Annotated in this window: 449 protein-coding genes, 11 tRNA genes, 3 rRNA genes, 4 pseudogenes and 2 riboswitches (1 of these 469 only partly in view); of the genes and pseudogenes, 332 read left to right on the plus strand and 135 right to left on the minus strand. The window is 54.2% G+C overall.

The genetic code is table 11. The features are described from left to right. The first annotated feature begins 100 nt into the window (after window positions 1-100). The 10 genes from dnaA to OO731_RS00050 all read left to right on the plus strand — a co-directional run bounded on the left by dnaA (window position 101) and on the right by OO731_RS00050 (window position 11,141). Entirely contained in the window at window positions 101-1,534 is a 1,434-nt protein-coding gene (gene dnaA / locus OO731_RS00005) for a chromosomal replication initiator protein DnaA (RefSeq protein WP_264890164.1), read from the plus strand. Between the two features lie 481 nt (window positions 1,535-2,015). After that, on the plus strand, window positions 2,016-3,158 hold the full coding sequence (dnaN, locus tag OO731_RS00010; protein ID WP_138274773.1) for a DNA polymerase III subunit beta: 1,143 nt from the start codon (window positions 2,016-2,018) through the stop codon (window positions 3,156-3,158). A gap of 51 nt (window positions 3,159-3,209) precedes the next feature. Next, entirely contained in the window at window positions 3,210-4,376 is a 1,167-nt protein-coding gene (gene recF / locus OO731_RS00015; RefSeq protein WP_264890165.1) for a DNA replication/repair protein RecF, read from the plus strand. A 31-nt stretch (window positions 4,377-4,407) separates the two neighbouring features. Continuing rightward, the gene (locus OO731_RS00020; RefSeq protein ID WP_138274775.1) at window positions 4,408-4,854 is read left to right on the plus strand and encodes a DciA family protein; all 447 of its coding nucleotides are present in this window, start codon (window positions 4,408-4,410) and stop codon (window positions 4,852-4,854) included. 210 nt (window positions 4,855-5,064) lie between these two features. Next, the gene (gyrB, locus tag OO731_RS00025; protein ID WP_138274776.1) at window positions 5,065-6,996 is read left to right on the plus strand and encodes a DNA topoisomerase (ATP-hydrolyzing) subunit B; all 1,932 of its coding nucleotides are present in this window, start codon (window positions 5,065-5,067) and stop codon (window positions 6,994-6,996) included. A gap of 38 nt (window positions 6,997-7,034) precedes the next feature. After that, the gene (gene gyrA, locus OO731_RS00030) at window positions 7,035-9,581 is read left to right on the plus strand and encodes a DNA gyrase subunit A (protein WP_264890166.1); all 2,547 of its coding nucleotides are present in this window, start codon (window positions 7,035-7,037) and stop codon (window positions 9,579-9,581) included. After that, on the plus strand, window positions 9,578-10,015 hold the full coding sequence (locus OO731_RS00035; RefSeq protein ID WP_138314928.1) for a DUF3566 domain-containing protein: 438 nt from the start codon (window positions 9,578-9,580) through the stop codon (window positions 10,013-10,015). Before gyrA ends, OO731_RS00035 begins: the two co-directional genes overlap by 4 nt. A gap of 61 nt (window positions 10,016-10,076) precedes the next feature. Beyond that, a tRNA-Ile gene (locus tag OO731_RS00040) sits at window positions 10,077-10,153 on the plus strand. Window positions 10,154-10,220: 67 nt separating this feature from the next. Continuing rightward, window positions 10,221-10,296: transfer RNA gene (locus tag OO731_RS00045), tRNA-Ala, on the plus strand. A 95-nt stretch (window positions 10,297-10,391) separates the two neighbouring features. Next, window positions 10,392-11,141: an SDR family oxidoreductase gene (locus OO731_RS00050; RefSeq protein ID WP_264890167.1), complete on the plus strand. Its 750-nt coding sequence runs from the start codon at window positions 10,392-10,394 to the stop codon at window positions 11,139-11,141. Between the two features lie 6 nt (window positions 11,142-11,147). Here the strand turns inward: OO731_RS00050 and OO731_RS00055 are convergent, their stop codons facing one another. Then, complete coding sequence (locus tag OO731_RS00055; protein WP_264890168.1) at window positions 11,148-12,356, minus strand: MFS transporter; 1,209 nt, start codon at window positions 12,354-12,356, stop codon at window positions 11,148-11,150. Window positions 12,357-12,394: 38 nt separating this feature from the next. Beyond that, window positions 12,395-13,000, minus strand: a complete 606-nt coding sequence (locus OO731_RS00060) for a LysE/ArgO family amino acid transporter (protein ID WP_138274781.1) — start codon at window positions 12,998-13,000, stop codon at window positions 12,395-12,397. A gap of 59 nt (window positions 13,001-13,059) precedes the next feature. On the opposite strand from OO731_RS00060, the gene OO731_RS00065 reads away from it, so the two are divergent. Together OO731_RS00065 and OO731_RS00070 are read left to right on the plus strand one after the other, a co-directional pair. Beyond that, the gene (locus tag OO731_RS00065) at window positions 13,060-13,629 is read left to right on the plus strand and encodes a DUF305 domain-containing protein (RefSeq protein ID WP_264890169.1); all 570 of its coding nucleotides are present in this window, start codon (window positions 13,060-13,062) and stop codon (window positions 13,627-13,629) included. A 36-nt stretch (window positions 13,630-13,665) separates the two neighbouring features. Further along, window positions 13,666-13,923, plus strand: coding sequence for a hypothetical protein (locus OO731_RS00070; RefSeq protein ID WP_264890170.1), 258 nt, complete (start codon window positions 13,666-13,668; stop codon window positions 13,921-13,923). Here OO731_RS00070 and OO731_RS00075 read toward each other — a convergent pair. After that, entirely contained in the window at window positions 13,892-14,905 is a 1,014-nt protein-coding gene (locus OO731_RS00075; protein WP_264890171.1) for a Gfo/Idh/MocA family oxidoreductase, read from the minus strand. The two genes, OO731_RS00070 and OO731_RS00075, sit on opposite strands and share 32 nt — an antisense overlap. A 22-nt stretch (window positions 14,906-14,927) precedes the next feature. Beyond that, window positions 14,928-15,980, minus strand: coding sequence for a hypothetical protein (locus OO731_RS00080; RefSeq protein ID WP_264890172.1), 1,053 nt, complete (start codon window positions 15,978-15,980; stop codon window positions 14,928-14,930). 43 nt (window positions 15,981-16,023) lie between these two features. Here OO731_RS00080 and OO731_RS00085 point away from each other — a divergent pair, with 43 nt between their 5' ends. Together OO731_RS00085 and OO731_RS00090 are read left to right on the plus strand one after the other, a co-directional pair. Continuing rightward, window positions 16,024-16,554: a peptidylprolyl isomerase gene (locus OO731_RS00085; protein ID WP_138274786.1), complete on the plus strand. Its 531-nt coding sequence runs from the start codon at window positions 16,024-16,026 to the stop codon at window positions 16,552-16,554. A gap of 6 nt (window positions 16,555-16,560) precedes the next feature. Next, the gene (locus OO731_RS00090) at window positions 16,561-17,211 is read left to right on the plus strand and encodes a rhomboid family intramembrane serine protease (RefSeq protein WP_264890173.1); all 651 of its coding nucleotides are present in this window, start codon (window positions 16,561-16,563) and stop codon (window positions 17,209-17,211) included. A gap of 83 nt (window positions 17,212-17,294) precedes the next feature. On the opposite strand, the gene OO731_RS00095 is transcribed toward OO731_RS00090, so the two are convergent. After that, window positions 17,295-17,546, minus strand: a complete 252-nt coding sequence (locus OO731_RS00095; protein WP_138274788.1) for a cell division protein CrgA — start codon at window positions 17,544-17,546, stop codon at window positions 17,295-17,297. Between the two features lie 59 nt (window positions 17,547-17,605). Here OO731_RS00095 and OO731_RS00100 point away from each other — a divergent pair, with 59 nt between their 5' ends. Further along, on the plus strand, window positions 17,606-18,259 hold the full coding sequence (locus OO731_RS00100; protein ID WP_138274789.1) for a gamma-glutamyl-gamma-aminobutyrate hydrolase family protein: 654 nt from the start codon (window positions 17,606-17,608) through the stop codon (window positions 18,257-18,259). A 40-nt stretch (window positions 18,260-18,299) separates the two neighbouring features. Here the strand turns inward: OO731_RS00100 and OO731_RS00105 are convergent, their stop codons facing one another. The 7 genes from OO731_RS00105 to OO731_RS00135 form a co-directional block, all read right to left on the minus strand. Next, window positions 18,300-20,255: a protein kinase gene (locus OO731_RS00105; protein ID WP_264890174.1), complete on the minus strand. Its 1,956-nt coding sequence runs from the start codon at window positions 20,253-20,255 to the stop codon at window positions 18,300-18,302. 62 nt (window positions 20,256-20,317) lie between these two features. Further along, window positions 20,318-21,697: a serine/threonine-protein kinase gene (locus OO731_RS00110; RefSeq protein ID WP_264890175.1), complete on the minus strand. Its 1,380-nt coding sequence runs from the start codon at window positions 21,695-21,697 to the stop codon at window positions 20,318-20,320. Continuing rightward, window positions 21,694-23,142: a penicillin-binding protein 2 gene (locus tag OO731_RS00115; protein ID WP_264890176.1), complete on the minus strand. Its 1,449-nt coding sequence runs from the start codon at window positions 23,140-23,142 to the stop codon at window positions 21,694-21,696. The genes OO731_RS00110 and OO731_RS00115 overlap by 4 nt, the downstream gene beginning before the upstream one ends. Then, window positions 23,139-24,512: an FtsW/RodA/SpoVE family cell cycle protein gene (locus tag OO731_RS00120; protein WP_264890177.1), complete on the minus strand. Its 1,374-nt coding sequence runs from the start codon at window positions 24,510-24,512 to the stop codon at window positions 23,139-23,141. Before OO731_RS00120 ends, OO731_RS00115 begins: the two co-directional genes overlap by 4 nt. Next, the gene (locus tag OO731_RS00125; protein WP_264890178.1) at window positions 24,505-25,764 is read right to left on the minus strand and encodes a PP2C family serine/threonine-protein phosphatase; all 1,260 of its coding nucleotides are present in this window, start codon (window positions 25,762-25,764) and stop codon (window positions 24,505-24,507) included. The genes OO731_RS00120 and OO731_RS00125 overlap by 8 nt, the downstream gene beginning before the upstream one ends. Window positions 25,765-25,776: 12 nt before the next feature. Then, window positions 25,777-26,280: an FHA domain-containing protein gene (locus tag OO731_RS00130; protein ID WP_264890179.1), complete on the minus strand. Its 504-nt coding sequence runs from the start codon at window positions 26,278-26,280 to the stop codon at window positions 25,777-25,779. After that, window positions 26,273-26,989 carry a DUF3662 and FHA domain-containing protein gene (locus OO731_RS00135; RefSeq protein ID WP_264890180.1) on the minus strand — a complete coding sequence of 239 codons (717 nt, stop codon included), beginning with the start codon at window positions 26,987-26,989 and terminating at the stop codon, window positions 26,273-26,275. Before OO731_RS00135 ends, OO731_RS00130 begins: the two co-directional genes overlap by 8 nt. Before the next feature lie 117 nt (window positions 26,990-27,106). Here OO731_RS00135 and OO731_RS00140 point away from each other — a divergent pair, with 117 nt between their 5' ends. Further along, on the plus strand, window positions 27,107-27,664 hold the full coding sequence (locus tag OO731_RS00140; protein WP_264890181.1) for a hypothetical protein: 558 nt from the start codon (window positions 27,107-27,109) through the stop codon (window positions 27,662-27,664). Between the two features lie 100 nt (window positions 27,665-27,764). On the opposite strand, the gene OO731_RS00145 is transcribed toward OO731_RS00140, so the two are convergent. Next, a complete protein-coding gene (locus OO731_RS00145; protein WP_138274798.1) occupies window positions 27,765-28,676 on the minus strand; it encodes a rhodanese-related sulfurtransferase in 912 nt (303 codons plus the stop codon). Window positions 28,677-28,716: 40 nt separating this feature from the next. On the opposite strand from OO731_RS00145, the gene OO731_RS00150 reads away from it, so the two are divergent. Together OO731_RS00150 and OO731_RS00155 are read left to right on the plus strand one after the other, a co-directional pair. Next, window positions 28,717-30,687 (plus strand): M13-type metalloendopeptidase, encoded by a 1,971-nt coding sequence (locus OO731_RS00150; RefSeq protein WP_264890182.1) that lies wholly within the window; start codon window positions 28,717-28,719, stop codon window positions 30,685-30,687. A gap of 3 nt (window positions 30,688-30,690) precedes the next feature. Continuing rightward, a complete protein-coding gene (locus OO731_RS00155; protein WP_264890183.1) occupies window positions 30,691-31,242 on the plus strand; it encodes a thioesterase family protein in 552 nt (183 codons plus the stop codon). A gap of 3 nt (window positions 31,243-31,245) precedes the next feature. On the opposite strand, the gene OO731_RS00160 is transcribed toward OO731_RS00155, so the two are convergent. The 4 genes from OO731_RS00160 to OO731_RS00175 are packed head-to-tail and all read right to left on the minus strand — an operon-like array spanning window position 31,246 to window position 34,301. Further along, window positions 31,246-32,043: an FAD:protein FMN transferase gene (locus OO731_RS00160; protein ID WP_264890184.1), complete on the minus strand. Its 798-nt coding sequence runs from the start codon at window positions 32,041-32,043 to the stop codon at window positions 31,246-31,248. Next, window positions 32,043-32,459, minus strand: a complete 417-nt coding sequence (locus OO731_RS00165; RefSeq protein WP_264890185.1) for an FMN-binding protein — start codon at window positions 32,457-32,459, stop codon at window positions 32,043-32,045. The genes OO731_RS00160 and OO731_RS00165 overlap by 1 nt, the downstream gene beginning before the upstream one ends. Beyond that, on the minus strand, window positions 32,446-32,895 hold the full coding sequence (locus tag OO731_RS00170; RefSeq protein ID WP_264890186.1) for an FMN-binding protein: 450 nt from the start codon (window positions 32,893-32,895) through the stop codon (window positions 32,446-32,448). The genes OO731_RS00165 and OO731_RS00170 overlap by 14 nt, the downstream gene beginning before the upstream one ends. Beyond that, a complete protein-coding gene (locus OO731_RS00175) occupies window positions 32,892-34,301 on the minus strand; it encodes a ferredoxin reductase family protein (RefSeq protein ID WP_264890187.1) in 1,410 nt (469 codons plus the stop codon). The genes OO731_RS00170 and OO731_RS00175 overlap by 4 nt, the downstream gene beginning before the upstream one ends. Before the next feature lie 129 nt (window positions 34,302-34,430). Here OO731_RS00175 and OO731_RS00180 point away from each other — a divergent pair, with 129 nt between their 5' ends. From OO731_RS00180 to OO731_RS00195, 4 genes are read left to right on the plus strand one after another with little or no spacing between them, the layout of a single operon-like run. Next, the gene (locus OO731_RS00180) at window positions 34,431-36,041 is read left to right on the plus strand and encodes a circularly permuted type 2 ATP-grasp protein (protein ID WP_264890188.1); all 1,611 of its coding nucleotides are present in this window, start codon (window positions 34,431-34,433) and stop codon (window positions 36,039-36,041) included. After that, on the plus strand, window positions 36,034-36,963 hold the full coding sequence (locus OO731_RS00185; RefSeq protein ID WP_264890189.1) for an alpha-E domain-containing protein: 930 nt from the start codon (window positions 36,034-36,036) through the stop codon (window positions 36,961-36,963). Before OO731_RS00180 ends, OO731_RS00185 begins: the two co-directional genes overlap by 8 nt. After that, window positions 36,960-37,802: a transglutaminase family protein gene (locus OO731_RS00190; protein ID WP_264890190.1), complete on the plus strand. Its 843-nt coding sequence runs from the start codon at window positions 36,960-36,962 to the stop codon at window positions 37,800-37,802. The genes OO731_RS00185 and OO731_RS00190 overlap by 4 nt, the downstream gene beginning before the upstream one ends. Before the next feature lie 9 nt (window positions 37,803-37,811). After that, the gene (locus OO731_RS00195; RefSeq protein WP_264890191.1) at window positions 37,812-38,696 is read left to right on the plus strand and encodes an alpha/beta hydrolase; all 885 of its coding nucleotides are present in this window, start codon (window positions 37,812-37,814) and stop codon (window positions 38,694-38,696) included. A gap of 25 nt (window positions 38,697-38,721) precedes the next feature. Here OO731_RS00195 and OO731_RS00200 read toward each other — a convergent pair whose 3' ends face one another. After that, complete coding sequence (locus tag OO731_RS00200; protein ID WP_138274808.1) at window positions 38,722-39,102, minus strand: GNAT family N-acetyltransferase; 381 nt, start codon at window positions 39,100-39,102, stop codon at window positions 38,722-38,724. Between the two features lie 74 nt (window positions 39,103-39,176). Between OO731_RS00200 and OO731_RS00205 the strand changes: the two genes are divergently transcribed. Beyond that, window positions 39,177-39,995, plus strand: coding sequence for a site-specific DNA-methyltransferase (locus tag OO731_RS00205; protein ID WP_138315970.1), 819 nt, complete (start codon window positions 39,177-39,179; stop codon window positions 39,993-39,995). Here the strand turns inward: OO731_RS00205 and OO731_RS00210 are convergent. The 3 genes from OO731_RS00210 to OO731_RS00220 all read right to left on the minus strand — a co-directional run bounded on the left by OO731_RS00210 (window position 39,931) and on the right by OO731_RS00220 (window position 44,356). After that, window positions 39,931-41,514 carry an iron ABC transporter permease gene (locus OO731_RS00210; protein ID WP_264890192.1) on the minus strand — a complete coding sequence of 528 codons (1,584 nt, stop codon included), beginning with the start codon at window positions 41,512-41,514 and terminating at the stop codon, window positions 39,931-39,933. The two genes, OO731_RS00205 and OO731_RS00210, sit on opposite strands and share 65 nt — an antisense overlap. Before the next feature lie 15 nt (window positions 41,515-41,529). Next, a complete protein-coding gene (locus tag OO731_RS00215) occupies window positions 41,530-42,540 on the minus strand; it encodes a thiamine ABC transporter substrate-binding protein (RefSeq protein ID WP_264890193.1) in 1,011 nt (336 codons plus the stop codon). Between the two features lie 26 nt (window positions 42,541-42,566). Continuing rightward, window positions 42,567-42,678: riboswitch (TPP riboswitch) on the minus strand. A gap of 1 nt (window position 42,679) precedes the next feature. After that, window positions 42,680-44,356, minus strand: coding sequence for an MDR family MFS transporter (locus OO731_RS00220; protein WP_264890194.1), 1,677 nt, complete (start codon window positions 44,354-44,356; stop codon window positions 42,680-42,682). 289 nt (window positions 44,357-44,645) lie between these two features. Here OO731_RS00220 and OO731_RS00225 point away from each other — a divergent pair, with 289 nt between their 5' ends. After that, window positions 44,646-45,218 carry a M15 family metallopeptidase gene (locus OO731_RS00225; RefSeq protein WP_264890195.1) on the plus strand — a complete coding sequence of 191 codons (573 nt, stop codon included), beginning with the start codon at window positions 44,646-44,648 and terminating at the stop codon, window positions 45,216-45,218. Between the two features lie 434 nt (window positions 45,219-45,652). On the opposite strand, the gene pgm is transcribed toward OO731_RS00225, so the two are convergent. Next, complete coding sequence (pgm, locus tag OO731_RS00230; RefSeq protein ID WP_264890196.1) at window positions 45,653-47,275, minus strand: phosphoglucomutase (alpha-D-glucose-1,6-bisphosphate-dependent); 1,623 nt, start codon at window positions 47,273-47,275, stop codon at window positions 45,653-45,655. 29 nt (window positions 47,276-47,304) lie between these two features. Here pgm and pheA point away from each other — a divergent pair, with 29 nt between their 5' ends. After that, the gene (gene pheA / locus OO731_RS00235) at window positions 47,305-48,186 is read left to right on the plus strand and encodes a prephenate dehydratase (RefSeq protein WP_264890197.1); all 882 of its coding nucleotides are present in this window, start codon (window positions 47,305-47,307) and stop codon (window positions 48,184-48,186) included. Here pheA and OO731_RS00240 read toward each other — a convergent pair. Next, window positions 48,176-49,144: a diacylglycerol kinase family protein gene (locus OO731_RS00240; RefSeq protein ID WP_264890198.1), complete on the minus strand. Its 969-nt coding sequence runs from the start codon at window positions 49,142-49,144 to the stop codon at window positions 48,176-48,178. The genes pheA and OO731_RS00240 overlap by 11 nt on opposite strands. Window positions 49,145-49,194: 50 nt before the next feature. Here OO731_RS00240 and serS point away from each other — a divergent pair, with 50 nt between their 5' ends. From serS to OO731_RS00275, 7 genes are all read left to right on the plus strand, one after another. Then, entirely contained in the window at window positions 49,195-50,457 is a 1,263-nt protein-coding gene (gene serS, locus OO731_RS00245) for a serine--tRNA ligase (protein ID WP_264890199.1), read from the plus strand. Beyond that, window positions 50,454-51,299, plus strand: coding sequence for an HAD family hydrolase (locus tag OO731_RS00250; protein ID WP_264890200.1), 846 nt, complete (start codon window positions 50,454-50,456; stop codon window positions 51,297-51,299). The genes serS and OO731_RS00250 overlap by 4 nt, the downstream gene beginning before the upstream one ends. 49 nt (window positions 51,300-51,348) lie before the next feature. Continuing rightward, window positions 51,349-51,437: transfer RNA gene (locus tag OO731_RS00255), tRNA-Ser, on the plus strand. A 94-nt stretch (window positions 51,438-51,531) separates the two neighbouring features. Further along, entirely contained in the window at window positions 51,532-52,746 is a 1,215-nt protein-coding gene (locus tag OO731_RS00260) for an LCP family protein (protein WP_264890201.1), read from the plus strand. 78 nt (window positions 52,747-52,824) lie between these two features. Continuing rightward, complete coding sequence (locus OO731_RS00265; RefSeq protein WP_264890202.1) at window positions 52,825-54,486, plus strand: glycoside hydrolase family 13 protein; 1,662 nt, start codon at window positions 52,825-52,827, stop codon at window positions 54,484-54,486. 55 nt (window positions 54,487-54,541) lie between these two features. Then, window positions 54,542-54,636 (plus strand) — tRNA-Ser (locus OO731_RS00270). Between the two features lie 120 nt (window positions 54,637-54,756). Then, window positions 54,757-54,829, plus strand: a tRNA-Arg gene (locus OO731_RS00275). A 70-nt stretch (window positions 54,830-54,899) separates the two neighbouring features. On the opposite strand, the gene OO731_RS00280 is transcribed toward OO731_RS00275, so the two are convergent. Further along, window positions 54,900-55,352 carry a hypothetical protein gene (locus tag OO731_RS00280; RefSeq protein WP_264890203.1) on the minus strand — a complete coding sequence of 151 codons (453 nt, stop codon included), beginning with the start codon at window positions 55,350-55,352 and terminating at the stop codon, window positions 54,900-54,902. A gap of 475 nt (window positions 55,353-55,827) precedes the next feature. Between OO731_RS00280 and OO731_RS00285 the strand changes: the two genes are divergently transcribed. From OO731_RS00285 to OO731_RS00295, 3 genes are all read left to right on the plus strand, one after another. Further along, window positions 55,828-57,330 (plus strand): hypothetical protein, encoded by a 1,503-nt coding sequence (locus tag OO731_RS00285; protein ID WP_264890204.1) that lies wholly within the window; start codon window positions 55,828-55,830, stop codon window positions 57,328-57,330. 130 nt (window positions 57,331-57,460) lie between these two features. Next, window positions 57,461-58,624: an AMP-binding protein gene (locus OO731_RS00290; protein WP_264890205.1), complete on the plus strand. Its 1,164-nt coding sequence runs from the start codon at window positions 57,461-57,463 to the stop codon at window positions 58,622-58,624. A 31-nt stretch (window positions 58,625-58,655) separates the two neighbouring features. Beyond that, on the plus strand, window positions 58,656-59,870 hold the full coding sequence (locus tag OO731_RS00295; protein WP_264890206.1) for a thiolase family protein: 1,215 nt from the start codon (window positions 58,656-58,658) through the stop codon (window positions 59,868-59,870). Here the strand turns inward: OO731_RS00295 and OO731_RS00300 are convergent. Further along, window positions 59,867-62,218: a fibronectin type III domain-containing protein gene (locus OO731_RS00300; protein ID WP_264890207.1), complete on the minus strand. Its 2,352-nt coding sequence runs from the start codon at window positions 62,216-62,218 to the stop codon at window positions 59,867-59,869. The two genes, OO731_RS00295 and OO731_RS00300, sit on opposite strands and share 4 nt — an antisense overlap. A gap of 103 nt (window positions 62,219-62,321) precedes the next feature. After that, window positions 62,322-62,663, minus strand: a complete 342-nt coding sequence (locus OO731_RS00305; RefSeq protein WP_264890208.1) for a DUF2200 domain-containing protein — start codon at window positions 62,661-62,663, stop codon at window positions 62,322-62,324. A 91-nt stretch (window positions 62,664-62,754) separates the two neighbouring features. On the opposite strand from OO731_RS00305, the gene pdxH reads away from it, so the two are divergent. After that, window positions 62,755-63,408, plus strand: coding sequence for a pyridoxamine 5'-phosphate oxidase (gene pdxH / locus OO731_RS00310; RefSeq protein ID WP_264890209.1), 654 nt, complete (start codon window positions 62,755-62,757; stop codon window positions 63,406-63,408). Beyond that, window positions 63,405-64,151, plus strand: a complete 747-nt coding sequence (locus tag OO731_RS00315) for a DUF429 domain-containing protein (protein ID WP_264890210.1) — start codon at window positions 63,405-63,407, stop codon at window positions 64,149-64,151. Before pdxH ends, OO731_RS00315 begins: the two co-directional genes overlap by 4 nt. A gap of 10 nt (window positions 64,152-64,161) precedes the next feature. On the opposite strand, the gene OO731_RS00320 is transcribed toward OO731_RS00315, so the two are convergent. Beyond that, window positions 64,162-64,680, minus strand: coding sequence for a heme-binding protein (locus tag OO731_RS00320; protein WP_264890211.1), 519 nt, complete (start codon window positions 64,678-64,680; stop codon window positions 64,162-64,164). A 58-nt stretch (window positions 64,681-64,738) separates the two neighbouring features. On the opposite strand from OO731_RS00320, the gene OO731_RS00325 reads away from it, so the two are divergent. From OO731_RS00325 to OO731_RS00345, 5 genes are all read left to right on the plus strand, one after another. After that, a complete protein-coding gene (locus OO731_RS00325; RefSeq protein ID WP_264890212.1) occupies window positions 64,739-65,116 on the plus strand; it encodes a DUF393 domain-containing protein in 378 nt (125 codons plus the stop codon). Continuing rightward, a complete protein-coding gene (locus OO731_RS00330) occupies window positions 65,113-66,018 on the plus strand; it encodes a TIGR01777 family oxidoreductase (RefSeq protein WP_264890213.1) in 906 nt (301 codons plus the stop codon). The genes OO731_RS00325 and OO731_RS00330 overlap by 4 nt, the downstream gene beginning before the upstream one ends. Before the next feature lie 402 nt (window positions 66,019-66,420). Continuing rightward, a complete protein-coding gene (locus OO731_RS00335; protein ID WP_264890214.1) occupies window positions 66,421-67,755 on the plus strand; it encodes an ABC transporter substrate-binding protein in 1,335 nt (444 codons plus the stop codon). Between the two features lie 126 nt (window positions 67,756-67,881). Next, window positions 67,882-68,754, plus strand: coding sequence for a sugar ABC transporter permease (locus tag OO731_RS00340; protein WP_264890215.1), 873 nt, complete (start codon window positions 67,882-67,884; stop codon window positions 68,752-68,754). After that, complete coding sequence (locus OO731_RS00345) at window positions 68,754-69,575, plus strand: carbohydrate ABC transporter permease (RefSeq protein ID WP_264890216.1); 822 nt, start codon at window positions 68,754-68,756, stop codon at window positions 69,573-69,575. The genes OO731_RS00340 and OO731_RS00345 overlap by 1 nt, the downstream gene beginning before the upstream one ends. A gap of 58 nt (window positions 69,576-69,633) precedes the next feature. On the opposite strand, the gene hemL is transcribed toward OO731_RS00345, so the two are convergent. Genes hemL through OO731_RS00365 form a run of 4 tightly spaced genes read right to left on the minus strand, consistent with a single transcriptional unit; the run spans window position 69,634 to window position 74,858 of the window. After that, a complete protein-coding gene (hemL, locus tag OO731_RS00350) occupies window positions 69,634-70,944 on the minus strand; it encodes a glutamate-1-semialdehyde 2,1-aminomutase (RefSeq protein ID WP_264890217.1) in 1,311 nt (436 codons plus the stop codon). Continuing rightward, window positions 70,944-71,930 (minus strand): porphobilinogen synthase, encoded by a 987-nt coding sequence (gene hemB, locus OO731_RS00355; protein ID WP_264890218.1) that lies wholly within the window; start codon window positions 71,928-71,930, stop codon window positions 70,944-70,946. The genes hemL and hemB overlap by 1 nt, the downstream gene beginning before the upstream one ends. After that, on the minus strand, window positions 71,927-73,648 hold the full coding sequence (gene hemC, locus OO731_RS00360; protein ID WP_264890219.1) for a hydroxymethylbilane synthase: 1,722 nt from the start codon (window positions 73,646-73,648) through the stop codon (window positions 71,927-71,929). The genes hemB and hemC overlap by 4 nt, the downstream gene beginning before the upstream one ends. Next, a complete protein-coding gene (locus OO731_RS00365; RefSeq protein WP_264890220.1) occupies window positions 73,593-74,858 on the minus strand; it encodes a glutamyl-tRNA reductase in 1,266 nt (421 codons plus the stop codon). The genes hemC and OO731_RS00365 overlap by 56 nt, the downstream gene beginning before the upstream one ends. A 51-nt stretch (window positions 74,859-74,909) precedes the next feature. On the opposite strand from OO731_RS00365, the gene hemE reads away from it, so the two are divergent. From hemE to OO731_RS00400, 8 genes are read left to right on the plus strand one after another with little or no spacing between them, the layout of a single operon-like run. After that, window positions 74,910-75,968, plus strand: coding sequence for a uroporphyrinogen decarboxylase (gene hemE / locus OO731_RS00370; RefSeq protein ID WP_264890221.1), 1,059 nt, complete (start codon window positions 74,910-74,912; stop codon window positions 75,966-75,968). A 5-nt stretch (window positions 75,969-75,973) separates the two neighbouring features. After that, entirely contained in the window at window positions 75,974-77,251 is a 1,278-nt protein-coding gene (locus tag OO731_RS00375) for an FAD-dependent oxidoreductase (protein ID WP_264890222.1), read from the plus strand. A 5-nt stretch (window positions 77,252-77,256) separates the two neighbouring features. Next, complete coding sequence (hemQ, locus tag OO731_RS00380; RefSeq protein WP_264890223.1) at window positions 77,257-77,964, plus strand: hydrogen peroxide-dependent heme synthase; 708 nt, start codon at window positions 77,257-77,259, stop codon at window positions 77,962-77,964. Further along, on the plus strand, window positions 77,961-79,067 hold the full coding sequence (locus OO731_RS00385) for a ferrochelatase (RefSeq protein WP_264890224.1): 1,107 nt from the start codon (window positions 77,961-77,963) through the stop codon (window positions 79,065-79,067). Before hemQ ends, OO731_RS00385 begins: the two co-directional genes overlap by 4 nt. Before the next feature lie 28 nt (window positions 79,068-79,095). Then, window positions 79,096-79,311, plus strand: a complete 216-nt coding sequence (locus OO731_RS00390; protein ID WP_264890225.1) for a heavy-metal-associated domain-containing protein — start codon at window positions 79,096-79,098, stop codon at window positions 79,309-79,311. Window positions 79,312-79,318: 7 nt separating this feature from the next. Next, window positions 79,319-81,424, plus strand: a complete 2,106-nt coding sequence (locus tag OO731_RS00395) for a cation-translocating P-type ATPase (protein ID WP_264890226.1) — start codon at window positions 79,319-79,321, stop codon at window positions 81,422-81,424. Window positions 81,425-81,463: 39 nt separating this feature from the next. Next, entirely contained in the window at window positions 81,464-81,598 is a 135-nt protein-coding gene (locus tag OO731_RS06800) for a DUF2256 domain-containing protein (protein WP_346732377.1), read from the plus strand. After that, entirely contained in the window at window positions 81,598-83,085 is a 1,488-nt protein-coding gene (locus OO731_RS00400; RefSeq protein WP_264890227.1) for a cryptochrome/photolyase family protein, read from the plus strand. The genes OO731_RS06800 and OO731_RS00400 overlap by 1 nt, the downstream gene beginning before the upstream one ends. A 6-nt stretch (window positions 83,086-83,091) precedes the next feature. Here the strand turns inward: OO731_RS00400 and OO731_RS00405 are convergent, their stop codons facing one another. Continuing rightward, on the minus strand, window positions 83,092-83,352 hold the full coding sequence (locus OO731_RS00405; RefSeq protein WP_264890228.1) for a zinc ribbon domain-containing protein: 261 nt from the start codon (window positions 83,350-83,352) through the stop codon (window positions 83,092-83,094). Between the two features lie 149 nt (window positions 83,353-83,501). Between OO731_RS00405 and OO731_RS00410 the strand changes: the two genes are divergently transcribed. The 3 genes from OO731_RS00410 to OO731_RS00420 are packed head-to-tail and all read left to right on the plus strand — an operon-like array spanning window position 83,502 to window position 85,878. Next, window positions 83,502-84,173: a LuxR C-terminal-related transcriptional regulator gene (locus OO731_RS00410; protein ID WP_264890229.1), complete on the plus strand. Its 672-nt coding sequence runs from the start codon at window positions 83,502-83,504 to the stop codon at window positions 84,171-84,173. Further along, complete coding sequence (locus tag OO731_RS00415) at window positions 84,142-85,290, plus strand: hypothetical protein (protein WP_264890230.1); 1,149 nt, start codon at window positions 84,142-84,144, stop codon at window positions 85,288-85,290. The genes OO731_RS00410 and OO731_RS00415 overlap by 32 nt, the downstream gene beginning before the upstream one ends. A 12-nt stretch (window positions 85,291-85,302) precedes the next feature. Continuing rightward, window positions 85,303-85,878, plus strand: coding sequence for a hypothetical protein (locus OO731_RS00420; RefSeq protein WP_264890231.1), 576 nt, complete (start codon window positions 85,303-85,305; stop codon window positions 85,876-85,878). On the opposite strand, the gene OO731_RS00425 is transcribed toward OO731_RS00420, so the two are convergent. From OO731_RS00425 to OO731_RS00435, 3 genes are read right to left on the minus strand one after another with little or no spacing between them, the layout of a single operon-like run. Then, on the minus strand, window positions 85,859-86,146 hold the full coding sequence (locus OO731_RS00425; protein WP_264890232.1) for a hypothetical protein: 288 nt from the start codon (window positions 86,144-86,146) through the stop codon (window positions 85,859-85,861). The two genes, OO731_RS00420 and OO731_RS00425, sit on opposite strands and share 20 nt — an antisense overlap. A gap of 34 nt (window positions 86,147-86,180) precedes the next feature. Beyond that, window positions 86,181-87,341: an acyltransferase gene (locus OO731_RS00430; RefSeq protein WP_264890233.1), complete on the minus strand. Its 1,161-nt coding sequence runs from the start codon at window positions 87,339-87,341 to the stop codon at window positions 86,181-86,183. Between the two features lie 2 nt (window positions 87,342-87,343). Further along, complete coding sequence (locus OO731_RS00435) at window positions 87,344-88,813, minus strand: alpha-amylase family glycosyl hydrolase (protein WP_264890234.1); 1,470 nt, start codon at window positions 88,811-88,813, stop codon at window positions 87,344-87,346. 163 nt (window positions 88,814-88,976) lie between these two features. Here OO731_RS00435 and rlmN point away from each other — a divergent pair, with 163 nt between their 5' ends. Then, window positions 88,977-90,164 carry a 23S rRNA (adenine(2503)-C(2))-methyltransferase RlmN gene (gene rlmN / locus OO731_RS00440; protein WP_264890235.1) on the plus strand — a complete coding sequence of 396 codons (1,188 nt, stop codon included), beginning with the start codon at window positions 88,977-88,979 and terminating at the stop codon, window positions 90,162-90,164. An 8-nt stretch (window positions 90,165-90,172) separates the two neighbouring features. Beyond that, window positions 90,173-91,180 carry a glycosyltransferase family 2 protein gene (locus OO731_RS00445; RefSeq protein ID WP_264890236.1) on the plus strand — a complete coding sequence of 336 codons (1,008 nt, stop codon included), beginning with the start codon at window positions 90,173-90,175 and terminating at the stop codon, window positions 91,178-91,180. On the opposite strand, the gene galU is transcribed toward OO731_RS00445, so the two are convergent. The 3 genes from galU to OO731_RS00460 are packed head-to-tail and all read right to left on the minus strand — an operon-like array spanning window position 91,181 to window position 95,413. Next, window positions 91,181-92,065 carry a UTP--glucose-1-phosphate uridylyltransferase GalU gene (galU, locus tag OO731_RS00450; protein WP_264890237.1) on the minus strand — a complete coding sequence of 295 codons (885 nt, stop codon included), beginning with the start codon at window positions 92,063-92,065 and terminating at the stop codon, window positions 91,181-91,183. Then, window positions 92,066-94,636, minus strand: coding sequence for a glycosyltransferase family 8 protein (locus OO731_RS00455; RefSeq protein ID WP_264890238.1), 2,571 nt, complete (start codon window positions 94,634-94,636; stop codon window positions 92,066-92,068). It lies immediately after the preceding gene. A gap of 39 nt (window positions 94,637-94,675) precedes the next feature. Further along, a complete protein-coding gene (locus tag OO731_RS00460; protein ID WP_264890239.1) occupies window positions 94,676-95,413 on the minus strand; it encodes a nitroreductase in 738 nt (245 codons plus the stop codon). Between the two features lie 61 nt (window positions 95,414-95,474). Here OO731_RS00460 and OO731_RS00465 point away from each other — a divergent pair, with 61 nt between their 5' ends. After that, window positions 95,475-96,521, plus strand: a complete 1,047-nt coding sequence (locus tag OO731_RS00465; RefSeq protein ID WP_346732378.1) for an LLM class flavin-dependent oxidoreductase — start codon at window positions 95,475-95,477, stop codon at window positions 96,519-96,521. On the opposite strand, the gene OO731_RS00470 is transcribed toward OO731_RS00465, so the two are convergent. Then, window positions 96,465-97,106 (minus strand): TetR family transcriptional regulator, encoded by a 642-nt coding sequence (locus OO731_RS00470; protein WP_264890240.1) that lies wholly within the window; start codon window positions 97,104-97,106, stop codon window positions 96,465-96,467. The two genes, OO731_RS00465 and OO731_RS00470, sit on opposite strands and share 57 nt — an antisense overlap. A 107-nt stretch (window positions 97,107-97,213) precedes the next feature. Here OO731_RS00470 and OO731_RS00475 point away from each other — a divergent pair, with 107 nt between their 5' ends. The 3 genes from OO731_RS00475 to OO731_RS00485 are packed head-to-tail and all read left to right on the plus strand — an operon-like array spanning window position 97,214 to window position 99,109. Further along, entirely contained in the window at window positions 97,214-97,777 is a 564-nt protein-coding gene (locus OO731_RS00475; RefSeq protein WP_264890241.1) for a biotin transporter BioY, read from the plus strand. 1 nt (window position 97,778) lies between these two features. Beyond that, complete coding sequence (locus tag OO731_RS00480; RefSeq protein WP_264890242.1) at window positions 97,779-98,468, plus strand: ABC transporter ATP-binding protein; 690 nt, start codon at window positions 97,779-97,781, stop codon at window positions 98,466-98,468. Continuing rightward, complete coding sequence (locus OO731_RS00485; protein ID WP_264890243.1) at window positions 98,468-99,109, plus strand: energy-coupling factor transporter transmembrane protein EcfT; 642 nt, start codon at window positions 98,468-98,470, stop codon at window positions 99,107-99,109. The genes OO731_RS00480 and OO731_RS00485 overlap by 1 nt, the downstream gene beginning before the upstream one ends. Here the strand turns inward: OO731_RS00485 and OO731_RS00490 are convergent. Genes OO731_RS00490 through OO731_RS00500 form a run of 3 tightly spaced genes read right to left on the minus strand, consistent with a single transcriptional unit; the run spans window position 99,098 to window position 101,931 of the window. Continuing rightward, complete coding sequence (locus OO731_RS00490) at window positions 99,098-100,048, minus strand: L-lactate dehydrogenase (protein ID WP_264890244.1); 951 nt, start codon at window positions 100,046-100,048, stop codon at window positions 99,098-99,100. The two genes, OO731_RS00485 and OO731_RS00490, sit on opposite strands and share 12 nt — an antisense overlap. Next, window positions 100,029-101,657: a putative PEP-binding protein gene (locus OO731_RS00495; protein ID WP_264890245.1), complete on the minus strand. Its 1,629-nt coding sequence runs from the start codon at window positions 101,655-101,657 to the stop codon at window positions 100,029-100,031. Before OO731_RS00495 ends, OO731_RS00490 begins: the two co-directional genes overlap by 20 nt. Before the next feature lie 4 nt (window positions 101,658-101,661). Further along, entirely contained in the window at window positions 101,662-101,931 is a 270-nt protein-coding gene (locus OO731_RS00500) for an HPr family phosphocarrier protein (RefSeq protein WP_264890246.1), read from the minus strand. Between the two features lie 250 nt (window positions 101,932-102,181). On the opposite strand from OO731_RS00500, the gene OO731_RS00505 reads away from it, so the two are divergent. The 8 genes from OO731_RS00505 to OO731_RS00540 all read left to right on the plus strand — a co-directional run bounded on the left by OO731_RS00505 (window position 102,182) and on the right by OO731_RS00540 (window position 108,877). After that, window positions 102,182-102,631 (plus strand): fructose PTS transporter subunit IIA, encoded by a 450-nt coding sequence (locus tag OO731_RS00505; RefSeq protein WP_264890247.1) that lies wholly within the window; start codon window positions 102,182-102,184, stop codon window positions 102,629-102,631. A gap of 2 nt (window positions 102,632-102,633) precedes the next feature. Next, window positions 102,634-103,068, plus strand: a complete 435-nt coding sequence (locus OO731_RS00510) for a fructose PTS transporter subunit IIB (RefSeq protein WP_138274891.1) — start codon at window positions 102,634-102,636, stop codon at window positions 103,066-103,068. A 70-nt stretch (window positions 103,069-103,138) separates the two neighbouring features. Continuing rightward, window positions 103,139-104,281 (plus strand): PTS fructose transporter subunit IIC, encoded by a 1,143-nt coding sequence (locus OO731_RS00515; RefSeq protein ID WP_264890248.1) that lies wholly within the window; start codon window positions 103,139-103,141, stop codon window positions 104,279-104,281. 90 nt (window positions 104,282-104,371) lie between these two features. Further along, the gene (locus tag OO731_RS00520) at window positions 104,372-105,217 is read left to right on the plus strand and encodes an ABC transporter permease (RefSeq protein ID WP_264890249.1); all 846 of its coding nucleotides are present in this window, start codon (window positions 104,372-104,374) and stop codon (window positions 105,215-105,217) included. Further along, the gene (locus tag OO731_RS00525) at window positions 105,204-105,971 is read left to right on the plus strand and encodes an ABC transporter ATP-binding protein (protein WP_264890250.1); all 768 of its coding nucleotides are present in this window, start codon (window positions 105,204-105,206) and stop codon (window positions 105,969-105,971) included. Before OO731_RS00520 ends, OO731_RS00525 begins: the two co-directional genes overlap by 14 nt. A gap of 2 nt (window positions 105,972-105,973) precedes the next feature. Further along, entirely contained in the window at window positions 105,974-106,999 is a 1,026-nt protein-coding gene (locus OO731_RS00530; RefSeq protein WP_264890251.1) for a glycosyltransferase family 2 protein, read from the plus strand. Further along, window positions 106,996-108,171, plus strand: a complete 1,176-nt coding sequence (locus tag OO731_RS00535; protein ID WP_264890252.1) for a CDP-glycerol glycerophosphotransferase family protein — start codon at window positions 106,996-106,998, stop codon at window positions 108,169-108,171. Before OO731_RS00530 ends, OO731_RS00535 begins: the two co-directional genes overlap by 4 nt. Window positions 108,172-108,181: 10 nt before the next feature. Further along, window positions 108,182-108,877 carry a phosphocholine cytidylyltransferase family protein gene (locus OO731_RS00540; protein WP_264890253.1) on the plus strand — a complete coding sequence of 232 codons (696 nt, stop codon included), beginning with the start codon at window positions 108,182-108,184 and terminating at the stop codon, window positions 108,875-108,877. Between the two features lie 5 nt (window positions 108,878-108,882). Here OO731_RS00540 and galE read toward each other — a convergent pair whose 3' ends face one another. Next, the gene (galE, locus tag OO731_RS00545; RefSeq protein ID WP_264890254.1) at window positions 108,883-109,836 is read right to left on the minus strand and encodes a UDP-glucose 4-epimerase GalE; all 954 of its coding nucleotides are present in this window, start codon (window positions 109,834-109,836) and stop codon (window positions 108,883-108,885) included. Between the two features lie 46 nt (window positions 109,837-109,882). Here galE and OO731_RS00550 point away from each other — a divergent pair, with 46 nt between their 5' ends. Next, complete coding sequence (locus OO731_RS00550; protein ID WP_264890255.1) at window positions 109,883-110,941, plus strand: DUF3048 domain-containing protein; 1,059 nt, start codon at window positions 109,883-109,885, stop codon at window positions 110,939-110,941. A 16-nt stretch (window positions 110,942-110,957) separates the two neighbouring features. On the opposite strand, the gene OO731_RS00555 is transcribed toward OO731_RS00550, so the two are convergent. The 4 genes from OO731_RS00555 to OO731_RS00570 all read right to left on the minus strand — a co-directional run bounded on the left by OO731_RS00555 (window position 110,958) and on the right by OO731_RS00570 (window position 114,313). After that, the gene (locus OO731_RS00555) at window positions 110,958-112,208 is read right to left on the minus strand and encodes a hypothetical protein (RefSeq protein WP_264890256.1); all 1,251 of its coding nucleotides are present in this window, start codon (window positions 112,206-112,208) and stop codon (window positions 110,958-110,960) included. Continuing rightward, window positions 112,195-112,596: a type II toxin-antitoxin system VapC family toxin gene (locus OO731_RS00560; protein ID WP_264890257.1), complete on the minus strand. Its 402-nt coding sequence runs from the start codon at window positions 112,594-112,596 to the stop codon at window positions 112,195-112,197. Before OO731_RS00560 ends, OO731_RS00555 begins: the two co-directional genes overlap by 14 nt. Further along, window positions 112,565-112,822, minus strand: a complete 258-nt coding sequence (locus OO731_RS00565) for a type II toxin-antitoxin system prevent-host-death family antitoxin (RefSeq protein WP_264890258.1) — start codon at window positions 112,820-112,822, stop codon at window positions 112,565-112,567. The genes OO731_RS00560 and OO731_RS00565 overlap by 32 nt, the downstream gene beginning before the upstream one ends. Before the next feature lie 330 nt (window positions 112,823-113,152). Beyond that, window positions 113,153-114,313, minus strand: coding sequence for a hypothetical protein (locus OO731_RS00570; RefSeq protein WP_264890259.1), 1,161 nt, complete (start codon window positions 114,311-114,313; stop codon window positions 113,153-113,155). Between the two features lie 118 nt (window positions 114,314-114,431). On the opposite strand from OO731_RS00570, the gene OO731_RS00575 reads away from it, so the two are divergent. The 6 genes from OO731_RS00575 to OO731_RS00600 all read left to right on the plus strand — a co-directional run bounded on the left by OO731_RS00575 (window position 114,432) and on the right by OO731_RS00600 (window position 123,240). After that, entirely contained in the window at window positions 114,432-115,946 is a 1,515-nt protein-coding gene (locus tag OO731_RS00575; RefSeq protein ID WP_264890260.1) for a hypothetical protein, read from the plus strand. 3 nt (window positions 115,947-115,949) lie between these two features. Next, window positions 115,950-117,383 carry a hypothetical protein gene (locus OO731_RS00580; RefSeq protein WP_264890261.1) on the plus strand — a complete coding sequence of 478 codons (1,434 nt, stop codon included), beginning with the start codon at window positions 115,950-115,952 and terminating at the stop codon, window positions 117,381-117,383. 3 nt (window positions 117,384-117,386) lie between these two features. Next, window positions 117,387-118,145, plus strand: a complete 759-nt coding sequence (locus OO731_RS00585; RefSeq protein ID WP_264890262.1) for a hypothetical protein — start codon at window positions 117,387-117,389, stop codon at window positions 118,143-118,145. A 350-nt stretch (window positions 118,146-118,495) separates the two neighbouring features. Further along, a complete protein-coding gene (locus OO731_RS00590; protein ID WP_264890263.1) occupies window positions 118,496-118,873 on the plus strand; it encodes a hypothetical protein in 378 nt (125 codons plus the stop codon). Window positions 118,874-118,979: 106 nt separating this feature from the next. Next, on the plus strand, window positions 118,980-120,464 hold the full coding sequence (locus OO731_RS00595; RefSeq protein WP_264890264.1) for a sigma-70 family RNA polymerase sigma factor: 1,485 nt from the start codon (window positions 118,980-118,982) through the stop codon (window positions 120,462-120,464). 280 nt (window positions 120,465-120,744) lie between these two features. Further along, window positions 120,745-123,240 carry a hypothetical protein gene (locus OO731_RS00600; protein ID WP_264890265.1) on the plus strand — a complete coding sequence of 832 codons (2,496 nt, stop codon included), beginning with the start codon at window positions 120,745-120,747 and terminating at the stop codon, window positions 123,238-123,240. 70 nt (window positions 123,241-123,310) lie between these two features. Here OO731_RS00600 and OO731_RS00605 read toward each other — a convergent pair whose 3' ends face one another. Beyond that, entirely contained in the window at window positions 123,311-124,018 is a 708-nt protein-coding gene (locus OO731_RS00605; RefSeq protein WP_264890266.1) for a LuxR C-terminal-related transcriptional regulator, read from the minus strand. 263 nt (window positions 124,019-124,281) lie between these two features. Here OO731_RS00605 and OO731_RS00610 point away from each other — a divergent pair, with 263 nt between their 5' ends. Together OO731_RS00610 and OO731_RS00615 are read left to right on the plus strand one after the other, a co-directional pair. Further along, complete coding sequence (locus OO731_RS00610) at window positions 124,282-127,218, plus strand: hypothetical protein (RefSeq protein ID WP_264890267.1); 2,937 nt, start codon at window positions 124,282-124,284, stop codon at window positions 127,216-127,218. 73 nt (window positions 127,219-127,291) lie between these two features. Beyond that, complete coding sequence (locus OO731_RS00615; protein ID WP_264890268.1) at window positions 127,292-127,711, plus strand: DUF1003 domain-containing protein; 420 nt, start codon at window positions 127,292-127,294, stop codon at window positions 127,709-127,711. On the opposite strand, the gene OO731_RS00620 is transcribed toward OO731_RS00615, so the two are convergent. Beyond that, window positions 127,708-128,403 carry a LuxR C-terminal-related transcriptional regulator gene (locus OO731_RS00620; RefSeq protein WP_264890269.1) on the minus strand — a complete coding sequence of 232 codons (696 nt, stop codon included), beginning with the start codon at window positions 128,401-128,403 and terminating at the stop codon, window positions 127,708-127,710. The two genes, OO731_RS00615 and OO731_RS00620, sit on opposite strands and share 4 nt — an antisense overlap. Before the next feature lie 246 nt (window positions 128,404-128,649). Between OO731_RS00620 and nucS the strand changes: the two genes are divergently transcribed. The 8 genes from nucS to OO731_RS00660 all read left to right on the plus strand — a co-directional run bounded on the left by nucS (window position 128,650) and on the right by OO731_RS00660 (window position 134,207). Next, window positions 128,650-129,345, plus strand: coding sequence for an endonuclease NucS (nucS, locus tag OO731_RS00625; RefSeq protein WP_264890270.1), 696 nt, complete (start codon window positions 128,650-128,652; stop codon window positions 129,343-129,345). Between the two features lie 104 nt (window positions 129,346-129,449). Next, window positions 129,450-129,668: a helix-turn-helix transcriptional regulator gene (locus tag OO731_RS00630; protein WP_264890271.1), complete on the plus strand. Its 219-nt coding sequence runs from the start codon at window positions 129,450-129,452 to the stop codon at window positions 129,666-129,668. After that, window positions 129,668-130,861, plus strand: coding sequence for a type II toxin-antitoxin system HipA family toxin (locus OO731_RS00635; protein ID WP_264890272.1), 1,194 nt, complete (start codon window positions 129,668-129,670; stop codon window positions 130,859-130,861). The genes OO731_RS00630 and OO731_RS00635 overlap by 1 nt, the downstream gene beginning before the upstream one ends. Beyond that, window positions 130,858-132,126 (plus strand): divalent metal cation transporter, encoded by a 1,269-nt coding sequence (locus OO731_RS00640; RefSeq protein WP_264890273.1) that lies wholly within the window; start codon window positions 130,858-130,860, stop codon window positions 132,124-132,126. Before OO731_RS00635 ends, OO731_RS00640 begins: the two co-directional genes overlap by 4 nt. Before the next feature lie 54 nt (window positions 132,127-132,180). Then, complete coding sequence (locus OO731_RS00645) at window positions 132,181-132,606, plus strand: hypothetical protein (protein WP_264890274.1); 426 nt, start codon at window positions 132,181-132,183, stop codon at window positions 132,604-132,606. 50 nt (window positions 132,607-132,656) lie between these two features. After that, window positions 132,657-133,232, plus strand: a complete 576-nt coding sequence (locus OO731_RS00650; protein WP_264890275.1) for a nitroreductase family protein — start codon at window positions 132,657-132,659, stop codon at window positions 133,230-133,232. A gap of 10 nt (window positions 133,233-133,242) precedes the next feature. After that, window positions 133,243-133,887 carry a DedA family protein gene (locus OO731_RS00655; RefSeq protein ID WP_172956806.1) on the plus strand — a complete coding sequence of 215 codons (645 nt, stop codon included), beginning with the start codon at window positions 133,243-133,245 and terminating at the stop codon, window positions 133,885-133,887. Between the two features lie 68 nt (window positions 133,888-133,955). Then, entirely contained in the window at window positions 133,956-134,207 is a 252-nt protein-coding gene (locus tag OO731_RS00660) for a type II toxin-antitoxin system Phd/YefM family antitoxin (RefSeq protein WP_264890276.1), read from the plus strand. Window positions 134,208-134,379: 172 nt separating this feature from the next. Here OO731_RS00660 and OO731_RS00665 read toward each other — a convergent pair whose 3' ends face one another. The 4 genes from OO731_RS00665 to upp form a co-directional block, all read right to left on the minus strand. After that, complete coding sequence (locus tag OO731_RS00665) at window positions 134,380-134,976, minus strand: AAA family ATPase (protein WP_264890277.1); 597 nt, start codon at window positions 134,974-134,976, stop codon at window positions 134,380-134,382. A 2-nt stretch (window positions 134,977-134,978) separates the two neighbouring features. Next, window positions 134,979-135,569, minus strand: a complete 591-nt coding sequence (locus OO731_RS00670) for a winged helix-turn-helix domain-containing protein (protein WP_138274915.1) — start codon at window positions 135,567-135,569, stop codon at window positions 134,979-134,981. Window positions 135,570-135,758: 189 nt separating this feature from the next. Further along, window positions 135,759-136,373 (minus strand): DeoR family transcriptional regulator, encoded by a 615-nt coding sequence (locus OO731_RS00675; RefSeq protein WP_264890278.1) that lies wholly within the window; start codon window positions 136,371-136,373, stop codon window positions 135,759-135,761. A gap of 266 nt (window positions 136,374-136,639) precedes the next feature. After that, entirely contained in the window at window positions 136,640-137,275 is a 636-nt protein-coding gene (gene upp, locus OO731_RS00680) for a uracil phosphoribosyltransferase (RefSeq protein ID WP_138315144.1), read from the minus strand. A 12-nt stretch (window positions 137,276-137,287) separates the two neighbouring features. On the opposite strand from upp, the gene OO731_RS00685 reads away from it, so the two are divergent. The 47 genes from OO731_RS00685 (at window position 137,288) to glmM (ending at window position 172,823) form a co-directional block, all read left to right on the plus strand. After that, window positions 137,288-137,731 carry a nucleoside deaminase gene (locus OO731_RS00685; protein ID WP_246030960.1) on the plus strand — a complete coding sequence of 148 codons (444 nt, stop codon included), beginning with the start codon at window positions 137,288-137,290 and terminating at the stop codon, window positions 137,729-137,731. 4 nt (window positions 137,732-137,735) lie between these two features. Next, window positions 137,736-138,389, plus strand: a complete 654-nt coding sequence (locus OO731_RS00690; RefSeq protein ID WP_264890279.1) for an HAD hydrolase-like protein — start codon at window positions 137,736-137,738, stop codon at window positions 138,387-138,389. A 32-nt stretch (window positions 138,390-138,421) separates the two neighbouring features. Beyond that, window positions 138,422-138,511, plus strand: a tRNA-Ser gene (locus OO731_RS00695). 16 nt (window positions 138,512-138,527) lie between these two features. After that, a complete protein-coding gene (locus OO731_RS00700; RefSeq protein WP_264890280.1) occupies window positions 138,528-138,872 on the plus strand; it encodes a hypothetical protein in 345 nt (114 codons plus the stop codon). Between the two features lie 13 nt (window positions 138,873-138,885). Then, the gene (locus OO731_RS00705) at window positions 138,886-139,689 is read left to right on the plus strand and encodes a hypothetical protein (protein ID WP_264890281.1); all 804 of its coding nucleotides are present in this window, start codon (window positions 138,886-138,888) and stop codon (window positions 139,687-139,689) included. A gap of 26 nt (window positions 139,690-139,715) precedes the next feature. Beyond that, a complete protein-coding gene (locus OO731_RS00710) occupies window positions 139,716-140,090 on the plus strand; it encodes a hypothetical protein (protein WP_264890282.1) in 375 nt (124 codons plus the stop codon). Beyond that, on the plus strand, window positions 140,090-140,404 hold the full coding sequence (locus OO731_RS00715) for a hypothetical protein (RefSeq protein WP_264890283.1): 315 nt from the start codon (window positions 140,090-140,092) through the stop codon (window positions 140,402-140,404). The genes OO731_RS00710 and OO731_RS00715 overlap by 1 nt, the downstream gene beginning before the upstream one ends. A 240-nt stretch (window positions 140,405-140,644) precedes the next feature. Continuing rightward, entirely contained in the window at window positions 140,645-144,235 is a 3,591-nt protein-coding gene (locus OO731_RS00720; RefSeq protein ID WP_264890648.1) for a DNA-directed RNA polymerase subunit beta, read from the plus strand. 21 nt (window positions 144,236-144,256) lie between these two features. After that, window positions 144,257-148,474, plus strand: coding sequence for a DNA-directed RNA polymerase subunit beta' (gene rpoC / locus OO731_RS00725; protein ID WP_246777939.1), 4,218 nt, complete (start codon window positions 144,257-144,259; stop codon window positions 148,472-148,474). A 203-nt stretch (window positions 148,475-148,677) separates the two neighbouring features. Further along, window positions 148,678-149,049, plus strand: coding sequence for a 30S ribosomal protein S12 (gene rpsL / locus OO731_RS00730; RefSeq protein ID WP_138274923.1), 372 nt, complete (start codon window positions 148,678-148,680; stop codon window positions 149,047-149,049). A 5-nt stretch (window positions 149,050-149,054) separates the two neighbouring features. Further along, the gene (rpsG, locus tag OO731_RS00735) at window positions 149,055-149,525 is read left to right on the plus strand and encodes a 30S ribosomal protein S7 (RefSeq protein WP_138274924.1); all 471 of its coding nucleotides are present in this window, start codon (window positions 149,055-149,057) and stop codon (window positions 149,523-149,525) included. A gap of 90 nt (window positions 149,526-149,615) precedes the next feature. Beyond that, the gene (gene fusA / locus OO731_RS00740) at window positions 149,616-151,718 is read left to right on the plus strand and encodes an elongation factor G (protein ID WP_138274925.1); all 2,103 of its coding nucleotides are present in this window, start codon (window positions 149,616-149,618) and stop codon (window positions 151,716-151,718) included. A 114-nt stretch (window positions 151,719-151,832) separates the two neighbouring features. Continuing rightward, window positions 151,833-153,023, plus strand: a complete 1,191-nt coding sequence (gene tuf / locus OO731_RS00745) for an elongation factor Tu (RefSeq protein WP_138274926.1) — start codon at window positions 151,833-151,835, stop codon at window positions 153,021-153,023. Between the two features lie 193 nt (window positions 153,024-153,216). Beyond that, window positions 153,217-153,561, plus strand: coding sequence for a hypothetical protein (locus OO731_RS00750; protein ID WP_264890284.1), 345 nt, complete (start codon window positions 153,217-153,219; stop codon window positions 153,559-153,561). A 384-nt stretch (window positions 153,562-153,945) separates the two neighbouring features. Beyond that, window positions 153,946-154,254: a 30S ribosomal protein S10 gene (rpsJ, locus tag OO731_RS00755; RefSeq protein WP_038503182.1), complete on the plus strand. Its 309-nt coding sequence runs from the start codon at window positions 153,946-153,948 to the stop codon at window positions 154,252-154,254. A 7-nt stretch (window positions 154,255-154,261) separates the two neighbouring features. After that, window positions 154,262-154,912, plus strand: a complete 651-nt coding sequence (gene rplC, locus OO731_RS00760) for a 50S ribosomal protein L3 (RefSeq protein WP_264890285.1) — start codon at window positions 154,262-154,264, stop codon at window positions 154,910-154,912. Between the two features lie 5 nt (window positions 154,913-154,917). Beyond that, complete coding sequence (gene rplD, locus OO731_RS00765; RefSeq protein WP_264890286.1) at window positions 154,918-155,607, plus strand: 50S ribosomal protein L4; 690 nt, start codon at window positions 154,918-154,920, stop codon at window positions 155,605-155,607. A 2-nt stretch (window positions 155,608-155,609) separates the two neighbouring features. Continuing rightward, complete coding sequence (rplW, locus tag OO731_RS00770) at window positions 155,610-155,909, plus strand: 50S ribosomal protein L23 (RefSeq protein ID WP_264890287.1); 300 nt, start codon at window positions 155,610-155,612, stop codon at window positions 155,907-155,909. A 17-nt stretch (window positions 155,910-155,926) separates the two neighbouring features. Next, a complete protein-coding gene (rplB, locus tag OO731_RS00775; protein ID WP_138274932.1) occupies window positions 155,927-156,763 on the plus strand; it encodes a 50S ribosomal protein L2 in 837 nt (278 codons plus the stop codon). A 17-nt stretch (window positions 156,764-156,780) separates the two neighbouring features. Next, window positions 156,781-157,062, plus strand: coding sequence for a 30S ribosomal protein S19 (rpsS, locus tag OO731_RS00780; protein ID WP_138274933.1), 282 nt, complete (start codon window positions 156,781-156,783; stop codon window positions 157,060-157,062). After that, complete coding sequence (rplV, locus tag OO731_RS00785; RefSeq protein ID WP_138274934.1) at window positions 157,062-157,451, plus strand: 50S ribosomal protein L22; 390 nt, start codon at window positions 157,062-157,064, stop codon at window positions 157,449-157,451. Before rpsS ends, rplV begins: the two co-directional genes overlap by 1 nt. Then, window positions 157,451-158,203: a 30S ribosomal protein S3 gene (gene rpsC / locus OO731_RS00790; protein WP_138274935.1), complete on the plus strand. Its 753-nt coding sequence runs from the start codon at window positions 157,451-157,453 to the stop codon at window positions 158,201-158,203. The genes rplV and rpsC overlap by 1 nt, the downstream gene beginning before the upstream one ends. Window positions 158,204-158,205: 2 nt before the next feature. Next, window positions 158,206-158,625 carry a 50S ribosomal protein L16 gene (gene rplP, locus OO731_RS00795; RefSeq protein WP_264890288.1) on the plus strand — a complete coding sequence of 140 codons (420 nt, stop codon included), beginning with the start codon at window positions 158,206-158,208 and terminating at the stop codon, window positions 158,623-158,625. Then, the gene (rpmC, locus tag OO731_RS00800; protein ID WP_138274937.1) at window positions 158,625-158,918 is read left to right on the plus strand and encodes a 50S ribosomal protein L29; all 294 of its coding nucleotides are present in this window, start codon (window positions 158,625-158,627) and stop codon (window positions 158,916-158,918) included. The genes rplP and rpmC overlap by 1 nt, the downstream gene beginning before the upstream one ends. Before the next feature lie 2 nt (window positions 158,919-158,920). Next, window positions 158,921-159,214 (plus strand): 30S ribosomal protein S17, encoded by a 294-nt coding sequence (gene rpsQ, locus OO731_RS00805; protein WP_138274938.1) that lies wholly within the window; start codon window positions 158,921-158,923, stop codon window positions 159,212-159,214. Window positions 159,215-159,267: 53 nt separating this feature from the next. After that, entirely contained in the window at window positions 159,268-159,636 is a 369-nt protein-coding gene (rplN, locus tag OO731_RS00810; protein WP_138274939.1) for a 50S ribosomal protein L14, read from the plus strand. Between the two features lie 2 nt (window positions 159,637-159,638). Beyond that, window positions 159,639-159,998, plus strand: coding sequence for a 50S ribosomal protein L24 (rplX, locus tag OO731_RS00815; RefSeq protein ID WP_264890289.1), 360 nt, complete (start codon window positions 159,639-159,641; stop codon window positions 159,996-159,998). A 2-nt stretch (window positions 159,999-160,000) separates the two neighbouring features. Then, the gene (rplE, locus tag OO731_RS00820) at window positions 160,001-160,576 is read left to right on the plus strand and encodes a 50S ribosomal protein L5 (RefSeq protein WP_138274941.1); all 576 of its coding nucleotides are present in this window, start codon (window positions 160,001-160,003) and stop codon (window positions 160,574-160,576) included. Window positions 160,577-160,638: 62 nt separating this feature from the next. Then, entirely contained in the window at window positions 160,639-161,037 is a 399-nt protein-coding gene (rpsH, locus tag OO731_RS00825) for a 30S ribosomal protein S8 (RefSeq protein WP_138274942.1), read from the plus strand. Between the two features lie 6 nt (window positions 161,038-161,043). Next, entirely contained in the window at window positions 161,044-161,580 is a 537-nt protein-coding gene (rplF, locus tag OO731_RS00830) for a 50S ribosomal protein L6 (protein WP_138274943.1), read from the plus strand. A gap of 2 nt (window positions 161,581-161,582) precedes the next feature. Next, window positions 161,583-161,960 (plus strand): 50S ribosomal protein L18, encoded by a 378-nt coding sequence (rplR, locus tag OO731_RS00835; protein ID WP_138274944.1) that lies wholly within the window; start codon window positions 161,583-161,585, stop codon window positions 161,958-161,960. Continuing rightward, window positions 161,960-162,628 carry a 30S ribosomal protein S5 gene (gene rpsE / locus OO731_RS00840; protein WP_138274945.1) on the plus strand — a complete coding sequence of 223 codons (669 nt, stop codon included), beginning with the start codon at window positions 161,960-161,962 and terminating at the stop codon, window positions 162,626-162,628. The genes rplR and rpsE overlap by 1 nt, the downstream gene beginning before the upstream one ends. Beyond that, complete coding sequence (gene rpmD / locus OO731_RS00845) at window positions 162,628-162,813, plus strand: 50S ribosomal protein L30 (protein WP_138274946.1); 186 nt, start codon at window positions 162,628-162,630, stop codon at window positions 162,811-162,813. The genes rpsE and rpmD overlap by 1 nt, the downstream gene beginning before the upstream one ends. Continuing rightward, window positions 162,813-163,502, plus strand: a complete 690-nt coding sequence (rplO, locus tag OO731_RS00850; protein WP_264890290.1) for a 50S ribosomal protein L15 — start codon at window positions 162,813-162,815, stop codon at window positions 163,500-163,502. Before rpmD ends, rplO begins: the two co-directional genes overlap by 1 nt. A gap of 37 nt (window positions 163,503-163,539) precedes the next feature. After that, window positions 163,540-164,853, plus strand: coding sequence for a preprotein translocase subunit SecY (gene secY, locus OO731_RS00855; RefSeq protein ID WP_138274948.1), 1,314 nt, complete (start codon window positions 163,540-163,542; stop codon window positions 164,851-164,853). After that, complete coding sequence (locus tag OO731_RS00860) at window positions 164,850-165,431, plus strand: adenylate kinase (protein WP_264890291.1); 582 nt, start codon at window positions 164,850-164,852, stop codon at window positions 165,429-165,431. The genes secY and OO731_RS00860 overlap by 4 nt, the downstream gene beginning before the upstream one ends. Next, a complete protein-coding gene (gene map, locus OO731_RS00865; RefSeq protein ID WP_264890292.1) occupies window positions 165,431-166,264 on the plus strand; it encodes a type I methionyl aminopeptidase in 834 nt (277 codons plus the stop codon). The genes OO731_RS00860 and map overlap by 1 nt, the downstream gene beginning before the upstream one ends. Before the next feature lie 169 nt (window positions 166,265-166,433). Further along, window positions 166,434-166,655: a translation initiation factor IF-1 gene (gene infA, locus OO731_RS00870; protein WP_138274951.1), complete on the plus strand. Its 222-nt coding sequence runs from the start codon at window positions 166,434-166,436 to the stop codon at window positions 166,653-166,655. Window positions 166,656-166,692: 37 nt separating this feature from the next. Next, window positions 166,693-166,806 carry a 50S ribosomal protein L36 gene (gene rpmJ / locus OO731_RS00875; protein ID WP_038503151.1) on the plus strand — a complete coding sequence of 38 codons (114 nt, stop codon included), beginning with the start codon at window positions 166,693-166,695 and terminating at the stop codon, window positions 166,804-166,806. A 124-nt stretch (window positions 166,807-166,930) separates the two neighbouring features. Further along, window positions 166,931-167,308, plus strand: coding sequence for a 30S ribosomal protein S13 (rpsM, locus tag OO731_RS00880; protein ID WP_138274952.1), 378 nt, complete (start codon window positions 166,931-166,933; stop codon window positions 167,306-167,308). A gap of 58 nt (window positions 167,309-167,366) precedes the next feature. After that, a complete protein-coding gene (gene rpsK / locus OO731_RS00885; RefSeq protein WP_138274953.1) occupies window positions 167,367-167,765 on the plus strand; it encodes a 30S ribosomal protein S11 in 399 nt (132 codons plus the stop codon). Window positions 167,766-167,949: 184 nt separating this feature from the next. Further along, complete coding sequence (locus OO731_RS00890; RefSeq protein ID WP_138274954.1) at window positions 167,950-168,942, plus strand: DNA-directed RNA polymerase subunit alpha; 993 nt, start codon at window positions 167,950-167,952, stop codon at window positions 168,940-168,942. A 39-nt stretch (window positions 168,943-168,981) separates the two neighbouring features. After that, a complete protein-coding gene (gene rplQ / locus OO731_RS00895) occupies window positions 168,982-169,476 on the plus strand; it encodes a 50S ribosomal protein L17 (protein WP_138315169.1) in 495 nt (164 codons plus the stop codon). Between the two features lie 12 nt (window positions 169,477-169,488). After that, window positions 169,489-170,355 carry a tRNA pseudouridine(38-40) synthase TruA gene (gene truA, locus OO731_RS00900; protein WP_138274956.1) on the plus strand — a complete coding sequence of 289 codons (867 nt, stop codon included), beginning with the start codon at window positions 169,489-169,491 and terminating at the stop codon, window positions 170,353-170,355. A 140-nt stretch (window positions 170,356-170,495) separates the two neighbouring features. Further along, entirely contained in the window at window positions 170,496-170,939 is a 444-nt protein-coding gene (gene rplM / locus OO731_RS00905) for a 50S ribosomal protein L13 (RefSeq protein WP_138274957.1), read from the plus strand. A 10-nt stretch (window positions 170,940-170,949) separates the two neighbouring features. Continuing rightward, window positions 170,950-171,438, plus strand: a complete 489-nt coding sequence (gene rpsI, locus OO731_RS00910; RefSeq protein WP_246030961.1) for a 30S ribosomal protein S9 — start codon at window positions 170,950-170,952, stop codon at window positions 171,436-171,438. Window positions 171,439-171,476: 38 nt separating this feature from the next. After that, on the plus strand, window positions 171,477-172,823 hold the full coding sequence (gene glmM, locus OO731_RS00915) for a phosphoglucosamine mutase (protein WP_264890293.1): 1,347 nt from the start codon (window positions 171,477-171,479) through the stop codon (window positions 172,821-172,823). Between the two features lie 61 nt (window positions 172,824-172,884). Here glmM and OO731_RS00920 read toward each other — a convergent pair whose 3' ends face one another. The 3 genes from OO731_RS00920 to coaA form a co-directional block, all read right to left on the minus strand. Then, entirely contained in the window at window positions 172,885-173,661 is a 777-nt protein-coding gene (locus OO731_RS00920; RefSeq protein ID WP_264890294.1) for a bacteriorhodopsin-like, read from the minus strand. A gap of 178 nt (window positions 173,662-173,839) precedes the next feature. Then, window positions 173,840-174,841 carry a tocopherol cyclase family protein gene (locus OO731_RS00925; RefSeq protein WP_264890295.1) on the minus strand — a complete coding sequence of 334 codons (1,002 nt, stop codon included), beginning with the start codon at window positions 174,839-174,841 and terminating at the stop codon, window positions 173,840-173,842. Window positions 174,842-174,871: 30 nt separating this feature from the next. Further along, window positions 174,872-175,801, minus strand: a complete 930-nt coding sequence (gene coaA / locus OO731_RS00930) for a type I pantothenate kinase (RefSeq protein ID WP_264890296.1) — start codon at window positions 175,799-175,801, stop codon at window positions 174,872-174,874. 30 nt (window positions 175,802-175,831) lie between these two features. Between coaA and glmS the strand changes: the two genes are divergently transcribed. The 7 genes from glmS (at window position 175,832) to OO731_RS00965 (ending at window position 182,290) form a co-directional block, all read left to right on the plus strand. After that, a complete protein-coding gene (glmS, locus tag OO731_RS00935) occupies window positions 175,832-177,688 on the plus strand; it encodes a glutamine--fructose-6-phosphate transaminase (isomerizing) (protein WP_264890297.1) in 1,857 nt (618 codons plus the stop codon). After that, the gene (locus tag OO731_RS00940) at window positions 177,689-178,048 is read left to right on the plus strand and encodes a holo-ACP synthase (protein WP_138274962.1); all 360 of its coding nucleotides are present in this window, start codon (window positions 177,689-177,691) and stop codon (window positions 178,046-178,048) included. Next, complete coding sequence (alr, locus tag OO731_RS00945; protein WP_264890298.1) at window positions 178,048-179,160, plus strand: alanine racemase; 1,113 nt, start codon at window positions 178,048-178,050, stop codon at window positions 179,158-179,160. Before OO731_RS00940 ends, alr begins: the two co-directional genes overlap by 1 nt. Beyond that, entirely contained in the window at window positions 179,161-179,625 is a 465-nt protein-coding gene (gene tsaE, locus OO731_RS00950; protein WP_264890299.1) for a tRNA (adenosine(37)-N6)-threonylcarbamoyltransferase complex ATPase subunit type 1 TsaE, read from the plus strand. It abuts the gene before it with no gap. Beyond that, entirely contained in the window at window positions 179,625-180,281 is a 657-nt protein-coding gene (gene tsaB, locus OO731_RS00955; RefSeq protein WP_264890300.1) for a tRNA (adenosine(37)-N6)-threonylcarbamoyltransferase complex dimerization subunit type 1 TsaB, read from the plus strand. The genes tsaE and tsaB overlap by 1 nt, the downstream gene beginning before the upstream one ends. Continuing rightward, entirely contained in the window at window positions 180,278-181,789 is a 1,512-nt protein-coding gene (gene tsaD / locus OO731_RS00960; protein ID WP_264890301.1) for a tRNA (adenosine(37)-N6)-threonylcarbamoyltransferase complex transferase subunit TsaD, read from the plus strand. The genes tsaB and tsaD overlap by 4 nt, the downstream gene beginning before the upstream one ends. Before the next feature lie 90 nt (window positions 181,790-181,879). Continuing rightward, entirely contained in the window at window positions 181,880-182,290 is a 411-nt protein-coding gene (locus OO731_RS00965) for a DUF4190 domain-containing protein (RefSeq protein WP_264890302.1), read from the plus strand. A 29-nt stretch (window positions 182,291-182,319) separates the two neighbouring features. On the opposite strand, the gene OO731_RS00970 is transcribed toward OO731_RS00965, so the two are convergent. Continuing rightward, window positions 182,320-183,522 carry a class I SAM-dependent methyltransferase gene (locus OO731_RS00970; RefSeq protein ID WP_264890303.1) on the minus strand — a complete coding sequence of 401 codons (1,203 nt, stop codon included), beginning with the start codon at window positions 183,520-183,522 and terminating at the stop codon, window positions 182,320-182,322. 101 nt (window positions 183,523-183,623) lie between these two features. On the opposite strand from OO731_RS00970, the gene groES reads away from it, so the two are divergent. The 13 genes from groES to purH all read left to right on the plus strand — a co-directional run bounded on the left by groES (window position 183,624) and on the right by purH (window position 198,311). Further along, a complete protein-coding gene (groES, locus tag OO731_RS00975; protein WP_138276024.1) occupies window positions 183,624-183,920 on the plus strand; it encodes a co-chaperone GroES in 297 nt (98 codons plus the stop codon). 99 nt (window positions 183,921-184,019) lie between these two features. Continuing rightward, the gene (gene guaB, locus OO731_RS00980; protein WP_138274969.1) at window positions 184,020-185,525 is read left to right on the plus strand and encodes an IMP dehydrogenase; all 1,506 of its coding nucleotides are present in this window, start codon (window positions 184,020-184,022) and stop codon (window positions 185,523-185,525) included. Window positions 185,526-185,553: 28 nt separating this feature from the next. Beyond that, window positions 185,554-186,672: a GuaB3 family IMP dehydrogenase-related protein gene (locus tag OO731_RS00985; RefSeq protein ID WP_264890304.1), complete on the plus strand. Its 1,119-nt coding sequence runs from the start codon at window positions 185,554-185,556 to the stop codon at window positions 186,670-186,672. A 5-nt stretch (window positions 186,673-186,677) separates the two neighbouring features. Then, a complete protein-coding gene (locus OO731_RS00990; protein ID WP_264890305.1) occupies window positions 186,678-187,397 on the plus strand; it encodes an SURF1 family cytochrome oxidase biogenesis protein in 720 nt (239 codons plus the stop codon). A 4-nt stretch (window positions 187,398-187,401) separates the two neighbouring features. Further along, the gene (locus OO731_RS00995) at window positions 187,402-187,845 is read left to right on the plus strand and encodes a DUF3817 domain-containing protein (protein WP_264890306.1); all 444 of its coding nucleotides are present in this window, start codon (window positions 187,402-187,404) and stop codon (window positions 187,843-187,845) included. Beyond that, the gene (gene guaA / locus OO731_RS01000; protein WP_138315196.1) at window positions 187,845-189,407 is read left to right on the plus strand and encodes a glutamine-hydrolyzing GMP synthase; all 1,563 of its coding nucleotides are present in this window, start codon (window positions 187,845-187,847) and stop codon (window positions 189,405-189,407) included. Before OO731_RS00995 ends, guaA begins: the two co-directional genes overlap by 1 nt. A gap of 7 nt (window positions 189,408-189,414) precedes the next feature. Beyond that, on the plus strand, window positions 189,415-190,287 hold the full coding sequence (locus OO731_RS01005; protein ID WP_264890307.1) for a glycerophosphodiester phosphodiesterase family protein: 873 nt from the start codon (window positions 189,415-189,417) through the stop codon (window positions 190,285-190,287). A 12-nt stretch (window positions 190,288-190,299) separates the two neighbouring features. Next, the gene (locus OO731_RS01010) at window positions 190,300-192,606 is read left to right on the plus strand and encodes a UvrD-helicase domain-containing protein (RefSeq protein ID WP_138274975.1); all 2,307 of its coding nucleotides are present in this window, start codon (window positions 190,300-190,302) and stop codon (window positions 192,604-192,606) included. Window positions 192,607-192,687: 81 nt separating this feature from the next. Further along, complete coding sequence (sucC, locus tag OO731_RS01015) at window positions 192,688-193,845, plus strand: ADP-forming succinate--CoA ligase subunit beta (RefSeq protein ID WP_138274976.1); 1,158 nt, start codon at window positions 192,688-192,690, stop codon at window positions 193,843-193,845. Between the two features lie 19 nt (window positions 193,846-193,864). Then, on the plus strand, window positions 193,865-194,752 hold the full coding sequence (sucD, locus tag OO731_RS01020; protein WP_138274977.1) for a succinate--CoA ligase subunit alpha: 888 nt from the start codon (window positions 193,865-193,867) through the stop codon (window positions 194,750-194,752). Between the two features lie 27 nt (window positions 194,753-194,779). Continuing rightward, a complete protein-coding gene (locus OO731_RS01025; protein ID WP_264890308.1) occupies window positions 194,780-196,048 on the plus strand; it encodes a DUF6350 family protein in 1,269 nt (422 codons plus the stop codon). Window positions 196,049-196,052: 4 nt separating this feature from the next. Next, the gene (gene purN, locus OO731_RS01030) at window positions 196,053-196,643 is read left to right on the plus strand and encodes a phosphoribosylglycinamide formyltransferase (RefSeq protein WP_138315203.1); all 591 of its coding nucleotides are present in this window, start codon (window positions 196,053-196,055) and stop codon (window positions 196,641-196,643) included. Window positions 196,644-196,658: 15 nt separating this feature from the next. Next, complete coding sequence (gene purH, locus OO731_RS01035; protein ID WP_264890309.1) at window positions 196,659-198,311, plus strand: bifunctional phosphoribosylaminoimidazolecarboxamide formyltransferase/IMP cyclohydrolase; 1,653 nt, start codon at window positions 196,659-196,661, stop codon at window positions 198,309-198,311. A 93-nt stretch (window positions 198,312-198,404) separates the two neighbouring features. Here the strand turns inward: purH and OO731_RS01040 are convergent, their stop codons facing one another. After that, window positions 198,405-198,896, minus strand: coding sequence for a carbonic anhydrase (locus OO731_RS01040; protein ID WP_264890310.1), 492 nt, complete (start codon window positions 198,894-198,896; stop codon window positions 198,405-198,407). A gap of 182 nt (window positions 198,897-199,078) precedes the next feature. Between OO731_RS01040 and OO731_RS01045 the strand changes: the two genes are divergently transcribed. Both OO731_RS01045 and OO731_RS01050 read left to right on the plus strand, forming a co-directional pair. Continuing rightward, a complete protein-coding gene (locus OO731_RS01045) occupies window positions 199,079-199,657 on the plus strand; it encodes a DUF4282 domain-containing protein (protein ID WP_264890311.1) in 579 nt (192 codons plus the stop codon). A 94-nt stretch (window positions 199,658-199,751) separates the two neighbouring features. Then, window positions 199,752-201,917: a glycine-rich protein gene (locus OO731_RS01050; protein ID WP_264890312.1), complete on the plus strand. Its 2,166-nt coding sequence runs from the start codon at window positions 199,752-199,754 to the stop codon at window positions 201,915-201,917. Here the strand turns inward: OO731_RS01050 and purU are convergent. Further along, complete coding sequence (gene purU, locus OO731_RS01055; protein ID WP_264890313.1) at window positions 201,910-202,770, minus strand: formyltetrahydrofolate deformylase; 861 nt, start codon at window positions 202,768-202,770, stop codon at window positions 201,910-201,912. The two genes, OO731_RS01050 and purU, sit on opposite strands and share 8 nt — an antisense overlap. 38 nt (window positions 202,771-202,808) lie before the next feature. Next, entirely contained in the window at window positions 202,809-202,934 is a 126-nt protein-coding gene (locus tag OO731_RS01060; RefSeq protein WP_264890314.1) for a hypothetical protein, read from the minus strand. Window positions 202,935-203,091: 157 nt separating this feature from the next. Here OO731_RS01060 and glyA point away from each other — a divergent pair, with 157 nt between their 5' ends. Both glyA and OO731_RS01070 read left to right on the plus strand, forming a co-directional pair. Then, window positions 203,092-204,372 (plus strand): serine hydroxymethyltransferase, encoded by a 1,281-nt coding sequence (glyA, locus tag OO731_RS01065; RefSeq protein ID WP_138274984.1) that lies wholly within the window; start codon window positions 203,092-203,094, stop codon window positions 204,370-204,372. 18 nt (window positions 204,373-204,390) lie between these two features. Further along, the gene (locus tag OO731_RS01070; RefSeq protein WP_264890315.1) at window positions 204,391-205,269 is read left to right on the plus strand and encodes a bifunctional methylenetetrahydrofolate dehydrogenase/methenyltetrahydrofolate cyclohydrolase; all 879 of its coding nucleotides are present in this window, start codon (window positions 204,391-204,393) and stop codon (window positions 205,267-205,269) included. On the opposite strand, the gene OO731_RS01075 is transcribed toward OO731_RS01070, so the two are convergent. After that, window positions 205,266-207,113: an ABC transporter ATP-binding protein gene (locus OO731_RS01075; RefSeq protein WP_138316136.1), complete on the minus strand. Its 1,848-nt coding sequence runs from the start codon at window positions 207,111-207,113 to the stop codon at window positions 205,266-205,268. The genes OO731_RS01070 and OO731_RS01075 overlap by 4 nt on opposite strands. Before the next feature lie 6 nt (window positions 207,114-207,119). Continuing rightward, complete coding sequence (locus OO731_RS01080; RefSeq protein ID WP_264890316.1) at window positions 207,120-207,983, minus strand: hypothetical protein; 864 nt, start codon at window positions 207,981-207,983, stop codon at window positions 207,120-207,122. An 81-nt stretch (window positions 207,984-208,064) separates the two neighbouring features. Between OO731_RS01080 and OO731_RS01085 the strand changes: the two genes are divergently transcribed. The 3 genes from OO731_RS01085 to OO731_RS01095 are packed head-to-tail and all read left to right on the plus strand — an operon-like array spanning window position 208,065 to window position 210,648. Beyond that, window positions 208,065-208,994, plus strand: a complete 930-nt coding sequence (locus tag OO731_RS01085) for an ABC transporter ATP-binding protein (protein ID WP_264890317.1) — start codon at window positions 208,065-208,067, stop codon at window positions 208,992-208,994. A gap of 8 nt (window positions 208,995-209,002) precedes the next feature. Further along, a complete protein-coding gene (locus OO731_RS01090; protein WP_264890318.1) occupies window positions 209,003-209,806 on the plus strand; it encodes an ABC transporter permease in 804 nt (267 codons plus the stop codon). Beyond that, entirely contained in the window at window positions 209,803-210,648 is an 846-nt protein-coding gene (locus OO731_RS01095; protein ID WP_264890319.1) for an ABC transporter permease, read from the plus strand. The genes OO731_RS01090 and OO731_RS01095 overlap by 4 nt, the downstream gene beginning before the upstream one ends. 58 nt (window positions 210,649-210,706) lie before the next feature. Here the strand turns inward: OO731_RS01095 and OO731_RS01100 are convergent, their stop codons facing one another. The 11 genes from OO731_RS01100 to sdhC form a co-directional block, all read right to left on the minus strand. After that, the gene (locus OO731_RS01100) at window positions 210,707-211,075 is read right to left on the minus strand and encodes a hypothetical protein (protein WP_138274991.1); all 369 of its coding nucleotides are present in this window, start codon (window positions 211,073-211,075) and stop codon (window positions 210,707-210,709) included. Window positions 211,076-211,078: 3 nt separating this feature from the next. Continuing rightward, a complete protein-coding gene (gene ribH / locus OO731_RS01105; protein WP_264890320.1) occupies window positions 211,079-211,534 on the minus strand; it encodes a 6,7-dimethyl-8-ribityllumazine synthase in 456 nt (151 codons plus the stop codon). Next, window positions 211,531-212,766, minus strand: coding sequence for a GTP cyclohydrolase II (gene ribA, locus OO731_RS01110; protein WP_264890321.1), 1,236 nt, complete (start codon window positions 212,764-212,766; stop codon window positions 211,531-211,533). Before ribA ends, ribH begins: the two co-directional genes overlap by 4 nt. Then, on the minus strand, window positions 212,766-213,362 hold the full coding sequence (locus tag OO731_RS01115; protein WP_264890322.1) for a riboflavin synthase: 597 nt from the start codon (window positions 213,360-213,362) through the stop codon (window positions 212,766-212,768). Before OO731_RS01115 ends, ribA begins: the two co-directional genes overlap by 1 nt. Continuing rightward, a complete protein-coding gene (gene ribD / locus OO731_RS01120; protein ID WP_264890323.1) occupies window positions 213,362-214,387 on the minus strand; it encodes a bifunctional diaminohydroxyphosphoribosylaminopyrimidine deaminase/5-amino-6-(5-phosphoribosylamino)uracil reductase RibD in 1,026 nt (341 codons plus the stop codon). Before ribD ends, OO731_RS01115 begins: the two co-directional genes overlap by 1 nt. A gap of 82 nt (window positions 214,388-214,469) precedes the next feature. Continuing rightward, window positions 214,470-214,596: riboswitch (FMN riboswitch) on the minus strand. A gap of 15 nt (window positions 214,597-214,611) precedes the next feature. After that, a complete protein-coding gene (trpS, locus tag OO731_RS01125; RefSeq protein ID WP_264890324.1) occupies window positions 214,612-215,616 on the minus strand; it encodes a tryptophan--tRNA ligase in 1,005 nt (334 codons plus the stop codon). A 42-nt stretch (window positions 215,617-215,658) separates the two neighbouring features. Next, complete coding sequence (locus tag OO731_RS01130; RefSeq protein WP_264890649.1) at window positions 215,659-216,468, minus strand: exodeoxyribonuclease III; 810 nt, start codon at window positions 216,466-216,468, stop codon at window positions 215,659-215,661. Window positions 216,469-216,477: 9 nt separating this feature from the next. Beyond that, window positions 216,478-217,236, minus strand: coding sequence for a succinate dehydrogenase iron-sulfur subunit (locus tag OO731_RS01135; RefSeq protein ID WP_138274997.1), 759 nt, complete (start codon window positions 217,234-217,236; stop codon window positions 216,478-216,480). Continuing rightward, on the minus strand, window positions 217,236-219,017 hold the full coding sequence (sdhA, locus tag OO731_RS01140; protein ID WP_264890325.1) for a succinate dehydrogenase flavoprotein subunit: 1,782 nt from the start codon (window positions 219,015-219,017) through the stop codon (window positions 217,236-217,238). Before sdhA ends, OO731_RS01135 begins: the two co-directional genes overlap by 1 nt. A gap of 19 nt (window positions 219,018-219,036) precedes the next feature. After that, window positions 219,037-219,477, minus strand: coding sequence for a succinate dehydrogenase hydrophobic membrane anchor subunit (locus OO731_RS01145; RefSeq protein ID WP_138274999.1), 441 nt, complete (start codon window positions 219,475-219,477; stop codon window positions 219,037-219,039). 11 nt (window positions 219,478-219,488) lie between these two features. After that, a complete protein-coding gene (gene sdhC, locus OO731_RS01150; protein ID WP_264890650.1) occupies window positions 219,489-219,854 on the minus strand; it encodes a succinate dehydrogenase, cytochrome b556 subunit in 366 nt (121 codons plus the stop codon). 121 nt (window positions 219,855-219,975) lie between these two features. Between sdhC and OO731_RS01155 the strand changes: the two genes are divergently transcribed. The 10 genes from OO731_RS01155 to OO731_RS01200 all read left to right on the plus strand — a co-directional run bounded on the left by OO731_RS01155 (window position 219,976) and on the right by OO731_RS01200 (window position 229,937). Beyond that, window positions 219,976-221,094 carry a mannose-1-phosphate guanylyltransferase gene (locus tag OO731_RS01155; RefSeq protein ID WP_264890326.1) on the plus strand — a complete coding sequence of 373 codons (1,119 nt, stop codon included), beginning with the start codon at window positions 219,976-219,978 and terminating at the stop codon, window positions 221,092-221,094. Between the two features lie 166 nt (window positions 221,095-221,260). Beyond that, on the plus strand, window positions 221,261-222,340 hold the full coding sequence (locus OO731_RS01160) for a BMP family ABC transporter substrate-binding protein (protein ID WP_264890327.1): 1,080 nt from the start codon (window positions 221,261-221,263) through the stop codon (window positions 222,338-222,340). 138 nt (window positions 222,341-222,478) lie between these two features. After that, the gene (locus tag OO731_RS01165; RefSeq protein WP_138315979.1) at window positions 222,479-223,978 is read left to right on the plus strand and encodes an ABC transporter ATP-binding protein; all 1,500 of its coding nucleotides are present in this window, start codon (window positions 222,479-222,481) and stop codon (window positions 223,976-223,978) included. Beyond that, window positions 223,975-225,150, plus strand: a complete 1,176-nt coding sequence (locus tag OO731_RS01170) for an ABC transporter permease (protein WP_138275004.1) — start codon at window positions 223,975-223,977, stop codon at window positions 225,148-225,150. The genes OO731_RS01165 and OO731_RS01170 overlap by 4 nt, the downstream gene beginning before the upstream one ends. Beyond that, window positions 225,150-226,376 carry an ABC transporter permease gene (locus OO731_RS01175; protein ID WP_264890328.1) on the plus strand — a complete coding sequence of 409 codons (1,227 nt, stop codon included), beginning with the start codon at window positions 225,150-225,152 and terminating at the stop codon, window positions 226,374-226,376. Before OO731_RS01170 ends, OO731_RS01175 begins: the two co-directional genes overlap by 1 nt. Window positions 226,377-226,384: 8 nt before the next feature. After that, a complete protein-coding gene (locus tag OO731_RS01180) occupies window positions 226,385-226,798 on the plus strand; it encodes a cytidine deaminase (RefSeq protein WP_264890329.1) in 414 nt (137 codons plus the stop codon). Continuing rightward, complete coding sequence (locus tag OO731_RS01185) at window positions 226,798-228,078, plus strand: thymidine phosphorylase (protein WP_264890330.1); 1,281 nt, start codon at window positions 226,798-226,800, stop codon at window positions 228,076-228,078. Before OO731_RS01180 ends, OO731_RS01185 begins: the two co-directional genes overlap by 1 nt. A gap of 21 nt (window positions 228,079-228,099) precedes the next feature. Further along, window positions 228,100-229,212 (plus strand): adenosine deaminase, encoded by a 1,113-nt coding sequence (locus OO731_RS01190; RefSeq protein ID WP_264890331.1) that lies wholly within the window; start codon window positions 228,100-228,102, stop codon window positions 229,210-229,212. Further along, on the plus strand, window positions 229,199-229,645 hold the full coding sequence (locus OO731_RS01195; protein WP_264890332.1) for a PTS sugar transporter subunit IIA: 447 nt from the start codon (window positions 229,199-229,201) through the stop codon (window positions 229,643-229,645). The genes OO731_RS01190 and OO731_RS01195 overlap by 14 nt, the downstream gene beginning before the upstream one ends. A gap of 22 nt (window positions 229,646-229,667) precedes the next feature. Further along, complete coding sequence (locus OO731_RS01200) at window positions 229,668-229,937, plus strand: PTS sugar transporter subunit IIB (protein ID WP_138275010.1); 270 nt, start codon at window positions 229,668-229,670, stop codon at window positions 229,935-229,937. On the opposite strand, the gene OO731_RS01205 is transcribed toward OO731_RS01200, so the two are convergent. From OO731_RS01205 to OO731_RS01230, 6 genes and pseudogenes are all read right to left on the minus strand, one after another. Continuing rightward, window positions 229,934-230,062, minus strand: a complete 129-nt coding sequence (locus OO731_RS01205; protein ID WP_346732382.1) for a hypothetical protein — start codon at window positions 230,060-230,062, stop codon at window positions 229,934-229,936. The genes OO731_RS01200 and OO731_RS01205 overlap by 4 nt on opposite strands. A gap of 144 nt (window positions 230,063-230,206) precedes the next feature. Next, the gene (locus OO731_RS01210; protein ID WP_346732379.1) at window positions 230,207-230,686 is read right to left on the minus strand and encodes a hypothetical protein; all 480 of its coding nucleotides are present in this window, start codon (window positions 230,684-230,686) and stop codon (window positions 230,207-230,209) included. Beyond that, window positions 230,608-230,895, minus strand: coding sequence for a hypothetical protein (locus OO731_RS01215; protein WP_264890333.1), 288 nt, complete (start codon window positions 230,893-230,895; stop codon window positions 230,608-230,610). The genes OO731_RS01210 and OO731_RS01215 overlap by 79 nt, the downstream gene beginning before the upstream one ends. A gap of 1 nt (window position 230,896) precedes the next feature. After that, entirely contained in the window at window positions 230,897-231,385 is a 489-nt protein-coding gene (locus OO731_RS01220; RefSeq protein WP_264890334.1) for a hypothetical protein, read from the minus strand. After that, window positions 231,382-231,570, minus strand: a complete 189-nt coding sequence (locus OO731_RS01225; RefSeq protein WP_264890335.1) for a hypothetical protein — start codon at window positions 231,568-231,570, stop codon at window positions 231,382-231,384. The genes OO731_RS01220 and OO731_RS01225 overlap by 4 nt, the downstream gene beginning before the upstream one ends. Window positions 231,571-231,572: 2 nt before the next feature. Then, window positions 231,573-232,392: pseudogene (locus OO731_RS01230) on the minus strand (purine-nucleoside phosphorylase). Between the two features lie 30 nt (window positions 232,393-232,422). On the opposite strand from OO731_RS01230, the pseudogene OO731_RS01235 reads away from it, so the two are divergent. Next, window positions 232,423-233,839: pseudogene (locus OO731_RS01235) on the plus strand (NAD(P)H-quinone dehydrogenase). Between the two features lie 66 nt (window positions 233,840-233,905). Here OO731_RS01235 and OO731_RS01240 read toward each other — a convergent pair. Together OO731_RS01240 and OO731_RS01245 are read right to left on the minus strand one after the other, a co-directional pair. Then, a pseudogene (locus tag OO731_RS01240) lies at window positions 233,906-235,710 on the minus strand (biotin carboxylase N-terminal domain-containing protein). 48 nt (window positions 235,711-235,758) lie between these two features. Then, window positions 235,759-236,295, minus strand: a complete 537-nt coding sequence (locus tag OO731_RS01245; RefSeq protein ID WP_264890336.1) for a Maf family protein — start codon at window positions 236,293-236,295, stop codon at window positions 235,759-235,761. Window positions 236,296-236,518: 223 nt separating this feature from the next. On the opposite strand from OO731_RS01245, the gene OO731_RS01250 reads away from it, so the two are divergent. From OO731_RS01250 to OO731_RS01265, 4 genes are all read left to right on the plus strand, one after another. Next, window positions 236,519-237,685 (plus strand): class I SAM-dependent RNA methyltransferase, encoded by a 1,167-nt coding sequence (locus OO731_RS01250; protein WP_264890337.1) that lies wholly within the window; start codon window positions 236,519-236,521, stop codon window positions 237,683-237,685. Between the two features lie 2 nt (window positions 237,686-237,687). Continuing rightward, entirely contained in the window at window positions 237,688-238,362 is a 675-nt protein-coding gene (locus tag OO731_RS01255) for a response regulator (protein WP_264890338.1), read from the plus strand. 2 nt (window positions 238,363-238,364) lie between these two features. Continuing rightward, entirely contained in the window at window positions 238,365-239,555 is a 1,191-nt protein-coding gene (locus OO731_RS01260; RefSeq protein ID WP_264890339.1) for an ATP-binding protein, read from the plus strand. 104 nt (window positions 239,556-239,659) lie between these two features. Then, window positions 239,660-240,517 (plus strand): hypothetical protein, encoded by an 858-nt coding sequence (locus OO731_RS01265; protein WP_264890340.1) that lies wholly within the window; start codon window positions 239,660-239,662, stop codon window positions 240,515-240,517. Between the two features lie 200 nt (window positions 240,518-240,717). Here OO731_RS01265 and OO731_RS01270 read toward each other — a convergent pair whose 3' ends face one another. Together OO731_RS01270 and OO731_RS01275 are read right to left on the minus strand one after the other, a co-directional pair. Beyond that, a complete protein-coding gene (locus OO731_RS01270; protein ID WP_264890341.1) occupies window positions 240,718-240,969 on the minus strand; it encodes an acyl-CoA carboxylase subunit epsilon in 252 nt (83 codons plus the stop codon). Next, window positions 240,969-242,588: an acyl-CoA carboxylase subunit beta gene (locus tag OO731_RS01275; protein ID WP_264890342.1), complete on the minus strand. Its 1,620-nt coding sequence runs from the start codon at window positions 242,586-242,588 to the stop codon at window positions 240,969-240,971. The genes OO731_RS01270 and OO731_RS01275 overlap by 1 nt, the downstream gene beginning before the upstream one ends. Window positions 242,589-242,689: 101 nt before the next feature. Between OO731_RS01275 and OO731_RS01280 the strand changes: the two genes are divergently transcribed. The 7 genes from OO731_RS01280 to OO731_RS01310 all read left to right on the plus strand — a co-directional run bounded on the left by OO731_RS01280 (window position 242,690) and on the right by OO731_RS01310 (window position 250,765). Then, window positions 242,690-243,463 carry a biotin--[acetyl-CoA-carboxylase] ligase gene (locus tag OO731_RS01280; protein WP_264890343.1) on the plus strand — a complete coding sequence of 258 codons (774 nt, stop codon included), beginning with the start codon at window positions 242,690-242,692 and terminating at the stop codon, window positions 243,461-243,463. A 4-nt stretch (window positions 243,464-243,467) separates the two neighbouring features. Further along, window positions 243,468-243,896, plus strand: coding sequence for a PH domain-containing protein (locus tag OO731_RS01285; RefSeq protein ID WP_264890344.1), 429 nt, complete (start codon window positions 243,468-243,470; stop codon window positions 243,894-243,896). A 26-nt stretch (window positions 243,897-243,922) separates the two neighbouring features. Beyond that, window positions 243,923-245,059, plus strand: coding sequence for a 5-(carboxyamino)imidazole ribonucleotide synthase (locus OO731_RS01290; RefSeq protein WP_264890345.1), 1,137 nt, complete (start codon window positions 243,923-243,925; stop codon window positions 245,057-245,059). Between the two features lie 50 nt (window positions 245,060-245,109). After that, window positions 245,110-245,619 (plus strand): 5-(carboxyamino)imidazole ribonucleotide mutase, encoded by a 510-nt coding sequence (purE, locus tag OO731_RS01295; protein ID WP_264890346.1) that lies wholly within the window; start codon window positions 245,110-245,112, stop codon window positions 245,617-245,619. An 83-nt stretch (window positions 245,620-245,702) separates the two neighbouring features. Beyond that, the gene (locus tag OO731_RS01300; RefSeq protein WP_264890347.1) at window positions 245,703-246,986 is read left to right on the plus strand and encodes an LCP family protein; all 1,284 of its coding nucleotides are present in this window, start codon (window positions 245,703-245,705) and stop codon (window positions 246,984-246,986) included. A gap of 3 nt (window positions 246,987-246,989) precedes the next feature. Beyond that, window positions 246,990-247,484: a hypothetical protein gene (locus OO731_RS01305; protein ID WP_264890348.1), complete on the plus strand. Its 495-nt coding sequence runs from the start codon at window positions 246,990-246,992 to the stop codon at window positions 247,482-247,484. Then, window positions 247,481-250,765, plus strand: coding sequence for a hypothetical protein (locus tag OO731_RS01310; protein WP_264890349.1), 3,285 nt, complete (start codon window positions 247,481-247,483; stop codon window positions 250,763-250,765). The genes OO731_RS01305 and OO731_RS01310 overlap by 4 nt, the downstream gene beginning before the upstream one ends. Here OO731_RS01310 and OO731_RS01315 read toward each other — a convergent pair. Then, window positions 250,762-252,144: an O-antigen ligase family protein gene (locus OO731_RS01315; protein ID WP_264890350.1), complete on the minus strand. Its 1,383-nt coding sequence runs from the start codon at window positions 252,142-252,144 to the stop codon at window positions 250,762-250,764. The genes OO731_RS01310 and OO731_RS01315 overlap by 4 nt on opposite strands. Before the next feature lie 84 nt (window positions 252,145-252,228). On the opposite strand from OO731_RS01315, the gene manA reads away from it, so the two are divergent. The 4 genes from manA to OO731_RS01335 all read left to right on the plus strand — a co-directional run bounded on the left by manA (window position 252,229) and on the right by OO731_RS01335 (window position 258,025). Beyond that, window positions 252,229-253,380, plus strand: a complete 1,152-nt coding sequence (gene manA / locus OO731_RS01320) for a mannose-6-phosphate isomerase, class I (RefSeq protein WP_264890351.1) — start codon at window positions 252,229-252,231, stop codon at window positions 253,378-253,380. A 152-nt stretch (window positions 253,381-253,532) separates the two neighbouring features. Continuing rightward, window positions 253,533-253,838, plus strand: coding sequence for a WhiB family transcriptional regulator (locus OO731_RS01325; protein ID WP_138275031.1), 306 nt, complete (start codon window positions 253,533-253,535; stop codon window positions 253,836-253,838). A 24-nt stretch (window positions 253,839-253,862) separates the two neighbouring features. Further along, window positions 253,863-256,700, plus strand: a complete 2,838-nt coding sequence (locus OO731_RS01330; protein WP_264890352.1) for a glycosyltransferase family 2 protein — start codon at window positions 253,863-253,865, stop codon at window positions 256,698-256,700. Beyond that, complete coding sequence (locus OO731_RS01335; protein WP_264890353.1) at window positions 256,700-258,025, plus strand: DUF5719 family protein; 1,326 nt, start codon at window positions 256,700-256,702, stop codon at window positions 258,023-258,025. The genes OO731_RS01330 and OO731_RS01335 overlap by 1 nt, the downstream gene beginning before the upstream one ends. On the opposite strand, the gene OO731_RS01340 is transcribed toward OO731_RS01335, so the two are convergent. Then, complete coding sequence (locus OO731_RS01340; RefSeq protein WP_264890354.1) at window positions 258,008-258,418, minus strand: metallopeptidase family protein; 411 nt, start codon at window positions 258,416-258,418, stop codon at window positions 258,008-258,010. The genes OO731_RS01335 and OO731_RS01340 overlap by 18 nt on opposite strands. 67 nt (window positions 258,419-258,485) lie before the next feature. Here OO731_RS01340 and OO731_RS01345 point away from each other — a divergent pair, with 67 nt between their 5' ends. The 8 genes from OO731_RS01345 to secA all read left to right on the plus strand — a co-directional run bounded on the left by OO731_RS01345 (window position 258,486) and on the right by secA (window position 269,515). Then, window positions 258,486-259,907: a phosphomannomutase/phosphoglucomutase gene (locus OO731_RS01345; protein WP_264890355.1), complete on the plus strand. Its 1,422-nt coding sequence runs from the start codon at window positions 258,486-258,488 to the stop codon at window positions 259,905-259,907. A 1-nt stretch (window position 259,908) separates the two neighbouring features. Next, entirely contained in the window at window positions 259,909-261,381 is a 1,473-nt protein-coding gene (gene ahcY, locus OO731_RS01350; protein ID WP_264890356.1) for an adenosylhomocysteinase, read from the plus strand. Between the two features lie 25 nt (window positions 261,382-261,406). After that, a complete protein-coding gene (gene mtrA, locus OO731_RS01355; RefSeq protein WP_138275037.1) occupies window positions 261,407-262,084 on the plus strand; it encodes an MtrAB system response regulator MtrA in 678 nt (225 codons plus the stop codon). After that, window positions 262,085-263,677 (plus strand): MtrAB system histidine kinase MtrB, encoded by a 1,593-nt coding sequence (gene mtrB, locus OO731_RS01360; RefSeq protein ID WP_264890357.1) that lies wholly within the window; start codon window positions 262,085-262,087, stop codon window positions 263,675-263,677. After that, window positions 263,677-265,362, plus strand: a complete 1,686-nt coding sequence (locus tag OO731_RS01365) for an LpqB family beta-propeller domain-containing protein (RefSeq protein ID WP_264890358.1) — start codon at window positions 263,677-263,679, stop codon at window positions 265,360-265,362. Before mtrB ends, OO731_RS01365 begins: the two co-directional genes overlap by 1 nt. A 60-nt stretch (window positions 265,363-265,422) precedes the next feature. Further along, the gene (locus tag OO731_RS01370) at window positions 265,423-266,073 is read left to right on the plus strand and encodes a hypothetical protein (protein WP_264890359.1); all 651 of its coding nucleotides are present in this window, start codon (window positions 265,423-265,425) and stop codon (window positions 266,071-266,073) included. A gap of 53 nt (window positions 266,074-266,126) precedes the next feature. Next, a complete protein-coding gene (gene raiA / locus OO731_RS01375) occupies window positions 266,127-266,750 on the plus strand; it encodes a ribosome-associated translation inhibitor RaiA (RefSeq protein ID WP_138275041.1) in 624 nt (207 codons plus the stop codon). A gap of 101 nt (window positions 266,751-266,851) precedes the next feature. Further along, window positions 266,852-269,515 (plus strand): preprotein translocase subunit SecA, encoded by a 2,664-nt coding sequence (secA, locus tag OO731_RS01380; protein WP_346732380.1) that lies wholly within the window; start codon window positions 266,852-266,854, stop codon window positions 269,513-269,515. A gap of 2 nt (window positions 269,516-269,517) precedes the next feature. Here secA and OO731_RS01385 read toward each other — a convergent pair whose 3' ends face one another. After that, window positions 269,518-270,027, minus strand: coding sequence for an Rv3235 family protein (locus OO731_RS01385; protein ID WP_264890360.1), 510 nt, complete (start codon window positions 270,025-270,027; stop codon window positions 269,518-269,520). Between the two features lie 146 nt (window positions 270,028-270,173). Between OO731_RS01385 and OO731_RS01390 the strand changes: the two genes are divergently transcribed. From OO731_RS01390 to OO731_RS01405, 4 genes are read left to right on the plus strand one after another with little or no spacing between them, the layout of a single operon-like run. Continuing rightward, window positions 270,174-270,665, plus strand: coding sequence for a hypothetical protein (locus OO731_RS01390; protein WP_264890361.1), 492 nt, complete (start codon window positions 270,174-270,176; stop codon window positions 270,663-270,665). Between the two features lie 19 nt (window positions 270,666-270,684). After that, window positions 270,685-271,305, plus strand: coding sequence for a hypothetical protein (locus OO731_RS01395; protein ID WP_264890362.1), 621 nt, complete (start codon window positions 270,685-270,687; stop codon window positions 271,303-271,305). After that, window positions 271,295-272,161 carry an AAA family ATPase gene (locus OO731_RS01400; protein ID WP_264890363.1) on the plus strand — a complete coding sequence of 289 codons (867 nt, stop codon included), beginning with the start codon at window positions 271,295-271,297 and terminating at the stop codon, window positions 272,159-272,161. Before OO731_RS01395 ends, OO731_RS01400 begins: the two co-directional genes overlap by 11 nt. Beyond that, a complete protein-coding gene (locus OO731_RS01405; RefSeq protein ID WP_264890364.1) occupies window positions 272,162-273,637 on the plus strand; it encodes a PAS domain-containing sensor histidine kinase in 1,476 nt (491 codons plus the stop codon). It abuts the gene before it with no gap. A 60-nt stretch (window positions 273,638-273,697) separates the two neighbouring features. On the opposite strand, the gene OO731_RS01410 is transcribed toward OO731_RS01405, so the two are convergent. After that, window positions 273,698-273,946: a WhiB family transcriptional regulator gene (locus OO731_RS01410; RefSeq protein WP_138276026.1), complete on the minus strand. Its 249-nt coding sequence runs from the start codon at window positions 273,944-273,946 to the stop codon at window positions 273,698-273,700. A 163-nt stretch (window positions 273,947-274,109) separates the two neighbouring features. Between OO731_RS01410 and OO731_RS01415 the strand changes: the two genes are divergently transcribed. Next, window positions 274,110-274,520 carry a hypothetical protein gene (locus OO731_RS01415; RefSeq protein ID WP_264890365.1) on the plus strand — a complete coding sequence of 137 codons (411 nt, stop codon included), beginning with the start codon at window positions 274,110-274,112 and terminating at the stop codon, window positions 274,518-274,520. Here the strand turns inward: OO731_RS01415 and bcp are convergent. Next, window positions 274,517-274,990 (minus strand): thioredoxin-dependent thiol peroxidase, encoded by a 474-nt coding sequence (bcp, locus tag OO731_RS01420; protein ID WP_264890366.1) that lies wholly within the window; start codon window positions 274,988-274,990, stop codon window positions 274,517-274,519. The genes OO731_RS01415 and bcp overlap by 4 nt on opposite strands. 60 nt (window positions 274,991-275,050) lie before the next feature. On the opposite strand from bcp, the gene OO731_RS01425 reads away from it, so the two are divergent. From OO731_RS01425 to OO731_RS01440, 4 genes are all read left to right on the plus strand, one after another. Further along, window positions 275,051-275,126, plus strand: a tRNA-Lys gene (locus OO731_RS01425). Window positions 275,127-275,202: 76 nt separating this feature from the next. Continuing rightward, window positions 275,203-276,387, plus strand: coding sequence for an FAD-binding domain-containing protein (locus OO731_RS01430; protein ID WP_264890367.1), 1,185 nt, complete (start codon window positions 275,203-275,205; stop codon window positions 276,385-276,387). Window positions 276,388-276,447: 60 nt separating this feature from the next. Further along, a complete protein-coding gene (locus OO731_RS01435; RefSeq protein WP_264890368.1) occupies window positions 276,448-277,290 on the plus strand; it encodes a VOC family protein in 843 nt (280 codons plus the stop codon). A 7-nt stretch (window positions 277,291-277,297) separates the two neighbouring features. Continuing rightward, window positions 277,298-278,461, plus strand: a complete 1,164-nt coding sequence (locus OO731_RS01440) for an aminotransferase class I/II-fold pyridoxal phosphate-dependent enzyme (RefSeq protein ID WP_264890369.1) — start codon at window positions 277,298-277,300, stop codon at window positions 278,459-278,461. Here the strand turns inward: OO731_RS01440 and metZ are convergent. The 8 genes from metZ to OO731_RS01480 form a co-directional block, all read right to left on the minus strand. Then, window positions 278,454-279,686 carry an O-succinylhomoserine sulfhydrylase gene (gene metZ / locus OO731_RS01445; RefSeq protein ID WP_264890370.1) on the minus strand — a complete coding sequence of 411 codons (1,233 nt, stop codon included), beginning with the start codon at window positions 279,684-279,686 and terminating at the stop codon, window positions 278,454-278,456. The genes OO731_RS01440 and metZ overlap by 8 nt on opposite strands. After that, window positions 279,686-280,831 (minus strand): cysteine desulfurase family protein, encoded by a 1,146-nt coding sequence (locus tag OO731_RS01450; protein ID WP_264890371.1) that lies wholly within the window; start codon window positions 280,829-280,831, stop codon window positions 279,686-279,688. Before OO731_RS01450 ends, metZ begins: the two co-directional genes overlap by 1 nt. Then, window positions 280,828-281,685: a carboxylating nicotinate-nucleotide diphosphorylase gene (gene nadC, locus OO731_RS01455; RefSeq protein ID WP_264890372.1), complete on the minus strand. Its 858-nt coding sequence runs from the start codon at window positions 281,683-281,685 to the stop codon at window positions 280,828-280,830. The genes OO731_RS01450 and nadC overlap by 4 nt, the downstream gene beginning before the upstream one ends. Then, a complete protein-coding gene (gene nadB / locus OO731_RS01460; RefSeq protein WP_264890373.1) occupies window positions 281,685-283,238 on the minus strand; it encodes an L-aspartate oxidase in 1,554 nt (517 codons plus the stop codon). Before nadB ends, nadC begins: the two co-directional genes overlap by 1 nt. Before the next feature lie 8 nt (window positions 283,239-283,246). Further along, window positions 283,247-284,527, minus strand: coding sequence for a quinolinate synthase NadA (nadA, locus tag OO731_RS01465; RefSeq protein WP_264890374.1), 1,281 nt, complete (start codon window positions 284,525-284,527; stop codon window positions 283,247-283,249). Next, window positions 284,524-285,210 carry an NUDIX hydrolase gene (locus OO731_RS01470; RefSeq protein WP_264890375.1) on the minus strand — a complete coding sequence of 229 codons (687 nt, stop codon included), beginning with the start codon at window positions 285,208-285,210 and terminating at the stop codon, window positions 284,524-284,526. Before OO731_RS01470 ends, nadA begins: the two co-directional genes overlap by 4 nt. A 91-nt stretch (window positions 285,211-285,301) precedes the next feature. Continuing rightward, window positions 285,302-285,772, minus strand: a complete 471-nt coding sequence (locus OO731_RS01475; RefSeq protein ID WP_138316173.1) for a nucleoside deaminase — start codon at window positions 285,770-285,772, stop codon at window positions 285,302-285,304. 29 nt (window positions 285,773-285,801) lie between these two features. After that, window positions 285,802-287,172: a cytosine permease gene (locus OO731_RS01480; protein ID WP_264890376.1), complete on the minus strand. Its 1,371-nt coding sequence runs from the start codon at window positions 287,170-287,172 to the stop codon at window positions 285,802-285,804. Window positions 287,173-287,288: 116 nt separating this feature from the next. On the opposite strand from OO731_RS01480, the gene OO731_RS01485 reads away from it, so the two are divergent. Further along, window positions 287,289-287,951, plus strand: coding sequence for a SprT-like domain-containing protein (locus OO731_RS01485; protein ID WP_264890377.1), 663 nt, complete (start codon window positions 287,289-287,291; stop codon window positions 287,949-287,951). On the opposite strand, the gene OO731_RS01490 is transcribed toward OO731_RS01485, so the two are convergent. The 5 genes from OO731_RS01490 to OO731_RS01510 are packed head-to-tail and all read right to left on the minus strand — an operon-like array spanning window position 287,917 to window position 291,872. Beyond that, window positions 287,917-288,792 (minus strand): prenyltransferase, encoded by an 876-nt coding sequence (locus OO731_RS01490; protein WP_264890378.1) that lies wholly within the window; start codon window positions 288,790-288,792, stop codon window positions 287,917-287,919. The genes OO731_RS01485 and OO731_RS01490 overlap by 35 nt on opposite strands. Further along, window positions 288,780-289,076: a lycopene cyclase domain-containing protein gene (locus OO731_RS01495; protein WP_264890379.1), complete on the minus strand. Its 297-nt coding sequence runs from the start codon at window positions 289,074-289,076 to the stop codon at window positions 288,780-288,782. The genes OO731_RS01490 and OO731_RS01495 overlap by 13 nt, the downstream gene beginning before the upstream one ends. Then, window positions 289,073-289,396: a lycopene cyclase domain-containing protein gene (locus tag OO731_RS01500; RefSeq protein ID WP_264890380.1), complete on the minus strand. Its 324-nt coding sequence runs from the start codon at window positions 289,394-289,396 to the stop codon at window positions 289,073-289,075. The genes OO731_RS01495 and OO731_RS01500 overlap by 4 nt, the downstream gene beginning before the upstream one ends. Beyond that, window positions 289,378-290,979, minus strand: a complete 1,602-nt coding sequence (gene crtI, locus OO731_RS01505; RefSeq protein ID WP_264890381.1) for a phytoene desaturase family protein — start codon at window positions 290,977-290,979, stop codon at window positions 289,378-289,380. Before crtI ends, OO731_RS01500 begins: the two co-directional genes overlap by 19 nt. Beyond that, window positions 290,979-291,872, minus strand: coding sequence for a phytoene/squalene synthase family protein (locus OO731_RS01510; RefSeq protein ID WP_264890382.1), 894 nt, complete (start codon window positions 291,870-291,872; stop codon window positions 290,979-290,981). Before OO731_RS01510 ends, crtI begins: the two co-directional genes overlap by 1 nt. A gap of 44 nt (window positions 291,873-291,916) precedes the next feature. Here OO731_RS01510 and ilvD point away from each other — a divergent pair, with 44 nt between their 5' ends. From ilvD to ilvC, 4 genes and pseudogenes are all read left to right on the plus strand, one after another. Further along, window positions 291,917-293,608 carry a dihydroxy-acid dehydratase gene (gene ilvD, locus OO731_RS01515; RefSeq protein WP_264890383.1) on the plus strand — a complete coding sequence of 564 codons (1,692 nt, stop codon included), beginning with the start codon at window positions 291,917-291,919 and terminating at the stop codon, window positions 293,606-293,608. A 51-nt stretch (window positions 293,609-293,659) separates the two neighbouring features. Further along, window positions 293,660-295,420: pseudogene (locus tag OO731_RS01520) on the plus strand (acetolactate synthase large subunit); the annotation flags it as partial. Further along, window positions 295,421-295,927, plus strand: a complete 507-nt coding sequence (gene ilvN / locus OO731_RS01525) for an acetolactate synthase small subunit (RefSeq protein WP_138275067.1) — start codon at window positions 295,421-295,423, stop codon at window positions 295,925-295,927. Window positions 295,928-296,011: 84 nt separating this feature from the next. Next, entirely contained in the window at window positions 296,012-297,037 is a 1,026-nt protein-coding gene (gene ilvC / locus OO731_RS01530) for a ketol-acid reductoisomerase (protein WP_138275068.1), read from the plus strand. A 312-nt stretch (window positions 297,038-297,349) separates the two neighbouring features. Here ilvC and OO731_RS01535 read toward each other — a convergent pair whose 3' ends face one another. Continuing rightward, window positions 297,350-297,931: a hypothetical protein gene (locus OO731_RS01535; RefSeq protein ID WP_264890384.1), complete on the minus strand. Its 582-nt coding sequence runs from the start codon at window positions 297,929-297,931 to the stop codon at window positions 297,350-297,352. A 115-nt stretch (window positions 297,932-298,046) separates the two neighbouring features. Here OO731_RS01535 and serA point away from each other — a divergent pair, with 115 nt between their 5' ends. After that, complete coding sequence (gene serA, locus OO731_RS01540) at window positions 298,047-299,636, plus strand: phosphoglycerate dehydrogenase (protein ID WP_264890385.1); 1,590 nt, start codon at window positions 298,047-298,049, stop codon at window positions 299,634-299,636. A gap of 62 nt (window positions 299,637-299,698) precedes the next feature. On the opposite strand, the gene OO731_RS01545 is transcribed toward serA, so the two are convergent. From OO731_RS01545 to OO731_RS01555, 3 genes are read right to left on the minus strand one after another with little or no spacing between them, the layout of a single operon-like run. Continuing rightward, window positions 299,699-301,342, minus strand: coding sequence for an FAD-dependent oxidoreductase (locus tag OO731_RS01545; protein ID WP_264890386.1), 1,644 nt, complete (start codon window positions 301,340-301,342; stop codon window positions 299,699-299,701). Window positions 301,343-301,382: 40 nt separating this feature from the next. Continuing rightward, window positions 301,383-301,718, minus strand: coding sequence for a rhodanese-like domain-containing protein (locus OO731_RS01550; protein WP_264890387.1), 336 nt, complete (start codon window positions 301,716-301,718; stop codon window positions 301,383-301,385). A gap of 43 nt (window positions 301,719-301,761) precedes the next feature. Further along, window positions 301,762-302,019 carry a metal-sensitive transcriptional regulator gene (locus tag OO731_RS01555; protein WP_264890388.1) on the minus strand — a complete coding sequence of 86 codons (258 nt, stop codon included), beginning with the start codon at window positions 302,017-302,019 and terminating at the stop codon, window positions 301,762-301,764. 184 nt (window positions 302,020-302,203) lie between these two features. Here OO731_RS01555 and OO731_RS01560 point away from each other — a divergent pair, with 184 nt between their 5' ends. The 8 genes from OO731_RS01560 (at window position 302,204) to OO731_RS01595 (ending at window position 308,237) form a co-directional block, all read left to right on the plus strand. Beyond that, on the plus strand, window positions 302,204-302,482 hold the full coding sequence (locus OO731_RS01560; protein ID WP_264890389.1) for a rhodanese-like domain-containing protein: 279 nt from the start codon (window positions 302,204-302,206) through the stop codon (window positions 302,480-302,482). 11 nt (window positions 302,483-302,493) lie between these two features. After that, window positions 302,494-303,111, plus strand: coding sequence for a methyltransferase domain-containing protein (locus tag OO731_RS01565; protein WP_264890390.1), 618 nt, complete (start codon window positions 302,494-302,496; stop codon window positions 303,109-303,111). Between the two features lie 49 nt (window positions 303,112-303,160). Continuing rightward, window positions 303,161-304,198 carry a 3-isopropylmalate dehydrogenase gene (locus OO731_RS01570; protein ID WP_264890391.1) on the plus strand — a complete coding sequence of 346 codons (1,038 nt, stop codon included), beginning with the start codon at window positions 303,161-303,163 and terminating at the stop codon, window positions 304,196-304,198. Window positions 304,199-304,227: 29 nt separating this feature from the next. After that, window positions 304,228-305,322 (plus strand): branched-chain amino acid aminotransferase, encoded by a 1,095-nt coding sequence (locus tag OO731_RS01575; protein WP_264890392.1) that lies wholly within the window; start codon window positions 304,228-304,230, stop codon window positions 305,320-305,322. A 14-nt stretch (window positions 305,323-305,336) separates the two neighbouring features. Beyond that, the gene (locus tag OO731_RS01580; RefSeq protein WP_264890393.1) at window positions 305,337-306,092 is read left to right on the plus strand and encodes a fumarylacetoacetate hydrolase family protein; all 756 of its coding nucleotides are present in this window, start codon (window positions 305,337-305,339) and stop codon (window positions 306,090-306,092) included. Window positions 306,093-306,135: 43 nt separating this feature from the next. Continuing rightward, window positions 306,136-307,650, plus strand: a complete 1,515-nt coding sequence (gene gltX, locus OO731_RS01585; protein WP_264890394.1) for a glutamate--tRNA ligase — start codon at window positions 306,136-306,138, stop codon at window positions 307,648-307,650. Between the two features lie 44 nt (window positions 307,651-307,694). After that, window positions 307,695-307,766: transfer RNA gene (locus OO731_RS01590), tRNA-Gln, on the plus strand. Between the two features lie 81 nt (window positions 307,767-307,847). Then, window positions 307,848-308,237: a hypothetical protein gene (locus OO731_RS01595; protein WP_264890395.1), complete on the plus strand. Its 390-nt coding sequence runs from the start codon at window positions 307,848-307,850 to the stop codon at window positions 308,235-308,237. Window positions 308,238-308,270: 33 nt separating this feature from the next. On the opposite strand, the gene OO731_RS01600 is transcribed toward OO731_RS01595, so the two are convergent. After that, on the minus strand, window positions 308,271-308,918 hold the full coding sequence (locus tag OO731_RS01600) for an MBL fold metallo-hydrolase (protein ID WP_264890396.1): 648 nt from the start codon (window positions 308,916-308,918) through the stop codon (window positions 308,271-308,273). A gap of 76 nt (window positions 308,919-308,994) precedes the next feature. Between OO731_RS01600 and OO731_RS01605 the strand changes: the two genes are divergently transcribed. Next, on the plus strand, window positions 308,995-311,016 hold the full coding sequence (locus OO731_RS01605) for a heavy metal translocating P-type ATPase (protein WP_264890397.1): 2,022 nt from the start codon (window positions 308,995-308,997) through the stop codon (window positions 311,014-311,016). Window positions 311,017-311,076: 60 nt separating this feature from the next. Next, window positions 311,077-311,149 (plus strand) — tRNA-Glu (locus OO731_RS01610). An 85-nt stretch (window positions 311,150-311,234) separates the two neighbouring features. Here the strand turns inward: OO731_RS01610 and OO731_RS01615 are convergent. Next, on the minus strand, window positions 311,235-312,467 hold the full coding sequence (locus OO731_RS01615) for an MFS transporter (protein ID WP_264890398.1): 1,233 nt from the start codon (window positions 312,465-312,467) through the stop codon (window positions 311,235-311,237). A gap of 51 nt (window positions 312,468-312,518) precedes the next feature. On the opposite strand from OO731_RS01615, the gene leuC reads away from it, so the two are divergent. From leuC to OO731_RS01645, 6 genes are read left to right on the plus strand one after another with little or no spacing between them, the layout of a single operon-like run. Beyond that, on the plus strand, window positions 312,519-313,940 hold the full coding sequence (gene leuC, locus OO731_RS01620; RefSeq protein WP_264890399.1) for a 3-isopropylmalate dehydratase large subunit: 1,422 nt from the start codon (window positions 312,519-312,521) through the stop codon (window positions 313,938-313,940). Then, window positions 313,940-314,539 carry a 3-isopropylmalate dehydratase small subunit gene (gene leuD, locus OO731_RS01625; RefSeq protein WP_138275085.1) on the plus strand — a complete coding sequence of 200 codons (600 nt, stop codon included), beginning with the start codon at window positions 313,940-313,942 and terminating at the stop codon, window positions 314,537-314,539. The genes leuC and leuD overlap by 1 nt, the downstream gene beginning before the upstream one ends. Window positions 314,540-314,547: 8 nt before the next feature. Continuing rightward, window positions 314,548-315,861 (plus strand): UDP-N-acetylglucosamine 1-carboxyvinyltransferase, encoded by a 1,314-nt coding sequence (murA, locus tag OO731_RS01630; RefSeq protein WP_138315337.1) that lies wholly within the window; start codon window positions 314,548-314,550, stop codon window positions 315,859-315,861. Between the two features lie 33 nt (window positions 315,862-315,894). Continuing rightward, a complete protein-coding gene (locus tag OO731_RS01635; RefSeq protein ID WP_264890400.1) occupies window positions 315,895-316,650 on the plus strand; it encodes a lysophospholipid acyltransferase family protein in 756 nt (251 codons plus the stop codon). A gap of 20 nt (window positions 316,651-316,670) precedes the next feature. Then, window positions 316,671-317,657, plus strand: coding sequence for an NAD(P)H-dependent glycerol-3-phosphate dehydrogenase (locus OO731_RS01640; RefSeq protein ID WP_264890653.1), 987 nt, complete (start codon window positions 316,671-316,673; stop codon window positions 317,655-317,657). Between the two features lie 2 nt (window positions 317,658-317,659). Then, window positions 317,660-318,748, plus strand: coding sequence for a D-alanine--D-alanine ligase family protein (locus OO731_RS01645; RefSeq protein WP_264890401.1), 1,089 nt, complete (start codon window positions 317,660-317,662; stop codon window positions 318,746-318,748). A 6-nt stretch (window positions 318,749-318,754) separates the two neighbouring features. Here OO731_RS01645 and OO731_RS01650 read toward each other — a convergent pair whose 3' ends face one another. Then, window positions 318,755-319,216 carry a DUF3515 domain-containing protein gene (locus tag OO731_RS01650; protein ID WP_264890402.1) on the minus strand — a complete coding sequence of 154 codons (462 nt, stop codon included), beginning with the start codon at window positions 319,214-319,216 and terminating at the stop codon, window positions 318,755-318,757. A gap of 23 nt (window positions 319,217-319,239) precedes the next feature. Here OO731_RS01650 and OO731_RS01655 point away from each other — a divergent pair, with 23 nt between their 5' ends. Beyond that, the gene (locus OO731_RS01655; RefSeq protein ID WP_264890403.1) at window positions 319,240-320,217 is read left to right on the plus strand and encodes a thiamine-phosphate kinase; all 978 of its coding nucleotides are present in this window, start codon (window positions 319,240-319,242) and stop codon (window positions 320,215-320,217) included. On the opposite strand, the gene dapD is transcribed toward OO731_RS01655, so the two are convergent. Beyond that, window positions 320,214-321,167, minus strand: a complete 954-nt coding sequence (gene dapD / locus OO731_RS01660) for a 2,3,4,5-tetrahydropyridine-2,6-dicarboxylate N-succinyltransferase (RefSeq protein ID WP_264890404.1) — start codon at window positions 321,165-321,167, stop codon at window positions 320,214-320,216. The two genes, OO731_RS01655 and dapD, sit on opposite strands and share 4 nt — an antisense overlap. Window positions 321,168-321,197: 30 nt before the next feature. Between dapD and dapE the strand changes: the two genes are divergently transcribed. Both dapE and OO731_RS01670 read left to right on the plus strand, forming a co-directional pair. Then, window positions 321,198-322,280 carry a succinyl-diaminopimelate desuccinylase gene (dapE, locus tag OO731_RS01665; RefSeq protein ID WP_264890405.1) on the plus strand — a complete coding sequence of 361 codons (1,083 nt, stop codon included), beginning with the start codon at window positions 321,198-321,200 and terminating at the stop codon, window positions 322,278-322,280. A 43-nt stretch (window positions 322,281-322,323) separates the two neighbouring features. Further along, window positions 322,324-322,497, plus strand: coding sequence for a DUF3117 domain-containing protein (locus OO731_RS01670; RefSeq protein ID WP_138275093.1), 174 nt, complete (start codon window positions 322,324-322,326; stop codon window positions 322,495-322,497). A 56-nt stretch (window positions 322,498-322,553) separates the two neighbouring features. On the opposite strand, the gene OO731_RS01675 is transcribed toward OO731_RS01670, so the two are convergent. Further along, window positions 322,554-323,186, minus strand: a complete 633-nt coding sequence (locus OO731_RS01675; RefSeq protein ID WP_264890406.1) for an O-methyltransferase — start codon at window positions 323,184-323,186, stop codon at window positions 322,554-322,556. A gap of 71 nt (window positions 323,187-323,257) precedes the next feature. Between OO731_RS01675 and OO731_RS01680 the strand changes: the two genes are divergently transcribed. Further along, window positions 323,258-323,608, plus strand: a complete 351-nt coding sequence (locus OO731_RS01680) for a Sec-independent protein translocase TatB (RefSeq protein WP_264890407.1) — start codon at window positions 323,258-323,260, stop codon at window positions 323,606-323,608. Window positions 323,609-323,610: 2 nt separating this feature from the next. Here the strand turns inward: OO731_RS01680 and OO731_RS01685 are convergent, their stop codons facing one another. From OO731_RS01685 to OO731_RS01700, 4 genes are read right to left on the minus strand one after another with little or no spacing between them, the layout of a single operon-like run. Next, the gene (locus OO731_RS01685; protein WP_264890408.1) at window positions 323,611-325,134 is read right to left on the minus strand and encodes a succinic semialdehyde dehydrogenase; all 1,524 of its coding nucleotides are present in this window, start codon (window positions 325,132-325,134) and stop codon (window positions 323,611-323,613) included. Further along, the gene (locus OO731_RS01690) at window positions 325,131-326,225 is read right to left on the minus strand and encodes an Mrp/NBP35 family ATP-binding protein (RefSeq protein WP_264890409.1); all 1,095 of its coding nucleotides are present in this window, start codon (window positions 326,223-326,225) and stop codon (window positions 325,131-325,133) included. The genes OO731_RS01685 and OO731_RS01690 overlap by 4 nt, the downstream gene beginning before the upstream one ends. Next, entirely contained in the window at window positions 326,206-326,694 is a 489-nt protein-coding gene (locus OO731_RS01695) for a DUF1003 domain-containing protein (RefSeq protein WP_264890410.1), read from the minus strand. Before OO731_RS01695 ends, OO731_RS01690 begins: the two co-directional genes overlap by 20 nt. Then, window positions 326,687-327,937, minus strand: coding sequence for a CBS domain-containing protein (locus OO731_RS01700; RefSeq protein WP_138275099.1), 1,251 nt, complete (start codon window positions 327,935-327,937; stop codon window positions 326,687-326,689). Before OO731_RS01700 ends, OO731_RS01695 begins: the two co-directional genes overlap by 8 nt. Before the next feature lie 45 nt (window positions 327,938-327,982). Between OO731_RS01700 and OO731_RS01705 the strand changes: the two genes are divergently transcribed. Then, entirely contained in the window at window positions 327,983-328,474 is a 492-nt protein-coding gene (locus tag OO731_RS01705) for a general stress protein (protein WP_264890411.1), read from the plus strand. A 23-nt stretch (window positions 328,475-328,497) separates the two neighbouring features. On the opposite strand, the gene OO731_RS01710 is transcribed toward OO731_RS01705, so the two are convergent. Further along, on the minus strand, window positions 328,498-329,868 hold the full coding sequence (locus OO731_RS01710) for an aminopeptidase P family protein (protein ID WP_264890412.1): 1,371 nt from the start codon (window positions 329,866-329,868) through the stop codon (window positions 328,498-328,500). A 17-nt stretch (window positions 329,869-329,885) separates the two neighbouring features. Here OO731_RS01710 and OO731_RS01715 point away from each other — a divergent pair, with 17 nt between their 5' ends. Both OO731_RS01715 and OO731_RS01720 read left to right on the plus strand, forming a co-directional pair. Next, entirely contained in the window at window positions 329,886-330,770 is an 885-nt protein-coding gene (locus OO731_RS01715; RefSeq protein ID WP_264890413.1) for a PHP domain-containing protein, read from the plus strand. A gap of 180 nt (window positions 330,771-330,950) precedes the next feature. Beyond that, window positions 330,951-331,166, plus strand: a complete 216-nt coding sequence (locus OO731_RS01720) for a DUF4287 domain-containing protein (protein WP_264890414.1) — start codon at window positions 330,951-330,953, stop codon at window positions 331,164-331,166. Here the strand turns inward: OO731_RS01720 and OO731_RS01725 are convergent. After that, window positions 331,159-332,613 (minus strand): DEAD/DEAH box helicase, encoded by a 1,455-nt coding sequence (locus OO731_RS01725; RefSeq protein ID WP_264890415.1) that lies wholly within the window; start codon window positions 332,611-332,613, stop codon window positions 331,159-331,161. The genes OO731_RS01720 and OO731_RS01725 overlap by 8 nt on opposite strands. A gap of 75 nt (window positions 332,614-332,688) precedes the next feature. Here OO731_RS01725 and OO731_RS01730 point away from each other — a divergent pair, with 75 nt between their 5' ends. Then, a complete protein-coding gene (locus tag OO731_RS01730) occupies window positions 332,689-333,462 on the plus strand; it encodes a ferritin-like domain-containing protein (RefSeq protein WP_264890416.1) in 774 nt (257 codons plus the stop codon). A gap of 41 nt (window positions 333,463-333,503) precedes the next feature. Here the strand turns inward: OO731_RS01730 and OO731_RS01735 are convergent, their stop codons facing one another. Continuing rightward, entirely contained in the window at window positions 333,504-333,773 is a 270-nt protein-coding gene (locus OO731_RS01735; RefSeq protein WP_264890417.1) for a hypothetical protein, read from the minus strand. After that, window positions 333,773-333,997 (minus strand): DUF3107 domain-containing protein, encoded by a 225-nt coding sequence (locus tag OO731_RS01740; RefSeq protein ID WP_138275106.1) that lies wholly within the window; start codon window positions 333,995-333,997, stop codon window positions 333,773-333,775. Before OO731_RS01740 ends, OO731_RS01735 begins: the two co-directional genes overlap by 1 nt. A gap of 107 nt (window positions 333,998-334,104) precedes the next feature. Here OO731_RS01740 and OO731_RS01745 point away from each other — a divergent pair, with 107 nt between their 5' ends. Both OO731_RS01745 and OO731_RS01750 read left to right on the plus strand, forming a co-directional pair. Further along, window positions 334,105-337,176 carry an ATP-dependent DNA helicase gene (locus OO731_RS01745; RefSeq protein ID WP_264890418.1) on the plus strand — a complete coding sequence of 1,024 codons (3,072 nt, stop codon included), beginning with the start codon at window positions 334,105-334,107 and terminating at the stop codon, window positions 337,174-337,176. Beyond that, window positions 337,169-340,324, plus strand: a complete 3,156-nt coding sequence (locus OO731_RS01750; RefSeq protein ID WP_264890419.1) for an ATP-dependent DNA helicase — start codon at window positions 337,169-337,171, stop codon at window positions 340,322-340,324. The genes OO731_RS01745 and OO731_RS01750 overlap by 8 nt, the downstream gene beginning before the upstream one ends. On the opposite strand, the gene OO731_RS01755 is transcribed toward OO731_RS01750, so the two are convergent. Continuing rightward, complete coding sequence (locus OO731_RS01755) at window positions 340,321-341,457, minus strand: phosphotransferase (RefSeq protein ID WP_264890420.1); 1,137 nt, start codon at window positions 341,455-341,457, stop codon at window positions 340,321-340,323. The genes OO731_RS01750 and OO731_RS01755 overlap by 4 nt on opposite strands. 69 nt (window positions 341,458-341,526) lie before the next feature. Between OO731_RS01755 and nudC the strand changes: the two genes are divergently transcribed. Continuing rightward, the gene (nudC, locus tag OO731_RS01760) at window positions 341,527-342,492 is read left to right on the plus strand and encodes an NAD(+) diphosphatase (protein WP_264890421.1); all 966 of its coding nucleotides are present in this window, start codon (window positions 341,527-341,529) and stop codon (window positions 342,490-342,492) included. Beyond that, window positions 342,482-344,161 carry an ATP-dependent helicase gene (locus tag OO731_RS01765; protein ID WP_264890422.1) on the plus strand — a complete coding sequence of 560 codons (1,680 nt, stop codon included), beginning with the start codon at window positions 342,482-342,484 and terminating at the stop codon, window positions 344,159-344,161. Before nudC ends, OO731_RS01765 begins: the two co-directional genes overlap by 11 nt. Here OO731_RS01765 and OO731_RS01770 read toward each other — a convergent pair. Both OO731_RS01770 and OO731_RS01775 read right to left on the minus strand, forming a co-directional pair. Further along, complete coding sequence (locus OO731_RS01770; RefSeq protein ID WP_264890423.1) at window positions 344,141-345,196, minus strand: hypothetical protein; 1,056 nt, start codon at window positions 345,194-345,196, stop codon at window positions 344,141-344,143. The genes OO731_RS01765 and OO731_RS01770 overlap by 21 nt on opposite strands. Window positions 345,197-345,249: 53 nt before the next feature. Beyond that, window positions 345,250-346,491: a zinc-dependent metalloprotease gene (locus OO731_RS01775; RefSeq protein WP_264890424.1), complete on the minus strand. Its 1,242-nt coding sequence runs from the start codon at window positions 346,489-346,491 to the stop codon at window positions 345,250-345,252. 69 nt (window positions 346,492-346,560) lie between these two features. On the opposite strand from OO731_RS01775, the gene OO731_RS01780 reads away from it, so the two are divergent. The 9 genes from OO731_RS01780 (at window position 346,561) to rdgB (ending at window position 355,382) form a co-directional block, all read left to right on the plus strand. After that, window positions 346,561-347,658 (plus strand): S16 family serine protease, encoded by a 1,098-nt coding sequence (locus OO731_RS01780; RefSeq protein ID WP_264890425.1) that lies wholly within the window; start codon window positions 346,561-346,563, stop codon window positions 347,656-347,658. A 15-nt stretch (window positions 347,659-347,673) separates the two neighbouring features. Continuing rightward, entirely contained in the window at window positions 347,674-350,556 is a 2,883-nt protein-coding gene (locus OO731_RS01785) for a UPF0182 family protein (protein WP_264890654.1), read from the plus strand. Window positions 350,557-350,601: 45 nt separating this feature from the next. Then, window positions 350,602-350,675, plus strand: a tRNA-Met gene (locus OO731_RS01790). 97 nt (window positions 350,676-350,772) lie between these two features. After that, on the plus strand, window positions 350,773-351,636 hold the full coding sequence (locus tag OO731_RS01795; protein WP_264890426.1) for a hypothetical protein: 864 nt from the start codon (window positions 350,773-350,775) through the stop codon (window positions 351,634-351,636). An 84-nt stretch (window positions 351,637-351,720) separates the two neighbouring features. Then, window positions 351,721-352,944 carry a trypsin-like peptidase domain-containing protein gene (locus tag OO731_RS01800; protein WP_264890427.1) on the plus strand — a complete coding sequence of 408 codons (1,224 nt, stop codon included), beginning with the start codon at window positions 351,721-351,723 and terminating at the stop codon, window positions 352,942-352,944. Window positions 352,945-352,966: 22 nt separating this feature from the next. Beyond that, the gene (locus tag OO731_RS01805; protein ID WP_264890428.1) at window positions 352,967-353,254 is read left to right on the plus strand and encodes a DUF3039 domain-containing protein; all 288 of its coding nucleotides are present in this window, start codon (window positions 352,967-352,969) and stop codon (window positions 353,252-353,254) included. A gap of 9 nt (window positions 353,255-353,263) precedes the next feature. Beyond that, window positions 353,264-354,067, plus strand: a complete 804-nt coding sequence (murI, locus tag OO731_RS01810; protein ID WP_138275119.1) for a glutamate racemase — start codon at window positions 353,264-353,266, stop codon at window positions 354,065-354,067. Further along, window positions 354,064-354,801, plus strand: a complete 738-nt coding sequence (gene rph / locus OO731_RS01815; protein WP_138315353.1) for a ribonuclease PH — start codon at window positions 354,064-354,066, stop codon at window positions 354,799-354,801. The genes murI and rph overlap by 4 nt, the downstream gene beginning before the upstream one ends. After that, complete coding sequence (gene rdgB, locus OO731_RS01820) at window positions 354,801-355,382, plus strand: RdgB/HAM1 family non-canonical purine NTP pyrophosphatase (RefSeq protein ID WP_264890429.1); 582 nt, start codon at window positions 354,801-354,803, stop codon at window positions 355,380-355,382. Before rph ends, rdgB begins: the two co-directional genes overlap by 1 nt. Here the strand turns inward: rdgB and OO731_RS01825 are convergent. Then, window positions 355,379-356,035, minus strand: a complete 657-nt coding sequence (locus tag OO731_RS01825) for a VTT domain-containing protein (RefSeq protein ID WP_264890430.1) — start codon at window positions 356,033-356,035, stop codon at window positions 355,379-355,381. The two genes, rdgB and OO731_RS01825, sit on opposite strands and share 4 nt — an antisense overlap. A gap of 10 nt (window positions 356,036-356,045) precedes the next feature. After that, a tRNA-Arg gene (locus tag OO731_RS01830) sits at window positions 356,046-356,117 on the minus strand. Window positions 356,118-356,190: 73 nt separating this feature from the next. Between OO731_RS01830 and OO731_RS01835 the strand changes: the two genes are divergently transcribed. The 20 genes from OO731_RS01835 (at window position 356,191) to OO731_RS01930 (ending at window position 376,772) form a co-directional block, all read left to right on the plus strand. Then, on the plus strand, window positions 356,191-357,138 hold the full coding sequence (locus OO731_RS01835; protein ID WP_264890431.1) for a glycosyl hydrolase family 32: 948 nt from the start codon (window positions 356,191-356,193) through the stop codon (window positions 357,136-357,138). A gap of 107 nt (window positions 357,139-357,245) precedes the next feature. Further along, complete coding sequence (gene argS / locus OO731_RS01840; protein ID WP_264890432.1) at window positions 357,246-358,904, plus strand: arginine--tRNA ligase; 1,659 nt, start codon at window positions 357,246-357,248, stop codon at window positions 358,902-358,904. Continuing rightward, window positions 358,904-360,325: a diaminopimelate decarboxylase gene (lysA, locus tag OO731_RS01845; protein ID WP_264890433.1), complete on the plus strand. Its 1,422-nt coding sequence runs from the start codon at window positions 358,904-358,906 to the stop codon at window positions 360,323-360,325. The genes argS and lysA overlap by 1 nt, the downstream gene beginning before the upstream one ends. A 3-nt stretch (window positions 360,326-360,328) precedes the next feature. Next, complete coding sequence (locus OO731_RS01850) at window positions 360,329-361,645, plus strand: homoserine dehydrogenase (protein ID WP_138275126.1); 1,317 nt, start codon at window positions 360,329-360,331, stop codon at window positions 361,643-361,645. After that, on the plus strand, window positions 361,645-362,724 hold the full coding sequence (gene thrC, locus OO731_RS01855; RefSeq protein ID WP_264890434.1) for a threonine synthase: 1,080 nt from the start codon (window positions 361,645-361,647) through the stop codon (window positions 362,722-362,724). Before OO731_RS01850 ends, thrC begins: the two co-directional genes overlap by 1 nt. Before the next feature lie 2 nt (window positions 362,725-362,726). Continuing rightward, window positions 362,727-363,647, plus strand: a complete 921-nt coding sequence (thrB, locus tag OO731_RS01860; RefSeq protein WP_264890435.1) for a homoserine kinase — start codon at window positions 362,727-362,729, stop codon at window positions 363,645-363,647. Between the two features lie 112 nt (window positions 363,648-363,759). Beyond that, the gene (gene rho, locus OO731_RS01865; protein ID WP_138275129.1) at window positions 363,760-365,514 is read left to right on the plus strand and encodes a transcription termination factor Rho; all 1,755 of its coding nucleotides are present in this window, start codon (window positions 363,760-363,762) and stop codon (window positions 365,512-365,514) included. 3 nt (window positions 365,515-365,517) lie between these two features. Beyond that, on the plus strand, window positions 365,518-366,603 hold the full coding sequence (gene prfA, locus OO731_RS01870; RefSeq protein ID WP_264890436.1) for a peptide chain release factor 1: 1,086 nt from the start codon (window positions 365,518-365,520) through the stop codon (window positions 366,601-366,603). Window positions 366,604-366,608: 5 nt separating this feature from the next. Then, window positions 366,609-367,463, plus strand: a complete 855-nt coding sequence (prmC, locus tag OO731_RS01875) for a peptide chain release factor N(5)-glutamine methyltransferase (protein WP_264890437.1) — start codon at window positions 366,609-366,611, stop codon at window positions 367,461-367,463. Between the two features lie 24 nt (window positions 367,464-367,487). Beyond that, window positions 367,488-368,180 carry an L-threonylcarbamoyladenylate synthase gene (locus tag OO731_RS01880; protein ID WP_264890438.1) on the plus strand — a complete coding sequence of 231 codons (693 nt, stop codon included), beginning with the start codon at window positions 367,488-367,490 and terminating at the stop codon, window positions 368,178-368,180. Between the two features lie 3 nt (window positions 368,181-368,183). Next, window positions 368,184-369,296 carry an MraY family glycosyltransferase gene (locus OO731_RS01885; RefSeq protein ID WP_264890439.1) on the plus strand — a complete coding sequence of 371 codons (1,113 nt, stop codon included), beginning with the start codon at window positions 368,184-368,186 and terminating at the stop codon, window positions 369,294-369,296. After that, window positions 369,280-369,687 (plus strand): hypothetical protein, encoded by a 408-nt coding sequence (locus tag OO731_RS01890; protein WP_264890440.1) that lies wholly within the window; start codon window positions 369,280-369,282, stop codon window positions 369,685-369,687. The genes OO731_RS01885 and OO731_RS01890 overlap by 17 nt, the downstream gene beginning before the upstream one ends. A gap of 175 nt (window positions 369,688-369,862) precedes the next feature. After that, on the plus strand, window positions 369,863-370,690 hold the full coding sequence (gene atpB / locus OO731_RS01895) for a F0F1 ATP synthase subunit A (RefSeq protein WP_138275135.1): 828 nt from the start codon (window positions 369,863-369,865) through the stop codon (window positions 370,688-370,690). Between the two features lie 47 nt (window positions 370,691-370,737). Then, window positions 370,738-370,968, plus strand: a complete 231-nt coding sequence (atpE, locus tag OO731_RS01900; RefSeq protein ID WP_138275136.1) for an ATP synthase F0 subunit C — start codon at window positions 370,738-370,740, stop codon at window positions 370,966-370,968. 18 nt (window positions 370,969-370,986) lie between these two features. Next, a complete protein-coding gene (locus OO731_RS01905; protein ID WP_138275137.1) occupies window positions 370,987-371,562 on the plus strand; it encodes a F0F1 ATP synthase subunit B in 576 nt (191 codons plus the stop codon). Beyond that, window positions 371,562-372,365: a F0F1 ATP synthase subunit delta gene (locus OO731_RS01910; RefSeq protein ID WP_264890441.1), complete on the plus strand. Its 804-nt coding sequence runs from the start codon at window positions 371,562-371,564 to the stop codon at window positions 372,363-372,365. The genes OO731_RS01905 and OO731_RS01910 overlap by 1 nt, the downstream gene beginning before the upstream one ends. Window positions 372,366-372,442: 77 nt before the next feature. Then, entirely contained in the window at window positions 372,443-374,080 is a 1,638-nt protein-coding gene (gene atpA / locus OO731_RS01915) for a F0F1 ATP synthase subunit alpha (RefSeq protein WP_138275139.1), read from the plus strand. 50 nt (window positions 374,081-374,130) lie between these two features. Continuing rightward, window positions 374,131-375,039: a F0F1 ATP synthase subunit gamma gene (locus OO731_RS01920; RefSeq protein ID WP_138275140.1), complete on the plus strand. Its 909-nt coding sequence runs from the start codon at window positions 374,131-374,133 to the stop codon at window positions 375,037-375,039. 15 nt (window positions 375,040-375,054) lie between these two features. Beyond that, window positions 375,055-376,509, plus strand: a complete 1,455-nt coding sequence (gene atpD / locus OO731_RS01925) for a F0F1 ATP synthase subunit beta (RefSeq protein WP_264890442.1) — start codon at window positions 375,055-375,057, stop codon at window positions 376,507-376,509. Window positions 376,510-376,511: 2 nt separating this feature from the next. After that, window positions 376,512-376,772, plus strand: a complete 261-nt coding sequence (locus OO731_RS01930) for a F0F1 ATP synthase subunit epsilon (protein ID WP_138275142.1) — start codon at window positions 376,512-376,514, stop codon at window positions 376,770-376,772. Between the two features lie 62 nt (window positions 376,773-376,834). On the opposite strand, the gene OO731_RS01935 is transcribed toward OO731_RS01930, so the two are convergent. Next, entirely contained in the window at window positions 376,835-377,452 is a 618-nt protein-coding gene (locus tag OO731_RS01935; protein WP_138275143.1) for a cob(I)yrinic acid a,c-diamide adenosyltransferase, read from the minus strand. 36 nt (window positions 377,453-377,488) lie between these two features. Here OO731_RS01935 and yaaA point away from each other — a divergent pair, with 36 nt between their 5' ends. Continuing rightward, window positions 377,489-378,196 (plus strand): peroxide stress protein YaaA, encoded by a 708-nt coding sequence (gene yaaA / locus OO731_RS01940; protein ID WP_264890443.1) that lies wholly within the window; start codon window positions 377,489-377,491, stop codon window positions 378,194-378,196. Here yaaA and OO731_RS01945 read toward each other — a convergent pair. The 5 genes from OO731_RS01945 to OO731_RS01965 form a co-directional block, all read right to left on the minus strand. Then, window positions 378,189-379,466 carry a hypothetical protein gene (locus OO731_RS01945; RefSeq protein ID WP_264890444.1) on the minus strand — a complete coding sequence of 426 codons (1,278 nt, stop codon included), beginning with the start codon at window positions 379,464-379,466 and terminating at the stop codon, window positions 378,189-378,191. The genes yaaA and OO731_RS01945 overlap by 8 nt on opposite strands. Window positions 379,467-379,490: 24 nt before the next feature. Continuing rightward, window positions 379,491-379,970, minus strand: a complete 480-nt coding sequence (locus OO731_RS01950) for a sigma-70 family RNA polymerase sigma factor (RefSeq protein WP_264890445.1) — start codon at window positions 379,968-379,970, stop codon at window positions 379,491-379,493. Window positions 379,971-380,050: 80 nt separating this feature from the next. Next, window positions 380,051-380,527 carry a methylated-DNA--[protein]-cysteine S-methyltransferase gene (locus tag OO731_RS01955; RefSeq protein WP_264890446.1) on the minus strand — a complete coding sequence of 159 codons (477 nt, stop codon included), beginning with the start codon at window positions 380,525-380,527 and terminating at the stop codon, window positions 380,051-380,053. 59 nt (window positions 380,528-380,586) lie between these two features. Beyond that, complete coding sequence (locus OO731_RS01960) at window positions 380,587-381,945, minus strand: aspartate aminotransferase family protein (protein WP_264890655.1); 1,359 nt, start codon at window positions 381,943-381,945, stop codon at window positions 380,587-380,589. A 120-nt stretch (window positions 381,946-382,065) separates the two neighbouring features. Next, entirely contained in the window at window positions 382,066-382,539 is a 474-nt protein-coding gene (locus tag OO731_RS01965) for an Lrp/AsnC family transcriptional regulator (protein ID WP_138275148.1), read from the minus strand. A 173-nt stretch (window positions 382,540-382,712) separates the two neighbouring features. Here OO731_RS01965 and OO731_RS01970 point away from each other — a divergent pair, with 173 nt between their 5' ends. The 6 genes from OO731_RS01970 to OO731_RS01995 all read left to right on the plus strand — a co-directional run bounded on the left by OO731_RS01970 (window position 382,713) and on the right by OO731_RS01995 (window position 389,426). Next, entirely contained in the window at window positions 382,713-384,149 is a 1,437-nt protein-coding gene (locus OO731_RS01970) for a gamma-aminobutyraldehyde dehydrogenase (RefSeq protein WP_264890447.1), read from the plus strand. Window positions 384,150-384,231: 82 nt separating this feature from the next. Beyond that, window positions 384,232-385,248, plus strand: a complete 1,017-nt coding sequence (locus OO731_RS01975; protein ID WP_264890448.1) for an FtsK/SpoIIIE domain-containing protein — start codon at window positions 384,232-384,234, stop codon at window positions 385,246-385,248. A gap of 109 nt (window positions 385,249-385,357) precedes the next feature. Then, complete coding sequence (locus OO731_RS01980) at window positions 385,358-386,560, plus strand: extracellular solute-binding protein (protein ID WP_264890449.1); 1,203 nt, start codon at window positions 385,358-385,360, stop codon at window positions 386,558-386,560. 12 nt (window positions 386,561-386,572) lie between these two features. Further along, a complete protein-coding gene (locus tag OO731_RS01985; protein WP_264890450.1) occupies window positions 386,573-387,697 on the plus strand; it encodes an ABC transporter ATP-binding protein in 1,125 nt (374 codons plus the stop codon). A 2-nt stretch (window positions 387,698-387,699) separates the two neighbouring features. Beyond that, window positions 387,700-388,623 carry an ABC transporter permease gene (locus OO731_RS01990; protein ID WP_138275153.1) on the plus strand — a complete coding sequence of 308 codons (924 nt, stop codon included), beginning with the start codon at window positions 387,700-387,702 and terminating at the stop codon, window positions 388,621-388,623. Then, window positions 388,620-389,426, plus strand: a complete 807-nt coding sequence (locus OO731_RS01995; protein ID WP_264890451.1) for an ABC transporter permease — start codon at window positions 388,620-388,622, stop codon at window positions 389,424-389,426. The genes OO731_RS01990 and OO731_RS01995 overlap by 4 nt, the downstream gene beginning before the upstream one ends. Window positions 389,427-389,491: 65 nt before the next feature. On the opposite strand, the gene gabT is transcribed toward OO731_RS01995, so the two are convergent. Then, window positions 389,492-390,826: a 4-aminobutyrate--2-oxoglutarate transaminase gene (gene gabT, locus OO731_RS02000; RefSeq protein WP_264890452.1), complete on the minus strand. Its 1,335-nt coding sequence runs from the start codon at window positions 390,824-390,826 to the stop codon at window positions 389,492-389,494. A 75-nt stretch (window positions 390,827-390,901) separates the two neighbouring features. On the opposite strand from gabT, the gene dxr reads away from it, so the two are divergent. From dxr to OO731_RS02125, 25 genes are all read left to right on the plus strand, one after another. Beyond that, window positions 390,902-391,987: a 1-deoxy-D-xylulose-5-phosphate reductoisomerase gene (dxr, locus tag OO731_RS02005; protein ID WP_264890453.1), complete on the plus strand. Its 1,086-nt coding sequence runs from the start codon at window positions 390,902-390,904 to the stop codon at window positions 391,985-391,987. 50 nt (window positions 391,988-392,037) lie between these two features. Continuing rightward, a complete protein-coding gene (locus tag OO731_RS02010) occupies window positions 392,038-393,366 on the plus strand; it encodes a site-2 protease family protein (protein ID WP_264890454.1) in 1,329 nt (442 codons plus the stop codon). 40 nt (window positions 393,367-393,406) lie between these two features. Continuing rightward, window positions 393,407-394,567, plus strand: coding sequence for a flavodoxin-dependent (E)-4-hydroxy-3-methylbut-2-enyl-diphosphate synthase (gene ispG, locus OO731_RS02015; protein ID WP_264890455.1), 1,161 nt, complete (start codon window positions 393,407-393,409; stop codon window positions 394,565-394,567). A 33-nt stretch (window positions 394,568-394,600) separates the two neighbouring features. Next, on the plus strand, window positions 394,601-395,722 hold the full coding sequence (locus tag OO731_RS02020) for a glycoside hydrolase family 27 protein (protein ID WP_264890456.1): 1,122 nt from the start codon (window positions 394,601-394,603) through the stop codon (window positions 395,720-395,722). A gap of 21 nt (window positions 395,723-395,743) precedes the next feature. Then, window positions 395,744-397,507 (plus strand): proline--tRNA ligase, encoded by a 1,764-nt coding sequence (locus tag OO731_RS02025; protein ID WP_264890457.1) that lies wholly within the window; start codon window positions 395,744-395,746, stop codon window positions 397,505-397,507. A gap of 57 nt (window positions 397,508-397,564) precedes the next feature. Continuing rightward, on the plus strand, window positions 397,565-398,545 hold the full coding sequence (gene nusA, locus OO731_RS02030) for a transcription termination factor NusA (protein ID WP_264890458.1): 981 nt from the start codon (window positions 397,565-397,567) through the stop codon (window positions 398,543-398,545). A 31-nt stretch (window positions 398,546-398,576) separates the two neighbouring features. Beyond that, a complete protein-coding gene (locus tag OO731_RS02035) occupies window positions 398,577-398,843 on the plus strand; it encodes a YlxR family protein (protein WP_138275162.1) in 267 nt (88 codons plus the stop codon). 71 nt (window positions 398,844-398,914) lie between these two features. Beyond that, window positions 398,915-401,617, plus strand: coding sequence for a translation initiation factor IF-2 (infB, locus tag OO731_RS02040; RefSeq protein WP_264890459.1), 2,703 nt, complete (start codon window positions 398,915-398,917; stop codon window positions 401,615-401,617). 9 nt (window positions 401,618-401,626) lie between these two features. After that, window positions 401,627-402,067, plus strand: coding sequence for a 30S ribosome-binding factor RbfA (rbfA, locus tag OO731_RS02045; protein WP_138315375.1), 441 nt, complete (start codon window positions 401,627-401,629; stop codon window positions 402,065-402,067). Further along, window positions 402,068-402,976, plus strand: coding sequence for a tRNA pseudouridine(55) synthase TruB (gene truB, locus OO731_RS02050; RefSeq protein WP_264890460.1), 909 nt, complete (start codon window positions 402,068-402,070; stop codon window positions 402,974-402,976). It begins immediately after the preceding gene. Beyond that, on the plus strand, window positions 402,969-403,331 hold the full coding sequence (locus OO731_RS02055) for a hypothetical protein (protein WP_264890461.1): 363 nt from the start codon (window positions 402,969-402,971) through the stop codon (window positions 403,329-403,331). The genes truB and OO731_RS02055 overlap by 8 nt, the downstream gene beginning before the upstream one ends. Window positions 403,332-403,424: 93 nt before the next feature. Continuing rightward, entirely contained in the window at window positions 403,425-404,402 is a 978-nt protein-coding gene (gene pstC / locus OO731_RS02060; RefSeq protein WP_264890462.1) for a phosphate ABC transporter permease subunit PstC, read from the plus strand. Beyond that, entirely contained in the window at window positions 404,402-405,490 is a 1,089-nt protein-coding gene (pstA, locus tag OO731_RS02065; protein WP_264890463.1) for a phosphate ABC transporter permease PstA, read from the plus strand. The genes pstC and pstA overlap by 1 nt, the downstream gene beginning before the upstream one ends. 2 nt (window positions 405,491-405,492) lie before the next feature. After that, complete coding sequence (gene pstB, locus OO731_RS02070) at window positions 405,493-406,281, plus strand: phosphate ABC transporter ATP-binding protein PstB (RefSeq protein WP_264890464.1); 789 nt, start codon at window positions 405,493-405,495, stop codon at window positions 406,279-406,281. A 125-nt stretch (window positions 406,282-406,406) separates the two neighbouring features. Next, complete coding sequence (locus OO731_RS02075) at window positions 406,407-407,432, plus strand: substrate-binding domain-containing protein (protein ID WP_264890465.1); 1,026 nt, start codon at window positions 406,407-406,409, stop codon at window positions 407,430-407,432. Window positions 407,433-407,517: 85 nt separating this feature from the next. Beyond that, on the plus strand, window positions 407,518-408,576 hold the full coding sequence (locus OO731_RS02080; RefSeq protein ID WP_264890466.1) for a substrate-binding domain-containing protein: 1,059 nt from the start codon (window positions 407,518-407,520) through the stop codon (window positions 408,574-408,576). Between the two features lie 31 nt (window positions 408,577-408,607). After that, window positions 408,608-408,997, plus strand: coding sequence for a hypothetical protein (locus OO731_RS02085; RefSeq protein ID WP_264890467.1), 390 nt, complete (start codon window positions 408,608-408,610; stop codon window positions 408,995-408,997). Continuing rightward, window positions 408,997-409,926, plus strand: a complete 930-nt coding sequence (locus OO731_RS02090; protein ID WP_264890468.1) for a bifunctional riboflavin kinase/FAD synthetase — start codon at window positions 408,997-408,999, stop codon at window positions 409,924-409,926. The genes OO731_RS02085 and OO731_RS02090 overlap by 1 nt, the downstream gene beginning before the upstream one ends. A gap of 147 nt (window positions 409,927-410,073) precedes the next feature. Beyond that, window positions 410,074-410,472 (plus strand): hypothetical protein, encoded by a 399-nt coding sequence (locus tag OO731_RS02095; protein ID WP_264890469.1) that lies wholly within the window; start codon window positions 410,074-410,076, stop codon window positions 410,470-410,472. Window positions 410,473-410,560: 88 nt separating this feature from the next. After that, a complete protein-coding gene (locus OO731_RS02100) occupies window positions 410,561-411,007 on the plus strand; it encodes a DUF805 domain-containing protein (RefSeq protein WP_264890470.1) in 447 nt (148 codons plus the stop codon). Window positions 411,008-411,115: 108 nt separating this feature from the next. Further along, a complete protein-coding gene (rpsO, locus tag OO731_RS02105; RefSeq protein WP_138275176.1) occupies window positions 411,116-411,385 on the plus strand; it encodes a 30S ribosomal protein S15 in 270 nt (89 codons plus the stop codon). A gap of 317 nt (window positions 411,386-411,702) precedes the next feature. Then, window positions 411,703-413,919: a polyribonucleotide nucleotidyltransferase gene (locus OO731_RS02110; RefSeq protein ID WP_264890471.1), complete on the plus strand. Its 2,217-nt coding sequence runs from the start codon at window positions 411,703-411,705 to the stop codon at window positions 413,917-413,919. Window positions 413,920-413,960: 41 nt separating this feature from the next. Beyond that, window positions 413,961-415,295 carry a pitrilysin family protein gene (locus OO731_RS02115; RefSeq protein WP_264890472.1) on the plus strand — a complete coding sequence of 445 codons (1,335 nt, stop codon included), beginning with the start codon at window positions 413,961-413,963 and terminating at the stop codon, window positions 415,293-415,295. A gap of 9 nt (window positions 415,296-415,304) precedes the next feature. Beyond that, the gene (gene dapB, locus OO731_RS02120) at window positions 415,305-416,045 is read left to right on the plus strand and encodes a 4-hydroxy-tetrahydrodipicolinate reductase (RefSeq protein WP_264890473.1); all 741 of its coding nucleotides are present in this window, start codon (window positions 415,305-415,307) and stop codon (window positions 416,043-416,045) included. A 45-nt stretch (window positions 416,046-416,090) separates the two neighbouring features. Continuing rightward, on the plus strand, window positions 416,091-416,510 hold the full coding sequence (locus OO731_RS02125; protein WP_264890474.1) for a tetratricopeptide repeat protein: 420 nt from the start codon (window positions 416,091-416,093) through the stop codon (window positions 416,508-416,510). On the opposite strand, the gene OO731_RS02130 is transcribed toward OO731_RS02125, so the two are convergent. Together OO731_RS02130 and OO731_RS02135 are read right to left on the minus strand one after the other, a co-directional pair. Beyond that, a complete protein-coding gene (locus OO731_RS02130; RefSeq protein WP_264890475.1) occupies window positions 416,507-416,974 on the minus strand; it encodes a DUF4395 domain-containing protein in 468 nt (155 codons plus the stop codon). The genes OO731_RS02125 and OO731_RS02130 overlap by 4 nt on opposite strands. After that, complete coding sequence (locus tag OO731_RS02135) at window positions 416,974-417,417, minus strand: thioredoxin family protein (protein ID WP_138275182.1); 444 nt, start codon at window positions 417,415-417,417, stop codon at window positions 416,974-416,976. Before OO731_RS02135 ends, OO731_RS02130 begins: the two co-directional genes overlap by 1 nt. A gap of 114 nt (window positions 417,418-417,531) precedes the next feature. Here OO731_RS02135 and thyX point away from each other — a divergent pair, with 114 nt between their 5' ends. The 13 genes from thyX (at window position 417,532) to dapF (ending at window position 430,679) form a co-directional block, all read left to right on the plus strand. Further along, the gene (thyX, locus tag OO731_RS02140) at window positions 417,532-418,266 is read left to right on the plus strand and encodes an FAD-dependent thymidylate synthase (RefSeq protein WP_138275183.1); all 735 of its coding nucleotides are present in this window, start codon (window positions 417,532-417,534) and stop codon (window positions 418,264-418,266) included. A gap of 21 nt (window positions 418,267-418,287) precedes the next feature. Beyond that, window positions 418,288-419,268 carry a 4-hydroxy-tetrahydrodipicolinate synthase gene (gene dapA / locus OO731_RS02145; protein ID WP_264890476.1) on the plus strand — a complete coding sequence of 327 codons (981 nt, stop codon included), beginning with the start codon at window positions 418,288-418,290 and terminating at the stop codon, window positions 419,266-419,268. 69 nt (window positions 419,269-419,337) lie between these two features. Then, window positions 419,338-420,969: a ribonuclease J gene (locus OO731_RS02150; RefSeq protein ID WP_138315984.1), complete on the plus strand. Its 1,632-nt coding sequence runs from the start codon at window positions 419,338-419,340 to the stop codon at window positions 420,967-420,969. Between the two features lie 60 nt (window positions 420,970-421,029). Next, window positions 421,030-423,684 carry a DNA translocase FtsK gene (locus OO731_RS02155; protein WP_264890477.1) on the plus strand — a complete coding sequence of 885 codons (2,655 nt, stop codon included), beginning with the start codon at window positions 421,030-421,032 and terminating at the stop codon, window positions 423,682-423,684. Next, entirely contained in the window at window positions 423,684-424,253 is a 570-nt protein-coding gene (gene pgsA, locus OO731_RS02160; RefSeq protein WP_264890478.1) for a CDP-diacylglycerol--glycerol-3-phosphate 3-phosphatidyltransferase, read from the plus strand. Before OO731_RS02155 ends, pgsA begins: the two co-directional genes overlap by 1 nt. Next, on the plus strand, window positions 424,253-424,756 hold the full coding sequence (locus OO731_RS02165; RefSeq protein ID WP_264890479.1) for a CinA family protein: 504 nt from the start codon (window positions 424,253-424,255) through the stop codon (window positions 424,754-424,756). Before pgsA ends, OO731_RS02165 begins: the two co-directional genes overlap by 1 nt. Before the next feature lie 118 nt (window positions 424,757-424,874). Next, a complete protein-coding gene (locus OO731_RS02170; protein WP_264890480.1) occupies window positions 424,875-425,183 on the plus strand; it encodes a helix-turn-helix transcriptional regulator in 309 nt (102 codons plus the stop codon). An 83-nt stretch (window positions 425,184-425,266) separates the two neighbouring features. Continuing rightward, entirely contained in the window at window positions 425,267-425,494 is a 228-nt protein-coding gene (locus OO731_RS02175; protein WP_264890481.1) for a DUF3046 domain-containing protein, read from the plus strand. A gap of 215 nt (window positions 425,495-425,709) precedes the next feature. Continuing rightward, window positions 425,710-426,783 (plus strand): recombinase RecA, encoded by a 1,074-nt coding sequence (gene recA / locus OO731_RS02180; RefSeq protein WP_264890482.1) that lies wholly within the window; start codon window positions 425,710-425,712, stop codon window positions 426,781-426,783. A 2-nt stretch (window positions 426,784-426,785) separates the two neighbouring features. Continuing rightward, window positions 426,786-427,367, plus strand: a complete 582-nt coding sequence (locus tag OO731_RS02185) for a regulatory protein RecX (RefSeq protein ID WP_264890483.1) — start codon at window positions 426,786-426,788, stop codon at window positions 427,365-427,367. A 7-nt stretch (window positions 427,368-427,374) separates the two neighbouring features. After that, window positions 427,375-428,856 carry a tRNA (N6-isopentenyl adenosine(37)-C2)-methylthiotransferase MiaB gene (gene miaB, locus OO731_RS02190; RefSeq protein WP_264890484.1) on the plus strand — a complete coding sequence of 494 codons (1,482 nt, stop codon included), beginning with the start codon at window positions 427,375-427,377 and terminating at the stop codon, window positions 428,854-428,856. Continuing rightward, a complete protein-coding gene (gene miaA, locus OO731_RS02195; protein WP_264890485.1) occupies window positions 428,853-429,785 on the plus strand; it encodes a tRNA (adenosine(37)-N6)-dimethylallyltransferase MiaA in 933 nt (310 codons plus the stop codon). The genes miaB and miaA overlap by 4 nt, the downstream gene beginning before the upstream one ends. A 9-nt stretch (window positions 429,786-429,794) precedes the next feature. Then, window positions 429,795-430,679: a diaminopimelate epimerase gene (gene dapF, locus OO731_RS02200; RefSeq protein WP_264890486.1), complete on the plus strand. Its 885-nt coding sequence runs from the start codon at window positions 429,795-429,797 to the stop codon at window positions 430,677-430,679. 41 nt (window positions 430,680-430,720) lie between these two features. On the opposite strand, the gene OO731_RS02205 is transcribed toward dapF, so the two are convergent. Continuing rightward, entirely contained in the window at window positions 430,721-431,332 is a 612-nt protein-coding gene (locus OO731_RS02205) for a class I SAM-dependent methyltransferase (protein ID WP_264890487.1), read from the minus strand. 153 nt (window positions 431,333-431,485) lie between these two features. On the opposite strand from OO731_RS02205, the gene hflX reads away from it, so the two are divergent. After that, window positions 431,486-432,889: a GTPase HflX gene (gene hflX / locus OO731_RS02210; RefSeq protein ID WP_264890656.1), complete on the plus strand. Its 1,404-nt coding sequence runs from the start codon at window positions 431,486-431,488 to the stop codon at window positions 432,887-432,889. Window positions 432,890-432,906: 17 nt separating this feature from the next. On the opposite strand, the gene lexA is transcribed toward hflX, so the two are convergent. Then, entirely contained in the window at window positions 432,907-433,578 is a 672-nt protein-coding gene (lexA, locus tag OO731_RS02215; RefSeq protein ID WP_138276032.1) for a transcriptional repressor LexA, read from the minus strand. Between the two features lie 197 nt (window positions 433,579-433,775). Between lexA and OO731_RS02220 the strand changes: the two genes are divergently transcribed. Genes OO731_RS02220 through OO731_RS02245 form a run of 6 tightly spaced genes read left to right on the plus strand, consistent with a single transcriptional unit; the run spans window position 433,776 to window position 438,091 of the window. Next, window positions 433,776-434,135, plus strand: coding sequence for a hypothetical protein (locus tag OO731_RS02220; RefSeq protein ID WP_264890488.1), 360 nt, complete (start codon window positions 433,776-433,778; stop codon window positions 434,133-434,135). A gap of 43 nt (window positions 434,136-434,178) precedes the next feature. After that, window positions 434,179-435,270: a histidinol-phosphate transaminase gene (locus OO731_RS02225; RefSeq protein WP_264890489.1), complete on the plus strand. Its 1,092-nt coding sequence runs from the start codon at window positions 434,179-434,181 to the stop codon at window positions 435,268-435,270. Between the two features lie 51 nt (window positions 435,271-435,321). Further along, the gene (gene hisB / locus OO731_RS02230) at window positions 435,322-435,921 is read left to right on the plus strand and encodes an imidazoleglycerol-phosphate dehydratase HisB (protein WP_138315400.1); all 600 of its coding nucleotides are present in this window, start codon (window positions 435,322-435,324) and stop codon (window positions 435,919-435,921) included. Then, window positions 435,918-436,550 (plus strand): imidazole glycerol phosphate synthase subunit HisH, encoded by a 633-nt coding sequence (gene hisH, locus OO731_RS02235; RefSeq protein WP_138315401.1) that lies wholly within the window; start codon window positions 435,918-435,920, stop codon window positions 436,548-436,550. Before hisB ends, hisH begins: the two co-directional genes overlap by 4 nt. A gap of 20 nt (window positions 436,551-436,570) precedes the next feature. Then, window positions 436,571-437,302, plus strand: coding sequence for a bifunctional 1-(5-phosphoribosyl)-5-((5-phosphoribosylamino)methylideneamino)imidazole-4-carboxamide isomerase/phosphoribosylanthranilate isomerase PriA (gene priA / locus OO731_RS02240; RefSeq protein WP_138275201.1), 732 nt, complete (start codon window positions 436,571-436,573; stop codon window positions 437,300-437,302). A gap of 3 nt (window positions 437,303-437,305) precedes the next feature. Further along, window positions 437,306-438,091 carry an SseB family protein gene (locus OO731_RS02245; protein WP_264890490.1) on the plus strand — a complete coding sequence of 262 codons (786 nt, stop codon included), beginning with the start codon at window positions 437,306-437,308 and terminating at the stop codon, window positions 438,089-438,091. A gap of 7 nt (window positions 438,092-438,098) precedes the next feature. Here OO731_RS02245 and OO731_RS02250 read toward each other — a convergent pair whose 3' ends face one another. Next, window positions 438,099-438,437, minus strand: a complete 339-nt coding sequence (locus OO731_RS02250; RefSeq protein WP_138275203.1) for a DUF1844 domain-containing protein — start codon at window positions 438,435-438,437, stop codon at window positions 438,099-438,101. Between the two features lie 178 nt (window positions 438,438-438,615). Between OO731_RS02250 and infC the strand changes: the two genes are divergently transcribed. From infC to OO731_RS02330, 16 genes are all read left to right on the plus strand, one after another. Next, the gene (infC, locus tag OO731_RS02255; protein WP_264890491.1) at window positions 438,616-439,263 is read left to right on the plus strand and encodes a translation initiation factor IF-3; all 648 of its coding nucleotides are present in this window, start codon (window positions 438,616-438,618) and stop codon (window positions 439,261-439,263) included. A 15-nt stretch (window positions 439,264-439,278) separates the two neighbouring features. Next, complete coding sequence (gene rpmI / locus OO731_RS02260; protein ID WP_138275205.1) at window positions 439,279-439,473, plus strand: 50S ribosomal protein L35; 195 nt, start codon at window positions 439,279-439,281, stop codon at window positions 439,471-439,473. 35 nt (window positions 439,474-439,508) lie between these two features. Then, a complete protein-coding gene (gene rplT / locus OO731_RS02265; RefSeq protein WP_138275206.1) occupies window positions 439,509-439,892 on the plus strand; it encodes a 50S ribosomal protein L20 in 384 nt (127 codons plus the stop codon). Between the two features lie 5 nt (window positions 439,893-439,897). Beyond that, entirely contained in the window at window positions 439,898-440,698 is an 801-nt protein-coding gene (locus OO731_RS02270; protein WP_264890492.1) for an RNA methyltransferase, read from the plus strand. A gap of 37 nt (window positions 440,699-440,735) precedes the next feature. After that, entirely contained in the window at window positions 440,736-441,776 is a 1,041-nt protein-coding gene (gene pheS / locus OO731_RS02275; RefSeq protein WP_264890493.1) for a phenylalanine--tRNA ligase subunit alpha, read from the plus strand. Next, entirely contained in the window at window positions 441,776-444,298 is a 2,523-nt protein-coding gene (gene pheT, locus OO731_RS02280; protein WP_264890494.1) for a phenylalanine--tRNA ligase subunit beta, read from the plus strand. The genes pheS and pheT overlap by 1 nt, the downstream gene beginning before the upstream one ends. A gap of 14 nt (window positions 444,299-444,312) precedes the next feature. Next, entirely contained in the window at window positions 444,313-445,377 is a 1,065-nt protein-coding gene (gene argC / locus OO731_RS02285) for an N-acetyl-gamma-glutamyl-phosphate reductase (RefSeq protein ID WP_264890495.1), read from the plus strand. After that, window positions 445,378-446,532, plus strand: a complete 1,155-nt coding sequence (gene argJ / locus OO731_RS02290) for a bifunctional glutamate N-acetyltransferase/amino-acid acetyltransferase ArgJ (protein ID WP_264890496.1) — start codon at window positions 445,378-445,380, stop codon at window positions 446,530-446,532. After that, window positions 446,532-447,425 (plus strand): acetylglutamate kinase, encoded by an 894-nt coding sequence (gene argB, locus OO731_RS02295; protein ID WP_264890497.1) that lies wholly within the window; start codon window positions 446,532-446,534, stop codon window positions 447,423-447,425. Before argJ ends, argB begins: the two co-directional genes overlap by 1 nt. Window positions 447,426-447,437: 12 nt before the next feature. Then, window positions 447,438-448,361 (plus strand): ornithine carbamoyltransferase, encoded by a 924-nt coding sequence (gene argF / locus OO731_RS02300; protein ID WP_264890498.1) that lies wholly within the window; start codon window positions 447,438-447,440, stop codon window positions 448,359-448,361. A 73-nt stretch (window positions 448,362-448,434) separates the two neighbouring features. Next, a complete protein-coding gene (gene argH, locus OO731_RS02305; protein ID WP_264890499.1) occupies window positions 448,435-449,844 on the plus strand; it encodes an argininosuccinate lyase in 1,410 nt (469 codons plus the stop codon). 2 nt (window positions 449,845-449,846) lie between these two features. Continuing rightward, window positions 449,847-451,142: a tyrosine--tRNA ligase gene (gene tyrS, locus OO731_RS02310; protein ID WP_264890500.1), complete on the plus strand. Its 1,296-nt coding sequence runs from the start codon at window positions 449,847-449,849 to the stop codon at window positions 451,140-451,142. Window positions 451,143-451,809: 667 nt separating this feature from the next. After that, window positions 451,810-453,329 (plus strand): 16S ribosomal RNA (locus OO731_RS02315). Window positions 453,330-453,719: 390 nt separating this feature from the next. After that, a 23S ribosomal RNA gene (locus OO731_RS02320) occupies window positions 453,720-456,821 on the plus strand. Window positions 456,822-456,909: 88 nt separating this feature from the next. Then, window positions 456,910-457,026 (plus strand): 5S ribosomal RNA (gene rrf, locus OO731_RS02325). Together the 16S, 23S and 5S rRNA genes form the textbook arrangement of a ribosomal RNA operon. Window positions 457,027-457,103: 77 nt before the next feature. Then, window positions 457,104-457,710: the 5' portion of a hypothetical protein gene (locus OO731_RS02330; protein WP_264890501.1), read on the plus strand. It continues 551 nt past the right edge of the window; the window shows 607 of its 1,158 coding nt (coding positions 1-607); it begins with the start codon at window positions 457,104-457,106; its stop codon lies beyond the right edge, outside the window.

Genomic DNA, 457,710 nt, shown 5'->3' on the forward strand with positions numbered 1-457,710 from the left:
TTATCCACACATTATTCACATAGTGGATAACCTTGTGGAAAACTTGGCGTAGGGTAATGATTTACTGGCAATCAGCCGGTTGCAGAAGAAGGCGTTTGAGATGGCAGAAGCAGATCTAGTCACAGGTTTGTGGCACTCGCTGATTACTAAACTCAACAACGATGAACGCCTAACCCCTCAGCTCTTGGGCTTCTTGAGCCTGGTTGAGCCAAAAGGTGTTCTTAGCGAGACTCTTTATCTAGAGGTTCCAAACGAACTAACCCGCGAAATGATCCAGCAGCGCATGCGCCCCTTTATTCAAGAGGCCATGGCAATAAACGCTGAATTCGGCGGCCCAATCAACTTTGCAACCGTGGTGAATCCAGATATCGAGGCAAATTTTGTTCCGGCTCCTCCGGCAGTTACGCCTGAGTCAAACTGGCCGCCACTAAACCCAGCCGGAACTCCGGTAACTTTTCCCGACTCTGTCTCTACCGGCCCGGCGACAACATCTGGCTTCGAAACCCGGCTAAACCCTAAGTACACCTTCGACAACTTTGTTACCGGTGGATCAAATAGATTTGCCCACGCAGCTTCATTTGCAGTGGCCGAAGCACCGGCCAAGGCCTATAACCCGCTATTTATCTACGGTGATTCGGGTCTGGGTAAAACCCACCTGCTGCATGCCATTGGCCACTACGCATTGAACCTTTACCCAAGAATCAAGGTCCGCTACGTATCCAGTGAAGAGTTCACCAACGACTTCATCAACGCCATTCAAAACAACCGCACCGGTATGTTCCAAGCTGAATACCGAGACATCGATGTTCTTCTAATCGACGACATTCAGTTTTTGCAGGGTAAAGATCAGACCCAAGAGGCGTTTTTCCACACTTTCAACACACTGCATGATCACAACAAGCAGGTTGTAATTACCTCGGACCTTCCTCCAAAGCAGCTAACCGGCTTTGAAGACCGCATGGTTTCTAGGTTTGAGTGGGGTCTACTCACTGATATTCAAACTCCGGAGCTCGAAACCCGCATCGCCATCCTTCGTAAGAAGGCTGAGAATGACAAACTTCGCGTTGACGACGACATCATCGAGTACATGGCAGCCCGCGTTTCTTCAAACATCCGCGAGCTCGAAGGTACTTTGATCCGTGTAAACGCCTTTGCGGCCCTAAACCGCCAAAAAGTTGACATGCAGCTGGTTCAGACGGTTCTAAAAGACATTGTTCCAGTGGGTTCAGACCAGGTAATTGCACCGATTGAAATCATCAATGCAGTTGCTGCGTATTACAAGATCACCCCAGATGACCTTTACGGTTCCTCACGCATCGCAGCTATTGCATTGGCACGACAAATTGCCATGTACATCTGCCGCGAGCAAACCAACCTTTCACTGCCAAAGATTGGCCAGCTATTTGGTGGACGTGATCACACCACTGTGATGTATGCCCAGCGCAAAATTACAGAATTCATGAATGAGCGCCGCTACGTCTACAACCAGGTAACCGAGATTATTGCGCGTATTAAGACAGCGTCAAAGGGTTAGTAACTTCAGAAAGTAGTTCCTAAGCCATCAATCACCACTCAAAATCTTGGGTGGTTTTGTCATTTAAGGATCGATTGGGTGATTAATCCACAAAAATGTGGAGAAATTAACATATGAACATGTCTGTGGATAAGTCCGGATAACTAGCAATTAACAGTGCAATACGGACGCTGAAGTTGTGATGACAAAAATTACAACTCACAGGCGGTCAAGTTATCCACAGAATAATCCACAAGTGTATAAACATCTCACACGGTTGTAGTTTCGTGAGAAACATTGAGAAGTTGCCAGTTATCCACATTTTCCACAGGTGTTAATAATGTTGTTTTAAATATTTAAAGATTTAGACAGATTCATAACTCTTGGGGTAAACAGCATTCGGTGTGCAGAGGCTTGAAACCAAAGGTTTTAGGGCATAAATGTGCCAAGATTGAGGACTAGAAACTATTGCGCTTGAACATGCGCAGATTTGGGGTCAACCTTGAAGTTCCAAGTAAACAAAGACGTGCTCAGCGAAGCTGTTTCTTTTGCTGTCCGCCTTTTGCCTCAGCGCACCACTTTGCCAATTCTTGGTGGAATCTTGATCGAAGCGGATGCCAACGCACTTCGTCTATCGGTGTTTGACTACGAAGTATCAGCTCAGGCAGAAATCGTTGCCAAAGTAGAAACCTCAGGCCGAGTTTTGGTCTCAGGCCGTTTGCTTTCTGAAATTGCCAGCAAGCTACCTAACGCTCCGGTTGAATTTGCCACCGATGGTTCAAAAGTTACCGTTTCATGTGGATCAACCAAGTTCTCACTTTTGACCATGCCGGTTGAGGAATACCCAACTCTTCCTGAAATTCCAGCTATTTCGGGCACCATTTCTGGCGAAGCTTTTGCAGACGCCGTTCACCAGGTTGCTGTTGCCGCCTCAAAGGATGACGTAACGCCAGTATTGACCGGTGTTCAGCTAGAAACCGGTGAAAAATCAATTTCATTCGTTGCAACTGACCGTTACCGCGTGGCACTTCGAGAAGCAGCCTGGGTAGCAAGCCCATCGGGCGCCGGATCAGTGGCACTGGTTCCAGCAAGAACTTTGCAAGAAGTTGCTAAGACATTTGGTAACCAGGGTGAAATTTCTATTGCAATTGCAAAGACTGACGATCGCGAAATGATTGCTTTCAAGGCAAACAACCGATCAGTGACTTCATTGCTACTTAAGGGCAACTTTCCGCCGGTGAAGAGCTTGTTCCCAACTGACATCGATAACTTTGCTGTGGTTTCTACCGGTGACCTAGTCGATTCAACCCGTCGAGTAGCTCTAGTTCTTGAGCGCGAGAGCCCACTGCGATACAGCTTCAACGAAGGCGAGCTTTCACTGGAAGCCACCGGAAATGAAACTGCTCAGGCATCTGAAAACATTAACGCCGAGCTAACCGGTAAAGAAATTGTTGTTTCACTCAAACCTCAGTTCTTGATTGATGGCCTAGCCGGTGTTCACGGGGAATTTGTGAAAATTGCTTTCACCAACAACGACAACCCAAACAAACCTGGTCCTGTTCTGATTTCTAGCCACGGATCAAAAGAAAAGACCGACTCTGACAGCTACCGTTACCTGCTTCAGCCAAACCTTCTGGTTCGCTAGGCACTAAAACAAAAGGCTGAATTACAAGAATTAGAAAAGGGCGGGCGTTAGATGTACATAAAGCATCTTTCGCTCGCCCAATTTCGTAATTACAAAAGCGCAGAGCTTTCGCTATCGCAAGGCGTCAACCTGCTGGTTGGACCAAATGGCCAGGGTAAGACCAATCTGGTTGAGGCAATCCGCTATTTATCAACCCTCAGTAGCCACAGGGTCGCGGGCTACCTTCCTCTGATTCAACAAAACCAAAGCCAGGCGGTCATTCGGGCCATGGCAAGTTTTGATGAGCGCGATGTATTGATCGAGTTAGAACTTAACCGCGATTCGGCCAATAAGGCCCGCATAAATAAATCACCCGCCCCGAAAGTGCGCGACATTCTTGGGTTTGTGAATTCGGTCACTTTTGCGCCCGAAGACCTCGACATTGTGAAGCGTGATCCAAGTAATCGCCGGGCTTTCATCGATGAACTTGTAATTCAGGTTTGGCCAAGATTTGCCGGTGTTTATTCAGATTATGAGCGTGTTCTAAAGCAAAGAAACACTTTGCTAAAAACCGCCAGACAAACCGGAACCAAAGGTTCTGCTCTGAGCACACTGGATGCCTGGGATGCATCATTGGTTTCTTACGGCTCTGAAATTATTGCCGCAAGGCTGGACCTGATTGAAAGACTTCGCCCACATCTATTTGAGGCCTACCAATCGATTGCAATTGCAAACAACGAGCCTAGGATTTTGGTCAAATCATCGCTATTGGGTGCAGCAATTGTGCAGTTTGATGAGGACTCTGAGGATTTGGAGTACATCAACACCTCTGATCGTGCAGAAATAACCGAGCTGTACAGCAAAAAGTTGTCATTCGTGCGGCCAAAAGAGCTTGAGCGGGGAATTACATTAGTTGGCCCGCACCGCGATGACTTGGTCTTGATGCTGGGTGACTTACCGGCCAAAGGATATGCCAGCCACGGGGAATCCTGGTCTTACGCCTTGGCGCTGCGATTGGCTTCAATTGCGCTGCTACGAGCCGAAACCAGATCTGGCGACCCAATTTTGATTCTGGATGACGTGTTTGCTGAATTGGACTCTGGTAGGCGTGAGCGATTGGCCGGAATGGTGGCCAACAACGAACAGGTTTTGATCACCGCAGCCGTAGCCGAGGACATTCCAAAGGCCCTCCAGGCCACAGTATTTAATGTAATTTCGGGCACGGTGACCGGTGGATAAAAGAGATTTTGCCCAGGAGTTCTATTGGCGAATGCGTGAAGCGGTTACCGGAAGGCTTAGCCGCGAAGCAAAACGGATTGCCGAAAAAGAAAACGCCAAAAACTCTCGTCCTTTCGAGAAGGGACGCGACATCATTGCCGCCGGAGACTCTATCGAGGGTCTTTTAAAGTCATTCCGCTGGGAAAGCCAGCTTTCAGAGGCTGATTTATTCAATAACTGGGCCACCGTGGTTGGCGAAACCAACGCTGCCAGCTCTCAGCCCGAGGCACTAATCAACGGCGTGCTGACAATTAGGTGCAAGTCAACTGCCTGGGCAACCCAATTGAGACTCATGCAGACTCAACTTCTAGAGCAAATTAGGGCAGCTTTTCCGAAGCTTGAAATTACAAGTTTGAAGTTGTTGGGGCCGGATGCTCCGAGCTGGAAAAAGGGCCCTCGATCGGTGCCCGGAAGAGGCCCGAGAGACACCTACGGATAACCCCCTTTTTTGGGCGCTTTAACCCCAGCCTGATTGGCCCTTAATCCGCGCTACGGCGCGGTTTTTTGCTTCTCGACACAACGCACAAATACAGGGTTTTGTCAGGCCAAAAAGGTAGACTTCTTGGTAGTTAGTTACCCCGAATATCAGTCGGCTACTGAAGCCGCATTTCACCGGGCCTAACCACGCGAATAAGGAGTAAAACCGAATATGTCTGACAGCACTTACGAAGCCGGAAATATCCAGGTCCTCGAGGGCCTAGAAGCAGTGCGCAAGCGCCCCGGCATGTACATCGGTTCTACCGGCCCGCGTGGTTTGCACCACTTGGTTTACGAAATCGTTGACAACTCTGTTGACGAGGCATTGGCTGGGTACTGTGACACCATCAACGTCACTATTACCAAAGACGGCTGGATCCGCGTAAAAGACAACGGTCGCGGTATTCCGGTTTCTACCCACCCAACTGAGGGCATCTCAACCGTTCAGGTTGTTCTGACCATTCTTCACGCCGGCGGTAAGTTCGGCGGTGGCGGTTACGCCGTTTCAGGTGGTCTTCACGGTGTGGGTGCATCGGTGGTAAACGCCCTTTCTACCCAGCTAAGAGTTCAGGTTGCCCGCGAAGGTTTCTTGTGGAACCAGAGCTACAAGATTGGTGTGCCTGATGCCCCGCTTGCCAAGGGTGAGCCAGCTGATTACACCGGAACCCAGATTGAGTTTTTGGCCAGTCCAGAAATTTTCGAAACTGTTGAGTACGACTACGAGACCCTTCGTGCCCGCTTCCAGCAGATGTGTTTCTTGAACAAGGGCCTGCGCATCTCTCTAGAAGACGAGCGCACCGGCCGTACCGACACCTATCACTACGAAAACGGTCTTCGCGACTACGTTGAGTACCTCAACGTTTCAAAGAAGAACGAGATCGTCAACGAAGAAATCATCTCTTTTGAGTCTGAGACCAAAGAGAAGAACATGTCGGTTGAGATTGCCATGCAGTGGACCAACGCTTACAACGAGAGCGTCCACACCTACGCAAACACCATCAACACTCACGAGGGTGGAACCCACGAAGAGGGCTTCCGCGCCGCACTTACATCGCTGCTAAATAAATACGCCCGCGAGAAGAACCTGCTCAAAGAAAAAGACGAGAACCTCTCTGGTGACGACTGCCGCGAAGGCCTAACCTGCGTGATCTCGGTAAAGCTTTCTGAGCCTCAGTTTGAGGGCCAGACCAAGACCAAGCTGGGCAACACCGAGGCCAAGGCCTTTGTGCAGCGCGTGGTCAACGAAGAGCTGGGCGACTGGCTTGGCCGCAACCCAAACGTTGCCAAAGACATTATTCGTAAGGCAATTCAGGCTGCTACTGCCCGCCACGCTGCTCGCAAGGCACGCGAGGCTACCCGCCGCAAGGGATTGCTAGAGTCTGGCGGTATGCCGGGCAAGCTTCGCGACTGCTCAAGCCGCAAGCCAGAACTTTCAGAAATCTACCTGGTTGAGGGTGACTCTGCGGGTGGTTCAGCCGTTCGTGGCCGCAACCCAGAGACCCAGGCAATCTTGCCTCTGCGCGGTAAGGTCTTGAACGTCGAGAAGGCCCGTCTAGACCGTGCCCTCGGAAATGCCGAGGTTCAGGCAATCATCACAGCTTTCGGTACCGGCATCGGTGAAGAATTTGATGTCACTAAGGCCCGCTACCACAAGTGCATTTTGATGGCCGACGCCGATGTTGACGGTCTGCACATCCGCACCCTGATTCTTACCCTGCTTTTCCGCTACATGCGCCCACTCATTGAGCACGGATACGTTTACTTGGCCCAGCCACCGCTATTCAAGATCAAGTGGTCAAACTCAGAGCACCAGTACGTTTACTCAGACGCCCAGCGTGACAAGGCCTTGGCCGACGGCGCCGCAGCTGGCAAGCGTATTCCTAAAGAAAACGCCATCCAGCGTTACAAGGGTTTGGGTGAGATGGACTACGACGAACTTTGGGACACCACCATGGACCCAGACAAGCGCACCTTGCTTCAGGTAACTCTCGAAGATGCAGCCCTGGCTGATGAGGTCTTCTCAACCCTGATGGGTGAAGACGTAGATGCTCGCCGCTCATTCATTCAGCAGAACGCAAAGGATGTCCGCTTCCTAGACATCTAGGCCGCCGACACCGACGAAAGATTTAGAGAAGAGAAATCATGGCTGACGAAACCACCAATGCAAGTGGACTAATCGACAATATTGAGCAGGTCGACCTTCAGGTCGAAATGCAGCGCAGCTACCTCGACTACGCGATGAGCGTTATCGTGGGCCGCGCCCTTCCAGACGTTCGCGATGGCCTAAAGCCAGTTCACCGCCGCGTTATCTATGCAATGTTTGATGGTGGTTACCGGCCAGACAAGCAGTTCTCAAAGTGCTCGCGCGTTGTTGGAGACGTTATGGGTCAGTACCACCCACACGGTGACAGCGCGATTTACGACACCATGGTCCGACTTACTCAGGACTGGAACCTTCGCTACCCGCTGATTTCAGGCCAGGGAAACTTTGGTTCACCAGGTAACGACCCTGCCGCTGCACCTCGATACACCGAGTGCCGCATGGCTCCGCTGGCCATGGAGATGGTTCGCGACATCGACGAAGAAACCGTTGATTTCCAGGACAACTACGATGGTCGCACCCAGGAACCAACCGTTCTACCGAGCCGCATCCCTAACCTACTGGTCAACGGATCCATTGGTATTGCGGTTGGTATGGCCACCAACATTCCACCTCACAACCTTCGTGAAGTAGCCGATGGTGCCCAGTGGTACCTAAAGAACCCAGAGGCAACCCGAGAAGAACTGCTTGAGGCTTTGATCGAGCGCATCAAGGGCCCAGACTTCCCAACCGGCGCACACATTCTTGGCCGCAAGGGAATCGAAGAGGCGTACCGCACCGGTCGTGGCTCGGTCACCATGCGCGCAATCATCAATGTTGAAGAGCTGCACGGCCGCACCTGTTTGGTTGTAACCGAGCTGCCTTACCAGGTAAACCCTGACAACTTGGCAGAAAAGATTGCCGGTTTGGTTAAGGAAGGCCGACTCCAAGGCATCGCCGACATCCGTGACGAAACCTCTGGCCGCACCGGTCAGCGCTTGGTAATTGTGCTCAAGAAAGATGCAGTTGCCCGCGTTGTTTTGAACAACCTTTACAAGTTGACTCCACTTCAAGAGAACTTCAGCGCAAACATGTTGGCTCTGGTCGATGGTGTTCCGCGCACTTTGAGCCTTGACGGCTTTATCAGCAACTGGGTTGAGCACCAGGTCGAGGTTATTGTTCGCCGCACCCAGTTCCGCCTGCGTAAGGCAGAAGAGCGCGCCCACATTTTGCGCGGTTACCTAAAGGCTCTCGACGCACTCGACGCCGTAATTGCTTTGATTCGCAAGAGCGCCAACGTTGAAGAAGCACGCGATGGCTTGATGGCATTGTTGAGCATCGATGAACTGCAGGCACGTGCAATTCTGAACATGCAGTTGCGCCAGCTTGCAGCCCTTGAGCGCCAGAAAATCATTGATGAAGCAGCCGAGCTTGAGGCTCAGATCATTGACTTCAAGGCAATCATCGCCGACCCAGTTCGCCAGCGCACCATCATCAGTGAAGAACTTGATGAAGTTGTGGCAAAGCACGGCGATGACCGCCGAAGCGCAATCATTGCTGGTTTTGACGGCGATGTTTCAGTCGAAGACCTGATTCCTGAAGAGGAAATGGTTATCTCTCTCACCCGCGGTGGCTACATCAAGCGCACCAAGAGTGACAACTACCGCCAGCAACACCGCGGCGGTAAGGGCGTAAAGGGAGCCAACCTTCGTGCTGATGACGTTGTTGAGCACTTCTTTGTGACCACAACCCACCACTGGTTGTTGTTCTTCACAAACAAGGGCCGCGTTTACCGCACCAAGGCCTATGAGGTTCTTGAAGGTGGCCGCGACACCAAGGGCCAGCACGTAGCTAACCTGCTTGCCCTGCAGCCTGATGAACAGATTGCCCAGGTTCTTGACCTTAAGGACTACCAGCAGGCGCCATACCTAGTGCTTGCTACCCGTGATGGTTTGGTTAAGAAGACCTCACTAGACGCCTATGACACTGCAAGAACCGGTGGAATTATCGCGATCAAACTTCGCGAAGGCGACGAACTGGTCTCAGCGATGTTGGCATCCGAGGCTGACGACCTACTGCTCGTTTCACACAAGGGTATGTCGATCCGATTCTCAGCCAGCGATGAAATGCTGCGACCAATGGGCCGCGACACTTCAGGAAACATCGGTATGAACTTCCGCGAAGGTGACCACCTGCTTTCTGCCAGTGTGATCAATGATGCTGACGAAGCCTTTGTATTTGTGGTTACTGAAGGCGGATACGCCAAGCGCACCGAGGTTTCTCAGTACCGCCCGCAAAACCGCGGTGGTTTGGGTATCAAGGTAGCCAAGCTTGAAGAAAAGCGCGGAGACCTAGTTGGCGCAATCATCGTTGCCGAAGATGACGAAGTTCTTGTAGTTCTAGCCAGTGGCAAGGTGGTTCGTTCAGCTGTGAACGAGGTTCCAGCCAAGGGCCGTGACACCATGGGTGTTGTCTTTGCTCGATTCGAAGAGGATGACGTAATTCTCGGACTAGCGAAAAACACCGAACGCAATCTAGAGTCGAATGAGATTGCCGGCGATGACGAAGTTGAAGCCGCCGAAGTAGCCACTGAAGGAGCAGCTGAATGAAAGAACGCCTAAAGGCCGCAGCCAAGAGCGCCGCATCGCGCGCAACCGGTCCGGCGCCAAAGCAGGTAAAGCTAAAGCTGGTTCAAATTGGCTTCTGGTCGGCTGTCAAGGCAGGCCTGCTAGTCACCATTGCCACCGGCATTGCCATGATTGTTGGTTTTTTCTTGATCTGGCTTGTGGTCAGCAGCACCGGATTGTTCGGTAGCTTGAGCACGTTAATCAACGGAATCATCGGTGGCGGAAGCGGCACAACTGAGGCGGGCGTAAACGTTGCCGAGCAGTTGAGCTTGCCACGCGTGATGTCATTTGCCATTACCACCGCACTGTTCAACATTGTTATCGGTACCCTGCTAACCGGTATTTCAGCCGCGATTTACAACGTGATTGCACGTTTGACCGGCGGAATCTCAGTGGGTTTCACCAACGACCAGTAACTAAGTTCTTCTCTGACTTTGCACTCATAAATAAATTCGTGTAAAGTCATAGAGGTTCTACGGGCCTATAGCTCAGGTGGTTAGAGCGCTTCACTGATAATGAAGAGGTCGGAGGTTCAAGTCCTCCTAGGCCCACCAGGAAGCTTCTTCACCAAAAGAAGGTTCTGAACCGCAGAATCAAAAAGCAACAAAAGCAACAAGACCCGGGGATTTAGCTCAGTTGGTAGAGCACCTGCTTTGCAAGCAGGGGGTCAGGGGTTCGACCCCCCTAATCTCCACCAAAAATAAAATGCCTCCCTTCTAGGGGGGCATTTTTGTATCTATGGCACCTCAAAGTCTGAATCGCCGTGGGGTTTGCTCTCACTAAACTTGAAGCATGACTAACTCATTCGCTGGTAAGCACGCTTTTGTATCTGGTTCATCACGAGGCATTGGCGCACAAGTTGCCCAGATGCTGGCTGCGCAGGGCGCAACCGTCGCCATCAACTACCGCGACAAGGTGGTTCGCGCCGAGAAGATTGCAAACCAGATCATCGAAGCCGGCGGCAAAGCCATCGTTGTTGGTGCAGATCTAACCGATTACTCAAGCATTGACGCTTTGGCAGCAACCCTAAAGGCTGAATTTGGTGGCCTAGACCTTTTGGTTCTCAACGCTTCTGGCGGTATGGAGACCGGCAAGGGAGAGGACTACGCCATGAAGCTCAACCGCGATGCACAGGTAAACCTAGTGAAGACCGCTTTGCCACTGATGAACGCCGGCTCACGCATTGTGTTTGTCACCAGCCACCAGGCGCACTTCATCCGCGAGACTCCAACCATGCCTGAGTACGTACCAGTGGCGCTAAGCAAGCGTGCCGGTGAGGATGCTCTTCGCGACATGATTCCAGAGTTGACCGAAAAGGGCATCGAGTTTGTTGTGGTTTCGGGAGACATGATTGAGGGAACCGTGACGGCTACCCTGCTTGACCGCCTAAACCCAGGCGCCATCGATGCTCGTAAAGAAGCCGTGGGCAAGCTTTACAACGTTGAAGAATTTGCTGAAGAGATCGTCAAGGCTGCCTCAGCACCGGTACCAGCAGACAACACCGTCTTGGTTGGCGACACCGGTTACTTCACCAATAAGTAATTGGCGTTAGTGGCCTGAGCCTGCGCCCTTGGTGTTGCCGGCTCCCGCCGCAAAGATAAACGTGACCACTAGGGCTGCGACCAGAACAAAGAACATGTTGGTTACACCCCAGGCCTGACCTAAGAAGCCCAGCAGTGGCGGGCCAACCAAGAAAGCCAAGTATCCAGAGCTGGCTACGAAAGCAACCTTGCGAGCAGGGTCTTCGCCTTCGCCAGCTGCGGACAGGTAAAGCGGGAATCCGAGGGCCACACCACAGCCCCAGAGCAAAGCACCGAGCCAGGCCAGGTATAGGTTGCCACCAAAAATAATCAGCAAAAGGCCGATGATTCCGCCGAATGCCAACACCTGCAGAGTGCGGGCCTTGCCAAATCGGTCGGCGATGTTGCCGCCAAAGAACCGGGTAACCGTCATAGCGCCAAGCAAAACCGCATAGGCAATTCCTGCATTGGCATCGCTCTCTTGGTAGTCATCTACCAACGCAATCGTTAGCCAGTCGTTTGAGGCGCCTTCGGCCAAGGTGATTCCCAAGATGCCGATTGCCAGGAATATGATTCTGCGGTCTTTCCAAATTGCAGCACGTGGTTCGCGAACCTTGGAGCCCTTAGCTTGTTTGCGTTCTTCAATGCCGTTTCCGGCCGGCAAGAATCGGGCCGTGGTCAAAGGCACGGCCATGGTGATGGCGCTCAAAATTACAATCTGCCAGAACAAATCAAAGTTGATTTGGGTTGCGAAAATACCGATACCGGCCCCGGCCAACGAACCGATAGAAAACCCAGCATGCATTTTTGGCAGGGCGGTTTTGCCAGTGGCTGCCTCGATTGCCGCACCGTCAACGTTGATGCCAACATCGGCAACGCCCACACCAAGACCAGCGACCAGTGCAAATACTGCGTAACCAACCGCGCTTCCGTTAGCAATAAACGAAACCTGACCAACAAAACCGGCGGTAACGATGGAAACTCCGGTAATTACAGCAACTTTGGTACCGAATCTGGCGATAAATCGGCCGGCAAGCGTGACTGATGTGATTGAACCGATTGAGCCGAAGAACAAAATCAATCCGAGCTCTGATGTGGTGACATCAACCAGTTCACGGACCAGCGGCAAACGCACCATCAATGATGAAAAGGTCAGCCCAAAGATCGTGAAATAGATCAGCACGGTGATGTGCCAGGCCTTGGTGGCGCGTGGCGAAAGATCAGCAGCAAAAGTCATGCGTAAAGCCTATACCTCTCAATTGATTGGTTTAAGGTCTAACTCAGGTCGGTGAAGGCCAACGAGACTGCGATTGCCAACATGACTACACCGATAAAAACATCGAGGACCCGCCAGAACACCGGCTTGGACATGAGCTTTGAGGCAGCGCGCGCGCCGAACCCGATGGTTGAGAACCAAACTACGCTAGCCACGGCGGCACCGATACCGAACAGCCAACGAGCCTCGCCAAACTGAGCCCCGATGCTGCCCAAGAACAAAACCGTGTCTAGATAAACGTGCGGGTTTAGAAATGTGAATCCGAGCACCGCACCGGCAACAGCGGCCGCAGATTTCGGCGCCTCTTGAGAAGGCAGAAGGACCTCAGATTTGGTGGCCTGCCGGAAGGATTTGAACGCGAACCAGGCAAGGTAGGCCACGCCAACCCACTTGATGATGACCAGCAAGACCGGCAGGCTGCGAATAACCGCGCCAAAGCCGCCGATGCCCACTGCAATCAAGGCAGCGTCAGAGATGGCGCAAATCAAAACCACCATCAATACGTGGTTGCGGGCCAAACCCTGGCGCAGAACGTAGGCGTTTTGGGCTCCAATCGCCATGATCAGCGATAGGCCAGTAAGAAATCCGGTAACCAAAACGTCCATCAGTGCAGTCTAGCTTTGACTCCCAGTCAGCTTTCAGTAATTTGTGATGCAATTGCCAGATGAGACTTTCACGCCGTTTAGTTGTTGCAATTTCAATCGCCTCGATTGCCGTTACCGCATTGGCCGGTTGCACCGTAAACATCAACGCCCCTCAGGGCTCATCGCAGTCTGAAACCGCAGACTTCAGCGGCATGGACATCATGTTTGCCCAGATGATGATTCCTCACCACCAGCAGGCCGTTGACATGTCTACACTGGCCGAAACCAACACTGAAAACCAGTTAATTCTTGACTTGGCCGCGCAGATCAAGGGCGCACAGGCGCCTGAGATTGAACAGATGACGGCTTGGCTAAACGGTGTCGGGGCATCTATCGACATGGGTCACGATATGGGCCACGACATGGGCGGCATGCTCACCGATGAGCAGATGGAGCAATTGGCGGCTGCTAAGGGCGCTGATTTTGATCGACTTTACCTCGAGGGCATGATCGAGCATCACCAAGGTGCGATTCAAATGGCCAGCATGATCAAGGACTCCGCAAATGCCGAGGCTCGTGCCCTGGCTGAAGCAATCATTAGCTCGCAGACCGCAGAGATTGAATACATGCAGGAGCTTCTCGCCAACTAATGGCTTTGGGCCAGGCAGATAGGCAATAATCAGGTTATGCAGCCAGACCCATACATGTCGCTCTTCACAGTGATTAGTTTCACCATGCTCGGTTTTGGATCGGTCATTCTCAGTTTGGTCTCGAGAATGGGAACCGGAAGTCAGCTTTGGTCAATCATCATGGGAGCATCGACCCTGGCCGCCGGCACATACATTTGGCTAGCGATTGATCAACTTGGCGTATTTCCGGCGTTACTTGGCTTTGTTGCCCTAATGATTGCGGTTACACAACCTCGGCGCCGATCAGGCGAATAACCTCTTCACAGACTTTTAGGTTGGCAATTGAGTCTTTGTGTGATTCGAACGGCGACTCTAGAAGCCCCTGATCTACAAAGCTAGCCAATGCGGTGGCTTGGTAGGCCAGCCCTTCGTGGCCAATTGGGTTCGGGTCCTTCCAAACCTCAGTTTCAGCATAAAAATCAACCCCAGCAAGAGCCACCGATGATGGAATGCAGAATTCCGGCCCCACGGTTAGCTTGGCTTTGGTTCCGGCAACCTGCCCAACCGCCGGAATTGATGCGCGAGCAGACAGCAGGATGTAAGCGCGGGCGCCATTGGCGTAACCGAGCTGAACTGAGACCTCTTCTTCGATTCGGTCAGCGTTTAGTTTGCCCTGCGCGGTGATTGAGGTTGGGTTGCCCAGAAAACTCTGTGCAAAACTGACCGGATAAATACCCATGTCAAAAAATGGGTCGCCGTGACCCTTTTTCCAGAGTCGTGGCACCTCTAGGTTTGCCTGACACATACTTACGTTTACCATTTCGATGTCGCCCAAAACCTCATCGGCCAGCAGTTGTCGAATGATGTCGTACTGAGGCAAGTATCGCGTCCACATTGCCTCCATAGCCAAAACACCGGCAGCCTTTGCGGCGGCAAAGATTTCGGCAGCCTCGGCAGCATCGAGGGTAATTGGCTTTTCAATCAAAACGTGCTTGCCCGCGGCAATGGCCTGCAGTGCGTGGTCTCGGTGCTGGGTCGGCAGCGTCGGAATGTAAATAACATCGATGTCTTCGCGGGCCAGAAGGTCCTCGTAATTATCGTGTGACTCAATGCCGAACCGTTCGGCAAAAGCCTCGGCCTTGCCCGGTGTGCGAGAGGCCACGGCAACAATTTGCTGCTTGGTGTGCTTCTGTACGCCCGATACAAAAGCCTCGGCAATTCCGGCAGCACCCATCACGCCCCAACGCATCGGGGTAACAGAGGATGGGTCAATGATGTTTGGCTGTGGCAAATTCATGGTTAGAGTTTATGCCCATTTGTTAGGACAAAGATCGCGCAATGATTTCGCGGGCCAGCTCATAATCAAGCCGGCGGCGGCGGCGCCCGTTTTTCATGTTTCCCTTGAATGGCGCCAACACCAAATCGTGTGATTCAACTCGAATCGAGTTGAGCAGTTGATTGGCTCGAATTACAAAACCCGGCAGCTCAGCATCAGTCAGAGTCGGCAGCTCTAGGTAGGTCATCAGGCGTGAACTGACCTTGACCCGACTGCGCGGGTAATCAAAGTCTTCGGCCAGCAGAAACTCAATCGGGGTATTTCCATCGGCGCCGTCAACCGCCCGCAGACCGATTCGCCCATCAGGAATGTTGAAGTGCGCCGGTTTTCCGCGGCGTCCACCCTTACCGCGGCATTCCATAATTCTGGCCAGTGAGCCAATCAGTCGTTCGTTGATAAACACCGATCCTGCCCCGGAAACACTTGCCGGCCCAAAACAAGCCACCAGCGCAGGGGCATCGGTGTCATCAAACAACTGCCCCTCAATCACTGAAATCACTGCCAGCCGATCTTTAGGAAAGGTCGAGAGCAAGAAGGTTTCAGGCAAAATCGCCACGACATAGTCTGCCGAGGCCAGGCAGCGGTCCAAAGCCAGCTTCCAGAGGTTGTCGTAACCCTGCTTGAAATAGCTGGCAACTATGGAATTGACCCCCTTGCGCTTGGCCGAATGATTGGCCAAATAAGGGGGATTGGTCACGATTACCGAACCCTGCGGATTGGGCACCTTTTTCAGCGAATCGTTTACTGGCCACTGTCCGCCGGCGATGTCGTATCCGCTGGTTTCCACCCCGTAGGTCTCAGCTAGCACTTCAAGTAGGTGGCCATCTCCGGCAAAAGGGTCCAACACCGATGCCGTCTTGCCGACTGAGGTTTGCTCCAGAAAGGCGAATGACAAGAATTCTTTGACCGGCTGATTTAGCCAGCGGTCATCGGTGGTAAAAAAGGTGCCGCGAGAGACTTTTTCGGCATCAATTTGCACAACTCGACCAAGTTGAACGGAAACCAGCATCTCTCCAACTGGTCGCCTTTTTGCCATCTCACTAGTCTGCCAGAGAGTGCTGCCGTGAGAGAATAAAGGAATGACTGCACACACTTCTGTAGCGACCATTCACACAAACCATGGCGCAATTAAAATCAACCTTTTCGGAAACCACGCACCTAAGACTGTCGAGAACTTCGAGGGTCTAGCAACCGGTTCTATCGAGTGGCGCGACCCTCGCACCGGCGCGGTTCAGACCAACAAGCCGCTATACAACGGCGTGATCTTCCACCGCATCATCTCTCAGTTCATGCTTCAGGGTGGAGACCCAACCGGCACCGGTATGGGTGGCCCTGGCTACCAGTTCGGCGACGAAATCAACGCTGAATTGAACTTCAACGAGCCTTATAAGTTGGCCATGGCTAACGCTGGACCAGGCACCAACGGTTCACAGTTCTTCATCACCACCGCTCCGACCACCTGGTTGTTCGGCAAGCACACCGTATTCGGTGAGGTTGCAGACGAGGTTTCGAAGAAGGTTGTTGACAAGATTGAGGGCGTTGAGACCGACGGTCGCGACAAGCCACTGGTTGACGTAATCATCGAATCAATCACCATCGAGAAGATCTAATTTTTCTTGAAAAACATCTTTAAGCGTTCACCAGCCCGAGTAACCCTCGGGCTGGTTTCGCTTAACCTTGCCATCTGGCTGCTTCAGATTTTTCCGGGTTCAAACCTCACTAGCCAGCTGGCTTTTGTGCCACTTTCGGTTTACACCGAGCCTTGGCGCATGATTACGGCCGGATTTGCACACAGTGAATCCAACCCGCTGCACGTGTTGCTAAACATGTACTCGCTTTACATCTTTGGTTCAATTCTTGAGCCGATGCTCGGACGACTCAGATTCCTAGCCGTCTGGCTGATTTCCGTTTTCGGCTCTTCGGTAGCAGTTATGTACCTGAACACCCCAGATACCTGGGTAATCGGTGCCTCTGGCGGAGTCTTTGGCCTGATGGCAGCCTATTTTGTGGTTCTGCGCGCGGTCGGCGAAAGATCTCAGAGCCTGCTTGGACTCATTGCCATCAACTTAGTATTTGGCTTCATCATGCCTGGCGTCAGTTGGCAGGCTCACCTTGGCGGACTATTTGCCGGTGGCGCGATGACCGCCGTTTATGCCAATACTCGCAACCGCAACCAACGCAGCACCCAGCTCATCGGGGCTATCGGTGTGGTTTTGGTGTTTGTGGGCCTAACTTTTTACCGCATGCAAACCATGCTCATGGGCTAAACGCCCGCACCCTCTAAGTCAAAGAAAAATCCCCCAACCGGCCTCAGCCAATCGGGGGATTTTCTAATTTTTGAATACTTGGATTACTTCCAGCGGGTAGACATCATGAAGCCAACCATCGCGATTCCGAAACCAATCAGAATGTTCCAGTTCTCTAGGTTCCACGGGGTTCCTGCACCTAGCGGGAACTGGGCGCTGGTCACGTAGTAGGTGATGATCCAGATGAGGCCAAGCAGCATGAAACCAAACATGACCGGCTTGAACCAAGCTGGGTTTGGCTGATCTTCAGTGTTGGTGGCCTGTACCTTAGGCGCCTTGATTTTCTTTTCAGACATGAGGCAATTCTAGCGGGACACCGGCATTGGTTGCAGTTCCAAAGTAGGCTTAAGTCAACATGGTCAAGATTTTGGTACTCGACAACTACGACAGCTTTGTTTACACGCTGAACGGTTATCTGCAGCAGCTTGGTGCAGAGACTGAGGTTTTGCGCAACGACATCGTTCCGGAGTCAGAGTTGCCTGCCCTGCTTGCCAAGTATGACGCCGTTCTGCTCAGCCCAGGCCCAGGCACTCCTGCCGAGGCCGGCCTCAGCATTCCGGTAGTCAAGCTGGCTTTGCAGACCGGCCAGCCGGTTTTTGGCGTTTGCCTAGGTCACCAGTCCATCGCCGAGGCAATGGGTGCAACGGTAACCAGCGCCGAAGAACTGATGCACGGCAAAACCTCTCAGGTTGCCCACGATAATTCTTTGATTTACCAGGATGTTCCTAACACCTTCACCGCAACCAGATACCACTCGTTGGCGGTTGTAGATTCAACTGTTCCGGATGACTTGATTGTGACCAGCCGCACCGAAAAGGGTGAGAACTCAAAGGGTGGCGTGATTATGGGTCTGCAGCACAAGACACTGCCAATTTACGGAGTTCAATTTCACCCAGAGTCAGTCATGACCCAGGGTGGCTACCAAATGTTGGGCAACTGGCTTGAGTCAATCGGCCTGAAGGGCGCTGCCGAGCGCGCTAAGTCGCTCAGCCCAATGGTTACGTTCTAACCAAAAATCATTTAGCCAATTAACTGGCTAGTTCAATTGCCTATTGGGCGGCCAAACACTCCACATAGAGGGTGATCGGTGTGCCCTGCGGAGCCACACCTGCCGGAATCGACTGCCCAATCACAGTGGTGCCCTTGGTGCCGGTGCACGGCTCCATGGTTCCGATGGTTGATGGCAGACCAACATCCGGGGCAGACATAGCCGAGCGGGCCTCAGCGATGCCTAGGCCGGTTACATCAGGAACCATAACCTTGCCATCAGAGACGATGAGGTTCACGATGGTGCCCTCAGGTACCTGACTGTTCAGCGCTGGGTCGGACTCAATAACAATGCCTGCCGGAACGGTTGCGCTGTGGGCCTGGGTAATCGAACCTAATTCGAGCTTTACCGCCGCCAGTGCAGCTGCGGCCTCGGCCTCGGTCATGGTCGAAAGGGCCGGAACCTTGACGGTGTTTTTGCCGCTTGAGACGTAAACCGTGATGACGGTGTTAGCCGGAACGTTGGTACCCGCAGGTGGATCGGTGCGGATAATCGTGTCAACCGGAACGGTGTCGCTGGTTTCAGACATCTTGGTGACAATCAAACCCTGATCGGTGAGGGTTGAGTAGCCGACGTCGTAGGTCAAATTGCTAACATCGGCAACCTTGGTGCCAACATCGGTAGGAATTGGAACTGGTGTTGAACTGATTGAGAACAGCCAAATCAGCAAGCCAATCAAAACCACACCGACACCAGAGCTGATGCCCCAAAGCATTCCGTTTGAAGGGCGCTTAACTTCGGCAAATAGCGGCGCCGGAGTCGAACCGGTGTTGGCCGGAATCGTGACTCCGAGGGTGTCGAACGGGTTGGTCGACGGGCCAGATGCTGATGCCATTGCAGACATTGGCGCAGGTGCCGGAGCAGCTGCGCGTTCAGGCTCAGGAGCGGTCGGCATGACGACTGTTTTGTCTGAGGCAAACTCGCCCAGCAACGCCTCAAAATCGTCGTCGGCGTATGAGTTTTCTAGCACCGATGCTTCGGCAACATCGGGCACCTCGGCAGCAATTGCCTCTGGCTCAGGTGCAACCTCAGGCTCGACAACCGGCTCTTCAGCAATCGGTGTTTCTGGGGCAGCGATTACCGGAGCAGCGATGGTTGCCGGCGAACCGTTGGCTGCGGCCAGCAGGTTCTCGCGGAATTCCTCGGCACTTTGAAAGCGCTCTTCGCGGTCTTTGGCCAGGGCACGCAGCACAACCTGATCTAGCTCTGGGCTAACGCTTGGCTCAAACTGCGATGGAGGAATTACTGCCTCTGAAACATGCTGATAGGCAACCGAAACAGCGGTCTCACCCTTGAATGGTGGGCGGCCACAGAGCATTTCGTAAAGCAAAACACCGGTTGAGTAAAGGTCTGTTCTGGCATCTACGGTCTCACCCTTGGCTTGCTCTGGTGAGAAGTACTGAGCAGTGCCCACGATGCCGCTGGTGTGCGCCATGGTTGCCGATGAGTCAGAGACTGCACGGGCAATGCCGAAGTCCATGACCTTAACCTGGCCGGCCTCGTTGAGCATGATGTTTGCCGACTTGATGTCACGGTGAACCACACCGGCACGGTGCGAGAACTCGAGAGCGGTAAGTACGCCAGAGGCAATGTCTAGGGTTTCTTGAAGAGTTAGACGGCGTTCGTGCAGAAGATCGCGAAGAAGCTGGCCCTTTACGTACTCCATGATGATGAACGGAAACTTGTGTGGGTTGCCGTTGATGTCGGTGGTTTCTTCTTCGCCGGCATCGTAAACACGAACGATGGTTGGGTGCGCCATGCGAGCCGAAGCCTGAGCCTCTTGGCGGAAGCGTGCCTCGAAAGATGGGTCGTTGGCCAAATCAGACTTGAGCAACTTGATTGCAACGGTGCGGCCTAGTCGGGTATCAACACCCTCATAGACATCTGCCATGCCACCGCGACCAATGAGGTGTCCTACCTCGTATCGGCCTGCGATAACCCGCTGGTGCTCAGTCAATTCGTGCTCCACTCGTTGATAAAAAACATTTTCAGTCTAGTGATTTGTGCTGCTATTTCGGGCTATTCGACCGGTGCACTTGGCGACTCAGTTGGTGCCGGCGTGCTGGTCGAAGGGCTTGGGCTCGGGCTAGGTGTGCCGGCCACGTAATAGGTAATTTCGATAGCCGAGCCTACCTTTAGCGTTCCGAGCGGAGTGCCCGCATATACGGTCATCACGCGCGGGTCATCCTCGGCAACAACCTCACCGGCCACGGCGTTCACAACCAGACCCATCAGGCCCAGTGATGCAGCAACATCGGTGACTTTTTTACCTTGGATGTCGGACAGCAGAACCACAACTTCTTGGTTAGCCGAAGAGGTTGGGGTTGGGGTAGCAGTGCCCGAATTGCTTGGGTTATCGGTTGGCGTTGGGCTTGGGGTGATGCCCGGCTGCAGTGACGTAACCACAATTGCCACAACCACAGAAATCGCAGTCAGGGCCAATACCCCGATGAGCGCAAACCACGGCCAAACCACCGGCGGCTTTTGGTTAGGTGCAGTTGTAGTCGGCAGTTCAAGCACGGCAGTGCTGTCATTGATGACTGGCTGGTTGATCAGTTGCGTAGCTGCCGAATTTCTTGGGGCGTTCGACATCATCGACTCAGCGCGTTTGGCCAATGCCAAAGCAGACTCTGGCCTCTGGTTTGCCTTTTTAGCCAAGCAGGACATAACCAAATTAGCTACCCGAGGGTCAATCTCTTCAGGCAACGGTGGCGGAGTCTGGTTGATCTGCGCCATGGCAATCTGCATCTGCGAGTCACCGGTGAACGGGCGTTTTCCGGCTAGTGCTTCATAGGCCACGATTCCCAGTGAGTAGATGTCAGTAGACGGGGTAGCCGGTTTTCCGGTTGCCTGCTCGGGCGCAAGGTACTGAACGGTTCCCATCACCTGGCCGGTGGCGGTTAGACCAACCTGGTCGGCTACGCGAGCAATACCAAAGTCGGTAATTTTTACTTCACCGTCGGGGGTAATCAGCAGGTTTCCTGGCTTTACATCGCGGTGCACCAAACCAGCCTCATGCGCTTCAAATAGTGCACGGCCAGTCTGCGAGATGATGTCGAGCACCTGTTCGGCAGGCAGGGTCTTTTGCGTTTCAAGAATCTTGGCCAGCGAGTCACCCGGAACAAGTTCCATGACCAGGTAGGCAGAGCCGGAGTCTTCTCCGTAGTCATAAACATCCGCGATACCCGGGTGGTTAACCATGGCTGCATGGCGGGCTTCGGTGCGGAAGCGCTCCAAGAACCCTGGGTCGCCCATGAACTCTTGCTTCAAAATCTTGATTGCCACGTCACGAAGAATTACCTCATCGTGCTCCTTCCAAACCTCACCCATTCCGCCGATTGCGATTCGACTGATGAGTTTGTATCGGCCACCGTAAAGCTGACCTGCTTCTGGAATCATTTCTTCAACACCGCCTGCATCACTTTTTTAGCCACCGGTGCAGCCAAAGAGTTTCCTCTTCCTGACTGACCGAGCCCCCCGCCGTCAGCGATTACAACGGCAACAGCAACCTGTGGGTTGTTGGCCGGTGCAAACCCTGTGAACCAAAGTGTGTATGGCTGGTCCGTACCATTTTGGGCGGTACCGGTTTTACCCGCTACCTCGACTCCGCTAATTCTGGCGTTCCCCGAAACACCATTAGAAACGGCGCCAACCATCATCTCGGTCATCGATTTTGCCGTCGTGGCAGACATCGGTTGCGAGAAGACGCTTGGGCTTGGTTGGTGCAAAACCGAAAGGTTTGCGGTCAATACGTTTTCAATCAGGTTCGGCTGCATCAGCACGCCCTTATTGGCGATCGCAGCACTAACCATGGCCATCTGCAGCGGTGTTACGCGAACATCAAACTGGCCGAAAGCTGAAAGTCCGGTTTGGGCATCGTCCATACCGCTCGGATAAACGCTGGCCACCGAGGTCATCGGAAACTCGATGTTTTTACTGAAGCCAAATAGGCCAGCCTGCGAGCTGATCCGGTTTTGCTTGAGCGCAATTCCCAGCTGGGCAAAAGGCACGTTGCACGAAAGTCGCAGGGCATCGGCAATGCTTACGGTAGCCGCACCACCACATTTACCCTCGCCTGAGTTCATCACAACGGTGCTGGTACCCGGCAGCGTGTACTTGCTTGGGTTCGGAAAAGTGCTGTCGGCGGTGTATTCGCCGCTCTCTAGAGCTGCGGCGGCAACCACCAATTTGAAGACTGACCCAGGTGCGTAGAGCTCACTGTAGGCACGGTTCAGCAGCGGCCCGTCTTCATCCTCGATCAAAGCCTTGTAGTTGGCGTTTGAGGTAGCACCATCGTGAACGGCCAACTCATTGGCATCAAATGCTGGCTTTGAGACCATAGCCAAAATGTTGCCGGTGGTTGGGTTTATGGCAACGACCGCACCCTTTTTGTTGCCCAAGGCATCCCAAGCGGCCTTTTGAACATCTGGGTCAATCGTCAACTCAACAGAAGCACCGGCAACCGGGTTGCCCGAAAGAAGCGCATTAATCTGTTCAAAGAACTGCGATGAATTTTGCCCGGTTAGGTAACTGTTAGTTGCTGACTCTAGACCGGTGGCACCTTGGTACAGGCTGAAGAAACCGGTGACCGAAGAGTACATTTCATCGGAGTAGACGCGGTTGTAGCGGTACACATCATCAACCGGGATGGATTCGGCAATGGGCTTGCCGTCAACCAAAATCGAGCCACGTTGGGTTTTGTAGCTGTCGTAAATTGAGCGGACATTTCGCTGGTCGGTGGCCAGGTCATCGGCTGAAATTACCTGAATTCCGGTGCTCGAAATGAAGAGGCTCAGGAACATCACAAAGATGACCAGGCTCACACGCTTAAGTTCGCGCCTCATGCGTTCACCGACTTATTTCCGCTGTCCACGGTGTCAGAAATTCTCAGCAGCAAGCCAATGATGATCCAGTTTGCCAGCAGCGATGAACCACCGGCGGCTAGCAGTGGAGTGGTCAATCCAGTTAGCGGCACCACTCGGGTAACGCCACCAATAACGATGAAGCACTGGAGTGCGATTACAAACGCCAATCCGGTGGCCAGCAGTTTGGAGAAATCATCCGGGTGGTTGAAGCCGATGCGAATGCCACGTGAAACAAGCAGTAGGTAGAGCGCAAACACGGCAAACAAGCCGATAAGGCCAATCTCTTCGCCGAGTGCGGCAATGATGAAGTCGCTCTCAGCCAGTGGGACTAGCTGAGGGAGTCCGCCGCCGAGTCCGGTGCCGAGTAGTCCGCCGTGGGCTAGGCCAAAGATGCCTTGCGCAAGCTGGTAACTACCACCGGCGGCATCGTAGTTAGAAGCCAAGAACGGGTTGAGCCAAGAGTCAACGCGGCCCGAAACGTATTCCATCATTCGGCCCGCAACCAATGCACCGGTTAGGAACATGGTGATGCCGGCGATTACGTAGATGGCCCGACCGGTTGCCGTGTAGACCAGCACGATGAAAATACCGAAGTACAGCAGTGAGGTTCCGAGGTCTCGCTGCAGGATGAGCACCAAAAGGCTGGCACCCCAAATTACAAGAATTGGACCAAGTTCGCGGGCGCGAGGAATGCGCACACCGAGGACTTTTCGACCAACGATGGCAAGCGACTCACGACGTGTAACCAGGTATCCGGCAAAGAAAACCGTCAGGGCAATCTTGGCCAACTCACCCGGCTGAAAGGTTAGGTCGCCGATGGCAATCCACAACTGGGCTCCGTTGATGTTGCGGCCCAGGCCAGGAATCATCGGTGAAATCAGCAAACCAACGCCAACGATCATCGAGACGTAAACGTAGCGACGCAAGAACAAATGGCTCGGCACAAAAATGATTACCGCCGCCGCAAATGCCATGGCAACTACTGTCCAAACAACCTGCTTTTCGGCAAAGAGCTCGGTGCCACCCTTGGCTATGGTCGCGAGGTCCAGTCGATAAATCATCGATAGTCCGAGGCCATTGAGAACCACCGCGATTGGCAAGATCATCGGGTCTGCCTCGCTGGCGCGGCGGCGCAAAATGATGTGAATTACCAGAGCAAAGAACGCTGGTGGCAGCAGGTACAAGAAGATCTCGGGGGTCAGCACCTTGAGCAGTGACAGTTGAATTTGCGACAACTCGAATGCGTTTAGGCCCACTGCAAAGGCAAGCAAAAATGCCTCGATGTTGCGATTACGAGGAACAACACGCACGATTTTTGGCAGCGCTTCAGCCGCGTTCAATTTACTCACTCGGCACCACAGCATCTTGCAGTTGGCGCACCAAACGCATGGCCTCCTGCAGGTTGTCGGCACTGATCGACTGCTCTAGTCGCTGCTGGTAGTAGATGCTCAAGTCTGTGGCATCGATGTTGGTCTCTTGGTAAACCTCAGAGAAAGTCAGTGGCCCAAGTGCCTCTTTGATGCCTTTGAAGACTGTGACGTGCCCGTTTGAAACACCGATGTAGAAGCGGGTCTGCGTGTATTCGTAAGCCTTAACCACCAGGAATGCCATGGCAGCCACCAGTGCCACCACGGTCAGAAGCTGGCGAATCTTGCGCCAACGAATTCGGCGGTGAGTTTCGCGCAGAATCTTCTCGAGGTATTCGTCCGATTCAGGCACATAGTCGGCTGGGTCTTCAGGTCGGCGCAACAGCTCGGTGATGTTTAGCGGCTTGAGGATTCGCAGAATTCGGCGACCCTTGCGCTCGTCAATCACAACCTCATTCGAGCTAGAGCCAACGAAAACAGCGCTCGGAACAAAATCGGTTTTGGTCTGTGAATCAACGATGTCTACAACGACAACGGTCACGTTGTCTGGAGCACCAAACTCAAGGGCCTCGCCCACCAAAAGGTCAGCTGCTTCTTCAGAGCCAATCTTGGAGAGCAAAATTCCGTTCATGATGTCTTCGGGTACCGGACCCGAGAGGCCATCGGAGCAAAGTAACCAGCGGTCACCCGGCTTGGTCTCGAGGGTTTCAGAATCTACATCTGGGAACTCTTCAACATCGCCGAGAACACGCATCAGTACCGATCGGCGCGGGTGAACCAAAGCCTCTTCAGGTGTGATGCGGCCGGTGTCTACCAATCGCTGAACAAAAGTGTGGTCGGTAGTTACCTGGGTGACTTTGCCGTCACGCGCTAGATAGATTCTTGAGTCACCGATGTGCCCGATGGTCACCTTGTTGCCGGTAATCAGCATGCCGCTGAAGGTTGTACCCATTCCGGCAAGCTCTGGGTGGGCTTGCGCAGTCTCGCCAAGTACACCGTTGGCTTCCCAAATCACATCGATGAGCGCTTTGGTTGCTTCCTCTGGCGAGGCATAGACGGTATCGATTTTTGCGATTCGCTGTGCACACAGGGCTGAGGCAATGTCTCCGCCGGCGTGGCCGCCCATGCCGTCGGCTACGAAAAATAGGTTGTAGCCGGCATAGCCAGAGTCTTGATTGCTCGAGCGCACCCGACCAATGTCAGATGACGCAAAACTCAGTGGCTTGATCGACATTATTTATTTGACCTACGCCCGCAGCTCAAAAACAGTCTTGCCAACTCGAACCGGGGTGTTCAACTTGACCACCGCAGGGGTGCCGACTCGGCCGCCGTCTAGGTAGGTTCCGTTGGTTGAATTTAGGTCCTGAATCAGCCAGTCGTTGTTGATCAGCACCAACTTTGCGTGGTTGGTGGATGCGTATTCGTCGTCGACCACAAGGTCAGAACTTTCGGCGCGACCGATGGTTAGTTCTCGGCGGTCAAGGTTAATCACCTGACCGGTGCGGTCGCCATCGATAATCACCAACTTGGTGGCATTGCTGCCGGATGACTCGGTTACCAGCGATTTGCCGGTTGGAGCAGCGGGTGCGACCGGAGAAGAAATCACCTGAGGAGCGTTTGCTTCGGCAACGCGGCTAACCACTTTTTGACCAAAGAGGTCAGCGCGAATTACAGAAATGATGCTGAAGACAAAAATCCAGAGAACCGCTAAAAATCCGGCTCTAACAATAAAGAGAGCTAACTCACTCACTTGGCACCTGACTCTCGGTCACAGTTTTAGCGATGATTCGAAACACGTAGTCATTGCGACCGGCTGAAATTACGGTGTCGGCGTTGATGCCGACCTCGGTAATTGGGCGGCCACCAATCCGGGTTCCGTTGGTGCTGTTGAGGTCTTTGACAGCCGCGTTTTTGCCGTTCCAAACAATGGCAAAGTGCTTACGGCTCAAACCGGTGTCATCAATTTGAATGTCGGCCGAGGCATCGCGGCCAATCGAGGTTTCACCCTCGCGCAGCAAAAAGCGCTTGCCGGCAACATCCAAGGTTGGCATCCATTCGACCTGGTGCTTTTGAGTGTTCGAGCGGACCAGTACCTGACCCAGGTTCAAGCTGCCATCTTCGATCAGACGAATACCGAGGGTTGCTCCAAATTGAAAACCCTGTTTGTTGGCGTGCTTGGTTGCGGCCTCGGTTAGCTCTTCGATCAAAGATTCACCGAGGGTAGCCATGCGCTTGAAGTCGGGGGTTGAGAGGCTAACCGTGAAGGTGTTTGGCGCCAGAATGCGGTCGCGGCTGAGAATGCTGGCCTTGGCATCCATCTCGGCACGGATGTGCCCTGAGATCTCCACAGGCTGGAGCTCAGACTTAAAGGTCTTGGTGAACGCGCCATTGACGACCCGTTCCAAACCCTTTTCAAAGTTCTCTAAAAAGCCCACGTCATCCTTATCGTCGTTGAACAAGTTTACCTTCCGGCACACCTGAGAGGTTGCTGATAAAACACCCCCAGCATCCTGAGTTTTGCCACCTCGCGTTTGAGATTTTTCTAGATTGAAAAGGTCCCCACGAAAGGAAAGAACATGAAGCTTAAAACCAAGCGTTCAGCGATTGCAGTCATCGGTGCCACCAGCATCTTGGCCTTTGCAGTAGCCACCCCATCTTTTGCACACGATCGCGTTGTCGGCACCGAGACCTCAAGCACCACCGAGTTTGAGGCAGTAAAGGCAAGCGTCACCGCAACCATCACCGCCGTTCCAACAACGGTCACCTCGGCCAAGGCTGCGGCACACGGCACCCAGTTCATCGTTTATAAATTGGCAGATGACGCCACAGCAGTTCCGGCAACGCAGCCAACTGTTGGCGGCAAGCGCATCCATGTGAAGTCTGGCACCCTGGCCGACGGCACATTGACCGGCGTTCTCGAGCTAAAGGGCGGCCTGGCTGGAACCACAACTAACTACGCGATTTACACCGCCGATGGCGCAACTGCAATTTTTGCAACCGTCACGGTAGATGCCACCGGCACAGTTGCCACGGCTACGACTTCAGCTGATGTCACTGCGGCTTACACCGCACCAACGGCCAAGGCTGTAAAGGCACAAAAAGGCAAGCACGGCAAGAAACACGGACACCGCTAAACCTCCTGTTAGCAGTAATTCCTCTCTCTAGTAAATAGAAAACCCCGGGGTTGAGCCCGGGGTTTTCTATTTAAGTACTAGATCAGTTTGCAGCTTGCGACTAGCCAACTTCTTGGGCGTGACGCTTGCCGCGAGTGTGGCTGGCCTTGTGCTCTGAATGCTTTGGGTCTGCATAGCAAGAGTCGCAAAGCAGAATCAAGTCTTTGCAGCCAACATGAGAGCAGTTGCGGAAAGCGTTGGTTGCACCACCGCAACCCTCGCACTCTCCGATGACCTTGGCTTCGTCAGAGAAGTCTTGAACCATTCGGTCGTCGAAGATGTAGAGCGAGCCTTCCCAAAGACCCTGGTCCTTGAACTTCTCGCCGTAGCGAACGATGCCACCGTCGATTTGGTAGACCTCTTTGAAACCGCGGTTGATCATCACGGCTGAAAGAATCTCGCAGCGAATTCCGCCGGTGCAGTAGGTGACGATTGGCTTGTCTTTTAGGTGGTCGTACTTGCCAGATTCAAGTTCTGCAACAAAGTCGTGTGAGGTCTGAACGTCTGGAACGATGGCGTTTTTGAACTTGCCGATTCGGGCTTCGAATGCGTTGCGTCCATCGAAGAAAACCACGTCATCGCCGCGCTCTTCAACCAGCTTGTTTACCTGGGCTGGCTTTAGGTGCTTGCCGCCATTGGTGATGCCAGATTTTTCTACAGTGATTTCATCCGGGGTGGTGAACGCCACTAGCTCGCTGCGGTTCTTGACCGATAGGCGAGGAAAGTCGTTTCCGGTTCCGTCTGACCACTTGAAATCGATCTTGCCGAAGCCCGGGTACTCGCGAGTCTGACGAACGTACTTCTTGAGGGCCATCATGTCGCCGCCAAGGGTTCCGTTGATGCCGTGCTTTGAAACGATGATGCGACCCTTGAGCCCAAGTGACTCGCAGAGGGTCTTTTGCCAAAGCTTTAGAGCAACAGGGTCGGCAACCGGCGCAAAGCCGTAATACAAGATGATTTTTTGTAGGTCCACGCTCCTAATTCTACTCTTCGGGGCGATTTAGGATAAGGGGATGAGTATCAACCCTTGCCTTGACCCAGCCGAGTTCGACAAGAACATCCGCCCTCAAGATGACCTGTTCCGATACACCAACGGAAAGTGGTTGGCCGAAACTGAGATTCCTGCAGATAAGGGCATCTACAGCAGTTTTCACATGCTCGCCGATGATGCCGAGGCTGCGGTCCGAATCATCCTTGAAGAAGCAGCGGCAAACCCGCAGCCTGGTGTGAGTCAGCAGATTGGTGACCTCTACGCTTCTTTCCTTGATGAGGCTCGAGCAAACGAGCTGGGTGCTGCGCCTATCGCAGCTGACCTAAAACTAATTGAGCAGATACGTCAGATTGACGACGCAACCGCCCTGTTGGGTGAGTACGAGCGCAGTGGTTTTAGCGGCCTGTTTGGCATCTGGGTAGACAACGATGAGGGCAACCCAGACCGATACATTGTGAACCTGGCTCAGGGTGGTCTTGGCCTGCCAGATGAGGCCTATTACAAGGATGAAAAGCACGCTGAAATTCGTGAAGCGTATGTGCCACACATTGCTCAGATGCTGACGCTGGCTGGTTGGGCCGCCGACGAAGCAGCAGTGGCCGCACGCCACATCATGGCTTTTGAAACCGCACTGGCTGCCGTCCACTGGACCAAGGTAGACAGCCGTGATGCCGAGAAGACCTACAACCTCACCGCCCGCGCGCACCTTGACGCGTTGACCCCGACCTTTGACTGGAACATTTGGCTTGGAGCTGCCAAGTTTGACGCCAAGATCTTGGCTGAAACCAACGTTTGCATGCCAAGTTTCTTTGAGGGGCTCGAGCAGATTTGGAACGCTGCCAACCTTGAGCAGATCAAACTGTGGCTGGCCTGGCAGGTAATTAGAAGCAACGCCGGTTTGCTCAGTGACGAATTTGTCAACGAGCGCTTTGCGTTTTACGGCACCAAGCTGGCGGGCATCCCGGTTAATCGTGAACGCTGGAAGCGCGCGGTTTCTTTGGTCGAGGGTTCGATGGGTGAGGCAATCGGCAAGATCTATGTCGAGAAGTACTTCAGCGAATCAGCCAAGGCGCGCATCGATGAGTTGGTCAAGTTTGTGACCGAGGCCTATCGCGTCAGCATCAAGAACCTTGACTGGATGACTGAAGAGACCAAGGCCAAGGCGTTGGCCAAGCTGGATAAGTTCACTCCTAAAGTTGGATACCCAAATAAGTGGAAGGACTACAGCAGCATCGAGATTAGGCGCGATGACCTAGTTGGCAACACTCGCCGAGTATCAGCCTGGGTTGCAGCAACTGAAATGGCCAAAATCGGTGCACCGATTGACCGCGATGAATGGTTCATGAGCCCTCAGACAGTCAACGCTTATTACAACCCTGGTTTCAACGAAATTGTGTTCCCGGCTGCAATTTTGCAGGCACCGTTCTTTAGCCCAGATGCCGATGACGCCACCAACTTCGGCGGCATTGGCAGCGTAATCGGTCACGAAATTGGTCACGGATTCGATGACCAGGGTTCGAAGTATGACGGCGACGGAAAGCTGGAATCGTGGTGGAGTGAGGCTGACCGCGAGGCTTTCGAAGCTCGTGCAGCCAAGCTAATTGCTCAGTACAACGAACTCACCCCACACCAGTTGGCCGATAAATCGCACAAGGTTAATGGTGAGCTCACCATCGGTGAAAACATCGGTGACCTTGGGGGTCTCTGCATTGCGCTCAAGGCCTACGAGATGAGCCGCGAGGGCAAGGAAGGCGACGACGTGATTGACGGCATGACTGGCATTCAGCGCGTGTTCTTGTCTTTGGCTCGCATCGAGAGTTCGAAGGGTCGCGACGAAACTGTGATTCAGCGTCTGGCCACCGACCCGCACTCACCACCTGAGTTCCGCTGCAACCAAATTGTGCGAAATGTTGATGCCTTCTACGAGGCGTTTGATGTCAAGCCGGGCGACGCCCTCTGGCTAGACCCTGCCGACCGCGTCACCATCTGGTAAAAAATGAATCTCTGGATCCGCCTGGCCTATGCAATGTTGTCGTGGCGAAGCCGCTCGAAGCTAAGTTGGCAGGAGGTTGGCCGCCGCAGTTTTAGGGTTTGGCCAACTGATCTGGATGTGTTCAACCACATGAACAACGGCATCTTTTTGTCATTGCTCGACCTAAGCCGCCTTGACCTGTCTTACCGTTCTGGGCTTTGGCAGGCCTGGAAGAAGCTTGGTTGGTATCCGGTAGTGGTGGCTCAGACCATCACCTACCGTAAGTCGCTAACTCCTTGGCAAAAGTTTGACATCGAGTCCAAGGTGATCGGATGGGATGACCAGGCGTTTTACTTTGACCAGCGATTCGTGGTCGGCGAAGAAATTTACGCTCGGGTAATTGTTCGCATTAGGTTCTTGAAAAAGGCTCGTGGAATTCTGTTGCCGGGTGAGGTTATTGAGGGCAGCGGTGGCTGGCACGGGCCAAAGCCAGAACTGCCACAGTGGGTCAAAGACTGGGCTCAGACCACGGCACTGCCAAAAGGCAAAGAGCCGGCCCCAAGTATTTGGCCTTAGCGGTTAGTTTTCACCGCTGGCCAACAGGGCCACAAATCCATCGGTGGCAGCCAATTCGCCATCAGGCAAAATAAAGATCGCTTCAATGCCGTCGACTTTGTTGAGGTCGGCAATGGCTCTAGGCCCTTCGGCAAATGCGGCGGTTGCCCAAATATCTGCGGTGACTAAATCTTTTGCCACCACGCTTACCTGCAACAACTCGCGTGCCGGTGCTTTGCCCGAAGCCTTTGGGTTCCAGATGTGCTCGCCGCGTTCGGCAGAGCCGCTAGTTGCCAGCGCACGATAATCGGTGTTGGCCAGGTCAATCACGGTTAGCACCCCAGCCTCTGGGCTGGCAATTGACACCGGTTTTGAAACACCGATTCGCCAGTCGCGCGCCTCGGTAAGCCCATCGGCCAACCAAACGTCTCCGCCGGCGTTCATCGTAAAGTCATCGATTCCGGCGGTTACCAGCACAGCTGCTGCTTCGGCAGCGGCCCAGGTTTTTACCAACCCGGATGGGTCAAAAGTATTTTGTGGAGTCATGGCACTGAACCAGCCGTTGGTCACCTTTTCCCAGTGATCACAGGCGTCCCAAATTTCGGCAACCACCGGTGGCAGTGAGGCCAGGTTGGTCTCACCTCGTGCCAGACGACTGATTGGTGATTCTGGTTTATAGGTACTGAAAGTTGCATCGGCCCGGTGCAAGACTCGGCAGGCCTCGGCCAATAATGCTGCCACTTGGGCCTCTGGCAACTCAGTTCGTCCCGCAAATCTGAAGGCAGTGCCCATGCAGATTTCGGTGTGGTCAAAGGTGGTCATCACTGCAGCTTCGATAGCGCGCTGGCCAGCGCCTCTTGGTAGGCATTAGTGCTAAAGGTTGCGCCAGAGGCGTTTCCGAAATCAGCACTTTGGGCTTTTAGCGCCGCTGCGTTCAGCACCGGAAAAACTGCGTCATAACCATCGGTAGCGGTGGCGACAACCTCGTTAATGCTTTCGATCTGACCATCGGTGGCCGTAATTTCTAACTGAACTTCACCGTATCGGTAGGTAATGGCATCGCCGGTAACAGTCTGCGTAGTGGTGGTGCCATCGGCTGACCCGCTGGCCAAAGGAGGGTTCAAAATGGCATTTATGCCAAACCCGCCACCGATGCTCACGGCGATAAACGCGACCAGACCACCGGCCCAGTTGCGCTTCGGCGGCACTGCCAAAAGTGGTTGATCAGAATTTAGCAAGCGCTGACTCCACTGCTTTTTTGAAGGCGTTTGTTGTGTAGGTGGCATTTGAGATGTTGCCAAAGTTGCTGCCATTTGCCTTGATGGCTGCGGCTACCAAACTCGGGAAAGCCTTGTCGCGACCATCTGATGACTCAGCCCGAAGCAGTTTGATCGTGGTGATCACATCACCCTTTTTAACCACCTCAACCTGAACAAATCCGTAACCCTTACCCACGTCAATGACATCGCCGGTTTTGGTCACCGATGCTGTGCTGGCCGTAGGGGTTGGCTCGGCCATGATCTGACTTGAGGCCGCGCCATCAGGGTTGGTTGATTCGGTCGCGCTAGGTTCAGCAAAGGTAAAGCCGGTCTCGGCAGTTAGGCCAATTTGATAGCTGGCTGCAAATAGGCCAAGGCTCACCAAGCCAAGCGTTGATTTCGTTGCGGTTCTCACCAGGAGTACTCCTCTGCGTGAATATTCTCTTCTGGGGTGCCGGAGCGAATAACGGACTTTCTTACAATCTTGGTCCAAGCCTCAGGGCCACAAACATAGACGTCAGAATCTGAGACCCAAGGTGCCATGACGGTTAGGCGGGCTTGATCCGGAAGACCATCGGTGTCGTGGTTCATCCAAGAGCCATCTTTGCCGCGTGGGCCGGTAAGCACGTGCAACTGAAAGCCGCGACGTCGTGCAATTACCCGCACCTCTTCAAGCAGCGCGGCATCTTCTTCGCTGCGCACTCGATAAATTATGGTGATGTCACCCGGGCGGGCAGCCATCGATTCGGCAAGCGCGCGAACCGGTGGAATACCAATTCCAGAGGCAATCAAAACCACCTTTTCTTTGGTGCGGCGTTCTTCGGTAAACACTCCGTATGGGCCTTCGACCATCACGCGGGTGCCAGGCTTTAGCTTCTGCAGCGCAGCGGTGTCGTCACCTCGGTTGCCGATGGTGAAGCGCATGAACTGGTTGTTAGGTGCCGCTGAGATTGAGAATGGGTGAGGCCTCCACCACTGTTTTGGGGTCAGCAAACGCAGCATGTAAAACTGGCCGGCTTGCCCACCGAGCTGCTCGATGTTTTTGCCGGTGATGTACAAAGAGGTTGCGTCACTCGACTCGGCCACTACAGCCTGAACTCTAAGGTTCATTTTCAAGCCACGGATAATCGGTGCGAGCACGCGGTACCAGATTAGGTTCACTGCCACGAATAGGTACAGGGTTACCCAAAAAATGGTTTGAACCGGTTTGCCGGCGATGTCGGTGCCGGAGGTAAAGATGTGTGGCACCGCCAATAGAACTGACGCGTAAGACATCACGTGAACGATGTACCAGGCTTCGTAGCTCATCTTTCGGCGTGCAAAATTGAGCGAAGTAACGACCACCAAGATCATCAGAGCCAAGGCCAAGCTTGCGGTAAGCATGTCTGGCACGTCGGTAATTAGGTAGGTCAACTCGGCAATTAGTGTGCGCCCATCGGTGATTGCCATGCCAATCAGAGATGCCAAAAAGTGGGCCACGATGAAGTACAGAACCGGCTTGCCCAAACGCTTGTGAGCCAGGGTTGCTTTGTCGTGTCCGTAAAACTTGTCGATCCAAGGCACTCGTGCCACCAACAACATGTGAATCAAAAGCAGGTCGGTGCCGATAAGTGAAGTTAGGCGGCTAATTGCCTTGAGTGCTGAGGGAACATCGGTGATGTCTTTCAGGCCACCGGCTGCCAAAAACATAACAATGACCGCAACAACGCTGGCCCAGGCAATACCCTCGATGATGTCTTGGGCACGCTTGAGGCGCAAGTACTTGCGCACACCCAAACGGACTTTACCGTTGGGTTTCACGAGCTGCAGGTCTTTGAACATGCTTCTAATCTGCTCTACCAATCTGGATGTTTCCTGAATGAAGCCTGCAAGCCACCTCTGAGATTAAGTGTTTCACGAACGACCCACTCCCGAAACACTCGCGCAACAACCGCTGGCTAATTTTTGAGCATGGGAGATCTATTCGAGAAATATCCCGTTGCGGTGCAAACCGATTCGGGGGATGGACGCGCGGGCAAGTTACCGGCGTTCGATGAAATGTTTGCGTCTGCTGGGCAAGTGCGGCCGAGTTACAAAAAGATTCACGAGACCCTGGCCTCGATGACTCAGGATGAGCTGCGGGGCCGAACCAACGCCCTGGCCGATTCTTACTTGGCCCAAGGTGTGACCTTTGACTTTGCCGGCGAGGAGCGCCCGTTTCCGCTAGATGCTGTTCCGCGAGTAATCGAGAAGAACGAGTGGAACTCGCTCGAGTCCGGAATCAAGCAGCGAGTGAAAGTCCTCGAGGCATTTCTAGCTGACATTTACGGCTCGCAAAACGCCATTCGTGACGGGGTTATACCCGCTGCACTGGTTGCATCATCGGCCCACTATCACCGCGCTGCCCACGGAATTGACCCGGCAAACGGTGTGCGCATTCAGGTCAGCGGCATTGACCTGGTGCGTGACGAGTATGGAGCCTGGCGTGTGCTCGAAGACAATGTGCGAGTGCCATCTGGCGTCTCTTACGTGATCTCAAACCGTCGAGTTATGGCGCAGACGCTGCCCGAGATTTTTCAACAGATGCGTATTCAGCCGGTTGGTGAATACCCAAATAAGCTGCTCGCGGCCCTTAGGGCCTCAGCGCCATCGGGGGTTGAAGACCCGGTGGTTGTAGTGCTCACGCCAGGTGTTTATAACAGCGCCTACTTTGAGCACACCTTGCTTGCTCGACTCATGGGTCTTGAGCTGGTCGAGGGCCGCGACTTATTCTGCTCGGGTGGCAAGGTCTACATGCGTACCACCGGGGGTGCCCGCCGAGTAGACGTTATCTATCGACGCGTGGATGACGAGTTCTTGGACCCACTGGCTTTCCGAGCGGACTCAGTGCTTGGGCCGCCAGGTTTGCTAACCGCTGCGCGACTGGGCAACGTGACCCTGGCAAACGCAGTTGGCAATGGTGTTGCCGACGACAAGTTGGTTTACACCTACATGCCAGACCTCACCAAGTACTACCTTGGCGAAGATCCAATCATCGAAAACGTACAGACCTGGAGACTGGAAGAGAGAGACAGTCTCGAGGAAGTGCTTGATCGATTGGATGAACTGGTTGTCAAACCGGTTGACGGGTCAGGTGGCAAGGGATTGGTGGTTGGTCCTCGAGCCAGCACCAAGGAGCTTGCCGATCTTCGCAAACGATTAATTCGCGATCCGCGCGGATGGATTGCCCAGCCGGTAATTCAGCTGTCAACCATTCCAACGTTGGTCGACCAGGGTTTGCGCCCTCGTCACGCAGACCTTCGACCATTTGCTGTAAACGACGGCAACGATGTTTGGGTTTTGCCTGGTGGCCTAACCCGCGTAGCTCTCCCCGAAGGAGAGCTAGTTGTTAATTCATCTCAGGGTGGTGGTTCCAAGGACACCTGGGTCGTCGGCGTAGACCGGCCCAACGACATCCGTGCACTCAACACCAACTCACACGTTTCATCTGTAGTTGCCGGCCAGACCTCTGGCGATTCGGGATTCTCGCGTCAACAGGAACAGCAGCAGCAGTCCAATCAGGAGGCGCAGAACAATGCTTAGTCGAATCGCAGAATCACTATTTTGGATCGGTCGCTACGTAGAGCGCGCCGATGGCACCGCACGCCTACTTGATGTGCACCTACAGCTTTTGCTCGAAGACCCTTGGGTAGATGAAGACACCGCCTGCCGTTCGCTACTCAAAGTTATCGGGGCAAATGCCGAATACCCGCATCAGCTGACGCGCCAGGATCTGCTGAATATTCTGTCGGTCGATCGGGGTGAAAGCAGCTCAATTGCGTCTTCACTAACCGCAGCCCGCGAGAATGCTCGACGGGTGCGCGAGATTGTTTCTACCGAACTCTGGGAGTGCCTCAACACCACTCGATCAAGAATGCCCCGCAAGGTTTCTATCGACCGCGCGCACGACTTTTTTGGTTGGGTTCGTGAGCGTACTGCGCTCGCCGTAGGCATCGTCGAAAGCTCGACCTCGCGCGATGAGGCCTGGACTTTCTTTACCCTTGGCCGCTCACTTGAGCGCGTTGACATGACCGCCCGCCTGCTGGCTACCTCAGAACTTACTGAGGCTAGCGGTCCATCTTGGACCACTATTCTCCGCAGCTGCGGTGCCTATGAGGCATACCTGCGAACTTATCGCGGTGTCCCGTCGGCCACCAATGCCGCTGAGTTTCTGTTGCTTGACCGCATCTTTCCGCGCTCGGTTGCGTTTGCGCTGGCCCGCGCTGAAAAGTGTTTGGGAGACTTGGCCCCTAGCGCGGACCGCGTTGGCGTGAGTGACGTTGCTTTGCGTCAGGTTGGCCAGCTCAGAAACAACCTCGAGTACCGTTCAGCGCCAGACATCCTGGCAAACCTCACTCAAGAGATGCTCGAACTACAGCGCGGGGTTGGCGAAATTTCTGAGTCAATCCGGTCACGTTACTTTCCGGTCAACGTGATGCCAACCTGGAACGGAGAGGTATCTTGAGTCGCTATCGCATTGTTCACACCACCGGCTTTAAGTACCAGGGTGAAGTCGTGGCTTCATATAATGAGGCCCGTTTGCTGCCCATCCGTGATGAAGCCCAGTTGGTTTTTAGCGCCAAGCTGCAAATTCACCCCGATGGTGCCGCGCACGAATACCTGGACTATTTCAAAACCCGTGCGGTGATGTTTGAGGTGCTCGAGCCACACACCGAGTTGAATATCACCGCCACCTCGGTGGTCGAGCTTCGCCCAACCGTAGAACCAATTCCCGGACTCAATTGGTCAGACCTCGCCATGGAAATTGTTAGTTCGCTCGAGCTAACCGATGCTGTTGGCCAAACCAAACGCACTCAGCCGGCCAATGATCTGGTGAAGTTTGCCAAGAAACTGGCTGGTGCTCACAACCCCCACGAGACTGCCCTGGCCATTTGCCACAAGGTGTTTCAAGATATGACCTACATGCACGGTGTCACCGGGGTGCACTCAATTGCCAGTGATGCCTGGTCAGAAAAAATCGGTGTTTGCCAAGATTTTGCTCACATCACCTTGGGGGCGATGCGAGCAGTGGGTATTCCGGCTAGATACGTAAGTGGTTATCTGCACCCGTCCACCGATCCAAAAATCGGCGAGAAGGTAGTGGGTGAGTCGCACGCCTGGGTTGAGTGGTGGGCCGGGTCATGGTTTGCCTTCGACCCAACCAATGACATCGATGTAAATACTCGGCACGTGGTGGTTGGGCGCGGTCGTGATTACGACGATGTTCCGCCTTTGCGCGGAGTTTTTGCCGGGCCGTTCAACTCAGAGTTGTTCGTTAGCGTGGAGATCACCAAAGAGGCGTAATCTGTCGCTATGACTGAATTGCCAATCGTACGCAGCTTCAAAGACGCCCAGGGTATCGAGATCACTTTTTATGAGTGGCCGGTAGCAAACCCAAAGGCATCGGTGCAAATAGTGCACGGATTAGGTGAGCACGCCCGCCGCTATGACCACGTGGCCGCTGCTCTGAATCGTGAGGGCTACAGCGTTTATGCTGACGACCACCGCGGTCACGGTCAGACTGGGCTGCGAATGACGGCCGAGGGAATTACAAAAAAGCAGGGCAACCTAGGCCCGGGCGGCATGGCGGCGGTCTTTGCTGGTGTTCGTCAGCTCAGCCACATCATCGTTGGTGAGAACCCAGAAGAACCTCTTGTTTTGTTTGGCCACAGTTGGGGTTCACTGATTGCCCAGCGCATTTTCAATAATTACAGCGATGAATATGACGCCCTAATTCTTAGCGGATCCACCCTTGCGGTTCCGGGAATCTTGCCAAGCTCAGGTTTCAACAAGAAGTGGGATTCCACTCCAAATAAAACCGGCTACGAGTGGTTGAGTCGCGACCCTGAGATTGGTCGGGCATTCTTGGCCGATCCAAAGAATTTCCCAGAGAGCGCCCTTCAGGTCTTTGGGGTTCCAAACACTTTGCAGTTGCTGGGTGTACCGAGCAAAAACATCGATAGCCATGTTCCGATTCTGCTCATCGCCGGCTCAGATGATCCGCTTGGTGGCGAACGAGGCAACAAGCTTTTGCTGAATGCTTATCGCCGAGCAGGGGTCAAGGACATCGAGGCAATTATTTACCACGATGGCCGCCACGAGATGGTGAACGAGACCAATAAGGCCGGGGTGCTAGCCGACATCGTTGCTTGGATCAACGACCGGATGTTGCCGACCGAGCACCTCGACGAGGTCTAAACCAAACTGCCTAAAACTAGGCAATTTACTCGGGCTTCTTGAGTCCAAGCTTTTCGCTGGCCTTTGCCACATTCGGCAGGCGGCAGGCCGCGGCTGCTTCTTCGATTGGGTTGAGCAGTAGGTCTTGGGTCTCAGGGTGGCGCTCCATGTATCGCACCACGTAAGAGCAAACCGGAACAATCTTTGCCTTGCCCGCAGCACGAACATCGGCAATTGCCTCGCGCATCAAAATTGCTGCAAGATTCTTGCCCTGCTGTGCCGGGTCAACCTCGGTGTGCACAAAGTGAATCTCTCCCGGCATCATGCTGTAGTCGGCATGACCCACTTTGTTGCCCTCGAGCCAAATCTCGTAGCGGTGCAACTCGGTGTTGTGAATAACCTCTGGGTTCAATGCTTCAGCGCTCATGCTGTTAACCTCTTTCTGTGCCGGCAAATAAAAACAAGCTCTTCTTCGGAGATAACCTCTCTGTGCTGAAGTCTATGCCCGACGAATCGGTACAGCTTATTTACATCGATCCGCCTTTCAACACCGGCCGCACTCAATCCCGCGGCGGCAACTCCACCCGCCGAAGTGAGACCGGCAGTCGAGTTGGTTTCAAGGGTCAGCGCTACGAAATTGTTCGGTCAACCGTGCTGTCTTATGACGATGAATTTGCCGATTACTGGGGCTTTCTTGAACCCCGATTAGAAGAGGCTTGGCGCCTGCTGAATGAGACCGGCACTCTCTATTTGCACTTGGATTACCGAGAGTCGCACTACGCCAAAGTTTTGCTCGATGCCCTGTTTGGCAGAGAGTCATTTCTGAACGAGATCATCTGGGCCTACGACTATGGCGCAAAGTCAACCAAGCGTTGGCCTGCCAAGCACGACACCATCTTGGTTTATGTCAAAGACCCAGCCCAGTACTTTTTTAATTCAGCTGAGGTTGACCGCGAGCCATACATGGCACCCGGGCTAGTCACCCCCGAAAAGGCTGAACTTGGCAAACTGCCCACCGATGTCTGGTGGCACACCATTGTGTCGCCGACCGGTAAAGAAAAGACTGGTTACCCAACGCAAAAGCCATTGGGTATCTTGCGTCGCGTAATTCAGGCATCGTCAAAACCGGGCGATGTTGTTCTGGACTTTTTTGCTGGCTCGGGAACCACCGGTGCCGCCGCAGCATCGCTAGACCGAAACTTTATTTTGGTTGATCAAAACCCCGAGAGTATTGAGGTCATAACTCAGCGAATGGCTAAGGCTGGCGTTGAGTTTGATTTGATCCGCGCACGCTCACCAAAAAAACCAGCAGCAAAGTAAGCGCAATCAAAATGGCACAGACCGCCATAGCCATTCCGTAATTCACAGCACCTGGGCGCGAAATTAGTGAGTAGAGAATTGTCGGCAGGGTTGCCTGGTTTCCATATGCCAGCAGTGATGCAGCGCCAAATTCACCGATAGAAACCACAGCCGCGTATCCGGTTGCCGTTGCCAAAACCCCGCGAATCATCGGTGCTTCAATTTGCCACCAGATTTGCCCGGCCGAGGCGCCCTCGGTTTCGGCCGCTTCGCGATGCTCCGATCCGATTGAAAGCAGCGCTGGGTAAACCAGGCGAATCACCAAGGGTAGAGCCATTAGTGCTTGAACCAGTGGTACAACCAGCCAGCTGGAACGAAGCGGCAGGGGTCCGCCGCCAAAGGTAACCAGATAACCAAACCCGAGCACCACCGACGAGACTCCCATCGGAAGCAGGAACAGGGCATCGAGCGTGCGGTTTGAGAGTTTGGCAATTTTTGTGACGGCTGGTCTAGACAGCAGGTAGGTAACCAGAGTGCCCAGAGCAACCGAAATAACTGTTGCAATTGCGGCATTTCGCAGGCTGTTGACTGCTGCGTCCAGCACAGTGATGTTGAGCAGATCGCGCTCACCGCGGGTACTCAAATTCTCAAAATTTTGCATACTCAAAACGCCGTCAAAGCTGAACGATTTGGCAATCACCTGAGCAATCGGCCAGCCAATCAATCCCACGATAATTGCGCCGGTCACAACCACGGCCAACCAATCACGCTTGTCTACTCTCGGCTTGTTTCCGCCTTCGTCCACCTGCTCAATGCCGACTGTTCCCTTTGTGATTCGGTCGCTGACGATGAAGGCCATCGCAGTTAGCAGGGTTTGAAATATGGCCAGAGCGGATGCCTTTGGAAGGTCAAGGTACTGAAGTGCGGCAACGCTAATTTCAGTTTCAATCGACTGAACCAGGCCGCCGCCGAGCACCAAAACAATTCCGTAGCTTGAAGCACAGAACAAAAATGTCAGAGCACCTGCCGAGACAAGGGCCGGTTTAAGTTGTGGAAGTGAGATTGACCACAGTGTGCGCAGGCGGCCGGCACCCGCGATTGCCGCTGCCTCCTCGGTCTCGACATCCATAGTTGCCCAAACGCCACCGAGAGTTCTGACCGTGATCGAGTAGTTGATGAATATGTGGGCCAAAATGATCAGCCAAATTGCCGGTAGGTCTCTGAAGCTGGTGAATGCAATAGCAACCACAATGGTCGGCAGCACCAGGGGCACTGTCACTAGGGCACGGATTATTTTGTGACCCGGAAATGACTTTCGATACAGCAGGTAGGCGCCTGGAATTCCAAGGACCAGGCAAAGCAGTGTTGAAACTAGCGCCTGCCAAACCGTGAACCAAATGGCCCGCAGGCTGCTGGGTTCAGAAAAAGTTTCAATCCACTCGCTGGTGAATCCGGTTTGCAAAATGTTGGTCAGCGGCCAGTAGAACAGCACCCCCACAAAGAGTAGGGGCGCTGCCCACAGTGCTGACCTTTTGATCATGCAATCAATCTACGGTTAGTTGTTACCGAAAATAGCTGACCATTTTTCGAGCCAAGTGACTCGGTTGGCTGCGATGTTTAGGTCTCCGCCAACGGTGTTGGTTGCGGCCGGAGCAAACTGTGCCCAAGCTTCTGGCAGGGCAATACCCTCAGTCACCGGATAGACATACATGCTGTCAGGCAGTGCAGTTTGGAAAGACTGACCAAGCATGAAATCGATAAATTTCTGTGCGCCGACTACGTTCTTTGAACCCTTTAGAACGGCCGCATACTCCCACTGTCTAAAGCAGCCATCCATGATTGAGGCGGTCTGGCTCTGGCCGTTGTCGCGTACTTCGAAAGCTGGTGATGATGAGTAGCTCAAGACAATTGGGTAGGCGCCCTGGCCGCTTGAGCCTGAGAAGTCAGTGAAGTAAGCGTCTTCCCAGCCCGATGCAATTTTGACTTTGTTTGACTGCAGGTCAGACCAGTATTGCTGCCAGCCTGCCTCACCAAAAGTTGCCACCGTGGCGGTTAGGAATGCCAAACCTGGTGACGAAGTACTTGGGTTGGTGAGTACGGTTAGGCCCTTATATTCAGGCTTGGTTAGGTCGGCAAGTTTGGTCGGAGGCGTTAGGCCCTGGTCAGCAAACCAAGCTTTGTCGTAGTTCAAGCAAACGTCGGCGTAGTCAATTTCACGCAACGGGTTATCGGCGTAGTCACCGGTGGTGTCAAAAATTTCAGCTTCGATAGCTGCTGGCGCAAAGGTGTTGTCAATTCCGTAGACCAGGTCGCCAATCGGGGCATCTTTGGTCAAAACCAGTTTGTTGGTCATCTCGCCGGCATCGCCCGCTTTTACTTGGGTCACGGTAATGCCGGTTTCAGCCTTGAACTCTGCCAAAAGCTCTTCGGTAAAGACCGCTGAGTCGTGGGTCACGATGGTCAGTTCATTGGTTGAGGTTGGTCCGGTTGCGGCTGAGCATCCGGTTATTGAGGTTGCTGCGATAAGCCCGGCAACGGTAATGGTGATGATGTGTTTGATTTGCACTTTCGTGCCCTCCTGAAATAGATAGGGCACGGGTTAGAGGTCCTCCCTGCGCTGGCATTACCCAGATCAGGTTCGACGGTCGAAGACTACGGAGTCTTCCTCTCAGTCCGGTGTTACCGAACTCCCGTGTAGTTCTAAGTTAGTGCATGCTTGAGAGTTTTGCCTCGGCCGCTTCATCATCGGCGGCGGCAGCAAAACCAGCTTTATCGCGCAGTGCAATCTCTTTTACAAACAAGGTCAAAACAAAGGCCACCGCAATAATCGCAGCTGCAGAACTGAAGACCACGGTTGACGATTCAATGAACGCCTGCTGAATTGGGTGAGCGATCTCTGGCGAGATTGTGTTCAAGAATGATGAGTCTGTGTTCACCAATTCGCCTAGTCCGCCCGGACCGGCTTCAGTCAAAATCTGATTCTCCGGCAGGCTCAGCAGTGCTGGGTTTGCTTTTAGTGCTGCAGCAATTTGCTCGGCAATCCAGGTGGCTTTTTCGCTTAAGGCTGCAAAGAGTAGTGAGATAAACACGGCAACTCCTAGGGTTCCACCCATCTGTCTAAAGAAGGTGGCCGACGAGGTTGCTACTCCGATGTCACGAGGACCAACTGAGTTTTGTGCGGCGATGGTGAGGGTCTGCATGAGTTGACCGAGTCCTAGACCTAAGAACACCATGCCGATTGAAATCTGCCAGATTTCCCACTCTAGGGTCATCATCGAGAAATAAACGTATGACGCAGCCATCAGGCCGGTTCCGCCAATCAAGAATCCCTTGTACTTGCCGGTTTTTCCGGTGATGATTCCAGAGCCCATCGAGGCGGTCATCATTCCAATGGTCATTGGAATCATCAGCAGACCCGCTTCGGTCGGCGAAGCACCCTTGGCAATCTGAAGGAGAAGGGGAATGGTCATCATTCCACCGAACATTCCAACACCAACAATCACACCGATGATGGTGCTCATGCTGAAGGTTGATGACTTGAATAGGCTCAGTGGCAGTAGGGCATCGGTGCCCATTTTGCGCTCAACGAGAATGAACGCGATGATGCCGACTACACCGGTGGCATACATGCTGATCGATAGGCTGCTGGCCCAACCCCACTCGCGGCCCTGTTCGGCAACGAGAAGAAGTGGAACCACAGCCATGATGATTGTTGCTGCACCCCACCAGTCGATGCGCGATTTGCGAGCGGTGTGAGGAACGTGCAGAAATGACACGACCATGACCATGGCTACGACACCAATTGGCAAGTTGATCAAGAAGATCCAGCGCCAACCATCAATAAAGATGAACTGATTCATGTCGGCAAACAACCCACCGATTAGTGGGCCGAGCACCGATGAGGTGCCGAACACTGCCATGAATGCACCTTGGTAGCGGGCGCGTTCGCGTGGCGGAACGATGTCGGCGAGGATGGTCAGCGACAGGGTGAAAAGGCCTCCGGCGCCGACACCCTGTAGTGCTCGCCAAGCTGCAAGTTCAAACATCGATGCTGAGAATGCGGCTGCAACCGAGCCGACCACAAAGATTGTGATGGCTGCGATGAATAGGCGGCGGCGACCGAAAATGTCACCAAGTTTGCCGTAGATCGGTGTGGTGATTGTTGATGTGATGAGGTAGGCAGTGGTTGCCCAGGCCTGAAGTTCAAGGCCCTTAAGGTCGTCTGCGATGGTTCGCATTGCGCTGCCGACAACGCTCTGGTCGAGTGCCGAAAGGAACATACCTGACATCAAGCCGGCCAGGACCAACATGATCTGTCGGTGGGTCATGACTCCGGTTTTTGCAGATTCTGCTGCGGCGGCTTTTCGCTCGGCACGTGCCATTAAGGGGCATCTCTTTCTAAAGAAAAGTAGGCTTGGGACTGTGTTTAAGCCTAAGCCTGGTTTTTGGAAACTTTTTCTAAGCCTTCCAATCATTTTCAGCACAGTGCTATTCCAATTTGCCGGAAGTGCTGCTGAAACACCTGCGCCCGAGTCATCGAGTTCGGCATCTCCAACCGATTCAGCCAGTCCTTCGGCTTCACCAACCCCATCGGTTTCGCCTAGTCCCTCGGTTTCTCCAACACCTACGACTTCCCCGAGCCCAACGACTTCTACTAGCCCGCTTTTCAACATGCGGTTGCATCCAACAGCAAAGGCCCAGTCGCTTTGGGTTGTGGTCAACAAGAAGCGCCGATTGAATCCGGTGGCCTATGCACCTGTGCTTCACACCAAGATCAATCTTGCGCCGGCCGCAGCTACTGCATTCTGGGCACTCAAGGCAGAAATCCAGCGGCAAGGATTGGGCACTCTTTGCCTAAATAGCGGGTACCGCAGTTATGGTTCACAAACCAGCATTCACTCGGCCAGAGTGGCAGCGCTGGGCAAAGTTGCCGGCGAAAATCTGGCCGCTCGGCCTGGGCACAGTGAACACCAGACCGGCTTGGCCGCTGATGTTTCGATTACTTCACTCGGATGCCGCATCGGTGCTTTTGGTTCAACCGATGCGTATAAGTGGATTGCTGCCAATGGGCATAAGTACGGATTTATTGTTCGATATCCGTGGAAGTTGACTGAGGTTACCGGCTACGTCTGGGAGCCTTGGCACTTGCGATTTGTTGGCAAAGAGTTGGCCACTGAAATGAAGACTCGCAAGATCAAGACTCTTGAGCAGTTCTTTGGGTTGCCGTCGGCGCCAAGTTACTGATTCTGGGGTTTGGCTCGGGCTCGGGCTTGGTCCTGGGCTTGGGCCTGGGCCTCGGCCTGTGCCCAGAGGCGTACTGACCCCGCTGGCGTTCAGTAAACCCCACCATTTTTGACCAAATTGAGCACCTTCGCCCCCTTCAACCTGCTCAATTCCGACCAATTTTGCATAGTCAAAAAGCTGGGGGATGTTTCAGATTGGATGGCCGAAGGCCGGTCCAAACCTGGCGCATGGCGCACATAGGCGGGCCGAAGGCCGGCCGCAAACCTGGCGGATGTGAGATTTCTGCATAGGCAAAATTGGGCAACTTTGGGCAGGTTGAGGGCACCAAAACTAGTCAGAATCTTCTAATCTGACTAGGTTCAGCGAATGGATTGGATAGGTAATAGGCCGCCCAAATTCGAAAATTCGGCCGGATTTATCAGTCGACCAAACAGTTACCCGAGAACACCATCAACGAGTGCTTTGGCCTCAACCTGAACCTGCTTGAGGTGCTCGGCCCCCTTGAATGATTCACCATAAATCTTGTACACATTCTCGGTTCCAGATGGACGGGCCGCAAACCAAGCATTCTCAGTCTCAACCTTCAAGCCACCTAGAGCTGCACCGTTGCCGGGGGCGTGGGTCAAAATCGCAGTGATTTTTTCGCCAGCCAATTCACTTGCGGTAACGGCCTCGGCAGACAATTTGCCCAACTTGGCCTTCTGCTCAAGAGTTGCCGGAGCATCGATGCGCTCATAGGCCGGCGCACCAAACTTGTCGGTCAATTCGGCGTATCGCTGCGATGGCGTCTTGCCGGTTACAGCGGTAATTTCGCTGGCCAGCAGCGCCAAGATCAAACCATCTTTATCGGTTGACCAAGCTTTTCCGTCGAGGCGCAAGAACGAAGCACCTGCTGATTCCTCTCCACCGAAACCAACTGATCCATCAATCAGACCAGGTACGAACCATTTAAAGCCCACCGGTACTTCGATCAACTTTCTACCAAGGTCGGCAACAACGCGGTTGATGATCGACGACGAAACCATGGTCTTACCCACGGCGGCCGATGACGACCAGCCCGGACGATTGCGGTAAAGGTAATCAATGCCAACCGCCAAAAAGTGGTTTGGGTTCATCAGGCCGGCATCGCGAGTCACGATTCCGTGGCGGTCTGCATCGGCATCGTTTCCGGTTGAAATATCGAAGTTGGTGCGGCCCTCAATCAAACCGGCCATGGCGTGCGGCGAGCTGCAGTCCATACGAATCTTGCCGTCCCAGTCCAAGTTCATAAAACCAAACTGAAAATCAACGGCTGGATTTACCACCGTTAGGTTCAAACCGTAGCGCTCACCAATCGCGCCCCAGTAATCCACTGACGCACCACCCATTGGGTCGGCGCCAATCGAAACCTGCGAGTCACGGATCGCATCCATGTTCAAAACCTGACCGAGTTGCGAGATGTAGTTCTCGCGGAAGTTAAAGCCTTCTGCAGCCGGCTTGGCGCGCTTTACCTCACGAAGCCCACCCAAGATAATTTCGTTGGCGCGAGCAGCAATCCAGTTGGTAGCGTCCGAGTCAGCCGGGCCTCCGTGAGGCGGGTTGTATTTGAAACCACCATCTGTTGGCGGGTTGTGACTAGGGGTAATTACCAGTCCATCGGCAAGTGAAGGATCATCGAGTGCCTTGCCCAAGTTGTGATTGATGATGGCCACCGAGACCGCTGGTGTTGGCACGTAGCGCTCTTCAGCATCAATCAAAGTCGGCACACCATTACCGGCAAGCACCTCGAGTGCGGTGACTTCAGCCGGGCCCGAAAGCGCGTGAGTGTCTTTACCCACATAGATCGGACCCTGGATGTTCTGCCCGCGACGGTACTCGACAATCGCCTGTGTGATGGCCGCAATGTGGTCTTCGTTGAACGAACCGTTTAGCGATGTTCCGCGGTGACCGGAGGTGCCGAAAGTCACCTTTTGTTCAGCGGTAGTTACATCGGGGTGAATTTCAAAGTACGCATCAATCAACTTGCTGATGTCAACTAGATCTGATGCCTGTGCCTTCTGGCCTGCTCGTTCGCTCATGAAACTATTTTGGTGGCTAACCTAGTCTCATGGCATCACAGGCAAATAACTCTTTTGATTCGCACACCTACGCGTACCTAGGTCCAATCGGCACATTTACCGAAATGGCCCTCGCACAGGTGCCTGAAGCTAAGGGTGAAGAGTGGTTGCCAGTCGCCCACGTGCAAGAGGCAATTGACCACGTAATCTCAGGGCGGGCGTTTCGCGCAATCATTCCAGTTGAAAATTCCACCGATGGTGGCGTAACCGCAACCCTCGATGCCTTGGCCGCCACCGACAACATCCACATTTACGGTGAGTATTTAGTGCCGGTCACATTCAACTTGGTAGCCAAGCCAGGTGTCGAGCTAGCCGACATCAAGACCGTCTCGACGCACCCGGTTGCCTACGCTCAGGCGCGCAAATGGCTGTTCGAAAAACTTCCGCACCACACCTACGTGCCGGCCAGCTCTACCGCCGCCGCAGCCGCCGCGCTGCTAGATGAGAATGCCGTGGCCGATGCCGCGATTGCCGCGCCAAGCATCACCGGTCACTACCAACTCGAGACCCTGGCCGAGGACATCGGTGTTCACAAGCACGCCGAAACCCGTTTTTTGCAGATTGGCCTAGAGGCAACCGAAGACAACGAGCACGCAGCGCCGGCGCGCACCGGGCACGACAAAACCTCTGTGATTGTGGAATTGCCAGATGACCACCCGGGTGCACTGCTTGAGATGCTGCAGCAATTTGCCTCGCGCGGAATCAACCTGACCCGCATTGAAAGCCGCCCGGTTGGTGACCGTCTTGGCCGCTACCGATTCAACCTTGATGCTGAAGGTCACATCGATGACCCAGAGATGGCGGCTGCGCTCGCCGGATTGAGCCAATTGAGCGCAAACGTTGTGTTCTTGGGCTCGTACCCTAAAGCCTGATAGTCACCGCGCGCGGTTGAACTTCAAACTCTACCTCTAGGACAACCCCCATTGGGTCGCCATCCAGCTGAATGAAGACTGGGTTATCCGGCGTGACTCTTATCTTTTTGCCGTTTAGATTCTCGAGAGTTTTTACGTCGGCCGTGGCATCAATCAGGTGCCTAAGTTGACGGTTTTCGCGCAGTGAATTTATCCACGTAACACGACCCCAAAAATCAATCCAGTTCCAGAACCGGCGCGGCCCAACTGCTGCAACATCCAGCAACCCGTCATCAAGGCTGGCATCGGGCATCAGGGTAATTCGTCCGGGCAACCACCCAGCGTTTCCGATGATCAGCGATACAACTTTGAGGCGCCGTGGTTCACGGTTATCAACCGAGACGAGCATCCGCTCAAACAATGTTGGCAGAGCTCTCAAACCGCCTTCAACATAGGCCACCCAGCCAATTGCACGCTTAAGTTTTGGGTCGGTTTTCTGCATGATTTTTGCATCCAGACCAACGCCAGCCATGACCGAAAATACCTTCTCGGCTCGGGCGCCATCCTCAAAAATAATTCGCGCCAAACCCAGATCAATCGGGTGCCGGTTGCCGACCAATCCGCGCCTCACGGCCGTGGTCAAATCGCTGAGGTCGATGCTCAGATTTCGGGCCAAAACATTGCCCGTGCCCGCAGGCAAAATACCCAACGTCACTCGGTCGCTCAGTCCGTTCAGCGTGATGGCCTCGACCACCTCGCGAACCGTGCCGTCACCTCCGCCAACCAAAATGTGGGTCGCGTTCTGCGCAATCGCTCGCAGAGCTTGGGGTCCACCGCGCTCGGTGGCTGAGGTTGGCAGCCAAAGCGTAGGCTCCCAGCCAAGTGGCAACAGGGTCAAATTCACGGCAGCCGAAAGTTTGTGTCGATTGATTTTCCCCGGGTAGTAGATCACCGCCGCGCGGTTTTTCTTTGCTGCCATGTCATCAGCCTAACCAAGCCCAAGCAGCAAGCAAGCGGTAACCTTGAAGGGTGATTGACCTAAACCTGCTTAGAGAAAACCCGGATGCCGTTAAGGCCTCGCAGCGTGCCCGCGGAAACGATGAGTCGCTTGTTGATCAAGCCGTTGCCGCTGACGCAAATTGGCGCAAGCAACTGCAGGAGTTTGAAGCTCTGAGGGCCGAGCAAAATGCGGCTGCCAAACTGGTTGGTTCAGCGTCAAAAGAAGACCGCCCTGCGCTCATCGCAGCCGGTCAGGTTTTGGCCGAAAAGGTTAAGGCCGCCAACGAGATTGCCAACGCAGCCCAGGCCACACTCGATGCCATCATCTGGAAAATCGAGAACGTTGTAATTGAGGGCATTCCTTCTGGCGGCGAAGAAAACTTCACCGTAATTAAAGAGGTCGGCACCAAAGCAACTTTTGATTTTGAACCGCGTGACCACGTTGCGCTGGGTGAGCTTCTGGACATCATCGACATTGAGCGCGGTGTCAAAGTAGCGGGCTCACGTTTTTACTTTCTGAAGGGTTGGGGCGCCCGGCTAGAGCTTGCCATGATGAACATGGCTCTGGACCTAGCTGCCAAAAATGATTTCACCGCACTGATCACCCCAACGCTGGTTCGCCCAGAGGTAATGGCCGGCACCGGTTTCTTGGGTGAGCACGCAGACGAGATTTATTACCTTCCTGCAGATGACCTTTACCTGACCGGCACCTCAGAGGTTGCCCTAGCTGGTTACCACCGCGATGAAATCATCGACCTTTCAAATGGCCCACTGCGTTACGCCGGATGGAGCACGTGCTACCGTCGCGAAGCCGGTTCTGCTGGCCGAGATACCCGCGGAATTTTGCGCGTTCACCAGTTCAACAAGCTCGAAATGTTCAGCTACATCAAACCTGAAGATGCCGAGCAGGAGCACCTCAAGCTTCTGGCATTTGAAGAAGCAATGTTGCAGGCCTGCGAGTTGTCGTACCGAGTAATTGACACTGCAGCCGGTGACCTAGGTTCATCTGCTGCCCGCAAGTATGACTCTGAGGCTTGGGTGCCAAGCCAGCAGACCTACCGAGAGCTAACTTCAAGCTCAAACTGCACGACTTATCAGGCCCGCCGCCTCAACGTTCGTTACCGCGATGAAAACGGCAAGACCCAGACGGCTGCCACTTTGAACGGAACCTTGGCAACCACTCGTTGGTTGGTTGCAATTCTCGAAACCCACCAGCAGGCTGACGGTTCGGTTCGAATTCCAGCAGCACTGCGCCCTTACCTTGGTGGCCAAGAATTTATCTCTCCTAAATGACCAAAGCAACCGGCAACGATCGCTGGCTGATCGGCATTGACATCGATGGCACGCTTGTGCACGACGACGGCTTTTTGTCGCCGGTCGTGGTTGAGCAGGTTCAGCGGGTTCGCGAACTGGGTCACGAGGTAATTGTTGCCACTGGCCGAAGTGCGGCCAATGCCATTCCGGTGGTTCGCGATGTGGGCATTCAGCATGGAATCAGCATTTGTTCAAACGGTGCGGTGACTGTAGAAGTTGACCCTGCGCATGAACGGGGCTTCACTACCCGTGAGGTCATTACCTTTGAGCCGGCAGAGGTTTTGCGCGAGCTGATCGAGCACCTGCCCGAAGCTCATTTTGCCGTTGAGGACATCGATGGCAGTTACCGTTTTCACCGCCCATTTCCGGCCTATGCCCTTGGTGACCTAAACCACGAGACTCCGCTCGAAGACTTGATGGCTCACCCGGTAAGTCGCATCGTAGTTTTGTCACCAAACCATGAGGTCGATGAGTTCACCGCGCTAATTTCGAAGGTCGGCTTGCAGTCGGTTTCGTATGCCATCGGATACAGCGCTTGGCTAGACATTGCCCCAGCCGGGGTCAATAAGGCCTCGGCGCTTGAGGTGCAGCGCGCTGCTCTTGGAATCAACCCAGCTCAGGTCATCACCATTGGCGATGGTCATAATGACGTTGAGATGTTTGAATGGGCCCGCCAGGGTGGCGGTTTGGCTTTTGCCATGGGCCAGGCACCAGAGGCCGTAAAGGCTCGAGCCACCGCGGTTACAGCTGCGGTTGAAGACAATGGTGTGGCTCAGGTACTCGCAGGATTCGAAGGAATCTTGTTCAGCCGCGAGGCCTAAAAATCTTTCTTTAGACAACCCTGCGTTTTTCAGGTAAAGTGGATCATACGGAAGCGTGCCGGAGCGGCCGAACGGAACAGTCTTGAAAACTGTCGTCGTTAATAGCGACCGTGGGTTCAAATCCCACCGCTTCCTCCAGTAAAACCCTCGAGTCTCTCGAGGGTTTTTCTTTACCTGTTAATTTCCTTGGAGCCCTGTCTATCTTGGGCCAGTCAACTTAAACTAGAAGTTCATGAAAAAGCCAGAACTCTTCGCGCGCCACGGGCGCATCCGTGTGCAATCAAAAGCCAGCGCATTCTGGGGTTTGTTCTTCAAAGCCGTGGGCATGCTCACCGGCGTTGCCGTTGCTATTGTCGGCATCTCTGTATGGGAGATCAGCAACACCATCAAGAACAATGGCATTGAAATTGCCGGCGCCACCGCCTTGACCCAAGCTGACCTCGATGGCCCAATCAACATGCTTTTGGTTGGAAGCGACACCCGCGAAGGCCAGGGTGGCGGCTACGGTAACGACACATCGGTGTTGGCAGACGTAATCATCTTGCTTCACATTTCAGCTGACCGTAAAAATGCGGTTGCCTTGAGTTTTCCGCGCGACCTGCTAGTACCTTGGCCTGCTTGCCCAAGCACCTCAAACCCGCCGGGCCCTGGTTACCTAGCTCAAAGCCTTGGCCAAATCAATGCCACGATTGCTAACGGCGGCCCAGGCTGCACGCTGTTGACCGTTGAGCAGCTAACCGGTGTCGACATTCCATACCTGGCCATGATCGACTTCAAGGGTGTAATCGAGATGTCAAACGCCATCGGTGGTGTTGATGTTTGTGTTGCCGAGGAAATCAGTGACCCGTACACCCAGACCTACCTTCAGCCGGGCGAATACACGCTTTCAGGCAAGGCAGCCCTTCAGTTCTTGCGCACCCGTCACGGTGTTGGCGATGGCTCAGACCTCAGCCGCATTAGTAACCAGCAGAGCTTCTTGACCTCTCTGGTTCGCAAGGTAAAGAGCCAGGGCGTTCTGTCTAACCCGGTATACCTTTACTCGCTGGCAAGTGCCGCGGCTAGAAACATGCAGTTGAGCGAGAGCCTGACTGACGTCAACGTAATGGTGGCTCTGGCTAGTGCACTCAAAGATGTCGAGCTCGACAAAATTACCTTCTTGCAGGTGCCTAGCCGCGGTGGCCTGCCAAAGCCATACTCAGGTCGCGTTGCTCCTATTTACGAGCAGGCCAATGTCTTGTTCAGCAAAATCGCCAACGATGAGCCACTTCTTGTAAGCGGTTCCAACACCGGTAGCGGCTCGGTCGTGGCTAGCCCGGCACCGTCATCATCGGCAAGTGCCAGCCCAAGCCCAAGTGCTTCAAGCTCAGCAAGCCCAAGCCCATCGGCTGAGGTATTGCCTGATTGGGCCCGAGGCACCAACGCTGCGGTCACCACCTGCTCTGGTTAACTTACATTTCTGTAAGCGCTAGGCATGGTTAGATTAAGTACTTTTATCAACGCTCTTTTTTGAACCCGAGGTAGAACTATGGCTGAGCACACTTTCCTGCGTGGACCAAAAGACTGGTGGCGTCAAGCTGTCGTTTACCAGATCTATCCAAGAAGCTACGCCGACCAGAATGGTGATGGCATTGGTGACCTAAAGGGCATAACCAGCCGCGTTCCTTATCTAAAAGAACTCGGTGTCGACGCTGTTTGGTTGAGCCCGTTCTACCCTTCAGAACTTGCTGACGGTGGTTACGACGTTGCCGACTACCGCAACATCGACCCTCGCATCGGAACTCTCGAAGAGTTCGACGAGATGCTTGAGGCTCTGCACGCAGTTGGTATCCGTGTGTTTGTTGACGTAGTGCCAAACCACTCATCAGACCAGCACGAATGGTTCCAGGCTGCTCTCAAGGCGCCTAAGGGTTCACCAGAGCGTGACCGCTACATCTTCCGCGACGGCAAGGGTGCCAACGGAGAGATCCGTCCGTCAGAGTTGGCCAGCCACTTTGGCCCAACCGGTTGGACTCGCATCACCGAGCCAGATGGCACTCCAGGCCAGTGGTACATGCACCTGTTTGCCAAGGAGCAGCCTGACCTCAACTGGGACAACCAAGAGGTCCGCGATGACTTCATCAAGACCATGCGTTTCTGGTCTGACCGCGGTGTCGACGGCTACCGCATCGATGTTGCTCACGCACTGGTCAAAAACCTCAAAGACGGCCACCTGCCTGCCCGCACCAGCTTTGACCTGTCAGCCATGAAAAATGATGGCACCGATGACCTCTTTGACCGCGATGAAGTTCACGAGATTTACAAGTCATGGCGCCAGGTTTACAACGAGTACGACCCACCGCGCGTTGCAGTTGCTGAGGCCTGGGTTCACGCCAACCGCCGTGCACGCTATGCCAGCGAAGAAGGCCTTGGTCAGTCGTTTAGCTTTGACCTAGCGTTCGAGCCTTGGAATGCCAAGAAGTTCCACGACACTATTGCTTACAACTTGGCTGCCTCTGAAAAGACTGGTTCTTCGAACACCTGGGTTTTCTCAAACCACGACGTTATTCGCCACGCAACGCGTTTTGGTCTAGACGCCGAGTCTCTGAGCAACCTGCCTAAGTGGTTCCGTTCAGCAGATCGCGAATCAAAGATCAACAAGCCGCTAGGTTTGGCTCGTGCTCGCGCTGCCACCATGCTGATTTTGGCGCTACCGGGCTCGACATACCTCTACCAGGGTGAAGAGCTGGGTCTGCACGAGCCATTGAACATTCCTTCGGACCAGATGCAAGACCCGCAGTGGTTCCGCAGTGAGGGTTCAATTAGCCGCGATGGTTGCCGTGTCCCGATGCCTTGGACCTCAACCGGTTCATCGTTTGGGTTTGGCCCTGGCGGTTCTCACCTGCCGCAGCCTGAGTGGTTCAAAGATGTAAACGTTCAGAAGCAAGATGGCGTTGCCGGCTCAACCCTTGAGCTTTACCGCACCGCGCTGATGATTCGTAAGGGTCTAGTCTGTGCCGAAAAGTTGACCTGGAACAAACACTGGTTCAACTCAAACGTGCTCGACTTTACTCGTCCAAACGGCTGGCGTTCGGTCACCAACTTTGGCAACCGCTCGGTCAAGTTGCCAAAGGGCAAGGTCTTGCTGAGCAGTGGGCCGCTAGAAGGCAACCGCCTTCCTGGCAACACCACCGTTTGGTTGCAGTCCTAGTTTTAGTCTTGGGTTTCGGTCGGGTTTAGTTTTCGACTAAACTAGACCAGTCCGTGGAGTTGTCGCATAGCCCGGTCGAGTGCGCCCGCCTGCTAAGTGGGTAGGGAGGTTAAATCTCCCTCGAGGGTTCAAATCCCTCCAACTCCGCCACGGATGATCTACCAGGTCTTTAGCAAGCCTGGGGTTTACAAGCGTCGCAAGACCACGTAAACTATCAAAGTTGCCTAGGCAACACCAACTAACAAAGCAGCAGGTTTTTGGCTTGCGAATGCGTTTGTAGCTCAACGGATAGAGCATCTGACTACGGATCAGAAGGTTGGGGGTTCGAGTCCCTCCAAGCGCACGAAACCCGGTTTCTTCTCACGAGAGCCGGGTTTTCTTTTACCCCGGGGTCTGGTTAATCTCCAGTATTTCTAGCGACAGCTGTGATTGCGCCAGCGCACCTTGAAAACCTCTTCGGCGGATCTTCCCTGGAGTGCGCGCCTATACATTGAGGCCTTGACGCTGCGATTTATCACGTGCCCGTCTGTCGACAGGTCAAGGTACTGGCCACGAACCTCGTAATCGCCACCCAATTCCCGTTCCAACTTGAACTTCAAAGCGAGTGCCGACTCGTTCAACTTTTTCAGCGTCTCCAAATTATCGACATAGAAGTTATCCGTGACTTTGCAATCGTGAATTGACTCCTTGAATTGTTTGTTCAGCGCGTAGGCTTCGAGTTTCAAACCCTCTGAGATTGGCGCAAGTTCTGGCAAGTCACCGATTTCGTTTCGAAACCAAAGCGGCCAAGTTATCCAAGGCTCAATGCAAATGTCAACGGCAATCCGTTTGCGGTCCATCATCGGTTTGAAGAGGTTGCGTTTCATAGTTACCTCCTTGAATTATCCTTCCGCTCAGACGCACTTAGACGCATGACTGGATCCGATGACCACTAATCGCTTGTTTGTGACATGGCCGAGCATAATTTACCTCGTGCTCGCCACCTTCGATGAACGCGATGGCTTTTCAAGTTCCCGAGTCAAAGCGCGACCCAACCACGGATCGACTCCCCAACCACGAGAGCCGGGTTTTTTCTATTAACATCTAATTTCAACGGGGGTTGAAATGAGATCAGAACATATCGATCAGTTGGTCAAGCTGTATCGCCTTGCTGTCAAAATGGCGTGGATCACTGTCGGCTTGAGCCTCTTAGCCATCCTGTTTCAAACTTGCTCATTCTGGCTGCCCGATTCCACTTGTTCCGCTCTAGGCGGTGGCCCTTCTTTTGTCTCGTACCTAACGTTGCCAACTGCCCTAATCGCCGTGTGGAAGCTGCGCTGGGCACTTAAAACGGCTACTAGCTTGACTGAATTGAGTGCCGACAGCGAAGAACAGGTGCGGGCTTCGTACCAACGGCTCTGGAATTTTCAGACTAATGCTGGCGCACTTGTGACAACCGGTGCTGTAATTATGATTCCGCTTGCCATCCCAGCATTAATGTTGGGGCTTGCAGGTGGCACAGCCGTTTTTGCTCTATTTGGCGGTGCTTGGTTGCACATGCGCGCGCGCAAACTAAACCGCGAGATTGCTTCGCCTCAACCTGCCTCAAGGGGCACCGGCGAAGCACCCGATTTAGAACACACTTCCAATGCATCACAAATCGAACCCCAGGCCGGATTAGTGCCACTGGTTGTTGGATCTTCGCTCCTCGCCCTCAATGTGATTATCGAGATTAGTTTTACCAACGACCTGCGGGGAATTCCAACTTTCTACGGCACACCATCAAATACCAACGCCGGCATCAGTATGACCATGGGCTTATCCACTTTTCTCGACATCCTAGCTTTTAGCACCATCGGTTTAGCCATGTTGATCTATGCGATTGTGATAAAAAAGCGCATAAGTAAAAGACGCCTTTGGGTAATCGTCGGCATCACCGTGGTTCAACTGCTTTTTGTTCAAGCTCAACTTGCGCCAGTTATAGCCCGTGGGCTTGGGCCCAACGCTGCTGGTGCAAAGCTGGTCAGTCAGATGGATGCCTCTGCTCGAACAATGGAATGGATTCAAACCCAAGACTTGCCCAAAGGCTTTGAAGGTGCTGAGCCAAACTACTACCAAGAAGAGGTAAACGCACGCTGGAGCGCGCAGTCTATGCCATTAAACGAAGACTCTTTGGAGCGCATCTGTGAAAGCGTGATTTCATACGCAATCGATCTGGGTGCAACCGATTGGGCCGACAAGCATTCGAAAACTACTGGCGCGGTAACCGATCCAATAGGAACAAAGGCTGGTTGTTTGTCGGCGCTAAACGGTTATCCGAAGTTGAAAGTTCAGCGGCACGCGGTTGCTTCACCTGAGTTCATACTGGCTGGAACCTCGAAAGATGGGGATGGTAGCCCTTTCGCGGTCCAGCTGACCTTACTCAAACAGGGTTCGTTAGGCGATAGCCCAAACGCATGGATTTATGAACTTAGGATTCACACCACATACAACGAAGACCCTTTGACGTTTTCTGGTGGGTTAGCTCAAGGCGATATAGAAATTAATGACCTCTTAACCCTGATTGGGCAAGAGCGCTTAGCGAACCCAGATAGGAACCCCACGGATCCCGTTTTTGTGAGGGAAATCCTGAAGTCCTATAGCCACCCGCTAGACATCCAAGTCGTTGAATCCACTCCAGGAGTGGCCAATCGTCTTGACCTGACTAACTCGGAGGGGTTGCACATCTGCTTGGCGATTGACCCCTGGGACGAAGCCGAGCACGGCATAGAAGATCCGGGATATGGCTACGGGTTTGGCTTCATGGAAGACCTAAATGTGCTCAAAGGGTATGGCAACGCTATTGAGGGTGGCTGCAAGAAGTAGTCCAGCACTAAATCGCACCCCAATCACGAGAGCCGGGTTTTCTTTTACCCCTGAGCAGACCTATTCTTTACTCGTTGATTGTGTCAAAAACCCGATGAAGTTTCCGTCGGTCCTCAGATAGGAACCCACAGTGCTCGTCGCTCTTCTAGAGCCCTCGCTCGGGCAGTCGATCGATGCGGCAATGAGGGTTAGAAGAAACGGAAATGTTCCACTCATCGGAGATTATCGGTGGGAGCCAGAGTTCTGGGCTTCTCTAATTGAAAAATATGATTCGGCTCCGACTCCTCCAGGGGTAGCCTGGGCGGCATTTAGCGGTGGCAGCACGGGTAGCCCTCGGGTCATTATCCGAACTCATGAATCCTGGCAAAACTCTTTTGCGCCACTTAACCAGCTCCTGCAACTAACTGCTGATGACACTTTTTATGCGCCGGGCTCCACAGCTTCTTCAATGACGCTTTTCTCGATTGCCCATGCCCAAGATCTTGGGGCAGACCTTGTTCTCGGCGCCTCTGTCGGAGTTCATGCCGCCGACCTATCGGCCGCTACTTTCTTCCACGGCACGAGCACCTCGTTCGAGCAGGTGCTCGCTCTTTTAGAGCGCGGAAACCCAAGTCAATTACGCGTCGCGTTAGTTGGAGGAGAAAATACCACTCCGCAGTTGCGGGCTCGCGCACAGGCTCTCGGTATAACAGTGGTTGCTTACTATGGCGCGGCCGAGCTGTCTTTCGTGGCCATAGACCCAGATGGCTGCGGGCTCCAAGCTTTTCCCGGTGTTGACCTTGAGTTGCGCGATGGCATTCTTTGGTCGCGTTCCCGCTATCAAAGTTTGGGCTATTTGGATGGTGTTGCTGGTGCGCTGCAGAAAGATGACGATGGCTGGGCCACTGTCGGCGACATCGCAGTTTGTGAGTCAGTTCACGTTTTAGGAAGCCAGGAAGACCGATACCGAATTTTGGGTCGATCCGACGGTGCAATACTCACAGCAGGCGCCACCGTGATTCCCGAAGAGGTTGAGGCGGTTCTGAATCAAATCGATGGCGTGCAAGCAAGCGTGGTTTTTGGGCTAGCCACGGCCGGCGGCATTTTGGTAGCGGCTCTAATTGAACGGTCACCTCAGAACCCCGCACACAATCTCGAATTCTTCAGGCAACAAACGGTTGCGTCACTTTCACCTACCCACCGCCCTAGAATTTGGTTTGAAACCACCGAAATTCCTAGGACTGCCGGCGGAAAAATTGCCCGCAATTTGGTGGCAAAGCTTGCCATGCAAAAGGCTCTGTCAAAACTCCAGTAGTTCACTAAATCGGCCAAGAAAGGCTCTGCACTTGCACAAGACTTTGGTTAGCGCCAACACGGCGGTCATTATCGGTGCCAAACGCACACCGATTTCTACCCGTGGTGGTCGATTAGCTAAGGTGCCGGTCGAGAACTTGGCCGCTGCCGTGATTAGTGCAGTTAGCGCCGAAGCGCAGAAATCACTCGAAGTGCAAGGGGCTGGGGTGGCTATCGGCGGCGTGTATTTGGGTAACTGTATGGGGCCGGGTGGCAACCTAGGCCGAGTAAGTGCGTTAGCAGCCGGCCTACCGTTGTCGGTCCCGGCTATGACCATTGATACCCAATGCGGCAGCAGTTTGTCAGCAATCATGACAGCGGCATCAGCCATCGAAAGTGGTCTGATTCCAAGTGGGCAGCTGGCGATCGCTGGCGGTGCTGAAAGCGCTTCAACGGCTCCAACAAGATCTATCGACGGCGTCGCCTACTCTCGAGCCCCCTTTGCCCCTGCCGGTTTTCCCGACCCAGACATGGGGCCCGCAGCCCAGGCGCTCGCCGTGAAACACAACATCGCTAGACCAATTCAGGATGCCTACGCCGTGCGAAGCCATGACCTCGCAAGTGCGTTTGGGGCAAAGGGTGGCTTTGAGCCAGAAATAGCGATGTTGCCAGAGCTTGAAGCTGACGATGCTCCTCGCGAGGGCATGAGTGCCATGGTCGAGCGTTTCACCGGGCTTTATCCAGACCTGGCCCCGGCCGAGGTTGCCGTGACTGGCGGCAATTCCAGCAGAAACTCAGATGGCGCCGCAGCTGTTGCCTTGATTTCAAATGCCGCAAGATCTGCGGGCCAGCCTGGACTGGCCATCGTTGGAATGGTTTCAATCGGGGTAAATCCTGAATTGCCAGGAATTGGCCCAGTGGCAGCTGTGACCGAATTGCTGAACCAGTCGGGATTGACCATGGCCGACATCACCGCGTTTGAGATGGTCGAAGCCTTTGCAGCTCAGACTCTATCGGTGTTGCTGGGCCTTGGTTTGGCTCAGATTGACACCGACCAGCCCAATCAACTCACCGTTGACCCGCGAGTGTGCGCCAACGGCGGAGCACTGGCGTTGGGTCACCCGTGGGGGGCCAGCGCAGCCGTCAGCGTAGTCAGACTTTTTAGTCGCCTGGTTCGTGGCGGCGCACCAGCTGGGTCACTTGGTATCGCAACCGTTGCCGTCGGAGGCGGAATGGGTATGGCCGTATTGGTCGAGGTTGTGCGCTAGTAGGTCAGCGTGATCGTGGTCCTTCGATACTTGGTTTTCTCGCTCACAGTCGTTTTGCCCAAGGTGGTTCGGCTCGTGATTGATCCAGCCTTCGACATCATGTAGTCACAAACGGCCTGAGCACGGCGCTTAGCCAAACTCATGTCAATGCTCAGCACCGTTGGCCCCATTGTGTAGCCGGTGCATCGAATCTTCGTTGGGTCAGTCACCGAGTTCAAGAACGCATTCATAGAACTCTTCATGGCAGCTGTGAGTTCCCACGAACCGCCAGCAAACCCGCCAACTTCGATGGTGCGGCGCATAGGTGCAACTGTTGGAGTTGGTGTCGGGGTTGGGCTTGGTGTTGGGTCAACCGTCGGGGTTGGTGTTGGTGTCGGGGTTGGCTCAGCCGCTACGACAAGTTCGTTGGCAGCCGTGATAACTGGGTCCTCGGTAAAACGCAGAGTCAGTTCGCCAGCACGTTCGGCATTGCCCACAATTCTGGCTGTGTCACCGATGATCTGCCAAGCCGTTGCGCCCTCAACAATCGCAGAGTTCATCAGGGTAAGCACAATTGGGCTGGCAGCATCCACAACAACTTTCGGAGTAGAAATGTCGTCACCCTTTGACCACGTCACGGCCAGGTTCACAAAGTACTCGCGTTCATCACTGATGCGCGCCTTGGCAAGTTGGTCGTCCAGAAGTCGCCAGAAGATCACCTCAGTGCCGGCCGCCAGGGCATTGGCCGGAATCTGGATGCGCACCGAGTTGTCGGTTCCTGCAGCAACGGTTAGGTCGATGCTTTCATTTGCAACGATGTTCCAGGTCAGCACCTTTGACCGACTGCCCGGGGTTACACCAAGCAGCGAGTTCTGCACCCATTGGGCGGTCAGAGTTGGGTTCGTTGCCCCAACCGTGTATGTGTCGCCCGCAGCGTAGGGAGTGGCGCCTTCTTTCCAACCAGTAAACGTAAAGTTAGTGCGGGTTGGTCCGGCCGGCACAGTGAATGTGGCGCCAGCGGTTAACTCAGAGCCAGTTGGTAGTCCTGTTACTGGTGCCAACGTTCCTGATTCGTAGGTAAGAGTTCGTGTGGCAACGATTCCGGCCTTTACCGAGATCGGCAAAGAAGCCGCACCAGCACCGAAGGGGTTAATTGCCCGCAACTTAACTGATGTAACCACGCCGTTGGTTAGGCCCGATACCGTGATTGGTGAGCTGGTTGAAGCTGGGCTTCGAGTAGTCCAGGTCACACCATCATCGATGGAGTACGCATAGTTTGTAACTGCAAGGCCACCATCGTTTTCTGGCGGACTGAAGTTGATTGAAACCGAGCCGTCTCCAGCCGCGTAACTCTGGTTTGATGGCCTATCCGGGGTGCCGGTAGGCACAACCGAGCGGCCATAGGATGACGCCGAACCGGCAGCATTATTTGCCGTGACTCGAAGCGTATAGGCGGTTCCGTTGGTCAAACCGGTAACAGTTGAGGTTCTAGAGGTGCCAGGCACGGTGCCAAAAACCTTGAAGGTTGAGTCTGGCTGGCTTGATTCTTTGTATTCAACTAGATAGTTGTCTACGGCGCCGCCAGCACCTGGGTCCTTCCAGGTCACGGTTACTTGGCGGTCGCCAGGTGATACCGGCAGGTTGGCGTTGCTCAACGGGTAGCGGAACAGCGCAGCTGCAGCATCCGGTACGTTCCAGGCGCCGTCTGCGATAGCCGGGTTGAATCGGCTGCCGCTGCAAGATACCGAGCAAGAGTTCTTGATGATGATTCGGCTTGGGTGGTTGTTGCGTAGCGCGGGTGCCCAGGTCAGATTTTGACTCGCAACTTTCATGTCGTCCAGCCTTGCATCGAACCAGCCACCCGAAATGGCGCCCGATGAACTTTCAAAGCCAGTGAGGTATTTGTGAATAAGCAGGTAGTCGTATTGCAAAACGTCACGCGGGTCTGACACCCGGCGGCCGACTGCGACTTCAGCGCCCGGATAATCCAACAGCGCAATGCCGTTTAGAACACCATTCCAGTCTTCTTCGCCGCCACCTTCGGTGCCTCCGCTGTCCGCGCGATACGGCGAGTTTCCACCCATCGGCACGATGTAGATGTAAGTTTCACCGCTCTCTGGGTAGACGTCCAGAGTCTGGATGTTGTTTACCTGATCTGGCCAACTCACCATGTTTTGATAGAAGAGCCTTGTGATTTCAGTGTCGTTGCCCATGAAGACGGCAAAGTCGTTGTCGGCCAAAACCTTGAGCTGAACTTGGTTAAATACCGGTCCGGCAGGCGGCTGCGGCAAGTCGGCAGATGCAGCCGTTGGCACGAGGGCCTGCAGTAGACCCAAAATCAAAGTGAGTAAGACGGCCTTGAATTTCATGGCTAACTCCTATCAAAGTCAGAATCCGAATTACATACGGACTCGACTGAATGCTAGGTAGAAATTAGCGGGGCACTGATTTTTACATACATCTGTTCGTGCTCTACGAACGCAGGATTTTCTCCATGGCTCGGCCTTTGGCAAGTTCGTCAACCAACTTGTCCATGTAGCGAATCTTCTGCATCAGCGGGTCTTCAATCTCTTCAACTCTCATGCCGCAAATTACCCCGGTGATCAGGCCCGCGTTTGGGTTCAGGCGGGCGCGTTCAAAAAACTCGGTAAACGTGGCATCGGTGTTGATTTGTTCTTGAAGTTCTTCAGCGCTAAAACCGGTCAGCCAGCAGATAACTGCATCGAGCTCGGCTTTGGTACGGCCCTTTTTCTCAACCTTGGTTATGTAAAGCGGGTACACCCTTGAGAACGCCATCGAAAAAACCTTGTGCATGGGGCCAGTCTATTTTCAGTTTGGGTAAAGGGGTTAGGTTTATAAAATCAAAGCAAGGATGAGCCCGGGGCTCAACGCGAGAGGTGGGCACGTGGATTCTCTGAATCGCCACGAAGACTATGGCCAAGCAGCGCTTGACGAAGCCCACCTGGTAGCTGACCCAATTGAGCAGTTCAAAACTTGGCTGATTGAGGCTGAGGCAGCACAAATTTACGAGCCCAACGCATTTGTGTTGGCCACCATCGATGCAGAAAACCAATCGCGAGCCCGCACTGTTTTGCTAAAGGGCGTTGACCACCGCGGTTTCTTTTTTGCTACCAATTACCTTTCGCGAAAAGGTGAAGCGGTCGCCGCAAACCCAAGCGTCAGCGCTGTGTTCGGTTGGTACTCGATGTACCGGCAGGTTTTGATTCAGGGTGTTGCCGAGAAGGTCCAGTCAACTGAGTCAGATGAATACTTTGCCTCCCGCCCGCACGAATCGCAGGTGGCGGCCTGGTCAAGTCACCAATCGCAGCCAATTGAAAACCGCGCCGCCCTTGATGCCCAATTCACCGAAGCGCTGGCCAAATTTTCAAACACCGATGTCCCTAGGCCCGATTATTGGGGCGGTTATCGCATCATTCCAACTCGGATTGAGTTTTGGAAGGGCCGCTCGAATCGCATGCACGACCGAATTGAATATGTTCGAGAGGTGAATGCCGACGGCCAACCTGGCGAGTGGAAAGTTCAGCGACTTCAACCATGATGATCGCAGGGGTGGACTTAGCAGCTGAGCCAAAAGGCACAGCCTTGGCCCTGATTGATTGGATTCCTGGTCGCGCAGTGTTGACTGATTTACAACTTGGCGTCGCCGACGAGGCCATTGTTGCTGCAGCGACCGGTGTTACCAAGATGGGTATTGACTGTGCCCTTGGTTGGCCCGTCGAGTTCATAAATTTCGTAAATCTTCAAGCTGAAATCAGCACGGGTTCTCCGCAATTTGATGGCGGAATCGATTGGCGCCGCAAGCTTGCATACCGAGAGACTGACCGGCGCGTTCGGCAGGTAACTGGCCGTTGGCCATTGAGTGTTTCCACTGATCGCCTTGGCATGACCGCAATGCGCGCAACCGGTTTACTTTCAAAAATGGCTCACCGTGGAATCCCGATAGATCGCTCGGGGGTGGGCAAGGTCGTCGAAATTTACCCGGCGGCATCGATGCGAATCTGGGGTTTTCAAACCTCGGGTTATCGAGCCTCACGCGACATTCGAGCCCAGCTTCTCAAATCAGTTTTGGCCGAAGCCCCCTGGCTTGACCTTCAATCCAACACAGAACTGATGATTGAGTCTTGCGATGCCTTCGATTCTGTTATCGCCGCGCTGGCAGCTCGTTCGGCTGCGCTTGGTCAATACCAGGCGCCCGAGGCAGCTCTTATTGAGCAGGCAAAAATTGAAGGTTGGGTTGCCCTGCCGAACGCAAGCCTTGGTGGTTTGGTGCAAGCGGGCTAACTCCGAAGGGCTAGTCAGAAACTCTGACCAAAACCTCATTGCGCCTCAATGGCGGTGGCGTCAGCGGCGGGTTATAAACGGCACTGGACACCTCACCAATCGGCATTCTCCCGGCGGCAGAAACACCAGCCAGCAATTCGGCGCTCTTGGTCTCAAATACTCGGTTGTTCCAAACACCCCGATACCGCAGCGCGGCAAAAGTTCCAGCTTCAACTTTTCGCAACCGGATCGCCTGACTGCTCGGCACGGGTATGTGCTCGGGGCTAAAAGTTTTTGGGACCACGAACGATACTTTCCAGCCAGCTGCCGCAGGAATTTGCTGCACGGGCGAAGTCATGGCAATTTTCTGACCACGTGAGTTATCGCCGCTGATGTAACTGAAAAGGCGGTTGAACGCTTGGTTAGAGGCAGACCGCAGGTCCTTGACTGTTGATACGTCGCACTCGGCTAGCCAATATTCCGAATAGTGCCGTATCTCGATGTCACCAATTTTGCTCAGCACTCGGTACTCGGGCTTTTCAATTGCCATTCTTAGATACCTCCATTGGCCTCACCTCAACACTACGACGCAGGTTTAGTATCAGACCATGGGGCAAATTAAACCGGTATTGATCTTTGACGGCGACTGCGGTTTCTGCACGACCACCGCAAATTACATTCGTCAAAATTCCAGCACACCGATAGAAATCCATCCGTGGCAATTTATTGACGTCACTAAATACGGCCTGACCCAAGAGCAAACTATGGATCGAGTGTTCGTTGTCGAGGGCGTAAAGACCTTTGGTGGCCACCGTGCTTTTGCCAAAATCTTGTTGCTCCAGAAGAACCCGCTTTTCAAGCTGGCCGGTGCATTGATTATGTACACGCCGATAGCCTTGCTGGCTCGCCCGGCCTACCGGTTAGTGGCAAAGTATCGTCACAAATTGCCGGGTGGCACGCCTGCCTGCAAGATTGAGCCGCGTTGAAACCAGTCGTAATCGCTGGCGGCTCTGGAACTCTCGGCAGAGCGCTCGCTAACCACCTCGCGGCCCGAGGGCACCGGGTCTCAATTTTGAGCCGCAACCCAAAGTCTGATTCTGGCATCCCTTCAATTAAGTGGAACGGTATCGATGCCGAAGAGAGTTGGGGGAGCCAGCTAAGTGGCTGCATTCTTATCAACCTTGCCGGCGAACTTGTTGACCGGGTGCCAACGCAAGAAAACATTGACCTTCTTGAGCGCTCACGCGTGCTGCCAACCCTGGCGCTAGTTTCTGCTTCAAACCGGTTTGGCGCACCTAGCCTTTGGTTGCAGATGAGCACACTCGCTATCTACGGTGATGCCGGTGAGCGCGAATTGACTGAAATCAGCCGACCTGCAGAAGGCCCTCGGCAGATGGCCGGCGTGGCCAAGGCCTGGGAGGCAGCCATGGCGGGAGCAAAAGCTGACCGCACTGTATTTTTGCGAACGGCTGTTGTGCTGCAGCCAAACTCGCCAGCGCTTGATCGGCTTTTGACCATAACCAAGCGGTTCATGGGCGGCACGGTGGGTGATGGCCAGCAGTGGGTTTCTTGGATCCACATCGATGACTTCTTGCGCGCAATTGATTTCATCATCGACCACCCGAGCATCTCTGATGTAGTTCATGTCTCTAGCCCGGTGCCGATCAGAAACCGCAACATGATGAAAGCGCTTCGAGTTGCATTAGCTCGGCCTTGGGTGCCGCCGATTCCGAGGTTTGCAATTCAACTTGGCGCACGGTGGTTATTTCGCACCGATCCACAGTTGGCCCTGACCGGCCGCCGAGGGCTTCCAAACCGGCTGTTGCGCGATGGCTTTGAGTTCAAGTTCCCTACTTTTGAGGCTGCCCTTCAGGACTTGCTCAAATAATCACGCTTCAGCCGTCGTGATGTAAATGAGATGTTAAGTGCAAAATTTTGCAGAAAACTGTAATCGTTTACAGGAAAATAATTCTATTTTTCAAGAACCGTCGACATCGGCCTGCCGTGCCAGGCTATGAGCCTGAAGCCCTTATTAACAAAGGGAGAGCCTAAAAACTTATATCGCTCACAAGCAGGGCTGACCGAACACCGATGAGGCCAAAAACATTCCAAATAGCCCATATGTTTCAAATTGCTAACGAAAACTGTAAACGCTACCTGAGAGCAAAATCAGTGGGTAAATTTGGTGTTGGTCATGACGCGTAACCTATGCGTTTTGCTCATCCACAAATCGAGGTTCCTTAGGTCCATCAACTACCTGAGACCAACCTCCATGAAAACAGGAGAAAAATTGATCAAGAAACTTATTGCTGTTGCAGTAACAGCTGGTTTGGTCACCACTCTTTCAGCTTGTGCACCTGCCGAGACCGGCAATGGCGCAGCTTGTGAGACCAAGACCAAGGTAACCATGCTTGGAACCATCAAGATAGAGATCCAGGACGAGTTCCTAGCTGCTGTTGACGAGTACAACTCATCACAGGAATGCTACGAAGTTGAGTCAATTGCTGGTACCCCAGACCTTACCTTCCTAGCTAACGTCACACCGATGTACGCAGCTAACGAAGCACCGACCATCATGTACACCCTTCAGGAGATCCCTGACATGGCCGACAAGGTTATGGACTGGACTGGAACTGAACTTGCTGGCCTAGCTGGCGAGGGCCTTCTAGCAGCAGCTACCATCGACGGCAAGATTGTTGGTGTTCCATCAACTGCTGAGGCTTTCGGTCTTCTATACAACAAGGACGTCCTTGACGCCGCAGGTGTAGACCCAGCTGCAATCGCAACTCGCTCAGACCTAGAGGATGCTTTCAAGGCAATCGAGGCTTCAGGCAAGGGTGCTATCCACTTCTCAGCTCTATGGTGGTCACTTGGTGCACACTTCACCAACAAGTACTTCGCAATGGCAGCTGAGGACCACGAGGGTCGTCTAGCAGTTCTTGACGGTCTTGCAGACGGTACTAAGGACCTAGACGCTGACCCAGTGTTCCAGAACTGGCTAGCTACCTTCGAGCTACTAAAGAAGTACAACGCTTCAACCCCGAACCTAACTGACACCGAGTACGACGAGGCTCTGCTAAACCTTGCAGATGGCAACGTTGGTTTCTGGTTCATGGGTAACTGGGCTGAGCCAAACCTAATCACCAACGGTGCAGGCACCGACTTCGGAATCATGCCTCTACCAATCAGCGATGACGCTGCCTCATACGGCAACGACTCAATCTCAGTTGGTGTTCCTGGTTACTTCATGATTGACAACGAGCAGTCGACTCAGGAAGAGCGCGATGGCGCTGTTGACTTCCTAACCTGGTTGTACACCACTCCAGAGGGTCAGCTACACGTTGCAGGTTCAGTTGAAGACGGCAACATGAGCTTCATCCCTGTTTACAGCGGCTTCACCGTTGAACCAACCACTTTCATGGCTAAGCAGATCTCAGAGTACGTAACTGCTGGCAAGACCATCGAGTGGATCAACACCTACTACCCAGCTGGCGGCCAGGACCTATACGGTGCTTCAGGCCAGAAGCTAATCACCGGCAAGATCACCGGCGCTCAGTACGCTGATGAAATTGAGAAGGCCTGGCTTGGCGTTGCCAAGACCTGGCGTGGCGAGAAGGTCGAGTAAGTTCTAACGAACTTGACTTTCTAGTCGAATAGTTTCAAATAGGACCATCCTGAGGCGGCAGATACCGCCTCAGGATGGTCCTAAACTCTTAGTAACCAAGCAACACATGAAAGCCAGGAGGCAGGAATGCACAAGGGCAAAAACATCAAAAAATTCCTGATATTTGCATCAATACCGCTATCGATATTCTTCATCGTTCTAGTGGTTCCTTTCAGCCAGGGTCTCTTCCTGACTTTCACCGACTGGAACGGCTTCGACTTCAACAAGTTCGTTGGACTTGAGAACTACGCACGTTCCTTCGAAGACGAGCGCTTCTGGGCGACTCTAGGGTTCACCGCCTCATTCGTGATTGTGTCAGTCGTATTGACCAACGTTGTGGCCTTCTCGCTTGCGCTTTTGGTAACCGCCAAACTACGCAGCGCTAACATTTTCAGAACCTTTTTCTTCGTGCCAAACCTCATCGGTGGTGTGATCCTCGGTGTTATCTGGCAATTCATCTTCAACCGTGCATTGGTATCGGTCGCCAAAAACTATGAATGGCCAGAGTTCTTCCAGTCATCATGGCTAAACGAAACCGACACAGCCTTCTGGGCGCTCATCATCGTGACTACCTGGCAGGCTTCTGGTTACATGATGATCATTTACATCACCGGTCTTATGAGCGTTGAACAAGATGTTCTCGAGGCAGCCCGAATTGACGGTGCCGGTGCACTTCGCACTCTGTTCTCTATCAAAATGCCTTTGATGGCTCAGGCCTTCACAATCTCGCTATTCCTAACCTTACGTGCCGGCTTCATGGCCTACGACGTCAACGTAGCACTTACCGGTGGTGGCCCATTCCGCACCACTGAGCTCATCTCGGCACACATTTTCAACGAGGCTTTCGTTTACGGAAACTTTGACACCGGACAATCAAAGGCAGTCATGATGTTCTTGATCGTGGCTATCGTAGCTACAGTTCAGGTGGCCATTAGCAAGCGCATGGAGGTCCAGCGATAATGAAGAAATCAAAACTAGGTCTCAGAGTCACCTTCTGGGTGGGTGGAGTCCTTTCCCTAATCTATGCGTTCCCATTCTTCTTGGTTTTGGTCAACTCATTTAAGCCAAAGCGTGAAATCCTTCAAAATCCGCTTTCCTTGCCCATCGAGTTCACTACCGACAACTTCGAGCAGGCCATCAAGAAGATGGACTTCTTTGCCTCGCTAACCAACTCAGTCGTAATCACTGTTTTCTCAGTGGGCGCACTGATTTTGGTTTCTTCGATGTTGGCGTACTACCTGTCACGCATGCACAACAAGTTTTCTAAGGTCACCTTCATGATCTTGGTCGCTTCGATGATCGTGCCGTTCCAGGCTTTAATGATTCCATTCATGGGTTTGTTTGCGCCGATTCTTTCGATCAACGACCGTGCGTCACTTGTGTTCTTCTATGTCGGTTTCGGTGTTGCCCTGTCAACCTTCTTGTACCACGGCTTCATTTCGAACATTCCAACCGAGCTTGATGAGGCAGCAGCACTAGATGGTGCTAGCGACTTCACTATCTTCTGGAAGATCATCTTCCCGATGCTTTCACCAGTCACCGCTACCGTGGCAATTGTTAACGCACTGTGGATCTGGAACGACTTCTTGCTACCGGTTCTGACACTTGACCGTGACTCACGAACCCTTCCATTGTCTACCTACCTTTTCTACGGTCAGTATTCAGCAAACTACGGTCAGGCTATGGCGGGTCTACTGCTTGCAGTTATCCCAATCATTGCCTTCTACCTAATCCTGCAGCGCCAGTTCATTTCAGGTATCTCAAGCGGTGCCGTGAAGTAAATCAGCCAAAGAAAAAGAGCCCTCTGCTACAGGGGGCTCTTTTTCTTTAGCTAGAAGTTCAACTTACTGCTGCGGCTGCCTTTGCGGCCAGCTTTGCCACTGACTCAATCTTCTCGATGTCGGCATCGGTGTGGGCCCCTGAAACAAACCAGGCCTCGAAGGCTGATGGTGGCAGAGAGACTCCGTTTTCAAGCATGGCGTGGAAGAACGCGTTGAATGCCTTGGTGTTTTGGGTTTGGGCATCGGCGAAGGTGACCACCGGCTTATCGGTGAAGAAGAACGAGAACAGGTTGCCACCGAATTGGGTTTGGTGAGCCACGCCCTCAGCGGTCAGTGCGGTCGAGATGACCTTGCCGACCTGCTCGGCCCGCAGGTCTAGGGTGGCGTAAAGCGCTGCATCACAGAGCTCAAGAGTTGCCAGGCCGGCGGCAGTTGCCACCGGGTTACCACTCAGAGTTCCGGCTTGATACACCGAACCCAGTGGTGCCAAGAGGTCCATGACCTCGACCTTGCCAGCAACAGCAGCAACCGGGTACCCGCCGCCAATCACCTTGCCGTAGGTCAGGATGTCTGGATGCCAGCCTTCTGATTCGTTGACTAGTCCCCACCAACCTGCGGCTGAAACTCTAAAGCCGGTCATTACTTCGTCGAGAATCATCAGCGCACCGTGCTTTGCCGTGATCTCACGAATCTTGCCGTTGAAATTGTTTTTCGGTGGAACCACACCCATGTTGGCCGGAGTTGGTTCGGTAATCACGGCAGCGATTTCGTCACCGCGCGCTGCAAATAGTTGCTCGAGCGCTTCGGCATCGTTGTATGGCAGAACCACGGTGTCTTGGGCCTGGCCTGGGGTAACACCTGGTGAGTTTGGTAGACCGAGGGTAAGCACACCCGAGCCGGCTTGGACGAGAAGGGCATCGGTGTGACCGTGGTAGCAGCCGGCAAACTTGACGATGACGTTGCGGTTGGTAGCGGCACGTGCCAAACGCACTGCGGTCATAACTGCCTCGGTGCCTGATGACACAAAGCGCACGCGCTGGGCAATGCCGACTCGTCGAGTAATTTCTTCGGCCAGCAGGACCTCATTTGGGCTAGGCGCACCAAACGAGGCTGAGAGTGCGGCCGCCTCGGTAACCTTGGCCACAACGTGATCGTGGGCATGGCCAACAATCATCGGGCCCCATGAGCCCACTAGGTCTACGTACTCGTTTCCGTCGGCATCCCAAATACGCGAGCCTTTGCCGCGCACAAAGTATCGAGGGTTGCCGCCAACAGCAGAGAAGGCCCGAACCGGCGAGCTAACGCCACCCGGAATTACATTCTTTGCGCGCTCGTGCCACGCAATTGAGGCATCGATGTTCTGGGTCATTAGAGAGTCTTTCGTGCGTAAAACATGTCGGCGAGCTCAAGAGCCCAGTAGGTGCAAATAACTGTCGCGCCGGCTCGGCGAACTGAAGCAACTGCCTCGAGAATCGCGCGTTCGCGGTCAATTAGGCCCTGTTCGGCAGCAACCTCAATCATGGCCATCTCACCCGAGACCAAGTAGGCGGCAACCGGTACGTCAACGATCTGGGAGGTCTCGCGAATCACATCCAGGTAGGCCAAAGCTGGCTTGACCATAACGATGTCGGCACCCTGCTCAACGTCTAGGCGCACCTCACGCATTGACTCGGTGAAGTTGCGTGGGTCCTGCTGGTAGGTGCGGCGGTCGCCATCGAGTTCAGATTCAACGGCATCGCGAAATGGCCCATAAAAGGCGCTCGCGTACTTGGCCGAGTAAGCCAGGATTGACACATCGATGAACCCGGCTTTGTCGAGCTCGGCTCGAACATAGCCAACCTGACCATCCATCATTCCGCTGGCGCCCAGCATGTGAGCTCCGGCTTTGGCTAGGGCAACGGCCATCTTTCCGTACGCAATCAAGGTGGCGTCGTTGTCAACGTTTCCGTGACCATCGAGCACACCGCAGTGACCGTGGCTGGTGAATTCATCAAGGCAGAGGTCAGCCACTACAACCAGTTTGTCGCCGGCGCGCTCGCGCACTGCAGCCACCGCGCGGTTCAAAATTCCATTGGGTTCACAAGCTGCAGAACCCAGTTCATCGCGCTCAGCTGGAATACCAAAGATCATGATTCCGCCGATGCCGGCAGCGATTGCGCGATCGACTTCGGCTAGAAGCGATGCCTCAGTGTTCTGAAAAACTCCCGGCAAGCCCTTGATCGGCTTTGGCTCGGTCAGGCCCTCTTTGATAAAAGTTGGGTAGATAAGTTGGCTCGGCACCACGTTGGTCTCGGCAACGAGGTTGCGCATTGCCTGGCTTGCCCGCAGGCGGCGTGGGCGTTCAATCAAACTCATGCTGTTCTCCTGTTGCTGGCGGCTTCTACCAGTGCAGCCGGGGTGGTGCCGTTGGTCAGGGCAATGTTGCCGAATCCAAGGCTCTTTGCCTGTTCCAGTGTGGCATTTCCGGTCACCAAAACCAGAGTCGCCAAGTCTTTAGGGGTAACAAAACTGGCCACCGCACGCGCGGCACTTGGTGAGCGCAAAACCAGAACATCGATTTCACCCTGCGCCAACGCCTTTGCGGTACGCGGCTCGGCGGTCACAGTTTGGGTGCTGTAGACCACCTCAGTGACGAGGTCAACACCCGCAAAAGTTACTGCGTCTTGCAGTGACTTCATGGCAATGCTTGATGCCGGCAGAATTACGCGCTTTGGATTGTGGACCAAGATTGACTGGCTCAGTGAGACCGCATTGGCCGCATCGGCAAGCAACACATCACCGACGCCCAGGGCCTTAACCTCGGCAGCGCTGCGTTCGCCGATTGCTGCAAATCTAAGGTTTGGGTTGGCAATCGCAGCCTGAAGCGCAACCATTCCAACCTGCTCGGCAAAGTAGCGCACTGCGTTTATCGAGGTAATTACCAACCAGGTGTCTGGCTCGGCATTCACCAGGGCGTCTAGCATTCGGCCCGCGCCGACCGGGTTTTCAAAGTTAGAAATCTGCAGGTAGGCGTCGCTGATTACGTTGAAACCGGCCGCCTCAAAGGCATCTGAATCTGGCTTGTTGTCACTTGAACGCACCAGCAACACCGATTTCTCGCGCGGGGTTCCAAGCTTTAGACCAAGATCGGTCTGCATCAATTGGTCTGCAACCTTTAAGCCCAACGCACGGGTTTTGGCTCCCGATGCTTCTGCAGCATCGATAGAGATCGAGATGCGCTCATGCCAATCAGAGTCATTGTCAGAGAGTTCAGCCGTAAGTTGAATCAGCCCGCCCTCAAGTACCGCGTGGGCTCCGATGGCGGTGGTGCAAGATGCCGAGATGCCCCTCAATACTGCACGCTCGGCTGAGACCAAAAGTTCAGTCTGAGCATCATTGATTTTGTGGAGCTCGGCCAATAATTCGTGGTCGTCTGAGCGGCACTCAATAGCTAGTGCGCCCTGGGCTGGCGCCGGCAGAAGCTCGTCATCGGTAAAAAAGTTGCTTTCGCCCTGGCGGAGACCAACGCGATTGAGCCCGGCTGCCGCCAGAATCGTGGCATCAAATTCGCCGTCGTCGATTTTCTTTAGACGGGTATCGATGTTGCCGCGGATGGGCTTGACCTCAAGGTCTGGGCGCAGGTGCTTTACGCGCGCGGCTCGTCGCGGAGATGATGTGCCGACGACTGAGCCGGCCGGTAGATCAGCCAGGCCAAGACCATCGCGGCTAATCAAAATGTCACGGTAGTCCTCGCGCTCAGGAATAGCCGCCAGGGTAATTCCATCAATCGGGGCTGATGGCAAATCCTTAAATGAGTGCACGATGTAATCGACTTCACCGGCAAGCAGCGCGTCTCTAAGGGCAGAAACAAAAACACCTGGGCGCTTTGGGGCAAAAAGATTGCTGGCTGGGTTGTCACCCTCGGTTTTGATAAACACGAGTTGGCTTTCAAGGCCGGTGGCTGCAAGAACCTGGTCGGCAATCATGCCCGATTGGGTTTTGGCTAGCAAGCTGGCACGGGTGCCAAGCTTCAAGACCCTACTTGGCATCGGCCACGCGGTTGATTTCGATGCCGAAGACCATTCGAAGGGCATCGATGAACTGCTTTTCGTTGCCTTCTTTTGCCGAAGTCTTGGCGGCCAAAGTTGGTACGTGCATAAAGGTTGAAGTCACTCTCTTTAGACTGCGATGAACTTCTTCAGCCATTTCGTCGCCCGATTTATTTCTAACTCGTTCGACTTCTTCTTCAATCAGTTGAGCAATGTGCTTGCGCATTGCCACCACCATTGGGTCTGCGGCACGGGCAATTGCTTCATTCTCAAAATCGCTTACCTGGTGGCGCACAATTTCTTGGGCTCGCAGAATTGCCTCGCTGTGCTCACTCGGAGTGTGCAGGCGAATGTAGTCGAGGTCCATGATCGATACGCAGGAAAGGTCGTAGACCGGAGGCGCAACGTCGGCCGACAGGGCCACATCGATGATGCGCAATTCTTTTGGCTCAATGGCCAACACAGCTTTGGCAAGTTTGAAGTCAATCATGTGGCCGCTGCCTCCGCTGGCAGTCACAGTAAAGTCGCAGGCCGCCATGGTTTCGGCTAGGTCAGGCTTGGCAATCGGGGTGGCTCCGCGGCCCTCACTAAATTCTTCGGCGCGGCCGCTCGATGAGTAAACAAAAACCTGCGCAACGTTTTCGCGTTGCAAAGCGGCCACCACAACGCGGGCGTATGCACCCGTGCCCATGACCAAAACCTTATTGCCCTCGATGGAGCCAAACTTTTCTTTGTGCAGGGCAAGTGCTGCGGTGAATACTGAGCGCCCGGCTTCGCCGAGGCCGGTCTCGTTAGAAACCTTTTTTGCCACCTGAGCTGCAGACTGAAACAGCTTCTCAATTTCGGTTGAGGTGTGTGAATCTGCCTGGGCTACCTGAAGGCTGCGCTTAACCTGGCCGGCAATTTCGCCCTCGCCAACAATCATCGATTCAAGGCCCGAGGTCACCGAATAGAGGTGTTGAACCGCTGCCGAACCGTAGCTAACTCGCAGCAGCTTGCTGCAGTAATCCCGGTCGAGGCCAGTAATTTCTGAAACCACACCGATTACATTCTCAACGGCGCTGTGAAACCGATCGGTGTCTAGGTAGACCTCAAAGCGGTTGCAAGTACCAATGGCAACGCCCCCGCTGATGCCGCTTTCTTCTTTTGAAATTGAAAAAAGTTTGCTGCGAATTGAATCGGTGTGACGTTCAAGATTTTCTAGTTCACTCAACGGGATGTCGTTGTAATTGGCACCTAGCAATACGAGAGTCACAGGTAAATTCTAAGCGCCAACGGGTTGGCCGGGCCGTGTAATGATTAATCGGTGAACCTACCTAGCGCGCACCCACTTGCCTCCGGAAAAACCTCGAATTCTGCATTGGTCAGGTCTTACCTGGGCGAGAAGACCGATACCAAAGCCGTTTGGCTAATGCGTCAGGCCGGGCGTTCGCTACCGGAGTATCGCAAAGTGCGCGAAGGCGTTGCGATGTTGGACTCGTGCCTGCGTCCAGAGCTAGCTGCTGAGATCACCATGCAGCCGGTCCGCCGCCACAAAGTGGATGCAGCTATTTTCTTTAGCGACATCGTGGTGCCACTGAAACTAGCTGGTGTTGACGTTGAAATTGCACCCGGAATTGGGCCGGTGCTCGAAAACCCGGTTCGCACCCGCGCCGACTTTGAACGTCTCGAAGAGTTAGACCCAGCCAGCCTTGCTCCAATCCAAGAGGCAATCGGCCTGATTATTGCTGAGCTTGGTGAGACCCCGCTGATTGGTTTTGGTGGAGCACCGTTTACTTTGGCTTCATACCTGATTGAGGGTGGCCCTTCAAAAGAGTTGCCAGTTAGCCGCGCAATGATGGCCAACGACCCAGATCTGTGGAACGACATCTTGGCGTGGACCGCCCGGGTTACCGCAACCTTTATCCGTGGCCAGGTTTTGGCCGGCGCCAGTGCGCTGCAACTCTTTGACTCATGGGCTGGCCGACTAGGTCTCGAAGACTACAAAAAGTTTGCGGCGCCACATTCAAAGGCAGTCATGGATTCACTTCTTGACCTACCGGTTTCGCGTGTTCACTTTGGAGTTCAGACCAAAGACCTACTGGCCGAAATGTATGGCGTTGGTGCGACCGTGATGGGTGTTGACTACGAGACCCCGCTTGACGAAGCCAACCGAATTCTTGGCGGAAAAGTGCCTCTGCAGGGAAACATTAACCCAGACTTCTTGTTCAAACCTTGGGCAGAGCTTGAGGCTCATGTTCGCGATGTAATTGCTCGAGGCGAGAGTGCGCCGGGTCACGTTGTGAACTTGGGCCACGGTGTGCCACCAGAGACCGACCCAGATGTAATCACCAAAATGGTTGCCCTAGTCCACGGAGATATCTAGACCCAATGCCCAAAACCGCTGCAGTAGTTGGCGCCGGAATCGCAGGATTGGTTTCGGCTAAGCGACTGATTGAAGCTGGGTATCAGGTTGAAATCTTTGAAAGCACCAGCCGAGTCGGCGGACTTATTGCGTCAGCCAACCTTGGCGGGCACCAAATCGACATCGGTGCTGAATCTTTTGCAGTGGCAAAAAACACAGTGCCTGAGCTTTGCGCCGAATTGGGTATTGAGCAACTGATTGTTTCGCCACAGCGAAGCGATGCCAGAATCCTCACCAGCGGGGGAGCCCACCTGATTCCTCACGGGGTGCTCGGTATTCCGAGTGATCTAGATGACCCGGCAGTTGTTGATGTGGTTGGCGCCGATGCCGTAGCGGCCGCAAAGCAACTTGATTCTGCTGCCTGGAATTACCCGCCCGAAATCACTATCGGAGCCCTGGTTGAGGCAAGGCTGGGTCGGGCATTTGTCGATAATTTCTTGACGCCGGTAATTGCCGGAGTTCATTCATCTGATGCCATGACTCTCGAGGCAGCCACGGTTGCACCTGGCCTTTTGGCCAAGGCGGCCGAGCTTGGCTCACTAGTGGCGGCAGTTGGGGCAACCAGAAATTCTGCCGCGCGGCCTGGCGCTGCGGTGGCATCAATATCCGGTGGAATGCACCGATTGGTAAGCGCGCTCGAGAGCCACCTGATCAAAGCCGGTGCCAAGATTCACCTCAACCGTCCGGTTGAGTCCCTTGCTGATCTGAACGATTACGACCGAGTGGTTTTGGCTGCCGGCATTGAGGGTGCAGCGCAACTATTCTCTGACCTGGCGGCTATCCGCGGTGTTGATGCAGCGGTGGTTGCACTCTTGGTCGAGTCAGAGCAACTTAACGAGCTGCCTCGAGGTAGCGGTGTTTTGGTGGCTGCCGACGTTGAGGGCATCAGTGCCAAGGCCGCCACGCACGTCAATGCCAAGTGGGCTTGGGTCAATTCTGAGTTGCCGCCAAACCAGCACATTTTGCGTTTTTCATTTGGCCGCAACGGCATCCTGCCGGCAGACACCGATGCTCTCGCTGCGCTCGCCGTGGCGGATGCAGCCAAGATCTTCGGTGTCGATGACATCCGGGTGGTTGAATCTGTGACTCAACTTTGGCCCAAAGCTTTGGTGCAATCCGGTCCGGGGCACTCGGTTATCGTTAAGCGGGTTAAAGCGGCGCTGGCCGCTGATTCCCGTCTGGCAATCATCGGTGCTGGGCTCGGGGGAAACGGCATTACTGGAATTCTGAGCGAAGGAAGATGAACAACATGACTGAAGCGACAACCCCAGCGGCCCGCCCAACGCCGGCCGAAATCAACGAGACCATTCACTACACAACCTTTTTGGCTTATCAGCTAGACAGTCGCGTGGCCGACGGCGCTTCGGCTAGCCGCAGCTATGCAGCCTGGGTCGCTGAGTGTGCCGCGGCCGGTGTGACCGTGCGCGGAGCCTACGATCTGACTGCCTTGCGTGCCGACGCAGCGCTGTTGCTTTGGCTGCACGCTGACACCGCAGAACAACTTCAGCGAGCAACCCACGCCTTTGCCCGCATCGAATTTGGTGCAAACTTTTCACCAACTTGGTCGGGCATGGGAATCCATCGCCCAGCCGAATTCAACCGCTCACACGTGCCAGCTTTTATGCAGGGTTACGCCCCAAAGACCTGGCTGTGCTTTTACCCATTCGTTCGTTCCTACGAGTGGTACCTTTTGCCAGAGGCCGAGCGTTCAGAGATGCTGCGTGAGCACGGAATGGCTGGTCACACCTACAAGGGTGTGCAGAGCAATACGGTTTCATCGTTTGCCTTGGGTGACTATGAGTGGCTGCTTGCCCTTGAGTCAGAAGATCTTCACGAGATTGTCGACATGATGCGCACTTTGAGAAATACTGAGGCCCGTCGTCATGTTCGAGAAGAAGTACCGTTCTTTACCGGCAGCATTCTTGACGCAAACCTAATCGGAGAGACCTTCGCATGACCTACGACGCAATTCTTTTGACCTCATTCGGTGGCCCAGAAAGCCCTGACGAAGTCATGCCGTATCTTGAGCGCGTAACCGCTGGCCGCGGTGTGCCTCGCGAGCGTCTTGAAGAGGTGTCTCACCACTACCTTGCTCTCGGTGGCGTTAGCCCAATCAACGAGCAGAACCGCGCGCTGTTGGCTGCCATGCGTAGCCACTTTCCGTCACGCGGCATCGACATTCCGATTTACTGGGGTAACCGCAACTCAGAGCCATACTTTGCCGATGTCCTAAAGCAGATGTACGAAGACGGCCACCGCAACGTTTTGGCCTGGGTAACCAGTGCCTACTCGTCTTACTCGGGTTGCCGTCAGTACCGTGAGAACCTTGCGGTCGCGCTCATCGAGACCGGCTTAGAGGGCAAATTGAACATCGATAAGGTGCGCCACTACTTTGACCACCCGGGTTTCATCACCCCAATTGCCGATGACCTAGCTACCCAGATCTCGGCAATGTATGACCAAGGTCTTGCCGCGGGTGACATTTCAATCATGTTTGCCACCCACTCAATTCCAACTGCGATGGGCGTTAGCTCTGGCCCTGAAGCTCGCCGTGAAGAATTTGCCGAGCTAGCCGGTGAAGGTGGGGCCTACGCTGCTCAGCATCTAGCCGCTGCCTCAGAGACCATGAAAAAGGTAGCCGAAAAAATCGGTGCTGAATTGCCTGACTGGTCATTGGTTTACCAGTCACGATCAGGTTCACCATCGGTGCCATGGCTAGAGCCAGACGTAAACGATGCCATCAATGCTGCAGCTGATGCCGGAACCAAGGGCGTAATTATTGTGCCGATTGGTTTTGTTAGCGACCACGTTGAGGTTATCTGGGACCTTGATAACGAGGCCAAAGAAACTGCTGAGGAACGCGACCTGAAGTTTGCTCGGGTAGTTACCTCAGGTGTGGCTCCAGAATTTGTTGACGGCATTGCCGACCTAATTCTTGAGCGCCAGGCTGGTGCCGAGAAGAAGGCTCTGTCTAAACTGGGCCCATGGGTAGATGCTTGTGCAGTGGGCTGTTGCCCGAACCTGCGTAAAGAACTACCGGTAATTGCCGAAGCCGTCTAAAGCCTAGGCCTCTACAAAAGGGGTAAATATGTCATCGAAAAAAACTCTTCAGCTTGAAGGAATGACCTGCGGCCACTGCGTTGCATCGGTGACAAAAGAGCTCGAAAAGGTTGCCGGCGTGACCGATGTATCGGTTGACCTGGCATCTCAGTCGGCAACAATTCAGGCTGAGGACGCTGTCTCGCAAGACCAGTTGAGCGCGGCCATTGATGAGGCCGGCTACAAACTCGTTTCGGTCAGCTAGGTCGGCCATGAGCCCGGCTGAAGTCAAGAGCCTAGATCTCGACATCGAGGGCATGACTTGCACGGCTTGCTCGAGGCGGGTTGAAAAGAGCCTGAACAAGGTTGCCGGCGTCAGTGCCTATGTTGACTTTGCCTCTGAAAAAGCGCACCTCACATTGTCGGCTGATGTTGACCGAGCCGATTTAGTGAAGGCTGTTGAAGAAGCTGGGTACTCAGTGGGTGCCGAGCGCAACGAACTCAAGAGCACTGTGATTCGGCTGTGGGTGGGCGGGGTAATTTCACTACCGGTTGCCCTCATCAGCATGGTGCATGAATGGATGCCACCAAACTGGAACCTCACCTCAGCGATTGCAACCTTTCCGGTGGTTCTGTGGGTTGCGTGGCCGTTTCACTCGGCCGCGTTCAAAAACCTTCGCCACCGCTCCACCACAATGGACACCCTGGTTTCACTCGGCGTGATCATTGCCTACCTGTACAGCTTGATCGAATTGCTGATGGGTGGCCACGAAGCCTACTTTGAGGTTGCCGCCGTAGTACCGACGGTGGTTTTGCTCGGCCGCTGGCTTGAACTTCGCACGCGTCGATCAGCTACCGACTCGGTCCGCGCACTGCTCTCGGCTATTCCGGACACTGCGGTGGTTAGGCGCGAGGGCTCCCAAATGACCTTGGCCACCAGCCAGGTTGTAGTCGGAGACCTTGTGGTTGTCGCTGCCGGTCAAAAGGTGCCGGTTGACGGCGTGGTGGTTGAGGGTCACAGTCAAATCGATAACGCCCTAATCACCGGTGAATCGGTGCCAACTGAGGCTGCCGAAGGCATGACAGTAGCGGCCGGCGCATTGAACCTCGGCGCGAGTTTGGTCATAAAAACGACTGCGGCCAGTGCACATAGTCGCATTGCTCAGATCGCCGACCTAGTGCGCGAGGCCACCGCACACAAGGCCAAAATTTCTAGCCTGACCGACAAAATCTCAGCCGTCTTTGTGCCTTCGGTTATCGCAATTTCTGTGGTGACATTTGCCGCCTGGTGGTTGATTGGCGGTGATGCTCAGGCTGGTCTGCGCGCCGGCATCGCGGTATTGGTAATTGCCTGCCCATGTGCGCTCGGCATTGCCGTGCCAATGAGTTTGGCTGTCGCCACATCGATGGGCGCTCGCCGCGGCATTGTGATTCGCAACCCCGATGCCCTCTCGTTGCTAAGTAAAGTTAAGAGTGTGCTGCTTGATAAAACCGGCACTCTAACCACCGGTCAGCTGAGAGTTGCTAAGACCATACCGATGGCCGGGTTCAGCGAACCACGAGCCATTTCACTGGCTGCAGCTATCGAGCGCAATTCGGTTCACCCAATAGCAAAAGCAATTGCTGACCTTGATGATTCGTTTGCGGCCGAGGGCGTTCTTGAGACTGCGGGCACTGGTGTTTCGGGCACCGTAGCCGGTGTTTCAGTTGAGGTTTCGCGCCGAGATTCAAGCACGTTCTCAAACTCCGATGAACTCCAGCAAGCCATCGCCCAGGCCGGCCCGCGCTCACTCGCAATCACATCGATTGATAACCAAGCGGTGCTATTGATTGCGCTTGAAGATGACCTTCGACCAGAGGCATTTGCAACGATTGCCAAACTTCACGATCTGGGAATCGAACCGGTTTTGCTATCGGGTGACGTTGAGGCCAGGGTGGCATCGGTGGCTGCAACCCTCGGTATTGCTAAATTCTATGCGGGCGTGGCCCCGGAGCAAAAACTAGGGGTGGTCCGAAAGATCAAGGCCGAGACCGGCAGTGGACTCATTGCCATGGTTGGCGATGGGCTAAACGATGTTGCTGCGCTTGCGGGCGCTGATGTTGGCCTAGCCATGGGGTCGGGTACTCACGCGGCCCAGTCAGCTGCGGCCATCACGATTGTTGACGACGACCCGCTTTGTATTCCCTACGCGCTGGCCCTTGGGCGCAAAACCTGGTCCAACATCAAGCAGAATCTCGGTTGGGCTTTCGGCTACAACGTGGTTCTGATTCCAGTGGCTGCACTCGGATTATTGAACCCGATGTTGGCTGGCACCGCGATGGCTTTCTCGAGTATCTCGGTCGTGCTGAATGCCCTGCGGCTCAGAACCGTGCGCTAGTCTTCGAATTAGTGAGGGCGAGATAGTTAGGCTTGAGTCATGCCTGCAGCCAAAACCAAGAATGGGTTTGAACCCAAAATCTGTGAACGCTGCGGGCTTCCTTTTGAATGGCGCAAAAAGTGGGCCCGCGACTGGGCCAACGTAAAGTACTGCTCGCAAAAGTGCAGGGGCTAGTGACTGCTGCCCAGCCCACGCGCCTGCTGTATGTGGCGCACGATCACCTTAACTTTGATCACGGTATTCTCAAGACCGCTGATTCCAACACCGATGCCCTGGTGCTTGTCGAGAGCCAGAGAATGATTACTGGCCGTCCTTGGCATAAAGAGCGCCTGTTCTTTTTGCTTTCATCAGCACGACACTTTGCCGCTGAGGCGCAGTCGCGCGGTTTCACCGTTCGATACATCCAAGCGCCAACCACTATCGATGGCCTCAAAGCTGCCCAAGCTGAATTTGGCAACCTACCGATTCACTGCGCTGAACCGTCATCGTTTCGTCAGTATCAGCAGCTCAAAGACTTTGGCGTCGACTTTGTCGAAAATGACCTGTTTCTAACCACTCGGGCGCTATTTGATCTGTGGGCTCAAAAGCAGAAATCTTTTGTGATGGAGAACTTCTATCGGGCTCAACGAGTGCGCCTAGGCATCTTGGTTTCTAACGGTGAGCCTGAGGGTGGTCGTTGGAACTACGACTCTGAAAACCGCCTGCCGCCGCCAAAAAACTACACTTGGCCCGCCTATCTTGAGCATGGTCGCGATGACATCGATGCCCAGGTTGCCACCCAGTTGGAGCACGAACCTACCAACACCTGGGCCACCACCCGCGAGGGTGCACTGAGCCAGTTGGCTAATTTTATTGAGCACCACTTGGCTGGGTTTGGCCCTTATGAAGACGCCGTTGCGGCCGATAACTGGGCGCTTCACCACTCACTACTCAGCCCGTATCTCAACAATGGTTTGTTGCATGCCAGTGAGGTTGTTGCTGCAGTGGTCGATGCCTACCGCGCCGGTCGCGCTCCGATTGAATCGGTGGAGGCATTTGTTCGGCAGGTCATTGGCTGGCGCGAATACATCAACGGAATGTATTGGTTTTTGGGTGAGGATTACCGAAACCTCAACCTTCTAAATGCTGATCGCAAACTCTTGCCGCTGTTCAATGATTCGTCAAAAACTCAGATGAACTGTGTGCGTTCAGTGGTCGCCGATGTTGAGGCCCGCGCCTGGACCCACCACATTCCGCGGCTCATGATTTTGAGCAATCTTGCCCTGGTTACCGGCACCAATCCGCAGCAATTTTTGGACTGGATGCGCGAGCAATTCATCGATGCTGCTGAATGGGTAATGGTGCCAAACATTATCGGTATGGCAACGCACGCCGATGGCGGCTTGCTGATGACCAAGCCCTACGCAGCTGGCGGTGCGTATTTGAGCCGCATGACTCAGCACTGCAAACCTTGCGCCTATGACCCAAAGAAGCGTGTGGGCACCGATGCCTGCCCGTTCACAACTTTGTACTGGGATTTCCTTGAGCGCCACAAAGATACGTTCGTAAAGAACCATCGAATGAGCCAGCAGGTGTTTGGTCTAAAGCGATTGAGTGATTTGCCCGAGCTGCAAGAGCGCGCCCAAGAGGTGTTAGCCGGCCTAGACGCCGGAACAATCTAGCGGGGCTCAGGCCTTCCAGCGCTCGAGTGTTGGAATCTGCCTCTTGGCCAGAAAGCGCATTAGTTTGCCACTGCCATTTTCAATTAGCGCCTTGTCCACAATCTCCTGCATTTCAGTAACCGTGCAGTTTGGCGTCAAGAATTTTCCGTCGGCGTAGCAGAGTGAACACCACTTTTCGCTGCGGCTTCCGTCGGCTTCGGTGCCGCGGCAATCGCCCGCCTTTTTGGTCTGCAGTGGCATGCCACAGCTTTGACATTGTTTGCTCATAATGCCCCCATTCCGGCCGGTTTTGGCCTCGCGTAAACATTAAGGCTAGTCGTGATGTCCATACATCTGTATGAATATGTTCGGACACCCACTTTTCGACTTATCCTTGAGGCACACGGGATGAATGCCCTGATGGCGAGGCGGTGGGTATGCGAGGTCTACGAGTTCTATTCGTAGAAAACGATGCCGCACTACTAGGCCTCTTGGCCGTCTCGCTTCGGGCCCACCCAGCCATCGATTCGGTTATCACAGCCGGCTCATCAGATGACGCACTGGCCGAAAACATCAGCATGGTTGATGTTGCTCTGCTCGATGTTGGCCTCGGTAGCCACTCGCTCTCAGGTATCGAACTCGGACTTGAATTGCGCGCCCGAAACTCAAACATCGGCATCGTTCTTTACTCCCAGTTGATCTCAGCTTCCTTCACCGATTCACTCCCGCAGGACTCCGGATACGGGTGGTCGATGATCCAAAAATCAGCTGACCTCTCAATCGATTACCTAGTCAACGTTCTCAACTCAACCGCCAAGGGTCTCAACATCATCGACCCAAAGGTGCGCCTCAACGATGCAGTTGTCGCCGTTGGTGGCGGCCTTGGTTCGCTAACCACCAAGCAGCGTCAGATCATGGCGCTGGCTGCATCGGGGTTAGACGCGGTTGAAATTGCCAACCAACTAGGATTCGCTCCGGTAACAATTCGTCAAGATTTATCCAAGGTTTATAAGGTCTTGGTGCCAAACCCTAAACCTGGCACTGATCTAAGAACCACAGCCGTGCTAAATTACCTGCGTGAGAGCAGAAGCACTGAATTCAATGTCTAGCCGAGGTCGGGCTGCCGTAAGGGCGCTTGGCCCATGGCCGATTAGAGACAAAGAAATAGCATTTTTGTTGAGTCTTTTTGTGCTGCTGTCCGGTTCAGTCGTTGAGATGAATGTTGGCGATGAAGCCACTCGGCTCACAGCTTTTCAGGCCATTCAAAAAATGACGATGCCCGCGGTTATTACCGCTGCCGTGGTCTTCTTGCCGCTCCGACTCGGGCGCACACTTATGGCAAAGTTCACTAAAGTGCAGGCCCCGATTTACTTCGCCACCGCGATTCTCCTTGGTGCGCTCATCGTTCCTATGCGTTGGTTCCTGATCGACATGTTTGATGTTCGACTCAACCGAGACTTAGTCGATGGTCTGCCGCTATTTTGGGTCACTGGGCTGATGTATCTTTCGATCAATGCCTCGATAGGCCGCTCCACAGCAAAGTTGGCTGCTGAGGTTGACCGAACCCAAACCTTGCTGCACGAGCTTGAGGGGCAGCGCACCAAGATTGTTGAGGCTCAGGAACAGGTTCGTAAAGAGATCGCGACTTATCTTCACGATGGACTCCAATCGCAGCTTGTTGTTCTTGGGTTGCAAATGCGCAACTCAATCAAAAATCTGCCGACCGACCAAGCTGCCATAGCCAACTCGTTCATCGAAGAAATTGAGCACATCCGGCGGGTTGATGTGCGTAAGGCCAGTCAGCAGCTTTCACCTGACCTGCAGCAGATCTCAGTTGCAACCGCCATCCGTGACATTGCCGACCGCTATTCTCCAGAAGTAAAGGTGGCCATTGGGATTGACTCTGCCGTGCAGTCGCCAGCCTTGCCAGAGCGAACCAAGTTGGCTCTGTATCGAATTGCCGAGCAGGTAATTTTGAATGCCGCAGCCCACGGTCAAGCAAGAAACGTGTGGCTCTCAATCGCTGCTCAAGACGGCCACTTTGATTTTCAAATCGCAAATGATGGCCACGCACTCAGCAACCCACAAAACCCCGGTGGCGGAGCCGCAATTATCAGCAGCTGGGTTGACTACCTCGATGGCTCCTGGTCACTAACCCAAGAGGCCGGCCAGCACGTGCTCTTCAAAGCAACGCTGAATTTACCTGTACTGGACTCTCGTGGATAGGCAGTGGATGTGATGGCCATTTCGAGACCTATCGTTGGTTTTGGGCGGGCTGTTGCCGTAGTCGGACTCGCATTGACCCTGTCGAGTTGTGCTGTAATTCCTGACCCGAAGTTGGCCGAAGCCCATCGAAATACTCTTGTGGAAATTCAGAAGGAAGCAAGTGCTCTTGGTCTTCCTAGCGGCAGCATTGATAAATCCTGCGCCATGCCATTTGACTGCAGCGCGAATAACGCCTACCAATCGACCACATATTTCGCTGCCGAGTCCCTGACAGATGAGATGGTGTGCGAAGCAGTTGTGGACTTGGCACATCGACTCAATTACACCTCTATCCGGCGCGATTTCGAGATCGAACCCCTGGGCAGCGATTCAGAAACCCAGGTATCCGAATGTATCGATGCTCTTTCAGAGAACCATGGTTCCGGTAGCTTAAGTCAGTCCGAGGGATTCGTCTTCACAGCGGAAAAAGTGTTCCCCGAGGGAACGGTGTATTTTGCCGTTCAAGTGAACTCTGTTTTCGAGGCGGAGGGGACCCGAGAGGGCGAACGCGGTTACTATTTCCTAATGTCTACTCGCGAGTACGAATAAGCACCATTACGAGCCCTACTAGTGCGGAGATTGCTCCGAAAACTAGTCCAGCTGAAGCCTGCGCAACCGAGGATGCCGAGCGAGCGATTTCATCCTGACCGTGGCCTGGAACCATTCCACCTGAGGCAAGACCTCCGAACATGGTCAGCCCAGCGCTAGCGATGCTGCCCAGAGAGAGAACACACAAGATTGCACCGCCTATTAGCAGGTACTTGCCCCATTTTTTTCTGAGTGAGCCTGCTTTTGGAGGTTGCTCATTCGCTTCCATGCTGGAATTGTATACCTGGCTGGTGCTCGTTGGCCTAGCGAATAGCCTTAACGATCTTGCGGCCCAGGGCCTGCAGTGGGCGCTCAAAAATCCAGTTGGTTCCGTATGCCAGAACGAACGAGATAAACGACACCATTACAATTTTTGTGACCAAGTAGATGGTCCACTTTTCGTCACCAGGGAATGGTGAGCCTAGGGCCTCTGGCACAAACTTGTCGTAGTTCAGTGAAACTACAACGTGGAATGCGTAGATACCAAAAGACATCTTGCCCATGAACGTCAAGAACTTGCCCCAAATGCCGCTTGCGCTTGGGTTGAACTGCGATGCCTGAAGCACGAGCAGCGCAAATACTGGTCCCGCAAAGTACGTGGTCCAGTAGACCATGTCGTCTTGGAAGAATCCGTGTGACTGAAACAAAAGCCATGCCACTGCCAGTGAAATTACAAACATCCACCAGTTTCTAATCTTCGACAAAAAAGTCAGGTGCTTACGAACCAAAAGGCCCAAACCAAAACCAAGCATTGCGCGGCCCAAGGCCTCCCACTCGCGAATCGGGCCAGAACCAAAGGTTGAAGAGTTTCCAATCCAGTCTTGGTCGTGGTTGAGGCCGTACCAGAGCATTACATAACCAGCGATGATTCCGAGCCAGATACCAAAGCCCTTGAGTGCGGTTAGTGGCGTGAAAATCAGGTTGGCAAACCACTCGGCCGACAGCGACCAGAGTGACCAGTTCATGGCAATTGCAGCCGAAACCCAGATGTGCATGAGCAGCAGTGACTGCACAAACAGCTCAGAGGTGAAGTTGGGGTCCGGGAAGGTCGGTGCCGGCTTCAGAATGTTCTCGGCCTGAATCAAATAAGTGTGCGCTGCCCAGGTGAACAGCAGCACCGCCAAGAGCATAGGCCAGAATCTGAAGACGCGTTTTACAACAAAACGCAGGGCATCTTTTGGAAAGCTGCGGATCTTCTGTGGCATCGATGGAAATAGCACAAAGCCCGAGAGTACAAAGAAGAAGTCAACCAGCAGGTACCAAGAGTCGAGGTAAGGGTAAATCGACAGCACGACCACGTGGAATGACAGCACGCCAAGGGCAGCAAAGCCGCGCATGCCGTCAAGCAGAGTGAATCGGGTCAGGCCAGCAGAACCCTGCGCCACAGAACCCTGGCCGCTTACCTCGTTGGTTGCCGCGCTCATAATTACTCTGCGCTGCCTAGGGCTTCAACCGAGTTGTAGCTGCGGGTGCCTGCGGCATCCTTTACCTCGATGACAAACTCTGGCGCATCTACTGAGGTGTTGAACTCAAGTGAGATTGAGTCATCTCCGTTGACCCAACCCATGCGCAGGCTGCTTTCGCCGGTTACGTTCCATGAGAACTCGCCGTCAAATACTGGCAGGTTGCGCAGGCGGGCCAAAGCGATGATGGCCTTGGTTACCGGCTGCTCAAGGGCAACTGCAATTTCTTCAGGGGTGTAGTTGTGGCGGTTTACGTCACGGCCCTGCTCGGTCTTGTTGAACAGCTCAACGTCATCCATGCCGTTGAAAAGACCTACGTAGTAAACCTGAGGCTCACCTGGCAAGAAGAACTGCACCGCACGCATGATTGTGTAGGCGGTGTCGTTAGCCACGATGTTTGGCAGGGTGGCGTTGATCTGGTGAGGCAGGGTGAACCACTGCGGCACAACTGATGCAATTGCCGAGTGACCGTTGGTGTTTTCTTCGGCCTTCTTGAAGATGAACGCCATTTCATCCTGGGTAATCAAACCTGGGCGGCCGTTGATTGGCCCACCATCGATAACGCCGTAACCGTCGTGAGTGTCAAGCACGTTTAGGCAGTTGTTTGGGCGAATCTTGAACCAGTCGTCCAAGCGGTCAACGGTGCCGGTGAAGAATGAGTGCAACAGCAGGGGAGCAGTCTGGAAGTCGTAGATCAGGTCAACCAGCGGAGCAATGTCTAGCTGCTGGGTGTAGTGAGCGTGAACCTCAACCAAAACGCGCATGCCGTATGACTGAATCAGTTCGGTGATTTCTTCAACAAACTCAAGGGTCTCTGGGGTCATGAATGAGTCAGTGCCCGGAGTCTTGACCGCGTAGCCAACTGCGTCGAGGCGGACAACCTTTACGCCACCTGACTGAAGTGCCTCAAGAACACTCTTCAGGTAGTTCTGGCCCTTCTCGTGCTTGATGTCGATGTCAACCTGTGACGGCATGAAGGTGGTCCACACTAGGCGGCGCTTGCCAGCAACCTCGTATGCGGTGAACGGCATGCCTGGGCGTGGGCGGTAGAAAGAGGTGATTCCCTCTTCGGTACCACCGTTAGGGAACACGGTGTCGAAGGTCAAGAACAGGCCGGCGTACTCTGAGGCATCGCCCTTTTCTTGCCAGTCGATAAATTCTGGAGAAAGTGCTGACGCGTGGTTAACGATTAGGTCAGCGGTTAGCTCGTGGGTTTCTGAGATGCGCTTGAAGTCAGCCCAGTTTCCAAGACGTGGGTCCACAATCTTGTGGTCGATCGGGTCAAAACCGGCGTCGTCGCCGTCGTATGGGTGAAAGAACGGCAGTACGTGAATGCCGCTGAAGTCCTTCAGTGGACCCTTTAGTAGTTTCTCAATCTCCCCAAGATTGCCGCCAACGCGTTCTGCATAAACCAGGATGCTGGCACCAGTCATTTTGTGTCTCCTCGTGTTTTTGACCAAAATCGGTAAGCGATTACATTTTGGTCCCAGACAATGATATAGCCCCTCTAGGCCAAAAAACAGGCTGAAGGTAAACTGTTATAGAGCCCGCAAATCTTTTGCCAGGGCAGCCTCTTCCAAATCCTTAGGAGCCCAAATGTCTGAACTACGGCAGGTGCGTCCGAAGACCGAAGGTTGGAAGCAGCAAAAAGACGCTGAGGGCAAGCCGTTATTGATGTTTGCCGAGCCAAAGCGCGGCAAGCCACCGGTTCACCTGGTTGATATGACCGCCGAAGAGCGCGCTGCCAAAATGAAAGAGCTTGGCATGCCGGCGTTCCGCGCCAAGCAGATTGCGGCCCACTACTTCACCAAATACACCAGCGATCCAGCTGAGATGACCGACCTTCCGGCTGCTGGCCGCGAAGAGTTGGTGGCCGGAATGTTGCCTCCTTTGCTCACAGAAGTAAAGCGCTTACAGACCGATAACGGTGACACCATCAAGTTTTTGTGGCGCCTATTTGACGGCGCTTTGGTCGAGTCAGTTTTGATGCGCTACACCGGCCGAATCACCCTTTGTATTTCATCGCAGGCCGGCTGTGGCATGAACTGCCCGTTCTGCGCCACTGGTCAGGCTGGCCTCACCCGCAACATGTCGGCTGCCGAAATTGTTGAGCAGGTAGTGCGCGCCAACCAGGCGATCGCTGCCGGAGAACTTGGTGGCAGCAAGGCCAAGCTGGCCGACGCCCCTTCGCGCGTTACCAACATCGTCTTCATGGGTATGGGTGAGCCATTGGCCAACTACTCACGCGTTATGACCGCGGTCCGCACCATGGTTGCGCCACAGCCTGAGGGTTTGGGCATGTCCGCTCGCGGTGTGACCGTATCAACTGTTGGGCTGGTCCCGGCAATCAAAAAGCTGGCCGAAGAAAACATCCCAGTTACTTTTGCTCTTTCACTGCACGCACCTGATGACGAACTGCGCGACGAACTGATTCCGGTCAACTCAAAGTGGAAGGTTGACGAGGCTCTAGATGCTGCCCGCGCCTACTTTGATGCCACCGGTCGCCGAGTTTCAATTGAGTACGCGCTGATCAAAGACATGAACGACCACGCTTGGCGCGCCGATCTGTTGGCCGAGAAGCTAAACGCCCGCGGCAAGGGCTGGGTGCACGTAAACCCAATTCCGCTAAACCCAACTCCGGGTTCAATCTGGACTGCCTCGAGCCGCGATGTCACCGATGAGTTTGTGCGCCGCCTCGAAAAAGCTGGAGTGCCAACCACCCTGCGCGACACCCGAGGCAAAGAGATCGACGGCGCCTGCGGCCAGCTTGCGGCTGCCGACTAGGAGCCCGCATGAAACCCCTGCTTCGCGCCGGCTACAACCTGCTTTCGCACCCGTTTGCCGCCAAGGTTTCTGATGCCCTGCTGATGGCCCGCTACAAGGCCATCGCCAGCAAGGCCAGCCACGGCCAGCTCACCGAGCAAAAGCCCAACACCGATGCTCCCAAAATCACAGTCGTGGTTCCGGTCTACAACGTTGAGCGTTACCTAGCCCTGTGCCTGCAGAGCCTGGTTGCCCAGAAGTACCCAAACCTAGCGGTCATCGCGGTTAATGATGGCTCGACCGACGGTTCACTCAAGGTGGCTCAAAGCTTTGCCGGCCAGCTAAACCTGACCATCGTTGACCAGGCCAACGCCGGCCTAGGTGCCGCTCGAAATGCTGGTGTGCGTGCCATTGCGGCCACCGACTACCTGATGTTTTTAGACAGCGATGACGCGCTGACCCCAAACGCACTGCACGAGCTGGCTGCCCAGGCCACCAAAACCAACAGCGATTTTGTGGTTGGCGACGTGCTGCGAATCAAGGGCCTAACCCGCATCAAGCGCGTTGATACCCGTCAGGTTTTTGCCAAAGGCACACTCAGCCGCACCACACTGGCCCAGCACCCAGCGGCCATTCAAGATGTCACGGCGTGGAACCGCCTGTTCAAGTTCAGCTTCTGGCAGCACCACGAGTTTGAGTTTCCGACCGGGGTTTTCTTTGAAGACATGACCCTGATGACCCGCGCTTATTTGGTCAGCAACTCGTTCGACATCTTGGCCAAGCCGGTCTATTTGTGGCGGGTGCGCACCGAGGGCGCCAAGTCAATCACCCAGCAGACCAACGACACCCAAAAGTTGGCCGACCGCCTGCTGTCTTTGCGCCAGATCAAGGTGCTGCTCGAGAGTGGTCTACCAAGCGGCCGCACCAATCAAGCCAACGTCGATGCCTTCAAGGCGCGCGTGCAAAAACACGACATCAAGTTGTATGAAAATTCAGTACCCGGCTCGGCCGAGCAGTTTGCCGAGTTTTTAGGCTAATTACTTATCAGCGATGAAGTGCTTCATCCAGGTCAGAAGATCTGCACCTAGGTCGTCACGCTTGGTGGCCAACTGAATGGTGGCCTTCAAGTACTCAAGCTTGTCGCCGGCGTCATAACGCTCACCAGAGAACAGCACACCAACCACGCCACCAGAGGTCTCTGGGTTGCGGGCAGCAATTGCCAGGGCGTCGGTCAGCTGAATCTCGCCGCCGGCACCAGGCTCAAGGGTTTCAATAATGTCTAAAATCTCAGGGCGCAAAATGTAGCGGCCAATTACCGCGTAGTTAGAAGGCGCAACTTCAGCCTTTGGCTTCTCAACAAAGTCAGAGACGCTAACTACGTCACCATTCTGACCGGCTGGCTTGACTGATCCATACTTGTGAATCTCAGTCATTGGCACTTCAACCAAGGCCACCACCGATGACTGGGTCTCAACAAAGACTTCAATCATGCGCTCAAGCAGGTGGCTTGATTCTTCGATCACGTCGTCACCGAGGAGAACCGCAAACGGCTCTCCTCCGGTGAACGAACGAGATGCTAGGACTGCATGGCCCAGACCCTTGGCTCCACCCTGGCGAACATAGTGAATGTTTCCTAGGTGGGTTGGGTTCTGAACCAGTGCAAGTTTTTCGTCGTCACCCTTTTCTTCTAGTCGAGACTCGAGAGCCTCGGCAGAGTCAAAGTGGTTCTCCAGCGCGTACTTGTCGCGACCGGTGACGAACAGGATGTCGGTTAGGCCGGAGCGAACCGACTCTTCAACGACATACTGAATGACTGGCTTATCAACCAAAGGCAGCATCTCTTTAGGCATGGCCTTAGTGGCCGGCAAGAAACGTGTTCCTAGCCCGGCTACCGGGATAACTGCTTTGGTTGGAGTCTTCATTTATTTTCCGATCTTCAAACCAAGTTCTTTGGCGTAGCTCTGGAACTCGTCCTTGTACAGAGCAAAGCCCTGCTTCCAAGGCTTGCCCGGGCCAGCCCAGTGAACAATCTGCGGGTTCTTTGAGTAGTCCTGAGTTGGAACGTAGTTCCAGTCGTCGTTCAGGGCAACAGCGCGGCCGCGTGACCAGAAGTTCATGACATCCTGGTCGTTTAGGCGCAGCTCTTCTACTAGGTAGAGGTTGCTCTCAACAAAGTTCTCAGCACGCATCTTCTTTAGGTTCATAACCAAGATGCCCGCGTTGTAGGTGTCAGCGGTTAGGTCACCGGTAGCGTGTGCACGGCGGCGAAGCGCCCATGCCTGCTTAGCCGGCAACTGCAAGCTGATGCGGGTGATGACGTCGATCAAGCTTGACCAGCCATCTAGGCGGCTCTTCTTACCAGCAAAGGCGTAGTCGCCCAGTGCAGTATCGTAAAGCTCGCCAACATCTCCGCGAACCAAGATGTCTACGTCTAGGTAAAGCACCTTGTCTAGCTCGGTCAAAACCTGTGGCAAGAACAAGCGGTCAAATGTTGAAACAGTGATGTGCTTCATCAAGTTGACCTTGCTGCCATAGCTGATGTCAGAGAAGTCGTGGAAGTAGAAGTTAACCTTCGGGAACAAGCTAGCAACCTTGGCAAAGTAGTCGTCAGAAAGACCGCGAGTCAGAATGTGGGCGTTAACTTCACGCTTGGTGTTCTTCATCATCGATGCAATAACAACGATTAGCTCGTTCTGCAGGTTCTGGTCACACGCAAACGCAACGTCAACAGCCTTCTTGCCGCGCTTGTTGTCGTTTAGCTTCACAACGTGTGAGTTGAACTTCTTGTAAACCTCAGGCAGGTCAATTGCTGACTCACCCAATGGCTCAAGGTTGGTTGCGTACTGCTCAGCAAACTCAACGTCTGGCTGAACTAGCTCGCGCCAGATTGCCATAACTTCTTCGTATGACTTGCCCTCAAGAATGTGGCCAACAATAACCTCAAGCTTGTGCTCGATGCCGTGGCGGATCTTGTTGAAGTCTGCCTCGTTTAGGTCAAGTAGACCCTCGAAACGAACATCTGAGCGCTTTCCAGGAACAAACTCAACTGGGAGGCCCATTGAGCGTGCAGGTAGGTAGCAGTGCAGGCGCTTGGTGATTACCTTGCCGTAGTCGGCGTACTTGGCCAACATGCCACGTGCGTCTTCGATGCCCTCAACTAGTGAGAAGCGGCGTACGTAGTCACCGATCTGGATGTAGAACCACTTCCACATGAACATGTAGCGGAACTTCATCCACTTTCGACCAGCCTCAACAACTGCAAGCTTTGGAATCTTGCCGCCGAAGCGTGCCTTTGGCAGAACCTGACCAACGGTGGTGGTTACACAGCCTGAGAAGAAGGCAGGTACACCCCAGTCGCGCAAGCGGTAAACAGTGGTCCAGTCGCGGCAACCGATTGGGCCAAACTTCTTTAGCTCAGCGGCAACCTTGGCGTTCAACACGTCTGCGTCCTGAATGTGGAACGAAATCATGATTGGGTTGACGTTCTTTGGGTACGGGAAGTCAACTTCGCCCTTATAAGGGCGGTGCATGAACCATCCGTTTGAGATCAACCAGGTGTTCTCTGGGTACTCGCGGCCTGATGAGTAGTCGCGGTGCAGCTCAACTGGCTGAACCTTGACCGGAGCCTTGCCCTCAATGCGGCGGTGCTTCTGAACGTGTGACTTCAGCTTGGTTAGGTATCCAGCTAGGTCGCTGCCGCCAACGTACTCAACGTTCTGGAAACGCAGTAGGTGAGAAATAGCGGCAAGGGTCTGAACGTAGTCACCACGGTTAGATGATGAACGCCAGTAGTCGAGCATGTTGTAGTCCATAACCGCAAAGTTCACGGTGTTCTTTAGGGCCTTAACCTGCTTGCCGTCGTCAGCCAGCATCTTGACCCACCAGTCAAGCTCAATAACCTCAAGCTCGCTTAGCTTCTTGCGGTTGCTTGGGGTGTCAAGGTTGGCAACCCACTTGCGTACATCCTTGGTGTGCTGGTTCTTGATTGCAACACGGATTAGCTGAGCGTAGTCGCTCGGGTTCAAGGTGGTGCCGTTTAGTAGCGCGTCAACCTCAGCAAGGGCCTTCTTAGGCTCTTCCTTTACGTAAACGTCAAAGTACTCAAAGGTGGCAACGCGCTTGGCTAGGTCAACGCCTGCTTCGCGGAAGAAACCGAGTGCAGACTCTGACAAACCGTCAAGAGCCAAGAAGGTACCGAATGACAACGCACCGAGAGTGCGAGTTGACTCGGTTTCGTAGATGCGCTGTAGCGCACCGCGGGCAGCAACACGGTTGCCCTTTGGGTAAGTTGAACGAACGTGAGCAACCAGAATCTCGTCTAGTGGCTTACCTTTTTCAAGCTTCTTGATCAGTTGGGCGTTGATGTCATCTGGGCCCATGAGGAGCAACTTTTCGCTCAACTCATTTAGTTTCAGGGTGTAACGGCGAACCTTGCCGCGCTTCAGTGCGTACTTGCTTGCGCGCAGTAAAAAGTCTTTCAAAAGTGACCTCATTTTTTTCGATTATTCAAGGGTCAAGCATACCGTGAAGGGCTATTTATAGGGCGTTGCCTTGATTTCAGACACGTCTAATCGGTGTGCTTTAAAGTCATTGATTGCCGCGTCAGAAGGGTAGCCAATTGCCACCCCGCAGAGCAGGCGATACTGCTTTGGCACCTCAAATTCACTGCGAACCACGTCATCCCAGATGGCAACCGCACCCTGGGCGCAGGTGCCCAGCCCGCGGGAGTGCGCGCTGAGCATCAGGTTCTGCATAAACAGGCCGGCATCTGAGGCCGAAAAAATGTCCAGGCTACTGTGCACGAAGATAAAAAGTTCGGTTGGGGCACCGAAGAATTCGTAGTTCTTGGCCCACATGGCGTCGCGGCCGACTTTGTCTCCGCGTTCAATGCCAATGGCCGAGTACAGCTCTTTGCCAACCCGAGCTGCGCGGCCCTTGAGTTCGGATGGGTAGGGCTTGGCAATCATCCGGTTGCTGGTCGGCAAGCCGTAGCGGGTCAGAATCAATTTCAACTTGGGCACTAGGCCGCCTACTCGGGCAGCCGACAGGGCAGCCCAGCGCTTCAAAAATTCGGCACTGATTCGGTCGCGCTTATCTCCGCTGGCCACTGCCACCAAGAATGGGCGAGTGTTCGACCAGCTCGGCGAGGTCATTGCATCGGTAAGCAATTCATCGATCACGCTCTCGGGCACGGGAGTCGGCAAAAAATCGCGGGTGGTTCGGCGCGATGCCGCGAAGGCTGAGAACTGTTCAGGGGTGATTTTGGCCATAGTCAAAACCTACGGCATCTACTGGGAACAAAATCTTGTCAAGTGGTGGTTTACTTATCTCGTGAGTATTTCAAAAGACATCAAATTTGGCCTGGACACCTTTGGCGATATGACCAACGACCTTCAGGGAAACCCGCAGTCAGCCGGAGTAGTGCTGCGCAATGTGGTCGAGCAGGCCAAGCTCGCTGACTCGCTGGGCATCGACGCATTCAACGTTGGTGAACACCACCGCGATGACTTTGCGGTTTCAGCCCCCGACACCATGCTCGCCGGCATTGCCACCGTAACCAAGAACATCACCCTCGGCACCGGCGTTACAGTGCTGTCTAGTGAAGACCCAGTGCGCGTGTATCAGCGTTTTGCCACCATCGATGCCCTCTCAAACGGCCGCGTCGAGATCACTGCTGGCCGCGGTTCATTCACTGAGTCATTCCCGCTTTTTGGCTACAACCTCAGCGACTACAACGTTCTGTTCGAAGAAAAACTTGAGCTTCTAGTTCAGCTATGGGGAGAGCAGGCCATCACCTGGTCGGGCACCACCCGCAGTTCGCTGCACAACCAAGAGATCTACCCAAAGACCGATCGCGGCCGAATGGGAATCCGAGTTGGCGTTGGCGGCAGCCCAGAGTCAGTGGTTCGCGCCGCCCGCTTAGGTCTGCCTTTGGCGCTGGCCATCATCGGTGGCGACCCTGCCCGGTTTGCCCCGTTTGCCAACCTTTACCGTCAGCAGCTAACTGAGCTGGGTAAAGAGCAGTTGCCAATTTCAATTCACTCACCTGGTCACATTGCCGAAGATGACGAACAGGCGGCCAACGAACTTTGGCCGGCATACCTGGCTGGTTTTGGGCGCATTGGTCAAGAACGCGGATGGGCTCCGCCGACCCCGCAGCACTTCATGAGTGAGGTTATTCACGGGTCGGTGTACGCAGGTTCACCTGAGACTGTTGCCAAGAAGATTGTTCACGCCATTACATCGGTCGGTGCTCAGCGTTTTGACCTCAAATACGCCAACGGCCCAATGCCGCACGAGCGTTTGATGAAGTCGATTGAGCTATACGGTACCGAGGTTATTCCTCGAGTGCGCAAGCTGCTCGAGGCCTTCGAGTAACAGCGCAATACCAAGTTCAAACGCCTGGTTGCTAGGCAGGCCAAGGGCTGCGTGCTCTGGGGTTACGCCAGCGGTTCCGCTAACTACGCCCAGGCTGTCGGCCTGAATGCGTTGCTGTTCGTGCCAAACCTGGCCCAAAATTAGGTGCAAAATTGCTGCTGCCGCGGTCTCTGCGGTGGCTGATTCAAACCCGCCGCCAGCAACCGCTCTGGCCAAGCGCGCCTGGGCCTGATTGGCTCCCAAGCCCAAAGCCAGTGTGCTGCTAACCACTTCGGCACCATCTCTAAAAGCAAGTAGCGCGTCGCGCAGTGACTCGGCTTCAGCGCGGGTCGCGGCTTTCCAATCCAAACCCACACCGATTCCCTTTGCGCGCTCGATGATCTCGTCGGCGATGCAGGCCAGCAGGGTTTGCTTATTGGCAAAGTGCCAGTAAAGAGCGCCCGGCTGAACCTCAAGGGTCGCGGCCAGTCTGCGCATGGTGAGGTCGGGCAGGCCCAGCTCATCCAAAATCTTCATGGCAGCGGCCAGCACATCGTCGCGAGTGTGACGCGAAGATTTGCCGGTTGACTCAGTCAAGTTGCTCATTTGAGAATCAGCATACTATGCTCTTGAACAGTGTTCAGGTGAACAGCGTTCAAGAGACGCTCGACCACTAACCCCGATGACCACTGACCGCTGCTAGGAGAACCCCCATGTCAAACCGCAAGCCAATCGAAGTTCGCGACCTTTCAAAGATTGCTGTGTTTGCAGCCATTATTGCTGTTCTAGGTCTACCTGGAACCATCCCACTTTTCGGTGGCGCAGTGCCAATTTCAGCTCAGACCCTAGGTGTCATGCTGGCTGGTGCGGTTCTTGGTCCTTGGCGCGGTGCGGTTGCGGTAATCGTTTTTGAGTTGCTGGTTGCAGCAGGTCTGCCACTTCTTGCCGGTGGCCGCGGTGGCCTGGGTGTCTTCGTTGGCCCGACCGTCGGATTCCTAATCGGCTGGATCGTCGGCGCGATCGTTATCGGTCTTATCGTTCGTGCTCACCTTGGTAAGCCGAGCGTGGTGCGCACCGTTCTTGGCTTCATCCTCGGTGGAATCGTTGCCATCTACGCTTTCGGAATTCCATTCATGGCTCTAATTCTCGGCATTTCATTCACCGAAGCTTTGGTCGGTGCATCAGTATTCTTGATTGGTGACGGAATAAAGGTCGTAATTGCAACAGTTGTAACCCTTGCGCTTTACCGCGCCTACCCAAAGGCTTTCGCAAACTAGCATGCCAAGAACCTCAGCAATCAGCTTTGACAATGTGACCGTACGATTCGGTGGTCGCTCGGTTCTGCGCAACCTCAACATCAAGTTGGACCAGCGCAGAATTGGTGTCATTGGTCTGAATGCTTCGGGCAAGTCAACCTTTGCAAGACTGCTCAACGGTTTGGTTACCGCGACCGAGGGCAGGGTTTCAGTTCACGAGATTGACCCGGGCAAAAACCCGATGGCGGCTAGGCGAGAAGTCGGCTTTATCTTCAGCAACCCTGACATGCAGATCATCATGCCAACCGTGCAAGAAGACGTTGCGTTTTCACTCCGCGGTTCGGGCCTAGATAAAGCCGAGCTAGAAGCCAAGGTTCGTGCGGCACTGATTAGGTTTGGGCTCTTGGCAGTTGCCGAAGAACCTGCTCACTCACTCAGCGGTGGTCAAAAGCAGCTTTTGGCAATCTGTGCAATTTGGGTAGCCAACCCGGGGCTGATTGTTGCCGACGAACCTACTGCGCTGCTTGATGCAGCCAACACCAAGCAAATTGCCAACCTCTTGCTCGATGAACTTGATCAGCAGTTGGTCTTGGTTACCCACGACATGAACCTGGCAGCCCGCTGCGATGTTCTGCTGCACTTTGAAGATGGCCGCCTTGAGCAAATGGGCGAGCCAGACAAAGTTATTGATCGCTACCTAGCGAGCGTTTAGTGTTCAGCCTCTATCGCCCAGGCGCCAGCATTTTGCACCGCATCAATGGCGGCCCAAAAATCATTGCCCTGGCGGTCATCGTGCTGCTCATCTCTATTACCGGCCGCAACCTGGTTGCGCTATCGGTGGCCGCGATCGCCATGGTGGTGACGTATTTACTTGCCGGTTTTGGCATCCGCGGCTTTTTGAATGACCTTTGGCAGACCCGCTGGTTGGTGCTGTTGATGGTTGTGCCGCAGCTAATTTTTCTAACCCTCGAGCAAACCGTGGTCAACTCGGGTCGCGTCCTAGTGAGCGTGATGTTTGCCACTCTGCTTTCGCTGACCACCAAGACCTCAGACATGATGATCGCCATCGAGTGTGTGCTTGGGCCGTGGCGCCGATTTGGTGTGGCTCCCGAGGTTGTGGCCTTGCTGCTCTCAATAACCATCACGACCATTCCGGTCCTTGCGGGTTTTGTAAATCAGGTTCGCGTGGCTCAATCGGCCCGTGGTTCCAAGCCAAGGTTGAGCCGCACCACGGTTCCGGTATTGGTGCTGGCCCTAAAACATGCCGATGACATGGCCGACGCTATGGCGGCTAGAGGCGTGACTACCGAGCGCGTGGCATCAGGCAGCCGCGTAAAAGCTCTACAGGTTTAGTTGAGCCAGCGAGTTTGCAATTGCGCTCGCCGAAGCTTCAAATAACAACTGCTCTGATGCATCCATCGGCACATCAATCGCACGAACCGCACCGTTTCGGTTAACCAGAGTCGGTACCGACATCGCAATGCCGTCAACACCGCGATAGTTGCTAAGTACTGAGCTCACCGGCAGAATCGCGTTCTCATCTCGCACAATGGCCTCAACAATGCGTGCGCCCGAAAGCCCAATCGCATAGTTGGTGGCACCCTTGCCTTCAATCACTTTGTAGGCAGCGGTCTTTACCGAAAGCGCCAATTCATCAAGGTCGGTTCGGGTTAGTGCAGAGCCGGTGTCGGTAATCCACTTACTCAATGGCACTGGGCCGATGTGCGCCTGGCTCCAAAGGGCAAACTCAGAGTCGCCGTGCTCACCAACAATCAGCGCGTGAATGCTGTCGGTGCTGACCCCAAGCTTTGCTCCAAGCAACCAGCGCAAACGGGATGAATCCAAAACTGTACCCGATGAGAACACGCGGTTAGAAGGCAGCCCGGTCAGCTTGAGTGCTGCGGTTGCCAACACATCACACGGATTAGTGACCAGCAAGAAGATGGCCTCAGGCGAGTGCTCAAGCAGCTTTGGAATCATCGATTCAAGAATTGAAAAGTTGATGCCAGCTAGTTCAAGGCGGGTTTGCCCTGGGTTCTGCTTTGCGCCGGCAGTGATCACAATTACATCTGAATTAGCGGTCAGGGCAATGTCGGTGCCACCGGTAATAGAAGATGCTCCGGTGAACTGGGTTCCGTGGGCTAGGTCTAGAACCTCGGCGGTTACCTTGGCTTCATTGATGTCGTACAGAACAACCTCGCGCGCAGACTCACGAATGAGCATGGCGTAGGCCATTGAGGCACCGACTGAGCCGGCACCGACAACTGAGACCTTAGAGCTTCGCGAGAGCATTTAGTGCAGCAGCCTTTGCCTCTTCTGCAGAGGTGGCCGCCAAAACCTTGTTGGCAATCTCTTTGCAGTCGGCTAGGTCCAGTGAAGACAACGCGTTTCGCACCACAGTCACCTGAGACTTAGAAACGCTCACCGATGAAATACCAAGACCGGCTAGCACCACAGCAAATGCTGGGTCAGACGCGCTCTCGCCACAAACACCAACTGAAATACCGGCCTTCTTGCCGCCATCAGCAATGCGGGCCAGGGTGCGAATCAATCCTGGCTGCCAGTGGTTTAGCAAAGCACCCAAAGATGGGTTCATGCGGTCAGCTGCAAATAGGTACTGAGACAGGTCGTTGGTGCCGATGCTCACAAAGTCAACAACGCCTTCAAGCTGATCAACCATGGCTGCAATAGAAGGTGTCTCAACCATCACGCCAACCTTGTAACCACCGATGCTACGTGCCAACTCTGCAAACTGCTTTGCCTCCTGCACGGTTGCAATCATCGGGGCCATAACCCAAACCTCGCGGCCGGTGGCCAAGCGTGCAGCCTCAAGGCTGGTCAGCTGGTCTTCGATGAACTGGCGGTGGTCCTGAATCAAACGGAATCCGCGCACACCAAGTGAAGGGTTCTCTTCGTGAGGCATGTGCAAGAACGGCACAGGCTTGTCTGAACCAGCATCGATGGTGCGAACCACGATTGGGCCAGCCGGTGCAGCAGCAAGAATCTCGCTGTAGCTAGCAACCTGCTGATTAATGGTCGGAGCAGTTGCTGCCGATAGGTAAAGCAACTCGGTGCGGAACAGTCCAACACCCTCAGCCAAGGTTTCGGCCGATGCACCCTGGGCGTCTGCCAAGGTACCGATGTTTGCGCGAACCGGAATCACTGGGTCTTCGTTCAAGGCCACAAACTCGATTGCCTTGGTTGCCAATGATTCGTCTCCGCCGGTAACTACGCGGTCGCCAACTGGGTCAACCAAAACGGTGTCACCGTTTGATAGGTCGGCAGCAGCGCCACAAGAAACCACAGCTGGAATGCTGCGTGAACGGCAGATGATTGCGGTGTGGCTGGTTGGTCCACCCTTGAGGGTGATAACACCAACTACAGCCTTAGTGAACTGGGCGGTGTCGGCCGGGCTAAAGTCCTCGCCCACCAAAACAATGCGGCCGGTCTCTGGCAGGGTTAGTGCCATTTCGATTCCGGCTAGGTCTGCCTGCACACGCTTTGAAAGGTCCTGTAGGTCCTTTACGCGCTCGTCAAAGTCAGGGTCGCCGCCAAGTAGCTCGGCAAAGGTGTCAACCGCCTTGCCATAGCCGGCACCGGCAGTCCAACCCTCATCGATGTTTGATTCAGCTAGCTCAAAAAGCTCTTCGTCCTCAAGCAAAAACTTGAGTGCTTCGAAGATCTCGGCAGTGGTTCCGCCGGCGCGCTCGCCGAGGGTGTCCAAAGTATTGGCAACATTTGTAATCGCTTGCTTAAGCGCAGCCTTCTCGTCTCCTGCAGACTTCGATGACTTGCTCCACTCCGGAAGCGGAGCCTGAGGCTTTACAACAAGGACCTCGCCGACTGACGAGTTGAGGCCGACACCTAGGCCAGACAGAACGGTGCCCTGAGCAAGAGACAAGGTACTAGCCCTTCAGGAACTCTTGGATCTGAGCGTGCAGGTCTGCTGCAACCGCTGAGTCTTCAGTCTCAAACTGAAGGGTTAGCTTCTCGCCGGTCTTGATCTTTAGAGACATCAGCATCAGTGCTGAGTTGGCCTTAACGAAGTCCTCGCCTGGGCGACCAATAGTGATGGTCAAACCTGACTCCTTAACCAGCTTCACGATTTGGCTGGCTGGGCGAGCGTGCAGACCGATAGGGTCAAGAACCTCAACCTCAAGCGAGATAACAGACATCAAATACTCCGTTTTTTATATAAGTGAGTGGGGTGAACGTACAGTTTCCCACACATATACCCATGGTGACAACACACCGCTTTAGCTGAGTTGCCCGGTCTTTTGGGGCTATTCTTCATTTGTATCTTTTCTACAAATAACAATTGTTACTTTCTCGCATCATTTATCGAAAAATGGCAAGCGCTTCCAGTCTTGCTCAGTATCGTAAATCCGGGTTAGTAATAACAAAGCTTCCAAAGGAGCAAGCAATTTGAGTACAGCTGTAACTACTGCAGACATCGTTATCGTCGATATTGAAGCAACCACCAAAGAAGAGGCAACCCGTCTTCTTGCAGAGCGTTTGCTTGCTGCAGGCCGCATCACCGAGATCGAGGGTTACCTCGAGGCAGTCGCAAAGCGCGAAGAACACTTCCCAACCGGCATCGAGGGTGGCATTGCTATTCCTCACGCACAGAGTGACCTTGTAACCGCCCCATCAGTTGCAGTAGCAACGTCAGTCGAGGGCATTGACTTTGGTGCCGACGACGGCCCATCGCACCTAATCTTCCTAATCGCAGCGCCAGCATCTGGCGACAGCGCACACCTTTCGATCCTGGCTTCGCTAGCTCGTAAGGTAATGCACGAGGAGTTCCGCGACGCACTGCGCGCCGACAAGAGCCCAGCATCTATCGCAGAGACCGTTACCCGAGAGGTTCAGTAATCATGGCAAAAATCGTTTGTGTCACTTCATGCATCACCGGCATCGCCCACACCTACATGGCAGCAGAGGCTCTAGAGCAGGCTGGCAAGAAGCTAGGTCACGAGGTAATCGTTGAGACCCAGGGTTCAGCAGGTTCAAACCCACTAAAGCAAGACGTCATTGATTCAGCTGACGCTGTGATCTTTGGTGTTGACCTAGAGGTAGTTGGCCGCGAGCGTTTCAACGGCAAGCCATACATCGAGGTACCGGTTGCTAAGGCAATGCGCGGTGCAACTGCACTTATCACTGAAGTTCTAGAGGCAGCTGCCAACGGAACCGCCAAGAAAGTTGGCAACGAAGCTTCTGCTGCTCAACCAGCAGAGAAAGAGAAGGCGGCAGAGAAGCCATCTTCAGAGAAGAAGGGCGGCTTCCTCGGAGGCCTCTTCGGTAAGAAGTAAGTAATACACAACCTGGGACCACGCCCCGTGGGCCCAGATCTCAAACTAGAGAGCTAATAGGAGACTCATAGTGAGTAACGCATCAATCGGAACTCGCATCCGCCAATGGCTGATGACCGGTGTTTCATACATGATTCCTTTCGTAGCAGCCGGCGGTATTTTGATCGCTCTTGGCTTCCTTCTTGGAGCCGCTGCTGCAGGTACTGATGGTATCCACGCGTACGACGCAGCAAAGATGGGTGTTCCAACCAACGAGGGTGGAGCAGTAACCGGATTTGACCTGCTAAACGTAGGTAACTGGGCATTCATCATCTTCTGGCTAGGTAAGGCTGCATTCGCATTCTTCGTGCCAGTACTAGCTGGTTACATTGCATTCGCAATTGCTGACCGTCCTGGTATCGCACCTGGCTTCGTTGCTGGTGCACTTGCAACCGGTCTAGACGGCAACCCATTGGGTACCGGCACCGGCTTCCTTGGCGCAATCGCTGGTGGTTTCATCGCTGGTTTTGCTGCTCTATGGATCAGCCGCTGGCCAGTAGCTAACTGGATCAAGCCAGTTATGCCAGTAGTTGTAATTCCTCTACTAGCTTCGATCATTGCTGGTGTTTCAATGGTTCTAGTTCTAAAGACCCCAATTGGTGCACTTGTTACCGGTCTAACCGAGTGGCTAAACGGCATCTCAACTGCAGGTCTAGTTGTACTAGGTATCGTTATCGGTCTAATGATGGCATTCGACATGGGTGGCCCAGTTAACAAGGTTGCTTACACCTTCGGTGTTACCGGTCTTGCTGCTGCTGGTGCTGTTGCTTCAGCAACCGAGTTCCAGGTTATGGCTATCGTTATGGCTGCAGGTATGACTCCTCCACTAGGTCTTGCACTAGCTACCCAGCTACGCAAGAAGCTATTCACCGAGTCAGAGCGCGAAAACGGTAAGGCTGCATGGCTACTAGGTGCATCATTCATCTCTGAAGGTGCAATCCCATTCGCTGCTGCTGACCCAATCCGCGTGATTCCTTCAATCATGCTTGGTTCTGGTGTAACCGGTGCTCTAGTTGCTGTATTCGGCAACGAGCTACGCGCACCACACGGTGGTATCTTCGTGTTCCCACTAGTGACCAACGCTCTAACCTACGTACTAGCAATCCTTATTGGTACCGCTGTTACTGCTCTTGCAGTAATCGTTGCCAAGGGTATTGGCAACAAGGCTGAGTAATCTCAGCAGTACCGTCTTTTAGACAAATCTAGAAAAGGGCCTGGGAGTAATCCCAGGCCCTTTTCCAATAAACTTAGGCAGGTGAACCACATGGAACTCGCAGAATATGCAGCGCAGCATGGCCTTAAGCGCATGGGCGCTCGACCACCCTTCGCGAGCTACCTCAAAGATGCTTGGGCTCGCCGAGACTTTGCCATTGCACTCTCAAAATTCACCAATGATGCCCTGAATGCGCGTAACCGCCTTGGCCGCTGGTGGATGGTTCTTCTGCCAACCATCCAGGCAACCACCTACGGCCTGATCTTCGGCATCATCCTTGGGGACAACCGCCCCGACAACTTCTTGCCGTTCCTCTTTACCGGCGTATTTTTGTTCTCATTCTTCTCAGCCAGTTTTTCAACCGGCGCAAGCTCGCTCACGAGCAACAACGGCTTGGTCAAGAGCCTCAGCTTTCCTCGCATCCTGCTGCCAATCTCGGCAGTTATCCGCCAGCTCATCAACCTATTGCCGCAGTTGGCAGTGCTATTGGTTTTGGTGCTCATCATTCAGCGTCAGGTCACCTTGAGCTGGTTTGGGCTCATCCCGGTGGTGCTGTTGATGATTGTGTTCAGCGCCGGTCTGGCCATGGTGTCGGCACGCTTGACCACCCAGGTTCGCGACTTTTCAAACCTGATTCCGTTCATCACTCGAATCATGTTCTACACCAGCGGTATTTTCTTCAGCATCGACAGCCTGCTCGACCAGTACCCAACCCTGATGGCCATCATGAAGTGGAACCCGGTTTACGACTTCATCGAGCTTGGCCGCGGTGCCTTGGTCAGTGGCCACAGCATGGAGCCTCAGCTTTGGATCGGGGCATCGGTGTGGGCATTTGGGTTGTTCATCTTGGGCACGGTTTACTTCTGGAAAGCCGAGGAGCGCTATGGCCGAGACTAACGAACGCAAACCGGTTGTCATTGTCGACGACGTTCACATTGTTTATAAGGTTTATGCCTCGGGCAAGCGTGCCGTGGGCGAGAACAGCCGCAACGGTCTGCTGAAAAAGAAGACCCAGCTTCGCGAGGTTCACGCCGTCAAGGGCGTCAGCTTCACCGTCTACGAGGGTGAGTCGGTTGGCCTGATCGGCAGCAACGGCTCGGGCAAGTCATCTTTGATGCGCGCGGTCTCTGGCCTAACCCCAATCGACAAAGGCAACATCTACGCCTCGGCTCGTCCGACCCTGCTTGGCGTTGGAGCAGCCTTGTTGCCGGCGCTTTCGGGTGAAAAGAACATTCTGCTGGGTGGCATGGCAATGGGCCTTGACCGCAAAGAGGCCGAGCAGTCGGTTGACGCAATTACCGAATTCGCTGGCCTTGAGCAGTTCATTGAACTGCCGATGCGCACCTACTCATCGGGCATGTCAGCCCGCCTGCGTTTTGCCATTGCAGCGCACCGCGACCACGACATTTTGATCATCGATGAGGCTTTGGCCGTTGGTGACCAGGCGTTCCGCAACCGCTCTGAGGCTCGCATGCGCCAGATGAAAGACAGCGCCGGCACCGTGTTTTTGGTTAGCCACAGCATGAAGTCAATTCTTGATACCTGTACCCGCGTTATCTGGCTTGAAAAAGGCGTGCTGCGCATGGATGGCGACCCTCAGACCGTTGTCGACGCATACAACGCAGCCAACGGCTCAACCACGGTCGACTAATCGTGGCTAGCAAGTCTTCAAATTCTGAAGCTGGCAAAGCCGAGGCAATCTCAGTAATCATGCCGGTGCTGAATGAGGCCGGTCACCTGGCTGATGCCGTGGCTAGCGTTATCAACCAGAACTATCCGGGTGAATTTGAGTTGCTGCTGGCACTTGGTCCATCGACCGACGGCACCACCCAAATTGCGCAGGAGCTGGCTGCTGCCGATAGCCGCATTCGGCTAATCGATAACCCTCGTGGGCTAACCACGGTTGGTTTGAACGAGGCAATTCGTCAGAGCAAGCACGACATCGTGATTCGAATCGATGCTCACTCAGAGCCGGCCGAGGGGTATTTTGCCAACGGCGTACGCATTTTGCTTATGCAAAACGCTGATTTGTTGGGTGGCATCATGGATGCCCGTGGGCGCAGCGCTTTTCAAAAGGCCACCGCCTGGGCGTACACCAGCCGATTCGGAATCGGTGGAGCAAACTTTCACGTTGGCGGCGAGGCCGGCGAGGCCGAGAGCGCATACCTAGGCATCTTCAAAAAGAGTGCGCTAACCCGGGTTGGCGGTTACGACGAGAGCATTATTCGCGGTGAAGACTGGGAGCTCGCGCAGCGAATCAAGGCCACCGGGGGATTGGTGTGGTTTAGTCCAGAGCTGCGAGTGGTCTATTGGCCGCGCGGCCGTTTTGACCGCCTAGTCAAGCAGTTTTACTCAACCGGTGTTTGGCGCGGAGACCTCACCAAGCGTGATCTAAAGAACGCACCTAAGCGTTACTTTGCGCCACCGCTTTTGGTCGCCGCGGTAATCGCTGGGCTTTGGATGGTTTTGGCTGGCTGGTACATCGGCATCTTGCCCCTGGCCGCTTACTTTATGGGCGCTGCCGGGTTGGCCGCCACAGCCGGCGGGCTCAGCCTCAAGTCACGCATCGCGCTTTTGATCGTGCTGCCAACCATTCACTTCAGTTGGGGTTGGGGTTTCTGGATGGGCTTCTTTAGAGGTGCCGGCCAGACCATCGATAAGAGCCGAGTCAGCGCATGAAGCTGCTGCAGGGGTATTCGCCGGCTCGAATTATCGGGGCACTAAACCGCCGCCGAGCAGACGTTTTTCGAAAGCTGCAATACCGCCCGCAAGACACCAAGCAACTCAGCCAGGCCGTGCTGTTTGAGTCCTTTCACGGTGAGTCGGTTAGCGACAGCCCGCTAGACATCTTTCACCAACTCAAAACCACCCACCCAGAACTTACTTTTTACTGGACCATCCGCCGCGGCAAGGCTCAGGCGCCCGAAGGCAGCATCGGTGTGGTTTGGGGTTCACGTCAGTGGCTCAAGGTGTTGGCAACCGCCAAGTACCTGGTCAACAACAACAGCTTTCCTTGGTACTTTCGCAAAGTGGCCGGGCAGGTTTATCTGCAGACTTGGCACGGCACACCGCTCAAGCGCTTGGGCCGCGACATTGAGGGCACCGGCCCGTCAAAGGCTTACCTTGCCACCATGGATCGCGAGGCAGCGGCGTGGAACTTCTTGGTATCGCCAAGCCCATACTGCACCCAGATTTTCCCGAGCGCATTCAGCTTTTCGGGCAACATTATTGAGACCGGTTACCCGCGCAACGACCGCCTGACCAACCAGCCTGAGGGTGTGCGCGAGCGCGTGCGCCGCGAGCTGGGCGTGACCGACCCTACCGAGTGGCTGGTGCTCTATGCCCCAACCTGGCGCGACTACAAACTCAGCGCCACCGGCAACTGGCAAGCGGTCAACTACCTTGGCAAAAACACACCGATGCCCGCCGGCATGCGCATGATGTTTCGTGGTCACCACCTAACCCATGGCGCGCACAATTCATCGGTGGCCGGCAACGCCATTGACGTCACTAACTACCCAGATGTTGCCGAGCTTTACCTGGCCGCCGACGCACTGGTGACTGACTATTCATCGGTGATGTTTGACTTTACGGTCACCGGGAAACCGGTGTTCTTTTTGGTGCCAGACCTCGAGCGCTACGAGGCCGAGCGCGGTTTCTATTTTGACTTCAGAGCCGAGGCCCCGGGGCCAATTTGCAGCAATGTAGATGATCTGCTGGCCGAGCTCAAGAACATCGGTTCCGACAGCAAAACCTATGCCGCAAAATACGCAGCCTGGCAGCAAAAATTCAACTCACTCGAAGACGGCAAAGCGGCCGCGCGAGTGGTTGAGATTGTCTTCGGCAAGTAGTCTTGAACGCATGTCAAAACAGGTTGTAATTCTTGCCGCCGGCATGGGCACGCGCCTTGCCCGCCCGCTGCCAAAGCCGCTCACCGAGCTTCGCGACGGCCGCTCGATTATGAAGCAGCAGTTTGACAACATCGATGCCGCCTTCGGCGAAACCAGTCGCGTAATGATCGTGGTGGGTTTCAAACTTGAGGCCATCATCGAGCGGTTTCCTGAAGCAACCTTTGTTTACAACGAGTTCTATGACCAGACCAACACCTCAAAGAGTTTGCTCAAGGCGCTGCGTGCCTCGGGTGACGGCGGCGTTTTGTGGCTCAACGGTGACGTGGTTTTTGACCCGCAGGTTTTGGTGCGCGTTACCCCGATGATGGATGCCAACCAGAGTTTTGTGGTCGTAAACACCGCCAAGGTTAGCGACGAAGAGGTCAAATACACCCTCGATGCTGCCGGCCAAATTGCCCAGCTTTCAAAGCAGGTTCTTGGCGGTTTGGGTGAGGCTGTTGGCATCAACTATGTTGCCGCGCAAGACAAAGCTGCGCTAATCAAGCGCCTGGCTGAGGTTGACGACACCGATTACTTTGAGCGCGGAATTGAAGTTGCCATCGAGCAGGACGGTCTCAAATTCCAAGCGGTAGACATCAGTGATCTCTATGCGGTTGAGGTTGATTTTGCCGAAGACCTAGACCGCGCTAACGCCAGCCTAAAATAAACGATTTAGGCGTTCCAGGCGCTCTCAATAATGTCGTGCAGGTTGCGCTTTGCGCTCCAGCCCAAAGTCTCGCGAATGCGCGAAACATCTGCAGCTAGGTACGGTGGGTCACCGGCTCGGCGAGGCTGAACATCAATCTTGAAGTCAATTTCAGAGACCTTCTTGATCTCATCCAAAACCTCAAAAACACTCGAGCCCTGACCCGTGCCCACGTTGAATGTGTCGTGCGGGCGGTCATCGCGGTCAAGGTAGTCAAGGGCGCTCAGGTGGGCCTCAGCAAGGTCGTGCACGTGAACATAGTCGCGCACGCAGCTGCCATCTGGGGTTGGGTAGTCATCACCAAAAACCACCGGGTCTTTGCCAGCACGGATGGCCGCAAAAACAATCGGCACCAAGTTGGCAATCGCGGTGTCGGCTAGGTCAGGCCAGCCGGCTCCGGCAACGTTAAAGTAGCGCAGGTTTGCACCGCGCAGACCCCAGGCGCGGGCTGCGTTGGCAACCATCCACTCACCAATCAACTTGGTCTGGCCGTAAGGGTTAATTGGCTCACACTGTAGGTCTTCAGAAACCGCCGGAACATCTGGCATGCCGTAAGTTGCGGCTGATGATGAGAACACCAGCTTGGTCACGCCGGTCTGGCGCATGGCACCCAATAGGTGCGCCAGGCCACTGATGTTTTGCTCGTAGTACCACTCAGGCAGCTCAACCGATTCGCCAACCTTTTTGCGGGCGGCCAGGTGAATCACTGCCTCGATCTTCTCGGTCTTGAACAGTTCGGTAAGCAGAGTCATTGCTTCGGGTGCAGCCAAATCAAGTGGCAGCAACTTTGCGCCACCCAGGCGCTCAATGACTCCGGCGCTCATGTCGTCAATAACCACAACTTCATCACCGCGCTGCTGCAGTAGTCGAACCACGTGTGAACCGATGTACCCGGCGCCGCCGGTAACTAAAACCTTCATGCCTAAAAGTCTATTGAATGGCGGGTGACGGCATAAACTTGCGAGCATGAACCTCGGCAAAATTGCACTTGTAGCAACATCAGTACTTCTTCTAACCGCATGTGCGGCTGGTCCAAACGGTCAGCCAAATGCCAGCAACAGTGCAAGCCCAAGTCCGTCGCCAACACCAACCCCGGTTTACGTGACCGCACCGCTTACCGGCGTGGTTTACCAAGAGGGCGTTGACGACACCTCGTTCACTGCAAAGCCATCGGTGGCTTGCAAGATCGATAACTCTTATGCAGCCCGCCCTCAGCTTGGCCTCAACTCAACCGACATCGTGTTTGACGAAATGGTCGAAGGTGGGCTAACGCGTTTGGTTGCCATCTGGCACTCACAGCAGCCGACCGAGGTTGGTCCGGTTCGTTCAATTAGGCCAATGGACCCAGACATCATCAGCCCATTCGGTGGCATTGTTTGCTACTCGGGTGGCCAGTATGCGTTTGTGCAAATGATGCAGAAGGCACCCGTCTTCAATGCGTCCGAGACCACCGAGCAGGGCAAGGGCACGTTCTCTAGAACCAGCAGCCGCCCAGCCCCGCACAACGTAATCGTCAATGCTCAAAAGCTGGCCAGCCAGCACACCGATCTTCCGGCTCCGGCCCCACAGTTCACCTATGCCACCGACTTGAACAGTTCAACCGCTGCGGTCTCGGGCACTGAGGTTGCTAAGAGCTTCACGGTCAATTTTCCGCAGGCCTCGGCCCAGTGGGCGCCTAGCACCTACAAGTTCAAGTGGCTGCGTACCCAAGACGGCGAGATTCACAAAGATGCCGCCACCGGCAAGCAGGTTGCCGCCAGCAACGTTGTGGTTATGGAGGTCAAAATTGACCGCAGCTACGCCGACCGCAAGTACGGCAATGTGCCAAAAACCGTGATGGTCTCAACCGGAAAAGTCTGGGTTTTCTCGGCTGGAAAGTACGTTATTGGCACCTGGTCTAAGGCCAGTGCCACAGCACCGATTGTTCTGACCGATGCCGAGGGCGCAGTTATCAAGCTGGCTCCGGGCAACACCTGGGTTGAGTTAAAGCCATCTGGCGCAGAGGGCAAAATCAGCATCAAGTAATGCGCGTAGGCAGCCGCTAATCCCTTAGCGGTTCGCGCCCTGCTTGAAGCTCCCATGGCAAGTCTGTAATCGCAGCTGGGTCAATCAAAGCCGACCCACTGCCTTTGCCATCTGGCCCAGCAAAGTCGGCAACTACTGCAGCAACAATGCGCTCGGCGGCCTCACCGGCAAACGGCATGGCGGCATCTCGCAGCGCGCTAATCTCAGCAGCCCGGCTCGGTGTTGACTCAAGCAAACCTTCCAGCTCGCCTACGCCCTCAACCTTCACCGCAGCAGCCTCGGCTAACTCGCCAAGCGGACTAAACATCCAGTGCCCAGGGTTCTCAATAAACAGCGCCGGCTTACCCATGGCCATTGGCCACTCGGCCAAATACGAAATTCCATCAGTCAACAGGGCATCAGCCTGAGCAAAAATCATGGCCGATGAACTCTCAGAATCTATCGATGTATTTGGCAGTGCCCGCCAACGAGCCAGCCAGTCATCCAAGTCGGCAGCGGCCATAACCTCGCGGTCAACCAGCGTGCCAAACAAAAACGGGTGCGGGCGCAAAGTAACCTGCACGGCCGGGTGGGCAGCAGCCCAATCCAAAACCTCGTGGCACACCGATGCAAACACACCAAAGTTCAACCAGTGGGGGGAGTAGCTGTGATGCGGAGCCCAAACCAGCGTGGTCAGCGCGCGCACGGCCAGCTTGCCCGACTCGGCAATTTCCTCAACCTCTTCAATCAGCGCATCAAGCTTGGTTGACCCCACAAAATGCACATGATCGTTTCCGCGCGGCAACTGCCCATAGGCATCCTTCAAAAACTTGTCCTGCACAAAAACCAGTGACGCCAGCTGGTGCATCCGCTGCGTATAAAGGTGGGCACCAATGGCCTCAAACCCAGATTCTGGGTGCACGCCATCAACCGGCTCGGCCACCAACGGCAGTGAGTAGTAGGGCACATAAACAATGCGGCCGATCGCCGCCAACTTGTCTGGCCGGTACTGTGGCGCGTAGTTTCTTTGCCACGGATAATTAACAAAAATGTAGTCAGGCTCGAGAGCAGTTAAGTCTGCATTTACCAGGTGTTTGATGCCGTGTGAGTCAAAAAACGCCGATACGTCGGCCACGCCGCCATAACCTTCATCGCCGGTTAGTCGCCGATCAACCGCAACCACAGTCACTTCAAACCGTGGGTCACCGCTCATAATCCGGTGGGTTTCGGCCAGGGCGTCCCAAGCCTCAAAGTAGAACGTCAGGAAGACGACTTTAATCTTGCGCATCAAAAACAAACGGAAGGTTCAGAGCAAGGATTCTGCGGTCGGCGGTTATCAGTGGCATGTTGGTTGAAATTGCGGTCGCAACGATTCCTCGATCTATAGGGTCGTGCCCGATCAAGCCTTGCATAGTCGTCAATTCTGTTGCATGGTCAGAGTCAAATTGAACCTCAAGAAAACCGGCAGCCTTGAGGCTAGCAAAGTAGTTCTTAGGGAGGTTAAGTTTTCCTTCTATGCTCTTTATTCCAAGCTCGAGTGCGCTAAGTGAGGAGTAGTGCAACTGGTGTGCACGTTCGATCCGCCGCCGAGCATTCTTGCCTAGCTTTGAGCTGCCGGCACTGAACCAAAGAAGAACATGTGAATCAAGCAGCATGGTCATCGTTTTCGCTGTCAAACATCTTAGCAAATGCCTCGTCCATGGCTTCAAATGCTTCGATGTCTACGTTTTGCATCTCAGCTGCCAGGCAACCAAACGTTGGCTTCTTGTTCGGAATCAAACTCACCTGCACCCAAGGACTACCCGCTTTGGCAATTATGAAAGACTCCCCGGTCGCGTGAACTTCATCGGCCAACCTAGATAGGTGCGTTTTGGCTTCATGCATATTCACGATTTTCGACATGCACTAACTGTACTTAGTTCAACTTAGTTCAATCAAGTGATTTCTAAATCAGTGGATAACCCGGTCACTGTGGAACACCCACTTAAAAGGGAAAAGTCCCGAGGCTACGAATTCATTAGTCCCGAGACTTTCCTTTGGCCGTCAGAATCGCAATTCTTCAAACCATGTATTGCTTACGACGTTCTCACAAGGCTTGGTTTCAAGTGAAGTTGTCGTAATCCCTACATTACCAATACACGCCGACACCCGTCTGTTATTACGGCGGGCATCGAAATAATCGGTAAAGATTTCAACACCGATTGCCCCAGCGCGCATAAGTTTACGAGCCGCCTACTTGGCGCGGTAACCAGCACCGCAAGCGCCAGCTTTTTGCTTCAAGGTGTTCGGCCCAGGTGCTGAAGGTTTGATCTGCACACAGGTGCGCATCTTCAGTGACGCAAACTTTTTATAAGTTGGGTTGCGCTTGATCTTGAATGCGTTCTTTGAGTACTGGAATCCCGAGTGCTCAATCACAATCGCCTTCAAATTGGTGTTGTAGGTGATCTTGCTGATTGCAACGGTCTTGCCGCTCACGTTGTTGGCAATTGTCACCTTTAGCGCCTTGGCAGCATCGGCCGGGTTGGTCAGTCCCCAAAGAATCGCAGCATCGGCCGCCGGAATAACCGAGCGGTAGAAGCCGTCATTGATGGTCAGGCCATCTGACTTGAAGTGAGGGGCGCGGGCAATCCAGGTCATCTCACCGGTGCTGGCGTTCCAGCTTGGGGTTGATGTGTCTGGCGCGTTGGTGGTAACGCTCATCTTGCCGGTCAAGCCCTCAACGCCCATACCCATGTCGTCATTCTCGATGACCATAAAGACGCTCAACGAGTTGCTGGTTGAATCGGCGATTGAGTCACCGGTTAGGTAGTTGTTGGTGTTCTCAGAAAAAGACACCGATACCGGGTTGCCCGAAATCGTAAAAGCCTTGCCGTCGTCGGCCACGTTCAGGTTCATGCCCTGACCAATGTTGATGCCAGGCAAAATCTCGCCGTAGTTGGCCTTGAATGTGATTGTTTCGTCAAGCAAAAGGTCAACCGCTGCTGAGTCAGAGCCCTCCTGATAAGCGGTGGTCACCTTGGTGCCATCAAACTTCACCGGAATTACGTCCATGTATAGGTGCGGAACATACGCGTTGGCTGGCGCAATCTTGACGGCCAAACCGTCATAGCCAGCTGTTAGGTGGTTCTCAGCCCAGGTCTCGCTGGTCCAGTATCCCGCGTGCTCAGATGACTTCTTTGGGTCCTGAGCTGTTGCCGGGGTGTAGGTAAGGGTTTCAGTCAGGCCGCCCAGCATCTGCACCGATACCGATTCAACGCAGTAGGTGACTTTGATCTCGCTGCAGGCAGACCAAGCAGTTTTTGGTGCCACCAGTGCGGCACTGCTTGATGTTGTTGGCACTAGGACTGCAGCAATGAGAGCTGCAGCAGCAAAAAGGCCTTTGAACTTTTTCATGATTCCCCAATCATTTGGCAAGTGCAGCTAAACGCCGCCCCCGACTTACCTTCTAAAAATCTACTGCCAACCACGCCCATTTATCTACTATTCTTGGCAACAGGATTTGGGGGAATTCATGGGGCGTTCGCACACTAAAAAGATTGTTGGCATTCTTGCCGCAATGGCACTGGTACTCACCACCAGTACTCTCGCTGCTCAGGCTGAACCCTTGACCACCGATGCCTTCAATGCCGATGCAACGAGTAGCGACGGCGAACAGGCTGTGTTCCTGATAAATGACGATGGTTCGATTGACAACACCTCCTTACTGAGCTCCAGCGAAAGGCTGGCAAATGGAAGCGATAGTCAATGGACCTGTGACGGTGGAGATGACATTTCTTGTTTCTCGAACAAAGCAGGTTCAAACACACAAGGTCGTTCAATCCTTCCGGTCTGCACTGATGCAAAGGACGAGAACTGTGTGGCGCAGCTCGAATTGGCTGGTGCTGACGGAGTATTCCATTCCGCAACTTTCCTGGGCAATCCGGACGGCATCAAGTTTGCCGAAGCACCTAAGTACAACTATTTCGAAGCGTCAACAGTTTCTCTGTGGGACATCCCCGAAGTGCCAAGTGCGAGCGGTACAACTACCTATTCGGTAATGGTGAACGTGTCAGTTGGTTTTGATAAAAAGACTCAAAAATGGCACTCCGGTGCAGTCACAGCTGCAGTAATTCCTTACCGTGAATCAGCGGATCCAAGTTACCGAGCCCCTTTTCAAAGCACGGTGGAATCAAATCACCTGGGCGTTAGGGGAATCGGCATCGGTGGCCATGGGCCAGAATGTGCTTGGACTGGAACTGGGGTTTGCGGTGTCGCACAGGACTATTCCGCAGGAACACGTGTGCGCCTAACCACGCGTGTCAGTGACGACATTGGCGGGTGGTTCCGAGGCCGTTTACAGAGTGCAAGTATAAGCGTCTCCAAGTTCTCAGCAACAAACAACAAACTCGTTGTAGAAGGCAGCCCAGTTTCGGTTCCGCGCATGGCCGTGGTCAAACCGATCACCGATTTGAATGCGACTGAGCGTGCGTTTGCCAATCGAAACGGCATGGCTGGTGGCTGGGAGAATGGCTTTCGAACTTGGTCCAAAGCGTCAGACAGCCGCACCTTTGCCTACATGGATTACTTCCGCAAGGCCAACGCCGACACTGCCGCCGGGATCAACACACTATGGGGTTTTGGGTCAATTACAAACAACACGGGCAATAAGTGCCTAAGTGACAAAACGCGAGTGCTTGGAATTGTCTCAACCAACGCCATGGTTTACGACGGTGGCCAACCTGCATACAGCGGTGGATTCTTGTCGTATAAAGTCGCCGGCCTTCACTTTGAACCTGGCGGTGAGACAACCGTTAAGGGCACCTACGACCTCGTCATGCGGAGCGATGTTGCCCGATGTCTCTATGGATTTAGCAACGCTCCTTTGAGTGCCTCAGTAACTGTCACAAATGAAAAAGGCACCAAGTCAACAGCAACAACAGTGGTGAGCGAAAAGAATGGCTGGCTAAAGATGGCCGCCTACGGCTTCACCTTCTCCAAGAAGACCATCAAGGTCAAGATCACCAAGAAAATCAAACTGAAGAAGTAGCCAGTGAATATTTTTGCAAGCTTGATCTCCCTGGTATTGGTGGCTTTTGCACTTCAGCCAGCGTCTGCTTCCGAACCCGTCGGTATTGCAGTGATTGACGGAATTGCAGGGTCAAACGATTCTTGGATGGGATTTTCATACTGGAAAAACGAAACCAGCAAAAACTCAGGAGCGGAACCACTCGGCACTTACCTCTGTAAAAAAATCGGGTCAGCTAACTGCAAATTAGCTTCAAATCGAAGTTTTCGAGCCGACATAACAGCACCGGTCTGTCGGGATTCAAAATCAAATTGCATCGAATCAGTGGCTGGTCTTAGAGGGGAAGTGGAATCTCGCGCAGTTTTTGTCAAGTACCTGGCGGGAAGCACAGTGCAACCGGATGCTCGATTTGGCTTACCCATGGGAGCGACCGCTAGCCTGTGGGTCATTCCTGATGTCCCCAACTCGGCTGGCGCAAATACCTACATTGTAAGTTCGCATTTTTCCCTGCGGCTTGAGGGCAGTGGGGTTTTCGAAACGCTTGATTTTCGTACCTCAATCGTCCCCGTGAAAGTTGAAGAACTTGTTGGCGCAGAGCCTTCGACAAAATTTAACACTAAAGATCGAGTTACTGGAGAAAACCTAGTTGCCGGCAGTGCTCCGCCAACGGGCTGTTACCTAGCCGAAAAGGATATTTGTTACGGGCGCGTCGAATTTTCACCGGAAACCAGACTTCAACTCTCCCTTGTTTTCGATAATTCGAGACTTGGTAGTTGGTTCAATGGGCACCTAGCTAAACCTGACTTGGCCGTATCTACTAAAGGCAGTGCAACCACGGTCACAGTTTCAGCCAATCCAACTATCGTCCAAGATTTGAACATTTCTGTCGGCGCGAACTCCAGTGCAGCGCTGACTCAGCAATTTAGGAAAAATGGCCTTAAACCTGGGTTCTATGGAGTTCAAAGCACGGATATTGAGGCGGCGGTATACCTCGACGCTGTTCGTGAGCAAACTGATGACTCAGCCACTGGGCAATTAAGTCTTTGGTCTTTTGGATCAGCGGGGCAAGGGCCATTCCAGAAATGTTTTGCAAACAAATCCAATCTTTTGGGCATGGTCAGTACCAACTCTCTGATTTATCAAGGTGACCCACCACAAATGAAGAATGGATTCTTGAGCTATACGGTAGCCGGCATGCACTATCAGCCAGATAAATCCACGGTTTTTAAGGGTCAATACTCACTAATTATGAGAAAAAGTGTGGCCAGATGCCTATTTAATCTCAGCCAAGTTCCGATCACGGCATCAGTTTCAGTCAGTGGGGTAAGCCGCAAAGATGTAGCCACGGAAATTGTTTCGAGCAAGGGTGACTGGATATCGTTGAGGGCTGATAACTTCACCTTCTCCAAAAAGACCATCAAGGTCAAGATCACCAAGAAAATCAAGCCGAAGAAGTAGCCAGTGAAATCCCTCCGATTTAGAGCCTCATTTGCATTCGCGTCTTCCCTGGCAGTTTTGCTCGCAACAATATCTCCTGCTCAAGCAGATGAGCTCTGGACCCCGCCGATACCGAAACCTGGAAGCGGTGCTGTCAACATTTTTGAAGGGGGCACAGGAATCGGCGTTTCCATTATTAGCGCAAACAAAGAGTCAGGGGCAAATTCTGGCGCTTTTCTGTGTGAAGTGGTCGGGCAGGGCAAGTGTGCCCCCGGCTCAGGGTACGGTGTGGTCGGTGAGCTCCTGCTTCCGAAGTGTCGGGCAGATGAAAGCAACTGCATCGAATCGGTGAGCGTATTTGCGAAAGGAACCAAGCCGGTGCCGGCAACATTTGTTGAGCAACTGCCTGGCCCTACGACTCCTGCATATCCCGATGCACTCATCCCGCAGGGTTCCACGAAAAGTCTTTGGAACGCCGAAGGGGTAAATCACACCGGCGGCAATTCAACTTACATTGCCTACGCACGGCTGGCGTTTCGTGTTTCAAATGGCAAGGCGGTCTTCACTTCGATTGGGGCTGGTGTCTCACCTGTAGTTAATAAGCGCAGCCCCATGTTTTCGGATCTTGAGGTCGTTGAGAAAAAATTCGGCTCGCGCAACACTGTGGGAGTCAACGGCATAGCCGCCAATTGTGAGTACGTCTATCAGGGCAACTGTGGTCGTGCCCACAATTTTGCAGCTGATTCGCGCATCAGCATCAGAATCAGGGTCTCGAACAGGTGACAGGCTGGCTGAGTGGACGCTTAGCCGCCCCCGAGATCGACATTCAAACACTTAGCGACACGGATAACGTAATCACTGTCACGGCAGAACCTGTGGCAGTTGCAACAGTGCAGGCTGTAATGACCAAAAGCAACGCCACACCGGCGCTGAGGCAAACCTCAATCTTTCGTGGCACGTGGAACGCAATTGATTCCGGAAGAGCTCAGTCCGTGGGTATTCCAGCAAACAGTGCCAGCAGCATCCCAACCCTCGAACTACTAAGGAAAATCGCCAATGACACGGCAGACGACGTCAACAGAATTTGGAATTTTGCGAGCATAGAACGACCCAGCCCAAAGCTCAATTCGTGCATGAAAAGCAAGACCAGATTGCTGGGGATTGTGACCACTAACGCGACTGTTTACGAGGGCGGAACCCCAACCTTTAGTGGCGGCAACCTCAGCTACCAGGTGGCGGGCATGCACTACTTGCCTGGCGGCAAGTCGCTTAGCCGAGGAACTTACGATTTGGTCATGCGGAGCGATGTTGCAAGGTGCCTTTACGGATTCACCAGTGCGCCGATTCGAGCGTCTGTGAGTGTCATAAACGAGAAAGGTTCAAAGTCTGCGGCAACCACGCTTATCAGTGAATCAGACGGCTGGTTGAAGCTCTCGGCCAACAACTTTACCTTCAGCAAAAAGACCATCAAGATCAAATTGACCGGCACCAAGGACACCGCCAAAAAGTAGCAACGCTTCAACTTTCAACCTCGACCGTAATAAATCCGGACAAATGGCGTATAACTCGATACTGACCTAAACTGTTGGTAATCAAATGCACCGGGGGGAGCGAGTTATGTCCGACGTAACACCGCTACGCCCTGACCAAAATCCAGAAGACGCAAACCTTCCAGAAGACCCGTTTGACTCAATGCTCGACGAAGAGTCTGACGAAGACTTTGGTTACGTCGTAACCCGCGACCGCGCTGCAGGCCCTGATGGCCGCCCGGTCAAACTGGCTGAATGGTCTGCCCAAGACTTCTCAAGCATTTACACCCGCTTTCGCCCACACCTAGAGCGTCACGCTCGCCGCTTTCTAAACAACCAGGGCCAGGTTGACGAAGTCGTTCAAGACGCATTCCTTTACCTAATGGTCAGCCTTCCAGAGCTTGACTCTGAGATCGGCGTATTGCGCTTTCTCAAATGGAAGACCCGCCTACTTTGCCTCGACGTAATCCGCGCCAGCGGCAAGGCCTACCTTGCCAGCATTGACGATGTTGCCGAACCTGCCAGCACCGACCCTGAGATCTCTAGCTACCTAGAACAGCAAGATGACGCTGCGGTTTTGCGCCTTGCCCTCAGCAAGCTAAACCCTCGCCACCGAGAGGTTCTATTGGCCAGCATCTACGAAGAAAAGACCACCGATGAAATTGCGGCACAGGTCGGCCTCTCCGAGAACGCAACGCGCCAGCTAATCTTCCGTGCCCGCTCTGCCTTTAAGAAGGCGCTTTTGGGTGACGACGTCAACACCAACGGAATGTCTGCCGCAGCCATCCTCTCGGTTGCTGCTCGCAAGGCAGCCCATGACGCCAAAAAGGTTGGCGCTCAGGCCATGGTCTTTGCGTTGTTCCTAATGCTTGCCGTTGGCGCATTCATTCAGGTTGGCGGCCGTGGCACCCAAGAGCAAAACCTTGCCGAGGTCGAGACCCCATCAGTCACTAGCCCAGACGCAACTGGCAACAACACCCAGTCGGCAGCACCTTCAGCATCTTCAACACCGATAGACCCAACCACTGAGCCAATCACGCAGCCGGTGCCAGTCATCGAAACCGTGATCAGCCTTCCAAAGGTGAGTGCACCAACCGAGAGCGCAAGCCCAAGTGCTAGCCCAAGTGTGAGCGAAAGTCCATTCACTCAGGCGGCCGAAGCTGCAATCTTTGACTCAAGCAAGTCAGAGGTTGTCTTCTTGCTGGCAAACTCTCGCCCAGATATCCAGGGTGTCAACTTTTCGGGTGACTACATTGCCTCTGCCAGCCAGGGCATTTATGCAGAGTTCACTTTTGACTACAGCGGTGACAACCAGTTCTCAAATGTAGACGTCTACTTCTTGGTTGATGCCCTGCCTTACCTGGCCAAGACCACTCAAATTGAGGTCATCTCTGGCATCGATGCAGCTGGTCAGCAGCACATCGTGTTCTATGGCGCAATCGACAAGATCACCGATCGCAGTGGCGCCATTGTCAACGACAGCAAGCTTGCCAAGGGCACCATTCGCATTGAGCTCGTTGTCAACAAAGAGCGCACCGCGGTGGTCTCAACCCACCTAGACCTTCTCGGCTAGTAACTCGCTTCTGGGGTGGCGCCCGGCACTTGAACGGCCATGCCCCTGACTCGAGCAAACCCAGCGTAAATTTCCGCTCCAAAAGCCGCTCATTTTGCCGTCAGCTAGTATGCCAAAAGAAAAAAGACAAATCCGGACAACAACCGTAATAGTCCGGACTACTGCGCGCTAACACTCATGAGGTCCTTTTCACCATTTTGCTTGGTTGCTTGGTGTGGCAGGTATCTCGGCTGATCTCAATTGGGGGTCGGTTTTATAACCAAGATTAGAAAGAGACAAAATGTCTAAGAACTTGACTCGTAAGGGTCTAGCTTTTGGTGCACTAGTTGCTCTTACTTCTTCTGTAGTTGCTGGTTCACCAGCACTTGCAGCGGGAGAGATCAACGTAGTTCCATCAGCTGGTACTTCATACAACACCATCGCAGGTGCGCAGTTCACCCTCTCAACTACATTTGCTCCAGGATTTGCTCCTGCTGCATATTCACAGTTGAAGTACCTAGTAAAGACTGATGCAAACTCAACCGTTAAGTTTGCTGCTCAGAACACCGTCACTGGCCTTGCAAATGCTGTTTCAGGCGCATCTGCTCAGGCAATCAGCACCACCTCAGCAGCTGTTGCTGGTGCCGCTACTGCAGCCACCGACGTCTCATACTTGGGTCTGTCTGCTGTAACCACCACCGCCACCTCAGCTGTTGAGGTAACCGCATTCGTTGACGCAAACAACGATGGTGCTCTAACTTCTGGCGAATGGAACACCGTCCGCACAGTTAACTTCAAGAAGGCTGCAGACATCGTTCCTGCCGTGACTCTTACTGCTCCTGCAACTGGCGACACCAGCTTGAAGGCAACCGTTGCTTGGGGAGACCTAAACATCGAACAGCTTTCTGATGAGACCGTGAAGTTCACCGCTGGCACCCAGATCGCATCTGCAACTGCAGGTTCGCTAGCCTCTGGCGTTTGGTCACTGTCTGCTAACGCTCTCGCTGCATCTGAGGCTGTAACTGCTCAGGCATACATCGGTACAACTGCTCTAGGTTCAGCTGCTTCAGCTGTTGCATCAGCCCGCACCATTAGCGACACTGTTGGCTTGGTTTCAAACGTTCTAAAGGGCAACGACTCACTTGCAACCGCAGCTACCACCATGGTTGCCAACACTGCTGCAACTGTTCGTACCAACGGCTCATTTACAGCTCAGGTCAAGGCATTTGACCGCGCAACCACCCCAGCTGCCAAGTCAGGCGTTTCAGTTTCAGCTTCTGCTGCAACCAGCGCAAATCTTCGCCCAGCTTCAACTGGTGTAACTGAGATCAGCGTTACCTTCAACGGCACCAAGTACACCACCAACGCAACCTTGAACGCTGCAGTAGCCGCTTTGACTACTGATGCATCAGGCCTTGCTGCGGTTGCTGTTTCAAGCTTCGGTCTAGTAGACGGCCAGACCGTTACTGTCACCTTCGCTGCACAGAACCTAAGCTCAGCTGTTGTTGCAACTCAGCGTGACGCTGTTTACACCGTCTCTGACGATGCAGCATCAACCATCGTTGCTACCAACAAGAACGCTGCTGCAAGCTTCAACTACAGCATCAAGGACCAGTTCGGCGTGCTTTCAGCTCGCACCAACGAGCGCCTTGTAGTCTCAGCAACTGCAGCCTCAGGTACCGCTCCAGCAACTCAGTACATCGCTGTTTCAGGTGGTAAGGCTGCATTCTCTGTAACTCCAACCACTGACAACACCGCAGATGTCACCGTGATTGCAGATCTAGAGGTAAGCACCAACACCAACGGAACCATCACCTGGGCAGCCAACGGCACTGACGTTGCTAACCGCGTGATCAAGGTTCGTGCAGCTGCTTACTCGTTCTCAGTTGCTCCTGCAGTGGCTCTCTACAACAACGCTGCTCCATCAACAACTGTTGTAAGCCAGCCGCTAACTGCATCAGCTCTCGCTGACCTTGCAGCTCCGTCAGTATCAAACGCAACTTGGGCAAAGGTAACTTTGACCGGCACCAACGCTGGTGAGAAGCTAACTGCATCTGCTGCAGGCACTTTCTTGTCAATCGACGGCGCTGCTGTTACCGCTGATTCAGCAACCAAGATTGCTCAGGGAACAGTTGTTGAGATCTTCGTTGCTTCGAACACCACCGGCACCAAGACCCTAACCATCTCAAACGGCTCAGTAACTTCAACTGTTTCAGTTGTATTCTCAAAGGCTGTTGAGACCTCAGGTACTGTAATCGAGCTAACTGCTCCTGCTAACGCAGGCCCAGGCACCAGCTTCGTTGTATCTGGTGTGGTCAAGGACAAGTTCGGCAACGTTGTTGACACCACCACTGGTTCAACCTCGACCCTCTCAGTGACCTACGAAGGCCCTGGAATCGTTGTTCCAGCAAGTGGATCGATCACCGAGACCAACGCCTCTGGTGCATTCTCATTCCGCGTCATCCTTGGTGCGAATGAGACCGGTACCGGTGTTGTAACTGCAACCTACGACGCTGACGGTGCAGGCACCACTGCTGCTGTTGTTGCGACCAAGACCATCAACGCTGCAGTAGTTGCTTCATCAGCCGCATCTGGTTCAACCGGCAAGTTCTTCGCTTCAGCAACTAACGCTGCAGGCAAGAAGGTTGTTGTCAAGGTAGACGGTAAGTTCGCAAAGAGCTTCATCGGTACCGCAGCTAAGAAGGTAATTTCTGTTGCTGCTGCAAAGGGCACCAAGACCATCACAATCTTCGTGGGCGGCAAGTTGTCGTCAACCAAGGTTGTAATCGTCAAGTAGTTTTACCCCTGTAAAAGAAAACTGCCCCAGCTCAATGAGCTGGGGCAGTTTTTTATGCCTGTTGGCGTAATTAGTGCTGGGCGGCTCGGCGAATCAAGCCAAGCGCACGGCCTTTCTTGGCGGCCTCTGCTCGGTTTGGTACGCCAAGGGCACGGTAAATGCGAACGGTTTCTTGGCGAATAGTTGACTCGCTCAACATCAACTTTGCTGCAATTTCGGCATTGACCAAACCTTCTGCCATGTGGGCAAGGATTTCGATTTGGCGTGAGGTGAGGTCCTCGCCATTGGTCTCGCGGTGCATGGTCTTTGCCTGAGGGAAGGCCATGGTGGTCAGGCAGTAGGCACCGAGTTTGGCCAGGATCGGGATGAGTCGTTCATGAATCGGAAGAGCCTTTACTGAGTCATTGAGAACGAGTGCAAGGCATCCGACCGGAATTGCATCGCGAAGCAGGGGAATCGCGATGACTGGCTGGGGTGCAGACTTGGCGTCAGCAAATACATAAGTCTTTGATCGCACACACTCTGAAAGAGGGTTTTGGTCCCAGGCTGAAATTTCTTGGCGCTCAGTTTCATAGCTGAGCCCATACCCAGCAACAGTAACTAGGTTGCTGCTGTTGTCGAGTAAAAAGATCTGGCAACCCTGAACTGTTGTGACAGTGATTTCTGAGTGAACAATGGCGCGACAAAACTCAGTTGCGTTCTCACTTTTCAGTAAAGCGTCAAGTACTTGCTCAACTGTTGCAAAGTCAACAGCCGGCTCTTCCCCAAACGTAGTCATAGAGGACCTCCCCCAAGGTCTTATTTATAAGTATGTAGTACTAACCATAGGTGAGGGGTCAGTCATACATTGTCTTTAGTCCGGACAGCAATCGGCTATGTCCGAATAGACCTCGCGTCAGCACCGTGACGCCAGTAGTCCTGTCTAGTTACCTAGAGTGTGAGGTCTCTTGTGCCCGCCTGCTTGGTTGGCCGGCATTGAGATTTCCAATCCGGGGGTCATAAGGATTTTCGGGGAATAAACCAAGAAAGAAAGAGACATACATGTCTAAGAACCTAACCCTAAAGGGTGCGGCGTTCGGTGCGTTGGTTGCTCTCTCGATCTCAGCTGTTGCTCCGGCATCAGCTGCAGGTCTTGCGGACACATCATTCGTATCACTCGCGCCTACAACAGGAACTGCGTACGCCGTAGTTGCTGGCGCAGGTAAGACCTTCTCACTTACAGCGAACGAGGCATCTTCAGTTGCGGGCACAGGACGAAACGTAAAATTCCTTGTAACCGACGCTGACAAGACTGTTGACGTTTCAACAACCTCAACTGGTCTAGGCACAGACACCTTTGCTGCTGACACCGCCGATACTATCGCCCGTGACTCTGCTGGTCTCGTTACCATTACCGACACTGCTGACGCTTCAGCAGACTTCGCCGCTGGTGACCGCGTTCATTTGGTAACGGATATCGTTACTACAACTGGTGCAGACGTTGCTGCAGGTTTCTACACGATTGTTTCAGCAACAAACGCGACCAACTCAACATTCACATTCCAGACTGACGTTCTAACTGCGAACACTGCAGAAGCGATGGTTGCGGATGACGACATCGAGTTTGCACACTCGGCTTGGGATTCAAGCAATAGCTTCGTAGTTAACTCGGCCGTTGCTGATTCAGCAACAGACGAGACACTTGTCTTGACCGTCGGTGGCACCACAACCCGTACCGTTGACGTAACTGCGTGGGTTGATGCAAACTCTGATGGCGACATCGACTCAACTGAGTATGTTTCACCTACACGCACTGTTACTTTCAAGAAGGGCACAGAAGTAACTGGAACTGTTACCTGGACTCAGCCGACTCTTGGAGATTCATCGCTTGTAGCGAAGGTGGCAACGACCCCAGAGCTAAACGGTTCACAGATGTCTGCAAATGACATTTCAGTCAAGTTCACTCGTCAGGGATCAACCACTACCGGCCTTGCAGCTTCGGACACCACAACTCCTTTTGCCGGTTCAACGGCTTGGAACTCAACTGACAAGTTGTGGGTTGCGACCGCTTACACCGGACAGTCTGCAGCAAACACCCCTTGGGCTGGCCTTGCCGACACTAACGCAAACGATGTTGTGTTCGCTGGAACCTACTCAGCACGTCCTTACATCGGTTCTGATGCAATTGCGACGGCTGTATCTGCAACCGTAGGCTCTACCCAGGCTGCTGACGTCAAGTCAACCGTCGCTGCAACTGTGGACAACGCTGCCGCTGCAAACGAAACCGCAGCTTCTGCGACCGCAGTTGTAGTTCGCACCGGCAAGTCTCTAACTGTTTCTGCCAAGATCTACGATGACTCGTCTCCGGCTAAGCTCGTGGGTGCTGGTATCCCGGTAACCGCTACTTTGAGTGCGGCGACCGGCACTATCAAGGTAAACGCAACCGCAACTAGCGACCAGGAATTGACCGATGCAAATGGCGTAGTAACTTTCGTAGTTTCAACAACTTCGGCTCTTGCTACCGACGCTGCAACGCTGACCATTCAGGCTCAAAATGTGTCTACAAACACAGCTCAGGCCGCGTATGCAATTACCTGGGATAACGCAACCGCAACTCTTTACGATGCAGCAGTTGCTAATGCCTACAGTGATGTGACTCGTTCAACAACCGTTGGCGGTTCACAGTCATTCTCATTCAAGATTGCTGACCAGTTCAAGCAGCCACTTGCCGGTTCATACCGACTAAAGGTTGCCAACACTGGTCGCACCGTGTCAACAACTTACACAACAGTTACTGCTGGTGCAGCCACTGTCGCAGTTGCCGATGGCGCTGTGGGAGCAGGTACAACCATCTCGACGGCAATTGACCTCGAGAAGGACGTTTCAGGCACCTGGACCGCTCAGGACCTAACAAACGATGGAAACTCTGATGGTGCAGCTGACACTGTTACCTACACCACCAACTTGTTGACTCAGACTGACGCAATCACCCTTGATGTTGACGGAGCAACCGTTTACGGTTCAGGCACAGCCGATGACTCAGACGCTCTTGCGGCTGCGGCAACTGTTGCGCTCGACGCTCGATCTTCAGTTTCAACTGTCCCTACTTACACAAACGCAGTCACCGTCACTGGTCGTGTTGCAAACGCAACCACAGCTGCTGTTCGTGCGGGCGCACTTGTAACTATTTCAGGTGACTCATCAATCCTGTTCTCAACCGGTGGCGTTTATGCCTTTGGGTCAATCACATTTGTGGCTGACGCTTCGGGTGAGTTCTCGGTAGATGCTTATTCAACCAAGGCAGCGTCGGATTCAGTTGTTACCGTGACTTCAAATGGTGTTTCAGCTACCCGAAAGGTGACCTTCACTGGTGCTGCAGCTCGTTCAGGCAAGTCAATCGCAATTGATGCTCCGGCAACGGTTTTGCCAGGTAGAACTCTAACCATCACAGGTGTACTTACTGATGTCTACGGCAACCCTGTAGACACCGACCAGGATGCAACCGCAGCAGCAGGTGCTACTGCACTTGACGCTACTGACGCTCGTCTTGTTGTGACTTACGATGGCCCAGGTCTACTAGTCGGATCGCTTCCAGTTGAAACCGACGCAAACGGCAAGTTCGTTGTTCGCGTTCTGCTAGGCACCTACGATTCAGGAACCGCTACCCTAACAGCAACTTATGGTGCTGCGAACGGAACTATTAGCGCAACTGACACTGGCGACAACATCGATGTGAAGGCTAGCAAGGTCGTCACCGTCGGCGCTGCTCCTGTAGTTGCAACTGCTGCTGCTTCTGGTTCCACTGGCAAGTTCTTTGCATCAGTTACCAACGCAGCTGGCAAGAAGGTTGTTATCAAGGTTTCTGGCAAGTTCGTTACCAGCTTCACCGGTACCGCTGCTAAGAAGTCTGTTGCGATTGCTGCTCTAAAGGGCAACCGCACCGTAACCATCTACGTTGGTGGAACGCTTGTTCTAACCAAGTTGGTTACTATCAAGTAATTACCTGGCTCCACAGAAGACCCTCGGCTCGCAAGAGCCGAGGGTTTTCTCTTTGCCTCACTACCCTTGAACCATGGACAAGTATTCATACACCCAGCACCCACACGCATCACAGCGCGAGCATTTGCCAACCCACAGCCACATCCGTGGACTAAACAACCGAATTGGATTGTGGATCACGCAACGAGTGGGAAGTATGTGGGCGGCCTATGCCTTTGCGGCCTTGGCTCTAATCAGCCTGCCGGCAGCGGTTGCTACGGGTGATGTGCGAGTGATTGTTGACTGGATTGCCCAAACCTTTTTGCAGCTGGTTTTGGTATCGGTGATTATTGTTGGCCAGAACCAAATGAACCGTCAGGCTGAGATTAGAGCCGAGGCCACCTATAAAGACGCCACAGCGCTGCTTCACGAGGTAGAGCAGTTGCAGCAGCACCTTGCCCACCAAGACGCCCAGATAGAGCGCCTGCTGAAGGCTGTTGGCGCTAAGAGCTAGTTCGCTTGCTGAATCTTTGAGATAAGCCCCAAAGCGCGGCCCTGAGCAACTGCCTCTTGGCGGTTGTCGGTGTTCAGGCAGCGGTAGATCTTTACCGACTCTTGGCGCACGGTTGACTCGCTCAGCAATAGGCGGCGGGCAATCTCTGCGTTGGTTAGGCCCTCGGCCATAAACTCCAAAACCTTTACCTGGCGGGTGCTCATTTCTTCTACCGAAGGCTTGCCGCTAAATGTCTGAACGCGGCCTTCTTTGCTGGCGCGCTTTTCGTCTAGGTGGTAGCCAGCAACCTTGCTGATCAGCGGCACAATCTCTGGGCTGATGTATTGCTCGGTGGTGCCTGCCTCCATAACGAGAACAGCAACAGCTTCTGGAATGTCGTTGTTGATGATTGGAATCGAGATGGTGGCTGCGGTGGTGTCGGTCTCGGCAGCAAACTCTAGGTTGCGGGTGATCACGGCGTTCATGGCGTGCTCAAGGTAGTTGGTCGGTAGCTCGGCGCCAAAGTATGCCTCAGGTACAAGCTGGCCGTTTACGTCAAGGCTGAGAATGTGGGCTCCGCGGAACACGTTGTTGGTTCCTGGGGCAAGAACGGCACGGCGGCAGGCGTCGGCTAGTGAGTCGCTCTGCAACACGATGTCTAGGGCCACTGCTAGGTGGTCAAGTGGGTTGCTGGTGCTCTGGTTCTCGTTCATGCGGGGGACAATCTCTCTATCGATGGTTCTTTTCCGTGTCCCCCAACAACAACATTAGCCCAGACACGCCAATTGTTGTTATGCTCTGAGCGCACAATAATGGGCGTAGTCCGGACATATCTTCGGTGTTGGCCGTTACTTATGTTGAGTGTTCTTCCTTGATCCGCTAGGCAAATATTCGGGTAGACCGAAGGTCTTGGGCTTGTGCGGCGCCAGGTTATCGGTGGGGTCTGCCACAATAGGTGCATGCGCCTAATCATTGCCGAATGCTCTGTTGACTATGCGGGCAGGCTCTCGGCGCACCTACCTCGAGCCAAGCGTCTGCTGGTCATGAAGGCCGATGGCTCTGTCTTGGTTCACTCTGACTCCGGTTCTTATAAGCCCCTCAACTGGATGAACCCGCCGTGCGTGGTGAGTTTTGTTGACCCGAGTGAGGACCAGCTCTCAATCGGCGTTCAAGCCGTGTGGCGAGTGCAGCAGGTAAAAACTGATGACGTCCTCATGATCAGCATTTTTGAGGTGCTGAGCGAGTTTGAGCACGAGCTGGGCGAGGACCCTGGTCTGATCAAAGACGGTGTTGAAAAGCACCTGCAAGAGTTGCTGGCCGATCAGCTGCATTTGGTTGAAGAAGGCGCCAGCCTGATTCGCCGCGAATACTTTACGGCCATTGGTCCGGTAGACCTTCTGTTGCGCGATGCCGCCGGTGGGGTGGTGGCCATCGAACTCAAGCGCCGCGGTGACATCGATGGCGTCGAGCAGCTGACCCGCTATCTAGAGCTTTTGAATCGCGACCCGCTGTTGGCCCCGGTTCGCGGAATCTTTGCCGCCCAAGAAATCAAGCCGCAGGCCCGCAAACTGGCCGAAGACCGCGGCATTGAATGTTTGGTGCTCGACTACGACTCAATGCGCGGCATTGAAGACTCGGTGCCAAGGTTGTTCTAATTTGGGCCGTTTTTCGCGCGTTCGTGCGGAATTTGCTTGTAATTGTCAGTGGGGTCGGGTAATCTTGCCCTAATACGCGCGTTCGTGCGTAAATCGGGGTAATTATGAGTAATTCAGAGCAGCAAGTTGACCAGCTTGGCGTGATCGTGCGCCAGCGGCGCAAATCGTTGGGCATGACTCAGGGTGAGCTAGCCGACCTAGCCGGGGTTTCGCAGCGCTTTGTTTATGACCTTGAACGCGGCAAACCATCGGTAGCACTCGATAAAGTTCTGCTGGTCTGCAGCACATTGGGCTTGAGGTTGGCCCTTGAGGTAGCAAACTAATGTCTGGGCAGGTCGCCAACGTATACAAACAGGGCATCTTGGCGGCGCAGCTTGAACGAGTGGGCGACGACATCAAATTCTCATACCTGCCCGATTATTTAGCCGCTGGTTTGCCTGAAGTGGCAACCAATCTTCCTCTGACATCAGAACCAGTGCTGACTTCGGGAGGGTCGGCTCCGGCATTTTTTGCGGGGCTCTTGCCCGAGGGCCGCAGGTTGGCCGCGGTGGCATCGAGGCTCAAAATCTCTCGCGACAACGACCTAGGTTTGCTTCTCGAAATTGGGGCTGATCTAATCGGCGACACTCAGGTTTTGCCCATCGGCGCAGACCCCCTTGCCGAGCGTCCACCGGTCCTGCTGCCCGGTGACCTAGCCGGTGTTGACTTTGTTGTTCTGCGTGAGCAGGTTTTTGGCTCAAAGGCCTCGGGCCTTCCGGGTGTGCAAGACAAAATATCGAGCCGCATGCTCAATGTTCCGGCCAAAATGGCCGACACCGATTTCATTCTCAAACTCAACCCTGCCGAGATGCCTTTGGTGGTTGAGAATGAGGCGTTTTTCTCAGCGCTGGCGGCCAAATGTGGCATAGCCACTGCGCCTTTTGAGTTGTTGACTGACTCCCATGGCGCCCATGCGCTTCGGTTACAACGGTTTGATAGGCACGGCCGAGGTGCGGGCAAATCAAGGCTTGCCGCCGAGGACGGCTGTCAGGTGCTTGGTCGTTATCCGGTGGCCAAGTATGAGCTTGAATACATCGATGTTGCCAAGGCGCTAATTGCACGTTGCCCAGCCAGGGGAGTTGCCGGTTACGAATTATTCAAGCAGTTGGTCTTTGCTTGGCTAACGGGCAATGGAGATGTTCACGCCAAGAATCTATCTGTGCTGCAGACCACAGCTGGCGAGTGGCGGGTTGCCCCTGCCTACGACCTGCTGTGCACGGTTTTTTATGACAACGACACATCGATGGCCTTGCCGCTTTTTGGCAAAAAGACCGGGTGGTCGCGCCAATTGATGTTGGCGGCAGCCGCTGAGATGTACGTGCCCCAAAAGGCCGCCGAGAAGGTAATTGATCGTCAACTCAAAGTGCTGGCCAATCTGCCCGCACAGATTAGGGCGGGGGTTTTGCCATACGAGTCAAACCCAATTCGCAAAACGGCCAACCAGCTTGAGCATCGAGCAGAGATGATTAAGTCATGAGGCGTCACGCAAAGCAGCATCACCCGGTCCGCAGCGAGATTGCCTCGAGCGGATACTTCAACCGGCTTGGTCCTGGTTTGGTTACCGGTGCTGCTGATGATGACCCTTCGGGCATCGGCACCTATTCGCAGGCGGGAGCCTCGGCTGGCTTTGGGTTTTTGTGGAGCACGTTCTGGCTGCTGCCACTAGCTTTTGCGGTTCAAGAGGCCTGTGCTCGTTTGGCGCTGGTTACCGGCCAGGGGTTGGCGGCCATCATCAAGTCGCGCCTGCCTCGGTGGGTTTTGGTGCTGGCTGTGGTGCTGGTTGCAATTGCCAACACGGTCAACATCGCAGCCGATCTTTCAATCATGTCGGCGGCCCTTGGGCTTTTGGTGCCAATCAATCAGCTGTTTGGCGTGGTCATGTTTGCCGTGCTGCTGGGGTTATCTGAGCTGTTCATTCCCTATCACCGATACGCCAAGGTGCTGCGTTGGCTAACCCTCAGCCTGCTGGCTTATGTGGCGGTGCTGTTTGTTGCCGACATCGATTGGGGTGCGGTGGCGGTGGCAACCGTGTTGCCTGGGTTTGGTTTCGATAAGGCCTCGATTGCCATGTTGCTGGCCTTGGCCGGCACGACCATCAGCCCGTACCTGTTCTTTTGGCAGGCGGCCGAAGAGATCGAAGAGCGCAACGAGCCAGGTGTTCGCGTGTCGGGCACACACATGCGGGCTATGCGCGGCGATGTTTTTGCCGGCATGTTCACCGGCGTCTTCATCATGTTTGCCATCATGGTCACCGCTGGTGCCACACTGCACGCGCAGGGTATTACCCAGATAGAGTCTGCCGCTGACGCAGCTGCCGCCCTGGCGCCGATTGCCGGGCCTTACGCTGGGCTGCTTTTCCTGCTCGGAATCCTCGGCGTTGGTTTGCTGTCGATTCCGGTTTTGGCTGGGTCGACGGCCTATGCGGTGGCCGAGACTTTTGGATGGCGTGAGTCGCTTGAATTGCAGCCGCGTCAGGCCAAGGCGTTTTACGGCGTCATTGTGTTGTCAATGTTGGTGGCGCTCGGACTAAATCTGGTGTCCATTCCGCCGGTAAATTTCTTGATTCTGGCCGCCATTTTCAACGGATTGGCTGCCCCGGTTCTGATGGTTATTGTTTGGGTCTTGGCTCGCGACAAGCAATTGCTTGGCCGATGGGTGTCTCCGCGCTGGTCGCAGATTTTGCTCGGCTTTGCAGTTTTGGCCATGTTTGCTCTGCCGGTCATGTGGTTGCTTGCGCCCTAGGTGCCACCTCGCTAGTCTTTCGGTAATTGCTTCATCAAACCAACGGGGGTTTCAATGAATAACGATGAGTTTGTCTACGCGGTCATTGCCGACCACGTTCCCAGCGCCGATCAGTTTGGGGCCATCATTGCCCCCGATGAGCACGGCATCACTATGCTTGACCGTTGCATTCAGGCCATCGCCGACTATCCAAATAATGAAGACGATGAAGAGCTAGAAAACGGCAAGATTGACGTCACCATTGTTTTGTCATCCAACGAGGCAGTTCTTGAGGCCGCGGCCGAGGCCGGCGCAGTCACCCACGTTTCGGGCAGCTTTTTGTCACCTACCGAGATGATTCGTCACTACTTTCTTGAGGGTGATGTCATCATCGATGCCGAGTCGCCGACCTACATCGTCCTGGTCGATCCTCTGACCGCCGAGTATGGCAACCCAATGCTTTTGTCAGGTTTTTTGCGGGCCACTAACCTCGAAATTTAGTCCTTGAATTTCTGGGAATAATTTCTGACAAGCCCGGCTTGACTTGAACTATGAGTAAATCAGCCATCACCGCAGCCCCAATCCTTCCTGTTCTAGCCGAGCGCTGGAGCCCACGTGCGTACGACGCAACCCACGAGATTTCGCAGCACGAGCTTTTGTCTGTGCTCGAGGCAGCTCGCTGGGCGCCAAGCGGCAACAACACTCAGCCATGGCGTTTCTCGGTTGCCACCCGCGGCACCGACTTGTTTGAAAAGATTCGTGCTGGCCTAGGCGGTTTCAACGCTGCTTGGTCACCAAACGCATCGGCCTACGTTGCAGTGTCAGTAACCACTCACCACGCTGATGGTTCACCGGTTAAGAGCGCAAAGTTTGATGCCGGTTTGGCAACATCGCAGTTGGTTATTCAGGCGCACGAACTTGGTTTGCACGCACACATCATGGGCGGCATTGAGCACCAGGTTTTGACCGAGGCACTTGAGCTACCTGCTGGCGTTGAGATCTTGGTGGTTGTGACTCTGGGCAAGGTTGCACCGGCCACCACCCTTGAGGGTCCGGCTTACGAGCGTGAGATTGCTCCGCGCACCCGTCTTGAGCTTGACGAGATTGTGTTGACCGGCAAGCCATAGGCTTGTCTTTATGAACCCGGTAATTCACCTAGCGATTTCTGACGAGATCGCTACTTGGTATGACCAAATCGGTCCGTGGCTTTTTTACGGAGTGGTTTGGGGTTTGGTCTTTGCCGGCACCGGTTTGTTCGTCGGCGCCTTTGTGCCGTTTGTCACCGGTGATTCCCTAGTTTTTGCGGCCGGTTTGGTTGCTGCCGGAACAGCCGGCACGGCCAATGAGGTCAACATTTGGGTCATGGCCATCGGTGTTGGTGTTGCAGCTTGGCTGGGCGATCAGGTTGGTTACACCCTCGGCCGGCATTTTGGGCGGCCATACCTCGATAAACGTGAGGGCAAGTGGTTGCGTTCGGCAATCGCCAAGTCTGAGGCGTTTTATTCGGCTTGGGGTTGGTGGGCTGTGGTTATCTCGCGGTTTATGCCTTGGGCGCGTGTTTTTGTGCCGGCAATCGCGGGCATCTCTCGAATGAACTACTACAAATTCTTTAGCGCCAACCTGGTTGGTGCGCTCACCTGGGGTACCGGTCTAACTGTCACGGGTTATTTTGCCGCTTCAATTCCGGCGGTAAAAAATGCGTCCTACGCCATCGCCATTTTCTTCATCCTGGCGTCTTTGGTTGCTGGCTTCCGTGCTTGGATGAAAAACAGACAGTCCTAAATTCAGGTCTAGATTTAAACCTCGGCGACTTATACACTGATTTATTCATCCAGTGAAATGAGTGGCAAATGGACGTAATACTTGCTGACATGACGATCAGTATTTCTGAATTTAAGGCCAATCCAAATCAAGCGGTTAGAGATGCAAAAGGCCAGGTATTTTGCGTTCTGACCAATAACTCACCGGCTTTTTATGTTGTGAATCCTGAGCATTGGGAACGCATTCAAGACCTGCTGGACGACGCAGCCTTGGTGCCTGTAGTTGCTGATGCTCTGAAAAATCGCGACCAAGCGGTCCACGTTTCAATTGACGATCTCTGAGTCCTGATGCCTTACTCGATAGCATTCGAGCCGAGCGCTCTAAAGGACTGGAAAAAGCTCCAACCGGCCCCTAGGGCTCGATTCAAGAAAATGCTGAAGACCTTATCTACATCGTTGCGGTTGGTCGAAGAGAAGATCTTGACGCCTATAAAAAGGCTTACCGACTAATTAACTAATTGCCGATTATGTCTGCGTGGTTTGGCGATTTTTCGCGGGCATAAAACTCAAGTTCTTGCGCAGCCCAGCGGCCCCAAAACTCATCAGAGCCTTCGCGTTTTAGCCAGCGCTCGTGACGGGTTTCTTCGCTGACTTCCAGCCACACTTTGATGTCTGCCAGCTCTGCAGCGGCTTCGCTCAGGGCTCCGCAGCCTTCAATAATCAGCGGTGTTCCGCCTCTAAATTCTCGCCAAGCACCCAGGCGCTCGATGGTGTGACCGGTTTGTTCGGCTGCCCAGTCAAATTCGCGCCACTCGGCAACGGTTCTCTTGGCGGTTGGCCGCAGCACAAATCGCAGCATGTAGTCCGAGCCCTGCTCAAGTCCGTCCCAGCCCAGGTAGAGGTCGTCCATGTGAACCACGCGTGGCAGGGATTCGCCTTCTTTGAACAGCCGGCGCTGCAATAGGTCGGCCAAGGTAGATTTGCCCGATCCTGCTCGGCCGTCGATCAAAACAATCGGGGTTGGGTTCCCGTCTTCAATCAGCTCAAGAATTTGGGCGGTTAGTTTGTCAACTAGTTCGGCTTGCTTGAGCGCTGCGTTTGACTCGGGCAACACTAGATTTCGTAGATTACGTCTGGGTGGTTATCAAAGCGGTAGCCGCCACCACGAACCGTTCTGATGATGTCTTCGTAGCCGGCAATCTTTGCGCGCAGGCGTCGAATATGCACATCGATGGTTCTCTGGTTTGGGGCATTTTCTTCATCGCCCGACCACAAAATGTCGATGATTTCTTGGCGCGGAATTGTCGCGCCCTCGTGTGAAATCAGGTAGTTGATCAGGGCAAATTCTTTGTAGGTGAGGTCTGCGTTTTCGCCGTCAACAAAAACCTTGTGGCGCTGGGCGTCAACCACTAGGCCCTGGGTGTTGTCTTCTTCAACGTGAACCTGGGCGTCAACAATTTTGTCAATCGCGCGTGGGTCGCGCAGCGCAGTTCTCACCACATCGATAGGTCGGCCTCCGGCACCCTTTGGTGCCAGGGCAACTGCTGCGTAAGTCTCGTTAGCTGCGGCCGGAACCACCTCGGCAACGGTGGCACGAAGTTTGGTCACCAATTCGGCCAGGCTGGTGCCGGCTGCTTTGGCGGTCTCTTCGTCTACGCCAACGTACAGCGCAAATCCGCGTGCTTCAGTGTTTGTCTCGCTCATCAGGTTTCTAGGCTATCAGCGAGAGGCCTAAGGTGGCCGTCAGCTGGCTCGGCCACACAAGGGTTACCTCCCGTGCGTTCAGTGAACCCCCACAAATTTGACCAATCTGGATAGGTTCGCACCCGCCAACCTGTTCATAATTGCCCGATTTTGCCTACGCAAAAAGCCATCTTTGTTGGCCGCCTCCATTCATCGAGATCGCGAATCAATCACCGAGTTTGTCCCCAGTGCCCGCTTTGCCTGTGAATCGATTAGCGCAAGGTAATCGGTGTTCAAAAACTGATTCTGCCCACCAAAAAACTCTTTGGTCATCAAGTGATTCTTCACCAGGATGTTCAGCCAGCGCCTTGCCGTGACCTCGGCCACCTGCGCGTTTTCGGCCAGCTGACGAATCGACACAATCGGGTAGCGTGCAAGACACCTAAGTAGGGCGGCCGAGCGGGTCAGCGGAACCAAGCGGGTCTCAATCAAAAACCGGTTCAGTTCTTCAAAGTGCTTCAAGACCGCCGCCTGTAGCTCAATCTGAAAATTCGGCGTGACGGCAAAATATTTGTGGTTATCAATGTGCTTGCCCTCAAAGGCTCGTCGGTGCACCGATAGTTTGCCCTGGGTGGTTTTGAGAATTTGAAGGGCGGTATAGGTATGTGATCTGGTTGGCCCGATTGGGTTTGTGTGCCGGTCACCTCTGAACTTGGCGTTTTGCGTATGCATTTTGAAAATCACACCGATCACAAGGTGGCAACTGGTGTTGATGATGTGGGTGAAGTCGATGTGCATGCGGGGTGGGTAGGCGTAATTAGACATGCGGCCAAACTATTTTGCCTATGCAAAAAGTTGATTCGGTTTTGTAAATGTGTGGAGAACCCGAGGGTCGGAAGGCCCAGAAATCGGTCTGATTTAGCGGCCAACATAGTTGGCATTTTGATTAGGCAAAATTCGTCAATTATGAATAGGTTGACGGGGGTGAACCTATCCAGATTGGTCAAATTTGTGGGGGTTCACTGAACGCACGGGAGGTGCTTCTAGTGTGGCCGGGCCAGCTAACGGCCACAGCCAAAGTGTTAGCGGGGTTATTCAGCCAAGCCGTACAAACGGTCGCCCGCATCGCCGAGGCCAGGCACGATGTATCCGTGTTCGTTCAAACGCTCATCGAGAGCACCCAGAACCAACTTCACATCTTTACCGTGCACATGTGCCTCGAGAGCCGCAACACCCTCAGGTGCGCCAAGCAGGCAAACTGCAGTCACGTCAGTCGCACCACGTTCAAACACATAATCAATCGAATCGATCAGGGTTCCGCCAGTAGCCAACATCGGGTCAATCAAAAACACCTGGCGACCGCTCAGGTCATCTGGCAAACGGTTTGCGTAGGTCACAGGCTGTAGAGTTTCTTCGTTGCGCTTGATACCCAAGAAACCAACGGTCGCGGTAGGCAGCAACTTGGTCATGCCCTCAAGCATTCCAAGACCAGCACGCAGAATCGGCACGATAATCGGGCGAGGCTTTGCCAACTTCACACCGTCAAAAGTAGTCACTGGGGTTTCGATCTGAACCTTCTCAACGCGAACATCGCGGGTGGCCTCGTAGGCCAAAAGAGTCACTAGTTCTTCAACCAACTGACGGAACACCGGAGACGGGGTGTTCTTGTCACGCAAGATGGTGAGCTTGTGAGTGATTAGAGGGTGATCGGCAATGTGAACTCGCATACTCTTAAGACTATGGATTACCCAGCACTCATGGAAATCGCGCTCGCCGAAGCGGCCAAATCTGGCAACGATGTTCCGGTAGGCGCAATCATCATCGATGCCGACGGCAACCAAATTGCCAACGCTCACAACAATCGTGAAGTAACCAACGATCCAACTGGCCACGCAGAACTTATTGCCATTCGCGAAGCCGCAGCGCTGCTCAAAGACTGGCGCCTAACCGGCTGCACCTTGGTGGTCACATTAGAACCTTGTGTGATGTGTGCCGGTGCCATTGTTGCCGCCCGAATTCCAAAGGTTGTCTTTGGTGCTTGGGATGACCGCGTTGGTGCATCCGGTTCTTTATACGACCTTCTAAGAGATTCAAGACTTGGAAACCCGGTTGAAGTTATCGGGGGAGTACTCGAAGACCAAGCCGCCGCCCAACTAAAGCAATTCTTTGCAGATAAGCGCTAATTAATTGACCTATACAACTGTCCTGTGGGACCTCGACGGAACCATTGTTGACTCAGCCCCCGGCATTTTCGAGTCCTTCATTCACACCTTTACTACCTTGGGTTTGCCGGTTCCTCCGGTTGACGAGATGCGTTCATTCATGGGCCCACCGCTGCCGGTGACCTTTGGTGAAATCCTTGGCTTCGAACCAGCGCTCGCCGCCGAATGCCTAAACGTCTATCGCGAGAAATACCTTCGCGGTGGCGGTGCTCAAAACTGCCAACTCTTCCCAGGTGTTGTTGACCTTGTCGAGCGCAATCGCGCCGCCGGCCGGGCAAACTCCCTGGCAACTTCAAAAGGCCTATCGGGCGTTGAAGTTATCGGTGAAATGTTTGGAATCTTGGACCTGTTTGACGTTCTGGGCACAGCTTCTAACGACCAAACCCGCAGTGCCAAAAAAGACGTTGTCACCTACGCACTCGATGAATTACAAAAACAAGGCGCTGACCTAACCCGCACGGTTTTGATCGGTGACCGAATTCACGATGTTGAAGGTGCGCGCGAACACGGCATCGATGTGATTTTGGTGAAGTGGGGTTACGGCAACCAGGCCGAGTGGGCCGAGGCAGATGCGCTCGCCGAAAACCCTGACCACCTGGCAGAACTTCTGGGGCTTTAGCAAGCCCAGCTGGGTGTAGTAGCCTATTTGACGGTTACGTGTCCGAGCGGCCGAAGGTGCAACTCTCGAAAAGTTGTGTGGGTGAAAGCCCACCGTGGGTTCAAATCCCACCGTAACCGCCATCTTCAGGAGGCTTTAATGAAAAGATTCCTAACTGGGCTTGCCCTTATTGCCGGCACGACTTTGCCCCTCACCGGCTGTGTAATTTTTGTGCCGTATCCGGTGCCCTCTTCTGTTCCGGGCCCAACTCACACAGACCCTCCATTCAACTTCGATGAAGTTGCCGCCGAAACCTTGGAGTTTGCCAAGACGCTAATCGGACTTGAGGAGCAGGATGCGATTCGAGCAATCGAGGCCCGCGGTTACGAGTACCGCGTAGTTGAACGCGACGGCGAATCGTTCCCAGTCACTCTTGACTACCGTCCAACCAGAATCAATCTTTCAATCGTGGGGCTCATCGTTGTTGACGTCAACGTGGGCTAAGCCAAAAAGATTCATGGCCGCAGTGGTGGCCGGTTTGCTTGCGACTATTTCGCTAACCGGATGCGTTTCAAGAACCGAGCCTCTTGTCGAGCAGTTGGCCACCAACTCGGGCCTCGACCACTTCACGCTGCTTGAAGAAAGCACCGAGGGCGATTGCGGAGGCCTGGTCGTTTGTGCCGACCGGTATTACGAGCTTGCCTTCACGGCGCCAATTTCGGTAGAGCCAAATCAGATTTGCACCGATGTTTTGGCGTTCGCGGCTCGCTTCCAGGCAGACGGTTATTCGCGAGACTCGCAGTACCCAACGGCAAGCAACCTTGCCTCAAACGAGGTAGCAGCCCAGCAATTTTGCCTCACAACAATGAGCACAGAGCTAATCAACTGGGATCAAACAACTTTTTACAGCGGTGTCATGTTTTATATGCCTGGCCAGGATGACGGTCTGGCAAAAATTGTGACTTTGCGCAGAAGCATTGATGACTTGTACGTGCTGACCATTGGCTTCAGTCGTGACCCCAACCGAGGTGAAAACCCAGCAAACTGGACCTACACCGATGCCCCAGCGGTCGCACTAACCCAGGCAGAACTCGACGATGACAACGACTTTGCCAAGATTGCCCACGAAACCATGCAGTTTGCGATCACGGTAATCGGAATGACTGAGGCAGCGGCCATCCAGGCAATTAAAGAAGCAGGCTACAGCCACCGAATTGCCGAGCGCGATGGCAAGCAATTTGCCCTCACCGAGGACTATTCGCCGCAGCGAATCAACCTGCTGGTGCGCGACAACAAAGTCTTTGACGTTTGGGTTGGTTAGGCACGGCCGTCTGTAAGACTTAGACCATGGCGCAAATCGTTTTGACCCCAACCCACCTTGAGCTCAAGCTCACTACTGCCGAGCGTATTTTTGCTGTGCACGGTGACCTATCGATTCCCGCCGCTCTGGTTCGCGGTGCAAATGTAGCGTCGGCAGATGTGTGGAAGACCCTCGGCCTGCGCGTTCCCGGCACGGCTGTTCCTATGTTCGTTTTTTACGGCAGTTATTGGCGCGGTGGCAAAACCGGTGGCTGGACCTTCTCGCTCTGGCGCGCCAACCGACCATCAGTCGAGATCACACTGGCAACCGGCAAGGCCAACCGATACAAGCGCCTGGTCATAGCCGTCGACGATGCTCAGGTTTGGGCCGACACCATTAACGACGCTCTAGTTAGCTGCTAATGCAATCTACGCCGGTTGCCATCGTTGGGGTTCACCTGGCCCAAAAGGGGCTATTTGGAGCCAAAACTTGCGATTTTAAACGGATTTCACGGCAAAAGGGAGCCTTCAAGGCTTTAGACGCCAGATTTAGGGCTGACTATGGGGTTGGTTTAGAAACCACCGCATCAAGCACCGGTCGTGAGCCGTGCGTTTTGGCCAAATTTGAAGACGGTTCAACATCGATGTTGCTTGACGCTCGCGACCTGGCGACCATCAACGGTTCGATGGAAAATTTCGAAAAAACTCTGCGCGCCAAGCTGTTTTTGTTCTTCTAGCACTATTCAGAAAAACTCAGCGTATTTACAGAAAAATTGTTTACAACCGTTCTATAACGGCGATAGACTAAACCTTTGCTCCCAAACACCCCGCATGCATATTTTGGCTGCGCGCGTGACCGCATATTGAGGCGTCACCGGTTTTAGGTTGCGATTTTTCACCCCATCTATTTATCAAGTCGCGATTGATGAATAGCAGTATTCCTTGGAGGAACATTGGCTGCGAAGAACGCAAAAACCATGAAGAACGATCGTCTGGCAAAACGCCTTAGCTTTGCTAAGTCACCAGAACCTATCGAACTTCCAGATCTATTGAGCCTGCAGACCGAGAGCTTTGACTGGCTCGTCGGTAACCCTGCATGGCGTGAAAAAGAAGGTCCAGCCGCTAAGACTGGTCTAGAGGAAATCTTCGAGGAGATCTCTCCTATCGAAGACTCATCAAACTCGTCACAGGACGCAAAGATGGGCCTTACCTTCGGAAACCCAGAGCTCTACGACCCGTCATACACCCCTGACGAGTGCAAGACCAAGGGCAAGTCATACACCCAGCCGCTTTACATCAAGGCTGAGTTCACCAACTACCTAACCGGTGAGATCAAGTCTCAGACCGTGTTCATGGGTGACTTCCCAGTCATGACCGAAAAGGGAACCTTCGTTATCAACGGCACCGAGCGTGTTGTTGTTTCACAGTTGGTTCGATCACCTGGTGTTTACTTCTCTGTTTCAACCAACACCACCGGTAACCTCGACGTTCGTAACAACAAGGCTCAGATCATCCCTAGCCGTGGTTCTTACCTAGAGTTCCTAACCGAGTGGGTTCGCGATGACCGCAAGCCAATCGCTCGCTTCGGCCAGCCAATCATCCAGGTTCAGGTTGACCGCAAGACCAAGGTCTCAGCAACCATCTTCCTAAAGGCTCTTGGCCTAACCGAAGACCAGATCCGCGAAGAGTTCAAGGACATCGAGTCAGCTGTAAAGGCCGGCGCTCCAAACTGGACATTCGACCTTGACCTAATTGAGAACACCTTGGCTTACGACAAGTCAAAGGTCTTCGCAAACCCAATCATCACCAAAGAAGACGCCCTTCGTGAGTTGTACCGCAAGGTACGTGGCGAGACCGCAGGTGCTGAGGTTTCAGAAGCTTGGTTGAAGTCAACCTACTTCGAGTCAAAGCGCTACAACTTGGCAAAGGTTGGTCGTCACAAGCTCAACCGCAAGCTAGGTCTAAACGTTGACGCTGCTCAGAACACCCTGACCGTAGAAGACGTTGTAGCTACCCTGAAGTACCTACTTCTATTCGACCAGCAGATCGCAAACTCAGCTGCCATCTCAACCGGTGCTCGCCTAGAGTTCCCAGTCAAGATGGGTGGCAAGACTGCCAAGATTGCTGTTTCTTCTGACGACATCGATGACTTCTCTAACCGCCGCATCCGCAGCGTTGGCGAGCTTATCCAGAACCAGGTCCGCATCGGTCTAAGCCGTATGGAGCGCGTGGTTCGCGAGCGTATGTCAACTCAGGACATCGAGGCAATCACCCCACAGACCCTGATCAACTTGCGCCCAGTCGTAAGCGCGATCAAGGAGTTCTTCGGTGCTTCACAGCTTTCACAGTTCATGGACCAGAACAACCCACTGGCAGGCCTCGCACACAAGCGTCGTCTATCAGCGCTTGGTCCTGGTGGTATCGCTCGTGAGCGTGCCCAGATGGAGGTCCGTGACGTTCACCCTTCTCACTACGGACGTATGTGTCCTGTTGAGACTCCTGAAGGTCCAAACATTGGTCTTATCGGTTCGCTAACCGCTTATGCACGTATCAACGCATTCGGCTTCATCGAAACCCCTTACAACAAGGTTGTAAACGGCAAGGTTTCAGGCAAGATCGAGTACCTAGATGCAGCTGCTGAGCAGGGCAAGGCAATCGGTGCGGCTGAGACCCCACTAAACGCAGACAAGACCTTTGCAAACAAGAAGGTATTTGCTCGCTACCAGGGTGACGTTGTTGAGGTTGACGCAGCTGATGTTGACTACCTAGACATCTCACCTCGTCAGCTAGCTTCTGTTTCTACCTCTTTGATTCCGTTCCTTGAGCACGACGACTCGTCTCGTGCACTTATGGGTGCCAACATGCAGCGTCAGGCAGTTCCACTGCTTCGCTCTGACTCACCATTCGTTGGTACCGGTATGGAGCGCGTTGCAGCAATCGACTCTGGCGCAGTTGTCGTCAACGAGCTTGCTGGTGTTGTTGCTGAGGTTTCTGCAGACGTCATCACCATTCAGACTGACAAGGGCGGCGTAAAGGAATACGTCCTTCGTAAGTTCGACCGTTCAAACCAGGGCACTGCCATCAACCAGCGAGTAATCGTTGAGGCTGGTCAGCGCGTTGAGGCCGGCGAGGTTCTTGCCGATGGTCCTTCAACTGACTTGGGTGAGCTAGCTCTTGGTAAGAACCTTCTAGTGGCATTCATGCCATGGGAGGGTCACAACTTCGAAGACGCGATCATCCTGAGCCAGAACTTGGTCAAGGAAGACACCCTTTCTTCAATTCACATTGAAGAGTATGAGGTTGACGCTCGCGACACCAAGCTTGGTAAAGAAGAGATCACTGCTGACCTACCAAACGTTTCGCAAGAGGCTCTTGCTCAGCTAGACGAGCGCGGCATCATCCGCATCGGTGCTGAGGTTCGCCCTGGCGACATCCTGGTCGGTAAGGTAACCCCTAAGGGTGAGACCGAGCTTTCAGCTGAAGAGCGTTTGCTCCGTGCCATCTTCAACGAGAAGTCTCGCGAAGTTCGCGACACCTCACTCAAGGTTCCTCACGGCGAGCAGGGCACCGTTATCGGTGTCAAGGTGTTCGACATCGAGGCTGGCGACGACGAGCTAGGTGCCGGTGTAAACCAGCGCGTAGTAGTTCACATCGCACAGAAGCGCAAGATTACCGAGGGTGACAAGCTTGCTGGTCGTCACGGTAACAAGGGTGTTATTTCTAAGATCCTTCCGGTCGAAGACATGCCATTCATGGAAGACGGAACCCCGGTTGACGTTGTTCTAAACCCACTAGGTATTCCTGGTCGTATGAACTTCGGTCAGATCCTTGAGACCCACCTTGGTTGGATCTCAAAGCAGGGTTGGAACGTTGAGGGTGTAGCTAAGTGGGCCGACAGCATGGTTGACGCAATGCGTTCAGCTGAGCCTGGCACCAAGGTTGCAACCCCGATTTTCGACGGCGCTTCAAAGGACGAAATTGTTGGTCTTCTAAAGTCAACCCTGCCTAACCGCGATGGTCAGCGCTTGGTTAAGGAGACCGGTAAGGCTCGTCTATTCGATGGCCGTTCAGGTGAGCCGTTCCCAGAGGACATCTCAGTTGGTTACATGTACATCTTGAAGCTCCACCACTTGGTAGACGACAAGATCCACGCCCGTTCAACCGGTCCTTACTCAATGATTACTCAGCAGCCACTTGGTGGTAAGGCTCAGTTCGGTGGTCAGCGATTCGGTGAGATGGAAGTTTGGGCCCTACAGGCATACGGTGCTGCGCACACCCTGCAGGAGCTTCTAACCATCAAGTCTGACGACATTACCGGTCGTGTGAAGACCTATGAGGCAATCGTTAAGGGTGAGAACATCCAGGCTCCTGGTATCCCAGAGTCATTCCGTGTTCTTGCCAAAGAAATGCAGTCGCTAGCTCTAAACGTTGAGGTTCTCAACGCTGCTGGCCAGGTTGTATCTCTAAAGGAAGATGACTTCGAGTCAGACCGCGCTGCGGAAGAACTCGGCATCAACCTTTCACGCAACGAATCATCATCGGTCGACACCGAATTCACCGGTTTCTAAGAGATTTAGGAAAGAGAAGAAATCATGGAAGTTGAAAACTTCGACGCTCTCCGAGTTGGTCTAGCCACCTCAGAAGACATCCGCTCTTGGTCAAACGGTGAAGTAAAGAAGCCAGAGACCATCAACTACCGCACCCTAAAGCCTGAAAAGGACGGTCTTTTCTGTGAAAAGATCTTCGGTCCTACCAAGGACTGGGAGTGCAGCTGTGGCAAGTACAAGCGTGTCCGCTTCAAGGGCATCGTTTGTGAGCGCTGTGGTGTTGAGGTAACCAAGTCATCTGTGCGCCGTGAGCGCATGGGTCACATCGAGCTTGCTGCTCCGGTTACCCACATCTGGTACTTCAAGGGTGTTCCTTCACGTCTTGGCTACTTGCTAGCCATGGCACCAAAGGACCTTGAGAAGATCATTTACTTTGCGGCTTACCGCGTGATGTCAATTCACCACGAAGACATCACCCTTGACCGTGCACTAATCAAAGAAGACTACGTTCACCGTTTGAACACTCTTCTTGAGTCTCGCCAGGATGAAATGCTGGCTGTTGCTCAGGCTGAGTACGACGCACTGAACGCTCTTGGCCTTGCTCTAGAGCCATCAATCAAGGTTTGGGAAGCTCCGGTCTGGGTTGACGCTCAGTTCGCGAAGACCATCGAGCAGTTGGTTGAAGCTGAAGAGAAGAACCCTGAGGGCTTCTGGGGCAAGAAGGCTGTTGCCGCTGCTGAAGAGGCTGCCGACAACGAGCAGTTGCCAGTAGTTCGCACTCCTGCAGAAGAGAAGCAGATCAAGCAGCTTCTTTCTGAGTTCAAGAAGAAGACCGACAAGATCGTTAAGGAATACGCTCGCGTAGAGCGCCCAGCTAACCTCCAGAAGGAGCAGCTAGCTTGGCGTCTATTCCTGACCGTTAAGTCAGGCGACCTAATCCAGAACGACGTCATCTTTGACCACTTCGACTACAGCTTCGGCGAGTACTTCGACACCTCAATCGGCGCCGAGGCCGTTCAGCGCGTTCTTGCTGAGTTTGATCTTGATGCTGCTGCTGCCGAGCTTCGTGAGCAGATTGCAACCACCAAGGGTTCAAAGCAGACTCAGGCAATCAAGCGCCTCAAGGTTGTTCAGTCATTCATCGGTTCAAGCACCCCACCAACCTCAATGGTCCTAGACGTTCTGCCGGTTCTTCCGCCAGAAATTCGTCCTATGGTTCAGCTTGATGGTGGCCGCTTTGCTACCTCTGACCTAAACGACCTATACCGTCGTGTGATCAACCGCAACAACCGTCTAAAGCGCTTCATCGATCTAGGTGCAGTTCCAAAGACCATCCTTAACAACGAGAAGCGCATGCTTCAAGAGGCAGTCGATGCTCTATTCGACAACGGTCGTCGTGGCCGTGCAGTTACCGGTACCGGTAACCGTGCCCTGAAGTCGCTATCTGACTTGCTAAAGGGTAAGCAGGGTCGTTTCCGCCAGAACCTTCTAGGTAAGCGCGTTGACTACTCAGGTCGTTCGGTTATCGTTGTTGGTCCTCAGCTGAAGCTGCACCAGTGTGGTCTTCCAAAGCTGATGGCACTCGAGCTCTTCAAGCCATTCGTAATGAAGCGCCTTGTTGACCTGGGCCTAGCTCAGAACATCAAGTCTGCAAAGCGCATGGTTGAGCGTTCACGTCCGCAGGTTTGGGGTGTTCTAGAAGAAGTTATTCGCGAGCGTCCAGTTCTGCTAAACCGTGCACCTACCCTTCACCGTCTAGGTATCCAGGCTTTCGAGCCTCAGCTAGTTGAAGGTAAGGCAATCCAGCTTCACCCACTCGTTTGTGCTGCGTTCAACGCTGACTTCGACGGTGACCAGATGGCAGTTCACCTTCCACTATCTGTAGAGGCTCAGGCTGAGGCTCGCATCTTGATGCTTGCTTCAAACAACATCTTGAAGCCATCAGATGGTCGTCCGGTTGCTGTTCCTACTCAGGACATGATCATTGGTCTATTCCACATGACCACCCTGAAGGAGGGCGCAGTCGGCGAGGGCAACCTATACGGTTCAATCGCAGAAGCCACCATGGCTTACGACGCAAAGGCTCTTGACCTACAGGCCAAGGCTCGCATCCGTTTCGAAAAGAACGGTGAGCTAAAGCTTCACGAGACCACTCTTGGCCGTGCGCTATTCAACCAGGCCCTGCCTGACGCGTATGACTACCAGGAGCTACAGGTTGGCAAGAAAGAGATCGGAAAGATCGTTGCTGAGCTTGTAGAGAAGTTCTCACGTGTTGAGGTTGCACAGTCTCTAGACCGCATCAAGGATGCCGGTTTCCACTGGGCAACTCGCTCGGGTGTATCGATGTCTATTGCTGACGCAAACTTCGACGCATCTGGTGCATTCGACAAGGCTCGTTCAAAGATGATTATCGATGGCGAGAAAGAGCACACCAAGATTCAGGAAGCGTTCGACAACGGTCTGAAGTCTGACCTAGAGCGTCGTGACGAGCTAGGTGCACTATGGTTCAAGCGCACCAACGAGATCCAGAACTTGCTTCAGGAGTCAATCCCTGCTGACAACGCAATCTTCAAGATGGTGACATCTGGTGCCCGTGGTAACTGGCTACAGATTCGTTCGATCATCGGTATGCGTGGTCCAGTAGCTACCTCATCTGGTGACTTTGCTCCGATGCCTGTGAAGGGTAACTACCTTGTAGGTCTAACCGCCAACGAGTACTTCATCAACGCAACCGGTGCCCGTAAGGGTAACGCTGACACCGCAATGAAGACTGCTGCTGCCGGTTACCTAACCCGTCGTCTAGTTGACGTTGCCCAGGATGTAATCGTTCGCGAGCACGACTGTGGCACCAACAAGGGTCTTGAGAAGTCTCTAAAGGACATCGATGGCAACTGGGATGAGCAGACTATTGAACTGTCTGTTCTACACCGTGCGCTGCAGAACGATGTTCTAGTTGGCAAGAACGTAATCGCTAAGGCTGGTCAGACTGTTGACCAGAAGCTAGTGGATGCATTCAAGGCTGCTGACGTTGAGTCTGTATCTGTTCGTTCAGTGCTTACTTGTGAGTCGCTGCAGGGTGTTTGTGCACTTTGCTACGGCATCTCACTTGCAACCGGTGACGCAGTTGAGCTTGGTGAGGCCATTGGTATCATCGCTGCTCAGTCAATCGGTGAGCCTGGAACTCAGCTAACCATGCGTACCTTCCACACCGGTGGTGCTGCATCGTCAGCTAAGAAGCAGACCATCTTGAAGTCAATCGGTGGTCAGAAGGTTCGTGTTGAGCGTCTGATCTCGTATGACATCACCCAGGGTCTAAACGGTGTTACCGACCTTCTAGAAGCACGTGTTGGTTGGCGCCAGCAGGGCAAGGTTGCCGTTATGGCATTCTGGCCTGGCACCGTCGACATCGTTGAGGTTCCAACCTCAGGTGGCGCCAAGAAGTTCGACATCTACGTTCGTCCGAACGGTGAGGCCGCTGAGAAGGCAGCTGAAGACCTGGCTAACCAGTACTCATTCAGCCGTACTACCTCAAAGACCTTCAAGAAGCTGTCTCCATACAGCCCAATCACCTCAGTTTCTAACCCAGATGACCTATTGGTCGAAAAGGGTGAGGTTGTAAAGGCCGGAGACTACCTAGTTGACGGAACCCCGATCCCACACGAAGTTCTAATGGTTAAGGGTGCCCGTGAAGCAGCCGCCGAGATCATCCGTGGTGTTCAGGCAATCTATGGCTCACAGGGTGTGCCTCTGCACGACAAGCACCTTGAGGTTATTGTTCGTCAGATGCTAGGTAAGGTCACTGTTATTGACAGTGGTGACACCGACATGCTTCCTGGTGAGATCATCGACCGCAACCGCTTCACCGCGATCAACCGCGCTGCAGTAGGCGAGGGCAAGAAGCCTGCGTCTGCTCGTCAAGAAGTAATGGGTATGACCCGTGCTTCATTGGCTGCGCAGTCATGGCTATCTGCTGCTTCGTTCCAGGAGACCACCCGAGTTCTAACTCAGGCAGCTCTTGACCGTCGCGAAGACCCACTAGTTGGTCTAAAGGAGAACGTCATCATCGGTAAGCTCATCCCAGCTGGTACCGGTCTTAAGGTTTACCGCAACATCACTGTTGAGGCGACCGAAGAGGCTAAGGCTGAGAAGTACCCGAACCGCATTTGGGCTGATTCAGTAGAGTCTTCAGACTTCTCAGATGACTTCAGCGCAACCGATTTGAGCTTCACTTCTATCGAGTCTTACTCAGAAGAGAAGTAGTAGCCCAAAAAACCATTTGACCCACCGGAGCCTTTTCAGGTAGTCTTGGAAGGACGTGTGCTAAAGCATACGTATCGCCCTTGCTAGCAAACAATTGCTCCGGTGGGCCAAGAAACTTTCGCAGTACCAATCTGGTACGCAAAAGTATGTTTTCAAAACAGCAGCATCTGGTGCAAACGTGCCGGATTTAACAAGGAGAAGTTGTGCCAACAATTCAGCAGTTGGTCCGCAAGGGTCGCACGCCGAAGGTCTCAAAGTCAAAGACCCCGGCTCTAAAGCAGAGCCCGCAGCGTCGTGGCGTGTGTACTCGTGTGTACACCACCACCCCAAAGAAGCCAAACTCAGCGCTACGTAAGGTAGCTCGTGTCAAGCTATCGAACGGTATCGAAGTTACCGCTTACATCCCAGGCGAGGGTCACAACCTGCAGGAGCACTCAATGGTGCTTGTTCGCGGTGGTCGTGTTAAGGACCTTCCAGGTGTTCGCTACAAGATCGTTCGTGGTGCACTAGACACCCAGGCAGTTAAGAACCGTAAGCAGGCTCGTAGCCAATACGGTGCAAAGAAGGGTAAGTAATCTAAATGCCACGTAAAGGCCCAGTTACTAAGCGTCCAGTTGTAGCCGACCCGGTATACAGCTCACCAGTAGTCTCACAGCTAGTGAACAAGATCCTGCTTGACGGCAAGAAGTCAATCGCAGAGTCAATCGTTTACGGTGCTCTTGAGGGTGCAAACAACAAGTCAGGCACTGACGCTGTTGTTCTTCTAAAGAAGGCTCTAGACAACGTGCGTCCAACCGTTGAGGTTCGTTCACGCCGCGTTGGTGGTTCAACCTACCAGGTTCCAGTTGAGGTAAAGGCACACCGTGCCAACACCCTAGCTATGCGTTGGTTGGTTAGCTACGCAAAGGCTCGTCGCGAGAAGACCATGACCGAGCGTCTAATGAACGAGATTCTTGACGCATCTAACGGTCTTGGCGCAGCTGTAAAGCGTCGCGAAGACACCCACAAGATGGCCGAATCAAACAAGGCTTTCGCACACTACCGCTGGTAAAAACTTCGTACCTCCGCTCGTTAACCCTGGGTTAATTGGGCGGAGGTACTTTTTTCTTTATTCAACAAAAACAAACTCCCGGAGGACACCGTGGCACAAGACGTGCTTACCGACCTAAACAAGGTTCGCAACATCGGCATCATGGCTCACATTGACGCTGGTAAGACAACTACCACTGAGCGAATCCTGTTTTACACAGGTATCACCCACAAGATTGGTGAAGTTCACGATGGCGCTGCGACCATGGACTGGATGGAGCAGGAGCAGGAACGCGGTATTACCATTACCTCGGCTGCGACCACCTGTTTCTGGGACAAGAACCAGATCAACATCATCGACACCCCAGGTCACGTTGACTTCACCGTTGAGGTAGAGCGCTCACTTCGCGTTCTTGACGGCGCTGTTGCAGTGTTCGACGGCAAGGAGGGTGTTGAGCCTCAGTCTGAGACCGTATGGCGCCAGGCTGACAAGTACGACGTTCCTCGTATCTGTTTCGTAAACAAGATGGACAAGCTAGGTGCTGACTTCTACTTCACCGTAGACACCATCATCAACCGTCTTGGTGCCAAGCCACTAGTAATTCAGATCCCAATCGGTGCTGAGTCAACCTTCGAAGGTGTTGTAGACATCGTTCAGATGAAGGCTCTAACCTGGCGCGGAGACGTCGAAATGGGCGCGAAGTACAACGTTGAAGAGATTCCAGCTGACCTTAAAGAGAAGGCTGACCACTACCGCACCGTTCTTCTAGAGACCGTTGCTGAGACCGACGAAGCCCTTATGGAGAAGTACTTCGGTGGCGAAGAACTTACCGAGAAGGAAATCAAGGCTGCGATTCGCAAGCTAACTGTTAACTCAGAGATCTACCCAGTTCTTTGTGGTTCTGCTTTCAAGAACAAGGGTGTTCAGCCAATGCTTGACGCTGTTGTTGACTACCTGCCGTCACCACTTGACGTTGCAGCTGTTGAGGGTGGAGACCCAAACAACGAAGAAATTCGTCTAACCCGCGAGCCAAAGTCTGACGCTCCATTCTCAGCACTTGCATTCAAGGTTATGACCCACCCATTCTTCGGTCGTCTTACCTACATCCGCGTTTACTCAGGCTCAGCTAACTCTGGCGACCAGATCGTTAACTCGACCAAGGGCAAGAAGGAGCGCATCGGAAAGCTTTTCCAGATGCACGCCAACAAGGAAAACCCAGTTGACTCTGTAACCGCTGGCCACATCTACGCGGCTATCGGTCTAAAGGACGTAACCACTGGTGACACCCTTTGTGACCCAGACAACCAGATCGTTCTAGAGTCGATGACTTTCCCAGAGCCAGTTATCTCGGTTGCTATTGAGCCAAAGACCAAGGGTGACCAGGAGAAGCTAGGTCTTGCAATTCAGAAGCTTTCTGAAGAAGACCCAACCTTCCGCGTTGAGCACGACCACGAGACCGGCCAGACCGTTATCTCAGGTATGGGTGAGCTTCACCTAGACATCCTGGTTGACCGTATGCGTCGCGAGTTCAAGGTTGAGGCAAACGTTGGTAAGCCTCAGGTTGCTTACCGCGAGACCCTAAAGCGCAAGGTGGAGAAGTACGACTACACCCACAAGAAGCAGACCGGTGGTTCAGGTCAGTTCGCTAAGGTCCAGATTGCTCTTGAGCCTATGGAAGTTGAAGGCGAGAAGACCTACGAGTTCGTCAACGCTGTTACCGGTGGTCGCGTTCCTCGCGAGTACATCCCGTCAGTTGACGCTGGTATCCAGGATGCAATGCTTGTCGGTACCCTTGCTGGTTACCCAGTAGTTGGCGTAAAGGCAACCCTTCTTGATGGCGCCTACCACGATGTTGACTCATCTGAAATGGCGTTTAAGATTGCTGGTTCGATTGCCTACAAGGAGGCAGCTCGACTAGCACAACCTACTCTGCTCGAGCCGTTGATGGCCGTTGAAGTACGTACCCCTGAGGAATACATGGGTGACGTTATCGGTGACCTCAACTCGCGTCGTGGTCAGATCCAGTCGATGGACGACGCTTCAGGCGTCAAGGTCGTTCGCGCCCTCGTGCCATTGTCTGAAATGTTCGGTTACGTTGGTGACCTGCGCTCGAAGACTTCGGGTCGTGCGGTTTACTCAATGACCTTCGAAACCTACCAAGAGGTTCCAAAGGCTGTTGCTGACGAGATCGTTCAGAAGAACAAGGGCGAGTAGTAGTTCAGCAGAACTGCTTCAAGACCAACTAAGATAGAAATCCTGTAAACCCCTAAATCTTTCTGGGCAAAACCTTGTCCGGTGATTTACAACGAGTCCTGAGGAGGACCCATAATGGCTAAGGCGAAATTCGAGCGCACCAAGCCGCACGTCAACATTGGTACCATCGGTCACGTTGACCACGGTAAGACCACTTTGACCGCTGCGATCACCCGCGTTCTACACGATGCATACCCTGCGATCAACGCTTCATACGCGTTCGACCAGATCGACAACTCTCCTGAGGAGAAGCAGCGCGGTATTACCATCAACATCTCACACGTTGAGTACCAGACCGAGAAGCGTCACTACGCACACGTAGACGCTCCAGGCCACGCTGACTACATCAAGAACATGATCACCGGTGCCGCACAGATGGACGGCGCGATCCTTGTAGTAGCTGCAACTGACGGTCCTATGCCTCAGACCAAGGAGCACGTGCTTCTTGCTCGCCAGGTTGGCGTTCCTTACATCGTTGTTGCTCTAAACAAGTCAGACATGGTTGACGACGAAGAAATCCTAGAGCTAGTTGAGATGGAAGTTCGTGAACTTCTTTCACAGTACGAGTTCCCTGGTGACGACGCTCCTGTAATCAAGGTTTCAGCTCTAAAGGCACTTGAGGGCGACGCAGCGTGGGGTCAGCGTGTGCTTGACCTTATGAACGCTTGTGACGAGTTCATTCCAGAGCCACAGCGCGACACCGACAAGCCATTCCTTATGCCTGTTGAAGACGTTTTCACCATCACTGGTCGTGGAACCGTTCTAACCGGTAAGGTTGAGCGCGGTCAGATCAACGTGAACGACGAAGTTGAGATCGTTGGTATCCGCGACAAGCAGAAGACCACCGTTACCGGTATCGAAATGTTCCGCAAGCTACTCGACTTTGCAGAGGCTGGCGAGAACGTAGGTATCTTGATCCGTGGTATCAAGCGTGAAGAAGTTGAGCGCGGCCAGGTTGTATGTAAGCCAGGCTCAATCACCCCTCACACCAACTTTGACGCAAACGTCTACATCCTTTCAAAGGATGAGGGTGGCCGTCACAACCCGTTCTACGCAAACTACCGCCCACAGTTCTACTTCCGTACCACTGACGTGACTGGTGTTATCACCCTTCCTGCAGGTACTGAAATGGTTATGCCTGGCGACACCACCGAAATGTCAGTTGAGCTAATCCAGCCAATTGCTATGGAAGAGGGTCTTCGCTTCGCTATCCGTGAAGGTGGACGTACCGTTGGTGCGGGTACCGTAACCAAGATCACCAAGTAATTTCAGTTACTTAGAGAAAGACCCGAGAGAAATCTCGGGTCTTTTTCTCTAACCGAGCCAGGCGGCGATAGTCGTCCACGCGCGAATTCCACGTCGTTGGTGGCGCGTTAAAGTTCACCTAGTGAATAGAGATTTAACTTTCTAACTGCCTGTTTGCCTGTTGTTCACAACCCGGCTTTGACAGACTTAAAACATGACCAATGAATCTTCAGCTGCACAGCCAGCAACTCCAAAAACTCCATCCACCGCCAAGCCAGCCGTCCGTGCAACTCGTGCGACTCCTGCTCGCACATCAGCTCCACGCGCGGCCGCTAAGCCAGCGGTTCCAACCAAGGTAACCGAGCCAGTGAAACCGGAAGCCGCAAAGAAGCCAGTAGACCCAGCCAAGGTTGCAGCGAAGGCTGCTGCTAAAGCAACTGAAAAGCTGGCCAAGAAGACCGCGAGCAAAGAGACAAAAAAGATTGCTAAAAAGGTGGCCGAAAAGGTCGCCAAGCAGGTCCTGAAGAAGTTGACCAAAAAGGGTAAAAAGAAGAAGTAAGTATCATCAATCTCCCTCGGTTTCGACCGGGGGAGTTTTGATTTAACTCGGGGCAGAAAGATACTCCTGCCCAAAACATTAACTTGCATAGACACGCCAATGTGTGGCAAGATAGACAAGTTCGTGAGTTGTTGCGCTATCTGGCGTAAACCACTGCAGGCATGTGATTCATCGAGAGATAGATCCCCCGGCAGCTAGAACAAAAATGTATCCGATAAAACAATCTCGGGTTCGCTTGTGAAAAATAAGCGACACGCCCGACAGCGTGGGTCGGACAAGCAGTACCCCAGGCAACTGGGTTTGACAGTAAAACAGTGGTGCAACATCAGTAGTGCTACTAAGCGTTTCGCGGGAGACCGCGAATGTGAACGAGAGCGAGTCAAGATGGCCGGACAGAAAATCCGCATTCGACTTAAGTCATATGACCACGAGGTCATTGACACTTCGGCACGCAAGATCGTCGACACGGTTACCCGTGCAGGCGCGACTGTGGTTGGCCCAGTGCCATTGCCGACAGAAAAGAACGTGGTCTGTGTGATCCGTTCCCCACACAAGTACAAGGACAGCCGCGAGCACTTCGAGATGCGCACCCACAAGCGCGTTATCGACATCATTGACCCAACTCCTAAGGCAGTTGACTCATTGATGCGTCTCGACCTTCCGGCAGACGTCAACATCGAGATCAAGCTCTAAGGAAATCATGTCTACCAATAGAACCGTTAAGGGACTTCTGGGCAAGAAGCTCGGCATGACTCAGGTATGGGACGAGAACAACAAGCTTGTTCCTGTCACCGTAGTTGAGGCTGGCTCGAACGTTGTCACCCAGATCAAGAACGCAGAGACCGATGGCTACGTTGCTATCCAGGTCGCATACGGCGCCATCGACCCACGCAAGGTAAACCAGCCAATCGGCGGTCACTTCGCGAAGGCTGGCGTTACTCCTCGTCGTCACATCGCCGAGATCCGCACCGCAGATGCAGCTGACTACACCGTTGGTCAGGAGCTAGGTGTTGAGGTACTAGAGGTCGGCTCAAAGGTCGACGTCGTTGGTACCTCAAAGGGTAAGGGCTTCGCAGGTCACATGAAGCGCCACGGCTTCTCGGGTGTAGGTGCATCTCACGGTGCTCACCGTAACCACCGCAAGCCTGGTTCGATCGGTGCCTCTTCGACCCCATCACGCGTTTTCAAGGGAACCCGTATGGCTGGTCGCATGGGTTCAGACCGCGTAACCACTTTGAACCTAACCCTTCACGCAGTTGATGCTGAAAAGGGCCTATTGATCATCAAGGGCGCAATCCCTGGTCCTAAGGGCCAGCTTGTATTCGTCCGCAACGCTGTGAAGGGAGCGTAACCAGAATGGCTGAAACCACAAAGGTAGACGTTCTTGACGTTGCAGGTAAGAAGGCTGGCTCAGTAGAGCTTCCTGGCGACCTATTCGACGCTCAGACAAACGTTCCGCTACTACACCAGGTTGTAGTCGCACAGCTTGCTGCTGCTCGTCAGGGCACCCAGTCAACCAAGCGTCACGGCGAGGTTTCTGGAACCGGTAAGAAGCCTTTCAAGCAGAAGGGAACCGGTCGTGCTCGTCAGGGTTCGATGCGTGCTCCTCAGATGCGTGGCGGTTACATCTCACACGGTCCAAAGCCTCGTGACTACGACCAGCGCACTCCTAAGAAGATGAAGGCAGCAGCAGTTCGCGGTGCAGTTTCAGACCGCGCTCGTAACGGCCGCCTACACATCATCAACGAGTTCGCAATTGGTTCGACCCCGTCAACCAAGGCTGCAGCGTCAATCCTGTTGTCACTAACCCAGCGCCGCAACGTGCTAGTGGTTCTTGACCGCACCGACGACACCAGCTACAAGAGCTTGCGCAACCTACAGAACGTTCACGTTCTTCCGGTTGACCAGCTAAACGCTTACGACATCCTGTTGAGCGACGACTTGGTATTCACCAAGGCCGCACTTGACGCTTACATCGCAGGTCCAGCGAAGGGTACCTCAGCTAAGGCTGTTGCTACCTCAGCAGAGGCCGCCAAGGAGGCATAGTCATGACTGCGATCAACAAGGACCCACGCGAGGTCATCATCAAGCCGGTAGTTTCTGAGAAGAGCTACAACTTGATCGACAACGGAAAGTACACCTTCGAGGTAGACCCACGTTCGAACAAGACTGAGATCAAGCAGGCCATCGAGGTTATCTTCGGTGTAAAGGTTGCTTCGGTCAACACTCTTAACCGCGTTGGCAAGACCCGCCGTACCAAGTTCGGTTTGGGCAAGCGCAAGGACACCAAGCGCGCCATCGTTACCCTAAAGTCCGGCTCTATCGACATCTTCAACAACGTCGGTTAGGCGAGAGGAACCTACAAATGGCTATTCGTAAATACAAGCCAACGACCCCAGGTCGTCGTGGCTCTTCGGTCTCAGACTTTGCTGAGATCACTCGCTCGACTCCAGAGAAGTCGTTGCTACGCCCACTAAGCAAGACTGGTGGCCGTAACTCAGCTGGTCGTATCACTACCCGTCACATCGGTGGTGGCCACAAGCGTCAGTACCGTGTCATCGACTTCCGTCGTCACGACAAGGATGGCGTTCCAGCTACCGTTGCTCACATCGAGTACGACCCGAACCGTACCGCTAACATCGCCCTTCTGCACTACGCAGATGGTGAGAAGCGTTACATCATTGCGCCGAACAAGCTAAAGCAGGGCGACCGCATTGAGCAGGGTCCAGCAGCGGACATCAAGCCAGGAAACGCTCTTCCATTGAAGAACATTCCAGTTGGTACCGTTGTGCACGCTATCGAGCTAAAGCCAGGCGGCGGTGCCAAGATGGCACGTTCAGCCGGTGCTTCTGTTCGTCTAGTTGCAAAAGATGGACCATACGCACAGCTTCGTCTACCTTCAGGTGAAATCCGTAACGTAGACGCTCGCTGCCGTGCAACCGTTGGTGAGGTCGGCAACGCCGAGCAGTCAAACATCAACTGGGGTAAGGCTGGCCGTATGCGTTGGAAGGGCAAGCGCCCAACCGTTCGTGGTGTAGCTATGAACCCAGTTGACCACCCACACGGTGGTGGTGAAGGTAAGACCTCTGGTGGTCGTCACCCGGTAACCCCTTGGGGTCAGGCCGAGGGTCGTACCCGTAAGCCAAACCTTCCATCCGACAAGCTAATCGTCCGTCGTCGTAACGTCGGCAAGAAGCGTTAATAGGAGTCTGAAAACAAATGCCACGTAGTTTGAAAAAGGGTCCATTCGTTGACGACCACCTATTCCAGAAGGTCGCCAAGCAGAATGAGGCTGGCACCAAGAACGTGATCAAGACCTGGTCTCGCCGCTCAATGATTGTTCCAGCCATGCTGGGCCACACCATTGCAGTGCACGACGGTCGCAAGCACGTACCAGTTTTCGTCACCGAGACCATGGTTGGTCACAAGCTTGGCGAATTCTCACCTACCCGCACCTTCCGTGGTCACGTGAAGGATGACAAGAAGGGACGTCGCAAGTAATGGAAGCTGTAGCAAAGGTCAAGCACATCCGTGTGACCCCAATGAAGGCTCGTCGCGTCGTTAACCTGATCCGCGGCAAGCAGGCCTCAGAAGCCATGGCAATCCTGAAGTTCGCACCTCAGGCAGCCAGCGAGCCAGTATTCAAGTTGGTTCAGGCAGCTGTTGCAAACGCAAAGGTTAAGGCCGATGCAAGCAACACCTTCCTAAACGAAGACGACTTGTTCGTTTCACAGGCGTTCGTAGACGAGGGCACCACCCTGAAGCGGTTCCAGCCGCGTGCACAGGGTCGCGCATTCCAGATCTTGAAGCGCACCAGCCACATCACCATTGTGGTTGCAACCCCAGATGAGCTTGCTAGCAAGTCAACCGCTAAGAAAGGTGGCAACTAATGGGTCAAAAAGTAAACCCATACGGTTTCCGTCTAGGAATCACCACCGATCACGTATCGCGTTGGTTCGCTGACTCAACCAAAAAGGGACAGCGTTACCAGGACTACGTAACCGAGGACATCAAGGTTCGTGCACTATTGACCTCACGTCTAGACCGCGCAGGCGTGTCTCGCGTTGAGATCGAGCGCACCCGTGACCGCGTCCGCGTTGACATTCACACTGCTCGCCCAGGCCTAGTAATCGGTCGCCGCGGTGCAGAGGCAGAGGCTATCCGCGCTGACCTAGAGAAGCTAACCGGTAAGCAGATCCAGTTGAACATCCTTGAGGTTAAGAACCCAGACATGGATGCACAGCTAGTTGCACAGGGTATCGCTGAGCAGCTAAACGCACGTGTGGCTTTCCGCCGCGCAATGCGTAAGGGTATGCAGGGTGCACTTCGCCAGGGCGCAAAGGGTATCCGTGTTCAGTGTTCAGGTCGTCTTGGTGGAGCAGAAATGTCTCGTACCGAGTTCTACCGTGAAGGCCGTGTGCCACTACACACCCTTCGTGCCAACATCGACTACGGCTTCTACGAAGCTAAGACTGTTTTCGGTCGCATCGGTGTAAAGGTATGGATCTACAAGGGTGACATCACCAACAAGGAGCTAGCTGTTCAGCAGGCAAACGCACCAAAGCGCCAGGAGCGCCCACGTCGTAGCCCAGCTGCAGAGGCACCTGTCGCTGCTCCAGTAGCAGAGAAGGTTGAGGCTTAATCATGTTGATTCCTCGTCGCGTAAAGCACCGCAAGCAGCACCACCCGAAGCGTTCGGGTCACGCTACCGGCGGTACCACCGTTGCATTCGGTGAGTTCGGTATCCAGGCGCTAACTCCTGCGTACGTAACCAACCGTCAGATCGAGTCAGCTCGTATCGCAATGACCCGTCACATCAAGCGTGGTGGAAAGGTGTGGATCAACATCTTCCCTGACCGTCCGCTAACCAAGAAGCCTGCTGAAACCCGCATGGGTTCAGGTAAGGGTTCACCAGAGTGGTGGGTAGCTAACGTCAAGCCAGGCCGCGTACTTTTCGAAGTTTCAGGCGTAAGCGAAGAACTTGCTCGTGAAGCAATGACCCGCGCAATCCACAAGCTGCCTCTAAAGGCACGCATCATCAAGCGTGAAGAAGGTGACGCATAATGGCGATCGGTTCAAAGAACCTAAACCCAGCTGAGCTCGACAAGATCGAAGATTCAGTGTTGGTAGAAGAGCTAAAGAAGGCTCGTGAAGAGCTTTTCAACCTACGTTTTCAGTCGGCTACTGGCCAGCTAGAAAGCCACGGTCGTCTACGTGCAGTCAAGCGTGACATCGCTCGCATCTACACCATCATCCGTGAGCGTGAGCTAGGTATTCGTGCAGTTCCAGCTGCAGCTGCCAAGCCAGCTACCAAGGCTAAGAAGGCTGCAGACGCAGCTGCCACCGAGGAGGCATAACAATGGCTGACAAGAAGACTGTAGAAGCTGCTCCAGCTACCGAGGGTCGCGGTTACCGCAAGACCCGTCGTGGCTACGTAGTTAGCGACAAGATGGACAAGACCATCGTTGTAGAGGTAGAAGACCGCGTAAAGCACCCGCTTTACGGCAAGGTTATCCGCCGCTCAACCAAGGTCAAGGCTCACGATGAGACCAACTCAGCTGGTATCGGCGACCTCGTAGTAATCAGCGAGACCCGTCCACTATCAGCAACCAAGAACTGGCGCCTAGTCGAAATCGTCGAAAAGGCCAAGTAATCACCCCTCGACATCCCGTCGGTAATGGGAAGTCGTATAACAAGGAGTAAAAAATGCTTCAACAGGAATCCAGATGTAAGGTTGCCGACAACACCGGCGCCAAAGAAATCTTGGTTATCCGTGTGCTTGGCGGCTCAAAGCGCCGCTACGCGGGACTAGGCGACCTAGTAGTCGCCACCGTAAAGGACGCAATTCCTGGCGGTAACGTCAAGAAGGGTGACGTCGTTAAGGCTGTCATCGTGCGCACCAAGAAGGAGACCCGTCGTCCAGATGGTTCTTACATCAAGTTCGACGAGAACGCTGCAGTGATCATCAAGAAGGACGGCGAGCCTCAGGGTACCCGCATCTTTGGTCCAGTTGGCCGCGAGCTTCGTGACAAGAAGTTCATGAAGATCATCTCGCTAGCACCGGAGGTAATTTAATTATGGCGACCATCAAGAAGGGCGACCTAGTACAGGTCATCACCGGACGCAAGCAGGACAAGGGCGGCGACCGCGGTAAGCAGGGCGTTGTTCTATTCGTAAACAAGGAGACCAACCGTGTCCTTGTTGAGGGCATCAACATGGTTACCAAGCACGTCAAGGTTGGCCAGACCGACCGTGGCACAAAGACTGGTGGCATTGAGGTTGCTGAGGCTCCGATTCACATTTCAAACGTGGCTCTAGTTGACCCATCAACCAAGAAGCCAACCCGCATTGGTTCACGTCTTGACACCAAGACCATCAGCGGTGTTAAGAAGACTGTTCGTGTTCGCGTTGCGAAGAAGTCAGGTAAGGACATCTAATAATGGCTACTACTAAGACTCCAGCTAAGGCGCTTCCACGTCTTAAGGCAAAGTACCGCGCAGACATCGCTGCTGCTCTGGCAAAGGAATTTGGTCTAACCAACCCTCACCAGATCCCAAACCTAACCAAGATTGTTGTAAACATGGGTGTTGGTGACGCTGCCAAGGATGGCAAGCTAATCGACGGCGCAATCCGCGACCTAACCGCAATCACCGGTCAGAAGCCACAGGTTAACTTGGCTCGCAAGTCAATTGCGCAGTTCAAGCTTCGTGAGGGCCAGGCAATTGGTGCACACGTTACCCTTCGTGGCGACCGTATGTGGGAATTCCTAGACCGTCTATTGAACCTTGCTCTTCCTCGTGTTCGCGACTTCCGCGGCTTGAGCGACCAGCAGTTCGACGGTAACGGAAACTACACCTTCGGTCTTCAGGAGCAGACTCTGTTCCACGAAATCGACCAGGACAAGGTTGACCGCCCACGCGGTATGGACATCACTGTCGTTACCACCGCAAAGAACAACGATGAAGGCCGTGCGCTTCTAAAGGCACTTGGCTTCCCGTTCAAGACCAACGAATAAATCGGGAAGGTCCAGCCGCTTGTAAACGGCCTGGAAACCTCCGAGGAAATGGAAACAAATAAATGACAATGACAGATCCGGTTGCAGACTTTCTGACCCGGCTGCGCAACGGTAACTCTGCGTACCACGAGTCAGTTAGCTTGCCTTACAGCAAGCTAAAGGCCAACATCGCAGACATCCTCAAGTCAGAGGGTTACGTTGCAAGCGTTAAGGTAGAAGACGCCGAAGTCGGTAAGACTTTGACCGTCGAGCTAAAGTACGGCCCTAACCGCGAGCGTTCAATCGCTGGCATCAAGCGTGTTTCAAAGCCAGGTCTTCGCGTTTACGCAAAGAGCACCGAGCTTCCTCGCGTTCTTGGTGGTTTGGGTATCGCTATCCTTTCAACTTCATCAGGTCTACTAACTGACCGTCAGGCTGCCAAGAAAGGAGTAGGTGGGGAAGTTCTCGCCTACGTTTGGTAATCACACATGTCACGTATTGGTAGATTGCCGATTCCAGTTCCAGCTGGAGTCGAAGTAAAGATTGACGGCAACACCGTTGAGGTAAAGGGCCCTAAGGGAACCTTGTCTCACGTAGTTGCAGCTCCGATCACTGTTGCACTAGAAGATGGCAACGTTGTTGTCACCCGTCCAGACGACGAGCGTACCTCTCGTTCACTTCACGGTCTAAGCCGCACATTGATTGCTAACAACATCGAGGGTGTAACCAACGGTTTCACCAAGGCACTTGAGATCGTCGGTACCGGTTACCGTGTGACTGCAAAGGGTTCAGACGTTGAGTTTGCTCTTGGTTACTCACACCCAATCCTGGTTCAGCCACCTCAGGGCATCACTTTCACCGTAGAGGGCAACACCAAGATCTCTGTGTCAGGAATTGACAAGCAGGTCGTTGGTGAGGTTGCCGCTAACCTACGCAAGCTACGTAAGCCAGAGCCATACAAGGGCAAGGGTGTTCGTTACGCAGGCGAGGTTGTTCGTCGCAAGGCCGGAAAGGCTGGTAAGTAAACATGGGTCTCATTCCTAAGACTCGCGGCAAGAGCAAGAGCGCTGCACGTACTCGTCGCCACCTTCGTCTTCGTAAGAAGATCAAGGGTGACGCACTTCGTCCACGCCTAGTTGTTAACCGCTCAGCACGTCACGTATTCGTCCAGGTTGTAGACGACACCAAGGGCATCACCTTGGTTTCAGCTTCAACCATGGAAGCTAACTTCCGTCAGTCAGCTGACGACAAGAGCGCAAAGTCAAAGGCGGTTGGTCTGCTAATCGCTGAGCGCGCAAAGAAGGCCGGCATCTCTGAGGTTGTATTCGACCGCGGTGGTAACAAGTACGCAGGTCGTATCGCAGCTATCGCTGATGGCGCACGTGAAGGTGGGTTGGTCCTCTAATGGCTGATAACAAGGAGCAAAAGTTGTCTACTGAGACTACTGACGCAGCAGCAACAGCTGTTGCCACAGAGACCGTAGAGCCTAACGAGCGCGAAGCTCGCCGTGGTTCACGCGACCGTGCACCTCGTGGTGACCGTCGTGAGCGCGAGACCGAGAAGAGCCCATTCCTAGAGCGCGTTGTAACCATCAACCGTGTTTCAAAGGTGGTCAAGGGTGGTCGTCGCTTCAGCTTCACCGCACTAGTAGTTGTCGGTGACGGCAATGGTCTAGTTGGCGTTGGTTACGGAAAATCTAAGGAAGTTCCGTCAGCAATCGCTAAGGGTGTTGAAGAGGCAAAGAAGAACTTCTTCCGCGTCCCACGCATCGCAAGCACCATTCCTCACCCAGTCCAGGGTGAGGCAGCTGCAGGTGTAGTTCTACTTCGCCCAGCCGCTGCGGGTACCGGTGTTATCGCCGGTGGTCCAGTGCGTGCAGTGCTTGAGTGTGCAGGTATCCACGATGTACTTTCAAAGTCATTGGGATCTTCAAACACCATCAACATCGTTCACGCCACCATCGAGGCACTGCGCCAGCTCGAAGAGCCAGCAGCAGTTGCAGCTCGTCGTGGTCTATCGCTTGAAGAAGTTGCTCCGGCAGGTCTTCTTCGCCAGCAGAAGGCAGGTGCCTAATGGCTACTAGTCTCAAGGTAACCCAGATCAAGAGTGCAATCGGCAACAAGCCAAACCAGCGCGAGACCCTTCGTAGTCTCGGACTAAAGCGCATCGGCGACATCATCGTCAAAGATGACAGCCTTGTAGTACGCGGTATGGTTCGCACCGTTGCCCACCTAGTTAAGGTCGAGGAGATCAACTAATGGCTGACGAAAAGAAGGCTCCAGCAGCTAAGGCTGCTCCAAAGGCTGCTGCAAAGCCAGCTGCCGAGAAGGCTCCAGCAAAGGCTGCTGCTCCAAAGGCTGCTGCAAAGCCAGCTGCTGAAAAGGCTGCACCTACAAAGGCTGCTGCACCGAAGGCTGCTGCTGAAGAGAAGGAAGCTAAGGCTGCCGCTCCGAAGGCTGCTCCAAAGGCTGCTGCAAAGAAGGCTGAAAAGCCTGCTGCTGAGAAGTCAAACGTTCTAAAGTTGCACCACCTTCGTCCAGCACCGGGCTCTAAGAAAGAGCGCACCCGTGTTGGTCGTGGTGAGGCATCTAAGGGTAAGACCGCAGGTCGTGGTACCAAGGGTACTAAGGCTCGTTACCAGGTTCGCCCTGGCTTCGAGGGTGGTGGCGTACGTCTAGTAATGCGTACACCTAAGCTTCGTGGTTTCAAGAACCCATTCCGCGTTGAATACCAGGTAGTAAACGTTGAGACTCTTGCTGAGCTATTCCCAGCAGGTGGCACCGTTACTGTTGCTGATCTAGTAGCCAAGGGCGCCGTTCGCAAGAACGAGCCGGTCAAGGTCCTAGGAAACGGCGACATCTCGGTTAAACTCAATGTCACAGTCGACAAGGTATCTGAGTCTGCAAAGGCAAAGATTGTCGCTGCTGGTGGCTCAGTCAACGACTAGTCGCTGACTAGTAAAGATTTAGCCAGGAGGCTTTAAGTTGCTTAGCGCTATTGTTCGTGCATTCCGTACACCGGATCTCCGTAACAAGCTTGCATTCACTCTTGCAATCGTTGCCATTTTCCGTTTGGGCTCGTTTATTCCTGCTCCATTCGTTGACTATGGCAACGTGCAAAAGTGTCTTGCACAGACCCAGAACACCAGCGGGCTCTACGAGCTCGTCAACCTGTTCTCGGGTGGCGCTTTGCTTCAGCTTTCTATCTTTGCGCTGGGAATCATGCCGTACATCACGGCTTCGATCATCACCCAGTTGCTTCGAGTTGTAATTCCTCGCTTTGAGGCGCTTTCAAAAGAAGGCGCTTCAGGCCAGGCAACTCTTACTCAGTACACTCGCTACCTAACCATCGCTCTCGGTGTATTGCAGTCAACCACTTTGATTGCAGTTGCTCGCCAGGGAGCATTGTTCGGTGCAGACTGTGTGCTTCCGATCCTCACTGACTCATCACCTATCGCAGTTGGTCTTATGGTTCTAACCATGACCGCCGGTACCGGTCTGATCATGTGGATGGGTGAGCTAATCACTGAGCGCGGCGTCGGCAACGGTATGTCGCTTCTAATCTTCACCTCAATTGCTTCTACCTTCCCAGCTTCACTTGCTGGCATTGCGCAGACCAAGAGCATTGAGACCTTGCTTGTAGTTCTAGCCATCGGTGTAGTTGTGGTTGGCCTGGTTATCCTGGTCGAACAGTCACAGCGCCGCATTCCGGTTCAGTACGCAAAGCGTATGGTTGGCCGTCGCACCTATGGTGGCCAGAGCACCTACATTCCAATCAAGGTGAACATGGCTGGTGTTGTTCCAGTTATCTTCGCGTCATCACTTCTTTACTTGCCAGCTCTGATTGCTCAGTTCAACCAGCCAGATGCAAACGGCAAGGTAGCTGACTGGGTTACTTGGGTTTCTAACTACCTAACCCAGGGTGACCACCCGCTATACATGGCTCTTTACTTCTTCCTAATCATTGGTTTCACCTACTTCTACGTAGCCATTACCTTCGATCCAATCGAGGTTGCTGACAACATGAAGAAGTACGGTGGCTTCATCCCTGGTATTCGTGCCGGCCGCCCAACTACCGAATTCCTTGAGTTCGTGTTGAGCCGCATCACCTTCCCAGGTGCCATCTACCTTGGTCTAATCGCATTGATTCCATTGATTGCGTTCTCACTCATCGGCGCCAACCAGAACTTCCCGTTCGGTGGAACCTCGATCCTCATCATCGTTGGTGTTGGTCTTGAAACTGTGAAGCAGATCAACGCACAGATGCAGCAGCGCAACTACGAAGGTCTTCTGAAGTGATCCGCCTACTCTTGATTGGCGCCCCAGGCGCTGGCAAGGGAACCCAGGCTGAAAAGCTTTCATCTGCGTTCAACATCCCTGCCATTTCTACCGGTGACATCTTCCGTCACAACGTGAAGAACGAGACCGAGCTCGGCAAGCAAGCCAAGGCATTCATGGACCGCGGCGAGTATGTTCCAGACAGCCTTACCAACGCTTTGGTTCGCGACCGTTTGTCTCAGGCAGACGCTGTTGAGGGCTTCTTGCTTGACGGGTACCCACGCACGGCTGACCAGGTTGAAGAACTTGACGACATCCTTGCATCTCAGGGCAAGCAGCTTGACGTGGTTGTTCAGCTAACCGCTGACACCGATGAAGTTGTGCGTCGTTTGCTAAACCGTGCCATTGAGCAGGGTCGCGCCGACGACACCGAAGACGTTATTCGCCGCCGTCTTGAGGTTTACGCAGAGCAGACCGCTCCGCTGACCGATGTTTACGCGGAGCGCGGATTGCTAGTAACCGTTGACGGTTTGGGCGAGGTTGCTGAGGTAACCGGTCGCATTCTCGAGGCTCTCGAAGCCCGTAACTCTGCTAACTAATGGCTCGTCACGGCTTTGAACTAAAAACTCCGCAGCAGATCATCATGATGCGCGAGGCCGGTTTGGCTACCGCCGCAGCATTGGCTGCAGTCCGCGCAGCTGTTCGCCCGGGGGTCACAACACTCGAGCTAGACAAAATTGCCGACGACAAAATCCAAGAACTTGGCGGCCACTCTAACTTTCAGCTAGTTCCCGGATACAGCCACACCATCTGTGCATCAATCAACGATGAGGTTGTTCACGGAATCCCAGCGGCAAATCGGATGCTGCAGGCCGGAGACATTTTGTCGGTCGACTGCGGTGCCGAGATCGGCGAGTGGAATGGTGACTCAGCCATGACCGTCATCGTGCCGGGTGCCGAAGAATCAGAGCTTATTGCCAGCCGCCAAAAACTGAGCGATGTCACTGAGCAGTCACTTTGGGTAGGTATTGCTGCTTTGGCTAAGGCCAAGGAGCTAAACGAAGTTGGCGCGGCCATCGAGGACTACATCGTAAGCCAGGGTGACTACGGAATTCTTGAAGACTATGTTGGCCACGGAATTGGTCGATCGATGCACGAGGACCCACCGGTCTACAACTATCGCGTCCGCGGCAAGAGCCCAAAGGTTGTTCCGGGGCTAGTCGTGGCCATCGAACCGATGGTGGTTTCTGGCAGTGCTGCCACCAAGATTCTCAGTGACGGCTGGACTGTGTCGACCAAGGATGCCTCGGATGCATCGCACTGGGAGCACACTGTTGCGGTTCACGAGGGTGGAATTTGGGTGCTGACTGCCGAGGATGGCGGAAAATCCAAGCTTGCACCTTTGGGTGTTGTTCCGGTTCCACTGGTCTAAAGACCAAAATCGGTCGCTGTTGGTTGGCTGCTTAGAAAACTTAATTACCAAATTCAGCGCATTTCCAATAGGATTGAATTTCGGTGTTTCTACACGCAATCCCTAATCGAAAGATTTGGTTCTTTTGCGTGCGCCCGAACACTAAAAACTTGAAGTAGATAAGTGAGTTATGGCCAGTAAAGACGGTGTCATCGAGATCGAAGGTTCGGTCGTCGAAGCTCTTCCGAACGCAATGTTCCGCGTTGAGTTGACCAACGGTCACAAGGTCCTTGCCCACATTTCAGGAAAGATGCGTCAGCACTACATCCGTATCCTCCCAGAGGACCGCGTGATTGTTGAGTTGAGTACCTACGACCTAACTCGTGGCCGCATCATTTATCGCTACAAATAAAAACGGTTAGCAATAACCCTTAATAGAAGTAAGAGACATGAAGGTAAACCCAAGCGTCAAGAAGATTTGCGACAAGTGCAAGGTCATTCGTCGTCACGGTCGCGTCATGGTTATCTGCGACAACCCACGTCACAAGCAGCGCCAGGGCTAAATAACTAAAAACAAAAAAGGCAGCACAACATCCTTCGGGGTGTTACCTCCGGAGAAGGCCGGAGCCCAATCGTGAGATTCGGATGTGTTGCTCCAGACCTTCTAAACAAACAAGGAGAAATCCCATGGCACGTGTTGCCGGAGCCGATATTCCAGACGCGAAGCGCGTCGAAATCGCACTTACCTACATCTACGGCATTGGCCGTACTCGCTCAGTCCAGATCTTGGCTGAGACCAAAGTTGACAAGAACATCCGCGTAAAGGACCTTACCGACGACCAGCTAGTCGCTATCCGTGACTACATCGAAGGTAACTACAAGGTTGAGGGTGACCTCCGCCGTGATGTTGCAGCAGACATTCGCCGCAAGGTTGAAATCGGCTCATACGAGGGTATCCGTCACCGCAAGGGCCTACCGGTCCGCGGTCAGCGTACCAAGACCAACGCACGTACTCGCAAGGGTCCAAAGCGCACCGTAGCCGGCAAGAAGAAGGCGGCACGCTAGTAGCCCGTAGGCACTAAGCAGCCCCTCATCACAAACCTTAAGAATTTAGGAGAAACTCATGGCAGCACCTAAGGCAAGCGTTCGCAAGCCACGCCGCAAAGAGAAGAAGAACATTGTTGTAGGCCAGGCCCACATCAAGAGCACCTTCAACAACACCATCGTTTCAATCACTGACGCCACCGGCGCTGTGATCTCATGGTCATCATCAGGTGATGTTGGCTTCAAGGGTTCACGTAAGTCAACCCCATTCGCAGCTCAGCTTGCAGCTGAAGCAGCAGCACGTAAGGCACAGGAGCACGGCCTAAAGAAGGTTGACGTTTTCGTGAAGGGCCCAGGCTCAGGTCGCGAAACCGCAATCCGTTCACTTCAGGCAGCAGGTCTAGAGGTTGGTTCAATCTCAGACGTCACTCCTCAGGCTCACAACGGCTGCCGCCCACCAAAGCGTCGCCGCGTCTAACCTTTGGTTTCGCATCCGACCCGGTTTGCAGTTGCTTAATCTGTGGCAGTTGCAAACCGAGTTAGAAACCCAATCGCGGGTTTCAGCCCAGTTTTAATCTCGCAACAAACCTGAACAGTGGCCACTGATCAGGCCCCAACAAATAGACATCAAATAGCGGATGTCTAGCTGAAAGGAACCAAACGTGCTGATTGCACAGCGTCCAACTCTTCACGAAGAAGTACTAGCACCAAACCGTTCACGTTTTGCTCTAGAGCCTCTAGAGCCTGGCTTCGGTTACACCCTAGGAAACTCACTCCGCCGTACCCTACTTTCATCAATCCCAGGTGCAGCTGTTACCAACATCCGCATTGAGGGTGTTCGTCACGAGTTCAGCACCATCGAAGGCGTTAAAGAAGACGTCACCGAGATCATCTTGAACATCAAGGACCTCGTAGTTTCTTCAGAGCACGACGCACCTGTTGTTGCTCACCTACGCAAGCAGACCGCTGGCGTTGTAACCGCTGCTGACATCCAGGTTCCTGCTGGTGTTGAGGTTCACAACCCTGAGTTGGTAATTGCAACCATCAACGCAAAGGCAAAGTTCGAAGTTGAGCTAACCATCGAGCGTGGCCGTGGCTACGTTCAGGCTTCTCAGAACCGCAACCCAGATGCAGATGCCGGTGTAATTCCAATCGACTCGATCTATTCACCAGTTCTAAAGGTTTCTTACCGCGTTGAGGCAACTCGTGCCGGTGAGTTCACTAACTTCGACAAGCTGATTGTTGATGTTGAGACCAAGCCATCAATCACTCCTCGCGATGCTGTTGCATCTGCCGGAAGCACTTTGGTTGAGTTGTTCGGTCTTGCGCGCGAGCTAAACGTTGCAGCAGAAGGTATCGAGATCGGCCCAGCACCAGTTGAGGCCGGCCTTTCACCAGAGCTTGCAATGCCTATCGAAGACCTGGACCTAACCGTCCGTTCATACAACTGCCTAAAGCGTGAGGGCATCAACACCGTTAGCGAGCTAATCGGTCTGTCAGAAGACCAGTTGATGAACATCCGCAACTTCGGTAGCAAGTCGGTAGATGAGGTTCGCGACAAGCTAACCTCAATGGGACTAAAGTTCAAGGACGCCGTCCCAGGCTTCGACGCAGCTTACTTCAGCTCGGCTTACGACGAGGACGACCAGGCGTAAGCCGGTCTCCAGATCACAGAAATCTAAGAGGAGAAATCAATGCCTACCCCAACTAAGGGACCACGTCTAGGTGGCGGACCAGCTCACGAGCGTCTAATGCTTCGTAACATGGCTACTTCGCTATTCAAGCACGGCAAGATCACCACTACTGAGACCAAGGCAAAGCGCCTACGTCCAGTTGCTGAGCGTCTTGTCACCTTCGCAAAGCGCGGAGACCTGCACGCACGTCGTCGCGTTATGCAGCAGATCACTGACAAGTCAGTTGTTCACGAGCTGTTCGCAAACGTTGCACCGTTGGTTGCAGACCGTCAGGGTGGCTACACCCGCATCACCAAGCTTGGCTACCGTAAGGGCGACAACGCTCCTTTGGCGCTAATCGAGCTTGTTCTTGAGCCAGTAGCCCCAAAGAACGCAACCAAGAAGCCTAAGCTTGCTAACTCTGTCAAGGCAGTAGCAGCTCCTGTTGAGGCTCCAGCCGAGGTCGTTGAGACCCCAGCTGAGGACGCAGCAGTAGAGGCTCCAGCAGCAGAGTAGTTTTAGTTTCAAATGAATCAACCCGTTGACCGCTCGGTTAACGGGTTGATTCGTTACCGTTTGAATTTTGCCTACGACGGCACCAACTATTGGGGCTTCGCCAAGCAAAAAGGATTCGCCACCGTCCAGGGTGAACTCGTTACTGCGCTAACCACTGCATTCGGTGAATCGAAGACTGATTTCGATATGCGCGTTGCCGGCCGCACCGATGCCGGAGTGCATGCCTACGACCAGGTAATCCACATTGACCTCAGCCAAGAGCAGCTCAAGCGCCTTGGTCGAACCAAAGGGTTCCTGGGTAAACTCAACGATCTTCTGCCCGAGGACATCCGGGTTCATTCGGTCGAACTAGCCCCACCGGGCTTTGATGCCCGATTCTCAGCCTCGTATCGGCGCTACCGCTACCGAATTGCTGATGGCGAAGCTAATAAAAACCCACTCAAGCAGCGATACACCCACTGGATTAAGCATCCGCTCGATGTGACTGCGATGCAGCTGGCAGCTTTTGAACTGATTGGCCTTCACGATTACGCGTCATTTTGTCGGGCCAAGGTGGGTGCAACCACAATCCGCCACGTCCGCGAGATAACCGTCAAGCGCAATCCAGCTGATGACAACGTCATCGAAGTTGAATTGCAGGCCGATGCCTTTTGCCACAACATGGTGCGCTCAATCGTGGGCGGGCTGATTGCTGCCGGCGAGGGCAAGGCCGGACCAACTGAAATTGCTGCCACGCTGGCAAGGCGAACCCGAGTTGGTTCATACAAGGTTTCACCAGCCCGAGGGCTGACATTGATCGAGATTGGCTACCCAGCCGATGACCAATTGGCCGAGCAGGCCGAGCGTGCCAGAAACATGCGAACCCTAGATGAAAATTAGGGTTTGACCACAGGCACATGTTCGGGCTAGACTTGACCTTTGGTATTGGCAGTTAGCCAATGTGAAAACGTGAATCCCGAGAAGATCTCTTCTAGCGCGGATTCATTTCAATCCGACACAGAAGTAGAAGGCAATTTAACGTGCGTACTTATTCTCCAAAGGCTCACGAGCTGAGCAACGAGTGGCTAGTCATCGACGCCGCTGATGTAGTTCTCGGCCGTCTAGCAACCCACGCAGCAGCACTGTTGCGCGGAAAGCACAAGCCGACTTTTGCACCACACATGGACAACGGTGACTTCGTCATCATCATCAACGCTGAGAAGGTTGCTCTAACCGGCGCCAAGCTCAAGCAGAAGAAGGCATACCGCCACTCTGGTTACCCAGGTGGTCTTACTGCAACCACTTACTCTGAGCTTCTAGAGAAGAACCCAGAGAAGGCTGTAGAGAAGGCAATCAAGGGCATGCTTCCTCACAACAAGCTAGGTGCAACCCAGCTTGCAAAGCTAAAGGTTTACCGCGGTGCTGAGCACCCACACGCTGCACAGCAGCCAAAGCCTTTCATCATCGACCAGGTAGCTCAGTAAGGAATCCCTCGTGGCTAAAGACATCGCAGAAGACGTAGTTTCAACAGAGAGCTACACCACCGAGACCCCTGCAGCTAAGGCTGCACCGGCTAAGTCACGTGGCGCACTGACCACTCCTGGTGCCGGCCTTGGCCGTCGCAAAGAGGCAGTTGCTCGTGTTCGCATCATGCCAGGTACCGGAGTTATCAAGGTAAACGGCCGTGACTTCGCTGAGTACTTCCCAAACAAGCTTCACCAGCAGCTAATCACTGACCCATTCACCATCCTTGACCTAAAGGGTGCTTACGACGTTATCGCTCGTATCTCAGGTGGTGGCTCAGCTGGTCAGGCTGGTGCACTTCGTCTAGGTATTGCTCGTGCACTAAACGAGATCGACCGCGACAACAACCGTCCTTCACTAAAGAAGGCTGGCTTCCTAAAGCGCGACCCACGTGTTATCGAGCGCAAGAAGGCTGGTCTGAAGAAGGCACGTAAGGCTTCTCAGTTCTCGAAGCGTTAATCCAACACTTCACGCTTTCAAAAGCATAGACTCACGATATGGCGAGACTCTTTGGCACCGATGGTGTTCGAGGTCTCGCCAATCGTGATTTAACGGCACAACTTGCATTCGATCTAGCTCAGGCCGCCGCAATTGTGCTTGGCGAAGATGCTCGATCAAGAGGCATAAAGCCAAAAGCGGTTATTGGCCGCGACCCACGTATCTCAGGTGAGTTTCTAGCCGCCGCAATCTCAGCCGGTTTAGCTAGCTCGGGCGTAGACGTTTTTGATGCCGGCGTGCTGCCAACACCGGCAACCGCATTTTTGACCGCCGACCTCGACGCCGACTTTGGCGTCATGATCTCGGCCTCGCATAACCCGGCCCCAGATAACGGCATCAAGTTCTTCTCTCGTGGTGGGCACAAATTGCCCGATGAAGTTGAAGACAAAATTGAAGCCGCTATCGGTGCTGAAAAACTTGCCCCGCTAGGCGGCGCAGTTGGTCACGTACAGCGGTTTGCTGACGCCGAGGACCGCTACATTGTTCACCTGTTGCGTTCACTACCAAACCGCCTTGACGGCCTAACCGTGGTTGTTGACTGTGCTCACGGTGCAGCAGCGGGCGTATCGCCTCAGGTGTTCACCGATGCCGGCGCAAAGGTATTTGTTATCGGGGCAGAGCCAGACGGCAACAACATCAACCTTGGCTACGGTTCAACCCACATGTCTGCATTGCAGTCGGCTGTGCTCGAGCACGGCGCCGATTTTGGTGTGGCTCACGATGGAGATGCCGACCGCTGCTTGGCTGTTGATGCCAGCGGAGCGATTATCGACGGTGACCAGATCATGGCGATTTTGGCGCTATCTCTGAAGGAGCGCGGCCAATTGGCCCGCAACACTTTGGTGGCCACCGTGATGAGTAACCTCGGCTTGAGAATTGCAATGCAAGAGAACAACATCGAGATGATTGAAACCGGAGTTGGTGACCGCTACGTTCTAGAAGCGATGCGCGACGGTGGTTACACCCTTGGTGGTGAGCAATCAGGGCATGTGATTTTTGCCCAGTATGCAACCACCGGTGACGGAATCCTGACCGGCCTAAAAATTGGCGCCGAGATGGCCCGCACTAAGAAATCTTTGGCGGAACTTGCTTCGGTCATGAATATCTATCCGCAGGTGCTGATCAATGTGCCTGGAGTAGATAAAACTCGAGTCGAGACCGATGCTGAACTGCAGAAGGTAGTTGCCGAAGCCGAGGCCGATTTGCACGGTACCGGACGAGTTCTCTTGCGCGCCTCGGGCACCGAGCCATTGGTTCGCGTGATGGTCGAGGCTGCCGAAGCTGGCACCGCACAATCTTGGGCTGAACGTATTGCCCGCGTAGTCGAAAAGCAGCTGGCTCTCTAAGACCTAGAAACGATGATGGGTGGCTCACTTACTGTGAGCCACCCATCATCTGTTTAGATGCTTATGCGTCTCTGAATTCAGACTTGGCAAATTCTGCGTCGTCTTCTGCCGACTTTAGTCGGGCAATTGAGAAGATTACGAGGCCGAAGAGACACTTGGCTAGCACGTCTGCAATAGTGTAGCCAACCTCGCGGGCAACAAACTCATTGGCATCGAATCCAGTTGAGTTCATCGCAAGTATGAAGGTGATTGGGTAAACGCCCCAGGTTGCAATTAGCAAGAGTCGAACTAGCTTGACCTTCTTTTGAACAGCTGGAGATTGGCGTACCAAGCTCTTTCCCAACTCAATGAACAGTACGTACAGGATGTACAAGAACGGAATCGTTGATAGGAGGCCCCACACTGACGGTGCGATTCCCCAAATGTCGAGCTTTGCATCGCCAGGGTATCCCAATACGATCATTGCCGTTGCCGCTGGAACCAAACGGTTGAGAATGGAGCTTTGAGCGGCCTTGGCCAAAGCCAAAACAGCGACCAATTCAACCAGTAGCAGGGGCACGGTGAGTAGCCAGTCGACATATCTGTAGCCCACGTTGTAGGCATCTGGGTTGTTCTCGGCACCAGCGAATGCATGGTTGAAATTGTCAAACATTCTGAAGTAGTGGTACGCGGCAATCGCCGTTACTGTTGCAGACACCATTACCGCCATGCGGTATCTCGGAAGTACGCGTTCGCGAGCGAAGAATAGGAAAATTGAGGTGAACAGCATCGCTGCTAGCCCCAAAGAGAGCATGTTGTAAACCAAGTTAAATTGGCCGTTGTCTAAGGTCTCAGACAATGTATACATTTGTAGCCTTTCAATAGATGTACTTTTAGAAGTCATCGTTTGCATCGTCGGTGCCAAGGTTTTGAAGCACCTGGCGACACCCATACGATTGGCTCCTCAGAGGTAACCGAGCAGGAGTCTGAGAAAGTCCTGAGCGTTATAACGACTTGGTCACGTATTTGGTTGCACTCTATGTGCGACTACCAAGAAGTTTTTGGATATCACCAAAGACCTCCAAGCCGGCACAGGTTCCGCGCCCCTCATACAAAACTGATCCGTCAGCGCCTATGTGCTTGAGCTCGATCACTGCATCTAGAGTTTCTTCAACCCGCTGGTACATGGCCGACCTAAGCGGTGCGTGAAGCAGCCCGCCCCTGACCCGCGCAGCCCTAATTTCAAGGGTTCCATCTGGTCCGGTGAGCGACCAGGTGACGTGTGAGTCATCGATGTTCAAAAGGGATTCTTTGGAGCCGTTGTAGGTGGCCCAACGATGCAGTTTGCCCGAATGTTTGAAGCCGATGATGAAACCGCGGAACGAGCTGGCCAACCAAGGGATTAGGGCCACTGATGCCACCAGTGAGGCATCGGCCGCACCCTCAAAATGATTTGAGGCCATCCACACGTAACCGGCGGGGAAGGATTTTCCCCAGTCTTTTTCGATGTAACCTCGGCCACCCGATAGATCTACTTGCTTGCCCTCAATCTCAAGTACGCCACCAAGGCTGTGGCCAAAACTAACCACACCGTGAAAACACTCCATGAGTGGAACCATGCCGTACCAACCCATGATTCCTGGTTCGCGCAGGGTCACCGGCCACGGATCTAGGGGAGTCGTGTACCTGACCTGCCCGCGCAATTGTGGTAGGTCAAGAACTGCACCTGAGACATTGAAGGTGTTGTTGCCAATCTTGACTTCAAATTTATCCGTGGCTGCGTAAAAGGCATCGGTGTTGAATTTATGAAACCAAGACCGGCCGGTAAGGCCATCGAGTACCTGAATAAACGCCTGGTTTTCATCAGGGCTAGAGCCGCGCTGGCCGCGAAAGATGCCGGGTATTACCGCCCACCTTTGGGACTGGTCGGCGCTGATAATTTTGATGTACCAGCCCTCAAAAAACAGGTTGTTTTTGCCGGTTCCGTGAAAAGCCTCAGGGTGCATTACCCCCTGTATGAAAGCACCGATACTCTGCATGCCTTCACACTACGCCCAAAACCGGGGGGTTTAGAGCTTGCGCAGCAGAACGCGCTCAACCTGGTGGTTGGAGCCCTTTTGCAGAACGAGAGTTGCGCGCGAACGGGTTGGCAAGATGTTCTCAACCAGGTTTGGCAAGTTGATTGTCGACCAGATTTCGTTGGCACGGGCAAGCGCCTTTTCAACATCCATCTCGGCATAGCGGTGAAAATATGAGGCTGGGTTGGTAAAGGCCGATTCACGCAATTTGTAGAAGCGGTTCAAGAACCATTCGGTGATGTTTTCGGTGGCTGCATCCAAGTAAATTTTGAAGTCAAAAAAGTCACTCAGAGCCACATCTTGGCCGGTGCCCGGTGACTGAAGAACGTTCAAACCCTCGATGATCAGTACATCTGGTCGAGTTACAGTAGCGGTCTCACCCGGCACAATGTTGTAACTCAGGTGTGAGTAAACCGGCGCTGTGGTTTCGGCCGCACCGCTCTTGATGTCGGCTACAAACTTGAGCAGGGCAAGGCGGTCATAGGACTCCGGAAACCCCTTGCGGTGCATGATCCCGCGCTTCTCCAGCTCTTCGTTCGGGTACAGAAATCCATCGGTGGTGATGAGCTCAACCTGCGGGGTGCCGTCCCAGCGGCTCAGCAACTCTTTGAGCAAACGTGAAACGGTTGACTTGCCAACTGCCACAGAACCGGCAACGCCGATGATGAAAGGCACACGACCCGATTGGCTGCCCAGAAAGTTTGAGGTGGCTTGGTGAAGCTTTTGGTGCTCAGCCACGTAGAGGTTTAGCAATCTGCTGAGCGGAAGGTAGACGTCCTTGACTTCTTTGATATCCAAGAAGTCACCAAGGCCCCGGATTTGCTGAATTTCGGCCTCAGTTAGGGGGAGGTCGGTGGTATTTCCGAGTTCTGCCCAGTCGGCTCGAGAAATCTCATTGAAAGGGCTCAGCGCATCGCTCACAAAGAGCCATTCTGCCGTAAATTAGAAGCCATGTGTGGAATCGTCGGTTACGTAGGCCCAAAATCAACTCTGGATGTGCTTCTAGGTGGCCTTCGTCGACTTGAATACCGCGGTTACGACTCAGCTGGAGTATCGGTGGTCACCAACGGTGGCAGCCTTGAAACCCGTAAAAAAGCTGGCAAGTTGGACAACCTGGTTTCAGAAATCACCAACCACCCGGTTGCTGACTCTCACATTGGTATTGGCCACACTCGCTGGGCAACGCACGGTGCGCCAACTGACGGCAACGCACACCCACACCTTGGTGGCACAACCAGCAAACTGGCCCTGATACACAATGGAATCATCGAAAACTTCTCGGCTCTGAAGGCAGAGCTTTTGGCTGAGGGAACCCGCTTTGCCAGCGAGACCGACTCTGAAGTGGCAGCTCACCTGATTGCCCGTGAGTTTGAAAAGACCAACGACCTGCCGACCGCGTTTGCCAACGTAGTCAACCGCCTTCACGGCGCATTCACCATCTTGGTAATTCATGAGGATCAGCCAGATGTGGTTTTGGCAGCTCGCCGCAACGCACCGTTGGTCATTGGCCTGGGCGATGGCGAGAACTTTTTGGGTTCTGACGTTGCCGCATTCGTCGAGCACACCAAGCGCGCCATTTCGGTGGGCCAGGATGAAATCGTCATCTTGCGCGCCGACTCGGTCGAAGTGCGTACCTTTGACGGTACACCGGTTGAGCCAATCGAATTCACTGTTGACTGGGATGCCTCGGCAGCCAGCAAGGGTGGCTGGTCAAGCTTTATGGCCAAAGAGATTGCCGACCAGCCTCAGGCAGTTGCCGACACTCTCATGGGTCGTTTGGCCTCTGATGGTTCGGTGACCCTGTCTGAAATCGATGGACTTTCAGAACAGGACATCCTGGCAATTGATCGCATCATCATGGTGGCCTGCGGTACCGCAGCGTATGCCTGCGATGTTGCCAAGTACGCCATCGAGAAATTTTCAAGAATTCCGGTACAGGTTGAGCTCTCTCACGAATTCCGCTACCGCGACCCAATCGTGACCCCAAACACCTTGATTGTTGCCGTGAGCCAGTCGGGCGAGACCATGGATACCCTGATGGCAACCCGATACGCCAAAGAAGCTGGCGCCAAAGTGCTGGCCATTTGCAACACTCAGGGTGCAACCCTGGCCCGTGAATCTGACGCAGTTATTTACACCCACGCAGGCCCAGAGGTGGCGGTTGCTTCGACCAAGGCACTCGTTGCGCAAATCACCGCCGGGTACCTCTTGGCGCTATTTTTGGCTGCCGGCCGCGGGGCAACTCCAAAGGCTGAACTGGCGCGACTTGGCCAGGAACTTTTGAAGATGCCGGCTAACGTAACCCAGGTACTTGAGCGTCTCGACCCAATCCGTGAACTTGCCAAGCAAATGGCAGAGGCTAAATCTGTGCTGTTCTTGGGCCGAAATGTTGGGTTCCCGATTGCCATGGAAGGCGCGCTAAAGCTTAAGGAATTGGCCTACATTCACGCCGAAGGTTTTGCCGCTGGTGAACTGAAGCACGGCCCAATTGCCTTGATTGAGGAGGGGCAGCCGGTATTTGTAATTGTGCCAAGCCCGCATGATGCTGACAGTTTGCACCCGAAGGTTATCTCTAACATCCAAGAGATTCGTGCCCGAGGTGCACAGGTGATTGCCATTGCCGAAGAGGGTGACACTGAGGTTGGCAACTTTGCCGAGCACGTAACTTTTGTGCCTTCCTGCGAAAACATTTTCTCGGCAATTCTTAACGTCATTCCGCTTCAGACATTTGCACTCGAGTTGTCACAGGCCAAGGGGCTTGATGTAGATCAGCCTCGAAACCTGGCCAAGTCAGTAACCGTCGAATAAATGATTATCGGTGTTGGTGTAGATACGGTTCAGCTGAGCCGGTTTGAGGCAAAACTAACCGAGACCCCGCGACTCAAAGATCGACTGTTTTTAGACATCGAAACTATTGATGCAAGCATCAAAACTCTGGCCGGACGGTTTGCTGCCAAAGAGGCTGTTATCAAAGCCTTGAGCGGAGCGCCCGGAATTGAGTGGCACGGCATTGAGGTGGGTAAAGAATCTACCGGTAAGCCGGTGATTTGGCTGCACGGCGAAACAGCTAGTGTGGCACTTAGGGCAGGCGTGAGAAAATTGCACCTGTCGATTAGCCACGACGGAGATGTTGCCGTGGCCTTTGTAGTTGCCGAAGGAGGTCTTTGATGCGCGAGTTGTTGATTGACCTCGATGCGGTGGCCACCAACCTAAAGACTATGAAGGCCCGCGTTGGCCAGGCCATGGTCATGGGCGTTGTGAAGGCTGATGCCTACGGGCACGGCATGATTCCGGTGGCTCGCAAACTCGAGGCGGCCGGCGTTGATTACCTTGGCGTTGCCGATGTCAGTGAAGCCCTTGAGCTTCGTGATGCTGGAATTGATTTGCCGATTTTGGCCTGGCTTCACGACCCACGCGAGACGTTTGTACGTGCGGTGGCTGCCGGAATTGAGTTGGGCGTTGCCAACGTTGAGCAGCTGGAGCGGGTGGCCAAAGCTGCCGAACACCTTGGTCGCGTTGCCCGCGTTCACCTCAAGGTTGATACCGGTCTGGGACGCAACGGCGCGAGTGCTGCTGAATGGCCATCGGTGTTAAAAACTGCACACGGATTAGTGGCAGAGGGCTTTATTCAGGTGGTCGCGATTTTTAGTCACCTGTCATGCACCAGCGAAGCCGACGACCTGCTGCAAATCGAGCGGTTTGAATCTGCCTGCCAAGCGGCCCGAGATGCCCAAATTGATTTCGAGCTGCGGCACCTAACTGCCTCTGACGGCTCGCTGCGTTACCCGCAGGCTCACTACGAAATGGTTCGTCTCGGCATTGCGCTTTATGGGCTATCGCCGTTTACCGAAAACCACTCTTCAGACTTTGGGTTGGTGCCGGCAATGACCGCAACCGCTTTGGTAACCCAGGTCAAGCGCGTTGAGGCGGGTCACGGTGTGAGCTATGGGTATTTGCACCGAACTCAGGCTGAGAGCACCTTGGCTCTAGTGCCAGTTGGTTATGCCGAGGGTCTGCCGCGAAATGCCAGCGGGCGTGCACAGGTTTCAATCAACGGCAAGAACTACCCAATCAGCAGTCGAATTGCCATGGATCAATTTGTCTTGGATGTCGGCGACGATCAGATTGCTGAAGGCGACACCGTAACTATTTTTGGTGACCCGGCTGCTGGCGTGCCTTCTGCTGATGACTTGGCCGTTGCCGCTGACACTATCAACTACGAAATTGTTACCCGCATCGGTGGACGCTTCAAGCGCCACTACCTAGGTGAAGAAGTTTAGATGGCCAAGGTTCTGGCCAAACTAACCATCGAAACCCCAGAAGAAATGCACGAACTGGGGCTGCGCTTGGCTGCCCTTTTTCAAGCCGGCGACCTCATTCTGCTAACCGGCCCCCTCGGTGCCGGCAAGACCACACTCACTCGCGGAATCGGTGAGGCCTTGGGCGCCATCGGAAATGTCTCGAGCCCAACTTTCGTTTTGGCTCGAACCCACTCCTGTGGCGAGGGTCGGCCAGCCTTGGTGCACGTCGACGCCTACCGCCTATCGAGCGCTGCCGAACTCGATGACTTGGATATCGATTTTCCTAATTCCATAACCATCGTGGAGTGGGGCAAAGGGCTTACCGACGGCATCACCGATGACTGGCTTGAAATTGAAATTGAGCGTGATCACACCGGAGAGTCCGAGATTCGTGAGCTGGTTTTGACCGGATATGGCGAGCGTTGGGCGGGTGTGAAGTTCTAGTGGGTTACCAACTGATCATTGACACCTCCGCCGGAACCTCGGTTGCCCTAACTCGCGCCGGTGCGCCCATCGCCGAGTACAACGACTCCAGCAACATGAAGCACGCCGAGGGCATCGGTGCTGCTATTGCTGACGTGCTGGCACAGGGTGGCGTAAATGCCAAGGACGTGGCCACGGTTGTTGTTGGGCGAGGGCCGGCGCCATTCACCGGCTTGCGGGTTGGAATTGCCGCGGCCATGATGTTTGCCGAGGGCGCCGGGGCCAAGCTGTTTGGCGTGGTTAGCCTTGACGCAATTGCTTTGGAAGCACTGAATGATGAGGCAATTGCCGCTCAGGTTGCCGCGGGTGTACCGCTGTTGGTTACTGCCGATGCCCGCCGCCAAGAGGTCTACTGGGGTCTGTACTCCGGGGTTTCAAAATCGGGGGCACCAATCTGTATAGAAGGGCCGGGGGTAATCAAGCCGGCCGCGCTCGCCGAATTAATGCAGCAGCGTGGTGTCCAACCAATTGAGGTTAGCTCTACGGTTTTTGCAACCCGCCTAAGCCAGGTGTTTGACGCACAGGTTATTGACGGCACAGCCAGCCAGGATGTTTCGGCGCTATATCTTCGTGAGCCGGATGCGGTGCCTTCACCGGGTAAGAAGGTAAGCGGATGAACAGTTGGGTAATTCGCAGCGCAATTGAGTCTGATCTTGACTCAATCATGGCCCTAGAGCACGAATGCTTTCCGGTCGATGCTTGGTCGCGCGAGAACATGCACTTTGAGATTTTGGCCCACCACACCCACTATATGGTTGCGCACATCGGGGCAGATTTAGTGGCATTTGCGGGGCTAAGCAAGGTGCCCGGCAGTGAACAAAGTGACATTCAAACCATTGCCGTTGCCGACTCGATCAGAGGGCGCGGCTTGGGCAAGCAGCTCATGAACCAGCTTTTGTCTGAAGCTCGCCGGCTGCATGCCACCGAGGTGTTCCTTGAGGTCCGCGCCGATAACTTGCCGGCCCAAAAGCTCTACGAATCGCTGGGTTTTGAACACATCGATACTCGCAAGCGCTACTACCAGCCTGACAACGTTGATGCCTGGGTGATGCGGCTGCAGTTTGCCAAAGGGTCAATTGGCCGCGAGCCAATCGTTTTGGGTATCGAGTCATCCTGTGATGAAACCGGCGTGGGCATTGTTCGCGGGTCGACTCTGATGGCCAACGTTATTTCTTCTTCGATGGATGAGCACGCGCGATTTGGCGGAGTGGTACCCGAGATTGCTGCCCGAGCGCACCTTGAGGCACTGCAGCCAACCCTGCACCAAGCGCTAGCGGCGGCAAAGTTGAGCCTCAAGGACATCGATGCCATTGCTGTGACCAACGGCCCTGGCCTAGGCGGCGCGCTGATGGTGGGCGTCGGCGCGGCCAAGGCGCTATCGGTTGCCCTAGACAAGCCGATTTACGCAGTGAACCACCTGGTTGGGCACGTTGGCGTTGACATTTTGGAACGCGGCAAGCTTGAAACCCCAACTATCGCGCTTCTGGTCAGCGGTGGGCACACCTCGCTGCTTTTGGTTCGCGACCTGCTCGATGACGTTGAACTGTTGGGCGAGACCATCGATGATGCCGCGGGCGAGGCATTCGACAAGGTTGCCCGAGTGCTTGGGCTCAAGTATCCTGGCGGCCCTGAGATTGATCGCGCAGCCGTCGGCGGTGACCCAAAGGCCATTCGTTTTCCACGCGGATTGAGTTTGCCGAAGGACATGGAGAAGCACCGCTACAACTTTTCGTTCTCAGGTTTGAAAACGGCGGTGGCTAGGTGGGTTGAGTCTGCCGAGACCCGCGGTGAGCCGATCAATAAGGCCGATGTTGCGGCAAGTTTTAGAGAAGCAGTTGCCGATGTACTGGTGACCAAAGCGGTCAACGCTTGCCTGGATTACGGGGTTCCGCGCCTTCTCTTGGGTGGCGGTGTGGTGGCCAACTCACGGCTTCGCGAACTAGCTGCCGAAAAGTGTGCCGCTCACGGCATTGAGCTCCGAATTCCGGCGCTTAGTTTGTGCACCGATAACGGCGCAATGATTGCTGCGCTTGGCGCGCAACTCATGATGGCCGGCCGCCAGCCTTCATCGCTGAATTTTGGAGCGGACTCGACACTGCCTGTTACCTCGGTACAAACTCACTAGTTAAGCCCAGCGTTCTCACAGGCTGTTCTCAGCCTTGATTGTTTGACTGAACGCGAGTTGAAAAACTTATCTACCTAAGGAGTAAGCCAAATGGCTGACAAGACTGAAAAGACTGAAGCTACCGAAAAGGCAGCTAAAAAGACCGAGGCCGCTGCGACTCAGGCTGTTGAGAGCCCTGTTGCTGCAAAGAAGTTTGACTTCACCTCACTTAACTCGCTGGCTGTAGTTTCACTAGCAACCGCGCTAACCAGCGTTGGTGCTGTAGCTGCGGTTATCACCGGTCACATTGCCTTGGCTCAGATCAAGAAGTCGGGTGCTTCTGGTCGCGCACTGGCAATCGCTGGTTTGGTGGTTGGTTATGCAACCATCGCGTTCTGGGCTTTCTCAAGCCTGGTCTGGGTTGGCCTTGCCCTCAAGGGCTTTGGTGCCGGCTACGGCATGATGGGCTGGGACTACATGGGCAATGGACACTTTGGCCCGGGAATGATGGGCAATAACTAAAGGTTTCAAATAGAGTTCGCGAGACTGACCTATTTCAGTGCTTCGCAAACAAGAACTCGATGGGCGTCGCCCACTCTGGTAACAATCAGGGTGGCGGCGCCTTTTCCTTTGGGCGCCAATTCTTTTCGAAGTTCCTCGGGCACAACATCCGAGCCGCGCTTTTTGATTTCGAGAATTCCGATACCGCGCTCGCGCAAATATGCTTTGAGTTTCTTGCGGTCAAACGCCAGGTTTTCAAGCACCCGATACCCCTTTAGCCACGGCGACTTTATTTCGGTGGCCGCGGTCAGGTATGCAATTTCTGGGCTAAAAATGTGGGCACCGATGCTCTGCGCCAATTGCCCCAGCAGGTGAGAGCGGATTACCGCGTTGTCGGGTTCGTAAACAAATTCCTCAAGCTCACCAAGGTCGGCGTCTAGGCGCTCGGTCGAGTCGCTGGTGATTTCGTGCTTTGCATCGGCGGTGATTAGTAGTGCTGAACGTTTGATGTTTGGTCTGGCTAGCGACCCAAACCAGAGGGTTAGCTCGACTAGGTTGCCACCAACTGAAACCCACTGGGCCTCGGCGTCGTCGGGGATGCCCTCGTGCGGGTGGCCAGGGCCAAATTTGACGCCGGTTGGTTTTTGAGCAGCGGCCGCCAAAACAAAATCAAACGATGGAGAAAACGCCGCTGGGTCAAATTTTCGGGTGGCTCGTTCACGATTTGGGCCACCGAGTTCGCGGCGGGCTGGGTCAAGAAACAGCGCACCAAACGGGCTGAGGTCAATCTCGGTCACATCTGCCTGCTGCACCTCGGCATTATCAAATGGCGCCAGGTTATAGGTGGCAATCGCGGCCGTTACCTCGTCAAGTTCAAAGGCGTGAACCTTGATGTCAAGGCTTGCCAGTGCCAAAGATTCAGCCCCGATACCGCAACCCAAATCAGCAACATCATCAATACCCGCTTTGCGAAACCGATCGGCGTGAAGCGCGGCGACGTTCAGTCGCGAAGCCTGCTCGAGCCCGGCCTCGGTGAAAAGCATTCGGTCGGCAAATGGCCCAAATTTGGCCTTGGCTTGGCGCCGCAGTTTGGCTTGGGTTAGCACAGTGGCTACTAAGCCAGGGTCGCTACCGCCAGCTCTAAGTTTCGAAACCAGCTGCACGACATCGGTTTTGGCTTCGAGGGGACCGACTTTTTCTAACAGCGCTTGACCCTCGGCAGAGAGCAGTGCAATAAAGTCTTGGCGATCCATATTCCTAGGCTACCAATCAGCCACCAGCGAACAGTTTTTAGCACTCAACGGGAGAGAGTGCTAACATGGAAGCACAACCCGTCTTAGAAGAAAAGGTCAAAATGTCGGTTCAGATTAAGCCACTTGAAGATCGCATTGTTGTTCGCCCAGTAGAGGCCGAGCAGGTCACCGCTTCGGGTCTGGTTATTCCAGACACCGCAAAAGAGAAGCCACAGGAGGCCGAGGTTATTGCCGTAGGTCCAGGCCGCATCGACGAGCGTGGCAACCGCATCCCGGTTGACGTTGCTGTCGGCGACAAGGTTATTTTCTCGAAGTACGGCGGCACCGAGCTTAAGTTCGCTGGCGAAGAGTTCCTAGTGCTATCAGCTCGCGATGTTCTTGCAGTTGTAGTTCGCTAAGAATCAAAAACTTGGAGAGACCCTGGCCTAGTGCTGGGGTCTTTCTTTTTACCCAAATCAACTTTTAGGCAGGCCCGTCTTGGCGGGTAGAATTGACAAATGACTTCTCATGACCCTTTTGGCTTTGTAGGCCTGACATACGACGACGTCCTTCTTCTTCCTGGTGAATCAAACATCGTTCCATCCGGTGTAAACACCAAGACTCGTATCACCAAGCGCCTTGAGGTAAACGTGCCTTTGCTGTCTTCAGCAATGGACACCGTGACCGAGGCCCGGATGGCAATTGCAATGGCACGCCAGGGCGGTATCGGTGTGCTTCACCGCAACCTTTCACTTGACGCTCAGGCCAGCGAAGTTGACCTAGTCAAGCGCTCTGAAGCCGGAATGATTACCCACCCGGTAACCACAACCCCGCTTGCCACCATTCAAGAGGTAGACGAGCTTTGTGGCCGCTACCGCGTTTCTGGCCTTCCGGTCGTTGACGAAGATGGTCGCCTAGTGGGCATCGTGACCAACCGCGATATGCGATTTGTGCTTGATGTTCAGCGGACTACAACTTTGGTAAAAGACGTCATGACTCCGATGCCTTTGATCACCGCACCTTTCGACATCAACCCAGATGATGCGATTGCAATTTTTGCTCAGCACCGAATTGAGAAGCTTCCGCTGATTGATGGCTCAGGAAAACTCCGCGGCCTAATCACCGTCAAGGACTTCGACAAGTCAGAGAAGTATCCATTGGCTTCGAAAGACGCAAACGGGCGCCTTTTGGTTGCTGCCGCTGTGGGCGTTGGCCAGGATGCCTGGGAGCGCTCAATGGCCTTGGTTGAAGCCGGCGTTGACCTTTTGATTGTTGACACCGCGCACGGTCACAACAATGCCGTTCTCGAAATGATTGCCAAGCTAAAGGCTGAACCATTTGCCAAGAACGTTGACATCATGGGCGGAAACGTAGCCACCCGTGAGGGCGCTCAGGCTTTGGTTGATGCAGGTGCTGACGCTGTCAAGGTGGGTGTTGGTCCGGGCTCTATCTGTACCACCCGCGTAGTTGCTGGTGTAGGTGTGCCTCAGGTCACCGCTGTTTACCAGGCTTCTCTAGCAGCTCGACCAGCCGGCGTTCCAGTAATCGCCGATGGTGGTTTGCAGTATTCAGGTGACATTCCAAAGGCCATCGTGGCCGGTGCCAACGCGGTAATGATCGGCTCACTTCTTGCCGGTACCGATGAAGCCCCTGGCGACATCACCTTTGTTGGTGGCAAGCAGTACAAGACCTACCGCGGCATGGGTTCATTGGGTGCCATGCAGTCTCGTGGCCAGGCCAAGTCTTACTCAAAGGACCGTTACTTCCAGGATGACGTTCTTCGCGAGGACAAGTTGGTTCCAGAGGGCATCGAGGGCCGCGTTGCTTACCGCGGTTCAGTGGCCACTGTGGTTCACCAGTTGGTCGGAGGCCTTCGTGCCTCAATGGGATATGTCGGTTCAGAGACAATCCCTGAACTACAGGAAAAGGGCAAGTTTGTTCGCATCACTGCGGCCGGACTAAAAGAGTCTCACCCACACGACATCCAGATGACCGTTGAAGCACCAAACTACGGAACCCGCTAAATAGCGGCCGGTTTAGGAAACAAAACTTATGAGTGAAATGGAAATCGGTCGCGGCAAGCGTGGCCAGCGCGCCTGGGCGTTTGACGACATCGCAATTGTGCCGTCACGCCGCACCCGCGACCCACGCGATGTTTCAACTACCTGGAAGATCGACGCTTACGATTTTCAGCTGCCGGTTATCGGTGCACCAATGGACTCTGTGGTCTCACCTGAAACTGCAATTGCCATTGGCAAGCTGGGTGGTTTGGGTGTGCTTGACCTTGAGGGTCTGTGGACTCGCTACGAAGACCCAACCCCGTACCTGAGCGAAATCGCCAAGTTGCCAGCTGAGGCTGCAACCCAGCGCATGCAGCAGATTTACTCTGAGCCAATCAAGGCTGAGTTGATTCGCGACCGCATTGCCCAGATCCGCGCAGCGGGCGTTACCGTTGCCGGTGCACTCTCACCAAAGCGTGCAGCAGAGTTCAGCGACACCGTCATCAAGGCTGGCGTTGACATGTTCGTGATTCGCGGAACCACTGTCTCAGCCGAGCATGTTTCAAAGACCCAAGAGGCTCTAAACCTCAAGGAGTTCATCTACAAGCTTGATGTTCCGGTAATCGTTGGCGGTGCCGCTACCTACACCTCAGCACTGCACCTAATGCGCACCGGTGCCGCTGGTGTTCTTGTTGGCTTTGGCGGTGGCGCAGCATCTACCACTCGCCGTGTGCTTGGTATTCATGCACCGATGGCTACAGCCGTGGCCGATGTCGCTGGCGCTCGCCGTGACTACATGGATGAGTCTGGCGGCCGCTACGTGCACGTGATTGCTGACGGTGGCTTGGGCACAGCCGGAGACATCGTGAAGGCAATCGCAGTTGGCGCCGACGCCGTAATGCTGGGCTCAGTTTTGGCCCGAGCAGAAGAAGCACCGGGTCAGGGTTGGCACTGGGGTCAAGAGGCCTTCAACCAAGAGCTTCCGCGTGGTCACAAGGTTGAGGTCGGCACCGCCGGCACCCTAGAGCAGATTCTGGTTGGACCATCGTCTAAGGCCGATGGCTCAACAAACCTAATGGGCGCGCTTCGTCGTTCAATGGCAACTACCGGATACTCCGACGTCAAGGAGTTCCAGCGCGTTGACGTTGTAGTGGCTCCGTACCACGCCTAAAAGCCATGCCAAAAAGGGCGCCAAACTTCTTTACTGTCGCTAGACAGCCAAAGTGGATTGGCGCTCTTTTGCTCTCTCTTGGCGTTGCCGCGATTTTTGCGCTGCTTGGTCAGTGGCAACTTGATCGAACCTTCACCAAAGATATTCCGGCTGTTACCGCTCAAAACCTTGATTCGGTTTCCGTCACGATCGATACCCAAAACGTTTACATAGTGGCCAACCGTTTACACAAGGGTGAACTCGGTTACTGGCTGGTGGCAAATTCCACCGATGAAGCCGGGCGCAGCCAAACTTTGGCTTTGGGTTGGTCGGCCAACTTGGATGAACTGAAGGCCGAGCGTCAGGCAATCAAGACCTCGATGGTCGCCCAGCAGTTGGTCACATTCGAAGGCGTACTAATTCCGACCGAAGCCCCGCAGCGTCAAACCAGAGAAGAGAGCTACATCTTCGATTCGCTCTCGCTGGCTCAATTGGTGAACTTCTACTCGCCTGATGAACCAATTGAATCGAACCCACAAATTTTGGCTTTCACCGGTCACAGCCAGGCTTCGGCTTGGCCGCCACTTCAGGCCATCGAGGTTACCTACGATCAGGGTCAGCAGATTAACTGGTTGAGCGCTTTTTACTTTCTAGAGTGGATCGTCTTCGCCGGTTTTGCCGTGTTCCTTTGGTGGCGTTTGGTTCGAGACGAACAAATCCGCCTTGGCAGTGAACCGGTAAACTAGACCAATGACCTCCCCAAACGCTGCCCAAGTGCCAACTATTAAGTCGGCCCTAAAGTTCTTCAAGGTCACCTCCTACATCACCGGTATCTTCTTGATTTTGATCATGCTCCTGTGGGCAATTCGTTTGATTTGGAGCGCAGATGTTTGGATCGGTGGACCAGACGGCCTAATTGCGCTGGCTCAATTTTCAGTAGACCCATCGACCGGCGAAAAAGTTGGTTTGCCAGGTCCACAAATTCCAAATGACTTCACAACTGTTTCGCTGATCATTCACGGATGGCTCTACGTGGCCTACCTGTTCGGCGACTTCAGGCTCTGGACTCTGCTCCGTTGGAGCTTCTTGCGTTTCTTGGTAATTGCTCTTGGTGGAGTAATTCCTTTCCTCTCATTCTTCACCGAGCGCTACTACTCCAAGGTGGCCGAAGCTGATCTAAAGAAGGTGGCCTAATGACCGCTAACCGCCCAGTTCTAGTCGTTGACTTCGGCGCGCAGTACGCACAGCTAATTGCTCGTCGCGTGCGCGAAGCATCGGTGTATTCAGAAATTGTGCACCACAACGTGACCGCTGCTGAGGTAGCGGCAAAAAACCCGCTTGCCATCATTCTTTCGGGCGGCCCATCATCGGTCTACGAAGATGGCTCGCCAAAGCTTGACCCTGCAATCCTTGAATTGGGCGTGCCTGTGCTTGGCATTTGCTACGGTTTTCAGACTCTGGCCAACACGCTGGGCGGCACCGTTGAACCTACCGGTATTCGCGAATACGGCGCCACCGAACTGACCGTCAAGGCAGGTGGTCAGATTCTTGATGGCCAGCCAGAGTCACAGATTTGCTGGATGAGCCACGGCGACCAGGTAACCAAGGCGCCCGAGGGCTTTGAGGTTTTGGCTTCGACCGACATCACCCCGGTCGCTGCCTTTGCTAACCACGAGAAGAAGATCTACGGCGTGCAGTGGCACCCTGAGGTCAAGCACTCTCAGTTTGGCCAGGACGTACTGGTTAACTTCTTGCACAACGCTGCCGGAATTCCAGCTGACTGGAACTCGGGCAACGTTATTGCCGAGCAGGTTGAGAAGATCCGTGCTCAGGTCGGCGACGCCCGCGTAATTTGTGGTCTTTCAGGTGGTGTTGACTCAGCTGTTGCCGCTGCGTTGGTTCACAAGGCTGTTGGTGACCAGCTGGTTTGCGTATTCGTAAACCACGGTCTTTTGCGTCAGGATGAAGCCGAGCAGGTAGAGCGCGACTACGTAGCCGCCACCGGTATCCGCTTGGTCACCGTAAATGTTGAAGACAAGTTCCTAAACGCTCTTGCAGGTGTCAGCGACCCTGAAACTAAGCGCAAGATTATTGGTCGCGAATTTATCCGCACCTTCGAAGAAGCTCAGGCTGCTCTTTACGAAGAGTCAAAGGCAGATAACCGCCCGATCAAGTTCTTGGTTCAGGGCACCCTTTACCCAGATGTTGTTGAATCTGGTGGCGGTGCAACCGCTGGAATCAAGAGCCACCACAACGTTGGTGGATTGCCTGACGACATTGAGTTTGAACTGGTCGAGCCACTTCGTACCCTTTTCAAGGATGAAGTGCGTGCCATCGGTGCCGAACTTGGCCTTCCGGCTGAGATTGTTCAGCGTCAACCGTTCCCAGGCCCAGGCCTCGGAATCCGTATTGTCGGCGAGATCACCAAAGAGCGTCTCGACCTGCTTCGCAAAGCGGACGCGATTGTGCGTGCCGAGCTAACCGCTGCTGGTCTTGACGCTGAAATCTGGCAGTGCCCGGTTGTGCTGCTTGCTGATGTTCGCTCAGTTGGCGTGCAGGGAGATGGCCGCACCTACGGTCACCCAATTGTTTTGCGTCCGGTTTCTTCTGAAGATGCCATGACCGCTGACTGGACTCGCGTGCCTTACGACGTGCTGGCCAAAATCTCAAACCGCATCACAAATGAGGTAGACGGCGTCAACCGAGTGGTTCTTGACGTAACCTCAAAGCCACCAGGCACCATCGAATGGGAATAGTCCTTAAATGAAGGTTTTTGGTCACCGCGGTGCCTGCGGTTATCGTCCAGAAAACACCCTCGAATCTTTTGAGTTGGCGTTTCAACAGGGCGCAGTAGCCATTGAGTGTGACCTGGTGCCAACCAAAGACCATCGTTTGATTATTCGTCACGAGAACGAACTTTCGCACACCACTGACATTCAGAGTCACCCTCAGTTTGCCGATCGGTTCAAGGAAGTTCTGATGTATGGCCACTGGCCAGTCGAGGGCTGGTTCAGCGAAGATTTCACTTTGGCTGAGATAAAACAACTTCGAGCCATCGAGCGGATTCCTGACGAAAGGCCGGGCAGCGCCAAATTTGATGGCCAGTTTGGCATTCCGACTATCGAAGAGCTGCTAGCCGCTGATTTCATCGATGGCAAGAGCTTGATTATCGAAGTCAAGCATGGAGCGCACTTTGCGCAACTTGGTTTCGACATGGTTGGCGACCTAAAGTCAGCAATCGATTCCAGCGACTATAAATCTCGTGGTGTCGAGCTGGTCTTTGAAAGCTTCAACCTTGAGGTCACCGTGGAACTCAAGCAAAGAATCGCCGGCGAGCATAAATATGTTTTCTTGGTTGACAGCTGGGGCATGCCCACCGAGGTTTCCATCGATGAATTTTTGGACGATGTAGCCAGCAAAGTTGACGGCATTAGCTTTAACTTTGACCTGCTGACACCTGCGCTCGTGAAGGCTGCCCGCGAACGAAACTTGCTAATTTACACCTGGACTGCCCAGGTTGAAAAAGCAGAAAATAGCGTTGAGGAGTACCTCATGCAATTTGTAGATATGAACGTTGACGGTGTCTTTACCGACCAGCCTGACTTGTTGGCCGAACTTGTCGCTGGCCTAGCCTAAACTTGCGTAGTTATGTCTGAGCTTGATCTTTTTTCTAATGCCTTTGGGGCAAGTGAGCGCCTCGTTGAGGGCCTAAACCCGCAGCAGCGCGCTGCCGTCGAATACCGCGGACCCGCGCTGCTTATTGTTGCCGGTGCTGGTTCGGGCAAGACTCGAGTACTGACTCACCGCATTGCGCACCTGCTTGCCAACCGCGAGGCATGGCCGTCACAAATCTTGGCAATTACCTTTACCAACAAGGCTGCGGCAGAGATGCGCGAGCGCGTCAAAGACCTGCTGGGTGAGGCAGCCGACGGCATGTGGCTCAAGACTTTCCACTCTGCCTGCGTTTTGATTCTGCGCCGCGAGGCCGAACGCCTGGGTCACGATTCAAACTTCACTATTTACGACTCAGGTGACAGCCGCGCAATTCTTAAGCGCCTGATCAAAGACACCGCAGCTGACATCCACAAGCTGACTCCGGCCGGCGTGGCATCCGTGATTTCCAACGCCAAAAATGAGCTTGCCGACGCCGAGTCATTTGCGCGCAACGCAGACATGAATGACCCAGTGGCCCGGGTAATTTCTGAAATCTTCACCCGTTACCAGGCTGAGCTTCGGCGCAATAATGCCTTTGACTTCGATGACCTGATCGGTGAGACGGTTCACCTATTCCGTGCGTTCCCAGATGTTCTGGCTCGCTACCAAGAGAAGTTCAAGCACATCTTGGTTGATGAGTACCAAGACACCAACCACGCGCAGTACGCACTGATTCGTGAGTTGGCGGCCAAGGCTTCACTAACCGTGGTGGGTGACTCCGACCAGTCAATTTATGCCTTCCGTGGTGCCGACATCCGCAACATCACCGAATTCGAAAAAGACTTTCCGGGTGCCAAAACCATCCTCCTTGAGCAAAACTATCGCTCAACCCAAAACATCCTTTCGGCAGCGAACGCGGTAATTTCAAACAACTTTGACCGCCCTGCCAAAAACCTGTGGACTGCCTCTGGTGACGGCGAGAAGATCGTCGGTTACACCGGCTATTCGGCGCACGACGAGGCCCAGTTCATCGCCGATGAAATCAACAAACTGCACCGTGAGGGCATGAACTACCGCGACATCGCAGTCATGTACCGCACCAACTCGCAGACTCGAGCACTTGAAGACATTTTTGTTCGTTCTGCACTCCCGTATCGCGTTGTCGGTGGCACCAAGTTCTACGAGCGTCAAGAAATTAAAGACGCAATGGCCTACCTTGTGGCCATCAGCAATAACCGCGATGACCTAGCTACCCGCCGAATTTTGAACGTGCCAAAGCGCGGTATTGGTGACGCCAGCGAAACCCAGATTGCCAACTTCGCGGCTCGCAACGAGCTGTCGGTGCGCCAGGTTTTGGGTCATGTAAACGAGCTGGGTTTTGGCCCAAAAATCACCACCGCCATCACCCAATTGTCTGACCTACTAAATGAGCTTGAAGCGGGCATTGAGTCAACACCGGTTGACGTTATTTTGCGTTCGGTTCTTGAGCGCACCGGCTACATCGATGCCCTGCGTGCCAGCCGCGACCCACAGGATGAAGCTCGAGTTGAGAACCTCGAGGAACTTGTTTCGGTGACTCGAGAGTTCCAGCGCAATAACCCAGAAGGCCGACTTCCTGATTTCTTGAACGAGGTTGCACTGGTCGCTGCCGCTGATGAGATCGATGACGAGTCGGGAACCGTCTCACTCATGACTTTGCACACGGCAAAGGGTCTTGAGTATGACGCCGTGTTCTTGACCGGTATCGAAGAGGGGCTCCTGCCTCACCGCATGTCATTCTTGACTCCGGGTGGAATGGCTGAAGAACGCCGCCTCTTTTACGTGGGCATCACCCGAGCCCGCAAAAAACTTCACATCAGTTTGGCAATGATGCGCACCACCTTTGGCGATTCTGAAGCATCAACTCCAAGCCGCTATTTGCAAGAAATTCCAGATTCTCTAATTGACTGGCGTGAGTCAGGTGCAGGTTCGGGCCGCGGCCTACCTAGCGGCCGCTACCGCAACTCGATTGCCGATGATCAGGGTTACGGCTCTTCATCGGGCGGCTCTTCTGGTGGGTATGGCGGCACGCCATCGACCAAACCCAAGACTGAGTGGAAGGGCGCCATCAGCTCGGTCCGCAACAACGAGGGGCTGCAACTTACAGCGGGCGAGTTTGTAATGCACGCCGACTTTGGCAAGGGCAAGGTTATTGCCACCGCCGGGGAGGGCGCGCGTCAAACCGCTGAGATTCACTTCGGCAGCATCGGTGTAAAGCGCTTGTTGGTAAAGGTTGCACCAATCGAAAAACTAGAGGCTTAGCCGGCCGTTTCGGGCAGAACTGGCGTGGGCAACAGCGCTAAACTTAGAGGGTTGCCCAACAAATTCTGAACGGAAATCACAGTGGATTTATTCGAGTACCAGGCTCGCGACATGTTCGAGGCCTATGGCGTTCCAGTTCTGCAGGGAATCACTGCAGACACCCCTGAAGAAGTAGAGGCAGCTGCTGCCAAGATCGGCGGCGTTGTAGTCGTCAAGGCCCAGGTTAAAGCCGGTGGCCGCGGTAAGGCTGGCGGCGTCAAGGTGGCTAAGTCACCTGAAGAGGCAAAAGAGCTTTCTAAGAACATCTTTGGTCTGAACATCAAAGACCACATCGTCAAGCGCGTGATGGTTGCCCAGGGTGCAGCTATCGCCCAGGAGTTCTACTTCTCGGTTCTGCTTGACCGATCAAACCGCACCTTCCTTTCGCTATGCAGCGTTGAGGGTGGCATGGAGATCGAGCAGCTTGCTGAAGAGCGCCCAGAGGCACTGGCCAAGGTGCCGGTTGACGCAACCAAGGGTATTGACCTTGAGACTGCACTGAGCATTGCCAAGCAGGGTGGCTTTGATGACGAGCTTGCTGCCAAGGTTGCGCCGGTGTTCGTAAAGCTTTACGAAGTGTTCGTAAAAGAAGACACCACCTTGGTTGAGGTTAACCCTCTAGTTCTTACCGAAGACGGCCAGATCATTGCCCTTGATGGCAAGGTATCTCTAGACGACAACGCCGAGTTCCGTCACGAGCGTGAGTCAATGGAACGCGATGAACTTGACCCGCTTGAGGCCAAGGCAAAGGCTATGGACCTCAACTACGTGAAGCTTGACGGCGAGGTTGGAATCATCGGAAACGGTGCCGGTCTAGTAATGTCAACCCTCGACGTTGTTGCCTACGCAGGTGAGCGTCACGGCGGAGTGAAGCCAGCAAACTTCTTGGACATTGGTGGAGGTGCCTCTGCTGAGGTTATGGCTGCCGGCCTAGACGTTATCTTGAACGACCCACAGGTCAAGAGCGTATTCGTAAACGTATTCGGTGGAATTACCGCCTGTGACGCAGTTGCCAACGGAATCGTCGGTGCGCTGAAGACCCTTGGTGACAAGGCAACCAAGCCACTGGTTGTTCGCCTAGATGGCAACAACGTTCTTGAGGGCCGCTACATTCTTGAGCAGGCTGCCCACCCACTCGTAACCGTTGTAGACACCATGGATGAGGCTGCCGACAAGGCCGCTGAGTTCGCGAACCGCTAAGCCGCAGAAGGAATACAAAATGGCTATTTTTCTAGATGAGAACTCGCGAATCATCGTTCAGGGTATGACCGGCTCAGAGGGCATGAAGCACACCCGCCGCATGCTGCTTGGCGGTTCAAACATCGTTGGTGGCGTGAACCCACGCAAGGCTGGCGAGGTTGTTGACGTTGAGGGCAAGCAGTTGCCTGTTTTCGGTACCGTTGCAGATGCAATGGCAGCTACCGGTGCAAACGTCACCGTAATTTTTGTTCCACCTGCCTTTGCTAAGGCTGCGATGATCGAGGCTATCGACGCCGAGATTCCGCTAGCTGTCGCAATCACCGAGGGCATTCCAGTTCACGACTCAGCTGAGGCTTGGGCATACAACGTGAACAAGGGCAAGAAGACCCGCCTAATCGGCCCAAACTGCCCTGGCATCATCTCTCCAGGAAAATCTAACGCTGGAATCACCCCGTCAGACATCACTGGCGCAGGCCCTATCGGTTTGGTTTCAAAGTCAGGAACCCTGACCTACCAGATGATGTTCGAGCTTCGTGACATCGGTATGTCAACTGCAATCGGTATCGGTGGAGACCCAGTTATTGGCACCACCCACATCGATGCACTTGAGGCATTCCAGGCTGACCCAGAGACCAAGGCCATCGTGCTTATCGGTGAAATTGGTGGTGACTCTGAAGAGAAGGCTGCTGCTTACATCAAGGAGCACGTAACCAAGCCGGTAGTGGCTTACGTTGCTGGCTTTACGGCTCCAGAGGGCAAGACCATGGGCCACGCTGGTGCGATTGTTTCTGGTTCTGCAGGTACTGCGCAGGCTAAGAAAGAGGCATTCGAGGCAGCTGGCGTAAAGGTTGGCAAGACCCCAAGCGAGACCGCAGCGCTTATGCGTGAGGTTTACGCAAGCCTCTAAACGAGAGACTCTGGGGGATCCCTCGTAGTGAATCGCAAGCTCACATTTTTAATTGCTGCTCTTGAGGCAGCAATCGTCGCGGCTATCGGAGTCGGCATTACGCTGGCTCCGCTAACCGTGGTGTGGCTTTTCGAAAACGACCCGAGCATCGACTGGTTGGTCCCGTACCGTACCGCCGCCGACATTTGGTTGATGGCTCACGGAACCCGTTTGATGGTTTCTGAAGGTGCGCTTGGCTCGGTGGCAGTGCCCGAGTTTGTAATTTCGATGTTGCCGCTGGGCATGACCTTTGTGGTCGGTTACATGGCATTTAAGTTGGGGCGCCGCCTTACCTCGGCCTCAGAGCTTTGGCCCGGATGGATTGCAGCAACAGCCTCATACGGCGGAATCTCATTTCTGCTCAGCACCACTGCGCACAATGACGCCATCTACCCGGTTACTTGGCAGGGCACATTTTTTCCGCCTGCGTTCTTGTTTTTCTTCGTTCTAATTGGCTCGCTGTTCGGCAAGCGCGAGGCAATCGGTGACGCAATGGGTATTCCAGAGCCGACCGAACGCATTTGGGTGCGGGCCTACCTTTTGCGACAGTTCAACTCAATGCACTGGGCAATTCGCGCCATGCTCAGCCCAGCATTTCGAGCGGGCACCGGCGTAGTCGCCATCACCCTCGGGGTTTCATCGGTGCTGATTGCAGTTTTGATTGCACTCAACTGGATCCAGTTCACCCGCCTTTACGAAGGCCTGCACGTGAGTATTTTGGGTGGAATCATCCTCACCCTGGGGCAGATTGCGATTTTGCCAAACGTGATTGTTTACGGTTCAAGCTGGCTAACCGGCGTTGGTTTTGCCATTGGCGAGGGTTCGATGATTAGCCCACTCGGCACTGTGGTTGGTCCACTACCTGCCCTGCCGATAACCGCAGCACTCCCGATCGGGCAGGCAGAATTTGGCCTGATTGCAGTTTTGGTTCCAATGTTGGCTGCGTTCATCACAACGCTGCTCATCCGTCGCCACGCTGCCGACATTCGTTTTGAGTTTGCGTCGGCTTGGTCAGCTGCCATTTCACTGGGTTTGGCTATCGGTGTGATTGCCGCCGTTGAACTTGGAATTTTGGCAGCACTTGCTTCGGGCAGTGTTGGCCCAGGAAGACTAGAAACCGTCGGAATCAATCCGTGGATGCTGATGGTCGTGGTGTTTATCGAAGTCACCTCGGTGGCCATCCTGGCTGCATTTTTCAGTGCCCGCCCAGATAAGCCTGATCACCCGCTACTGAGCCGTAAGCACAAGGTAAACTAGCCTAATGCTGTCTGTCGTGGTGCTTATTTCAGGGTCTGGTTCCAACCTATTGGCTCTGCTCCAAGCAGCCGATAACCCGCTCTACGGTGCCAAGATTATGGCCGTTGGCTCTGATAACCCTGCCGATGGCCTGGCTCACGCCGAGCAGTTTGGTGTTCCAACTTTTGTAGTTTCACCACAGGCTTTTGAAAGCCGCGAAGCCTGGGCAGACATGCTCCTGGCAAACATCAACCACTTCAAGCCAGACCTAGTTGTTTTGGCTGGCTTTATGAGAATCCTGCCTTCAAACTTTGTGGCAGCCCTCTCACCAAACTTGATCAATACCCACCCTTCACTGTTGCCATTGTTCCCGGGCGGCCATGCCGTTCGCGATGCACTTGAGGCGGGGGTAACCACCACGGGGGTAACCATCCACATCGTTGACGAAGGCGTCGACACCGGCCCTCACATCGCGCAGCGCGAGGTTGAGGTTGTCACCGACGATACCGAGTACGACTTGCACGAGCGCATCAAAAAAGTTGAGCGTGAGCTGCTGGTAGCTACCGTCAAGGACATTGCCGAACAAAAGATTCAGCTTTCGTCAATCACCAAATAACTGGAAGGCACCACATTGGCCGCACACAACGACCACAAGCCAGCCGATTACCGTCACCGCGACCGCGTTGCTATTAGACGCGCACTGCTTTCGGTATCAGACAAAACTGGCATCATCGACCTCGCAACCAAACTTGCCGAGGCCGGCGTAGACATTATTTCTACCGGTGGAACCTACGCAGCAATTTCAGCAGCGGGCATCCCGGTTACTGAGGTTTCAGAGATCACCGGCTTTCCGGAGACTCTTGACGGTCGAGTAAAGACTTTGCACCCAACCATTCACGCCGGCTTGCTTGCTGACATGCGTTTGATTGCCCACGAGGGTCAGCTAGACGCTCTGAATGTTTTGCCATTCGAGTTGGTTGTGGTCAACCTTTATCCGTTTGTACAGACCGTTCAGTCTGGTGCCAAGGGTGACGCAGTTGTCGAGCAGATTGACATCGGTGGCCCGGCCATGGTTCGCGCTTCGGCTAAAAACCACGCCAACGTGGCCATCGTGGTTGACCCGGCAAAGTACGGCGACATCATCGAAGCTATTGAACAGGGTGGCACAACACTGGCCCAGCGTCGTGAGCTTGCCTTTGCCGCGTTCTCTCACACTGCTCGTTATGACGCTGCTGTGTCAGCGTGGTTTGCTGCCGAGCTTGAGGGCGACTGGAAGAAGGCTGCCGGTCAGGACGAAGTTACCGAAAACGCCAACCCAGGATTTGAGAAGACCATCCAGATCGAGGCTCAGTTGGGCAACGTTCTGCGCTACGGCGAAAACTCACACCAGGCCGCTGCGATTTACCGCACCACCGGTGAGGGTGCCGTTGCTGGCATTGCCCAGGCCCGCCAATTTGGTGGCAAAGAGATGTCTTACAACAATTACGTTGATGCAGACGCAGCTCTTCGTGCGGCTTATGACTTTACCGAGCCAGCAGTGGCAATCATCAAGCACGCCAACCCTTGCGGTATTGCCATCGGTGATGCCAACTCGGCAGACCCAATTGCTGATGCCCACGCCAAGGCTCACATGTGTGACTCAGTTTCAGCTTTCGGTGGCGTCATTGCGTCTAACCGCGTAGTTACCGTGACCATGGCCAAGCAGGTCGCTAGCATCTTCACCGAGGTGATTATTGCACCTGGATACGAGCTTGAGGCCCTGCAGATTTTGCTGGAAAAGAAGAACCTTCGTGTTCTTGAGTTGCCTGCCAACTACTCTCGCGAGGCTCTCGAGTTCCGTCAGATTTCTGGTGGCGTTTTGGTTCAGCAGCCTGATGAGTTCAGCCACTTCAACTCACAGGGCTGGAAGTTGGTTACCGGCAAGAAGGCTGACGCCGAGACTATGGCCGAGCTTGAGTTTGCTTGGCGTGCCTGCCGTTCAGTTAAGTCAAACGGCATCTTGCTTTCACGCGAGGGGGCATCGGTCGGTGTTGGAATGGGTCAGGTTAACCGCGTTGACTCTTGCAAGCTTGCAGTAGAGCGTGCAGCATCCCGCGCCAAGGGTTCTGTTGCTGCTTCAGACGCGTTTTTCCCGTTTGCCGACGGCCTTCAAATTCTCTTGGATGCTGGTGTGAGAGCGGTAGTGCAGCCTGGTGGTTCGGTTCGCGATGCTGAGGTAATTGCCGCGGCTGAGGCTGCCGGTGTCACCATGTATTTCACTGGCGAGCGACACTTCTTCCACTAGAAGAAACGCCCCTGCATCTGGTTAGCCAGCCGAAGAATTGCCAAAGAAAAAGGGCCCACGGAAGCAGATCCGCGGGCCCTTTTTCTGACCTGGTTAGAGGGTTACCTCGTTCAGCAAGCCAGTGGCAACATCAAAGATGAAGCCGCGAACCTGATCGGTGTGGGGAATGAATGGGCTGGCCTTGATGCGGCGAATCGAGCGCTGCACGTCAACCTCAAGGCTGTCGAATGCCTCGGCTGCCCACTCTGGTTTGATGCCGGTCTCTTGTGCGATGGACTCTTTGAAGCCGTCATCGGTGAAGGTAAGCATTCCGCAGTCGGTGTGGTGAATCAGAATAATTTCCTTGGTCCCCAATAGGCGCTGGCTGATTGCCAGTGAGCGAATCTCGTCATCGGTAACCACACCACCCGCGTTGCGGATCACGTGTGATTCACCATCTTGAATTCCAAGAATGCTGTAAACGTCAAGTCGAGCATCCATGCACGCAAGCACTGCAATCTGCTTTGATGGCGGCAACGGAAGCGGGCCGTTGAAGGTTTTGGCATATTCACGGTTGTTGGCAAGATACTGATCTGTAACTGACATTCAAATGCTCCTTTTTGGGGGTCTGGTGGTCAAGCAAATTTAGAAAAACATCAATCTGCTTGTCATCAAAATTCCGTCACAGAATGCGACTTTTCATTACGAAAAATTTCCAGCCGGGAATAAGAAAGTAAATTTGAGTCGTGACTGGAAGTTGCGACTCAAATTTAACTGAGGGGGAAGTCGTGGAAAAGGTTGGATTCTTAAGAAGTCTGTTTGATATAAATTTCAAATCTTTTATTACTCGCCGGGTTGCTAAATTTTTGTACGCGATGCAAATCGTGCTGCTGTTGCTTTCCTTGCTCGTTGGAATGGTGGCTGCTATTTGGTATGCCTCGATCCAGAGCGATCCTCTTTACTTGGCGATTGGAATTGTTGGTCTACCACTGCTCACGCTGTTGCTGATGATAGGAATGAGGTTGCTTTACGAGGCGAGTATTGCGCTCGTTGCAATTGCAGAGAACACGTATCATCTTCGATTTCACAATTCTCGAGTTGGCGAGGGCTTTCCAAGCGGGCAGCCCGGGCACCTCGACGAAGACACATTCTCCCGGAGTGTCGCAGTATCTAAGAGCAGAGAACTAACAATCGATGAGCTCGAGCTTCTCAAGCTGGACTATGAGGAAAACCCGGCAGATTTTGCGCTTTCTGTCCTGGATAAGTCGGACCTGGAAGCCTGGCGAAAAGCTGGGCGCCCAACACTGAAGCCTTGGATTTCCTCAGGCATGCCTGATTTCACCCGTTGGTTGAGGGGCCTGAGCTAAATCTGTGGATAACTCCGGCAGGAAGAGTCGTCGGAGTTTTACATTTCTGGGCATGCACAGAAAACAAATTAGAAGATGGCCGAAATTTCTTTCAATGGCCAGCGTTCTTGCTGTGCTGTTTGGGGGATTATTTGTTCAATCGGTCCAGGCAGTATCCAGCAATCCAACACCGGTTTGTGTTGGATCCACCTGCACGGTTACGTTCGAATACTCCGGTGACTACTACCTCTGGAGTCCACCGACCGGAGCCAAAAACATTACCTTCGATTTAGCCGGTGGCCAGGGTGGTCGCTCGGGTGGCCAGGGTGGACGTGTAACTGGTTCTCTGGTTAATTCTCCAACCGCGCTCTACATCTATGTTGGTGGTGCCGGAGCTCAGGGCTCGGCAGCGGCCGGTGGATTCAACGGCGGTGGTGCAGCAGGTTCTGGTCGCGGAGACGAAGGTTCTGGTGGCGGTGCCACTGACATTCGCACTTCAACTTCTTTGACTGACCGAGTGGCTATTGCTGCCGGTGGCGGAGGCTCGGGTGGATTCTCGGGAGGCATTGGTGGATCAGGTGGAGGCTTGACCGGATCAGCTGGCACCAGTGGCCAGGGTCAAGGAGGCGCGGGCGGTACCCAATCTTCCGGAGGTGCCGGGGGATACCCAAACGGCGGCACCTGGGGGCTTAGTGGCACATCGGGCATCGGTGGTTCTGGAGGAGCAAGTGCGGTTTCTGGTGGCGGCGGAGGTGGCGGCGGTTACTTCGGCGGCGGTGGCGGAGGTGCCGACGTAGACACTTGCTGCTCAAATGCCGGTGGTGGTGGCGGTGGATCCTCCTTTGCTAACAGCACGCTGACTTCATCGGTGGTGCACACGGCTGGCTATCGTGCCGGCGCCGGTATTGCCACCATCAGCTATTCAATGCCACCAAAAGTGCTTGCATTTACGGTTGCAAAGGTGATCACCAACGCCACCAATCTGGATTTTGGTATCACCTTCTCTGAATCGGTTACTGGCCTGACTGCGAGTGACTTTGTAGGCTCCGGCACAGCGGTTTGCCAGTCAATAGGTGTTGCGGGCAGTGGCGCCAGCTACACCATCACCGCTAGCAACTGTTCGGTCGGTACCTATCGGCTAACGCTCACAGCACTCAGTGTTACGGGAACCCAAGCCGGCCCCACAGCCGAATCGATCAGCCCCGAAGTAGTCATTGAGCGAACACCGGCAGTGGCTGAATTCACGGTACCGAACACTCCGACCAACTCTGCCGATTTGCTCTACAACCTTGCTTTCTCAGAGGCGGTGACCGATGTCACGGCTGCTGACTTTGCGGTTGGTGGCGAAGGCTGCCAGGTTTCCTCGGTGGTCGGTTCGGCAGCTTCCTACTCGGTAAGAATTTCCGGTTGCACCGACGGCCAAACCGCCACGCTCAAGTTGATCGAGTCGAGTGCTATAGATGCTGCCGGCAACCTAAGCCCAGCATTAGCTTTGACGGCTACGGCTGTGGTTATCGACCGAACAGCTCCAATCGCTCAGTTGACTAGCGTCAGCACCAAGACCTACGAGAATCCGGTATTTGTTCTCAACACCGATTCACCGGTCGTCGGCCTAGGGATTGAGGATTTTGAAGTTATCGCCGGTGAAGGTTGCAGTTTGACCCTGGCTGAGGTGACGGCGGGAGAGACCTTCGAGCTCACGACCAGCGATTGTCAATTGGGGCAGGTGCAGGTTCGGCTTTTGTCAGGTTCGTACACCGATGCACTCGGCAACCTCGGCCCAGCCCAAGCTGTGGAATCCCCGGTCGTTGAGTTTGCCGCGGTGCCGGTTGTAGTTCCAACACCAACTCCGACACCAAACATCAATGAGCCAGAGGTTGATTCTGAAGTGCTGATTACAGGTGGTGGCGGGTCGGGTTCAGACACCGACCCGGATGCAAATTCAGGTTCGGGCACCGGCCCAGAAGGCCAAGGTTCCTCGGCTCGTGAGGAGCTCGAACCAACAACCGCACAATGGCTGCAAGAGCTAGAGGTTGCGGAGTCGAATAACCAGGCAGCCTCTGGCGAGCCAGTTCAACCGAGCAATTCCGAAGTTACAGACAATCAGGCCACGGCACAGTTAGTAGATGACCGATCTGCTCAGGTTCCGATGGTGCTCGAGAACGCACAGGGCGTTCTCTGGATGATTATCGGTGGGCTAACAGCTGGCGCAACGATGATTTTGGTGGTCAGGGGAGCACGCCAAATGCACCGGCGCAGATTGGTGAGGTTGTTTAGCTGAAGATGATGGTGCGGTCGCCGTCTTGCAAAACGCGGCGCTCGGCAAACCATCTCACTGCTTGGGTGAGGGTCTTTGACTCGACATCTTGGCCAATTGAGACCAGGCGTTTCTTTGAGTCTGAGTGCTCTACTCGAACCACGTTCTGTTCGATAATCGGGCCCTCATCCAAGTCAGCAGTTACAAAGTGAGCGGTAGCACCGATCAGCTTTACACCGCGAGCATGGGCCTGCGCGTAAGGGTTTGCGCCCTTGAATCCCGGCAAGAATGAGTGGTGAATGTTGATGATGCGGCCTTCAAATTCGGCGCAGAATTCTGGAGACAGCACCTGCATGTAGCGAGCGAGAACAATGAGTTCTACACCGGCAGATTTGATGAAATCGCGCAGCATTTGCTCAAAGGCACCCTTATCTGCGTCAGATGAAATTGGGTGGTGCTCAAACGGGATTCCGTAAAAATCAGCCATTTCTTTTAGCTCCGGGTGGTTACCGAAAACAGCTGGAATTTCAACCGGGAGCTGGCCGCCGCGCTGACGGAAAAGCAGGTCATTTAGGCAGTGGGCGCTCTTAGAGACCAGAATCAGGGTCTTCATTTTGCGACCGACTTCTTCAAGTTCCCAGGTCATGCCATAGCGCTCGGCTACCGGGGCAATCTGGTTTTCAAAGTGTTCGCGAGGAACAGCAGACTCAATCTGGAGGCGCATAAAAAAGCGGCCGGTGTCGTCAGATGCAAACTGAGATGACTCGGTGATGTTGCCATTCGCAGCAACGATCGCACCACTGATGGCGTGCACAATTCCAGGCTTGTCTTCGCAAACGAGAGTGAGTACCCAGTGGGTGGTGTTGGCTGCAGTCATAGGCTCAAGTTTAACCGGCGGGGCTGGCTAAACCCGCTTTAGTCAAGAGGGGTTTTATCGCGGCGATAACTGCGCGCGACTGAGATTCCAATCCAGATGGCTAGCCCCAAACCAGCAATCATCATGGATGCACCGATGATGACCGGAACTGGTACGTCTGACATGGATCCCCCTTAGAGCTATGAGGTCAGTCTAATCAGGGGGTAAGGCAATCTTCGGGAGGGTGAGCGGTTAACCGTACTAAGTCCTGCTCGGCCAGTCAGAGACTGGTAAAACTGGTAGAATTTTGGCATCGCAACCAAACTTTTTAGGAGCCAATCCGTGTCTGCTCTTCCTTCAACTTTCACCTCTCCACTAAGCGAAACCGATCCAGAAATCGCAGCTGTTCTTGCTGCTGAATTGGACCGTCAGCGTCACACCCTAGAGATGATCGCGTCTGAAAACTTTGTTTCACGCGGTGTTCTTGAGGCTCAGGGCTCTGTTCTTACCAACAAGTACGCCGAGGGTTACCCTGGCAAGCGTTACTACGGTGGTTGCGAAGCCGTTGACGTTGCTGAAAACCTAGCTCGCGACCGTGCGAAGGCCCTATTCGGTGCAGAGCACGCCAACGTTCAGCCACACTCTGGTGCTTCGGCTAACGCAGCAGTATTGATGGCTTTGGCAAACCCTGGTGACCGCATCCTCGGTCTTGAGTTGGCACACGGTGGCCACCTAACCCACGGTATGCGTTTGAACTTCTCGGGCAAGATGTACGAGGCTCACGCTTACGAGCTAAACGCTGAGACTCACCTGATCGACATGGACATCGTTCGCGCCCGCGCACACGAGGTCAAGCCTGCGGTAATTATCGCCGGTTGGTCTGCTTACTCACGTCACCTTGACTTCGCCGAGTTCCGCAAGATTGCTGACGAGGTTGGCGCAAAGCTTTGGGTCGACATGGCTCACTTTGCCGGTCTAGTGGCTGCCGGTCTGCACCCAAGCCCAGTGCCTTACGCAGATGTTGTTTCAACCACCGTTCACAAGACCTTGGCTGGTCCTCGCTCAGGCTTGATCCTGTGCAAGGCAGAGTACGCCAAGAAGATCGACTCAGCTGTGTTCCCAGGTCAGCAGGGTGGCCCATTGATGCACGTTGTTGCTGCCAAGGCGGTTGCGTTCAAGGCTGCCATGACCGATGAGTTCAAGGACCGCCAGAAGCGCACTATCGAGGGTGCTGCGATTATTGCTAACCGCTTGATGCAGAGCGACGTAACTTCAAACGGTGTTCAGGTTCTAACCGGCGGAACTCAGGTTCACCTAGTTTTGGTTGACCTTCGCAACGCTCCAATCAACGGCCAAGAGACCGAAGACCTACTGCACGAGGTTGGCATCACTGTGAACCGCAACTCGGTTCCAAACGACCCACGTCCACCAATGGTCACCTCTGGTGTTCGCATCGGTACTCCGGCGCTAGCTACTCGTGGCTTTGGTGCAGAGCAGTTCACCGAGGTTGCCGAGATCATCGCTGGCGTTTTGGTTCCAAACCCAGACATCGCAGCACTTCGTGCCCGAACCCGCAAGCTAACCGAGGCATTCCCGCTATACAGCGGCCTTGAGAACTGGTAATCGGGGCTGGATTCGGGCATGACTGCAATCAAACTTGACGGTCTAGCAACAGCAAAGGCCATCAAGGCTGAACTTGCAGAGCGAGTAATTGAGCTAAAGAAAAAGGGCGTTACCCCTGGTTTGGGTACGCTCTTGGTCGGCGACGACCCAGGCTCACACTCTTACGTTGCTGGCAAGCACCGTGACTGCGCTGAAGTTGGTATCCACTCCATCCGAGTTGACCTGCCAGCCACAGCCAGTGCGGCCGATGTCCGCGCGGCCATCCGTGATCTTAATGACGCGAATGATGTCACCGGATACATTGTTCAGTTGCCCTTGCCATTTGGTCTAGACACCAACGAAATGTTGGAGTTGATTGACCCGTCTAAAGATGCTGATGGTTTGCACCCAACCAACCTGGGCCGCCTGGTTCTTGGAGTATCGGGTGAACTAACCTCACCTCTGCCATGCACGCCGGCCGGAATCGTTGAACTGCTATCTCGCTACGATGTGCCAACTCGCGGTGCCGAAGTTGCCGTTATTGGCCGCGGTGTCACAGTTGGTCGACCACTTGGTCTGCTGATGACGCGCAAGGGCATTGACTCGACCGTCACGCTGTTGCACTCTGCAAGCCGCGACCTAGAGCAGGCCGTCAAGCGCGCTGACATTGTGGTTGCAGCATTGGGCGTTGCTCACTTTGTTCAGCCAGAGTGGATCAAGCCGGGTGCAGCCGTGATGGATGTTGGCATTACCCGCGTTGAAGCCACCGGCCCAGATGACAAAGCGCGTTTGGTTGGCGACGTTGACCCTCGTGTTGCCGAAGTTGCCGGATTTATGTCGCCAAACCCTGGCGGCGTTGGTCCAATGACTCGGGCGATGCTGGTCAAAAACGTCGTTGACGCAGCCAGCCGCTTCTAAACCAGCAACTGTTGCTTAGCTAGCTTTTTGTAGAGCGGTGTCGAGGCAACCAGCTCACTGTGGGTTCCAATTCCGACAACCTTGCCGTGGTCCAAAACAATAATCTGATCGCTGTCGACCACCGTTGACAGACGGTGAGCAATCACAATTAGCGTGCGGTTTTTTGCCACAGCATCGATGGCATCGCGCATGCGCTGTTCGTTCAATCCATCCAGCGCTGAAGTTGATTCATCAAGCAACAGAATTGGCGGGGCTGACAACAGGGCACGGGCAATTGCCAAACGCTGACGCTCACCACCTGAAAGCATCACTCCGCTCTCGCCGACCTCAGCGTCGAGACCCTTGGCGTCACGCTCTAGAACCTCGGTTAGGTTTACTTCTTCAAGAACCTGCGTCAACTGTTCATCGGTTGCATCTGGCGCACCGATGGTGAGGTTGGCGCGAATCGAACCAGCCAAAACCGGAGCATCCTGCTCTACATAACCAATCTGTGCTCGAAGCGCTGCTCGGCTAATGGTGGTAACCGCTTGACCATCCATCAAAATCATGCCGGCGGTTGGTTCGTAAAAACGCTCGATCAACGAGAAGATAGTTGACTTGCCTGAACCCGATGGGCCCACCAGAGCAATTCGCGAACCGCGCTGAATCTTGAAGCTCACATCGTGCAGCACCTGACGATTTTCAGGAATCTCGGTGTCTTGGGTGGCGTGCACGCTCTCGCCATTTGCAGCCTGACCAACATAACCAAATGACACATTTTCAAATTCGATGGCGGTGTCGTTGACGGCCACAACCTTGGCTGCGTTTTTGGTTTCAAGGTCAGACTCTTCGACCGGAACCTGCAGAATTTCTTCGATGCGGGCCAGCGCACCCAAGCCAGACTGCACCGATGTGTAGGCGGCAAAAGCCTGGCCGAGCGGGCGAATCATCTGGAACATCAACAGGATAAAAGTAATCAGGCTGGCCACCGAAGTACTGCCGGTAGCAACTCTGAATCCGCCAACACCCAGCACCACAATAAAAGCACCGTTCATGGCCAGGCCGGCTATCGGGGTAATCATGGCGTTGATTTTTGCAATCTTTACGCCCTGAACAAAAGCCTCTTTGGCATCAGAGGCAATTAGATTGCTCTCTCGAACCTCAGCGCGCGCCGCACGAATGGTTCTAACCGCACTCAGTGCACGCTCTACCGCTGCTGCCATGTCACCAACCCGCTGCTGAGCCTTGGTGGTTGCCGAACGCACCTGGCGGGCGGTGACCGAGATTGCTGCAATCGCGAAGACCACCATTATTAGGGTTAGGCCAAGCAGTACCGGGTCAATAATTGCCATTGCAACCAGTGAGCCGACAAAAATCAAGATGCCACCGACGGCATCGATGAGCCCCTGGGTAAGAACCGCGCGCAACAGGGTGGTGTCAGATCCAACGCGAGAGACTAGGTCGCCGGTTCGGCGAAGGTCGTACTCAAAAATTGGCAGGCGCAAAAGTCGGTGCGCCAGCTTTTGCCGCGCCGAAAGCACAACGCCCTCGCCGGCTTTTGCCAGTACGTAGTACATCAGGCCGCCGAGCACCGCACTGCCCAAAATCACTGCCACCAGGATGGCAACCAGCGGACCGAGGTCATCGCCGTTTTGAACCGCGGTGATTACCTGACCGACAACCAAAGGCTGAGCCAGGCTGATGGCTGCACCAACCACAGAGAGGGCAGTAGCCAACCAGAGTGCTGGCTTGTGCTCTAGTAGGTATGGCACCAGCTGTGAAAACTTGGCTTTTGGCCCGTTCTTGTCATGCTCGTTGTAGCTGGCGGATCCGCGGTTGCCTGGTCGGCCTCTAAACATGCTCATTCTGAATCAAACCGTTTCTATTAACTGTGGATTCCCCATGATTGCCTCGTTCAACAGGTAGTTGATTTCTGGCAGTGACAAAGCTGGGGTGTATGCGGTGTGCTGGTGAAATTTGGCAAAGTTTGCGCTCTGCAGGGCGGCTAAAGCGTCGGCGTGATTCAACTTCAAAAACATGCGGGTGCTGTTTGGTGCGCGCTCAAAATCGGTGTGCACTTTTCCGCAACCAAACCCAAATATGGTCAGTGCAATGTCAGCGTCTTCGGCGCTAACCTTGCTGATAAATCCGTTATCGACCACCGAGTACTTTGGCCGCAATTCTGGCTTGCGCTGCCAGATCTGAAAGCAGGTTGCTAGGCTGTTGCGCTGAGAGATTTTGGTTCCGGTCTCATCCTCATAATCAACATGAATGTCGTGGTCGGCAATCAGATGGAATCTGCGGTCCAGTCGGTTAATCACCGACCACTTTCTCCATGATCGCGGCACGATAAAACAGATGTAATCGCTGTGATCTGCTGCCTTGTTGAAAAAGGGGATGGAAAGCGAATTGTTTCGGCCAAACGGTGGGTTTGAAATTGTCACCGCGTTTGAACTCAAAATGGTTGCGCTAAGAAAATCAGCTTTTGTGACGCCGGGGTGCTTTGGCTCAATGTCAAAGGACTCAAACTTCTCAGCACCGATGGCTTTTGCCGCTCGAATAAACGAACCGGTGCCACCGGCAGGTTCGAGAATTGTTCGCGAGCTAAGGCCGGGAACGGTTTTTTCTACCTCACGGATTAGATCCAGCGCAAGGTAGGTTGGGGTGTAGTACTGCTCTTTGCCAGTGACGCGGGTGTTTCCCGGTTTTGCTGGCTTTTCAAGAGTTGCAGACACGGTTCAAGGGTACCAGTGCTAATCTGGAGGGCTGCCCAGAATCTGGGCCCCAGCGACGCTGGAACAAACTGAGGAAGTATTTTGGCAGACGAAATTTTGATCAAAGCGGTTGGCCTGACCAAGAGCTATGGCGACTTCATCGCAGTCGATGGAATTGACATTGAAGTCAAGCGCGGCGAGGCGTTTGGTCTGCTTGGGCCAAACGGTGCCGGTAAATCTACAACCATGAGGATGATCTCGACCACATCGCAGCGCACCTCAGGTGAGCTAACGATTTTGGGCAAGGACCCGGCTAAAAAGGGCCCGGAAATCCGTGCTCACCTTGGAGTTGTGCCGCAGCAAGACAACCTTGATCGCGAACTCAGCGTTTATGAAAACCTCATGACCTATGGCCGATTCTTTGGCCTGCCGCGCAAGTACCTGAAGAGCAAAGTCCTTGAACTTTTGGATTTTGCGCAGCTAGCCGACAAGGCCAAGAACAAGACTGACGAACTCTCGGGTGGCATGAAGCGCCGACTGACCATTGCCCGCGGATTGGTGAACAGTCCAGAGATCTTCTTGCTAGATGAGCCAACCACCGGGCTAGACCCTCAGGCCCGTCACATTCTCTGGGACCGCCTGTTCCGCCTAAAAGAGCAGGGTGTCACGCTGGTAATTACCACCCACTACATGGATGAAGCCGAGCAGCTGTGTGATCGGCTAATCGTGATGGACAAAGGCAAAATCATGGCCGAGGGAAGCCCGGCTGACCTCATCAAGCGCTACGCAACCAAAGAGGTGCTTGAGGTTCGCTTTGGTTCTGACAAAAACGCGATTGCTGCCGAGACCATAAGCAAGCTGGGTCGCCGTATGGAGGTGCTACCTGATCGAGTCTTGGTCTACTCAGACAACGGCGAGCACGACCTGCAGCAAATTATTGAGCTGGGCCTTGAACCAATCACCTCGCTGGTTCGACGCAGTTCACTCGAGGATGTCTTCTTGCGTCTAACCGGCCGAACGCTGATTGATTAATCATGAGTGTGGTTGATGTAAAAAAGGCTCGCCGTTGGGCCTGGTGGCAGGTGACCGAATACCGCCTTGTTGAGGTCAGTAAGTGGTGGGTGTCCGTTGTGCTCTTCGGTATCGGCACACCGGTTCTTTACTTGTTCTCTATCGGTCTTGGAGTCGGCGCTTTGGTGCAGGCAAACACTGGGGGAGCGGGTGTCGATGGCGTGCCATACCTAACCTTCTTGGCACCAGCACTGCTGGCTACGGCAGCTATTCAGGGCGCTCAAGATGAATCCACTTTTCCGGTTATCAATGGATTTGTTTGGGGCAAGGGGTTCTTTGCCATCAACTCAACCCCGATTACCGGCACCGATATCGCCAATGGGGTCATGGGTCTTGCGGTTATCCGCACGTTTATAACCACCGGCATTTACGCGATGATTTTGGTGCTCTTCAACGCCACAACGTTTGATCGAATTATTCCTATGTACCTTGTGGCCTGTGTTGCGGCGCTTTGTTATGCGGCCGTCATGATGGCGGCGAGCGGATTCGTAAAGATCGATGGGCACTTTGTCGAGATCATCCAGCGACTAATCATCATGCCGATGTTCATGTTCTCGGGCACCTTTTTCCCGCTGGAGAGCATGCCAATTTACCTTCAGGTTTTCGGCTGGGTATCTCCGCTCTGGCATGCCACTGACCTAAGTAGGGCTATCAGTTATGGTCATGAAATTCCAGGATGGTTGGTCCTGGTGCACGTGCTGTATCTCTTGGCGCTAGCTGTCATAGGAATGCTACTTTCTTACCGCCAATTCAATAAGAGGTTGGAACAGTGAGCCTAGTCAACACTGCCGTTACCGGTGCAATTGCCATCGCCGAGCGCAGGTCTAAGCGGTTTGGTTCAAATATCTACGCAGGACGCAGCCACGTAATTATGGAGCGTGGTTTTACCGCTTTGCGCCGAACCAATTGGTTTAGCTTTGCCTCCGGATTCCTTGAGCCAGTATTCTTTTTGCTCTCCTTCGGGTTTGGTGTCGGGCAGTTGGTCGGTGGCATCACCGATGGCTCTGGCAATTCAATTCCTTACGCTGCCTACATTGCTCCGGCTCTGCTGGCCACCTCGGCTATGAATGGCGCAATCTATGACTCGACCTGGAATGTGTATTTCAAGATGCACTTTGCACACCTTTACGAGACCATTTTGTCTACGTCACTTGGTGTCTTAGACGTTGCACTCGGTGAGATCAGTTGGGCGCTTTGGCGAGGTGCGCTGTATGCATCTGCCTTCTTGGCAATTATGTGGCCGGCTGGTCTAATCACAACCCCGTGGGCGATTCTTGCAATTTTTGGTGCGGTGTTCATAGCCTTTGGGTTTGCCTCTTTTGGCATGGCTATCACCTCGTATCTGAAGTCCTTTCAACAGATGCAGTGGATCAACTTTTTCCTTATGCCAATGTTCCTGTTTTCGGGCACCTTTTTTCCGCTAACCACCTACCCAGATTGGTTGCAGCTGGTTGTTAAGGCCCTGCCGCTCTGGCACGGAATTGAGCTGGAGAGAGCCCTGATGCTTGGTAATTTCAGCGTCGATCTTCTAGGGCACATTGCCTACTTTGTGGTGATGATTATCATCGGTTTGGTGTTTACCACCAAGCGCTTAAACAAGGTTTTCTTGAGCTAGTCAGAGCAATAAAAAAGGACCTCGGCCAATGCCGGGGTCCTTTTTTAGTTTGAAGTTTTTACGCGGTTACGCCCACCACAACAGCAACTGCCAGGTTGATCACGGTTAGTAGACCAATTGTCGGAACAACCCACTTTGGAGCTGAATCCTTCTTGGCAAAGGTGTAGGCAATAAAGAAGATTCCGGTGATGCCCAGTCCCTTAATTGACAGCACTAGGTTGTTTACCTCTTCACCGTTGGCATAGACCAAACCGGTCATGATCAAGCCGGTTAGCAGCGCCAACCATGAACCGTGCAGAATGCCCGCGTTCACCGGTGCGCCGGTCTTGAAGCGCTTGGTCTCGTTCAGCACACCGGCCATGATTGCGGCAAAGCCAAGTAGGTGAAGCACCAAGGTGATGCGAATGATTAGTTCTAAAGTTTCCATATTTTAGAGTCTAGCCATCAGCACAGCGGCTTCAACCGCTTCGGCACCCTTGTCTTCTTTCGAGTTTGGTAGACCGGCACGGTCAAGCGCCTGCTGCTCATTGTCGACAGTTAGCAAACCAAAGCCAATTGGCACACCGCTGTCGAGCTGGACTCGGGTCAAGCCATCGGTTGCCGAGCTGCAGACGTAATCGAAGTGAGGGGTGTCACCCTGAATTACAACGCCCAGGGCAATAACTGCATCCGCACCAGCATCGATGGCTTTTTGAGCACCTAGAGGCAACTCAAAAGCGCCAGGTACTCGCCAAATTTCATAGGTGTCGTTGCCGGCAGCCTTTAGCGCACGCTCAGCACCGGCCAGAAGGCCGCCTGTGATTTCGGTGTGCCAGCTGGTTACGACAATCGCAATCTGCAAACCTGACGCATCGATAGTTAGTTTTGGGGCTCCCGCTCCACTCATGCTTTTACCTCCGGAATTAGGTGACCCATGCGGGCACGTTTGGTTTCTAAATACTGTTCGTTCTGAGTTGCTTGGCCAACGATAACCGGCACATAAGAGTTCACCGGAATCCCGGCCTCTTCAAGGTAGCCACTCTTGGCTGGGTTGTTGGTCATCAATCGCACGCTGGTTACACCCAGGTCGCGCAAAATCGCTACGGCAGCGCCGTACTCGCGGTTTTCGCTCGGTAGACCCAGGGCCAGGTTGGCATCAACGGTGTCGAGGCCGGTGTCCTGAAGCGCATACGCCTTTAACTTGTTCAACAGACCAATGCCTCGACCCTCCTGACCGCGCAGGTAGATCACAATTCCACCGGCTGGGTCGTGCGCAATTTCATCGAGTGCAAAATCAAGCTGCGGTCCACATTCACACTTGAGTGAGCCGAAAGCCTCACCGGTAATGCACTCGCTGTGCATGCGTACCAAAACATCGTCACCGGTTGGGTTGCCGGCGATGATGGCAACATGGTCGGCAGTGGTCTTGATGTCGTAGTAACCGCGCACCTTGAATTCACCGTGAGTGGTCGGAAGCTTGGCTTCGGCTTCTAGGCGAATACGGTTGTTTGGGCGTTCAGCGTTGAATTCAAGAAGGTCTTTACGGTACTCGACCAGCTGATTAACTGTGATTACCTCAAGGCCCTCGCGCTCGCCAATCTCAAGTAGTTTGTCGAAGCGGGTCATGCTGCCGTCAGTCTCGACCATTTCAGCAATTAAGCCAACCGGGTTCAGTCCAGCAAGCTTCAAAAGGTCAACGGTGGCCTCAGTGTGGCCTGGGCGTGCCAATACACCTTCGTGGTGGGCGCGCAGCGGAATCACATGCCCCGGACGAATCAAATCGCTCGGCACGGCATCAACCGAACCCAATACCCGGAGAGTTTTGGCGCGGTCAGCGGCACTGATTCCGGTGGTTACGCCCTCGGCTGCGTCCACAGAAATCGTGTACTGGGTGCGGTGGCGGTCCTGGTTGGTCGTGGTCATGAGCGGCAATTCCAAGCGGTTGGCAATCTGCTCGGTCATCGGTGCGCATAGGTAGCCAGAGGTGTGGTTCACAAACCAGGCAACCCACTCGGCAGTGGCAAACTCAGCAGCCATAACGGCGTCGCCTTCGTTTTCACGGTTCTCGTCATCGGCGACCAAAATCGGCTTTCCGGCGCGCAGGGCGTCCAGTGCAGCTTCGATGGTTGAAATAGCCATTAGATGTTCCTCGCTTCAAGAAGGCGTTCGATGTGTTTAGCCATTACATCGGCCTCGACGTTTACTTTGTCGCCTGGTTTTTTACTTCCCAGGGTGGTTAGTGCCAGGGTCTCCGGAATCAGACTTAGGCCGATCCAGTCATTGCCAACCTCATTTACGGTTAGCGAAACTCCATCGATGGTGATTGAGCCCTTGAGTACCACGTACTTCATCAACTGCTCTGGAATCGAAACCCGCACCCACTCCCAGTTCTCAGAAGGTTGCCGCGAGATGATTTCGCCAACGCCATCTACGTGCCCCTGAACCACGTGGCCACCAAATCTGGTTGCGGCGGTCATGGCACGCTCAAGGTTGACCGGGTCGCCCACCTTGATTCCGTGAAGGCTGGTTAGGCGCAGGGTCTCTTGCATAACGTCTGCGGTGAAGGTTTCCGAGTCAAATTCCACTGCGGTCAGGCAGGTGCCGCTAACTGCGATGGAGTCTCCGCGCTTGACGTCTGACACTACAGTCGGGCCCTCGATGGTAAGTCGCAGGGCATCCTCAAGAACCTCGATGGATCGAACTTTTCCAAGCTCTTCAACAATTCCGGTAAACATTAGTTCCCCTTCGGTACAGATCGAATCAAGAGGTCTTGACCAAGCGGTTTGACCTCAACAAATGAAAGTTCTTTGGCTTCAGCCATGGTGCCCACGGCGATTTCAGAAACTGATGTTCTTGGTCCGCCAATAAGCATTGGGGCCAGGTAGGTGATGAACTCATCGACCAGGTTCAGCTTGATAAAGGCACTGGCCACTTTTGGCCCACCCTCAACCATTAGGTGCTTTGCGCCTCGAGCCTTGAGCTCAGCCAAGATGCCATGAATCGAGTGGGTGCGGTACTGCACAGTCGGGGCATCATCGTTGAAGATTCGGTAGTCGGTGCCCAAGTCGGTCTCGCCAAGAACCACACGCAGTGGCTGGTGCTCATAAAGTGAGCCATCAGGCTTGCGAGCAGTTAGTTCTGGATTGTCTTTGATGACGGTCGAGGTGCCCACCAAAATTGCATCAAGCTCAGAACGGCGGCGGTGAGCATCGATGCGTGATTCCGAGCCGCTAATCCATTTGCTGGTGCCGTCGGCAGCTGCGCTTCGGCCGTCAAGGCTGCTGGCCCACTTTAGAGTCACGTATGGGCGGCCCAGTTTTGCTGAGGTTAGCCAGACCCGGTTTTGGTCGTCAGCCTGGTTTTTCAGCACCCCGGCAATAACCTCAATGCCCGCGTTCTTCAAAGTCTCGGCGCCTCCACCAGAGGCATCGCCTGGGTCGCTCGATGCGTAAATTACACGGGCAATTCCCGCTTCAATCAGAGCCTGGGCACATGGGCCGGTTACACCGGTGTGGTTGCATGGCTCAAGGGTTACCACTGCGGTGAGCCCAGCGGCAGATTGCCCGTTTTGAATCAGATTTTTGAGAGCTGCAACTTCAGCGTGGTCTGTCCCAGACCCCTGGTGCCAACCCTCAGCCACAATTTCGCCGGTGGCATTCAAGATCACGGCACCTACCTGCGGGTTTACGCCAAAGGCTGGTCCGAGTAGCGCAAGTTCAAGCGCGCGAGTCATCGCTGCTTCGTAATTTGCGTTGGTCATCCGCTGTTTCCGTTCTGAGTGAACGTACTGCGGGGTAGGAAAAGTAGGCCGAGGCCTGTGCCGAAAAACGGCGCGACCTAAGCCTGTTCTTCTCCCATCCGGACTTTAACCGTCGGCATCTGAATTTCACAGATTCAACCGACCACCGAAGTGGGCGGGTCGCGGGCTGTAACCGCCGGCTCAGATTTTCACTGACCCCGAAGAACGTGTGTTGCTAAATAAGGCTAACGCCCTGCAGGAATAAACCCAATTCGGTCATAAACAATTCCCAAGGTCTTCTCAGCAAGTTCATTTGCCTTGGCTGCACCCTGTGCCAAAAGGCGGTCCAGTTCGGCAGGGTCTGTCAAAAGCTCATTTGCCCGAGTGCGAATAGGTTCTACCGCGCCCAAGACCACCTCGGCTACTTCGCCCTTCAGGTCTCCGTAACCCTTGCCATCAAAGTGGGCAACGAGAGAATCGATGCTCTGGCCTGAAATTGCAGAGTGAATTCCCAACAGGTTCGAAACACCTGGTTTGGTTTCGCGATCAAAGCGCACGACGCCATCGTTGTCAGTAACTGCGCTCTTGATCTTCTTCAGAATCACGTTCGACTCATCCATGATGTTGACTAGGCCCTTTGGGTCACCAGACTTCGACATCTTGGCCTCAGGGTTTTGCAAGTCGTAAATCTTTGCAGTCTCTTTGAGAATTACCGCTTCTGGAATCACAAAGGTCTCGCCGAATCTTGAGTTGAATCGGTTAGCCAGGTCACGGGTTAGTTCTAGGTGCTGTCGCTGGTCCTCGCCAACTGGCACTGCCTTTGGCTGATACAGCAGGATGTCGGCTGCCTGTAGGACCGGATAGGTAAACAGGCCCACCGATGCTGAATCGGCACCGTTCTTTTGTGACTTGTCTTTGAACTGAGTCATTCGGCCGGCCTCGCCAAAACCGGTAAGCGTCATGAGTACCCAGGCCAACTGAGCGTGGGCCGGAACATGTGACTGAACAAACAGCGCCGACTTATTTTCATCGATGCCTGCGGCTAGGTACTGTGCCGCTGTGACACGAGTGTTCTGGCGCAACTGGGCAGGGTCCTGCGGAACCGTGATGGCGTGCAGGTCAACCACGCAGTAGAAAGCGTTGTAGTCATCCTGCATCTTGGTCCAGTTGACCAAAGCACCCAGATAATTTCCGAGGTGAAGAGATCCAGCCGATGGCTGCATTCCAGAGAGCAGGTTTGGTTTAGTCATAGGGACAAGTTTAGACGAGCGCCCAGAGCGCTTAGGGAGAGGCTAAATGGCGTAGTCAACAACCACAGGGGAGTGGTCGGTCCAGCGAGTGTCATACGAAGCGGCTCGGTGCACTAGGTAGTTGCTGGCACCCGCAGCTAGGGCTGGGGTTGCTAGGTGGTAGTCAATTCTCCAGCCGGCATCAGTGTCGAACGCCTGTCCTCGGTATGACCACCAGGTGTATGGGCCAGCCACATCTGGGTGAGCGGCACGGCCAACATCAACCCAGCCCTGCTCGCCCATCATGGTGTCAAAATAGGCACGCTCCGCCGGCAAAAAGCCTGCGTTTTTGAGGTTGCCTTTCCAGTTCTTGATGTCCAGCTCGGTGTGCCCAACATTTAGGTCGCCAACCACAACAGCCTTGGCGCCCGAGGTAATTAGGTCATTCATTCGGCTGGTCATGGCCTCAAGAAACTTGTACTTTTCAACTTGCTTTGGGGTGTCAACCTCGCCCGAGTGCACGTAGGTGCTGATCACGGTAATCGGGGTGCCATCGATGTCAAAGTCCGCCTCAAGCCAACGGCCGGCTGAATCAAAGTCATCTGGGCCCAACTCGGTGCGGTGGGCAATCGGTGCAATTTTGCTCACAATGGCAACGCCGGCGCGGCCCTTTGCGCTGGCCGCGTCGTGCAAAAAGTGCCAGCTGCCGTTTGCCGGTGGGTTGGCTTCAAATAGCTCGACCAGGTCTTTGGTCTCGGCGCGCACCTCTTGAAGTGCAATTACATCGATGTCTTGGTTGGCAGCCAACCAGTCGGCCATGCCTTTCTTGAAGGCAGCGCGAACACCGTTGACGTTTACCGTCGCAACTTTCAGTGACACAGGTTACGGCTTGCCGCGAAGAATGGCCTGCTTGACCTCAGCGATAGCCTTGGTCACCTCGATGCCGCGAGGGCAAGCCTCGGTGCAGTTGAAGGTGGTGCGGCAGCGCCAGACGCCCTCTTTGTCGTTCAAGATGTCGATGCGGACATCGGCAGCCTCGTCACGAGAGTCAAAGATAAAGCGGTGTGCGTTCACAATCGCAGCTGGACCAAAGTACTGACCATCGGTCCAGAAGACTGGGCAAGATGTGGTGCAGGCCGCGCAAAGAATGCACTTGGTGGTGTCCTCAAACTTTGAGTGCTCGGCTGCGCTCTGTAGGCGCTCCTTTTCAGGGTTGTCGCTGGCAATCAAGAATGGCTTGATGTCGCGGTATGCCTGGTAGAACGGGTTCATGTCTACAACTAGGTCTTTTTCGACCTCTAGACCCTTGATTGGCTCAACGTAAATTGGCTGAGTGATGTCAAGGTCCTTGATCAGCGTCTTGCAGGCAAGGCGGTTACGGCCGTTGATGCGCATTGCATCAGAACCACAAACACCGTGGGCGCATGAGCGGCGGAAGGTTAGCGAACCATCCATCTCCCACTTGATCTTGTGCAGGGCGTCAAGCACGCGGTCGGTGCCGTGAACCTGAACGTCAAAGTCCTGCCAGCGCGCTTCTTGACCATCTTCAGGGTTGTAGCGGCGAACAAATAGGGTTACCTGAAAAGACGGAACAGCGCCCATCTCTTCGAAAGCGGTTGGGGTGTTAGCTGCCTCAGTCATTAGTACTTACGCTCCATTGGCTGGTAGTTAGTAATCGTGACTGGTTTCCAGTCGATCTTGATGTTGTCGCCCGGCTTTTTAGCTGGCTTGTCGGTCAAGTAGGCCATTGAGTGAACCATGAACTTCTTGTCGTCACGAGTCTCGTAGTCTTCACGGAAGTGACCGCCGCGGCTTTCACGACGTTCACGTGAGGTGAATGCCAAAACCTCAGCAAGGTCAAGCAAGAATCCAAGTTCAATAGCTTCAAGCAGGTCGGTGTTAAAGCGCTGACCCTTGTCTTGAACTGCGATGTTCTCGTAGCGCACGCGAAGCTCGGCGATCTTGTCGAGTGCCTCGTTTAGAGACTCCTCGGTGCGATACACCTGAGCGTTCTTGTCCATGGTGTCCTGCAGCTCCTTGCGAAGTACAGCTACCTTTTCGGTGCCCTTTGAGTTGCGAACCTTCTCGATCATCGAGATGACCTCGTCGGCAGCGTTGGCAGGAACATCGACGTGCTTTGCAGTCTTGGCGTATTCAACCGCTGCGATACCGGCGCGCTTACCGAAGACGTTGATGTCAAGGAGCGAGTTGGTGCCGAGGCGGTTTGCGCCGTGAACTGATACACAGGCGCATTCACCAGCCGCGTAAAGGCCTGGCACAACGGTCTTGTTGTCGCGAAGAACCTCTGCCTGCACGTTGGTCGGGATTCCACCCATTGCGTAGTGAGCAGTTGGGAACACTGGAACCGGCTCGGTGTAAGGCTCAACACCCAAGTAGGTGCGGGCAAACTCGGTGATGTCCGGCAGTTTCTCATCGATGACTGCAGGTGGCAGGTGAGTTAGGTCAAGTAGAACGTAATCTTTGTTTGGTCCAGCACCGCGACCCTCACGAACCTCGTTGGCCATTGCGCGAGCAACCATGTCTCGCGGAGCAAGGTCCTTGATGGTCGGTGCATAGCGCTCCATAAAGCGCTCGCCAGATGAGTTGCGAAGGATTCCACCCTCACCTCGGGCTGCTTCAGAAAGCAAGATGCCCAGTCCGGCAAGGCCGGTCGGGTGGAACTGGTAGAACTCCATGTCCTCAAGCGGAAGACCCTTGCGGTAGATGATGCCAACGCCATCACCGGTCAGGGTGTGCGCGTTTGAAGTGGTCTTGAAGATCTTGCCAAAGCCACCGGTTGCAAAGATGATGCTCTTGCCCTGGAATACGTGAATCTCGCCGGTGGCAAGTTCGTAAGCCACAACAGCCGATGGGCGCTCTTCGCCGTCAACCTTGTTCATGACTAGGTCCAGAACATAGAACTCGTTGTAGAACTCAATGCCCAGCTTGACGCAGTTCTGGTAGAGGGTCTGAAGAATCATGTGACCGGTGCGGTCGGCTGCGTAGCATGAGCGGCGGACCGGAGCCTTGCCGTGGTCACGGGTGTGGCCACCGAAGCGGCGCTGGTCAATCTTGCCGTCTGGAGTGCGGTTGAAAGGTAGACCCATGTTCTCTAGGTCGATAACTGCCTGAACTGACTCTTTAGCAAGAATCTCAGCAGCGTCCTGGTCAACCAGGTAGTCGCCACCCTTGACGGTGTCAAAGGTGTGCCATTCCCAACTGTCCTCTTCAACGTTAGCTAGGGCTGCGGCCATTCCGCCCTGAGCTGCACCAGTGTGCGAGCGGGTAGGAAACAGCTTGGAGATAACCGCGGTCTTGGCGTGTGGCCCAGCCTCGATGGCTGCACGCATGCCAGCGCCACCGGCGCCAACAATCACAACGTCGTACTGGTAGTGGTGAACCTTTGGAGTTGCGCTAGACAATTTATAGATTCCTTTGGGGCTACTTTGCCGAACAGAAAGATGGAAGAAGCTCTGCAGCGGCGCCTGCAGGGCATGGGTCGAAGGTGAAGACCACCAGAGTGCCCAGAACTACAAGAACTGCACAAACTGCCCATAGAGAGGTAACCAAAACCTTGCGAGTTGATTCCTTCGAGGTGTAGTCGTTCACAATCGTGCGCATACCGTTGGTGCCGTGAATCATGGCTAGCCAAAGCATGGCTAGGTCCCAAACCTTCCAGAATGGGTCTGACCACTTGCCGCCTACGAAAGCAAAGTCAATGGCCTTGATGCCTTCACCTAAAAAGAGGTTGGTGAATAGGTGGCCAAAAATCAGGATGACCAACAGCACACCAGAGGCACGCATGTAGAGCCAGCCGTACTTCTCGAGGTTGGCTTGGTTGCGGTTACGAGGAGCGCGTGGTTGCTCGATTACTACAGACATTTCGCTACTCCTTAACCGAATACGTGAGATAGGTGACGAGGGGCAAAGCCGATGAAGGTCAGAGCAGCTAGGGCAACAACCACCCAAAACATGACGTTCTGGTACTTGACGCCCTTGCGCCAGAAGTCAATCAAGATGACTCGAAGGCCATTGAGAGCGTGGAACAGGATGGCGGCTACCAGGCCAAGTTCTGCGACACCGATTAGTGGAGTCTTGTAGGTGGCGATAACCGCATTGTAAGCCTCTGGGCTCAATCGCACGAGCGCGGTGTCAAGAATGTGAACGAGCAAGAAAAAGAAAATTGCAACTCCGGTGATGCGGTGCAGCACCCAAGACCACATTCCAACTTTTCCCCGATACAAAGTACCTGCTGGCATTGACGGCACGAAAATCCTCCTGGATTGGCGTTTTTCTGAAAAGAAAATTCGGTTTAAGTCTACGCCCATTGACAGCCTGCCCTCGCCGATTAACGCCCAGTCGGCTAGGGTTTTGATTGTTATGGGCATTCAGCGAGATCCAATTGATCGATTCTTCAGCATCATTCCTGCCGGCGGCATCGGAAGTCGGCTTTGGCCGCTCTCACGTGCCTCGGCCCCTAAGTTTCTCCACGACCTAACCGGCTCTGGTCAAACTCTCCTTCAGGACACCTGGGATCGACTAACTCCGATTGCCGGCCGCGACCGCATCTTGGTGGTAACCGGCAAGGTGCACAAGTCTGCGGTTCTAGAGCAAATCGAAGATTTGTCTACCGAGAACCTGGTCCTCGAGCTTTCACCTAAAGACTCAACGGCAGCCATTGCGCTCGCGGCAGCGATTTTGATGAAGCGCGAGCCAGACGTAATTATTGGATCTTTCGCTGCCGACCACGTGATCAACGAAGACGAGCTTTTTCGAGCCACCGTTCGCGAGGCAGTTGAGGTTGCCGCTACTGGCAAGATTGTGACCATCGGCATCGAACCAACCGAGCCATCGGTGGGTTTTGGATACATCAAGTCCGGTGAATCATTGAACCTAGCGTCGGCACCGAATGCTCGAAACGTAGTCAAGTTTGTTGAGAAGCCAAACATTGCCAAGGCTCGCAAATATGTAGAGTCTGGCGAGTACCTGTGGAACGCCGGCATGTTTATTGCCCCGGCATCGGTGTTGCTCGAGCAGCTCCAAAAATCAGAATCAGAACTTCACGCTGCCATCCTGGCTATGGCGGATGCCTGGGACACCGATGACCGCAAGGCATCGCTAGAGAAAATTTGGCCGAAGCTCAAGAAGGTTGCCATCGATTATTCGGTTGCCGAGCCTGCAGCTGCAGCCGGCTTGGTTGCCGTAGTTCCGGCAACCTTTACCTGGCACGATGTCGGCGACTTTGCCGCCATTGCCGAACTGCAGTCTCAGGGTCGCCGCGGCAACCTTGCGGTATTGGGCAACGCCAAGGTCCTAGCTGATTCATCCAGCGGCATCCTGGTCAGTGACACCGATCGTCTGATTGCACTAATCGGTGTTGAAGACATCATTGTGGTTGACACACCCGACGCGCTTTTGGTTACCACCAAGGAGCACGCTCAGCGAGTCAAGAGTTTGGTTGACGCACTCAAGGCAACCGGGCACTCAGACGTTCTTTAGTCCCGCTCGGGCTGCTGAAATATTCGGCTAACCGAAGAGTGATTGTTTCAAAATAGTTAAGTTTTCTAAACGAATCACTTTGGCGTATCAATGCCCTCCGAAGGGCAATTAGGCTAGCAACGACGGCTCATGAAAGCCATGTGCCGATATTCCGGGAGGAATTCAAATGAACAACAACATTCTTAAGGGTCTGGCGCTGGCTTCTGTTTCAGCACTAACCCTTGCTGGTTGCGCCGCTGCCCCTGCAGAGCCATCAGCAGAACCAGTTGACTTCAAGGCTTGCATGGTCTCAGACCAGGGTGGTTTTGACGACGGTTCATTCAACGAAGAGGCATACAACGGCCTAAAGAAGGCAATTGCTGTTCTTGGCGTTCAGTCAGCTGAGGCCCAGTCAGCCTCAGACGCAGACTTCCAGCCGAACGTTGACGCCATGGTTGCCGAAGGTTGCGACTTGGTTGTAAATGTCGGTTTTGCACTAGGCGCGGCTACTGACAAGGCATCTGCAGCAAACCCAGACGTGAACTTCGCACTTGTTGACGAAAAGCTAGTTAACGCTGACTTTAGCTACCGACCAGTCGACAACGTTAAGCCACTTTTGTTTGACACTGCAGAGGCTGCATTCCTGGCAGGTTACGTTGCAGCTGCAACCACTCAGACCGGCAAGGTAGCTACCTTCGGTGGCGCTAACTACCCATCTGTAACCATCTTCATGGATGGCTTCAAGCAGGGTGTTGCATACTACAACGAGGCAAAGGGTACCTCAGTTGAGGTTCTTGGAGCCGAGGGTGACGACCGTTCAAAGTGGACCATGACCGGTGACTTCCAAGACGTTGCCAAGGGCAAGACAGTTTCTGCCAACTTCATCAAGCAGGGTGCAGATATCATCCTTCCTGTTGCAGGTCCAGTAGGTCTTGGTGCAGGTCAGGCAGCCCTTGATGCTGAAGGCGTTTACGTTATCGGTGTTGACACCGACTGGTACACAAACCCTAAGTTCGACGAGTTCAAGTCACTGATCTTGACCTCAATCCAGAAGAACATGAGCGTTGCAATCTTTGAGACCATCGAAGAGGCCCTAAACGGCAACTTCGCCGGCGGCGAGGCTCTTTACGTTGGAACTCTAGAGAACGACGGTGTGGGCATTGCTCCAGAGCACGATGCTGCATGGTCTGCTGGTCTAGCTGATGAAGTTGCTGCTCTTGAGGCTGCAATCATCGCTGGCGATGTAGAAGTGACCTCTGAGTACTAAATCGAAGTAAAAATCTAACGAAAGTTGGGGGTCGAGTATTCGGCCCCCAACTTTTTTAGTCGGTCAGTTGGTTCAAATTGCCCAATTAGACTGAAAATCTGACGTGGATAACACGAAGAACTGAAACGGGAAATGGCAATGAAGCTGGAACTCCGAGGCATTACCAAACGCTTTGGCACCATGACTGCTAATGACAATGTGAACCTGGTCGCTGAACCAGGCCAAATTCACTGTCTACTTGGCGAAAACGGTGCTGGCAAATCAACCCTGATGAACGTCCTTTACGGTTTGTATCAAGCCGATGGCGGAGACATCTTGATCGACGACAAGGTCGTTAAATTTTCTGGTCCGGGTGACGCGATGGCAGCCGGCATTGGAATGGTGCACCAGCACTTCATGCTGATCCCAGTCTTTACCGTCGCCGAAAATGTGATTCTCGGTCACGAGCCAACTAAGTTTGGTGGCTTGCTAGACCTCGAGGCAGCGCGCAAGCAGGTGCGCGAAATTTCAGAACGCTTTGGTTTTGAAGTAGACCCAGATGCCATCGTTGGCGATCTTCCGGTCGGTGTTCAGCAGCGTGTAGAAATCATCAAGGCCCTGATGGGCGACGCTCAGGTTTTGGTTTTTGATGAGCCAACAGCGGTGCTCACCCCTCAAGAGACCGATGAGTTGATGGCCATCATGAAGCAGCTGCGTGCCGAAGGCAAGGCAATTGTTTTCATCACTCACAAACTTCGTGAGGTAAAAGAAGTAGCCGACAAAATCACTGTGATTCGTCTTGGCAAGGTTGTCGGTGAGGCCGACCCAAAGGCCTCGGCCAACGAGTTGGCCTCGATGATGGTTGGTCGTGCCGTTGACCTCGATGTCGATAAGGGTGAACCAAAGCTTGGCAAGACCACCTTCAAAATCACCGGACTTTCGACCTGGAATCATGCTGGAACCAAGGTTCTTGATGACGTCAACCTAGAAATCCGCGAGGGTGAAATCTTGGTAATCGCCGGAGTTCAGGGCAACGGCCAGACTGAACTAACCGAGGCAATCATCGGTATGCACGGCCGCACCACAGGATCGATTGAGCTCGATGGTAACCAGCTGATTGGCAAAAACGTCAAGCAGGTTCTCGACCTAGGTGTTGGTTTTGTTCCTGAGGACCGTACTGAAGACGGCCTCGTCGCCGACTTTACGATTGCCGAAAACCTGATGCTTGACCGCAGCGATCGCAAGCCATTTGCCAAGGGCATTAGCCTTCAGCTCAACTTCCTGAAGCAGTTCGCCGAAGAAAAGCTGAAGCAGTTCGACATTCGCGCGCAGAGCATCAATTCAAAGGCGTCAGAACTTTCGGGTGGAAACCAGCAGAAGGTGGTCTTGGCCCGCGAACTCGCCCGTGAGCTTCGTTTGCTTGTGGCCTCGCAGCCTACTCGTGGTTTGGACGTAGGTTCGATCGAGTTTGTTCACGAGCAAATCGTGGCAACTCGCGACAGCGGAATTCCGGTGCTGATTGTGGCAACCGAGCTCGATGAGGCAACTCAGCTGGGCGACCGCATCGCAGTTATGTACCGCGGCAAGGTGGTGGGCGTTGTGCCAGCCACAACTCCGCGTTCAGTTTTGGGTCAGATGATGGCAGGTATCAGCGCATGAACAAAGTTGTGAAGCAAATCTTCAACCCAAGTGCACTGGTAACTGTGCTGGCGGTCTTGGCATCGTTCCTTATCGGTGGCCTTTTGATTGCATTTGCCAACGAGGACGTCCAGGCGACCTCTGGCTACCTGTTTGCCCGACCAACCGACTTCTTGTCGGCAGTGTGGAACGCGGTGTTCGGTGCCTATGACGCGCTGTTCCGCGGATCAATTTTCAACTACAAGGCCATGGACAGCGTGGGCATGATTAAGCCGCTGACCGAGACCCTTACCTACGCAACACCGATTACCCTGGCCGGCTTGGGCATGGCAGTGGCATTTAGATCAGGCCTATTCAACATCGGTGGAACCGGCCAGATTATCTTTGGTGCGATGGGTGCTGCTTGGGTTGGTTTTAGCCTCGAGTTGCCAGCCATCATTCACCTTCCAGTTGCCGTTATCGCCGGTATTTTGGCCTCAGCGCTGTTCGGTGGTTTTGTTGGTTTCTTGAAGGCTGCCACCGGTGCCAATGAGGTCATTGTGACCATCATGATGAACTACATCGCCAGCCTTTTGCTTTTCTGGATTCTCACCACTCCGCTGTTTCAGGCGCCAAACGCAACCAACCCAATTTCTCCAGAAATCGCGGCCTCGGCCAAGTACTGGAGATTCATGGGAGACGATTACCGCATCAACGCGGCGTTCTTTGTCATGCTAGCCATGGTTGCAACCGTTTGGTGGTTGCTAAACCGCTCTTCAATTGGTTTCCAGTTCCGTGCTTTGGGTCACAACCCGAATGCGGCCAAAACTGCCGGTATCAACATCGGTGTCACCTACGTATTGGTCATGGCGGTCTCGGGTGCGCTGGCCGGTTTGGCCGGAACCGCCCAGGTATTGGGTGCTGAGAAGTACCTAACCCCAAGCGTGGCAGCCAGCTTTGGTTTTGACGCCATTACCGTTGCGCTGCTTGGCCGATCAAAGCCTCTGGGTGTGTTGGCTGCCGGCGTTCTGTTTGGTGCGCTTCGTGCCGGTGCGGTAATCATGCAGGCAAACCAAAAGGTACCAATTGACATCGTGCTTATCGTGCAGTCGCTGGTGGTTCTCTTTATTGCAGCGCCGCCACTGGTGCGGTTTATGTTCCGTGTACCTGACCTAGCCAAAAAGCAGGCAGAAAAGAAGCAGGTGGCTGCATAATGAAGCGCTCAATAAAGACACCGATTGCTTTCTCGCTCTTTGTTGTTCTCAGCCTGTGGCTGGCGGCAACAGCTCCGGCCGGCACAACGCTATTCAGTTTCAATGCCGGCAATGAACTCTTTGAGGTTCCAGACTTCGAAATTCCGGTGGCCGGTGCTGGGTGGCTAATTTTTAGCCTGCTCGGTTTGGCTACTGCTGCTTCGTGGTTCTTGGCACTCAAGCGCAAAAAGACCCCGCTGTGGGTCACCGGCCTATTTGCCTTCGCTTTCGTTCAGCAGCTGCTGGTGCTGATTTTCGTCGGTGAAATGTTCCCGGTCACCACTACTCTTCAGGGTTCGTTGGCACTAGCTGTTCCGCTTATTTTCGGTTCACTTGCCGGTGTGCTTTCTGAGCGCGTTGGTGTCATCAACATCGCAATTGAAGGCCAGCTTTTGGCAGGTGCTTTTGCCTCGGCCATGGTCACTTCGATCACCCACAGCCTCACCGCGGGCCTCATCGCAGCTGCGATTGCTGGTTCGCTGATTGCCGGAATCCTGGCCGTCTTTGCCATCAAGTACGTGGTTGACCAAATCATCGTTGGTGTGGTCGTGAACGTCTTGGTAATTGGTTTGACCAGCTTCTTGTACTCAACGGTCATGACTCGCGACCTAGTGGCCCTAAACCAGCCTGAGCGTTTCGACCAGATCGACATCCCGCTGCTGTCCCAGATTCCAATTCTTGGACCGCTGCTGTTCTCACAGACCCTGATCGTGTACCTCATGTACATTGCCGTTGCTGTGGTTTACGTGGCGCTGTTCAAGACCCGCTGGGGTCTGCGCGTTCGTGCGGTTGGCGAGTACCCGAAGGCTGCCGACACCGTTGGTATCAAGGTTTACCGCACTCGCTACATGAGCGTGATGCTCGGTGGTGCACTGGCAGGTATCGGTGGCGCGTTCTTCACCCTCGGTGCCGTTGGCTCGTTCAGTAAAGAGATGACTGCGGGTGCCGGTTACATTGCCTTGGCCGCGCTGATCTTTGGTCGCTGGAACCCGATCTATGCAACCCTGGCCGCCTTGATGTTTGGTTTTGCGCAAAACCTCCAGTCGGTGCTCAGCATCATCGGTTCAGACGTACCTAGCCAGTTCTTGCTGATGCTGCCTTACGCGTTGACCGTAGTTGCAGTGGCAGGTTTGGTCGGCAAGGTCACCGGCCCGGCTGCAACCGGCAAAGCCTACATAAAGAGTTAGGTCTTCTTTTGTCTGAAATTAACTGGGATGCCCTCCGGGCTGCCGCCAACTCGGCAATGCAAAAGGCCTATGTTCCTTACTCAAAGTTTCCGGTTGGTGCTGCGGCGCTAACCGAAGACGGGCGAGTGGTTTCTGGGTGCAACGTTGAGAACGCTTCATACGGATTAACTCTTTGCGCAGAGTGTTCTTTAGTGAGCGCGTTGGCAATGGGCGCTGCCGATGGTGCCGGACCGGCCAAGCTGGTGGCATTCACCTGTGTCGACGGCCACGGAAACATCCTGATGCCTTGCGGTCGTTGCCGCCAACTGCTTTTTGAGCACTCAGCCAAGGGCATGATTCTTGAAACCGTATCTGGTTTCAAAACCATCGACGAGGTCATCCCAGATGCATTTGGGCCTCGCGATCTTGAAGAAAGAGCATAATGTCTGAATTTTCAGCGCCAGAACTAATCGTTGCCAAGCGCGATAAGGGTGAGCTCTCTACCGAGCAGATCAACTGGCTGATTGCCAATTACACCACCGGAGTTGTGGCCGACGAGCAGATGTCGGCTATGGCCATGGCAATTTTGCTCAACGGTATGAATCGCCGCGAAATCAAGGACCTCACCCTGGCAATGATTGCCTCGGGCGAGCGATTGAACTACGCAGACCTCAAGGTGCCAACCTCAGACAAACACTCGACCGGCGGTGTTGGCGACAAAATCACCCTGCCGCTAGCCCCCTTGGTCGCGGTTTTTGGCGTGGCTGTTCCTCAGCTTTCCGGTCGCGGTTTGGGTCACACCGGTGGAACCCTGGACAAATTGGAGTCCATTCCTGGTTGGCGCGCGCAAATCTCCAACGAAGAATTTAACCGTCAGCTGGCCGAAGTTGGCGCCGTAATCTGTGCTGCGGGTTCGGGTCTGGCCCCTGCTGACCGCAAGCTCTACTCGCTTCGCGATGTGACCGGAACAGTCGAGGCAATTCCGCTGATTGCATCGTCAATCATGTCTAAAAAGATTGCCGAGGGCACCGGTTCGCTAGTTCTAGATGTCAAAGTCGGTTCGGGTGCCTTCATGAAAGACATCGACCGTGCTCGCGAGCTGGCCACAGTGATGGTTCAGTTGGGTCAGGATGCTGGAGTCAACACCTCGGCGCTACTCACTGACATGTCAACCCCATTGGGATTGGAAATCGGAAATGCTCTTGAGGTCAAGGAATCGCTAGAGGTTCTTGCCGGTGGCGGTCCGGCCGATGTAGTCGAAATCACTGTTGAGTTGGCTCGTGAAATGTTGCGTCTGGCCGGCAAGCCAGACATCGATGTTGAAGCTGCTCTCAAGGATGGCCGCGCCATGGACAAGTGGCGCCAGATGATCTCTGCCCAAGGCGGCGACCCAGATGCGGCGTTGCCAGAGGCAAAAGAACACCACGTGATTACCGCACCAGAATCTGGTTATCTCAGCCAGCTCGATGCACTGCAGGTTGGCACTGCCTCTTGGCGCCTCGGCGCTGGGCGCGCCCGCAAAGAAGACGCAGTGCAGTTTGGTGCCGGTATCACGCTGCACGCCCAGCAGGGCCAGCGCGTTGAGGCCGGTGCACCGCTCATGACTCTCCACACCGATGAACCTGAACGCTTTGAACGAGCACTCGATGCACTCAGCGGGTCGTTTAAGATTGAGGCTTCTGCTGCACCACGCAAAATTGTGCTTGAAAAAATCAACGGCTAACGCCAAGAAAGAGAATAAAAAATGGCGAAATTCGACATTCAGTCACTGCCGAAGATTTCACTTCACGATCACCTAGATGGCGGCCTGCGCCCGCAGAGCATCATCGAAATGGCTGCAGAGATCGGCCTAGAACTGCCGGCAAACACAGCCGAAGAACTGCGTACGTGGTTCGAGAAGTCAGCTGACTCGGGCTCACTGGTTGAGTACCTAAAGACTTTTGACATCACCACCGCGGTCATGCAGACCCGCGAGCACCTAACCCGTGTTGCCCGTGAGTTTGTAATTGACCTAGCTAACGATGGCGTCATTTACGGTGAGGTTCGTTGGGCACCTGAGCAGCACCTGACCCGCGGTTTGACCCTGGATGAAGCTGTTGAGGCAGTGCAGGATGGTCTTGAAGAGGGTGCCGCGATCATTGAGAAGCAGGGTGGCTACATTCGTACCGGGCAGCTGATTACTGCCATGCGCCACGCAGATCGTGCGCTTGAAATCGCCGAGCTTGCTGTTCGTCACCGCGATGGCGGAGTCGTTGGTTTCGACATCGCCGGAGCCGAAAAGGGCTTCTTGCCAAGCCAGCACAAGGCTGCCTTCGACTACCTAGCTGGCGAGCTGTTCCCAGTTACCGTTCACGCCGGTGAGGCAGACGGTGTCGAGAGTATCCGTGATGCAATCGTCAGCGGCCGCGCACTGCGCTTGGGCCACGGCGTGCGCTTGATTGAAGACATCATGTTCAGTCGCACTGAAGATGACACCGATGTTGTTGAGCTTGGCCCAGTTGCCGAGTGGGTAAACGACCGCGGCATTGCGCTAGAAATCTGCCCTTCATCCAACCTGCAGACCGGTGCCATCAGCATGCTGGGCGACAAAATGAGCGACCACCCGTTTGACGTGTTCTATGACCTTGGTTTTGCCGTGACCGTGAGCACCGATAACCGCCTCATGAGTGGCACCACACTGACTCGCGAGCTTGAACTTTTGGTCGACACCTTCGGTTACGGAATTGAAGACCTAGAGGTATTCATGACCACTGCGGCAGAGCACTCATTCCAACCAATCCACGACCGTGAAGAGCTAATCGAGGTTATCCAAGAGGCTTACGCGGCAGCAGCTGGCGCTAAACATGCGGTTTCCTAACTTGGCAGCAGCCTTCGGTGAGCATGCTGTTCAGGTTGGGGCCATCGCGTTGGATCGAGACCACGCAATCACGCTGGCTGGCGACTTGCTGGTAGCCAGCGGTCGGGTGACACCTCAGTACACGCTTGAAATGGTTGAGGTGGTTGAAACCCACGGCCCCTACATCGTCATTGCCCCGGGCATTGCGCTCGCCCACTCCAAGCCTTCAGACGCCGTGATCGAAACCGGGTTGAGCCTGGTTGTGCTTGCCGAACCAATTCCATTTGGAAATTCCGCCAATGATCCGGTGCGGTTGGTGATTGGGCTTTGTGCGGTTGACCACGACGGACACCTGGATGTAATGCAAGAGCTCGCAATCGCGCTCTCAGATGCCGAGTATGTGAATTCTCTGTTAAATGCGGTGAATGCCGAACATCTCCGTAGTTTGTTTTAGCCCCGTCTGCGACAATTGAGGCATGAAGATTATTGCGGTTTGTGGAATGGGTATCGGCACTTCAGTTCTGCTGAAGATGAACGCCGAGAAGGTTCTGCGCACCATCGGTGTTGAGGCCACGGTTGAGGCCACCGATGTAAAAACCGCGCGCGAATCTCGCGATGCTCAAATTATTTTGACTACCGCAGACTTGGCTGAATCGCTCAAGGGTTTACCATCAGAGGTCATCACAATCGATCACTTCTTTGACCTTGAAGAAATCACGACCAAGTTGTCAGACTCGCTCCTCTAGTTGAGCAGAGCTTTCATCGCAGTATTCAACGAGGCAAGTGCGGTTTGCGCGGCGTCCTTGGTTGAACCCGTCGCTTGAAGGTAGCACTTTAGTTTTGGTTCGGTGCCCGATGGGCGCACGATCACTCTGCGGGCCGTCAGCAAGATCAAATCGCAGACCGTCGGTTGGTCCCAAATCTGGCGAGCCAATTTTCAAGTCGGTGAATGTGGCCGAAACACCATCGATGTTTTTTGGTGGGTCGTTGCGCAGTTTGCTCATCAGGTTGGCAATCACCGAAAGGTCTTCAACACGGATTGAAATCTGCCCGGTTGCAAAGTGGCCGTAGAGCTCACCCATTTCATCGAGGCGATCTGAAATGGTGCGGCCCTCTTGGCAAGATCGGCGTGCAATCGCCGCAACCATGAGCGCAGCCGAGATTCCGTCTTTGTCAGGGGTGCTGGTTGGGTCGATGCAGTAACCAGAGCCTCCTCGAAACCAAAGATTAGGTTCGGCACTTTTGAGATCCACTTGAAGCCGGTCAGTGTTTCGCGGTAACCCAGGTTGAACTTTTCAGCAACCTTAGCGAGGGCGCTGCTGGACACAATCGAGCAGGCCAGGTTGCCTGAAATTCCGGACTCGACGGCACGCTTGGCTACTTCGTGACCAAGCAACAGACCCAGTTCATCGCCAGTTAGTCTGCGCCAGCCTTCGACTGCGTTGGCATCCGGAATTCCAATTGCCAGTCGGTCAGCATCTGGGTCATTAGCCAAATCAGGTCAGCATCAACACTGCGCGCTAGGGCAAAACTCAGATCCATCGCGCCCGGTTCTTCTGGGTTCGGAAACGCCAACGGTAGGAAACAATCCATCGGGTAGCAGCTGAGCTTCGACCGTTGCAGGCGGGCCAGGCCAGCCTTGGCAAATAGCTTCTCAACTACGTGCCAACCCACTCCGTGCATGGCGGTGTAAACAATCTTCACGTCATCGCCGTTGGCAATCGGTCCGGTTAGGGTGCTGGTTCTGTCGATGTACAGTCGCGAATCTCATCACCGATGATTCGGTAGTTGCTTGATTTCGAATCTCGTCAAAAGTTTGCCCAGCGGCCACGGCGTGAATCTTGGCACTGATTTCTTTGTCGGCCGGCGAGGTTATCTGCGACCCACCGTTGGCGCCGCCAAGGTAAACCTTGTATCCGTTGTCTCTGGGTGGATTGTGAGACGCAGTGACCATAATCGCGGCCGATGTCCCGAGGTGCTTGCCGGCAAATGCCAAAACCGGGGTGGGTACGACAGAGTCAAAGAGGCTGGTCTCAATGCCAGCCGCGGCAAAAATCTCGGCTGAATCGCGAGCAAAAATGTCGCTATTGATTCGGCCGTCAAAACCAATTACCACCGATGCACCCTGCGGAAACTGCTCCAGTACGTAGTCGCGAATACCTGCTGCGGCCTGGGCTACCAAAACTCGGTTCATTCGTTAGGTCCGGCGCCAAGTTCGCCGCGTAGGCCGGCAGTGCCGAACTCTAGGCGAGATCCCATTCGGGCCTGCAGTGCATCGATGTTGCCTGCCTGAATCAGCTCAATCAGCTCGGCGCGAGTCTCAGCATCAGGGTCCTGGTCGGCCCAAGCCTGAGCCGCCGCAATCAGTTGCTCAGTCATGACTAGAGCTTGGCAATAATCTCGGCAAGGAGGGCGCTGATGCGAACCTCGGCGTCCTTGCCAGCCTGCAAAACTTCAGCGTGGCTTAGCGGTTCCTTTTGGATTCCGGCAGCCAGGTTGGTGATGAGTGAGAGGCCAAGAATTTCCATGCCGGCTTCGCGAGCGGCAATTGCCTCGAGCGTGGTTGACATGCCCACGATGTGACCACCGATCGCCTTGGCCATTTGGACTTCGGCTGGGGTCTCATAGTGAGGTCCGCGGAACTGGCAGTAAACACCTTCGTCGAGCGTGGCGTCTACGGTGCGCGCCAAATCTCTAAGTCGCTTTGAGTAAAGGTCAGTCAGGTCAACAAACTTTGCGCCCTCTAGTGGGCTGGTGGCAGTGAGGTTGATGTGGTCGCTGATCAGAACCGGGGTTCCAGGCTTCCAGGTTCTTTGATGCCTCCGGCGCCGTTGGTCAAAATCATGGTCTTGACCTCCGGTGGCAGCCGCTGTGCGGGTACCGTGGGCAACGCGGCGCACACCGTGGCCTTCGTAGTAGTGGGTGCGAGCACCAAGAACCAGCGCGTGCTTTCCGCTCGGCAGTTTGATTGAACGCAACGTGGCCACGTGGCCCTGCACGGCTGGTGCCGAGAACCCGATACCTGGGTGGCGTCAATTGTGGCTACGGTCTCACCGATTAGGTCTGCGGCCTTGGCCCAGCCTGAGCCGAGGGTAAGTGCAATGTCATGCAGGCAACTCCGGTGAGCTGAGCAATGGTCTCGGCTGCCTGGGCAGCAATGTCAAATGGATTCGTCGCTGAATCATCTAGTGGGTTGTTCATCCTTCGAGTTTACGGTGGCAGAATTGAAGGGTGAGTACTGTCGAAAAAAAGAAACACCATATTGTCATCATCGGTGGAGGGCCTGGCGGCTACGAAGCGGCCTTAGCCGGTGCAACTCGGCGCAGAGGTAACTCTGATTGAGCGCAATGGTGTTGGTGGGAGCAGCAGTTTCTTACTGACGTTGTGCCTTCCAAAACCCTCATCGCCACTGCCGAAGCAGCGCAGCGTGTGGCTCACGCCACCACCCTGGGGGTTAAGTTTTCTTTTGCCGGTCAGGTAATCAAGCCAAAGCTCGAGATTGACCTTGCCATCGTCAACCAGCGCCTACTAGACCTTGCCGAAAACCAGTCCTCGGACATGCTCGAGACCCTGCTTCAGGCCGGGGTCCGTGTGATCCGCGGGTCTGCGCGCCTCGACGGAAACCACCACGTGATTGTTGACGCCATCGAGGACAACAAGCCGGAGCGTCTTGAGGCTAAGACCATCATTGTTGCCGTTGGCGCCCACCCAAGGCAGTTGCCAGATGCCAAGCCAGACGGCGACCGAATTTTTACCTGGACTCAGCTTTACAACCTGACCAAACTGCCAGAGCACATGATTGTGGTCGGTTCAGGTGTAACCGGTGCCGAGTTTGCCTCTGCCTACAACGCTCTAGGTTCTGAGGTCACTTGATTTCAAGCCGCGATAAAGTTTTGCCTGGCAAAGATGATGACGCCGCCGACCTACTAGAGCACGTCTTCCGCCGCAACGGCATCAACATTTTCAACAACACCCGTGCCGACAAAGTCGTGAACACCGGCAGCGGGGTAGAGGTCACCCTTGCTGACGGCAAGGTAATCAAGGGCAGCCACTGCTTGATGGCTGTTGGTTCGATTCCAAACACTCAGGGGCTGGGTCTCGAAGAAGCTGGAGTCGCTTTGACCCCATCGGGTCACGTTGAAGTGAACAAGGTAGCCCGCACCTCACGTGCCAACGTTTATGCGGTCGGTGACTGCACCACTTTCTTGCCGCTAGCTTCGGTCAGCGCCATGCAGGGTCGAACCGCGGTGTTCCACACCATGGGTGACGTGTCTGCCCCAACCGAGCTGCGAAATGTGGCGTCAAACGTATTTACCGCTCCTGAGATTGCCTCAGTTGGCTGGAGCGAGCAGGAGCTTCGCGAGGGCAAGGTATCTGGTTTCGTCGAGAAGATTCAACTCAACTCAACCCGCGGGCCAAGATGCAGGGTATCGAGGACGGCTTTATTAAGCTGATCTGTTCGACCGGTGGAACCGTTATCGGCGGCGTGGTAATTGCGCCTCGAGCATCAGACCTTATCTATTCAATTGCGGTTGCAATCGAGAACCGTTTGACCGTAGATGAACTGGCACGAACCTTTACCGTGTATCCATCGTTGTCTGGTTCAATCAGCGATGCCGCTCGTGCACTGCACATGCCAAACGTCTAGGCCAAAAATTTAGCTAAGCAAAAGAGGGGCCCCGCAAGCGCGGGACCCCTCCTTTGGTTTAAGTGCTTAGTCTTCAAACTCCAGCAGCACGGTTCCGGCCGGAACAGTCGTGCCAACCACAGCAGAGATTGACTTGATGACGCCGGTTTTGTGCGCGTTCATCGGCTGTTCCATCTTCATGGCTTCAAGCACGACAACTAGGTCACCCTCGGTAACTGTGTCTCCAACAGCAACCGCAATCTTGACCACGGTCGACTGCATCGGAGCCTTGAGCGCGTTGCCCGAAGCGACACCGCTACCAGCACTGGCTGACCCGTGGCTCTTGCGCTTTGGGGCAGCTCCGGCAATTGCCGGTCCAGCAACTCCGGCACGGCAGCTAGCAGGCGCTTCGGCAGTGAAACCTCGATGCGCCTTGCCGTCAACCTCAACCACAACGTTGTTGCGTTCTGCAATTTCACCGGTAGGTTCGGCAACGCCAGTCCCAAGCAGGAATGTCGTTCACCCACTCGGTCTCGATCCAACGGGTGTAGATGCCAAATTTGTTTGCCTGCTCGTCACCGATAAAGGCTGGGTCGTTCACAAATCTTGCGGTGGAACGGAAGCACGGTCGGAAGACCAGACAACTTCCATCTCAGCAAGTGCTCGGCGTGAGCGAGCAAGGGCCTCTTTGCGAGTTGCGCCGGTCACGATTAGCTTTGCCACCATCGAGTCGAACGAACCTGAGATCTCGTCACCGGCTCCAACACCGGTGTCAACGCGCACGCCAGGGCCTGAAGGCGCCTTGAATACGTGCACTGGGCCAGGTGCCGGCATAAAGTTGCGGCCGGCGTCTTCACCGTTGATGCGGAATTCGAATGAGTGGCCCTTGACCACTGGGTCGGCGTAGTCAAGCACGCCACCCTCGGCTAGGCGGAACTGCTCGCGCACTAGGTCAAGGCCGGTAACTTCTTCAGAAAACCGGGTGCTCAACCTGAAGGCGGTGTTGACCTCGAGGAATGAGATTGTGCCGTCCTGAGCGACCAAGAACTCACAGGTACCGGCGCCCTGGTAGCCAACCTCTTTTAAGATTGCCTTTGATGATTCGTAAAGGCGGCGGTTCTGCTCTTCGGTCAAGAACGGGGCCGGTGCCTCTTCGACAAGTTTCTGGTGGCGGCGCTGCAGTGAGCAGTCGCGGGTAGAGACCACAACAACATTTCCGTAGGCGTCAGCCAAGCACTGGGTTTCCACGTGGCGTGGCTTCTCAAGGTACTTCTCAACAAAGCACTCGCCGCGACCAAGGCTGCAATTGCCTCACGGGTTGCCGACTCAAATAGTTCAGCGACTTCCTCGGTCTTATAGGCAACCTTGATTCCGCGGCCACCGCCACCGATGCCGCTTTGATGGCCAACCGGTAGGCCGTGCTGGGCAACAAACTCAAGAACTTCTCGGCGCCCGATACTGGGTCAAGGTTCCGGGTGCCAGCGGGGCGCCAGCTTTTTCAGCCACGTGGCGGCTGGAAACCTTGTCGCCGAGTTGCTCAATCGCACGAGGTGATGGGCCAATCCAAATAATCCCAGCATCGATAACGGCCTGCGCAAACGCCGCATTCTCGGCAAGGATCCGTAACCAGGGTGACACCGCATCGGCACCCGACTTCTTGGCAATAGCCAGAATCTTCTCGATCACCAGGTAGGTCTCAGGGCCAGTGGTGCCGTGCAGGCATAAGCCTCGTCGGCCAGCTTTACGTGCATTGCATCGCGGTCATTGGTCCTGCATAAACAGCCACCGACAAAATGCCGGCATCCTTAGCCGCACGCGCAATGCGCACCAGCAATCTCGCCGCGGTTAGCAATCAGGACCTTGGTGATTTTCTTCTGAGTAGATGAAGTCATAATCCCCCAAGCCTATTGGCAAAAATGCCCAAATTATTGGCAGTGAGATCACAAAAAAATCACAAAAACTACTGTGACAACTGCCAGAGGCTGGTGTATTCGATTCCCAGGCTCAAGACCAGCTCGCGCAGTGTCGGGCAGTGATAGACCGATGACGGTGTGTGCATCGCCCTCGATTGACTTCAAAAAGGCCCCACCGAGACCATCGATGGTGAATGCGCCGGCAACCTTTAGTGGCTCGCCGGTGGCCACGTATGCGTCAATTTCACGATCTGAAATGTCGGCAAAATGCACGATGGATTTTGAGACTTTTCCGGTTGCCGGGGGCAGCACACCCGGGCGTGGGTCACGATTGTCGATCACCAGTGGCCCGAGTACAGAACTCCGGAACGCCCCCGCATGGCCATCCAACGTGCTCGCGCTACTTCTGGCTCGTGCGGTTACCGAGTGCTCGCCGTCAAATTCCAGGGATGAATCACAACCGATAATCACGGCATTGCGGGCATCCGGGTGGTCAATGACAGCCTCAGCTTTTGCTTTAGCCAGAATGTGCACCATGTCGGCGGTGTTCTGAATCAACCCCATCGAGCTGCACGATCGGCGACCAGGTCTTCATCGACGCCCGGGGCAATCGTGGTTGGTTCAATACCGCCGATCTAAGCAGGCTGAGTCGGGCAGGAGAGGTAGATGCAAGAACTAAACGAGTCACACCGATACTCTGGCACACTTATAGGGTGAGTAAAACTACAAACTGGGTCGGCCAAGAATCTTGAACTAACCATTGAAAAGGTTGCCCACGGCGGCATCTTTGTTGCCCGTCACGATGGGCGAGTGGTTTTTGTATCGCACGTTCTGCCTGGCGAAGAAGGTAAAGGCTGTGGTCTACGAAGACCGCGGTGGCTCATTTTGCCGCGCCGAACCGACTGAAATTTTGGTTGCCTCACCAGACCGCGTAACCCACTTTTGGAAGCAGGCCGGACCTGGCGGTGCCGGTGGTGCCGAATTTGGTCACATCAAGTTGGCTCGTCAGCGTGAGTTGAAAGCTGACGTTATTGAAGAAGCCCTCCAGCGTATGGCTGGCATCGAATTGCGCCCGGTGGTTGAGGCGGCGCCTGGCGACGATGAGGCAAACGGCCTCGGATACCGCACCCGCGTGCAGCTTCACGTAGACGAAGCAGGCACAGTTGGCCCTTATCGTGAGCGCAGCCACGAGGTAGTCAAGGTTCGCGATCTGCCATTGGCAGTCGAAGAAATTCGCGAGACCGAAATGCACAACAAGAACTTTCAGGATGTCCGAAAGATTGAAGTTTCGGCATCTAGCACCGGCCAGGTCCAGTGGAGAATCGACAACAAGGTCAAGGGCGACGAACGCCTAGTTGAGCGTGCAGCTGGCCGCACCTTCCGCATTAGCGGTGGCGGTTTCTGGCAGGTCCACAAGAAGGCAGCCGACCTTTTGGCATCCTGCGTGAACGACATGGTTCAGGCCGTTGGAATTGATAAAGAAGCTGACAACCTTGATCTTTACGGCGGTGTTGGATTGTTCACCAGCGCACTTGCTGGTCGTGTGGGCAAGGACTTGCGAATGACTTCAGTTGAGTCATTCCGTCAGGCCACCGATGACGCAACACTGAACCTCTCTGACCTGCCTAAGGTCAAAGCGGTCTGTGCTCCGGTTGAGCGCTTCTTGAACGAGAAGGTGGGCAACCTGGACAAGGGCGGAAAAACCGCCAGCCCGCGTAACTCAACCATCGTGCTTGACCCACCACGCGCCGGTGCCGGTGCCAAGGTGGTTGATCAGTTGATGAAGATTGCACCAAAGCACATTGTTTACGTAGCCTGCGATCCAATCGCGCTGGCCAGAGACCTCAAGCAGTTCCTTGCCGGTGACTACCAGCTAAAGGAATTGCGAGCTTTTGATCTGTTCCCACACACCCACCACGTTGAGTGTGTTGCCAGCCTGGTGAGAAAGAGCTAAACATGCAAGACGCGAGCCTAGCCGCCACCAACCGCGAAATCTGCGTTGGCATCGTTGATGACCACGATGCCATTCGGTTTGCTTTCCGCGGAGTTTGTGAGGAGTACGGGCTTCAGTTTTGCGGTGCCTCAGACACAGTTGCCGGCCTATTGGCTCTCAATTCAGAACACACCTGCGATGTGGTGGTGCTCGACCTCTCGCTAGCCGATGGTTCAATCATCACCGACAACGTCAAGGCCATTCTTCAGGCTGGTAGCCAGGTGCTGATTTTTAGCATCGCCGATAAGCGCGCCCAGGTAGCCTCTGCTCTCAAGGCGGGCGCTGCGGCCCTGGTCCGTAAGTCACAGTCCATGGATGATCTGGTGAAGGCGATTCGCCTAGTTGCCCTCGGGGTTGTGGTTAACAACACTGAGACTTCTGCGGTGATTGATGCTGACGTAGTTTTCAAGGAGCAGGCCAACCTTTCGCCGCGCGAACGCGAAGTTCTGACGCTCTACGCATCGGGGTTTGCATTGAAGCAGGCGGCAGCCGAGATGAACATTGCGCAGAGCACTGCCAAAGAATTGATCGACCGAGTGCGTGCAAAGTATTCATCCGCGGGTAGACCAACTTCGACCAAAACCGACCTGCTGCTACGTGCCATTGAAGACGGAATTCTTGAAGAGGGGCCGCAGTAACCATGTACATTTTTCGTAGCCGACCAACCAAGAGCTTTGCGGTCAACCGAATCGTCAAACTTATTGCCCGCGTGCTTTCAATCGGCTTGGTTATCTCTAGTGCCGAAATTTATCTGTACGGATTTGCTCAGCTGCCACTGCTGAATGCCCCGCTAGCTACCGCATTCTTGTTTTTGCACATTGCCTCACTGGCCTGGATTATTTACGGTGCCTGGTTCACTGAGCGCCCTGCCTATTCGCAGCGAGGGTACACCATTGTCTCGGTGCTGCTGGTTTTTACCTGGCAATTTCAGGTTCCAGACCCAAGTATTTTGCCCGATGGTTATCACCCGTGGGTTTGGTGGGTAATTGGCACTGCCGGTATTGCCGCAGCGGTTTCACTGCCTTTGGTTTGGGGTCTCACCTACCTAATCGGTATTCCGGTGGTTTGGTTCTTTGTTCAGATTTCGCCAGCCGGCGGCAGCGCTGAGGCGTTCGGTGCTTTCAAAGACAGCATGTACACCGCTCTATTTAGCTCGTCCTTTTCGCTGCTCCTCCTGCTGCTAATTGACCAAGCTGAGAAAACCGATGAAGCCGCGCAGGCCGCTGCCGAGGCAGAGGCCGAGCGTGCCCGCATCGACGCCATCGAGCAGGAACGCTCGCGCGTGGACTCATTGGTTCACGACAAAGTTTTGACTACGCTCTTGGTCACGGCCAAAGCAAACGATCCGCAGCGAATCTCAGAGGCCAAGGCGCTCGCCGATGCAGCTATCAAAGCGCTCGAAGATGATGCCTTCACCATTGACTCAACCAAGAGCGACATCACGTCATTTAGTCTTTTCGGTGCATTCCTTGAGACGGTCAAAACCGACTACCCAGATGTCACGATTCGTGAGACCGGGGCAAGCGACTTACAGATTCCAAATCGAGTCGCCGCTGCGCTGAGCGAGGCCACAATCCAGGCCATCACAAACTCTAAGCAGCACGCTGGCCCCGGTGCCGAGTGTGTGGTTCGCATGAAGGGTGGCGCCAACGGCATCAAGATCGTGATCAAAGATGACGGTAAAGGCTTCCGGCCTTCGCGCGTTCCGAAAAACCGTTTGGGTTTGAGGCTTTCGATCATCAATCGTGTTGAGTCGGTTGGTGGAACAGTCAAGATTGACTCGGCTCCTGGCCGCGGTTCGGCAATTATTTTGGAATGGAACAACGCATGATTCCGGTACCTAGATGGGCAGTCTCTGTTGTTGCCATGATGTTTTGCGTCTATCCGTCAATCCTGGCGCTGGTCGGCTACGGCGAGTCATCGACTCCGATTTAGTTGATCATTTCGGTGGCGCTGTATTTGGCCGGCGTAATTCCTACTCTGACCATGTTTGAACTTCTCAAGCTTCCTCGTTGGCTGGCTGCATTCAACCTAGGTATAGCTGTGATTATCCCCGCCCTGCTTTTGCCAGGCATCGATCCTTCGCAGGTTGGTGACTATTCAACCTGGTTCGTGGGCGCAATTGCCAGCCTTTCAGCGGCCACCGCCTTTAGAGATCGAATCACTTTTGCCCTGCTCATGGTGATTGTGGTGTCGGCTCAGGTAATCATCTGGGGTGGCGCTGGCGCCATCATGGGTACCGGTGTGGTGGGCGCTGTGATTTTCTTTGTCGTTGGTGCTCTGATGTCAAAGGGTATTCGCGGAACACAATCAGCCGCCGAGGAGTATCGAGCCAAGTTGCGTAAGACACTGGCGAACACGGCGTTCGTAACGGCATCACGTGAAGAACACAAGCGTCGCATTGCCGAAGCCCTGGTTCAATCGGTTCCGCAGCTTCGTGAGATTGCTCAGACCCCGGGTGAATTTGCCCCAGATCTAAAGCAGCGTTCTGAGCTGCTAGAGGCTGCTCTTCGCGATGAAATCCGTGGTCGAGGCCTAATCAACCCAGCCATTAAGCAGGCCGTTCTGGGCGCCCGTGGCCGCGGCATCGAGGTAATTCTGCTCGATGAGGGTGGGCTCGATGACGCCACCACCACAGAGCGCGATGCAATCCTGCTGGAGGCCGCTAAAGCCATTGATTCGGTTGAGGCTGGGCGCATCACTCTGCGTGCCCCCCAGGGCGAGCAGTGGCGTGTGACGCTAATGGCAACCCGCTCCGGTGTTACCGCGCCGGACCTCTGGTTGAAGTTCTAGTTAAATAAAAACCGGTGGCCCCGAAGGACCACCGATTCTTTCCCCAATCAGGTATTTGCCTGACCCCAAGTGTTTAGTTCGTTCCCCTGATACGTGAACTAAACCTCTTGGTTTAAGTATGAATTGTGCCGAGGGCAGCGCGCTACCAAAAACTGTCCCCTCTTCGGGGGACTGCCGGTAACGATTGAATACCGGGAAATTTAGTTCAAGCCGGAACGGTAGGCACCGCGCCACTGGCCTGGCCCCGGAATTACCGGGTGTCTGAGCTGGGCAACGTTACGCGACCAACTTGACTTCAGTGGGCGCTCATAGCCGGTAGCGGCTGCCGCTTCTTCTGCATGAAACGCCTCGAGCACGGCGATAACTGTTGCCAGCTCCTCGGCTTTCGGCGCGCCAGAAACCACCTGCAGGGCCGCCTGCAGGTCGTCTGGTTGCTCTGGTGATTGCGTCATTAGAGCGGAATGTTTCCGTGCTTCTTTGGCGGAAGGTTCGAGCGCTTGGTGCGAAGAGCACGTAGCGCCTTGATTACCTGAATGCGGGTGGCGCTTGGCTCGATAATTCCGTCCAGCTCGCCACGCTCGGCAGCCAAGAATGGGCTGGCTACGTTGTAGGTGTACTCAGCTGCCAACTTTGCGCGAACCGCGGCAACATCCATGCCGGCTTCTTCAGCCTTTTTGATTTGATCTCGGAACAAGATGTTGACCGCACCCTGGCCACCCATAACCGCGATTTCAGCGGTTGGCCAAGCCAGGTTGATGTCGGCACCGAGCTGCTTTGAACCCATCACGATGTACGCGCCACCGTAGGCCTTGCGGGTGATTACGGTTACCAGAGGAACAGTTGCTTCGGCGTAGGCGTAAAGCAGTTTGGCTCCGCGGCGAATAACGCCGGCCCACTCCTGGTCGGTGCCAGGTAGGTAGCCAGGTACGTCTACCAAAGTCAAAATTGGAATCGAGAAGGCATCGCAGAATCGCACAAATCGAGCGGCCTTTTCGCCGGCTTCAATGTTGAGGGTTCCGGCCATTTGCTGTGGCTGGTTTGCCACGATACCCACGCTGCGGCCGTCTACTCGAGCAAAGCCAATCAGAATATTTGGCGCAAATAGTGGCTGCACCTCAAGGAACTCATTGTCATCAACAATGCCTTCGATGACAGTCTTCATGTCATACGGCTGGTTTGGTGAGTCCGGGATGATGGTGTCCAGCGCACGGTCGTCATCGGTGACTTCAAGTTCACCTTCAGGTGCGTAGACCACAGTCTCAGAGAGGTTGTTCTCAGGCAGGTAGCTCAATAGCGCACGAGCGTAGTCAATCGCGTCAGTCTCGTCGTCTGCTAGGTAGTGGGCAACACCCGAGCGCTCGTTGTGGGCGCGGGCGCCACCAAGCTCTTCCATGCCAACGTCTTCACCGGTTACGGTCTTGATTACGTCTGGGCCGGTAACAAACATGTTGGAGGTTTTGTCGACCATGATCACAAAGTCGGTTAGCGCAGGGGAATAAACCGCGCCTCCGGCAGCAGGGCCCATGATGATGGAAATCTGCGGAATCACACCAGATGCCATGGTGTTGCGCTTGAAAATTTCGCCGTACTTACCGAGGGCAATAACACCCTCTTGAATACGGGCACCACCTGAATCAAGGATTCCAATCATTGGTACACCGGTCGCGATGGCAAGATCCATAATCTTGATGATCTTGTTACCGGCAGCCTCACCGAGCGAGCCACCAAAAATTGTGAAGTCCTGAGAGAACAGTGCAACCTGACGACCGTGGATGGTTCCAACACCGGTAACTACAGCGTCACCGTAAGGGCGGTTCTTATCCATGCCGAATGCGGTTGAGCGGTGACGAACGTATTCGTCTAGTTCAACAAATGATCCCGGGTCCAGCAGCATCTCAATGCGCTCGCGAGCGGTGTTCTTGCCTTTGGCGTGCTGCTTTGCAATCGCAGTTTCACCGGCAGCCGTTACGGCCTCGTGGTAGCGCTGACGCAAGTCTTCGAGTTTGCCCTTGGTGGTGGCAATCTCTGGGTTCAACCTGATGGCGCTAGTGAAGGTGTTCTCAAAGGTCATGAAAAACACTCTACCGATGTAATTGGGCCATTCCTTTGAAGGTTAGCCACTGCACTTTGGCTATTTGCCTGTCAAAAATCTACAGAGAGTAACCTTAGGGCATGGATTTCGCAGTAAGTGCCGGTTTGGCTTCAAGTTTTGAGTTTGTTCCTGAGACCGGGTCAACCAACACCGATTTGATTGCCAAATCAGCCCAGCTGAGCGATTTTTCGGTCAAGGTAGCTGGATTCCAAAATGCAGGACGCGGCCGGTCGGGTCGTCAGTGGTTAGCTCCTGCCGGCAGCTCACTGTTCGTATCAGTGCTTTTGAAGCCGCAAAACGTGCCGGCCAGCAAGTTCTCTTGGTTACCGCTTTTGGCAGGTTTGGCCATGAATCGAGCTGTTTCTGACCTAATCGCTCCAGCGCGTTCAAGTTTGAAATGGCCCAATGACGTTTTGGTCGGAGAGCAAAAAATCTCCGGCGTATTGAGTGAGCTAGTGCCCGACCTGAGCGGTGTGGTGATCGGTGCCGGATTAAATGTGAGCCAAGAACAGGGTGACCTGCCAATTGAGTCAGCCACTTCACTTAGGTTGCAGGGCGCACACACTTTGGAACACGATCAGGTGCTCGCGCGCTATCTGGGCCACCTAAAAGATCTTTATCAGCGGTTTGTTGCTAATCAGGGTGATGCCGTTGCTTCAGGTCTACGTTTCTCGGTCATCGATGAATGCGGCACTATCAATCGGCGCGTGAAGGCAATCATGCCGGGCGACACTGAAGTTTTGGGCGAGGCAGTTGGCATCGACGACAGTGGGCGCCTGATTTTGCTGCGTGGAGACTCAGGGCAGGTTTTTCCGGTTGCTGCCGGCGATATTGTTCACCTGCGACACAATTAACCCGATGAGTTTTTACACCGAACAACGCCTAGCCAAGTTGCGCCCTCGCGCTTCGCAGATGTTTTTGCCGACCTTGGTTCTTGGTTTGGTTAGCGCAGTCATGTCAGCTTTTGCTGGTCGATTGACCGAGCAGTGGCAGCAGCTAACCCTGTGGGTGGTTTGCGGTGCAGTGGCATTTTTATTCTGGCTTTTGCCGTTGCTTAGGTACCTGAGCACGTTCATCGAAGTAACCACCACTCGCGTCATTGTGCGTTCCGGTCTGATGGGTCAACACCGACAAGAAATCAGCCTGTCCAAAATCCGTGACGTTGAAATCGGCAAAGGTCGTGTGATCAACCTCATCCTCGACGGTCAAGAAGTCGTTGAGGTAAAGGGTGTTCCGCGTCACAAAATGGTGGCGTTAGAAATTGACCGCCTTGCTGCGTCAATATAGAACTTCATAAAACGAATGGAAACTACATGGGTGCTCTGCGCGTAGGTGTAATCGGTGGCGGCCAGCTGGCTCGAATGATGACCCCGCCGGCAATAAATCTTGCGATTGACATCAAGGTATTGGCTGAGGCCGAAGGTTCTTCTGCTGCCCTGGCAACCACGATGGTTGGCGACTACACCCAGGTAGAAGTGGTTCGAGAGTTTGCCAAGAGCGTAGATGTAATTACCTTCGATCACGAGCATGTTCCACTGGCGGTGCTTGAGGCACTTGAGGCTGAGGGCGTGAGTGTTCAGCCACCTAGCAAAGCTCTGGCCTTTGCCCAAAACAAACTGGCAATGCGTAAGCGCCTGGGCGCTCTAGGGTTGCCAATGCCGGACTGGGCCGAAATTCAGGATGCCGAAACCCTAGACGCCTTTATCGAAGCGCACGGTGGAGTGGCTATCCTCAAGACCCCAATTGGTGGTTATGACGGCAAGGGTGTTCGCGTAGTTCGCAGTGCCTCAGATGCCTCTGATTGGCTGGGCAACCTGGCCCAGTACGGTGGCAGTTTGTTGGCCGAAGAAAAAGTTGATTTTGTTCGTGAGCTAGCTCAATTGAGCGCGCGTCGACCAAGCGGGCAGTTTGAGCCTTGGCCATTGGTTCAGACCATTCAAGAAAATGGCGTGTGTTCGGTAGTGCTTGCTCCTGCGCCAGCTGTAGACCAAGCCACACTGGACCGCACCGCTGAAATTGCCAAGAGCGTTGCAGAAGGTCTGGGCGTAACCGGCGTTCTGGCGGTTGAGATGTTCGAAGCACGCGATGGTCGCATCCTAATTAATGAACTTGCGATGCGTCCGCACAACTCTGGCCACTTCAGTATTGAGGGCTCTGTCACCAGCCAGTTTGAGCAGCACCTTCGTGCAGTTCTTGATTTACCGCTGGGCTCAGCTGCGCCTCGAGCGGCTCACGCAGTAATGGTCAACCTACTTGGTGTTGACGGCCAAAACGACTTTGTGCAGGCATACTCAGGCGCCTTGGCGGCTCACCCAGAAGCCAAGGTTCACACCTACGGCAAGTCTGCTCGCGCAGGTCGCAAGATGGGCCACGTGACCGTGGTTGCTGATTCGGCAGAGCACGCGCTCGCCGAAGCACAGGGTGCTTCTGCCGTTTTGCTACGGGGATAATCCAACACCCTTCGGTAAAATTTATGGGTCACCTCTATCTAAGGAGCCCCATGTCTCAGACTGCTGCCGAACGCCCAATTGTCGGCGTTGTAATGGGTTCTGACTCTGACTGGTCAGTCATGTCTGATGCTGCGCAGGCCCTAAAAGATTTCGGAATTCCATACGAGGTTGAGGTTCTTTCAGCTCACCGAACTCCAGAGAAGATGATCGAGTGGGGCAAGGCTGCTGCGGGCCGCGGCATCAAGGTAATCATCGCGGGAGCGGGCGGTGCTGCTCACCTGCCAGGCATGTTGGCTTCGGTCACCACTCTGCCGGTTATCGGTGTACCTGTGCCGCTGGCAAAACTTGACGGCATGGATTCACTTCTTTCGATTGTTCAGATGCCAGCGGGTATTCCGGTAGCAACTGTTTCTATCGGTGGTGCCAAGAATGCTGGAATTTTGGCAGCAAGAATTTTGGGAGCCTTCGACCCGGAGCTTTCTGCAGCAATGGCCGCTTACAGTGACCTCCTCAAGGCACAGGTCGCCGAAAAGAATGAGAAGCTGAAATCACAAATTTAGGTCCACGTCTAAGCCAACGCGCTCAGCCACGTGCGGCTGTGGGCGGGCCTTTTCGCAACTTTGAGCGGGCTACGCCTGAGCAAATGCATCGCCGCGCTTGGTTTCTTATTATTTTGAATTTGCTGGTCCCTGGTTCGGCACAGCTGCTTGCCGGTAACCGCCGATTGGCTCGGATTGCCCTCACTGCAACCTTGAGTTTGTGGGGCCTTGTTCTGCTGATTGTTTTGCTCGGCACGATTAATCGCGACTGGGTTATCTGGATGGCCACCGTTCCATTTCTGATGGGCCTGATGTCGGTAATTTTGATTGCCTACGCAGTTGTTTTTGCCGTGGTTTCACTTGATACCCTGCGCTTGATGCGGGTCGGCCGTATGTACAACCGTGAGCGCTGGATCACCCTGGGCGCGATTGTCCTCACCGGTGTTTTGGGCACCTCTGCCGTTGCCTACGGTGGCAACCTAGCCGGAGTTCAGTCCAACCTAATTGCCACCATCTTCAACCAAGGCGGGCTAACCCAGGCGGTCGATGGGCGCTACAACATCATGCTGCTCGGTGCCGATGCCGGAGCGGACCGATTCGGTATTCGCCCAGACAGCATCTCTGTGGTCAGCATCGATGCCGAGACCGGTCAGACCGTGAACATTGGTATTCCGCGCAACCTGCAGCGAGTTAGTTTTTCTGAGGGTTCACCGATGCTTGAGGTCTACCCAAACGGTTGGGACTGCGGTGTTGAGTGCCTAATTAATGCCATCTACAAAGATGTTGAAGACAATCACGCCGATTTGTACCCGGATGCTGTTGCGCAGGGTTCAACCCCTGGCACTGAGGCCACCCGCGATGCAGTCGAGTATGTAACCGGTCTTGAAATTCAGTCTTACGTGTTGGTTGACATGGCAGCCTTTGAATCGCTAATTGATGCTCTGGGCGGCATTGACATCAACGTCAAAGAGCGCTTGCCCATCGGTGGTCAAAGTGAAGACCTATCTGACGTCAAGGGTTGGATCGAGGCTGGCCAGCAGCACATGGATGGCTACACCGCCCTCTGGTATGCCCGGTCGCGTCACACCACATCTGACTACGACCGCATGAAGCGCCAGCACGAGGTAGAGAATGCAGTGTTGGCCCAGATTGCACCGGCCACCGTTCTGAGCCGATTCCAGCAAATTGCCTCGGCAGGTAAAAAGATGATTCGCACCGATATTCCGAGCGGAATGTTGACCGAGTACGTCAACCTAGCAACTTTGGCCAAGGAACAGGGCATCAACTCGATACCGCTGATTCCGCCAACCATCGATGTAATTCACCCCGATTTCACAGCAATTCATGCCATGGTTGAAGAAGCCACTACACCGGTGCCTAAGGAGTAGCTGATGAAGAAGGTTGTTGTCTTGGCAGGTGCCGCCCTAGCAGCGGTATCACTGACTGGCTGCGCCCTGCTTTATCCAAACTGGGGGACTGACCAGGATCCAAGTGATTCGGCCACCCCGACAACCTCGGCAACACCGACGGTTACTCACACCGAGACTCCGACTCCATCTGAGTCGCCGAGCAAAGTTTTGGGTAGCGCTGACGTGGTTTTATTCGACGCTGGCCTTGACCTCTCGACCAGCCCGGCCAAACTTTACGCGATGGCGGATGTGGCAAATTTTGCCGAAAATGGCGGCCAGTGCATCCTGGTTTTCACCAGTGGATCAACCACCAAAACCGTTGCTGTGTCAGCCGAGGCAAATGTTCAGCGCACTCAGTGCGCACTGATGGAGTTGCCGGTCACCGGGCTCCCTAAGGGCAACGCAACCCTTCATGTGAAGTATGAGTCGGCTAACTTTGCCGGTCAGACTGAAAAAGTTTCTGTGGTGGTTCCGTGATAAGCCGGTTCAGGTCCAAGGCTGCATCGTGGTTTTTGGTGGTCGCGTTTGCGATTGCCGGAGTGGTGCCGATTTTCGTAGATCAGCAATCAGCCGACGCAGCGATTGATGCGTCGAGGTTCAACCCGGGACTAATCATCAGCGATGCAGCTTTTTATGACGAGAGCAGCATGACGATTGAGCAGATTCAAAACTTTCTTGAACAGCAGGTGCCATCTTGTCGCGCTGCAGCCGGTGAACCGGACTGCCTCAAGAATTACCGCACTAACTCTCCGGCTGTGACCGGCGAGACTGGCATTTGTGAGTCCATGCCGGACCGCGGAGTCATCCGTGCGTCTGAGCTGATTTACCACGTAGCTCAAGCCTGCGGAATTAGCCCACGTGTGATTTTGGTGATGCTTCAAAAAGAGCAGGGTCTGGTTCAGAGTGACCGCCCGTATTACAGCTCGAGCAACCCTGAGCGCCGCTATACGTTTGCGCTCGGAATGGACTGCCCTGACACAGCAGATGGTTGTTCAAAGTCATCAGCCGGCTTCTTCTGGCAGCTGTATAAGGGCATCGGTCAGCTCAACCGCTACGTGACCTATCCAACTCGCTACCCGACTTACCAACCGGGTACCCGCAAGATTTATCTAAACCCTGACCGCACCTGTGGTCAGATGACCGTGAACATCATCAACAAGGCAACCACCGCGCTGTACACCTACACTCCGTACACCCCGAATGCGGCTGCGTTGGCAAACCTATTTGGCAGCGGTGACAGCTGCAGTGCCTACGGTAACCGTAACTTCTGGCGGTTTTTCCACGTCTGGTTTGGCGACCCGGTTGCCGGGTCCTTCATGGTTACCGCTGCTGATAGCCCAACTTACTTGATTGTCAATAATCAAAAAATTGAGATTCCAAGCACAGCAATCGCGACTTCGTATAAGCCTCTCGGCCCGGTCGGAAAAGTGTCGAAAGACTACCTAGATTCGATTCCAACCGGAGCCGGAAAGCTGCCGGTAGTGGTCAAGAATTCAGCAGCAACGCCAAACTATTACGTTGTCGACTACGGACAAAAAATCGATTACAGTTGCACGCAAATTGCTGCCCTGGGTTTGAGTTGCGACTCTGCCATCCAGCTTGACGCCAACCAGTTGAGTCTGCTGCCGACCGTGCAACCAGACCTACTTCAAGACTTCAAGGGCAACCAATTTGCGCTGGTTGGTAACTCGAAATACACAATTTCTGACCCAGTGACCAAAGCAGCTTTTGCTCCAATGCTCAAGCCGATCACGGTTTCGGGAACCTACCTAGAGAAGTTCACCACGGCCGGTGAATACCAGCCGGTCGTTCGGGCACCTGCATCACCTTGCTACTTTGTGCACGGAGGCAAGCGCTACTCATTCACAAATGATGCCCAGATGGCCGAATTTGGAATTGACTGCGCTAAAGGTATGTACGTTTCAACAACCGTATCTGGCAAGCTGCCAATAGCGGGTGTTCTGAGTGAGTACGTAACATCTGCGACCGGTGAAAAATACTTGATTCAGGGCGGCACCAAACGGCAAATCTTCGACACCAAATCATCGGAAACTATCGGCTTGCCTTCTCTTTCTCCGGTAAGTGCGGCTGCATTTGCCTGGATGCCAATCGGAAAACCGGTCATTCGCGACAAGATTCTATTTGCTAGCGCCACCACCGGTGAAAAGATTCTGCACCTTGACGGCGTTGCCTATACCGTTGCCGATGCCACCGCCGCTGAACTGTCCCTATCGACAGTGTTTGAGGCTTCGAGTCTGAAATTGCCAACTGACGCACTTGCGCCAATTTTGGCTGATGACCCACTGAATCCGATTGTCAGTGATCCATCTGGGCAGCAGTACATTTTGACTTCTAGGGGAGCCCGCCGAATTGAAACCGGCAAGTCTCTGACCGAGAACGCCACAAAAGTGTCGGCCAACTTTATCGCTGCGTTTGCACCGAGCGCCGCTTCTCCGATGCCAACCACAGTTTTTGTAAAGTCGAGTGCCTCGACCACGGTCTACTTGGTTGAGAGCGGTGTCAAACGTCAGTTGCTCAATACTGCAGACCGGGCCAAATTTGCCACCCTGATGACCAAGACAACCATCGAGCCGCTCTCGAGTTCGGCCATTGCCCAAATTCCGACAGGCAACCCAGTCATTACTCCTGGAACTTTTGTCACCGACAGCTCAACCAGCAAGACCTACTTGATTGACACGCTTTCGCGCGCAGTCCTGGTGCCAAACTCGAACCAGGCTGCCTTGCTTGGCCTGCCGACTCCAAAGGCCTACTCGGCTGCCGCACTCAAGGGCTACACCAAGGGCGCAGCGCTCAAGAACACTAAGTTGAAATGCGGCACTCAGACTTACCTCTCAATTAGTGGCAGCCTCTACCCAATCAGCGATGCCTTGGCGGCCGAGTATCCGGGTGGCGCACTATCGCTCAGCGATATTACCTGCGGCAATTTGGTCAAGAACACCAAGTCAGCCGGCGTATTCATCAAGTCGACTGGCGACAACAAGATTTACTTCATCGAGGATGGCAAGAAGCGCCTAATCAGCGGCCCGAATTACCTGGCCAAGAAGCAAAGCCTCGATCCATACGTTTTTGTCGGTCCTTATTTTGCCTCGCTAATTCCGACCGGCACCCCAGTGGCAGATTCCGAAACCCTAACCGTTAGCAACGTCGATGCATCTGCTCCTGTGACTTCGCCAACTCCAACTCCTTCGCCTTCACCGGTAACTCCAACTCCAACTCCGAGCCCATCGGCATCAGCAACCGGAAGTTTGGCCGTGGGTAGTTTTGTGCAGAACTCAGTGACCAAGGTTTTGTATCTAATTGACGCTAATCTCAGGGCGGTCAAGATTGCTAATGAGAGCCAAGCCGTTCTACTGGGCCTAGCCAACCCGCTGCAGGTGACCTCGAGTGACCTAGCGAATTACAATTTCGGTGCCGTCATTCAAAGTCCAAAAATCAAGTGCGGAACCCAGGTGTACCTAACTGTGACCGGCACTTTGTACCCAATCTCGCTGGCAGATGCCGCCGAGTATTCTGGGGGAGCGCTCTCGATAAGCACAGCCGCTTGTGCCAACCTAACCAAGAGCAGCACAGCGGCCGGTGTATTTATTCGCACAGCGAACAAACAGATTTACCTTGTTGAAAACGGAACCAAGCGCGCTATTACAGGTTCCGAATACTGGTCGCTCAAGCGTTCATTGGGTAGCCCAGGTTTCGTGTACGTGGGGCCGTACTTCGCATCGATGATGCCGACTATTTAGTCTTTTTGCTTTAGTTTCAAGACCGGTTTCTTGGCCCAAAAAGCAATGCGGGTTCGCTTGGCTGAGCGGCCCTTTGGCTCCAGCAACTCGGATGACTCATTTACCTTGATCGCAAATAGCATCAACAGCACCCAGCCAATTTCAATCAGCATTCGGCTTTCTGTCAGGCTCCAAACACCAAGGCCCATAAAGATCAAAATTGGCCACAGGTAAAGGGCGCTGGTGTGACGCACTGCTAGTCGCCACAGCTTTACAAAGGTAACCAGCAGCAAAATTGCAAACAAAATTGCACCGATGATTCCGAGCTGCATCCAGACATCTAGGTAGGCATTATGCGCTTGGTAATAGGGAACGTTCTTGATTACCACCAAGCCCTCGTAAGGCTCAACGCCCGGGACCCAGTGACTAATCCAGCCCCAGCCAAGCCATGGACGTTGCTCAATCAGGCCAAGGACCAACTTCCAGATACCGCTCCGCCCAGTCATGTCTGGTGATTTGCCGAAAAACTCAAAAACCTCGGCCCGGTAGAACAGCGTGAAGATTGCCACAGTGCCGGCGCTTGCCCAGGCAATTCGGTAGTAGCGGTGGCGGGTCTCACGGTCTTTACCTTCTGCCGAGATTGACACGATGGCCGAAACCGCGATTGCTGCCATGGCAAAACCAATGCCCGCTGATTTTGCAGCGTAAACACAATAAAGCGCCATCAAGACGCTCGTGATGCTAACCCAGCGCTTGGTGGCAATGATTGCGTATTCCACGGAAAAAATAACCACACCCAACATGGCTGCAAACGCCAAAAGGTTTGAGTTACCGACAATGCCCTGGATGCGGTCATCGGTGAATAGGTTGCCCTGGGTCCAGTAATAGGCCATCGCCGGAGGTTCATCGCCGCTGTAATTTTTGAAGATTGGCGCAATTGGGCCCTGAACAATGGCCGCCGCGACAAACTCAAAAATCAGCGATGCGCCCAGAATCACGCGGATCACGTTTGCAAATAGCCGCAAAAGGTGCCGCCAGCTGAAGAGCCCGGCCAGGACCACCGCAAATGCAGTTGTGGCGATTTGTGTGACTGCTGCCAGCACCGTTACCGCCGTGTACGCCGACCAAATTGCGCTAAGCAGCATGTAGCCGAGCAAAGCCCAAATAAACCATGGAATCTCGCGCAGAGTGTTGTTATTGCGGTCCTTGGCAAAAAGGTAGAGCGAGCCGCTGAGCATTACAGCTAGGACGATGCCCCAACCGATCCAGCCAACTGAATACCGAACAGCATCGCCGGCCATGAGCGTGAAAACACCAAGTGAGGCCAGCCAGGTCTTGGACCGGTAGCCCTTTTCGCGAGTGTTGAAGACCACGCGAATCGGTCTGGTTAGTTCGTTCACTAAACTCTCTCTATTGCTCAGCCTTCAGTCTAAATCCCCTCGACAAAGTTAGGCTTAGACGGCAAGTTAGTAGAAAGGCTTCGGGTGCTCTTCAAGATCTCCAACATCGCGCGTGACTATGCGTGGGGTTCTCGCACCCTGATTGCTGACTATTTTGGCCTCACCGCCTCGGGTGCACCGATGGCTGAAATTTGGTACGGCACTCACAATGGTTCGCCAACTTTGGTTGCCGATGAACCGGGTGTGACCCTCAAAGACAAACTGGGTGGCCGCGACCTCAGCTTCTTGCTCAAGATTTTGGCGGCCGATGCGCCGCTTTCTATCCAGGCGCACCCCAACTCAGATCAAGCCGAGCGCGGTTTTGCCCTTGAAAATGCTGCCGGCATTCCGATGCACTCACCTCAGCGCAACTACAAAGATGACCGGCACAAGCCAGAGATCATTTTTGCCCTGAGTGATTTTGAGGCGCTATGCGGGTTCAAGCCGCTCAAGGACATCGGTTACCTGTTCGAAGATTTGGCGTCGCACGGTGGCGTTAGCGAGGGCTTCAAAACCTTGGCTACTCACTGGGGTCAACTTTTGCTTGAAGAAAATGGTCTGCAGAAGGTTTTCTCGGACATCAGTCACCGGCGCGGTAATCTCGATGGATTCACCGCCGAGTTGGCCCAGTTTGCCGAATGGGAAGCCCGTTTTGAACTGGCCGATCGCCTAAATCGCATGTATCCGGGCGACCCAGGTGTAGTTATTGCCATGCTGATGAACCACGTTTATCTCGAGCCGGGTCAGGCGCTGTTCTTGCCAGCGGGCAACATTCACGCCTACCTGGGTGGGCTTGCCGTTGAGCTCATGGCTTCTTCTGACAACGTTTTGCGCGGTGGGTTGACTCCAAAGCACATCGATGTCGACGAGCTTGAGACTGTGATTGACTTCACAGCCGGCTCGATTCCACTGGTCAAACCGATTGAGCTAACTAACGGACTGACCCACTATCCATGTGCCGTAGACGACTTTATGTTCTATCGCGCAGAGGTCAGCGGCACCGTTGTTTTGGCCGACCTAAATCTGCCTGGGGACACGATTTTCTTGTGCACTGCCGGCGAGGTTGCCGTGAGCGACAGCATCGAGGAACACCTGGTTTTGAGGCGCGGAGAAGCGGCTTTTATGTCGGCTGACGCTCGACTATTTAGCCTGGCCGGAAGCGGCACAGTCTTTATTGCTACGGCAAATTCCAACTAAATCTTCGGTTAGCCCCTAGATATCCCCAATAATCTATCCATCGTTCATTTCCTCAACTTGACACGGAGTGAATTACAAGAGTGTAATTACATCCAAGGAATTATTTGCAAGATGCAAACGGGGGCGTTGGCATCTTATTAAGGAAATAAGTAATGGACAGTCGTAGTCGTGTACCAGAGAACTGGTTTGTCGACCCGATCCGGCTAGGTGTCGCGGGGGCGTACTCAGATCCAGAAAATGATCCACTATCTTGGCAGGCTGATGCACTTTGTGCTCAGACCGACCCAGAAGCGTTCTTTCCTGAAAAGGGTGGCTCAACTCGAGATGCAAAGCGCATTTGCCAGGGCTGCGAAGTTAAGGCTCAGTGCCTTGACTACGCGTTGGCAAACGATGAGCGCTTTGGCATTTGGGGCGGCCTATCTGAGCGCGAGCGTCGCAAGCTAAAGAAGCGCGCTTAATCCTGCGGCTGTGAGCCTTAGCTCATGATGCAATCAGTAACCGCGGTAGTTATCGCACATGATGAGCCAGACTATTTTGCGGCGACGCTAGCGGCCCTAAAGAATCAGTCACGACTTCCTGAACAGGTTGTCATTGTTGATACTTCTAACGATGACCGCTGTGAGCAGTTGGCCAAGGCTGCCGGATTCAAACAGATTCTCAAACTGTCGCCCAAATCAAATCTGGCAAAAATTACAGCAGCCGCCCGAGAGGTTGCCGGTGAATCTCGCTGGCTATGGCTGCTTCATGACGATAGTGCTCCACTCACCGACGCACTCAAAAACCTCCTCCTGGCCACTGAGGTTTCGCCATCGGTGGTTATCGCCGGCCCAAAGCAGGTTGAGTGGTCCGATAACCGCGTCGTGATGCAACAGGGTTTGACACTCACTCCATTCGGTGATCTTTTCTCGTTGGTACGCGGTGAGCTTGACCAAGGTCAGCATGATGACACCGATGACGTCTTGGCGGTCGGTACCGCTGGCGCGCTGATCAGGGTCGATGCTTTTGACCAGTTGGGTGGCTTCGATCACCGTGCCCCCGCACTCGCAGCTGACTTCGACTTTTCTATCCGCGCCCGCTTGGCCGGCTTCAGAGTTATCGTCGTGCCGACCGCAAAAATTGCTCACGCTGGTTTGTCGCTGGCCGGTGCTCGGCCGCGCCGCTGGCTCAAAACATCCCCTAAGGCAGCCCGAAGACGAGCAGCCATTCACTTACGCCTGGTTTACTCAGCTTTACCGGCGGCACTGCTGTTCTGGCTTTTCCTGCCACTGATTGGACTACTGCGTGCCGTTTGGCGCATTATTGCCAAACGACCTGACCGAATCCTTTCGGAAATATCCGCCGCGCTTTGGGGCTTCTTCAGCCTTCCGGTAAGGCTAGCCAGCCGCCGAGGCAAACCAAGGCAAATTCCATTCAAAAAGCTTCGTTCACTTCGCGCGGATTGGGACTCGGTTCGAGCCAGCGCAAGGTCTCAGCTTGACTCTGAGCAGTCGCGCGCGACCTTGGAAGCATTTGCCAACGGCACGCTCGAAGGAACCGACCTCAAACCATCACCTGGTTTTGTCGCCTCGGGTGGCCTTTGGATTGGTGCATTGCTGGTAGCCGTCAGCTGGGCATTCTGGCCAACCAACGTTGCACTTGTCGGTCCGGGAGCCATGCCGCTCAATGGATCGTGGCTAGAACTGTTTGCCAGGGCCGGAACCAGCTATCAAGAAATCGGTTTCGGTTTTTACGGCCCAAGTGATCCGTTCGCGTGGGTTCTGGTCTTGCTTGGCGCACTGACTTTCTGGGCCCCATCGCTGTCTATTGCCATTGTGTTTTTGTTGGCCAAGGCAATTGCCTTTGCCGGAGCCTGGCGATTTATCGGGCTGGTTGCCGAGTCTGCTGTGGTTCGAACCCTTGCCGCCCTAGCGTTTGCGTTTTGGCCGGCTTTTACTGTTGCACAGCTTGAAGCGCGGGTGCCTGCAGTTCTAGCAATCACGGCGTTGCCTTGGTTGGGGTTGGCTTTGGCCCGCGTGGCAGCAATTGGCAAAGTAACCAAGTCAACCCAGCAAACCTGGTCTTGGGTAGCAGTTGCCGGATTACTTTTTGTAGTCGTTGGCGCCAGCGCTCCTTCAACCATCCCGGTGCTGTTGATTTCTCTAGCCGTGCTCGCCGGCATCCGAATCCGACGCTTCGGATACTTGGTTTGGGTTCCACTGCCGTTAGCGGCCGTTTTTGGCCCAACCATTTTGTGGCAGCTCCAAAATCTCAATCCGTTGGCATTGCTGGCCGATCCAGGTTTGCCCCAGGCGACCGCTGCAGTAGAGCCGTGGCAGTTCCTTCTCGGTGGGTTTAGGCACGGTGCCGAATTACCGCTAATTGGTCAGGTCGGGCTTTGGGTTGCCGCTCCGGTGGTAGCCCTGGCACTGGCGGCCACCCTCTCGACTCGTTGGGCACTCAGTTCAACCATTTGGCTTTTTGCCTTGGTGGCTCTTTCTGGCGCTTGGTTGCTATCGCAGGTTGAGTTTGTGGCCAGCGTCAGCGGAACCAGTCAGGCTGCTGACGGTTACGTAGCTGGGTCACCGCTGGCTCTCATTGCGATTTTCGGATTGTGTGTTGCCACGCTTGCCGGGGTAACTCTGGACCAACTGAATTCGGTTGTGGCGCGCCGCTGGTTGGCTGGCGGTCTCGTGTTGGCCTCATTGGTTCCGGCACTAGCGCTTTACACAGCCTCCGTACCTCAGGTTTCCTTCACCGATGGTCGCGTGGTTCCATCCATCGTTGCCGCTGAGGCACAGCAGGGTGTGGCCTTGAAACTATTGGTTTTGAACCCAACCGCTCACGAAGATGGAACGGTTAGCTACTCAGCTGAACTGGTTTCAGGGCGGGGCGTTTATTTTGAAAACCAGAGCATCAACTACCGTTTTTCTCTTGCCGAACAAAAGGGAGAGGCCGTGGATGAACTCACCGGTCTGGTTGGTGGCTTAGTGGCCGCCAACAACTCCGATCTTCAGGCTGATCTTTTCGATGCCGGCATCGGCTACATCCTGGTTCCACCAGCCGACACTGCCGCCCGCGGAGATCTAGCTATCAGCCTCAATTCGGTCAAAGAACTTGAAGCTGTGGGCGAAACCGATTTTGGTGGCCTGTGGCGAGTTGCCGAGCCAAACACCACCCTCAAGAATGAGCCGGTGACCGAATCAAACCTTTGGTCAATCACCAAGGGTGCTCAGGCCGCAGTATTGGCTGCCTTCGTTCTGCTTGCCCTGCCAACCTCAACCAACCGTCGCCGGGTTGCCGGCGAGAGCTCAATCTTTGTTGAGGCGGGTGACGATAACTAATGCTCAAGAAACTTCTTGCACTGGCTGCTGTGGCCGCAATCGGCACGACCGGGGCTCTTTACGCGCCAAGTTTTGATTACCAGGTTGGCTCTTTGCCGGCCAGCACCTCACTCGACGTAAAAGCTCGCGACCTTAGCCTGGTTTGCCCGGGAGGCCTTTACCAATCCGGTGGTGCCTCAGGCACCAAACTGGGTTCTTTTATTTCGGTCGGCACACCTGAGATGGCCAGCCAATTCAATGGCCCCGATGGCACCGAGTTGGTTGAATCCGATGGGGTTTACACCGTGGTTGATCCGGCAGGCATTGCGACTCAGGGGTCGGCTTTGCTCAACGTGGGTCAAATTCAGCTTGGTAAAACCTCAAGCATCTCTGGGCTAGCCGGTACTGCCTGCCAGCGCCCATCGAGTGACATTTGGCTGAGTGGCGGAGACACCACCACCGGTCACGAGGCTCTGCTCATTCTTCGAAACCCTACCGCCGTTGACGCAACCGTTGATCTCGAAATTTTCACCGAGGGTGGCGCTATCGACGCGGCTGGCCTCAACGGTATTTCTGTGGTTGCGGGCAAGGTCACGGTATTGCCGCTGGCCAGTTTGGTGCCGCGTTCATCGGGGTTTGTCACCCACGTGTCTGCCAAAGGCGGTGCAGTGGCCGCTTGGGTACAGCAACGCAATGTAAACGGACTCACAGCGGTAGGCGTCGACTACATTTCACCGTCCGCACCGGCGTCCAAAGAATCCGTTGTGCCAGGAATTTTCATTCGCGGTGTCGCACTGGCCAAGAAGCTGGCCGATGCTGATGAAGCTTATGCCGACCTGGTAACTACGGTTCGCTTTTTCAATCCGGGTAATTCAGTGGCAACCGTCACCGCTCAAATTATGGGGTCAAATTCAAAGACTTTTGGCACTGTGATTCAGCAGGATGTAAAGCCTGGTGCCATGGTTGATGTGCCGCTAACCGAGCTGGCTGACGGTGACTACGTGGCTTTGGTAAATTCCAACACCGATGTTCTGGTCTCGGTCCGGTTGCCGCGTGTGGTTACCGGTTCCGCTCCCGACTTTACCTGGCTGGCTACGGCAGACCTTTCGCTTACTGAGCGCAAAATCACAGTGCCGGCATCGGGGTTGACCAAACTTTGCACCTACAACCTTGTGACCAAAGAAATTCGCGTCACACGGGTTACCCCAAACGCGACGCTAACCATTCCGGCTTCTACCGAACAGGTTGCGGCGGTGCTGATTGTTGACATCAATGGCGCGGTGGCAAATCTGCCAGTGCTAGACCAAAAGAACCTAAGCGGAAAAGTCTCAGTCTCGGTCCATTAGTTCCCAGGGCTCTTTGCCCAGCAGTTTGGCAACTGCAGAAAACACGCATTCTTCGATGTGCATTCGTTCGTGCAAAGCATCCGACCTGCGCACGTGCCCCAGGCGCTCAATTGGCAGACGGTAAATGATTATCGTCATGTCCTCGTGTCTGACTGACCAGCGGGTTACCGAAACAGCATCTGGTCCCAACTTGGGCGCATCGCGAACCTGCCATTTGAGGTTGCTCAGTTCATCGGGGTAGAACGACTGCAAGAATTCGCAGGCCCCATTCACAATCTGGGCAAAGCTGGTGTTTCTGGAGCCAGTTCTAAACAGCGGGCTCAGCAACAGTTGGCGTGAACCGCGCCCGTGGCGGTCTCGATAACTGCCCCTAGAGCGTGACCCATCAACCATGAGGCCAGTCTATTTGAGGGCCCGCCTTGGTATTCTTGTAGTTCTGCCACTAAAGATTTGGAGTTTCATGTCTATCGACTGGAATGCACTCGTTAAGACCTACGACGTGCGCGGTTTGGTTGGCTCTCAACTGACCACCAAAGTAGTGGCTGCGCTGGCTGCCGGCTTTGTAGATGAGCTAGATGCTGCCGGGCAAGATGTCATCGTTGGGCATGACATGCGCGACTCTTCACCTGAATTTGCCGATGCCTTTGCTGAAGGCGCTCAGGCGCGAGGCGCCAATGTTGTTTCGATTGGCCTTTGCTCAACCGATGAGTCTTACTTTGCCTCAGGAATCCTGAATGCGCCGGCAGCGATGTTTACCGCAAGCCACAACCCTGCTACCTACAACGGAATCAAGTTTTCACGAGCCGGAGCCAGAGGCATCAGCCTGGATACCGGTTTGGCCAACATCCGCGATCGGGCCAAGGCTTACATTGAGAACGGCATCGACGAGGTTGATGAGCCGGGCACCTATCGTGACCTTCACGTTTTGGTTCCGTATGCCAGCTACCTCCGCGAACTGGTAAACCTAAGCTCGATCCGTCCGCTAAAAGTTGTGGTTGACGCCGGCAACGGTATGGGTGGCATGACAGTTCCTGCCGTACTCGGCACCGCCTCAGATCTAGAGCACTTGCCGCTTGCAATTATCCCGATGTATTTCGAGCTCGACGGTTCATTCCCGAACCACGAGGCCAACCCGCTGGACCCTAAGAACCTGGTTGACCTGCAGAAAGCAGTCGTCGAGCACGGAGCCGACATCGGCTTGGCTTTCGACGGCGATGCAGACCGCTGTTTTGTAGTTGACGAACTTGGCCAGCCGGTAACCCCTTCAGCGGTGGCAGCGATTGTTGCTCGTCGCGAGATTGCCCGTGAGCGTGCCACCAATCCGGGTGCTCCGGTCACTGTGCTTCACAACCTATTGACCTCAAAGGTGGTCGAAGAAGTTATCGAAGCCGACGGCGCCAAGCCGGTAAAGACCAAGGTCGGCCACTCGCTAATCAAAGACCAAATGGCCGCTACCAACGCAATTTTTGGCGGCGAGCACTCGGCCCACTATTACTTCCGTGATTTCTGGGGTGCCGATAACGGAATGTTGGCAGCCATGCACGTGTTGGCAGAGTTTGGATCTCAAGATCTTCCACTTTCACAATTTGCCAAACAGTACAACCCTTACTACCTAAGCGGCGAGATCAACTCGACCGTTTCTGATGTCCCAGCCGCCAAGGCTCGTGTTCAGGCAGCATTTGCTGACCGTGCCGACTTTGATGAGTTTGACGGCATCACAGCGCAAGGCAAGCCTGCCGAAGCTGGTTCATGGTGGTGGTTCAACGTTCGTTCATCGAACACCGAGCCGTTACTACGCCTAAATGTCGAAGCCAAAAATGAGGCCGACATGATCCAGATTCGCGATGAAGTCCTAGGGCTCATCCAGCAGAAAGCAGAATAATTTGTCATCGAACACCGCTTTTGAGTTCAAAGTTGCTGACCTTTCACTAGCCGAGGCAGGTCGTCACCAGTTGCGCCTGGCTGAAAACGAGATGCCTGGCTTGATGGCCATTCGTGCCGAGTTTGCTCCGAGCCAGCCGCTGAAGGGCGCTCGAATCACCGGTTCGTTGCACATGACTGTGCAGACTGCCGTGCTGATCGAGACTCTTGTGGCTCTTGGTGCGCAGGTTCGCTGGGCGTCTTGCAACATCTTCTCTACCCAGGATGAAGCCGCAGCTGCTGTAGTTGTTGGCCTAAACGGAACCCCTGAAGAGCCAAAGGGTACCCCGGTTTTTGCTTGGAAGGGCGAGAGCCTCGAAGAGTACTGGTGGTGCACCGACCGCATCTTCGACTGGTCTGCAGAGGCAGAAGCACAGGGCGCTGACTACACCGGCCCAAACATGATTCTTGACGACGGCGGAGACGCCACCCTGTTGGTTCACAAGGGCCGCGAGTTCGAGCTGGCCGGCGCTGTTCCGGCCAAGACTGAAGCTGACTCTGAGGAGTATGGCGTAATTCTTGAGCTGCTGAAGAAGTCATTGGTCTTGGACCCAACCCGTTTCACCCGCATCGCAGCTGAAATCAAGGGTGTCACCGAAGAGACCACAACCGGTGTGCACCGCCTATACGACTTCTTCAAGAGCGGCAAGCTGCTGTTCCCGGCAATCAACGTGAACGACTCGGTTACCAAGTCCAAGTTCGACAACAAGTACGGCATCCGCCACTCGCTGCCAGACGGTTTGAACCGCGCGACTGACACCCTCATCGGCGGAAAGACCGTTTGGGTTGCCGGCTATGGTGACGTTGGAAAGGGTTCAGCCGATGCAATGCGCGGCCAGGGCGCCCGAGTAATCGTCAGCGAAGTTGACCCGATCTGTGCTCTGCAGGCTGTCATGGATGGCTACCAGGTTGCCGCTTTGGAATCGGTCATCGAGACCATCGACATCTTTGTAACCGCCACCGGTAACACCGCAATCATCAAGCCTGAGCACCTAATGCAAATGAAGCACCAGGCCATCATTGCCAACGTTGGTCACTTTGATGACGAGGTCGACATGGCTGGCATCAACCAGATTCCAGGCGTAGAAAAGATCGAGATCAAGCCACAGGTTCACGAATGGCGTTTGCCAAACGGCCGTTCGGTATTGATTCTGAGCGAGGGTCGATTGATGAACCTTGGTAACGCCACCGGCCACCCAAGCTTCGTGATGAGCACCTCGTTTGCCAACCAGGTTTTGGCGCAGATTGAGCTGTTCACCCGCACCGAAGAGTACCCACTTGGTGTCCACATCTTGCCAAAGGCTCTCGACGAAAAGGTGGCGCGTTTGCACCTTGACGCTCTTGGTGTTGAATTAACTCAGTTGACTGCTCAGCAAGCGGCCTACATCGGTGTACCAATCGAAGGCCCTTATAAAGTAGACCACTACCGCTACTAAAGTTTCAGAAAGCACAGAGGGGTTCATGCCACACAGTATTTTGGTCGTTGACGACGACAACGCGCTTCGCGAAATGGTTGGCATTGTCCTTGAATCTGAGGGCTTTGAAGTTAGCTATCACGATGCTGGATCTGGCGCCTACGAGAAGTTCAATGAAGTCAAACCAGACCTAGTTCTTCTTGACGTCATGTTGCCGGGTATGGATGGCATTCAGGTTTGCGAGCAGATTCGCAGCGAATGCGGTACCCCGATCATCATGCTGACGGCAAAGACCGAAAGTGAAGATGTGGTTCGTGGTCTTGAAGCTGGCGCCGATGACTACGTGGTGAAGCCTTTTGACCCTGCCATTCTGATTGCTCGAATCAAAGCTCGACTGCGTCCGTTGGCTGAGCCAGAGGGCGAGACCATCACAATTGGTCCACTTACCCTTGACATCGTGGGGCACGAGGTTCGACGCGGTGGAGAAAAGCTTTCGCTGACCCCGCTGGAGTTCAACCTCTTGCTGACCTTGGCTTTGAAGCCAAAGCAGGTATTTACTCGCGAGATGCTGCTTGAGACCGTTTGGGGCTACCACTACAAGGCTGACACCCGTTTGGTGAACGTACACGTTCAGCGACTTCGTTCAAAGATTGAGGCCGACCCAGATAACCCTCAAATCGTGACCACCGTTCGCGGTATTGGTTATAAGGCTGGCCAGAACTAAGTGAAACTTCGAGCAGCCGTTAGCTGGGCGCTCGGTCTCTTCCGCCAATTCCTGCAGGTGCGTGCGGTTTTCTCGACCGTAGTGCTGAGCGGTCTTTCGCTGCTCATCATCGGCGGATTTCTCTCGTATTCCATCGGAAACGGTTTGTACAACACTCGCTTGACTCAGTTGCTCAACGAGTCTTCAAAGAGTGTTGTCGAGGTTCAAAACTCGTTCTCGGCATCTACCGTGACCGATGAGGTTTCACTGCAAACCCTGCTCAACTCGGTGGTGCCAAAACTTGAATCCACTGACTCAACCAACAGCCGTCAGGTTGCCCTATTGCGCACACCGGGCGGGGTTAGTACCCAGGCCCTGCAGAGTCCAATTTCAGCCGACTTCAATACCGGCCTTCTAACCCCCGATTTTCGTGAGCAGGTTCGCGCCTCCCAGGGCAAGTTGATTTACCAATCAATCGCAATAGGTTCGCAGGATGGTTCAACCCATCCGGGTGTTGTGGTTGGTGCCCCGGTAGAAATACCAATTGCCGGAGCCTATGAACTGTATTTAGTTTTTGACCTCAACAACGAACAGCAAACCCTAGATTTTGTTCAGCGCACCCTCGTGTTTGCCGGAATCGTGTTGCTGCTGATCATCGGCGCGATTACCTTTTTTGTCACCAACTGGTTGGTCAAGCCAGTTCAAGAGGCGGCTATGGTTTCTGAGCAGATCGCCGAGGGTGACCTTGAGAGCCGTCTGCCAGAGCGTGGTGAAGACGTCATTGCCAAACTCGCGCACTCGTTCAACCGCATGGCCGACAGTCTTCAAAAGCAGATCACCAAGCTGGCGTCGGTTTCTAAAATGCAACAGCGATTTGTGTCTGACGTCTCGCACGAGCTGCGTACTCCGCTGACCACCATCAAGCTTGCCGGTGAGGTTATTTTTGCGAGCCGTGAAACCTTGCAGCCGGCAGCCCGCCGCTCGGCTGAGTTGATGCACGACCAGATCGACCGATTCCAAGATCTGCTCAATGACCTGCTCGAAATTTCGCGCTACGACGCCGGTGCGGTTGCCGCCGAACTTGAGGTCCAAGACCTAAACGGTGTGGTTGGAATGGCAATTGTGGGTCTCGAACCACTTGCGGTTAGCAAGGGGTCGACGATTGAAATTTCGATTCCGCCGGGTGAGGTTGACGCTGAAATTGATGGACGCCGCATCGAGCGCCTGATTAGAAACCTATTGGCCAACGCAATTGAGCATGGCGAGGGCAAACCGATTCAGGTTGCCGTTGGGATGAGCGAGACCGCTGTTGCCGTGAGTGTTACCGACTCTGGTGTTGGAATGACTCGTGCCCAGGTGGACCGCGTATTTGACCGCTTCTGGCGAGCCGACCCGGCCCGTAAGCGCACGACCGGTGGAACCGGTTTGGGTTTGGCTATTTCACTCGAGGACACCCACCTGCACAGCGGTTGGCTTCAGGTTTGGGCCAAGCCAAACGAGGGGGCCTCGTTCCGCCTAACCCTGCCGAGACGCAGGGGAATGGTGTTTACGAAGTCACCATTGCCGCTTCCGCCTAAATCCAAAAACAAGTCCAAAAAAGAGGTGAGTGAGTAATGTCCTCTTTGAAGAAAATTCTGGCAATTATTCTGGCCACATCGGTTGCCTGGCTGGCAACAGGTTGTGCGCAGCTACCGACAGCTGGTGAAATTGAAACCGGCCCAGACATCAAGTCATCTCTAGAAAACGACTACCTGTACTACTCGCCGCAGGGCCCAGAAGATACTGCGACCCAAGAGCAAATTCTGCTCGGATTCTTGAATGCCGGTACCGGCCCACAGAACGACTATGCAATTGCTAGAGAGTACCTGAGTGAGGAATTCAAGTCTGTCTGGAAGCCAAGCAATCGTGTTTTGATTCGACAGGGTTTTCCTGAGATCACCGAGCGCACCGATCAGGCTGCTGTCGTGGACCTCAAAGTTTCTGCCCAGGTGAACAGCCTTGGTCAGTACCAGGTAGAGCCTGCCGACACTGTCGAGCAGTTGACCTTCTCGTTCGTTCGCGAAAACGGCCAGTGGCGAATCTCCAACGCACCTCACCTGACCACGGTTATTCGACCGGTCTTCGACGTTATTTTTCAGTCGTATTCGATCTACTTCTACGACAACCAGTTGAACTACCTGGTCCCTGACGTTCGATGGTTCCCATCACGTGCTTCGACGAGTACCCGATTGATTGATGCCCTGCTCAAGGGTCCTAGCGCTTGGCTGGCACCTGCCGTGACTTCGGCTATTCCGTCTGGCACAAAGCTTTCGCTGAGCTCGGTAAACGTGACAGACGGCCAGGCCATCGTGGACCTCTCGGCGCGTGCCCTTTCAACGACCTATCGCGAAAAGCAACTCATGGAAGCTCAGATTCGCGAGACCCTGCTTCAGTTGAATTCGGTGTTTAGCGTGCGCCTGCTCATCGAACGCTCACCGCAGGACATCGTTGACATTCAAACCCTCGCACCATCGCTGGTTTCAACCACCCCGGTTGCCTTCCTAGAAGACGGTTTGAGCCACATTGATGTCACCTCAACCTCAAAGATCATTGGCACCAACGCCGTACTGGACACCTTTGGAGCCACTGAGTTTGGCTTGAGTGCAGATGAGGAAACATTGTTGGTCCGCGGCGCCGAGGGAATTTACTTCAGCAACTTCGGCAAGTTGGGTAGCCAGGCAAAATTGCTCGCAGCCGGTACCAACTTCATTGCACCGGTAATTGACCGACAGGGGTTCAGTTGGGTTTCTGGCGCGGCACCAGGCAGTGTTCTGCGTGTTTACGGTCAATCCGGCCAGGCATTGCCGATTTCGGCCAACTGGATGATTCCTCTGACCAAATATGAAATCTCAATTAGCACCGAGGGTTCGCGCGCATTGATTCTGGCCGGTAGCGGAGACGAGCGCGAGATATTTGTGTCGGCGATTGTTCGCGACGAAAATGGTCGACCAATCGAACTTGCGGAACCAATCAAACCGGTGGCGGCATCGCTCCAGGTGGTTTCGGCGAGTTGGGTTAACCCAACCTCGATTGGTTACCTAGAATCTGCCGGTGGCGCGTACACCAACGTGAGTATTCAGACGATCGGTGGCATCAACAACACCTTGCCTCGCATCGAAGCCGGATCCAAGATCATGGGCAACAGCTCAAGCAACGCAATCTATGTGCTGAATGCCCGCGGCGAGTTCTATCAACAGCGCGGTATCAGCTGGACGCTAATTCGAGATCTGGTTACCGCAGCGCACTTCCCAGGAATCTAGCCTTTCCACAGATTTTCGTCTGCTCGGGTGCCGGTGGTTGCCCTGTGGCAGCATTCCAGAATGCTCGACGAGTTTCTAGACCTGTTTCTGCCGACTAAGTGCCTGCTGTGCTTGCGTCCGCCATCGGTTATTTGCCAAACCTGCGCCTCCAGTCTCGACCTACCAGCCCACCCGGTCACAAGAGGCGGGCTAAACGGTTATTCGGTGGTCGACTACTCGGCCGAAGTCTCGCAACTCATCGATAAGTACAAAGAACACGGTGCCACCACGGTGGCAAAGGTTCTGGCTAAACCCATGGTGACCAACCTGCTCGCCAACGCCAGCCCGGGCGACTTCCTGGTGGTGCCTCCGAGTTCAAAGCAGTCGGTGAGGCGCAGAGGTTATGAACCCGCGACGGTCCTGGCAGCCCAAATCATTCGGCAGGCACGCAAAGCTGGGTTCGAGCTCAAACTTGCTCGCCAGGCTCTAACTCTTATCGAGCCGGTTCATGATCAGGCGCAACTGAACGCCAGGCAGCGGTTTGAGAACCTCGCCAACGCCATGGTGGGGCAGCACTGGCTTGCTGGGCAACCGGTCATTCTGATTGATGACATAGTCACCACCGGCGCCACCCTTCTGGAATGCCGACGTGCAGTCGAGGAGGCTGGAGGTTTTGTGAGATTTTTCTCAACTTTTGCTGAGACAAAGTCAAAAAACGATACGCAAAGGTGAAATTGGGTATAACTTACTTTCACGGGCAACGTTGCCCGAAGATGGAGGTCATCATGGAAGTAAACATCTCAGCCCGCAACCTAAGTGTTTCGGACCGATTCCGCGAGTACGTATCTGATCGAAGCCACAAGGTTGAGCAGTTGGCTCACAATGTGCAGTCGCTCGAGATCAAAGTAACCAGACACGATCACAGCAAAACCTCCGGGCCTGAAGATCAGGTAGAACTTACCGTTTTCGAACCAGGCCATGTAATCCGTGCTGAGGCACATGCCGGTGACAAATTTGCCGCCTTCGACATTGCACTTGGAAAGTTGGCTGAACGCCTTCGCCGAGCAGCTGATCGCCGCAAGGTGCACCACGGTCGCCACGGCTCAATCGGAACCAGTGAGCTAACCGCACACGATTTTGCCGAACTCGACATCACCCCGGCCGACTCTGATGTGCTGTTGGGCAAGGCTCGCCCAGAGGCCGAAGCTCCTGCACCAGACTTTGGTGACAGCCCAGTTGTGATTCGTCGCAAAGAATTTGAAGCCACCCCGATGACCGTTGACGACGCTCTGTACCACATGGAACTCATCGGTCACGATTTCTACCTATTCCTTGACTCAGAGACTGGCAAGCCAAGCGTGGTTTACCGTCGCAAGGGTTGGAACTACGGAGTAATTACGCTTTCTTAACGTTTGCTGCCAATTGCTTGGATAGCAGGGCCCAGCCGGTCTCCGGTTGGGCCCTGCGTCTAAGATTGATAGAGGACCAATCAAACGGTAGGGGCAATAACTTGGCATCAATCATTGACAAACTTCTTCGCGCTGGCGAGGGCCGCGTGCTGGCACGCTTGCGTAACTACGCAGACGCCATCAATGCACTTGAAGAAGACTTCAGCCACCTCACCGAAGAAGAGCTCCGCAACGAGACCACAGTTTTGCGCGACCGCTATGCAGCGGGCGAGAGCCTTGATGACCTGCTACCTGAAGCATTTGCTGCCGTTCGTGAAGCATCAAAGCGCACCTTGGGGCTTCGTCACTTTGATGTTCAGCTCATGGGTGGAGCCGCTCTTCACCTCGGCAACATCGCTGAAATGCGCACCGGTGAAGGTAAGACTTTGGTTGCCACCTTGCCTGCCTACCTAAACGCAATTGCTGGCCGCGGCGTGCACGTTGTGACCGTTAACGACTTTTTGGCCTCTTACCAGAGTGACCTGATGGGCCGCGTATTCCGCGCCTTGGGTATGACCACCGGTTGCATTATCTCGGGTCAAGACCCAGCAGAGCGCCGCGAGCAGTATCTGGCTGACATCACCTACGGTACGAACAACGAGTTTGGTTTTGACTACCTTCGCGACAACATGGCTTGGCAGCAATCAGATATGGTCCAGCGCGGCCACTTCTTTGCAGTGGTCGACGAGGTTGACTCGATTTTGATCGATGAGGCCAGAACTCCTCTAATCATCAGCGGCCCTGCCTCGGGTGAGGCCAACCGCTGGTTCACCGAGTTTGCCAAGATTGCTGAAAAGCTGCAGCCGGTTATTGACTATGAAGTCGATGAAAAGAAGCGCACCGTCGGAATTCTTGAGCCTGGCATTGCCAAGGTCGAGGACTACCTGGGTATTACCAACCTGTACGAATCAGTCAACACACCACTGATTTCGTTCCTGAACAACTCAATCAAGGCAAAGGCCCTTTTCAAGCGCGACAAAGACTACGTCGTGATGAATGGCGAGGTCCTGATTGTTGACGAGCACACCGGTCGTATTTTGGCGGGTCGTCGCTACAACGAGGGTATCCACCAGGCAATTGAAGCCAAAGAAGGCGTCGAGGTTAAGGCTGAGAACCAGACCCTGGCCACCGTTACTTTGCAGAACTACTTCCGCCTCTACAGCAAGCTATCGGGTATGACCGGTACTGCTGAGACCGAGGCTGCTGAGTTCATGAGCACCTACAAGCTTGGCGTTGTTCCAATTCCGACCAACAAGCCAATGGTGCGACTTGACCAGCCAGACCTCATCTACAAGAACGAAGAGGTCAAGTTCAACCAGGTGGTCGTTGACATCGCCGAGCGCCACAAGAAGGGCCAGCCAGTTTTGGTTGGTACCACCAGCGTTGAGAAGAGCGAGTACCTGTCGAAGCTTTTGGCTAAGGCCGGAGTGCGTCACGAGGTATTGAACGCCAAGAACCACGCCCGCGAGGCATCAATCGTTGCTCAGGCTGGTCGCCTGGGTGCAGTAACCGTTGCTACCAACATGGCCGGCCGCGGTACCGACATCATGCTCGGTGGAAACGCAGAATTCCTTACGGTTGAGGCGCTAAACAAGCAGGGCCTAAACGCCGAGGAGACTCCAGAGGCCTACGAGGCAGCTTGGGCTACCGAGTTTGCCAAGATCAAAGAAGAAGTAACCGCAGAGGCTGAAAAGGTTCTGGCTGTCGGCGGTCTTTACGTTCTCGGCACCGAGCGTCACGAGTCGCGCCGCATCGATAACCAGCTGCGTGGTCGTGCCGGTCGTCAGGGTGACGTCGGTGAATCACGCTTCTACCTTTCGCTAACCGATGACCTAATGCGCCTGTTCAATTCAGGTGCCGCAAGCTCATTGATGAACCGTGCCAGTGTTCCAGACGAGATGGCTATTGAATCAAAGGTGGTCAGCCGCGCGATTGCCAGTGCTCAGTCACAGGTTGAAGGCCGCAACGCCGAGATTCGTAAGAACGTTTTGAAGTATGACGATGTTCTAAACCGTCAGCGTGAAGCAATTTACAGCGATCGTCGTCACATTCTTGAAGGCGACGACATTGCCGGACGCGTTGAGATTTTCTTGACCGATGCCATTACCGCCATTGTCGAAGGCCACATTTCAGACCACGCCGGTAACGACTGGGATCTTGAAGCGCTATGGGCTGAACTCAAGGCCATTTACCCGATCAACCTCGAAATTGCAGAGGTTCTTGCTGAGGCTGGTAACCGCTCACGCTTGACCAAGGCTTGGTTGACGCGTGAAATCGTTAGCGATGCCAAGGTTGCCTACGCAAAGCGCACCGTTGCTTTGGGCGAGCCGGCAATGCGCGAGTTGGAACGCCGAGTTGTGCTTTCAGTGGTTGACCGCAAGTGGCGCGACCACCTCTACGAGATGGACTACCTAAAAGAAGGTATTGGTCTTCGTGCCATGGCTCAGCGTGACCCACTGGTTGAATACCAGCGCGAGGGTTACAGCATGTTCCAGCAGATGATGGGCCAGATCAAAGAAGAGGTAATTGGCTTCTTGTTCAACGTTGAGGTTGAGGTGACTCCAGCTCCGCGTCCAGCGGCTGAGCAGTTGACTTACATCGCTCCGAACGAAGATGGCGCCGCCGAGGCTCACTCAGCCAACGAGGCAGCGCAGAAGAATGCCCCGACTACTCCTACTCAGAAGCCTGAGCAGGGTGGCCAGGGCAGCGCTTTCTTCCGTTCATAGCCTCATAACACCGATAGCGCGGTTGCGCGCCAGCGATGGTTGATGCCTTCAAGACGAATCGTCACCGCACGGTTTCGTTTGACGCCGTTCAAAATTACGACCGACTCGACTACGCCGTCTCGAGGTGAATTTTGGCGCATGTGACCAACTGAGAATTTTTGATGATGAGCCTTGATGCCGTTTTCTTCACGATACTGCTGCGCCTGCTTGGCCTTGTTTTGCAAGCTTTGGTAAACGCCGTCGGTAAGGTATCTCGACAACTGATCAACCTGCCGGGTGCCGGCAATTACTTCAATCACGCCGGTTGCTAGCAGTGCCAGGCTTTCGGTTGGGTTCGGCAAATCTTTTGAACTGATGAACTGGCGGCCAAAAAATTCTTCAGACTCGATGAAGTTCTTGGCGTTCCGATCCTTTTTCTTTGGAGCTCGCTTTTTTGCTGGCTGCTGCTTATTGCTCGGCACGGCCGAGCCGGTCTCTTTGCCGGAGTCGTCCGACTGCTCTGAACTGTTCAATTACATTCCCCCATCTCTGATCCTTGACCTCGCAACGTGATGCGAAGAATCTGAAAGTATTGCTTCGCTATCACCGGCGCAATGGGTGGATAACCGCTTGTGGATAACTTCCGTAGTCTTGTCGGAGGTCCGGACATACTGACGAAATGTCATTTGATAACTTTTTTGAGGATCTGGAAGCCCAGTTTGAGGCAGCCCAAAATAGGCCGATTGCCCAGATAATTAATGGCCAGTCTGCTTTGGCCGAGGTGCAGGATCAAGGCTTCGCACACCACGTATTAGTGGCCCCCATGCTGGGCTGCGACTTCATCGCTGGCCTGGACAAAACGTTACCAATTTGGAATATTTTTTCCTTCAAAATGGTGCGCAGCATACGGTTCTTCCCGGGTGAGGAACCCGATTTGCCAAAGGTCCGTGAGGTCCAAAAATCTTTGGTTGCGCACTTGGGTGAGGTGGCTTTGCCGATGGCCATCGAGTGGCGCGGGGTTGACGATGAGAACTTCCGGTCTGCAAACCTGCTCGGGATTTCCGGCGAACTGCTCCTGATTGCGAAGGGGGAGTCGGTCATCGGTGTGCCAGCCCAAAGAATCGGGCAGATCAAAGTTTTGTCTGTGGATAATTTCGGCTACCAATTTTGAGAACTGGTGTGATTTGGGCATGAAATCCACTCGCGCAAGAAAACCCTCGAATCACAAAATCAAGTTACTCGCCGCTGCAGTGGCGTTTGCTTTGATGGCCTACGGGGCAATTATTTGGTCACAGCAGGCCGCCGGAAACACTCAGCAGTATCTGGTTGCCATCAAAGGTCTGCCAGCTGGAGCCCAGGTGAGTAGCGAGGATTTCACCGTGGTTGAGTATCAACTTGGCAGTACGGGAGAGCATTATTTGGCACCGGATCAGTTGAGTCGTGGTTCCTATACTCTTGGGCCAATTCGCGCTGGGCAGCTGGTGGCCAAGAGCTACTTGGCCAATGCCGTGATCGATGCCAGGGTTCCGGTCGTGGTTACCTCGGCAATGGGCTTACCCGAGTCAATGCAACCTGGGTCATCGGCCGACATCTGGGTCACCCCGCAGCTTGCCGATAAATCTTTCGGGGAGCCTTATCTCTTGGTGTTGGCCGCCGAAGTTGCCAGACTGGCAGAGCCATCGGCTGTCTTTGCTGATGCCCCACCCGAAGTAGAGCTTTGGGTGCCCGCTGAGGCTGTACCTGCGGTGCTCAAGGCGCAATCCGGTGGCAGTGAGCTTTCTTTGGTTATGAGGGCAACCTTTGCAGACTGATACCCCAACACCTGCCAAGCTAGGCAAGATTATTGCCGTTTGGGGTGCGTCTGGTTCGCCGGGCAAAACCACGATTGCGGTAGGCATGGCTAACGAGTTAGCCGAGGCAGGTAAAACTGTGACTTTAATTGACCTTGATCTTGAAGCAAGTTCCACCGGTGTGCTGCTTGGGCTCGGAGATTCACCCGGCGGCATAGCTGCTGCCGCAAGACTGGCGGGGCATTCCAGGTTTGACTCGGAACAGCTCCACCGGTTGGCAACCCCGGTTTCCTCTGGCAAGCACTCGTTTCAATTGCTTGGCGGTTTGGTTGCGGCAGAGCGCTGGGCCGAAATTGCCCCCGATCGCGCCGAGGAGGTGATTCTGGTCGCCGCCAAAAATTCTGAGTTTGTGGTTATCGACCTAGGGTCCTCGCTTGAGGCAAATTTGCGCGACGTTTCCACTGGCCTTGATCGCAATAAAGTTACCAAACAGACTTTGACCATGGCCGATCAAATCATCACAGTTTGTCTGGCTGATCCGGTCGGTATCTCCCGCTACTTGAGAGCCATCGACCAATTGGTTGAGCTTCGTCCGGGTGGTCAGATCTTTTGCGTGGTCAATCGCATGCGGGCATCGGTGTTGGGGTCATCGGCCAAGCAGCAGGTTGCCGAAACACTGGGGCGAATGGCCCAAATCACGGTTGACTGCTTTATCCCCGATGACCCCGCGGCGGCAGATTTTGCTATGCGGCAGGCAGTGCCCATCAGTCATGCCAAGCGAACCTCGCTGGCGCGAATGGCCATTGGCGTGCTGACCAAAACATTGGTTCTTGGCGAGCGGTCCCAGTTGGACAGGCGCCTCGCTAAACTCGGTTAGGTGTCAACGCTTAGTGAACTAATCAAGGCCAATGGCGGCCGCACCAGCCATGCCGACATCGAGTGGCTTCACCTACTCATGGCCGATTGGCAGCTGATTGCCGACTTGGTCTTTGCTGACCTAGTGCTTTGGGTTCCGACCGGCGACGGCAACTTCGTTGCGGTAGGGCATGCGCGCCCATCAAGTGCGGCAACAATTTTCTACCGTGACATCAGCGGTGCGCCGGTTCGTAAAGAGTGGGCTGCGCAGGTTAGCGAGGCATTTAGCTCGGGCTTTATGGTTGAGAACCGGGTGCAATCCTCTGATGAGGGGTTTACGTCACGCCTCAGCGCCTATCCCGTTCGCCGCAGGGTATCGACCAAATCAGAAGAAGTTACCAAAGACCCGATCGCGGTTATTACCCGTCACACCAACCTCAGCGATGTCAAGGTTCCCAATCGACTCCAGCTCAACTACCTTGGTTGCGGTAATGACCTGCTCGACATGGTTGCGGCCGGGTACTTTCCTGACTTCGGCAACCCTACGGGCCCTCGCCGAGGGGCCCCGCGCGCCAATGACGGCCTGCTGCGCCTAGACGTTGACGGAAACGTCATCTTTGCTAGCCCAAACGGCCTATCGGCCTTCAACCGCCTTGGCATCAAGGGTGAGCTTGAGGGTCAGTCTCTGGTTACTGCGGCAACGCCGGTTCTAAAAGATCGCAACGTCGATGAGAGCTTGCCTCTGGTGCTTACCGGTCGCGCGCCTTGGCGCACCGACATGGAGTCACGAAATGTGACCCTTACGGTTCGGGCCATACCGCTGCGGTCAGCAAACGAGCGCACCGGTGCCATTGTCCTTTGTCGCGATGTAACTGAGTTGCGTCGTCAAGAGCGCGAACTAATTACCAAAGACGCGACCATCCGTGAAATTCATCACCGGGTAAAAAACAACTTGCAAACCGTGGCCAGTCTGCTGCGGATTCAAGCTCGACGAAGCCAGAGTGAAGAGGCAAAAGAGTCGCTGCAGCAGGCTATGCGCCGAGTTTCAGCTATTGCCCTGGTGCACGACACGCTTTCTGAAGGACTCAACCAAGACGTCAACTTTGACGAGGTCTTTGACCGAATCCTGATGTTGGCTACTGAAGTTGCATCGTCGATGAACACTTCGGTTCGAACCATCCTTGATGGTCGATTTGGTCAGTTGAAGAGTGCGGTTGCCACACCACTCGCGGTTGCCCTTACCGAGGTAATCACCAACGCAGTTGAGCACGGTCTGGCCGAACGCAGCGGTGTGGTTGCTGTAAATGCCGAGCGTAAGCAGCGTCAGTTGCTAATCACCGTTTCTGACAACGGTAAGGGCCTGACCGACGGCAAAGTTGGCCAGGGCCTAGGCACTCAGATCATTCGCACCCTGATTGAGGGTGAGCTTCGCGGAAGCATCTTCTGGTCTTCGCCGAGTGAAGGCGGAGCCCGAGTGGCCATTTCAATTCCGATTTAGCCCAATTGAGGCAATAAAAAACCCGCCCTGCATTGCAAGGCGGGTTTTTTGAAACTTTATTTAGCCAGCACGACGTGCACGAGCGTACTTGCGCTTGAGTGACTTGCGCTCGTCCTCGCTTAGGCCACCCCAAACGCCGGTGTCCTGGTTTTCTTTGATTGCGTACTCAAGGCACTGGGTGGCTACGCCACACTCGCGGCAAACTGATTTTGCTTGCTCAATTTGGTCAACTGCAGGGCCGGTGTTACCAACTGGAAAGAAAAGTTCTGGATCTTCGGTGAGGCAACGAGACTCATTTAGCCACTGCATGTTCATACGTGCGGTATTCCTTTATTTAGTAAAACTTAGGCGTTCTGCCAGACGAGGATGAAAGTCTTCACAAGTGGTGAATTACGCTAGAAGAGCGATTACTTTTCCTTCCAAAATCGTTTCACACCACAGCCCGTTTGGCAATACCCAATATCGAGGAATTATGAACAAAAACGCCGATAAGAAGCCAGTTCCGCTCATCATCGCTGTGCTTTTTGTGCTTCTCGAAGGGTTGGTGGTTGCCTACTTTGCAGCCCAATTGGGTTTTGGCATATTGATGGGTGATAGCCGTAGTCTGGTCACCGCAATTGCTCTATTTGCTCTTGTTGCGGCCGCCGCGGCGTGGGTTATTTTTGTCGCAATTTCTTTGCTTACGGGCAAGCGTTGGGCGCGAAGCGGAGCCTTGTTTTGGCAGCTGATTCAGCTGGCTGTTGCGACTGGATCTTTTAGCGGCCAATTCGGTAGTCAAGCCATTGGTTGGAGCCTAATTTTGCCTTCGGCTGTGGTGCTGGTGGCCCTGTTCAATAAGCAGACAATTGCTGCCACTATGAAGAGCTCAGACCCAGAAGACTAGATTCCTAGTAGCTTTCGAAGCATTAGAACGTGGCCGGTTGCCTTTACGTTGTAGAGGGCAAGGGAAACTTTTCCGGTCTCGTCGATCGCAAAGGTTGACCGCAGAACACCGGTGTACTCGCGGCCGTAGAGCTTCTTGAGCCCGTAGGCGCCAAATGCCTTGTGAACCGATAGGTCGGCGTCGCTCAGCAATTCAAAGTTCAAGTCTTGGTTCTGCTGGAAAGTCTTTAGCTTCGGTACCGCATCAGGAGAGATGCCAAGAACTGTGTAACCTGCAGCCTTAAATGGGTTTAGGTTGTCGTTGAAGTCGCAGGCTTCTTTGGTGCAACCTGGGGTTGAGGCGGCAGGGTAGAAGTACAAAATGACTTTCTGGCCTCGGTAGTCAGATAGCGAAACAGGCTTTCCGTCTTGGTTCTCGACCGTAAAGTTTGGGGCTTCATCACCGGCAGCAAGTTTTTTCTCATCAGACATATTCACCAGTCTATTCGATGTGGTATTGTTGTTCTTCGTTGCGCTGATTCAGCTCAGCACGCGCCTCTAGCTCAATCGGCAGAGCAACTGACTCTTAATCAGTGGGTTCCGGGTTCAAGTCCCGGGGGGCGCACCAATCAAAATCCTTCACCATCGCGGTGGAGGATTTTTTCGTTTGGAATAGCACCCACCCGGTCGGGGTTGTTTTCGAAATGCACGAGCTAATTGACATCCAGTCTGACCCAGAGTTAATTCTCGAAAAACACTTTTCGGGATTGCATTCGGGCGGGGGCAGAAGCTCGATTCGTGGCGGTCAAACCGCAGCTAATCAGGCTATGCACGAGCTGGACATCCGTGGTTATGCCGCCCAGCGCTCAGAGGTTTTACCGCGCTCAAAACGCGGGGCAACGGTGCTGTCGCCATACATTCGTCACAACCTGATAACCCTGAAGCAGGTTTGGCAAGAGGTTGAGGCAGCGCCCTATAAAGATCGTGAAAAATTTCAAGATGAGTTGTTGTGGCAAGAATATGCTCGCCACCTTTATGCCCGCATCGGTACCGAATTCTTTGAGAACCTTAGGTTTGAGCAGGTTTGGGATGCCCCGGGTGACGGTTGGAATCGCGACATGAGGTGCATTGACGAGGTGGTTTCTGAGCTCGAACAGGATGGCTGGCTGGTCAACCAAACTCGTATGTGGTTGGCTTCACACTGGACTGTGCGCAACGGTCGTGGATGGTTGCATGGTCAAGAGCGGATGCACCGCGAACTTATCGATGGATCGCGAGCCGCAAATCTATTGGGTTGGCAGTGGACGGTTGGCTCGGGCGGAAAGCCCTACGGTTTTGCTCGCTGGCAGGTAGAGAAACGCGCACCGGGTCTCTGCCTCAAGTGCCCGCTGAACAAGTCGTGCCCTATCCAAGAGTTTCCAGCAGATAAGCCCCTGCTCCAACTTGAATCCAGGCCAAGGCTGGACAGTGACCCTGACCTTGCCCGGACCACAGGGCCAGTTTCGGTTATTCAAAATGCCAAACCGGATGCCGTTCTGCTGACCATTGACTCGATGGGAGACGCAGATCCAGCTCTGGCGGCCAACCCTGATTTGCCGGTTGTATTTGTTTTCAACCGCGATGCCCTGGCCAAATTGCAACTCTCCTCGAAGCGAATTTACTTTTACCTCGAGACTCTGCAGGACCTCGCCAGCCGCAGAAACGTATCGGTGTATTTGGGCAGCCCGTACGAATATGCCAAGGAGCACCGCGTTGCGGTCACCTATGCGCCGGTACCGAGCTTTGCCAGGTTCGAGGATCTGGCCGAGGTGCACCCGTACCCATGGCTCAAAAAACCGCACGCCATGAGTGTGCGCTCGTTTAGTTCGTGGCGCTCAAAGATTCGGTAGCCGTTAAGTTTTATTTCAAACCACTTGCAAATTCTTGTCTAGCCCCCCTAGACTAAAATCATGACATTGCCAGCAAATCTAATCATGGGTGCAGTGACCCTGCGCGTTCAAAATCTAGATCTAATGATTTCTTACTACCGAGATGCAGTGGGTCTGGACCTTATCTCAGAGGTTGCCGGTTCGGCGATCCTGGGTCGTGGCACCACACCGGCTTTGATTCTGGAACACTCGCCGGCTCTCAAGTACGCCAGCGAGAATCAGGCTGGCCTGTTTCACACCGCTTTTCTATTCGAAACCAAGGCCCAGTTAGCCTGGGCCGTTGCCTCGGTTGCGGCCAAGTATCCGGGTTCATTTACCGGCAGCGCCGACCACCTGGTCAGTGAGGCCTTTTACTTTGATGACCCAGAAAAGAACGGCGTTGAGCTTTACTGGGACCGCGCTCGCAACGAGTGGAGTTGGAGGCACGGAGTCGTTGAAATGGGAACTTTCGGACTGGACCCAAATGCGTTCCTGGCCGAAAACCTACCAAAGCAGGCTGATGAGACCGCGTCGAATATTGGACATGTTCACTTGAGCGTTGGATCCATCGAGCAGGCTCAAGATTTTTATGTCAACAAGCTTGGCTTTGATGTGACTTTGAATTACGGCGGTTCGGCGTTGTTTGTTAGTGCCGGCGGATACCACCACCACATGGCCATGAACATCTGGCGCAGTAGGGGAGCAGGGCTTCGTCAGCCAACCCTCGGGCTGCGTGACGTTTCGATCCTTCTGCCCGATAACGATGCCTTAGGGGCCGTTGAAGAGCGGCTAAAGACCTCTAGCGTTCAGATTCGCCACGATGGTCAAACCATTCACCTCGATGACCCTTGGGGCAATCAAGTTAGTTTGTGCGCCCTGCGATAATCATTAGATGCCTGACAATCAAGTAGTTGCACCATCGTTATCTGACCTCCGTCAACGTCACAGTTCCAAGTGGCGTCGATTTAGCTCGGATGTTTTACCGATGCATGTCGCCGAGATGGATTTTCAGGTCGCCGAGCCAATCCAAGCTGTCCTGACCGAGATGATTCAGCACTCCGATTTGGGTTACCTGGGTCCGGTTCCTGAGGTTGCCGAGGCGTTCGCTGAGTTTGCTGCTGCTCGCTGGAACTGGCCGGTTGACACCAAGCAGGTAAAAATGGCCACCGATGTCGGTGTGGCAGCTGTCGAGATTTTTCGAGCGCTGAGTAAGCCTGGCGATCAGGTGGTCATCAACACCCCGGTATACAGCGCATTCTTTGGTTGGTTGGCCGAAACTCACCTAACCCCGATTGATGTTCCACTCGTTCAGAACGGCGCTGAGTGGTTGCTTGACCTCGAAGGGCTAGAGCAGGCCTTTGCCAACGGTGCCAAGTTCTACCTGCTGTGCCACCCGCACAACCCACTGGGCAAGGTTTTCTCGCGCGATGAGCTGACTGCTGTGGCCGCTCTGGCTGCTCGGTATGAAGTGTTGGTTATCAGCGATGAAATTCACGCACCACTGACCTATGCCGGCGAAGTCTTTACGCCTTATCTAAACTGCGGCCCTGATGCCGAAGCCACCGGCATAACCATTACGTCTTCAAGTAAATCTTGGAACACGGCTGGCCTCAAGGCTGCCATCGTGGTTAGCCAAAGCAGCGAGGTTGCCGCTAAGTTGGCCAAACTGCCACCTGACATGCATTGGCGTTCATCGTTGTTGGGGGCCTTTGCCATGGTTGAGGCCTACCGCAACGGAACCACCTGGTTGGACTCAGCCATCGAAGCAATTGAGGCTAACTACCAGCACATGGTTTCAGAGGTTGCGGCCAAGTTGCCGGGTGTTGTTATTCACCGGCCGGTTAGCGGATACCTGAGTTGGTGGGATGTCTCAGCATTGAACCTTGGTACCGAACCAGGCAAAGTCATTCTCGAGCGCGCCAAGGTAGCTGTGGTTGAGGGCTCAGATCTCGGTGGAGCAGCCGCAGCCAACTACACCCGGTTTATCCGATTCAATTTTGGAACCAGCCCGGCAAACATCACCGAGGCAATTGATCGAATCGCTGCGCTTAGATAGCCTTCAGCGCGGTTTCGATATCGCGCACTAGGTCTTCTGGGTGCTCTAGGCCAACCGATAGTCGAACGGTGCTCGGAGTAATGCCCATCTCTGCCTGAATTTCAAGCGATAGGCGACGGTGAGTGGTCGATGACGGGTGAGTCATAAGTGACTTGCTGTCGCCCAAGTTGTTTGAGATGTCGATTACCTGGAGCGCATTCATGAAGCGGAAAACCGAGTCCTTGTCGGCCTTGAACTGAATAGCAACGGTAGAACCGCCACCCTTCATTTGCTGCTTGGCAAGTTCGTGACCCTCGTGTGACTTGAGGAACGGGTAAGAAACCTTCTCGATCGCAGGGTGGTTTTCGAAGGTCTCGGCAATGGTCAGCGCGGTGCTGCTCATTCTTTCGACGCGCATGTGCATGGTCTCAAGTGACTTGAGCATTACCCAAGCGTTGAATGAGCTCATCGAAGGGCCGGTGTGGCGGGTGAACGGAATAACCACATCGGTGATGTACTGCTTGCTGCCAAGAATTGCGCCACCTAGAACGCGGCCCTGGCCATCGATGTGTTTGGTGGTTGAATACATCACAACGTCGGCACCAAGTTCAAGCGGCTTCTGGAGAACCGGCGAGGCCATTACGTTGTCAACAATTACTGTGGCGCCAACTTTGTGAGCTAGGTCAGACACCATACGGATGTCGGTGATCTCCATCAAAGGGTTGCTTGGCGATTCGATGAAAACAGCCTTGGTTGGTTCGGCAAGTGCAGCTGCCCAGCCCTCAGGTGTGTTTTCTTCGACCAAAACTGTGTTGATGCCCCATTTAGGCAAAATCTCTGTGAGCACTACGTAGCAAGAGCTGAACATGGCGGCATAGGCAACAACGCGGTCGCCAGACTTGACCAGTGCTGCCACGGATGCAAACATCGCGGCCATTCCAGATGCGGTTGCGAAGCAAGCCTCTGCGCCCTCAAGTAGTGCCAAACGGTTTTCGAACTGAGCGACGGTTGGATTTGAGAAACGGCTGTACAAGAAGTGGTCGGTCTCGTCGCGGAACGAAGATTCTGCCTGCTCTGCTGAGTCATAGGTAAAACCGCTGTTTAGAAACAGTGCCTCGCTGGTCTCGCCGAAGCCGGTGCGGCTTAGTGCGCCACGGATAGCCTGTGTGTCCGGGTGCAATTGCCAGTCTGGCTTAGATTCGTCGTTGCCGGCTTGGTAACCCCATGGGCGGTTTCTCTTGGTCATTAGGCGATTTTATCAGTGCCGCCAACGGCAGCAACCGCATCAGCCAAGGCACAGGCGGCCGTTTCTAGTTCGGCTTCGGTGGTGTGGTGCGAAAAACTGAATCTAATGGCTGTCTGGGCCAACTCGGCATCGAATCCCATGGCGGTCAAAACATGGGATGGTTCATCACTGCCAGCCGCGCAGGCAGATCCACTAGAGACGATGACCTCGCGGCGCTCCAGCTCAAGCAGCAGGGCCTCGCCACTCAATCCGGGTACGCAAAATGAGGCGATGCTCGGTAGCCGATTGCTTGGGTGCCCGGTCAAAATTGCAGTTGGGACCAGGTCTTGAACCTGCCCGATAAACCGATCCCGGGCTGCTTCGATGCGCGCAACCTCAGCTTTTTGTTTAGTCAAAACCTCAACGGCGGTGGCCAGAGCCACAGCCCAGGCCACATTCTCGGTACCCGAACGGCGACCGTTCTCTTGCCCTCCACCGTGCAACAGTGGTTCAACCGCAAGCCGGCCTCGAATGTAGGTTGCGCCTGAACCCTTAGGTGCCCCAAGTTTGTGGCCAGAAACCGTCAGCGCATCCACGCCCAGTTGGGCAACATTGCAGTCCAGCCAAGCGGCAGCCTGAACGGCATCGGTGTGAAAAGCAGCCCCGACCTCGTGGGCCAGTGCGGCCAGGCGTGAGATGGGGTGAACTGTGCCGACCTCATTATTTGCCATCATCAGGGTGACCAGCGTGGTGTCTAGCCGCAGCGCGGTTTTGAGTTCGGCTAGCGAGATGCAGCCCTGAAGATCAACGCTCAACCAGGTGACTTCAAATTTGTGATGCCGAACCAGATACTCGATGCTCTGCAGCACGGCCTCGTGCTCGGTCGGTGAGCTGACGATGTGCCTGCCGCGCGGGTTGGCAAGGGCAAGCCCCTCAATAGCAAGGTTGATGCCTTCGGTGCCACCCGAGGTAAAGATGATTTCACTTCCTCGGCAGCCCAACCAGGCGGCAACTGCATCGCGCGCTGCCTCGAGCGCCATTCCGGCTCGATGCCCCAGTTCGTGAGTGCTTGACGGATTACCGAATTCTTCGGTTAGCCAAGGCCAGGCTGCCTGCAGCGCTTCTTTGGCTACCGGTGTCGTGGCCGCGTGATCGAGGTAAATCATTTTGGCTCGATAGTTACGTCAAGGCCAAGGTCCAAGGAACGAACGCTGTGGGTCAGGGCCCCAACTGAAATTACGTCCACACCGGTTGCAGCAATTTTGGCCACCGTCTCAAGGTTCACGCCGCCGGATGCTTCGACCACAGCGCGTCCCGCAATCAGGCTCACCCCGGCGCGAAGTTCATCGAGGGTGAAGTTATCGAGCATGATGATGTCGACTCCGCCCTCGAGTACCGGCATGATTTGATCGAGGCGGTCAACCTCAACCTCAAACTTGACCGAAGCCGGAATCTCAGTTCTGACTCTGCGCAGCTCGGTGGTGAGGTCCTTGCCCCCGGCGGTTAGAACGGCCAGGTGGTTGTCCTTAGCCAAAACCTGATCTGATAGTGAGAAGCGGTGGTTTGTTCCGCCACCGTCACGCACGGCTTGGCGCTCGAACTCGCGTAGACCCGGAGTGGTTTTGCGGGTGTCGAGAATTTTGGCCTTGGTGCCGGCAACTGCAGCAACGTACTGGGCAGTCAGTGTGGCAATGCCGCACATGCGCTGGGTGAAGTTCAAACCAATTCGCTCGCCGCGCAACACTGCTCGCGCTGGGCCGGTCACTGTGGCAAGGCTCTGCCCGGCAACAAAGTTTTCGCCGTCGGCAATCTTCATTTCAACCCGGATGTTTGGGTCGCACAGCTCAAATGCTGCCTTGAAAACTTCCACCCCGCTGAAAACTCCCGGTTCGCGAGCTGCTAGCTCGGCGGTTGCCTGAGCGCTCGCTGGAATCAGGTGCTCAGACGTGATGTCTCCGGCGGGTGCGTCTTCTTCGAGCGCTGCAGCCACGACTTTATTGATGTGCTCTGGAGTAAGCATTATTTGACCTGTCGAACAATCGTGATGGGCTTGGCCATCGATGGGTTTGATTCAGGGAAGTCCAGTCGGTAGTGACCGCCTCTGGACTCTTCGCGGGCATTTGCCGAAGCCGTTAGGGCGCGTGCCAAGAGCAACAGGTTGGCGTCCTCCCAGTCGGTAAACAAACGGTTAGCTTTATCTGCCGAACGCCACTGAGCCAGTGCCTGTTCTGTGGCGGCTAGGCCCTCAGCATCGCGAGCCAGTCCAACGTTGTCCCACATCAGTGACTGCAATTCAACTCGGTCAACCACCTTCAGCGAGCTTGCCGGAACGGCACTGTCGGCTTCGTCCTGCAGCTCGATTTCGCGCAAGACACCAGATTCCTTCCAGCGTGCGCTGGCTGCTTCGGTTGGCCAGGCCTCATCGAGCACCTGAACTGCTCGGCGGGAGAACACGATGGACTCGAGTAGGGAGTTTGACGCCAGTCGGTTTGCTCCGTGAGCGCCGGTGCAGGCAACTTCGCCAACGGCAAATAAACCTTCGATAGATGTGCGGCCCCAAATATCGGTTGCAACACCGCCCATCCAGTAGTGGGCTGCTGGGGTAACCGGAATCGGGTTTTTACCCCAATCCAGGCCATAGGCGCGGGTGGTTTTCGAAATACTTGGGAATCGCTTATTCAAAAAGTCGGAACCTAATCCGGTTGCATCTAGCAATACCGGTTGGCCGCCCTGCGACAGCATCTCAGCCTGGATGCCTCGGGCCACCACGTCTCTCGGTGCCAGCTCGGCTAGGGGGTGCACCTTTTGCATGAAGCGTTCGCCAGCATTGTTGATCAGCACAGCGCCGTCTCCGCGAACCGCCTCTGAGATCAAAAAACTGCCCGGAACAGCAAGTGCAGTTGGGTGAAATTGGTAGAACTCAACGTCAGCCAATTCGGCACCGGCCCTAAAGGCTGCGGCAACGCCGTCTCCGGTGGTTACGGCTGGGTTGGTGGTGTGTCTGAACAGTTGCCCTGCGCCACCGCTGGCCAGAATCACGGCATCTGCCTCAACAAAATGGCGCCCCGATGAATCCATCAGGTGCACGCCGGTAATTTTTGTGTTGACTACTTCAAAGTCGATTACAAAAGTGTGCTCGTGAATTGCGGCTGCGGTTGACTTGAGAGTTTCCACCAAAGCCCGACTGATGTCGGCTCCGGTGGTGTCTCCGCCGGCGTGAAGAACGCGCGGGTGAGAGTGAGCCGCCTCTAGGCCTAGTGCAAATTCAGGACCCTGCTTATCGAAATCGACACCAAACCGAATCAGATCCTGAATGCGATTCGGCCCCTCGGCACAAAGCACCTCGACCGCAGGTTCGTAGCAATAACCTGCGCCAGCGGCCAGGGTATCGGCAACGTGCTCGGCAACTGTGTCGTCACTGGAGACAACCGCCGCGATGCCACCCTGCGCGTAGTGAGTGTTGCTTTCAGCCAGGTTTGACTTGGTGACCAGGGTCACCTCGTGGGTTCGGCTGGCTTCAACGGCCGCAATAAGGCCGGCAATGCCGCTGCCGATAACTACGAGCTTCTTCATCGGTGTGCCTAGAGTGGCTTCGCCGCCAACATGCGCTCAAGCGCAACCTTGGCGCCCTCGGCTACCTTTTCATCAACCACAATCTGGTTTACGACTTCGCCGGCAACCAAGCGTTCAAGCACCCAGGCTAGGTATCCAGGGTGAATTCGGTACATCGTTGAGCATGGGCAGACTACCGGGTCTAGGCAAAAAATGTTGTGCTGCGGAAACTCGGCTGCCAGGCGCTGAACCATGTTGATTTCGGTGCCGATGGCAAAAGTGGTTGGCTCGGTCGCAGCAATTACTGCCTTGCGAATGTAGTCGGTCGAGCCATACTCGTCGGCTGCATCAACAACCTCCATTGGGCTTTCCGGGTGCACAATTACGCGAACACCTGGGTGCTCGGCGCGGGCCTTATCAATTTGAGCCACGCTGAAGCGCTTGTGCACAGAGCAGAAACCATTCCAAAGGACAACCTTGGCGTCGACCAGCTGCTGCTCGGTGTTGCCGCCAAGTGGCTTGCGACCCTGCCAAAGCGGCATTAGGTCGGTGCTAATGCCCATGGCTTTCGCTGTGTTTCGGCCAAGGTGCTGGTCCGGAAAGAACAGCACGCGCTGACCGCGCTCAAAAGCCCACTTCAGAACAATTGCCGCGTTTGAAGATGTGCAAACAATGCCGCCGTGCTCTCCGCAGAAAGCCTTTAGTGCTGCAGATGAATTCATGTAGGTCACCGGGATGATTGGCGCGCGACCCTCGGCATCTGGCTCGGTGCCGTAAATCTCCTCCAGTTGTTCCCAGGCCTGAGTGACCGAGTCAATATCAGCCATGTCAGCCATTGAGCAGCCGGCTGCAAGGTTTGGCAAAATTACCGCCTGGTCGTCACCCGAGAGAATGTCCGCTGTTTCTGCCATGAAGTGCACACCGCAGAACACAATTGCCTTTGCCTCTGGGTGGGCCTTGGCGGCATTAGCCAATTGAAAAGAGTCACCCAGATAATCGGCGTGCTCAACAATTTCATCGCGCTGGTAAAAGTGCCCAAGAATCACAACCTGGTCACCCAAAGTTTTTTTAGCCGCGATGATGCGCTCGCGCAGCTCTTCATCGGATGCGGTTTTGTACTCGGCTGGCAAGGCGCCTTGCACTGGCGATCCGGTCGGAATCAAATCGCTGCTGGATGCTCCAGGGCCGTAGGCTGCTGGGCCACCGTCAAACTCCCACGGGCCCTTGGCTAGAGAAGGGCTGCAGGTTGAGTCTGAAGATTGCCCCTTCACAATTAGCTGGATGCGCTGGTTGACCGATGCTGTGGTCATTGATTTTCTCCTGTGTTCGTCGCGCGGTAAAGCTGTGGTGGTCGGTGGCGGGTGCCGGCAAGTCGCTCTCCGGTAGGCTCCACCGAGCCTTCTGCCTCAACCAGGCGCCGAAAGTTTCCCGGGTCCAGTTGAATGTTGAGCACTGCTTCGTAGACCTCGCGAAGCTGCGCCAAGGTGAATAGTTCTGGCAAAAATAGGTGCGCAAGTTGGCTATATGCCAGCTTGTTTCGCAGTCGGTTCAGTGCGTATTCAACGATGATGTTGTGGTCAAAGGCCAGCTGCGGAAGTTCGTCAGCCCAGAACCATTGGACGTTCTCGCTCTCGATTGCTGCGCCCGCTTCATCGGTGCCGACCAGGGCCCAGTAGACAATCGACACCACGCGGTCACTGAGCTTGCTGCCGGGGGAGCGGTCAAGGCTGCCGAATGCGTAGAGCTGCTCTAGGTAGCGCGGTTCAAGCCCGGTTGTCTCAAGCAGGTTTCGCGAGGCTGCGTGGCTAAGGTCCTCGGTGATTTTGAGTGGACCACCCGGCAGAGCCCATTGGTTTTCAAACGGGGCACGGATTCTCTTGACTAGCGGGAGGGCTAGTTTTAGCTCGCCGGTCTCGCAGGTGCGAAGGGTAAAAATGACGGTCGACACGGCAAGGTTCGGCGCCTCTAGTGGAGCCTGAGTTTGATCTGCCATTGCTCTGCCGGTCTAGTAAAAGTAAAAATGACACTAAGTAATTTATATCTTAGTGTCATTCTGACTTTTAGTGCAAAAAACTAGGCGGCTCTTAGTCCTCGCCGATGTCTTCGTTCCACAGCGCATCATTAGCTTCGATGAATTCGCGCATGATTTCGATTAGGCCCGGGTCGTTGAGAACATGTACCTCGGCACCGTGCTCGGCGACCCAATCTTGGCCACCCATAAAGTTTTTATCGTCGCCCACAATTACTCGGCCGATGCCGAATTGGCGAATCAAGCCAGAGCAGTACCAGCATGGCGAAAGGCTGGTAGCAAGGGTCACGTTTTTGTAGCTGCGCTGGCGGCCAGCGTTTCTAAATGCACTGGTTTCTCCGTGCATCGAGGCATCGCCGTCTTGAACTCGGCGGTTGCGCCCGCTGCCTAGCAGTCGGCCATCCTGGTCAAACAGGGCAGCACCGATAGGGATTCCGCCCTCGGCAAGACCGAGGTGGGCCTCGGCAATAGCAACTTGAAGTTTCTCTTCGTCAGTGGCGAAGATTTGTCCAACTTTAAATTCCATTGCCGAGGCCTCTCGATTTTCGGTTCGGATTATTTCTTGTTCGTTGCCTTATAGATTACGAAGTAAAGCACCGCTGCCAGCACAAAACCAATCAGCGCGGTCCAGTCACCGTTTTCGGCACCTGGGCCGGTAAAGATTCCATAGAACTGCACGGTTGGCATCTCAGCCTTTGCGAATAGTGAAACCGCGGTCACAGTTGCCACAACAAAGGCAATCGGTCCGGCGATGTTTGAGTGCTTGGTTTCTTCTTTGATCAATTCATCGATGTTCTGACCCTTGCGCAGAATGCGGTCAACAACAAGAATCGCAACCCATGGGGCCAACCAGTAGCCCACGGTAAGTAGGAACAACTCGAAAATGAAGCGGAAGTTGTCTTCAACGGCAAAGTACGAGATACCGCCGCCGAGGACACCGGCTAGAACCACCATGATTGCGCGGCGGGTCTTGAAGCCAAGCTTCACACCTGCTGCGATGAACGACATGGTTCCTGAGTAGATGTTTAGAACGTTTGCCGATACCGAACCGACTGCGATACCGATCAGAGTCAGTACTGCAAGTGCTGGCGGAAGGACCGCGGTGAAAGCGGTGGTTGGTAGACCTTCGCCGACAACGCCGCTCCAAGCGATGGCACCAACTGACATCAGCATGGTGGTTGCGGTGAAGTTACCGAGACCTGCTGCTAGTCCAACTGCCTTAGGTGAGGTGTTGGCCGGAAGGTAGCGGGTGAAGTCTGCGGCAAATGGGGTCCAGCCCTGGGTGTAACCGTAGGCAAGTGCAACACCAACGCTGAATGCGCCCCACTTGAAGTCTTCGGTTGGGCTCACGTCATAGTGGCCCTGTGAAACGATCACGGCTGCAACGATGGCAAACACTACGGCTAGGTAGAAGAACGCGTAGCGCTCAAACTTCTGAATGAAGTTGTGGCCGATGAAAGCTGCAATTACCTGAACCAAAATGATGATGGTGACCGAGGCTGCGACCGGGAAATTGGTCAGGGTGGTCAATGCAAAAGCACCAGAAGTGGTGTTTACGGCAAACCAGCCGATTCCGGCAACCAGAGTCGAGGTTCCGGCAGGCAAAATGTTGCCGCGCAAACCAAATGCCGAACGGCTAATGACCATCTGTGGCACACCGTGGCGTGGTCCCCAGCTGCTGAACCAACCGTGGGTGATTGCGGCTAAACCGTTACCCAGAGCCAGAGCCAAAATGGCCTGCCACACGTTTAGACCTGCAAAAACAGCAAGTGCACCGATAAAGATTGTTGCGAACTCAAGGTTCGGAGACGACCAGACAGTGAACAGATGCCACGCCTTGCCGTGACGCTCAGCCGCCGGAATTGGGGCTACGTCGTTGGTTTCGATTGAGGTTGCCTTTGCAGAGCCTGTAGATGTTTGAGACATAAATGAAAACTTAGCGAGAAAATTCACAGCAAATTCACATTTTTCTAAAATTGCTCCGGTATTTACAAGCACTTAATAATCGCCAACGGCATTGGCCTAAGTAGTGTTTAAGCACCATGACATATCAGGATGCATTGCTGGCGCCACTGGTTGCCGATGAGAGCCTGCTAATTGACTTTTTGACCAGGCACTTTGACCAAAAAACTGGCGAAGTAATCAAAACTGCGGTGTCGGTAGATAACTTGCCGGTTATCGCGCGACTCGAAAATGTTGGTTTTCAAGCCGGTCGCCAATTCAGCCAGGGCAAGATTCGCATGGTGCGCATGTCTTGTGACCGATACGACTTTGTTCGACTCATGGCTGAGACCAAAATGGCCGAGTTTCTAGATCTCACAATTTGGAGTTTTGCTTTTGACAGCGCAAAACGCAGGGCGGGTCTCTGCAATTACACCGATAAACGCATTTCGGTTTCGCGCTATTTGGTTGACATCCACACCCTTGACGAGACGATGCAGGTGGTGCTGCACGAGATAGCCCACGCAATCTGCGGAAAATCAGCCGGTCACGGCAAGCTTTGGCTGCGTACCGCAAAGCAGATTGGCTATCGTGCCGAAAAGTTCACCGGCCGTGAGATTGCCGAAGAAACTGCTGCCTGGATAGGAACCTGCCCGCAGGGTCATACCCACTATCGGTATCGGCGCCCCGCCCGAGAGTTAAGCTGCGGGGTGTGCGGCCGAGGTTTTTCTAAACGGCACCTGATTCAATGGCAACCACGATAACAAACTGAGTGACCACAAAGCCGGCAAAAAAGTTCAACCAGATAAACCTCTTCCAGCCTCGGTTTGCCGTCTCGCAAGTTTCGTCGGTGATGTTCCAGTAACGACCCACAACCACCAGGTAAGGAATGGCTGCTATCGCGACCCAGGACGCGTATTCACCAACCGCAAGCAGCAGCAGCCCAGCCAAGAGGTAAGCAACGAAGGCAAATCGCGTGGTGAACCGGGCGCCCGTTTTGGTCGCAATCGAGTCGATGTTGGCTTCGCGATCTGCCCGAACATCTTGCACCGCACCGAAGGCGTGAGAAGCAATGCCCCAAAGCCCGAAAGCCGCAATCAGAGCCAACAGTTTTGGGTCGGCCAAATCTGCCCCAGCCAGGGCGGCCGCAAAAACCATTGGCCCGACAAAATGCGCTGCAGAAGTTAGCGAATCTATAAATGGACGTTCCTTGAAACGCAGCCCTTTAGCGCTGTAGGCAACCACGGTAAATAGCACCAGCAATAACCAACCTGTCGATGCCGGGTTGCCAACCAACAGCAGATACGCCACAAACGGAAGGCAGGTTAGAACGGCAGCCCAAATGGTCAGCCGGTGCCACTTCGGTGCCAAGAGGGCACCCTCGATACCGCCCTTTCGAGGGTTCCGCAGGTCACTTTCATAATCAAAGACGTCGTTAATTCCATACATCAGCAGGTTGTAGGGAATCAAAAAGAACAGGGTTCCTAAAACAAACGTCGCATCAAAGGCCTGCGCTACCAGCAGATAGGTTGCGGCAAAGGGGTAGGCGGTGTTGATCCATGAAATGGGCCTAGAAGCCCAGAACAACTGCCTTATGGCCTCCAACGAAGGCCCCGCGTAATTTCAATGGCAATCGAAATCAATAGGGGAGCCACCAGCGAATAGGCAAAATCCTCGATAGGGGCGTAGCCAAGTTTGATTCCACTAATCATCGACTCGTCGTAAGCCACTATCCCGCTGCCAACAATCAGGTTGTCAAAAATGGCGGTGGCAACCAGCAATACAGCTGTTGCTAAACCAATTGCGCGCCAAGGTAATTTTTTGAACACCGGGATGCTGGCCAGCAAAACCGCACTGACAAAAATCAGGTTGAGTGTCAGATAGTTCATTTGCCGGTCCTTCGGCCGAAAGCCTTAAGTAGCAAAAGGGCACTGTAGCTCAGCAAAATCAGAAAAAATACCTCTTCGAGGGGGAGCTCTTCAGACAGCAGGATGCCGGTTAGGTAGGGGGCGTTGCCTCTAAAGAAAATACCCAGGCTGATGCCGGCTAAGTCCCAGATCAAGAAAAACGTCACCGGCACCAAAATCATGCAAAGGTACCGCCTAGTTTTGGCAATCGCGAGTTGATACTTGAAATCCAGAGCCGCAAGGCCTCCGATAGAAAAAAGCAGCAGGCCTAGATAGACCAAACTCAACGAAGGCCCTTCCATCCGTTCTCGGCAACCGGCTTGATTTCGTGCTTGATAGGTCCAGCTGATCGGTCATCGACTAGTCGCTTATAAACCAACTCAGCACCGATTAGACACATCGGAAGGCCGATACCCGGCAGGCTGTGGTGTCCGGCGTAGTAGAGGCCCTCAACCTTTTTGCTCTTGTTCTTTGGTCTAAAGAAGGCACTCTGGAACAGGGTGTGGGCCATACCAAGTGCGGTTCCCGACCAGGCATTCAGGTCATCAACAAAGTCTTTTGGTCCCATGGTGCGGCGAACCACAATTCGCTCGGCCAGATCTGGAATCTCACACCACTCCGAAATCTGCTGGATGATGCGATCGGCCTCGGCCTCAAACTTGGCATCTCCAGCGCCGTTAATTCCACCGTTGCCAAGCTCAGGGTCGGCAGCGATTGGAACCAGCACAAATAGATTCTCGTAGCCCTCTGGAGCAACCGCTGGGTCGGTAATGCTAGGCGCGCAAATGTAGAGCGATGCCGGGTTAGGAATGACACTCTTGGCTTTTTGCTTGCGCTTTTCGGCTGGAGTGCGGAAGACCTCTTTGAAGTTCTTTGCCCAGTCATCCGAGTAGAGCAGGGTGTGGTGATCAAGTTGCGGCAGCTTGCCCTTAACGCCCAAGAACAAGAGCATGGCTGATGGGCCCGGAACCTTGTCTTCCCACCATTTTGCTGGCAGGGTCTGGTCTTTTGAATCAAGCAGCTGGGTCTCAATGTGGTGAAGGTCAGCGTTGCCCACGACCACATCGGCGCTGTAAAAAACCTCACCGACACTTACACCGGCAACGTGGCCGTCGATGGTCTGAATCTTGGTGACCTTGGAGTTGGTGTGAATCTCAACCCCGTGCTGCTTGGCTAGGCGCTCAATGGCCTCAATGACTGTGTAAAAACCACCCATTGGATAGAAGACTCCGACATTCATGTCTACGTGAGTCATCAGGTGGTACATGCTTGGGGTGTCGTAAGGAGATGCCCCCAAGAAAACTGCCGGAAAGTTCAAAATCTTGCGCAGTCTGGCGTCGGTAACGTGCTGGCCGGCAAATTTATCCAGTGGCATGATCAGGTGCTTGATAAAGCGGCCCGCACGCGCAAGAACCTCTGGGTGAACAAAAGATTTTGCGTTCTGAAAGTTGGTGTACAAAAAGTGCTTGATCGAGAGTTTGTAGGCATCTTCGGCTGAGTCGATGTAAGCCTGCAGGCGCTCGCCGGAGCCTGGTTCAATGGCGTCGAACAACACTTTGTTGTCAGCTAGGTTTTCACGAATGATCAGCTTGTCGCCAAATCCCTCGTTTCGAGTTTGGTAGGCCGGGTCAAGGCGCACCAGGTTGAGTTCTTGGCTGGCGCTGGTTCCCATCAGTTTGAAGAATTGGTCAAAAGCGTCTGGCATTAGGTACCAAGAAGGACCCATGTCGAATTTGAAGCCGTCTTTCTCCCAAATGTAGGCGCGGCCGCCAACCTTCTCACGCGCCTCGAGAAGGGTGACCTTCATGCCAGCCTTGGCAAGCAGAGCGGCAGTTGCCAATCCCGCAATTCCGCCACCTACAACTACTGCAGTTTTTTGGGTCATTAAGGTACAACTCCGATCCAAGCTTTGATGAGAATTACAAGTTTTTTACCGTTTGAAACTCGTATTCGTTCGCTAATCAGAGTTTCGGCTGGTGTTGCCATGATCTTTCGGTTCAGTTCATCAAAAAACATCTGCGCGGCCGCCACAGCTTTTCGTGAAGACTTAGGCAGTTTTTTTAGCACCGATGAACTCACTTTGAGATCTTCTTGGATGTCAACCACCAATCGGTGTTTTTCTTCCTCGTTGAACGAGGCAACATTCACACCCGGAAAGTAGGACCGACCTAGTTTTTGAAAGTCAGCTGCCAGGTCTCGCAGAAAGTTAACCTTTTGGAACGCTGCACCAAGGGCGCGTGCGCCTCGAACAAATTCGGCTTTCTGGTGAGCGGTCAACTCGAGCTCCATGAGGTAAACCTCGAGGCACATCAGACCAACTACTTCGGCCGAACCGTAAACATACTTATCAAAACCGGCCTGGTCATACGCGTGGTTATCGATGTCCATGCGCATTGAAGTGAAAAACGGCTCAATAATCTCGCGCTTGATGCCGGCTAGGCGGGCGGTGTGGGCAAAGGCGTGCACCACCAAGTTGGTGCTGAATCCTGACTCAATGGCGAGGTATGTTTCAGCTTCAAGTTGGTCAAGGGCCTTTTTCGTGTAGCCCAGCTGGGTGCCCTGCAGTGCTTCGTCGGCAGCGCCATCAACAATCTCATCGGCTACCCGCACCAGTGCGTAAATATTGCGAATGTGCACCCGGATTTGCTTGCCCACGAGCTTGGTCGCCCAACCAAAAGAGGTTGAGTAGGCACCGATTACTTCAGCGGCCGCAAGTTCAGCCGCGCGAGTGTACTGCTGCAGGCTGCTGGGCTTTTGTTTTCTGGCAATCAAATCCACTCCATTAGGCTACCTCCAACTGTGAGAAAGATAGACTTGAACGTATGTCTGCAGATATGAAACCGCGTTCACGCGACGTAACCGATGGTATTGAAAAAACTGCCTCTCGAGGCATGCTCCGTGCAGTTGGCATGGGAGACGAAGACTGGGTAAAGCCTCAGATCGGTGTTGCTTCATCTTGGAGCGAAGTCACTCCCTGCAACCTTTCATTGGACCGACTGGCTGACGCCACCAAGCAGGGTGTTCACGCCGCTGGTGGTTACCCACTTGAATTCGGCACCATTTCGGTTTCAGACGGCATCTCAATGGGCCACGAGGGTATGCACTTCTCTTTGGTTTCTCGCGAGGTTATCGCTGACTCTGTTGAGACCGTTATGCAGGCTGAGCGTCTTGACGGTTCGGTGCTGCTTGCCGGTTGCGACAAGTCACTGCCGGGCATGCTTATGGCTGCAGCCCGCCTAAACCTTTCATCGGTGTTCTTGTACGCCGGTTCGATCATGCCTGGTTGGGTAAAGCTCGAGTCTGGCGAAGAAAAGCAAGTCACCATCATCGATGCTTTTGAAGCCGTCGGTGCCTGCAAGGCCGGCAAGATGTCTGAAGAAGACCTTGGCCGCATTGAGCGCGCCATCTGCCCGGGCGAAGGCGCCTGTGGCGGTATGTACACCGCAAACACCATGGCTTCAGCTGCCGAGGCGCTGGGCATGAGCCTTCCTGGTTCAGCAGCCCCACCGGCTGTAGACCGCCGCCGTGATGTCTGGGCACACCGCTCAGGTGAGGCAGTAGTCAACCTTCTGCGCCTCGGTATCACCGCTCGCGACATCCTGACCAAGAAGGCGTTTGAGAACGCAATTGCCGTAACCATGGCATTCGGTGGTTCAACCAACGCAGTTCTTCACCTATTGGCAATTGCGCGCGAAGCAGAGGTTGACCTAACCCTCGATGACTTCAACCGCATCGCAGACAAGGTTCCGCACCTTGGCGACCTAAAGCCATTCGGTCAGTTTGTTATGACCGACGTTGACCGTGTTGGTGGCGTGCCGGTAGTAATGAAGGCCCTGCTTGACGCTGGTCTAATTCACGGCGATGCCCTAACCGTTACCGGTAAGACCGTTGCCGAGAACCTTGCTGGCATCAACCCGCCTGACCCAGACGGCAAGATCATCCGCGAACTACAGAACCCAATCCACAAGACTGGTGGCATCTCGATCCTCAAGGGTTCGATGGCTCCAGAGGGTGCTGTTGTTAAGACCGCTGGTTTTGACCTAGAAGAGTTCACCGGCCCTGCTCGTGTGTTTGAGCGAGAGCGCGCCGCCATGGATGCCCTAACCGAAGGAAAGATTGCTGCCGGCGACGTAGTGGTTATTCGCTACGAAGGCCCTAAGGGTGGTCCGGGTATGCGTGAAATGCTTGCCATCACCGGCGCAATTAAGGGTGCGGGATTGGGCAAGGATGTTCTACTATTGACTGACGGACGATTCTCAGGCGGCACAACCGGCCTTTGCATCGGACACATTGCACCAGAGGCCACCGAAGGTGGACCAATTGCTCTGGTTCGCGATGGCGACTTGATTCGAGTCAACATCGCTTCTCGATCGCTCGAACTACTCGTTGAGCCTGAAGAGTTGGCTGCCCGCAAGCAAACATGGCAGTCTCTTCCACCGCGCTATACCCGAGGCGTTCTCGCGAAATACTCAAAGCTCGTGCACTCTGCAGCAGAGGGCGCTTACTGCGGCTAATTCGCGTTCCACCGTCAACCAATAGGTTGACGCTCGAAAGCTACTGAGAGAAATCAAATGTCTAATGAGATTCTGACCGGCGCCCAGGCGATTGTTCGCAGCCTGGAGCTTCTCGGCATCGAGGACGTTTTTGGTCTGCCTGGTGGAGCAATTTTGCCTACCTACGACCCACTAATGGACTCGCAGAAAATTCGTCACATCCTGGTTCGTCACGAGCAGGGTGCAGGTCACGCAGCCGAAGGCTATGCGTCATCATCGGGCAAGCTCGGTGTCTGCATCGCAACCTCAGGGCCTGGAGCAACCAACCTAGTTACCGCGATTGCTGACGCCTACATGGACTCAGTTCCGCTGTTGGCAATCACCGGTCAGGTGGGCTCAAAGCTCATCGGTACCGATGCTTTCCAAGAAGCTGACATCGTGGGTATCACCATGCCAATCACCAAGCACTCGTTCTTGGTGACCAAGGCTGAGGACATTCCTGAGACCATCGCCGCTGCAGTCATGATTGCGACTACCGGCCGCCCTGGTCCGGTTTTGGTTGACATCACCAAAGATGCTCAGCAGGGTAAGGCTGAATTTGTTTGGCCACCAAAGGTTGAGCTCGCTGGCTACAAGCCGGTAACCAAGCCGCACGGCAAGCAGATTCAGGCAGCTGCCCAGCTAATCGCTGAGTCAAAGCGCCCGGTTCTGTACGTTGGTGGCGGTGTGGTTCGCGCTGGCGCCCACAAAGAATTGCTAAAGCTTGCCGAGCTCATCGGTGCCCCGGTTGTGACCACACTGATGGCCCGCGGTGCGTTCCCAGACTCACACAAGCAGAACCTAGGTATGCCTGGCATGCACGGAACCGTGCCTGCCGTGACCGCTCTGCAGAAGAGCGACTTGCTAATTACCCTTGGTGCGCGCTTTGATGACCGCGTTACCGGAGACGTCAAGAGCTTTGCTGTTGGTGCCAAGGTAATTCACGTAGACATCGACCCAGCCGAGATTGGCAAGATCCGTTTTGCTGATGTGCCAATCGTGGGCGATGCCAAAGAGGTTATTACCGAGCTAAACGCTGAGATGGCGGCAACTCTAAAGACCGCCAAGCTAGACATTGCCGAATGGTGGTCTTTCATTGATGGTTTGGTTGAGCGCTACCCGCTTGGTTACAGCCCAGCTACCGATGGCAAGCTTTCACCGCAGCACGTGATTCAGCGTGTTGGTGAGTTGAGCGGCCCGGAGGCAATTTACGCTGCCGGTGTTGGTCAGCACCAGATGTGGTCGGCTCAGTTCATTAAGTACGAGCGCCCAAATGCCTGGCTAAACTCAGGCGGCGCCGGTACTATGGGCTACTCGGTTCCAGCAGCCATGGGTGCCAAGGTTGCCAATCCAGACCGCCTGGTCTGGGCGATCGACGGCGACGGTTGCTTCCAGATGACCAACCAAGAGTTGGCTACCTGTGCCATCAACAACATTCCAATCAAGGTTGCGTTGATCAACAACTCATCCTTGGGAATGGTTCGTCAGTGGCAGACACTGTTCTACAACGAGCGCTACTCAAACACCGATCTACACACCGGCACCGATGCCCTCATGATTCCTGACTTCGTGAAGTTGGCTGAGGCTTACGGCTGCCTGGGTATCCGTGTTGAAAAAGAAGAAGACATCGATGCAGCAATCAAGCTGGCCATCGAGACCAACGACCGCCCGGTTGTTATTGACTTCATCGTTAGCCGCGACGCCATGGTCTGGCCAATGGTCGCTGCCGGTCTATCAAACGACGCTGTTCAATATGCCCGCGATGCGGCTCCGATCTGGGATGGTGTTGAGTAAATGTCTACACACGTACTTTCTTTGCTTGTAGAAGACAAGCCTGGAATCTTGACCCGCGTGGCAGCGCTTTTTGCTCGCCGCGGTTTCAACATCGAGTCTCTGGCGGTTGGCGTAAGCGAAATCGAGGGTCTCTCACGAATCACCGTGGTGGTTGGTGTTGAGGGTGCTCCGCTCGAGCAGGTGACCAAGCAGTTGAACAAATTGATCAACGTAATCAAGGTTGTTGAGCTGGATGCCGATCAGGCGGTGCAGCGTGATCACATGCTGATCAAGGTAAAGACCGATGCGGTAACTCGCTCTCAGGTGCTTGAGGCAGTAACCTTGTTCCGTGCGCGCGTTATTGACGTAGTCAGCGATGCACTGATTATCGAGGTCACCGGCGACACTGCAAAGTGCGCAGCCTTCATCAAAGTTCTCGAACCATTCGGCATCAAAGAATTGGTGCAGTCTGGCGTATTGGCAATGGGTCGCGGCTCAAAGTCAATCACCGAGAAGGTGCTCAAGTAAAAGCTTCGAGGGGGCCAAGCTCTCTCGGTAGAACCACAGATTCAAACGAAACATCTTTTAAAGAAGAAAACAAGGAGATACAAAGTGGCTGAAATCTTTTATGACAAGGATGCAGACCTTTCGATCATTCAGGGTCGCAAAGTTGCAGTACTTGGCTATGGTTCACAGGGACACGCACACTCACTAAACCTGAAGGACTCAGGCGTGGATGTTGTTGTTGGTCTTCCTGCAACCTCAAAGTCAAAGGCAAAGGCTGAAGAAGCTGGCCTTAAGGTTCTAACCCCAGGCGAGGCTTCAGCATGGGCAGACGTAATCGTTGTTCTTGCACCAGACCCACGTCAGCGCGACCTATACAACGAGGACATTGCTCCAAACCTAACCGCAGGTAAGGCACTTGTTTTCGGTCACGGTTTCGCAATCCGTTACGGCTACATCACCGCTCCAGAGGGTGTTGACGTATTCCTAGTTGCTCCAAAGGGCCCAGGCCACTTGGTTCGCCGCGAGTACGAGGGTGGCCGTGGTGTGCCAAACCTAATCGCAGTTCACCAGAACGCAACCGGCTCAGCATTCGAGCTAGGTCTTTCATACTCAAAGGCAATCGGTGGAACCCGTGCGGGCACCATCAAGACCACCTTTGCTGAAGAGACCGAGACTGACCTATTCGGTGAGCAGGCTGTTCTTTGTGGTGGCGCTTCACAGCTAATCCAGTACGGTTTCGAGACTCTAACCGAAGCTGGTTACCAGCCAGAGGTTGCTTACTTCGAGGTGCTACACGAGCTGAAGCTAATCGTTGACCTAATGTACGAGGGTGGCATTGCTAAGCAGCGTTGGTCAGTTTCTGACACCGCTGAGTACGGTGACTACATCTCAGGCCCACGCGTCATTGGCCCAGAGGTCAAGGAGCGCATGCGCGATGTACTAACCGACATCCAGGACGGCACCTTCGCAAAGCGTTTCGTTGCTGACCAGGATGCAGGTGCTCCAGAGTTCCTAGCGCTACGCGCCAAGGGCGAGGCTCACCCAATCGAGGCAGTTGGCCGCACCCTGCGCAAGCTGTTCTCATGGATCAAGAACTCAGACGACTACCAGGAAGGTAACGCAGCTCGCTAATTCGAGTCGTGTTCCGGTAGGAATCCTAAAGACCCCTCACTTCGGTGGGGGGTCTTTTTCTTGACCCTTGGCGCCATGGCTATCCGTGAGCGCAAAGCCCGGAAAATCTTGTTGCTTGGTATACCCCTAGGGGTATAAAATAGAGAGCAAGAAATTCTTTGAAGGAGATAATTATGTGTTCACCAGCACTTTGCAGCTCATGCAACAAAGTCACCTGGACCGGCTGCGGCGGTCACATTGAAGAAGCCCTGGAGGGTGTTCCTCAGGACCAGCGCTGCACCTGCAACGACTAATCAACGAGGTCTACGGAACTCAGGGAATAAGGGTCAACTCCACTAGGGGGTTGGCCTTTACTTCTTGAACAAAGTCGGTGTCTTCGCGCTCCCAGGCTAGAGCGGTTGCAAATTGAACGTTTACTTCGCGGCCCAAAATATCCTCAGCCTTGGCTGCTGCCCTGGAGGCCTCGATTCGGCTCACGTTTCCGATCAGAAGCAAGTCGACTTCTTTTGGTGCAGCTGCGGTTTGCCTAGATAGGCGCGCGGCCCAAACTCCAAATAGGTAGGCGTGATCGATTCCATCCAAGCCGACCAAAAGTGGCGGCAGCACCGCAGCGGGCCCATAGCTAAAGGCAATGATTTGGCTGACCGAGTCAAAGAGTAGGTGCAGCTTATTTGCTTGGATGAGCCTTGCGCGACCCACGGTCTTCTGAACTACAAGTTGCCCGTCAAGAAGCCGGTCAACCTCGCGCATGGCAGTGGGCAGGCTGGTGCCGGCAAAGTCCGCTAGGTGGCTGATGGCAAAGAATTCATCGGGGTTCATGAACAATTCGGCCAAAATCAGGCCTTGCACGTCACTTTTCAGCAGCGGTGATAGCTTTGCGGCAGCAACTTTCATGTAAGCAAGTATAAGTAATGTTTAATGAAAGTTAGGCTGATGATTTTGTCGAAATTCAACCCTAAACTTATTCCTGTCGCCAAATTCGAGGCGCAAAAATCACAAGGATGATGAATTGACTAAGCCAGTTGTTCTAATTGCAGAAGAGCTTTCTCCAGCGACCGTTGAAGCACTAGGTCCAGATTTTGATGTAGTGAACGTGGACGGTACCGACCGCCCTGCACTGCTTGCCGCATTGGCAAAGGCCGACGCCATTTTGGTGCGCTCGGCAACCCAGGTTGACGCCGAAGCCATCGCCGCCGCGCCACAGCTCAAGGTTGTTGCTCGCGCCGGTGTTGGCCTAGACAACGTAGATATCAAGGCCGCAACAGCTGCCGGTGTGATGGTTGTCAACGCGCCTACTTCAAACGTCGTTTCAGCCGCTGAACTAGCGATTGCACAGATGCTTGGTTTGGCTCGTCACATTCCAGATGCCAACCAGTCACTTAAGGCTGGCGAGTGGAAGCGCTCACAGTTCACTGGAGCCGAGCTTTACGAGAAGACCGTTGGAATCGTGGGCCTTGGCCGCATCGGTGGTTTGGTGGCCGCCCGCCTTGCTGGTTTTGGCGTCGAGCTAATTGGTTACGACCCATACATCACCCCAGCACGTGCCGAGCAAATGGGTGTCAAGTTGGCTACTTTGGATGAGCTAATGGAGAAGTCAGACTTCATCACCATTCACATTCCAAAGACCCCAGAGACCACTGGCATGATCTCGACAGAGCAGTTCAAGTTGGCCAAGCCAAACCTGCGCATCGTTAACTGCTCTCGCGGTGGCATCATCGATGAGGCTGCGCTGTACGAGGCTCTAAGCACCAACCAAATTGCCGGTGCCGGTCTTGACGTTTTCGTAACCGAGCCACCAAAGGAAAGCCCGCTACTTGGCCTAAAGAACATCTTGGTCACCCCTCACTTGGGAGCATCTACCGATGAGGCCCAGGAGAAGGCTGGTATTTCGGTTGCCAAGTCGGTTCGCCTGGCGTTGGCTGGCGACTTGGTGCCTGATGCCGTAAACGTAGCCGGTGGAAACATCGATGCATCTGTGAAGCCGGGTATCAACCTTATTGAGAAGCTTGGTCAGGTGCTGTTCGGTATCTCTGGCGGAAATGTGTCAGCTATTGAGGTTGAGGTTCGCGGAGAAATCGCAGTTCACGATGTGTCTGTGCTCAAGCTGGCCGGCCTAAAAGGCTTCTTCCAGAACGCCGTTACCGAGCAGGTCTCCTACGTCAATGCGCCGCTTATGGCTGACTCCCGCGGTATCGATGTAAAACTCACCGTTGACACTAACTCTGAGGAATACCGCAACGTCACCACAATCAAGGCAACCCTGTCTGATGGCACTACCGCATCGGTTTCGGGTACAGTAACCGGCCCTAAGTTGCACCAGAAGATCGTCAACATCAACGGTTACGACGTAGAGCTTGGCCTAGCTGAGCACCTAGTCTTGATGGTTTACGCAGACCGCCCAGGTATCGTCGCGGTTTACGGCAAGGCTTTCGCAGACGCCAACATCAACATCGCTGCGATGCAGATTGCTCGCCAGCAGAAGGGCGGCAAGGCTCTGTCAGTCATCACCGTCGACTCTCCAGTTGCCGCTGATGTCCTTGAGGGCGTGCGCGTAGCGATTGAGGCTGATGTTATGAAGGCCATCGACATCCAGGCCTAGCCTTTGGTTCGACAGAATTACAAAAAGACCCCGAGCAAAATGCTCGGGGTCTTTTTTATCGCCTAGTTCCCAGCTCGGGCCAGGGCATCCATGCCCGCGCGCCAGGTAATAAAGCCGCCATCTAGGTTGCGCACCTTCATCCCGTGCGCTTTTAAAATTTGCGTTGCGGTGTGGCCGCGTTGTCCGACTGCGCAGTGAACAATCACGTCCTCATCCTGAATCTGGTGCAGGTGGTCACGCAGTTCATTTACATCGATGTTGATCGAGCCAGGAATACTGTCTAGGGCGTGCTCTCCCTTGGTGCGAACATCGATTAGTTGAGCACCGTTAGCCATGGCACTGCTTAGCTCATGCCACTGAACAGTTGGGGTGGTGCCCGTGATTACGTTGTTGCCGACGTATCCGGCCTGGTTGATTGCATCCTTGGCTGATCCAAACTGGGGTGCGTAGGCCAACTCAAGGTCCATCAAATCGTCAACCGTCAGACCAGCGTAAATTGCAGTTGCAATCACATCGATGCGCTTATCAGCGCCATCCTCGCCGGTGGCCTGGCCACCGAGAATCTTGCCGGTTGCAGGGTCAAATAGAACCTTTAGCGAAACCCGCTTTGAGCCAGGGTAGTAGCCAGCGTGGTTGCTTGGGTGCAGGTGAATTACCTGGTGATTAATGCCAGCCCTCTTGGCAGCCTTTTCGGTCAGGCCGGTAACAGCGGCTACAAAACCAAATGCCCCGATAATCGCCGTTGCCACCGCTGGGTGTACGCGGGTCTCGATTCCGGCAATTGCATCGGCAACCAGTCGGCCGTGGCGGTTAGCCAGGTTGGCCAACGGCACCAGCAGGTGTTCCCCGGTTAGTTGTCCGTTTTTCTCCACGGCATCGCCGGCAGCATAGATGTGTTCATCGCTGGTGCGCTGCTGCTCGTCAACCCAAAGCCCGCCGGTGGTACCGATTTTTAGGCCAGCTTCTCGAGCCAGTGAGTTGTCAGGTGAAACACCTGCCGCCGAGAACACCAAGCCAGCCGGAAGCTCGCGACCGTCTGCCAGGATTACCGAATCGGCTGTGATTTCAACCGGCTCTGTACCTAGCTCAAGCTTGACCCCGTTGCTGACTAAACGCGCTTGCAGAGGCTCAATTACCTCTGGGTCAAACTGACTCAAAATTGAGGTGCCGCGTTGAATAATTGTAGTTTCAATGCCCAGGTGGGTAAGGTTTTCGGCCAGCTCGATACCGATGAAACCGGCGCCGAGAATTACCGCTTGCTTGCCAATGTTGGCTTGGGCGGCAGCCTTGACCTCATCGGCGTCCACTACGTTGCGCAGGGTCATGGCCCGTTCAATGCCAGGGATGTTGAGCTTACGTGGCTTGGCACCGGTTGAAATGATCAATTTGTCGTACGAATCGGTGCTGGTGGCACCGGTCTGAATGTTCAATACCGAGACCGTCTTTGCCGCTTTGTCGATCGCGGTAACCATGTTGTTTACCTTCACGGCAATTCTGAATCGGTCCCAGAGGGACTCGGGTGTTTGCAAGAGCAGTAGTTCGCGTTTTGCAATCACGTCACTCACGAAATACGGAAGACCACAATTGGCGTAGCTAACGTGCTCGCCCATTTCATAAACAGTGATCTCTGCGTCTTCTCGCAATCTGCGCAAGCGCGTAGCAGCAGACATCCCGCCCGCTACACCGCCGATGATGATTACCTTCATTTCCACTCCTAGAAAAAGTAAATCGTTGTTGTTTCAGTGGTTATTTAGAGACCGATAGGCCTTGGCGACGCCAGTTGGCAGTGCCCCCGGCAACGTTGGTGACCTTATAACCCTTGGTAGCTAGAAAAGTGGCAGCCTGTGCTGATCGTGCACCACTTTGGCAGATCACCAGAATGTCCCGCTCAATCGGTAGGTCGTGTAGGCGATTCGGGATTGACCCGAGAGGAATGTGCTTGGCTCCGGACGCGTGCCCAGATTTGAACTCTTGGCTCTCACGAACATCAACCAAGAGCGCACCATCGAGCTGCATCTCTTTGGCGCGAGCTGGCGAGACGGTTTCAAATTTCTTTTTGAACAGGTTGCCGAATAGGCCCATTTTGAATCCTTACTGGTGAAAAAGTTGAATGGATGACAGGTGGTTAGGCCAGGGACATGAAGGCTTTTTCGAGGGTCTCGCGATTGGCCTTTCCCTCCGGGTCGTTGCCGCACTTGGCCATTCCGGTCGAAATAATGGTGAATCCTGCGCGGGTTAGGGCAGTGCTGGCGGCAGATAGTTGTGTCAATAGCTCGGTGCAGTCACGGCCCTCGTCGAGCATCTTCACGATTCCACCGATTTGCCCCTGAACGCGTACCAAGCGGTCGCGAGCGGCTTTGAGTTCAGTTGGTTCGATTTGCATGGTTCTCCTTGGCTTGACCTAAATCTATTTCTAGCATACCCTAGGGGGTATACAAACCGCCAGTAACTTTTCTACTACGGAGATCAAAATGCAGAAAAAGTTTTTCCAGGTACTCGCTACCCTTGTAGTAGCGCTTTTCGCTACTTTCTCACTATCCGCTTGCAGCAGCCAAGGACCAATTGACATGTCATCAGTTTCAGCAGTAATCGATGTTCGCACCCCAGCAGAGACCGCCGAAGGTTATCTAGAAGGCGCTCTCCTAATCGACTGGCAGGGCCCAGATTTCGGGACCGAAATCGAAAAGCTAGACAAGGCAGCTGACTACGTAATCTACTGCCGCTCAGGCAACCGCGCCGGTCAGGCAATCGAGGCTATGAAGGGCCTTGGTTTCACCGGCAACCTAACCAACGCCGGCGGTCTAGACGACGCCGCTTCGGTCACCGGACTTCCAATCGTTTTCTAAGTAGCAAAATAATGGCGATGAATTCTGAGTACTGGGATGCAAAGTTCGACGTACCGGAATACATCTACACCAAAGATGTAAACCGCTTTGTAAAGCAGTTTTGTGAGCACCTCCCTGCCGGCAAGATGATTGATCTTGCCGGTGGCGAGGGCCGCAACTCAGTCTGGTTCGCCGAACGCGGCTGGCAGGCCGAGAACATCGATTTTTCTAAGAAGGCACTTACTAAGGCGTTGGCTTTTGCTGAGGAACGCGGTGTGGCTGACAAGTATTTTGCCCACATTGCCGATGCAACCGGTTTTGAATCGGTGCTCACTCCAGTAGACCTTGGAGTGATTGCCTACCTTCAAGTGAATAATCAAGACCTCTTCGATGCCATCGACACCCTGGTAGACAACATCAAACCGGGCGGTTACCTGTTTGGCGTATGGCACGCGCGTGAGAACCTGGTCGAGGGGTTTGGCGGGCCGCAGGACCCAAGTGTGTTGCCAACAGCCAGTGAAGTTCGCGAATTTCTAGAGACGCTTCCGGTTGAAATTGAAACTCTCGAAAACTTTGAGGGTCAAATTCAGACTCGAGACGGACTCAAGCCATCGACAACGCTGGTACTTATGGCCAAGCGCCTCAAGTAATCACTGCTACGCAGTAAACTCAAGGTATCAACTGCCCTGGGAGCTTCAATTGACGCGTGAATACAAAATTGCCGTAATCGGTGGGGATGGCATTGGGCCTGAAGTCACCAAAATTGCTTTGGAAGCAATGAACCGAGCCACTGTTGGCTCGGGAGTCGAGTTTAAGACCACCGAATTTGATCTGGGTGCCCGCCGCTACCTAGCTAACGGTGAGACCCTCACCGATGCAGACATGGCCTCACTCAAAGAACATGACGCAATCCTTCTAGGTGCCATCGGTGACCCAAAGGTTCCATCAGGCGTGCTCGAGCGTCAGTTGCTTCTAAAACTCCGTTTTTCTTTTGACCACTTCGTAAACCTTCGCCCGACCAAAATTTATCCGGGTGTGGTTAGTCCACTTGCCGACCCAGGCAAAGTTGACTTTGTTGTGGTCCGTGAAGGCACCGAAGGTCCTTATGTTGGCAACGGTGGCGCTATCCGTGTTGGTACTCCAGCCGAGGTAGCTAACGAGGTCTCGGTGAACACCGCCTACGGCGTAGAGCGTCTGGTTCGCTATGCTTTCGAATTGGCTTCGACCCGCGATCGCAAAAAAATCACCCTGGTACACAAGCACAACGTATTGGTCCACGCCGGTTGGCTTTGGCAGCGCACAGTAAACAAGGTTGCCGAAGAATTCCCAGGCGTAAGTCACGACTACCTTCACATCGATGCCGCAACCATCTTCATGGTCACCGACCCTGAGCGCTTTGATGTCATTGTCACCGATAACCTATTCGGCGACATCATCACCGACTTGGCTGCTGCCATCGGTGGCGGTATTGGTCTGGGTGCATCCGGAAACATCAACCCGACCGGTGAATTCCCAAGCATGTTTGAGCCGGTACACGGTTCTGCTCCAGACATTGCCGGCAAAAACCTTGCCGACCCAACCGCAGCCATTCTCTCGGCTGCACTGTTGCTAAACCACCTAAACAATCCGGTGGCAGCTGCACGAATTGAAAAAGCCGTTGCGGCCGACCTCGCAACTCGCGGCGACCAAAAGCGTTCAACCACCGAGGTAGCTGAGAGCATCTTCGCTCTCCTCTAAACCGCAAGGATTCAAGAAAGTAGCAGATCATGGCCGATCTAAAATTTGAAGTCACCCGCAACCCAAACCCAAAGCCAGATGCTGAGCGCGAGGCCATCTTGGCCGCACCGGTCTTCGGCGCTAACCTAACCGACCACCAGGTGGTTATTGTGTGGGAAAAGGACAAGGGCTGGCACAGCGCCGAGGTAATTCCTTACGGCCCGATCATGATGGATCCATCAGCAGCGGTTCTTCACTACGGTCAGGAAATATTTGAGGGCATCAAGGCCTACCGTCACGCCGACGGCTCAATTTGGACATTCCGCCCAGAGGCTAACGCGGCTCGACTGCAGCGTTCGGCTCACCGCATGGCTTTGCCTGAGCTGCCGGTTGAACTATTTGTTGAATCGCTTCGTCAGCTGATTGCTGTTGATGGCGCTTGGGTTCCGCAGCCAGTTGATGAAAAGACGCTTTACATTCGTCCATTCGAAATTGCCGCCGAAAACTTCTTGGGTGTTCGAGCAGCCCACCGTGCCGAGTATCGCGTGATTGCTTCTCCGGTCGGCCCTTACTTCACCGGAGGACTAAAGCCGGTGTCGATTTGGATTGCCCTCGACTCAGCTCGAGCTGGCCGTCACGGCACCGGTGAGGCCAAGACCGGCGGAAACTACGCGGCCTCACTTCTGGCTCAGGGTGAGGGCTACGAGAACGGCTGCTCGCAGGTAATGTTCCTCGACGCCGAATCAGCCACCTACATTGAAGAGCTGGGAGGCATGAACCTGTTCTTCGTTTACAAAGATGGCCACGTTGCCACCCCGGCGCTCGACGGCACAATCCTGCACGGCATCACCCGCGCATCAGTTATCCAGTTGATTAAAGACCGTGGCCTTTCGGTAGAAGAGCGCAAGATTACTCTCGATGAGGTGCGCCAGGGCATCAACGGCGGCGACATCGTTGAGGTGTTTGCCTGCGGTACCGCTGCGGTAATTACTCCGATTGGGCAGTTCAAGAGTCGCGAAGAAACCATCGGTTCAGAGACCAGCGAGCCTGGCCAGCTAACCGCAAGTTTGCGTGCCGAACTAACCGGTATTCAGTACGGAACGGTCGAAGACCGCCACGGCTGGATGGTTAAGCTAGCCGACTAGAAAGAAGCCCGATCATGCGCGTAGCCAGATTCAGTTTGAACGGCGAGCCGAAGTTTGGTGTGCTTGATGGGCCTGAGCTGGTTGTTCTTGCTGGTCACCCGCTGGTGAACGGCTATGAGACCACGGGCGAGCGCGTGCCGCTAAAAGATGTCAAGTTGCTGGCGCCGATTATCCCGTCCAAGGTTGTTTGCATCGGTAAGAACTATGCCGACCACGCGGGAGAGTTGGGCTTGGCCCTAAACCCAGAGCCAACTATCTTTTTCAAGCCTTCAAGCGCCATCGTCGGCCCTGGTGACCCAATCCAAATTCCGCAGCAGAGTGAACGCATCGAGTTGGAAGTTGAACTCACTGTGGTGATCGGCCAGATTGCCAAGAATGTTTCAGAGGCAAATGCGCTGGATTACGTGTGGGGTTTCACAATTGCCAACGATGTCACCGCGCGCGACCTGCAATTTAGCGATGACCAGTGGGCTCGGTCCAAGGCTTTTGACAGCTTCTGCCCGCTTGGCCCGTGGATTGAGACCGAGTTTGTTCCAGACGGTCAAATTCTTGAAAGCCGCATCGATGGTGAAACCAAACAACAGGCCTCGATTGACCTGATGATTCACGATGTGCCAAAAATCATTTCTTACGTGAGCCAAAACATGACCCTGCTGCCCGGCGACATTATTTTGACGGGAACCCCGGCCGGAATTGCGCAGATTCAACGCGGCGAGATCATCGAATGTGAGATCGAGGGCATCGGCACTCTGCTAAACCCTGTGGTTTAGCGCCCCGCTGTAGGGCAAGTCGGTCGTTTAGACTTGAGAAACTATGTCTTCAGCCATCACAGCTCCCTTTACCGACGCCACTGGCGCCGATGTCAAAGTTCGATTCTGCCCATCTCCAACCGGTCTACCGCACGTTGGTCTGATTCGAACCGCACTCTTCAACTGGGCTTACGCCCGTCACACCGGCGGTTCATTCCTGTTCCGCATTGAAGACACCGATGCCGAGCGCGACAGCGAAGAGTCATTCGAGATGATTCTCGATGCACTCAACTGGTTGGGTTTGAACTGGGATGAGGGCGTGAATGTTGGCGGTCCTGCCGAGCCATACCGCCAGTCAGAGCGCACTCACATTTACCAAGAGGTAATCGACAAGCTCAAGGCATCTGGGCACATTTACGAGAGTTACCTGACCGGAGAAGAGCTTGACGAGCGCAACCGCGCAAATGGTCGTGCCGTGCAGTTGGGCTACGACAATTCTGAGCGTGAGCTAACCGAAGAAGCCAAGGCAGCCTACCGAGCCGAAGGCCGTTCACCGGCGCTGCGTTTGCGAGTGCCAGATGTAGACATTACTTTTACCGACCTAGTTCGCGGCGAAATTACCTTCCCGGCAGGTTCGTTCCCTGACTTTGTTGTGGTTCGCCCAAACGGTCAGCCGCTGTACACACTGGTCAACCCGGTTGACGACGCCCTAATGGGAGTAACCCACGTGCTACGCGGTGAGGACCTATTGTCTTCAACCCCTCGTCAGATTGCGCTGTACAACGCACTCTACGAAGCCGGAATCACCAAGTTCATTCCGCAATTTGGTCACCTGCCTTACGTGATGGGGGAGGGCACTAAGAAGCTCTCGAAGCGTGATCCAGAGGCCAACCTTTTCCACCACCGCGACCGCGGCTTTATTCCAGAGGGTTTGTTGAACTATCTGGCACTCCTTGGCTGGGGCCTTAGCGCCGACCAAGATATTTTCACCATGGATGAACTGGCAGCGGCATTTGACGTCACCAACGTGAACCCAAACCCGGCCCGATTTGACCAGAAGAAAGCCGACGCTATCAATGCGGCTCACATTCGCTTGCTCGGTGCCGATGACTTCAAGGCTCGTTTGATGCCTTACCTGCAGAGCGCCGGCGTTGTCGGAGCAACTCTTTCCGAGGCAGAACAGCGAGTTCTTGATGCTGCGGCCCCGCTTATTCAGGAGCGCTTGGTTGTCTTGAGTGAGGCACCAGATTTGGTGAGTTTTATGTTCAAGACTGCCGACCAGATTGTCGTTGAAGAGGATGCCAAAGCGGGTCTGCCAGAAAACACCGTTGAGGTCCTAAACGCCGGTGTTGCTGCACTGGAGGCAATTGCAGAATCTGACTTCAAGACTGAGGTTATCCAGGCGGCACTTCAGGCAGCACTGATCGACGGACTGGGTCTCAAGCCACGTGTGGCATTTGGTCCACTGCGCACCGGAATTTCAGGCCGTCGCATTTCTCCGCCGTTGTTTGAGTCGATGGAGATTCTCGGAAAAGCCGAGACCATCGCTCGTCTAAACGCGTTTGCTCGAGTGGCCTAACAGGGCTAAGATTGTAAGTCGAGCCCACGGCTCGGTTCATACTCTGGGGTATGGTGTAATTGGCAACACGGAGGTTTCTGGTACCTTTGTTCTTGGTTCGAGTCCAGGTACCCCAGCTTTAGAAAATGGTCTTTCCCGTCAAGGGAGAGGCCATTTTTCTTTAGGTTGAGGCAATCGCAGGAGCCTAAACTATTCCAATGAATCCAGCATCAATTGCCGCCCTAAGCGTCGCTATCATCTACGTTTTTATTGCCATGTTTCAGCTTGCACTGGCCCTTGGTGCACCGATGGGTGAGTACGCGTTTGGTGGCCAGAACCCGGGCAAACTGCCGGTTGGCTTTAGGGTTGCGTCGGTGTTTTCTCTGGCAATTAACTTCGCAATTGCGGGTCACTTCTTGGCTCAGGCATCGGTGTTGCCGCAGTTGTTGCCCACTGAACTCAATGTTTTGGCCAACTGGGGATTGGTCGGATTTGCCGGATTGGGTGTTCTGCTAAACAGCATTTCGAGAAGCAAAAAAGAGCGTCAAATGTGGGTTCCGGTAACCGTGCTTATACTGATTTGCGCGGTTATCGTCGCCATCGGCTAACCGACATATCAAACCTCGGTTGCTAGACCGGGTTTAGACGCTGGTGGTTTGCCCAGGCTCGAGGTACTCAAAAACCCCACCGCCCTGTTCGGTTACCAATTGAATTCGACTGTTATTGAGCGCATGGCCAACCTCGCTCAACAGAGCGTTGTGAGTCGCAAAGCTCCGTTTTGGTCGCACAGCGGCCAGAAAATCCATAACATCACCGATCTTCAACCACGGAGCCGAGGCTGGGCAGGCAAGTAGCTCAACCTCGCAATCCGGCTGGGTGTAGCTGTCGCCAGGATAGTAAAGCTTTCCGTTGATTAGCACTCCACAGTTTTGAACTAGGGGAATGCTGCGATGAATCTCGGCGTGTAGGTCTCCGAAGAATTCAAGTGTGAATTCGCCTTCGACAAAAAAGTCTCCGTGGCAAACCACGCCTAAATCAAAATTTGGTCGCGAAGCTGCCAGCCTTGAGCACACCTCGGCCGGGCCATAAATTTTCACACCCGGATTATTTGCGTAGATCCGGTCCAGTTGCTCTTCGTAGCAGTGGTCATCGTGAATGTGCGTAATTACTACGGCACGAACACCAGTGAGCTGCTCCATTGGTCGGGTGTAGAAACCAGGGTCAACGATTATTTTGTCGCTACCCTCTTCAAGTAGCAGGCAGGCGTGCTCAAATTTTGTGATCTGCATGGTCTCATTCTGCCAAGTAAATCCGCCGGCCGAGACTAGGATTTGGAGGGCAAAAGATTACTGAGAGAGCAACCTAATGACGCAGGACCAACAGCACAGAGCCAAGCACTCGGCTGGTTTGCTGCGCCCATCGGTGTTCAGAAACTACCTGTTTTTGGCCAGCCCCTTTGCCATTGCGAGCATTGTCTTTGACCCACTTTTTGGCCTAAGCATGGGCTTGGTACCGACCGCCGCGCCAGCCATTCTCTTGGGCCTTGGCTCGGTCTTGCTAGCCACACTCACCCCAATTCTTCGCACCGCTGTAGCTGAACTATCAAGCCGCAAGCCAAGTGGAGCAGTGCTGACAGCCATTGCTCTAATCACCCTTTTCGGTCTGAATCTCGCCTGGAGTGTGACTGCACTGGTGGGCGCTGAACCGACTTTTGCCAGCGGTTGGTGGCAATTTGCCCTCGTTGTTCTGCTGGTATTGCTGGGCAACTGGCTGGCGTCCCGTGCGTTCAAGCGCATCGATCGGATCAAGACCAACCTTGGCCAGCTACTACCTAAATCCGCGCAGCTCCTTGACGGTGATCAGGTCCGCGAGGTTGCAGCTGACCAACTCCGCATCGGTGACCTAATCGAGGTTCGACCAGGGCAAATAATCGCGGCCGATGGCAAGGTTTTGTCAGGTTCTGCAGACGTGAATGACTTTGTCATCACCGGCTCAAACCAAGCAGTTTTTAAGTCTGAGGGTTCTCCAGTCTGGGCCGGCACGCAGACAAGTGCTGACGCCAAGCTAGGTCATGGAATCCTGCAGATTGAGGTCGAACGCGCTGGTTCGGCTACTCACGTTGGTGCGCAGCATCGGTTGCTGTTGAGCGCCGAATCCAAGCCGTCAAAACTCGAACAGACGCTGCACGATGCCAGCGTCTGGGTTTTTTACGCTGCCGTGTTGATTGCTGTCATTGTGCTGGCCGCGACTGTTGCCATAGATGCCTCGCAACTGGCCGGGGCGCTAACTGGGTTTGTTGCCGCCCTATTGATTTTCTCGCCGCAAAACCTCAAGTATGTGGTTGCTCCAGTGGCAATCAGTGCAATTCATCGGGCCGGCAAGACTGGCTTGCAGGTGCAGGATCGAGCCTCGTTTGAGGCGCTTACCAAGGCCGACGCTGTGGTTTTCGACAAGACCGGCACTCTGACCACTGCAGAGCGCTCTTTCGTGCGGGCCCGCCTGACTCATAACTCTCCGCTGCAAAATATCGATGAACTTATTGCCCTGGCGGCTGGCGTTGAGGTCTTCGCCAAGCACTCGGTAGCCGCGCGAATTGTTGCTGAAGCCCAGATGCGCCGCCTCGAAATACCCGAAATTCTGGATTTCCGAGTCATTCCTGGTCAGGGTGTAACCGGCATTCTTGATGGTTCAACCATCATTGTTGGCGGTGCCGCGCTGCTAACCGGTCGCAATATCGACATTTTTGTTGGCGATTTAGTTCAGGCTGATCAAGCCAACCAGTCTGGTAACTCGGTAATTTTTGTCATTCGTGACAGCGAGCTGCTCGGCTACATCGAGTTGAGTGACATCATTCGGCCAAATGCTGACTCTGTGGTCACCCAGTTGCACCTGCGCAAAAAGCGCGTCGTTCTAATCACCGGTGATGCCCACGGTGTTGCCGACTTTGTTGCCCGCCAGTTGGGAATTGCCGAGGTCTACGGTGAACTGGTCCCAATCCAGAAGGCCAAAACTATCGATCAGTTGAAGGCCGATGGTTCAGTGATAGCCATGGTTGGCGATGCCGAGAACGACCTCGAATCGCTTGAACGCGCAGACATCGCGATTGCGGTTGGGGTCGACGCCCACGTCGATTCCGAAGCGGCAGGTCTAATTCTGAACACCTTGAACCCGATGGCTGTGGTGCACGCGATTGATCTATCTAGCAAGGCGTCTCGGGCCATTAGGGCCAACCTAATTTGGTTTGTTGGTGCAACCCTTGTGGTCCTTCCGATTGCCATCGGTGCAGCGGTTCTTCCGGCCAGTCCGCTCCTAGCGGTGGCTGCCAGCTTTGTGCCGGTCTGGGGCATGGCCCGCAGTGCCGGCAAATTCTTGGGTAACTCTCGCTAAGTTTGGCCTCAACTAGCATCGCCGCAAAAGATGTGGCATAATCGTCAGGTTGCACAAAACGGTCCCATCGTTTAGCGGCCTAGGACACCGCCCTCTCACGGCGGCAGCAGGGGTTCAAATCCCCTTGGGATCACGAAATCTCCCTCTCGATGACTTGCTCTCGGGAGGGAGTTTTTTCTTAAGTGGCAGCTGGTCTGCCCGTTGGTTTTAGTGGTGCTTTACTGGCGCTCAAGGCGCCCAAATGCGCCCAGTCCAACAATGATCACGACTGGCACCAGTGCTGCCACATTCACCCCGATGAACGCAAAGGCCGCCAACACCGATCCGGCCAGGCCGCCACCGAGGGCACCCGCTAGGTTCATCGAAGAGTCGCTGAGGCCCTGCACGTTGGTTTTCTCATCAGCTGGCAATGACTCGGCCAAAAGCGCGGAACCTGCGACCGTAGCGGCCGACCAGCCTAGGCCAAGCAGAAACAATCCCACCGTGACCATGAATCGGTCCTCTGAGCCGAATCCGGCAAAACCGAGGGCAAAAACAAAAATCATTTGTCCCAGGAGGACTGTTTTTAGTCGCCCAAATTTATCGGCGAACCAGCCGAATACCGGTGAAAAGGCATACATTCCGGCAATGTGCAGGCTAATCGTGAAACCGACCACCACTAAGTCGTAGCCAAGGTGCTGCATGTGAATCGGGGTCATGGCCATGACCGAAACCATAATCATGTGGCTAAGGGCAATGGAGATGACGGCAAATTTAGCGAGGGGATAGGCCTGAAGGGTAGCCAGTGCCGAAGCAAACGATACCTTTGGTTTGAGTCCTTTGGTCTCAGCGTTGAGCTCTTTTGCCAACAGCAGTGGGTCGGGGCGTAGGCCAAACCAAAAAACCGTGGTGGCCGAGATCTGGGCAAGGATGGTGAAAAGGAACGGGCCGGTCATGGTTGGAAGACCCAAGGCCTGGCCAACAACCTCACCCGGTCCAAACATGTTGGGCCCAATTACTGCGCCAACGGTCGTGGCCCAAACCACAATCGAAAGATCTCGTGCCTTAGGCCTATCGGTTGGCACATCGGTTGCGGCAAATCTGGCTTGCAGGCCTACCGCTGACCCTCCGCCGAGGAGGAATAGCGCCACCAGAAGCAGCGGAAAGACGTGCACGGCAGCAGCGACAATAACCAAGGCTGCACCCGAGATTGCCAAAGCGGCACCGGATGCGAGTGAAACCCGGCGGCCCTTGGCAAACGCCAATCGAGCCAGAGGGATTGCCCAGGTTGCTGCGCCCAAGGTGCTGAATGTTGCAGCCGCACCCGCCCAGGCCGGCGAGCCGGAAAGTTCGGCAGCCAGAAGTGACCCAATTGAGAGGGTTGAACCTAGCCCAAACCCACCTAGTACCTGACCTACGGTCAGCACCTTGACGGTTCGGCGCTGAATAAAATCAAGGTCTTTTAGGTTCATCAAGCCAGCCTAAAAGGTAAACTTGAACTTCAATCGTTCTGAGGTGTTTGCATGACAAATAAGCCGTTAACTCTGGCTGAGAAGGTATGGAATGACCACTTGGTGGTCAAAGGCGAGAATGGCTCTCCGGACCTGCTCTACATTGACCTGCACTTGGTGCACGAGGTAACTAGCCCACAGGCATTTGACGGGCTTCGCATGGCCGGTCGCAAGGTTCGCCGCACCGACCTAACCATTGCCACCGAAGACCACAACACTCCTACCTGGGACATCGATAAGCCAATCGCTGACCCAACTAGCCGTACCCAGATTGAGGCCCTTCGCACCAATGCCAAAGAGTTCGGTGTGCGAATTCACTCACTTGGCGACAAAGACCAGGGCATTGTGCACGTGGTTGGCCCTCAGCTTGGTCTAACCATGCCGGGTATCACTGTTGTTTGTGGTGACTCTCACACTTCAACCCACGGTGCCTTCGGTGCCTTGGCCATGGGTATTGGTACCAGCGAGGTTGAGCACGTTTTGGCTACCCAGACTCTTCCGCTAAAGCCTTTCAAAACTATGGCGATCAACGTTGAAGGAACCCTGCGCCCAGGTGTGACCGCCAAGGACATCATCCTTGCCGTGATTGCCAAAATTGGCACCGGTGGTGGCCAGGGTTACGTGCTTGAGTACCGAGGCAGCGCCATCCGTGCCCTGTCTATGGAAGCCCGAATGACTATCTGCAACATGTCAATCGAGGCCGGAGCCCGCGCTGGAATGGTTGCGCCGGACCAGACTACTTACGACTATCTAAAGGGTCGCCCACATGCGCCAGAGGGTGCTGACTGGGATGCCGCAGTTGAGTACTGGAACACCTTGCCAACCGACGAAGGCGCCAAGTTTGATGCTGAAGTCTTCTTGGACGCCAACCAGCTTGACCCGTTTGTAACCTGGGGCACCAACCCTGGCCAGGGTGTTAGCTTGCTCGACGCTGTGCCAAACCCTGATGACATCGATGACCCAAACGAGAAGGCCGCTGCAATGCGCGCGCTCGAGTACATGGACCTTCAGCCTGGAACTCTGATGAAGTCAATTCCGGTAAACACCGTGTTCCTTGGCTCTTGCACCAACAGCCGCATCGAAGACCTTCGGGCCGCTGCCGAGATTATCAAGGGCAGAAAAAAGGCCGACGGCGTTCGTTTCTTAGTTGTTCCTGGTTCGGCACGCGTTCGTCTGCAGGCAGAAGCCGAAGGCCTTGACAAGGTCTTCAAGGACTTTGGTGCCGAGTGGCGCTTTGCCGGTTGTTCAATGTGTTTGGGTATGAACCCAGATCAGTTGGCGCCGGGCGAGCGAGCCGCTTCAACCTCAAACCGAAACTTTGAAGGCCGCCAGGGTAAGGGTGCCCGCACCCACTTGGTGTCTCCTCTGGTTGCTGCTGCGACGGCAATTCGCGGAACCCTTTCATCACCTGCTGACCTTGACGGAGACAACTAATGGAAAAGTTCGAAGTTTTCACTGGCGTTGCTGTACCGCTTCGCCGCAGCAATGTTGACACCGATCAGATCATCCCAGCGGTTTACCTAAAGCGCATCACCAAGACCGGCTTTGAAGACGCGCTGTTTTCGGCTTGGCGCAATGACCCTGAGTTTGTGCTGAACCAAGAGCCGTACAAGCACGGCCAGGTGCTAGTTGCCGGGCCAGACTTTGGTACCGGTTCCAGCCGTGAGCACGCGGTATGGGCACTACGCGACTACGGTTTCAAGGCAGTTTTGTCGAGCAAGTTTGCCGACATCTTCCGCGGTAACTCAGGTAAGCAGGGCTTGGTTGCGGGTCAGATCACCGAAGAAGACACTGAGAAGCTCTGGGCGGCAATTGAGGCCAACCCTGGTTCATCAATCACCATCAATCTGGTTGAGCAAACCGCCACGATTGGCGACCTAACCGTTCCGTTTGAGATTGATGAATACACTAAATGGCGTCTGCTTGAGGGCCTAGATGACATCGGTCTAACCTTGCGCGACGAACAGGCAATCACTGATTTTGAAGCCAAGCGCCCAGCCTGGATGCCTAAGACCCTTCCGATTAAGAACTAAGGAGACCGATGAGTCAGATCACCGTTACCGGTGGCAAGCCACTAATCGGCCGGGTTGACCTCAAGGGTGCCAAAAACCTAGTTACCAAGGCAATGGTTGCCGCTCTGCTGGGCGAGACCCCAAGCGTGCTCAAAGACGTTCCATTCATCAGTGACGTCGACATTGTTTCGAGACTCCTTCAGCTACACGGAGTGGCGATTAGCCACTCTGAAGACGGCGTTATGAGCCTGGATCCAAGCAATGTTGCCTCGGCACGCATGGTTGACATCGACGCACATGCTGGATCTTCTCGAATTCCAATCCTCTTCTGTGGCCCGTTGCTGCACCGTTTGGGTGAGGCATTCATCCCGGGCCTCGGCGGCTGCCACATCGGTGATCGCCCAATCGACTACCACTTTGAAGTGCTTAGAAACTTCGGAGCTGTTATCGAAGAACTCGAGAACGGCACCCGGTTATCGGCTCCTCGTGGGTTGAAGGGTGCAAAAATTAGCCTGCCTTACCCATCGGTGGGTGCAACCGAGCAGGTATTGCTCACCGCAACCCGTGCCGAGGGCCTTACCGAACTTTCTGGCGCAGCGATTGAGCCTGAGATCATGGACCTCATCGCAATCCTGCAGAAGATGGGCGCCATCATCTCGGTAGACACCGATCGCGTGATTCGCATCGAGGGCGTCAAGGAACTAAAGGGTTACACCCACCGCGCTCTGTTTGACCGCAACGAAGCTGCCTCGTGGGCTTGTGCCGCGTTGGCCACCAAGGGAGATATTTTTGTTGGCGGAGCCCGTCAGCAAGAAATGACCACCTTCTTGAACGTATTCCGCAAGGTTGGCGGCGCCTTTGAAATTGAAGACGAGGGCATCCGCTTCTACCACCCGGGTGGCGACCTCAAGCCGGTAGTTCTTGAAACTGACGTGCACCCTGGATTTATGACTGACTGGCAGCAGCCACTGGTTGTAGCTCTTACTCAGGCCAAGGGTTTGTCAATCATCCATGAGACGGTTTACGAGAACCGCTTTGGCTTTACAGACGCACTGGTTCAGATGGGTGCGCAGATTCAGATTTACCGTGAGTGCTTGGGCGGTACAGCTTGCCGATTTGGACAGCGAAACTTCAACCACTCTGCGGTTATTTCTGGCCCAACCGAGTTGCACGCAGCTGACATCCGGGTGCCTGACCTGCGTGGCGGTTTTAGCCACATGGTTGCGGCGTTGGCGGCCAAGGGCACCTCAAACGTGACCAACGTGCAGCTTATTTCTCGAGGATACGAACACTTCTTGCAGAAGTTGACTGACCTCGGCGCCGACTTCAGCTACAGCGAATAACCGACCATGGCAAAGTCCAAAAAAGCACTTCCAATGCCGAAGATCACATCTCCGGAACTCAATGCGGTGCTCGCAATCGTGGCAGCCATACTCATTCCGATCGTGCGTGCCATGTTTCGGATTCGCCCGACCGGCCAAGAAAAATTGCCGAAGCAGGGGCCGTACATCTTGGTTGCCAATCACGTCACCAACGTTGATGCTCTAGCGGTTGCCTATTTTGTCTATCGCGTACTCAAGCGGGCGCCGCACTTTTTGGCCAAAGAGGGGCTCTTTCGAGTTCCGGTTGTCGGCTCAATCCTTCGGGCAGCTGGGCAGATTCCTGTTTACCGTTCGGGCCAACGCAACGATGCACCGATGCGCGCTGCCAACGCCTTTCTAGAGGCCGGCCACACCATCGCGATCTTCCCAGAGGGCACCCTGACCCGCGAGCCAAACCTTTGGCCAATGCGCGGTAAGTCAGGTGCCATCCGTCTGGCTATTGAAACCAATGTGCCGGTTTACCCAATGGCCCACTGGGGTAGTGAGCAGATTCTGCCGCAGTACGGTAGCAAATTTAGACCGGGATTCTGGAAACCGGTTGACATCATCGTTGGCGATGAAATCAATCTGGATAAGTATCGTAAAAAGCAACTGACACCGGCCGAACTGCATGAGGCTACCGATTTGGTGATGCGCGAAATCACACTATTGGTCGAGAAACTCCGCAAAGAATCAGCCCCTGCTGAGCGTTGGGACCCAGTGAAGGCTGGGCAAACTGTTGCCGGAAACTTCAAGAAAGAGAGCAAGTAGCCGTGACCAAGATTGCTGTTATGGGTGCGGGTAGCTGGGGAACCACCTTTGCCAAAGTTCTTGCCGATAATCCTGAAAATCAGGTCACCCTTTGGGCTCGTCGCGAAGACGTGGTTGAAGAGATCAACGAAGATCACCGCAACGGCGATTACCTGCCGGGCATCCACCTTCCGGCTCACCTAAAAGCTTCGAGTGATGTCGCCGCAGTTCTAGAGGGTGCTGAGCAGGTCTATCTATCAATTCCTTCGCAGACCCTGCGTTCCAACCTTGAATCATGGGGGCCGCTGCTGCCGCCGAAGGCTATCCTGGTCAGCTTGATGAAGGGCGTCGAGAAAGACACCGGTCTGCGCATGAGTGAGGTTATTGCCGAGGTCACTGGTTTTGACAAGGAACAAATTGCAGTGGTCTCTGGACCAAACCTTTCCCTAGAAATTGCCGCTGAGCAGCCAACCGCATCTGTGGCCTCGAGCATCAGCCAAGAGACTTCTCAGGCTGTAGCAAAATCGGCTACCAACGAGTACTTCACAACTTTCACCAACTCAGATGTGATTGGCACCGAGTTTGGCGGAATCCTCAAGAACCTAATTGCCGTTGCCATTGGAATCGTCAACGGTGTTGGCTACGGAGAAAACACCAAGGCCTCAATCATGACCCGCGGACTGGCCGAGCTGACCCGTTTTTCGGTGGCTTACGGTGCCGAGCCAAACACTATGGTCGGCCTGGCTGGTTTGGGTGACCTGATTGCAACATCTGAGTCGCCACTGTCACGCAACCACAAGGCCGGTGAGATGCTGGGCAAGGGCTACACCCTCAAAGAGGTGCAAAAGCGCATGTCTCAGACGGCAGAGGGCCTGGCTTCGGTTGCTCCAATTCTTCAGCTGGCCAAAGCCAAAGGTGTATCGATGCCGATTGTGGAGCAGGTTCAGTTGGTGTTACAGGGCAAGCTGGCGCCAAAGGACATTGCGCCCCACCTAACTAATGGCACCCTCGGCCCGGTCGGAGAGTAACTGTGGCCAAACTCAACGTGGTTCTGCTTTTTGGCGGAAAATCAAGCGAACACTCAATTTCCTGTGCAACAGCGGCCGGTGTTTTAGGCGCGATTGATCGCAGCAAGTATCACGTTATTCCGGTGGGCATTACCCGCCAGGGTGTTTTTGTGCCTGCCGAAGACAATGCTGAGCGTTGGGCGTTGCGCAAGGGTGAGCTTGCCGTGGTTCAGGATGAAGGCGCTCGAGTTGAATTTGCCATGGATGGAAGTCGTCAGATTTACCGCATTGGCATCGACGGCAGTCGGTCCTCGCTCGGCGCGGTAGACATCGTTTTTCCGGTCCTGCACGGTCCTTTCGGTGAAGACGGAACGATCCAGGGCTTCCTTGAGCTAGCGGGAATTCCATACGTTGGCAATGGCGTTTTGGCTTCGGCTGCCGGAATGGACAAAGAGTTCACCAAGGCAATTTTTCAAGATGCCAAGATTCCGGTTACCCCGCACGTTGTGATTCGCGAAGCCAACTGGATGCGCGACCCAGAGACATCTCTCGAGGCGGTCCGAAACCTTGGCCTCCCGGTTTTTGTCAAGCCTGCGCGTGCCGGTTCATCGGTGGGTGTTTCAAAGGTCAAGAACTGGGATGACTTTGCCACAGCGGTGGCCTTGGCTCTCGAGCACGACAACAAATTGGTGGTCGAGCACGGATTGGTTGGCCGCGAGGTTGAATGCGCTGTGCTTTCTGGTCGCGATGGCGCTCGACCTCGGGTTTCAGTTGCCGGTGAGATTGTCGTCACCGGTCGCGATTTCTACGATTTCGATGCCAAATACCAGGATGAAGATTCCGTCGACCTAATCATTCCGGCAGCCATGACCGAGGACCAGTTAACCGAAATGCAGAGCATTGCTCGGCGTGCGTTTGAGGCACTGGGTTGCCAGGGTCTGGGTCGAGTCGACTTCTTCTTGACCGCCGACGGTTTTTTCGTGAATGAAATCAACACCATGCCTGGGTTTACGCCGCTATCAATGTTTCCGTCACTGTGGCAGGCGTCAGGCATTGCCTATGCAGATTTGATCGACGAACTCATCAACCTGGGCCTAACTGCCAAGCACTAACTCTGGTTATTCAGCGGTGGTGCAGGTTTTTGATGCCTCGATGTTTTGCACCGCAGGGCCAAGCGCCTCGAGAGCCGTAATTCCAGAGATGGCATTTGAATCCACGATGATTTCGGTTGCCGGGGTCCGCGCAAAACTGATGAATCTATAAGACGGTTTTTCTGACTCATCCACTAGCCAGTCCACTCCACCAGCGGTTACGCAAGGTAGGTCGCTGACCAACACTGGTTCCAATCCGCAGCGCAGCAACACAGATGCCGGGTCGCCCCAAGCTGCTGTGGCCTGGGCATTGGTCGGGCGCTCGGATTGATCTCCGACCAACTCGGGCAGACGAACAATTACCTCAGCGCAGTTAGGGTCATTGGCTAGCGGTGCCGGGTCTAGTGTCACCGTGGTGGCGCAGCCGGTTAGGCCAATCGTGGCCAAAAGCAGTGCGCCCACAGTTGCCTGAGCTTTCAAAATCTTCATCTCCAACAGGCTACCTTTGTTATGTGAATACTGCAGAAACCATCGGCTCGCTCGGCGAGAACGAAAGCCTCAAGCGCACCATATCGCGCCTCAACGCATCGCAGCATGCCTTGGTTGGGCCCGGCGATGATTCGGCCGTAATCAGTGCCCCGGATGGGCGATTTGTGGTTACCACCGACACCATGATCGAAGGCCATGACTTTAGGTTGGATTGGTCCACAGGGTATGACCTTGGCTGGAAGGCTGTGGCAAGCAACATTGCTGATGTGGCAGCCATGGGTGCCGTTCCAACCGCCTTGGTAGTTGCCGTCAGCGCACCGGCGCGAACCGAGATTCACTGGCTCGAGTCATTTGCCGACGGCCTGCGTGACGCCTGCGAGCGCCTTGCTCCGGGCTGTGGGGTTGTCGGCGGAGACCTAGCTGCGAGTGAGCAGATAATGATTTCAGTGGCCGCACACGGCTCGCTCGAGGGCCGCGAGCCGGTTTTGCGCTCAGGTGCTCAGGTTGGCGACATTGTTGCTGTAGCGGGCACTCTGGGGCGCGCAGCAGCAGGCTTGGCTCTATTGCAGAGTGCTAACCGTGACGCTATTTCGGCCTACGACGCCTTGGTTGACACGCAGCGCCGCCCGCAACCACCGATTACCTCGGGAGTAGACGCAGCCGTAGCCGGGGCAACTTCGATGCTGGACCTATCCGATGGTTTGGCCAAGGATGCCGCTCGAATCGCAAAGGCATCAGGGGTGACCATTCAAATCGACCGCCTGCAGCTTCAGGGTTTTGAGGCCGTGCTTGAAGAAGCAGCCCGTGCCATCGAAGCGAATGAGTTTGACTGGGTCATCGGCGGGGGAGAGGACCACTCACTGCTGACAACTTTTCCGAGTGATGTGGTAATTCCGCGCGCCTTCAAGCCCATCGGTGTGGTTTTGCCAGTTGGCCACGCACCAGTGATGCTTGGGGCCAACCCAATGCCTGAATACGGCTGGGATTCAGTCCGAGACTAGCCGTGCAGCTGGCTGTTGAGCGTGATGCCAACGCCAGATCTATGTAGTACCTCGACGCGACCGGTAACCGAGTTGCGGCGGAACAGTAGGTTGGCCACACCGGAAAGGTCTGCTGCCTTGGCGGTTCTCTCACCCTCGCCATCGATGATGGTGACCTTGGTTCCAGCAGTTACGTAGAGGCCGGCTTCGACAACTGAGTCGTCACCAATCGAGATACCAACACCGGCGTTTGCGCCGAGCAGCGCACGGGCGCCAATTGCAACGCGCTCTTTACCGCCGCCGGATAGTGTGCCCATGATTGAGGCGCCACCACCAATGTCTGCTCCGTCGCCAACAATAACGCCCTGTGAAATTCGTCCCTCAACCATCGAGGTGCCCAGAGTTCCGGCATTAAAGTTCACAAAACCTTCGTGCATGATGGTGGTGCCCGGGCTTAGGTGTGCACCCAAACGAACCCGTGATGCGTCTGCGATTCGGACTTTCTTCGGAGTCACGTAGTCGACTAGGCGCGGGAATTTGTCGATGGCATAAACGCTGATTCCAGCGCGGGTAAGCGTTGGGCGCAGTTCATCGATGTCATCAATTGATACCGGACCGACATTGGTAAAGGCCACAATCGGCAGGGCCGGAATCAGGCCGTCAAGGTTGATTGAGTTTGGCTTGACCAGCAGGTGTGACAGCAGGTGAAGGCGCAGGTAGGCGTCGGCAGTCGAAGATACCGGCTGGGTTAGATCTACCTCGGTGCGGACCACCTGAGTGGTTACGCGGCGGCGAGCATCTTCACCGGCAAGAGCGTCTAGTTCTTTAGGCGTAACCCAAAGGGCATCATCGGTCGGGGCATCGCCCAGTTGTGGGTTCGGAAACCAAACGTCGAGAACCGTGCCGTCAGTTGCGATGGTGGCCAGGCCGTGGCCCCATGCCTTGGAATCTAGGAAAGCTGCTTGAGTCATAGAGTCAAGGTTACAAGTTAGGCTCGTTCTATGGCGCCTGTAACCCTGAATCTAGAAGCTGACGTAGTAGAACTGACCCGTGAAATTTGCGACATCGAGTCGGTTTCGGGTAACGAGAAAGCTTTGGCTGACGCCATCGAAGCGGCACTGTCTGCCTACCCGCACCTTGAGGTAATTCGCGACGCCGACGCAATTGTGGCCCGCACCAACCTTGGTCGCGATTCGCGTGTGGTTATAGCCGGTCACATCGATACGGTTCCGGTTGCCAATAACCTTCCGGTGCAGTTGTTGTCGATGGAGCGCGAGCAAGTGCTCTATGGCCGCGGCACAGTAGACATGAAGGCCGGGGTTGCCGTTCAGCTAAAACTTGCTGCTACAGTCGCCGAACCAAATGTAGATGTCACTTGGATTTTCTACGACCACGAAGAGGTAGAGGCATCGAAGAACGGTTTGGGTCGTCTGTCTCGAAACCGCCCCGATCTACTTCAGGCCAACTTTGCTGTTTTGTGTGAGCCAACCTCGGCGCAGGTTGAAGGTGGTTGCAACGGCACCATGCGCGTTGATCTAACCTTCCGCGGAGTCAAGGCACACTCGGCGCGCCCTTGGATGGGTAAAAATGCTATTCACGGTGCTGCCCAGGCGCTAACCATTTTGGCCAACTACCAGCCGGCAGAGATTGACGTTGACGGTTTGGTTTATCGCGAAAGCTTGAATGCAGTTTTGATCAGCGGCGGAATTGCCACCAATGTCATTCCAGATGAAACCGTAGTCACGGTTAACTATCGGTTTGCTCCTAGCAAGTCGGGTGCTGAGGCTGAGGCGCATTTGCGTGAGGTATTTGCCGGCTTTGAGTTGGTAGTCACCGATGTTGCCGAGGGTGCCCGCCCAGGTCTTGACCGACCAGAGGCAGCAGCTTTTGTTGCCGCCACCAAGACTGAAGCACGGCCAAAGTACGGTTGGACCGACGTTGCCCGATTCAGCGAACTAGGTGTGCCAGCTGTCAACTATGGCCCGGGCGACCCATCAAAGGCCCATGCCGATGATGAAGCGGTACCGTGCAGTCAGATCTATGCCTGCGAAAGCGGTCTTAGATCTTGGCTCACCGTGGGATAATAGAACTTCGGCCGTAAAAAGCCAGCTATTCAAGGAGTTCTCAATGGCAGCAATGAAGCCACGTACCGGCGACGGTCCAATGGAGGCAGAACGCGAACCTCGCGGACTGATCATCCTTCGAGTTCCACTAGAAGGCGGAGGTCGACTTGTCGTTTCAGTAAACGAAGAAGAGGCCAAGAACCTTCACCAAGTTCTAGCGGGCGTAGTCAAAAACTAAGCTCAATAAAAAAGACCAGTCAAAAGCGACTGGTCTTTTTTTATGCTTGAAATCCTCTAGTGCGCTCGCTTGCTGGCCATGAGCAGGCCATCTCCGCTTGGCGAAAGCGCAGAAACAAAATCGCTGTTGTTCACAAAAAAGCGCAGGACATCCCGGTAAATAGCAGTGGCATCATCGCGCATCGCAGGGTCAGGAACCCGGTCACGCCACAGGGCGTGGGCAATTGCCAATACGCCGCCAGGGCGCAAAAGTCGCGAAGCCTCGTGCAGCTGATCCTCGAGGGTATCGCGGTCGGCATCTAGAAAAACTAAATCGTAGGCTGCGTCGGCCATGTTCGACATCACATCAATTGCCCGTCCGCTGATCACGCGGGTGTGGTTGGCCGGAATACCCGCTTCGGCGAACGCCTTGCGAGCAGCAATCTGGGCCTCAGGGTCGCTGTCGATGGTTGCCAAAACTGCGTTGGGTGCACCGTTCAGAAGCCAAAGCCCCGAGATTCCGGTTCCGGTGCCAGCCTCGACAATAGCCTTTGCGCCAAGGGCTGAGGCAACGAGGGCCAACTGAGAACCGACGGCAGGCGTGATGCATTCAATGCCCATTTCATCCGCACGAATTCGGGCTTCACGAAACACTTCAGGTTCGGTCACGAAGTCTTCTGCAAACTTCCAACTGCTGATTTTGTCTACCATTTGGCTCTCCTTGCTCAAAGCATAAAGGTCGGTTTGCTCTTTGGTCGGTAGCAAGGCGGTAATCTGAAAGGGTGTTCGGTCTAACTGGTGAAAAGCTCCTAATCTTGGGGCTTATCGCCGTATTTGTTTTAGGACCGGATCGGCTGCCAACCTATGCCAAGCAGTTGGCCAACCTGGTAAAAAGTTTGCGCAGAATGGCCGACGGCGCCAAGGACCAGCTATCCGCTGAAATCGGCGAAGAGCTGGACTGGAAGAAGCTGGACCCTCGCCAGTACGACCCGCGAAGAATTATTCGTGAGGCTTTGGTGGAGGACGGCGCACCGGTTGCGAATCCGGCCCAGGTGCTCAACACCGCCAAGGTTCAAAGCCAGCCCCGATTGGTCGCCGGCGAGCAAGCTCCGTTTGACTCTGAGGCCACCTAGGTTTAGCTGAACAGTTTCATGGATTTGACCATGAGTCTCATGAGCGGCGCCATCTTCTCGTAGTCTCTTGCTCGGCTCGGCAACCTAATCAAGCCGCCGGCAACACCGATAACTCGAGTTTCGGTAAATCGCAGCAATCCACCCGGGCCATTTCGGCGCCCATGACCAGAAGCCTTCATGCCACCCATCGGCGACTCCATCGATGCAAAGCTGGCGCGGAAACCCTCGTTGATGTTGACGCTACCGGTGTTGAGTCGGCTAGCCACTCGGGTGGCAAGTTTTACCGGGCCAACGATGGCGGCGTTTAGTCCGTACTGACTGTCGTTTGCTTGATCGATTGCGTCGTCTAGATCGTCGTAGGGTTCGACGGCCAGAACCGGGCCAAACACCTCGCGGCGGTAAAGCTTGGCTGAGGCAGGAACATTATTCAACACCGTTGGGGCATAAAAATACGGCCCAGTGTTTGGCAGTGCATGGCCGCCGGCAACCAATTCGGCTCCGTTGGCTACTGCATCTGATACATAACCTGATACGCGCTGAAGTTGAACGTACCCGCCCAAACTGCCGATGTCGGTCGAAAAATCATCAGACCGGCCAACCTCAAGTGCGTCAATTTGCTTGGTCAGCTCAGTCAAAAATTCCTGATGCATCGATCTCGGAACGTACACTCGCTCGATTGCCACACAGAGCTGGCCAGCTGAGCTGAACGCTCCCGAAACCGCAATTTCGGCCGCCCGCTTAGGCTTGGCGCCCTCGAGCACAATCATCGGGTTCTTGCCGCCCAACTCAAGTGAGTACCCAATTAGTCGCGCTGACGCACGCTGGGCAACTTTCAGGCCAGTTGCGGTTGAGCCGGTAAAGGCCACGTAATCGACGCTATCTACCAATGCGTTTCCGACGGTCTCGCCATCTCCGGTCACGATAGTCCAAGCCTCTTCTGGCCAGCCGGCTTCGATGGCAAGGTGGCGTGCAAAGAGGGCAGTTAGAGCAGTTTGGTTGTCTACCTTCTGGACTACGGCATTGCCCGCAGCCAAGGCCGGCAGCACATCAAGCAGGGTCAGAGCCAGCGGGTAGTTCCAAGGGGTCACAATGCCAACCACACCAACCGGCACCTGGTCAACATAGGTTTTGGTGAGCAGCGGAACACCGGCTCGTGTGCGGCGCCTGGCCAGGGTCTTGACCGAAATCTTGCCGTAGTAGCTGGCCGCGGCAATTGCGCCGACAGTCTCTTCAAAGGCGTGCGCTCGAGATTTTCCGGTCTCCAGCTGGACTAGGTCCATGAGCCTTTCATCGGAACCCAAAAGGATGTCGTGCAGGTTCAGCAGCAGGCGCTGGCGCTGCGGCAGCCCGGTCTTAGCCAGAATCGGTTGGTAGTCTCTGGCCTTTGAGACAGCATCGATTACCTGCTCGGCAGAAAGCTGCTGGAGGTCATAAATCTTTTTTCCGGTTGCCGGGTTGATTACCGGAACGGTTGATTGACCTTGGGGTAGGTGGCTCAGTAAAGAGACAATGCTGGTTTCACTCACAGGCTAACTCTAAGCAGTCTGCCGGCCAGTCCAATCTTGTCTTGGCTAATTTTCACAGCAATTTCACGGATAGCCTTGGCGGCGGGGTCATCGGGGTGATTCTGAACCACCGGCAAACCCGCATCAGAGCCCTCGCGCAGGGCAACGCTGATTGGAATTTGCCCGAGTTGAGGGACTGCTTGACCCGAAAGAGCGCTCAATCTTTCGGCCACAGCCAAACCGCCGCCGTGACCAAAAATTTCAAACTTTGAGCCATCTGGCTGCTCGAGCCAACTCATGTTTTCAATCACACCAAATACCGATTGCCCGGTCTGCAGGCCGACCGATCCAGAACGCTCAGCAACCTCGGCGGCAGCAACCTGAGGGGTGGTTACAACGATGCTCTTGGCGGTTGGCAGCAACTGACCCAGGCTAATTGCAATGTCGCCGGTGCCCGGTGGCAGGTCAACCAGTAGAAAATCTAGATCTCCCCAAAAGACGTCACACAAAAACTGTTCCACAGCGCGGTGCAACATTGGTCCGCGCCAGGCCACCGGCTTATTGTCATCAAGAAACATTCCGATAGAAATTACTTTGACGCCCCACTTGCCGGCTTGAGCCACCGGCGGCAAAATCAGTTCATCTACCCTCGTCGGCTTCTCGGTAATGCCAAGTTGCCCCGGAATCGAGAAGCCAAAAATATCCGCATCGATGAGCCCCACGCGGTGCCCCGCTTCGGCGAGCGCAACCGCCAGGTTGGTGGTTACCGAAGACTTGCCAACGCCACCTTTGCCCGACCCAACCAGATAAACCCGAGTGAGGGTGTCCTTGTCAAACGGATTTGTGCGGGGTGGCTTACCGGCTCGTAATTTTTCTTTTAGTTCGTTGCGCTCGGCCTGCGACATCACGGTCATGGCAACGTCTACGCCAAACTCGGCAACTGCGGCCCGAACATCGGCTTCAATTTTTTGTGCCGCCGGGCAGCCGGCAACGGTCAGTTTTACCGTAACTAGACCGTCGGTCAGGTCAATCATGTTGAGCTCGGTCAGGGGCAACCGAAGTTCTGGGTCAATTACTGTTCCCAGCGCACGCTCAATCGCGCTTGCGCTCATCCAGAATTTCTTTCAGTAGGTCGCGCAACTCATCGCGCACAAAGTCTTTGGTCGCCAGTTCTTCCATCGCCAAACGCAGAGCAACAACCTCGCGGGCAAGGTACTCGGTGTCGGCCAGGTTGCGCTCGGCCCGCTGGCGGTCCTGTTCAAACTGAACGCGGTCGCGGTCATCCTGGCGGTTTTGAGCCAACAGAATTAGCGGTGCGGCGTAAGAGGCCTGCATTGACAAAATTAGGGTCAGCAACGTGAAGTTTGTTGCCCGAGGGTCAAACTGTGATGCTTCTGGCAGCAGGGTGTTCCAAGTGAGCCAAACGGCCACCACGATGGTCATGCCGATAAGAAAAGCACCGGTACCCATAGCGCGCGCAAAAGCTTCTGAAGCGCGACCAAACTGTTCGCGGTCAATTGAGATCTTGGTGACAAACCGCTGACGAGAGCGTAGCGGTGCGTCAAGTGTGTTCTTAGCCACGGCTTCCTCCCTCGTCTTCGGTGCGCCAGTCATCAGGCAATAGGTGGTCCAAAACGTCGTCAACGGTTACAACACCGATAAGGCGTGACTCGTCGTCGACAACCGGTAGGGCTACCAGGTTGTAGTTAGCTAGGGTTCGGTGAATCACCGAGATGTGAGTGTCGGCCTTGACCGGCTCGAGCTCGGTGTCCAAAAGGTTGCCGAGGCGCTCGTGCGGTGGGTAGCGCAGCATGCGCTGAAAGTGAACCACGCCCAGGTAGCGTCCGGTTGCAACCTCGTAAGGTGGGAGGGTTACAAACACCGATGCCGCAAGTGCTGGCGCAACCTCAACTCGACGAATCAGAGCCATGGCCTCGGCCACAGTTGCATCGGCGGCGCAGATGATTGGTTCGGTGGTCATCAAACCACCGGCGGTGAACTCATCAAACTGCATGAGCATACGGATGTCTTCGGCTTCTTCTTCATCCATCAGATCAAGAATTGCCTCGGTGCGTTCTTCTGGCAGGTTTGCCATCAAGTCGGCAGCGTCGTCCGGCTCCATGAGGTCAAGCACCTCAGCGGCACGCTCATCGTCTAGCTCGGCAATGATGTCCAGCTGCTCGTCTTCAGGCAGCTCTTCAAGCACATCGGCAAGGCGTTCGTCATCAAGCTCTTCGGCCACCTCAAGCATGCGCTCGTCAGGTAGGTCAAGCAGGGCCGAGGCCAAGTCGGCTGGGCGTAGTTCAGAATAGGTTGCAATCAGCTGCTGAGCGCTCTGGCCCTCTTCAGTTCGTGCCTCTTCGCTAACCTGCTCCCAGGCGGCAAAAAGCGTTGCGCCACGTGCAAATGGTGATGCCGAAGTCTTTGGGCGGCGCAAAAACAGCTCGGTAACCGCCCATTCTTTTTGCTTGCCCTGCTCAATGGCTAGGTCTTCGATTGACGCCGGACCACTGCCGTCAAGCAGTCGAACCTTGCGGCCCAAAATTTCGGCAATCACGCGGGTTTCTTGGCCGCGCTGAGTGAATCTGCGCAGGTCAATCAAGCCGGTGGTGATTACCTGACCGGCTGAGATAGAAGTAACTCGGGTAATCGGAACAAAAACGCGACGGCGTCCGCTGATCTCGACCAGCATTCCGGTGGCCTTAGGTGAGCCCGATTTACGGTACGCCACAAGAACGTCAATGACCTTACCTACGCGGTCTCCCGCAGGGTCAAAGACGCCACAGCCAGCCAATCTGGCGACGAATACTCTAGTTGCGCTCACTCTTCAACCTTAGACGAGAGGTTGAAGGCGTGCCAGAATGGGATTGTGAACAATAAGCGAACCCCCCGATCCCAGGCCCCGGTAATTCCTCAGGGCGAGGTCATCGGTGAATTCAAGACTTACGCAGAGGCTTCTGACCTTGTAAACCTGCTTATTGAAAAGCAGTTTCCAGGTGGCCAAATTGCCATTGTCGGCAAAGACCTTCGAACCGTTGAGCGTGTTCGTGGCAAGTTGAGCAATGCCCGCGTAGCGCTGGGCGGTGCAACCACCGGATCATGGCTGGGTCTAATCTGGGGACTGATTTTTGGGACCAACCCGGAGGCAGTAACCACACAGGATGCCTTTGCACCGGTTATTTCGGCAGTGTTTATCGGTGCCGGTGTGGGTATGTTGATCAACATCCTGCGCTTTGCGTTTTCTAAAAACAAGCGTTCATTCATCAGCCAATCAACCGTGGTTGCCTCAAAATATCAGGTTCAGGTTCCACGCAACCTTGCTGATCAGGCGGCCACCATCATGGCTTCCAAAACCCTGTAGCAAACCGCAGGTTTTTCTACGCGTTAGCGGGCCAGCTTTTGCAGCCAAGCTTCAACCTCTTCGGCTTGTCTAGGTAAGGTTGCGGTTAGATTTTCGGCACCGTTTTCCGTGATCAGCACGTCGTCTTCAATACGCACCCCGATACCGCGGAACTCTTCCGGTACCAGCAGGTCATCCTGGTGAAAATACAGCCCCGGTTCAATGGTAAAAATCATGCCGGGTTGGATTTCAGCCTCAAGATACATTTCGCGCCTAGCCTGTGCGCAGTCATGCACGTCGAGACCCAGGTGGTGACTGGTGCCATGAACCATCCAGCGGCGGTGAAACTGGTTTTCCGGTAGCAGCGATTCCTCGGCTGACACCGGCAAGAAACCCCACTCAGCTGTTTTCGCAGCAATAACCTCCATGGCTGCTGCGTGAACATCTTTGAATTTGTTTCCTGGCTTGGCCACCGCAAATGCGGCATCGGCGGCCTCTCGAACCGCTTCATAGACCTTGCGTTGAACTTCGGAGTATTTACCTGAGACCGGCAGCGTGCGGGTCACATCGGCTGTGTACAGGCTGTCCACCTCAACGCCGGCATCAATCAGGATTAGGTCGCCGCTGTTTACCGGGCCATCGTTGTTCACCCAGTGGAGCACGCAGGCGTGGGGACCGGCAGCCGCTATGGTTTCGTAGCCGAGGTAGTTGCCCTCAATTCGAGCCTGAGCGTAGAACGCGGTTTCAACGATGCGCTCGCCGCGTGGGTGGGCTGCGGCTGCGCCGAGGTTCTTGGCCACCTCTTCAAATCCTTTGATCGAGGCTGCTACTGCCTTGCGCATCTCTGCGATTTCAAATTCGTCTTTGATTAGTCGGAGCTCAGAAACAAACTGGGCAAGTTCCTGGCTCTTTGAGTGCGCAACAAGATCTAGTTTTGGAACCGACTTTTTGAATTTTGAAAGCTGGTTCAGCGAGGCAGTTTGAAGGCCCAGCTGGGCTGATACCTGAAGCAGTGATGGTCGTTGACCAACCCAGTATTCACCGATGGCAGGGTTTGCGAAAAACTCATCGGTGTTTCGACCAGCGGTTTCACGAAAGTAAAGGGTGCTGATTGCCTCGGCGCCCCGGGCATCAATAACCAACACCGATTCAGGAACCGCTGCCGAACCCCAACCGGTCAGGTGGCTAAAGGCTGAGTGCGGGCGGTATAGGTAATCGGTGTCATTCGAGCGCACCTGGGCGGCACCAGATTCGAAGACCAAGACTTTGCCGGCAAACGCGGCGGCAACAGCTTCACGGCGGCGTGCGGCGTATGGCACCACTTCAGCCGGTTCGGGCATAGATGTTTCGGAGTCAGCCCAGTTTGAACCGATGTACTCTAAGAATTTTTTGCTGTGCGGGGTGCGGCTCCTCATGCCTTTATTCTGGCACTATGGCAATCATTGATCTGCACAGTCACTCAACTCGGTCAGACGGCAAGGAATCTCCTACCGAGGTTTTTGAGCACGCTGCTGCAGCTGGGGTAGACGTACTCGCGCTCACCGATCATGACACCACCAATGGTTGGGCTGAGGCTAGTGAGGCAGCCAGCCGCCTGGGAATGGGATTTGTGCCGGGAATCGAGGTCACCACGCGCGCCTCGGTTAAGGTTGCTGGTCGCAATCGATTCATCAGTGTTCACATGCTGGCCTACTTGCCCGACCCTGATAACAAGGCGCTGAGGCAAGAACTGCTGACCACCGTAAATTCGCGTGAAAACCGGGCTATGTTGATGGTCGACAAACTTGCCGAGGATTACGACATCACGTGGGAACTCGTTCTGGAAATGATTGAGGATGGGGCAACTATTGGTCGCCCGGCAATTGCCGATGCGCTGGTGCACCTTGGTGCCGCAGATGATCGCAGTGCTGCTTTTCGTGGACCACTGGATAGTCGCGGCAAGTACTACGTTCCAACCGACACAGTCGACAGCTTTGACGCTATCCGGCTAATTCTTGAAGCTGGGGGAGTGCCAGTAATTGCGCACCCGCTAACCGACATTTCGCCGAATGCATCGCGCGGCGACTTGCCGCAGGACCACTTTGAAAAACTCATCGATGCCGGACTCGCGGGGTTTGAGGTTTACCACCGCGAAGTGCCGCAAAACGCAAGAGAGTGGCTGCTGTCACTTGCAGTCGAACATGACCTGATTGTCACCGGTTCAAGTGACTACCACGGCGTCCACGGCAAGCCCAATCGGTTGGGTGAGAACACTACATCGCCAGAAATGTTTCAAAGAATTTTGGCAGCCGGCACAGGAAGCAAGGCTGCGCTGTGAGGCTGAAGCTGGCGTCTTTTGTTTTTTCGATACTGGCGATGGCCACTGGCGTAGTTGGCAGCCTGCCGAGTTTGGACCTTGGTTTCAAATTAATACTTCTTGCTGTGTCCGTCTTGGGGCTATTAGTTTCAATGGTTTTGTGGGTTTTGGTTTTTTTAAAATTTCTTGCAAGGAGAAAACATGTCCACTGAAAAAGTAATGGGACCAAAGTCATACTTTCCATCAATTGAGAAAAAGTACGGCAAGCCAATTGAGCATTGGATGAACCTTCTCGAGGCCACCAAAAGCATGAAGCATATGGAAGCCGTGAATTGGTTAAAAGCTGAGCACGAAATTGGTCACGGGCACGCCAACGCACTGGTTGCCGTTTACCGCCAAGAAAACGGGCTTAGTTAGAGGCAGGCGAATCGCCACGGCGCGTACGAGTGCGCTGACGAGGTGGACGCTTGTGCTCGCCCTCGCCGTGCTTCTCAGCACGAGGAGCATCTGACTTTGGTGCGTCACCAGTGGCCTTGTGCGGGCGATCGCCATTTCTGCGGCGATCCTTATCTCCACGGCCAGCGCCATCTTTGTGGTTTCTGCCGGCATGTCCGCCAGCGCGACCACCGTTAGCGCGAGGCTTCTCGTCGTCGCCAGGCTTCCAGCCCTCAGGGCGCTTGGTCTTGGCAATTCTGCCCTTGGTGCCAGGTGCAATCTCAAGATCGGCAAATAGGTGAGCTGAGCTCGAGTAGGTTTCGGTTGGCTCAGGCTGACCAAACTCTAGGGCGGTGTTGATGTGACCCCATCGAGTCAAGTCTTCCCAGTCCACAAAAGTTACGGCAATACCAGTGCGGCCGGCGCGACCAGTGCGACCAACGCGGTGCAGGTAGGCCTTCTCGTCCTCTGGAATTGTGTAGTTGATTACGTGGGTGACGTCGTCAACATCGATACCTCGCGCTGCAACTTCGGTCGCAACCAAAATGTCGCGCTTTCCTGAACGGAATGCTGCCATCGACTTCTCGCGGGCCTCTTGGGTCATGTCGCCGTGCAGGGCGGTGGCGTTGAAGCCGCGGTCCACTAGCTCCTCAGACACCTTCGATGCCTGGCGCTTGGTCTTGGTGAAAATTACGGTTTTTCCGCGACCCTCGGCCTGCAGAATGCGGCCCACCACTTCATCCTTGTCCAGTGCGTGAGCACGGTAGATGAACTGCTTGATGTCAGCCTTGGTCTGGCCTTCATCTGGGTCATTGGTGCGAATGTGGACTGGACGGTTCTGATACTTGCGGGCCATGGTCACGATGGTTCCAGGCATTGTGGCCGAGAACAGCATGGTCTGGCGACCATCTGGTGTGTAGGCGAAAAGCTTTTCAACGTCTGGCAAGAACCCGAGGTCCAACATTTCGTCGGCCTCATCTAGAACCATGAAGCGGATGTTGCCCAGGTCGAGAAGTTTCTGCTTTGAAAGGTCAATCAGTCGCCCCGGAGTGCCGACAATTACCTGAGCGCCGGCGTTGATCTCTGCGACCTGCTCTTCGTAAGCTTTACCACCGTAAATTGCCGCCACCATGGTTGAGCGATTTGCTGAAGCAAGTTTTAGGTCATCGGCAACCTGGATAGCGAGCTCGCGGGTTGGAACTACAACCAAAGCTTTCGCGCCCTTTTCAGGGTCCTTGCCCAAGCTCTGAAGCAGTGGAAGGCCGAAGCCCAAAGTCTTTCCGGTACCCGTCTTGGCCTGGCCAATAACGTCCTGTCCGGTCAGTGCAACCGGGATAGCCTCTTCCTGGATTGGGAATGGGCTGGTGATGCCTCGAGATGCGAGGGCTTCAACGATGTCTTCATCGATGCCTAATTCGGCGAAATTCAATAGTGCTCCTATAGTCGTGTTCAGTCTACTCGCGGTGCTACACCATGTCTCGGGATGATGAGTATCCTTGTCAATGTGTTTGATTGGTTTAAACGAATTCGCACGGGTGCCCGCAAGTTTGCGTTGCCGCCTCGTGAAGAGCGCGCCGCCCGTAATACCGGCGAGGTTAACCTAAAGCCGTACACCCCAGACGCCAAGTCATTTCTTGGTCAGTTGGCTTACCTTCAGTTGAGTCAATTTGAGATTTTGACCAGTGAACTCAAGTACTCGCCAAACACTCAGTACAAGGCAGAGCTTGGTGAGGCTGCCGCAAAAAGTTTTGAAAAGTACCGCTCAATTGCCAAGAAGATTGCTGCCCAGGGTATCGATCCGACCGATGCGATGGACCCATTCGTTGAGCGAATCGAAATGTTCCACTCTCGAACCAACGGACTCGACTGGTACGAAAGCGTCATCAAGGTCTACCTGGTTTCGGGTCTGCTCGATGATTTCTATCGCCGATTGGCGGTAGGTCTTGACCCACTGTTGCGCGCGGATGTTGAGAAGGCTTTGAGTGACAAAAAGTTCGAGCAGTTTGCCAAGCGCGTGCTGCTGGAATCGATGCAAAAAGACCCAACCCTAGGTTCGAGGCTTGCCCTTTGGGGTCGTCGACTTATGGGTGACGTGCTTCTCGAGCTTCGTGCTGCCTTTGACAACCGCAAGCTGGCGGGTGTGTCCAAGTCCAAGAAGCTAACCCTCGAAGAAGAGCGTGCCGTGAATTTGGCCTCGTACTCGAAGCTTGAGCCACTGATTACTGAGTTGATCGGTGCCCACACCGTGCGCATGGATGCGCTTGGGCTAACCGCCTAGTCCCTGAACAATTCAGGCCAAGCGGCAATTAGTTTGAGCTGTTAGCTCCGAGTCTTTGCAATCTGGCGGCCGCCAAAGTACATGGCTGCAGGCATACCCAACATCACGATGATCCAAATCCATGGTTCGTCGTAGTGCATGCCTGACCAAGTCAAAATTGCCCACAGCAAACTGCCCGAGACAATCGCAAGACCGGTTGGAACCAGTGAACCAAAGTTCTCATTGGTGAGGTTTACATACGGGGCAACCAGGCCCAGAATTAGGCCGTAAACCACGATGAAGGCAACGCAGAGCAGGGTAATCGGATCCATTAGGCGATGAACCCAACTCGACGAGTTTCTTCAGCACCAATCTCAACGTAGGCAAGAGATTCGGCTGGAACGACAAACTGACGGCCCTTGTTGTCAGAAAGCTTCAAAACCTTGGCGCCAGACTCTAGACAGGCTGAAACAACTGCCTCTACCTCACTGGCGGTTTGTGCCGATTCAAAGCTGAGCTCGCGCGGGCTATTTTTGATGCCGATTCTGATGTCCATTTAAGGCCTTTCATCTACTTCCATTAGATTACGACACCGATAAGACATGTGAGGTCGTGGACTCACTTTTTACTTGAATGTCAGGCCTGCAGGGTAGTTTTGACCTCGTGAAAATTTCTACCGTTTATGGCTCGCCCGGATCAGGCAAAACCACAGCGGTCGAGGCAGCATTTATGCGCGGCATCGCATCCGGTTTGTCTGCCGACCAGGTTCTGGTGCTGGCCGCCACCCGTGAGTCTGCCAACACACTCCGAGACTCACTAGCACTGAAACTTCAAGGCGCCGTATCTGGCTCGCTCGCAAGAACCGTGAGCTCTTTTGCCTTCGGTGTGATGCACCAGGCAGCCGTGGCTGCTGGGCATAAGTTGCCCGAGCTCATCAGTGGTAGTGAGCAGGACCGCCTGCTGGCGGAAATTATCGAGTCCCACCTGCTCGATCTTCAGTCAACCTCGGCTGGCAATTTTGGCGATTGGCCAAAGCACATCACGCCAACCGTGCTGGCTTTGAATGGCTTCAGAGCCGAGCTACGAGACCTAATCATTATTTGCCTTGAGTATGGGGTTAGCCCAGATTCTCTAGCCGCTATTGGACTTGAGCAAAAGCAACCGGTTTGGCCCGCTGCTGCCAATCTCTATCGGGAATACCTCGCCGCCGTTTCGGGGGTCGGGTTCGAGCATCGGTTCGACCCATCTCAATTGATTCGCTCGGCAGCCGACTGGCTTCAAACCAACCCGTGGCCAAAGGCCCTGCTTGACCTCAGGCTAATTCTGGTAGATGACGCCCAAGAACTAACCCCGGCAGCGGCTCATTTGATTCAGCTCCTAACCCGTTCTGGCGCTGATCTGGCTTTATTCGGTGACCCAGATGCATCCACTTTGGGGTTTAGGTCTGCCGATGCCAGGGCTATGAGCGCTCTAGCTGACGCAGTTGCCGCGGCCAACCAAACCACTGTTGACGTGACCTTTTTGCCGCCAGGCGAGCGCGCCCAGGGAATCGCCAACGTGCTCGGCAAAGTGAGCAATCAAATTGAGACTGCCCGGGCCGGCCGTCAGCGTAAGGGTCTGCTTCGACCAGAGCCCGATGCCTCGGCCGACGGCGTTGAGGGGCAGGTTTTTCTCGATGAGCAATCTGAAATCTCATGGCTGGCACGCCGACTCCGAGAGCTACATCTGTACGACAAGATCCAGTGGTCTCAGATGGCCGTGGTGGCCCGAAGTCAGGGCAACCTTCAGCAACTGGCCTCGGAGCTCTCGTATGAAAACATCCCGGTCCGTTTGGTTTCTCAAAGCCCACTGAGAGATGAGTTTGGTTCGCGAGCATTGCTGCGATTCTGTTGGGTTGTCCTGACTCGTTCACCGATCAGCATCGAACTAGCACTTGAACTGTTCACCTCGCCTTTGTGCGGTTTGGATTCGCTCGGCCTGCGTCGCCTGCGCCGGGCACTTCGTCGCGAGGAGTTAGCTGCCGAAGGGGCTCGAAATAGCGACGAGCTCCTCGTTGCTTTGTTTGATGCGCCTGGTGCACTCGCAGCGCTGAAGGGTCCCGAAATCCGCAGAGTCGCCAGTTTTCTGGAAACTTTTTTTGCGGCTCAGGAGATCACCGAAGACCAATCGGCCAGCATCGAAGACCTCCTCTGGCTGGCTTGGTCGAGGTCTGGCCTAGATAAGTCCTGGCGTGAACTTTCTAGAGGAGTAGGTGAGGTTTCGGCTCAAGCCAACCGAAATCTTGACTCTGTGGTTGAGTTGTTCGCGGCAGCGAATCGGTATGTCGAGCGTCACCCGGGTGCCAAATCATTGGTCTTTGTTGAACAACAGTTAGCACTGGGCCTTCCAGAAGACTCTTTGGCTCTAAATAACGAGCAGGCTGACCGCGTGAGCCTCATGACACCCGCTGCACTCATCGGCAGGACCTTTGATGTGGTTGCACTGCCTCAGTTGATCGAGGGTGTGTGGCCAAATCTAAAGCCGCGCTCTTCTCTCCTCGGTGCCACCGCACTCAGTTCTTTCTTATCGGGCAAGATCGATTCAATTGAACAGGCGCAGCGGTCAGAACTTCCGGACGAGCTGAGGATGCTTTACAAATCCGTGGGTGCTGCCTACCGTCGCCTAATCATTTCAGCCACCGATTCTGAGGACAGGCAGATTTCGCAATTCGTGAGCTTGATGCTCGGCACTATCCCGACACCGATTGCGCACCGCGGTCACCAACTCTCTCTAAGGGGTTTGGTCGGTTCGCTGAGGCGGCAGTTGGCAACAGATCGGCCATTGGCAGATCAGCAAAGTGCGGCAGTTGGGCTTGCTCGGTTGTCCCAGGCTGGAATACCGGGGGCAAATCCGGATAGTTGGTACGGGCTAAAACCAATCTCCACCACTGAGCCACTGATTGACCTCGCCGACCCAGAGGCTCAAGTCTTTGTGCGACCATCGCAACTTGAGAACTACTTAAAGTGCCCACTGCACTGGTTTATCAATGCGCATGGCGGGTCCGATTCAACTTTTTCTGCGAATCTCGGAACGCTACTTCACGAGGCCTTCGAATTGGCTACGGAAGTAACCGATGAAGCCTTGTGGAAGGTAGTTGAGTCCAAGTGGCACAGCCTCAAATTTGAATCTGATTGGCTTGAGCAGGCAGGTCAGCGGCGGGCCAAGGCCATGGTCGCCAACCTCGTTCAGTACGCTCAGCAAGTGCGTGCGCAGGGTGGCCAGGTCGCCGGAGCAGAAATCGATTTCGAGTTTGAGCTTGGTCGGGCAAAAATTCGTGGGCAAGTCGATCGCCTAGAGGTTTACCCTGACGGCAAGGTGTTCGTAGTAGACCTCAAAACCGGTGCCAAGCAGTTCACTGCCGCCGAGGCACAGAGTCACCCTCAGTTGGGGTTGTATCAACTCGCATATCAACATGGGGCCTTTGCTGGCCTGACTGGGTTGGCAGTGGGTTCCCATTTGGCGGGCGCCAAGTTGCTTCTGGTAAACGGAACCAAACCCACCGAGAGGGTTCAAGAAAGCCTGGCGGAAAACCAGGAGTTGCAGAGCAAATTTGAGTCACTTGTAGCTGAGGCAACCGAGGGCATGGCAATGGCAGATAAGTGGTTTGTTGCCGAAGTTGGCTCGCACTGCAGCAACGAAAACGAATTTGGAACCTGCCAAATTCACTTGACCAAGGCGGTGTCATTCGGTGGCTGATTTTAAGTTCTCTGCAAATCAGGTCTACGCGGTAATCCGCCCCTACACGCTCACCCCAGAGCAGGCGGCTGCCGTCGAGGGAGCCAGCGTCAACTCTCCTGCGCTCGTGGTTGCCGGTGCTGGTTCCGGAAAAACCGAGCTCATGGCGGTTCGGGTGCTTTGGTTGGTAGCCAATCGGGTTGTGCGGCCAGAACAGGTGCTAGGGCTTACTTTCACGAGAAAAGCTGCCGCCGAACTCGGTAAAAGAATCTACGAAAGCCTGTTGAAACTGCGCGACACCGATATGTGGCCAGAGGATCTCGAGTACGACTTCATTGCCCCAACAATTTCGACCTACAACGCGTACGCGAATAATTTGTTTCGTGAGAACGCTTTAGCGCTCGGGTATGAATCAGACGCCATACTGCTCACCGAAGCTGCAGCATTCCAACTTGCCCGTGAAGTCATCCTGAAGCACGGGTCCGAAATTGACCTTCGCCTGAGTGATCTCGACGCCAGCCTGAAATCGATTGTGGAATCGGTCTTAGCCCTAGCGCAATCCATGAACGACAACCTCGTCGGCGCAGATCAAATTGAGGCGGTAATCGAAGCCGCAGCCTCCTCGCTAGCCGAACTGCCCCGAAAAGCCGGTTCATCCGACACCACGCCATATTCGTACATGCAGTCTTTGCTCCAGCCAATCATGGGCACCCCGACCATCGCCAAGTTGGCAGAAGCCTATGCTCGCGAGAAGCAGCTCCAGGGTTACGTTGATTACTCCGATCAAGTTGCCTTGGCAGAACGTGCGGTTCGCGAGGTCCCCGGAATCATCGAACTCGAGCAGAGTAAGTTTCAGCAGGTTCTCCTTGATGAGTATCAAGACACCTCCTATCTTCAAACCAGGCTCCTGCAAGGGTTGTTTGCTGGCACATCGGTGTTTGCAGTTGGCGACCCAAACCAATCAATTTATGGCTGGCGTGGGGCCAGTGCCTCCAACCTCAAAAACTTCTACCGAGACTTCAATGCACCGGATGGATCGGCCTGGTTCTCGCTGTCGACTTCCTGGCGCAATCCCCAGCAAGTTTTGAACCTTGCTAACCACCTGATTGGTGAACTCAAGGTCGTTGAACTCACGCCGGCTCCAAGCGCAGGCCTCGGTCAAGTGGAGGTCGATTTTCAGCCAGACCTCAAGGCTGAGGCACAAGCTGTTGCCCGTTGGCTGAAGCAAAATAGCAATCAGGATCAAACCTCAGCGCTGCTGATGCGCAAAAGAAGCCAAATGCACCTGTTTGTTGAAGCGCTGGAAGGTCAGGGGCTTGACGTCGAAGTTGTGGGCCTTGGCGGTCTGCTTCAAATGCCAGAGATCGTCGACCTAGTTTCCGCGCTAAAAGTTATCCATAATCCGCTCGCCGGCACTCAGTTGATCCGTCTGCTGTCTGGGCCCCGATGGAGGCTCGGCGCAAAGGATCTTGAGCGCCTCCACCGTTACGCCACGAGACGTGCGCGACTTGATGATTCTTTGGTTGAGCGCCAGCGGGAGGGTCTAGCGCCGGAGGACGCAGTGTCAATTGTTGACGCTCTTGATCTTCTTCTAAATGAGAGAGAACCGGAGAAAATCGGGTTCTCAGACCTTGGATTACCAAGACTTCTCGACGCCGCTGCGTTACTCAGAAACCTTCGCCGCCAGACTGGGCTCTCCTTACCGGAATACGTGAGAGCAGTTGAGCAGGAGTTGTGGCTTGATATTGAGGTTGCAGCCAACCCTCGCAGGCACAACCCGCTGGCCCACCTAAACGCCTTCTCAAATATTGTTTCGAGCTATTCCGCCAACAACCATCAGCCTCACCTTGGCGGATTCATTGAATGGCTAGATTTTGCCGATCAGCGGGAACGTTTTGAAGTACCCACCAAAAACCCTGAGGCCGGTGTCGTGCAGGTTCTTACCATCCACGCAGCCAAAGGGTTGGAGTGGGACAACGTTGTGGTTGCCAATCTGGTTGAAGGTGACTTTCCAGGAGATGGCAAGGGCTCTTCGGGCTGGCTGGCATTTGGGCAACTTCCGTATCCGTTGCGCGGAGATCGCAACGAGCTTCCGGAGTGGAACTACGCACAAGTTGAAACCCAACCTGATGCCAAAAGTTTGGTTGAGAATTTCAAGGAGTTGATGCGTCAGCACCAGTTGAAAGAAGAACTTCGGCTTATGTACGTTGCCGTAACGAGGCCAAAATCAAGGCTTCTGCTCACCGGCTCATACTGGAAACCCGGAAACAAGAAGGTTCGAGAGCCATCCCGTTTTCTGAAGCAGGTAACCGAGATTTCCGGAACTTCTTTGCCTGAAAATCAGCACCCAGACAATCCCCTTGAAGATCACGCCATGGTTGAGGCCTGGCCGCTTGATCCACTCGGAGAAAGACACCGTTTGGTGCTCGAGCGAGCCGAGAAGCTGACTCGTGAGGCTATCGAGGTAATTGAAAGCAATCAGGCACAGGCAGCTATGCAGGTGCAGAGCGACATCGACCTACTGCTCGGTGAACGTGATGCGGCTCTTGCGAGCGCCGACCGAGTTGAGGTTCCAATCAGAATCCCAGCCTCGAGGTTCAAAGATTACATTCTTGACTTCGACGGTCTGGCTCAGCGACTCAAGCGCCCAATGCCATCCCGCCCCTTTCAGCAAACTCGAAATGGCACCTACTTTCACACCTGGGTAGAGGGGCAATTCAATTTGGCAACGTTGGGCGAATCCGAAACGTCTGTTGATGCAATTGATAGCGACTTTGCCAGCGAGTCGCTCGAAACGCTAAAGGAAAATTTTGCTTCATCGCGTTGGGCAACTCTCACACCGATTGCAATTGAGCAAGAAATTCAATTGACAATGGCCGGCCACACATTTGTTTGCAAGCTTGACGCAGTATTTGCGACAGAATCCGGAGTTGAAATTGTCGACTGGAAAACCGGAAAAGCTCCAAAAGATCAGGCCGATTTAGAAGCCAAAACTCTGCAGCTGGCGCTCTATCGAATCGCGTATTCGAGATTCACCGGTCTGCCGATCGAGCAGATTTCTGTTGGTTTTTACTTTGTGGCAGACAACGTCGAGATTCGTCCAGAAAAGGTGCTTGACGAAGCGGAACTGCTTGAACTTTGGGACCGGGCAACTAGCCAGAAGCCTTAGAAGAGTTCGTTGTCGGTCTTTTCAGGCAGTTCAATCGGCTTAGTGGCGTCGTCAACGTACTCATCTTTCGCCAGGTCGATGACCTCAAGCTCTTCGTCCTCGTCGGCGCTGATTGTTTCGACCTCGATCACTGATTCCGCCTCAAAAACAGGCGCAACCACCGCTTCTTCGTAGGTGATGGTTGTAATGGTCGTGGCTGAAGCAACCAGGCGTCCAACTGCACCGGTGCTCACGTCATCGGCCAAAACAGCCAAGAGGCTGCTGGCGTCATCGATGATTTCTTGGTCATTTTTATTGAGGCCGTGCATCAGCCAGCGAGCAAGTTCAATCTCGCTGTAGAGCGTTGCGCGCTGGCGTAGCCCAGCGTCCACCACCGGGTGGTGTTGGCGGTAAACATCCAGGATGCTGTCGCTGAGTTCGTGAATTCCTGTACCCAAAATCCAAGCAAAATCTTCTGCCGGGTCACTAATTTTTAGCGAGCTCCAGCCAAGAATTCCACTGACGCTTTCATCGAGCGCCAGCACGGTCTCGGTGTTGAGGCCGCCGTGGACCACAGTTGGCTGAAAGCGGAACAAGCTGACATCTTCGAGTGCGTTTTCCCAACGCGATAGCAGCACGGCTGGAATCTTCCCAGTTGAGGCCAGACGGTCAAGCTCAGCGGTGCGGTTGCGAACGATTTCTGCCGCGTCGTATTCGGCTAGGTGAGCTTCTTCAATGAGGTGGCGGTCAAGGTTATGAATCGCTGCAATGGCCTTGCCAATGCTTGTTGAAAGAGCAGTGTCGGCACCGACGGCAGAAATCTCGACCGGGTTTCCATAAACAAAGCTGAACACCAAAACGCGCGACCCGGATTCATCCTTGGTCTCGCCAACCAGATTGGTTACCTCAAAAGGAAGTGCCTGGCGTCCATTCTGGGTTAGGGCCTTGAGTGCGCGGAGTTCTACCTCTAGTTCGGCACCGGCGGCTTGATTGTTAGCCACACGAACCACATAGTGTTCACCGGTTGTTGCTGTTAGCAAAGCCGTATCGAAAGCACCGGTTCCCCCGGCCGAAAGGCTCTTTACCTGGTGAAAGTTAATGTTCGGGACAGCTGCTTTAGCTAGCGCCGCTAAAATCAAGGGAGATTTGGCCATGTGAAAAAGGGTAGAAGAAAATTTCTCGAACGCCCCGCATCGCCACGCGAATCTAGACAGAGAGCCCAAATGGATCAGTTGCTAAACCTGCCGATGGCACGCACTGCGATTGATCGTGACTATCTTGCGCGCGTTCAGCCGGGCCTCTTTGAAAATCTTGCGTCTACTCACTCGACCCGCTACCTGCTAATCAACCGCGGGAGAGTGCTTCTGGATGGGCCGGCCGAACAAGCTCAGCCGCGCCTTCACCTGATTGAGCGACCGACACAGGTTGAGCCAATTGTTGAGGTCTATCTGGGTCGTTCTGAGGTTGCCGAACAGCCAGTAGAAGCTGGGGCGGCTGTGGTGCTTTGGGTAGTAGACGACAGCGCGGCTGATTCGATTTCTTCAGACGGTTGGCATCAATTGAGGCGCACCGGTGCGGGGCTTTCAGCGCTGCACGCGGGGCTTTACACGCAGGCTTTGGCGCTCTCAAATTGGCATGCAACGCATCAGTTCTGCCCAAGATGCGGCACCTTGACCAGCATCGATCAAGCCGGTTGGGTCCGCGTTTGCCCGCAAGATTCGCACCAGGTTTTTCCTCGCACCGACCCAGCCATCATCGTGTCAGTTATTGATCAGCACGATCGAATTCTGCTTGGCTCGCAGGGAGTTTGGGAAGACAACCGTTGGTCCATCCTGGCCGGGTTTGTTGAACCCGGTGAATCGCTAACCGCAGCCGTACGCCGCGAAATGTTCGAAGAAGCCGGAGTCCGGGTTGTCCAACCGGAGTATCTCGGAAGCCAGGCGTGGCCTTTTCCTTACTCGCTCATGGTTGGCTTTACCGCCAAAGTCGATCCTGCATTTGCCGATGCTGACTTGGCACCCGATGGTGATGAGATTGAAAAGTTGCGCTGGTTTAGTCGTGCTGACATCGAGGCTGAGGCAAGTTCGTTGCTGCTTCCGGGGCGCATGAGCATCTCTCGCGCAATTATCGAGCACTGGTACGGATCAGAGATTGTCTCGGCAACGGAGTTGGGCCAAATTGGATCCTGAACTTCTGCTTGAAAACCTTGACCCTGAACAGCGACTAGCAGCTGAGTCGTTGGTGGGTCCGACCTGCATCCTGGCCGGTGCGGGCACGGGAAAAACCACAACCGTCACCCATCGAATTGCCTACGGTATTGCCACCGGATTTTATGCGGCCAACCGTGTACTTGCCCTGACCTATACCAACCGAGCTGCCGGCGAGCTCAGAGCCCGGCTTCGCCAATTGGGTGTCGGTGCCGTATCGGTGAAGACTTTTCACGCTGCGGCGTTGTCTCAGCTTGAATTCTTCTGGCCACAGTTTGCCGGCGTTCCTGCACCAGCTGTTTTGCAGTCCAAGGCCCGGATGATTTCTGAAGTAGCCGATTCAGTCAAGATTCGTCTTGATGCCGGCGCGGTACGCGATTTTGCAGCAGAAATCGAATGGCGCAAATATTCGATGCTGAGCCTGGAGCAGTACGCCGAGGTAGTGGCGAGTCGCCCTAAAGTTGCCGGGCTGAGTCCCAGCAAAAACGTTGAGCTTCAGGCAGCTTACGAAGAAGCAAAAGTTAAGGCCCAAAAAATTGACTGGGAAGATGTCTTGGTGCTAACCCTCGGTCTTTTGCGAGCCGAGCCGCGAGCCCTCGCCCATGTGCACCAGCAGTATCGATTTTTTACGGTTGACGAATACCAGGACATTTCGCCGCTTCAGCACGCGCTTTTGGATACCTGGTTGGGTAACCACTCGGACATTTGCGTTGTCGGAGACCCGAATCAAACCATCTACTCATTCACCGGAGCTACCAGCGAATTTTTGCAAAATTTTGGCAGCCGATACGAGGGTTCTGTCGAGGTTCAGCTGACTCGCAACTACCGCTCGACTCAGCAAATTGTTAATTTCGCAAACCGCCTAACCCAAGATTCATCGGCGGTTGAACCTCTCGTGTCGCAGGGTGAACCCGGTTTGGCGCCGCGCACCCTTTCTTTTGCTACCGTCGCCGACGAGTGTTCTGGGGTGGCTCAGGCCATCCGGGTCAAGCTCGATCAGGGCGTTAAGCCAAGCGACATGGCAGTCTTGTACCGGGTCAACGGCCAGTCTGAGGCTATTGAAAACGCTTTGGCGCATGCCGGAATTGATTACCAGGTGCGCGGGGGAGAGCGGTTCTTCAATCGACCAGAAGTCCAAAATGCAATTCGTGCAATTCGGGCTCAAGCCGTGGCCCCGATTGATAAAAGCCTGTTCGAAGCTGTGTCTGATATTTGCCGGTCTCTCGGTTGGCAAGCCCAACAGCCGCAGGAGCATGGCAGCGCACGCGAGAAGTGGGAGTCACTCAATTCACTGTTGGCCATCACCGAAGAATTGCCGGCCGGCTCTAACGTAATGGACTTTGCCAAAGAACTCGAAGAGCGCCAGCGATCTCAACATGAGCCAATCAAGGCTGCAGTCACGCTGTCTACGATTCACGCTGCCAAGGGTTTGGAATGGCCTTACGTTTTTGTCGTTGGCCTCACCGAGGGTTACCTGCCGATCAGCTATGCCGTGACTCCAGCAGAAATCCGAGAAGAACAACGTTTGCTTTACGTTGGCTTGACGCGCGCCAAGAAAGAATTGACCCTATCCTGGGCCCGCCGAGACGCAGTGAGCGGCCGCGACCGCGAACCATCCAGGTTTTTTGGCCTACTCCAGCCCCGAGGGTGATTGGCAACTGCACTTGGGTGACACCGGCCAGCTAATTTCTACCAGCTCCCCAGATGACCGATGAAGTTCATAACCCACTCGATTTTCGCCGACCTGGCCAAATCCGCTGACCGTATCGATGAGTTGAAGAATTTTCTGTAGCGCCAGACCCGCGGCAAAAAACTGAGCGGTTGAATCATCGAAACGGTGCTTTCGGCCGACCAATTGACTTGCCACAGCTGGCCAAGATGGGTCGGCAGTGGCGCGGCTCTGTTCGAGGCAGAGAAGGCACGGTGTCTGCCCCGGCAGAATGATGGGGCTCACCGATACCGATTCAGCCCCAGCTGTGATGGCCAGGTGCGGCACATCGCGGTTCATCCAGGTGGAGTAAAGCACTGGCGCAACCACCTGATGGCCGACTAATACCGCGCATTCAATTTGATCTAGCTGATGTTCTTTGAGTGGCATGGCATGAATTCGGGCCTGATTTGGAGAGGCAGCCAGGAGTAAATTGAGGGCATTTATCTTAGAGTGGCCCAAAAGTTGCGTCGGATATCCGGTCGGGCCTAGGTCCTCCGGCATCACTTTCGAGGAGTCTGCGCTGTAAATTTGTCCGATGCCAGCTGAGGCTAGACCGAGCGCCAAAGATAGACCGGCACCACCTAGGTGATCGATGCTGATTTTCCTGAGTCCTCGCTCAATAAGAACTTGTTCGCCATTGAAGCCGGTTTGCAAACTGGCGCGCACAATCTCGGCAAAGGCCGATTCAACGTATTCGCTGGCAAGTGGTTGGACCTTCCCTGCGGGCTCAATCTGTTTCTCAAGTACCGAGTCGAGTTCGCGAAGCAGGGCCTTTGATTCTGAGTCTGATACGCCCAACTGTGAACTAAAAGAATCAAAATGCTGATCTGCTATACCCCGATACAGGGCAGCAATCAATTTCTCCTGTGCCGGAGACAGCCGTCTGAATACCGGTTGGTTTTTACCCAAACCGATTTGGAGGGTGTGTGGATCGCGCCAAATTGACTGCTGGTGAGGATTTATTCGGATAACCATGGCTTGATTGTGGTCAAGTCATGAATTAGCGGTCTAAGTTATCCCCAAATTTCCTAGTCGCCGAGTAAGTCTCGCAGCGCGCGATCAAAGTCGTCTGCCTCAGGTGATTTACCTTGAAGCTTCTCAATTAGCGCGGCCGGGTTATTGATGTCCTCGCCAGTTGGCGCCAGGTCAGGGTGGTCCCACAGGTTATCGCGGCGATCAATTCCAACAGCGTCGGTAACCGCGCGCCACATTGCCGTTGCTTCCCGAAGTCGCCTTGGGCGCAGTTCCAAACCAATCAGTGTGCCAAAAGTAAGCTCGGCTGGGCCGGCGGTGGCTCTTCTGCGTCGGACTGACTCGGCAATCGCACCAGACCTAGGGAGGAGTCGGGTTGCATCTTCGGTGACAACGTCAACCCAGCCCTCAATCAAGGCCAGCATGTTTTCGATGCTTGCCAGCGCCTGGTTCTGTTCGTCGGTGCGCTCTGAAATAAAAGCTCCCGATTCAATGGCCTGCTTGATTGCATCGGTGTCGTTTGGGTCCAAGCTCTCGGCCAACTCACTGATGCGATCGCTGTCGATTGAGATTTCGGATGCGTAAGTCGTGATTTGGGACACAACGTGATCTCTCAACCACTTGCTGTGCTTGAACAAGCGGACGTGCGCCATCTCCCGAATCGTAAGGTAAATGTAAGCCTGATCGGTTTCTTCGCCCAGTCCCTCAACGAACTCCTGAAGGTTCTGCGGAACGAATGCCGCCCTTTGATCTTTGAAGAGTGGAAGACCGATGTCTCCGCCGCTGAGCACCTCGCTCGAAAGCTTGCCGAGTGCCTGCCCCAACTGGATTGCAAACAGCGTTCCACCAACGGACTTCATGAGGTCTCCGGCGTTGCCCAAAACGCCGGCTAATTCGGGTGGAAGGTTTTGCGTGAGCTGTTCACTTAGGGCAGCGCTCATTCGATTAGCTACCGGCTGGGTTAGGTCCTGGAACAACGGCATTGCATCAGCAACCCACAATTCTCGGCTAAGCAATTTTGGCTCTGACGTGAGTTCTGAGATCGCGGTTGCACAGTTGAGCCAGAGGCTGCCGATTGAGACGCCGTCGTGAATGCCCTTGCGAGCCGCATCGGTAATCGATTTTGCGCCGCTCCTAGCGGTTTCCTTGGCCTGGCTCATTGCCATTTGCCAATTTACGCCGGAGCTGCCAGTGCCGCCAGGCATCATGTTCATAGCCTGCTGCAGGTTTTTCATAAAAGCTGCCAGGTCTTCTGGGTTCATGCCCATCGGGTTCTGAGGGTTGTCGTTGTTCGTCATACCGTCCTTACCTTCATAACCATAATCACGCTTAGGCTTAAGTGAATCGAAAGTTTGTGAAAGGTTGCTGTGAGTTTCTTCAACGAGTCCACTTCTACAGGTTCTCGACAGCAGCCCAAGCGCGCTTGGGGGCTGATCCTCACTAGCCTGGCGACTCTCGGGCTCGTGCTGGCCATGTTCTTGCCGGCCCCGTACGTAATCGAGAAACCAGGCCCAACATTCAATGTTCTGGGTCAGAGTGATCAAAAAGACATCATCACAGTTAGTGGTGCGCAAACTTACAAAACCGACGGAAATTTGAACCTCCTCACAGTCAGCGTTGTGGGCAACCGTGAGCAGACACCCGGTTGGTTGGAGCTGCTTTTGGCCTGGCTTGATCCAGCCCAGAGCGTTTTGCCGCTAGATCAAGTCTTTCCGCCAAGCCAAACTCAAGAAGAGGTTCAGGCCGAGAGCACGGCCATGATGGAGATGTCCCAGCAGGATGCCATCGCAGTGGCGCTAGCCGAACTGGGATACGAAGTACCGGTCCACGTCTACGTCAGCGCGGTCCTAAAAAATGCTCCCGCCTCGGGCATTCTTGTTGCCGGTGATTTCATAACCTCAATCAATGGTGAAGCCATCTTTGACATCGATGTTCTGCGCGATCGCGTAGCCAAATATGATGGCGTGACGCCACTTGCGGTTGGAATTTTGCGCAAGGGTGTTGAAAAAACAGTCTCGATTGTTCCTGAGAAAGACGCCTCAGATGACGGCAAGTACCGCATGGGTGTCAGCGTCGGCTACAAGTTTGATTTCCCAGTCGACGTCCAGCTCGAGCTCGGCTCTGTCGGTGGGCCATCGGGCGGAATGATGTTTGCCCTAGGGATCTATGACAAGTTAACCCCCGGAGCCCTTACCGGGGGCCAGTTCATCGCTGGCACCGGCACAATCAGTGCAGCGGGTCAGATTGGGCCCATCGGTGGAATTCGTCAAAAGCTTTACGGCGCTGATCGAGACGGCGCTGAATACTTTTTAGCCCCTAGCGAAAACTGCGATGAAGTTATTGGCAATATTCCGGAAGGTCTTCAAGTATTTAAGGTTGAAACCTTTGATGACGCGCTGTCGATTGTGAACGCTATCGGGCAGCAAGCAGACCTTAGTGGTCTACCAGTTTGTAGCACCAAATAACGCAACAGGAGAATGATGACAACCGCCACCAATCTGAATGCCAAGCGCCGCCGATCACCCGCTTCAATCGCCACCGGCATTGTCGTGGTGCTGGGTTTGGCTTTGGTTGGAGCCTCAGGTTTGTACACCGACAGCCTTTGGTTCGGGCAATTGGGTTACCAAGAGGTATTCACCACGCAAATTTTGGCTCAGGCTGGTGTCTTCGCCGCAGCTGCGTTGTTCTTCGGCCTAATTACTTGGTTGGGTTTCTTCATTGCGTATAAAAACCGACCAATCTACCTAAAGTTTGCCGACGAGGGCGACCCATTTGCTCAGTACCGAGCTCTGCTTGACCAGCTTCGCAAAGTGGTTTCGGTCGGTTTGCCAATTCTGCTCGGAATCTTTGCCGGTGTCGCGGCAGCAAGCCGCTGGCCGATTGTGATGATGTGGCTGAACCGCACATATACCGGTGAGGTTGATGCTCAATTTGGTCTTGATGTTTCTTTCTACATGTTTGACCTGCCGTTCCTGCAGGCGCTAACCAGTTTCGTCTCGGCCGCCGTCCTATTGGCCGGAATCATCGCTGCCGCGGTGCACATCATTTACGGCAACATCCGTTTCCGCGGTCGCGAGACCAAGGTTGGCAAGTCAGCTCGAGTTCAGTTGTCAGTAACCGCTGCACTTTACCTTTTGGTTCAGGGTGCTTCGCTGTGGCTTGACCAGTACTCGACAATGACTAGCTCAAGCGGCCTGTACACCGGTGCAACGTACACCGATGTCAACGCAACTATCCCGGGCTTCCAGATTCTCGCTCTGATTTCTTTGGTCGTAGCGATTCTCTTCTTGATCACCGCGGTTATGGGCAAATGGCGACTACCGATCATGGGTACCGCTCTGATGATCATCAGCTCGATGGTTCTCGGAGCACTTTATCCGTGGATCGTTCAGACCTTCCAGGTGGGCCCAAATGAGCGCACGATTGAGGCTCAGTACATCGAGCGCAACATCGAAGCCACTCGTGCCGCCTACGGCCTGGATGCTGTTGAAGCGGTTGAATACGATGCTGAAACCACCGCAACTTCGGGTGCTCTTCGTGAAGATGCTGAAACTACGGCAAACATCCGAATTATTGACCCTGCCCTGGTCAGCGCTTCGTTCAAACAGCTTGAGCAGTACAAGCAGTACTACAGCTTTGAATCGCACCTGGATGTCGACCGCTACACGATTGACGGAAAGACTCAAGACACCGTTATTGCGGTTCGCGAGCTTGACCAGGCCGGTCTGGGCGACAGCCAGTCTTGGTACAACAACGTAATTGTTTACACCCACGGATACGGTGTGGTTGCCGCCTACGGTAACCAGCGATCAGCCGAGGGTCAGCCGGTTTTCTTGCAAAAGGGAATTCCGTCGAACGGTCTGTTGGGTGAGTACGAGCCGAGAATTTACTTCGGCGAATCATCACCGGTTTACTCAATCGTGGGTGGACCTGCCAACACCGAGCCACGCGAGTTGGACTATCCAGCCGGTGATGGCGAGGCAGACCAGACCTACACCACCTTTACCGGTGACGGCGGTCCAAAGCTAGACAACATCTTTGCCCGTCTGGCCTATGCGTTGAAGTTCCAGAGCGAGCAAATTTTGCTGTCCGATGCTCTCAACAACGAGTCCCAGATTCTTTACGATCGAGACCCGCGTACCCGAGTTTCTGAAGTAGCTCCGTACCTAACTCTCGACAGTGACAGCTACCCAGCTGTGGTTGATGGTCGCGTGGTTTGGATTGTTGATGGTTACACAACCTCGGCTAACTATCCTTACTCGCGCGCAGAGAACTTCGGCGACGCAATTACCGACAGCAACTCAGGAACCATTTCAACTCGCGGTTCGATTAACTACATCCGTAACTCGGTGAAGGCCACAGTAGACGCCTACGACGGCAGCGTGACCCTGTACGCGTGGGATGAAACCGACCCAATCCTGAAGACTTGGTCGAAGATCTTCCCAAACACCATCAAGCCGGTATCTGAGATGTCGGGTGACCTTATGAGTCACGTTCGTTACCCGGCTGACCTCTTCAAGATGCAGCGAGCTGTGCTTGGTTCATATCACGTCACCGATGCTGGCGCTTTCTACTCGCAGGAAGACGCTTGGATGACCCCAAACGATCCGGTTAGCGGTTCAGACAGCAACCAGGTTCTGCAGCCGCCTTACTACCTGACTCTTCAGGTTCCTGGCGCGACAGCCCCAAGTTTCTCGCTGTACTCAACCTTCATTCCTCGATCGACTGGTGAATCAAGCCGAAACGTTTTGAAGGGCTACTTTGTAGTTGACTCGGATGCCGGCTCCACCGATGGAAAGGTATCCAGCAACTATGGAAAGTTGCGGTTGCTAACCCTCCCAGCCAGCACAATCGTGCCGGGTCCTGGTCAGGTTCAGAACGCATTCTCGGCCGACTCTGAAGTATCCCGATTGCTAAATATTTTGCGTCAGGGTTCAACTCAGGTGCTAAACGGTAACCTACTTACCCTTCCGGTCGGTGGTGGATTGCTTTACGTCCAGCCGGTTTACATTAAGTCAACCGGCGAGACCAGCTTCCCGCTGCTTAAGAAGGTATTGGTTGCCTTCGGTGACAAGATTGCCTTCGAAGACACCCTTGATGAAGCCCTTGATTCGCTGTTCGGCGGCAACTCGGGTGCTGAGGCCGGAGATGGCGACGGTGTCACGGTGCCTGAAGAGCCTGGCGTTGAAGAGCCAACCACCGGTGAAGGCACAAACGCTGCTCTAGCCGCTGCGCTTGAAAAGGCTCGCAAGGCCATGCTTGACCGCGAGGCGGCTATGGCGGCCGGCGACTGGGCAGCTTACGGCAAGGCTGACGACGCTCTGAAGGCAGCAATTGAGGCGGCGATCGCGGCATCAAACTAGCCGGCTGGAACTTCTCCTCGAGGCGTGCTACACTTGGAACTTCGCCGCGGGGTGGAGCAGTTCGGTAGCTCGCCGGGCTCATAACCCGGAGGTCGTAGGTTCAAATCCTGCCCCCGCAACTAGAACAAAAACCCGGTTCACCAGAAATGGTGGGCCGGGTTTTTGTTGCTGTTGATAACTTAAGCGCTGGATTCACGTGGCACCTAGCATCAGTTCATGTTTGCAAAACAGTTTGCCGGATTCGGCTTGGCACTAATGCTGTGCCTGTTGGTGCCGTTGCCATCTCCCAGTTGGGCGGCCTGCAAGGTCAATAGGTCCTCTGACGGAATCCAGCACGGTTCCGTCGTAGTCGGTTCAACGGTAACCATTTGCGGTTCAGCTCAATCGGTTCAGCCGGGCCGCAAGAGCACCGTGTCAAAAGTTCAACCTAAGGTGCAGTCCAAGGTCACCGCACCGGTGGTGGCTAAGCCTGCACCAAGAAAAGCAAATCAGTATGACAAGCATCGAGGTTGGGTTACGCCACCGATTAAGGCAAAGCCCAAAATAGCCGCCAAGCCTAAAATTTCCATCAAAAAGGTTGTCAAGAAAGCCACAAAAATAAGTTCACCTACAGCCATTTCTAAATCAGCCGAGGCCTCATTCAACGTTCAGGACCTCGAGGTGAGCGTAAGTCCTGGTTCGCAAGTCATCACTGGGCAAGTGCTCCGGTTTGGCACCAATGCCAGCACACACTTCGGCAGGGGCAACATCCTCGGCAAAAACGCTGAGGTCAGGTTTAGCCTTCGGCAAATCGGTTGGCATTTTGGCGACGACACCGAATCTTCAGCGGCAAATCCACAAAAAGCATTTTGGTCAGAAGGCCAATTCACGGTAGTTGCCCATGCCACTTATTCGGTCGCGTATCGCCTGGCTGGCGCTACATCCTGGATCCCATCCGGGGCCGAGATAACCACAACTGCGGAGGTAATCGTCGAGGTGGGGGTAGATTCGGAAACTCAAACCCAAGAGAGCGCCGATAGGCGAGTTTTGTTGGTGGGGGAGCCATGCAGAGCTGATTTGAGCGTGTTTGGCTGCGGATAACTGGTTTCAGGTTTCTCTCAGAGAGTTTTCATAAACTATTCAGACACGCTTGGCAATCTATTTGTCAAAGATGAAAGGCTTAAAGTGTCTGATTACAACCGTCAATTTGTATTTGAAGTTGCTAAACCGGTGGAGTTGGTCAAACCTAAGCTCACGCTTCGCCAAAGATTAGCTAAAAAGACCACATTCCTTACTGGCACGGCCGCCATCACCCTGGGTGCCGTAATTGGCGCTGGTGTTGGTGCCGGCGTCGGCGTATCCGTCTACAACTACTGGACGAGACCTGCCCCAATCGTGGTCAACAACACCGATGATGTGAACTGGGTTACGGCCGCTGCCGCCAAGGCTTCACCGTCAGTCGCAACCATCAATGTTTCGGGATCAGCCGGTGGCGGAAACGGGTCCGGCGTATTTTTGACCGAAGATGGATACCTTTTGACCAACACCCACGTGGTGACGCTGGACGGCTCAGAGGCGCAGGCAGAAATTGAAGTCAAAACCTGGGATGGTCACGTCTACCCTGCGACCATCGTCGGAACCGACCCAATCAACGACCTGGCTGTCATCAAGGTCGAGGCACCAATTACCTTCACCCCGATAACTTTTGCCGACTCTAGCAAGCTCAATGTTGGCGCCCGCGTTGTTGCCCTGGGAGCCCCACTCGGATTGGCCAATACGGTGACCGAAGGCGTTGTTTCAGCACTGAATCGAACCATTCAGGTGGCATCGGCAGCGGCACCAGAGAATTCAGATTCCGGCCAGGGTGGTTTGCAGCTTTTCAGTGGCAGCGGAACTGCCATCAACCTCCGGGTAATTCAAACCGATGCTGCCATCAACCCAGGTAACTCTGGTGGTGCGCTGGTTAATTCCACCGGTGAGCTTGTAGGTATCAATGTGGCAATTGCATCGGCCGGCAGCTCAGGTTCGTCCGGCAGCATTGGTGTGGGTTTTGCTATCCCTTCGAATGTGGCCAAGAGAATTGCCAGCGAAATTATGGCTAGTGGCAGTGCCAGCCATGCCCTGCTTGGAGCAGGCGTAACGGATGCCGCCAACTCAGACAACAACACCAGCTTTAGTGTGGGCGCCGAAATCCGTGAACTCACTCCGGGTGGCGCGGCCGAGCTTGGCAAGCTCGAGGTTGGCGACATCATCGTTGAATTCAACGGAGTTCCGATTGCTTCGGCAAGTGAATTAACGGCTGCCGTTCGTCAAGAGCCGGCCGGCGCAGTGGCTGAGGTTACTTTCATTCGGGATGGCAAGACCATGAGCCTGAAGGTAACCTTAGGAGACGCGGCTGACCTTGAATAGTCGCGGATTCGAAGGGAGCGCCATGAGCGATTTTGGTAGTGAGAGCATCGGCGGGCAGACCGCCGGATCAACTCTGCTTGAAGAGCAGGTTCAAAATGTTGAGCCAGGCGACCACGAGCGTAATTCTCATTACGTTCGCAAAGAAAAGATTGTCGAGTCGGCAGTTTTGGGTACGCCGGTCATCGCGCTGTGCGGCAAAGTCTGGGTCCCGGGTCGTGACCCAGAAAAGTTTCCGGTTTGCCCTACCTGCAAAGAAATTTATGAGGGGCTCAGACCAGAAGACCCTAAGAGTTCTGGCGACGGCAAATAGACTTACCCCGTGAATGACGCGCCAATCGGTATTTTTGACTCCGGTGTTGGCGGGCTAACCGTAGCCCGAGCCATCATCGATCAGTTGCCAAACGAATCCATCATCTATGTAGGTGACACTGCAAATACGCCCTATGGCCCAAAGTCCATTCCGGTGGTTCGTGAGCTTGCCCTAAGCGTGATGGATCGTCTGGTTGATGAGGGCGTCAAATTGCTGGTAATCGCGTGTAACTCAGCATCTGCAGCTGTCTTGCGCGACGCACGTGAGCGTTACACAGTCGGTCGAGGTATTCCGGTGGTCGAGGTTATTCAGCCCGCTGTTCGACGTGCCGTTGCAGCCACCAGAAACCGCAAAGTGGGCGTAATTGGCACCACAGCAACCATTACCTCAAAGGCCTACGATGACGCCTTCGCTGCGGCAGTGGACCTTGAAATTCACAGTGCTGCCTGCCCAAGTTTTGTTGACTACGTCGAAAAAGGCATTACCTCAGGGCCTGAGCTATTGGCGGCGGCTGAGCAGTACCTCGGCCCAATCCGTGATTCTGGCATCGATACCTTGGTGCTTGGCTGCACCCACTACCCGCTGCTTACCGGAGCCATTTCCTATGTCATGGGTGAAGACGTTACTTTGGTTTCCAGCGCTGAAGAAACAGCGAAAGACGTATATCGAACCCTAGTGGCGCACGATCTCCTCCGAACCGCAACCACCCCTCCGGTCCTAACTTTTAAGGCCACCGGAGACGCTCAATCTTTTGAAAAACTGGCACGTAGATTCCTCGGGCCAGAGGTAACCCAAGTTGAAGGACTTTCATGACCGTTCGCGCCGATGGCAGAACCCCAGACCAACTCCGCACCGTAACTATTGAACGCGGCTGGAGCGATCACGCTGAAGGCTCAGCACTGATTTCTTTCGGTGGCACAAAGGTTTTGTGCACGGCTTCGTTTACTGCTGGAGTTCCGCGTTGGAAGGTCGGCAAGGGAGAAGGCTGGGTTACCGCAGAGTACGCCATGCTTCCTCGAGCAACCAACACCCGAAATGACCGCGAGGCCGTCAAGGGCAAGATTGGTGGGCGCACCCACGAGATTTCGCGCCTAATTGGGCGCAGCCTGCGTGCCATTGTTGATGTCCGCGAGCTCGGCGAGAACACCATCGTGATCGACTGTGATGTACTTCAGGCAGATGGTGGCACCAGAACCGCTGCAATTACCGGTGCTTACGTCGCGCTGGTTGATGCCATTAGCTGGGCGCGCGAGCGCAAACTAATCAGTGCCAAGGCCAAGCCGCTGACCGACAGTGTTGCCGCTATCTCAGTTGGCATTATTGACGGCACCCCGATGCTAGACCTGGCCTACGTTGAAGACGTGCGCGCTCACACCGACATGAATGTGGTTGTTACTGGGTCGGGCAAATTTGTTGAGGTTCAGGGTACTGCCGAGGGCGTGCCATTTGACCGAGACGAGTTGAATGCCCTGCTTGACATTGCACTAAAGGGCACCGGCGAGCTAACCGAAATCCAGAAGGTTGCCCTGGCCGGATCGGCAAACTAATGGAGCTGGTGCTCGCGACTCACAACGCCCACAAGGTAGCCGAGGTTGGCGCCATCTTGGCCAACTCCGTGCCTGGTCTAAATCTGCTTGGTTACGAGGGGCCTGAGCCGGTTGAGGATGGCGTGAGTTTTCTTGAAAACGCACTCATCAAGGCACGTGCTGCCTTTGAGTTCACGGGCCGACCAGCCATTGCTGACGACTCCGGGTTGGCGGTAGAGATTCTCGGTGGCGCCCCTGGAATATTCAGCGCCCGTTGGTCCGGTACTCGCGATAATCAGGTCAACCGGCAACTGCTTTTGGCCCAATTGGCCGACGTAAAGCCAGAGCATCGGGCTGCCGCCTTCGTTTGCACTATTGCCTATGTAGACCGTGAAAACGAAGTTTCATTCACCGGCATTTGGCCTGGCAGTATTGCAACCCAGGAGCATGGCGAGCACGGTTTTGGCTACGATCCGATTTTTATCCCAGAGGGTTTTGAGGTCACTGCGGCGCAATTGGACCCTGAAGTAAAGAACCTGCTAAGCCATCGTTCGTTGGCACTTGAGCAGCTGGCCAGCTACCTAGGCTCAATCGAAAACTAACTAACTAGGGTTTCGGCCTTGTGCTCGCGTCTTGCCTTGATTACTTCGTAGGCAATCGGAATCGATGAAACCACCACGAAACCAATCGTGAAGTATTCAACGTGCTGGGCAACAAACGGAATTTTGCCCAGGAAGTAACCCAGCAGGGTGACTCCGGTTCCCCAGCCAATGACGCCGATGAAGTTGTATTTCAAGAAGTTTCGGTAAGGCATCTGTCCGATTCCGGCTGCTACCGGAACAAAGGTCCTCATGACCGGTACAAAGTGAGCCAAGATGATAGCTCGGGCGCCATAGCGCTCGAAGAAGCTGTTGGTTTTGGCAACATTCTTTTGGCTGAATAGCTTTGAATCCTGCTTATTGAAGATGGCGGGACCAGACTTTCGGCCAATCCAGTAGCCAGTTTGATCACCCAACCAGGCCGAACTCGAAATCATGATGCAGGCCAACCAGATTGGCACTGGCCAAGGCTCACCGGCGGTCGGAAAAACCACATCGCCGGTTGAAATCATTAGACCGACTACAAATAGCAGCGAGTCACCCGGCAGGAAGAAACCAACCAGCAGGCCGGTCTCAATGAAGACGATCGCGCAAACGCCAATCATCGCGAAGGCTCCGAAAGACTGAATCAGTGTTTCGGGCTCAAGCCATTCCATTCCAAACATGTGCCCCTAGCAGGATTCGAACCTGCGCTTTCGCCTCCGGAGAGCGACGCTCTATCCCCTGAGCTATAGGGGCCAGGGTGCGCTTAAAGCCTAACAGCGAGGATGGCCTATGATTTTCTAAGACTGCTGAACAACAAGGAGAAATAATGGCGCTAAAACTACCGGGTCAATGGGTATGGGACTCATGGTTTGTTTTCGATGGTGAAAAGCACCACGCCTTTTATTTGCAGGCATCTCGCGGTCTAAAAAACCCAGACCGTCGTCACCGCAATGTGACCGTCGGCCACGCTATTTCAGACGATCTTGTCAATTGGACAATCCTCCCGGACGCACTGACTCCTAGTGACGAACCTGGTTTTGACAGTTGGACCACTTGGACCGGATCTGTGACCAAGGGCGATGACGGTCTTTGGTACCTGTTTTACACCGGTACCAGCCGCGAAGACGCGGGCGAGCGCCAGGCCGTTGGGCTTGCGGTTTCTAAGGACCTGATCTCGTGGGACAAGGTTCAAACCACTCCGGTGGCAGAGGCCGATCCGCGCTGGTATCGCACGCTTCAGGCTGGTTTCGAAAACGAGCCGTTCCGCGACCCATGGGTATTCAAGCTTCCTGGTGAATCTGAATGGACCATGTTGACCACAGCCGCGTCAAACACATTCGAGAACCCGAATCAAAATGCAGTTGCCGGTTACGCCAAATCAAAGGACCTAATCAACTGGGAGGTATTGCCTCCGCTGGGCAAACCGGATTCAGGTTTTGGCGAGACTGAAGTGCTTCAGTATGCAAACGTCGATGGCGTTCCGCTATTGCTGTTCTGCGCATCAATGCAATGGTTGAGTGCCGATCGTCAGGCCAACGGTGAAAAGGGCGGCGGTTACAGTGTGGTTGTTCCGGCTGACCTGAGTGAAGTTGATTTCACCAAGTCGGTGGCATTCCCTGCCTATGACCTTTACGCTCCGAGATTGGTTCAGGATAAGCAGGGCGGCTGGAACTACATCGGTTTTGTAAATTACCGCGATGGCGAGTTCTACGGTGAGCTTTGTGATCCAATTCCGGTCACCGCCGACCCAGTGCTAGGCCTCATCCGCAAGTAGTCAAATCGGTGTCAGGGCGCCATTCTCGGTATGATTTAGAGACAGTCTCTTTTCGATGCCGGCCCTTTGCGCGCCCATCAAACTGAGAAATTCAGTTAGGAACCACATTGACTCCAGCAGACCTTTCTGCCGCCATCGTTCGCATCCTCAGCGGTTTGCAGGCCGATGGTCGACTTAGCGATGGTCCGATTCCCACTGAAGTTGTTGTCGAACGGCCAAAAAACCGCGATCACGGTGACTGGGCAACCAACGTCGCTATGCAATTGGCCGGCAAGTTCGGCATGAATCCCCGAGCATTTGCTGAGCTGTTGGCGGCCGAGCTTTCGCAGGCTTCCGGTGTCGAAAAGGTAGACATCGCCGGCCCTGGTTTTATCAACATTTCAGTCAGCGCTGCCGCTGCCGGTGAGCTTGCCAAGGTAATTGTTGAGGCTGGCGACACCTTTGGTATCGGCACTGACCTCGCCGGGGTAAAGCTCAACCTTGAGTTTGTTTCGGCCAACCCGACCGGCCCGATTCACATGGGTGGAACCCGCTGGGCAGCGGTTGGAGACTCGCTAGCGCGAATTTTCGAAGCTCAGGGCGCAGACGTAACTCGCGAGTACTACTTCAACGATCACGGTGCCCAAATCGACCGGTTCGCTCGATCATTGCTGGCCCGCGCTCGCGGCGAGGATGCCCCAGAGGATGGCTACGGCGGCGCGTACATCCAGGAGATCGCTGACCGCGTTTTGGCTGAGACCGCAATCGATGTTCTGAACCTTCCTGAGGACGAAGCTCAGGAGTTCTTCCGCGCTCAGGGCGTCGATTTGATGTTCGGCGAAATCCGAGAATCGCTGCACGATTTTGGTGTCGACTTCGATGTCTACTTCCACGAGAACTCGCTTTACGAATCCAAGGCGGTTGACCGGGCCATCGAGAAGCTCCGCGAACTGGGTCACATTTTTGAGGCCGACGGTGCAATCTGGCTGCGTTCGACCACCTTTGGTGACGACCGTGACCGCGTAATCATCAAGAGTGACGGTGACCACGCCTACATCGCCGGTGACATCGCCTATTACCTAGACAAGCGTGAGCGCGGTTTCGATCAGTGCTTGTACATGCTTGGTGCCGACCACCACGGATACGTGCCTCGCATGATGGCGCTATGTGCCGCATTCGGTGATGAACCGGGTAAGAACCTCGAGATTTTGATTGGCCAAATGGTCAACTTGGTTCGCGACGGCGAGCCGGTTCGTATGTCTAAGCGTGCCGGAACCGTTGTGACCATGGAAGACCTGGTCTCGGTGGTTGGTGTTGATGCCGCTCGCTACGCACTAGCGCGATCATCCATTGACTCACAGCTAAACATCGACCTTGAGCAGCTGCAGAAGAAAACCAATGACAACCCGGTTTTCTACGTGCAGTACGCCCACGCTCGCACCAAGCAGGTGGCCAAAAATGCGGCTGGCCTCGGCGTAGATCGCAGTGAATTTGATCCAAGCTTGTTGGCTCACGAATCTGAGTCTGAATTGTTGGCCAAACTGACCGAGTTGCCACGCGTTGTCGCGCAGGCTGCCGAGTTCCGCGAGCCTCACCGCGTTGCCCGCTACATCGAAGAAGTGGCCGGCTCGTATCACCGCTGGTACGACCAGTGCCGTGTTACGCCTTTGTCGGGTGCACCGGTTGAATCAATTCACCGTACCCGCCTTTGGTTGAACGACGCTGCCGGTGTGGTTCTAAACAATGGTTTGCGCCTGCTCGGCGTCAGCGCCCCAGAGAGAATGTAATGCCAAATCCACTTGCTCCGAGCTGGCTCGACCAACCGGCCAACGTCAATGCCATCGACGCCAAGGTTTGGCCACGTCATGCCAAGCGTCGCGCCACCGGTGAGCTAGAAATCGCTGGTGTATCTGTGGCCGAACTAGCAACCCAATTTGGCACCCCACTTTACGTAATTGACGAGGACGATTTTCGTGCCCGAGCTACGGCAGCACGCGAAACTCTTCAGCGAGCTGCGCAAAAAATTGGCACCGAGGCTAAGGTCTACTACGCATCCAAGGCGTTCCTCTCGACTGAGATCGTCAGCTGGATCAATGAACTTGGTTTGAACATCGATGTTGCCAGCGGAGGGGAACTAGCCGCCGCCCTTGCCGGTGGAATCGATGCGTCCCGGATTGGGCTGCACGGCAACAACAAGTCACTGTTTGAAATCGGACGCGCTGTAACTGCCGGAGTTGGCGCCATCGTTATCGATTCGGAGCAAGAAATCGAACGAATCGCTTCTGCTGCTGGTGCTCAGGATGCCATCCAGGGTGTGCGTCTTCGAGTCAACACCGGTGTACACGCCAACACCCACGATTTTCTAGCCACTGCGCGAGAAGACCAAAAGTTCGGAACAGCGCTTGCCGATGTTCCAGCCTTGGTTGCCAAGATCCGCTCGCACTCACACCTAAAGTTCCTAGGTTTCCACCAGCACATTGGTTCTCAGATTTTCGCGGTCGAAGGGTTCATCGAGTCGACCAAGCGCTTGCTTGCTCTGCACGCAGAAACGCTGGCCGGCGGGGATGTGCCTGAAATCAACCTGGGTGGCGGGTTCGGCGTAAATTACAAGCTTGCCGACAATGCTCCAAGCCTCGGATACTTTGCCGACGCAATTACCGCTGTGGTGGCTGAACAGTGTGCGGCCCTGGGCATCCCGGTTCCAAAGTTGGCTTTCGAGCCTGGCCGATGGATTGCTGGCCCGGCTGGACTAACTCTGTACAACGTAGGAACCATCAAAGATGTCAAGGTCACCGATGGCCTAGCCCCCGCAGTTCGAAAGTATGTCTCGGTAGACGGCGGCATGAGCGATAACGCTCGACCAGCCCTCTATGAAGCCGAGTATCACGTGACACTGGCCTCGCGTTCCTCTGCTGCAATGCCTGAATTAGCGCGTGTGGTTGGTAAACACTGCGAGAGTGGCGATATCGTTGTTCGTAACGACTATTTGCCAGGAGATGTTCAGCCGAACGATTTGCTTGCGGTTGCCGTAACTGGCGCCTACTGCTATTCGCTATCGAATAACTACAACTTCTTGACCCGACCACCGGTGGTTGCGGTTCGTTCAGGCCAGTCTCGACTAATTATTCGAGGCGAGACTGAAGCAGATTTGTTTGCCCGAGACTTGCACTACCAGGCCACCCACGGCCACATGAATGAGAAGAGTTAGACCGTGATCGAATACCGTCCATTGCGCATTGCGCTGCTGGGTGCCGGCTCTGTCGGCTCGCAGGTAGCCCGCTTGCTGATTGAAAACAAGGCTGAGCTTGCTGCTCGAGTTGGTGCTGAGCTTGAGTTGGTCGGCATCGCTGTGCGCGACCTAAACTCGCCTCGCAATGCCGGCGTCCCAAGTGAACTTCTGACGCTAGATGCAGAATCACTAATTTTGGGCGCAGACATCGTGATTGAAGTCATGGGCGGAATTGAGCCAGCGCGCACTTACATTCTTCAGGCGCTGAACTCAGGTTCAGACGTAATCACTGCCAACAAGGCTCTGTTGGCCACCCACGGAACCGAACTATTCGACACTGCTGAGCAGGTCGGTGCCCAGCTTTACTTCGAGGCCGCTGTCGGTGGTGCAATTCCAATCATTCGACCACTTCGTGAGTCACTTGCCGGTGACAAGGTCAACCGAATCATGGGTATCGTCAACGGAACCACCAACTACATCCTTGACCGGATGGATTCAACCGGTGCCTCATTCGACGATGCACTAGCCGAGGCTCAGGCCCTGGGTTACGCAGAGGCTGATCCAACTGCAGACGTTGAGGCATTCGATGCTGCCCAGAAGGCCGCCATTCTTGCCTCACTGGCTTTCCACACCGAGGTTCCACTCGAAAAGGTTTACCGAGAGGGAATTACCAAGATCACTGCCGAGCAAATCAAGGCAGCTCAGCGCGATGGCTATGTAATCAAGATTCTGGCAATTGCCGAGCGAATTGAAGCCAACGGTGGTGAGGCCGGAGTGGCCGTGCGCGTGCACCCGGTTTTGATCGATCGAACCCACCCTCTAGGTGCTGTTCGCGGCGCTTACAACGCAGTTTTCGTCGAGGCTGAGGCCGCTGGCCAGCTAATGTTCTACGGTGCGGGCGCCGGAGGCGTCCAGACCGCGTCAGCAGTCCTAGGTGACCTAGTCTCTGCCGCTAAACGTCACGTTGCCGGTGGTCCTGGATTGGCTGACTCGGTTCACGCCAACCTGCCAATCCTGCCGATTGATCGAGTTCACACCCGATACCAAATCACCCTTGAGGTCACCGACCAGCCTGGCGTCTTGGCTAAGATTGCAAACATTTTTGCTCAGCAGCAGGTTTCTATCGAAACGGTTGAGCAGTCGGTGCGCCACAACCAAGGTAAGGCCAGCGCAACCGCTACCCTCGAGGTAGGCACACACCAAGCAACTGACGCATCACTCAGCGCAGTTGTTGCAGCGCTCGCCGAAAGCGACGCAGTTGAATCTATTACTTCAGTAATCCGAGTAGAAGGAATCTAATGGCTCACCAATGGCGCGGAGTTATCCGCGAATACATCGATCGCCTAGACATTTCAAGCGACAACCCAATCATTACTTTGGGTGAGGGTGGCACTCCACTGGTAGAGGCTCCAGCACTTGCCAAGCTTGTCGGTGCTGAACGAGTTCTTCTAAAGGTTGAGGGCATGAACCCAACCGGTTCATTCAAGGACCGCGGAATGACCATGGCAGTGTCAAAGGCAGTGGGCCACGGAGCCCAGGCTGTAATCGCTGCATCTACAGGTAACACCTCGGCTTCAGCTGCAGCCTATGCTGCCGCTGCCGGCATCCAGTCAGTGGTTTTGGTTCCAAAGGGCAAGATTTCACTTGGCAAGTTGAGCCAGGCGGTTGCTCACAAGTCACAAATTCTTCAGGTCAAGGGCAACTTCGATGACTGCCTTGATCTAGCGCGTGACCTCTCAGAGAACTACCCGGTTCACCTAGTTAACTCGGTGAACCCAGACCGTATCGAGGGCCAGAAGACCGGTGCGTTCGAAGTTGTCGACGCGCTCGGTTTCGCTCCAGACTTCCACGTCTTGCCAGTTGGTAACGCCGGTAACTACACCGCTTACTCAAAGGGTTACCGTGAGGACCTAAACGAAGGCCGCATCAAGGCTCTTCCAAAGATGTGGGGATTCCAGGCTGAAGGTTCAGCTCCGTTTAGCTTCGGAAACCCGGTCAAGAAGCCAGACACAATTGCTACCGCAATTCGTATCGGAAACCCGGCCTCATACGACCTAGCCTTGGCGGCTAGAGAAGAGACCGGCGGCCAGTTCGGTTACGCATCTGACAAGGAAATCCTGTGGATGCACCGCTTCTTGTCTCAAGAGGTTGGCGTATTTGTCGAGCCTTCATCGGCTACCGGCGCAGCTGGTTTGTTCAAGCACTCAAAGCTGGGTGAGGTTCCAGCCGGATCTACCATCGTGGTAACCGTTACCGGTCACGGCCTGAAGGACCCAATGTGGGCCCTGAAGGACGAGCGCGGCAAGGGTATCAAGCCACAGGCTGTGCCTAACCGAGTTGAAGCTGTGGCTGAGCGCCTCGGCCTAAGCAAGAAGTAATCATGGTTTCACTCGTCGGCAGAAAAGTCAGCGTCAAGGTTCCGGCCACATCGGCAAACCTTGGCCCTGGCTTTGACACACTCGGTATGGCGCTTTCCTACTATGACGAACTCGAAGTTGAGGCAGTCGCAGGCGTTGGCGCTTTCGTTGAGGTGCGCGGCGAGGGTGAGGGTGAGGTCCCAACTGACGCCTCGAACCTAGTTGTTCAGTCAATTGCTTACACCTTCAAAAAGTTTGGCCAAGAACTTCCTGGTTTGCGACTAACCGCGCACAACATCATTCCGCACGGTCGCGGCATGGGTTCATCTGGCGCTGCCGTTGTTTCAGGCATTGTTGCTGCCAAGGGGTTGCTCGAGGGCATCGTCGAGATGACTGACAAGGACCTGCTTGACATTGCCACCGAGCTTGAGGGCCACCCAGATAACGTAGCGCCAGCACTATTCGGCGGACTCACTATCGCCTGGGAAGACGAATCTGGCCCGCACCACAAGAAGTTGTTCGTGCATCGTGGGGTTTCTCCACTTGAGTTGGTTCCAAATCACAAGATGTCGACTGCACTGGCTCGTTCGCTGCAGCCTGAATCGGTGCCGCACAATGATGCCGTTTTCAACGTTTCACGCTCAGCGCTGCTAATCGCGGCACTGACCCAGAGCCCAGAACTTATGTTGGCTGCGACCGAGGACCGTCTTCACCAGGACTATCGCGCTGCTGCCATGCCTGAGACTGATTCTTTGGTTCAGTTGATGCGTGAACACGGGCATGCTGCCGTTGTCTCAGGCGCCGGCCCATCAGTTTTGGTCTTGGCAAGTGACCCTGCCGAACGCCTTGAAGCCGCAAAACTGGCCGCAAAACACTATCCAGAATGGAAAGCGTTGCTGTTGGCTGTGGACTTCAAAGGTGCTACTGTTGTTTTGCACCAATAATTGGTGAAACCCGTAAATCTAATTACGGTGAAGCGCGATCAAACCGCGCATAAGTGACTCTCTAAATTCAATTAGTCACGGCTTATCTCCTAAGAAAGAGAAATCAAGAAACATGGATGAAATCCAGGAAACCACTGCTCCGGTACGTAAAAGCCGTCGTGTAGTTGCTGATGCAGCAGCTCCAGCAGCAGATTCAGCTGCCACCGCAGCGCCAAAAAAGACCACTCGCACCCGTGCCGCAAAGGCCAGCACAGATGCTGCCGAGGCTCCGGCTGAAAAGGCTCCAGCAGCCAAGGCTCCACGCGCTGCTAAGACTGAGCAGTCAGAAGCTCCAGCTGAGTCAAAGGCTCCAGCCGAGGCCAAGTCTGAGAAGTCAGAGTCTGCAGGTGAGGGCCAGGAGCGCTCAGAGCGTTCAGGCAACAACCGTAACCGTAACCGCAACCGTAACCGCAACCGCAATGGCGGCGAATCGAACGGTTCAGAGTCGGGCGAATCGCGCGATTCAAACGAGTCAGCTCCGCGTGAGAACGCCAACCGCGACAACTCAACTCGCGACAACGATTCACGCAACGACCGCGACTTCAACGACGAGCGCCGTAACCGCAACGGTCGCAACCGTAACCGCAATGACCGTTACCGCGACCGCAACGATCGCCGTGGCGGCCGTGGCAATGGCGGTATGCAGGATGAGATCGAACCAGAAATTTCTCCCGATGACATCTTGGTTCCGGTTGCCGGAATCTTGGATGTTCTAGACAACTATGCGTTTGTTCGCACCAGCGGTTACCTCCCTGGTCCGAACGACGTTTACGTTTCACTAGGTCAGGTCAAGAAGTACAACCTTCGTAAGGGTGACGCTGTGGTTGGCGCTATCCGCCAGCCAAAAGAGGGCGAAGGCCAGGGTCGCCAGAAGTTCAACGCGATTGTTCGCATTGACTCAATCAACGGCCTTACCCAAGAGCAGGCTGCCAACCGTGTTGAATTTGGCAAGCTAACTCCGCTTTACCCTCAGTCGCGTTTGCGCCTAGAGACCGAGCCAAACAAGTTGAGCACCCGAATTATCGACTTGGTTTCACCAATCGGTAAGGGTCAGCGCGGTTTGATCGTTTCGCCACCAAAGGCCGGTAAGACCTTGGTGCTGCAGGCAATTGCAAACTCAATCGCAGTCAACAACCCTGAAGTTCACCTAATGGTGGTTTTGGTTGACGAGCGTCCTGAAGAAGTTACCGACATGCAGCGCACCGTCAAGGGTGAGGTTATTGCTTCTACCTTCGACCGTCCGGCTGAAGACCACACCACCGTTGCTGAGTTGGCAATCGAGCGCGCAAAGCGTTTGGTTGAGCTTGGTCACGACGTTGTAGTCCTTCTCGACTCAATTACCCGTCTGGGCCGCGCCTACAACCTAAGCGCACCTGCTTCAGGCCGAATTCTTTCAGGTGGTGTTGACTCGTCAGCACTTTACCCACCAAAGCGCTTCTTTGGTGCAGCCCGAAACATCGAGGATGGCGGCTCGCTGACCATTCTGGCAACCGCTCTCGTTGAGACCGGTTCAAAGATGGATGAGGTTATCTTCGAAGAGTTCAAGGGAACCGGAAACATGGAGCTTCGCCTGTCACGTTCACTCGCTGACAAGCGCATCTTCCCAGCCGTTGACGTCAACGCGTCTGGTACTCGTCGCGAAGAAATGCTTATGAGCCCAGATGAGACCAAGATTGTCTGGAAGCTTCGCCGCGCACTTGCCGGTCTAGAGCAGCAGCAGGCACTTGAGCTTGTAATCAGCCGTCTGAAAGAGACCTCAAGCAACGTCGAGTTCTTGATGAAGGTTCAGAAGTCAATGCCAGTTCCAACCGGTTCTGACTCGGAGTAAAAATTGCTCTCTTCGGTTCAACCACTAATTGCTGAGCACGCAGAGCTTCAGACCAAGTTGTCTGACCCTGCGCTGCACGGTAACCCAGCTCTGGCCAAAAAGCTCAATCGTCGCTATGCCGAATTGAGCACGATTGTTGCCGCCTATAACCAGGTTGTTTCGCTAAACGAAGACCTGAAAGCGGCCAAAGAATTGGCCAAAGAAGATGAGATGTTTGCCGAGGAGGCAACCATCACTGAAGAGCGTTTGCTGGCGGCAAATGAAAAACTTCGTCGCCTGCTTATTCCTCGCGACCCAGATGATGGCCGTGACGTGATCATGGAAATCAAGGCCGGCGAAGGTGGAGCTGAGTCAGCTCTGTTTGCAGCAGACTTGCTTCGCATGTACATCCAGTACGCCAACTCAAAGGGTTGGAAGACCGAGGTTCTTGACAAGAACGAGTCAGATCTGGGTGGCATTAAAGACATTCAGCTGGCAATCAAGGGCAATGCAACTGACCCTTCACAGGGCGTTCACGCGCACTTGAAGTATGAGGGTGGCGTTCACCGCGTACAGCGTGTTCCGGCTACTGAAACTCAGGGGCGCATCCACACCTCAGCGGCTGGCGTTTTGGTGTTCCCAGAAGTCGATGAGCCTGAAGAGGTCGAGATCAGCCAAAACGATCTCCGCATCGACGTCTACCGTTCTTCTGGTCCTGGCGGCCAGTCGGTAAACACGACTGACTCTGCTGTTCGTATCACCCACTTGCCAACCGGAATCACTGTTGCCATGCAGAACGAGAAGTCGCAGCTGCAGAACCGTGAAGCGGCCATGCGTGTTCTTCGAGCACGTATTCTGGCAGCCCAGCAGGAGGCCATCGAGGCAGAGCAGTCAGCTGCTCGCAAGTCTCAGGTTAAATCTGTCGACCGTTCTGAGCGCATCCGCACTTATAACTATCCAGAAAACCGCATTGCAGATCACCGCACTGGATACAAGGCCTACAACCTCGATGCTGTAATGGACGGTGCACTTGAGCCGGTTATCCAGTCGGCTATTCAGATGGATGAAGAAGCGCGTCTAGCGGCACTCGGTTCTGCTGAATCGAAGTAACGCTCTTGTTTCTGCGCGAACTCATCGAGCACGCAACCGAACGTTTTACCCAGGTGGGTATCGATTCAGCGGCGGTCGATGCAGAACTCTTAGCCGGGCACGTCCTTGGCTTGAGTCGCGGGGGAGTCCAAGCTCAGATTCTGATTGGTGGCAAGGTTTCTGCTGATCAGGCCAAGCAAATCACCGATCTGTTCGGCAGACGTCTGGCCAGAGAACCACTCCAGCACATCACCGGAATTGGTTACTTTCGAAACTTAGAGCTTGAAGTCGGCCGCGGCGTTTTTATCCCGCGTCCAGAGACTGAGTTTGTGGCGCAATTGGCCATCGATGCTCTTGCCAGAGTTCAGAGCGCCAATCCGATTGCTGTTGATTTGGGTACCGGTTCAGGGGCCATCGCATTGGCCATGGCTACCGAGGTTCCTAATGCGCGAGTTTACGCAGTAGAGAAGTCAGACGATGCCATGCCGTTCACCTCGGCAAACTTCAAAAAGTACGGCTCTGCGAATGCCAATCTGGTTCAAGGCGATTTGGCTGAGGCATTCGAAGACCTAAACGGTCAGGTGGCGGTAGTTGCCTCGAATCCGCCTTACATTCCTTCTGCCGCGGTGCCAAGAGACGTAGAGGTACACCTTCACGATCCTGATCTGGCTCTTTACGGTGGCCAAGACGGCATGGACGTTATTCATCAGGTATCGGCCACAGCCCGTCGACTTCTGGTGACTGGGGGAGTGCTGGTAATCGAGCACGCCGACTCGCAATCCAATCAGGTCTGTCAACTACTATTGGCTGATGGATGGCGCGAAGTTCAACCTCATCGCGATCTAACCAACCGCGACCGCGCAGTAACCGCCATCAAGTAGTCCCAAGCCACATAGGAGTGTGAAGTGCAGCGAGTTTTTGATTGCTCAGTCGACACTGACCTGTTGACCGGTATGCGTCGCGCCAAGGTTTCCCTAGGTCGTGGTGAACTCGTGGTACTGCCCACCGACACGGTTTATGGCATCGGCTGTGATGCTTTCTCGGCAAAGGGAGTTCAGGCACTTTTGGCTGCCAAGGGTCGAACCCCGCAGTCACCGCCGCCGGTCCTAATTGGCAACGTAAACACTCTGCACGCTCTAGCCGAAGATGTTCCTGACGTTGCCCGCCGTTTGGCTGACACATTCTGGCCCGGCGCCCTCACCATGATTCTTCGTGCCCAGCCTTCACTCAACTGGGACCTCGGCGAGACCAAAGGCACCGTAGCCCTCCGTATGCCAGACCACAAAATTGCTTTGGCTCTGCTTGAGGACGTTGGCCCAATGGCGGTTTCAAGCGCAAACCTAACCGGCCAGCCCGCAGCAACTACCTGTGCTCAGGCTTACGACTACCTTGGCGAAAGTGTTCAGGTTTACCTCGACAGCGGCAACAGCCCAAAGGGTGAGGCGTCCACCATTATTGACCTAACCGGAATCACCGACTCATACGATGCAGACGGCAACCTAAGCACCACCGGCAAAATCCGCATTGTTCGACGCGGTGCACTGTCTGATGCAAAACTTCGATCGGTTGCCGGCGACCTACTCGAGGGTGCCAACTAGTCAATGCGCGCCTATTTACTGATGATGCTGGTTGCAGCAGCCGTGACCTTTGTGGGTACTTGGGCTGTTTTGAAACTCGCTCATAAATACAAGATTTACCCACAAATACGATCAAGAGACGTGCACACCCGACCAACCCCAAGGCTGGGCGGCGTCGCCATGTTTTTGGGCCTTACAGCAGCGGTGCTCACTGCGGGCTCGCTAGGTTGGTTCAAGAGTGTTTTCAGCGATCCAATACACATCATCGCCATTGTGGTGGCCGCATTTCTAATCACTCTGCTCGGTTTCTTAGATGACCTTTACGACCTGGACTGGAGCCTAAAGCTTGCCGGTCAATTCGTTGTAGCCGGAATCCTCGCTTGGCAGGGAGTCCAGGTGGTTTCGCTTCCTATCGCCGGCCTCACCATTGGCAGCTTTGGTATCTCATTTGTCGCAACTGTGTTCCTGACGGTTTTGGTCATGAACGCGGTGAATTTCATCGATGGGCTCGATGGTCTGGTAGCTGGTGTGGTGCTGATTGGCACCGGCGTATTCTTCGCCTACTCGTACCTACTAGCCCAGCAAACCTCACCAACTAACTACTTCAACCTGGCCTCTCTAATTTCGGCAATTGTCATCGGTATGTGCGTGGGTTTCTTGCCATTCAATTGGCACCGGGCCAAGATCTTCATGGGTGACACCGGAGCCATGCTCTTGGGTCTGCTGATGGCGACCTCGGCTCTAACCGTCACAGGCCAGATTGACCCTCAGTTGGTCAGTCGCGGTGAGCAAATCCCAGCATTCATCCCGCTGATCCTGCCTTTGGCGATTCTAGTTTTGCCGTTGCTAGATTTCACCTGGGCAGTGCTTCGCAGACTTCGCGCTGGCAAGTCTCCGTTTTCGGCTGACCGCCTGCACATTCATCACCGCCTGCAAGACTTTGGACACAGTCACCTTGGTGCAGTTCTGGTCTTTTATGCCTGGACGGCCGTGATTTCGATGTCCTGCCTTCTGTTCTTCTTCCTTCCGGTAAGCACAGTCTTCTCAATCTTGGCCCTGGGAATATTCGGCGCCGTAATCTACACAATTCGTCCGGTTATCCAAAGGAGATTCGCAAATCGTGTCAAAGGCAGCTAGCAACCTATTCAAACGAGTCGTCGTGCTTGGCTCCGGCCTGGTCGGCGCAATTGCTCTTGTCGGCGGCATCGCCGGTTACCTAGTAGCAGCGATGCCTGGGCTAATCAGTGCCCTGATTGGCGCGGGTTTGGCATTTGTATTTGTCACCCTCACCGCCCTGAGCGTCTGGGTTGGCGGCAGGCTTCCCCTCGGTGGCTTCTTCGGAGTGGTACTGGGCGGCTGGCTGCTCAAGGTAATCGGATTTGTGCTTTTGATGGGTGCGCTTAAGAACGCAGACTTCATTAGTGGACCCGTGCTGTTCTTTACGTTGGTCGCTTCTGTGATGGGCACTTTGGCCGTCGATTCAGTCTTGGTTTTGAAGGCCAGAATTCCAATCGAACCGGCCGCCTAATTTTCTCGAAAAAAGTTGGCCAATCCCTCGAAAACCTCTATTTCGTCGCAGCTACGGCTGTTAGGATTATTCGAGGAACTGGGGAATCTTCCCCGAGTGCCAAATCGCACTGTAAATCGCCGCAAGGCACACCAAACTTGCCCCGAAACAGGAGTTCACGCTGTTCACTAAAGCCTTGAACCTGCTCAATGTAGCAGCGAGCACCGAAGAGTCGGGCAGTGGTTTCCACGCCCCTTCAATCATGGAGTTCTATCCAGAGATTGTTGCTTTCGCTGATACTCCATTCGCCCTGAACCGAATCATGCTGATTCGTCTTTTGGTCGTTGCACTGCTTCTAGTTCTGTTCAGTCTTTGGACTCGCAAGTTCAAGCAGGCCAACAAGACCAACACCTTTGTTCCTGGCAAGTTCCAGTTGATGGGTGAGATCTCTCTAAACTTCGTGCGTAAGAGCATCGCTCACGACCAGCTTGGCGAAAAAGACGGCGACCGCTTCTTGCCGTTGCTAACCACCATCTTCTTCGTAACTCTGGGCATGAACATCACCGGTATCATCCCGGGCCTAAACGTTGCCGGAACCTCAGTCATCGGTCTTCCAATCGTCATGGCTGCAGCCGCCTACTTCACCTTCATCTACGCAGGTGTCAAAAAGCACGGCGGTCACTTCTTCACCAACGCGCTGTTCCCAGCTGGTGTGCCAAAGCCGTTCTACATCTTGGTTACCCCGATCGAGTTCCTCTCGACCTTCATTCTTCGCCCGGTCACTTTGGCTCTTCGTTTGACTATGAACATGATCGCTGGCCACTTGTTGCTAGTGCTCTGCTTCTCGGCAACTCAGTTCTTCTTGTTCAACGCTGAAGGTGCTTTCAAGTTCTTCGGTGCCGGAACTTTTGTCTTCGGATTCGCATTCACGGTCTTTGAGATCCTGGTTGCTTTCCTACAGGCATACGTTTTTACTCTGCTGACCACGGTCTACATTCAGTTGGCCTTGGCAGACGAGCACTAATCAGGACTGACAACCGTCAGTTCTAAACCACGGAAGGGAAATACAAAGTGGACGTAACTAACATCGCAGAAGTATCAGGAAACATCGCAGTAATCGGCTACGGCCTTGCAGCTGTAGGTCCTGGTGTAGGTGTAGGTCTAGTTGTTTCAAAGACCATCGAGTCAATCGCTCGCCAGCCAGAGCTAGCAGCAAAGCTTCAGGTCACCATGTGGCTTGGTATCGCATTTACCGAGGCTCTTGCGCTTATCGGTCTTGCAACCCCATTCATCTTCGCTTAGTCAGTCAGGATCTAACCCATGATTTCACAGATTCTCGCTGCTGCTTCGGAGGGTGAGGCAACGCCTAACCCACTGTTGCCAGCCAGCTACGATCTCCTGTGGTCTTCGGTTGTCTTCGTAATCCTTCTGGCTTTCTTCTGGTTCAAGGTGCTTCCGAACTTCAAGAAGACCTTGGATGCACGTACTGAGGCGATCGAAGGTCGTCTTGAGGCTGCAGAGAAGGCTCAGGCAGAGGCTGCAGCTAAGACTGCAAACATCGAAGCCGAGCAGGCCGAGGCTCGCGCCGAAGCTTCACAGATTCGCGAAGAAGCCCGCGCTGAGGGTGCAGCCATTTTGGCTGAACTCAAAGAGCAGGCATCTCTCGAAGCTGCGCGCTTGACCGCGACCGCAAAGGCTCAGATTGAAGCCGAACGCCAGGCAGCACTTATTTCACTTCGTGCAGAGGTTGGCTCCCTAGCCATCGACCTTGCATCAAGCGTTGTTGGTGCCAGCCTTCAGAATGACAAAGTTGCAAGCGGCGTGGTTGACCAGTTCCTGGCTGACCTAGAGGCTGGCGACAGCGTTTCTAAGACCAAGGCAGGCAAGAAGAAGTAATGGCGAGTTCAACCAGACAGTCGCTAGCCCAGGCAAAAGAGGCCCTTGAGCCTCTACTTGCCAAGGCAGACCTCAAGTTCGCAGAAGAGATTTTCGCAATCGGCGCAGCCGTTGCTTCTTCGTCTCAGTTGCGCAGCATCCTCTCGGACCCTTCCGCCGAGGTAAACGCAAAATCAGGTGCACTAAACGCCGTATTCGGCAAGAGTGTCTCGAAAGCTGCGCTTGAGTTCACCAACTCTCTGGTTGCACTTCGCTGGTCAACCGGTCAAGACCTAGTAGCCGCATTTGAGCAGCTTGCGGTCTTCACCGTTGCCAGCATTGCTTCGGCTAACAAGAAGCTCGCTGCAGTAGAAAGTGAATTGTTCGCTTTCCAGCAGGCCGTAGATTCTGACCAGGATCTCCAGTTTGCTCTGGGTGACCGCCTTGCTTCAGAAGACGCAAAGCTCGCACTTGTCGACGCTTTGACCAAGGGCAAGACCACCGACGAGTCAGTTACTTTGATTCGCCGCGCAGTAATCGGTGCCCGTCGTCGCCGCGTTTCAGTTGTACTTGAGCAGTTTGGCAAGCAAGTTTCTGCTGTTGCCAGCCGCCTGGTCGCAACCGTAACCGTCGCCGCGCCAATCACCGCGGCTCAGCTTGATCGCCTTGAGGGCGTTTTGGCTAAGTCATACGGCCAGAGCCTAAAGCTAAACGTTGAGATTGATCCGACCATTTTGGGTGGTCTCAAAGTTCAGGTAGCCGGCGAAATTCTTGACGGCAGCCTTAGCTCACGTCTTACAGCAGCAAAACTTCAACTCGCGTAAGCGAACAACAAACTTCAGCCGCCTAGGTAGCTGACGCAACGACCAACCGGGGTTCGCCCCAGAAGTAGAGGAACGAGATGGCAGATCTGAAAATCAGCCCGAACGAGATTCGCGACGCTCTAAAGGACTTCGTTAAGTCTTACGAGCCAGCCAAGGCTTCCAAGACTGAAGTGGGCCACGTAATCGATGCCGGTGACGGTATTGCTCACATCGAGGGTCTTCCATCAGCCATGGCTAACGAGCTTCTCAAGTTTGAGGATGGCACTCTTGGCCTAGCACTAAACCTTGATGAGCGCGAGATCGGTACCGTTGTACTCGGTAACTTCGAGGGCATCGTTGAGGGTATGGAAGTTCACCGCACCGGTGAGGTTCTTTCAGTGCCAGTTGGCGACAACTTCCTCGGCCGCGTTGTAGACCCACTGGGTAACCCAATCGATGGTCTAGGTGACATCAAGGCAGAGGCACGTCGTGCACTTGAGCTTCAGGCTCCAGGTGTTATGGCGCGTAAGTCTGTTCACGAGCCGCTACAGACCGGTATCAAGGCAATCGACGCCATGATTCCTGTTGGTCGCGGACAGCGTCAGCTAATCATTGGTGACCGCCAGACCGGTAAGACCGCAATCGCGATCGACACCATCATCAACCAGAAGGCTAACTGGGAGTCAGGCGACGTCCAGAAGCAGGTTCGCTGCATCTATGTAGCAATCGGCCAGAAGGGTTCAACCATTGCTGGTGTTAAGGCTGCTCTAGAAGAAGCCGGCGCAATGGAGTACACCACTATCGTGGCTTCTCCAGCATCAGACCCAGCAGGTTTCAAGTACCTAGCTCCTTACACCGGTTCTGCCATTGGTCAGCACTGGATGTACGGCGGCAAGCACGTCCTCATCATCTTCGATGACCTGTCAAAGCAGGCAGAGGCCTACCGTGCAGTTTCACTTCTTCTACGTCGTCCACCAGGCCGCGAGGCTTACCCAGGTGACGTCTTCTACCTACACTCACGCTTGCTAGAGCGTTGTGCCAAGTTGAACGACGAACTAGGTGGCGGTTCGATGACTGGTCTTCCAATCATCGAGACCAAGGCAAACGACGTTTCTGCATACATTCCGACCAACGTGATTTCGATCACCGACGGTCAGATCTTCTTGCAGTCAGACCTGTTCAACTCAAACCAGCGCCCAGCAATTGACGTAGGTATCTCGGTTTCACGTGTTGGTGGTGCGGCTCAGGTTAAGGGCATCAAGGGTGTTTCAGGTACCTTGAAGCTCGAACTTGCTCAGTACCGTGCACTTGAGGCATTCGCCATGTTTGCGTCTGACCTTGATGCTGCATCACGTCAGCAGCTAGCACGCGGTGCTCGTCTAATGGAGCTTCTAAAGCAGCCTCAGTACTCACCATTCCCAGTTGAAGAGCAGACAGTCTCTATCTGGGCGGGTACTACCGGCAAGCTAGATGAGGTTCCAGTTGAGGACGTATTGCGTTTCGAGGCAGAGCTTCTTGAGAGCCTGCGCCGCAACAGCAAGGTCTTGACCACCATTCGCGAGACCAACAAGTTGGAAAGCGACACCATTGCTGAACTAGAGAAGGCTGTAGCCAAGTTCAAGAAGAGCTTTGCGACCACCTCTGGTGAGTCACTTGCATCTGCAGGAGACGTAACCGTTCTAGACGAAGACGACGTCAACCAGGAAAAGATCGTCAAGCAGAAGCGCAAGAAGTAAGCACTTCGCTAAGACAATAATCCAACTGACGACAAGAATCTAGGAGAGACATGGGAGCGCAACTTCGGGTCTATAGGCAGAAAATTAAGTCTGCCCAGACGACCAAGAAGATTACTCGTGCCATGGAGTTGATCTCTGCCTCACGCATTTACAAAGCTCAGCAGCGTGTAGCAGCATCAACCCCGTATTCACGCGCTGTCACTCGTGCGGTTTCTGCGGTTGCAACGTATTCAAACATTGCTCACCCGCTGACCACCGAGCCAGAGCGTATCGATCGGGCAGCCGTCGTAATTTTCACCTCAGACCGCGGTCTTGCCGGAGCGTTTTCATCAAACGTTCTCAAAGAGGCCGAACAGCTTACTAACCTGCTCCAGGAGCAGGGCAAAGAGGTTGTTTACTACCTAGTTGGTCGTAAGGCAGTAGCTAACTTTGGTTTCCGTCGCCGTACCGCTGTTCAGCAGTGGATCGGTGGCACCGACCTTCCGCAGGTTGATACCGCCAAAGAAATCGCCGACGCGGTGGTTGCTGCTTTCAACACCGATTACGCAGACGGTGGTGTGGACGAAATCCACCTCGTATCTAACCGATTCATTTCGATGATCGCTCAGGTGCCTGAGGTAGTTCGTTTGTTGCCGCTTGAGGTTGTCGAGGGTGTTGAAGCACCTGCCGAAAACGAAGTGTTCCCGCTTTACGAGTTCGAACCTGATGCCACCAAGGTGCTTGACGCCTTGCTGCCGGTTTACGTTGAGAGCCGCATTTTCAACGCCATGCTGCAGTCAGCTGCCTCTGAGCACGCTGCCCGTCAGAAGGCTATGAAGTCAGCAACCGATAACGCTGACAAGCTCATCAAGAACTACACCCGCCTCAGCAATGCGGCACGTCAGTCAGAAATTACCCAGCAGATTTCCGAAATTGTTGGTGGTGCAGACGCATTGTCTACCGCCGGCAACGAAGACTAAGAGAAAGAAAGAGACATGGCCGAGACCAAGAAGAAGGTTGCAGCACCTGCAGCCGGCACCGGGCGTATTGCTCGCGTTACCGGTCCAGTGGTTGACATCGAGTTCCCGCACGATGCCATCCCAGCGATCTACAACGCACTCACCACTGAGATTGTGCTTGATGGCGAGAAGAGCACTCTTACTCTCGAGGTCGCACAGCACCTCGGAGACGACCTTGTGCGCGCAATTGCACTGAAGCCAACTGACGGTTTGGTCCGTGGCGGTCTAGTTACCGACACCGGAGCGCCAATCTCTGTTCCAGTGGGTGACGTAACCAAGGGTCACGTATTCAACGTGACCGGTGAAGTGCTAAACGCAAAGCCTGGCGAGAAGATCGAGGTCAACGAGACCTGGTCAATCCACCGCCAGCCACCTGCATTTGACCAGCTTGAGTCAAAGACCAACATGTTCGAGACCGGTATCAAGGTCATCGACCTTCTAACCCCTTACGTACAGGGTGGAAAGATTGGTCTATTCGGTGGTGCTGGTGTTGGTAAGACCGTTCTTATCCAAGAGATGATCTACCGCGTGGCTGAAAACCACGATGGTGTGTCTGTATTCGCCGGTGTGGGTGAGCGTACTCGTGAGGGTAACGACCTAATCGACGAAATGACTGAGTCTGGCGTTATCGACAAAACTGCACTGGTCTTCGGTCAGATGGATGAGCCACCTGGCACCCGTCTTCGCGTAGCTCTTTCTGCTCTAACCATGGCGGAGTACTTCCGCGATGTTCAGAAGCAGGACGTTCTTTTGTTCATCGACAACATCTTCCGCTTCACCCAGGCCGGTTCTGAGGTTTCGACCCTTCTAGGTCGTATGCCTTCTGCCGTGGGTTACCAGCCGAACCTTGCCGATGAGATGGGTCTCCTTCAGGAGCGCATCACCTCGACCCGTGGTCACTCGATTACCTCGCTACAGGCAATTTACGTGCCTGCTGACGACTACACCGACCCAGCCCCGGCAACCACCTTTGCTCACCTGGATGCAACTACCGAGCTTTCTCGTGAAATTGCATCTCAGGGTCTATACCCAGCGGTGGACCCACTAACTTCGACCTCTCGCATCTTGGACCCTCGCTACATCAGCAAGGATCACTACGAGACTGCAACGTTGGTCAAGTCAATCCTTCAGAAGAACAAGGAACTTCAGGAAATCATCGCGATTCTTGGTGTTGAAGAACTTTCTGAGGAAGACAAGATCACCGTTTCACGTGCGCGTCGTATTCAGCGATTCCTATCGCAGAACACCTACATGGCAACCAAGTTCACTGGTGTTCCAGGATCAACCGTTCCGCTCAAGGACACCATCGAGGGCTTCTCAGCCATCGCACGCGGTGACTTTGACCACGTTGGTGAGCAGGCGTTCTTCAACCTTGGTGACATCAACGATGTTCTAAAGGAATGGGACCGCATCCAGAAGGAATCTAAGTAATCATGGCAACTCTGCGCGTTGAACTTGTAGCTGCCGAGAAGGCCGTATGGTCTGGCGAAGCCAAGATGGTTGTTGCTAAGACCGTCGAGGGTGAGATCGGTTTGCTTCCAGGTCACGAACCAATGCTGGCTATTCTCAGCTCTGGTGAAGTGCGCATCACTCTTGAAGACGGCAACGTCATCAAGGCAAGTGCTGAAGAGGGTTTCCTTTCGGTTGAGCACAACGTAGTTTCAGTTGTTGCTCGTCATGCCGCATTGATCTAAATTCTTTCGTAAAGAGTTAACTGAAAAACCCCACCGAATCGGTGGGGTTTTTCGCTTAAGGTCTAGTTCTCTCGGTTGGCGGCCGGAACCCATTTCACATCGCCGCCGTGATTTAGATTGGCGTACCTAGCCAGAACAAACAGTAGGTCGCTCAGCCGGTTCAAGTACTTGGCAGCCGCTACATTGATGCCGCCATTGTGCTGGCCACGTTTGGCTGGCTCGGTGCCATACGCTTCGATCGCATGCCAGGTGGCACGTTCGGCCCTTCTGACCACAGTTCTCGCCAGGTGAAGGCCGGCCGATAATCCAGTGCCGCCCGGAATGATGAACGAGTCTAGTTTGGTGAGCTGTCCGTTGTACTTATCGATGGCCGCCTCGAGTGCGTCGATCCAGAGATTGTTGACCCTCAATGGCTCATATTCGTAGTGTTCGTTGAGCGGGTTTGACAGATCCGCGCCGAGGTCAAAAAGTTCATTTTGTATCTGTGACAGCAACGCGAGAGTCTCTGCGTCAAACTCATTTTTTGCCAGGGCCACGGCAACACCGATGGCCGAATTGGCTTCATCCACGTCTGCGTAGGCCTCAATGCGAGGGTCGGTTTTTCTGGTTCTCGAGAAATCACTCAAACCCGTCATGCCTTCGTCACCAGTGCGGGTATAAATCTTCGTTAGCTTGACCATGCCTCAAGTCTAGGCTCATCGAAATAGGCTATTGGTATGTACTTTTTGCTGCCGCCGTCCGAGACCAAGGCCACTGGTGGTAGCCAATCCTTTGCACTTGAGCAACTCAGTTTTCCTGACCTCATTGAGGCTCGCAAAGCTGTGCTTGGCGCCTACGGGTCCAGCGAAATCTATGGGGTGCCGGGAATGGCGGCAATAGACCGCTATACCGGAACCTTGTTTTCAGCTGTTCATGGTCGCGGGTTAAAGGGCACCAGTACGGCGAATAATTCGCTAACAGAAGCCGAGCGTGCGCTGGCTCATGGGGCCGTATTCATTCAGTCTGCGCTGTTTGGCTTGGTCGGGGTAAACGACGCTCTGCCGGTTTATAAGCTGAATCCGAGTCGCAAGTTGAACGGTCTGGACCTCAAAAAAACCTGGGCAGACGCGCATCTTTCCCTTTGGTCGGCTTTTGGTTCGGCGCCCATTCTGGATCTAAGGTCCAAGGCGTATGCCGAGTTGGCTCCGATACCTGCCGAAGTTGGCGCCTACTCGGTGGTTGTTTTCGTGGAAAAGGACAATGGTGTTAGGGAACAGCTCAATCACTTCAACAAGAAAGCCAAAGGGCAGCTGGTTCGAAGTGCGTTGATCGGTCAGGAAATTCCGAAAACCATCGATGAGCTCGCTGAACGAGCGAGCCTAGCCGGCCTCAAGCTCGAGGTTTCCGACCGCGTCATCACAGTTGTAACCCGCCAGGCTACTTAGTTACCTCAATCTCAGGTAGCTTTACGAGACCGTCCTCCAGTGCAAACACGGCACCGGCAAAAGCATCTTTTGCGTAGTAGACGTATCCGGGCAGGATCCAAACCGAGTTGTCTGAAGCCCAAATAGTGACGTTAGCTGATTCTGCAGAATCGATGGCTAGATCCAAAATCTCTGGTTCAAGCGCTGACTCGGGGTCAAGTTCGCGGGTGTCAATACCATTGGCCATGGGCAACGCAATACCTGAGTTATAAAACTTGTAGGCAACGCCGCCCGAGTAGCGATAATCGGCAAGTCGAGAGACCGCCGATTGTTGGCTCACGGTGTTGAAGGTTCCCATTTGTTCAAACTCTGCCGCGAAGCCGCTGACGCTGGCCAGTGCTCCAGAGTCAGACCAACTCATCCACCACATCTCGGCGGTTGGGCTGCCATTCAAAAACATCGATGCTTCAACAGAAGCACCCCAGGTGTCACGTGGCACCCGAAGCTGATTTCTAGGAAAACTCACGCCCGCGGAGGTAAAAATCTGATTCGCCTGTTCCACAAGTTCGGATTCGGTTGGAACCTTGCCTGATTTAATTGGTGTTTCGACAAAGCCAGAGCAATCCGGGTCAACCTGATCGACTTCGCCATCGCTGGCTACTGGTTCGCAGGATTTCAGAGCTTGAACGTTTGGCCAGGCGCTCGGATCGTTGTACCACCAACTTCCGTTACCAGACCAGTTCAAGTAAACGTTTGGACCGGAACCATCCTCTGGTCCGAGCACCCAGGTTGGCCATTCTGCCGACGAGTACTGCGATTCTTTTGGGGTTCCTTCGATCGAGAAGACCCGGCCAAGCATCAATAGGTAATCAGTTGGTGAGCCATTTAGCTTGGCTTTATAGGCCACGCCCTGGCCAGCCTCACTGCCCAGCGAATCACCGGCTAGATAGTTGTACTGCGTCCACATCATCATGTCGCGCACACCTTGGTCGGCTTCGGTTCCGGGTGCTCCCTTGGCGCCAAGCATAGAGCTGCTCTGCGAGTCGCCCACGGATAGCAAGTATTGCGGCTCCCCGGGAGACAGGGTCAATGGAATCGTGATGGCAAGTGCTCCCGCTGCAGCCAGCGCGGTCAAGATGAACCTCGGTCTAGCGGCGGCATTCATGCGGTGCTTACGCCCAAGCCCATGGGCTTGTGTAGTTGTGGCGTTGTGCAGTACCTCACTTCCTAGTTCAACTTCGACCACTGGGTCGGCTGCTTTTAGGCGGGCATCCAGATTGTTTTCTCTCATATCTGGTTTATGTCGCCCGAGTCTCTAATCTTTCACGGCTAGATATTTTGCAAGTTTGGCTCTGGCGCGGTGCAGCTTTGCGCTGGCGGCATTGGCAGAAATACTGAGCGCTCCAGCGGCTTCGCCAACCCCCAGGCCGTCAAAGGCCACCAACGCAAGCAATGCTCGATCTGAGGCGCTCAGTTTTGCCCATCCGGCCGCTAGATCCGCATCGAATACAGCTAGCGATTCTGCCGAGGGTGCGTTGTCGGGACTCAGGGTTAGGGTTAGAAACTTCAACGCGGAACTTTGTCGGCGACGAAAATTTGAAACCTGGAAACTCGCAATTTTATAGAGCCAGGGGAGTTCTTGGCCCAGTGCTACCGAGTCTCGTTTTTGCCAGGCAACCTCAAAAACCATTGCGGCTAAATCCTCAACCTGATCCCGGTCAACGCGACGCCCCAAGTACCGACTGATTGCCGGTAAATGCTCGCGATACGTCGCGACGAAGTGTTCGGGTGTCATGCTGCTCTCGAATCTAGGGCCAGGTGCCTCAAAGGGTTTATGTCTGAATGCTGTCTAATCTTTCAAAACTGGTATGTGAGCTAACCCCCCCCCTCAAGTTTGAGAAGGGCCAACTTGGTCGGAATTCCAAGCCCTGGCGTGTACCCAGTAACCTGTCCTGTCGAACCGAGTACCCGATGGCATGGAATTCGAAGCGGAACTGGGTTTGCTGCCACTGCGCCGCCCACGGCTCGAACCGCTTTTGGGTTTCCGCACAATTGGGCAATCTGCCCGTAGCTAAGCGTCTTGCCAAATTTAATGCTCTCAAGCGCACGCCAAACGGCCTCTTGAAAAGGGGTTCCTTGCGTGGCAACTTCAAAATCTAGTGTTTTGGACTTGCCGCTGAGGTAGCGCGATATTTGGCGCTCAGCCTTGCGAAGTGTGCTGCTACGGCCATTTGCCGGGGCTGGCTCGCCGCCTATTACAAGCCGCACCACCTTTTCGTTTCGTGAGTGAATCGAGATAACGCCAAGCGGAGAGTTAAAAGAAAGGCTCGCGTCGAAGTTGATGTTTGTCATGCCCTAACTTTCGTTCATGCATTCATCGTCATTCGACGCGAGCCAAATTCTGTGGAGAACTACATCGCCCGCCAGGCTTCATCCAAGCAACCTCGGAGAATCTGTTCGATTTCGTTGAACTGATCCGGCCCGATCGTTAGGGGTGGAGCAAGTTGGACTACTGGGTCGCCACGGTCATCTGAGCGGCAGTAGAGCCCTTCTTCAAACATGCGGTGTGACAAGATTCCGCGGAGCAACTTCTCGGACTCAGCGTCGTTGAAGGTTTCCTTGGTGTTCTTGTCTTTCACAAGCTCAATGGCGTAGAAGTAACCTTCGCCTCGAACATCGCCCACAATTGGCAGATCGCGCAGTTTCTCAAGCGTGCGGCGGAATTCCGGTGCATTCCGACGAACATTTCCGACCAGGTCTTCCTCGTCGAAAATATCTAGGTTCTCCAGTGCAACTGCACAAGAAACTGGGTGGCCACCGTAGGTGTATCCGTGTGGGAACAGTGTGGTGCCCTGCTTGAATGGCTCAAAGAACTTCTCTGACATGATCAATGCACCGATAGGGGCGTAGGCCGAGGTCATGCCCTTGGCACAAACCAACATGTCAGGCTCGAAGTCGTAGAGCTCCGAAGCAAACATGGTTCCGATGCGACCGAAACCATCAATGGTTTCATCTGCTACCAAAATCACGTCGTACTTATCGCAGATCTCGCGAACCCGCTTGAAGTAGCTCTTCGGCGCTGTGAAACAACCACCAGAGTTTTGGACTGGCTCAAGGAAGAATGCTGCAACCGTGTCTGGGTCTTCAAACAGAATCATTTCTTCAACTCGGTCGGCTGCCCACTTGGCAAAGTCTTCCTCTGTCTCGAAGTCGTCCTGAGCGCGGTACCAGTTGGTGTTTGGCACACGGAATGTTGATGGAACAAGTGGCTCAAAGGCCTTTTTCATCGATGGAATACCGGTTAGCGAAAGCGCTCCGTGCGAGGTGCCGTGGTAGGCAACTGCGCGGGTGAGTACCTTGTGCTTCATCGGCTTGCCCTGAAGTTTGAAGTACTGCTTGGCAAGCTTCCATGCTGTTTCGTTGGCCTCGCCACCACCGGTCGTGAAGAAGACTCGCGACATGTTCTTTGGTGCGTACGAGAGTAGGCGCTCAGAAAGTTCAATACCTGGTTTGTGAGCGTGAGACCAGAGCGGGAAGTAGTCCAACTCCTTCATCTGCTTTGCGGCGGCTTCGGCCAGGCGGTGGCGTCCGTGACCAGCGTTCACCGAGAAAAGGCTGGAAATGCCATCAAAATACTTTTTGCCATTTTGGTCCCAGAAGTGGTGGCCCTCGGCGTGAGTAATTATCGGAATTTCGCCGTTCTTGGCGAAGTATGGGCTGTGGCGGGTGAAGTGCAAGAACATGTTGTCCTTGGCGGCCTGCTGCAGCATTTGTGGGGTTGGTTCCTGACCTGCTTTACGCGCGTCAAGGAGAGGGGTGGCGGATTCTGCTTTCTTTCGATTCCAGATAGCCATTTGATATCACTCTTTACTATTTGTTTGGCTGGAGACTCATCTGGTTCCCCAGTTGTAAACCTGCTTTTGCACCTTCAAATACACGAACGATTCGGTAGAAGTTACTCCGGGCAGAGTCCGGATCTTTGAATTGAGGAGGGCGATGAGTTCATCATCGTTCTCACAGACCACCTCAACCAAAATGTCAAAGCTCCCGGCGGTGAGGACCACATAGTCCACCTCGGGCATCGCGGTCAGCTTTTTCGCGATTTCTCTGGTGTCGCCGCCGCAGCGAACACCGATCATTGCCTGGCGATGAAACCCAAGCTGTTTTGGATCTGTCACGGCCACAATCTGAAGTACGCCAGAATCCGTAAGTTTCTGAACTCGCTGGCGCGCGGCGGCCTCGCTTAGTCCAACGTTCTTTCCGATTTCGGCATAGGAACGGCGCCCGTCAGTCTGCAGCTGCTCGATGATTGATCGAGAAACGTCGTCTAGCTGCGTTGAGTTGGTGCGTTGGACTCGTGACATACAACGATTTTGACAGTGAAAAAGCCATTTAGCAAACGAAAACGCGCTCGAGTCGCCATTTCACGACTGATTTGATAGCCAATTGTGATATTTGCCTTCGGATTCATGATTTTGTCGGTAGCGAATCCTGATTAGAATCGCAACTGAAGCCCAAACCTCTAAGGAGAAGACCGATGTCGGTGCGACAACTGAAAAACTTCATCAATGGTGAGTACGTTGATTCAAAGTCTGGGGAAACCAGCGAAGTAATTAACCCGGCCACAGGAGAGGCTTATGCTCACGCTCCGGTCTCGTCGGCAGCCGATGTCGATGCTGCGTATCAGGCCGCAGCCAAGGGCTTCGAGGAGTGGAGTCAATTCACTCCGAGTGAACGCCAACTAGCCCTGTTCAGAATTGCCGACGCACTCGAAGCCCGTGCTGAAGAGGCTGCCGATGTGGAGTCGGAAAACACCGGAAAACCTAGAAGCACCCTGGTCGAATACGAGATGGCTCCATCGGTGGACCAGATCCGCTTTTTTGCCGGCGCTGCCAGAAACCTAGAGGGCAAGGCCGCTGCCGAGTACGCCCGTGATCACACGTCATGGATTCGGCGTGAGCCTATCGGTGTGATTGGACAGGTCACCCCTTGGAACTATCCACTCAACATGGCTGTATGGAAATTTGCTCCTGCAATTGCAGCGGGCAACACAGTGGTCATCAAACCTTCAGACACTACTCCAGCATCGACCCTCCTCTTGGCCGAAATTGCCGCAGAGTTTTTGCCAAAGGGCGTGTTCAACGTGGTTGCTGGCAACCGAGACACCGGTCGCGCCATGATTGAAAATGAAATTCCTCAGATGGTTTCAATTACCGGATCCGTTCGAGCAGGTATGGAGGTTGCTAAGTCTGCTGCCACCGACCTAAAGCGCGTGCACCTGGAGCTGGGCGGCAAGGCGCCAGTAATAGTTTGTGCAGACGCTGATTTGCAGAAGGCGGCTGCACAGATTGCAATCGCTGGATACTTCAACGCAGGTCAGGACTGCACAGCTGCTACCCGCATCTTGGTGCATGAGTCCGTTCACGATGAGTTCTTGGCTTTATTGGTAGCCGAAGTAAAGGCAAACGCAATTACTGGCGACCCGAGCCGTGACGACATCCTTTACGGTCCGCTCAACAACGCCGGTCAGCTTGAGCGCGTTCAAGGCTTTATCGACCGCCTGCCAGACCACGCCAACCTCGAAACTGGCGGGGTCCGTGTTGGCGATCGGGGTTACTTCCTAGAGGCTGCCGTCTTGTCAGGGCTAAAGCAAAAAGATGAGCACATTCAAAGTGAAATCTTTGGCCCGGTGGTTACCGTTCAGAAGTTTGCTAACGACGATGAGGCGCTTCGCTGGGCCAACGATGTCAAATACGGTTTGGCATCATCAGTGTGGACCCAGAACCACACCCGTGCCATGCGATTCTCAAAGAGCCTGAACTTTGGTTGTGTCTGGATCAACACGCACATTCCACTAGCGGCTGAAATGCCACACGGTGGTTTCCGTCACTCGGGCTACGGTAAAGACCTTTCACAGTACGGTTTTGAGGACTACACGCGCATCAAGCACGTTATGAGTTACATCGGAGACTAGCGCCATCGGCTTTACGCGGGGGTTTCTCCACAGATTTGACCGATTGGGTCCAGGCAAGAGCGCTTGGGCCCAATCTTTTTGAATGCAATTCGTGTGGTTAGTGCCTTCAGTCATTCTGGGGCTCGTGGCAGGTGCCACCACCGGCGCTTGGCACATGCTGGCATTGGCCCTGCTGTCGCTAATTATTTTTCCCTTGGCCGCCCGAGGTCGACGAAGCCGTGACATCGATCTTTCAAAGCCCATCGAGATTGTTGATGGCTTGGTCTACATCGGGGAAAGACAGCTGCCGCGCTGGCAGATCTTTTGGAAGCAGGAGTGGCACGACGCCCTGTACCGGAAACTCAAGCCGGAATTACAAACTCGCAGAACAATTGCTCGGCTGACAGCGGCACACCAGTGGCTAGAACCGACACCCGGGGGTTTCACTATCGGAGCCACTGAATCAGGTGAGCCTGTCACCTTGAGGTTAGATGGGGCCGAAGCCCATCTCCTAGTTATCGGAGCAACCGGATCGGGTAAAAGTATTTTGCTCAGGCAGCTTGTTTCTGGTGCCCTCGCATCGCCCGAGGCACTGGACGGGCGGTATCAGTTTTGGCTCCTGGATTTCAAAGGGGGAGCAGCCTTTGCTGGCTATAGCACCAGTCCGGCTGTTCAGCGATACGTCACGGACATCGATGACCACGACTCAGTTGAGCTCTGGAGGCAGGTGGGGGTTGAATTGAGCCGGCGTGAGAAAGCACTGGCGCGGGGTGAGGCACTTGAGAATCAACTCTTTATTGTCATTGACGAGTTGGCTGAGGTGTTCTTGCGCTCGCCGAATGCGCAGCCGGCCCTAAGCAGCCTGCTGGCACGCGGTCGTTCTCTCGGCATGCACCTTATCGCCGCTTCTCAGGCGCTCACCGGTGTATCGCAGGCCATGCTTGCCAACTTCGGTCTCCGCATCCTTCTCGGGCGCGCCGACCCGGTGTCTCAATCGCAGTTGGGGTTTAGGTCCGGCACCGACAGGCCGGAGTTGCCCTCGGGTTGGCTCTCTGGCCAGGTGAACTTCAGTTCAAATGTTTCCACCAGGTTTATTTTTTCTGCGGCACCCCTGCTCTGATTTCACGCGCGCCAGACTTTATGGCAGTATTTGAATGAAAGCGCGACTTTGCGCCTTTGGTTGTGTTAGTTGGGCCAATGAAGGCCCCTCTTGTTTAGGAGTCATGGCAATGAATAAGCCTCTTCCGGAAGACCCAATGATTGGCGAGCTGGTTGCAAATGCTCGACGTCACCAAATCACCCGACGCGCAGCTTTGGCTGGCGCAGGTGCAACCGCAGCGGCAATCACACTTGCTGCATGTGCACCCGGAGGTTCAACCGAAACCGGCCTAACTCCTGCCGAGGACCTTTCTGAGTCTGAAAAGGTAATTACCTGGGATAACTGGGCTGCATACCTTGACGGTGAAGAAGACGCCAGCTACCCAACGCTGAAGGCTTTTGAAGCTGAAACCGGAATCAAGGTTTACTACGACCCTGAGGCCATCGTCGGAAACAACGAGTACTACGGCCAGGCTGAGAAGCAGTTGCTTGCAGGGCAGGACATCGGCGCCGACACCATGTGTCTTACCGACTGGCAGAATGCGTTCCTGATCGAGTCAGGTCTGGTTCAAAAGCTAAACCTTGCGAACATTCCTAACCACTCGAACATGAATGCTTCAGTGGCCTCGCCAACTTTTGACTCTGGCCGCGAGTACAGCATGCCTTGGATGTCATTTATGACCGGTATTGCTTACAACAAAACCCTTTACAAGGAACTAACCGGAAAAGACGCACCGACTTCGGTGGCTGACCTGTGGCAGCCAGCGCTCAAGGGCCGTGTGGTCATGCTGAGCGAGTACCGTGAGGCTGTAGGTCTGATCCTGATTTCTCAGGGCATCGACATTGCTAATGTCACTGAAGACCAGTACATGGATGCTGTTGACCTGGTTGCCAAGCAGGTAGCCGATGGCCAAATCAACACCAAGGGCCAGGGTTACATCGAGTCATTCGATCAAAAGAACGCTGTGGCCGGTTTGGTGTGGTCTGGTGACCTTGAGTGGGGCGACGAGTACGGCTTTGTGATGGACCCGAACGGTGCCACGCTAAACACCGACTCGTTCACTGTTCCGATGGGTGCTCAGCACAAGACCAACGTTGAGAAGCTAATCAACTACTACTACGACCCAGAGGTTTCGGCTCAGGTAATTCTCGGTGGTGTGGTTTACGCACCACCGGTTGCCGGAACCAAGGAAATCGTTGCCGCAGCAGATCCAGATCTAGCCAACAACCCGCTAATCTTCCCTGATGCCAGCAAGCTTCAAACATTCAGAACTTTGTCTTACGCAGAGCACTCAGCGTTCAACGAAGCTTTCAACTCAGCTACTGGCGTTTAGGCAGGTTGGTGAGTGAACCAGAACTCTAATTTTTCCGGCGCAGATCTTGACCTGGTAGGAATCCGAAAGGAATTCCCTGGTTTTACTGCGATTGAAGACCTTGATCTTCACATTCCAGCCGGTCAATTTTTTGCTCTGCTAGGCCCGTCAGGTTGCGGTAAAACCACGACCCTGCGGCTAGTTGCCGGCCTCGATGAACCTACTACCGGAAAGATTCTTCTGGGCGGCAAGGACATCACTGATTCCAAGCCGCACGAGCGCCCGATTAACACTGTTTTCCAGAGTTACGCGCTCTTCCCACACATGTCAGTGCTCGAAAACGTGGCCTTTGGTCTTCGTCAGCGCAAAGTTGCCGATCCCTTGGCTAAGGCTCAAGAAGCACTGACTCTGGTTCAACTTCAGCACCTGGCAAACCGCAAGCCTCAACAGCTTTCGGGTGGTCAGCAGCAGCGTGTAGCACTTGCTCGCGCACTGGTAAACCGCCCATCGCTGTTGTTGCTGGACGAACCTCTGGGTGCACTTGACCTAAAGCTTCGTCGCGAAATGCAGATTGAGCTCAAGGCAATTCAAGTTGAGGTTGGCCTTACGTTCTTGCATGTGACTCACGACCAGGAAGAAGCCATGGACATGGCTGACACCGTGGCAGTTATGAACAAGGGCAGAATTGAGCAGATGGGTGCTCCTGAGGCACTATACGACCGCCCAAAAACTGTTTTTGTCTCGAAGTTCCTGGGTCAGTCGAATCTTTTCGTTGGCGATGTTGTCGAAGAAAATGCCAACGCCGTCAGTATCAATGTTGCCGGCAACAAAATCTCAGTGCCAAAGGCTCGTGCTGAAAAGCACTCGGGCAAAATCGCCATCGGTGTTCGCCCAGAGAAGGCGTTCTTCCATGAGGAGCAGCCGACTTTGGATGCCGGTCATAACCTGATCGGCCCGGGCGAGATCATTGACATTCGATTCACCGGTGTGAGTAACCAGTATTTGATTGACATCCCAAACATCGGTGAAGTCACAGTTTTTGCTCAAAACATAGGCAAGAGCCCAGTGACTGAAGTCGGGGCCAAGGTTTGGGTTAGCTGGAAGGTAGAGCACAGTTTTGGGCTCGGCGACCTGCCAGAGAACCACGCCGGAGCATAGCCGTGGCGTTTGGAGCATTTGCGCACTCAACCAGCGATGTTAAGCACGCTGACACCGAACGCAAATCATCACGTGTTGCCTGGGTCCTATTGGCTCCGGGTTTGGCCTACCTAGCCCTATTCTTTCTAGCCCCGCTGTTCTCACTGATCGCTGTTTCGCTCGGCAGCATTGAGGCCGTTAGCTTGGCTGATCAGGGGTTCAAGTACGGTTTCAACATTCAGAACTTCGCGCCGTTGGCAACCGACTACCTGCCACACGTCTTGCGGTCGTTCTCGTACGCACTGATGGCGACCATCGCGGCGCTGCTGATTAGTTATCCGCTCGCTTACTTCATCGGTGTAAAACTGCGCAACCGCCCGTTGCTGCAGAGAATGCTGGTGACTCTGGTGATTGCGCCGTTCTTCATCAGTTTCTTGCTTCGCACACTGGCCTGGTCTCAAATTTTCTCTAACGAGTCTTGGATCGTAAAGACTCTTCAGGACCTAAGTTGGTTGGCTCCTGATCAGTACATCATCGGCACCCCGTTTGCTGTTGTTTTTGGTCTGACCTACAACTTCATTCCGTTTATGACTCTGCCGCTGTACACCACACTTGAAAAGCTTGATGTTCGGCTGCTCGAGGCTGGAGGAGACCTTTACGCCAGCCCAAGCAAGGTATTTGCCAAGGTGACTTTGCCGCTTTCTATGCCGGGAATCATCTCAGGCACGCTGCTCACTTTCATTCCTATGGCTGGTGACTACGTAAACGCCAGCAAGAACTTCCTCGGCTCGGCTCAAACTCAGATGCTCGGAAACGTGATCGAGTCCAAGTACATCAGTGAGCACAACATGCCAATCGCATCGGCGCTATCGGTGGCACTGATGGCGGTAATCCTGGTGATTGTGGGCGTCTACGTAAAGCGCACCGGAAGCGAGGACCTGCTTTGAAAACAAATAAGCTCAAAGGCCTTGTCCTGCCTTTCTACGCCATTGTCGCTTTTGTATTTCTACTCACACCGATTGCCTACACCGTAGCCTTCTCGTTCAACGACAGCACAAAATCCAATGCGCAGTGGCAGGGTTTTACACTGGACAACTGGCTCAAGGTTTGTGAGCGTCAGGGCGTTTGTGAGGCAGTCGGCAGCTCGATTCTTATCGGTGTGGTTTCAACCGCCATTGCAACGGTGCTCGGCACCATGATCGCTATCGCGTTGGTCCGCTATAAGTTCAAGGGTCGCAAATGGGTGAGTCTCGGCCTATTCTTGCCGATGGCCACACCTGAGGTTGTCATGGCTTCAGGTCTGGCAGCTGAGTTCTTCAACATCGGTTTGGGTCAGGGATACACCACCATCATTCTTGCCCACGTAATGTTCTGTCTGTCTTTTGTGGTGGTGACGGTAAAGGCTCGTGTTCAAACTCTCGACCCGGCGCTTGAAGAGGCTGGGCGCGACTTGTACGGCAGTCCGAGTGCTGTTTTCCGAAAGATCACCCTCCCTCTGCTCATGCCTGGTATCGCTGCAGCTGCACTGCTGTCATTTGCCCTGAGTTTTGATGACTTCATCATCACTTACTTCAACGGTGGCCAAGCTGTGACTACGTTCCCAATCTTTATTTACGCCGCGGCAACCCGCGGTGTGCCAGCCGAGGCAAACGTGATTGGTTCAGCGGTGTTCTTCTTGGCCATTGCCATTGTGCTGATTGTTCAGATCAGGGGAGCGGTCAAGGCAAGACTCCTAAAGAAGGTTAAGTAACGCATCGCAAAGTTTTAGGCATAAAAAATCCCCCGACCAATCTGGCCGGGGGATTTTTTCGACTTTTACAGAGCTGCTAGTCCAGCTTCTAGAACGTCCATAGCATCGTTCAGCAAGGCATCCGAGATTGCCAATGGTGGCAGGAAGCGGATTACGTTGTAGTAGGTTCCAGCGTTCAAAATCAGCACACCATTGCTGTGGCAGTGCTTTACCAGGGCATCAACCGCTGCCTTATTAGGGTTTAGCGTTCCAGGCTCGATGAACTCAATAGCCATCATTGCTCCGTGACCACGGATGTCTCCGATCACCGGATACTTAGCCTTCATCGCCTCGAGGCGTTCACGAATCACCAGCTCGATTGCTGCGGCGCGTTCGATAACACCACCGGCTTCAATCTGCTTGAGCACGGCTACCGCTGCAGCTGCTGCAACTGGGTTTCCGCCGAAGGTGCCGCCAAGACCGCCAGGGTGTGAAGCGTCCATGATTTCTGCGCGACCAGTAACAGCCGAGATCGGCATGCCGCCGGCAATACCCTTGGCGATTGTGAATAGGTCAGGCTCAAAGCCCTCTTCCCACTCGCTGGCAAACCACTTACCGGTTCTAGCCACACCAGACTGAACTTCATCGGCGACTACGACTACACCGTTGGCTCGTGCCCACTGGCTCAAGGTGCGAAGGAAGCCTGGCGCCGGCACGATAAAGCCGCCCTCGCCCTGAATTGGCTCGATAACAATGGCCGCTAGGTCTTCGACGCCAACACGCTTTTCGATGTAGTTGATAGCGCGCTGCGCAGCTTCCTCACCGGTCATACCCTGTGGGTCGCGGAAAGGGTAAGACATAGGCACGTGCTGAATGCTGGCTGCGGTTGGGCCAAAACCGTTTCCGTATGGAGCAGCCTTGAAGTTCATCGAGAAAGTGAGGTTGGTGCGGCCGTGGTAGGCGTGGTCGAAAACCACAATGCCGTTCTTGCGGGTTGCCTTTCGGGCAATCTTTACCGCGTTTTCCACTGCCTCAGCACCAGAGTTGAACAGGACTGACTTCTTCTTGAAGTTACCCGGGGTGTACTTGTTCAAGAACTCGCAAACCTCAACGTAGTTCTCGTACGGTGTGAGGGTGAACAGAGTGTGGGTGAGTTTGGCAACCTGGTCTTGAACCGCCGCCACAACTGCCGGGTTGGTGTGTCCAATAGTGGTAACACCGATGCCTGAACCAAGATCAATCAGCTGGTTGCCATCTGCATCGACAACGATTGCACCGTGTGCCGCCTCGATGTAAATCGGCAGTGCTGCACCGGCTCCAGCCGAAACAGCTTCAAGCCTTCTCGCGTGCAAAGCTTGTGACTTTGGGCCAGGGATTGACGTGACTACTTTGCGCTCTTGCGCGACTGGGAACTCGCTCATATCTAAAAGTCTAAGCCTCCTAAACCGTCAAGTCCTCCCCAACGCCAAACTCGCTGGTAGTGGCAAGATGGACTTATGCGTCGCGTAATTATTTTGGGCTCAACCGGTTCAATCGGCACCCAAGCCCTTGAGGTAGTAGCAGCCAACCCTGACCGATTTGAGGTTGTGGGTTTGGCTGCCGGAACCAACCGAGAACTGCTTGCCGAGCAGGCATCGAAGTTTGGGGTGAAACACGCGGTTTTGGGTGCTGAAGATGCCACAAAGTTGGTGTTGGACACCGAGGCCGACGTCGTGATCAATGGCATAACAGGTTCAATTGGTCTGGCGCCAACTTTAGCTACCTTGAACAGCGGCAAAACCCTTGCTCTGGCAAATAAAGAATCTCTGATAGTCGGCGGTCGGTTGGTTACCGCTGCAGCAAAACCAGGTCAGATTGTTCCAGTTGATAGCGAGCACTCTGCGCTGGCCCAGTGCCTGATGTCTGGAAAGCACTCTGAAGTGCAGAAGTTAATCTTGACCGCATCTGGAGGCCCATTTAGAGGTTGGACTCGCGAGGCTCTAGATGAAGTGACGCCGGAGCAGGCTCTGGCACACCCAACCTGGGTCATGGGCAAGGTGGTGACCACCAATTCGGCAACTTTGGTCAACAAGGGGCTCGAGTTGATTGAAGCGCACCTGCTCTTTGATATTCCATTTGACCGAATTGCGGTAACCGTTCACCCACAATCGGTGGTTCACTCCATGGTCGAATTCATCGATGGTTCGGTGTTGGCACAGTGTTCGCCACCAAACATGAAGCTTCCGATTGCCTTGGGTATGTCCTGGCCGGATCGCGTACCGAATGTTGCACCAGCGTGCGACTGGACTAAAGCAGCGACCTGGAATTTCGAGCCGCTCAATGAATCTGTGTTTGGTGCGGTCAAGCTAGCCCGTCAGGTGGGTCAAGCCGGCCTAACCTATCCAGCCGTTTATAACGCTGCCAACGAAGAAGCCGTCGAAGCTTTTCATGAACGACGGATTGGATTCAACCAAATCGTAGATCTGATCAAGCGCGTTGTTGATGCGCACGAACCAGAAAAAGAACTTTCACTTGAGGGAGTTTTGGCAGCTGAAAAATGGGCTCGCGACCGAGCACAGGCATCGATGGTCACCGCGTGCTAAGCATGGGCTCCACTCAGAAAATTGTCAGAGACCACCGATAGGTTCTAAACGTGACTGAAACTCTCTGGTACGTAGGCGGAATTCTCTTCATCGCGATTGGAATTGCGGTTTCAATCGGTCTGCACGAAATCGGCCATCTCGTTCCAGCCAAAAAGTTTGGTGTCAAAGTTCCCACCTATGCGATTGGCTTTGGCCCAACGCTGTTCAAGTTTCGCCGCGGAGAAACCGAGTACGCGCTAAAACTCATCCCGCTTGGTGGTTTCATCACCATGATCGGCATGTATCCGCCGGCTAAAAAGGCTGCCAAACCTTTGCCTGCTGGCAAAAAGCTCGGGTTCTTTGCCGACATGATCAGTCAGGCTAGGTCTGCCCACAACGAGCACGAGACCCCAGCAGACGCAAACCGCAAGTTTTACCAGCTGCCGGTCGGCAAGCGAATGGTAATCATGTTTGGTGGTCCATTCATGAACCTACTTTTGGGCCTCGGCCTATTTGCCTTCGTTCTGGGTGTCATGGGTGTTCCGCAACGAACAAATGTCATCGCTCAGGTCTCACCCTGCATCGCCACGACCGTCATGCAGGTAACTGACTGTGATCCTGTCGCCGACCCGTCGCCGGCGGTAGCAGCTGGCCTTCAAATCTCAGATGAAATTGTTGCCGTGAATGGCAAAACGGGAGACGACGCAGCAGTTTTGATTCAGGCTTTGCCTGCCGGGGTTCCAGCCATTTTTACCGTGCTTAGAGACGGCAAAAACGTCGACCTAAACCTAACCCCAATCGTTGCTCTGCGTCCGGTCATTGATTCCAAAACCGGTCAGGTGCAACTCGATGAGTCCGGTGACCCAGTGCTGCAAGAGCGCACGGTCATTGGTGTGGTTTTTGCTAACCAGAGGGTTCAGCAAGGTCCTGGATACATCGCAGAGCAGTCTCTAGCAGCGGTTTCCCAAGTGGGAACAATGATTTTGACCTTGCCCCAGCAAATGGTTCAGGTTTTTGATGCCACCTTTGGCGGCGGTGAGCGCAATCCAGCCGGTGCCGTCTCGGTAGTTGGCATCGGTCAGTTAGCCGGAGAGGTTGCAGCGACTGACAGCGCTGACATCACCGACAAACTGGCAACCGGGTTGATGATTATTGCCTCCCTGAACTTTGCCCTATTCGCTTTCAACATGCTGCCGCTATTGCCGCTTGATGGTGGCCACATTGCCGGTGGGGTATACGAGGCGGCTAAGCGCGGTATTTACAGGCTCCGAGGAAAGCCAGATCCTGGTCCGGCAGATACGGCTTTGCTTATGCCGGCAACCTGGTTTGTCGTCATACTTTTGATGGCTATGAGCGTGTTGCTAATCCTGGCCGACCTAATCAATCCAATCGCCTTCTAAACGCTGTTTATGATTAGAGCAACCTGAAAGAGAGTTTTCTGTGGCTGCAATCAACCTTGGTCTTCCAAATACTCCTCCGCCAACCATTTCTCCGCGTCGCAAGAGTCGCCAGATTATGGTCGGCAAAGTGGCAGTTGGCGGCGATGCACCAGTGTCAGTGCAGTCAATGTGCACCACTCCAACGACTGATGTCAACGCAACTCTCCAGCAAATTGCTGAGCTAACCGCATCGGGTTGTGACATCGTTCGTGTTGCTGTACCCAGCCAGGACGACGCCGATCGACTTGCCCTGATTGCTCGCAAGTCTCAAATTCCAGTCATTGCCGACATTCACTTTCAGCCAAAATACGTTTTTCAAGCTATCGACGCAGGTTGTGGCGCGGTTCGAGTAAACCCGGGCAATATTCGTCAGTTTGATGACAAGGTCGGCGAAATCGCCAAGGCAGCTAAAGATGCTGGAGTTTCCATCCGTATCGGTGTGAACGCAGGCTCCCTCGACCCTCGTTTGCTGGAAAAATACGGCAAGGCAACCGCCGAGGCACTTGTTGAGTCTGCCGTCTGGGAGGCAAGCCTCTTCGAGGAACACGATTTCCACGACTTCAAAATTTCGGTAAAACACAATGACCCGGTGGTCATGGTTAAGGCGTACGAAATGTTGGCTGAGCGAGGCGACTGGCCATTGCACCTCGGTGTAACCGAGGCTGGTCCGGCATTCCAAGGCACAATCAAGTCTTCGGTGGCATTTGGTGCCCTGCTATCGCGCGGAATCGGAGACACCATCCGAGTCTCGCTATCTGCACCTCCGGTTGAAGAGATCAAAGTTGGCTCGCAAATACTCGAGTCACTGAACCTTCGCCCAAGAAAGCTTGAAATCGTAAGTTGCCCAAGCTGTGGGCGTGCTCAGGTCGATGTTTACACTTTGGCCAATGAGGTCACTGCTGGGCTCGAGAAGCTAACGGTTCCATTGCGCGTTGCAGTTATGGGTTGTGTCGTGAATGGTCCCGGAGAAGCACGTGAGGCCGACTTGGGCGTTGCTTCTGGCAATGGCAAGGGGCAGATCTTCGTCAAGGGTGAGGTCATCAAGACTGTGCCTGAGAGCGAAATCGTGGCGACCCTAATCGAAGAGGCCAATCGAATGGCCGCTGAGATGGACCCAACCCTTGTGGGCAGCCCGCAGGTGCTGGTAGCCAAAAAGGACTAACCAAAACAATTGCTTCAAGAAGGGGAGCTGGCAATGGCGCTAGCAATGACTCCGCCGATGGGCTGGAACTCGTGGAATGTTGGGCTGGATTCCAACGATTATCCCGACTTCACAAATTTGACTGAAAAGTCGGTTCTAGAGCAAGCCCGAGCTATGGTCGATCGGGGTCTGCTTGCCGCCGGTTATGAGTATTTTGTGCTCGATGACGGATACCAAAATGCGCGGCGTGATTACCGTGGTCGTCTTCAAGGGCATGCATTGCGGTTTCGAAATGGCATCCCGTCGCTGGTCGAACAAGTCAAAGGGCTGGGGCTGAAATTCGGCATTTATTCAGTTCCGGGTTCCCTGACCTGCGCTCAGCAGTACAACGACTATGTTGCCGATGGGCTTGGCTCACTCGACAAAGAACGTATCGATGCTGAGGCTTTTGCTGAGTGGGGCATCGATTACCTAAAGTACGACTGGTGTCGGGCTCACTTGAACGATGGGCTGCTCGCGAAAGAGACATTTTCAAAAATGGCCGTCGAACTCGCTCGAACCGGCCGTGAAATTATGTACTCAATTTCTGAATACGGCCTTTTCAAGCCCCACGAGTGGGCGCCGGAATTCACTCAAATGTGGCGCACTACCGACGACTTGTTCGCAAATTGGGATTCGATCCTGCGAACCATTGACCTTCAGGTTGACTTGTATCCGCACTCGAGACCAGGGGCTTGGAACGACCCCGACATGCTGCAAATCGGAAACCATGGTCTCACCGCGGCAGAAAATCGATCTCACTTCTACGTTTGGGCAATCCTGAACGCGCCGCTCATGATCGGTACTGATTTGGTCCGCATGCCTGAGTCTGTCCGTGAGCTACTGGTCAACCCCGGAGTTATCGAAGTTGACCAAGACTGGGGTGGCCAGCAGGGGCGTCGGGTTTGGCAGGGCGATGAAGCAGAGATTTGGGCAAAACCAATGTCGGATGGTTCCCTGGCGGCAGCGCTCCTAAACCGAGGTGATCGAACTTTCACGTTCGAGGTAAACGCCGAAAGCCTTGGACGCGACTTCAGTTCAGCCGTCGACGTTCCTTCCGCCTCGGATCTTGGCATTAGCGGTTCAGCAACCTTGGAGGTTGGCGCCCACGACACGATGCTGATTCGAGTTCGGTAGGGTCGCGATAACATTGACCCCATGCCTATTCGTCTTTCCTCGCTATTCCTGCGCACATTGCGCGAAGACCCATCTGAAGCTGATGTAGCTGGTCACAAACTGCTTTTGCGTGCCGGATACATCCGTCGCGCTGGTGCCGGCCTGTACACCTGGCTACCTCTGGGATTAGCGGTTAAGGCCAAGATCGAGCAGGTTGTCCGTGAAGAGATGGCAAACGCCGGTGCTCAGGAAGTGTTTTTCCCAGCCCTGCTGCCTCGCGAGCCGTTCGAGGCCACCGGGCGATGGACCGAGTATGGCGACAACCTTTTCCGTTTGCAGGACCGCAAGAAGAGCGATTACCTACTTGCTCCGACGCATGAGGAGATGTTCACCCTGTTGGTGAAAGATCTTTACTCCAGCTATAAAGACCTGCCAACCTGCCTGTACCAGATTCAGAACAAGTACCGCGATGAAGCTCGCCCTCGTGCCGGTTTGCTGCGCGGTCGTGAATTTGTGATGAAAGACGCCTACAGCTTTGACATCGACGATGAGGGTTTGAAGAAGTCTTATCAGGCGCAAAGAGATGCCTACGAGCGCATTTTTACCCGCCTTGGCGTTGAATACGCGATTGTCAAGGCCGATGCCGGAGCCATGGGTGGTTCAGCATCTGAGGAATTCTTGTCGCCGAGCCCGATTGGTGAAGACACGTTTGTGCGCTCGCCAGGTGGTTACGCTGCAAACGTGGAGGCCGTTGCAACGGTGGCGCCTCCGGCCATCCCAATCGAAGGCCAGCCAGCCGCGAAGCAGGTAGAAACGCCTGGAGCCACCAACATCAAGCGAGTGGTTGAATTTGCCAACCAAAATGTTCAGCGCGTTGACGGCGTTGCGTGGTCTGCCGCGCACACCCTCAAGAACAACGTCATGGCCTTGGTCTCTCCTGAAGGAAAGCGTTCTCTAGTTGTTGTTGGCCTGCCTGGTGACCGCGAGGTTGATGCCAAGCGCGCCGAGGCAGCTTTTGCTCCAAACGAGGTCGAGCAGGCAAATGAAGATGACTTTGCCAAGCACCCAGAGCTCATCAAGGGGTTCATCGGACCGGTAAAGGGGGGCCAGGCAGTCCTTGGATTGAACGGCTCGAGCGGAATTCGATACCTGCTTGACCCACGTGTGGTCGATGGCAGTGCCTGGATTTCTGGCGCCAACGAAAAAGATCAGCACATCTTTGATTTGGTCAAAGGCCGAGACTTTGAGGCTGACGGCGTTGTTGACATCGCTGAAGTTCGCGCTGGCGATCCAGCTCCCGACGGTTCGGGTCCTCTGGAGTTGGCCCGAGGTATTGAAATCGGTCACGTATTTCAGCTGGGTCGCAAGTATGCAGAGGCGCTTGGTCTTCAGGTGCTTGACGAGAACGGCAAGTTGGTCACGGTAACTATGGGTTCCTACGGAATCGGTGTTACTCGACTAGTTGCCGTTTTGGCCGAGGCAAACCACGACGATAAGGGTCTCATTTGGCCTGCTGCGGCTGCCCCAGCCGATATCTATGTTGTTGCTGCTGGCAAGGATGAAGCAATCTACGCGGCAGCCGAGAAGCTGGCGGCAGAGCTTGAAGCCAAGGGTAAATCGGTGATTCTCGACGACCGCCAAAAAGTCAGCCCAGGCGTTAAGTTTGGCGACGCAGAGCTTATCGGTGTGCCAACAATTGTGATTGTTGGCAAGGGTCTTGAGAACGGAGAGGTCGACCTCTGGGATAGACGCTCGGGAGAGCGCCGCCCAGTCAAGGTAGACTTGGCCGTAGCGGAACTCATCTAGTCCATTTTTGACTGGTTCCACAAACTGACAACTAACTAGCGGCCCGGGAGGCATCTCATGGATATCGATTTGAGAGTATTGAAAGTTCTCGAGCGCGAAGCAGAAATTCCTTTTGCCGAACTGGTCGAAATTATCGAAGCAGCAATTTTGGCTGCGTACCACAAGCACGTTGGAAACAGCGATGAAGCTCGCGCCGAGCTAAACAAAACCACCGGTCACGTAAACATTTACGCGCCCATTGTGGATGAAGAAGGCACCAAGACCGGTGAAGAAGAAGTAACTCCAGAGAACTTCGGTCGCGTGGCGGCATATGCGGCCAAGCAGGTTATTGCCAGCCGTCTGCGCAACATCAGCGATGAAAACCTGTTGGGCGAGTTCAAGGGTAAAGAGGGTGACATCGTCGCCGGTGTTATTCAGCAGGGCCAGAAGCCGTACATGGTTTACGTTGACCTCGGCAGCATCGAGGCCATCATGCCCCCGGAGGAGCAGGTTCCAGGTGAGGACTACTCGCACGGTAAGCGCATCCGCGTTTATGTGACAGCGGTCAACAAGGGAACCCGCGGCGGACCGATGGTTACCGTTTCTCGTACCCACCCGAGTTTGGTTCGCAAATTGTTCGCAATGGAAGTTCCTGAGATCGCCAGTGGTGTAGTCGAGATTGTTTCTTTGGCTCGCGAGGCCGGCCACCGCACCAAGATTGCCGTTCGCGCGCACGAAGCGGGTGTAAACGCCAAGGGTTCATGCATCGGTGAATTGGGCCAGCGAGTGCGAGCTGTCCAGAACGAACTGAATGACGAAAAGATTGACATCGTTGATTACAGCGATGACCTGCCAGCTTTTGTAGCCCAGGCTCTATCTCCAGCCAAGGTTTCCAGCGCTTTCACGCTTGATGCCGCAACAAAGTCGGTTCGCGTGTTGGTTCCTGACTTCCAGTTGTCTTTGGCAATTGGAAAAGAGGGCCAGAATGCCCGTTTGGCAGCTAAGTTGACTGGAGCCAAGATCGACATTCAGCCTGACAGCATCCTCGAGGGCGAGTAGCTCTAGGCGGATTGCCTTGCCAGGGGTTAGAATGGAACGTACCTGCGTTGGTTGCCGCCAACGCTCCCAGCGTGCAGACCTCCTTCGAGTCGTTGAAAAATCAGGTTTCTTGATCTTTGACAACCAGAAGAATTTGCCCGGTCGGGGAGCATGGCTTCACCCAGTTTCGGAATGTTTAGAGTTGGCTATTTCTCGGAAATCGTTTATCCGGGCGTTGAAACTCAAAAAACAGGTCGAGACATCAGGTCTGAATTTCACTAAAGAACAGGCAGAAACGATGTTGGCAAAAAATGAGTAGCTCGAAATGAGTACCCAACAGCTTTAACGGCCTGCCCTGTCTAGGGGAGGCCCCAGACAGGAGAAACAAAAGTGGCGCTACCACGCGTGTACGACATTGCTAAAGAACTTGGAATCGATTCCAAGGTTGCTTTGGCCAAGCTCGCTGAACTCGGAGAGTTCGTAAAGAGCGGTTCATCAACTATTGCCCCGCCGGTTGCTAAGAAGCTTCGCGAGGCATTCCCAGACGCAAAACCAAAGGCTGAGGCCCCTAAGGCAGCTCCAAAGGCTGCTGCCCCTGCTAGCCCTGCAGCACCTGCTGCCCCGACTCCGGCAGCAATGACTCCGGCCGCTCCGGCGGCTCCTGCTCCAGCCGCTCCAGCAGCTACACCAGCAGTTGCTCCGACAGCAAGTCCGGCAGCGCCGACTCCAGCTGCAGTTGCTCCGGCGGCTCCAGAGGCGGCTCCAGCGGCCCCGAGCCCAGCCACTCCTGGAATTCCTCGTCCAGGCAACAACCCTTTCGCAGCAAGCCAGGGCATGGGTATTCCGCGCCCGGTTGCTCGCCCAGGTAACAATCCGTTTTCTCCATCGCAGGGAATGGGTCGCCCAGGTGGCCCACGTCCGGCAGGTGGCGCAGGCCGCCCTGGTGGCGCCGGCGGTCCTCGTCCGGCAGGGTCCGGCGCACCTCGTCCAGGTGGCGCAGGTGGAGCAGGTCGTCCAGGTGGTTTTGCACCACGTCCTGCTGGTGCTGGTTTTGCTCGTCCAGGTGGTGCACCGGGTGCAGCTCCGGGAGCCGGTGGATTCTCTCGTCCGGGTGGTGGCCCAGGCGCAGGCCGTGGTCGCGGCGTAGGCGGCGGAACCGCGGGTGCATTCGGTAAGGGTGGAGCACGCGGACAGAGCAAGGCTCGTAAGTCAAAGCGCGCGAAACGCGAAGAGTTCGAACAGCGTAACAACGCACCATCTCTTGGTGGCGCGATTGTTCCACGCGGAGACGGCACCACTGTTTTGCGTCTTCGCCGCGGCTCATCAATCCAGGACTTCGCCGACAAGATTGACACCACAGCAGGTCAGCTGATCACTGTGCTATTTGCCCTTGGTCAAATGGCAACTGCAACTGCTTCCCTTGACGAAGAGACCTTCCAGATCCTCGGTGAAGAGCTTGGCTACAAGATCGAGGTTGTGTCACCAGAGGACGAAGAGCGCGAGCTATTCGAAGGCTTTGGTCTTGACGTGTCAACCGACTACGACGACGATGAGGCTGACCTTATTGCTCGTCCGCCAGTTGTCACCGTTATGGGTCACGTTGACCACGGTAAGACTCGTTTGCTGGACAGCATTCGTAACTCAAACGTCATTGCGGGCGAGGCCGGCGGAATCACCCAGCACATCGGTGCCTACCAGGTACACGTTGAGCACGAGGGCATTGATCGCGCAATTACCTTCATTGACACCCCAGGTCACGAGGCGTTTACCGCTATGCGTGCCCGTGGTGCTCAGGTAACCGACGTCGCAATCTTGGTTGTCGCAGCGGATGACGGTGTTATGCCTCAGACCATCGAAGCGTTGAACCACGCTCAGTCTGCTGGTGTTCCAATCGTGGTCGCAGTGAACAAGACCGATAAAGAGAGCGCTAACCCAGCCAAGATTCGCCAGCAGTTGACCGAGTTCAACTTGGTTGCTGAAGAATACGGTGGCGACGTTATGTTCGTCGATGTCTCTGCTCTAACCGGCAAGGGCATCAAGGATCTTCTAGACGCTGTTCTACTTACTGCAGACGCTGCGCTCGACATGCGCGCAAACCCAAACAAGGATGCTCGCGGTGTTGCCATCGAAGCTAACCTTGACAAGGGTCGCGGATCAGTAGCCACAGTTCTTATCCAGTCAGGTACTTTGCGTGTTGGTGACTCAATCGTTGCCGGTGCTGCACACGGTCGTGTGCGTGCCATGTTCGATGAGAACGGCGTGGCGGTTGCCGCTGCCGAGCCAAGTCGTCCAGTGCAGGTTCTGGGTCTACAGTCAGTGCCTCGAGCCGGTGACACCTTTGTGGTTACCGAAGATGAGCGTCAGGCCCGCCAAATCGCTGAAAAGCGCGAGGCTGCCGACCGCAATGCTCTTTTGGCCAAGACTCGCAAGCGTGTCAGTCTTGAAGACTTCACCAAGGCTCTTGAAGACGGCAAGGTTGAGGCTCTTAACCTCATCATCAAGGGTGACGTTTCTGGTGCTGTTGAAGCACTTGAAGACTCATTGCTCAAGATTGAGGTTGACGATTCAGTTCAGTTGCGCATCATTCACCGCGGTGTTGGTGCAATTACCGAGTCAGACGTCAACCTGGCCACCGTTGACAGCGCGATCATCATCGGCTTCAACGTCAAGCCAGACAACAAGGCCAAAGAGCGCGCCGACCGCGAGGGCGTCGACATTCGTCAGTACTCAGTTATTTATGCTGCGCTTGACGACATTGAGAAGGCACTCAAGGGCATGCTCAAGCCAGAGTACGAAGAGTTCCAGTTGGGTACCGCAGAGGTCCGCGAACTGTTCAAGTCTTCAAAGGTCGGAACCATTGCTGGTTCGATCGTCCGCTCTGGTTCAATCCGTCGAAACAGCTCGGCACGCGTCTTGCGTGCGGGCAAGGTCATCGCGGATAACCTCAAGATTGACTCGCTAAAGCGATTCAAGGACGATGCAACCGAGGTCAAGACTGACTTCGAGTGTGGTATCGGACTGAACGGCTTCAACGAACTCGAGCTCGAAGACATCATCGAGACCTTCGAGATGCGTGAAAAGCCTCGAGTTTAGGTCTAGAACATGGCAGATGTTGCACGCGCTAGAAAGCTAGCGGAACGCATCAAGGTTTTGGTGGCAGAGGCGCTAGAGCGCGCCGTTAAGGACCCAGATTTGGGCTTTGTCACCATTACCGACGTCAAAGTTACTCCTGACCTTCAGCACTCAACCATCTTCTTCACGGTTTATGGAACACCTGCTGAAAAGGCTCGTAGCGCTGAAATCATCGAAAAGAATCGTGGCGTAATTCGTCGCGAGGTCGGGCGTCAGCTCTCAATTCGGTTGGTTCCAACCATCGAATTCGTAGCCGATGAAATTCCTGAAACCGCTGCACACATGAATGATTTGTTGGCAGCGGCCAAAGCCCGCGATGAAGAAGTGGCCAAATTGGCCGCAGATGCTCACTGGGCTGGCGAAGAGAACCCATATAAAGAACCTCGACAGATTGAAGAGGACGAAGACTAAATGTCTTCTGGCCTCGTCCTGATCGACAAGCCTTCGGGCTGGACCAGTCACGACGTTGTTGCCCGCCTAAGAAAATTGGCGGGCACTCGTCGGGTTGGCCACGCCGGCACTCTTGATCCAATGGCAACCGGTTTGTTGCTGATCGGGGTTAATTCGGCAACGAAACTGCTCACCTTTTTAGTCGGTGAAGACAAAACCTACTTCGCGACAATCCGACTCGGTGCCTCGACTATCACTGACGACAAAGAATCTGAAAACCTGTTTGTGGCAGACCCGGATGACTTGCGAGCGCTCACTAAAGAAGCCATCGAGTCGGCGTTAGTGAATTTGCGCGGAGAAATTCAGCAGGTGCCGAGTTCGGTGAGCGCTATCAAGGTAAACGGTGAGCGTGCCTATGCCAAGGTCCGCTCTGGCGATGAAGTGAAGCTCGCCGCCAGGCCCGTCACGATTCACAGATTCGAAATTCTTGGAGAGCCTCGCATCGAAGAGGTTGAGGGCCAAGCGTTCATCGACATCGATGTTGTCGTGGACTGCAGCTCGGGCACATACATCCGGGCACTGGCACGGGATTTGGGCGAAGCTCTCAAAGTCGGCGGCCACCTAACCGCGCTTCGACGAACCAAAATTGGTAGTTACAACATCTCGCAAGCCCAAGTTCTCGAGGGGCTGAACCCCGAAACCCTGCAGATTCTCGACATCTCTCAGGCTGCCGCCCAGCAATTCAAGTCGCGCGCGCTTTCACAGCAAGACGTTATAGACCTGAGGCATGGCAAGCGGCTCAAAGCTGTTGACGAGGGCCCCGAACCGATTGCAGCATTCGACGAGCGCGGAAAACTCGTTTCCATGCTCACGAAGTCCGGTCGAGATCTCAAATCGCTTGTAGTTTTTCCGGAGGGTTCAAATGATTGATTGGTTTTATTCGGTCTCGTTGGCTGTCAGCGTTGTTTCAGGCATCTGGGCGGTGGCTCTAGGGTTGTTCAAGCGCAAGCCAAGCCTGTTTAGTTTGGTGCCGCTGGCGCTTGTACAGGTGCTTCTAGTGATTCAGTTGGCAATTTCAATTTCACTGGTGGTCTTGGGGGAGCGGGCCAAGCAGGACACCGTGGAATTCTTTGCCTATTTGATCGTGGCTCTCATGGTGCCACTGGCTGCCGGATTCTGGGCCTTGATTGAGCGCAGCAAGTGGTCAACCGTTGTCATCGGGGTCGGTGCCCTGACTGTTGCCGTGATGCTGGTTCGCATGCAGCAAATTTGGCTGGGCTACTAGCCCTCCAGCCATTGGCGCATCGATAACGGCAATTTAACCTTCCGTTTACTCCTCGAACAGGTTGCATTCACTCGGCCTATCGATGATTGAGGCATGTCCCAGCAGTCAAACCTTAAAATTCCGGAGCGCCGTAAGCTCAACACCGCGCCGACCAGTCTTGGCGACAAAATCTTCTTTCGAGTGGCTTCCGGTGCCGCAAACTTTTCGATTGTCCTAGTTGGCCTAATTCTGGTTTTTCTCCTGTGGCAGTCTTTGCCGGCCCTCCAGGGCCAAGGCATCGACTTCATCTTTGGTTCTAACTGGGATGCCGCCGCAGAGACACCGGTTTTCCAAATCGGTCCAATGCTCTGGGGTTCGTTTCTGATTTCCTTTCTCGGCGTCATCCTGGCAGTGCCGATGGCCATAGCGATTGCCTATTTCATCGAATTTATGGCTTCCAAAGCTGTTGGTCGTGTGGCAACAACTTTGATTGATCTGTTGGCAGCCTTGCCTTCTGTGGTTTTGGGCCTTTGGGGTTTTGCAGTCTTTACGCCGGTAGCGGCCGGTTGGGCAGAGTCATTGAACAAGGCTTTTGGATGGTTCCCGCTCTTTGCCTCAGACGGCGCAGGTTTTCTAGCTTCGCCATTTATCGCGGGCTGGATTGTTGCCATCATGATCGTTCCGATCATCGCCTCAATCTCTCGCGAAATTTTTAGCCAGATCGACCGCGATTTGATCAACGCAGCCAAAGGTTTGGGTGGCGGTTCTTACACGATTTTCAAAAAAGTAATCCTGCCAACAGCCTCGGGCGGTGTGGTCGGTGGCGTCCTGTTGGGACTGGGGCGCGCGCTTGGCGAAACCGTGGCAATTTTCTACGTGCTAAACCTCGTCTTCGAAATCAACTGGTACGAGATTCTTCAGCAGCGCGGAGGATCAATCGCATCCAACATCCTTGCGCGATTTGGTGAAGCGGGCCCAGCCGAGATCAGCGCTCTGATGGCATCGGGATTGGTTTTGTTCGTGATGACCCTGATTATCAATTCCATCGCGGCTTGGGTGGTCGCAAAGGCTCAGCCTTGGAGGAAGAACTAATGACGAATTACGTACCTGAGGCACTTCCTAGACCGGCTAACGCAGCACCCTGGGCAAAGGTTGATCCCAAAAATACGCTGAGAATTGCGCTGGCCTCGATTTTGCCGGCAGCAACGGCAGGTCTATTGGCTATCGCTTTCGGTTGGCAGTTTGAGTTCACGCTCTTGGCCGTATTTTTGCCTCTTCAACTTGTAGCGGGGCTTTGGCTCGGTACCGTAACCGCCGGAAAACGCGGTCGCGGAGATGCTCTCCTCGTAATCTTCACGGTATTTTTCTCAGCTCTAGTCCTGGTACTTCTAATGTCAGTTCTGTGGTCGGTTGTTTCAAACGGTGCAGCAGCTATGAGTTGGCAGTTCTTTACCCAGAACAACGTTTATGTGTCGGCAAACACTTCGCTTGAGTATGGCGGCGTGGGGCACTCAATCCTCGGTACCGTCCTGATTGTCGGGCTTGCAACAGTGGTCACGGTTCCTCTTGGTATCTTGATTGCTGTTTATCTGACGGAAACCCGTGGCAAAACTCGCGGACTGATTCGCACGCTAATTCAGGCGATGTCAGGATTGCCTTCCGTGGTTTCAGGCTTGTTCGTTTACGCAGCCTTCATCGTCACCGGCATTACTCAGTACGCCGGCTGGGCAGGCTCGCTTGCGTTGCTGCCCCTGATGCTACCTACGGTGAGCCGCATCGCAGAAGAGTCTCTAAGACTGGTGCCAGCAGACCTAAGAAGCGCTGCAGTGGGCCTTGGTGCGCCTAACTACCGAGCTTTTCTTCAGGTCGTTATGCCGGCAGCAAAGAGCGGCTTAGTGACCGCAATTCTTCTGGGCATTGCCCGAATCATCGGTGAAACTGCACCACTTGTCCTCACAACATTCGCTGCAGCTACGACCTCGGTAAACATCTTCAACGGTCCAATGTCGACCCTTCCTACATATCTTTACGGATTCATCTCTGACCCTTCAATCCAGAGTGCGCAGCGCGCTTGGGGTGCCGCCTTGGTCATGTTGATTCTGGTGGGCGTCCTATTTACAGCTGCCCGAGTGATGACTCGCTCACGGGTCGGCAAAAAAACAAAAAAGAATGGAAAGTAATCATGGCTTCTGAAATTCTGAACGACACTGTTCTGTACTCAAAGGATGTCAACGTCTGGTTCGGCGATCGCCACGTTCTAAGTAACGTAAATCTAGAGTTTCCAACCAACCAGGTAACGGCGCTGATTGGCCCGTCGGGTTGCGGCAAGTCAACTTTCCTTCGCACTCTAAACCGCATGCACGAGCTGATCCCGTCAGCGGGCTTTGCCGGAGAGATTTTTCTTGATGGCGAGGACATCTATGCCGACAAGGTTGATCCGGTTAGTGTTCGCCTCAAAGTAGGTATGGTCTTCCAAAAACCAAACCCGTTCCCAACCATGTCAATCCGAGACAACATTTTGTCGGGCCTCAGACTTTCTGGCCGCAAGATTGAGGCTGGCGATGAGCTGGTCGAAACCTCACTTCGTCGCGCATCGATTTGGAACGAAGTTAAGGACCGTCTCGGCGATGCAGCTGTCTCACTGTCAGGTGGTCAGCAGCAGCGTCTATGCATCGCCCGATCCCTCGCGATGAACCCAGAAGTTCTCTTGATGGATGAGCCATGTTCGGCTCTGGACCCAGGTTCAACCCGTCGCATCGAGGAAACCATTCAGGAGCTTTCCGAGTCAATGACAATCGTCATTGTTACCCACAACATGCAGCAGGCTCAGCGAGTATCGGACCAAACCGCGTTCTTTCTATCTGAAGACGGTCGCCCAGGTCACGTGGTTGAGTTTGGCAAAACCGAGAGTGTTTTCAATCAGCCAATCGACCCGCGGACCAACGATTACGTAAACGGGCACTTCGGCTAGAGCGTTAAGGGACTGTTTACTTTCCCTTCCGCTGCCTGCCACCAAGTGAACAAACTTCGTTCACTTCCGCTCTCCAAACTGTGATTAGTCGGAAACCCGGCCAACGATCTCAAAAGGAGAAACTCATGTTTCGCAAGGCAACTGGCGCTCTAGCCGCCATCGCTCTAGTGGCCTCTCTAGCCACTGCTTCTGCTCCTGCAACCGCAGCCGGAGTATCAATCACCGGTGAAGGTTCATCTTTCGCTGGAACCGCACTTATCGCAGCCCAGAGCAAGTTCAACGCCAAGGGCGGCGCCCAGGTTAACTACACCAAGTCATCTTCAAGCAAGGGACGCGCAAACGTTGCTGCCGGAACCGTTGACTTCGGTGCTTCAGACATCACTTACGTTGCTGCTGGCGCAACTGCTCCTGCCAACACTGTCTTGACCCCACTACTTGGTGGTCCAATCGCTATCGTTTACAACCTGCCTTCAGTTGGTAAGGGTCTGCGCCTTGACCCAGCAACCTTGGGTGCAATCTTCTCTGGTCGCATCACCATGTGGAACCACGCAAACATCAAGAAGCTGAACCCAACCAAGTCATTGCCTGCAAAGGCAATCTCAGTTCGCTTCCGCGCAGCTGGCTCAGGCACCACCGCAAACTTGACCCAGTACCTAGCCGGTAACAAGGTCACCGGTTGGACTGCAAACAACGGTGACTTCACCAAGGCTTCAGGCGCAGCGTCTGTCGTTGGTGTTTCAGTGCCGTCATCAGCTGACATGGTTACCGCTGTAGACAACACCTCTTACACCATCGGTTACGTTGACCTAGCTGATGCTGCTGGCAAGGGCCTTGTTTACGCCTCAATCAAGAACCCAGCCGGTCAGTACGTTCTTCCTACCGCAACTGCTGCTAAGTCATTCTTGGCTGCACAGACCGTACCTACCGATGGCTCAGTAAAGATCAACTTCTTGAAGAAGATCAGCGGTGCCTACAACCTAAGTGCTTTTGCTTACGGCATCGCGTCATCAAACTACGCTGACGCATCGAAGGGTGCCGCAGTCAAGGCGTTCTTCACGTACGTAGTAAGCAACGCAGTTCCTACCGGTTACGTTGCCCTATCAGGTGCAGCCAAGACCGCTGCTCTAAAGCAGATTGCAAAAATCAAGTAATAACTAGATTCAAAGTAGATGGTTTTGGGGAGCGCGGCAGAAGTCGCTGCTCCCCAAAATCACTTAACAAAATAAGGAATTCAGGATGTTCGGAAAACTTGCCGCATTAGCCATCACTGGCGTTTTGGTTGCATCGCTATCAGGCTGCACCCCACCAATGCCTCCAGAGATTCTGTCCGCACTGGCTGAGCAAGAATTCACCTGTGTCGAGGGAACATCCGTGATTTCGGTACCGGCATCAACCACCGATATGGCGCCGGGCTGGCAGTTTGCTGCCGGGGATGCCTGCCCAGGTATGAATTTCGAAATCCAATATGACGATGCTTCATCGGCGGATTTGGTTTTTAGCACATCGAATTTGGATCCTTCGCTTTGTAAAAGCGCAGTAGAGGTTCCATTTGCAGTAGATGCTGGCGTTCTGGTTTACCAGCACTCAGACGGCAACATGTTCAACTTCTCACCAGCTTTGATTGCAAAGATTTTCTCGGGCGAAATTTCTGATTGGTCTGACCCTGCCATTGCCGAAGCGAACATGGGCGCTGTTTATATGGCTGGCCCAATCACTTTTCTCGACCGAGCCTACGGTCCGGCTCTCGAATCATTCAATAGCTGGATGAAACGCCTAGTGCCTGATTTCAATTCAGAGCGCATCCAAAGCGGGCCAGCTATCTCGGCTGCCGACCTATTCCTCGAAGAAGGGCAGATCGCTATAGTCTCGAACTCCGTAGCGATGGAGCTTGGTCTGATGCCGGCCGGTGTGATTAACGGCCCAGACTCCTCTGTCGATGTGATTTATCCTGACACCGGTTCAATTGGCTCTGCAGCAACGCAGTTTGACATCGCCACTGAACCAAATCGCCTAACCGTTGCCTACAACAGCGCCAACCCTGCTTTGCCTGCACCCGGTGCAGAGGTTGCGCAACCACCGTATGAAGCTGTTTACACAGCACCTTTGCACATTTGTGGCGAGGCATCTTTGGCCAAGAGGGCAGCAGCACGATTTATTCTTCGTCAGGACCAGCAGGGTGCAATGGCGGCTACCTATTTTGTTCCGATCACAGAATCCATCCGCGTGTCAGCTCTTGCTGTGGTCTCCGAGGGTTTGACTCTGCCGTCATTTGATCCCGAGGACTACACCGGCTAATTACCTTTGCCTGCTTGTTAGGCTGGTAGCTATGCCAAAAGCGACCAAATCCCTCGGAATCGGAAGATTACTTATCGCCGTGTACGGCGTTTTCGCAGTATCCTCATCAGCTCGGGCGATCTATCAATTGGCGCGAGAATTTGACCAAGCTCCGCTGGCCTACAGTTTGTCTGCTCTTGCGGCCGTGGTTTACATTTTGGCAACCATCGCCCTTGCGAGACCTTCGCTGCGTACCTTGGCGTTCATCGCCGTCAGCTTCGAGCTCGTCGGTGTAATTGCAGTTGGCGTGCTCAGCTATCTGCAGCCTGAGCTTTTTGCACACCCTTCGGTTTGGTCAAAATTTGGCCAGGGATACGGCTTCGTGCCGCTGGTCTTGCCGTTCTTGGGTCTGCTCTGGCTTAGAAAGCAGTCTGCAAAGTAATGCTCGCCATCGAAAAAATTTCAGATCTGCCTAGCGGATTTGCCGAAACTGCCGTCACCATCGGAAAGTTTGACGGAATTCACCTGGGTCATAAAAAACTGCTTAGCAATTTGGTGGCCGCCGCCGACGAGCACATGTTGGCCAGCGTTGTGGTTACTTTTGATCGCCACCCAGATGCCCTGTTCAAGCCAGAATCGGCCAAGTTACCACTTATCGGCCCTGGGCAAAAACTGGTGCACCTTGAAGAATCTGGCGTGGATGCTGTTCTTACTCTTCCCTTTGACCATGAATTCGCAGCCTTGTCGGCGCGCGATTTTGTACAGCAAATTTTGGTTGACGGATTACACGCTCGTCTGGTTTTAGTCGGCGAGGATTTTCGGTTTGGTGCCGGGGGAGCCGGCACGCCTGAGACTCTCAAGGTTTTGGGGGCCGAATTCGGTTTCGTGGTTCGAGTCATTGGCAGTGCAAACATCGATGGCGTAAAAGTTTCAACCACACGCATCCGTGAACTCCTAGACCAGGGTGACGTGACCAAAGCTGCTGAGCTGCTTGGTCGCAATCACTACAGCGCGGGTGTCATCGAACACGGATTGAAAATCGGTCGCACCATCGGATTCCCGACAGCAAACATGACTCGCGAGTGCGAGGGCTATTTGCCGCTCGATGGTGTTTACGCAGGGTGGTTGTATGCCGACGGCGAGAAGTATCCGGCTGCCCACTCGGTTGGAATCAATGAGACTTTTCAGGCAGTGCCGCGATTGGTCGAGTCTCATGTAATTGACCGGCTCGACCTAGATCTTTACGACAAGTTTGTAGTCCTTGAGTTCGTTGCTTTCATAAGACCCGCAGCTAAGTTTGATGGCGTTGAGGCGCTAGTCGAAGAAATTCACCGCGACCTCGATAAGTGCCGCGAGATCCTAGAAATCTAGTAAGTATTCTCAGTTAACGCTCGGGGCATTCACAGGCAACGTCCAGTGGATTTTCGGGATACGCCCATTTTCGATTGAAAGTCTCTATTTGCAATCGGCATCAGGATTTGATGCCTTGCTATCTAGGACCATCGAAAGGAGCCAGAAATGGCCAAGCAAGAGAACGTAGAACCAGAACTAAATCCCGAATCACAAGAAAACCTCGATTCAGTCAACCCTTACGAAGAAGAGCCGAAGGCGTCGTCAAGTCGCACCGCTTGGCTAAAGTCACGTGGCGCAAAGATAGCTGCCATGGCAGTCGGTGGGTCCTTGGCTCTTGGTGCAGCCTTCGTCGGCGGTGTCGTCGCGGCCAACACTGTCTCTCCTAAAGGCATTGCTGCTGATGAGTTTGGTAACCACGGGCCGCTGGAGCCGTTTGCCGAGGGTCAGCGTCCACCACGTGGACCGGAAGGTGATCGACCACAGCGCGGTGGGGATCGCGACTTCCAAGTTGATCCGGGAGCAACCACCGATTCTTCGGAGAACGGCACTTCAGAAACCCCGTAGTGGCGCCACGTGCATAACCAGTGCAATCCCTCAATCAGCCATCGTCGATTGGGGGATTGTGCTTACACTGGAACAAACAAGGAGACTCATGACATTTGCCGGCGCTATCAAAGTTTGCCTGACTAAATTTGCCGATTTCCGCGGGGTAGCTACTCGCCGCGAGTACTGGTATTTCGTGCTCTTCACCGTGCTGGTCAGTCTGGTTCTCAGCACAGTAGATGGACTGATCTTCCCGCCGGTGACTACAGCTCAGGATGCATTCCTTGCTTCACTTGAGGCCAACCCAGAAACCCTCGACGCATCGTTGCTAAATGCGGCTCTCATGGAGAGTTGGAATGCAACGCCAATCAGTAACTTCGTCGGCTTCATTCTCGGCATTCCGTTGCTGGCAGCTCTGGTAAGACGCATGCGCGATGCGGGCTTCAGCGCCTGGTGGATGCTCCTTTCATGGGTTCCGCTACTAACTTTCATCTTCTCGTTGTTGCCAACCAAAACCGCAGAGCAGGGCAATACCAGGATTAGGACTGGCAACTAACCCGCTTTTCAGCTAGGCTTGTCAGGTTGCCGTGTATCGGCCGCGGATCAAGAGCGCCAAAACATTGGGTTTTGTGCACCGCGCAGTAAGTAGAAGAGGACCATTCAAATGGCACTAGACGCAGCAGTGAAAACTGCAATCATCAACGAGTACGCAACTCACCCAGGCGACACTGGTTCTCCAGAGGTTCAGGTTGCTGTGCTAACCAAGCGCATCAAGGACCTAACTGAGCACCTAAAGGAGCACAAGCACGACCACCACTCACGCCGTGGTCTGTTAATCCTTGTTGGTCAGCGCCGCCGCCTACTCGGCTACCTACAGGGTGTCGACATTGCTCGCTACCGTGCACTAATCGAGCGCCTAGGACTTCGTCGCTAATTTGCCTCCGGCAAACTGTCGCTAGCTAAAACTTTTGAAACCGCCTTCCTACGGGAGGGCGGTTTTGTTTAACCTGACATTCACCCAGTACCTAGGTAATTCAGCGGTCTGCTGGTAACCTTGCAAGTGAGCATCGCAGCAGGTTTGCTGGTCTCCGGTTGTGGATCTTGAGAGTTGAACTTCAAGGTTTTCTACTGCAGACCAGGGCATCCCTCCAATGTGGGCAAGTTAACTTGCCGCGAACGCTCACGCGCGCCGCCAAAAATAGCCAATTTCGGCCATGGCGGATGCGCAAAGAGGATAAAAGAGGAGGGACCATGGAAGGTCCAGAAATCAAAGCAACAGAAGCAGTAATCGACAACGGTAAGTACGGCAAGCGCGTTATTCGCTTCGAAACCGGTCGTCTAGCACAGCAGGCACAGGGTGCTGCAGCTGTTTACATCGATGAAGAAACCATGCTGTTCTCGGCTACCACTGCAAGCAAGCAGCCAAAAGACCAGTTTGACTTCTTCCCACTAACCATTGACGTTGAAGAGCGCATGTATGCGGCAGGCCGCATTCCAGGAAGCTTCTTCCGTCGCGAAGGTCGCCCATCAACCGAGGCAATCCTTGCCTGCCGTTTGATCGACCGCCCACTACGCCCATCATTCGTTGATGGTCTGCGTAACGAAATTCAGGTTGTAGTAACCGTTATGGCAATCGAGCCAGACGAGCTTTACGACGTAGTAGCTATCAACGCTGCCTCAATGTCTACTCAGCTTGCAGGCTTGCCATTCTCTGGTCCTATCGGTGGTGTGCGAGTTGCACTTATCGACGGCCAGTGGGTTGCATTCCCTAAGCACTCACAGCTTGAGCGCGCAGTTTTCAATATGGTTGTTGCTGGTCGCGTACTAGTTGAGAACGGCGTCGAAGACGTTGCAATCATGATGGTTGAGGCCGAGGCTTCAGAAAACGCCATGGACCTAATTGCTGCTGGCGCGAAGGCTCCATCAGAGGACGTTGTTGCTGAGGGTCTTGAGGCTGCCAAGCCGTTCATCAAGGCTCTAGTAAAGGCTCAGGCTGACCTAGCTGCTGTTGCTGCAAAGCCAACCGCTGACTACCCAACCTTCTTGCCATACACCGATGAGGTATTTGCTGCCGTTGAGGCTGCTGCAGGTGCCGAGTTGGCCAAGGTCTACCAGATTGCCGACAAGGTTGAGCGCCAGGATGCAGACGATGCACTCAAGGCCGCCACCAAGGAGAAGCTAGAGGCTTCACTTGACGAGGCACAGATGGCTCAGTTCTCGGCTGCCTACAAGTCAGTAACCAAGAAGATCATGCGTACCCGCGTTCTAAAAGAGGGAATCCGCATCGATGGCCGTGGCCTGCGCGACATCCGTAACCTAGACGCAGAGGTAGCAGTTATTCCTCGCGTTCACGGTTCAGCAATCTTCCAGCGTGGAGAGACCCAGATCCTGGGTGTAACCACCTTGAACATGCTGAAGATGGAGCAGCAGATTGACTCGCTAAGCCCAGTCACTTCAAAGCGCTACATGCACAACTACAACTTCCCACCATATTCAACCGGTGAAGTTGGTCGTGTAGGTACTCCAAAGCGTCGCGAAATTGGCCACGGTGCTCTTGCCGAGCGTGCGTTGGTTCCGGTTCTTCCAAAGCGTGAAGACTTCCCATACGCAATCCGTCAGGTTTCTGAGGCCCTTGGCTCAAACGGTTCAACCTCAATGGGTTCTGTCTGTGCATCTACCCTTGCCTTGCTAAACGCAGGTGTGCCTCTTCGTGCACCAGTTGCTGGTATCGCCATGGGTCTAATCTCAGACACCGTAGATGGCAAGGTTCAGTACGCTGCGCTTACCGACATCCTTGGTGCAGAAGACGCCCTTGGTGACATGGACTTCAAGGTTGCCGGTACTCGTGATTTCGTAACTGCTATTCAGCTTGACACCAAGCTGGACGGTATTCCTGCCTCAGTTCTAGGTGGCGCACTTACTCAGGCACGTGAGGCTCGTCTTCACATCCTGGACGTAATGGGCCAGGCAATTTCTGAGCCAGACGAGATGGCTCCAACCGCTCCACGCGTTATCGCAGTGAAGATTCCGGTTGACAAGATTGGTGAAGTCATCGGTCCAAAGGGCAAGATGATCAACCAGATCCAAGAGGACACCGGCGCAGACATCTCAATCGAGGATGACGGTACCGTTTACATTGGCGCAACCGATGGCCCTTCAGCTGAGGCTGCTAAGGCTGCGGTTAACGCGATTGCAAACCCACACGTCCCTGAGATTGGCGAGCGCTTCCTTGGAACTGTTGTGAAGCTAGCTACCTTCGGTGCTTTCGTTTCACTGGTTCCAGGCAAGGATGGCCTATTGCACATCTCTGAGCTAAAGAAGCTAGCTGGCAAGCGCGTTGAGAACGTCGAGGACGTTCTTGAGGTTGGCCAGAAGCTACAGGTTGAAATCACCAAGATCGATGACCGAGGCAAGCTTTCACTTGCTCCAGTTGTTGAGGGTGAAGACGCCTCAGCAGACGAAGAGTAATAACCCCTAGCCCCACAACTACAGAAAGCTTCTGGTCACCCATGAGTGAAATCATTTTTCCACTAGACCAGAGCGATCTATCGTTCACCGCTTCGGGAGGTAGTTCGGTTCGCCGCTCTATCCTCCCAAGCGGTGTTCGCGTTTTAACCGAACACATTCCGGGTTCGCAGAGTGTCGCTGTATCTTTCTCGGTCGCAGTTGGTTCTCGTGACGAGACTAACGGGCACTTTGGCTCGACCCACTTTTTGGAGCACCTGCTCTTCAAGGGAACTAAAAAACGTACCGCTCTAGACATCGCAGTGGCCTTTGATTCGGTCGGCGGATCATCAAATGCCTCAACCGGCAAAGAGCACACCAGCTACTACGCTCGTGTGCAAGATAAAGCTCTGCCAATTGCCGTTGATGTAATCGCCGATATGCTTACCTCCTCGCTCATCGATCCAAAAGAGTTTGAGAATGAACGCACCGTCATTCTTGAAGAGCTTGCGATGAATGACGATGACCCACAGGATGTGGCGCACGAACTTTTCAGCGAGGCCGTCCTCGGTGACCATCCGCTCGGGCGCCCTATCGGGGGTACCCAAGAAACCATCAACTCGGTCACTCGTGAGGCTGTTTGGGCGCACTACCAGGCAAATTATCGGCCTCAGGATCTAGTCATTGCTGCTGCTGGTGGTGTTGATCATGCAAACCTAATCCAGTTGGTTGAAACCGCTTTGGTTGACGCTGGCTGGGATCTCGATGCTAAGGCTGCACCGGTTGAACGCAGGCTGCTGCACCCTGCCGAAATTACCCGTGGAACGGCTCTGAAGGTTGTTCACCGCCCAATTCAGCAGGCCAACATCCTGTTGGGTATGCAAGGTCTGGTAGCAGATGATGAGCGCCGGTATGCCATGGGCATTCTCAACACAGTTTTAGGCGGGGGAATGAGCTCACGTATGTTCCAGGAGATTCGCGAAAAGCGTGGCCTGGCCTACTCGGTTTATTCGTTCAACACCGGATACTCGGATGCTGCCTACTTTGGGCTCTACGCAGGTTGCTCACCAGCGAAAAGCACTGAGGTAACCCGGCTAATGATTGAAGAGCTTGAAAAGATTGCCAATGAGGGCATCCGCCAAGACGAGCTCACTCTTGCCCAGGGAAACATTTCTGGCGGATTGGCGCTCAAGTATGAGAGCACCATGGCAAGAATGAATCGCCTTATTAGCGCCGAAGTCATCAATGGAGAGTTTTTTGACCTAGATGATTCACTTGAGCACGTTCATGCCGTAACGCTCCAGCAGGTGCAGTCTTTGGCCGCTGATCTTGCAGGTCGTGAGCGCTCTATCGTTGCGGTTGGCGACATTTCTGAGTCAACCTTCGAAGAGTTTCTTTAGGATTGAATTGTGACTATCAAAGTAGCCGTTGTCGGCGCCACCGGAAGAATGGGCAAACTTGCCCTAGACCTCATTGATGCTTCTCAGCACACCACCCTCCACGCAGCTCTGGACTCTAAGAGTGAGCTAAAGGAGGTCCTGGGCGCTGATGTTATTTTCGAGGTCACTCGTCTTGAGGTAAGTGAATCAGTGGTTGACTTTGCGGTCCGTCACGGAATGAAAGTTGTAGTCGGAACCAGTGGTTGGTCGGCGGCAAAACTTGGCGAACTTGAGGCCAAGTTAGCAGCACACCCGGATTCAGGCGTTGTGGTAATTCCAAACTTCTCAATCGGGTCAATGTTGGCCAGTTCGTTTGCAGCTCAGGCCGCTAAATTCTTTGAGTCAATTGAGATCGTGGAGGCTCACCACGCTGGGAAGATAGATTCCCCTTCTGGCACAGCGGTTCGAACCGCTGAAATGATTCAGGAAGCCCGAGCTGGCCTGACCCAGCCGCTGATTCCAGGTGTGGGTCAAACCGCCCGTGGTGAGGTTGTTGCCGGAGTGCCAATCCACAGCCTGCGCCTTGCCGGCGTTGCTGCTAAGCAAGATGTTTATTTCGGTGGTGTTAGTGAACTGCTAACCATCAGCCACGAGACCACTGCGGTCAACGCGTATTCTCACGGAATTCTGTTGAGCTTGCGGGTTGCTGCTCAAACCACCGGGCTCAAGGTTGGCCTGCAATCGGTCGTTGACGCTTCGGCTCAACTTTAGAACGGCACACCGATGAAAATCAGCGCTAAATTTGGCGCCTTGTTCATGTCTGCGCTTCTAATGGTCTACGTGCTTTTACTGGGGCAAACCGGATTGCTGTTACTCCAAGAGGAGGAGCCAATTGCAATTGCCATGGGCGCGCTCATCCTGGTGTTTCCGCTTTTTGGAGCCTGGGCAATCGTAAAAGAACTGACTTTCGGTCTGAAAGTTGAGCAGCTGTCCAAACAAATCCTGAGCGAAGGCGCTTGGCCTAATTTTGATCTTGAGCTGCGCCCTAGTGGGCGAGCAGTACCTGAATCGGCCTCAAAAATGTTTGATCACTACAAAGCCATTGTTGAAGCCGAACCAAACGATTTTCACAATTGGTTCAACTTGGGCATTGCCTACAATGCAGCCGGTGATCGCCGACGAGCACGTCAGGCGCTTCTAAAGGCTCTTGAGCTGGCCAAGCTCAATCAGAGCTAAAACTTGCGAATAAGGCCGATGCGCTGAAGACCAACATAGATCTGGCAGCCAAGGCAAAATGCAAACGCAGCATTCAAGAACGCTGCAACAAAGGCCATCCCTGCAAAAATCGCAATAGCGTTTGGCACACCAGCAAGGTGCAGAACAACACCCAGGCCAGCAACCAATAGGCCAACCAGTTGAGCAAATTTTGGCGGACGTGGGTCTTCAAGCTCTTTCGGTGCAGCCAAGCGTGGGCGCACAAACTTCTTGAAGATAAGGCCGAATGGGTGCTTGCTGTTTCCGAAAATTGCCCCGATCGCGAAGAGGCCGGTTGCAACCAGCAAAAGAACGAATGCGGTGTCAAGAGTTGCTCCATCGAGTGCCAAGAACACAGTGGTCAGCAACAGCGCTGAGGTAATTGCGGCACCAAATCGAGGGCCTCTAGGGTCAATGCCGGCTGGGGTTTTCTTTGATTCGCTCATTAGATTTCGAAGTTTCCTAGTTCGTCTTGGATGGTTTGAGGTTTTACAGCGCCGGCAATTCTTGAGGTCACGCGCCCCTTGGCATCTAGCACCAGGGTGGTTGGGGTCTGCAAAATGTTGAATTTGTTGGCTAGGTCAAGCCGGTCAGTGATGTCGACTTCGATGTGCAAAACATCGTCATGAATCTTCTCCAGCTCACCGTAAAGTCGTGCAGTTTGCTTGCACATGGTGCAGAACTCACTCGAGAACTGCAAAAAGGTTGCCTTTTTGCCAAATTTGGTGACCGGCAGCCCGTTTTTGATGGCGCCAAGTTCGGCTAGGTCGATGACTTCGCCGCCCGAAACCGCCTTTGCTCGACCGGTGCGAGCACGCCAAATTAGTCCGGCAGCGGTCGCAGCAGCTAGCAGCGCCACAACGATGATCACTTTGGTCTCAAAAGGCATGAAACAAGGTTAAGGTCCTTCGACGAGCCCTGCCTAATTGTGAAGATTTGTTTCCTAAAGAACTGCCGCGTAACCCTTCAACGGTGAAAGTCCCGTAACCGGTAGGCTTATGGGGTGTCAGATATCATTTTCCGCAGCGACGTAACTGTCGAACTAGTCCGTGCCAACGCAGCCGACTCCGATGTCCTTTTTGCAGCGCGTGTTTCAACTCAGGGTGAGCAAACCCTAGAGGCCGCTGCTGCTCAGACCGACGCGGCTGATGATGAAAAGCGCTCCAAGGGCCTCATCAACTACCTAATGCGCGACCGCCACGGTTCGCCTTTTGAGCACAACTCGATGACTTTCTATGTCCAAGCGCCAATCTTTGTGTTCCGCGAATTCATGCGTCACCGTATCGCCAGTTACAACGAAGAATCTGGCCGTTACAAGGAGCTAAGCCCAGTTTTCTACGTACCGGGTCCAGACCGTAACCTCATCCAGGTTGGTAAAGCCGGGGCCTACGAATTTTTGCCGGGCACTGCCGAGCAAACCGCTTTGGTTGAGCAAGAGGCTCGCACAACATCGCAGAATGCCTACGAGTCTTACCAGCGCATGCTAGAAGCCGGTGTAGCTCGCGAGGTTGCGCGTATTGTGCTCCCGCTAAACATCTACTCGAGCATGTATGTGACCATGAATGCCCGTGCCTTGATGAACTTCTTGAGTCTTCGCACCAAGCGTGAGGGAACTCACTTTCCGTCATTCCCACAGCGTGAAATTGAAATGTGCGCCGAGAAGATGGAAGACGAGTTTGCCAAGCTCATGCCTTACACCTACGAGGCATTCAACGCCAACGGTCGAGTAGCACCGTAGTTATTTCGAAAGGCTCAGCCAATGTCTAAAGAACAAAAAAACCTATTTGGTCAGGTTCTTGTCGCGCTCGTCACACCGATGACCGCCGAGGGTGAAGTTGACTGGGCAGCCACCGAAAAGCACATTGACTACGTAATCTCGAACGGCGCTGACGGTGTCGTCGTAACCGGCACTACCGGTGAAACCAGCACGCTTACTGACGCTGAGAAGATCAAGCTAGTTGAGGTTGGCAAGTCGGTTTCGGGCGGCCGCGCCAAAATCATCACCGGTGGTGGCTCTAACGAGACCGCACATGCCATGCAGCTTTACAAGGCTTCTGAAAAAGCCGGTGCCGACGGCGTAATGATCGTCACTCCTTACTACAACAAGCCGACCCAGGCCGGTGTGCTCACTCACTTCCGCATGATTGCTGACTCAACCGACCTTCCGGTAATCCTTTACGACATTCCCGGTCGTGCCGGTATTGCCATCTCGCATGACACCTTTTTGCGTGCGGCAAAACACCCAAACATCATGGCGGTCAAAGATGCCAAGGGAGACCTCGCACAGGCATCTCGAATCATGAACGAAACCGGCTTGCTGTACTTCTCAGGTGATGATTCAAACGTTTTGCCTCACCTCTCCATTGGTGCGACCGGCCTCATCGGTGTAACAGCAAACGTAGCCCCAGCTGCGTACCGCGCCATGATCGACGCAACCAACAACAATGACTTCCACGCAGCACTCAAGGTTCACAACAGCCTCGAGCCGCTTCAGCGTGCGCTAATGACTAACGTTCCGGGCACAGTGGCAGCCAAATACGTGCTGCACGCACTTGGTTTGATTTCCAGCCCGCGAGTCCGTTTGCCATTGGTTGGCCCTGAAGATGCCGAAGCTGCACGCATCGAAGATGGCATCGACATTGTCGGCGACATCGTTGGCCTAAGTTTTGAGAATTTCCGTCCAGACCGCAACGCAGCAGCCGGTGGTGCTCTGCCAAAGGTGGCTGGCACTACGCGCTAAAAGCGCCTTTAGAAAAGAGAACCAGTGGTTCAAGTACTACCTGCTCCAGCTCCACTCAAACCAGGCGTGATGCGCATCATCCCGCTCGGCGGAATCGGTGAAATTGGTCGAAACATGACCGTGTTCGAGATCGATTCGAAAATTCTGATTGTTGACTGCGGTGTGCTCTTCCCTGAAGAGCACCAACCGGGTATTGATGTCATTCTGCCGGACTTTGGCTATCTAAAAGACCGAATGGATGACGTCGTTGGTATCTTCCTAACCCACGGCCACGAGGACCACATCGGCGGTGTTCCATATCTGCTCCGCATGAAGCCGGATGTGCCGCTACTGGGTTCGGCGCTAACGCTGGCATTTGTTGAGGCCAAACTCAAAGAACACAAAATCACCCCATACTCAATGGTGGTTGCTGAGGGTCGCCGCGAAAAGCTCGCTGGTTTTGACCTTGAATTCATTGCGGTGAACCACTCGATTCCAGATGCCCTTGCCGTTGTGATTCGGTCCGTTGCCGGGTCGATTTTGCACACAGGTGACTTCAAGATGGACCAATTGCCACTTGATGGTCGCCTCACCGACCTACGTGCTTTTGCGCGCGTTGGTGAAGAAGGCCTCGACCTCTTCATGAGCGATTCAACCAATGCCGATGTTCCAGGGTTTACTCCGCTCGAAAAGGAAATCGGACCGGTAATTGAGAGCGTGATTGCACGTTCCAAGAAGCGCGTGATTGTTGCCTCGTTTTCAAGCCACGTTCATCGCGTTCAGCAGGTTGTGGATGCAGCTAAGGCCAATAACCGCAAGGTAGCCCTAGTTGGCCGGTCGATGGTCCGCAACATGCAAATCGCCATCCAGATGGGCTACCTGAACGCTGAAACCGAAGATTTTGTTGACCTCAAGCAGGCTGCCAACATGGCTCCGGATCAGGTCGTTTACATGTCAACCGGCTCGCAGGGTGAGCCAATGGCAGTCCTGGCGCGAATGGCTAATCTTGAGCACGACATTGAAATTGCTGAGGGTGACACCGTCATTCTTGCCAGCTCGTTGATTCCCGGAAACGAGAATGCCGTTTATCGCGTTATTGACGGGCTGACCAAGCTGGGCGCCAACGTTGTTCACAAAGGCAATGCCAAGGTTCACGTTTCTGGCCACGCTGCGGCGGGGGAGCTGCTCTACTGCTACAACATCTTGAAGCCCAAGAATGTCATGCCCGTGCACGGCGAGTACCGTCACCTAATTGCCAACGGCAAGTTGGCGGAACAGACCGGAGTTCCACACGAGCGTGTGCTGATCACAGAGGATGGCTGGGTTATCGATCTAGCGGACGGTGTGGCCGAGGTCGTCGGCGCAGTCGAATGTGGTCTGCTATTTGTTGACGGAAAAACCGTTGGCAAGATCACCGAAGATGACCTGCACGACCGCCGTGTGCTCGCCGAAGAAGGTTTCATCTCCATCTTCTGTGTCATCGATGCCGAGACCGGTCGGGTCAAAGTCGGTCCAGAAATCCGTGCCCGTGCATTTGCTGAAGATGACCATGTGTTTGATGACGTCAAGCCGCTGATTTCCAAGGCTCTCGCAGAGGCAGCCGGCCAGGGAGTTCGCGATACCTACGCTCTACAGCAGGTAATTCGCCGAACCATTGGAACTTGGGTTAATCGTGCTCACCGCCGCCGACCAATGATCATTCCGGTGGTTATTGAGGGCTAGCCCCTGGGCGCAAAGCCGTGCCTAAGCGGTTCTGTCCTTCGCGGCTGTTAGTTTTGAGGCATGGCTACACGCAAACCGACTTCTGCCCGCAAACCGGCGCCTCGAGCGCCACGACCTCGCGCATCTCAGGCACCAACGCGCGGTTCAGGTTTCGGACAGATTTTGGCTGCGATTTACATGGGTTTGGCTCACACCGTGGGTGGGGCAGCCCGAGCCTTGAGCCCTGACAAAATTGCCAAAGAAGACCGCCGTGACGGTCTGCCGTTTTTCCTGTTTTTGCTGGGCATCAGCGGTGCTCTGCTTAGCTGGGTTTTGGTCAAGCAAGACTGGGCCATTGGTCTTCACGTATGGACTTTTGGCGCCCTATTTGGCCGGGTAGCTTTTGCGCTGCCGGTAGTTTTGGTGGTGTTTGCCCTGTACCTAATGCGGTACCCGGCCACAATCAAAGACAACGGTCGCATCGGCATTGGCCTGTTCCTTTTCATAGTTTCAATTTCAGGATTTTTCCACGTGTTCGGATCTCAGCCGGACCCTTCTGACGGCGAGTGGCAATTGGCCTTTGCCGGCGGAATCTTCGGTTGGCTTATCTCCGTTCCATTTTTGAGCACAATCACCATCTGGGGTGCTGTCCCTGTTCTGATTGCCTTCACCTTCGGTTCGCTACTGATCATGACTAAAACCGCTCCGAATCGGATCCCTGAGCGCTTCCGCGAACTATCCGTGTACCTATTCGGAGAGTCAAAAACCGCCGGCGCAGAATCTCAGGCAGTTGAAGAAATCCCTGATGCTTTCGACGGCACTCGAGTGCCTTGGTGGCGCCGCGGCAAGTCTGACGATGAACCAGCATTCGATACCCCGTTGGTGCCAGATGTTTCCTCGGTCGTCGAGCCAGATGACTTTGATGGCCTGTTTGGTGTGACCTCGATTCAACCGATTCCTTCGGTAGATTCGATCGATGCAACGCAACCTATCGAGCTGCCGAAAGCGCCGATGTTTGTCCAGCCTGCCGCCGCCCAAACACCAGTGGGTACCCCATCCCCGGCAATTGCTGGTCGCGCCAGTCGGCCTTATGTTTTGCCAACCCTAAACTTCTTGGCACCAGGTACCCCACCTAAGGCCAAGTCGGCAGCAAATGACCAAATCGTTGCGGCTATCACAAGTGTTTTCCGTGAGTTTGGCGTCGAGGCTGCAGTCGTTGGTTTCCAGCGTGGCCCTACTGTAACGCGATACGAGGTCGAGCTTGCCCCGGGCGTCAAGGTTGAAGCCGTGACTCGTTTGGCAAGCAACATTTCCTATGCGGTTGCCAGCAACGAGGTTCGAATTCTGGCTCCAATTCCGGGCAAGTCACTTATCGGCATCGAGATTCCGAACACCGACCGCGAGACTGTTTCGCTCGGTGATGTTCTACGGTCCGAGGTCGCTGCCAAGAGTCTTCACCCGCTAACTATCGGAATTGGTAAAGACGTCGAAGGTGGTTTTGTAATTGCCAACCTTGCCAAAATGCCGCACCTTTTGGTGGCTGGTGCAACCGGTGCGGGTAAGTCAAGCTTCGTAAACTCAATGATCACTTCGATTCTCATGCGCGCTAAACCGGCCGAGGTCAGAATGGTTCTAATCGACCCTAAGCGTGTCGAGTTAGCCGCCTATCAGGGTGTGCCACACCTGATTACCCCGATCATCACTAACGCAAAAAAAGCAGCTGAAGCTCTTCAGTGGGTCGTCAAAGAAATGGACATGCGTTATGACGACTTGGCCAGCTTTGGTTTCAAACACATCGATGATTTCAACCGAGCGGTTGTCGCCGGGGAAGTCAATGTTCCTGAAGGCAGCAAGCGGGTCCTGCAGCCTTACCCATACTTGTTGGTAGTTGTGGATGAGCTAGCCGACCTCATGATTGTTGCGCCGCGAGACGTTGAGGACTCTATCGTTCGCATCACTCAGTTGGCTCGCGCCTCTGGAATCCACCTGGTTTTGGCAACGCAGCGACCATCGGTTGACGTCGTTACCGGACTCATCAAAGCCAACGTGCCAAGCCGTTTGGCATTCTCTGTGACCTCGCTCACCGACTCACGGGTAATCCTTGACCAACCGGGCGCTGAGAAGCTTATCGGTCAGGGTGACGCACTGTTCTCGCCAATGGGAACCAACAAGCCAATCCGTGTTCAAGGTGCATGGCTTGCCGAATCAGAGCTTGCCAAGATCGTTGAACATGTCAAGCAGCAAATGGAGCCCGAGTACCGCCAAGATGTTCAAGAGGCGGCCGTATCCAAGGTCGTCGATGCAGACATTGGCGATGACCTCGATGTATTGCTTCAAGCCGCTGAGCTAATCATCAACTCCCAGTTCGGATCCACATCGATGCTGCAGCGCAAACTGAGAGTTGGTTTTGCTAAGGCTGGGCGACTTATGGACCTTCTCGAGTCGCGCCAAATTGTTGGCCCATCCGAAGGGTCTAAGGCCCGCGACGTACTGGTTAAGCCAGAGGATTTGCCTATGGTGTTGGCTCAGCTGCGGGGAGAGCCCGGCTCCACTGCAACTCCGCAGGTTCAGCAGGCCGCTGCGCTAATTGACTTTCCAGACGAGCCAGTTGGCACCATGGCGGCTGGGGAATTTGATGACTTCATCCCTCGGGCGAATGTAGATCGCTCAATCATCACTACCGGTGATGAAGACGATGGCGACGAAGATGCGTGGCAATTGACAGGTCGAAACTAATGATTGAAAAAAACGCCAAATCGATTTTTAACCTGCCAAACATCATCACGATGGCTCGCATCCTGGCGGTTCCGTTCTTCATCTGGTCACTGATGGCCGTTGCTGATCCGGCCAGCTCAATGCGCTGGGTCTCCACGGGTATTTTCATCCTGATTATGGCCAGTGACGGTATCGATGGCGCGATTGCTCGAAAGCGCGGACTGGTCACCAACCTGGGCAAACTGCTGGATCCAATCGCAGATAAAGCCCTGCTCGGGGGAGCGCTGATTACCCTTTCGGTGCTCAACGAAGTCTCGTGGTGGGTGACCATCGTGATTTTGACTCGTGAACTCGGCATCACCGCCTATCGATTTGTAGTGATCAAAAAGCGCGTGGTTCCAGCTTCGGCCGGCGGCAAGCTTAAGACGATCTTCCAGGGCACCATGGTTGGTTTTGTGGTTTCACCATTTCAGGGTTACTTCGGCGAATGGTATGACTGGCTTGAAAACTCATTGGTTGCAATAGCCGTTGCACTAACTGTTTGGACTGGCCTCCAGTACCTAATCGCAGCCTCCAGAGTCAAGCGGTAATGAACCACGTTGCAGCGCTCGAGCTGATCGAGGCTCTTCGCGACCGGGGGTTCAAACTGGCGCTAGCAGAATCCATCACCGGCGGTGCCCTCGCAGCCGAGTTGGTTTCGGTGCCCGGTGCCTCAAAAGTGCTGGCCGGTTCTGTGGTGGCCTACGACACCAAGCTAAAACGTGACCTGCTGGCGGTCCCTGCCAGCCTCCTCGAGCAACACGGCGCAGTTCACCCCGATGTTGCGGTGGCCATGGCCGAGGGGGCTCAACACCTAATGAGCAAGGCCATCGATGAGTTGCCGAGCAATGTGGTTGGGCTCGCTACCACCGGCGTTGCCGGGCCAGATCAACAGGATGGCGTATCCGTCGGCACCGCATTCATCGCGGTAACCGGGCTCGGAGCTCCGGAATCGACAGTTTTTGAACATCGATTCCTTGGAGATCGCAATGAGATTCGCAGTCAATGCGTAGCAGCCTCAATCGAGCACCTGCTGGATCTGCTTCGTCAATAGGCAGGAACAAAACAGCCCCAGGGCTGGTTCTCTTTCAAGTAACACTCAGGTAAATCTCAGGCGTTCGGTTTATCGTTACTCTGAGGCAACGGGTAGGTTATTTACAAAGGAGGCACAAATGGTTCTAGTTCGTCAAGAAATCGGAGACGTGCTTCGCGACTTTCGTTTGCAGAAGGGTCGAACCCTTCGCCAGGTCGCAGGGCGCGCTAGCGTGGCTTTGGGCTATCTAAGCGAGGTAGAGAGAGGGCAGAAAGAGGCTTCTTCTGAGATCCTCGCTTCTGTCGCTGAGGCACTAGATGTCCCAATCTCGCAGATCATGCGTGAGGTTAGTGACCGCCTTGCTTTGCTTGAGGGAGTCACCATCCCTGACACAATTCCGGCAGAGTTTGTAACTAACTACGATTCCGCCCTTGCTGGAGCTCGCTAGCTCCAACAACAAATGACTCTGAAAGACCTCCGGCATTGTCGGGGGTCTTTCTGCATATCTCAAAGCTTGGGTAGGGTCGTAGGGTGCGCTTGAGTGAATTTCGTGAATACATGACCGATGAATTTGGTCGCGGCTACGCGCTGGTCGTGGCAGAGGATCTAGTTATCGGTGAATTGGGCGATCTAACCGCCAACCAAGCGCTGGCCAAGGGTGCGGCACCCAAAGAGGTGTGGCTCGCTGTCTGCCACGCTGCTGGTGTGCCAAAAGAGCGGTGGCATGGGGCTGCCAAAGACAAGCCAAAAGTTCGCTGAACAAAAACCCGAAGAAACGACACGCCAAATAAATTAACTATCGAAATCTTGTTCGAATGCGTGTAGGTTATTAACAACGGGTTTTGCGGTGCAGTTTTCAACAATTTGATTCGGTTTTTCAGCAATGTCAGACCGGCAAAATAAAGTCGGATTTTAGAAATCAAAACCACCTGAAGTTCATCAGCAACGGCGATTAGCCAGAATCAGAGGACCAAATGCCATCACCATCAGATCGCGAAAAGGCACTAGACACTGCTCTTGCCCAGATTGACCGTCAGTTCGGTAAAGGCTCAGTTATGCGCCTTGGTTCAGATGATCGAGCACCAGTTGAGGTAATCCCAACCGGCTCAATCGCTCTGGACGTAGCCCTGGGTACCGGTGGCCTGCCAAAGGGTCGCATCGTTGAGATTTACGGCCCAGAGTCTTCAGGTAAAACCACCGTTGCACTGCACGCAATTGCTAACGCCCAGCGCAACGGAGGAATCGCTGCTTTCATCGATGCTGAGCACGCGCTCGACCCTGAGTACGCAAAGGCCCTTGGTGTTGACACCGATGCACTGTTGGTTAGCCAGCCAGACACCGGTGAGCAGGCTCTAGAAATTGCCGACATGCTGATTCGTTCGGGCTCAATCGACATCATTGTTATCGACTCTGTTGCAGCACTTGTACCACGTGCCGAGATCGAGGGTGAAATGGGAGACTCACACGTCGGTCTGCAGGCGCGTTTGATGTCGCAGGCACTGCGCAAGCTGACCGGTGCTTTGAACAGCACCGGCACCACCATGATCTTCATCAACCAGCTCCGCGAGAAAATCGGTGTGTTCTTCGGAAGCCCTGAAACCACCGCAGGTGGTAAGGCGCTAAAGTTCTACGCTTCGGTCCGCTTGGACATCCGCAGAATTGAGACCCTCAAGGACGGCACTGAGGCTGTCGGAAACCGTACTCGCGTCAAGGTCGTAAAGAACAAGATGGCAGCGCCGTTCAAGCAGGCAGAATTCGACATCATTTACGGAATTGGTATTTCTCGCGAGGGAAGCCTGATCGACTTCGGTGTCGAACAAGAGATTGTGAAGAAGTCAGGTGCCTGGTACACCTACGAGGGTGAACAGCTTGGTCAGGGTAAAGAGAATGCCCGTAAGTACCTCATCGAAAACGGCAAGGTTGCCGACGAGATTGAGAAGAAAATCAAGACCAAGCTAGGCATCGGTGTACCGCGCGCGGTTGCCGATTTGCCGGCCGAATCCACTCCAGACGCTTCAACCAAAGCAAAGGCTGCCAACGCAGGCTAAGAATGGTTTACCAACGAGGTCGGTCCAAACGCGTCAAATCAGGCTCTGAGGAGTCTTTTGAGGCGAATGAGGGCCGGCCTCGCCCAGTTAAAGACAAGCCACAGCCAAGCCCAGAGCGGCTTGAGCAGCGAGCCCGAAATGTCCTTCTTTACCAACTTGCCAAGAGTGCAAAGTCCAAGCATCAGCTTCGTGAAATTCTTGAAAAGCGCGAAATTCCGACTGAAATCGCTGAGCCGATCCTCGAGCGTTTCACCGAAGTTGGCCTAATTGATGATCAAGCGTTTGCGGCTACTTTGGTTTCAAGCCGGCGAGCATTCCGCGGGTTATCCAAGTCCGCAATTCGCCAGGAGCTAAAAACCAAGGGGGTCGAGGCTCAAGTCATCGAAACGGCGCTTGAGACAGTTTCCTCCGAAGACGAACTCCAGTCGGCACAAGAACTTGCTCTCAAAAGGTTCAACCAAATGGCTCACCTTGATAAAGCAACGAGAGACCGGCGTCTGGCGGGTTTCCTTCAGCGCAAAGGGTATTCCAGCTCGATCACCTTCGCGGCTATCCGCTGGGCCGAGAGCCAAGAGCTAAAATAGTCACCTAATGACAAATGCAACCCGCACCTACGAAGTGCGCACTTACGGCTGCCAGATGAACGTTCACGATTCTGAACGTCTAACTGGGCTTCTTGAGGGCGCTGGCTATGAGCCAGTCGAGTCTGGTTTGGCCGACATCATCGTTTTCAACACGTGTGCCGTGCGTGAAAATGCCGATAACAAGCTCTATGGCAATTTGGGTATGCTCGGCGAAATTAAGCGTGAAACCCCGGGAATGCAAATTGCCGTGGGCGGTTGTCTGGCTCAAAAAGACCGCGAGACCATCATTAAGCGCGCGCCTTGGGTTGACGTCGTATTCGGAACCCACAACATCGGCTCTCTCCCGGCGCTACTCGAGCGAGCCCGCCACAACCAAGAGGCCCAGGTCGAAATCCTTGAGGCACTGGAAACTTTTCCTAGCGATTTGCCAACCAAGCGAGACTCAACCTACGCGGGCTGGGTTTCGATCTCGGTGGGTTGTAATAACACCTGCACCTTCTGCATCGTTCCGAGCCTCAGAGGCAAAGAGAAAGACCGCCGTCCTGGCGATGTCCTTGCCGAGGTTCAAGCACTGGTAGATGACGGTGCCGTCGAGGTCACGCTTCTCGGCCAGAACGTAAACACCTATGGTGTTGAGTTTGGTGACAAGGGAGCGTTTGCCAAGTTGTTGCGCGCCTGCGGCGAGATCAAGGGCCTTGAGCGGGTGCGTTTTACCAGCCCTCATCCCGCAGCTTTCACCGATGACGTCATCGAGGCCATGGCCGAGACTCCTAACGTCATGCCGTCCCTTCACATGCCACTCCAGTCTGGCAGCGACAAGGTTCTCAAGGACATGCGTCGCAGCTATCGCAGCGATAAATACCTGGGCATCATCGAGCGGGTTCGCAATTTGATTCCGGATGCTGCCATCACAACCGACATCATCGTCGGATTTCCTGGTGAAACGGAAGAAGACTTCCAAGAAACCATGCGGGTTGTAGCAGAGTCTCGCTTCAGTGCGTCATACACGTTCCAATACTCCAAGCGCCCTGGCACGCCAGCCGCCGATCTTCCTGACCAATTACCTAAGGCAGTTGTGCAAGAGCGATACGAGCGCCTAATGGCTTTGGTTAATGATGTTGCGTTGAAAGAAAATCAACTCCAAATTGGTCGAACCGTTGAAATCTTGGTTGCCAACAACGAGGGTCGTAAGGATGAAGCCACTAACCGAATGAGCGGTCGCGCCCGGGATAATCGTCTGGTGCACTTTGAGATTCCTGAGGGAGCCGAGCGTCCACGTCCTGGAGACATGGTTACCGCACGCATCACGGACGCTGCTCCTTACCACCTGCTAGCTGACGACCTAAGTGCCTACAGCGTCAGGCGGACAACCGCGGGTGATGCATGGGACCGTGCTGAGGCTGCGAGCTGTTCCGTTCCGGCTACCTCCACTGGCGGAGCTGCCCAGTCGGTTTCACTTGGCTTACCAACACTAAAAAAGCCGGAATGAAGCCCAAACTAATTGCTGTAGTTGGCCCTACCGGAAGCGGCAAGTCCAACCTCGCGATTGAAATTGCTAAACATGTTTTGTCCCACGGGGGCCGAGCAGAGATTATCAACGCCGATTCAATGCAGTTTTATCGAGGCATGGACATTGGTACTGCAAAACTTTCCGTCGAGGAACGTCAAGGAATCACTCACCACCTTTTTGACTGGCTTGAGATCACGGATGAGTCCACCGCAGCCGAGTATCAAGCCGTAGCGCGGCCATTAATCGAGGAGCTTCAGACCCAGGGTGTGGTTCCGATTTTGGTCGGTGGTTCAATGCTTTACGTTGCCGCCGTTTTGAATAATTTTGAGTTTCCGGCCCGCGATGCACAGCTCAGGGCCCAACTTGAGGTCGATCTTGAGCAAGTCGGTCCGCACGAGTTGCATCGAAGGCTGGCTGCTATTGATCCGGTGGCTGCCGGCAGAATCACCCCAGAAAACGGCCGCCGAACTGTGCGTGCTCTTGAGATCGTCACACTTACTGGTCAGCCGTTTGCGGCCGCATTACCCGATGAGATCGTCGACTGGCAGCCTGTGCTCGAAATAGGTACCAATGGGCCGCGAGAGGACCTCAGGGCGCGGCTGGAGGCCCGAGTGCACCAAATGTGGGAAAACGGTTTGCTGAACGAGGTTGAGAGCCTTATTCCGCTCGGAGTTCGAAACGGTAAAACTTCATCCAGGGCAATTGGCTACGCGCAGGCACTAAACCAAATTGATGGCTTGATGAGTGAAGAAGAGGCAATCGCCGACACCGTGCGTTTGACCCAAAAATATGCCAGACGCCAGATGTCTTGGTTCCGTCGCGATCCACGAATCAACTGGCTTGATTACCAAGACCTGCAGTTTCAGAGTAAGGCCCTGCAGCTGGTTACCAATTGGCTTGACCTTTAGGCTTGAGGCATGGCTAATTTGATAAATTTCACCAAAGGGCACGGCACGGGCAACGACTTTGTGCTGTTTCTCGACCCTGATGGAGAGGTCAAACTCACTGCTGCGCAGATTGCCAAGATTTGTGATCGCCACTTCGGCATTGGAGCCGACGGTCTCATCCGAGTGATTAAGTCTACGGCGCTACCCGAAGGTGCTGCTGTGCTTGATGAAGAGCCAAATGCCACCTGGTTCATGGATTACTACAACGCAGATGGCTCGACTGCGGAAATGTGCGGCAACGGAACCCGTGTCTTTGCTCGGTATCTGACCGAAAAGGGATTGATCGAACTTCACGATGGTGAAACCTTGTCAATCGGCACGCGCGCAGGGGTTAAGGATCTTCAGCGCAACATGGCTGGTTTTGCTATCGACATGGGTCGCTGGAAGCTCGAGGGGGAGAGCCTAGTCAAGGCTTCAAACCTAGAGGTATCGCGCCCAGGCCAGGGGATTAACCTCGGAAACCCACACATTGTCGTTGCGTTAGCCGAGGCCGAGGAGCTGGCCAACCTAGACCTAACTCGCAAGCCTGCAATTGAGCCGGAGCCTGTCAAGGGTGCGAATGTGGAATTTGTTGTTCCATCTGACCCAATGGTCAAAGACGGGGTTGGCAGCATCCAGATGCGCGTTTACGAGCGTGGCGTTGGTGAAACGCTGTCTTGTGGAACCGGGATTGTGGCTGCCGCTTTGGCTACTCGGCACTGGGCCGGCGCAGGTGCACCGAATCAGTGGACAGTGCGAGTGCCTGGCGGAACTTTGGGTGTGCGCATGTTCGCAGCCGAAGACGGCGAGCACGTTGGTCTCAGCGGTGCCGCTGAACTGGTTTATGACGGCCAGATCGACATCAGCATTCTTTAGGTTGGGGTGTCCCTAGAGACCTAAGCGCGGTTCTTGGAGACCTAAGCGCGGTTCTTGACCCGCAAAACTCTGAATGATTTGGCTGTTTCGACTCGGATAGTCGAGAAGCCTTCGGGTAGTTCCACCTCAAGCCATCGATGCAGTGAATCAGCACCCAAATTCTTTTGAACCACGAGGTATCCCTCGGCACCAGCGCTCAAACGTGGCAGCCAGGTCAGCAAGATTTCGTGAAGGATATCCTTGCCAACCCGAATTGGTGGGTTTGACCAGATTCCGCTGAAGGCGAGATCCTTCGGCACGTCCTCTGGCTTGCAAGTTTTGATATTGGTAAGACCAAGTTTGGCGGCGTTGGCCGCAGTGAGTTCCAATGAACGCTCGTTGACGTCCACCGCCCAGATTGTGGCTTTGGGTGAGCGAACCGCAAGCGATAGGGCAATCGGCCCCCAACCGCAACCAATGTCAAGAATGTTTCCGCTCGGCGGAGCTTCATCCAAGTGCTGTAACAGTATTTGCGTACCCTGATCGATGTGGTCTGGGCTGAAAATACCACCTGCAGTGGTCACCGTTACCGCGCGACCATCAATGGTTACCTGAATTTGCTTGGGCTTGAAATTGCTGCCTGGGGTTTCCGAAAAGTAGTGTTCAGAAGCCATAGTGGAAACAGTAATACAGATAGGCAAACTAGTGTTAGTTGCGTGGACGACGAGCTTTTTGCTGAAGATGATCAACCAACTTTCACTCATGGCACCTCACGGGGTGATGAGGTCGTAGAACGCATCCTGCGCCGCGGTGAGCGTGCGGCTGCGCTGGGTGCCGAAGAGACCCACAATTTCAATTCTTATGACGGCGATCAGTCCGAGCGCGAGGATCGATCTGCTCTGCGACGGGTTGCCGGTCTTTCCACCGAACTCGAAGACATCACGGATGTGGAGTACCGACAGCTCCGCCTCGAAAAAGTAATCCTGATCGGCCTTTGGGGTGAAAACACGCTGCTAGATGCTGAAAATTCGCTTCGCGAGCTTGCAGCGCTCGCCGAAACTGCAGGTGCAACGGTTCTTGACGGTCTCCTGCAGCGACGTGCCCACCCAGACCCTGCCACCTATCTGGGAAAGGGTAAGGCGCAGGAACTCAAACAGCTCGTTGCCGCGGCTGGGGCAGACACTGTCATCGCCGACACTGAGTTAGCACCAAGTCAGCGACGTGCACTCGAAGACGTAGTCAATGCCAAGGTGATTGATCGGACCGCAGTTATTCTCGACATCTTTGCCCAGCACGCCAAGAGCCGCGAGGGTAAAGCTCAGGTAGAACTTGCTCAGCTTGAGTACCTACTGCCGCGCCTTCGAGGCTGGGGTGAGTCGATGTCGCGTCAGGCCGGCGGTCAGGCTGCCGGTGGTGTTGGTATGGGTTCACGCGGACCCGGCGAAACCAAGATTGAGCTCGATCGTCGAAGAATCAATACCCGGATGGCCAAACTTCGCAAGCAAATTATTGCGATGAAGCCAGCGCGCGAAACCAAACGGGCTAATCGCAAAAAGAATGCCGTGCCAGCCGTGGCAATCGCCGGCTACACCAACGCGGGTAAGTCATCATTACTCAACCGCATGACCCAGGCCGGCGTTTTGGTTCAGAACGCACTGTTTGCAACCCTTGACCCAACCGTCCGTAAGGCAAAAACTCCCGACGGCCGCGACTTTACTTTCGCCGACACAGTGGGCTTTGTTCGCAACCTGCCTCACCAACTTGTTGAAGCCTTCAGGTCCACCCTTGAAGAAATCGCAGATAGCGACCTGATCGTTCACGTTGTTGATGCCTCGCACCCCGATCCAGCCGGGCAAATCGCCACGGTGCGTGACGTTATTGGTGAGGTCGGGGCCCGAGGAATTCCGGAACTTATCGTCTTCAACAAGATCGACCTAGCTGATGAAACTCAGCGCATGGCTCTACGCGGGATGGAGCCTGCCTCGATCGGGGTTTCTGCTCGTACCGGTGAAGGAATTGTAGAGCTCATGCAGGTCATCGCCGACTTGCTGCCTGAGCCAAATGTGGAGATTGCCGTTTTGATTCCATACAACCGGGGTGATTTGGTGTCCAAGCTGCACCTGAATAGTCGAATCATGATGCTTGACTATCGCGAAGGTGGCACTTTTGTGCGGGCAATGGTTAAGCCAGAAACGGCAGCCGAACTTGCCGACTACCGTTTGGTGATTTGAGGTTTTTGGGCTGCGGCCTAGACCGAGCGGAGAACCGCAACAACTTTGCCCATAATTACGGCATGGTCGCCAAGAATTGGTGCAAATTCTGAGTTCCTAGGCAACAGCCAAGTGTGGCCGTCCTGCTGCTTGAAGGTCTTTACTGTGGCCTCGTCCTCTAGCAGGGCCGCAACGATGTCTCCGTTTTCGGCATTCTGCTGTTGGCGCACAACTACCCAGTCGCCATCGCAAATGGCTGCGTCAATCATCGACTCGCCTTTAACTTTCAATAGGAACAAATCTCCCTTTCCGACTAGCTGTCGGGGGAGGGGGAAAATCTCCTCAACGTTCTGCTCGGCGGTGATTGCGGTACCAGCCGCAATTTGACCGACCATCGGAACCATGGCCGCATCGCCGATCGGGGTTGCGTTTTCGCTGCTTTCGGAGCTTTGGCCCTCCCAGCCCGGCAGCTCGATCAAAACGTCAATTGTGCGAGGGCGCTTGGGGTCTCGGCTGATGTAGCCGGCAAGTTCAAGTTGATTCAACTGGTGACTAACGCTGGCAGGCGAGGCCAGCCCAACTTCTTCACCGATTTCGCGCATGCTTGGCACGTAACCACGTTCAGCCTTTGATCGTTGAATAGCCTGCAGAATTCTCTCCTGCATTGGGCTCAAGCTGGATGCACGTCTCGTGGAGCGCTTTTCTTCCATCGCCAGGCCTTTCGTGATTGTCATGGGTACCTGTTTGAATCTAGAACTATCGAAAGAGTATTCGTAAAACAGGTATAAATCAAACACATTTTCGAATAAAACAAATTTTTCTTGACAAATTGTCGGTAGTTATTTGTATTCTTGTTCTAAAGCGAACAACTGTTCGAAACAAAGGTTTCAATTGAGAGGTGTTTCAGATGTCTAGCTACACACCAACCACTCGCATGGTCCGTCCAACCGTTCGTGTTGAGAACCAGGTCAAGTTGAGCACTGCTGGTCGACGCTTTGTTAGAAGCGCAATCATCCTTGCGGTTGCAACTGCGGGCTTCATCGCAACTGCCAACGGTTTCGGCGCCAGTAACGCCAACGCAAACTCATCAGCAGCTCAAGTCTCGTTCCAGTACGTAACCGTTTCTGCCGGCCAAGACCTGTGGAGCATGGCTGAGAAGCTTGCTCCAAACCGTGACCCTCGCGACTGGATTGTGGACGTTGTGAACCTAAACGGCCTCGGAACCACCGAGGTACAGCCAGGGCAAAAGATCGCGCTTCCTAACTAGTCGTTCCGAGGTACTCGGCACCGCCCTCCGGTAACCTAGTCGGGTGGCTAATCTAGAAGACCTTCCCCTACGCAGTGACCTACAAGGGCGCAAACCCTACGGTGCACCTCAACTTTCCGTTCCTGTTGCGCTAAACGTAAACGAGAACACACACCGTATTCCCGAAGACGTCGCGGTCGACATCATCGGCCGTCTGGCCGCAGCGGTTTTAGACATCAACCGCTATCCAGATCGTGAATTCACTTCACTTCGTCAGGCATTAGCCGATTACCTTGACGCTGACCTAGCTGTCGAAAACATTTGGGCTGCTAACGGTTCAAACGAGGTCCTCCAGCACATCTTCCAAGCCTTCGGTGGCCCCGGCCGCAAGGCCCTCGGTTTCAATCCGACTTACTCGATGTACGGCCTAATCGCTCAGGGAACGGGAACCGATTACGTCGATTACCCGCGTCTTGATCGCTACGAGCTGACTCCCGAGCACATTCGTAGTGCAATCCTCGCTGAGCGTCCGAACATCGTCATGCTGTGTTCACCAAACAACCCAACCGGTACGCCCCTCAGTCTGAGTTGCGTTGAGGCTGCTTATGACGCTGTCTCGGAGGCAACTGGCGGCATCGTTGTGGTTGACGAAGCCTATGCCGAATTTGGCGGAGTCACCGAGGTTAGCGCTGTAAGCCTCTTGCCTGGTCGTGAACGGCTCCTAATCAGCCGAACCATGTCAAAGGCTTTCGCGTTTGCCGGTGCCCGAGTGGGGTACCTCGCTGCAGACCCGGCTGTCGTGGATGCCCTACGGCTTGTGCGACTGCCGTATCACCTGAGCGCATTTACTCAGGCAGCTGCTGAAGGAGCCCTGGCTCACTCTGAAACAATGCTGGCCACCGTTGACGACATTCGATACCAGCGCGACCGAATCGTCATCGAGCTGAAGGATATGGGGCTAGATCCATTCCGATCCGACGCCAATTTTGTGTTATTCGGAGGGCTCGAGGACTCGAATGCTGTTTTTGAAGCGCTCTTGGCCAAGGGTGTCCTAATTCGCAACGTTGGCATTCCAGGAACCCTTCGAGTATCTGCAGGTACTGAGGCAGAGACAACGTCCTTTCTGGAGGCACTGCGCGAAGTCCTAGCAAAGTAGCAATTCGCTAGACTTAGATAATTCGAAAATCGCTTTGCGAAAGGTAAAACTATGAGCCGGTCTGCATCATTGCAGCGCAGCACCTCAGAGTCTTCAATTGAGTTGACGCTCAACCTTGATGGCACTGGTCGCGCGGACATCTCGACTTCTGTCCCGTTCTTTGACCACCTGCTAACCGCATTTGCAAAGCACTCACTGGTCGACCTTTCGGTCCGCGCCACCGGAGATACACATATCGATGTGCACCACACAGTTGAGGACACCGCGATTGTTTTGGGTCAGGCGATTCGTCAGGCTCTGGGCGACAAGGCTGGTATCGGACGCTACGGCGACGCGACCGTCCCGCTAGATGACGCACTTGCTCGCGCTGTTGTTGATGTTTCAGGCCGCCCTTACCTCGTTCACACCGGTGAGCCTGCAGGATTTGAATTTCACCTAATTGGTGGGCACTTCACTGGTTCGATGATTCGCCACGTTTTTGAAGCCATTTCGCTAAATGCGGGCATCACGGTGCACGTGACTGTTCTTGACGGCCGCGATCCGCACCACATCGCCGAAGCTGAGTTCAAGGCGTTTGCTCGTGCATTCCGTAAGGCCGTTGAAAACGACGCACGTGTAGTCGGCATTCCTTCTACCAAGGGTGCTTTGTGATTGCACCCCGCGTAGTCGTTTTAGATTACGGCAGCGGTAACGTCCACTCAGTGGCCCAGGCTCTAGAGGTAGCTGGCGCCCGCGTTGAACTCACTAAAGACCGTGAAGCCGTGCTTGCGGCTGATGGTTTGGTGGTTCCGGGTGTCGGCGCCTTCACTGCCGTTATGGAGCAGCTAAATGATGTGAAGGGCGCCGAACTTATTGACCGCAGATTGGTTGCCGGCAAACCGGTGCTCGGAATTTGCGTTGGCCTCCAGGTTATGTTCGAGCAAGGCCTAGAACACGGGATTGAGACCCAAGGCCTCGGGCAGTGGCCAGGAATCGTTGAAAAACTCGACGCGCCAGTTCTGCCGCACATGGGTTGGAACACTGTTCAGCCCCCTGCGGCCACTAAATTGTTCAGCGGAATCGAGCAGGAGCGTTTCTACTTCGTTCACTCTTACGGAGTAAGAAACTGGCAGATGGATGAGCAGGGGCCGTTGACCCACCCTCAAGTTACCTGGGCAGAATATGGCTGCCGCTTCATCGCAGCTGTCGAAAATGGTCCGTTGTCGGCCACCCAGTTTCACCCAGAGAAATCCGGGCAAGCGGGCATCAAACTTCTCAGCAATTGGCTGGGCACTTTTTAGTATCAAGGAAAGAGATTTAAATGGCTAACTACCTAGAGTTACTTCCAGCTGTCGATGTTGCTGACGGAAAGGCCGTTCGCCTAACCCAGGGTGAAGCAGGTTCAGAGACCGATTACGGCAGCCCACTTGAGGCGGCCCAGACCTGGATCCAGGCTGGCGCTGAGTGGATCCACCTAGTCGATCTAGATGCTGCATTCGGTCGTGGCGATAACCGCGCCATCATTCGTGAGGTTGTTGACTCGGCTTCATCGGTAAAGATCGAACTCTCCGGTGGTATCCGTGACGATGCTTCCCTTGAGGCGGCCCTCGAGGCTGGCGCAACCCGCGTCAACTTGGGCACAGCAGCTCTAGAAAACCCTGAATGGACCGAGCGCGTCATTGCCAAATTTGGTGATGCAATTGCCGTCGGTCTAGATGTTCGCGGTACCACCCTCGCTGCACGCGGTTGGACTCGCGAGGGTGGCGACCTCTGGGAGGTGCTCGCTCGTCTCGAGGCAGCAGGCTGTGCTCGTTACGTGGTTACCGATGTAACCAAGGACGGCACCCTTCGTGGCCCAAACATCGATTTGCTTCGTGAGGTCATGAAGCGCACCGATAAGCCAGTTGTGGCATCTGGAGGCATCAGCTCACTGCAGGACATCCGTGATTTGCGAGCTTTGGTAGGAGAGGGGCTTGAGGGTGCAATTCTCGGTAAGTCGCTTTACGCCAACAAATTTACGCTCGAAGAAGCACTCGAGATCGCAAACGCCTAGATCATGAAAAGCCACGACCACGAGCACATCAACAGCAATCCGCTAGCGGATTCAGCTGGTGTGCCGTGGGAGGGCCGCAGCTTCGAACAAAATCCATTTTCCGACGACGATGGATCCGCGCGACCAGAGTTAATCCTGGCAATTGCTGAATTTCAAATGTCTGGCGATGCCAGCAAGGTAATCGCAGAGGTGTCGAAATCTCGCCTGTTGGTTCCACTGTTGGCCGACCTTGGTGAATCAGGTCAGGGTGCGCATGGCCAGACTGTCGACAAAAGTGCCGACCTCTCCATCGTGACGGTTAAGACTCCCGATGGCGAGACCGGGCTTCCGGTGTTCAGCTCGGTAACAGCGATGTCGGCTTGGAATACCAAAGCCCGCCCAGTACCAAGTGATGCGGTGCGGGTCGCGCTGGCTGCTGCGAGCGAAGGCACCAAGCGGGTGATTCTGGATCCAGGTTCACCAACCGAATTTGTAATTAGGCGCCCTGCGATTGAGGCGTTGGCCAAGCAGAAAGCCTGGATTCCTCCGCATCTAAATCGTGAACTGTTTGGGGCGTTCACCGCTCAATTGGCCAGCCAGCCAGCTGTTCGTTCGCTGAATCTGCGTTCTGGTGACCTCATGTCACGACTATCCGGGCCTGAACTGGTTATCTCACTCGAAATGAAGCCGGGTCTGGCCCAAGCAGAACTGCAGAGTGTTGTGACTCAACTTGTGAACCAGTGGTCCACAATCCCAAACCTTGGTGACCTAGTTGACTCGATGAAAGTTGAGATTCAGCCAGCCCGATGAATTACGGCTAGTTGACCGGTCCGGTGAATTTTTCGCCCGGTCCTGCTCCTGGAGCATCTTTAATTGCCGAAGCCTCTCGGAAAGCCAACTGAAGCGATCGAAGTCCGTCGCGCAACGGCCTGGCGTGGTGGTCGCCGATCTCCGCTGCTGAAGCGGTAACTAGACCTGCTAGAGCATTGATTAGCTTTCGCGCTTCGTCCAGGTCACCCTTTGAACCATCCTCGCTCAAACCGCACTGAACCGCGGCGGCGCTCATCAAGTGCACAGCAGTGGTGGTAATTACCTCTACCGCTGGAACCTCCGCAATATCGCGTACCTGGTCAGCAACATCTTTGAACTCAGCCAAGGGGCTTCTCCTTTTGTAATCTTTCTGCTAGGCTAACCCATGGCTCCGAGGTTTATCCTCGGTCAGAAGTGGATTCATTTCCCACCCGCGTCTACCGACTCTTATAGGTTGCCGGGTAAAGCTTATGAAACTTTCGTTTCTGTACGCTCATCGGCATTTGCCGCAAGCGTGGCCATTCATGTCACGTTTAGAGGAGCAACTTATCAGCGATCCCCGTATCAACGAGCGCATCCGCGTGCCAGAGGTTCGCCTCGTCGGCGCCGCAGGTGAGCAGATTGGCGTTGTCCGAATTGAAGATGCCTTGCGCATGGCGCAGGAGCAGGACCTTGACCTAGTCGAGGTTGCCCCAACTTCTAAGCCACCAGTTGCAAAACTGATGGACTTCGGCAAGTTCAAATACGAAGCTGCACAGAAGGTTCGCGAGGCACGTAAAAACCAGGTCAACACCATTCTCAAGACCGTTCGTTTCGGTCTAAAGATTGATGCTCACGACTATGGCACAAAGCGTGGCCAGATCGAGCGCTTCCTCAAGGCCGGTGACAAGGTCAAGGTGATCGTGGTTTTCCGCGGTCGCGAACAGTCTCGCCCAGAAATGGGTATCAAGTTGCTTCAGAAGCTTGCCGAAGAAGTAGCCGAGTTGGGTGCAGTCGAATCGAATCCTTCGATCGACGGACGAAACATGGTTATGGTCATCGGTCCGCTAAAGAACAAGGCAGATGCCAAAGCAGAAGCCAAAAAAGCGGCAGACAAGTTGTCTAAGGCAGCAGCCAAAGACCAGGAAAGCCCAGAACAGCCAAAGGAATCGGCAGCAGAAGCTGCCGAGTAGAAACAGGAGATAGCAATGCCAAAGCAGAAGACCCACTCGGGCGCCAAGAAGCGTTTCCGCTTCACCGGTAGCGGCAAGATCATGAAAGAACAGATCAACATGCGCCACAACCAGGAGCACATGTCGAACCGTCGCAAGCGTCGCCTAAACGTAGACCAGGTTGTCTCAAAGGCCGACTACAAGACCCTAAAGACCCTTCTCGGCAAGTAAGCCCGAGTTCTTTCAAACTTCACTAGGAGCATCAAATGGCAAGAGTAAAAAACGCGGTTAACGGCGCTAAGAAGCGTCGTACCGTACTAGAGCGCGCTAAGGGTTACCGCGGCCAGCGCTCACGTCTGTACCGCATGGCAAAGCAGCAGATGCTGCACTCGTTGGTTTACGCATACAACGACCGCCGTGCCCGTAAGGGTGACTTCCGTCGCCTCTGGATCCAGCGCATCAACGCAGCAGCTCGCCTAAACGGCATGACTTACAACCGCTTCATCCAGGGTCTAAACCTTGCTGGTATTGAGGTTGACCGTCGTATCCTGGCTGACCTAGCTGTAAACGATGCCAAGACTTTCGCAACCCTAGTAGCAACCGCAAAGGCTGCACTTCCTGCAGACACCTCTGCACCAAAGGTTAAGTAAGTCAATTGCTAACTGATCCCAAGGCCACCAAGGTCCGTGGGGTTGCCAAGCTCACTAAGAAAGACGCCCGGTCCTCGACCGGGCTCTTTCTGCTTGAGGGACCTCAAGGACTCAAAGAGGCACTCGAACGACCGAGGCTAATCGTCGAGTTGTACGCAACCGAGGAAGCCGTTTCGCGCTACCCGGAACTCTTTGATCGAGCAGAATCCAAGCGCATTCAGGTGCAACTGGTAACTGAGCCAGTACTCAAAGCCCTTTCTGACACCACAACCCCGCAGGGCGTAGTTGCCGTATGCGAGCAACTGGATGTCTCACTTGATGATGTTCTAGAAGCCAAACCAACTTTGATTGCCTTTCTGGCGAACATTCGGGACCCTGGCAATGCTGGCACCGTCCTTCGTGCCGCAGACGCTGCGGGTGCCGATGCTGTCATCTTCAGCAGCAACAGTGTCGATGTTTATAACCCGAAGGTAGTTCGCTCTACGACCGGATCAATTTTTCACCTGCCGATTGTCATCGACATCGACATTGAAACCGCCATCGAGAAATTCAAGGCGGCAGGAATTCAGGTCTTTGCGGCCAACGGCGGAGGTGAACAAATCCCTGACCTTAAACCTGAGGTTTTGCAGGCTCCAACCGCTTGGGTGTTTGGTAACGAGGCTTGGGGTTTCGAGCAGAGCACTCTCGACCAGGTTGACCGAGAGGTTGCAGTTCCCCTTTACGGAGCCGCAGAGTCGCTGAACCTAGCCACAGCGGCGAGCATCTGCCTCTACGCCTCTGCCTTCGCTCAAAATACTGGAGCCTAGGGCAGTAATCTGCGGTAATCAGTAGACTTAGAAGCCTATGTCTGCTGAAAATCCAATCACTCAATCCGCTGTAGATTCGGCCGTTGCTGAGGCACTCGTTGCAATCCAAGCAGCCGAAGATCTCGCGGCCCTCAAGGCTGCTCGCGCCCAGGTTATCGGCGAGCAATCGCCAATTGCTCAGTTGAACGCCCAGATGCGCAGCGTTCCAAACGAATTCAAAGCAGCTGCCGGTGCCATGATTGGCCAAGCCCGCGGCCAACTTAACGCAGCATTTAGCGCCAAGGAGGCAGAGTTCTCTGCCATCGAAGAGCAGGCAAAGCTTGCGGCTGAATCGGTAGATGTCACGGCAGCAGCTCAAACATCACGCATCGGCGCACGCCACCCATTGAGTTTGCTCCAGGACACCATCGCTGATGTTTTCGTAGGCATGGGCTGGGAGATTGCCGAAGGCCCTGAAATCGAAAGCGAATGGTTCAACTTTGATGCTTTGAACTTTGACGCTGACCACCCTGCCCGAGCAATGCAGGACACGTTTTTTGTTGAGCCGGTAGAAGCCAATTTGGTCCTTCGCACCCACACTTCTCCAGTGCAGGTTCGTTCCATGCTCGAGCGCGAACTGCCGCTGTATGTGCTCTGTCCTGGGCGTGTTTTCCGTACCGATGAACTCGATGCCACCCACACGCCGGTATTCCACCAGGTTGAGGGCTTGGCGATTGACAAGGGCCTGACCATGGCCGACCTGCGCGGTACTCTCGAGCATTTCGCTCGCATCATGTTTGGTCCCGATGCACAGATTCGCTTGCGTCCTTCGTTCTTCCCATTTACCGAGCCGTCGGCTGAGTTGGATGTTTGGCATCCTGGCGCCAAGGGCGGAGCTCGCTGGGTCGAATGGGGTGGTTGCGGCATGGTGAACCCAAATGTCCTAAAGGCCGCAGGTATTGATCCTGAGGAGTACACCGGGTTTGCGTTCGGTATGGGTATTGAGCGCACCCTGATGTTCCGAAATGATGTGCGAGACATGCACGACATGGTTGAAGCAGATGTTCGCTTCAGTGAGCAGTTTGGAGTTTCGATCTAATGCGCGTTCCACTTTCATGGTTGGCGGAGTACGTCGATCTCCCTGGCGATGCCACCCCAGACAGCGTGATGGCCGAGCTGGTAAAAATTGGCCTTGAAGAAGAAGGCTCGCACTCATTTGGTGTCTCTGGACCGGTCGTGGTTGGCCAGGTGCTTGAGTTCACCCCAGAAGAACAGTCAAACGGTAAGACCATTCGCTGGTGTCAGGTTCGTGTCGCAGCCGAGGGTATGAAGGCTGCTGATGGTGGCGATGACGTTCGAGGAATCGTTTGCGGTGCCAGCAATTTTGAAGTCGGCGACAAAGTTGTTGTCTGCCTGCCGGGTGCCGTTCTACCGGGCGATTTCCACATCACTCCGCGCAAGACTTACGGTCACGTTAGTGACGGAATGATGGCCTCGGCCCGAGAGCTAAATCTAAACGATGACCACGCTGGCATCATCCGGCTTCAAGAGTTGGGTCTTGATCCGAAGGTTGGTACAGATGCGCTCGAGGTGCTGAACCTCAATGAGCAGGCAGCAGAGGTCAACGTCACTCCAGACCGTGGCTACTGTTTCTCAATCCGCGGTATCGCACGCGAGTATTCTCACGCCACCGGCAGCGACTTCCGCGACCCAATTGGCAACGTGCACCCAGAGGCTGGGCACGGATTCGCGCTCAAAATTGATGACCAGTCACCGATCCGAGAGAAGATCGGTTCGGAGCGTTTTGTCCTTCGAACCGTCAAGGGCGTAGATGCCAAGCGCCCAACGCCGCCATGGATGGTGGCGCGACTAAAGCTTGCAGGCATGCGGTCAATTTCGCTCATTGTTGACATCACAAATTACGCGATGCTTGAACTCGGGCAACCTATTCATGCTTACGACTTGGATAAAATCCAGGGCGGTATCGTCGTTAGGCGAGCAAAGGCCGGCGAAGTTTTGGTCACCCTTGACGGGCAGGAGCGAAAACTCCACCCGGAGGACCTAGTAATTGCAGATGATTCTGGTGCAATCGGTCTAGCCGGTGTCATGGGCGGTCTAAGTACTGAAGTTTCAGAAACCACAGTCAACGTTCTGATTGAGGCTGCCCACTTTGAGCCAATTTCCATCGCTCGAACTGCCCGCCGTCACAAACTTCCGTCTGAGGCGTCCAAGCGCTTTGAGCGGGGCGTAGATTCAAACATCGCTGAGTACGCGGCCGGCCGAGTGGTTCAGCTTCTCGAGGTCCAAGCTCTCGGAACAGCCGACTCTTTGGGTGCTGACTTCCGCAGCCACCGTGCTGCGGCACCAATCTGGTTACCGGCCGATTTTGCGTCGGGTTTGGTTGGGGTTGACTACACAGCCAAAGAGATCGTAGAAACCCTCACTCTCATCGGCTGCGTCGTAGCTTCGGTCGATGGTGGTTTTGAAGTAATACCGCCAACTTGGCGGCCTGACCTCCGACACAAGACTGACCTGGTTGAAGAAGTTGCCAGAATCACCGGCTATGACCGCATCCCAACTCGCCTTCCAGTTGCACCTCCGGGCAGAGGATTGACCGCAAGTCAGCGTCATCGCCGTTCGGTGATCACTGCGTTGGCTAACTCCGGTCATGTAGAGGTCCTGACCTACCCATTTGTTTCTGCTCAGCAGAACTCTTGGTTTACTCCTTCTGCTGACACTGCCAGAGTTCGATTGGCTAACCCGATGCAGGGTGACCTCAACGAAATGCGCACATCAATCCTGCCTGGTTTGATGGATGCCCTTCGCAGAAATATCGCTCGTGGTGTGACTGACGTTGCAATTTTTGAAGAAGGTTCGGTTTTCATTCCGGCACCTCCGGTCAAGGTCAATCCAGCATTGCCTGCCGGAGATGCACGTCCGACAGACGCTCAGCTACAGGCACTGGCATCTACTATCCCGGTTCAGCCAAAGCGCATCGCGGGTGTGTTTGCTGGCAATAGAGTTGCCCAGCAGGTCGGTGTGACTGCTGTTGAAGCTACCTACCAGGATGCAATTCAGGCAGCCCGAGTTGTGGTTCGTTCCGTTGGACTCGACCTAGTTGTTCGTCAGGCCAGCCCAGCGGGTTTCCACCCCGGTAGAACCGCCGAGCTTTCAGTCTCAACTGCAGCCGGAACCTTTGTCCTTGGCTACGCCGGAGAACTCGATCCAAAACTCACTTCCGAGAACGATCTTCCTCGTCGCGTATCAGCATTCGAAATTGATCTTTCGCAGTTGTATGCGGTTGCGCCAAAAGTCATTCAAGCGGGTGCGCTCGGTGTCATGCCAGCCGCAACCCAAGACCTTTCGCTGCTGGTTCCTTCATCCGTCCCGGCTGCTGATGTGCAGGCAGTAATCACTGAGGGAGCAGGTCCATTATTGGAGCGCATCGTCTTGGTTGATGACTATCGGGGTGCCAACTTGCCTGAGGGACAGAAGTCGTTGACCTTCGCGCTCAGATTCCGCGCCGAAGATAGAACGCTCACGCAGGTAGAAGCTTCAGAGGCTCGCGATAGTGCAGTCTCTCTTGCTAGTGAGCGCTTTGGCGCATCGCTGCGGGCATAGCAGGCGGTAGGCAGATGGTTTATTCAGTAGCTGTAGCTGGTGCAAGCGGCAACGTTGGCGGAGAGCTTCTTCGCTTGATCGCCGTGCACCCAGATCTGGAGCTCAAGACCGTCACCGCGAGCAGCATGGTAGGCGAGCGCGTGGCGGCTCTGCATCCATCTGTGACCAAGTATGCCGACGTTGTGTTCAAAGAAAATAACGCCGAAAACCTATCGGGGCATGATGTTGTTTTTCTTGCCCTTCCGCATTCAAAATCTGCTGAGGTTGCAGCCTGGCTGGATGGCCAGAACTCCCTGATACTTGACTGTGGCGCCGACTTTAGGCTCGACAGCGCTTCGGATTGGGAAAAGTTCTATGGCGGCACCCATGCCGGAACCTGGACCTATGGCATGCCTGAATTGCTCGTCGATGGCGGTTCTGCAAAACAGCGCGATGCCCTAAAGACCACAAAAAGAATCGCGGTGCCAGGTTGCAACGTCACGGCCATCACAATTGGCTTGGCGCCGGCCCTATCTGCACACCTGGTTGAACCTGCTGACATCGTCAGTATTTTGACGGTTGGAACATCGGGTGCCGGTCGCGGCGCTACCGAGAAACTTCAAGCTGAAGAACCTACTGGTTCGGCCTACGCCTATCAAGTTGGCGGCATCCACCGCCACACCCCAGAGATTGAGCAAAATCTTGCCAAGGCTGCGGGTGAATCCGTCCAAGTTTCGTTCACGCCGGTTCTGGCCTCCCTCGAACGCGGAATTCTCGCGGTGAACACCGCCGTACTCAAGCCAGGCGTCGATTTGCTTCAAATTGTCACCGCTTACCAAGCGGCATACGGCACTGAAGCGTTCATCGAGGTCTTGCCTAGCGGTGAATTCCCAAAGACCTCAAGCATTATCGGAGAGAACAAGGCCACCATCGGCTTGGCAGTCGATGAGCACGCGAATCGCTTGATTTCGGTATGCGCAATCGACAACCTAGTAAAAGGAACCGGCGGAGCCGCGATCCAGTCGATGAACATAGCTCTTGGACTTCCGGAAACTACTGGACTAACTTCTATATCGCTTGGCCAGAACGGAGATAACTAGATGACCGTCACACATGCAAAGGGGTTCACCGCAGCCGGTGTTCACGCTGGCCTCAAAAAATCGGGCAATTTGGACTTGGCGCTAGTTGTCAACCAGGGGCCCCTGAATGCGGCCGCTGCAGTCTTTACCACCAACCGCTGTCAGGCCAATCCAATCATCTGGAGCAAGCAGGTAATCGCTGATGGCCAGGTTGCGGCAATTGTTTTGAACTCGGGTGGCGCAAACTGCTACACAGGTCCTCAGGGGTTTCAGACAACGCATTCCACTGCAGAGAAGGTTGCCGAGGTTCTCGAGGTCTCAGCAGGTGACGTATTGGTGTGCTCTACCGGTCTAATCGGCGAGCAACTCGATCGTGAAAAACTGCTCAACGGTGTGGCTGCGGCACATGCCGTACTGAGTCAAGATGCAGGGCCAAGTGCGGCTCAGGCCATCATGACTACCGACTCAGTGGCAAAGGTTGCACACCACACGAGTCCAGCTGGCTGGGCAATCGGCGGCATGGCTAAGGGTGCCGGCATGTTGGCTCCAGGGTTGGCAACCATGCTGGTCGTCATCACCACAGATGCAGTGGTTGACTCTGATGCGCTCGATCGAGCATTACGTTCTGCAACTCGCGTTTCATTCGACCGTCTAGATTCAGACGGCTGTATGTCGACCAACGACCAGGTAACTTTGATGGCTTCTGGTGCCAGCGGAGTTAGCCCAAGTGAGTCTGAATTTCAAACCGCTTTGACCGACATCTGTATGAGCCTGGCCCTCCAGCTGTTGCGTGATGCTGAGGGCTCTAGCCATGACATTGCCATCGAAGTCGTCAACGCTGCCAGTGAAGCAGATGCCGTAGAAGTCGGTCGCTCAGTGGCCAGAAACAATCTCTTCAAAGCAGCGATTTATGGAAATGACGCCAACTGGGGTCGCATCTTGGCTGCGGTAGGTGTGACAAGTGCCGAGTTTGATCCGTATGACATCGATGTCGACATCAACGGTGTCAGCGTTTCACGCAAGGGACAGCCAGACCAGCCTCGTGAATTAGTTGACCTGACACCTCGTGAAGTTGCCATAAAAATCTCATTGAATGCTGGCCCGTACTCGGCCACCATTTATACCAATGACCTAACTCACGAGTACGTGACCGAGAACAGCGCATACTCAAGCTAATGATTCCTTCAGCTCAGCAAGATCAAAACCTAGCGGCAATCAAAGCCGAGACCCTGATTGAGTCACTGCCTTGGTTGCAGGCTTTCCACGGCAAGGTCGTGGTGGTGAAGTTCGGCGGCAACGCCATGGTTGACGAGGCTCTGCAGAAGGCATTTGCCGAGGACATGGCCTACCTTCGCTGGGTGGGCATCAAGCCAGTAGTTGTTCACGGCGGTGGTCCACAGATTTCAGCTCGTTTGGCTGAGCTCGGTATCGAGAGTGAGTTCCGCGGTGGCTTCCGCGTCACTACAGATGAAACCATCAGTGTGGTTCGCGATGTACTTCGGGAGCAGATTTCAGCCCAACTTGCAGCGATGATAGAGCAGTCCGGTGCCGAGACCGTGATTATGTCCGGCGAGGACGCCAACCTGTTCCGTGCTGAGAAGACCGTTCTCGACTCTGAAACCGGTCCGGTAGATATCGGTCTGGTTGGCGAGGTCACTCAGGTAAATCCGAGAATTGTGTTTGAAGCCCTAGACGCGGGACGAATTCCGGTGGTTTCCACCGTCGCGCCAACTATTGCCGGTGAACTTCTCAACGTGAACGCTGACCTAGCGGCGGCATCACTGGCTGTAGCGCTTGGTGCCGAAAAGCTTATGGTTCTGACCGATGTCCCAGGTCTTTACAGTGACTGGCCAAATCGTGATTCACTCGTGTCAGAAATCACCACCGGGGAGCTTGAGGAATTGCTGCCAAAACTCGAGTCCGGCATGATTCCAAAAATGCAAGCCTGCTTGCGTGCTGTCCAAGGCGGTGTGCCAAGTTCACACGTCATTGATGGCCGCACGCCGCACAGCATCCTGCTAGAAATTTTCACAGTCTCCGGCGTCGGCACAGTTGTGCACCCAAAATAGAACGGAAACACTATGCCTAGACACTTTTTGAAAGATGATGACATCTCTCCAGTCGAGCAGGCTGAAATCCTCCGCCTAGCTCTGGATCTAAAGAAGGCCCCATACTCGCAAAAGCCATTCGAGGGCCCGCAGACGGTGGCACTGATTTTTGATAAGACCTCGACCAGAACGCGCGTTTCATTTGCTGTCGGTGTGGCAGACCTCGGCGGCGTCCCGCTGATCATTGATAGCCAGTCCAGTCAGATGGGAGTAAAAGAGTCAGTAGCAGACACTGCTCGTGTGCTCGGGCGGCAGGTTTCTCAGATTGTTTGGCGCACGTACGCTCACGCAGGCTTAGAAGAGATGGCGCAGCATGCTGGAGTGCCGGTAATCAACTCTCTGAGCGATGACTACCACCCGTGTCAGATCCTGGCCGACCTGCTAACCATTACCGAGCACAAGGGTAAGCTTGCCGGCTTGAAGATTGCCTACGTCGGCGATGCCAGCAACAACATGGCCAATAGTTATTTGGTTGGCTGCGCCACCGCCGGCATGCACGTTTCAGTGGCCGGCCCGGCTAACTACCTGCCTGATGGGGGAGTAGTAGCGCGGGCTGCAGCTATCGCAGATCAGACCGGCGGTTCGGTATCGGTATTCGGTGAACCTCACCTAGCGGTGGCTGATGCAGATGTTGTTGTCACCGATACCTGGATCTCGATGGGGCAAGAAGCCGAAAAAGAGCAGCGCATCCGCGACTTCGACGGTTTCACCATTGACCAGGAGATGTTCAACGCGGCTAAGCCAGACGCTATTTTCATGCACTGTCTGCCTGCCTATCGGGGCTATGAAGTCAGTGCCGATGTTATTGACGGGCCTAGGTCTGTGATTTGGGATGAAGCCGAGAACCGCCTGCACGCGCAAAAAGCCTTGATGCTGTGGTTGTCTCAGCGCGCCTAGGTGTCTAAAAGGCTCCAAGTAAGATTTATTGAAATCCACATTGCATCGCAGTGTCTATTGAATTTAGGAATATATGACTAGCCAGGCATCAGGTTCAAACGCTCTCTGGGGTAGCCGATTCGAGGGCGGGCCGTCAGACGCCCTAGTCGCTCTCAGCCGTTCGGTGCACTTTGACTGGCGACTCGCGGGTTATGACATTGCTGGCACCCGTGCACACATCAAGGCGCTTCAGTCTGCCGGCTACCTTACTGTCGCCGAGCACGAGAAGCTTGACCGCAGCCTAGTTGAGCTCCTCGGGCGAGTTCAGCAGGGCAGTTTTGTTGCAAAGTCTTCTGACGAGGACGTCCATTCTGCTCTTGAGCGCGGACTAATCGAAATCGCCGGAGTTGAACTTGGCGGCAAAGTTCGCGCCGGTCGTAGCCGAAATGACCAGATCGCAACTTTGATTCGCACCTATCTGCTGGACCAAGCCAACGAGATTTCTGCAATGGTCATTGATCTCGTTGAGGTTTTGGTCTCGCGTGCCGAAGAGCATCTCGGTGTAGCAATGCCGGGCCGCACTCACTTCCAGCACGCCCAGCCGGTTGCGCTGTCCCACCACCTACTTGCCCACGCGTGGCCATTGGTCCGGGACCTCGAGCGCCTTCACGATTGGCGCAAGCGCGCAAATCTTTCTCCATACGGGGCAGGAGCGCTCGCCGGAAACACTCTGGGCCTAGATCCAAATTTGGTGGCTCACGAGCTCGGGCTTGCTGGTCCAACGCAAAACTCAATTGACGCAACAGCCAGCCGCGATGTTGTCGCAGAGTTCGCTTTTATCGCTAGCCTGATCGGCATCAACCTATCTCGCTTCTCCGAAGAAATCATCATCTGGGCTAGCGCTGAGTTTGACTACGTGAAGCTTCACGATGCCTACTCAACCGGTTCGTCGATCATGCCTCAGAAAAAGAACCCTGACATCGCCGAGTTGGCTCGCGGAAAATCAGGCCGCCTCATCGGAGACCTAACCGGTCTTCTGGCAACACTCAAGGGATTGCCATTGGCGTATAACCGTGACTTGCAGGAGGACAAGGAGCCTGTCTTCGACATGGTCGATACCTTGACGGTCTTGCTTCCTGCATTCACCGGCATGGTGGCCACACTCGAGTTCAACCGCAGTCGCCTCGAGCAGCTTGCTCCGGCAGGGTTCTCTCTTGCGACTGACGTTGCCGAGTGGCTAGTCAAGAAGAAGGTTGCCTTCCGCGACGCTCATGACATCACCGGCCGCATGGTTTCTTTCTGCGAGCAAAACAAGCTTGAGTTGCACGAGGTTCCTGATGCCGACATGGCAGCCATCTCAGTGCACCTAACCCCTGATGTTCGCGACGTCCTAACTGTGGGCGGTTCGATTAAAGCGCGCGCTGGCGCTGGTGGTACAGCACTGCCTCGGGTGCTCGAGCAAATTGCTGCGCTGCGTAAGATCGCACCTAAGCGTGAGGCATAGTCATGGCAACAGCTGAATTTCTTCGCGGTCAGAGTAACGACCCTTCCTTTCCGCACATCCTCGACGAGCTCAAGTGGCGTGGTCTGGTGGCTCTATCCACCGATGAAGACGAGCTGCGCGCAGCACTTTCAGAAAAGCTGACCTACTACTGCGGCTTTGATCCAACCGCGGCAAGTTTGCACTTGGGTAACCTGGTGCAGCTTTTGACCATGCGTCGCCTCCAATTGGCAGGCAACTGCCCCTTGGCTCTAATCGGTGGGTCGACCGGATTGGTTGGCGACCCGCGGCCAACTGCGGAGAGAACTCTGAACACCAAAGAAACCGTTGCCGAGTGGGTCGAGAAGCTCGGAAGCCAGGCATCTCGCTTCCTTGCATTCGAGGGGCCAAATGCTGCTCGGTTGGTAAACAACCTGGACTGGACCGCGCCGCTAAGCGCAATTGATTTTCTGCGAGATGTTGGCAAGTACTTCCGTGTTGGCAAGATGCTGTCTAAAGACGCCGTTTCGGCCCGTCTAAATTCTGAGCACGGAATCAGCTATACCGAATTCAGCTACCAGATCCTCCAGGGTTTTGACTTCCTAGAGTTGTTCCGCCGTTACGACTGTGTGCTTCAGACCGGTGGCTCGGATCAGTGGGGAAACCTAACTTCTGGAACCGACCTGATTCACAAGGTTGAAGGCAAGAGCGCTCACATTTTGGCGACGCCGTTGATTACCAATAGCGATGGCAAAAAATTCGGTAAATCTGAGGGTAATGCGGTTTGGCTAGATGCTGAACTAACCAGCCCTTATGCGTTCTACCAGTTCTGGCTAAATGTTGAGGACGCGGATGTCATCGACCGCCTGAAGGTTTTCACATTCCTGACTCGCAACGAAATTGAAGAACTCGAGCGCCAGACCATTGAAGCGCCATACCTACGCGCGGCCCAGAAGCGTTTGGCCCTTGAGGTAACCACTTTGGTTCACTCTGCTTCAGCAGCACAGGCAGCAATCGATGCTTCAGCTGCGTTGTTCGGTAATGGTGACTTGGCAACCCTTGATGCCACAACTCTTGCCGCCGCTTTGGGGGAGTTGCCCAATGCGACTGCTGTTTCGGGAACCCTGATTACAGATCTCCTGGTTGAAACCGGTTTGGTTGCTTCAATCTCAGCTGGCCGTAGGGCTATAGCTGAGGGTGGCGTCTACCTAAACAATGAGAAAGTCACTGATGAACAGGCAAATCTGGATAACTTCATCCAGGATCGGTTTGCAGTTCTACGACGAGGCAAAAAAACTTTGGCCGGAGTCTTTAAGGCGTAAATCCTTATAAATAAAGGGCAAGCGGGCACACACCTTCACTGGATGTGCCCGCTTATTGCTTAAAAATCACCCTAAAATTCAAAAAATTTCAAAGATTTTTAAGGTTTTTTCGCTGTCTGGCCCAAAAACGGACAAAAACCGGCCAGGCGGCAAATGCCAGAACCCTTATAAACACTGGGATATAGGCCCGCTGAAACTAAAAGTGCACCTCGATTTGACATTGCCGTTACCTCCCCGTAATGTTTTACCTGTTGCCGAAACGCCGAGGAAGTTCTGATAAGAACCCCGGATCAAGAGCAACAAATCCTAAACCAGGTCAAAAAGCCTCTTGCAGGCTTTTGTTTTTGTGTTTATGATTGAAGACTTCCACTGAAAACAGTTGGCGTGTCAGATTTGACAAGTTAGCAAAAGGTGGTAAGTTAGACAAGTTGCCCTGGAGGCAAGTAGAGATACAAACTCCCAGGAGCATCCGATCCTTGAGAACTCAACAGCGTGCACAATGTCGATACCAAGAACCTCTTGGTTATCTAGCTTGCTAGATAAGCAGAGAAAATATTGGATTAGACAGATTGTCAGACAATCTATTTAGTCAGATCAAGCTAAAGGCCCCATTTTCCGGGGCTGAAGTAAAAATTTGGTGGTGAGCTTGCTCGTCACCTAAAAAACTTTTACGGAGAGTTTGATCCTGGCTCAGGACGAACGCTGGCGGCGTGCTTAACACATGCAAGTCGAACGATGAAGCTGGAGCTTGCTCCGGTGGATTAGTGGCGAACGGGTGAGTAACACGTGAGCAATCTGCCCTTGACTCTGGGATAACTGCGGGAAACTGTAGCTAATACCGGATACGAGACTGAGAGGCATCTTTCAGTCTGGAAAGAATTTCGGTCAAGGATGAGCTCGCGGCCTATCAGCTAGTTGGTGAGGTAATGGCTCACCAAGGCGACGACGGGTAGCCGGCCTGAGAGGGTGACCGGCCACACTGGAACTGAGACACGGTCCAGACTCCTACGGGAGGCAGCAGTGGGGAATATTGCACAATGGGCGAAAGCCTGATGCAGCAACGCCGCGTGAGGGATGAAGGCCTTCGGGTTGTAAACCTCTTTTAGCAGGGAAGAAGCGAAAGTGACGGTACCTGCAGAAAAAGCACCGGCTAACTACGTGCCAGCAGCCGCGGTAATACGTAGGGTGCAAGCGTTGTCCGGAATTATTGGGCGTAAAGAGCTCGTAGGCGGTTTGTCGCGTCTGCTGTGAAAATCCGAGGCTCAACCTCGGACCTGCAGTGGGTACGGGCAAACTAGAGTGCGGTAGGGGAGATGGGAATTCCTGGTGTAGCGGTGGAATGCGCAGATATCAGGAGGAACACCGATGGCGAAGGCACATCTCTGGGCCGTAACTGACGCTGAGGAGCGAAAGCGTGGGGAGCGAACAGGATTAGATACCCTGGTAGTCCACGCCGTAAACGGTGGGTGCTAGTTGTGGGTTCCATTCCACGGAATCCGTGACGAAGTTAACACATTAAGCACCCCGCCTGGGGAGTACGGTCGCAAGACTAAAACTCAAAGGAATTGACGGGGGCCCGCACAAGCGGCGGAGCATGCGGATTAATTCGATGCAACGCGAAGAACCTTACCAAGACTTGACATATAGAGGAAAAGCGTAGAAATACGCTCCCCGCAAGGTCTCTATACAGGTGGTGCATGGTTGTCGTCAGCTCGTGTCGTGAGATGTTGGGTTAAGTCCCGCAACGAGCGCAACCCTCGTCCTATGTTGCCAGCACGTAATGGTGGGAACTCATGGGAGACTGCCGGGGTCAACTCGGAGGAAGGTGGGGATGACGTCAAATCATCATGCCCCTTATGTCTTGGGCTTCACGCATGCTACAATGGCCGGTACAAAGGGCTGCAATACCGCAAGGTGGAGCGAATCCCATAAAGCCGGTCTCAGTTCGGATTGGGGTCTGCAACTCGACCCCATGAAGTCGGAGTCGCTAGTAATCGTAGATCAGCAACGCTACGGTGAATACGTTCCCGGGCCTTGTACACACCGCCCGTCAAGTCACGAAAGTCGGTAACACCCGAAGCCGGTGGCCTAACCGTAAGGAAGGAGCCGTCGAAGGTGGGATCGGTGATTGGGACTAAGTCGTAACAAGGTAGCCGTACCGGAAGGTGCGGCTGGATCACCTCCTTTCTAAGGAGCATCTCGAGAAACTTAGGTTTCTCATAGAGATCCTGATCTAGAACAAACGTTTCTAGCAGGGTAGCTCACGGGTGGAATATCGAATTGTAAGCAGCCGTAATCAGCTGCTCTAGTACGGTCCTTGTGACCTGGAACGAGTCCTGATGAAAACTACTTTTGCACGCTGTTGGGTCCTGAAGGACCGGGTAACCGACCTTCAAGACCGATACATTTCTTCGGAAATGTGACGGACTGGACCACACAAGCTAGTGAACCACCGCTTATGCGGCAGGCCTAGTCTCTGGAGTGGTACCGACCGTACTTTGAGAACTACATAGTGGACGCGAGCATCTTAAAAATAAGATTTAACGATCTCTGAATTATGTTCAGTGATCTCTTTGATATCAAGTTCTTAAGAGCATACGGTGGATGCCTTGGCATTAGGAGCCGAAGAAGGACGTAGTAATCTGCGATAAGCCTCGGGGAGTCGATAAACAGACTTTGATCCGAGGATCTCCGAATGGGGAAACCCAGCTGGACTCGATCCAGTTATTCCTGCCTGAATATATAGGGCAGGTAAAGGGAACGTGGGGAAGTGAAACATCTCAGTACCCACAGGAAGAGAAAACAAAAGTGATTCCGTTAGTAGTGGCGAGCGAACGCGGAAGAGGCCAAACCGATCATGTGTGATAGCCGGCAGGCGTTGCATGATCGGGGTTGCGGGACTTTTCAGTTGGTCTGCCGACCAGCAACAGTAGAAAGCAATGTAGTCGAATGGTCTTGAAAGGCCAGTCATAGAGGGTGCCAACCCCGTAGACGAAACGTTGTGGACGCTGGAGAAGGATCCCAAGTAGTTCGGAACCCGTGAAATTCTGAGCGAATCTGTGAGGACCACCTCATAAGCCTAAATACTACCTAATGACCGATAGCGGACAAGTACCGTGAGGGAAAGGTGAAAAGTACCGCGGGAGCGGAGTGAAATAGTACCTGAAACCGTATGCTTACAAACCGTTGGAGCCAGCTTGTTCTGGTGACAGCGTGCCTTTTGAAGAATGAGCCTGAGAGTTAGCGATATGTGGCGAGGTTAACCCGTGTGGGGTAGCCGTAGCGAAAGCGAGTGTGAATAGCGCGAATGAGTCGCATGTCCTAGACCCGAAGCGAAGTGATCTACCCATGGCCAGGTTGAAGCGACGGTAAGACGTCGTGGAGGACCGAACCCACTTCAGTTGAAAATGGAGGGGATGAGCTGTGGGTAGGGGTGAAAGGCCAATCAAACTTCGTGATAGCTGGTTCTCTCCGAAATGCATTTAGGTGCAGCGTTGCGTGTTTCTTATTGGAGGTAGAGCTACTGGATTGCCGATGGGCCCTACAAGGTTACTGACGTAAGCCAAACTCCGAATGCCAATAAGTGAGAGCGCAGCAGTGAGACTGTGGGGGATAAGCTTCATAGTCGAGAGGGAAACAACCCAGACTACCAACTAAGGTCCCAAAGCGTGTGCTAAGTGGAAAAGGATGTGGAGTTGCACAGACAACCAGGAGGTTGGCTTAGAAGCAGCCACCCTTGAAAGAGTGCGTAATAGCTCACTGGTCAAGTGATTCCGCGCCGACAATGTAACGGGGCTCAAGCACACCACCGAAGTTGTAGCATTTGTACCATTGCCAGGCCGTAAGGTCCAGGCGTACAGATGGGTAGGAGAGCGTCGTGTGGCGAGCGAAGCGGCGGAGTAATCCAGCCGTGGATGCCACACGAGTGAGAATTCAGGCATGAGTAGCGAAAGGCGGGTGAGAAACCCGCCGTCCGAAAGACCAAGGGTTCCAGGGCCAGGTTAATCCGCCCTGGGTAAGTCGGGACCTAAGGCGAGGCCGACAGGCGTAGTCGATGGACAACGGGTTGACATTCCCGTACCGGCGAAGAACCGCCCAAACTAATCAAGTAATGCTAAGTCTTTGAAGCTGTAGTTGAAGCCTTCGGGCAGATTCTACGGTGAATAACACGACCCTATGCTTGTGCGGTTAACGTATTAACAGGTGTGACGCAGGAAGGTAGCCTCCGCGGGGCGATGGTTGTCCCCGTTTAAGGATGTAGGGCGAGTCATAGGCAAATCCGTGACTCACATAGCCTGAGATCTGATGATGAGACCGCAAGGTCGAAGTGGGTGATCCTATGCTGCCAAGAAAAGCATCGACGTGAGGTTCTAGCTGCCCGTACCCCAAACCGACTCAGGTGGTCAGGTAGAGAATACTAAGGATATCGAGAGAATCACGGTTAAGGAACTCGGCAAAATGCCCCCGTAACTTCGGGAGAAGGGGGGCCAGAGTCGTGTAGAAATTTACTTTCGAAGCGATGTATGGCCGCAGAGACCAGTTGGAAGCGACTGTTTACTAAAAACACAGGTCCGTGCGAAGTTGCAAAACGATGTATACGGACTGACGCCTGCCCGGTGCTGGAAGGTTAAGAGGAACGGTTAGCGTAAGCGAAGCTGAGAATTTAAGCCCCAGTAAACGGCGGTGGTAACTATAACCATCCTAAGGTAGCGAAATTCCTTGTCGGGTAAGTTCCGACCTGCACGAATGGCGTAACGACTTCCAAGCTGTCTCAACCGTGAACTCGGCGAAATTGCATTACGAGTAAAGATGCTCGTTACGCGCAGAAGGACGAAAAGACCCCGTGACCTTTACTATAGTTTGGTATTGGTGTTCGGCGTTAGTTGTGTAGGATAGGTGGGAGACTTTGAAGCTTGGACGCTAGTTCAGGTGGAGTCGTTGTTGAAATACCACTCTGCTAACTCTGGATATCTAACCACGAACCGTGATCCGGTTCTGGGACAGTGCCTGATGGGTAGTTTAACTGGGGCGGTTGCCTCCTAAAAAGTAACGGAGGCGCCCAAAGGTTCCCTCAACCTGGTTGGTAATCAGGTGTCGAGTGTAAGTGCACAAGGGAGCTTGACTGTGAGACTGACAAGTCGAGCAGGGACGAAAGTCGGGACTAGTGATCCGGCAGTGGCTTGTGGAAGCGCTGTCGCTCAACGGATAAAAGGTACCTCGGGGATAACAGGCTGATCTTGCCCAAGAGTCCATATCGACGGCATGGTTTGGCACCTCGATGTCGGCTCGTCGCATCCTGGGGCTGGAGTAGGTCCCAAGGGTTGGGCTGTTCGCCCATTAAAGCGGCACGCGAGCTGGGTTTAGAACGTCGTGAGACAGTTCGGTCTCTATCCTCTGCGCGCGCAGGAATTTTGAGAAGAGCTATCCCTAGTACGAGAGGACCGGGATGGACGAACCTCTGGTGTGTCAGTTGTTCCGCCAGGAGCACCGCTGATTAGCTACGTTCGGGAAAGATAACCGCTGAAAGCATCTAAGCGGGAAGCTTGCTTCAAGATGAGAATTCCATGGTGTATACCGAGAGACTCGCAGCTAGACTACTGCGTTGATAGGCTGGATGTGGAAGTGGGGACTAAAGACCCATGGAGCTGACCAGTACTAATAAGTCGATAACTTGATAACATTTTTTGCTTGCGTCCACTATGTGGTTCCCGAAGTATGGGAGCCAAAACACACTTTCGTGTGTCGAAGAAACCTATTTCAATAGTGTTTCGGCGGCCATAGCGGAGGGGAAACGCCTGGTTACATTCCGAACCCAGAAGCTAAGACCTCCAGCGCCGATGGTACTGCAAGGGTGACCTTGTGGGAGAGTAGGACACCGCCGGACTTAATTTAAGAAAATGGCCACCTTTCGAGGTGGCCATTTTCGTTTAACATGCATATATCAATACTGAGGAGAGTCATATGAACGATCGCGAGTTCGGAAAGCGCCCTGAAAATGGTCGTCCGCGTCGTAGTGACAACAATGGTGAGCGTAGCTCGGGCACTGGAAATGGCCGTGGCGGCTATGACAAGCGCCAAGATGCACCTTCAGGTCGCGCTGAACGCACAAATGGCGGTGCCGAATCCCGTCCAGATTGGCAGAATCGTGTTGCACGCCCGTTCAACCCAGACAAGCCAAAGTCTCCTCCGATTCCTGATGAGATCACTGAAAAGGACCTTGAACTCGGGCTACGTGTTCAGTTGAAGACTCTCACACCAGAAAATGCTGAGAAAGTCGCACGTCACCTAGCTATGGTTGGCTTACTAATCGAGCAGGACCCTGATCTTGCGCACCGTCATGCCTTGGCTGCGGCTGAGCGTGCTGGTCGAATTGCTATGGTCCGCGAGGTTGTTGGCGTTACCGCCTACACCGTCGGTGACTATGCGCTTGGCCTTCGTGAGCTTTTGACTCACCGAAGAATTTCAGGTTCCAATGACCAGCTTCCAATCATTGTCGATTGCGAACGCGGTCTCGGTAGGCCTGAGCGTGCTCTTGAGGTTGGCAGGTCCGTTGATCGGAACAGCCTTC

Origin of the sequence: Rhodoluna sp. KAS3, from assembly GCF_026000575.1 — a bacterium.
Taxonomy (GTDB): domain Bacteria; phylum Actinomycetota; class Actinomycetes; order Actinomycetales; family Microbacteriaceae; genus Rhodoluna.

What these genes read in the sequence shown, in the direction of transcription:
- OO731_RS01635 (WP_264890400.1), top strand. Translation starts at nt 315,895, where the DNA reads ATGCCGAAGATCACATCTCCGGAACTCAATGCGGTGCTCGCAATCGTG.
- rplT (WP_138275206.1), top strand. Translation starts at nt 439,509, where the DNA reads ATGGCAAGAGTAAAAAACGCGGTTAACGGCGCTAAGAAGCGTCGTACC.
- OO731_RS00115 (WP_264890176.1), bottom strand. Translation starts at nt 23,142, where the DNA reads ATGAGGCGCGAACTTAAGCGTGTGAGCCTGGTCATCTTTGTGATGTTC.
- nucS (WP_264890270.1), top strand. Translation starts at nt 128,650, where the DNA reads ATGCGCCTAATCATTGCCGAATGCTCTGTTGACTATGCGGGCAGGCTC.
- pstA (WP_264890463.1), top strand. Translation starts at nt 404,402, where the DNA reads ATGACGAATTACGTACCTGAGGCACTTCCTAGACCGGCTAACGCAGCA.
- OO731_RS01040 (WP_264890310.1), bottom strand. Translation starts at nt 198,896, where the DNA reads ATGTCAGTTACAGATCAGTATCTTGCCAACAACCGTGAATATGCCAAA.
- OO731_RS01440 (WP_264890369.1), top strand. Translation starts at nt 277,298, where the DNA reads ATGCCTGACAATCAAGTAGTTGCACCATCGTTATCTGACCTCCGTCAA.
- OO731_RS00605 (WP_264890266.1), bottom strand. Translation starts at nt 124,018, where the DNA reads ATGACTACGTTTGGGGAAGAGCCGGCTGTTGACTTTGCAACAGTTGAG.
- OO731_RS01930 (WP_138275142.1), top strand. Translation starts at nt 376,512, where the DNA reads ATGGCAACTCTGCGCGTTGAACTTGTAGCTGCCGAGAAGGCCGTATGG.
- OO731_RS01175 (WP_264890328.1), top strand. Translation starts at nt 225,150, where the DNA reads ATGAAGCGCTCAATAAAGACACCGATTGCTTTCTCGCTCTTTGTTGTT.
- argC (WP_264890495.1), top strand. Translation starts at nt 444,313, where the DNA reads ATGGTTTATTCAGTAGCTGTAGCTGGTGCAAGCGGCAACGTTGGCGGA.
- OO731_RS01805 (WP_264890428.1), top strand. Translation starts at nt 352,967, where the DNA reads ATGAGCGATTTTGGTAGTGAGAGCATCGGCGGGCAGACCGCCGGATCA.
- OO731_RS01920 (WP_138275140.1), top strand. Translation starts at nt 374,131, where the DNA reads ATGGGAGCGCAACTTCGGGTCTATAGGCAGAAAATTAAGTCTGCCCAG.
- nadC (WP_264890372.1), bottom strand. Translation starts at nt 281,685, where the DNA reads ATGCTTACTCCAGAGCACATCAATAAAGTCGTGGCTGCAGCGCTCGAA.
- OO731_RS00420 (WP_264890231.1), top strand. Translation starts at nt 85,303, where the DNA reads ATGGCCATTTCGAGACCTATCGTTGGTTTTGGGCGGGCTGTTGCCGTA.
- infA (WP_138274951.1), top strand. Translation starts at nt 166,434, where the DNA reads ATGGCCAGTAAAGACGGTGTCATCGAGATCGAAGGTTCGGTCGTCGAA.
- hemQ (WP_264890223.1), top strand. Translation starts at nt 77,257, where the DNA reads ATGACTGAAGCGACAACCCCAGCGGCCCGCCCAACGCCGGCCGAAATC.
- OO731_RS00925 (WP_264890295.1), bottom strand. Translation starts at nt 174,841, where the DNA reads ATGCAGAGTATCGGTGCTTTCATACAGGGGGTAATGCACCCTGAGGCT.
- OO731_RS01690 (WP_264890409.1), bottom strand. Translation starts at nt 326,225, where the DNA reads ATGAGCGCAAGCGCGATTGAGCGTGCGCTGGGAACAGTAATTGACCCA.
- nadB (WP_264890373.1), bottom strand. Translation starts at nt 283,238, where the DNA reads ATGAAGAAGCTCGTAGTTATCGGCAGCGGCATTGCCGGCCTTATTGCG.
- OO731_RS01050 (WP_264890312.1), top strand. Translation starts at nt 199,752, where the DNA reads ATGGCCAGCGTTCTTGCTGTGCTGTTTGGGGGATTATTTGTTCAATCG.
- OO731_RS00425 (WP_264890232.1), bottom strand. Translation starts at nt 86,146, where the DNA reads ATGGAAGCGAATGAGCAACCTCCAAAAGCAGGCTCACTCAGAAAAAAA.
- guaA (WP_138315196.1), top strand. Translation starts at nt 187,845, where the DNA reads ATGACCGCTAACCGCCCAGTTCTAGTCGTTGACTTCGGCGCGCAGTAC.
- OO731_RS01740 (WP_138275106.1), bottom strand. Translation starts at nt 333,997, where the DNA reads ATGGACATCAGAATCGGCATCAAAAATAGCCCGCGCGAGCTCAGCTTT.
- OO731_RS00210 (WP_264890192.1), bottom strand. Translation starts at nt 41,514, where the DNA reads ATGATCAAAAGGTCAGCACTGTGGGCAGCGCCCCTACTCTTTGTGGGG.
- OO731_RS02055 (WP_264890461.1), top strand. Translation starts at nt 402,969, where the DNA reads ATGATTGATTGGTTTTATTCGGTCTCGTTGGCTGTCAGCGTTGTTTCA.
- OO731_RS00570 (WP_264890259.1), bottom strand. Translation starts at nt 114,313, where the DNA reads ATGAAAAAGTTCAAAGGCCTTTTTGCTGCTGCAGCTCTCATTGCTGCA.
- rlmN (WP_264890235.1), top strand. Translation starts at nt 88,977, where the DNA reads ATGTCTGAACTACGGCAGGTGCGTCCGAAGACCGAAGGTTGGAAGCAG.
- pstC (WP_264890462.1), top strand. Translation starts at nt 403,425, where the DNA reads ATGTCCCAGCAGTCAAACCTTAAAATTCCGGAGCGCCGTAAGCTCAAC.
- OO731_RS00700 (WP_264890280.1), top strand. Translation starts at nt 138,528, where the DNA reads ATGAAAAGATTCCTAACTGGGCTTGCCCTTATTGCCGGCACGACTTTG.
- OO731_RS00205 (WP_138315970.1), top strand. Translation starts at nt 39,177, where the DNA reads ATGCCCGACGAATCGGTACAGCTTATTTACATCGATCCGCCTTTCAAC.
- OO731_RS00345 (WP_264890216.1), top strand. Translation starts at nt 68,754, where the DNA reads ATGAAGAAATCAAAACTAGGTCTCAGAGTCACCTTCTGGGTGGGTGGA.
- groES (WP_138276024.1), top strand. Translation starts at nt 183,624, where the DNA reads ATGTCGGTTCAGATTAAGCCACTTGAAGATCGCATTGTTGTTCGCCCA.
- OO731_RS00455 (WP_264890238.1), bottom strand. Translation starts at nt 94,636, where the DNA reads ATGAGGTCACTTTTGAAAGACTTTTTACTGCGCGCAAGCAAGTACGCA.
- hemL (WP_264890217.1), bottom strand. Translation starts at nt 70,944, where the DNA reads ATGACCCAGAACATCGATGCCTCAATTGCGTGGCACGAGCGCGCAAAG.
- OO731_RS01325 (WP_138275031.1), top strand. Translation starts at nt 253,533, where the DNA reads ATGGACAGTCGTAGTCGTGTACCAGAGAACTGGTTTGTCGACCCGATC.
- hisB (WP_138315400.1), top strand. Translation starts at nt 435,322, where the DNA reads ATGAGCCGGTCTGCATCATTGCAGCGCAGCACCTCAGAGTCTTCAATT.
- OO731_RS01835 (WP_264890431.1), top strand. Translation starts at nt 356,191, where the DNA reads ATGGCGCTAAAACTACCGGGTCAATGGGTATGGGACTCATGGTTTGTT.
- rpsE (WP_138274945.1), top strand. Translation starts at nt 161,960, where the DNA reads ATGGCTGATAACAAGGAGCAAAAGTTGTCTACTGAGACTACTGACGCA.
- OO731_RS00300 (WP_264890207.1), bottom strand. Translation starts at nt 62,218, where the DNA reads ATGAAATTCAAGGCCGTCTTACTCACTTTGATTTTGGGTCTACTGCAG.
- trpS (WP_264890324.1), bottom strand. Translation starts at nt 215,616, where the DNA reads ATGACTAAACCAAACCTGCTCTCTGGAATGCAGCCATCGGCTGGATCT.
- OO731_RS00630 (WP_264890271.1), top strand. Translation starts at nt 129,450, where the DNA reads ATGAGTAATTCAGAGCAGCAAGTTGACCAGCTTGGCGTGATCGTGCGC.
- OO731_RS00610 (WP_264890267.1), top strand. Translation starts at nt 124,282, where the DNA reads ATGTCTAAGAACCTAACCCTAAAGGGTGCGGCGTTCGGTGCGTTGGTT.
- OO731_RS01430 (WP_264890367.1), top strand. Translation starts at nt 275,203, where the DNA reads ATGCACGAGCTAATTGACATCCAGTCTGACCCAGAGTTAATTCTCGAA.
- OO731_RS01615 (WP_264890398.1), bottom strand. Translation starts at nt 312,467, where the DNA reads ATGAACCTAAAAGACCTTGATTTTATTCAGCGCCGAACCGTCAAGGTG.
- nusA (WP_264890458.1), top strand. Translation starts at nt 397,565, where the DNA reads ATGGATATCGATTTGAGAGTATTGAAAGTTCTCGAGCGCGAAGCAGAA.
- OO731_RS02245 (WP_264890490.1), top strand. Translation starts at nt 437,306, where the DNA reads ATGAAAAGCCACGACCACGAGCACATCAACAGCAATCCGCTAGCGGAT.
- OO731_RS00555 (WP_264890256.1), bottom strand. Translation starts at nt 112,208, where the DNA reads ATGCGCAAGATTAAAGTCGTCTTCCTGACGTTCTACTTTGAGGCTTGG.
- OO731_RS02220 (WP_264890488.1), top strand. Translation starts at nt 433,776, where the DNA reads ATGTCTAGCTACACACCAACCACTCGCATGGTCCGTCCAACCGTTCGT.
- OO731_RS01100 (WP_138274991.1), bottom strand. Translation starts at nt 211,075, where the DNA reads ATGGAAACTTTAGAACTAATCATTCGCATCACCTTGGTGCTTCACCTA.
- argB (WP_264890497.1), top strand. Translation starts at nt 446,532, where the DNA reads ATGATTCCTTCAGCTCAGCAAGATCAAAACCTAGCGGCAATCAAAGCC.
- OO731_RS01720 (WP_264890414.1), top strand. Translation starts at nt 330,951, where the DNA reads ATGTCCACTGAAAAAGTAATGGGACCAAAGTCATACTTTCCATCAATT.
- OO731_RS01495 (WP_264890379.1), bottom strand. Translation starts at nt 289,076, where the DNA reads ATGAACTATCTGACACTCAACCTGATTTTTGTCAGTGCGGTTTTGCTG.
- atpA (WP_138275139.1), top strand. Translation starts at nt 372,443, where the DNA reads ATGGCAGATCTGAAAATCAGCCCGAACGAGATTCGCGACGCTCTAAAG.
- OO731_RS00095 (WP_138274788.1), bottom strand. Translation starts at nt 17,546, where the DNA reads ATGTCTGAAAAGAAAATCAAGGCGCCTAAGGTACAGGCCACCAACACT.
- OO731_RS01650 (WP_264890402.1), bottom strand. Translation starts at nt 319,216, where the DNA reads ATGAAGATTTTGAAAGCTCAGGCAACTGTGGGCGCACTGCTTTTGGCC.
- OO731_RS00670 (WP_138274915.1), bottom strand. Translation starts at nt 135,569, where the DNA reads ATGAGCGAGACAAACACTGAAGCACGCGGATTTGCGCTGTACGTTGGC.
- OO731_RS01005 (WP_264890307.1), top strand. Translation starts at nt 189,415, where the DNA reads ATGAAGGTTTTTGGTCACCGCGGTGCCTGCGGTTATCGTCCAGAAAAC.
- OO731_RS01335 (WP_264890353.1), top strand. Translation starts at nt 256,700, where the DNA reads ATGCTCAAGAAACTTCTTGCACTGGCTGCTGTGGCCGCAATCGGCACG.
- OO731_RS01600 (WP_264890396.1), bottom strand. Translation starts at nt 308,918, where the DNA reads ATGCAGATCACAAAATTTGAGCACGCCTGCCTGCTACTTGAAGAGGGT.
- OO731_RS00150 (WP_264890182.1), top strand. Translation starts at nt 28,717, where the DNA reads ATGAGTATCAACCCTTGCCTTGACCCAGCCGAGTTCGACAAGAACATC.
- rho (WP_138275129.1), top strand. Translation starts at nt 363,760, where the DNA reads ATGGATGAAATCCAGGAAACCACTGCTCCGGTACGTAAAAGCCGTCGT.
- OO731_RS02020 (WP_264890456.1), top strand. Translation starts at nt 394,601, where the DNA reads ATGGCGCTAGCAATGACTCCGCCGATGGGCTGGAACTCGTGGAATGTT.
- OO731_RS01950 (WP_264890445.1), bottom strand. Translation starts at nt 379,970, where the DNA reads ATGACACCCGAACACTTCGTCGCGACGTATCGCGAGCATTTACCGGCA.
- hemC (WP_264890219.1), bottom strand. Translation starts at nt 73,648, where the DNA reads ATGCCCTTCGAATGGTCTTCGGCATCGAAATCAACCGCGTGGCCGATG.
- OO731_RS00720 (WP_264890648.1), top strand. Translation starts at nt 140,645, where the DNA reads ATGAAGAACGATCGTCTGGCAAAACGCCTTAGCTTTGCTAAGTCACCA.
- OO731_RS02135 (WP_138275182.1), bottom strand. Translation starts at nt 417,417, where the DNA reads ATGCCTTTTGAGACCAAAGTGATCATCGTTGTGGCGCTGCTAGCTGCT.
- rpsH (WP_138274942.1), top strand. Translation starts at nt 160,639, where the DNA reads ATGACAATGACAGATCCGGTTGCAGACTTTCTGACCCGGCTGCGCAAC.
- OO731_RS00435 (WP_264890234.1), bottom strand. Translation starts at nt 88,813, where the DNA reads ATGACTGGTGCCAGCATCCTGGTTTATGCAGAACGCGTTGGCGGCAAT.
- OO731_RS01715 (WP_264890413.1), top strand. Translation starts at nt 329,886, where the DNA reads ATGGCAATCATTGATCTGCACAGTCACTCAACTCGGTCAGACGGCAAG.
- tsaD (WP_264890301.1), top strand. Translation starts at nt 180,278, where the DNA reads ATGAACAGTTGGGTAATTCGCAGCGCAATTGAGTCTGATCTTGACTCA.
- OO731_RS02155 (WP_264890477.1), top strand. Translation starts at nt 421,030, where the DNA reads ATGGCTACACGCAAACCGACTTCTGCCCGCAAACCGGCGCCTCGAGCG.
- OO731_RS00155 (WP_264890183.1), top strand. Translation starts at nt 30,691, where the DNA reads ATGAATCTCTGGATCCGCCTGGCCTATGCAATGTTGTCGTGGCGAAGC.
- OO731_RS02075 (WP_264890465.1), top strand. Translation starts at nt 406,407, where the DNA reads ATGTTTCGCAAGGCAACTGGCGCTCTAGCCGCCATCGCTCTAGTGGCC.
- OO731_RS00715 (WP_264890283.1), top strand. Translation starts at nt 140,090, where the DNA reads ATGCAATCTACGCCGGTTGCCATCGTTGGGGTTCACCTGGCCCAAAAG.
- OO731_RS01330 (WP_264890352.1), top strand. Translation starts at nt 253,863, where the DNA reads ATGATGCAATCAGTAACCGCGGTAGTTATCGCACATGATGAGCCAGAC.
- OO731_RS01965 (WP_138275148.1), bottom strand. Translation starts at nt 382,539, where the DNA reads ATGTCACGAGTCCAACGCACCAACTCAACGCAGCTAGACGACGTTTCT.
- OO731_RS02090 (WP_264890468.1), top strand. Translation starts at nt 408,997, where the DNA reads ATGCTCGCCATCGAAAAAATTTCAGATCTGCCTAGCGGATTTGCCGAA.
- OO731_RS01010 (WP_138274975.1), top strand. Translation starts at nt 190,300, where the DNA reads ATGTCTGAGCTTGATCTTTTTTCTAATGCCTTTGGGGCAAGTGAGCGC.
- rpsC (WP_138274935.1), top strand. Translation starts at nt 157,451, where the DNA reads ATGGGTCAAAAAGTAAACCCATACGGTTTCCGTCTAGGAATCACCACC.
- OO731_RS01640 (WP_264890653.1), top strand. Translation starts at nt 316,671, where the DNA reads ATGGGTGCGGGTAGCTGGGGAACCACCTTTGCCAAAGTTCTTGCCGAT.
- lexA (WP_138276032.1), bottom strand. Translation starts at nt 433,578, where the DNA reads ATGGAAGAAAAGCGCTCCACGAGACGTGCATCCAGCTTGAGCCCAATG.
- OO731_RS01160 (WP_264890327.1), top strand. Translation starts at nt 221,261, where the DNA reads ATGAACAACAACATTCTTAAGGGTCTGGCGCTGGCTTCTGTTTCAGCA.
- OO731_RS01275 (WP_264890342.1), bottom strand. Translation starts at nt 242,588, where the DNA reads ATGACCTTTGAGAACACCTTCACTAGCGCCATCAGGTTGAACCCAGAG.
- OO731_RS01945 (WP_264890444.1), bottom strand. Translation starts at nt 379,466, where the DNA reads ATGAGAGAAAACAATCTGGATGCCCGCCTAAAAGCAGCCGACCCAGTG.
- miaA (WP_264890485.1), top strand. Translation starts at nt 428,853, where the DNA reads ATGAAGCCCAAACTAATTGCTGTAGTTGGCCCTACCGGAAGCGGCAAG.
- OO731_RS01595 (WP_264890395.1), top strand. Translation starts at nt 307,848, where the DNA reads ATGAATCCAGCATCAATTGCCGCCCTAAGCGTCGCTATCATCTACGTT.
- priA (WP_138275201.1), top strand. Translation starts at nt 436,571, where the DNA reads ATGGCTAACTACCTAGAGTTACTTCCAGCTGTCGATGTTGCTGACGGA.
- OO731_RS01390 (WP_264890361.1), top strand. Translation starts at nt 270,174, where the DNA reads ATGTCATTTGATAACTTTTTTGAGGATCTGGAAGCCCAGTTTGAGGCA.
- OO731_RS00185 (WP_264890189.1), top strand. Translation starts at nt 36,034, where the DNA reads ATGCTTAGTCGAATCGCAGAATCACTATTTTGGATCGGTCGCTACGTA.
- purN (WP_138315203.1), top strand. Translation starts at nt 196,053, where the DNA reads ATGCTGTCTGTCGTGGTGCTTATTTCAGGGTCTGGTTCCAACCTATTG.
- tuf (WP_138274926.1), top strand. Translation starts at nt 151,833, where the DNA reads ATGGCTAAGGCGAAATTCGAGCGCACCAAGCCGCACGTCAACATTGGT.
- OO731_RS00180 (WP_264890188.1), top strand. Translation starts at nt 34,431, where the DNA reads ATGGGAGATCTATTCGAGAAATATCCCGTTGCGGTGCAAACCGATTCG.
- galU (WP_264890237.1), bottom strand. Translation starts at nt 92,065, where the DNA reads ATGAAGACTCCAACCAAAGCAGTTATCCCGGTAGCCGGGCTAGGAACA.
- OO731_RS01580 (WP_264890393.1), top strand. Translation starts at nt 305,337, where the DNA reads ATGCGCGTAGCCAGATTCAGTTTGAACGGCGAGCCGAAGTTTGGTGTG.
- OO731_RS01910 (WP_264890441.1), top strand. Translation starts at nt 371,562, where the DNA reads ATGGCGAGTTCAACCAGACAGTCGCTAGCCCAGGCAAAAGAGGCCCTT.
- sucD (WP_138274977.1), top strand. Translation starts at nt 193,865, where the DNA reads ATGGCTATTTTTCTAGATGAGAACTCGCGAATCATCGTTCAGGGTATG.
- rplF (WP_138274943.1), top strand. Translation starts at nt 161,044, where the DNA reads ATGTCACGTATTGGTAGATTGCCGATTCCAGTTCCAGCTGGAGTCGAA.
- OO731_RS00710 (WP_264890282.1), top strand. Translation starts at nt 139,716, where the DNA reads ATGGCGCAAATCGTTTTGACCCCAACCCACCTTGAGCTCAAGCTCACT.
- nadA (WP_264890374.1), bottom strand. Translation starts at nt 284,527, where the DNA reads ATGACCACAGCATCGGTCAACCAGCGCATCCAGCTAATTGTGAAGGGG.
- argJ (WP_264890496.1), top strand. Translation starts at nt 445,378, where the DNA reads ATGACCGTCACACATGCAAAGGGGTTCACCGCAGCCGGTGTTCACGCT.
- OO731_RS00655 (WP_172956806.1), top strand. Translation starts at nt 133,243, where the DNA reads ATGAACCCGGTAATTCACCTAGCGATTTCTGACGAGATCGCTACTTGG.
- OO731_RS06800 (WP_346732377.1), top strand. Translation starts at nt 81,464, where the DNA reads ATGCCTGCAGCCAAAACCAAGAATGGGTTTGAACCCAAAATCTGTGAA.
- OO731_RS00200 (WP_138274808.1), bottom strand. Translation starts at nt 39,102, where the DNA reads ATGAGCGCTGAAGCATTGAACCCAGAGGTTATTCACAACACCGAGTTG.
- OO731_RS01190 (WP_264890331.1), top strand. Translation starts at nt 228,100, where the DNA reads ATGGCGAAATTCGACATTCAGTCACTGCCGAAGATTTCACTTCACGAT.
- OO731_RS00640 (WP_264890273.1), top strand. Translation starts at nt 130,858, where the DNA reads ATGAGGCGTCACGCAAAGCAGCATCACCCGGTCCGCAGCGAGATTGCC.
- OO731_RS00430 (WP_264890233.1), bottom strand. Translation starts at nt 87,341, where the DNA reads ATGAGCGCGGCAACCAACGAGGTAAGCGGCCAGGGTTCTGTGGCGCAG.
- rplE (WP_138274941.1), top strand. Translation starts at nt 160,001, where the DNA reads ATGGCTACTACTAAGACTCCAGCTAAGGCGCTTCCACGTCTTAAGGCA.
- OO731_RS01170 (WP_138275004.1), top strand. Translation starts at nt 223,975, where the DNA reads ATGAACAAAGTTGTGAAGCAAATCTTCAACCCAAGTGCACTGGTAACT.
- OO731_RS00390 (WP_264890225.1), top strand. Translation starts at nt 79,096, where the DNA reads ATGTCATCGAAAAAAACTCTTCAGCTTGAAGGAATGACCTGCGGCCAC.
- rplQ (WP_138315169.1), top strand. Translation starts at nt 168,982, where the DNA reads ATGCCTACCCCAACTAAGGGACCACGTCTAGGTGGCGGACCAGCTCAC.
- OO731_RS01970 (WP_264890447.1), top strand. Translation starts at nt 382,713, where the DNA reads ATGTCGGTGCGACAACTGAAAAACTTCATCAATGGTGAGTACGTTGAT.
- OO731_RS00385 (WP_264890224.1), top strand. Translation starts at nt 77,961, where the DNA reads ATGACCTACGACGCAATTCTTTTGACCTCATTCGGTGGCCCAGAAAGC.
- guaB (WP_138274969.1), top strand. Translation starts at nt 184,020, where the DNA reads ATGACTTCTCATGACCCTTTTGGCTTTGTAGGCCTGACATACGACGAC.
- OO731_RS00480 (WP_264890242.1), top strand. Translation starts at nt 97,779, where the DNA reads ATGCCAAGAACCTCAGCAATCAGCTTTGACAATGTGACCGTACGATTC.
- OO731_RS01555 (WP_264890388.1), bottom strand. Translation starts at nt 302,019, where the DNA reads ATGCAAATCGAACCAACTGAACTCAAAGCCGCTCGCGACCGCTTGGTA.
- dapD (WP_264890404.1), bottom strand. Translation starts at nt 321,167, where the DNA reads ATGACTCAAGCAGCTTTCCTAGATTCCAAGGCATGGGGCCACGGCCTG.
- OO731_RS01560 (WP_264890389.1), top strand. Translation starts at nt 302,204, where the DNA reads ATGTCATCAGTTTCAGCAGTAATCGATGTTCGCACCCCAGCAGAGACC.
- truB (WP_264890460.1), top strand. Translation starts at nt 402,068, where the DNA reads ATGTCTTCTGGCCTCGTCCTGATCGACAAGCCTTCGGGCTGGACCAGT.
- glmS (WP_264890297.1), top strand. Translation starts at nt 175,832, where the DNA reads ATGTGTGGAATCGTCGGTTACGTAGGCCCAAAATCAACTCTGGATGTG.
- rpsJ (WP_038503182.1), top strand. Translation starts at nt 153,946, where the DNA reads ATGGCCGGACAGAAAATCCGCATTCGACTTAAGTCATATGACCACGAG.
- OO731_RS00500 (WP_264890246.1), bottom strand. Translation starts at nt 101,931, where the DNA reads ATGTCTGTTATCTCGCTTGAGGTTGAGGTTCTTGACCCTATCGGTCTG.
- OO731_RS00305 (WP_264890208.1), bottom strand. Translation starts at nt 62,663, where the DNA reads ATGCACAAGGTTTTTTCGATGGCGTTCTCAAGGGTGTACCCGCTTTAC.
- OO731_RS01755 (WP_264890420.1), bottom strand. Translation starts at nt 341,457, where the DNA reads ATGGCCAAATCTCCCTTGATTTTAGCGGCGCTAGCTAAAGCAGCTGTC.
- dapA (WP_264890476.1), top strand. Translation starts at nt 418,288, where the DNA reads ATGTCTAAAGAACAAAAAAACCTATTTGGTCAGGTTCTTGTCGCGCTC.
- rplB (WP_138274932.1), top strand. Translation starts at nt 155,927, where the DNA reads ATGGCTATTCGTAAATACAAGCCAACGACCCCAGGTCGTCGTGGCTCT.
- dnaA (WP_264890164.1), top strand. Translation starts at nt 101, where the DNA reads ATGGCAGAAGCAGATCTAGTCACAGGTTTGTGGCACTCGCTGATTACT.
- raiA (WP_138275041.1), top strand. Translation starts at nt 266,127, where the DNA reads ATGGAAGTAAACATCTCAGCCCGCAACCTAAGTGTTTCGGACCGATTC.
- OO731_RS01245 (WP_264890336.1), bottom strand. Translation starts at nt 236,295, where the DNA reads ATGGGGTTGATTCAGAACACCGCCGACATGGTGCACATTCTGGCTAAA.
- ribA (WP_264890321.1), bottom strand. Translation starts at nt 212,766, where the DNA reads ATGGCTATTTCAACCATCGAAGCTGCACTGGACGCCCTGCGCGCCGGA.
- sdhC (WP_264890650.1), bottom strand. Translation starts at nt 219,854, where the DNA reads ATGCCAGCAGGTACTTTGTATCGGGGAAAAGTTGGAATGTGGTCTTGG.
- OO731_RS00595 (WP_264890264.1), top strand. Translation starts at nt 118,980, where the DNA reads ATGTCCGACGTAACACCGCTACGCCCTGACCAAAATCCAGAAGACGCA.
- leuC (WP_264890399.1), top strand. Translation starts at nt 312,519, where the DNA reads ATGACAAATAAGCCGTTAACTCTGGCTGAGAAGGTATGGAATGACCAC.
- OO731_RS01290 (WP_264890345.1), top strand. Translation starts at nt 243,923, where the DNA reads ATGGGTGCTCTGCGCGTAGGTGTAATCGGTGGCGGCCAGCTGGCTCGA.
- map (WP_264890292.1), top strand. Translation starts at nt 165,431, where the DNA reads ATGGCTCGTCACGGCTTTGAACTAAAAACTCCGCAGCAGATCATCATG.
- pheS (WP_264890493.1), top strand. Translation starts at nt 440,736, where the DNA reads ATGTCTGCTGAAAATCCAATCACTCAATCCGCTGTAGATTCGGCCGTT.
- OO731_RS01075 (WP_138316136.1), bottom strand. Translation starts at nt 207,113, where the DNA reads ATGAGCATGTTTAGAGGCCGACCAGGCAACCGCGGATCCGCCAGCTAC.
- OO731_RS00985 (WP_264890304.1), top strand. Translation starts at nt 185,554, where the DNA reads ATGAGTGAAATGGAAATCGGTCGCGGCAAGCGTGGCCAGCGCGCCTGG.
- OO731_RS00940 (WP_138274962.1), top strand. Translation starts at nt 177,689, where the DNA reads ATGATTATCGGTGTTGGTGTAGATACGGTTCAGCTGAGCCGGTTTGAG.
- mtrA (WP_138275037.1), top strand. Translation starts at nt 261,407, where the DNA reads ATGCCACACAGTATTTTGGTCGTTGACGACGACAACGCGCTTCGCGAA.
- OO731_RS01145 (WP_138274999.1), bottom strand. Translation starts at nt 219,477, where the DNA reads ATGTCTGTAGTAATCGAGCAACCACGCGCTCCTCGTAACCGCAACCAA.
- OO731_RS02125 (WP_264890474.1), top strand. Translation starts at nt 416,091, where the DNA reads ATGTCTGCGCTTCTAATGGTCTACGTGCTTTTACTGGGGCAAACCGGA.
- OO731_RS00075 (WP_264890171.1), bottom strand. Translation starts at nt 14,905, where the DNA reads ATGAATTTGCCACAGCCAAACATCATTGACCCATCCTCTGTTACCCCG.
- OO731_RS01770 (WP_264890423.1), bottom strand. Translation starts at nt 345,196, where the DNA reads ATGGTTATCCGAATAAATCCTCACCAGCAGTCAATTTGGCGCGATCCA.
- rpsS (WP_138274933.1), top strand. Translation starts at nt 156,781, where the DNA reads ATGCCACGTAGTTTGAAAAAGGGTCCATTCGTTGACGACCACCTATTC.
- OO731_RS00410 (WP_264890229.1), top strand. Translation starts at nt 83,502, where the DNA reads ATGCGAGGTCTACGAGTTCTATTCGTAGAAAACGATGCCGCACTACTA.
- rplV (WP_138274934.1), top strand. Translation starts at nt 157,062, where the DNA reads ATGGAAGCTGTAGCAAAGGTCAAGCACATCCGTGTGACCCCAATGAAG.
- yaaA (WP_264890443.1), top strand. Translation starts at nt 377,489, where the DNA reads ATGTACTTTTTGCTGCCGCCGTCCGAGACCAAGGCCACTGGTGGTAGC.
- rpsO (WP_138275176.1), top strand. Translation starts at nt 411,116, where the DNA reads ATGGCACTAGACGCAGCAGTGAAAACTGCAATCATCAACGAGTACGCA.
- OO731_RS00070 (WP_264890170.1), top strand. Translation starts at nt 13,666, where the DNA reads ATGCAGCCAGACCCATACATGTCGCTCTTCACAGTGATTAGTTTCACC.
- rplC (WP_264890285.1), top strand. Translation starts at nt 154,262, where the DNA reads ATGTCTACCAATAGAACCGTTAAGGGACTTCTGGGCAAGAAGCTCGGC.
- OO731_RS01305 (WP_264890348.1), top strand. Translation starts at nt 246,990, where the DNA reads ATGAAGAAGGTTGTTGTCTTGGCAGGTGCCGCCCTAGCAGCGGTATCA.
- OO731_RS00990 (WP_264890305.1), top strand. Translation starts at nt 186,678, where the DNA reads ATGCCAAAAAGGGCGCCAAACTTCTTTACTGTCGCTAGACAGCCAAAG.
- hemB (WP_264890218.1), bottom strand. Translation starts at nt 71,930, where the DNA reads ATGAGTTTGATTGAACGCCCACGCCGCCTGCGGGCAAGCCAGGCAATG.
- OO731_RS01535 (WP_264890384.1), bottom strand. Translation starts at nt 297,931, where the DNA reads ATGAAAGTTGCTGCCGCAAAGCTATCACCGCTGCTGAAAAGTGACGTG.
- OO731_RS01975 (WP_264890448.1), top strand. Translation starts at nt 384,232, where the DNA reads ATGCAATTCGTGTGGTTAGTGCCTTCAGTCATTCTGGGGCTCGTGGCA.
- OO731_RS01185 (WP_264890330.1), top strand. Translation starts at nt 226,798, where the DNA reads ATGTCTGAATTTTCAGCGCCAGAACTAATCGTTGCCAAGCGCGATAAG.
- OO731_RS02080 (WP_264890466.1), top strand. Translation starts at nt 407,518, where the DNA reads ATGTTCGGAAAACTTGCCGCATTAGCCATCACTGGCGTTTTGGTTGCA.
- OO731_RS01345 (WP_264890355.1), top strand. Translation starts at nt 258,486, where the DNA reads ATGTCTATCGACTGGAATGCACTCGTTAAGACCTACGACGTGCGCGGT.
- OO731_RS00320 (WP_264890211.1), bottom strand. Translation starts at nt 64,680, where the DNA reads ATGGCAATTGAAAAGCCCGAGTACCGAGTGCTGAGCAAAATTGGTGAC.
- OO731_RS01550 (WP_264890387.1), bottom strand. Translation starts at nt 301,718, where the DNA reads ATGGGCCTATTCGGCAACCTGTTCAAAAAGAAATTTGAAACCGTCTCG.
- OO731_RS01675 (WP_264890406.1), bottom strand. Translation starts at nt 323,186, where the DNA reads ATGGTAGACAAAATCAGCAGTTGGAAGTTTGCAGAAGACTTCGTGACC.
- bcp (WP_264890366.1), bottom strand. Translation starts at nt 274,990, where the DNA reads ATGTCTGATGAGAAAAAACTTGCTGCCGGTGATGAAGCCCCAAACTTT.
- OO731_RS00650 (WP_264890275.1), top strand. Translation starts at nt 132,657, where the DNA reads ATGAGTAAATCAGCCATCACCGCAGCCCCAATCCTTCCTGTTCTAGCC.
- OO731_RS00340 (WP_264890215.1), top strand. Translation starts at nt 67,882, where the DNA reads ATGCACAAGGGCAAAAACATCAAAAAATTCCTGATATTTGCATCAATA.
- OO731_RS01220 (WP_264890334.1), bottom strand. Translation starts at nt 231,385, where the DNA reads ATGAACCGAGTTTTGGTAGCCCAGGCCGCAGCAGGTATTCGCGACTAC.
- rplR (WP_138274944.1), top strand. Translation starts at nt 161,583, where the DNA reads ATGGGTCTCATTCCTAAGACTCGCGGCAAGAGCAAGAGCGCTGCACGT.
- ilvN (WP_138275067.1), top strand. Translation starts at nt 295,421, where the DNA reads ATGTCTACACACGTACTTTCTTTGCTTGTAGAAGACAAGCCTGGAATC.
- OO731_RS00325 (WP_264890212.1), top strand. Translation starts at nt 64,739, where the DNA reads ATGGGGCAAATTAAACCGGTATTGATCTTTGACGGCGACTGCGGTTTC.
- alr (WP_264890298.1), top strand. Translation starts at nt 178,048, where the DNA reads ATGCGCGAGTTGTTGATTGACCTCGATGCGGTGGCCACCAACCTAAAG.
- ribD (WP_264890323.1), bottom strand. Translation starts at nt 214,387, where the DNA reads ATGACCAACGCAAATTACGAAGCAGCGATGACTCGCGCGCTTGAACTT.
- OO731_RS00660 (WP_264890276.1), top strand. Translation starts at nt 133,956, where the DNA reads ATGGACGTAATACTTGCTGACATGACGATCAGTATTTCTGAATTTAAG.
- OO731_RS01410 (WP_138276026.1), bottom strand. Translation starts at nt 273,946, where the DNA reads ATGCAGTGGCTAAATGAGTCTCGTTGCCTCACCGAAGATCCAGAACTT.
- dxr (WP_264890453.1), top strand. Translation starts at nt 390,902, where the DNA reads ATGCGTCGCGTAATTATTTTGGGCTCAACCGGTTCAATCGGCACCCAA.
- OO731_RS00675 (WP_264890278.1), bottom strand. Translation starts at nt 136,373, where the DNA reads ATGTCTAATTACGCCTACCCACCCCGCATGCACATCGACTTCACCCAC.
- OO731_RS01415 (WP_264890365.1), top strand. Translation starts at nt 274,110, where the DNA reads ATGAACAAAAACGCCGATAAGAAGCCAGTTCCGCTCATCATCGCTGTG.
- OO731_RS01710 (WP_264890412.1), bottom strand. Translation starts at nt 329,868, where the DNA reads ATGAGGAGCCGCACCCCGCACAGCAAAAAATTCTTAGAGTACATCGGT.
- rplD (WP_264890286.1), top strand. Translation starts at nt 154,918, where the DNA reads ATGGCTGAAACCACAAAGGTAGACGTTCTTGACGTTGCAGGTAAGAAG.
- OO731_RS00195 (WP_264890191.1), top strand. Translation starts at nt 37,812, where the DNA reads ATGACTGAATTGCCAATCGTACGCAGCTTCAAAGACGCCCAGGGTATC.
- OO731_RS00050 (WP_264890167.1), top strand. Translation starts at nt 10,392, where the DNA reads ATGACTAACTCATTCGCTGGTAAGCACGCTTTTGTATCTGGTTCATCA.
- OO731_RS00220 (WP_264890194.1), bottom strand. Translation starts at nt 44,356, where the DNA reads ATGGCACGTGCCGAGCGAAAAGCCGCCGCAGCAGAATCTGCAAAAACC.
- murA (WP_138315337.1), top strand. Translation starts at nt 314,548, where the DNA reads ATGAGTCAGATCACCGTTACCGGTGGCAAGCCACTAATCGGCCGGGTT.
- OO731_RS01500 (WP_264890380.1), bottom strand. Translation starts at nt 289,396, where the DNA reads ATGGAAGGGCCTTCGTTGAGTTTGGTCTATCTAGGCCTGCTGCTTTTT.
- OO731_RS02100 (WP_264890470.1), top strand. Translation starts at nt 410,561, where the DNA reads ATGACATTTGCCGGCGCTATCAAAGTTTGCCTGACTAAATTTGCCGAT.
- rph (WP_138315353.1), top strand. Translation starts at nt 354,064, where the DNA reads ATGACCGTTCGCGCCGATGGCAGAACCCCAGACCAACTCCGCACCGTA.
- OO731_RS00970 (WP_264890303.1), bottom strand. Translation starts at nt 183,522, where the DNA reads ATGGATCGCCAAGACTTTATTGCACTGCTCTCTGCCGAGGGTCAAGCG.
- gltX (WP_264890394.1), top strand. Translation starts at nt 306,136, where the DNA reads ATGTCTTCAGCCATCACAGCTCCCTTTACCGACGCCACTGGCGCCGAT.
- OO731_RS01905 (WP_138275137.1), top strand. Translation starts at nt 370,987, where the DNA reads ATGATTTCACAGATTCTCGCTGCTGCTTCGGAGGGTGAGGCAACGCCT.
- rpsM (WP_138274952.1), top strand. Translation starts at nt 166,931, where the DNA reads ATGGCACGTGTTGCCGGAGCCGATATTCCAGACGCGAAGCGCGTCGAA.
- OO731_RS01255 (WP_264890338.1), top strand. Translation starts at nt 237,688, where the DNA reads ATGCAAGACGCGAGCCTAGCCGCCACCAACCGCGAAATCTGCGTTGGC.
- ilvD (WP_264890383.1), top strand. Translation starts at nt 291,917, where the DNA reads ATGTCTGCAGATATGAAACCGCGTTCACGCGACGTAACCGATGGTATT.
- OO731_RS00375 (WP_264890222.1), top strand. Translation starts at nt 75,974, where the DNA reads ATGCCCAAAACCGCTGCAGTAGTTGGCGCCGGAATCGCAGGATTGGTT.
- rplN (WP_138274939.1), top strand. Translation starts at nt 159,268, where the DNA reads ATGCTTCAACAGGAATCCAGATGTAAGGTTGCCGACAACACCGGCGCC.
- OO731_RS00565 (WP_264890258.1), bottom strand. Translation starts at nt 112,822, where the DNA reads ATGTCGAAAATCGTGAATATGCATGAAGCCAAAACGCACCTATCTAGG.
- OO731_RS00705 (WP_264890281.1), top strand. Translation starts at nt 138,886, where the DNA reads ATGGCCGCAGTGGTGGCCGGTTTGCTTGCGACTATTTCGCTAACCGGA.
- OO731_RS01200 (WP_138275010.1), top strand. Translation starts at nt 229,668, where the DNA reads ATGAAGATTATTGCGGTTTGTGGAATGGGTATCGGCACTTCAGTTCTG.
- recF (WP_264890165.1), top strand. Translation starts at nt 3,210, where the DNA reads ATGTACATAAAGCATCTTTCGCTCGCCCAATTTCGTAATTACAAAAGC.
- OO731_RS01470 (WP_264890375.1), bottom strand. Translation starts at nt 285,210, where the DNA reads ATGGCAGATCAAACTCAGGCTCCACTAGAGGCGCCGAACCTTGCCGTG.
- OO731_RS02185 (WP_264890483.1), top strand. Translation starts at nt 426,786, where the DNA reads ATGGTTTACCAACGAGGTCGGTCCAAACGCGTCAAATCAGGCTCTGAG.
- OO731_RS00280 (WP_264890203.1), bottom strand. Translation starts at nt 55,352, where the DNA reads ATGAAACGCAACCTCTTCAAACCGATGATGGACCGCAAACGGATTGCC.
- pheT (WP_264890494.1), top strand. Translation starts at nt 441,776, where the DNA reads ATGCGCGTTCCACTTTCATGGTTGGCGGAGTACGTCGATCTCCCTGGC.
- OO731_RS02150 (WP_138315984.1), top strand. Translation starts at nt 419,338, where the DNA reads ATGCGCATCATCCCGCTCGGCGGAATCGGTGAAATTGGTCGAAACATG.
- OO731_RS00965 (WP_264890302.1), top strand. Translation starts at nt 181,880, where the DNA reads ATGGCTGACAAGACTGAAAAGACTGAAGCTACCGAAAAGGCAGCTAAA.
- OO731_RS02170 (WP_264890480.1), top strand. Translation starts at nt 424,875, where the DNA reads ATGGTTCTAGTTCGTCAAGAAATCGGAGACGTGCTTCGCGACTTTCGT.
- infC (WP_264890491.1), top strand. Translation starts at nt 438,616, where the DNA reads ATGTCACGTTTAGAGGAGCAACTTATCAGCGATCCCCGTATCAACGAG.
- rpsG (WP_138274924.1), top strand. Translation starts at nt 149,055, where the DNA reads ATGCCACGTAAAGGCCCAGTTACTAAGCGTCCAGTTGTAGCCGACCCG.
- OO731_RS00475 (WP_264890241.1), top strand. Translation starts at nt 97,214, where the DNA reads ATGTCAAACCGCAAGCCAATCGAAGTTCGCGACCTTTCAAAGATTGCT.
- OO731_RS00535 (WP_264890252.1), top strand. Translation starts at nt 106,996, where the DNA reads ATGAAGCTGCTGCAGGGGTATTCGCCGGCTCGAATTATCGGGGCACTA.
- purU (WP_264890313.1), bottom strand. Translation starts at nt 202,770, where the DNA reads ATGACTGCAGCCAACACCACCCACTGGGTACTCACTCTCGTTTGCGAA.
- OO731_RS01885 (WP_264890439.1), top strand. Translation starts at nt 368,184, where the DNA reads ATGCGCGCCTATTTACTGATGATGCTGGTTGCAGCAGCCGTGACCTTT.
- OO731_RS00540 (WP_264890253.1), top strand. Translation starts at nt 108,182, where the DNA reads ATGTCAAAACAGGTTGTAATTCTTGCCGCCGGCATGGGCACGCGCCTT.
- tyrS (WP_264890500.1), top strand. Translation starts at nt 449,847, where the DNA reads ATGGCAACAGCTGAATTTCTTCGCGGTCAGAGTAACGACCCTTCCTTT.
- rbfA (WP_138315375.1), top strand. Translation starts at nt 401,627, where the DNA reads ATGGCAGATGTTGCACGCGCTAGAAAGCTAGCGGAACGCATCAAGGTT.
- OO731_RS01395 (WP_264890362.1), top strand. Translation starts at nt 270,685, where the DNA reads ATGAAATCCACTCGCGCAAGAAAACCCTCGAATCACAAAATCAAGTTA.
- OO731_RS00405 (WP_264890228.1), bottom strand. Translation starts at nt 83,352, where the DNA reads ATGAGCAAACAATGTCAAAGCTGTGGCATGCCACTGCAGACCAAAAAG.
- OO731_RS02085 (WP_264890467.1), top strand. Translation starts at nt 408,608, where the DNA reads ATGCCAAAAGCGACCAAATCCCTCGGAATCGGAAGATTACTTATCGCC.
- OO731_RS01165 (WP_138315979.1), top strand. Translation starts at nt 222,479, where the DNA reads ATGAAGCTGGAACTCCGAGGCATTACCAAACGCTTTGGCACCATGACT.
- OO731_RS00635 (WP_264890272.1), top strand. Translation starts at nt 129,668, where the DNA reads ATGTCTGGGCAGGTCGCCAACGTATACAAACAGGGCATCTTGGCGGCG.
- OO731_RS00315 (WP_264890210.1), top strand. Translation starts at nt 63,405, where the DNA reads ATGATGATCGCAGGGGTGGACTTAGCAGCTGAGCCAAAAGGCACAGCC.
- OO731_RS00445 (WP_264890236.1), top strand. Translation starts at nt 90,173, where the DNA reads ATGAAACCCCTGCTTCGCGCCGGCTACAACCTGCTTTCGCACCCGTTT.
- OO731_RS01260 (WP_264890339.1), top strand. Translation starts at nt 238,365, where the DNA reads ATGTACATTTTTCGTAGCCGACCAACCAAGAGCTTTGCGGTCAACCGA.
- galE (WP_264890254.1), bottom strand. Translation starts at nt 109,836, where the DNA reads ATGAAGGTTTTAGTTACCGGCGGCGCCGGGTACATCGGTTCACACGTG.
- OO731_RS01285 (WP_264890344.1), top strand. Translation starts at nt 243,468, where the DNA reads ATGAGTTTTTACACCGAACAACGCCTAGCCAAGTTGCGCCCTCGCGCT.
- OO731_RS00240 (WP_264890198.1), bottom strand. Translation starts at nt 49,144, where the DNA reads ATGGCAGCAAAGAAAAACCGCGCGGCGGTGATCTACTACCCGGGGAAA.
- rplX (WP_264890289.1), top strand. Translation starts at nt 159,639, where the DNA reads ATGGCGACCATCAAGAAGGGCGACCTAGTACAGGTCATCACCGGACGC.
- OO731_RS01785 (WP_264890654.1), top strand. Translation starts at nt 347,674, where the DNA reads ATGACAACCGCCACCAATCTGAATGCCAAGCGCCGCCGATCACCCGCT.
- rpmD (WP_138274946.1), top strand. Translation starts at nt 162,628, where the DNA reads ATGGCTACTAGTCTCAAGGTAACCCAGATCAAGAGTGCAATCGGCAAC.
- OO731_RS00175 (WP_264890187.1), bottom strand. Translation starts at nt 34,301, where the DNA reads ATGTTCAAAGACCTGCAGCTCGTGAAACCCAACGGTAAAGTCCGTTTG.
- rpsK (WP_138274953.1), top strand. Translation starts at nt 167,367, where the DNA reads ATGGCAGCACCTAAGGCAAGCGTTCGCAAGCCACGCCGCAAAGAGAAG.
- OO731_RS01955 (WP_264890446.1), bottom strand. Translation starts at nt 380,527, where the DNA reads ATGACAAACATCAACTTCGACGCGAGCCTTTCTTTTAACTCTCCGCTT.
- OO731_RS02035 (WP_138275162.1), top strand. Translation starts at nt 398,577, where the DNA reads ATGGAACGTACCTGCGTTGGTTGCCGCCAACGCTCCCAGCGTGCAGAC.
- OO731_RS01565 (WP_264890390.1), top strand. Translation starts at nt 302,494, where the DNA reads ATGGCGATGAATTCTGAGTACTGGGATGCAAAGTTCGACGTACCGGAA.
- OO731_RS00125 (WP_264890178.1), bottom strand. Translation starts at nt 25,764, where the DNA reads ATGTCGATCAAGCCACTGAGTTTTGCGTCATCTGACATTGGTCGGGTG.
- OO731_RS01605 (WP_264890397.1), top strand. Translation starts at nt 308,995, where the DNA reads ATGACGCAGGACCAACAGCACAGAGCCAAGCACTCGGCTGGTTTGCTG.
- crtI (WP_264890381.1), bottom strand. Translation starts at nt 290,979, where the DNA reads ATGACCCAAAAAACTGCAGTAGTTGTAGGTGGCGGAATTGCGGGATTG.
- OO731_RS01475 (WP_138316173.1), bottom strand. Translation starts at nt 285,772, where the DNA reads ATGGAATTTAAAGTTGGACAAATCTTCGCCACTGACGAAGAGAAACTT.
- OO731_RS00260 (WP_264890201.1), top strand. Translation starts at nt 51,532, where the DNA reads ATGAAAAAGCCAGAACTCTTCGCGCGCCACGGGCGCATCCGTGTGCAA.
- rpmC (WP_138274937.1), top strand. Translation starts at nt 158,625, where the DNA reads ATGGCGATCGGTTCAAAGAACCTAAACCCAGCTGAGCTCGACAAGATC.
- OO731_RS02110 (WP_264890471.1), top strand. Translation starts at nt 411,703, where the DNA reads ATGGAAGGTCCAGAAATCAAAGCAACAGAAGCAGTAATCGACAACGGT.
- pgm (WP_264890196.1), bottom strand. Translation starts at nt 47,275, where the DNA reads ATGAGCGAACGAGCAGGCCAGAAGGCACAGGCATCAGATCTAGTTGAC.
- tsaE (WP_264890299.1), top strand. Translation starts at nt 179,161, where the DNA reads ATGGCCAAGGTTCTGGCCAAACTAACCATCGAAACCCCAGAAGAAATG.
- OO731_RS00645 (WP_264890274.1), top strand. Translation starts at nt 132,181, where the DNA reads ATGAATAACGATGAGTTTGTCTACGCGGTCATTGCCGACCACGTTCCC.
- OO731_RS00055 (WP_264890168.1), bottom strand. Translation starts at nt 12,356, where the DNA reads ATGACTTTTGCTGCTGATCTTTCGCCACGCGCCACCAAGGCCTGGCAC.
- purE (WP_264890346.1), top strand. Translation starts at nt 245,110, where the DNA reads ATGTCTCAGACTGCTGCCGAACGCCCAATTGTCGGCGTTGTAATGGGT.
- OO731_RS01225 (WP_264890335.1), bottom strand. Translation starts at nt 231,570, where the DNA reads ATGACTGAGCAACTGATTGCGGCGGCTCAGGCTTGGGCCGACCAGGAC.
- OO731_RS00020 (WP_138274775.1), top strand. Translation starts at nt 4,408, where the DNA reads ATGCGTGAAGCGGTTACCGGAAGGCTTAGCCGCGAAGCAAAACGGATT.
- OO731_RS01485 (WP_264890377.1), top strand. Translation starts at nt 287,289, where the DNA reads ATGACATATCAGGATGCATTGCTGGCGCCACTGGTTGCCGATGAGAGC.
- upp (WP_138315144.1), bottom strand. Translation starts at nt 137,275, where the DNA reads ATGCGAGTTCACATTGCCGATCACCCTCTAATCACTCACAAGCTCACC.
- OO731_RS01195 (WP_264890332.1), top strand. Translation starts at nt 229,199, where the DNA reads ATGCGGTTTCCTAACTTGGCAGCAGCCTTCGGTGAGCATGCTGTTCAG.
- lysA (WP_264890433.1), top strand. Translation starts at nt 358,904, where the DNA reads ATGCCAAATCCACTTGCTCCGAGCTGGCTCGACCAACCGGCCAACGTC.
- glmM (WP_264890293.1), top strand. Translation starts at nt 171,477, where the DNA reads ATGGCGAGACTCTTTGGCACCGATGGTGTTCGAGGTCTCGCCAATCGT.
- OO731_RS00510 (WP_138274891.1), top strand. Translation starts at nt 102,634, where the DNA reads ATGGCAAAAATCGTTTGTGTCACTTCATGCATCACCGGCATCGCCCAC.
- rpmI (WP_138275205.1), top strand. Translation starts at nt 439,279, where the DNA reads ATGCCAAAGCAGAAGACCCACTCGGGCGCCAAGAAGCGTTTCCGCTTC.
- OO731_RS01545 (WP_264890386.1), bottom strand. Translation starts at nt 301,342, where the DNA reads ATGAAGGTAATCATCATCGGCGGTGTAGCGGGCGGGATGTCTGCTGCT.
- OO731_RS00085 (WP_138274786.1), top strand. Translation starts at nt 16,024, where the DNA reads ATGACTGCACACACTTCTGTAGCGACCATTCACACAAACCATGGCGCA.
- pheA (WP_264890197.1), top strand. Translation starts at nt 47,305, where the DNA reads ATGGCATCACAGGCAAATAACTCTTTTGATTCGCACACCTACGCGTAC.
- OO731_RS01060 (WP_264890314.1), bottom strand. Translation starts at nt 202,934, where the DNA reads ATGTCAGACGTACCAGTTCCGGTCATCATCGGTGCATCCATGATGATT.
- thrB (WP_264890435.1), top strand. Translation starts at nt 362,727, where the DNA reads ATGGTTTCACTCGTCGGCAGAAAAGTCAGCGTCAAGGTTCCGGCCACA.
- OO731_RS00065 (WP_264890169.1), top strand. Translation starts at nt 13,060, where the DNA reads ATGAGACTTTCACGCCGTTTAGTTGTTGCAATTTCAATCGCCTCGATT.
- gyrB (WP_138274776.1), top strand. Translation starts at nt 5,065, where the DNA reads ATGTCTGACAGCACTTACGAAGCCGGAAATATCCAGGTCCTCGAGGGC.
- OO731_RS02025 (WP_264890457.1), top strand. Translation starts at nt 395,744, where the DNA reads ATGCCTATTCGTCTTTCCTCGCTATTCCTGCGCACATTGCGCGAAGAC.
- OO731_RS00395 (WP_264890226.1), top strand. Translation starts at nt 79,319, where the DNA reads ATGAGCCCGGCTGAAGTCAAGAGCCTAGATCTCGACATCGAGGGCATG.
- OO731_RS01450 (WP_264890371.1), bottom strand. Translation starts at nt 280,831, where the DNA reads ATGATTTACCTCGATCACGCGGCCACGACACCGGTAGCCAAAGAAGCG.
- OO731_RS00225 (WP_264890195.1), top strand. Translation starts at nt 44,646, where the DNA reads ATGCGGTTGCATCCAACAGCAAAGGCCCAGTCGCTTTGGGTTGTGGTC.
- OO731_RS00750 (WP_264890284.1), top strand. Translation starts at nt 153,217, where the DNA reads ATGACCAATGAATCTTCAGCTGCACAGCCAGCAACTCCAAAAACTCCA.
- rdgB (WP_264890429.1), top strand. Translation starts at nt 354,801, where the DNA reads ATGGAGCTGGTGCTCGCGACTCACAACGCCCACAAGGTAGCCGAGGTT.
- OO731_RS01300 (WP_264890347.1), top strand. Translation starts at nt 245,703, where the DNA reads ATGCATCGCCGCGCTTGGTTTCTTATTATTTTGAATTTGCTGGTCCCT.
- metZ (WP_264890370.1), bottom strand. Translation starts at nt 279,686, where the DNA reads ATGACCAAGAGAAACCGCCCATGGGGTTACCAAGCCGGCAACGACGAA.
- OO731_RS00460 (WP_264890239.1), bottom strand. Translation starts at nt 95,413, where the DNA reads ATGGCCAAAATCACCCCTGAACAGTTCTCAGCCTTCGCGGCATCGCGC.
- recA (WP_264890482.1), top strand. Translation starts at nt 425,710, where the DNA reads ATGCCATCACCATCAGATCGCGAAAAGGCACTAGACACTGCTCTTGCC.
- atpD (WP_264890442.1), top strand. Translation starts at nt 375,055, where the DNA reads ATGGCCGAGACCAAGAAGAAGGTTGCAGCACCTGCAGCCGGCACCGGG.
- OO731_RS02165 (WP_264890479.1), top strand. Translation starts at nt 424,253, where the DNA reads ATGAACCACGTTGCAGCGCTCGAGCTGATCGAGGCTCTTCGCGACCGG.
- OO731_RS01575 (WP_264890392.1), top strand. Translation starts at nt 304,228, where the DNA reads ATGGCCGATCTAAAATTTGAAGTCACCCGCAACCCAAACCCAAAGCCA.
- OO731_RS00550 (WP_264890255.1), top strand. Translation starts at nt 109,883, where the DNA reads ATGAACCTCGGCAAAATTGCACTTGTAGCAACATCAGTACTTCTTCTA.
- OO731_RS00575 (WP_264890260.1), top strand. Translation starts at nt 114,432, where the DNA reads ATGGGGCGTTCGCACACTAAAAAGATTGTTGGCATTCTTGCCGCAATG.
- OO731_RS02130 (WP_264890475.1), bottom strand. Translation starts at nt 416,974, where the DNA reads ATGAGCGAATCAAAGAAAACCCCAGCCGGCATTGACCCTAGAGGCCCT.
- OO731_RS00060 (WP_138274781.1), bottom strand. Translation starts at nt 13,000, where the DNA reads ATGGACGTTTTGGTTACCGGATTTCTTACTGGCCTATCGCTGATCATG.
- OO731_RS00470 (WP_264890240.1), bottom strand. Translation starts at nt 97,106, where the DNA reads ATGAGCAACTTGACTGAGTCAACCGGCAAATCTTCGCGTCACACTCGC.
- leuD (WP_138275085.1), top strand. Translation starts at nt 313,940, where the DNA reads ATGGAAAAGTTCGAAGTTTTCACTGGCGTTGCTGTACCGCTTCGCCGC.
- OO731_RS01135 (WP_138274997.1), bottom strand. Translation starts at nt 217,236, where the DNA reads ATGACTGAGGCAGCTAACACCCCAACCGCTTTCGAAGAGATGGGCGCT.
- nudC (WP_264890421.1), top strand. Translation starts at nt 341,527, where the DNA reads ATGGATCAGTTGCTAAACCTGCCGATGGCACGCACTGCGATTGATCGT.
- ribH (WP_264890320.1), bottom strand. Translation starts at nt 211,534, where the DNA reads ATGAGTGGAGCGGGAGCCCCAAAACTAACTATCGATGCGTCAGGTTTG.
- miaB (WP_264890484.1), top strand. Translation starts at nt 427,375, where the DNA reads ATGACAAATGCAACCCGCACCTACGAAGTGCGCACTTACGGCTGCCAG.
- dapF (WP_264890486.1), top strand. Translation starts at nt 429,795, where the DNA reads ATGGCTAATTTGATAAATTTCACCAAAGGGCACGGCACGGGCAACGAC.
- OO731_RS02205 (WP_264890487.1), bottom strand. Translation starts at nt 431,332, where the DNA reads ATGGCTTCTGAACACTACTTTTCGGAAACCCCAGGCAGCAATTTCAAG.
- dapE (WP_264890405.1), top strand. Translation starts at nt 321,198, where the DNA reads ATGGCGCCTGTAACCCTGAATCTAGAAGCTGACGTAGTAGAACTGACC.
- OO731_RS00490 (WP_264890244.1), bottom strand. Translation starts at nt 100,048, where the DNA reads ATGCTCTCGCGAAGCTCTAAGGTCTCAGTTGTCGGTGCCGGCTCAGTC.
- OO731_RS01370 (WP_264890359.1), top strand. Translation starts at nt 265,423, where the DNA reads ATGCTCGACGAGTTTCTAGACCTGTTTCTGCCGACTAAGTGCCTGCTG.
- OO731_RS00140 (WP_264890181.1), top strand. Translation starts at nt 27,107, where the DNA reads ATGAAGCTTAAAACCAAGCGTTCAGCGATTGCAGTCATCGGTGCCACC.
- rpmJ (WP_038503151.1), top strand. Translation starts at nt 166,693, where the DNA reads ATGAAGGTAAACCCAAGCGTCAAGAAGATTTGCGACAAGTGCAAGGTC.
- OO731_RS00265 (WP_264890202.1), top strand. Translation starts at nt 52,825, where the DNA reads ATGGCTGAGCACACTTTCCTGCGTGGACCAAAAGACTGGTGGCGTCAA.
- OO731_RS00620 (WP_264890269.1), bottom strand. Translation starts at nt 128,403, where the DNA reads ATGAACGAGAACCAGAGCACCAGCAACCCACTTGACCACCTAGCAGTG.
- OO731_RS01825 (WP_264890430.1), bottom strand. Translation starts at nt 356,035, where the DNA reads ATGGAATGGCTTGAGCCCGAAACACTGATTCAGTCTTTCGGAGCCTTC.
- OO731_RS01960 (WP_264890655.1), bottom strand. Translation starts at nt 381,945, where the DNA reads ATGCTGCAGCAGGCCGCCAAGGACAACATGTTCTTGCACTTCACCCGC.
- OO731_RS00100 (WP_138274789.1), top strand. Translation starts at nt 17,606, where the DNA reads ATGGTCAAGATTTTGGTACTCGACAACTACGACAGCTTTGTTTACACG.
- OO731_RS00525 (WP_264890250.1), top strand. Translation starts at nt 105,204, where the DNA reads ATGGCCGAGACTAACGAACGCAAACCGGTTGTCATTGTCGACGACGTT.
- OO731_RS01365 (WP_264890358.1), top strand. Translation starts at nt 263,677, where the DNA reads ATGTCCTCTTTGAAGAAAATTCTGGCAATTATTCTGGCCACATCGGTT.
- OO731_RS01435 (WP_264890368.1), top strand. Translation starts at nt 276,448, where the DNA reads ATGACATTGCCAGCAAATCTAATCATGGGTGCAGTGACCCTGCGCGTT.
- OO731_RS01070 (WP_264890315.1), top strand. Translation starts at nt 204,391, where the DNA reads ATGACTGCAATCAAACTTGACGGTCTAGCAACAGCAAAGGCCATCAAG.
- OO731_RS01980 (WP_264890449.1), top strand. Translation starts at nt 385,358, where the DNA reads ATGAATAAGCCTCTTCCGGAAGACCCAATGATTGGCGAGCTGGTTGCA.
- OO731_RS01340 (WP_264890354.1), bottom strand. Translation starts at nt 258,418, where the DNA reads ATGGTTGATGGGTCACGCTCTAGGGGCAGTTATCGAGACCGCCACGGG.
- OO731_RS00615 (WP_264890268.1), top strand. Translation starts at nt 127,292, where the DNA reads ATGGACAAGTATTCATACACCCAGCACCCACACGCATCACAGCGCGAG.
- thrC (WP_264890434.1), top strand. Translation starts at nt 361,645, where the DNA reads ATGGCTCACCAATGGCGCGGAGTTATCCGCGAATACATCGATCGCCTA.
- OO731_RS01270 (WP_264890341.1), bottom strand. Translation starts at nt 240,969, where the DNA reads ATGACGCAATCACCAGAGCAACCAGACGACCTGCAGGCGGCCCTGCAG.
- OO731_RS01155 (WP_264890326.1), top strand. Translation starts at nt 219,976, where the DNA reads ATGGGCATTCAGCGAGATCCAATTGATCGATTCTTCAGCATCATTCCT.
- OO731_RS01115 (WP_264890322.1), bottom strand. Translation starts at nt 213,362, where the DNA reads ATGTTTACCGGAATTGTTGAAGAGCTTGGAAAAGTTCGATCCATCGAG.
- OO731_RS00590 (WP_264890263.1), top strand. Translation starts at nt 118,496, where the DNA reads ATGAAAAGCAAGACCAGATTGCTGGGGATTGTGACCACTAACGCGACT.
- OO731_RS01670 (WP_138275093.1), top strand. Translation starts at nt 322,324, where the DNA reads ATGGCAGCAATGAAGCCACGTACCGGCGACGGTCCAATGGAGGCAGAA.
- gabT (WP_264890452.1), bottom strand. Translation starts at nt 390,826, where the DNA reads ATGAGCGAGTTCCCAGTCGCGCAAGAGCGCAAAGTAGTCACGTCAATC.
- OO731_RS01480 (WP_264890376.1), bottom strand. Translation starts at nt 287,172, where the DNA reads ATGTCTCAAACATCTACAGGCTCTGCAAAGGCAACCTCAATCGAAACC.
- OO731_RS00035 (WP_138314928.1), top strand. Translation starts at nt 9,578, where the DNA reads ATGAAAGAACGCCTAAAGGCCGCAGCCAAGAGCGCCGCATCGCGCGCA.
- OO731_RS02115 (WP_264890472.1), top strand. Translation starts at nt 413,961, where the DNA reads ATGAGTGAAATCATTTTTCCACTAGACCAGAGCGATCTATCGTTCACC.
- pgsA (WP_264890478.1), top strand. Translation starts at nt 423,684, where the DNA reads ATGATTGAAAAAAACGCCAAATCGATTTTTAACCTGCCAAACATCATC.
- OO731_RS00600 (WP_264890265.1), top strand. Translation starts at nt 120,745, where the DNA reads ATGTCTAAGAACTTGACTCGTAAGGGTCTAGCTTTTGGTGCACTAGTT.
- rplP (WP_264890288.1), top strand. Translation starts at nt 158,206, where the DNA reads ATGTTGATTCCTCGTCGCGTAAAGCACCGCAAGCAGCACCACCCGAAG.
- OO731_RS00250 (WP_264890200.1), top strand. Translation starts at nt 50,454, where the DNA reads ATGACCAAAGCAACCGGCAACGATCGCTGGCTGATCGGCATTGACATC.
- rplW (WP_264890287.1), top strand. Translation starts at nt 155,610, where the DNA reads ATGACTGCGATCAACAAGGACCCACGCGAGGTCATCATCAAGCCGGTA.
- OO731_RS00520 (WP_264890249.1), top strand. Translation starts at nt 104,372, where the DNA reads ATGGAACTCGCAGAATATGCAGCGCAGCATGGCCTTAAGCGCATGGGC.
- OO731_RS00080 (WP_264890172.1), bottom strand. Translation starts at nt 15,980, where the DNA reads ATGGCAAAAAGGCGACCAGTTGGAGAGATGCTGGTTTCCGTTCAACTT.
- argF (WP_264890498.1), top strand. Translation starts at nt 447,438, where the DNA reads ATGCCTAGACACTTTTTGAAAGATGATGACATCTCTCCAGTCGAGCAG.
- rpsQ (WP_138274938.1), top strand. Translation starts at nt 158,921, where the DNA reads ATGGCTGACAAGAAGACTGTAGAAGCTGCTCCAGCTACCGAGGGTCGC.
- OO731_RS02095 (WP_264890469.1), top strand. Translation starts at nt 410,074, where the DNA reads ATGGCCAAGCAAGAGAACGTAGAACCAGAACTAAATCCCGAATCACAA.
- OO731_RS00995 (WP_264890306.1), top strand. Translation starts at nt 187,402, where the DNA reads ATGACCTCCCCAAACGCTGCCCAAGTGCCAACTATTAAGTCGGCCCTA.
- rplO (WP_264890290.1), top strand. Translation starts at nt 162,813, where the DNA reads ATGGCTGACGAAAAGAAGGCTCCAGCAGCTAAGGCTGCTCCAAAGGCT.
- pstB (WP_264890464.1), top strand. Translation starts at nt 405,493, where the DNA reads ATGGCTTCTGAAATTCTGAACGACACTGTTCTGTACTCAAAGGATGTC.
- OO731_RS01775 (WP_264890424.1), bottom strand. Translation starts at nt 346,491, where the DNA reads ATGACGAACAACGACAACCCTCAGAACCCGATGGGCATGAACCCAGAA.
- OO731_RS00160 (WP_264890184.1), bottom strand. Translation starts at nt 32,043, where the DNA reads ATGACCACCTTTGACCACACCGAAATCTGCATGGGCACTGCCTTCAGA.
- OO731_RS01795 (WP_264890426.1), top strand. Translation starts at nt 350,773, where the DNA reads ATGTTTGCAAAACAGTTTGCCGGATTCGGCTTGGCACTAATGCTGTGC.
- truA (WP_138274956.1), top strand. Translation starts at nt 169,489, where the DNA reads ATGAATCAACCCGTTGACCGCTCGGTTAACGGGTTGATTCGTTACCGT.
- argH (WP_264890499.1), top strand. Translation starts at nt 448,435, where the DNA reads ATGACTAGCCAGGCATCAGGTTCAAACGCTCTCTGGGGTAGCCGATTC.
- OO731_RS01735 (WP_264890417.1), bottom strand. Translation starts at nt 333,773, where the DNA reads ATGGATCCGATTACCCTGCTCTGCGTTGCCTTCATCGTGGTTTACGGC.
- OO731_RS01935 (WP_138275143.1), bottom strand. Translation starts at nt 377,452, where the DNA reads ATGGTCAAGCTAACGAAGATTTATACCCGCACTGGTGACGAAGGCATG.
- OO731_RS00685 (WP_246030960.1), top strand. Translation starts at nt 137,288, where the DNA reads ATGGATTACCCAGCACTCATGGAAATCGCGCTCGCCGAAGCGGCCAAA.
- OO731_RS01280 (WP_264890343.1), top strand. Translation starts at nt 242,690, where the DNA reads ATGGATTTCGCAGTAAGTGCCGGTTTGGCTTCAAGTTTTGAGTTTGTT.
- OO731_RS00110 (WP_264890175.1), bottom strand. Translation starts at nt 21,697, where the DNA reads ATGATTCCAGAAGCAGGTCAGCTTTACGGTGGCCGATACAAACTCATC.
- gyrA (WP_264890166.1), top strand. Translation starts at nt 7,035, where the DNA reads ATGGCTGACGAAACCACCAATGCAAGTGGACTAATCGACAATATTGAG.